Annotated in this window: 388 protein-coding genes, 2 tRNA genes and 6 pseudogenes; 215 read left to right on the forward strand and 181 right to left on the reverse strand. The window is 63.9% G+C overall.

Annotated features, from left to right (window positions below; genetic code table 11):
• Positions 1 to 349, reverse strand: a pseudogene (locus tag FJW10_RS06725) (helix-turn-helix domain-containing protein); the annotation flags it as partial.
• Positions 350 to 625: 276 nt separating this feature from the next.
• Between FJW10_RS06725 and FJW10_RS06730 the strand changes: the two are divergent.
• Together FJW10_RS06730 and FJW10_RS06735 are read left to right on the forward strand one after the other, a co-directional pair.
• Complete coding sequence (locus tag FJW10_RS06730) at positions 626 to 835, forward strand: DUF2061 domain-containing protein (protein ID WP_140640682.1); 210 nt, start codon at positions 626 to 628, stop codon at positions 833 to 835.
• 127 nt (positions 836 to 962) lie between these two features.
• The gene (locus FJW10_RS06735) at positions 963 to 2,144 is read left to right on the forward strand and encodes an MFS transporter (protein WP_140899348.1); all 1,182 of its coding nucleotides are present in this window, start codon (positions 963 to 965) and stop codon (positions 2,142 to 2,144) included.
• Positions 2,145 to 2,160: 16 nt separating this feature from the next.
• Here FJW10_RS06735 and FJW10_RS06740 read toward each other — a convergent pair whose 3' ends face one another.
• Positions 2,161 to 3,552, reverse strand: coding sequence for a PLP-dependent aminotransferase family protein (locus FJW10_RS06740; RefSeq protein WP_140899350.1), 1,392 nt, complete (start codon positions 3,550 to 3,552; stop codon positions 2,161 to 2,163).
• A 98-nt stretch (positions 3,553 to 3,650) separates the two neighbouring features.
• Between FJW10_RS06740 and FJW10_RS06745 the strand changes: the two genes are divergently transcribed.
• Positions 3,651 to 4,037 carry a DUF983 domain-containing protein gene (locus FJW10_RS06745; protein ID WP_140828112.1) on the forward strand — a complete coding sequence of 129 codons (387 nt, stop codon included), beginning with the start codon at positions 3,651 to 3,653 and terminating at the stop codon, positions 4,035 to 4,037.
• Between the two features lie 3 nt (positions 4,038 to 4,040).
• On the opposite strand, the gene FJW10_RS06750 is transcribed toward FJW10_RS06745, so the two are convergent.
• Together FJW10_RS06750 and FJW10_RS06755 are read right to left on the reverse strand one after the other, a co-directional pair.
• On the reverse strand, positions 4,041 to 4,598 hold the full coding sequence (locus tag FJW10_RS06750; protein WP_140899352.1) for a GNAT family N-acetyltransferase: 558 nt from the start codon (positions 4,596 to 4,598) through the stop codon (positions 4,041 to 4,043).
• 47 nt (positions 4,599 to 4,645) lie between these two features.
• Positions 4,646 to 5,356: a DNA helicase gene (locus FJW10_RS06755; protein ID WP_140899354.1), complete on the reverse strand. Its 711-nt coding sequence runs from the start codon at positions 5,354 to 5,356 to the stop codon at positions 4,646 to 4,648.
• Positions 5,357 to 5,641: 285 nt separating this feature from the next.
• Here FJW10_RS06755 and FJW10_RS06760 point away from each other — a divergent pair, with 285 nt between their 5' ends.
• Positions 5,642 to 6,640, forward strand: coding sequence for a hypothetical protein (locus FJW10_RS06760; protein WP_140899355.1), 999 nt, complete (start codon positions 5,642 to 5,644; stop codon positions 6,638 to 6,640).
• 11 nt (positions 6,641 to 6,651) lie between these two features.
• On the opposite strand, the gene FJW10_RS06765 is transcribed toward FJW10_RS06760, so the two are convergent.
• Entirely contained in the window at positions 6,652 to 7,101 is a 450-nt protein-coding gene (locus FJW10_RS06765; protein ID WP_140828104.1) for a GatB/YqeY domain-containing protein, read from the reverse strand.
• A 260-nt stretch (positions 7,102 to 7,361) separates the two neighbouring features.
• Here FJW10_RS06765 and carA point away from each other — a divergent pair, with 260 nt between their 5' ends.
• Positions 7,362 to 8,567 carry a glutamine-hydrolyzing carbamoyl-phosphate synthase small subunit gene (carA, locus tag FJW10_RS06770; RefSeq protein ID WP_140899357.1) on the forward strand — a complete coding sequence of 402 codons (1,206 nt, stop codon included), beginning with the start codon at positions 7,362 to 7,364 and terminating at the stop codon, positions 8,565 to 8,567.
• A gap of 57 nt (positions 8,568 to 8,624) precedes the next feature.
• Here the strand turns inward: carA and FJW10_RS06775 are convergent, their stop codons facing one another.
• The 4 genes from FJW10_RS06775 to mntR all read right to left on the reverse strand — a co-directional run bounded on the left by FJW10_RS06775 (position 8,625) and on the right by mntR (position 11,891).
• Positions 8,625 to 9,893 (reverse strand): TCR/Tet family MFS transporter, encoded by a 1,269-nt coding sequence (locus FJW10_RS06775; protein WP_140899359.1) that lies wholly within the window; start codon positions 9,891 to 9,893, stop codon positions 8,625 to 8,627.
• A gap of 159 nt (positions 9,894 to 10,052) precedes the next feature.
• Positions 10,053 to 10,970: a neutral zinc metallopeptidase gene (locus tag FJW10_RS06780; protein ID WP_140899361.1), complete on the reverse strand. Its 918-nt coding sequence runs from the start codon at positions 10,968 to 10,970 to the stop codon at positions 10,053 to 10,055.
• 177 nt (positions 10,971 to 11,147) lie between these two features.
• Positions 11,148 to 11,336 carry a hypothetical protein gene (locus FJW10_RS06785; protein WP_140640705.1) on the reverse strand — a complete coding sequence of 63 codons (189 nt, stop codon included), beginning with the start codon at positions 11,334 to 11,336 and terminating at the stop codon, positions 11,148 to 11,150.
• Between the two features lie 96 nt (positions 11,337 to 11,432).
• Positions 11,433 to 11,891 carry a manganese-binding transcriptional regulator MntR gene (gene mntR / locus FJW10_RS06790; RefSeq protein ID WP_140828095.1) on the reverse strand — a complete coding sequence of 153 codons (459 nt, stop codon included), beginning with the start codon at positions 11,889 to 11,891 and terminating at the stop codon, positions 11,433 to 11,435.
• A 225-nt stretch (positions 11,892 to 12,116) separates the two neighbouring features.
• Here mntR and FJW10_RS06795 point away from each other — a divergent pair, with 225 nt between their 5' ends.
• The 4 genes from FJW10_RS06795 (at position 12,117) to FJW10_RS06810 (ending at position 15,873) form a co-directional block, all read left to right on the forward strand.
• Positions 12,117 to 13,475 (forward strand): Nramp family divalent metal transporter, encoded by a 1,359-nt coding sequence (locus FJW10_RS06795; RefSeq protein WP_140828093.1) that lies wholly within the window; start codon positions 12,117 to 12,119, stop codon positions 13,473 to 13,475.
• 36 nt (positions 13,476 to 13,511) lie between these two features.
• Positions 13,512 to 14,354 (forward strand): methyltransferase domain-containing protein, encoded by an 843-nt coding sequence (locus tag FJW10_RS06800; RefSeq protein ID WP_140899363.1) that lies wholly within the window; start codon positions 13,512 to 13,514, stop codon positions 14,352 to 14,354.
• Between the two features lie 154 nt (positions 14,355 to 14,508).
• A complete protein-coding gene (locus FJW10_RS06805; RefSeq protein WP_140899365.1) occupies positions 14,509 to 15,159 on the forward strand; it encodes a dihydrofolate reductase family protein in 651 nt (216 codons plus the stop codon).
• 63 nt (positions 15,160 to 15,222) lie between these two features.
• Positions 15,223 to 15,873: a glutathione S-transferase family protein gene (locus FJW10_RS06810; RefSeq protein ID WP_140899367.1), complete on the forward strand. Its 651-nt coding sequence runs from the start codon at positions 15,223 to 15,225 to the stop codon at positions 15,871 to 15,873.
• Positions 15,874 to 15,990: 117 nt separating this feature from the next.
• Here the strand turns inward: FJW10_RS06810 and FJW10_RS06815 are convergent, their stop codons facing one another.
• Complete coding sequence (locus FJW10_RS06815) at positions 15,991 to 16,857, reverse strand: LysR substrate-binding domain-containing protein (RefSeq protein ID WP_140899741.1); 867 nt, start codon at positions 16,855 to 16,857, stop codon at positions 15,991 to 15,993.
• Between the two features lie 100 nt (positions 16,858 to 16,957).
• Between FJW10_RS06815 and FJW10_RS06820 the strand changes: the two genes are divergently transcribed.
• Positions 16,958 to 17,557 (forward strand): LysE family translocator, encoded by a 600-nt coding sequence (locus FJW10_RS06820; protein WP_140782296.1) that lies wholly within the window; start codon positions 16,958 to 16,960, stop codon positions 17,555 to 17,557.
• Between the two features lie 194 nt (positions 17,558 to 17,751).
• Here the strand turns inward: FJW10_RS06820 and FJW10_RS06825 are convergent, their stop codons facing one another.
• Positions 17,752 to 18,930, reverse strand: coding sequence for an MFS transporter (locus FJW10_RS06825; protein WP_140899368.1), 1,179 nt, complete (start codon positions 18,928 to 18,930; stop codon positions 17,752 to 17,754).
• Between the two features lie 228 nt (positions 18,931 to 19,158).
• Here FJW10_RS06825 and FJW10_RS06830 point away from each other — a divergent pair, with 228 nt between their 5' ends.
• The 3 genes from FJW10_RS06830 to carB all read left to right on the forward strand — a co-directional run bounded on the left by FJW10_RS06830 (position 19,159) and on the right by carB (position 24,158).
• A complete protein-coding gene (locus tag FJW10_RS06830) occupies positions 19,159 to 19,515 on the forward strand; it encodes a helix-turn-helix transcriptional regulator (RefSeq protein ID WP_140640725.1) in 357 nt (118 codons plus the stop codon).
• A gap of 110 nt (positions 19,516 to 19,625) precedes the next feature.
• Entirely contained in the window at positions 19,626 to 20,420 is a 795-nt protein-coding gene (locus FJW10_RS06835) for an SH3 domain-containing protein (protein WP_140899370.1), read from the forward strand.
• A 234-nt stretch (positions 20,421 to 20,654) separates the two neighbouring features.
• Positions 20,655 to 24,158: a carbamoyl-phosphate synthase large subunit gene (carB, locus tag FJW10_RS06840; protein ID WP_140899372.1), complete on the forward strand. Its 3,504-nt coding sequence runs from the start codon at positions 20,655 to 20,657 to the stop codon at positions 24,156 to 24,158.
• Between the two features lie 3 nt (positions 24,159 to 24,161).
• Here the strand turns inward: carB and FJW10_RS06845 are convergent, their stop codons facing one another.
• The 9 genes and pseudogenes from FJW10_RS06845 to FJW10_RS06885 form a co-directional block, all read right to left on the reverse strand.
• Positions 24,162 to 24,752 carry a Swt1 family HEPN domain-containing protein gene (locus tag FJW10_RS06845; protein ID WP_140899374.1) on the reverse strand — a complete coding sequence of 197 codons (591 nt, stop codon included), beginning with the start codon at positions 24,750 to 24,752 and terminating at the stop codon, positions 24,162 to 24,164.
• Positions 24,749 to 25,447, reverse strand: a complete 699-nt coding sequence (locus tag FJW10_RS06850) for a DUF5343 domain-containing protein (RefSeq protein WP_140899376.1) — start codon at positions 25,445 to 25,447, stop codon at positions 24,749 to 24,751. The genes FJW10_RS06845 and FJW10_RS06850 overlap by 4 nt, the downstream gene beginning before the upstream one ends.
• 78 nt (positions 25,448 to 25,525) lie before the next feature.
• Positions 25,526 to 25,809, reverse strand: a pseudogene (locus FJW10_RS31040) (Rid family hydrolase); the annotation flags it as partial.
• A gap of 240 nt (positions 25,810 to 26,049) precedes the next feature.
• A complete protein-coding gene (locus FJW10_RS06860; protein ID WP_140899377.1) occupies positions 26,050 to 26,604 on the reverse strand; it encodes a DUF4142 domain-containing protein in 555 nt (184 codons plus the stop codon).
• A 105-nt stretch (positions 26,605 to 26,709) separates the two neighbouring features.
• Entirely contained in the window at positions 26,710 to 27,534 is an 825-nt protein-coding gene (locus FJW10_RS06865) for a carbohydrate ABC transporter permease (protein WP_140899379.1), read from the reverse strand.
• 1 nt (position 27,535) lies between these two features.
• A complete protein-coding gene (locus tag FJW10_RS06870) occupies positions 27,536 to 28,450 on the reverse strand; it encodes a sugar ABC transporter permease (RefSeq protein ID WP_140899742.1) in 915 nt (304 codons plus the stop codon).
• A 23-nt stretch (positions 28,451 to 28,473) separates the two neighbouring features.
• A complete protein-coding gene (locus FJW10_RS06875) occupies positions 28,474 to 29,730 on the reverse strand; it encodes an ABC transporter substrate-binding protein (RefSeq protein ID WP_246674143.1) in 1,257 nt (418 codons plus the stop codon).
• Positions 29,731 to 30,071: 341 nt separating this feature from the next.
• Positions 30,072 to 30,614 (reverse strand): N-acetyltransferase, encoded by a 543-nt coding sequence (locus tag FJW10_RS06880; RefSeq protein WP_140899381.1) that lies wholly within the window; start codon positions 30,612 to 30,614, stop codon positions 30,072 to 30,074.
• 38 nt (positions 30,615 to 30,652) lie between these two features.
• Positions 30,653 to 31,666: a lytic transglycosylase domain-containing protein gene (locus FJW10_RS06885; RefSeq protein ID WP_140899383.1), complete on the reverse strand. Its 1,014-nt coding sequence runs from the start codon at positions 31,664 to 31,666 to the stop codon at positions 30,653 to 30,655.
• 165 nt (positions 31,667 to 31,831) lie between these two features.
• Between FJW10_RS06885 and FJW10_RS06890 the strand changes: the two genes are divergently transcribed.
• Positions 31,832 to 32,401, forward strand: a complete 570-nt coding sequence (locus tag FJW10_RS06890) for a methylated-DNA--[protein]-cysteine S-methyltransferase (RefSeq protein ID WP_140899384.1) — start codon at positions 31,832 to 31,834, stop codon at positions 32,399 to 32,401.
• 110 nt (positions 32,402 to 32,511) lie between these two features.
• Here the strand turns inward: FJW10_RS06890 and FJW10_RS06895 are convergent, their stop codons facing one another.
• A complete protein-coding gene (locus tag FJW10_RS06895) occupies positions 32,512 to 32,838 on the reverse strand; it encodes a hypothetical protein (RefSeq protein ID WP_140899386.1) in 327 nt (108 codons plus the stop codon).
• A gap of 259 nt (positions 32,839 to 33,097) precedes the next feature.
• On the opposite strand from FJW10_RS06895, the gene FJW10_RS06900 reads away from it, so the two are divergent.
• Positions 33,098 to 33,310 (forward strand): cold-shock protein, encoded by a 213-nt coding sequence (locus tag FJW10_RS06900; RefSeq protein ID WP_027168154.1) that lies wholly within the window; start codon positions 33,098 to 33,100, stop codon positions 33,308 to 33,310.
• A gap of 412 nt (positions 33,311 to 33,722) precedes the next feature.
• Here the strand turns inward: FJW10_RS06900 and FJW10_RS06905 are convergent.
• From FJW10_RS06905 to FJW10_RS06915, 3 genes and pseudogenes are all read right to left on the reverse strand, one after another.
• Positions 33,723 to 34,331 (reverse strand): annotated as a pseudogene (locus tag FJW10_RS06905) (glutathione S-transferase family protein).
• Positions 34,332 to 34,481: 150 nt separating this feature from the next.
• A complete protein-coding gene (locus FJW10_RS06910) occupies positions 34,482 to 35,342 on the reverse strand; it encodes an EAL domain-containing protein (RefSeq protein WP_140899388.1) in 861 nt (286 codons plus the stop codon).
• Positions 35,339 to 36,238, reverse strand: coding sequence for an EAL domain-containing protein (locus tag FJW10_RS06915; RefSeq protein ID WP_140899390.1), 900 nt, complete (start codon positions 36,236 to 36,238; stop codon positions 35,339 to 35,341). Before FJW10_RS06915 ends, FJW10_RS06910 begins: the two co-directional genes overlap by 4 nt.
• Before the next feature lie 199 nt (positions 36,239 to 36,437).
• Between FJW10_RS06915 and FJW10_RS06920 the strand changes: the two genes are divergently transcribed.
• Positions 36,438 to 37,640 (forward strand): pyridoxal phosphate-dependent aminotransferase, encoded by a 1,203-nt coding sequence (locus FJW10_RS06920; RefSeq protein WP_140899392.1) that lies wholly within the window; start codon positions 36,438 to 36,440, stop codon positions 37,638 to 37,640.
• 56 nt (positions 37,641 to 37,696) lie between these two features.
• Here the strand turns inward: FJW10_RS06920 and FJW10_RS06925 are convergent, their stop codons facing one another.
• Positions 37,697 to 38,092, reverse strand: coding sequence for a cupin domain-containing protein (locus FJW10_RS06925; protein WP_140899394.1), 396 nt, complete (start codon positions 38,090 to 38,092; stop codon positions 37,697 to 37,699).
• A gap of 407 nt (positions 38,093 to 38,499) precedes the next feature.
• Here FJW10_RS06925 and FJW10_RS06930 point away from each other — a divergent pair, with 407 nt between their 5' ends.
• The 3 genes from FJW10_RS06930 (at position 38,500) to FJW10_RS06940 (ending at position 43,477) form a co-directional block, all read left to right on the forward strand.
• The gene (locus FJW10_RS06930) at positions 38,500 to 40,029 is read left to right on the forward strand and encodes an EAL domain-containing protein (RefSeq protein WP_140899395.1); all 1,530 of its coding nucleotides are present in this window, start codon (positions 38,500 to 38,502) and stop codon (positions 40,027 to 40,029) included.
• A 222-nt stretch (positions 40,030 to 40,251) separates the two neighbouring features.
• Positions 40,252 to 42,300, forward strand: coding sequence for an elongation factor G (locus tag FJW10_RS06935; protein ID WP_140782316.1), 2,049 nt, complete (start codon positions 40,252 to 40,254; stop codon positions 42,298 to 42,300).
• A 676-nt stretch (positions 42,301 to 42,976) separates the two neighbouring features.
• Entirely contained in the window at positions 42,977 to 43,477 is a 501-nt protein-coding gene (locus FJW10_RS06940) for an isoprenylcysteine carboxylmethyltransferase family protein (protein WP_140899397.1), read from the forward strand.
• Positions 43,478 to 43,495: 18 nt separating this feature from the next.
• Here FJW10_RS06940 and FJW10_RS06945 read toward each other — a convergent pair whose 3' ends face one another.
• Together FJW10_RS06945 and trxB are read right to left on the reverse strand one after the other, a co-directional pair.
• Complete coding sequence (locus tag FJW10_RS06945) at positions 43,496 to 44,392, reverse strand: LysR family transcriptional regulator (protein WP_140640770.1); 897 nt, start codon at positions 44,390 to 44,392, stop codon at positions 43,496 to 43,498.
• Positions 44,393 to 44,464: 72 nt separating this feature from the next.
• Positions 44,465 to 45,439: a thioredoxin-disulfide reductase gene (gene trxB, locus FJW10_RS06950; protein WP_140899399.1), complete on the reverse strand. Its 975-nt coding sequence runs from the start codon at positions 45,437 to 45,439 to the stop codon at positions 44,465 to 44,467.
• 276 nt (positions 45,440 to 45,715) lie between these two features.
• Here trxB and FJW10_RS06955 point away from each other — a divergent pair, with 276 nt between their 5' ends.
• The gene (locus FJW10_RS06955) at positions 45,716 to 46,192 is read left to right on the forward strand and encodes an Lrp/AsnC family transcriptional regulator (protein ID WP_140782319.1); all 477 of its coding nucleotides are present in this window, start codon (positions 45,716 to 45,718) and stop codon (positions 46,190 to 46,192) included.
• 69 nt (positions 46,193 to 46,261) lie between these two features.
• Here the strand turns inward: FJW10_RS06955 and FJW10_RS06960 are convergent, their stop codons facing one another.
• From FJW10_RS06960 to FJW10_RS06975, 4 genes are all read right to left on the reverse strand, one after another.
• Entirely contained in the window at positions 46,262 to 46,894 is a 633-nt protein-coding gene (locus tag FJW10_RS06960; RefSeq protein WP_140899401.1) for an HAD family hydrolase, read from the reverse strand.
• Positions 46,887 to 47,459: an SIS domain-containing protein gene (locus FJW10_RS06965; protein ID WP_140899403.1), complete on the reverse strand. Its 573-nt coding sequence runs from the start codon at positions 47,457 to 47,459 to the stop codon at positions 46,887 to 46,889. The genes FJW10_RS06960 and FJW10_RS06965 overlap by 8 nt, the downstream gene beginning before the upstream one ends.
• Positions 47,460 to 47,466: 7 nt before the next feature.
• On the reverse strand, positions 47,467 to 48,951 hold the full coding sequence (gene rfaE1 / locus FJW10_RS06970) for a D-glycero-beta-D-manno-heptose-7-phosphate kinase (RefSeq protein ID WP_140899405.1): 1,485 nt from the start codon (positions 48,949 to 48,951) through the stop codon (positions 47,467 to 47,469).
• A 153-nt stretch (positions 48,952 to 49,104) separates the two neighbouring features.
• Positions 49,105 to 49,737 carry a LysE family translocator gene (locus tag FJW10_RS06975; protein WP_140899406.1) on the reverse strand — a complete coding sequence of 211 codons (633 nt, stop codon included), beginning with the start codon at positions 49,735 to 49,737 and terminating at the stop codon, positions 49,105 to 49,107.
• Between the two features lie 151 nt (positions 49,738 to 49,888).
• Between FJW10_RS06975 and rfaD the strand changes: the two genes are divergently transcribed.
• Genes rfaD through waaC form a run of 3 tightly spaced genes read left to right on the forward strand, consistent with a single transcriptional unit; the run spans position 49,889 to position 52,790 of the window.
• A complete protein-coding gene (gene rfaD, locus FJW10_RS06980; protein ID WP_140899408.1) occupies positions 49,889 to 50,839 on the forward strand; it encodes an ADP-glyceromanno-heptose 6-epimerase in 951 nt (316 codons plus the stop codon).
• The gene (gene waaF / locus FJW10_RS06985; RefSeq protein WP_140899410.1) at positions 50,812 to 51,819 is read left to right on the forward strand and encodes a lipopolysaccharide heptosyltransferase II; all 1,008 of its coding nucleotides are present in this window, start codon (positions 50,812 to 50,814) and stop codon (positions 51,817 to 51,819) included. Before rfaD ends, waaF begins: the two co-directional genes overlap by 28 nt.
• On the forward strand, positions 51,816 to 52,790 hold the full coding sequence (gene waaC / locus FJW10_RS06990; RefSeq protein WP_140899412.1) for a lipopolysaccharide heptosyltransferase I: 975 nt from the start codon (positions 51,816 to 51,818) through the stop codon (positions 52,788 to 52,790). Before waaF ends, waaC begins: the two co-directional genes overlap by 4 nt.
• Positions 52,791 to 52,794: 4 nt before the next feature.
• On the opposite strand, the gene greA is transcribed toward waaC, so the two are convergent.
• Positions 52,795 to 53,268: a transcription elongation factor GreA gene (gene greA, locus FJW10_RS06995; RefSeq protein ID WP_027168132.1), complete on the reverse strand. Its 474-nt coding sequence runs from the start codon at positions 53,266 to 53,268 to the stop codon at positions 52,795 to 52,797.
• 264 nt (positions 53,269 to 53,532) lie between these two features.
• On the reverse strand, positions 53,533 to 54,069 hold the full coding sequence (locus FJW10_RS07000; RefSeq protein WP_140640788.1) for a tetratricopeptide repeat protein: 537 nt from the start codon (positions 54,067 to 54,069) through the stop codon (positions 53,533 to 53,535).
• Positions 54,070 to 54,248: 179 nt separating this feature from the next.
• Here FJW10_RS07000 and FJW10_RS07005 point away from each other — a divergent pair, with 179 nt between their 5' ends.
• The 3 genes from FJW10_RS07005 (at position 54,249) to FJW10_RS07015 (ending at position 56,764) form a co-directional block, all read left to right on the forward strand.
• Positions 54,249 to 54,674: a DUF3775 domain-containing protein gene (locus tag FJW10_RS07005; protein ID WP_140899414.1), complete on the forward strand. Its 426-nt coding sequence runs from the start codon at positions 54,249 to 54,251 to the stop codon at positions 54,672 to 54,674.
• A gap of 75 nt (positions 54,675 to 54,749) precedes the next feature.
• A complete protein-coding gene (locus FJW10_RS07010; protein WP_140899416.1) occupies positions 54,750 to 55,796 on the forward strand; it encodes an extensin family protein in 1,047 nt (348 codons plus the stop codon).
• Between the two features lie 158 nt (positions 55,797 to 55,954).
• On the forward strand, positions 55,955 to 56,764 hold the full coding sequence (locus FJW10_RS07015; RefSeq protein ID WP_140899744.1) for an extensin family protein: 810 nt from the start codon (positions 55,955 to 55,957) through the stop codon (positions 56,762 to 56,764).
• Between the two features lies 1 nt (position 56,765).
• Here the strand turns inward: FJW10_RS07015 and FJW10_RS07020 are convergent, their stop codons facing one another.
• On the reverse strand, positions 56,766 to 57,479 hold the full coding sequence (locus FJW10_RS07020) for a gamma-glutamylcyclotransferase (protein WP_140899745.1): 714 nt from the start codon (positions 57,477 to 57,479) through the stop codon (positions 56,766 to 56,768).
• A 106-nt stretch (positions 57,480 to 57,585) separates the two neighbouring features.
• On the opposite strand from FJW10_RS07020, the gene FJW10_RS07025 reads away from it, so the two are divergent.
• From FJW10_RS07025 to FJW10_RS07035, 3 genes are all read left to right on the forward strand, one after another.
• On the forward strand, positions 57,586 to 58,293 hold the full coding sequence (locus tag FJW10_RS07025; RefSeq protein ID WP_140899418.1) for an LssY C-terminal domain-containing protein: 708 nt from the start codon (positions 57,586 to 57,588) through the stop codon (positions 58,291 to 58,293).
• Between the two features lie 164 nt (positions 58,294 to 58,457).
• The gene (locus FJW10_RS07030) at positions 58,458 to 59,771 is read left to right on the forward strand and encodes a hemolysin family protein (RefSeq protein WP_140899420.1); all 1,314 of its coding nucleotides are present in this window, start codon (positions 58,458 to 58,460) and stop codon (positions 59,769 to 59,771) included.
• 51 nt (positions 59,772 to 59,822) lie between these two features.
• On the forward strand, positions 59,823 to 60,233 hold the full coding sequence (locus FJW10_RS07035; protein WP_140828008.1) for a gamma-glutamylcyclotransferase family protein: 411 nt from the start codon (positions 59,823 to 59,825) through the stop codon (positions 60,231 to 60,233).
• Positions 60,234 to 60,353: 120 nt separating this feature from the next.
• On the opposite strand, the gene FJW10_RS07040 is transcribed toward FJW10_RS07035, so the two are convergent.
• Entirely contained in the window at positions 60,354 to 60,719 is a 366-nt protein-coding gene (locus FJW10_RS07040; protein WP_140828006.1) for an avidin/streptavidin family protein, read from the reverse strand.
• A gap of 230 nt (positions 60,720 to 60,949) precedes the next feature.
• Positions 60,950 to 61,555: an NADPH-dependent FMN reductase gene (locus tag FJW10_RS07045; RefSeq protein WP_140899422.1), complete on the reverse strand. Its 606-nt coding sequence runs from the start codon at positions 61,553 to 61,555 to the stop codon at positions 60,950 to 60,952.
• Between the two features lie 91 nt (positions 61,556 to 61,646).
• On the opposite strand from FJW10_RS07045, the gene FJW10_RS07050 reads away from it, so the two are divergent.
• Positions 61,647 to 62,015: a helix-turn-helix domain-containing protein gene (locus FJW10_RS07050; RefSeq protein ID WP_140828002.1), complete on the forward strand. Its 369-nt coding sequence runs from the start codon at positions 61,647 to 61,649 to the stop codon at positions 62,013 to 62,015.
• 171 nt (positions 62,016 to 62,186) lie between these two features.
• On the opposite strand, the gene FJW10_RS07055 is transcribed toward FJW10_RS07050, so the two are convergent.
• Together FJW10_RS07055 and FJW10_RS07060 are read right to left on the reverse strand one after the other, a co-directional pair.
• A complete protein-coding gene (locus tag FJW10_RS07055; protein ID WP_140899424.1) occupies positions 62,187 to 62,390 on the reverse strand; it encodes a hypothetical protein in 204 nt (67 codons plus the stop codon).
• Between the two features lie 118 nt (positions 62,391 to 62,508).
• A complete protein-coding gene (locus FJW10_RS07060) occupies positions 62,509 to 62,904 on the reverse strand; it encodes an acyl-CoA thioesterase (RefSeq protein ID WP_140647529.1) in 396 nt (131 codons plus the stop codon).
• A 188-nt stretch (positions 62,905 to 63,092) separates the two neighbouring features.
• Here FJW10_RS07060 and FJW10_RS07065 point away from each other — a divergent pair, with 188 nt between their 5' ends.
• From FJW10_RS07065 to FJW10_RS07075, 3 genes are read left to right on the forward strand one after another with little or no spacing between them, the layout of a single operon-like run.
• Positions 63,093 to 64,709: a GMC family oxidoreductase N-terminal domain-containing protein gene (locus FJW10_RS07065; RefSeq protein WP_140899426.1), complete on the forward strand. Its 1,617-nt coding sequence runs from the start codon at positions 63,093 to 63,095 to the stop codon at positions 64,707 to 64,709.
• Positions 64,706 to 65,917: a mandelate racemase/muconate lactonizing enzyme family protein gene (locus FJW10_RS07070; RefSeq protein ID WP_140899428.1), complete on the forward strand. Its 1,212-nt coding sequence runs from the start codon at positions 64,706 to 64,708 to the stop codon at positions 65,915 to 65,917. Before FJW10_RS07065 ends, FJW10_RS07070 begins: the two co-directional genes overlap by 4 nt.
• Positions 65,914 to 66,831 carry an NAD(P)-dependent oxidoreductase gene (locus FJW10_RS07075; RefSeq protein WP_140899430.1) on the forward strand — a complete coding sequence of 306 codons (918 nt, stop codon included), beginning with the start codon at positions 65,914 to 65,916 and terminating at the stop codon, positions 66,829 to 66,831. Before FJW10_RS07070 ends, FJW10_RS07075 begins: the two co-directional genes overlap by 4 nt.
• Before the next feature lie 72 nt (positions 66,832 to 66,903).
• Here FJW10_RS07075 and FJW10_RS07080 read toward each other — a convergent pair whose 3' ends face one another.
• Both FJW10_RS07080 and FJW10_RS07085 read right to left on the reverse strand, forming a co-directional pair.
• Positions 66,904 to 67,842: a diacylglycerol kinase family protein gene (locus FJW10_RS07080; RefSeq protein ID WP_140899432.1), complete on the reverse strand. Its 939-nt coding sequence runs from the start codon at positions 67,840 to 67,842 to the stop codon at positions 66,904 to 66,906.
• Positions 67,843 to 68,441: 599 nt separating this feature from the next.
• Complete coding sequence (locus tag FJW10_RS07085) at positions 68,442 to 68,816, reverse strand: hypothetical protein (protein ID WP_140899434.1); 375 nt, start codon at positions 68,814 to 68,816, stop codon at positions 68,442 to 68,444.
• A 160-nt stretch (positions 68,817 to 68,976) separates the two neighbouring features.
• Between FJW10_RS07085 and FJW10_RS07090 the strand changes: the two genes are divergently transcribed.
• The gene (locus FJW10_RS07090) at positions 68,977 to 69,492 is read left to right on the forward strand and encodes a hypothetical protein (RefSeq protein ID WP_140899436.1); all 516 of its coding nucleotides are present in this window, start codon (positions 68,977 to 68,979) and stop codon (positions 69,490 to 69,492) included.
• Positions 69,493 to 69,552: 60 nt separating this feature from the next.
• On the opposite strand, the gene FJW10_RS07095 is transcribed toward FJW10_RS07090, so the two are convergent.
• Complete coding sequence (locus FJW10_RS07095; protein WP_140899439.1) at positions 69,553 to 70,179, reverse strand: hypothetical protein; 627 nt, start codon at positions 70,177 to 70,179, stop codon at positions 69,553 to 69,555.
• A 237-nt stretch (positions 70,180 to 70,416) separates the two neighbouring features.
• Here FJW10_RS07095 and FJW10_RS07100 point away from each other — a divergent pair, with 237 nt between their 5' ends.
• Positions 70,417 to 70,899: a DUF2314 domain-containing protein gene (locus FJW10_RS07100; RefSeq protein ID WP_140899441.1), complete on the forward strand. Its 483-nt coding sequence runs from the start codon at positions 70,417 to 70,419 to the stop codon at positions 70,897 to 70,899.
• Positions 70,900 to 70,902: 3 nt separating this feature from the next.
• Here the strand turns inward: FJW10_RS07100 and FJW10_RS07105 are convergent, their stop codons facing one another.
• Positions 70,903 to 71,874 carry a DUF3137 domain-containing protein gene (locus FJW10_RS07105; RefSeq protein WP_140899443.1) on the reverse strand — a complete coding sequence of 324 codons (972 nt, stop codon included), beginning with the start codon at positions 71,872 to 71,874 and terminating at the stop codon, positions 70,903 to 70,905.
• Between the two features lie 181 nt (positions 71,875 to 72,055).
• A complete protein-coding gene (locus FJW10_RS07110) occupies positions 72,056 to 73,102 on the reverse strand; it encodes a CapA family protein (protein WP_140827984.1) in 1,047 nt (348 codons plus the stop codon).
• A gap of 144 nt (positions 73,103 to 73,246) precedes the next feature.
• Between FJW10_RS07110 and FJW10_RS07115 the strand changes: the two genes are divergently transcribed.
• Positions 73,247 to 74,503, forward strand: coding sequence for a hypothetical protein (locus tag FJW10_RS07115; RefSeq protein WP_140899445.1), 1,257 nt, complete (start codon positions 73,247 to 73,249; stop codon positions 74,501 to 74,503).
• Positions 74,504 to 74,522: 19 nt separating this feature from the next.
• Here the strand turns inward: FJW10_RS07115 and FJW10_RS07120 are convergent, their stop codons facing one another.
• Entirely contained in the window at positions 74,523 to 75,746 is a 1,224-nt protein-coding gene (locus tag FJW10_RS07120) for a TauD/TfdA family dioxygenase (protein ID WP_140899447.1), read from the reverse strand.
• A 104-nt stretch (positions 75,747 to 75,850) separates the two neighbouring features.
• On the opposite strand from FJW10_RS07120, the gene FJW10_RS07125 reads away from it, so the two are divergent.
• Together FJW10_RS07125 and uvrB are read left to right on the forward strand one after the other, a co-directional pair.
• A complete protein-coding gene (locus tag FJW10_RS07125) occupies positions 75,851 to 76,786 on the forward strand; it encodes a LysR substrate-binding domain-containing protein (RefSeq protein WP_140899449.1) in 936 nt (311 codons plus the stop codon).
• Between the two features lie 99 nt (positions 76,787 to 76,885).
• Positions 76,886 to 80,020, forward strand: coding sequence for an excinuclease ABC subunit UvrB (uvrB, locus tag FJW10_RS07130; protein ID WP_140899451.1), 3,135 nt, complete (start codon positions 76,886 to 76,888; stop codon positions 80,018 to 80,020).
• Between the two features lie 2 nt (positions 80,021 to 80,022).
• Here uvrB and FJW10_RS07135 read toward each other — a convergent pair whose 3' ends face one another.
• Positions 80,023 to 80,484 (reverse strand): hypothetical protein, encoded by a 462-nt coding sequence (locus FJW10_RS07135; protein WP_140899453.1) that lies wholly within the window; start codon positions 80,482 to 80,484, stop codon positions 80,023 to 80,025.
• 387 nt (positions 80,485 to 80,871) lie between these two features.
• Between FJW10_RS07135 and FJW10_RS07140 the strand changes: the two genes are divergently transcribed.
• The 5 genes from FJW10_RS07140 (at position 80,872) to FJW10_RS07160 (ending at position 84,301) form a co-directional block, all read left to right on the forward strand.
• Positions 80,872 to 82,398, forward strand: coding sequence for an ABC-F family ATP-binding cassette domain-containing protein (locus FJW10_RS07140; RefSeq protein WP_140899455.1), 1,527 nt, complete (start codon positions 80,872 to 80,874; stop codon positions 82,396 to 82,398).
• A 129-nt stretch (positions 82,399 to 82,527) separates the two neighbouring features.
• Positions 82,528 to 82,917, forward strand: coding sequence for a nuclear transport factor 2 family protein (locus FJW10_RS07145; RefSeq protein WP_140827974.1), 390 nt, complete (start codon positions 82,528 to 82,530; stop codon positions 82,915 to 82,917).
• 92 nt (positions 82,918 to 83,009) lie between these two features.
• Positions 83,010 to 83,192 carry a hypothetical protein gene (locus FJW10_RS07150; protein ID WP_140899459.1) on the forward strand — a complete coding sequence of 61 codons (183 nt, stop codon included), beginning with the start codon at positions 83,010 to 83,012 and terminating at the stop codon, positions 83,190 to 83,192.
• Positions 83,193 to 83,337: 145 nt separating this feature from the next.
• Positions 83,338 to 83,754 carry a glyoxalase/bleomycin resistance/extradiol dioxygenase family protein gene (locus FJW10_RS07155; protein ID WP_140647546.1) on the forward strand — a complete coding sequence of 139 codons (417 nt, stop codon included), beginning with the start codon at positions 83,338 to 83,340 and terminating at the stop codon, positions 83,752 to 83,754.
• Between the two features lie 193 nt (positions 83,755 to 83,947).
• Complete coding sequence (locus FJW10_RS07160; protein ID WP_140899461.1) at positions 83,948 to 84,301, forward strand: DUF1428 family protein; 354 nt, start codon at positions 83,948 to 83,950, stop codon at positions 84,299 to 84,301.
• Between the two features lie 55 nt (positions 84,302 to 84,356).
• On the opposite strand, the gene FJW10_RS07165 is transcribed toward FJW10_RS07160, so the two are convergent.
• Together FJW10_RS07165 and FJW10_RS07170 are read right to left on the reverse strand one after the other, a co-directional pair.
• A complete protein-coding gene (locus tag FJW10_RS07165) occupies positions 84,357 to 85,991 on the reverse strand; it encodes a tetratricopeptide repeat-containing sulfotransferase family protein (protein WP_140899463.1) in 1,635 nt (544 codons plus the stop codon).
• A 192-nt stretch (positions 85,992 to 86,183) separates the two neighbouring features.
• Positions 86,184 to 86,573, reverse strand: coding sequence for a Kazal-type serine protease inhibitor domain-containing protein (locus tag FJW10_RS07170; RefSeq protein WP_140899465.1), 390 nt, complete (start codon positions 86,571 to 86,573; stop codon positions 86,184 to 86,186).
• A gap of 454 nt (positions 86,574 to 87,027) precedes the next feature.
• Here FJW10_RS07170 and FJW10_RS07175 point away from each other — a divergent pair, with 454 nt between their 5' ends.
• The 3 genes from FJW10_RS07175 (at position 87,028) to FJW10_RS07185 (ending at position 88,379) form a co-directional block, all read left to right on the forward strand.
• On the forward strand, positions 87,028 to 87,240 hold the full coding sequence (locus FJW10_RS07175; RefSeq protein WP_006202520.1) for a cold-shock protein: 213 nt from the start codon (positions 87,028 to 87,030) through the stop codon (positions 87,238 to 87,240).
• A gap of 238 nt (positions 87,241 to 87,478) precedes the next feature.
• The gene (locus FJW10_RS07180; protein ID WP_006202521.1) at positions 87,479 to 87,691 is read left to right on the forward strand and encodes a cold-shock protein; all 213 of its coding nucleotides are present in this window, start codon (positions 87,479 to 87,481) and stop codon (positions 87,689 to 87,691) included.
• Positions 87,692 to 87,962: 271 nt separating this feature from the next.
• Positions 87,963 to 88,379 (forward strand): BA14K family protein, encoded by a 417-nt coding sequence (locus FJW10_RS07185; RefSeq protein ID WP_140899467.1) that lies wholly within the window; start codon positions 87,963 to 87,965, stop codon positions 88,377 to 88,379.
• Positions 88,380 to 88,448: 69 nt separating this feature from the next.
• Here FJW10_RS07185 and FJW10_RS07190 read toward each other — a convergent pair whose 3' ends face one another.
• From FJW10_RS07190 to FJW10_RS07200, 3 genes are all read right to left on the reverse strand, one after another.
• Positions 88,449 to 89,090, reverse strand: coding sequence for an MBL fold metallo-hydrolase (locus tag FJW10_RS07190; protein WP_140899469.1), 642 nt, complete (start codon positions 89,088 to 89,090; stop codon positions 88,449 to 88,451).
• A 325-nt stretch (positions 89,091 to 89,415) separates the two neighbouring features.
• Entirely contained in the window at positions 89,416 to 89,724 is a 309-nt protein-coding gene (locus FJW10_RS07195; protein ID WP_140647552.1) for a hypothetical protein, read from the reverse strand.
• A gap of 146 nt (positions 89,725 to 89,870) precedes the next feature.
• Complete coding sequence (locus FJW10_RS07200) at positions 89,871 to 90,764, reverse strand: branched-chain amino acid aminotransferase (protein WP_140899471.1); 894 nt, start codon at positions 90,762 to 90,764, stop codon at positions 89,871 to 89,873.
• 260 nt (positions 90,765 to 91,024) lie between these two features.
• On the opposite strand from FJW10_RS07200, the gene FJW10_RS07205 reads away from it, so the two are divergent.
• From FJW10_RS07205 to FJW10_RS07220, 4 genes are all read left to right on the forward strand, one after another.
• A complete protein-coding gene (locus FJW10_RS07205; RefSeq protein WP_042647466.1) occupies positions 91,025 to 91,552 on the forward strand; it encodes a MarR family transcriptional regulator in 528 nt (175 codons plus the stop codon).
• A complete protein-coding gene (locus FJW10_RS07210) occupies positions 91,539 to 92,258 on the forward strand; it encodes a response regulator transcription factor (RefSeq protein WP_140827952.1) in 720 nt (239 codons plus the stop codon). Before FJW10_RS07205 ends, FJW10_RS07210 begins: the two co-directional genes overlap by 14 nt.
• Before the next feature lie 52 nt (positions 92,259 to 92,310).
• Positions 92,311 to 93,726: an ATP-binding protein gene (locus FJW10_RS07215; protein WP_140827947.1), complete on the forward strand. Its 1,416-nt coding sequence runs from the start codon at positions 92,311 to 92,313 to the stop codon at positions 93,724 to 93,726.
• A 224-nt stretch (positions 93,727 to 93,950) separates the two neighbouring features.
• Positions 93,951 to 95,015, forward strand: coding sequence for a glycosyltransferase family 1 protein (locus FJW10_RS07220; protein WP_246674144.1), 1,065 nt, complete (start codon positions 93,951 to 93,953; stop codon positions 95,013 to 95,015).
• Here the strand turns inward: FJW10_RS07220 and FJW10_RS07225 are convergent.
• The 3 genes from FJW10_RS07225 to FJW10_RS07235 all read right to left on the reverse strand — a co-directional run bounded on the left by FJW10_RS07225 (position 95,007) and on the right by FJW10_RS07235 (position 96,501).
• The gene (locus FJW10_RS07225; protein ID WP_140703890.1) at positions 95,007 to 95,366 is read right to left on the reverse strand and encodes a tRNA-binding protein; all 360 of its coding nucleotides are present in this window, start codon (positions 95,364 to 95,366) and stop codon (positions 95,007 to 95,009) included. The two genes, FJW10_RS07220 and FJW10_RS07225, sit on opposite strands and share 9 nt — an antisense overlap.
• 18 nt (positions 95,367 to 95,384) lie before the next feature.
• Positions 95,385 to 95,885: a YbjN domain-containing protein gene (locus tag FJW10_RS07230; RefSeq protein WP_040989643.1), complete on the reverse strand. Its 501-nt coding sequence runs from the start codon at positions 95,883 to 95,885 to the stop codon at positions 95,385 to 95,387.
• A 313-nt stretch (positions 95,886 to 96,198) separates the two neighbouring features.
• Positions 96,199 to 96,501, reverse strand: coding sequence for an accessory factor UbiK family protein (locus FJW10_RS07235; protein WP_140647557.1), 303 nt, complete (start codon positions 96,499 to 96,501; stop codon positions 96,199 to 96,201).
• A gap of 209 nt (positions 96,502 to 96,710) precedes the next feature.
• Between FJW10_RS07235 and FJW10_RS07240 the strand changes: the two genes are divergently transcribed.
• From FJW10_RS07240 to FJW10_RS07270, 7 genes are all read left to right on the forward strand, one after another.
• A complete protein-coding gene (locus FJW10_RS07240) occupies positions 96,711 to 96,950 on the forward strand; it encodes a BrnA antitoxin family protein (RefSeq protein WP_140899473.1) in 240 nt (79 codons plus the stop codon).
• Positions 96,951 to 97,055: 105 nt separating this feature from the next.
• Complete coding sequence (lgt, locus tag FJW10_RS07245; protein ID WP_140899475.1) at positions 97,056 to 97,910, forward strand: prolipoprotein diacylglyceryl transferase; 855 nt, start codon at positions 97,056 to 97,058, stop codon at positions 97,908 to 97,910.
• Complete coding sequence (locus tag FJW10_RS07250; RefSeq protein WP_140899477.1) at positions 97,907 to 98,974, forward strand: class I SAM-dependent methyltransferase; 1,068 nt, start codon at positions 97,907 to 97,909, stop codon at positions 98,972 to 98,974. The genes lgt and FJW10_RS07250 overlap by 4 nt, the downstream gene beginning before the upstream one ends.
• 88 nt (positions 98,975 to 99,062) lie before the next feature.
• Positions 99,063 to 99,851 (forward strand): peptidoglycan editing factor PgeF, encoded by a 789-nt coding sequence (gene pgeF / locus FJW10_RS07255; protein ID WP_140782358.1) that lies wholly within the window; start codon positions 99,063 to 99,065, stop codon positions 99,849 to 99,851.
• Positions 99,851 to 101,002 (forward strand): Xaa-Pro peptidase family protein, encoded by a 1,152-nt coding sequence (locus FJW10_RS07260; RefSeq protein ID WP_140653371.1) that lies wholly within the window; start codon positions 99,851 to 99,853, stop codon positions 101,000 to 101,002. Before pgeF ends, FJW10_RS07260 begins: the two co-directional genes overlap by 1 nt.
• 54 nt (positions 101,003 to 101,056) lie before the next feature.
• Entirely contained in the window at positions 101,057 to 101,683 is a 627-nt protein-coding gene (locus tag FJW10_RS07265; protein WP_140782359.1) for a hypothetical protein, read from the forward strand.
• A gap of 174 nt (positions 101,684 to 101,857) precedes the next feature.
• A complete protein-coding gene (locus FJW10_RS07270; RefSeq protein WP_126059768.1) occupies positions 101,858 to 102,793 on the forward strand; it encodes a ribose-phosphate pyrophosphokinase in 936 nt (311 codons plus the stop codon).
• On the opposite strand, the gene FJW10_RS07275 is transcribed toward FJW10_RS07270, so the two are convergent.
• Together FJW10_RS07275 and FJW10_RS07280 are read right to left on the reverse strand one after the other, a co-directional pair.
• On the reverse strand, positions 102,790 to 103,359 hold the full coding sequence (locus tag FJW10_RS07275; RefSeq protein ID WP_140827939.1) for a dihydrofolate reductase family protein: 570 nt from the start codon (positions 103,357 to 103,359) through the stop codon (positions 102,790 to 102,792). The two genes, FJW10_RS07270 and FJW10_RS07275, sit on opposite strands and share 4 nt — an antisense overlap.
• A gap of 122 nt (positions 103,360 to 103,481) precedes the next feature.
• Positions 103,482 to 104,351, reverse strand: a complete 870-nt coding sequence (locus FJW10_RS07280; protein ID WP_140827937.1) for a helix-turn-helix transcriptional regulator — start codon at positions 104,349 to 104,351, stop codon at positions 103,482 to 103,484.
• Positions 104,352 to 104,463: 112 nt separating this feature from the next.
• Between FJW10_RS07280 and FJW10_RS07285 the strand changes: the two genes are divergently transcribed.
• A complete protein-coding gene (locus tag FJW10_RS07285; RefSeq protein WP_181177443.1) occupies positions 104,464 to 105,693 on the forward strand; it encodes an MFS transporter in 1,230 nt (409 codons plus the stop codon).
• A gap of 151 nt (positions 105,694 to 105,844) precedes the next feature.
• Here FJW10_RS07285 and FJW10_RS07290 read toward each other — a convergent pair whose 3' ends face one another.
• Positions 105,845 to 107,224, reverse strand: coding sequence for a glycosyltransferase (locus tag FJW10_RS07290; protein ID WP_140899479.1), 1,380 nt, complete (start codon positions 107,222 to 107,224; stop codon positions 105,845 to 105,847).
• Positions 107,225 to 107,337: 113 nt separating this feature from the next.
• Here FJW10_RS07290 and FJW10_RS07295 point away from each other — a divergent pair, with 113 nt between their 5' ends.
• Positions 107,338 to 108,255, forward strand: a complete 918-nt coding sequence (locus tag FJW10_RS07295; RefSeq protein WP_246674147.1) for a hypothetical protein — start codon at positions 107,338 to 107,340, stop codon at positions 108,253 to 108,255.
• 67 nt (positions 108,256 to 108,322) lie between these two features.
• On the opposite strand, the gene FJW10_RS07300 is transcribed toward FJW10_RS07295, so the two are convergent.
• A complete protein-coding gene (locus tag FJW10_RS07300) occupies positions 108,323 to 109,180 on the reverse strand; it encodes an alpha/beta hydrolase (protein ID WP_140899481.1) in 858 nt (285 codons plus the stop codon).
• A gap of 148 nt (positions 109,181 to 109,328) precedes the next feature.
• Between FJW10_RS07300 and FJW10_RS07305 the strand changes: the two genes are divergently transcribed.
• A complete protein-coding gene (locus tag FJW10_RS07305) occupies positions 109,329 to 109,772 on the forward strand; it encodes a MarR family transcriptional regulator (protein WP_140899483.1) in 444 nt (147 codons plus the stop codon).
• A 77-nt stretch (positions 109,773 to 109,849) separates the two neighbouring features.
• On the opposite strand, the gene FJW10_RS07310 is transcribed toward FJW10_RS07305, so the two are convergent.
• Positions 109,850 to 110,494, reverse strand: a complete 645-nt coding sequence (locus FJW10_RS07310) for a glutathione S-transferase family protein (protein WP_140899485.1) — start codon at positions 110,492 to 110,494, stop codon at positions 109,850 to 109,852.
• A gap of 349 nt (positions 110,495 to 110,843) precedes the next feature.
• On the opposite strand from FJW10_RS07310, the gene FJW10_RS07315 reads away from it, so the two are divergent.
• From FJW10_RS07315 to FJW10_RS07330, 4 genes are all read left to right on the forward strand, one after another.
• Positions 110,844 to 111,488, forward strand: a complete 645-nt coding sequence (locus tag FJW10_RS07315; protein WP_140827917.1) for a 50S ribosomal protein L25/general stress protein Ctc — start codon at positions 110,844 to 110,846, stop codon at positions 111,486 to 111,488.
• Between the two features lie 111 nt (positions 111,489 to 111,599).
• Positions 111,600 to 112,322 carry an aminoacyl-tRNA hydrolase gene (pth, locus tag FJW10_RS07320; RefSeq protein ID WP_140899487.1) on the forward strand — a complete coding sequence of 241 codons (723 nt, stop codon included), beginning with the start codon at positions 111,600 to 111,602 and terminating at the stop codon, positions 112,320 to 112,322.
• 92 nt (positions 112,323 to 112,414) lie between these two features.
• A complete protein-coding gene (gene ychF / locus FJW10_RS07325; RefSeq protein WP_140827910.1) occupies positions 112,415 to 113,518 on the forward strand; it encodes a redox-regulated ATPase YchF in 1,104 nt (367 codons plus the stop codon).
• 126 nt (positions 113,519 to 113,644) lie between these two features.
• Entirely contained in the window at positions 113,645 to 114,397 is a 753-nt protein-coding gene (locus FJW10_RS07330; RefSeq protein WP_140899489.1) for a DUF5131 family protein, read from the forward strand.
• Here the strand turns inward: FJW10_RS07330 and FJW10_RS07335 are convergent.
• On the reverse strand, positions 114,352 to 115,269 hold the full coding sequence (locus FJW10_RS07335; protein ID WP_140899491.1) for a three-Cys-motif partner protein TcmP: 918 nt from the start codon (positions 115,267 to 115,269) through the stop codon (positions 114,352 to 114,354). The two genes, FJW10_RS07330 and FJW10_RS07335, sit on opposite strands and share 46 nt — an antisense overlap.
• Positions 115,270 to 115,584: 315 nt before the next feature.
• On the opposite strand from FJW10_RS07335, the gene corA reads away from it, so the two are divergent.
• From corA to FJW10_RS07350, 3 genes are all read left to right on the forward strand, one after another.
• Positions 115,585 to 116,559 (forward strand): magnesium/cobalt transporter CorA, encoded by a 975-nt coding sequence (corA, locus tag FJW10_RS07340; RefSeq protein ID WP_140899493.1) that lies wholly within the window; start codon positions 115,585 to 115,587, stop codon positions 116,557 to 116,559.
• A 113-nt stretch (positions 116,560 to 116,672) separates the two neighbouring features.
• A complete protein-coding gene (locus tag FJW10_RS07345) occupies positions 116,673 to 117,143 on the forward strand; it encodes a MaoC family dehydratase (protein ID WP_140899495.1) in 471 nt (156 codons plus the stop codon).
• Positions 117,140 to 117,610, forward strand: coding sequence for a MaoC family dehydratase (locus FJW10_RS07350; protein ID WP_040996866.1), 471 nt, complete (start codon positions 117,140 to 117,142; stop codon positions 117,608 to 117,610). The genes FJW10_RS07345 and FJW10_RS07350 overlap by 4 nt, the downstream gene beginning before the upstream one ends.
• A 52-nt stretch (positions 117,611 to 117,662) precedes the next feature.
• Here FJW10_RS07350 and FJW10_RS07355 read toward each other — a convergent pair whose 3' ends face one another.
• The 4 genes from FJW10_RS07355 to petA form a co-directional block, all read right to left on the reverse strand.
• On the reverse strand, positions 117,663 to 118,208 hold the full coding sequence (locus FJW10_RS07355; RefSeq protein WP_140827899.1) for an adenine phosphoribosyltransferase: 546 nt from the start codon (positions 118,206 to 118,208) through the stop codon (positions 117,663 to 117,665).
• Between the two features lie 97 nt (positions 118,209 to 118,305).
• On the reverse strand, positions 118,306 to 119,160 hold the full coding sequence (locus FJW10_RS07360; protein ID WP_140899497.1) for a cytochrome c1: 855 nt from the start codon (positions 119,158 to 119,160) through the stop codon (positions 118,306 to 118,308).
• A gap of 21 nt (positions 119,161 to 119,181) precedes the next feature.
• Positions 119,182 to 120,483 carry a cytochrome b N-terminal domain-containing protein gene (locus FJW10_RS07365; RefSeq protein WP_140899499.1) on the reverse strand — a complete coding sequence of 434 codons (1,302 nt, stop codon included), beginning with the start codon at positions 120,481 to 120,483 and terminating at the stop codon, positions 119,182 to 119,184.
• Between the two features lie 16 nt (positions 120,484 to 120,499).
• A complete protein-coding gene (gene petA / locus FJW10_RS07370; RefSeq protein WP_112099424.1) occupies positions 120,500 to 121,060 on the reverse strand; it encodes a ubiquinol-cytochrome c reductase iron-sulfur subunit in 561 nt (186 codons plus the stop codon).
• A 312-nt stretch (positions 121,061 to 121,372) separates the two neighbouring features.
• Between petA and FJW10_RS07375 the strand changes: the two genes are divergently transcribed.
• On the forward strand, positions 121,373 to 121,717 hold the full coding sequence (locus FJW10_RS07375) for a cupin domain-containing protein (protein WP_140829472.1): 345 nt from the start codon (positions 121,373 to 121,375) through the stop codon (positions 121,715 to 121,717).
• An 81-nt stretch (positions 121,718 to 121,798) separates the two neighbouring features.
• Entirely contained in the window at positions 121,799 to 122,653 is an 855-nt protein-coding gene (locus FJW10_RS07380) for an alpha/beta hydrolase (RefSeq protein WP_140899501.1), read from the forward strand.
• On the opposite strand, the gene FJW10_RS07385 is transcribed toward FJW10_RS07380, so the two are convergent.
• From FJW10_RS07385 to FJW10_RS07405, 5 genes are read right to left on the reverse strand one after another with little or no spacing between them, the layout of a single operon-like run.
• Positions 122,650 to 122,961, reverse strand: a complete 312-nt coding sequence (locus tag FJW10_RS07385) for a DUF6665 family protein (RefSeq protein ID WP_140899503.1) — start codon at positions 122,959 to 122,961, stop codon at positions 122,650 to 122,652. The two genes, FJW10_RS07380 and FJW10_RS07385, sit on opposite strands and share 4 nt — an antisense overlap.
• Before the next feature lie 9 nt (positions 122,962 to 122,970).
• Positions 122,971 to 124,854 (reverse strand): ABC transporter ATP-binding protein, encoded by a 1,884-nt coding sequence (locus tag FJW10_RS07390; protein WP_140899505.1) that lies wholly within the window; start codon positions 124,852 to 124,854, stop codon positions 122,971 to 122,973.
• The gene (locus FJW10_RS07395) at positions 124,851 to 125,048 is read right to left on the reverse strand and encodes a hypothetical protein (RefSeq protein WP_140899508.1); all 198 of its coding nucleotides are present in this window, start codon (positions 125,046 to 125,048) and stop codon (positions 124,851 to 124,853) included. Before FJW10_RS07395 ends, FJW10_RS07390 begins: the two co-directional genes overlap by 4 nt.
• Positions 125,049 to 125,088: 40 nt before the next feature.
• Positions 125,089 to 126,969 (reverse strand): ABC transporter ATP-binding protein, encoded by a 1,881-nt coding sequence (locus FJW10_RS07400; protein WP_140899510.1) that lies wholly within the window; start codon positions 126,967 to 126,969, stop codon positions 125,089 to 125,091.
• A 26-nt stretch (positions 126,970 to 126,995) separates the two neighbouring features.
• Positions 126,996 to 127,412, reverse strand: a complete 417-nt coding sequence (locus FJW10_RS07405; protein WP_246674149.1) for a hypothetical protein — start codon at positions 127,410 to 127,412, stop codon at positions 126,996 to 126,998.
• Between the two features lie 494 nt (positions 127,413 to 127,906).
• On the opposite strand from FJW10_RS07405, the gene FJW10_RS07410 reads away from it, so the two are divergent.
• Together FJW10_RS07410 and soxR are read left to right on the forward strand one after the other, a co-directional pair.
• On the forward strand, positions 127,907 to 128,365 hold the full coding sequence (locus FJW10_RS07410) for a tRNA (cytidine(34)-2'-O)-methyltransferase (protein ID WP_140827879.1): 459 nt from the start codon (positions 127,907 to 127,909) through the stop codon (positions 128,363 to 128,365).
• Positions 128,366 to 128,513: 148 nt separating this feature from the next.
• A complete protein-coding gene (gene soxR, locus FJW10_RS07415) occupies positions 128,514 to 128,957 on the forward strand; it encodes a redox-sensitive transcriptional activator SoxR (protein ID WP_140899512.1) in 444 nt (147 codons plus the stop codon).
• 181 nt (positions 128,958 to 129,138) lie between these two features.
• Here soxR and FJW10_RS07420 read toward each other — a convergent pair whose 3' ends face one another.
• Positions 129,139 to 129,396 (reverse strand): hypothetical protein, encoded by a 258-nt coding sequence (locus FJW10_RS07420; protein ID WP_140645749.1) that lies wholly within the window; start codon positions 129,394 to 129,396, stop codon positions 129,139 to 129,141.
• A 120-nt stretch (positions 129,397 to 129,516) separates the two neighbouring features.
• Here FJW10_RS07420 and hemF point away from each other — a divergent pair, with 120 nt between their 5' ends.
• The 5 genes from hemF (at position 129,517) to FJW10_RS07450 (ending at position 133,300) form a co-directional block, all read left to right on the forward strand.
• Positions 129,517 to 130,431 (forward strand): oxygen-dependent coproporphyrinogen oxidase, encoded by a 915-nt coding sequence (gene hemF, locus FJW10_RS07425; protein WP_140827875.1) that lies wholly within the window; start codon positions 129,517 to 129,519, stop codon positions 130,429 to 130,431.
• 259 nt (positions 130,432 to 130,690) lie between these two features.
• Positions 130,691 to 130,951: a DUF1344 domain-containing protein gene (locus tag FJW10_RS07435; protein WP_140899514.1), complete on the forward strand. Its 261-nt coding sequence runs from the start codon at positions 130,691 to 130,693 to the stop codon at positions 130,949 to 130,951.
• Between the two features lie 242 nt (positions 130,952 to 131,193).
• Positions 131,194 to 131,379 carry a DUF1059 domain-containing protein gene (locus FJW10_RS07440; RefSeq protein ID WP_008877709.1) on the forward strand — a complete coding sequence of 62 codons (186 nt, stop codon included), beginning with the start codon at positions 131,194 to 131,196 and terminating at the stop codon, positions 131,377 to 131,379.
• Positions 131,380 to 131,662: 283 nt separating this feature from the next.
• Complete coding sequence (locus tag FJW10_RS07445; protein WP_140899516.1) at positions 131,663 to 132,241, forward strand: hypothetical protein; 579 nt, start codon at positions 131,663 to 131,665, stop codon at positions 132,239 to 132,241.
• Positions 132,242 to 132,319: 78 nt separating this feature from the next.
• Positions 132,320 to 133,300 carry a S8 family serine peptidase gene (locus FJW10_RS07450; RefSeq protein ID WP_140899517.1) on the forward strand — a complete coding sequence of 327 codons (981 nt, stop codon included), beginning with the start codon at positions 132,320 to 132,322 and terminating at the stop codon, positions 133,298 to 133,300.
• A gap of 22 nt (positions 133,301 to 133,322) precedes the next feature.
• On the opposite strand, the gene FJW10_RS07455 is transcribed toward FJW10_RS07450, so the two are convergent.
• The 3 genes from FJW10_RS07455 to FJW10_RS07465 are packed head-to-tail and all read right to left on the reverse strand — an operon-like array spanning position 133,323 to position 135,879.
• Positions 133,323 to 134,591: a CCA tRNA nucleotidyltransferase gene (locus FJW10_RS07455; protein ID WP_140899519.1), complete on the reverse strand. Its 1,269-nt coding sequence runs from the start codon at positions 134,589 to 134,591 to the stop codon at positions 133,323 to 133,325.
• A complete protein-coding gene (locus tag FJW10_RS07460) occupies positions 134,588 to 135,220 on the reverse strand; it encodes a CoA pyrophosphatase (RefSeq protein WP_140899521.1) in 633 nt (210 codons plus the stop codon). The genes FJW10_RS07455 and FJW10_RS07460 overlap by 4 nt, the downstream gene beginning before the upstream one ends.
• Positions 135,220 to 135,879, reverse strand: coding sequence for a DUF1285 domain-containing protein (locus FJW10_RS07465; RefSeq protein WP_140899749.1), 660 nt, complete (start codon positions 135,877 to 135,879; stop codon positions 135,220 to 135,222). Before FJW10_RS07465 ends, FJW10_RS07460 begins: the two co-directional genes overlap by 1 nt.
• Before the next feature lie 154 nt (positions 135,880 to 136,033).
• Between FJW10_RS07465 and FJW10_RS07470 the strand changes: the two genes are divergently transcribed.
• The 4 genes from FJW10_RS07470 to FJW10_RS07485 are packed head-to-tail and all read left to right on the forward strand — an operon-like array spanning position 136,034 to position 142,859.
• Entirely contained in the window at positions 136,034 to 137,038 is a 1,005-nt protein-coding gene (locus tag FJW10_RS07470; protein ID WP_140645742.1) for a MoxR family ATPase, read from the forward strand.
• Positions 137,038 to 137,955, forward strand: coding sequence for a DUF58 domain-containing protein (locus FJW10_RS07475; protein WP_140899522.1), 918 nt, complete (start codon positions 137,038 to 137,040; stop codon positions 137,953 to 137,955). The genes FJW10_RS07470 and FJW10_RS07475 overlap by 1 nt, the downstream gene beginning before the upstream one ends.
• Positions 137,952 to 140,768, forward strand: coding sequence for a DUF4159 domain-containing protein (locus tag FJW10_RS07480; RefSeq protein ID WP_140899524.1), 2,817 nt, complete (start codon positions 137,952 to 137,954; stop codon positions 140,766 to 140,768). Before FJW10_RS07475 ends, FJW10_RS07480 begins: the two co-directional genes overlap by 4 nt.
• Positions 140,769 to 140,771: 3 nt before the next feature.
• Positions 140,772 to 142,859 (forward strand): hypothetical protein, encoded by a 2,088-nt coding sequence (locus tag FJW10_RS07485; RefSeq protein ID WP_140899526.1) that lies wholly within the window; start codon positions 140,772 to 140,774, stop codon positions 142,857 to 142,859.
• A 179-nt stretch (positions 142,860 to 143,038) separates the two neighbouring features.
• Here the strand turns inward: FJW10_RS07485 and clpS are convergent, their stop codons facing one another.
• From clpS to FJW10_RS07505, 4 genes are all read right to left on the reverse strand, one after another.
• Positions 143,039 to 143,344: an ATP-dependent Clp protease adapter ClpS gene (gene clpS / locus FJW10_RS07490; RefSeq protein ID WP_140827854.1), complete on the reverse strand. Its 306-nt coding sequence runs from the start codon at positions 143,342 to 143,344 to the stop codon at positions 143,039 to 143,041.
• A 129-nt stretch (positions 143,345 to 143,473) separates the two neighbouring features.
• A complete protein-coding gene (locus tag FJW10_RS07495) occupies positions 143,474 to 143,818 on the reverse strand; it encodes a hypothetical protein (protein WP_140899528.1) in 345 nt (114 codons plus the stop codon).
• A gap of 148 nt (positions 143,819 to 143,966) precedes the next feature.
• The gene (locus FJW10_RS07500; protein WP_140827847.1) at positions 143,967 to 144,203 is read right to left on the reverse strand and encodes a hypothetical protein; all 237 of its coding nucleotides are present in this window, start codon (positions 144,201 to 144,203) and stop codon (positions 143,967 to 143,969) included.
• 37 nt (positions 144,204 to 144,240) lie between these two features.
• Positions 144,241 to 144,543 carry a hypothetical protein gene (locus FJW10_RS07505; RefSeq protein ID WP_140827845.1) on the reverse strand — a complete coding sequence of 101 codons (303 nt, stop codon included), beginning with the start codon at positions 144,541 to 144,543 and terminating at the stop codon, positions 144,241 to 144,243.
• A gap of 238 nt (positions 144,544 to 144,781) precedes the next feature.
• On the opposite strand from FJW10_RS07505, the gene FJW10_RS07510 reads away from it, so the two are divergent.
• The 3 genes from FJW10_RS07510 to FJW10_RS07520 all read left to right on the forward strand — a co-directional run bounded on the left by FJW10_RS07510 (position 144,782) and on the right by FJW10_RS07520 (position 147,374).
• Positions 144,782 to 145,498, forward strand: a complete 717-nt coding sequence (locus tag FJW10_RS07510) for a response regulator transcription factor (RefSeq protein ID WP_140645734.1) — start codon at positions 144,782 to 144,784, stop codon at positions 145,496 to 145,498.
• Positions 145,495 to 146,904 carry an ATP-binding protein gene (locus tag FJW10_RS07515; protein WP_140899530.1) on the forward strand — a complete coding sequence of 470 codons (1,410 nt, stop codon included), beginning with the start codon at positions 145,495 to 145,497 and terminating at the stop codon, positions 146,902 to 146,904. The genes FJW10_RS07510 and FJW10_RS07515 overlap by 4 nt, the downstream gene beginning before the upstream one ends.
• Positions 146,905 to 146,999: 95 nt before the next feature.
• Entirely contained in the window at positions 147,000 to 147,374 is a 375-nt protein-coding gene (locus tag FJW10_RS07520) for a YciI family protein (RefSeq protein WP_140827841.1), read from the forward strand.
• A 20-nt stretch (positions 147,375 to 147,394) separates the two neighbouring features.
• On the opposite strand, the gene FJW10_RS07525 is transcribed toward FJW10_RS07520, so the two are convergent.
• Both FJW10_RS07525 and FJW10_RS07530 read right to left on the reverse strand, forming a co-directional pair.
• The gene (locus tag FJW10_RS07525; RefSeq protein WP_140899532.1) at positions 147,395 to 148,873 is read right to left on the reverse strand and encodes an aspartate aminotransferase family protein; all 1,479 of its coding nucleotides are present in this window, start codon (positions 148,871 to 148,873) and stop codon (positions 147,395 to 147,397) included.
• Positions 148,874 to 148,957: 84 nt separating this feature from the next.
• On the reverse strand, positions 148,958 to 150,043 hold the full coding sequence (locus FJW10_RS07530) for a pyridoxal-phosphate dependent enzyme (protein WP_140899534.1): 1,086 nt from the start codon (positions 150,041 to 150,043) through the stop codon (positions 148,958 to 148,960).
• A gap of 169 nt (positions 150,044 to 150,212) precedes the next feature.
• Between FJW10_RS07530 and FJW10_RS07535 the strand changes: the two genes are divergently transcribed.
• Positions 150,213 to 152,282 (forward strand): transcriptional regulator, encoded by a 2,070-nt coding sequence (locus FJW10_RS07535; protein WP_246674150.1) that lies wholly within the window; start codon positions 150,213 to 150,215, stop codon positions 152,280 to 152,282.
• A 117-nt stretch (positions 152,283 to 152,399) separates the two neighbouring features.
• Here FJW10_RS07535 and FJW10_RS07540 read toward each other — a convergent pair whose 3' ends face one another.
• The 4 genes from FJW10_RS07540 to FJW10_RS07555 form a co-directional block, all read right to left on the reverse strand.
• Positions 152,400 to 153,437 carry an MBL fold metallo-hydrolase gene (locus FJW10_RS07540; protein ID WP_140899536.1) on the reverse strand — a complete coding sequence of 346 codons (1,038 nt, stop codon included), beginning with the start codon at positions 153,435 to 153,437 and terminating at the stop codon, positions 152,400 to 152,402.
• Between the two features lie 108 nt (positions 153,438 to 153,545).
• Entirely contained in the window at positions 153,546 to 154,727 is a 1,182-nt protein-coding gene (gene choV / locus FJW10_RS07545; RefSeq protein ID WP_140899538.1) for a choline ABC transporter ATP-binding protein, read from the reverse strand.
• Positions 154,724 to 155,578, reverse strand: coding sequence for a choline ABC transporter permease subunit (choW, locus tag FJW10_RS07550; protein WP_140546562.1), 855 nt, complete (start codon positions 155,576 to 155,578; stop codon positions 154,724 to 154,726). The genes choV and choW overlap by 4 nt, the downstream gene beginning before the upstream one ends.
• A 201-nt stretch (positions 155,579 to 155,779) precedes the next feature.
• A complete protein-coding gene (locus FJW10_RS07555) occupies positions 155,780 to 156,715 on the reverse strand; it encodes a choline ABC transporter substrate-binding protein (RefSeq protein ID WP_140899540.1) in 936 nt (311 codons plus the stop codon).
• Positions 156,716 to 156,963: 248 nt separating this feature from the next.
• Here FJW10_RS07555 and FJW10_RS07560 point away from each other — a divergent pair, with 248 nt between their 5' ends.
• Positions 156,964 to 157,575 carry a thymidine kinase gene (locus tag FJW10_RS07560; protein WP_140899542.1) on the forward strand — a complete coding sequence of 204 codons (612 nt, stop codon included), beginning with the start codon at positions 156,964 to 156,966 and terminating at the stop codon, positions 157,573 to 157,575.
• 6 nt (positions 157,576 to 157,581) lie between these two features.
• Here the strand turns inward: FJW10_RS07560 and FJW10_RS07565 are convergent, their stop codons facing one another.
• Positions 157,582 to 158,046 carry a DMT family transporter gene (locus FJW10_RS07565; RefSeq protein WP_246674151.1) on the reverse strand — a complete coding sequence of 155 codons (465 nt, stop codon included), beginning with the start codon at positions 158,044 to 158,046 and terminating at the stop codon, positions 157,582 to 157,584.
• 204 nt (positions 158,047 to 158,250) lie between these two features.
• Between FJW10_RS07565 and FJW10_RS07570 the strand changes: the two genes are divergently transcribed.
• The 8 genes from FJW10_RS07570 (at position 158,251) to FJW10_RS07605 (ending at position 168,196) form a co-directional block, all read left to right on the forward strand.
• Positions 158,251 to 158,640 carry a cytochrome c family protein gene (locus FJW10_RS07570; protein WP_140827823.1) on the forward strand — a complete coding sequence of 130 codons (390 nt, stop codon included), beginning with the start codon at positions 158,251 to 158,253 and terminating at the stop codon, positions 158,638 to 158,640.
• Between the two features lie 288 nt (positions 158,641 to 158,928).
• Positions 158,929 to 160,017, forward strand: coding sequence for a hypothetical protein (locus FJW10_RS07575; protein WP_140899546.1), 1,089 nt, complete (start codon positions 158,929 to 158,931; stop codon positions 160,015 to 160,017).
• 34 nt (positions 160,018 to 160,051) lie between these two features.
• Positions 160,052 to 161,197: a hypothetical protein gene (locus FJW10_RS07580; RefSeq protein WP_140899547.1), complete on the forward strand. Its 1,146-nt coding sequence runs from the start codon at positions 160,052 to 160,054 to the stop codon at positions 161,195 to 161,197.
• Positions 161,198 to 161,221: 24 nt separating this feature from the next.
• A complete protein-coding gene (locus FJW10_RS07585) occupies positions 161,222 to 163,126 on the forward strand; it encodes an ATP-binding protein (protein WP_140899549.1) in 1,905 nt (634 codons plus the stop codon).
• A 61-nt stretch (positions 163,127 to 163,187) separates the two neighbouring features.
• The gene (locus tag FJW10_RS07590) at positions 163,188 to 163,598 is read left to right on the forward strand and encodes a DUF559 domain-containing protein (protein WP_140899551.1); all 411 of its coding nucleotides are present in this window, start codon (positions 163,188 to 163,190) and stop codon (positions 163,596 to 163,598) included.
• A 67-nt stretch (positions 163,599 to 163,665) separates the two neighbouring features.
• Positions 163,666 to 164,970: a DUF6638 family protein gene (locus tag FJW10_RS07595; RefSeq protein ID WP_140899553.1), complete on the forward strand. Its 1,305-nt coding sequence runs from the start codon at positions 163,666 to 163,668 to the stop codon at positions 164,968 to 164,970.
• Between the two features lie 102 nt (positions 164,971 to 165,072).
• The gene (locus tag FJW10_RS07600; RefSeq protein ID WP_140827810.1) at positions 165,073 to 166,197 is read left to right on the forward strand and encodes a DUF2333 family protein; all 1,125 of its coding nucleotides are present in this window, start codon (positions 165,073 to 165,075) and stop codon (positions 166,195 to 166,197) included.
• 319 nt (positions 166,198 to 166,516) lie between these two features.
• A complete protein-coding gene (locus FJW10_RS07605; protein ID WP_140827808.1) occupies positions 166,517 to 168,196 on the forward strand; it encodes a formate--tetrahydrofolate ligase in 1,680 nt (559 codons plus the stop codon).
• Between the two features lie 66 nt (positions 168,197 to 168,262).
• On the opposite strand, the gene FJW10_RS30355 is transcribed toward FJW10_RS07605, so the two are convergent.
• Together FJW10_RS30355 and FJW10_RS07610 are read right to left on the reverse strand one after the other, a co-directional pair.
• Complete coding sequence (locus FJW10_RS30355) at positions 168,263 to 168,433, reverse strand: hypothetical protein (RefSeq protein ID WP_181177446.1); 171 nt, start codon at positions 168,431 to 168,433, stop codon at positions 168,263 to 168,265.
• Between the two features lie 51 nt (positions 168,434 to 168,484).
• Positions 168,485 to 169,126, reverse strand: coding sequence for a cysteine hydrolase family protein (locus FJW10_RS07610; RefSeq protein ID WP_140899554.1), 642 nt, complete (start codon positions 169,124 to 169,126; stop codon positions 168,485 to 168,487).
• Between the two features lie 124 nt (positions 169,127 to 169,250).
• Between FJW10_RS07610 and FJW10_RS07615 the strand changes: the two genes are divergently transcribed.
• Positions 169,251 to 170,240, forward strand: coding sequence for a helix-turn-helix domain-containing protein (locus FJW10_RS07615; RefSeq protein ID WP_140899556.1), 990 nt, complete (start codon positions 169,251 to 169,253; stop codon positions 170,238 to 170,240).
• A 56-nt stretch (positions 170,241 to 170,296) separates the two neighbouring features.
• Here FJW10_RS07615 and FJW10_RS07620 read toward each other — a convergent pair whose 3' ends face one another.
• Both FJW10_RS07620 and FJW10_RS07625 read right to left on the reverse strand, forming a co-directional pair.
• Positions 170,297 to 170,857 carry a cytochrome b/b6 domain-containing protein gene (locus FJW10_RS07620; RefSeq protein ID WP_140899558.1) on the reverse strand — a complete coding sequence of 187 codons (561 nt, stop codon included), beginning with the start codon at positions 170,855 to 170,857 and terminating at the stop codon, positions 170,297 to 170,299.
• Between the two features lie 5 nt (positions 170,858 to 170,862).
• Positions 170,863 to 171,129 carry a PepSY domain-containing protein gene (locus FJW10_RS07625; protein ID WP_140827798.1) on the reverse strand — a complete coding sequence of 89 codons (267 nt, stop codon included), beginning with the start codon at positions 171,127 to 171,129 and terminating at the stop codon, positions 170,863 to 170,865.
• 188 nt (positions 171,130 to 171,317) lie between these two features.
• Between FJW10_RS07625 and FJW10_RS07630 the strand changes: the two genes are divergently transcribed.
• The gene (locus FJW10_RS07630) at positions 171,318 to 171,977 is read left to right on the forward strand and encodes a response regulator transcription factor (RefSeq protein ID WP_140899560.1); all 660 of its coding nucleotides are present in this window, start codon (positions 171,318 to 171,320) and stop codon (positions 171,975 to 171,977) included.
• Complete coding sequence (locus FJW10_RS07635) at positions 171,974 to 173,353, forward strand: ATP-binding protein (RefSeq protein ID WP_140899561.1); 1,380 nt, start codon at positions 171,974 to 171,976, stop codon at positions 173,351 to 173,353. The genes FJW10_RS07630 and FJW10_RS07635 overlap by 4 nt, the downstream gene beginning before the upstream one ends.
• Before the next feature lie 34 nt (positions 173,354 to 173,387).
• Here FJW10_RS07635 and FJW10_RS07640 read toward each other — a convergent pair whose 3' ends face one another.
• Complete coding sequence (locus FJW10_RS07640) at positions 173,388 to 173,945, reverse strand: sugar O-acetyltransferase (protein ID WP_140899563.1); 558 nt, start codon at positions 173,943 to 173,945, stop codon at positions 173,388 to 173,390.
• A 154-nt stretch (positions 173,946 to 174,099) separates the two neighbouring features.
• Here FJW10_RS07640 and FJW10_RS07645 point away from each other — a divergent pair, with 154 nt between their 5' ends.
• The 6 genes from FJW10_RS07645 (at position 174,100) to FJW10_RS07670 (ending at position 181,879) form a co-directional block, all read left to right on the forward strand.
• The gene (locus tag FJW10_RS07645) at positions 174,100 to 174,561 is read left to right on the forward strand and encodes a DUF4126 domain-containing protein (RefSeq protein WP_140899565.1); all 462 of its coding nucleotides are present in this window, start codon (positions 174,100 to 174,102) and stop codon (positions 174,559 to 174,561) included.
• Positions 174,558 to 175,934 carry an FAD-containing oxidoreductase gene (locus FJW10_RS07650; RefSeq protein WP_140899566.1) on the forward strand — a complete coding sequence of 459 codons (1,377 nt, stop codon included), beginning with the start codon at positions 174,558 to 174,560 and terminating at the stop codon, positions 175,932 to 175,934. Before FJW10_RS07645 ends, FJW10_RS07650 begins: the two co-directional genes overlap by 4 nt.
• A 201-nt stretch (positions 175,935 to 176,135) precedes the next feature.
• Positions 176,136 to 177,308 (forward strand): MFS transporter, encoded by a 1,173-nt coding sequence (locus FJW10_RS07655; RefSeq protein ID WP_140827786.1) that lies wholly within the window; start codon positions 176,136 to 176,138, stop codon positions 177,306 to 177,308.
• Positions 177,309 to 177,443: 135 nt separating this feature from the next.
• The gene (locus tag FJW10_RS07660; protein ID WP_140899568.1) at positions 177,444 to 178,499 is read left to right on the forward strand and encodes a succinylglutamate desuccinylase/aspartoacylase family protein; all 1,056 of its coding nucleotides are present in this window, start codon (positions 177,444 to 177,446) and stop codon (positions 178,497 to 178,499) included.
• 237 nt (positions 178,500 to 178,736) lie between these two features.
• Complete coding sequence (locus FJW10_RS07665) at positions 178,737 to 180,926, forward strand: anthranilate synthase (protein ID WP_140899570.1); 2,190 nt, start codon at positions 178,737 to 178,739, stop codon at positions 180,924 to 180,926.
• Between the two features lie 5 nt (positions 180,927 to 180,931).
• Positions 180,932 to 181,879, forward strand: coding sequence for a cation diffusion facilitator family transporter (locus FJW10_RS07670; RefSeq protein ID WP_140827780.1), 948 nt, complete (start codon positions 180,932 to 180,934; stop codon positions 181,877 to 181,879).
• Between the two features lie 151 nt (positions 181,880 to 182,030).
• Here FJW10_RS07670 and FJW10_RS07675 read toward each other — a convergent pair whose 3' ends face one another.
• Entirely contained in the window at positions 182,031 to 183,131 is a 1,101-nt protein-coding gene (locus FJW10_RS07675; RefSeq protein WP_140899572.1) for a hypothetical protein, read from the reverse strand.
• 99 nt (positions 183,132 to 183,230) lie between these two features.
• On the opposite strand from FJW10_RS07675, the gene FJW10_RS07680 reads away from it, so the two are divergent.
• From FJW10_RS07680 to FJW10_RS07705, 5 genes are all read left to right on the forward strand, one after another.
• The gene (locus FJW10_RS07680; protein ID WP_140827776.1) at positions 183,231 to 183,665 is read left to right on the forward strand and encodes a DsrE family protein; all 435 of its coding nucleotides are present in this window, start codon (positions 183,231 to 183,233) and stop codon (positions 183,663 to 183,665) included.
• A gap of 68 nt (positions 183,666 to 183,733) precedes the next feature.
• A complete protein-coding gene (locus FJW10_RS07685) occupies positions 183,734 to 184,507 on the forward strand; it encodes an SDR family oxidoreductase (RefSeq protein ID WP_181177447.1) in 774 nt (257 codons plus the stop codon).
• A gap of 52 nt (positions 184,508 to 184,559) precedes the next feature.
• Entirely contained in the window at positions 184,560 to 184,871 is a 312-nt protein-coding gene (locus tag FJW10_RS07690) for a putative quinol monooxygenase (RefSeq protein WP_140645698.1), read from the forward strand.
• 35 nt (positions 184,872 to 184,906) lie between these two features.
• Entirely contained in the window at positions 184,907 to 185,152 is a 246-nt protein-coding gene (locus tag FJW10_RS07695; RefSeq protein WP_140899576.1) for a type II toxin-antitoxin system Phd/YefM family antitoxin, read from the forward strand.
• Between the two features lie 379 nt (positions 185,153 to 185,531).
• Entirely contained in the window at positions 185,532 to 186,284 is a 753-nt protein-coding gene (locus tag FJW10_RS07705; RefSeq protein WP_140653388.1) for an SDR family NAD(P)-dependent oxidoreductase, read from the forward strand.
• Positions 186,285 to 186,299: 15 nt separating this feature from the next.
• Here FJW10_RS07705 and FJW10_RS07710 read toward each other — a convergent pair whose 3' ends face one another.
• The 3 genes from FJW10_RS07710 to FJW10_RS07720 are packed head-to-tail and all read right to left on the reverse strand — an operon-like array spanning position 186,300 to position 188,561.
• Positions 186,300 to 186,614, reverse strand: coding sequence for a nuclear transport factor 2 family protein (locus FJW10_RS07710; RefSeq protein WP_140899578.1), 315 nt, complete (start codon positions 186,612 to 186,614; stop codon positions 186,300 to 186,302).
• Complete coding sequence (locus tag FJW10_RS07715) at positions 186,614 to 187,390, reverse strand: alpha/beta hydrolase-fold protein (RefSeq protein ID WP_140827768.1); 777 nt, start codon at positions 187,388 to 187,390, stop codon at positions 186,614 to 186,616. The genes FJW10_RS07710 and FJW10_RS07715 overlap by 1 nt, the downstream gene beginning before the upstream one ends.
• Positions 187,391 to 187,394: 4 nt before the next feature.
• Positions 187,395 to 188,561, reverse strand: a complete 1,167-nt coding sequence (locus FJW10_RS07720) for an ATP-grasp domain-containing protein (RefSeq protein ID WP_140827766.1) — start codon at positions 188,559 to 188,561, stop codon at positions 187,395 to 187,397.
• A gap of 430 nt (positions 188,562 to 188,991) precedes the next feature.
• Here FJW10_RS07720 and leuA point away from each other — a divergent pair, with 430 nt between their 5' ends.
• From leuA to FJW10_RS07740, 4 genes are all read left to right on the forward strand, one after another.
• The gene (gene leuA, locus FJW10_RS07725) at positions 188,992 to 190,731 is read left to right on the forward strand and encodes a 2-isopropylmalate synthase (protein ID WP_140899580.1); all 1,740 of its coding nucleotides are present in this window, start codon (positions 188,992 to 188,994) and stop codon (positions 190,729 to 190,731) included.
• A gap of 228 nt (positions 190,732 to 190,959) precedes the next feature.
• Positions 190,960 to 192,750, forward strand: coding sequence for a tetratricopeptide repeat protein (locus tag FJW10_RS07730; protein ID WP_140899582.1), 1,791 nt, complete (start codon positions 190,960 to 190,962; stop codon positions 192,748 to 192,750).
• Positions 192,751 to 192,956: 206 nt separating this feature from the next.
• Entirely contained in the window at positions 192,957 to 193,760 is an 804-nt protein-coding gene (locus tag FJW10_RS07735) for an alpha/beta fold hydrolase (RefSeq protein WP_140899751.1), read from the forward strand.
• A gap of 135 nt (positions 193,761 to 193,895) precedes the next feature.
• Positions 193,896 to 194,516: a hypothetical protein gene (locus FJW10_RS07740; RefSeq protein WP_140899584.1), complete on the forward strand. Its 621-nt coding sequence runs from the start codon at positions 193,896 to 193,898 to the stop codon at positions 194,514 to 194,516.
• Here the strand turns inward: FJW10_RS07740 and FJW10_RS07745 are convergent.
• Positions 194,506 to 195,441, reverse strand: coding sequence for a metallophosphoesterase (locus tag FJW10_RS07745; protein WP_140899586.1), 936 nt, complete (start codon positions 195,439 to 195,441; stop codon positions 194,506 to 194,508). The two genes, FJW10_RS07740 and FJW10_RS07745, sit on opposite strands and share 11 nt — an antisense overlap.
• 170 nt (positions 195,442 to 195,611) lie before the next feature.
• On the opposite strand from FJW10_RS07745, the gene FJW10_RS07750 reads away from it, so the two are divergent.
• Both FJW10_RS07750 and FJW10_RS07755 read left to right on the forward strand, forming a co-directional pair.
• The gene (locus FJW10_RS07750; RefSeq protein WP_140899588.1) at positions 195,612 to 196,115 is read left to right on the forward strand and encodes an NUDIX domain-containing protein; all 504 of its coding nucleotides are present in this window, start codon (positions 195,612 to 195,614) and stop codon (positions 196,113 to 196,115) included.
• A complete protein-coding gene (locus FJW10_RS07755; RefSeq protein WP_140899590.1) occupies positions 196,084 to 196,668 on the forward strand; it encodes an ABZJ_00895 family protein in 585 nt (194 codons plus the stop codon). Before FJW10_RS07750 ends, FJW10_RS07755 begins: the two co-directional genes overlap by 32 nt.
• A gap of 21 nt (positions 196,669 to 196,689) precedes the next feature.
• Here the strand turns inward: FJW10_RS07755 and FJW10_RS07760 are convergent, their stop codons facing one another.
• On the reverse strand, positions 196,690 to 197,676 hold the full coding sequence (locus FJW10_RS07760; RefSeq protein WP_140899592.1) for a glutathione S-transferase family protein: 987 nt from the start codon (positions 197,674 to 197,676) through the stop codon (positions 196,690 to 196,692).
• A gap of 307 nt (positions 197,677 to 197,983) precedes the next feature.
• On the opposite strand from FJW10_RS07760, the gene FJW10_RS07765 reads away from it, so the two are divergent.
• The 6 genes from FJW10_RS07765 (at position 197,984) to FJW10_RS07790 (ending at position 202,746) form a co-directional block, all read left to right on the forward strand.
• On the forward strand, positions 197,984 to 198,589 hold the full coding sequence (locus FJW10_RS07765; RefSeq protein WP_140899594.1) for an N-acetyltransferase: 606 nt from the start codon (positions 197,984 to 197,986) through the stop codon (positions 198,587 to 198,589).
• A gap of 26 nt (positions 198,590 to 198,615) precedes the next feature.
• The gene (locus FJW10_RS07770; RefSeq protein ID WP_140899596.1) at positions 198,616 to 199,377 is read left to right on the forward strand and encodes a 3-hydroxyacyl-CoA dehydrogenase; all 762 of its coding nucleotides are present in this window, start codon (positions 198,616 to 198,618) and stop codon (positions 199,375 to 199,377) included.
• 6 nt (positions 199,378 to 199,383) lie between these two features.
• The gene (locus tag FJW10_RS07775) at positions 199,384 to 200,571 is read left to right on the forward strand and encodes a CaiB/BaiF CoA-transferase family protein (protein WP_140899598.1); all 1,188 of its coding nucleotides are present in this window, start codon (positions 199,384 to 199,386) and stop codon (positions 200,569 to 200,571) included.
• Positions 200,572 to 200,607: 36 nt separating this feature from the next.
• Entirely contained in the window at positions 200,608 to 201,378 is a 771-nt protein-coding gene (locus tag FJW10_RS07780; RefSeq protein WP_140899600.1) for a HugZ family protein, read from the forward strand.
• Between the two features lie 158 nt (positions 201,379 to 201,536).
• On the forward strand, positions 201,537 to 201,875 hold the full coding sequence (locus FJW10_RS07785; RefSeq protein ID WP_140645679.1) for a metalloregulator ArsR/SmtB family transcription factor: 339 nt from the start codon (positions 201,537 to 201,539) through the stop codon (positions 201,873 to 201,875).
• 55 nt (positions 201,876 to 201,930) lie between these two features.
• Positions 201,931 to 202,746, forward strand: coding sequence for an RNA methyltransferase (locus FJW10_RS07790; RefSeq protein ID WP_140899602.1), 816 nt, complete (start codon positions 201,931 to 201,933; stop codon positions 202,744 to 202,746).
• Positions 202,747 to 202,761: 15 nt separating this feature from the next.
• On the opposite strand, the gene FJW10_RS07795 is transcribed toward FJW10_RS07790, so the two are convergent.
• Together FJW10_RS07795 and FJW10_RS07800 are read right to left on the reverse strand one after the other, a co-directional pair.
• The gene (locus tag FJW10_RS07795) at positions 202,762 to 203,901 is read right to left on the reverse strand and encodes a hypothetical protein (RefSeq protein WP_140899604.1); all 1,140 of its coding nucleotides are present in this window, start codon (positions 203,899 to 203,901) and stop codon (positions 202,762 to 202,764) included.
• A 134-nt stretch (positions 203,902 to 204,035) separates the two neighbouring features.
• Positions 204,036 to 204,572 carry an EipA family protein gene (locus tag FJW10_RS07800; protein ID WP_246674163.1) on the reverse strand — a complete coding sequence of 179 codons (537 nt, stop codon included), beginning with the start codon at positions 204,570 to 204,572 and terminating at the stop codon, positions 204,036 to 204,038.
• 383 nt (positions 204,573 to 204,955) lie between these two features.
• Here FJW10_RS07800 and FJW10_RS07805 point away from each other — a divergent pair, with 383 nt between their 5' ends.
• The gene (locus tag FJW10_RS07805; protein ID WP_140827718.1) at positions 204,956 to 205,585 is read left to right on the forward strand and encodes a histidine phosphotransferase family protein; all 630 of its coding nucleotides are present in this window, start codon (positions 204,956 to 204,958) and stop codon (positions 205,583 to 205,585) included.
• A gap of 220 nt (positions 205,586 to 205,805) precedes the next feature.
• Entirely contained in the window at positions 205,806 to 206,174 is a 369-nt protein-coding gene (locus tag FJW10_RS07810) for a response regulator (RefSeq protein ID WP_140827716.1), read from the forward strand.
• Positions 206,175 to 206,244: 70 nt separating this feature from the next.
• Here the strand turns inward: FJW10_RS07810 and ctrA are convergent, their stop codons facing one another.
• Positions 206,245 to 206,940, reverse strand: a complete 696-nt coding sequence (ctrA, locus tag FJW10_RS07815; protein ID WP_006203583.1) for a cell cycle two-component system response regulator CtrA — start codon at positions 206,938 to 206,940, stop codon at positions 206,245 to 206,247.
• 448 nt (positions 206,941 to 207,388) lie between these two features.
• Here ctrA and FJW10_RS07820 point away from each other — a divergent pair, with 448 nt between their 5' ends.
• The gene (locus tag FJW10_RS07820) at positions 207,389 to 207,766 is read left to right on the forward strand and encodes a flagellar export protein FliJ (RefSeq protein WP_140645772.1); all 378 of its coding nucleotides are present in this window, start codon (positions 207,389 to 207,391) and stop codon (positions 207,764 to 207,766) included.
• Positions 207,767 to 207,849: 83 nt separating this feature from the next.
• On the opposite strand, the gene FJW10_RS07825 is transcribed toward FJW10_RS07820, so the two are convergent.
• The gene (locus FJW10_RS07825; RefSeq protein ID WP_140827714.1) at positions 207,850 to 208,251 is read right to left on the reverse strand and encodes a helix-turn-helix domain-containing protein; all 402 of its coding nucleotides are present in this window, start codon (positions 208,249 to 208,251) and stop codon (positions 207,850 to 207,852) included.
• A 91-nt stretch (positions 208,252 to 208,342) separates the two neighbouring features.
• On the opposite strand from FJW10_RS07825, the gene FJW10_RS07830 reads away from it, so the two are divergent.
• Positions 208,343 to 209,269 carry an NADP-dependent oxidoreductase gene (locus FJW10_RS07830; protein ID WP_140899605.1) on the forward strand — a complete coding sequence of 309 codons (927 nt, stop codon included), beginning with the start codon at positions 208,343 to 208,345 and terminating at the stop codon, positions 209,267 to 209,269.
• Positions 209,270 to 209,336: 67 nt separating this feature from the next.
• Here FJW10_RS07830 and FJW10_RS07835 read toward each other — a convergent pair whose 3' ends face one another.
• Complete coding sequence (locus FJW10_RS07835) at positions 209,337 to 209,612, reverse strand: DUF1153 domain-containing protein (RefSeq protein ID WP_006203587.1); 276 nt, start codon at positions 209,610 to 209,612, stop codon at positions 209,337 to 209,339.
• 253 nt (positions 209,613 to 209,865) lie between these two features.
• Here FJW10_RS07835 and mnmA point away from each other — a divergent pair, with 253 nt between their 5' ends.
• On the forward strand, positions 209,866 to 211,056 hold the full coding sequence (gene mnmA / locus FJW10_RS07840) for a tRNA 2-thiouridine(34) synthase MnmA (protein WP_140827710.1): 1,191 nt from the start codon (positions 209,866 to 209,868) through the stop codon (positions 211,054 to 211,056).
• 35 nt (positions 211,057 to 211,091) lie between these two features.
• Here the strand turns inward: mnmA and FJW10_RS07845 are convergent, their stop codons facing one another.
• The gene (locus FJW10_RS07845) at positions 211,092 to 212,057 is read right to left on the reverse strand and encodes a Gfo/Idh/MocA family oxidoreductase (protein WP_140899607.1); all 966 of its coding nucleotides are present in this window, start codon (positions 212,055 to 212,057) and stop codon (positions 211,092 to 211,094) included.
• Between the two features lie 252 nt (positions 212,058 to 212,309).
• Here FJW10_RS07845 and FJW10_RS07850 point away from each other — a divergent pair.
• Positions 212,310 to 212,386, forward strand: a tRNA-Met gene (locus FJW10_RS07850).
• A gap of 111 nt (positions 212,387 to 212,497) precedes the next feature.
• Here the strand turns inward: FJW10_RS07850 and FJW10_RS07855 are convergent.
• From FJW10_RS07855 to FJW10_RS07870, 4 genes are all read right to left on the reverse strand, one after another.
• A complete protein-coding gene (locus FJW10_RS07855; RefSeq protein ID WP_140899609.1) occupies positions 212,498 to 212,797 on the reverse strand; it encodes a hypothetical protein in 300 nt (99 codons plus the stop codon).
• 390 nt (positions 212,798 to 213,187) lie between these two features.
• A complete protein-coding gene (locus tag FJW10_RS07860; RefSeq protein ID WP_140899610.1) occupies positions 213,188 to 213,709 on the reverse strand; it encodes a 4-vinyl reductase in 522 nt (173 codons plus the stop codon).
• Positions 213,710 to 213,726: 17 nt separating this feature from the next.
• Positions 213,727 to 215,001 (reverse strand): amidohydrolase family protein, encoded by a 1,275-nt coding sequence (locus FJW10_RS07865; RefSeq protein ID WP_140899612.1) that lies wholly within the window; start codon positions 214,999 to 215,001, stop codon positions 213,727 to 213,729.
• Between the two features lie 28 nt (positions 215,002 to 215,029).
• Positions 215,030 to 215,914: a fumarylacetoacetate hydrolase family protein gene (locus tag FJW10_RS07870; RefSeq protein ID WP_246674153.1), complete on the reverse strand. Its 885-nt coding sequence runs from the start codon at positions 215,912 to 215,914 to the stop codon at positions 215,030 to 215,032.
• A gap of 144 nt (positions 215,915 to 216,058) precedes the next feature.
• Between FJW10_RS07870 and FJW10_RS07875 the strand changes: the two genes are divergently transcribed.
• Positions 216,059 to 216,760 (forward strand): FCD domain-containing protein, encoded by a 702-nt coding sequence (locus FJW10_RS07875; protein ID WP_140899615.1) that lies wholly within the window; start codon positions 216,059 to 216,061, stop codon positions 216,758 to 216,760.
• 73 nt (positions 216,761 to 216,833) lie between these two features.
• Here the strand turns inward: FJW10_RS07875 and FJW10_RS07880 are convergent, their stop codons facing one another.
• The 10 genes from FJW10_RS07880 to FJW10_RS07925 form a co-directional block, all read right to left on the reverse strand.
• Positions 216,834 to 217,880 carry an extracellular solute-binding protein gene (locus FJW10_RS07880; protein WP_181177448.1) on the reverse strand — a complete coding sequence of 349 codons (1,047 nt, stop codon included), beginning with the start codon at positions 217,878 to 217,880 and terminating at the stop codon, positions 216,834 to 216,836.
• Between the two features lie 62 nt (positions 217,881 to 217,942).
• Positions 217,943 to 218,746 carry an ABC transporter permease gene (locus FJW10_RS07885; RefSeq protein ID WP_140899618.1) on the reverse strand — a complete coding sequence of 268 codons (804 nt, stop codon included), beginning with the start codon at positions 218,744 to 218,746 and terminating at the stop codon, positions 217,943 to 217,945.
• Positions 218,743 to 219,624: an ABC transporter permease gene (locus FJW10_RS07890; protein ID WP_246674154.1), complete on the reverse strand. Its 882-nt coding sequence runs from the start codon at positions 219,622 to 219,624 to the stop codon at positions 218,743 to 218,745. The genes FJW10_RS07885 and FJW10_RS07890 overlap by 4 nt, the downstream gene beginning before the upstream one ends.
• Positions 219,614 to 220,612, reverse strand: coding sequence for an ABC transporter ATP-binding protein (locus FJW10_RS07895; protein WP_140899620.1), 999 nt, complete (start codon positions 220,610 to 220,612; stop codon positions 219,614 to 219,616). The genes FJW10_RS07890 and FJW10_RS07895 overlap by 11 nt, the downstream gene beginning before the upstream one ends.
• A 177-nt stretch (positions 220,613 to 220,789) precedes the next feature.
• Positions 220,790 to 221,881, reverse strand: a complete 1,092-nt coding sequence (ugpC, locus tag FJW10_RS07900; protein WP_140899622.1) for a sn-glycerol-3-phosphate ABC transporter ATP-binding protein UgpC — start codon at positions 221,879 to 221,881, stop codon at positions 220,790 to 220,792.
• 4 nt (positions 221,882 to 221,885) lie between these two features.
• Complete coding sequence (locus FJW10_RS07905; RefSeq protein WP_181177449.1) at positions 221,886 to 222,815, reverse strand: ROK family protein; 930 nt, start codon at positions 222,813 to 222,815, stop codon at positions 221,886 to 221,888.
• Complete coding sequence (locus tag FJW10_RS07910) at positions 222,815 to 223,858, reverse strand: SIS domain-containing protein (RefSeq protein ID WP_140899626.1); 1,044 nt, start codon at positions 223,856 to 223,858, stop codon at positions 222,815 to 222,817. The genes FJW10_RS07905 and FJW10_RS07910 overlap by 1 nt, the downstream gene beginning before the upstream one ends.
• Positions 223,859 to 223,916: 58 nt before the next feature.
• A complete protein-coding gene (locus tag FJW10_RS07915; protein ID WP_140899628.1) occupies positions 223,917 to 224,789 on the reverse strand; it encodes a carbohydrate ABC transporter permease in 873 nt (290 codons plus the stop codon).
• A gap of 8 nt (positions 224,790 to 224,797) precedes the next feature.
• Entirely contained in the window at positions 224,798 to 225,685 is an 888-nt protein-coding gene (locus FJW10_RS07920; protein ID WP_140899630.1) for a sugar ABC transporter permease, read from the reverse strand.
• A 99-nt stretch (positions 225,686 to 225,784) separates the two neighbouring features.
• Positions 225,785 to 227,053, reverse strand: a complete 1,269-nt coding sequence (locus FJW10_RS07925) for an ABC transporter substrate-binding protein (protein WP_140899632.1) — start codon at positions 227,051 to 227,053, stop codon at positions 225,785 to 225,787.
• A 179-nt stretch (positions 227,054 to 227,232) separates the two neighbouring features.
• Between FJW10_RS07925 and FJW10_RS07930 the strand changes: the two genes are divergently transcribed.
• Together FJW10_RS07930 and FJW10_RS07935 are read left to right on the forward strand one after the other, a co-directional pair.
• On the forward strand, positions 227,233 to 228,273 hold the full coding sequence (locus tag FJW10_RS07930) for a Gfo/Idh/MocA family oxidoreductase (protein WP_140899635.1): 1,041 nt from the start codon (positions 227,233 to 227,235) through the stop codon (positions 228,271 to 228,273).
• A 5-nt stretch (positions 228,274 to 228,278) separates the two neighbouring features.
• Complete coding sequence (locus tag FJW10_RS07935) at positions 228,279 to 229,043, forward strand: GntR family transcriptional regulator (protein ID WP_140827675.1); 765 nt, start codon at positions 228,279 to 228,281, stop codon at positions 229,041 to 229,043.
• An 11-nt stretch (positions 229,044 to 229,054) separates the two neighbouring features.
• On the opposite strand, the gene FJW10_RS07940 is transcribed toward FJW10_RS07935, so the two are convergent.
• The 12 genes and pseudogenes from FJW10_RS07940 to FJW10_RS08000 all read right to left on the reverse strand — a co-directional run bounded on the left by FJW10_RS07940 (position 229,055) and on the right by FJW10_RS08000 (position 242,460).
• Entirely contained in the window at positions 229,055 to 231,118 is a 2,064-nt protein-coding gene (locus FJW10_RS07940; protein ID WP_140899637.1) for a hydantoinase/oxoprolinase family protein, read from the reverse strand.
• A 4-nt stretch (positions 231,119 to 231,122) separates the two neighbouring features.
• Positions 231,123 to 232,163 (reverse strand): branched-chain amino acid ABC transporter permease, encoded by a 1,041-nt coding sequence (locus FJW10_RS07945; protein ID WP_140899639.1) that lies wholly within the window; start codon positions 232,161 to 232,163, stop codon positions 231,123 to 231,125.
• A 2-nt stretch (positions 232,164 to 232,165) separates the two neighbouring features.
• Positions 232,166 to 233,047 (reverse strand): branched-chain amino acid ABC transporter permease, encoded by an 882-nt coding sequence (locus FJW10_RS07950; RefSeq protein WP_140899641.1) that lies wholly within the window; start codon positions 233,045 to 233,047, stop codon positions 232,166 to 232,168.
• Positions 233,044 to 233,769 carry an ABC transporter ATP-binding protein gene (locus FJW10_RS07955; protein ID WP_140899643.1) on the reverse strand — a complete coding sequence of 242 codons (726 nt, stop codon included), beginning with the start codon at positions 233,767 to 233,769 and terminating at the stop codon, positions 233,044 to 233,046. The genes FJW10_RS07950 and FJW10_RS07955 overlap by 4 nt, the downstream gene beginning before the upstream one ends.
• Positions 233,763 to 234,494: an ABC transporter ATP-binding protein gene (locus tag FJW10_RS07960; protein ID WP_246674155.1), complete on the reverse strand. Its 732-nt coding sequence runs from the start codon at positions 234,492 to 234,494 to the stop codon at positions 233,763 to 233,765. The genes FJW10_RS07955 and FJW10_RS07960 overlap by 7 nt, the downstream gene beginning before the upstream one ends.
• A gap of 58 nt (positions 234,495 to 234,552) precedes the next feature.
• A complete protein-coding gene (locus FJW10_RS07965; RefSeq protein ID WP_140899647.1) occupies positions 234,553 to 235,749 on the reverse strand; it encodes an ABC transporter substrate-binding protein in 1,197 nt (398 codons plus the stop codon).
• A gap of 65 nt (positions 235,750 to 235,814) precedes the next feature.
• Positions 235,815 to 237,608: a hydantoinase B/oxoprolinase family protein gene (locus FJW10_RS07970; protein WP_140899648.1), complete on the reverse strand. Its 1,794-nt coding sequence runs from the start codon at positions 237,606 to 237,608 to the stop codon at positions 235,815 to 235,817.
• 89 nt (positions 237,609 to 237,697) lie between these two features.
• Positions 237,698 to 238,468: pseudogene (locus FJW10_RS07975) on the reverse strand (RraA family protein).
• Positions 238,437 to 239,714 (reverse strand): FAD-dependent oxidoreductase, encoded by a 1,278-nt coding sequence (locus FJW10_RS07985; protein WP_181177450.1) that lies wholly within the window; start codon positions 239,712 to 239,714, stop codon positions 238,437 to 238,439. Before FJW10_RS07985 ends, FJW10_RS07975 begins: the two are co-directional and overlap by 32 nt.
• A complete protein-coding gene (argE, locus tag FJW10_RS07990; RefSeq protein ID WP_210239785.1) occupies positions 239,705 to 240,898 on the reverse strand; it encodes an acetylornithine deacetylase in 1,194 nt (397 codons plus the stop codon). Before argE ends, FJW10_RS07985 begins: the two co-directional genes overlap by 10 nt.
• 4 nt (positions 240,899 to 240,902) lie before the next feature.
• Positions 240,903 to 241,307 (reverse strand): OB-fold domain-containing protein, encoded by a 405-nt coding sequence (locus FJW10_RS07995; protein WP_181177451.1) that lies wholly within the window; start codon positions 241,305 to 241,307, stop codon positions 240,903 to 240,905.
• Positions 241,300 to 242,460: an acetyl-CoA acetyltransferase gene (locus tag FJW10_RS08000; protein ID WP_140899657.1), complete on the reverse strand. Its 1,161-nt coding sequence runs from the start codon at positions 242,458 to 242,460 to the stop codon at positions 241,300 to 241,302. Before FJW10_RS08000 ends, FJW10_RS07995 begins: the two co-directional genes overlap by 8 nt.
• A gap of 44 nt (positions 242,461 to 242,504) precedes the next feature.
• On the opposite strand from FJW10_RS08000, the gene FJW10_RS08005 reads away from it, so the two are divergent.
• On the forward strand, positions 242,505 to 242,750 hold the full coding sequence (locus tag FJW10_RS08005) for a hypothetical protein (RefSeq protein WP_140899658.1): 246 nt from the start codon (positions 242,505 to 242,507) through the stop codon (positions 242,748 to 242,750).
• Positions 242,751 to 242,846: 96 nt separating this feature from the next.
• Positions 242,847 to 243,560 (forward strand): TetR/AcrR family transcriptional regulator, encoded by a 714-nt coding sequence (locus FJW10_RS08010; RefSeq protein WP_140899659.1) that lies wholly within the window; start codon positions 242,847 to 242,849, stop codon positions 243,558 to 243,560.
• 37 nt (positions 243,561 to 243,597) lie between these two features.
• Here the strand turns inward: FJW10_RS08010 and FJW10_RS08015 are convergent, their stop codons facing one another.
• Positions 243,598 to 244,710: a PLP-dependent aminotransferase family protein gene (locus FJW10_RS08015; RefSeq protein ID WP_210239786.1), complete on the reverse strand. Its 1,113-nt coding sequence runs from the start codon at positions 244,708 to 244,710 to the stop codon at positions 243,598 to 243,600.
• Here FJW10_RS08015 and FJW10_RS30360 point away from each other — a divergent pair.
• The 12 genes from FJW10_RS30360 (at position 244,709) to FJW10_RS08070 (ending at position 255,224) form a co-directional block, all read left to right on the forward strand.
• Positions 244,709 to 245,101, forward strand: coding sequence for a hypothetical protein (locus FJW10_RS30360; protein ID WP_181177464.1), 393 nt, complete (start codon positions 244,709 to 244,711; stop codon positions 245,099 to 245,101). The two genes, FJW10_RS08015 and FJW10_RS30360, sit on opposite strands and share 2 nt — an antisense overlap.
• Positions 245,101 to 246,003 (forward strand): SDR family NAD(P)-dependent oxidoreductase, encoded by a 903-nt coding sequence (locus FJW10_RS08020; protein ID WP_140899661.1) that lies wholly within the window; start codon positions 245,101 to 245,103, stop codon positions 246,001 to 246,003. The genes FJW10_RS30360 and FJW10_RS08020 overlap by 1 nt, the downstream gene beginning before the upstream one ends.
• 47 nt (positions 246,004 to 246,050) lie before the next feature.
• Positions 246,051 to 246,845 carry a MaoC/PaaZ C-terminal domain-containing protein gene (locus FJW10_RS08025; protein WP_181177452.1) on the forward strand — a complete coding sequence of 265 codons (795 nt, stop codon included), beginning with the start codon at positions 246,051 to 246,053 and terminating at the stop codon, positions 246,843 to 246,845.
• Positions 246,842 to 248,518: an AMP-binding protein gene (locus FJW10_RS08030; protein WP_140899663.1), complete on the forward strand. Its 1,677-nt coding sequence runs from the start codon at positions 246,842 to 246,844 to the stop codon at positions 248,516 to 248,518. The genes FJW10_RS08025 and FJW10_RS08030 overlap by 4 nt, the downstream gene beginning before the upstream one ends.
• A complete protein-coding gene (locus FJW10_RS08035) occupies positions 248,515 to 249,939 on the forward strand; it encodes an amidohydrolase family protein (RefSeq protein WP_140899664.1) in 1,425 nt (474 codons plus the stop codon). Before FJW10_RS08030 ends, FJW10_RS08035 begins: the two co-directional genes overlap by 4 nt.
• Before the next feature lie 48 nt (positions 249,940 to 249,987).
• Positions 249,988 to 251,052 carry an ABC transporter ATP-binding protein gene (locus FJW10_RS08040; RefSeq protein WP_181177453.1) on the forward strand — a complete coding sequence of 355 codons (1,065 nt, stop codon included), beginning with the start codon at positions 249,988 to 249,990 and terminating at the stop codon, positions 251,050 to 251,052.
• A gap of 70 nt (positions 251,053 to 251,122) precedes the next feature.
• On the forward strand, positions 251,123 to 252,142 hold the full coding sequence (locus FJW10_RS08045) for an extracellular solute-binding protein (protein WP_181177454.1): 1,020 nt from the start codon (positions 251,123 to 251,125) through the stop codon (positions 252,140 to 252,142).
• A gap of 23 nt (positions 252,143 to 252,165) precedes the next feature.
• The gene (locus FJW10_RS08050; RefSeq protein ID WP_140899666.1) at positions 252,166 to 253,062 is read left to right on the forward strand and encodes an ABC transporter permease; all 897 of its coding nucleotides are present in this window, start codon (positions 252,166 to 252,168) and stop codon (positions 253,060 to 253,062) included.
• Complete coding sequence (locus FJW10_RS08055; protein WP_181177455.1) at positions 253,059 to 253,862, forward strand: ABC transporter permease; 804 nt, start codon at positions 253,059 to 253,061, stop codon at positions 253,860 to 253,862. Before FJW10_RS08050 ends, FJW10_RS08055 begins: the two co-directional genes overlap by 4 nt.
• Positions 253,859 to 254,290 carry a MaoC family dehydratase N-terminal domain-containing protein gene (locus tag FJW10_RS08060; protein WP_140899668.1) on the forward strand — a complete coding sequence of 144 codons (432 nt, stop codon included), beginning with the start codon at positions 253,859 to 253,861 and terminating at the stop codon, positions 254,288 to 254,290. The genes FJW10_RS08055 and FJW10_RS08060 overlap by 4 nt, the downstream gene beginning before the upstream one ends.
• Positions 254,287 to 254,757: a MaoC/PaaZ C-terminal domain-containing protein gene (locus tag FJW10_RS08065; RefSeq protein ID WP_140899669.1), complete on the forward strand. Its 471-nt coding sequence runs from the start codon at positions 254,287 to 254,289 to the stop codon at positions 254,755 to 254,757. Before FJW10_RS08060 ends, FJW10_RS08065 begins: the two co-directional genes overlap by 4 nt.
• Complete coding sequence (locus tag FJW10_RS08070; RefSeq protein WP_140899670.1) at positions 254,754 to 255,224, forward strand: GNAT family N-acetyltransferase; 471 nt, start codon at positions 254,754 to 254,756, stop codon at positions 255,222 to 255,224. The genes FJW10_RS08065 and FJW10_RS08070 overlap by 4 nt, the downstream gene beginning before the upstream one ends.
• 553 nt (positions 255,225 to 255,777) lie before the next feature.
• On the opposite strand, the gene FJW10_RS08075 is transcribed toward FJW10_RS08070, so the two are convergent.
• Entirely contained in the window at positions 255,778 to 256,677 is a 900-nt protein-coding gene (locus FJW10_RS08075; RefSeq protein WP_246674156.1) for an AraC family transcriptional regulator, read from the reverse strand.
• On the opposite strand from FJW10_RS08075, the gene FJW10_RS08080 reads away from it, so the two are divergent.
• Positions 256,676 to 257,227 carry a carboxymuconolactone decarboxylase family protein gene (locus tag FJW10_RS08080; protein WP_140827614.1) on the forward strand — a complete coding sequence of 184 codons (552 nt, stop codon included), beginning with the start codon at positions 256,676 to 256,678 and terminating at the stop codon, positions 257,225 to 257,227. The two genes, FJW10_RS08075 and FJW10_RS08080, sit on opposite strands and share 2 nt — an antisense overlap.
• Positions 257,228 to 257,336: 109 nt before the next feature.
• Here FJW10_RS08080 and FJW10_RS08085 read toward each other — a convergent pair whose 3' ends face one another.
• The 3 genes from FJW10_RS08085 to FJW10_RS08095 form a co-directional block, all read right to left on the reverse strand.
• A complete protein-coding gene (locus tag FJW10_RS08085; RefSeq protein ID WP_140899671.1) occupies positions 257,337 to 258,098 on the reverse strand; it encodes an SDR family NAD(P)-dependent oxidoreductase in 762 nt (253 codons plus the stop codon).
• A gap of 174 nt (positions 258,099 to 258,272) precedes the next feature.
• A complete protein-coding gene (locus tag FJW10_RS08090) occupies positions 258,273 to 258,935 on the reverse strand; it encodes an SDR family NAD(P)-dependent oxidoreductase (protein WP_210239787.1) in 663 nt (220 codons plus the stop codon).
• Between the two features lie 175 nt (positions 258,936 to 259,110).
• On the reverse strand, positions 259,111 to 259,389 hold the full coding sequence (locus tag FJW10_RS08095; protein ID WP_140899672.1) for a hypothetical protein: 279 nt from the start codon (positions 259,387 to 259,389) through the stop codon (positions 259,111 to 259,113).
• Between the two features lie 308 nt (positions 259,390 to 259,697).
• On the opposite strand from FJW10_RS08095, the gene FJW10_RS08100 reads away from it, so the two are divergent.
• Positions 259,698 to 260,564 carry a hypothetical protein gene (locus FJW10_RS08100; RefSeq protein WP_140827602.1) on the forward strand — a complete coding sequence of 289 codons (867 nt, stop codon included), beginning with the start codon at positions 259,698 to 259,700 and terminating at the stop codon, positions 260,562 to 260,564.
• An 88-nt stretch (positions 260,565 to 260,652) separates the two neighbouring features.
• The gene (locus FJW10_RS08105) at positions 260,653 to 261,546 is read left to right on the forward strand and encodes a hypothetical protein (RefSeq protein ID WP_140899673.1); all 894 of its coding nucleotides are present in this window, start codon (positions 260,653 to 260,655) and stop codon (positions 261,544 to 261,546) included.
• Positions 261,547 to 261,552: 6 nt separating this feature from the next.
• Here the strand turns inward: FJW10_RS08105 and FJW10_RS08110 are convergent, their stop codons facing one another.
• Positions 261,553 to 262,755: an ROK family transcriptional regulator gene (locus FJW10_RS08110; protein WP_140899674.1), complete on the reverse strand. Its 1,203-nt coding sequence runs from the start codon at positions 262,753 to 262,755 to the stop codon at positions 261,553 to 261,555.
• 223 nt (positions 262,756 to 262,978) lie between these two features.
• Between FJW10_RS08110 and FJW10_RS08115 the strand changes: the two genes are divergently transcribed.
• From FJW10_RS08115 to FJW10_RS08140, 6 genes are all read left to right on the forward strand, one after another.
• Positions 262,979 to 264,217 (forward strand): extracellular solute-binding protein, encoded by a 1,239-nt coding sequence (locus tag FJW10_RS08115; protein WP_140827592.1) that lies wholly within the window; start codon positions 262,979 to 262,981, stop codon positions 264,215 to 264,217.
• A gap of 87 nt (positions 264,218 to 264,304) precedes the next feature.
• On the forward strand, positions 264,305 to 265,189 hold the full coding sequence (locus tag FJW10_RS08120) for a sugar ABC transporter permease (RefSeq protein WP_140827589.1): 885 nt from the start codon (positions 264,305 to 264,307) through the stop codon (positions 265,187 to 265,189).
• Positions 265,189 to 266,034 (forward strand): carbohydrate ABC transporter permease, encoded by an 846-nt coding sequence (locus FJW10_RS08125; protein ID WP_140827585.1) that lies wholly within the window; start codon positions 265,189 to 265,191, stop codon positions 266,032 to 266,034. The genes FJW10_RS08120 and FJW10_RS08125 overlap by 1 nt, the downstream gene beginning before the upstream one ends.
• A gap of 2 nt (positions 266,035 to 266,036) precedes the next feature.
• A complete protein-coding gene (locus FJW10_RS08130) occupies positions 266,037 to 267,053 on the forward strand; it encodes an SIS domain-containing protein (RefSeq protein ID WP_140827581.1) in 1,017 nt (338 codons plus the stop codon).
• A complete protein-coding gene (locus tag FJW10_RS08135; protein ID WP_140827577.1) occupies positions 267,053 to 267,991 on the forward strand; it encodes a PfkB family carbohydrate kinase in 939 nt (312 codons plus the stop codon). The genes FJW10_RS08130 and FJW10_RS08135 overlap by 1 nt, the downstream gene beginning before the upstream one ends.
• Positions 267,978 to 269,054, forward strand: coding sequence for an ABC transporter ATP-binding protein (locus tag FJW10_RS08140; RefSeq protein WP_140827573.1), 1,077 nt, complete (start codon positions 267,978 to 267,980; stop codon positions 269,052 to 269,054). The genes FJW10_RS08135 and FJW10_RS08140 overlap by 14 nt, the downstream gene beginning before the upstream one ends.
• An 85-nt stretch (positions 269,055 to 269,139) precedes the next feature.
• Here the strand turns inward: FJW10_RS08140 and FJW10_RS08145 are convergent, their stop codons facing one another.
• The 8 genes from FJW10_RS08145 to FJW10_RS08180 all read right to left on the reverse strand — a co-directional run bounded on the left by FJW10_RS08145 (position 269,140) and on the right by FJW10_RS08180 (position 281,831).
• Complete coding sequence (locus FJW10_RS08145; protein ID WP_140827570.1) at positions 269,140 to 270,654, reverse strand: aldehyde dehydrogenase family protein; 1,515 nt, start codon at positions 270,652 to 270,654, stop codon at positions 269,140 to 269,142.
• Positions 270,655 to 270,836: 182 nt separating this feature from the next.
• Positions 270,837 to 272,111: an RNA polymerase sigma factor gene (locus tag FJW10_RS08150; RefSeq protein ID WP_140899675.1), complete on the reverse strand. Its 1,275-nt coding sequence runs from the start codon at positions 272,109 to 272,111 to the stop codon at positions 270,837 to 270,839.
• Positions 272,108 to 272,482 carry a YciI family protein gene (locus FJW10_RS08155; protein ID WP_140827563.1) on the reverse strand — a complete coding sequence of 125 codons (375 nt, stop codon included), beginning with the start codon at positions 272,480 to 272,482 and terminating at the stop codon, positions 272,108 to 272,110. Before FJW10_RS08155 ends, FJW10_RS08150 begins: the two co-directional genes overlap by 4 nt.
• A gap of 110 nt (positions 272,483 to 272,592) precedes the next feature.
• Complete coding sequence (locus tag FJW10_RS08160; RefSeq protein WP_140899676.1) at positions 272,593 to 273,684, reverse strand: DNA topoisomerase IB; 1,092 nt, start codon at positions 273,682 to 273,684, stop codon at positions 272,593 to 272,595.
• Between the two features lie 91 nt (positions 273,685 to 273,775).
• Positions 273,776 to 274,651: a transglutaminase family protein gene (locus FJW10_RS08165; protein ID WP_140899677.1), complete on the reverse strand. Its 876-nt coding sequence runs from the start codon at positions 274,649 to 274,651 to the stop codon at positions 273,776 to 273,778.
• 100 nt (positions 274,652 to 274,751) lie between these two features.
• Complete coding sequence (locus FJW10_RS08170) at positions 274,752 to 277,163, reverse strand: circularly permuted type 2 ATP-grasp protein (protein ID WP_140899678.1); 2,412 nt, start codon at positions 277,161 to 277,163, stop codon at positions 274,752 to 274,754.
• A 6-nt stretch (positions 277,164 to 277,169) separates the two neighbouring features.
• Positions 277,170 to 280,529 (reverse strand): transglutaminase family protein, encoded by a 3,360-nt coding sequence (locus tag FJW10_RS08175; RefSeq protein ID WP_140899679.1) that lies wholly within the window; start codon positions 280,527 to 280,529, stop codon positions 277,170 to 277,172.
• A gap of 105 nt (positions 280,530 to 280,634) precedes the next feature.
• The gene (locus tag FJW10_RS08180; RefSeq protein ID WP_140899680.1) at positions 280,635 to 281,831 is read right to left on the reverse strand and encodes an acyl-CoA dehydrogenase; all 1,197 of its coding nucleotides are present in this window, start codon (positions 281,829 to 281,831) and stop codon (positions 280,635 to 280,637) included.
• 102 nt (positions 281,832 to 281,933) lie between these two features.
• Here FJW10_RS08180 and FJW10_RS08185 point away from each other — a divergent pair, with 102 nt between their 5' ends.
• Entirely contained in the window at positions 281,934 to 282,845 is a 912-nt protein-coding gene (locus tag FJW10_RS08185; protein ID WP_140899681.1) for a LysR family transcriptional regulator, read from the forward strand.
• Here the strand turns inward: FJW10_RS08185 and FJW10_RS08190 are convergent, their stop codons facing one another.
• From FJW10_RS08190 to FJW10_RS08225, 8 genes are all read right to left on the reverse strand, one after another.
• Positions 282,846 to 285,164 carry a Tex family protein gene (locus tag FJW10_RS08190; RefSeq protein ID WP_140899682.1) on the reverse strand — a complete coding sequence of 773 codons (2,319 nt, stop codon included), beginning with the start codon at positions 285,162 to 285,164 and terminating at the stop codon, positions 282,846 to 282,848.
• Between the two features lie 121 nt (positions 285,165 to 285,285).
• Complete coding sequence (locus FJW10_RS08195; RefSeq protein WP_140899683.1) at positions 285,286 to 286,464, reverse strand: serine hydrolase; 1,179 nt, start codon at positions 286,462 to 286,464, stop codon at positions 285,286 to 285,288.
• A gap of 23 nt (positions 286,465 to 286,487) precedes the next feature.
• Positions 286,488 to 287,684 carry a serine hydrolase gene (locus FJW10_RS08200; RefSeq protein ID WP_140827539.1) on the reverse strand — a complete coding sequence of 399 codons (1,197 nt, stop codon included), beginning with the start codon at positions 287,682 to 287,684 and terminating at the stop codon, positions 286,488 to 286,490.
• A 67-nt stretch (positions 287,685 to 287,751) separates the two neighbouring features.
• A complete protein-coding gene (locus tag FJW10_RS08205) occupies positions 287,752 to 288,780 on the reverse strand; it encodes an extracellular solute-binding protein (protein WP_181177456.1) in 1,029 nt (342 codons plus the stop codon).
• A 44-nt stretch (positions 288,781 to 288,824) separates the two neighbouring features.
• Positions 288,825 to 289,637 carry an ABC transporter permease gene (locus tag FJW10_RS08210; protein WP_140899684.1) on the reverse strand — a complete coding sequence of 271 codons (813 nt, stop codon included), beginning with the start codon at positions 289,635 to 289,637 and terminating at the stop codon, positions 288,825 to 288,827.
• Entirely contained in the window at positions 289,630 to 290,577 is a 948-nt protein-coding gene (locus FJW10_RS08215) for an ABC transporter permease (RefSeq protein ID WP_140827537.1), read from the reverse strand. The genes FJW10_RS08210 and FJW10_RS08215 overlap by 8 nt, the downstream gene beginning before the upstream one ends.
• A complete protein-coding gene (locus FJW10_RS08220) occupies positions 290,577 to 291,677 on the reverse strand; it encodes an ABC transporter ATP-binding protein (RefSeq protein ID WP_140827535.1) in 1,101 nt (366 codons plus the stop codon). The genes FJW10_RS08215 and FJW10_RS08220 overlap by 1 nt, the downstream gene beginning before the upstream one ends.
• Positions 291,678 to 291,816: 139 nt before the next feature.
• A complete protein-coding gene (locus FJW10_RS08225; RefSeq protein ID WP_140899685.1) occupies positions 291,817 to 293,484 on the reverse strand; it encodes an amidohydrolase in 1,668 nt (555 codons plus the stop codon).
• Between the two features lie 249 nt (positions 293,485 to 293,733).
• On the opposite strand from FJW10_RS08225, the gene FJW10_RS08230 reads away from it, so the two are divergent.
• The 4 genes from FJW10_RS08230 to FJW10_RS08245 all read left to right on the forward strand — a co-directional run bounded on the left by FJW10_RS08230 (position 293,734) and on the right by FJW10_RS08245 (position 297,479).
• On the forward strand, positions 293,734 to 294,387 hold the full coding sequence (locus FJW10_RS08230; protein ID WP_140827531.1) for a TetR/AcrR family transcriptional regulator: 654 nt from the start codon (positions 293,734 to 293,736) through the stop codon (positions 294,385 to 294,387).
• 43 nt (positions 294,388 to 294,430) lie between these two features.
• Positions 294,431 to 295,462: a histone deacetylase family protein gene (locus tag FJW10_RS08235; RefSeq protein WP_140899686.1), complete on the forward strand. Its 1,032-nt coding sequence runs from the start codon at positions 294,431 to 294,433 to the stop codon at positions 295,460 to 295,462.
• Positions 295,463 to 296,001: 539 nt separating this feature from the next.
• The gene (locus tag FJW10_RS08240) at positions 296,002 to 296,712 is read left to right on the forward strand and encodes a helix-turn-helix transcriptional regulator (protein WP_140899687.1); all 711 of its coding nucleotides are present in this window, start codon (positions 296,002 to 296,004) and stop codon (positions 296,710 to 296,712) included.
• The gene (locus FJW10_RS08245) at positions 296,709 to 297,479 is read left to right on the forward strand and encodes a helix-turn-helix transcriptional regulator (RefSeq protein ID WP_140899688.1); all 771 of its coding nucleotides are present in this window, start codon (positions 296,709 to 296,711) and stop codon (positions 297,477 to 297,479) included. The genes FJW10_RS08240 and FJW10_RS08245 overlap by 4 nt, the downstream gene beginning before the upstream one ends.
• A 61-nt stretch (positions 297,480 to 297,540) precedes the next feature.
• Here the strand turns inward: FJW10_RS08245 and FJW10_RS08250 are convergent, their stop codons facing one another.
• The 6 genes from FJW10_RS08250 to motA are packed head-to-tail and all read right to left on the reverse strand — an operon-like array spanning position 297,541 to position 302,440.
• Entirely contained in the window at positions 297,541 to 297,978 is a 438-nt protein-coding gene (locus tag FJW10_RS08250; RefSeq protein ID WP_140899689.1) for a hypothetical protein, read from the reverse strand.
• 17 nt (positions 297,979 to 297,995) lie between these two features.
• Complete coding sequence (gene flhB / locus FJW10_RS08255; protein WP_140827522.1) at positions 297,996 to 299,078, reverse strand: flagellar biosynthesis protein FlhB; 1,083 nt, start codon at positions 299,076 to 299,078, stop codon at positions 297,996 to 297,998.
• 24 nt (positions 299,079 to 299,102) lie between these two features.
• On the reverse strand, positions 299,103 to 300,125 hold the full coding sequence (locus tag FJW10_RS08260) for a flagellar motor switch protein FliG (protein ID WP_140899690.1): 1,023 nt from the start codon (positions 300,123 to 300,125) through the stop codon (positions 299,103 to 299,105).
• A gap of 43 nt (positions 300,126 to 300,168) precedes the next feature.
• Positions 300,169 to 300,561, reverse strand: a complete 393-nt coding sequence (gene fliN / locus FJW10_RS08265) for a flagellar motor switch protein FliN (RefSeq protein ID WP_140827519.1) — start codon at positions 300,559 to 300,561, stop codon at positions 300,169 to 300,171.
• 30 nt (positions 300,562 to 300,591) lie between these two features.
• Positions 300,592 to 301,530: a FliM/FliN family flagellar motor switch protein gene (locus FJW10_RS08270; RefSeq protein WP_140899691.1), complete on the reverse strand. Its 939-nt coding sequence runs from the start codon at positions 301,528 to 301,530 to the stop codon at positions 300,592 to 300,594.
• Between the two features lie 34 nt (positions 301,531 to 301,564).
• Positions 301,565 to 302,440: a flagellar motor stator protein MotA gene (gene motA / locus FJW10_RS08275; protein ID WP_140642105.1), complete on the reverse strand. Its 876-nt coding sequence runs from the start codon at positions 302,438 to 302,440 to the stop codon at positions 301,565 to 301,567.
• A 146-nt stretch (positions 302,441 to 302,586) separates the two neighbouring features.
• Here motA and FJW10_RS08280 point away from each other — a divergent pair, with 146 nt between their 5' ends.
• The 32 genes from FJW10_RS08280 to FJW10_RS08435 all read left to right on the forward strand — a co-directional run bounded on the left by FJW10_RS08280 (position 302,587) and on the right by FJW10_RS08435 (position 332,835).
• Positions 302,587 to 303,708 (forward strand): DUF1217 domain-containing protein, encoded by a 1,122-nt coding sequence (locus FJW10_RS08280; RefSeq protein WP_140827515.1) that lies wholly within the window; start codon positions 302,587 to 302,589, stop codon positions 303,706 to 303,708.
• A 7-nt stretch (positions 303,709 to 303,715) separates the two neighbouring features.
• On the forward strand, positions 303,716 to 304,438 hold the full coding sequence (flgF, locus tag FJW10_RS08285; RefSeq protein ID WP_140827514.1) for a flagellar basal-body rod protein FlgF: 723 nt from the start codon (positions 303,716 to 303,718) through the stop codon (positions 304,436 to 304,438).
• Positions 304,439 to 304,442: 4 nt separating this feature from the next.
• Complete coding sequence (gene fliI, locus FJW10_RS08290; protein WP_140899692.1) at positions 304,443 to 305,864, forward strand: flagellar protein export ATPase FliI; 1,422 nt, start codon at positions 304,443 to 304,445, stop codon at positions 305,862 to 305,864.
• Entirely contained in the window at positions 305,845 to 306,633 is a 789-nt protein-coding gene (locus FJW10_RS08295) for a hypothetical protein (protein WP_140899693.1), read from the forward strand. Before fliI ends, FJW10_RS08295 begins: the two co-directional genes overlap by 20 nt.
• An 85-nt stretch (positions 306,634 to 306,718) precedes the next feature.
• Entirely contained in the window at positions 306,719 to 307,099 is a 381-nt protein-coding gene (gene flgB, locus FJW10_RS08300; protein ID WP_140783817.1) for a flagellar basal body rod protein FlgB, read from the forward strand.
• Between the two features lie 2 nt (positions 307,100 to 307,101).
• Positions 307,102 to 307,518 (forward strand): flagellar basal body rod protein FlgC, encoded by a 417-nt coding sequence (gene flgC, locus FJW10_RS08305; protein ID WP_140827507.1) that lies wholly within the window; start codon positions 307,102 to 307,104, stop codon positions 307,516 to 307,518.
• Complete coding sequence (locus FJW10_RS08310) at positions 307,518 to 307,847, forward strand: flagellar hook-basal body complex protein FliE (RefSeq protein WP_140827505.1); 330 nt, start codon at positions 307,518 to 307,520, stop codon at positions 307,845 to 307,847. The genes flgC and FJW10_RS08310 overlap by 1 nt, the downstream gene beginning before the upstream one ends.
• Before the next feature lie 9 nt (positions 307,848 to 307,856).
• Positions 307,857 to 308,645, forward strand: a complete 789-nt coding sequence (gene flgG / locus FJW10_RS08315) for a flagellar basal-body rod protein FlgG (protein ID WP_140827503.1) — start codon at positions 307,857 to 307,859, stop codon at positions 308,643 to 308,645.
• A 6-nt stretch (positions 308,646 to 308,651) separates the two neighbouring features.
• On the forward strand, positions 308,652 to 309,173 hold the full coding sequence (gene flgA / locus FJW10_RS08320) for a flagellar basal body P-ring formation chaperone FlgA (RefSeq protein WP_181177457.1): 522 nt from the start codon (positions 308,652 to 308,654) through the stop codon (positions 309,171 to 309,173).
• Positions 309,174 to 309,322: 149 nt separating this feature from the next.
• Positions 309,323 to 310,411 carry a flagellar basal body P-ring protein FlgI gene (locus tag FJW10_RS08325; protein WP_246674165.1) on the forward strand — a complete coding sequence of 363 codons (1,089 nt, stop codon included), beginning with the start codon at positions 309,323 to 309,325 and terminating at the stop codon, positions 310,409 to 310,411.
• 68 nt (positions 310,412 to 310,479) lie between these two features.
• Positions 310,480 to 311,025: a MotE family protein gene (locus tag FJW10_RS08330; RefSeq protein ID WP_246674157.1), complete on the forward strand. Its 546-nt coding sequence runs from the start codon at positions 310,480 to 310,482 to the stop codon at positions 311,023 to 311,025.
• Positions 311,022 to 311,726 (forward strand): flagellar basal body L-ring protein FlgH, encoded by a 705-nt coding sequence (gene flgH / locus FJW10_RS08335; protein WP_140651607.1) that lies wholly within the window; start codon positions 311,022 to 311,024, stop codon positions 311,724 to 311,726. The genes FJW10_RS08330 and flgH overlap by 4 nt, the downstream gene beginning before the upstream one ends.
• Before the next feature lie 19 nt (positions 311,727 to 311,745).
• A complete protein-coding gene (locus tag FJW10_RS08340) occupies positions 311,746 to 312,240 on the forward strand; it encodes a flagellar basal body-associated FliL family protein (protein WP_140827498.1) in 495 nt (164 codons plus the stop codon).
• The gene (gene fliP, locus FJW10_RS08345; RefSeq protein WP_140899696.1) at positions 312,237 to 312,968 is read left to right on the forward strand and encodes a flagellar type III secretion system pore protein FliP; all 732 of its coding nucleotides are present in this window, start codon (positions 312,237 to 312,239) and stop codon (positions 312,966 to 312,968) included. Before FJW10_RS08340 ends, fliP begins: the two co-directional genes overlap by 4 nt.
• 222 nt (positions 312,969 to 313,190) lie before the next feature.
• Complete coding sequence (locus FJW10_RS08350) at positions 313,191 to 314,186, forward strand: flagellin (RefSeq protein ID WP_140827494.1); 996 nt, start codon at positions 313,191 to 313,193, stop codon at positions 314,184 to 314,186.
• Between the two features lie 263 nt (positions 314,187 to 314,449).
• Positions 314,450 to 315,520, forward strand: coding sequence for a flagellin (locus FJW10_RS08355; protein ID WP_140899697.1), 1,071 nt, complete (start codon positions 314,450 to 314,452; stop codon positions 315,518 to 315,520).
• Between the two features lie 174 nt (positions 315,521 to 315,694).
• Positions 315,695 to 317,341 carry a flagellar basal-body MS-ring/collar protein FliF gene (gene fliF / locus FJW10_RS08360; protein ID WP_140899698.1) on the forward strand — a complete coding sequence of 549 codons (1,647 nt, stop codon included), beginning with the start codon at positions 315,695 to 315,697 and terminating at the stop codon, positions 317,339 to 317,341.
• A 3-nt stretch (positions 317,342 to 317,344) separates the two neighbouring features.
• On the forward strand, positions 317,345 to 317,971 hold the full coding sequence (locus FJW10_RS08365) for a hypothetical protein (RefSeq protein ID WP_140899699.1): 627 nt from the start codon (positions 317,345 to 317,347) through the stop codon (positions 317,969 to 317,971).
• Complete coding sequence (locus FJW10_RS08370) at positions 317,968 to 319,371, forward strand: MotB family protein (RefSeq protein ID WP_140899700.1); 1,404 nt, start codon at positions 317,968 to 317,970, stop codon at positions 319,369 to 319,371. The genes FJW10_RS08365 and FJW10_RS08370 overlap by 4 nt, the downstream gene beginning before the upstream one ends.
• The gene (locus FJW10_RS08375) at positions 319,368 to 320,801 is read left to right on the forward strand and encodes a chemotaxis protein MotC (RefSeq protein ID WP_140899701.1); all 1,434 of its coding nucleotides are present in this window, start codon (positions 319,368 to 319,370) and stop codon (positions 320,799 to 320,801) included. Before FJW10_RS08370 ends, FJW10_RS08375 begins: the two co-directional genes overlap by 4 nt.
• Positions 320,798 to 322,162: a flagellar hook-length control protein FliK gene (locus FJW10_RS08380; protein WP_140899702.1), complete on the forward strand. Its 1,365-nt coding sequence runs from the start codon at positions 320,798 to 320,800 to the stop codon at positions 322,160 to 322,162. Before FJW10_RS08375 ends, FJW10_RS08380 begins: the two co-directional genes overlap by 4 nt.
• Complete coding sequence (locus FJW10_RS08385) at positions 322,092 to 322,682, forward strand: lytic transglycosylase domain-containing protein (RefSeq protein ID WP_246674158.1); 591 nt, start codon at positions 322,092 to 322,094, stop codon at positions 322,680 to 322,682. Before FJW10_RS08380 ends, FJW10_RS08385 begins: the two co-directional genes overlap by 71 nt.
• Before the next feature lie 220 nt (positions 322,683 to 322,902).
• Positions 322,903 to 323,571 (forward strand): response regulator transcription factor, encoded by a 669-nt coding sequence (locus FJW10_RS08390; protein WP_140673814.1) that lies wholly within the window; start codon positions 322,903 to 322,905, stop codon positions 323,569 to 323,571.
• 91 nt (positions 323,572 to 323,662) lie between these two features.
• Positions 323,663 to 324,916 (forward strand): flagellar hook protein FlgE, encoded by a 1,254-nt coding sequence (locus FJW10_RS08395; protein WP_140673812.1) that lies wholly within the window; start codon positions 323,663 to 323,665, stop codon positions 324,914 to 324,916.
• 29 nt (positions 324,917 to 324,945) lie between these two features.
• Entirely contained in the window at positions 324,946 to 326,394 is a 1,449-nt protein-coding gene (gene flgK, locus FJW10_RS08400; protein WP_140899703.1) for a flagellar hook-associated protein FlgK, read from the forward strand.
• Positions 326,395 to 326,397: 3 nt separating this feature from the next.
• Complete coding sequence (locus FJW10_RS08405; RefSeq protein ID WP_140899704.1) at positions 326,398 to 327,447, forward strand: flagellar hook-associated family protein; 1,050 nt, start codon at positions 326,398 to 326,400, stop codon at positions 327,445 to 327,447.
• A gap of 29 nt (positions 327,448 to 327,476) precedes the next feature.
• A complete protein-coding gene (gene flaF, locus FJW10_RS08410) occupies positions 327,477 to 327,824 on the forward strand; it encodes a flagellar biosynthesis regulator FlaF (RefSeq protein WP_140827479.1) in 348 nt (115 codons plus the stop codon).
• Positions 327,821 to 328,258 carry a flagellar biosynthesis repressor FlbT gene (gene flbT / locus FJW10_RS08415; RefSeq protein ID WP_140899705.1) on the forward strand — a complete coding sequence of 146 codons (438 nt, stop codon included), beginning with the start codon at positions 327,821 to 327,823 and terminating at the stop codon, positions 328,256 to 328,258. Before flaF ends, flbT begins: the two co-directional genes overlap by 4 nt.
• Position 328,259: 1 nt before the next feature.
• Positions 328,260 to 328,667 (forward strand): flagellar hook assembly protein FlgD, encoded by a 408-nt coding sequence (gene flgD / locus FJW10_RS08420; RefSeq protein WP_027165132.1) that lies wholly within the window; start codon positions 328,260 to 328,262, stop codon positions 328,665 to 328,667.
• Between the two features lie 87 nt (positions 328,668 to 328,754).
• Positions 328,755 to 329,021, forward strand: a complete 267-nt coding sequence (gene fliQ, locus FJW10_RS08425) for a flagellar biosynthesis protein FliQ (RefSeq protein WP_140899706.1) — start codon at positions 328,755 to 328,757, stop codon at positions 329,019 to 329,021.
• 154 nt (positions 329,022 to 329,175) lie between these two features.
• Positions 329,176 to 331,041, forward strand: a complete 1,866-nt coding sequence (gene asnB / locus FJW10_RS08430; protein WP_140899707.1) for an asparagine synthase (glutamine-hydrolyzing) — start codon at positions 329,176 to 329,178, stop codon at positions 331,039 to 331,041.
• A 150-nt stretch (positions 331,042 to 331,191) separates the two neighbouring features.
• Complete coding sequence (locus FJW10_RS08435) at positions 331,192 to 332,835, forward strand: MFS transporter (RefSeq protein ID WP_140899708.1); 1,644 nt, start codon at positions 331,192 to 331,194, stop codon at positions 332,833 to 332,835.
• Between the two features lie 56 nt (positions 332,836 to 332,891).
• On the opposite strand, the gene FJW10_RS08440 is transcribed toward FJW10_RS08435, so the two are convergent.
• From FJW10_RS08440 to FJW10_RS08485, 10 genes are all read right to left on the reverse strand, one after another.
• Positions 332,892 to 333,260, reverse strand: coding sequence for a cupin domain-containing protein (locus tag FJW10_RS08440; protein ID WP_140706994.1), 369 nt, complete (start codon positions 333,258 to 333,260; stop codon positions 332,892 to 332,894).
• 67 nt (positions 333,261 to 333,327) lie between these two features.
• On the reverse strand, positions 333,328 to 334,713 hold the full coding sequence (locus FJW10_RS08445) for an FAD-binding oxidoreductase (RefSeq protein ID WP_140899709.1): 1,386 nt from the start codon (positions 334,711 to 334,713) through the stop codon (positions 333,328 to 333,330).
• Between the two features lie 78 nt (positions 334,714 to 334,791).
• Positions 334,792 to 335,904 (reverse strand): ABC transporter ATP-binding protein, encoded by a 1,113-nt coding sequence (locus tag FJW10_RS08450; RefSeq protein ID WP_140899710.1) that lies wholly within the window; start codon positions 335,902 to 335,904, stop codon positions 334,792 to 334,794.
• Positions 335,901 to 336,698 (reverse strand): ABC transporter permease, encoded by a 798-nt coding sequence (locus tag FJW10_RS08455; RefSeq protein WP_140899711.1) that lies wholly within the window; start codon positions 336,696 to 336,698, stop codon positions 335,901 to 335,903. Before FJW10_RS08455 ends, FJW10_RS08450 begins: the two co-directional genes overlap by 4 nt.
• Positions 336,698 to 337,567, reverse strand: coding sequence for an ABC transporter permease (locus FJW10_RS08460; RefSeq protein WP_140899712.1), 870 nt, complete (start codon positions 337,565 to 337,567; stop codon positions 336,698 to 336,700). Before FJW10_RS08460 ends, FJW10_RS08455 begins: the two co-directional genes overlap by 1 nt.
• Before the next feature lie 19 nt (positions 337,568 to 337,586).
• On the reverse strand, positions 337,587 to 338,660 hold the full coding sequence (locus FJW10_RS08465) for a PotD/PotF family extracellular solute-binding protein (RefSeq protein WP_140899713.1): 1,074 nt from the start codon (positions 338,658 to 338,660) through the stop codon (positions 337,587 to 337,589).
• Positions 338,661 to 338,697: 37 nt separating this feature from the next.
• Positions 338,698 to 339,366 carry an XRE family transcriptional regulator gene (locus FJW10_RS08470; RefSeq protein WP_140899714.1) on the reverse strand — a complete coding sequence of 223 codons (669 nt, stop codon included), beginning with the start codon at positions 339,364 to 339,366 and terminating at the stop codon, positions 338,698 to 338,700.
• A 417-nt stretch (positions 339,367 to 339,783) separates the two neighbouring features.
• A complete protein-coding gene (locus FJW10_RS08475) occupies positions 339,784 to 341,565 on the reverse strand; it encodes a chloride channel protein (protein ID WP_140899715.1) in 1,782 nt (593 codons plus the stop codon).
• A gap of 158 nt (positions 341,566 to 341,723) precedes the next feature.
• Positions 341,724 to 342,230, reverse strand: coding sequence for a cupin domain-containing protein (locus FJW10_RS08480; protein WP_140899716.1), 507 nt, complete (start codon positions 342,228 to 342,230; stop codon positions 341,724 to 341,726).
• 17 nt (positions 342,231 to 342,247) lie between these two features.
• Positions 342,248 to 342,976: an NAD(P)-dependent oxidoreductase gene (locus FJW10_RS08485; protein WP_140899717.1), complete on the reverse strand. Its 729-nt coding sequence runs from the start codon at positions 342,974 to 342,976 to the stop codon at positions 342,248 to 342,250.
• Between the two features lie 62 nt (positions 342,977 to 343,038).
• Between FJW10_RS08485 and FJW10_RS08490 the strand changes: the two genes are divergently transcribed.
• Complete coding sequence (locus tag FJW10_RS08490; protein WP_140899718.1) at positions 343,039 to 343,512, forward strand: MarR family transcriptional regulator; 474 nt, start codon at positions 343,039 to 343,041, stop codon at positions 343,510 to 343,512.
• Between the two features lie 13 nt (positions 343,513 to 343,525).
• Here the strand turns inward: FJW10_RS08490 and FJW10_RS08495 are convergent, their stop codons facing one another.
• Positions 343,526 to 343,825, reverse strand: coding sequence for a putative quinol monooxygenase (locus FJW10_RS08495; protein WP_140899719.1), 300 nt, complete (start codon positions 343,823 to 343,825; stop codon positions 343,526 to 343,528).
• A 122-nt stretch (positions 343,826 to 343,947) separates the two neighbouring features.
• Here FJW10_RS08495 and flhA point away from each other — a divergent pair, with 122 nt between their 5' ends.
• From flhA to FJW10_RS08530, 7 genes are all read left to right on the forward strand, one after another.
• Positions 343,948 to 346,035, forward strand: a complete 2,088-nt coding sequence (gene flhA / locus FJW10_RS08500) for a flagellar biosynthesis protein FlhA (protein WP_140899720.1) — start codon at positions 343,948 to 343,950, stop codon at positions 346,033 to 346,035.
• Positions 346,032 to 346,784: a flagellar biosynthetic protein FliR gene (gene fliR, locus FJW10_RS08505; RefSeq protein WP_140899721.1), complete on the forward strand. Its 753-nt coding sequence runs from the start codon at positions 346,032 to 346,034 to the stop codon at positions 346,782 to 346,784. Before flhA ends, fliR begins: the two co-directional genes overlap by 4 nt.
• Before the next feature lie 5 nt (positions 346,785 to 346,789).
• Positions 346,790 to 347,176 carry a hypothetical protein gene (locus FJW10_RS08510; RefSeq protein WP_140899722.1) on the forward strand — a complete coding sequence of 129 codons (387 nt, stop codon included), beginning with the start codon at positions 346,790 to 346,792 and terminating at the stop codon, positions 347,174 to 347,176.
• Positions 347,177 to 347,247: 71 nt separating this feature from the next.
• Positions 347,248 to 347,817 carry a rod-binding protein gene (locus tag FJW10_RS08515; protein WP_246674159.1) on the forward strand — a complete coding sequence of 190 codons (570 nt, stop codon included), beginning with the start codon at positions 347,248 to 347,250 and terminating at the stop codon, positions 347,815 to 347,817.
• A gap of 8 nt (positions 347,818 to 347,825) precedes the next feature.
• Positions 347,826 to 348,245, forward strand: coding sequence for a hypothetical protein (locus FJW10_RS08520; protein WP_140899723.1), 420 nt, complete (start codon positions 347,826 to 347,828; stop codon positions 348,243 to 348,245).
• Positions 348,246 to 348,276: 31 nt separating this feature from the next.
• Positions 348,277 to 348,807: a hypothetical protein gene (locus tag FJW10_RS08525; RefSeq protein WP_140899724.1), complete on the forward strand. Its 531-nt coding sequence runs from the start codon at positions 348,277 to 348,279 to the stop codon at positions 348,805 to 348,807.
• A 192-nt stretch (positions 348,808 to 348,999) separates the two neighbouring features.
• Positions 349,000 to 349,284, forward strand: coding sequence for an SCP2 sterol-binding domain-containing protein (locus FJW10_RS08530; RefSeq protein WP_112096391.1), 285 nt, complete (start codon positions 349,000 to 349,002; stop codon positions 349,282 to 349,284).
• A 221-nt stretch (positions 349,285 to 349,505) separates the two neighbouring features.
• Here the strand turns inward: FJW10_RS08530 and FJW10_RS08535 are convergent, their stop codons facing one another.
• Both FJW10_RS08535 and odc2 read right to left on the reverse strand, forming a co-directional pair.
• Positions 349,506 to 350,030: an N-acetyltransferase gene (locus FJW10_RS08535; RefSeq protein ID WP_246674167.1), complete on the reverse strand. Its 525-nt coding sequence runs from the start codon at positions 350,028 to 350,030 to the stop codon at positions 349,506 to 349,508.
• 344 nt (positions 350,031 to 350,374) lie between these two features.
• On the reverse strand, positions 350,375 to 351,508 hold the full coding sequence (odc2, locus tag FJW10_RS08540; RefSeq protein WP_140827438.1) for an ornithine/lysine decarboxylase: 1,134 nt from the start codon (positions 351,506 to 351,508) through the stop codon (positions 350,375 to 350,377).
• Positions 351,509 to 352,047: 539 nt separating this feature from the next.
• Between odc2 and FJW10_RS08545 the strand changes: the two genes are divergently transcribed.
• From FJW10_RS08545 to FJW10_RS08560, 4 genes are all read left to right on the forward strand, one after another.
• Positions 352,048 to 353,244 carry an amidase gene (locus FJW10_RS08545; RefSeq protein ID WP_140899725.1) on the forward strand — a complete coding sequence of 399 codons (1,197 nt, stop codon included), beginning with the start codon at positions 352,048 to 352,050 and terminating at the stop codon, positions 353,242 to 353,244.
• A 2-nt stretch (positions 353,245 to 353,246) separates the two neighbouring features.
• Positions 353,247 to 354,146: a LysR family transcriptional regulator gene (locus FJW10_RS08550; protein WP_140827434.1), complete on the forward strand. Its 900-nt coding sequence runs from the start codon at positions 353,247 to 353,249 to the stop codon at positions 354,144 to 354,146.
• A gap of 172 nt (positions 354,147 to 354,318) precedes the next feature.
• Positions 354,319 to 354,987, forward strand: coding sequence for a DUF1007 family protein (locus tag FJW10_RS08555; protein ID WP_140899726.1), 669 nt, complete (start codon positions 354,319 to 354,321; stop codon positions 354,985 to 354,987).
• 102 nt (positions 354,988 to 355,089) lie between these two features.
• Entirely contained in the window at positions 355,090 to 356,301 is a 1,212-nt protein-coding gene (locus FJW10_RS08560) for a nickel/cobalt transporter (protein ID WP_246674160.1), read from the forward strand.
• Positions 356,302 to 356,367: 66 nt separating this feature from the next.
• On the opposite strand, the gene denD is transcribed toward FJW10_RS08560, so the two are convergent.
• The 4 genes from denD to FJW10_RS08580 all read right to left on the reverse strand — a co-directional run bounded on the left by denD (position 356,368) and on the right by FJW10_RS08580 (position 359,355).
• The gene (gene denD / locus FJW10_RS08565) at positions 356,368 to 357,342 is read right to left on the reverse strand and encodes a D-erythronate dehydrogenase (RefSeq protein ID WP_140899728.1); all 975 of its coding nucleotides are present in this window, start codon (positions 357,340 to 357,342) and stop codon (positions 356,368 to 356,370) included.
• A 2-nt stretch (positions 357,343 to 357,344) separates the two neighbouring features.
• The gene (locus FJW10_RS08570; protein ID WP_140827422.1) at positions 357,345 to 357,551 is read right to left on the reverse strand and encodes a hypothetical protein; all 207 of its coding nucleotides are present in this window, start codon (positions 357,549 to 357,551) and stop codon (positions 357,345 to 357,347) included.
• A 51-nt stretch (positions 357,552 to 357,602) separates the two neighbouring features.
• On the reverse strand, positions 357,603 to 358,604 hold the full coding sequence (locus tag FJW10_RS08575) for a cation diffusion facilitator family transporter (RefSeq protein WP_140827421.1): 1,002 nt from the start codon (positions 358,602 to 358,604) through the stop codon (positions 357,603 to 357,605).
• Between the two features lie 64 nt (positions 358,605 to 358,668).
• Complete coding sequence (locus FJW10_RS08580) at positions 358,669 to 359,355, reverse strand: GNAT family protein (protein ID WP_140899729.1); 687 nt, start codon at positions 359,353 to 359,355, stop codon at positions 358,669 to 358,671.
• An 82-nt stretch (positions 359,356 to 359,437) separates the two neighbouring features.
• Between FJW10_RS08580 and FJW10_RS08585 the strand changes: the two genes are divergently transcribed.
• Positions 359,438 to 360,622 (forward strand): pyridoxal phosphate-dependent aminotransferase, encoded by a 1,185-nt coding sequence (locus FJW10_RS08585; RefSeq protein ID WP_140827416.1) that lies wholly within the window; start codon positions 359,438 to 359,440, stop codon positions 360,620 to 360,622.
• A 14-nt stretch (positions 360,623 to 360,636) separates the two neighbouring features.
• Here FJW10_RS08585 and FJW10_RS08590 read toward each other — a convergent pair whose 3' ends face one another.
• The 3 genes from FJW10_RS08590 to FJW10_RS08600 all read right to left on the reverse strand — a co-directional run bounded on the left by FJW10_RS08590 (position 360,637) and on the right by FJW10_RS08600 (position 363,511).
• A complete protein-coding gene (locus tag FJW10_RS08590; RefSeq protein WP_140899730.1) occupies positions 360,637 to 361,398 on the reverse strand; it encodes an SDR family oxidoreductase in 762 nt (253 codons plus the stop codon).
• Between the two features lie 328 nt (positions 361,399 to 361,726).
• On the reverse strand, positions 361,727 to 362,458 hold the full coding sequence (locus tag FJW10_RS08595) for a tellurite resistance TerB family protein (protein ID WP_140827411.1): 732 nt from the start codon (positions 362,456 to 362,458) through the stop codon (positions 361,727 to 361,729).
• 123 nt (positions 362,459 to 362,581) lie between these two features.
• Positions 362,582 to 363,511, reverse strand: a complete 930-nt coding sequence (locus tag FJW10_RS08600; RefSeq protein WP_181177463.1) for a rhodanese-related sulfurtransferase — start codon at positions 363,509 to 363,511, stop codon at positions 362,582 to 362,584.
• A 150-nt stretch (positions 363,512 to 363,661) separates the two neighbouring features.
• On the opposite strand from FJW10_RS08600, the gene FJW10_RS08605 reads away from it, so the two are divergent.
• Positions 363,662 to 364,300 (forward strand): 2-dehydro-3-deoxy-phosphogluconate aldolase, encoded by a 639-nt coding sequence (locus tag FJW10_RS08605; RefSeq protein ID WP_140899731.1) that lies wholly within the window; start codon positions 363,662 to 363,664, stop codon positions 364,298 to 364,300.
• A gap of 9 nt (positions 364,301 to 364,309) precedes the next feature.
• Here the strand turns inward: FJW10_RS08605 and FJW10_RS08610 are convergent, their stop codons facing one another.
• Positions 364,310 to 364,585, reverse strand: a complete 276-nt coding sequence (locus FJW10_RS08610; protein WP_246674161.1) for an SDR family NAD(P)-dependent oxidoreductase — start codon at positions 364,583 to 364,585, stop codon at positions 364,310 to 364,312.
• Between the two features lie 15 nt (positions 364,586 to 364,600).
• Here FJW10_RS08610 and FJW10_RS08615 point away from each other — a divergent pair.
• Positions 364,601 to 364,840: pseudogene (locus FJW10_RS08615) on the forward strand (AraC family transcriptional regulator); the annotation flags it as partial.
• Positions 364,841 to 364,893: 53 nt separating this feature from the next.
• Here FJW10_RS08615 and FJW10_RS30365 read toward each other — a convergent pair.
• The 4 genes from FJW10_RS30365 to FJW10_RS08630 all read right to left on the reverse strand — a co-directional run bounded on the left by FJW10_RS30365 (position 364,894) and on the right by FJW10_RS08630 (position 369,145).
• Positions 364,894 to 365,070 carry a hypothetical protein gene (locus FJW10_RS30365; RefSeq protein WP_181177458.1) on the reverse strand — a complete coding sequence of 59 codons (177 nt, stop codon included), beginning with the start codon at positions 365,068 to 365,070 and terminating at the stop codon, positions 364,894 to 364,896.
• Positions 365,071 to 365,195: 125 nt separating this feature from the next.
• Positions 365,196 to 365,269 (reverse strand) — tRNA-Gln (locus tag FJW10_RS08620).
• A 96-nt stretch (positions 365,270 to 365,365) separates the two neighbouring features.
• A complete protein-coding gene (locus FJW10_RS08625) occupies positions 365,366 to 367,219 on the reverse strand; it encodes a DUF882 domain-containing protein (RefSeq protein WP_140899732.1) in 1,854 nt (617 codons plus the stop codon).
• A gap of 378 nt (positions 367,220 to 367,597) precedes the next feature.
• A complete protein-coding gene (locus FJW10_RS08630) occupies positions 367,598 to 369,145 on the reverse strand; it encodes a sigma-54 dependent transcriptional regulator (protein WP_140899733.1) in 1,548 nt (515 codons plus the stop codon).
• 159 nt (positions 369,146 to 369,304) lie between these two features.
• Between FJW10_RS08630 and FJW10_RS08635 the strand changes: the two genes are divergently transcribed.
• The 11 genes from FJW10_RS08635 (at position 369,305) to FJW10_RS08685 (ending at position 382,316) form a co-directional block, all read left to right on the forward strand.
• A complete protein-coding gene (locus FJW10_RS08635; protein ID WP_181177459.1) occupies positions 369,305 to 371,143 on the forward strand; it encodes a M3 family oligoendopeptidase in 1,839 nt (612 codons plus the stop codon).
• Positions 371,144 to 371,498: 355 nt separating this feature from the next.
• Positions 371,499 to 372,203 (forward strand): proton-conducting membrane transporter, encoded by a 705-nt coding sequence (locus tag FJW10_RS08640; RefSeq protein WP_140899734.1) that lies wholly within the window; start codon positions 371,499 to 371,501, stop codon positions 372,201 to 372,203.
• 159 nt (positions 372,204 to 372,362) lie between these two features.
• Positions 372,363 to 373,508 carry an aminodeoxychorismate synthase component I gene (locus FJW10_RS08645; protein WP_140899735.1) on the forward strand — a complete coding sequence of 382 codons (1,146 nt, stop codon included), beginning with the start codon at positions 372,363 to 372,365 and terminating at the stop codon, positions 373,506 to 373,508.
• Positions 373,457 to 374,119, forward strand: coding sequence for an aminotransferase class IV family protein (locus FJW10_RS08650; RefSeq protein ID WP_140899736.1), 663 nt, complete (start codon positions 373,457 to 373,459; stop codon positions 374,117 to 374,119). The genes FJW10_RS08645 and FJW10_RS08650 overlap by 52 nt, the downstream gene beginning before the upstream one ends.
• A gap of 25 nt (positions 374,120 to 374,144) precedes the next feature.
• Complete coding sequence (locus tag FJW10_RS08655; protein WP_140827393.1) at positions 374,145 to 375,080, forward strand: DUF3445 domain-containing protein; 936 nt, start codon at positions 374,145 to 374,147, stop codon at positions 375,078 to 375,080.
• 131 nt (positions 375,081 to 375,211) lie between these two features.
• Entirely contained in the window at positions 375,212 to 376,657 is a 1,446-nt protein-coding gene (locus FJW10_RS08660; RefSeq protein WP_140899737.1) for a homospermidine synthase, read from the forward strand.
• A gap of 86 nt (positions 376,658 to 376,743) precedes the next feature.
• Positions 376,744 to 377,121 carry a hypothetical protein gene (locus tag FJW10_RS08665; protein ID WP_140827387.1) on the forward strand — a complete coding sequence of 126 codons (378 nt, stop codon included), beginning with the start codon at positions 376,744 to 376,746 and terminating at the stop codon, positions 377,119 to 377,121.
• Between the two features lie 190 nt (positions 377,122 to 377,311).
• Entirely contained in the window at positions 377,312 to 379,432 is a 2,121-nt protein-coding gene (locus tag FJW10_RS08670) for a 5'-nucleotidase C-terminal domain-containing protein (protein WP_140899738.1), read from the forward strand.
• Positions 379,433 to 379,573: 141 nt separating this feature from the next.
• Positions 379,574 to 380,638, forward strand: a complete 1,065-nt coding sequence (gene hemH, locus FJW10_RS08675; protein WP_140899739.1) for a ferrochelatase — start codon at positions 379,574 to 379,576, stop codon at positions 380,636 to 380,638.
• 239 nt (positions 380,639 to 380,877) lie between these two features.
• Positions 380,878 to 381,828, forward strand: coding sequence for an SPFH domain-containing protein (locus tag FJW10_RS08680; protein ID WP_140899740.1), 951 nt, complete (start codon positions 380,878 to 380,880; stop codon positions 381,826 to 381,828).
• A gap of 23 nt (positions 381,829 to 381,851) precedes the next feature.
• Entirely contained in the window at positions 381,852 to 382,316 is a 465-nt protein-coding gene (locus FJW10_RS08685) for an NfeD family protein (protein WP_140706926.1), read from the forward strand.
• Between the two features lie 8 nt (positions 382,317 to 382,324).
• Here the strand turns inward: FJW10_RS08685 and FJW10_RS08690 are convergent, their stop codons facing one another.
• Positions 382,325 to 383,326, reverse strand: coding sequence for a KpsF/GutQ family sugar-phosphate isomerase (locus FJW10_RS08690; RefSeq protein WP_140827380.1), 1,002 nt, complete (start codon positions 383,324 to 383,326; stop codon positions 382,325 to 382,327).
• A 160-nt stretch (positions 383,327 to 383,486) separates the two neighbouring features.
• Between FJW10_RS08690 and FJW10_RS08695 the strand changes: the two genes are divergently transcribed.
• Complete coding sequence (locus FJW10_RS08695) at positions 383,487 to 385,283, forward strand: outer membrane beta-barrel protein (RefSeq protein WP_140707050.1); 1,797 nt, start codon at positions 383,487 to 383,489, stop codon at positions 385,281 to 385,283.
• Positions 385,284 to 385,441: 158 nt separating this feature from the next.
• Here FJW10_RS08695 and FJW10_RS08700 read toward each other — a convergent pair.
• Positions 385,442 to 385,650, reverse strand: a pseudogene (locus FJW10_RS08700) (UTP--glucose-1-phosphate uridylyltransferase); the annotation flags it as partial.

Genomic DNA, 385,650 nt, shown 5'->3' on the forward strand with positions numbered 1-385,650 from the left:
CAGCGTTTTTTTTGAAGCTCAGGCCCTCGTGGCGCAGGAACTGCCATACCGCGTTGTGTGAGACCTTGACCCCGCGGCCGGCCAACTCATCCTTCAGGCCGTGCAGCGTCAAATGCGGTGTCTCACGCATACGTGCCTCGATGAAGGCACGGTGCGGCTCCAGCACCCTCTTGCGATGTCCGCCCATTTTGCCAGGCGCAACCGAGCCAGTCGCCCGGTGGCGCTGCAACAACTTCACCGCCGCCGAAGCCGAAATGCCAAACCGTTTCGCCGCCGATCGGCGGCTCTCGCCGCTCAAAACCGCCGCAACAACCCGCGCGCGAAGATCATCGGAAAGAGGTCGAGTCATCAGATGCTGGCCTCCTTTCCAGCCAGCATTTTGAATCACAAAAACCGTGGATACGGAATCCCCCTCGATTCCGTCAAAGCAGGAACCGCTCTAGAGCAATTCCAGGAAAAGTGTTAAGCGGTTTTCCGTCCGGAATTGCGCAAACAAAAGGCGGTTGGCCGATTTTGTGAAACGGGTCAACCGCAAACGGGACCCGCCGAAAAAATTAGTCTTTGCCCACTCTCGCTTCCGTCGGCTAAGGATCGTCCGAGGACCTGTTGGGAGGACGATTGGTCGATGGACACGCATTCGCGCAGTTTCGCCAAGGCGCTTTCATGGCGAGTCACCGGCACGATCGACACGATGATCATATCGCTGGTAGTCACCGGCAGCATCAAGCTCGCAGCCACGATCGGTCTCACCGAAGTCGTCACGAAGTCGCTGCTCTACTATCTGCACGAACGGGCCTGGCTGAAGATCCCGTATGGACGCAAAACGGCGGCGTAGTCGCGGCGACAGGCCGGTTTCTGATCGGTCCAGTCAAGAAAAGCTAAAGCGCCATCGTCAATTTTTGCATTGCCGCGCCCGCCCGAGCGTGGTTTGAGGCGTGCATTCCTCGCCTGTGTTTTGAACCATGCTGCCGCTGATTGCCCTTTTCCTTGCCGCCTTCGCCTTCGGCACCACCGAATTCGTCATCGCCGGCGTGCTGCCCGAGGTGGCGCAGGGCCTCGGCGTTTCGGTGCCGACCGCAGGCTATCTCGTCTCCGGCTATGCCTGCGGCATTGCCATCGGCGGCCCGCTGCTGGCTTTGGCCACCGGCAAGGTCTCGCGCAAGACGCTGCTGATCGGGCTGACGATCGCTTTCACCCTTGGTCAGGCGGCCTGCGCGCTGGCGCCCGATTTCACCTCGATGCTTCTGCTGCGTATCGCGACCGCCGTGGCGCATGGCTGCTATTTCGGCGTCGCCATGGTGGTCGCCGTCAGCCTGGTGCGCGAGGACCAGCGCGGCCGGGCGGTCGCAGTCATCCTCTCCGGGCTGACGGTCTCCAATGTCATCGGCGTGCCGGCGGGAACGGCGATCGGCAGCCTGTGGGGTTGGCGCGCGACCTTTTGGGTGATGGGTGTGCTGGGCATCATCGCGATCGTCGCCATGCTGGCGCTGCTGCCGCGAACGGCGGGCGCCGCCAATCGGCCAGTCGGCCTGGCGCGCGAAGTTCGTGTGCTCGGCCGCCAGCAGGTCTGGACCTCGCTGATCCTGATGCTGATGCTGATGATCGGCCAGTTTGCGCTGTTCACCTACATCACGCCGATGCTGCTCGAAGTGACAGGCCTCGACGAAAGCCTGATCCCCTTTGTGCTTTTGCTCAACGGCGTCGGCGCCACGATCGGCGTTCTGGTCGGCGGCAAGCTCGCCGACTGGAAGCTGATGCCGTCGCTCATCGTCATGCTTGCCCTGCAGGCGGTGGCGCTGGGCGTCATCCACCTTGTCAGCCCCTACCCGGTGCCGATGATCGCGGCCATCGTCATCTGGGGCGGTCTCAACTTCGCCATCGGCGCGCCGATCCAGACGCGCATCCTCGCCTGGACGGCCGATGCCTCCAACCTCGCCTCCTCGCTGATCCCGTCCGGCTTCAATGTCGGCATCGCGCTGGCCGCCTCGCTGGGCGCGGCGATGCTCAATGCCGGCTACGGCTATCGCAGCCTGCCGCTGGCAGGGGCCCTGGCCATGTTGGTGGCGGTAGTGGTGGCTGTCGCCTCGCAGGCCTGGGAGTGGCGCAGCCGCGCGACCCCGCCGCTGCCGGCGGCGGCCGAATAGCAGGCTTTCGCTTGCCTTAGACTTTTGGCCGCGAAGGGCCCGCAGTTCCCGAAAGAATGGAAGCCAGGCCTTGAAGGCCTTCCGTCAACCGTTCCCGATTGGGGGTGGCGCCCAGCGCCAGGCGAAAGCCGTTGGGAAACTCCTGCCCGACGGCGAACTCTTCCGCGGGGCTGATGGCTAGCCCTCGGCGGCGAGCGGTGCCGGCGAGCTCTTCCGAGCGCAGCTGGCTCTCCAGCGGATACCATAGATGCAAGCCGGACTCCGATGCCACAAAACCCTTGGGCAGGATGTCGCGCGCGATCTCTTGCCTGGCCTGCGCTTCGGTGCGCACGGCGGCGGTGATTTCCCCGGCAAGACCGCTGCGCAGCCACTCGCAGGCGAGGCCCGTCATCAGCGGCGGCGCCATCATCGTCGTGCCGCGTATCGCTGTGGCGATCCGCTCGGCGGCTTGCTGATCGGGCGCCGCCAGGAAGGCCGTGCGCAGGAAAGGTGAGAAGCACTTCGCCAATGTCGCGACATGGAAGGTCCGCTCCGGCGCCAGGTTCAGAAAGGCCGGTGGCGGTGCGGCGAGCAACCTTCTGTAGGGATCGTCCTCGATGATGGTCAGCTCGAGTTTTTCGGCCATGCGGGCGAGTTCGCGCCGCCGGCCTTCGGGCATGACGGATGCGGTCGGATTTTGAAGCGTCGGATTGAGGTAGAGAATGCGCGCGCCATGCCGGCGCGTCGCCTCTTCGAGATCGTCCGGTCGCATGCCGTCACCATCGTTTGCGACAGCGACGAGCTTGCGGCGCGCGGCCTCGGCCAGCGCGATCAGCCCGGGGTAGGTCAGCGCGTCGGCGAGGATCGTGTCGCCCTCGCGAGTCTGAGACAGCACGATGGCCGTGAGCAGCGCCTGCGCGCCCGAGCCGACAACGACCCTGTCGGCCGGCAGCCTGTTCCCCGTTTCGGCAAGCCATGACGAGCCGACGGCGCGCTCCACGGGCGAGCCCGGACCGGGATGGTAGGCAAGCAGCGCTTCCGCGCTGGAGCGCTTGAGCAGCCCCTCGATGCCCGTCCTGATCAAGGCTGGCAGGTTGAGGCCGGCCGGCGCCGGCGGCATGTTCATGCTGAGATCGAGGACAGGCTCTTCCGGCTCGCCCGGCGTGACGAAGGTGCCCCGTCCCGCGTTTGCGTCGATAAGGTTCCTGCGCCTGGCTTCGGAAAACGCCCGCGTGACCGTCGTGAGATCGACCCCCAGCAGTCGTGCGAGTTCCCGCTGCGGCGGCAACCTGTCGCCGGGTTGCAACCGGCCGTTCGAGCGGGCACCCGCAAGGGCGTCGACGATCTTCAGATAGACCGGTCGCGGCCCTGCCTCCAGAACCGGGAGCCAGCTGATGTCGCTTTCGCCCGTCACGTATCGCCAGTCCATACATTTTGTCGCATTGTATGCATACAAGTATGATATATGTATGCATCCGAGACCTCAAGGCCCGCACAGGCCCTCACGCGAGGTCTATTGGAGCGATCATGGAAGATCTTGCGCATTATCCACGTCTGGTACCTTGGCAGGTAGGAATCCGGGGTCGTTGCCCGCGTTGCGGCGAGGGCCACCTGTTCGAGGGATTCTTGAAACTGGCTCCGAAATGCGATGTCTGCGGGCTCGACTATTCCTTTGCCGATCCCGCCGACGGCCCGGCCTTCTTCGTCATCTGCTTTGCCTGTGTGCCTTCGGTGCTGTTCGCCGTCTGGGCGCAGGTGGCTTTCGAGCCCTCCATGTGGTTCCACGCCTTCGTTTCGATCCCGATCGTTCTTGCGACCTGCATCCCGCCGCTCAGGCCGCTCAAAGGCTGGCTCGTCGCAAGCCAGTTCTACCACAAGGCGGAAGAAGGAAGGCTGGCCAGGCCCGGCGAGTAACCTTCAAAGGTCGATGCGGAACTTGAGGCTCTCCGCGCCGCCATAGGCGGCGTCCTCGAAGAAGCGGCCGACGAGCTTGCCGCCATTCGCTGTGATAACCTTGTGCGAAGCCGGATTGCCCGGCTTCGCGGTGATCTCGACATGGTCGAGCCCGACCGCCCTCGCCTCGTCGAGCATCAGCCGCAACGCTTCGGTGGCATAGCCTCGGCTCCGCTTCCACGGCACAACCGCATAGCCGATATGGCCAAGCACATGCGAGGGCAGCGCCGAGGTGCCCTTCTGCCAGCGAAAACCGATCGAGCCGGCGGCCTCGCCATCCCAGATCCAGCGCCGGAAGCCCGGCAGGCGCGCGACCTTGGTGCCGTTGGGTAGGATGATGGGCGGCCCCTTCGCTTCGGGGTCGTCGAGGCCGGCGAGAAAGGCGACAGGATCTTTCTCGATCGCCTCGAGCTGCTCGCGCGTCGCTTCGAGGAACCGCACATTGTCGGGCGACCACCCGCGCTCCAGCGCCGCCTTGTAGGAAGGCAAATGTTCGAGCGCGGGTTTGACGATCTCGATCATGGTTCGCTTCCCTGTTGAGACCGGCATAGCCGCGACGCGGATCGTCCTCAAGTCGCCTGAAACCGGATTTCGCCCTTGTTCAGGAAACAGGCCTTGTCGAACAGCGACATGTCGAGCGGGTTCGGCAGCCGGATATCGCCGATACCCGGGAACGGTCTCCCGGAGGAATCATAGGACCTGTCGACCTGCGAGATGAAGACCAGCACCAGTCCCCGTTCCCGGGCAAACGACCTCAAGGCGCGGATCTGGACCATGAGCTCGGGATTCTCCCGCTTCTGGTCGAGCAGTTGCAGATAGTCGATGACCGCCAGCGTGCCGCGCGGCGCCGACCGCAACCTCTCGATGATGTAACTGGCGCTTATGGCGTCGGAATTGTCGAAATCGAACAGGTCACTGAAATCGGCCGGGTCGATCCCGATGTCGCGGAAACGGTCGAGGATGTCGGGATGCATGTACTCCAGGGTAAAGAACACGGCGCGACTGCCTTGCTTCATGGCCGCCACGGCGAGCTCGAGGCTCATCAGCGTCTTGCCCTGGCCCGGCCGCGCCGCCACGAGAACCATGTCGCCGGGGATCAGCCGCGCCAACAGGGCGCCGGCTGGCGCAGCCTCGGTGGCCTTGGCAGCAAGGAGGCTCCAGCTGCCAAAACCTTCTTTGCCGGCAATGCGGTCGAGCGCTGTGTGGAGTGGAACATTTTCCCGGCGGGACAGCAGCCTCGCCTGGCGCTTCAGATGATAGACGGGTGCGAAAAGCTGCATCGAAAAACCTCCTGCCGCGAGCAGTCTCGACAACCCCTCCTTATGTCTGGCGCTCGAACAGTTGGTTGGATGTGAATTGCCCTGCATGAACGATGCTTCCCGATGGAGGGAGGAGGCGTGGGCGCGCCGGAATCAGATCATAGCTCAATCGAAGCGGTCCGGAAATCCGACTTCCAAAAGGCGTCGCTAAACTAGAAGTGTTTCGCCGATGGATGCGAGATCTTCTATGATCGACCTGGGTGATTCACGGGTACGAGACAACGCTTCGACAGGAGGGGCAAAACGGTGGGGTTGAAATCTGTTCCGCTGGGCGCGGCCATCTTTTGTCTTGTCGCGACCCTCGCCGCCTTGACAGCGTCCGTCAGTTCGTTCGCGGCGTTGCGGCCGTCGACCGTTCCCGACTGGCTGCAGCGCCATGTCGGCGACGGCGAGGGCCAGATTTCGCAGGTCGTTCTGGAGCGGGCGCGCGCGCTCTACCAGAAGAAGGTCAGCGATGGTTCGGTCGGCAACCCCTGCTACTTCGCCATGGATGCCACGCGTCCCGGGGATTTGGGCAACAGCGTGCTGGGCCAGCGCTATTACATCATATGCGAAAGCAAGCAGCTCTTCCGCGCGGTTTCCTCGGGCCATGGCGGCGGCCGCAACCTGAAAGGCGTTGCCGATTTCTCCAACGGCAGGCGTTGCGCGAAGAACTTCGGCAACGCGATGGACTCGGCGCTGACGGCCGGCGGCGCCTATATGACCGCCGAGACCAAGACGTCCTTCAAGGGGTATTACCGTGTCGGCGCGCAGAACGCGGTGTTCATGCGCAGCTTCATCCAGTTCGACGGCGAAGGCGAAGCGGCGAACGCCAGGCAGCGCGTGATTGGCGGCCATCCGGCTGCCTTGCTCAGGGGCATGTGCATGCGCAAAGACCCGAACAGCTCATACGCCGACCATGACGGCCTTGTTCCGTTCGGCAAGCTGGTGAACTATGCCGGCGGCCGCAGCAATGGCTGCACCAGTTGGTCGCCCGCTGACGCCGAGCAGATCATCCCGCTGGTGAAGAACAAACCGACGACGCTCTACATCTATCCGGAATCGCGCGACATCGCCGCTGTCGCCCGGGCAAAGGCCGCAGGCCAATCGCTGTCAGGCGCGGGCCTCTATTGGAACGCCTCCTGCCTGAGCGAGATCGGCTCGCCGAAATTCTGGCCCAGGAAGACGCTGGAGCCGATCATCGCGCAGTACAAGAAGGATCATCCGGCACCGCCGCCGCAGCCGATACCGATGTGCAAGGATTAGCGAAGCCGCACCTACTGCAGCAGCCCCTTGATGATGGCGCTGGCCTTGGCGAAGTCCATCTGGCCGGCATACTTCTGCTTCAGCGCGCCGATCACCTTGCCCATGTCCTTTTGGCTGGCGGCACCCGTCGCCGCGATCGCTTCGCGCGCCGCAGCCTGGATTGCCGCGTCGTCGAGCTGCGTCGGCAGGAACGCGCGGATGATTTCCATCTCGCCGCGCTCCTGCGTCGCCAGTTCCGGCCGCTTGCCGTCTTCGAAGGCCTTGGCCGATTCCTCGCGCTGCTTCACCATCTTGGCGAGGATTTGCAGGATCTCTTCCTCGCTCGCCGGCGGCTTGCCGGCGCCGCGATTGGCGATGTCGCGATCGTGGATAGCGGCCTGGATCAGCCGCAGCGTCGGCAAGCGGTGCTTGTCCTGCGCCTTCATCGCGCTCTTCATGGATTCGGCGATTTTCTCGCGCATCGTGCTTCTCCTTCGAATGCGGCGGACAATAGCTTTGCCGAACGGCCAACGCAAATCGCGGCAAGATGCTGATATTGCTGGACGAAAGCAAATCGGCCGTGGTCCGGGGGCGCCGCATTGACCGCTCCGGCGCGTTCGCCTATGTACTCGGTCCTGCATGAGACAATGAGTTGACGCGTGAGAGCCGGGAAATCCAGCTTCGCGCCTTGCCGCGCAAATGGTCCCGCCGGCCGATTGCCGCGCCTGACAGGAGTGCCGCCATGGCCACCACCACCGCCCCCTGGGCAACCGAAAAGCCGACCGCCCTTCTGGTCCTCGCCGACGGCACGGTGATCGAAGGCCGCGGCCTTGGCGCCACGGGATCGGCCGTTGCGGAAGTGTGCTTCAACACCGCGCTGACCGGCTATGAAGAAATCCTCACCGATCCGTCTTACGCCGGCCAGATCGTGACCTTCACCTTCCCGCATATCGGCAATGTCGGCACCAATGACGAGGATATCGAGGATTTGCATCCAGCCGCCCGCGCGGGCGCTGTCGGCGCCATCTTCAAGGCCAACGTTACCGACCCCTCGAACTATCGCGCCGCCGGCCATCTCGACCAGTGGCTGAAGCGGCGCGGCATCGTCGCGCTGTCCGGCATCGACACCCGCGCGCTGACCGTGCTGATCCGCGAGAAGGGCATGCCCAATGCCGTCATCGCGCATGCGCCCGACGGCGTCTTCGACATCGAGGACCTGAAGCGGCAGGCCGCGGCCTGGTCGGGCCTGATCGGCCTCGACCTCGCCAAGGAGGTCACGTCGGGCCAGTCTTCGGTCTGGCGCGAGACGCCCTGGATCTGGAATGAAGGCTATGGTGAGCGGGGCGAGCCTTCCCTGCACGTCGTGGCCGTCGACTACGGCGTCAAGCGCAACATCCTGCGCCTGCTTGCAGGTCTCGGCGCCAAGGTCACCGTCGTGCCGGCCAAGACCGGTGCCGAGGAGATCCTGGCCATGCGGCCGGACGGCATCTTCCTGTCGAATGGCCCCGGCGATCCGGAAGCGACCGGCGAATATGCCGTGCCGGTGATCCAGAGCCTCTTGAAGACCGACATACCGGTATTCGGCATCTGCCTCGGCCATCAGATGCTGGCGCTGGCGCTCGGCGGCAGGACCGAGAAGATGCACCAGGGCCACCACGGCGCCAACCATCCGGTCAAGGACCACACCACCGGCAAGGTCGAGATCGTCTCGATGAACCACGGTTTCGCCGTCGACGCGGACTCGCTGCCCGAAGGCGTCGAGGAAACCCATGTCTCGCTCTTCGACGGCTCGAACTGCGGTATCGCGCTGACCGGCCGGCCTGTGTTCTCGGTTCAGCATCATCCCGAGGCCTCGCCCGGCCCGCAGGATTCACATTACCTCTTCCGCCGCTTCGTAAACCTCATCCGCGAGCGGCGCGGCGAGGAAGCGCTGGCCGAACGCGCGTAACGACCTGCGCAGGAAGTCGCCATTTGCAGACCGGCCTCACCTGAATACCGACACGCCTCAGGCTGGATCGGTCACCGCTTCCTGTGTGTGCATGCGCTCGACTTCCTTCGGCGTCGGCTTGGCCACTTTCGTCACGAAGACGACGACCGCCGACGTCAGGAAGATCGCGCCCAGCACATAGGGCGCGCCGCCGAACACGACCGGCGCCGTCGGGCTCGTGAACCAGGAAAAGATCGCCGTGTAGAGCAGCGGCGTGATGATCGAGGTGATCGAGAAGATCGAGGTCATCGCGCCCTGCAATTCGCCCTGCGCCGAGGGCGGCACCTTGGCGGCGGCGAGGCTTCTGAGCGGCGGATCGGCCAGCGCTTCCAGGCAGCCGGCCACGATCACCGCATAGATCATCCAGCCTTGCGTCGAAAACGCATAGCCGAAGGCGCTGAGCGCGGTGAAGGTCAGCCCGATAGCCGCCGTCCTCCACTCGCCGAGCCTGGGAATGATCCGCGGCAGCACCGTCGCCATGATGATTGCGCCGCAAAGGCCGAAGGCGCCGAGCGAAAAGCCGATCTGCTGCTGGCTCCAGCCATAGCGATAAGTGGAGACGAACGACCAGACCGCCGGATACATCATGTGGCCGAGCGTCATCAGGAAGAACACCAGCCCGATCCAGCCGATGCCTGGATAATTGCGCATCTGCATGAGCGTGCCGACCGGATTGGCACGCTTCCACTCGAAACGGCGACGATGCTTTTCATCCAGCGTCTCCGGCAGGAGGAACATCGCGATCAGGAAATTCACGAAGGCGAGTGCTGCGGCGAAATAGAACGGCATGCGCGGCCCGAACGTGCCGAGCAACCCGCCCAGCACCGGGCCGATGACGAAGCCGACGCCGAAGGCGATGCCGAGCAGGCCGAAATTCTTCGCCCGGTTCTCGTCGTTCGAGATATCGGCGATGAAGGCCGATGTCGTCGAATAGCTGGCGCCGGAAATGCCCGCGAGCACGCGGCCGATGAACAGCATCGGAAAGGACCAGGCGATGGCGCAGATCAGGTTGTCGATGGAAAAGGTCAGCACCGACGCAAGCAGGATCGGCCGTCGTCCGAAGCGGTCGCTCAAGCCGCCGATGATCGGCGCGAAGACGAACTGCATCGCCGCATAGACGAAGAACAGCCAGCCGCCCTCGATCGCGGCCTCGCTGACGCTGACGCCGCTCAGTTCCTCCAGATAGGCCGGCAGCACCGGCATGATGATGCCGAAGCCGATGATGTCGAGCAGCAGCGTCGTGAAAACGAGCGCAAGGCCCCGCTTGGCGGTCTTCGGGTCGATCATGGTGACAAGCTCCTCATCCGCCTTGGGGCAAGGGGGGACCTTATAGGCGAGGTTAGCGGCGGGAACAATCCGCGAACGAAGGCAAACGTCTTATGCTGACATCCCTTGCCAGCCGCCTTCGGTCGTTGGTCGTCACCCGAAAGAAGCGGCAGCGCCGCCTCAGATCGGCCCGCTCATGGTGTTGCAGTCGGACAGCTTGCCGCTCTTGTAGCCGCGCGCCAGCCATGTCTGCCGCTGCTGCGAGGTGCCATGGTTGAAGCTTTCCGGCACGACATAGCCCTGCATCTTCTTCTGCAGCGTGTCGTCGCCGATCTGCTTGGCGGCATTCAGCGCGCTTTCGATGTCGCCCTGCTCCAATATACCTTTTTGTGCGGTGTAATGGGCCCATACGCCGGCGAAGCAGTCGGCCTGAAGCTCGATGCGCACCGAGAGCTGGTTGGCGTCGGCCTCGCTCATGCCTTGGCGCATCTGGTTGAACTTGCTCATGATGCCGGTGAGGTTCTGCACATGGTGACCGATCTCATGCGCCACCACATAGGCACGCGCGAACTCGCCGGCAGCGCCGAACTGCTGGTCGAGCTGCTGGAAGAAGGTCATGTCGAGATAGACCTTGTGATCGCCAGGGCAATAGAACGGCCCGGCCGCCGCCGAGGCGAAACCGCAGGCCGAACGGACCTGGCCGCTGAACAGCACCAGCTTGGGATCCTCATAGGTCAGGCCCTGGGACTTGAAAATGCCGGTCCAGGTGTCTTCGGTTTCCGCCAGCACCGTCGCGACGAACTGCTTCATCTCGTCATTGGCGGGCGCGCCGCCATTGTCCTGCGAGTCGCTGTTGTCGGTGATCTGGCCGCCGCCACCCGGGAGCAACCCGCCGTCGCCGCCACCCAGGATCTGCGATGGATCAAAACCGAAATACCATCCCGCGACCACGACCAGGATGACCAGGAGAATGCTGCCGCCGCCACCGGTACGGCCGCCGATGGGAAGTCGGAACTGACCGCCGCCGCCCAATCCGCCGCCGCTGTCGCTACGGTCATCCTCGATGTTGTCGCTCTGACGACGGCCTCTCCAAAGCATGGCAACTCCTCGCAACGCGAATGTCCTGGAGGGACTGGCCCACGACCACCCCCTGCAGACAATTATCGCAACGGCTGGCCTAAGTCACAGAATTTTTCGCTCCCGCCAAATGCCGGACGCGCCGGAAAATCTCAATCGGGCAAGCAAGGCCCACCGACCATAAACCGGCTAAAAGCCTCAGCTTTTCTGCTTGGCGCCGGCGCTCTTGCCGTCCGAACTTTTCGAACGTTCCTCGAAACGCGCCGCGCCCTTCTTCAGCGGATGGCCAGTCTCGGCCTCGGTCTTGCGCTCGTCCTTGGCGGCCGCCTGCCGCAATCCCCTGGCTGCCTGCTTCCCTTTAGCGGTCGGTGCCTGTTCGACGCCCATTGCTTCCTCCCTAAGCGCGACAATCGCGCAATGTGGGAAAGTAATGCGGCGGAGATGCGTCGGTTCCGCTTCAACACGCCCGGACGCACCGCAGTCCTAGGCTTGGCGATGCGTCATCGCCCGGCGGAAAGCTTCCAGCGTCTCGGCGCTGACATGGTGCTCGATGCCCTCGGCGTCGATGCGCGCCGTCTCGGCGCTGACGCCGAGAGAGCGCAGGAAGGCCTCCACCGTCTGGTGGCGGATACGGCTTTCCTCGGCGACCTTGCGGCCGGCTTCGGTCAAGAACACCCCGCGATAGGGCTTTCGCGAGACCAATCCGTCGGCGCACAGCCTGGTCAGCATTTTTGCCACCGTCGGCTGCGCGACGCCGAGCCTTGCCGCGATATCCACCTGCCGCGCTTCGTTGCCGTCCTCGATCAGGTCGGCGATCAGCTCGACATAGTCCTCGACCAGCGCGCCGCGGCGCGCTTCGCGCATCTGCCGGAAACCCTCCGAATGGATTTCGGCATCGGGAAGCGGCTCCTCGCGTCGAACTGGTTTGTTCCTAAGCGCCAATACGCGCTCCTCCTTGAATCGGGGTCGTATTCATAACACGAACCCCTGATGGTCCGGCCGTTTATTTGCATTCCCGCGCGGGCGCAACCAGCGTTTGCGGTCGCCCGCGTCCAGGCCTGCTCTGGCGCATCACGAAAGCATGATCAATGAAATATAGCCTATTGCATAATGTTGAGCCATGGCATAGATAAGAGGCACCTTCGACACATTCCAGCGGAAATCCCCATGTCCGACGCCGATGCAGCAACCGTAGCCCGACCCGCATGGCGATTCGACAAGTCCGACGAAGAGCAGCCAAGCCTGCGCGAGGTGAACGCCTCGATCGCGGTGCCACAGACTGGAGCCTGGTTCCGCCGCCTGTTCGCCTTCATGGGACCGGGCTACATGATCTCCGTCGGCTATATGGATCCGGGCAACTGGGCGACCGACCTCGCCGGCGGCGCCCAGTTCGGCTACACGCTGCTCTTCATCATCATGCTGTCGAACCTGATGGCGATCCTGTTGCAGGCGCTGTCCGCCCGCCTTGGCATCGCCACCGGGCGCGACCTCGCCCAGGCCTGCCGCGCCTACTATCCGCGCCCCGTCAATTTCGTGCTCTGGATCGCCTGCGAGCTGGCGATCATCGCCTGCGACCTCGCCGAGGTGATCGGCACGGCGATCGCGCTGCAGCTTCTGTTCGGCATTCCGCTGATCGGCGGCGCCATGCTGACCGCGCTCGACGCCTTCCTGGTGCTTCTTTTGATGAACAAGGGCTTCCGCTATCTTGAAGCCTTCGTCATCGCGCTCCTGATCATCATCTTCGGCTGCTTTGCCATCCAGATCTTCGTCGCCGCGCCGCCGGCCGGCACGATCCTGCATTCGATGTTCGTGCCGTCACCCGAGATCGTCACCAATCCGACGATGCTCTATATCGCCATCGGCATCATCGGCGCGACGGTCATGCCGCATAATCTCTACCTGCATTCCTCGATCGTGCAGACCCGCGCCTATGAGCGTACCGATGCAGGCAAGCGCGACGCCATCAAATGGGCGACGACGGATTCGACCATCGCGCTGATCCTGGCGCTGTTCGTCAACGCCTCGATCCTGATCGTCGCGGCGGTCGCCTTCCACGACACCGGGCATCAGGACGTCGCCGAGATCGGCCAGGCCTTCGAGTTGCTGTCGCCGCTGCTGGGCCTGAGCATCGCCTCGATCCTGTTTGCCATCGCGCTGCTGGCTTCTGGCCTCAATTCGACCGTCACCGCGACGCTTGCCGGCCAGATCGTGATGGAAGGTTTTCTGCGGCTGCGCATCCCGCAATGGGCACGGCGCCTCCTGACGCGCGGCATCGCCATCGTCCCGGTGGTGGTCGTCACCGCGCTCTACGGCGAAAAGGGCACAGCTCAATTGCTGGTCTTCAGTCAGGTGGTGCTGTCGATGCAACTGCCCTTCGCCGTCATCCCGCTGGTGCAGTTCGTGTCGGACAAGAAGAAGATGGGCAGTTTCGCCATACCGCGCGCCGTCGCGGCGCTGGCATGGGTCGTTGCCGCCGTCATCCTCGTTCTTAACTTCAAGCTGCTCTACGACACCATCGCCGGCTGAGCGAGACATTCGCGCCGGCCGCGCTATCTTCGCGCTATGGCGGAACCGGACGAAGCCCGCAGATTCTATGCCAGGCTGATGGCCGCGCAGGCTCGGTCGTCCGATCCGCGCATCGAGGAGGTATTCGCGTCGGTGCCGCGCGAGGCTTTCCTGGGTCCGGGACCATGGACTGTTTTTGCCGGCGAAGGCCGGTTCGAGACGCCGAGCGCCGATCCGACCTATATCTACCAGAACGTGCTTGTCGTGCTCGATGCCGACAAAGGCATCAACAACGGCGAGCCGCTTCTGCACGCCATGTGGCTCGGCAAGGTCGAGCCGAAGCCGGGCGAGCACGTCACCCATATCGGCGCCGGCACCGGCTATTATACAGCGCTGCTGGCGAGGCTGGTCGAGCCGGGCGGCGGCGTCACCGCCTTCGAGCTGGAGGCTGGTCTCGCCGCGCGCGCCAAAGCGAACCTTGCGGCTTACGACAACGTCGAAATCGTCCAGGCCGACGCCGTCGCCAATCCATTGCCGCCGTCCGACGTCATCTACGTCAATGCCGGCGTCGTCGCTCCGCCGGCCGCATGGCTGAAAGCGTTGAAGCCCGGCGGCCGCATGATCTTTCCGTGGCGCCCGTCCGAAACCGTCGGCCTCGCGGTCCTCATAACACGCCTGGCAAACGGCTTCGCCTGCCGACCGTTCATGGGCTCCTGGTTCATCCCTTGCGTCGGCGCCTCCATTGCCGGGCCGGCCGCGAAAATACCGACCCGCGAGCGCGCCGCGCGCACCCGCTCGATCTGGCTGAGGGAGGACAAGGCGCCGGACCGGACGGCAACCGCCGTGTTCGGCGACGTCTGGTTCTCTTCTCGCACGGACCGCGCCGAGAGCACGCGATAGAAATTCTAGAACCCTTGTCGAAAACGCGCCTTGCCGTTCGTCCTAGGAGCAATTCCAGGAAAAGGGCGAAGCGGTTTTCCGTCAGGAATTGCATCAAACCACTCTAGGCAGAAATCCGGCCCTGACGGCGCGGATCGTGAAACGGAGAAGACAGATGCGCAAGATCATCGCCGCCACATTCGTAAGTCTCGACGGCGTCATGCAGGCGCCCGGCGGGCCGGAAGAGGATCCGGTCGGCGGCTTCAAGTTCGGCGGCTGGACCTTCCATTACTTCGACGAAGTGGGGGGCGCGGCAATGGAAGAGCTGTTCTCCAAACCCTTCGCCTTGCTGCTCGGCCGCAGAACCTACGACATCTTCGCCGCGCATTGGCCGTATCAGAACGATCCGATCGCGGATGTTTTCAATCCCGCGGTCAAATATGTGGCCACACACCAGCCGGATTCGCTGACCTGGCAGAACACCCAGTCGCTCGGGCCCGATATCGTTGCCAGGCTTAAGGAACTCAAGCAGGAAGACGGACCTGACCTGCTCATCCAGGGATCGGGCAATCTGATCCAGACCTTGCTCGCCAACGGGCTGATCGACGAGATCCGGCTGATGATCTTCCCCGTGGTGCTGGGCAAGGGCAAGCGGCTGTTCGGCGACAGCGCGATGCCGGCGGCGTTCAAGCTCGTCAAATCGCAGACTTCCACCACCGGCGTCATCATAGCGACCTATGAGCGCGCGGGCGAAATCCGCACGGGCTCGTTTGCTCAGCAGGAGCCTTCCAAAGCCGAACTCGAACGGCGCAGGAACTGGAAATAGCACAAGGCCGTCGCGCGTCGGCCGGGAACGCCGCGTATTCGACTGAACGGTCAGGAGCCGCCGATGATCCCCACCATTACCGCCTTTGAATGCTCGCCCGATGGCGGCAGGGGGTTGGCGCGCGACATGCACGTGCGCTGGGCACTCGAGGAAGTCGGCCAGCCTTATGACGTTCGTCTTGTTTCATTCGATGCGATGAAGCGACCCGCGCATCTTGCGATCAGTCCATTCGGCAATATCCCGACCTATGAAGAAGGAGATCTCGCTTTGTTCGAGTCGGGGGCGATCGTCCTTCACATCGCGGTGCGTCACCCGGGCCTGATGCCCGAGGATGCGAACGCGCGGGCGCGTGCGATCGCCTGGATGTTCGCAGCCTTCAGCACCGTGGAGCAACCGATCCTCGATCGCACGACAGCTGTGATCCTGGAGCGCGACGCGGCGTGGCACGAGCAGCGCCTGCCTTTGGTCGATGACCGGATCCGCAAGCGGCTGGCCGAGCTCTCCCGCCATCTCGGCGATAGCGACTGGCTCGACGGCGCGTTCAGCGCCGGCGACCTCGTCATGGTGGGCGTGCTGCGCCGGCTGCAGAGGTCGGGTTTGCTGAACGAATTCCCGAACGTTGCCGCCTATGTCGCCCGCGGCGAGGCTCGGCCCGCCTTCAAGCGCGCTTTCGATGCGCAATTGGCGGTCGCCATGGCTGCGTCGAACGGCTGACCGGATGCCTACAGCAATTCCAGGAAAAGTGTGAGCGGTTTTCCGTCCGGAATTGCGTAGAAACAAAGAGATAGAGCGGTTCGCCGTTTCCGTGAAACGGTGAAACGCGCTAGCCGTTCACGCTGCCTGGCGATAGCGTGAAAGGCCCTCGCGGATATGGCTGGCAAAAGCCTGCGCGGCCGGTTGGGTGGCATGTTTGGGCATATGCAGGTTGACGGAGAAATTCGGCAGCGCCGGAAGCCCGGCATCGGACAGGATGTCGAGATCGGCCGGAACCGTCGAGGCAAGCCAGGTGGTCACCGCCAGGTCCGACCGCACAGTGGCGGTCGTCGCATCGATGTTGCCGTTCTCGAACACGGTGCGCCAGTCGAGCCCGTGCTCGCCAAGCGCTGCCAGCACCGCCGGCCGGAAGGCGCAGGTGTCGGCGACGATGGAAACCGGCAGCGGCCGTTTCAGGCGTGCCGCCCCGCCTCTGGCGCCGACCCATACCAGCCGGTCGACGAGCAGGCATTCGCCGGTGGTGGGACCGACGCGCTCCTCGATGACGGCAAGGTCGATCGTGCCCGCCGCCAGGGCCGCCGTGAGTTCCGGCGAGGACGCGCAGACCAGCGAAATCTCCACCTGCGGATAGGCTTCGGCATAGGCCTTCAGCGCAGGCGCGAGCAGCGTGCCGACGAGATCATAAGGCACGCCGATCCGCACCTGCCCGGCAACCGCCCTGCCCCTGATCTCGGCAAGGATCTCGTCGTTGAGCTGCAGCAGGCGGCTGGCCCTGTCGAGCAGCCGCTCGCCGGATCGCGTCAGCTTGAGGCCCCGGCGATCACGCTCGAACAAGCTCTGACCGAGCACCTCTTCAAGCCGCTTGACCTGCTGGCTGACGGCGCCTTGCGTCAGGTGAAGCGCATTGGCCGCCGCCGTCATGCTGGCCTTGTCGGCCGTCGTGACGAAGGTACGGATGAGAGTCGTGTCGAGGTCGCGGATCATGGCTGACATTATACTTCCTAATGCAAACCATATCAAACATTGCATTTACTGATGCAACGAAGCGCCTAAGCATGCCGGCTCCTTCGACTGGAAAGCCCGCATGTCCGACACCATCATCCCGCTGGTCCTGTTCGCGCTGATCTCGACCTCGACGCCAGGCATCGCCACGACACTGTCGACGGCGTCCGGCGCGCAATTCGGCTTCCGCCGTTCCGTGCCTTTGATGGCCGGCAGCGCCGCCGGTTTGGCTACCGTGGCGGCTGCGGGCGCTGCCGGGCTGGCCGGTCTGCTCGCCGCGGTGCCGTCTTTGCAGCTTGCCATGAAGATCGCCGGCTCGCTCTATCTGATCTGGCTGGCCATCAAGATCGGCCGCAGCGGTCCCCCCAACCTCGACATCAGCATGGCCAGGCCGAACAGCTTCTTCGGCGGCGCCGGCATCCAGTGGATGAACCCGAAAGGTTGGGCGATGGGACTGGGCGCGGCCGCATCCTTCGCGGCGCTGGCCGATGGTCCCTTGCAACTGGCGCTCCTGCTCGGCGCCGTGTTCGGCTTGGCAGCGGCCTTTTCGCTGTCGCTGTGGTGCGTGGCGGGAACCCTGCTTGCCCGACTGCTGACGACCGAACGCCAGTGGCGCGCGCTCAACATCGTGCTCGGCCTGCTGCTGGCCGCCTCGATCTTGCAGATGTGGCGGCCAGCTTAAGAGGAGATCAGACGACGTAGCGTGCCGCCGGCTTGCCGGAGAACAGGCTGCGCTGGATGCTGTGGCTGACCTCGATCTGGAACTGCCGACGGCCGCTCCTTCATCCTGAAGAAGCGACCGTCGCTCGGTTCTTTGGCTTTTGAGGACGTGCCGAAATCCAGGTCAGGTCGGGCTCACCTGAATATCGGCATCTCCTATTCGGCCGGCATCGCCACCGGCCGGGCCAACATCCGGCCGGCGAGCACGATGCCCAGGCCAACAATCGGGAACATGGCGGCGATCAGGCCGAGGTCGGCCGGGACGCCGAAGCGCAGCACGGCGGCGCCGACCACGGCGCCCAGCGCGACGCCGAAGTAAAGCGCCGAGGCGTTGAGCGACAAAACAATGGGCGCGGCGTCGGGCGCTAGCTTGATGATGCGGCTCGCCTGCGCCGGGGGGAAAGCCCAGCCGACGATGCCCCACGGCACCATCATGGCCATCAGCGCCGGTCCGGCGAGATGATGCGGCAGGAAGGTCGGGATCAGCGAGAAGGTGGTGAGCATCGCGGCGGAGAGCGCCAGCGACCAGGCGACGGTGCGGGTGGCGCCGAAGCGGTCGGCCGCCTGCCCGCCGGCGATGTTGCCGATGACGGCGCCCACGCCGAAGGCGAGCAGCATGCCCGGCAGCGCGATCGGCGAGAGCCCGCCGCCTTGGATCGCCAAGGGCGCGATGAAGCTGAAGACGGTAAAGGCGCCGACAAGCGCAAGCGCCGTCGTCAGAAGGATCGGCATCACGCCGGGGCGCACGGCCGCCGCAAGCCTGCGCTTCAGCGGCAGCCTGGTGCCGACGATGCCGCGCGGCAGCCGCCACCACAGGATAGCGCCGGACAGCGCGCCGAGCCCGGCGATGGCGAAGAAGGTGCCGCGCCAGCCGGCGATCGCCGCGACCAGCGCGCCGAGCGGCGCGCCGACCGCCACCGCCACGGTGGTGCCGCCGACGACGACGGCGATGGCGCGCGCCCGGTGATGGTCGTCGACCAGCGCCACGGCGGTCCCTTGCGCGGTCGCCGCGAACAGCCCGGACGACAGCGCCATGATGATGCGCGCGATCAAAAGCAGCTCGAAGGACGAACTGAGCGCGGCAACGATGTTGCCGATGACGAAGAACACCAGCGTCCACAGGATGACGCGGCGCCGGTCCCATTCGCCGGTCAGCGTCGCCAGCACCGGCGCACCGATCGCATAGGCGAGCGCGAAGGCGGTGATCAGCGAGCCGGCGAGCGGCACGGATATGTCGGCGTCAGTGGCGATATCGGGAAGAAGGCTTGAGATGACGAAGCCTTCGGTCGAGATCGCAAACGATCCGAGCGCAAGCCAGAAGATCCGCTTGTCCATGGGGGAGTTGTCCTTAGTTCAAAAGTTATTGAACAATTGGACATAACAGGGCATGATGTCAACCGAGCCGGGACAAAATAGCTGAACCCTGCTGACAGCCCTGTGTCAGGACCGGGGCCGAGAATGGAGCAGCGGCGTCTATCGTAGAAACGAAAATGCAGAAGTAGCGCCTGCAGTAGGAAAGGAAGCCGCGTTGAAGTTCGTGCTGTTTGTGCTTAATTCTGAGCCATGACCCTGCCCCATCCAACCGCCGACCAGATCAGCCTGCCGATCGTACTGGCCGTGCTCGGCGACCCGACCCGGCTTGCCATCGTGCGCTATCTGGCGAGCAAGGAAGGCGTGCCGCTGAACTGCAGCAAGTTCCTCGACCTCGCCTCCAAGACCAATCTCAGCTACCACCTCGCCAAGCTGCGCGAGGCCGGCGTCACCCGCAGCGAAGCGGTCGGCACCAGCCGGCTGATCACATTGCGCCGTGACGATCTCGACAGGCGTTTCCCCGGCCTTCTTGACAGCGTGATTGCCGCGGCTGAGGGCGATCCTGCTTTGCCGGCAGTCGGCACCGCTGAAGTCGAGGTTTCGGCCTGAGCGACACATTTGCGCGTGGCTCGGGCCTCACAATCGCCGCTAAATTCAGGATGACATTCGGCAGCCTCGCCGCCTATATCTGGTCGCGCCTTGGAACTTGCAGTTAAAAGATGAAGCGCAAAGTCACGCTCCGATCGACACTGCTGATCGCCGCTCCTTTGCTGCTGGCCGCGTTGCCGGCCATGGCTCAGGATGCGCCGGGACCGATCATTTCGATTATCGGCGGCCTCGCACCGGACGATCTCCTCAATATCCGCACCACCGCCTCGCCGGGTGGAAAGGTGGCGGCGCGGCTGCCCAACGGCACGGCTGTCAGGAATTTCGGCTGCAACGTCGTTGATGGCTATCCCTGGTGCAAGGTTGAGGATACGCAGGGCGCGCATATCGTCGGATGGGCGCCCGCCCGCTATCTTAGCCCCAACAACCCTGCGCCGGTGCCCGAAGACGCCGCCGCGTCAGCGGTCGCGGCCGTTGCGCCTCAACCTTCCGAGGAGCGGCAGCCTGATATAGCGGCGCGCCTGGGTGGCAGCGAGCCGGCCGAGCCGCCGTCCGCAGCCGAGATCGGCAGGACCGCTATGCAGGACGCGTATGGTCTCGCCTTCGCGGCCTCGGCAAGCGCCGAGTCCGACACCCCTGCCCCGGACACCAGCATCCCCTGCGCTCGCCATGTCGGCCAGCCAATGATCCGTTGCGAGATCAGCGTCGCGCACACAGGCGCCGACAGCACCGTGACGGTGACCTGGCCGGATGGCGACAGCCGTGTCATCACCTTTCATAACGGCAAGCCGAGCGGCTCGGACTCGCCGGACGAATTCCGTTTCACGCGCGAAGGCAGCCTCAACATGGTCCGCGTCGGCGTTTCCGAACGCTTCGAGATCACGGACCAACTGGCGTTGGGGAATTAGGGGTTAGGCAGTAGGGAATAGGCAGTAGGGCAATCAAGAGCGTCTCCCTACTGCCTACTGCCTACTGCCTACTGCCTGCTGCCTACTGCCTATTCCCTCATTTTCAGGGTTACATCCGCCAAAACTCTTCCCTATAAGGCCCTCCTAGCCTGATACCAGAATCGCAAGCACAACCGGCCGGGTCCTCCCCGCCCGGTTTTTCGTGCAAGCCGCTCGCCGAACGGATTTTCGAATATGCCAAGACGCACCGACATCAAGTCGATCCTGATCATCGGGGCCGGCCCCATCGTTATCGGCCAGGCTTGCGAATTCGACTATTCCGGCACCCAGGCCTGCAAGGCGCTGAAGGAAGAGGGTTTCCGCGTCATCCTGGTCAACTCCAACCCGGCCACCATCATGACCGATCCGGAGCTGGCCGACGCCACCTATATCGAGCCGATCACGCCCGAAGTGGTGGCCAAGATCATCGCCAAGGAGCGGCCCGACGCGCTGCTGCCGACCATGGGCGGCCAGACGGCGCTCAACACCGCGCTGTCGCTGCGCCGCATGGGCGTGCTCGAGCGCTATCAGGTAGAGATGATCGGCGCCGACGCGCACGCCATCGACAAGGCCGAGGACCGCGCGCTGTTCCGCGAGGCGATGAGCAAGATCGGCCTCGAAACGCCGAAGTCGATGCTGGCCAACGCCACCGATGTCAAGAACGCCGACCGCAAGATGCATGAGGCCGAGCGCGCCGCGCTGAAGGCGGAGAACCCGGAAAACCTGGACGCCGCGCTCGATGCGTTGGAAACCCGCTGGAACCTCGGCGAAGGCGACCGCAAGCAGCGCTATATCAGCCACGGCATGGCGATCGCCGCCCAGGCGCTCGACCATGTCGGCCTGCCGGCCATCATCCGTCCCTCCTTCACCATGGGCGGCACCGGCGGCGGCATCGCCTACAACCGCGCCGAATTCTACGACATCGTCCAATCCGGCCTCGATGCCTCGCCGACCACCGAGGTGCTGATCGAGGAGAGCGTGCTCGGCTGGAAGGAGTATGAGATGGAGGTCGTCCGCGACAAGGCGGACAATTGCATCATCATCTGCTCGATCGAGAACCTCGATCCGATGGGCGTGCACACCGGCGATTCCATCACCGTCGCGCCGGCGCTGACGCTGACCGACAAGGAATACCAGATGATGCGCAACGCCTCGATCGCGGTGCTGCGCGAGATCGGCGTCGAGACCGGCGGCTCCAACGTGCAGTTCGCCGTCAATCCGGCCGATGGCCGGCTGGTGGTCATCGAGATGAACCCGCGCGTCTCGCGCTCATCGGCGCTCGCCTCCAAGGCCACCGGCTTCCCGATCGCCAAGGTCGCGGCCAAGCTTGCCGTCGGCTATACGCTGGACGAGCTGGAAAACGACATCACCGGCGGCGCGACGCCCGCCTCCTTCGAGCCGACCATCGACTACGTGGTGACGAAAATCCCGCGCTTTGCCTTCGAGAAATTCCCCGGCGCCGAGCCGGTGCTGACCACCGCCATGAAATCGGTGGGCGAAGTGATGGCCATCGGCCGCACCTTCCAGGAATCGCTGCAGAAGGCGCTGCGTGGTCTGGAAACCGGCCTGACGGGATTGGACGAGATCGAAATCCCCGGCCTCGGTCACGGCAGCGCGCCAGCCAGCCACGCCGACGACCGCAACGCCATCCGCGCCGCGCTCGGCACGCCGACACCGGACCGGTTGCGCATGGTGGCGCAGGCGATCCGCATGGGCACCTCGCTCGAGGACGTGCACGCCATGTGCAAGATCGACCCGTGGTTCCTCGAGCAGATCGCCGGCATCATCGCCATGGAGGAACGCATCCGCGAGCATGGCCTGCCGCGGGACGCCGTTAATCTGCGCATGCTGAAGGCCATGGGTTTTTCCGACGCCCGCCTCGGATCGCTGACGAAGACCGACGCCGAAGTGATTCAGAAGGCTAGGCAAAAGCTCGACGTTCATCCGGTTTACAAGCGCATCGACACCTGCGCCGCCGAGTTCGCCTCGCCGACCGCCTATATGTACTCGACCTATGAAGTGCCCTTCGTCGGCGAACCCGCCAACGAGGCGCGCGTGTCGTCGCGCAAGAAGGTCGTCATCCTCGGCGGCGGCCCGAACCGTATCGGCCAGGGCATCGAGTTCGACTATTGCTGCTGCCATGCCGCCTTCGCTCTGCGCGACGCCGGCTATGAAGCGATCATGATCAACTGCAACCCGGAGACGGTCTCGACCGACTACGACACCTCGGACCGCCTCTATTTCGATCCGCTGACGGCGGAGGACGTGCTGGAGATCCTGCGCGCCGAGCAGGCGTCGGGCGAACTGGTCGGCGTCATCGTCCAGTTCGGTGGCCAGACGCCGCTGAAGCTGGCCGACGCGCTGGAGAAGGCCGGCATCCCGATCCTCGGCACCTCGCCCGACATGATCGACCTGGCGGAGGACCGCGACCGCTTCCAGAAGCTCTTGCACAAGCTGAACCTCAGCCAGCCCAAGAACGGCATCGCCTATTCGGTCGAGCAGGCCCGCCTCGTCGCCGGCGAGCTCGGCTTCCCGCTGGTGGTGCGCCCGTCCTATGTGCTCGGCGGCCGCGCCATGCAGATCATCCATGACGAGGGCATGCTGCAGACCTATCTGCTCGACACCGTGCCCGGCCTGGTGCCGGAGGACATCAAGCAGAAATACCCCAACGACAAGACCGGCCAGATCAACACGCTGCTGGGCAAGAACCCGCTGCTGTTCGACACCTATCTCTCCGGCGCCATCGAGGTCGATGTCGACTGCCTCTGCGATGGCAAGGCGACCTTCGTCTCCGGCATCTTGGAGCATATCGAGGAGGCAGGCATCCACTCCGGCGATAGCGCCTGCTCGCTGCCGGTGCACTCGCTGCCGGGAGCGCTCGTCGACGAGCTGGAGCGCCAGACGGCCGCGTTGGCGCGCGCGCTCAACGTCGGCGGCCTCATGAACGTGCAATACGCTATTCAAGACGGCACGGTCTATGTGCTGGAGGTCAACCCCCGCGCCTCGCGCACCGTGCCCTTCGTCGCCAAGACCATTGGCCGCCCGATTGCGAAGATTGCCGCGCGCATCATGGCCGGCGAGACGCTGGAAAACGCCTTCGCCCATTACGGTGCCATGCCCGACCCACGCAATCCCGGCCACATCGCGGTCAAGGAAGCCGTCTTCCCCTTCGCCCGCTTCCCCGGCGTCGACATATTACTCGGACCGGAAATGCGCTCGACCGGCGAGGTCATGGGCCTCGACCGCGATTTTGCGCTCGCCTTCGCCAAGAGCCAGCTCGGCGCCGGCGTCGACCTGCCGCGCTCCGGCACGCTGTTTGTCTCCGTCCGCGACGAGGACAAGAAAGGCATATTGCCGGCCGTGAAACGCCTCGCCGGCCAGGGTTTCAAGGTCCTCGCCACCTCCGGCACCGCCCGCTTCCTAGCCGAGAACGGCGTGACGGCCGAGAAGATCAACAAGGTGCTGGAAGGCCGCCCCCACATCGAGGATGCCATCCGCAACCGCCAGGTCCAGATCGTCTTCAACACCACGGATGGGCAGAAGGCGGTGTCGGACTCGAAGTCGCTGCGCAGGGCAACGCTGATGCAGAAGGTGCCATATTACACGACGCTATCGGGGGCTGCGGCTGTGGCCGAGGCGATTGCGGCGTTGAGGGCGGGGAACTTGGAGGTTCGGCCGCTGCAGGAGTATTTCGCTTAGGTGCTACCGCGGACCCGCCATTACCCGGAACCAATCTTTTATAGTCAGATGGAGGCGATCAACTTCGTCCTCAGCCAAAAATCCGCAATGAGCGATCGTCCCACGCAAAACATTAAGCTGATGCAATACCCTGGATAGAGCCGGCTGGTTACTCATAATTCCGGCAAAGTTAGCCCAATTTTTTCTTATTATATCTCCAAGCTGTCCAAAAGTCGTGTAGTCTATTTCCCGCTCAGAGCGAACAGATAAAGCAAGCTCTAGCTCTCGTTTGCGATTTTTGTCAACTTCATCTTTGATAGATTGGTCAACACAGACGTCCCACCACGACAGCCCGTGGCTGTCCTCCAAAGTCTCCTGTATTATTCTCCTAATTTCATTCTCAACAAGATAGAACAGCTCATAATGTGACGCCATCTTCGACGCACGAGAACGGCTATCCCTCGAGAACTGCGCAAGATACTCATCATAAACACTAGCAGAATCTGAACGCCACGCACCTAAGGGCGGGATGTCATCCTGGTCAAATTTTTCTACCTCCGCCTGGATAACAGCGCACTTTAATATATATAACTCCAATTTCTGAAGGTCTATCATTGTATCAGGTTTTCCCTGATACTCCTGAATATGGTATTATATATCTCGATATTCGTAGTCGCCGGGAGAACCAGATTTATTTGATAAGAAATTCCGTTGAGGCCAATTGGCGGAGCGCTGGCGCGCTCTGCAGTAGGAGTCGCTAAATCTGAAACCGAAGGAGAGCTCGCCAGAGCGCTTTTATTATCATCGGCCCCTTGTGCATACTCCTGGAATACATTGAAGGTGCCATATATGTAGCCAACAATTTTATCAGAACGAGTTAATCCAGTAATGCTAACGATTGCATCAATGATTTTATCTCGGTCCGCTTTGTGCGCATACTGGTTCCGTTTGAAGATTTCGGCAAAGCCTGTCCTGAGCGCGTAAAGCGCGGCCGAAGCCCTGCCGCCGTCAGTTTGGAATTCTGAGTAGTAACTGGTAGGAGTACCATCGCTTGTTAAAAATCCCACCTTTTTCAAGATCGGAATTACCGGTATTGAGCTCCCCCCGGTTATTTCAAAGACCGTGTTTAAGAAATCCTTATTGAACTTCGGTGGACGTTCACTAACAGGAATCTTCTGAACAGCTCTCTTAAAAACTCCTACACTCGTTGTGTAGGGCATATTTCCTGGTATCTCTCGATTGGGCGTCGGCTTCTTGTCGTCCTTCGGCGTCGCACCGGCTGCGCTGTTACTATTTTCCTTTTCTGCCACGTTACCCTCCCGCTCCATTGGCGAATATAGCCTCACAGATAGAACATGCAATCCATGGTACAGCAGAAAGAAAGCAACTCACGCCACCGCCACGCACTCGATCTCGATATCGATATCGATATCGAACTCTATCGGCCATGACGCCACCGGCACGAAGCTCCGCGCCGGCGGGTTGCTCGCAAAATACGTCGCATAGACCCGGTTGATGGCGTTGTAGAAGCCGGAATCGACGGCGTAGATGCGCATTATCACAGCGAGGTGCCGGCCGCTTCCAGGCAATGTTTCAGCGCCTTCAGCGACGCCTCAGTCCGGGTTTCGATGTCGCCGCGCAGCATCTCGCTGGTCATCATGTCGACCGGCGGCGCCACGGACACTTCAATGATTTCCTGGCGGTGCTTCCTTTGTTTGGCGGGAAGCTTATCGCGGCGGCGAGGGAACGCCATGCCTTCCCTTCCCCCTTGTGGGGGAAGGTGGATCGGCGCGTAGCGCCGAGACGGATGGTTCCAGCGGAGTGAGACGTCGGCATTCCCTGGAGCACCCCTCATCAGACCGAGCTTCGCTCGGCCATCTTCTCCCACAGGGGGAGAAGGCAAGGGCGCCCCTCACTGATGCGCGACCGCCAGTTCCTTCGCATGCTTCTCGTGCATCTTCAGCACCGGCAGCGTCTTCTTGGCGAATTCCTTCATCGCCGGGTCGTCGCCGGAATTGGCATAGGTCGAGAATAGCGCGACCGCGTCCTTATGCGCGTCGGTCTGCATCGTGATGTATTTGGTGTCGAAGTCCTTGCCGCTCGCAGCCTTCAATTCGTCGAGCATCTGCTGCTCCTTGGGCTGCAATCCCGGCGCGGCAGGCTTGATCGAAGCCGTCGTCTGACCCTGGCTGAGTGCGGCTTTAAACTCCTCGCCGGCCTTGGTGTGGTCCTTGATCATCTGCGCGGCGAAAGCCTTGACGTCGGACGAGGCCGACTTTTCCTCGGCCAGCTTGCTCGACTGGATCTCGAACGTGTTGGCGTTGGGCACGGTCGCGACGAAGGTCGGGGTGTCGACCTTGTTGTCGGTCACCATCGGCCCGACCGCATCTGAATTGTCCGATTGGGCGAACGCGGCGGGCGCGCCGGCAAGAAGCGCGACGGCGACCAGGGGCAGAAGCGTTTTCATCTGAGATCTCCGATCCGGAAAAGTCCCCTCGGATAACCAACGCGGCATCGGCGGCAGGGTTGCGTTCAGGCCCGCAAGCCGGCCGCCGGTCGAGCCGGCTCGCCCTCACCCCTTCACCCCACCGGCGGTCAGGCCGGACACGATGCGGCGCTGGAAGACCAGCACCAGCGCCACCAGCGGCACGGTGACGATCACCGAAGCGGCCATGATGTTGCCCCACGGAATCTCGAACTGCGAGTTGCCGGAGAGCAGCGCAATCGCCACCGGCACGGTGCGCTGCGTGTTGGTGGAGGTGAAGGTGAGCGCGAACAGGAACTCGTTCCAGGCGCTGATGAAGGCGAGCAGCCCGGTGGTCGCGAGCGCCGGCCACATCAGCGGCAGGAAGATGCGCGTCAGGATGGTCCATGGCCCGGCGCCGTCGAGGATCGCCGCTTCCTCGATCTCGACCGGCAGGTCGCGCACGAAAGTGGTCAGCACCCAGACAGTGAACGGCAAGGTGAAGATCATGTAGGACAGGATGAGCGCCAAGAGCGAATTGTAGAGGTGCAGCGCCCGGATGATCTCGAACAGCCCGGCCAGTGCGGCGACCTGCGGAAACATCGAGACCGACAGGATGGCGAGCATCAGCGCCGAGCGCCCGCGGAAGCGGATGCGCGCCAGCGCGTAGGCCGCGGTGACGCCGAGAAGCAGCGAGATCGCGACGACCGCGCCGGAGACGATCAGCGAATTGACGAGATTGCGCAGGAAGGGTCCCTCGGTCAGCACGTTGCGGTAATTGGCAAGGCTGAACGATTGCGGCCACAGGCCTGCCTGGAACAGCTCTGTTCCCGATTTCAGGCTGGTGACGATTGCGTAGTAGAACGGAAACACCGCGACAAAGACGATCGCCAGGAGCAGCAGGTAGAAGCCGGCGCGCTTCAGCAACCTCATGTCAGCGGCCTCCGTCCAGGCTCAGCCGGCCGATCCGGATATAGGCGATGGTGAGCAGGCCGATGATCAGGAAAAGCAGCGTCGAGGCGGCGGAGCCATAGGCGAACTTGTCGAACTCGAACAGGTTCTCGCGCGCGAAGATCGACATCGACTTGGTCTGCGCATTGTTCGGCGTCAGCACATAGATCAGGTCGAAGATGCGCAATGCGTCGAGCGCGCGAAAAATCACCGCCACCATCACCGCCGGGCGGATGAGCGGCAAGGTCACCCGCCAGAAGATCTGCCACGGGCTGGCGCCGTCGAGCCTGGCCACTTCGAGGATCTCGCGCGGCAGCATCTGCAGTGCCGCCAGGATGAGCAGCGCCATGAACGGCGTCGTCTTCCAGATGTCGACGATGAGCACCGCGATCATCGCGGTATCGGCATTGGCGGTCCAGGCGATCTTGGTGTCGATCAGGCCGAGATCGAGAAGCGCGGCATTGATGATGCCGAACTGGTCGTTGAGCATCCACTGCCACATCTTGGCCGAGACGATGGTCGGGATTGCCCAGGGAATGAGGATCGCCGCCCGCACGATCCCACGTCCCGGGAATTCGGCGTTGAGCGCAAGCGCCACGACCATGCCGAGCACCGTCTCGCAGGCCACCGACACCACGGCGAAGCGTACCGTGTTCCACACCGCGCGCCACCAGACCGGATCGACGAGCAGCCCGTCATAGAGCAGGCGGCCGCTCGGCAGGCGCAGCACCGAAAAGTAATTGTCGAAGCCGATCCATTGCCGCGCGTCCAGGTCGGCCAGTGAAGCATCGGTGAAGCTGTAGTAGACCGTGCGCAGGAACGGCCAGCCGGCCACGGCGGCGAGCACGAACAGCATCGGCGCGAGAAACATCCATGCCGTGCGCACGCGCTGGCGCATCAGCGGCGATTGCCTTGCCGCGCTCACCAGCCCTTGCCTTTCAGCCTGGTCAGCCTCGCAGCGAGATCGGCCAGATTGTCGGCGGCGGGGCCTTGGCCGGAGATCGTGTCGTGCACGGCAGTCCAGAACTGGCTGGATGCCTCGTTGTACTTGATCCTGGCGGTTGCCGAGGGACGCGGCTGAGCGTCGAGGAAGATCGGTTTCCAGCGCGGCACGATCGGCTGCTGCCTGGCGATATCGGGGTCGTCATAGAGTGCTGCGATGGTCGGCAGGTTGGACGTTTTGAGCGTCCGGTATTTCTGCATCTCGCGCGACGCGATGAACTTGACCAGCCCGATCGCAGCGTCCGGATGTTTCGAATATCTGGAGACGGCAAGGTTCCAGCCGCCGAGCGTGGCGACCGGCCGTCCGCCTTCGCCGGCCGGCAGCGGCGCCACGTCGAACTTGCCCTTGATCGGCGAATTCTCGCTGTTGCCGAGCGCATAGGCATAGGGCCAGTTTCGCATGAAGACGGCATTGCCGGTCTGCCAGACGCCGCGCGCTTCCTCCTCCTGATAGGCGAGCACGCCCGGCGGCGCGATGGTGCCGATCCAGCCCTTGACCGTGTCGAGCGCGGCCGCAGCCTTGGGGTTGTCGATGGAGATCGTGCCGTCCGGCTCGATGATCCCGCCGCCGCCATTCGACATCACCCATTCGAGCGCGTTGCAGGTCAGCCCCTCATAGGCGTTGCCCTGGAAGACGAAGCCCCAGATGTCCCTGTTGCCGGCCGCCCGTTCCTTGTTCATCACAAGCTTCGCGGTATCGGCGAGCTCCTTCCAGGTGGTCGGCACCTTGGCGCCATATTTGTCGAGCAGATCCTTGCGGTAGTAGAGCGCCGGCGCATCGGTGAAGATCGGCAGGGCGACCAGCCTGCCGTTGACCGTCTGCGACCTGATGATCGACGGGAAATGCTCACCCACCACATCCCTGGTCGCCTCGGTCAGGTCGACCAGCTGGCTGGCAAGCTGCGGTGCCCAGATCACGTCGGTCTGGTAGACGTCGATATCGCTGCTGCCGGCGGCGAGCCAGAGCCGGTATTGGCCGAACTGGTCGGTGGTCGAAGGCGGAATGACGACGATGTCGACCTTGTTGCCGCTCTTTGTCTCGTAACGATCGAGTATCTCGCGCAGCACCTTGATGCCGTTGCCGGTGTCGCCCGACACGATCGACAGTTCCACGGCTCGCGCTTGAACAGCGCCAAGCATGATGCCGGCGGCCAGGAATGCTAAAGCAAGTTTCACGGGGTTGCGGACCTCCCTGCGACGCACAGGTCGCGGCTCATCAAGGCCCCTGCGTTGAATGCGCCACGCCGCTTAGGGTTCCCGCGCTTGTACGTGCCGATCGGGCCGGCGGGTCGATGAAGCCGATCTCGGTTGGCTCGACCGCGTCGGTGGCCCGTTCCGTCCACCTTGCTTCACGCAAAGCGGACGGGCTCCGAAACCCCCGCCCCGGAGCCCGCCTGGGAGTGGCTGACGCATGCCGGCACAGCCTCCTCCGACGCCTTGCCCGCGTCGATCCGCCGATCGGCCGCCCGGCACGACGACGAATTAGCATGCCCTAACGTCAGCCTATGTGAAGCTGTTCACAATGCCTGCGCGCAGGTGATTGTAACGCCGCGCTTTAAGGATCGGCCTTCCCAGTCGACCGGGATCATGCCGAGCCGCTCGTAGAGCCTGAAGGCCGCGGTGTTCTTCACCGTGTTGGTCTTGAGATCGACATGCGTCGCCCCGCGCTCGCGAAACGCCAGGAACACCTGGCGCATCAGCGCTTCGCCGATGCCCTGCCGTCTCGACTCCGGATGGACGGCGAGGTCCTTGACGAAACCGGACGTCCAGCAAAGCGCCGCGCCCGCCAGCAGGCCCTTGCCGTCGATCGCCAGGAAACAGAGAGCGGGATCGAACTCCGCATCGCCGGCAATGCGCGGCCACCATTGGTCGAACGGCCCGTCGGCGCCGTCGTCGAACACCTCCTCCAGCAACGCGTGCAAGACCGGCGCATCCCGTTGCTCGAACGTGCGTACAACGAAGCCCTCCGGCCAGTGCGGCGCGGCGAGCATATCGTTGAACAGCTTGCGCAGGCGGATGTCGTTGACAGCCGGCGGGCGCGGCGTCGTGTTTTCATGCATGGCGGTGTCTCGAACGCCGAGCGACCTGCCCCGTCGGCTCAGGCGTCGGGTTGCAGGCGGCGGCGCTTGCGGTCGACGCCGAGGCCCGTCTCCTCGAGCAAGCCCTTGCGCTTGGCGTCGTAATAATAGCCGGTCTGGTAGAGCGTGTCGGCCCGCTTGGCGTTGCCGCCCGAAACTAGCCAAGCGCCCCGCAGATATTTCACCGCGTATTTGAGATTGGTCTCGGCGTCGAACAGGCCGGTCGCCGGCCCGTCATAGCCCATGCCGCGCGCCGTCGCGTGCTTGATCTGCATCAGTCCCCAATGGCCGTGATTATAGGCCTTCGGGTTGAAGGTGCTTTCACGATTGACGACATGGCGCACCAGCTCGATCGGCACCTCATAGATCGCAGAATATTTCTCGATCAGCCGTTCGATCTCGCCGCGCGGGCCGCTGGCGTGCTGCTCGGGTTGGCCGGGTGCCGCAAGCAGCGCGGGATTTTCCGGCAACACATAGGCGACCTGCTGGACGCCGGGCATCGGGGCGACTTTCGCCGACTGGCCGGTGACCGGCATGGCAACGGCCGCGGTCGTATAGACCGCCGCTCGGCTGATGGATCCCGGGCCGGTCGGCGAGCCGCCTGCGGTCAGCGCCGGGGGCGGCGGAAACTGGCCGACCGCCGGCGTCGCCCCCGCGAAGGCCGCGGGTTGCGCCTGCGTAACACCGGACTGAGGTGCGCCAGGCTGGACAGGCGGCGGCAAAAGCGCGCCTTGCGTCGCCAGCGCGCTTTGCGTCGCGGGCGCGCCAGGCGTCGCGGGCGCGCCAGGCGTCGTGGCCACGGCGACGGCATCGCCTGTGAGCGCCGCGGTCTGCACCTGCGCAAGGCCGGAAGGCTCCGGCAATACGGCGACCTTCTCGGGCAGCGCAAGGGTCGGCGTGTCGTCCGCGACGGCAGGCGTCGAGGCTTCCGCAAGGGCGGGCGCGGCCTTCATCTGCGAGGTCGAGGTGCAACCGCTCAGACCAGCAGCGGCAACGAGCACGCCGAGCGCGGTGATTATGATTTTAGCGGGCAAGCCGTACGGGTCCGGTTTGTCGGTTGTTAAGAAGTCCTTACACCAGTGATTCACACCCGGCAATCGGGGCCACCACGCGGTTTTCGGGTGGCGACAACAGGGCGGAAGTGCCATATTGTTCTGGATATGTACTCGTTTTTCGCTGTTTTGCGGAAGGAATACGTCATGAAACCCACATCCCAGATCACGGCCGGCCACGCAGTGTTAGAAACAGTGATCGGCTTCATGGGCATCGCATGGAGCGAGAAGGGCCTGATCCGGCTTTGCCTGCCAGAGCGCAGCCGCGAAGCGGTCGAGCGCCGGCTGCTTCGCCACCCCGGCGTCTCAGCCTCGACAGACCAGCCGTCCTGGGTGGTCGATCTGATCGCCTCGATCAAGGCCTATGCGGCTGGCGAGGACGTCGACTTCTCCGGCGTGCCGGTCGACCTCGACGGCGTCGACGATTTCCGCCTCGCCATTTATGACGCGGGGCGCAAGCTCCGCTTCGGCGAGACCACCACCTATGGCGAACTGGCCAAGCGCGCCGGCCATGCCGGCCTTCCGCGCGAAACGGGCGCGGCGCTTGGCGCCAACCCGGTCCCGCTGGTCATTCCGTGCCATCGCATCCTGGCTGCCGGCGGTAAGATCGGCGGCTTCTCCGCGCCGGGCGGCTCGGCTACCAAGGAAAGGATGCTGGCCATGGAAGGCGTGCGCGTCGGCCCGCCGCCGGTCGTGCAGGCCTCGTTCGGGTTCTGAGAACACAAGAGCAATTCCAGGAAAAGTGCATAGCGGTTGGGCTCGGCGGCTTCGCCGTAGCCTTCCCTCCGGAATTGCGTTTCGGCGTTTCCGTGAAACGCCGAACCGCTCTAATCTTGCAGGAACCGGCGGCGGAAGCGCCGGTCGAAATCCGGACGCTTGCAGACATAGACCATGCAGGACCTGGTGTCGGCGCTCGGCACATAGGCGCGCGCCCTCGCTTCGCCCGCGTTGCAGAAGCGCTCGTCGCGCACGTAGCGGTCGTAAAGCGGCAGCCCCGGCACGCGCGTCGACTGGTAGCGCAGGATGACTGCGCCCTGTCTGGCGATCGTCGCCTGCACCCGGTCGCAGCTCATGCGCGTCGGATCGTAGCGCGACACCGCCTCCGCCTCGGCGGCCAGCAGCAGGAAGCAGGCGGCAAGCAAAACGGTCTTCATGGTTCCTCTCCATGGAACGGCAAGCATCTCATCCCTCCACAACGCGCGGCCGCTGTCAAAACTTCCATGCAGCCGCGAGCAGCGCCCCGGCAACCCGTCTTGTATTCCTTCGCAAACTGTCCTATATGCGGCCCATTGAATTTGGCCGATCGATCGGGCCTCGCGATCCCTCGCGTTTGCTGACGTCTCCAAAATTTCGATACCACCGGCCGGACTTCGGGTCTGGTCAAACGAAAGCAAATGTGGAAGGGCATTTTAGATGGCAACTGGTACGGTCAAGTGGTTCAACGCCACCAAGGGCTACGGCTTCATCCAGCCTGACAATGGCGGCGCGGACGTTTTCGTCCACATCTCCGCTGTCGAGCGGGCTGGCATGACCAGCCTCGCTGAAGGCCAGAAAATCAACTTCGAGATCGAGCAGGACCGCCGCACCGGCAAGTCCGCTGCTGGGTCTCTTAGCAAGGCAGCCTGATTTGGCGATAGCGCGCGCCGGACGAAGGTTCGGGGCGCGCGGCAAGTCACGGATGTACTGACGGTCGCGCGAGAAGCGCGCCGGAGCGAAAAGACCCGACAAGCTGGAACAGCAGATAGCTGCCAGCCCGGACCAGACGCTCCCGATCAGGCTACCGGCAGAGGAAGGCGGGCATTGCCCGCCTTTTTTGTTGTCTGGATTTTGGCGATTGGCCTCCTTTTCCCCGTTCACGGGGAGAAGTGCCCGGCAGGGCGATGAGGGAATAGCGTTGTTCGCTCCGCCCCAAAGTCCAGATCGCAAATTAACGTCAAAAGCTGGCGCCGCCCCTCATCTGGCTGCCGCCATCTTCTCCCCGTATAGTGACGGGAGAAGGACGCTCCCGCCAAAGTTTTCGCCAATCGCCGGCGCTGCCTTAAGGCACCCACTCGATCGGCACATGCCCCTTGTCCGCCTCGACGCGCTTCAGCCAGGCGGCGACAGCCGGATAGGCGTCGAGTTGGAAGCCGCCCATCTCGGCGGTGTGGGTATAGGCGTATAAAGCGATGTCGGCGACGCTTTAGGCGCTACCGGCAAAGAACGCGTTTTGCTGCAGGTGGCTGTTCATCACGCCGAGCGCCTTGTTGCCGCGTTCCAGCGTCTGCGCCAATCGTTCCGCTGTCGCGTCCTTCGCCCGCTCCGGGAAAGTCAAAAGCGCCTTGCGCACCGCGATATAGGGCTCATGGCTGTATTGCTCGAAGAACAGCCATTGATAGGCCAACGCCCGCTCATATTTGTCGGCCGGCAGGAGGCGCGTGCCTTCGGCGAGGTAGAGCAGGATGGCATTGCTCTCGGCGATGCGCCTGCCGTCGTCGAGCTCGAGCATCGGCACCATCGCATTCGGATTCTTGGCGACATAGTCGGGCTTGCGCGTCTCGCCGGTATGCGAGCTCACCTCGACCCGGGTGAAGGGGATGCCGAGCTTGGCCATCAACAGCCGCGGTTTGTAGCAATTGCCGCTGTCGGCCATATCGTAAAGGATCATGCCTCTTGCCCTCTCGCGTCTTGCCGGAAGGCTCTAGCGCGCGGGTTGGGTCTCATCCAGTGATTTGTTTTTGAGAAGAACCATCAGCGATGCTGATGCGTCTTTTGTGGTTGAGCATCAGCGATGCTGATGCATTTTCCTTGATCGGCATCAGCGATGCTGATGCAGGGGCACGACCTTGTTGCCGGCGCCGAGCAGGGCATCGACGGAAAGCGGTTCTTCCTTGAAGATCGTGCCGGCGAGCGCCGGACGGGCGAGATGGAAACCCTGCAAAAGGTCGACGCCGCCCTCGAGCGCGACGCGCAAATGCTGTGCGTTCTCGATGCCCTCGACCAGTACTTTGGCGCCGCGCTCGTGCAGCGTCGCCACCAACGGCCGGAAGAAGCGTTCGGCGGCGGCATGGCGGCAGAGCTCGCCAAACCAGGCGCCATCGATCTTGACGATGTCGGGCGCAAGCAGATCGATGCGCGCCTCGGTCGAATGCCCCGTGCCGAAATCGTCGATGGCGATGCGGATGCCATCGCGCCGCATTTCGCGCACCAGGCTGGCAAGAACCTGGTCGTCGGCTGCCTGTTCGGTGATCTCGCAGACCAGCAGGCTGGGCTCAAGCTCCAGGTCGCCGAGATGCCTGGTCATCAGCCGGATTTCGGCGAGCGCCCGTCCGAGGTGGTCGTTGATGGTCGGATTATAGTTGAAGAACAGCGTCAATCCCTCGACGCCGATGTTGCGATAATTGCCGAGATGCAGCATCCGGCACATCGTTTCGACAAACAGAAGGTCGGGCGCGGGAATGCCGCCGAAGAAGACCGAAGAGGCTACCGGCTGCGCGACGCGGCGCGGCTCGATCAGCCCCTCGACGGCGACGGCTCTGAGCACCCTGCCCTCCGGCGCGAAAATCGGCTGATAGGCGCTCCACAGCCGGAATTCGCCATAGACGCCGAACTGGAGGCCGATCTCGTCGGCGAAGATCGCCTTGGCGACGTTGCGCCGCCTGTCTGGTCGTTCGCTCATGGCGTGACTTTGCGGCCGAAAACCCTTGCCGGCCGTCCGTGCAGCGTTGGAGCCGCCGGGCTTGCGGCGGCCGATGCCTTGCCGTCTTCGGTCGAAGGCTGCGTGCCCTTGCTGAAAACGCGAAAGCTGGTGGGAGCAAGCTCCGGTCGGGCAAGCACATAACCCTGCACCATGGAGGCGCCGGACCTCTCGGCAAGCTCCAGCTGCCAGCCTTCCTCGATGCCTTCGAAGACCGTGCGGATCCCCTGGTTCTCGAAGCTCTGCACCATCGCCGTCAGCAAGGCGAAGCCGGCGCCGGACTCCATCAGATGGGTGATCCAATGCGCATCGAACTTGACGATGTCTGGTTTGAGTTCCTTGATCCGGTTGATGTCGGATTCATCGGCGCCATAGTCGTCCACCGCGATGCGGAAGCCGTTGGCCCTCAGCGCCTCGACAAAATCGTAGAGTGTTTCCTGCGAAGCCGATTTCTGCTCGGTGACCTCGCAGACGATACGGCGCGGATCGATGCCGGCTTCGTGCAGCACCAGCCGCATGTCGCGCAAGGCCTTGTCGGCGATGCTGCGATCGGTGAAGACCGACGGGTCGAAATTGACGAAGATGGACGCCTCTTGTGGCAGGCAAACACCGGCGTTCAAAAGATGCAGAGTGCGCGTCAGCGCCTCGATATGCAGCCGGTCGGCCGCCGGGCAGGTACCGAAAAATGTCCCCGGCGACTGCGGCTCGCCGTCGCGGAACGGCCGGATCAGCCCCTCGAAAGCGACGACCGAAAGCTTGCCCTCCTTGAAGGCGAAGATCGGCTGGAACGCGCTCTGCAGCGTATAGATGCCCCAGACACCGGTCGAGGTGCCGTCATCATGACGGATGATGTGGGCAAGCCCGATGCTGCGCGACAAGGTTTCTCGCTCCGCGAACAGGCACAATCCGATCTGCGATCCTGCCAGCCAAGGGTTTACCGGCCGTTGATGAATTTAGCGTTGCCGCTCACGCCTCCTTGACCTCTGGCTCATCGCACAATGCTTGCGCTCCGCGCCACGATGCGACATGAGAGGCGCCGCGGCCGCTCCTGGCCGCTTTCCTAGGAGACATTTTGTCATGGCCTTTCTCGCCGACGCCCTTTCCCGCGTTAAGCCTTCCGCGACCATCGCGGTGACGCAGAAAGCGCGCGAGCTGAAAAATGCCGGCCGTGACGTGATCGGCCTCGGCGCCGGCGAGCCCGATTTCGATACGCCCGACAACATCAAGAACGCGGCGATCGAGGCGATCCACCGCGGCGAGACCAAATATCCGCCGGTCTCCGGCATCGTGCCGCTGCGCGAGGCGATCGCCAGGAAGTTCAAGCGCGAGAACAACCTCGACTACCGGCCGGAGCAGACCATCGTCGGCACCGGCGGCAAGCAGATCCTGTTCAACGCCTTCATGGCGACGCTGAACCCCGGCGACGAAGTCGTCATCCCACGCCCCTACTGGGTGAGCTATCCTGAAATGGTGGCGATCTGCGGCGGCACGTCGGTGTTCGCCGACACCTCGATCGACAACGGCTTCAAACTCACACCGCAAGTGCTGGAAAAGGCGATCACGCCGAAGACCAAATGGCTGTTGATGAATTCGCCGTCGAACCCCTCGGGCGCCGCCTACACGGAGGCCGAACTGCGGGCGCTGGCCGACGTGCTGCTCAAGCATCCGCATGTCTGGACGCTGACCGACGACATGTATGAGCACCTGACCTATGGCGACTTCGTCTTCAAGACCATCGCCGAGGTCGAGCCGAACCTCTATGAGCGCACGCTCACCATGAACGGCGTGTCGAAAGCCTATGCCATGACCGGCTGGCGCATCGGCTATGCCGCCGGCCCGGTGGCGCTCGTCAAGGCGATGGACATGATCCAGGGCCAGCAGACGTCGGGCGCCTGCACCATCGCGCAATGGGCTTCCGTCGAGGCGCTCAACGGGCCGCAGGATTTCATTGCCAAGAACAAGGCGATCTTCCAGGGCCGCCGCGACCTCGTCGTCTCTATGCTCAACCAGGCGCGCGGCATCTCCTGCCCGTCGCCGGAAGGCGCCTTCTATGTCTACCCGTCCTGCGCCCAGCTGATCGGCAAGAAGACCAAAGCCGGCAAGGTCATCGACACCGACGAGGCCTTCTGCGCGGAGCTGCTTGAGGCCGAAGGTGTGGCGGTGGTGTTCGGCTCGGCCTTTGGGCTGGGGCCGAACTTCCGCATCTCCTACGCCACCTCGGATGCCTTGCTGGAAGAAGCCTGCAGGCGCATCCAGCGCTTTACCGCGTCGCTGACCTGATCGCGCGCACGCTGTCATATCGGAAAACCCGGCTTCGGCCGGGTTTTTTGTCGGCCTTAGCCGCCATATTGCTCCGGCGTGACCGCTTCCAGCCAGTCGGCGTGGACGCCGTCCAGCGCCTCCTGCATGGCGATATGGGTCATGGCGGTTTTCGCCCCGGCGCCATGCCAGTGCTTTTCGCCCGGCGCGAAGGAAACGACATCCCCTGCCCTGATCTCTTCGATCGGCCCGCCCCAGGTCTGGGCAAGCCCGGCGCCGGAGGTGACATAGAGCGTCTGTCCAAGCGGGTGCGTGTGCCAATGCGTGCGCGCGCCGGGCTCGAAGCTGACCAGCGTCGCCCTGAGCCTTGCCGGCGCTTCCTTCTCGACGATCGCCGTCTGCAGCACCCGCCCGGTAAAGTATTTGTCCGGCGCGATGACTGTCGGCACTGAGCCGCACGCAATGATCTTCATCGTCCAATCCTTCTCGAATAATGCTTCGCTGGAGCAATTCCAGGAAAAGTGTGAGCGGTTAAGTTCGGCGCCTTCGCCGTAACCTTCCGTCCGGAATTGCGTAAAAACAAAGAGATGGAGCGTTTCGCCGTTTCCGCGAGACAGTGAACCGCTCCTGCCTCGTCTTGCGAAGCAGTTTGACCCCGATGCGCTGTTGACGCAACCGGCCTTTTCAGCCGCCTGACCGCGTCGAGGCCCCGCGATAGAGGCTCGTTAGCCGGTCAACAAACTGTCATAAATCGTTGCTTTTTAACCATAAAACGCCACCGCTCAATCCGGCGCTGATTAATGCCGCGGAACGGTCGCCGAACTCAGTGTTTGTTAACGGCTGAAGCCCTAGCCATGTCGCGTGCTGTGGGGGCGCGGACATGAGTATCTTGGCGACAATCAAGGATCACAGCGGCCGTATCTATCGCGGCATCCAGGCTTTGCTCGTGATGAGCATCGGCGCCACCGGGCTTGCGGCTTTCGCGCTGACGGAGAACGCCTCCCGCGCAGGCGCGCTGGTGGTATCGGTGGCATCGACCTTAATGGCGCTTCTGGTGTTGATGTATATGCGCTCGAGCGTCGTCCAGCGCCTGCAGTCGGCGGCGGATGCCGAGGCCGAGAAGCATCGCTTTCTCACCGTCGATGCCATGACCGGGGCCATGACCCGGCGCTATTTCATCGAAGCGCTGGGCGACTGGCTGGGCGGCTTGCGCAACCGTCGCCAGGCAAGCCTGCTTTTGATCGACCTCGATCATTTCAAGCAGCTCAACGACACGTTCGGCCATCAGTTCGGCGATCTGGCGCTGGCGCACCTGGTCGCGGAAGCCCAGCGCATCTTCGAGGACGGCGTCATCGGCCGGCTCGGCGGCGACGAGTTCGGCATCATGGTTCCGCATGGCGACGTCGCCATTATCAACAAGGACGCGCGCCGGCTGCTGGACGCGATGCGTGCCGGCAAGAGGCATGAAGGCAAGATCATTCCCCTGTCGATCTCGGTGGGCGTCGCGCTCGCGCCGTTGCATGCTTCGAACGGCGCTGAATTGATGCTGCTGGCCGATCTCGCGCTCTACGAAAGCAAGGCCGCCGGTCGCGGCCGCATCACCGTTTTCGACGAGGAGATGCTGTCGGACAAGCGTTATCGCCGGCTGGTGGAACGCGAACTGCGCGCCGCGGTCTATCTCGGCGAGCTGGAGCTGCACTATCAGCCGATCGTCAATCCCGACGGCTCGGTCGACGCGCTGGAAGGCTTGATCCGCTGGCGTCACCCGGTGCGCGGTTTGACCGCGCCGGCGGAATTCATCCCGATCGCCGAGCGCTCGACGCTGATCGACATGATCGGCGAGTGGGTCTTCAAGCGCGCCTGTGCCGATGTCGGGCATTTTCCCGGACGGCGCATCTCGATCAACGTCTCGGGCGAGCAGTTGAAGCGCGACGAGATCGTGACGATGTGCAACCGGATCCTGCGCGAAACCGGCCGGTCCGCATCGCAGTTCATCATCGAGATCACCGAGACGGTGGCGACGGCCGCGACGCCCGAGGTTCTGAGGCGCCTGGAGGCGCTGCGCGGCCTCGGCTTCCACATTGCGCTGGACGACTTCGGCACCGGCCATTGCGGCTTCAACTATCTGAAGTCGCTGCCCATCGACAGCGTCAAGATCGACCGCTCCTACATCCGCAGCCTCGCCCATGACCAGGTGGCGCAGATCTTCGTTTCCGCGCTTGCCCAGATCGCCCGCATCCAGGACATCGCCATCGTCGCGGAAGGCGTCGAAACCGCGGAGGAATTCGCCCTCGCCAGGACCGCCGGCTGCAGCCGTTTCCAGGGCTATTTCTTCGGCAAGCCCGCGCCGCGCGACAAGGCAAGCGCGTTGTGTGCAGCCGCCCGCGAACCGCTCGCCCTCACAGCCTGACATAGGAAATGGTGGCCTGACGACTCCAAGCCGGCGAACATCCTATTTTTCTTGCCCTCCCGGCGAACCCGTGTGACGATGGCTTTGGGAAGGGGTGGATAAACCCCGCCCGCGACGGCCGAACAGGCCGGCCGCCGCTCTGCATAGGGTGCGATCGGACGCAAAACCGGTTTCCACTTTTGCTGATCGCTCTCTTGGGAAACGCCTGAGTGGAGGTCAGCCATGGGTACTCGCGCCGGAGGACGACGCACGGGACCGAAATGCATCGCCATAATCGGTCCCTTCGCAAGCGGTAAGACGACACTTCTCGAAGCAATACTCGCCCGCACGGGCGCCATTCCCCGCCAGTCACCAGTTTCGTCGGGCAACACTGTTTCCGATCATTCGCCCGAGGCCCGCGCTCACGCCATGAGCGTCGAGGCGACCTTCGCCACCACCGATTTCATGGGCGAGCAGATCACCTTCGTCGACTGCCCCGGCTCCATCGAATTCGCCTTCGAGGCCGAACCCGTGCTTGCCGCTTGCGACCTCGCTGTCGTCGTCGCCGAGGCCGACGAGAAGAAGATCCCGGCGCTCCAGCTCATCATGCGCAAGCTCGACGATCTCGCCATTCCGCGCATCCTGTTCCTCAACAAGGTCGACAAGGCGATCACGGGCGTGCGCGACACGCTGAAGATGCTGCAGCCGGCAAGTTCTGTGCCGCTGCTGCTGCGCCAGATTCCGGTGCGCAAGGACGGCGTCGTCATCGGCTCGATCGATCTGGCGCTGGAACGCGCCTACATCTACCGCGAATATGCCGAGAGCCAGGTCGCCGACATCGCGAACGACGACAAGGCGCGCGAGCTGGAGGCGCGGTTTTCCATGCTGGAGACGCTCGCCGACCATGACGATCACCTGATGGAGCAGTTGCTGGAGGAGATCGAGCCGCCGAAGGATGCGATCTTCGATGATCTCTCGGCCGACCTGCGCGCCGGCGCGGTGACGCCGGTGCTGATCGGCACGGCCGAGAAGGGCAATGGCGTGCTGCGCCTGTTGAAGGCCATTCGCCACGATGCGCCCGATGTCGAGGCAACCAGGAAGCGCCTTGGCGCGCCGGACGGCCAGACGGTGGTGCAGGTGATGAAGACCATCCACACCGCGCATGGCGGCAAGCTTTCGGTGTCGCGCGTGCTTTCCGGCCAATTGGCCGACGCGGCCGAGCTCTTCCTTTCCAACGGCGACACGGCGAAGGTTTCCGGCATCTACAAGATGCTCGGCAAGGACCAGACGAAGCTGACATCCGCCAAGGCGGGCGACACGGTCGCGCTCGGCAAGCTCGACGACGTCAAGACCGGCCAGACGCTGAGTTCGGCCAAGGGCGGCATCCGGCCATTGGTCACGCTGGAACCGCCGCAGCCTGTCTTCGCCTTCGCGCTTCGCCCCAAGGAGCGCAAGGACGAGGTCAAAATGTCCGCGGCGATCCAGCGGCTTGCCGAGGAGGATCCATCGCTCAGCCTGCGCCACAACCAGGATTCCGCCGAAACCGTCCTGTCGGGCCACGGCGAAATGCATCTGCGCGTGGTGCGCGAGCGCCTCGAGGGCAAGAACCAGATCCCGATCGAGGGTCATGCCCCGGCGGTGCCTTACCGGGAGACGATCCGCAAAGGAGCGCAGCAGCGCGGCCGCCACAAGAAGCAGTCCGGCGGCCACGGCCAGTTCGGCGACGTGGTGATCGAGATCAAGCCGCTGCCGCGCGGATCCGGCTTCCAGTTCTCCGACACCATCACCGGTGGCGTGGTGCCGAAAACCTACATTCAGTCGGTGGAGACCGGCATCCGCGACTACCTGAAGACAGGCCCGCTCGGCTTCCCGGTTGTCGACGTCGCCGTCAACCTGTCGGACGGCTCCTACCATGCCGTGGACTCCTCCGACATGGCCTTCCAGATGGCGGCGAAGCTCGCGATGAAGGAAGGCATGACCGCCTGTTCGCCGGTCCTGCTGGAGCCGGTGATGAAGGTCGAGATCGTCACGCCTTCGGACGCGACCTCGAAGATCATCGCGCTGATCCCGCAGCGGCGCGGCCAGATCCTCGGCTATGATGCAAGGCCCGACTGGCCCGGCTGGGACGTCGTCGAGGCGACCATGCCGCAGGCCGAAATCGGTGACCTGATCATCGAGCTGCGCTCGGCGACCGCCGGCGTCGCCAGCTACAAGGCCGCTTTCGACCACATGGCCGAGCTCACCGGCCGGCTCGCCGACGAGGCGATGAACGCCAACGGCAAAGCCGCCTGAGCAGGTCGCAGACTTCTGTTGAAGATATGAAAACGGCGTCCGGATGATCCGGACGCCGTTCCTATTGCGGACCGTTTTCCTGGGAGGCAACGGCTGGTCCGCCGCATCCGGAAAAATGGTTCGGACGCGGTGCTTGCCTGAGCCCGGTCTTCCGAGTGATGCCCCCATCTCCCGAACCGACCAACCGCGTCCTATCCTCTACTTAAACCATAGAGTTCGTCCGCGACATGTTACCCGATGTTACATGTCACTGTTACGTGGTGGATCCAGTCGTTTTTTTCCCGGCTCGAAGGCACGCGGGCAACAAAAAAGCCGGATCAATAAAGATCCGGCTGAGTTGATTGGAAGTGCCGATTAGGGCTAACCTCCAGAGGGGAACACTCGAGGGCGCTAATGGGAGGAGAACGCGCCCTGGAGATGACACTATATATGTGCTCATCATGCCCAAGAAACAAGCATCTATTTTGCAACACACGCATGCAAAAAGACGCAGGCTGTGGTCCAACCTATTCCTGGAACCCATAGGACCAGAAAAATCGCCGATTCCGGCGCGTTTCCGGCCCTAAGGCGACTGCTTAAATGCAAAATCGAGCTGATTTTGCTCGGAAATATGCGAATCCGCGAAATGATGTCGATTTCGGCAAGCCGAGTTTATTTTTACGGCAGGAGACCGACGATGCGAACTTTTTCGGCAATCGCCGGCAGCGCGCTGCTCCTTGTCGTCGCGCCCGGCGTCGTCGCCGGCCTGGCGCCATGGCTCTTGACCGACCACTCTCGCAAACCTCTGTCGGCCCTGCCGGGCTTCGTGTCTGCGGGCTCGCTTCTCGTGGTCGGAGCCGCCGCCATCCTGCTTCATGCCTTTGCCCGTTTTGCCCTCGAGGGCTTGGGCACGCCCGCTCCCGTGGCGCCGACCGAGAAACTGGTCGTCGGCGGCATCTACCGCCATGTGCGCAACCCAATGTACGTGGCGGTGCTGGCGATCATCCTTGGCCAGGCGCTGATCTTTTCGAGCTGGGCGATGCTGGTCTACGGCCTGATCGCCGCCGCGGCGATGGTCTCCTTCGTCAAGGTCTATGAAGAGCCGACGCTCGCCAACCGCTATGGCGCGGAATACGAAACCTACCGCCGCGCCGTCCCCGGCTGGCTGCCACGGCTGACGCCGTGGCGCGGGCAGTAGTTTCTCGGCCGGGCGTTTTTAGTAAGACCAGCTGCGGGCCTTGGCGATGATGAAATCGCGAAAAACGTGCAGCTTCGCCTGGTTCTTCATCGCGTCGGGATAGGCGAAATAGGTATCGAAGGACGGCACCTCGGTCTCCGGCAGCAACTGCACCAGGTTTGAGTCCTTGTTGATCACATAGTCCGGCAGCATGGCGATGCCGGCGCCGCCCTGCACGGCCCGCTTGATCGACAGGATGTCGTTGATCTGCAGCGTCGGCACCCGCTGCGCGCCCTCGAAATCGCCGACGGTCTCCAGCCAGTTCAGCTCCGACAGATGCGAAGGCACCGGGACGCCGAAGGTGACGATGCGGTGGTTTCTGAGCTCGGCGATCGAGGCCGGCCTGCTGAACTTGGCGATATAGGACGGCGCCGCGTAAAGGTGGAAATGCACCGTGAACAGCCGGCGCTGGATGAGGTCGGGCTGCTGCGGCTGGCGCAGCCGGATCGCGCAATCGGCCTGGCGCATGGTGAGGTCGAGCTCCTCATTGGCGAGGATCAGCTGCAGGCTGATCTCGGGATAGAGCTCGATGAATTCCTGCACCCGTTCGGTCAGCCAGCCGGCGCCCAGGCCCACCGTGGTCGTTACCCTGAGCACGCCCGACGGCCGGTCCTTGGTCTCGGTCAGCCGCGTCTTGATCGTCTCCAGCTTCATCAGCACGTCATGCGCCGTGCGGAACAGCATCTCGCCCTGCTCGGTCAGCACCAGGCCACGCGCATGGCGGTGGAACAGCGCGACGCCGACATCATGCTCCAGCGCGCTGACCTGCCGCGAAATAGCCGATTGCGACAGATGCAGCGTCTCGGCGGCATGGGTGAACGACCCAGCCTCCGCCGCTGCGTGAAATACGCGTAATTTGTCCCAGTCCAGCGCCATGATTCCCCTCGCGTTGCCTTCGGCGTCTGAATGAAAAATCAGGCTTTTAAACGGCTTCTTTCAGCCGATCTGTCATTCCGCCGCTTCGCGGTGAACCTCGATGCCCGCCAGATATTTTTCCGCCTCGAGCGCCGCCATGCAGCCAAGCCCAGCCGCCGTCACCGCCTGGCGGTACACGTCGTCGGTGACGTCGCCGGCGGCGAAGACGCCGGGCACATCGGTGCGGGTGGAATCGGGCGCCGTCCACAGATAGCCGTTCGGCTTCTGCTTCAGCTTGCCGGCGAAGAGTTCCACCGCCGGCGCATGGCCGATGGCGACGAACACGCCGTCGACCGGCAGCTTCGATTCCTGGCCGGTCGCCACGTTGCGCAGCGTCAGGCCCTCGACCGAGGGCGGCAGCGGCGCCTTGCCCGGCCGTCCGGTGATCTCGTCGACGACCGTGTCCCAGATGACGCGGACATTGTCCTTCTTGAGCAGCCGCTCGCGCAGGATGCGCTCGGCGCGGAAATCGCTGCGCCGGTGGATGACGGTGACGCTCTTGGCGAGGTTCGACAGATAGAGCGCCTCCTCCACCGCGGAATTGCCGCCGCCCACCACCGCGACGTCCTTGCCGCGATAGAAGAAGCCGTCGCAGGTGGCGCAGGCCGAAACGCCGAAGCCCATGAACGTCTGCTCCGACGGGATGCCCAGCCACTTGGCCTGCGCGCCGGTGGCGATGATCAAGGCGTCCGCCGTGTAGACCGTGCCGGAGTCGCCTGTGGCGCGAAACGGCCGCACATTGAGGTCGACCTCGGTGATGATGTCGTTGATGATGTCGGTGCCGACATGCTCGGCCTGCTTGAGCATCTGCTCCATCAGCCAGGGGCCCTGGATCGGATCGGCGAAGCCGGGATAGTTCTCGACGTCGGTAGTGATCATCAATTGGCCGCCCTGCTGCAGGCCGGCGACCAGCATCGGCTTCAGCATGGCGCGCGCGGCGTAGACCGCCGCCGTGTAGCCGGCCGGGCCGGAACCGATGATAAGAACGGGCGCATGTTTGGTGTTCATGAAAGTCCCCTGCGGCGCGCAGCCGTGGTTTGTCGCGCGTAATGTAAGTGTTGCCCGTGAGACCAGCAAGGCAGGTTGGCTTTCGTCCCCGGAAAGCTTCGTTCCCCGCATATCGGGCCATATCGCCGCCCGTCACCGATGCATGTCGTCCAGAGATATGCGCGGCTCTGGGATCACGGCATGCCTCAAAACAGGGAGAAAATCATCGCAAAGCTATGGCCTCTGACGCGAAACCAAATTACAAAATTGCGAAAGATTCTTGCGCGAAAGTCCTTCATGCCGCTGAAAGCCGATCTCGACGCCATCGACTGGAAGATCCTGCGCGAACTGCAGGGCGACGGCCGCATGACCAATGTCGAATTGTCGAGCCGGGTCGGCATCTCGGCGCCGCCTTGCCTGCGCCGGGTTAGGCGACTGGAGGAGGCCGGCATCATCCGAGGCTACCGCGCGCTTCTCAATGCCCCGGCACTGGGCATGGATGTCGTCGCCTTCTGCCTGATCGGCCTGCATCATCAGGCCGATGCCGAACTGAAAGCCTTCGCCGAGCGCACGCGCGGCTGGCCGATCGTGCGCGACGCCTGGATGGTGTCGGGCGAATCCGACTTCCTGCTGCATTGCGTGGCAAGCGACCTCGGCACCTTCCAGACCTTCGTCATCGAGGAGCTGGCTTCGGCCCCTAATGTGGACACCGTGCGCACCGCCTTGACCATCCGCCGCGTCAAGGATGAGGGCCTGGTGGCTTTTCCGACTTAATGTGCCGGCTTCCGGAAATTCACCTGCAAAAACAAGCGGTTTAGCTCGGGGCTTTGAAACAACCCGCGATCAGAGCGACCGTATCGCGGTAAGCAGCGCCTCAAGGTCATGAGCGCCGCGCAACGGCAAAACCGAGAGCCCGCCTATCGTCGAGCCTTCGCCGTCGACCAGCCAGCCACGCGCAAGGCCGGCGCGCTGGCCGGCTTCCATATCGGCCGGCTTGTCGCCGACGATCAGCGATCGCTTGAGATCGAGGCCGAGCCGCCGGCCCGCCTCCAGCAGCATGCCCGGATTGGGCTTGCGCATCGGATGGTCGGCAACCGCTAGCGGATCCTTGCCGGCGTCGTGGTAGGCGCAGGCAAGCACCATGTCGACAAACGCGTTTTGTTCAGCCATGAGGCCGAGCACGCGCTCGTTGACCCTGGCGAACGCATCCCAGCCGAAATAGCCGCGTGCGATGCCGGACTGGTTGGTGACGACAACGACCGGAATCCCCCGCCGGTTCGCGGCCTCGATGGCAAGTATGATATCGTCGCGCAGCTCTACATCGGCCGGATTGTCGGGATAGCCAGTATCAACATTGATGGTGCCGTCACGGTCGAGAAACAGCGCCGGTCGGCCGGCCGCAAAGACCTTGCTACCAATCCGCTCCACCCATAGGCCGGGCTCGACGAGCGGAAAGGCGGACTCGCCGTCAGCCATTGCTGAGACGCGCTTCGACCGCCTCGCACAGATGATGATAGAGGCACAAATGCCCCTGCTGGATGATCGGCGTCGAGGTCGACGGCACGTTGAGCAGGATGTCGGTCAGCGGCCTGAGCTTGCCGCCGGTCTCGCCGGTCAGGCTGATTACCGTCATCTCCATCACACGCGCCTGCTCGGCGGCGGCAAGAATGCTTGGCGAGTTGCCGCTGGTGGAAATGGCGAGCAGCACCGCGCCTTTCGATCCATGCGCCTCGACCTGGCGCGAGAAGACGGTGTCGAAGCCGTAGTCGTTGCCCCACGCAGTCAGCACCGCGGCATTGGCCGGCAGCGCGATGACATTATAGGCCTTGCGCTCCTTCAGGAAGCGGCCAACCAGTTCGCCGGCGATGTGGAGGGCGTCGCTCGCCGAGCCGCCATTGCCGCAGATCAGCAGCGCCTTGCCTTGCGACAGCGCCTTGACGACGGTCGCGACGGCGCGCTCCATTTCCGCGGTGAGGTCGCGTTCAACCATCGCTGAGATCGCCGCCGCGGAGCGGACAAGATAATCGTTCAAGTCAGACATGAGATCCTCAGTTTGCGGCACGCAGCTTGCCGATGGTGTTCGTCGTGCTCTTGCCGGCGACGAGATCGACCAGCACCACGCGCCCGCCCGCCTTCTGCACCACATCGGCGCCGACCACGGTCTCGACCGTGTAATCCGCGCCTTTGACCAGGATGTCCGGCAGAAGCGCCTCGATCAGCTTCAGCGGCGTGTCTTCCTCGAAGACGACGACGGCATCGACCGACGCGAGCGCGGCCAGCACGCAGGCGCGATCATGCTGGTTGTTGACCGGGCGCCCCGGCCCTTTCAGCCGGTGCACCGAGGCGTCGCTGTTGAGGCCGAGCACCAGCCGGTCGCACTGGCTGCGCGCGGCATGCAGCAGGCTGACATGGCCGGCATGCAGGATGTCGAAACAGCCATTGGTGAAGCCGACGGTCAGCCCATCTTCCTTCCAGGCGGCGACCATCCTGGCCGCGGCGTTGGCGTCAAGAATGGCATCGGTATGAGACGTCGGCCCATGTGAGCGGAACAGCGCGCCGGACAATTCCTCGACGTTCAGCCGCGCGGTGCCGCGTTTGCCTACCACGACGCCGCCGGCCGCATTTGCAATGACGGCGGCATGCACCCGGTCGGCGCCGGCGGCGAGCGAAAGCGCGAAACTGGCGATGACCGTATCGCCGGCGCCCGAAACATCAAAGACTTCGCGCGCCTGGGTGGAGATATGCCGGGCATCCTCGGCCGAGACCACGCTCATGCCCTTCTCGCTGCGCGTGGCGACGATGAACTCGAAGTCATGCGCGGCGATCAGGTCGCGCGCAGCGGCTACGATCTCGTCGTCGCCGAACACCTTGCGCCCGACCGCCTCGCCAAGCTCCTTGCGGTTCGGCGTCACAGCCGTGGCGCCGGCATAGCGCGCATAGTCGCGCCCCTTCGGATCGACCAGCACCGGCTTGCCGGCATCGCCGCAGATCGCGATCAGCTCGCCGGCGACGCCGTCGAGCAGGATGCCCTTTCCGTAATCGGAGAGGATGACGATGTCGGCACGGCCAAGCGCGGCCTGGAAATGATCGATGAGCTTCGCCCGCTCGGCGGAAGTGAGCGGTTTGATCTCTTCCTCGTCGAAACGCAGCACCTGCTGGTTGAGCGCGCTGAAACGGCTTTTCGACGAGGTCATGCGATCCTGGCGCTGCAGGAGCCCGTCCGCGTCGACGCCGATCTCGCTGAGCATCCGCATCAGATTGTTACCCGCCTGGTCGGCGCCGATCACCGACACGGGTATGGCGGCAGCACCCAGCGAAACGATGTTGGAGACGACATTGCCGGCGCCGCCCATGTTCAACGTCTCGCCCTTTCCATGCAGCACGGGGATGGGGGCTTCCGGCGAGATACGCTCGATCACGCCGCTGACGAAGCGGTCGAGGATGAAATCGCCCACCACCAGCACGGTGACGTCGCCGAACCGGGCGATGGTGCGATGCAAAGGTTCCGGAGAAGGCGGATTGTGCTTGATCATCTCACTCGAGGTCTGCCTGAAGACGGCCGGACTTGATTAGGTTTCAGCGCCGGAATTGTGGCGTGGGCTACTCAAGGCGATGCCGATATACCGCAATTCGGGCGAGCGCAACGGCAGGCCCGACGCGGACCCAAGCCGGAGACGGCTGCGCAATCAGCTCTTCTGCAGGGCGACATGAACGCCGAGCCCGACAAGCACGGCGCCGCCCGCCCGCTGCATCAGGCGCTGCGCTCGGCCCGAGCGCCGCAGCCGGGCGATCATCGCGCCGGCCAGGAACACGCAGGCGATGTCGGCCGAGGAAAACATCAGATTGACGATGGTTCCCAACACCACGAACTGCAGCCAGACCGGCAACGCCGCGGAAGCGTCGATGAACTGCGGCAGGAACGCCATGAAGAAGATCGCCGTCTTGGGATTGAGCACCTCGACGGTGATGCTCTCGAAAAAGGCTCGGCGGGCCGATTTCCGCTCGATCGTGGGCAGCGCCGTCTCGCCATCCGCGCGCTTGCGGAAGAGACAAACGCCGAGCCAGATCAGATAGAGCGCGCCGATGAGCTTGACCGCCATGTAGAGCGGCGGCACGGCGTGGAACAGCACGGACAGGCCAGCGGCGGCAGCGAAGACATGGAAATAGCCGCCGAGATGGATGCCCAGCGCCGCCGTCAGCCCGGACCAGCGCCCGCGCGCCATGGTCTGCGCCGCCGCATAAAGCATGGCGGGGCCGGGTATATAGGCGAAGATCGCCGTGGTGGCGAAGAACGCGATGAGCAGTTCGATCGACGGCATTCTTGGTCCCTCATGGTACTGCGGGTAGCGAATGCCTACTGAAGCGGGAGCTTTGCGGCTTCACTGTGATGCACCGGAGCCTGCTTTATCGACACTCCCGTCCACCTCCCCTATAAGGGCCGGAATCGGCAACGGAGCAAGGCTGAAAAGCATGATCATCGTCACGGGCGGCGCCGGCATGATCGGCTCCAACATCGTCGCCGCTCTCAACGCCGAGGGGCATGACGACATCGTCGTCGTCGACGACCTCACCGACGGCCACAAGATCGCCAACCTCGCCGACCTGCGCATCGCCGACTATCTCGACAAGGACGATTTTCTCGCCCGGCTCGAGGACGGCGCGCTGGGCCGCATCGAGGCCGTCTTCCATCAAGGCGCCTGCTCGACCACCACCGAATGGAACGGCAAGTTCATGATGGAGGTGAACTACGCCTATTCCAAGCGCCTGCTGCATGCCTGCCTGGCCCTGCGCGTGCCCTTCCTCTATGCCTCCTCGGCGTCGGTCTATGGCGGCGGCAACGAATTTCGCGAGGAGCCCGAACTAGAGCGGCCCCTCAACGTCTACGCCTATTCCAAGAAACTGTTCGATGACTATGTCCGCCGCAATGTCTTCGACACCGATCATTCGCAGGTCGCGGGCCTGCGCTATTTCAACGTCTATGGACCGCGCGAGGCGCATAAGGGCGCCATGGCCTCGGTCGCCTTCCACCTGTTCAATCAGGTCGAGCGCGGCGAAAACCCGAAGCTGTTCGGCGCTTATGGCGATTTCGGCCCCGGCGAGCAGAGCCGCGACTTCATCCATGTCGGCGACGTCGCGGAGGTCAATCTGTGGCTGTGGAAACGCGGCGCGAGCGGCATCTTCAATTGCGGCACCGGCCGCGCCCAGCCGTTCCGCGCCATCGCCGAGACGGTGATCGACACGCTGGGCAAGGGAGAGATTGAATTCATCCCCTTCCCCGACCATCTCAAGGGCAGCTACCAAAGTTTCACGCAGGCTGATATGTCCCGCTTGCGCGCGGCCGGCTACAATGGCCAATTCCGTACAGTCGAAACCGGCGTCAGGGACTATGTCGAATGGCTGAAGGCCCAACGATCCTCGTGATCGGCCCACGCTGGGTGGGCGACATGGTCATGGCGCAGTGCCTGTTTGCGGCGCTGAGGGAAAAGCATCCGCACGCCGCCATCGACGTGCTGGCGCCGGCCTGGGCGGCACCACTGGTCAAGCGCATGCCCGAGATACGCAGCCAGATCGACTTTCCGCTGATGCCGGGAGCGCTCGAATTCCGCAGCCGCAGGCGCTTCGGCCGCCTGCTGCGTGGCCGCTACGACATGGCCTATGTGCTGCCGGGAAGCTGGAAATCGGCGCTGATCCCGTTCTTTGCCCGCATCCCGCATCGTGTCGGCAATCTGCGCGAGATGCGCTATGGCCTGCTGACCGATGTCGTGCCGCTGCCCGAAGCGCTGAAACGGCGCACGGCGCGCGCCTATTTCGGCCTCGCGCGCGGCGGCACGTTTCGCGCGCCGAGGCTTACCGTCAACGAGGCCAACCAGGCGGATTTGCTGGCGCGCTTCGGGCTGGCGGGCCGGAAATTCGTGGCGCTCATGCCCGGCGCCGAGTTCGGCCCGGCAAAACGCTGGCCGAGCGATCATTATGCCGGGCTTGCCCGGGACATGATGGCAAAGGGTCTGGGCGTCGTCCTGCTCGGCTCGAAGAACGATGCCGATGTGACCGGTGAGATCGCAGCACTTGCCCCGGGCGCCGTCGACCTTGCCGGCAAGACGCGGCTGGAGGACGCCATCGACTTGATCGCCGCGGCGAAGCTTGCTGTGTCGAACGACAGCGGGCTGATGCATGTCGCGGCCGCCGTCGGCACCCCGATCGTGGCCGTCTACGGTTCGACCTCGCCGCAAAACACGCCGCCGCTCAGCGACCGCTCCGAGCTGATCTGGCTGCATCTGTCCTGCTCGCCCTGCCACAAGAAGGTCTGCCCGCTCAGCCATCTCAACTGCCTGAAGACGCTCGATGTCGCCCGCGTTACAGCCGCGGCCGACCGCTTGCTCGAGGTTCCGGCAGCCGCATGAAAGTGCTGATCGTCAAGACATCGTCGATGGGCGATGTCATTCACACCTTTCCCGCCGTCGAGGACGCGGTGCGCAACCGCCCCGACATAAATTTCGACTGGTGCGTGGAAGAGGCGTTTGCCGGGATCGTGGCGCTGCATCCGGCCGTTGGAGTGATCCACAAGGTTGCGGTCCGGCGCTGGCGCAAGCGGCTTCTCGACGGCGCCACATGGCGCGAGATGGCCGGACTGCGCAAAGCGCTGCGCGCCTCCCGCTACGATCTCGTCATCGACGCCCAAGGCTTGTTGAAGTCGGCCCTGGTCGCCATACAGGCCGGCGCGCCGATCGCCGGCTTCGACCGCGCCAGCGCCCGCGAGCCATTGGCGACGCTGTTTTATCAGCGCAAATATGCCGTGCCGCGTGACCTGCATGCCATTGAGCGCACCAGGCGGCTGTTCGGGCTGGCGCTTGGCTACCAGCCTGACCTGTCGACGCTCGACTCCGGCATCGTGCCGCCGGCGGGCAATCCGGCCGGCATTGAAGGCAGAACCGCCCTCCTGCTGCACGGCACCAGCCGCGAGGACAAGAAATGGCCGGTCGAGGATTGGATCGAAACCGCGCGCCGGCTGGCCGACCGGCAGTTCACGCCGGTGGTCACTTGGTCGAACGAGGCGGAAAAGAAAGTGGCGGAAGCCGTTTCAGGTGCCGTGCCAGGGACGGTGCTGGTTGCCAAATCGCCACTCGCGGACGTCGCCGCGCTCCTCGGCCGTTCGACGCTGGTCATCGGCGCCGACACCGGCCTCACCCACCTCGCCAGCGCCTTCGGCCTGCCGACGGTCGCCATCTTCCTGGCGACGGAACCGGGTCTCACCGGCCCGCGCGGGAAGTTTGCGTCGACCTTGATGGCGCCGGCCAGCGGCAAGATCACGGCGGCTGAGGTGATAGCGGAAGCGGAACGGCTGCTGGCGCTTCGATCGAAGGCGCCAGCCTGAGCTGCTAGATAAACTGCACCTGGACGATCTCGTAGCCTCTGGCGCCACCCGGAGCATTGACCTCGATGGCGTCGCCGACTTCCTTGCCGATGAGCGCCCGCGCGATCGGCGAGGAGATCGAGATGCGGCCGGACTTCACGTCCGCTTCCTGGTCGCCGACGATCTGGTAGGTCTTCTTTTCCTCGGTGTCCTCGTCGACGAGCACGACGGTCGCGCCGAACTTCACCTTGTCGCCGGAAAGCTTGGAGACGTCGATAACCTCGGCCCGCGCGATCAGATCCTCGAGCTCGTTGATGCGGCCTTCGTTGTGGCTCTGCGACTCCTTCGCCGCGTGATATTCGGCATTTTCCGACAGGTCGCCATGCGAGCGCGCTTCGGAGATCGCCTCGATGATACGGGGACGTTCCTCCTGCTGACGCCAGCGAAGTTCTTCCTTCAATGACGCGAACCCCTCGCCTGTCATCGGGACCTTGATCATATGCCTGACCTTTCCTGCCGCCACCCCCGCTTTTCGGGAGCAGCCTTGTCAAATGGGTACAAAAAGAAAACGGTCCGGCAGCCTCGGGCTAACGGAACCGTTTCACCACAATTTCCCTGAATATAGCGATCTTCGCGCGATTTTCACGCCCAAAAATTGAAGTTCGGCAAAATGATCACCGCTTTCGCGGGCCCGCGGCTGACGGCGGGCAACAAAAACCGGCTGTGAGCAATCACAGCCGGTTCGAGAGACGTCGAGCCCTGTTCAGCTCCTCAGGAAATGATCGATCTGCTCGGACAGCATGCCGTATTCGCGCGAGCCCTTGCCGGTCCGCTTTTCGATTTCCTGGAGCTGCTGCTGCGCGCCGGCGAGATCGCCGATCTGCAGATGCGCTTCACCGAGATATTCGCGCACCAGCGTGTAGTTCGGGTCGATGCGAAGCGCTTCCTCGTAATAGCCAAGGCCGACCGTGACGCGGCCGGAATGGCGATGCGAATAACCGAGGTAGTTGAGGATGCGCGGATCCTGCTTGTTGGCGGCCAGCGTCAGCACCGAGATCGCCTCGTCATAGCGCCCGGCCATCGCCAGATCGTGGCCGGCCTCATAGATGCTGTCGTCATCCAGCATGCCATATTGCGGCACGACGCATTTCTTCTTTTTCTTGTCCCAAACCTCGCCCTTCTTGCAGGTGGTGGTCGTCTGGCCACCGCTGCTGCCGCCTTCACCAGCTGCAAAAGCCGGCGCAACGAACAGCGGCAGCGCCGCGATAGCCATGACCTGAACAAGCAAACGTCTGCGCATCGAAGCCTCCATGAGCGTGACAATGCCAGATTAACGCCGCCTTGGCGCGGTTTCATCCTGAAATGCGGGTAGCTGCCGAACTATTTTGGACGGCCGGGACAGAAGCCGTTACCTCCGGACGTGACGCGCGCTTTAATTCCGCTATCATCGGGCCAAGCGCATCACGTGGAGAAGGAACCGTGCAGCAGCGCCTCGATAAGGAGTGGGACCTTTCGATCGATCCGGACACGGTGCGCCTGTTCATCCTCAAGGCCAAGGCGCTGAGCGCCGCCGTAAACGAGGACTATGACGACGGTGCCGAGCACGAGGTCGAGTTCGACGGCGACACCCATGCCAGCCATCACCATGACGGCCTTGTCGAGGAAGCTTCGGAAGACCTCACCGAGGAGGAATTCCGCGAGCTGATCAACGATCTCAATATCGACGAAGCGGCCGAGCTGATCGCGCTCGCCTGGGTCGGACGCGGCGACTATGACGCATCCGAATGGGTGGACGCGGTGGCCGCGGCCAAGGAGCGTCCCAGGAAGCGCACGGCCAAGTATCTGCTTGGCCTGCCGATGCTTGCCGATTGGCTGGAGGAAGGCCTTGAAGCCATCGGCGCGTAACGCGCCGGTAACCGATTGTGATCGGCAAGGCGGGTCGCGCAGGCAACTTCGCAACGCGACCGCCGTTTCCGGGCGATGGCAACGCTGAGCCTTTCACGATTTTGCAGACTGGCGCTGCCTGTGGCGGCTGCGATCCTGCTGGTTACGCCGGCCACCGCCAAGCATCATCATCGGCATAAGAGGCACCTGCCGCCGGCCGGTCAGAGCGCCGCTCCGGCGCCGCAAACGCCTGCGGCGACAGCGGTTCCGGGGTCGCGTCCGCAGGATATGGAGAACAGCGCCGATAGGTCCGGGCGAGACAAAAGCCGCATCGACAGCAATGACGACTTTCTCAACCAGGACAAGTCGCACCCGAAATGGGATGCCCGCCCGCCACGTTCGAAGAGCGCTCGATCCGGGCCGCGGACGCAATCCGAACCGCAGACGCCGGATGTCGTGCCCACGCCCCCGCAGAGGCCCACCGAACTTGAACCCGAGCCGCCGGAAACCGGGCCGCAGCCATCGGAAAAACCCGAACCGCCGGGCGAGGAAAAGATGCTTCCCGATCCGCGCTCGGCCGATATGCCGGCCGACAAGATGCCGGCGGAAGAAACCGCATGCCGGGAGAGGCTGAAGGCGCTGGGCGTCGGGTTCGAGGAGCATAAGGCCGAGCACGACGCGGAAATCGGCTGCTCGATTCCCTATCCGATAATTTTGAAAACACTTGGCAAATCCATCGGTATCAGTCCCGGCGCCGAACTCAACTGCCAGATGGCCGAGGCGGCGGCGCGCTTCATGGCAGAAATCGTCCAACCCACGGCAAAGGCCGAGCTCGGCGCCGACTTGAAGTCGATCGACCAGGGCTCGGCCTTTGTCTGCCGCCCGCGCCATGGCACCCGCAAACTGTCGGAACACGCCTTCGGCAACGCGCTCGACATCGCCGGTTTCACCCTGTCGGACGGCAGGAAGATCGAGGTCGGGCCGACGCCGCCGGAGAAGGACGCAAAATTCCTCGACGCGGTGCGCAAGGCTGCCTGCGGGCCGTTCAAGACGGTGCTCGGACCAGGCGCCGATCCCGACCACGCGCTGCATTTCCACCTCGACCTGGAACCACGCCGCCACGGCGGCACTTTTTGCCAATAAGAATGATCTCGAAAGTTTCGAGTCGCTCCCAGCAAGAACAGCGCCGCAATTCCGCCGCATGCGTGAATGGCGCCGCTGATCTTTCCTTTACTCTTGGCGATTAATCTTGTGCCATTCGGGGACAAGGATGCCTTTCAATGGCTCGAAGACTTGGCGCCATGCTTGGCTTGGCGCTACGGAACAAGCGTGTGCGCGTCACGATCGCAGGGCTGGCCGCGGGCGTTGCCATCGCGACGATATCGGCCTGTACGACGGGCGACGTCTTTGCGCTGCAGCCGGCCGTCGATGTCGGCAGCCAGACGGCAGCCGTGCCGCAGCCCGACGCGCCGCAATATTCCGGAATGCAGCGCCTCGTTCCGTCCAATCCCTACATGACCGAGGCCGCCTATCCGCGCATGGACGAGCCGATGTCGCCCGGCGAGCAGTTGCCGGCCAGCGAGATCGACTGCCGCAGCGAGTTGAAGCGGATGGGCGTCGTCTATCAGGACATCCAGCCGATCCATGAAGGCCAGTGCGGTATCGATTTCCCGGTAAAGGTCTCTGCCATCGGCAGCGTCGCCATGAAGCCGGCCGCAACGCTGACCTGCAACATGGCCGCCACCTTTGCCGCCTGGACGAAGAACGAGCTGCAGCCGGCCGCCCGCTGGCGCTATTTCTCCGGCGTCAAGGCGATCCACCAGGGCTCCAGCTATTCCTGCCGCAACATCGCCGGCGAAGGCGTCCTGTCCGAGCACGGCAAGGGCAACGCGCTCGACGTCATGAGCATCGAGCTCAACAATGGCGACGACATCGATGTCCGCAAGCCCGGCCTGTTCGCCTTCCGCACGCGCGGCTTCCTCAACAATGTGCGCGCCGACGGTTGCGAGTATTTCACGACGGTGCTCGGCCCCGGCTACAATTACGACCACCGCAACCATTTCCATTTCGACATCAAGAACCGCAAAAGCGGCTACCGCGCCTGCCGCTAGATCAGCCTCGGGCTTCGGTGGCGGCGATGATCTGCCGGGCGACCAGATCCTGGACACGCCAAAGGTTTCTGTCGCGAATCCCGCTTTCCTCCAGCTTGGCGACCGTTCGGAAAAGATATTGCGCCGAGGAGCCCCAATGCCCGGCGGCGCGCGCCAGCGTGTGCGCAACCTGCTCCAGCGCCAGCTTGCCGGCATAGGCCCTTCCTTGGGGTGCGGCGACAAAGGCCAGTGCACGCAACGGTCCGTCCTTGGTCCGGAGCTTGATCCAGCAGGGCACATTGGTCGGCGGGTTCGCGTCTATTTCGCGACGAAGCAGTTGGACGATTTGCCCAAAATGGTCCTCCGACGGCAGCCGGTAGGCGATGCCGTTGCAACTGCCTCCCCGGTCGAGCGCCAGCATCAGCGCCGGCAACTCACGCGTTCCGCGCCAACGTGTCAGCGTCAGGCAGAATGAGCGATGCCACCCTGGCGCGGTGGCTGGACGCTGCTCTTCATAGATGAACTCCGGATTCCAGATCAGCGAGCCATAGGCAAAGATCCAGAGCGTCTCAGGCCGATATTGCGCAAGCAGTTGTTCGGCCAGATCGTCAAATTCGGCGTCGCTGTGCTCGCTTGTTCCGGGTTCGGGACCGGGATCGGGCTCCATGCGCTCGACCCTCGCGACAAGCTCCGCGGTCAGCGCCATTTTCCCGTGGCTTGTCCTTATCCGCTCCATTGGCGCCCCTTTAGCGGTAGCTAATGATAAATGATCTCCAGATCGCTGGCCATTGATTTCCCATGATAGTAGCGCAACAGATGCCGGACGGGGTCGGGTGGCATCCATGAGCCAAAGAAACCTGAGGCGGCGCGCGGCGATCTGGCTGGCGGCGTTTTGCGCCTTCTATCTGGCGCTCGCCTATCTCGCCGCGCCGGAATTCTGGACCTGGCGGGAGCGCGGCTTCCGCACCCGGCCCTTCGAGATGGTGACGCATACGCCGCAAGGCATTCCCGGCGACCCGATCAATGTCGACCTGGTCGGCACCGAAAAGCAGGTCGTCCACGCCTTCGCCGTCGCCGGCTGGGATACGGCCGATGCCGTGACGCTGCGCACCGCGATCGATATCGGCGAAAGCGTCTTGTTTTCCCGCCCCTACCCCGATGCACCGATGAGCCGCCTTTTGTTCGAGGGCCGCGCCCAGGATCTTGCTTTCGAGAAACCGGCCGGCGACAGCGCCGACCGGCGCCATCATGTCCGCTTCTGGCAGACGGACACGGTCGGCGACGACGGCCGCCCGCTCTGGCTGGGCGCCGCCAGCTTCGATCGCGGCGTCGGCCTCAGCCACGATACGGGCGCCGTCACCCATCATATCGGCCCCGACATCGACGCCGAGCGCGACTTCCTGGTCGGCGACCTGAAGGCCGCTGGTTTGCTGGCATCCACCAGCGAGATACCGGGGATCGGCACCACCAAGACTGGACGCAACGGCGGCGGCGATCCCTATTTCACCGACGGCATGGCTGTGATCGGCGTGCTGAAGACGCCGCAATGACGTCACGCGCGCGCTGACGCCGAAGGGTGCGCGCCGCCATCGACGCGCTTGTCGGGCATTTCTCGGCGCCGATCTGGGATGCGGCTTGAACAGCGCGTCTGTCATGTTCCAAAAATACCGACAAGCTATTTTCGAATGCACTGCAGCAATGCTATTGACCGCCCATGCTTTATGTTGAAATCGCCGTCGTTGCCGTCCTCATCTGCGTGAACGGCCTTCTGGCAATGTCGGAGCTCGCCATCGTCTCGTCGCGGCCCGCCCGCCTCAAGGCGATGATCGACCGCAACGTCAAGGGCGCCGGCCGGGCGCTGGCGCTGGGCTCGAACCCCGGCAAATTCCTGTCCTCGGTGCAGATCGGCATCACGCTCGTCGGCGTTCTTTCGGGCGCGTTCTCGGGCGCGACCCTCGGCGAAAGGCTGGCGCAGTATCTGGCCACGACCGGCATCCGCGAAAACATCGCCGACCCTGTCGGCGTCGGCATCGTCGTCGCAATCATCACCTATGCCTCGCTGATCGTCGGCGAGCTTGTGCCGAAGCAGATCGCGCTGCGCGATCCCGAGCGCGTCGCCGTCCGCGCGGCGCCCGCAATGACCATCATTGCCACCATCTCGGCGCCGCTCGTCTTCCTGCTCGACATTTCCGGCCGCGCCGTTCTGTGGCTGCTCGGCCAGGCTGGCGAGGCGGAAGAGAAGGTCACCGACGAGGAGATCAAGATGCTGGTCGCCGAGGCCGAGCATCACGGCACCATCGAATCCGACGAGCGCCGCATGATCGCCGGCGTCATGCGCCTCGGCGACCGCGCCGTGCGCGCCGTCATGACGCCGCGCACCGAGGTCGACTGGCTGAACCTGCAGTCCGACGAGAACGCCGTCAAAAAGCTTCTGATGGATACCCAGCACTCGCGCCTGCCCGTCGGCGACGGCAATGTCGACGCCATGGTCGGCGTCATCCAGACGCGCGACGTCCTGGCCGCCCTTCTCGCCGGCAGGGTGCTGGATCCGCGCCAGCATGTGCGCGTCGCCCCCATCGTGCATGACCAGGCCGACGCGCTCGACGTGCTGCAGAAGCTTAGGGAATCGGACGTGCCGATGGCGCTCGTTCATGATGAATACGGCCATTTCGAAGGCATCGTCACGCCGGCCGACATCCTCGAAGCCATTACAGGCGTGTTCCGCTCCGACCTCGAGGCGGGCGAGGAAGAGAACGCCGTCAAGCGCGATGACGGCTCGTGGCTGCTGGCCGGCTATATGCAGGCCGACGAGATGGCTGAGGTGCTGGGCATCGACCTGCCCGAAAACCGCGACTACGAAACCGTCGCCGGCTATGTGCTGTCGCATCTCCACCATCTGCCGACGACCGGCGAGTGCGTCGACGCGCAAGGGTGGCGCTTTGAAGTGGTCGACCTCGACGGCCGCCGCATCGACAAGCTGATCGCCACCCGCCTGCCCGACGGCCACCGCCCGGTGGCGCGGCGGTAGCCGGAACAGCTTGCTAGGATGAACTTCCGGCTTTGGCCGACGTTCACCTGAATGGTCACGAACATCTTCGCCTTTGGCACCTTGAAAAGAGGGTTCCCCCTCCACGAGCAGGGTTTGAGCGGGGCTGCGTTTCTTGGCAACTGTCGGACGCATGAGCGTTTTCCAATGCTGATTGCCGGGCCTCGCTTCGCTCCGATGATGTTCAACGAACCGGGTGCCGGCTTTCAGGTCGCCGGCGAACTTTACGAGGTCGATGATCGCATTCTCTCACGCCTCGACAGGCTTGAATCCGTCGGCGCGCCCGGCAATTTGCGCTTGCCGGTCGAGGTTGAGCCTCTCGAGGGCGGGCTGTCGACCCTGGCGCAGGTCTATATGAAATCCCGGCATCTCGCCGACCCCGTACATTCCGGATATCTCGCTCGTTACAACGACCGGCGCTTCGTGGTTCCCCCGAGCTCTTAGCGAGAAGTTTGTATTTTCGGCTCGGATATTAAACGGCGGCAGCGATCGCGATCAGAGCGGCGCCAAGCAGCAATGGCTTGCGCCGCGTCCTGGCAAGGCACTCGGTGCCCGCCAGCTTGGCTATTCTCGGACGAAGGTGTCGAGGCTAATGCCGAAGGCACGCCAGGTCCCTACCCGCTTGCGGGAAGCGGTTTCGCCCTGCTTGCCGGTGATGGTGCTGCCCGCCACCGTCAGCCACATCGTCTCCAGTTTGCCGTCCCGCAATATGCCGGTGTAACTCACCGCGGCGGGGCCGGCGGTACCCTCGCCGGCGGCCGTTACTCCAATCACATCGCCATGCGCGATGCCGGATATCGGCACGGTCTGTCCATAGAAGCTGCTGTCTTCGAGCGCCGTGCGAAACGTGCCTTCAATCCGGCCGCCGTCCTCGCCGGTTATGTCGAGGACGGACCCGTACTGATTACGCCATCTGCCAAGCCAAGGCATTCAGGTCCTCCAGCACTGTACTGGCTTTGTCTTGAGCGGATTCGGGCCTGCATCTAACGCGTCGTCCCGAGCGGTCAAGTGACCGGCAAACCCGAACGCAGCTATTGCGACGGCTTAAAGAGATCAAACTGGAATCTAGGCAAGACGGTAGCTCGGGTTCGCGCAAATTGAAAAAGGGGCGACGCTCGCGCCGCCCCTTTCCCAATGGGAGGACAATATCGATCAACCGCTCAGGCAGCCCGGGCTTCCTCGTCGAGCACATCTGCCTTGCGCGCCGCCTTCAACACCTTCGCCCACCAGGCGACGTCGTTGACCAACGCCGCGGCAGCCTGGTTCAGGTGCTCGATGTCCTCGAGCTTCTTCTCGCCCTGGCGGACGGCGAGGAAATCGCCCCAGGCGATGTGGACAGCCGACTTCACCGGCGCCATCTGCAGCTCGACGGCATGCAGGCGAAGCTGTTCGACCGCGCGCGCGCCGCCGACGCTGCCGTAACCGACAAAGCCGGCCGGCTTCTTGTTCCATTCATTGGCGGCGTAGTCGATCGCGTTCTTCAGCACGGCCGTCGGGCCGTGATTGTATTCGGCGGCGGTGAAGATGAAGCCGTCGAACTCGGCGACCTTCTTCTGCCAGCGCTGCGCCACTTCGTTCTGCGACGGCGCCCAGGCGGAGGACGCGACTTCGTCGAAGAACGGCAGCGGGAAATCGCGCAGATCGACGACCTCGACCTCGATGTCGGCGTTCGCCTTGGCGATCTTGGCGATCCACTGCGTCGGGACGTCGGCGAAGCGGGCGGCGCGCGTCGAACCGACGACGATGGCGATTTTTGGTTTGGACATAGGGGCTCTCTCCTTGCGGGAATTGCTGGTATCGCTTGGATACCGGCGCTATATCTGATACTGACAAACCGGCGCGCAAGGAGGCACGTTTTTGTTACTGAGGCACCCGCACATCACCGAAGACTGCCGTGCCGTGTCGGAGATCCTGCAACGAGTCGGCGACAAATGGACCGTGCTCGTGGTCGGCAAGCTGGGCGACGGGGCGATGCGCTTCAACGAATTGCGCGCCGCCGTCGGCGGCATTTCGCAGAAGATGCTCACCACCACCTTGCGCGGTCTGGAACGCGACGGATTCGTGACGCGAAAAGTGTTTCCGACCATTCCGCCACGTGTCGATTACGAGCTGACCCAGCTCGGCCACGAGTTGCTCGTGCCGGTCGGGGCGCTCGGCGAATGGGCGCGCAAGAACACCAATCGGGTCCGCGAAGCGCGCGCGAAATTCGATAGCCAGCAGGCTTGAAACCCCTGTAGTCCAATGGTTTCTGAACCATTGGATGAACCGTGCGGCTCGGCGCCGGCCCCTGTCTTGCGTTTCGCTTCGATCAAATCCGCTGCGGCCTCGCCGCTAGCCTCGCCGGCGTCTCCGCGCAACCGCCTCGACAAGCAGGACTGTCTTTAGCCGGCCACCCATTCAGGCGTTTGGATTGGTGCTGCCGCAACACGCCGTCGAGCAGCTTTCCGATTGCGCGGCCCTCTTGCCGGCCACGGCGCGATCCCGCACGCAGGCGACGCGCGGAAGGTCTTTCCTGACCTCCATGTAGGCCGTTATGCCGAGCAGGCAGACCAGGGCAATAAGGGCTGCCACGAGCCAGCCGTTCAGCAAATGTTGACGCATTGTTTTCCCCCTCGCGACCTCAAAGTGGGGCGCGAAGGCAACCATCGGATGTCGCGAAGCGCATCTCCCACGCGGGCGTTGTTACAAAAGGGCAAGCCTGGGGAGAATCGGTCTCCCGTCAGATCTCGGCCGGAACGGGCTTCGGCTTGCCTTCGCCGTCGAGCGCGACCATGACGAAATCGGCATGGGTGACCTTTTCCATCAGGTCGGAAAGGTAGCGTTGCGCCCAGGCCTCGACCTTGAGCACCATCGAGGTGCGGCCGACGCGCTCGACATGGGTGTAGATGCAAAGCGTGTCGCCGATCTTCATCGGCTTGGCGAAGGACATCTCCTTGACCGCGGCAGTGACCACGCGCCCCTTGGCGCGCTCGGCGGCGCGGATGCCGCAGGCAAGGTCCATCTGCGCCATAACCCAGCCGCCGAAGATGTCGCCGGCGGCATTGGCGTCAGAGGGCATGGCGAGCGTCCTCAAAGTGAGATCGCCGAGAGGTTTTCCGTCCGCGTAATGCACCATGGCGAAATCCTTGGAGGTCGGTTGCTGTTGCGTAGCAATGCGACCGCCATGTCGCAAGCTTTGGTGAAAGCGAAATGCACGCCGCTTCGCCGGTCGCTTTTTTCACAAGCCATGCCGGAAGCCACGGCGACGCCGCGAGCCGGCAATGTCTAGGGTAAGCCCGACATTGCGGAGCCGCCCACGCCATCATGCAGACTTATGATTTCATCGTCGTCGGCTCCGGTTCGGCCGGTTCGGTCGTTGCCGACAGGCTGTCGGCGTCGGGCCGCTTCTCGGTGCTGGTGCTGGAGGCCGGCGGAACCGATCGGCGGTTCTACGTCCAGATGCCGCTCGGCTACGGCAAGACCTTCTTCGATCCGGCCGTCAACTGGAACTACAAGGCCGAGCCGGATCCCGGTCTCGCCGGCAATGCCGACCACTGGCCGCGCGGCAAGTTGCTCGGCGGCTCGAGCTCCATCAACGCCATGGTCTTTATCCGCGGCGCGCGCGAGGATTTCGACGCCTGGGCCGCCGCCGGCAATCCCGGCTGGGGTTATGACGATCTTCTGCCCTCCTTCAAGGCGATGGAGGACAATGCGGCCGGCGCCGACCGGTGGCGCGGCGTCGGCGGCCCCTTGCGCGTCACCGATTGTTCCCGCGCCGTACACCCGCTGACCAAGCGCTATCTGGCCGCCGCCGAGCAGGCCGGCCTGCCGTTCAATCCGGACTTCAACGGCGCTTCCCAGGAAGGCGTCGGCATCTACCAGATCACGACCAGGAACGGGCGCCGCATGTCCGCCGCCCGCGCCTTCCTGCGGCCGGCCATGAAGCGCGTCAACGTCCGCGTCGAGACCAACGCGCTGGCGACGAAGATCCTGTTCCAGGGCAAGCGCGCCGTCGGCGTCGAATATGAGCAGAATGGTCAGAAGAAGACGGCACGCGCGGGCCGCGAAGTGATCCTGTCGGGTGGCTCGGTCAACTCGCCGCAACTGCTGCAGCTTTCCGGCGTCGGCCCGTCGGCGCTGCTGGCCGGCCTCGGCATCCCGGCGGTCCATGCCAACGACAATATCGGCGCCAACCTGCAGGACCATGTCGGCATCAACTATACCTTCAAGGGCAAGGTCCCGACGCTCAACCAGATCCTGCGCCCATGGTGGGGCAAGCTGTTGGTCGGTATGCAGTACATACTGACACGCTCCGGTCCGCTGTCGCTGTCGATGAACAATGCCGGCGGCTTCTTCCGCACCGACCCGACGATGGCGCGGCCGAACATGCAGCTCTATTTCCAGGCCTTCTCGACCGTCATCCCGAAGAGCGGCGAGCGTCCGATCCTGACGCCCGACCCATGGCCGGGCTTCTCCATCGGCCTGTCCAACTGTCGCCCGTCGAGCCGCGGCGAGATCATGATCCGATCGAACAACCCGCGCGACTATCCCAGGATCACAGCCAACGCCTATTCGACCAACGCCGACGTCGACGAGATGCTGGCGGCGGTGAAGTTCGTGCGCAAGATCGCCTCGATGCCGGCCATGGCCGAGATCATCGAGGAAGAGGTTCTGCCCGGCCCCTCGATAAGGTCGGATGCCGACTTGATCCAGGATTTCAGGAAACGCTCGGGCACCGTCTATCACCCGGTCTCGACCTGCCGGATGGGGCCGGACGCGTCGCGCGCCGTGGTCGATCCGCGGCTGAAGGTGCACGGGCTGGACGCCTTGCGGATCGTCGACGCTTCGATTTTCCCCGACAACATCACGGGCAACACCAACGCCGCCTCGATCCTGACCGGATGGAAAGGCGCCGACCTGATTCTGGAGGACCACAAATGAAAATCACCGACGTCAAGACCTGGGTTGTCGGCAACCCGCCGCCCGGCATCGGCGGCAAGTATTTCATCTTCGTCAAGCTCACCACCGATGGCGGCGTGGCCGGCTATGGCGAAGCCTACAACGCCACCTTCTCCGCGCATGTCACCGCGAAGATGATCGAGGACATGGCCGAACGCTATCTCGTCGGCCGCGATCCGCATGACATCGAGAATTTCTTCCGCCGCGCCTATTCCTCCGGCTTCACCCAGCGCCCCGACGTCTCCGGCATGGGCTGCTTCTCGGCGCTCGAAATGGCCTGCTGGGACATCGTCGGCAAGGAAGCCGGCAAGCCGGTCTACAAGCTGCTCGGCGGCCAGGTGCATGAGACGCTGCGCTCTTACACCTATCTCTATCCGCACACCGGCAGCGTCCATTCGGAAGATGCGCGCGGCAAGAACGTCTACAACGACCCCGACATGGCCGCCGCCTGCGCGCTCGAATATGTCGAGCAGGGCTTCAACGCCGTGAAGCTCGACCCGGCTGGTCCCTACACCGCCTATGACGGCCACCAGCCGCGCCTGATCGACATCGACCTTTCGGCGCGCATGATCAAGGCGATCCGCGCGGCGGTCGGCACCAGGGCCGACATCCTGTTCGGCACGCATGGCCAGTTCACCGCATCCGGCGCGCTGCGCATGGCGCGCGCCATCGAGCCCTACGACCCGCTCTGGTTCGAGGAGCCGGTGCCGCCGGATATGCCCGAAGTGATGGCGCAGGTCGCCCGCGGCACCTCGATCCCCATCGCCACCGGGGAACGCCTGACCACCAAGTTCGAATTCGCCCGCGTCATCGAGAACCGCGCCGCCACTATCCTGCAGCCCGATCTCGGCCGCTCTGGCGGCATCCTTGAAACCAAGAAGATCGCCGCCATGGCGGAGGCCTATCACATCCAGATCGCGCCGCACTGCTATTGCGGGCCGATCGTCGGCGCGGCCAACATCCAGCTTGCGGCGACGCTGCCGAATTTCCTCATCCTCGAATCCCTGAAGCAGTGGGACGGTTTTCACGCCACGCTGCTCAAGAAGAAGATCGAATGGCAGGACGGCAACGTCGTCCCCTCGAAGGAGCCCGGCCTCGGCGTCGAGCTCAATGAGGAGGTCTGCGACGCGCATCCCTACTCCGGCAAGGAGCTGCATTTGCAGATGATGCAGACGCCGCTGATGCCGTGAGTGAAAGCTACGCCTTCATCGGCCTCGGCCATCTCGGTGGCAAGCTTGCCGCCAGCCTGCTGCGCAACGGCTTTGCCGTCACCGTCTTCGACCGCGACCCGGAAGCGGTCGATCGTCTCGTCGCGCTCGGCGCGGCGGCGGCGGAAAGCCCGTCCGAGGCGGCGGCCCGCTCCGGCAACGCGATCACCTGCCTGCCATCGCCCAAGGTGAGCGAAGCGGTGCTCGGCGGTCCCGACGGATTGCTCCAAGGCCTGCCAGCCGGCGGCACCTGGATCGAGATGTCGACCAACGGCCGCGATGAAATTTTACGACTTGCCGGAATTGCTTCGGCGAAGGGCATCGAGACGCTCGAATGCCCGGTAACCGGCGGCGTGCACCTGGCGGCAGCGGGAAAGATCACCGCGCTGGTCGGCGGCGACGCCGCGCTCTACGAACGCCATCGCCCGGCCATCGAGGCGATGTGCGCGAAGTCGTTCCTGATGGGACCGGTCGGCTCGGCGGCGGTGATCAAGGTCATCACCAACATGCTGGCCTTCATCCATCTCGTCGCCGCCGGCGAGGCGTTGATGCTCGCCAAACAGGGCGGGCTCGACCTCGACCAGGCCTATCACGCCATCGTCGCCTCTTCCGGCAACAGCTTCGTCCACGAGACCGAGAGCCAGCTGGTGCTCAACGGCTCCTACGACATCGGCTTCACCATGGACCTGGCGCTGAAGGACCTCGGCTTCGCGCTTGCAATGGGCCGGGATTTCCGCGCCCCGCTCGACCTGGCGTCGCGCGTCAACGCGATTTTCGAAGAGGGCAAGCGCGCCTATGGCGGCGACGCCTGGTCGACCCAGATCGTCAAGCTTCTGGAGGATGCGGTCGGGACGGAGCTGCGCGCGCCGGGCTTCCCGGCTAAGCTGGAACTATAACCCCGCAAAAAATCAGCCAGCCATTTCAACCATCTGCCCGTGCCAGCTGAATCAAACTCTCAGCCAGTTGATTCAACCTCGCAGCGTCAGCGCGCCGGGCAGGATCTCGAAGGTCGCCGGAATCCGGCCCGGGGACTCGCCGTCTATGTCGACCAGCGCGCCGTTCTTCTCGACATCGCCGAGCGGCTCGACCATCACCTTGCGCCCGCGCAGGACGGTGATTGCCGGATGGTTGCGATGGCGACCGCGATAGAGCAGGCGGAGGTCGCGGATCAAGCCGAGCTTGCCGGCAGCCCGCAGGATGACGACGTCGAACTGGCCGTCGGCGAGCTCGGCGTCCGGCGCGATCATCATGCCGCCACCGAAGAATTTGCCGTTGGCCACCGCCACCAGCGCCATGCGCGCCTCGACCGGCTCGCCGTCGTCGATGGTGATCCGGACGTCCTGGAAGCGATAGCGGACGAACTCGAGCACCGTGCGCCAGAGGAACAGCGCCTTGGCCGACACCCTGCCCTTGCGCTTGTCGGCGTTGACGGCGCGATCCGTCGCACCGGACAGGCCGAGGCTGGCGATATTGATGAAGTGGCGGCTGGCCAGCGCGCCATGGTCGTCGATGTAGCAGATGCGGCCGGCGTCGATCTTGCGGCCCTCGGCATCGGCGATTTGCTTGACCGAGGCGCCTATGCCGCGCGGTAGGCCAAGCCCGCGCGCGAAGTCGATGCCGGTGCCGCAAGGCAGAAGTCCAAGCGCGCTTTCGCGGCCGCTCTCTTGCCGTGCCTGCAGCAGCCCGTCGGCCACCTCGCTGGCGGTGCCGTCGCCGCCGGCCGCGATCACCAGATCGCATCCGCCGGCGGCGAGGTCGATCGCCAGCCGCTCGGCGTCGCCGCAGGCTTGCGTCTCGCGCAGGTCGAAATCGCCGAAATTCGTCTTGAGCGACGCCGCCGCCTCCGCCCAATGCCGCTTGAGCCTGCCGCCTCCGGCAATCGGATTGAGAACCACCCCGACCTTCAAGCCGACCTCCCCGAGGCACGTCGCGCAAAATGCGCGGCGGAGTCCGCGCCGGCGCCCAAAGTCTTTTGCCGGCCCAAACTCTTTTGCCGACATTGAAACGCGGACCGGGCGGCGGAGCAAGGCTCGAACACCCAAGGCCGCTAAAAAAGCGGGGCAGGCTGTCTAAGGGGTTCGGCCGGCAGATTGCGAAGCTTTTGCCATTGGTCCCCGATAATCCCGCTATCCACAGGCACGCCGGCATTCCCCAGACCCCTTATCCGGCGTACGTTCAACCCATCTCAGGCGGCCACTGAACGCCCCAGCCGAAAGGCAAAGCGCAAGGCGGATTTCCTGAGGCCCGTACGGCCCAGAACGAGAGCAGGCTTGCCTGTTGGAGGGACGGATGCCGAGACCTACGGGTGCCGCGGAAAGCGTGCCAACGCCGACGGCGGACCGATGCTGCCATGAAGGCCGGTAAAAACCTTCGATGGCACGCTGGGCGAAGCCCGCAAGGGTGGAGATCGGCGTGGTCTGGAACGGGAGCTGCCCTCGGGTGGCAACTGGCAGGACCGTCAAAATCAAGGCTGGCTTGGCGCGACGACTTTACGGAAGTTGCTGCCTTAACCGGCTCCTGATCTGACAGGGAGGCGCTGGGAGAAATCCCAGCGCCAACTGTCTTTTTGGGAACGGCTTTCCAGGCAGTTTGGCGCGATGCCTCGGCAGCGGGCGAGTGCTGCGGGCGGAGAGGCCTTTACCGAGATGGTCCCGCGCCTGACCGATAAGGGAATCTCCTTCGTCGAGATCGGCGGCAACGACGAGATCACTGTCACGGTCACCTCGGGCGCGGAGATCGCCGCCCCGAAGGCGCGCGCATCCTGTTCAGCCAGCCGATCCCGGTATCGCCCGACACGCGCCGCACCGCGCTGGCCGTCGCCGTGCGCAAGCTGCACTTGGTCCTGCCGGCTCTGGCCAAGGCCGGTGCCAAATTCGAACATGTCTACGCCGACGACTGAGGCATTTCGGTCACAGTCGCCCGCTGAGCAACCTTCGGAAACCTGCCGTCATCCACATTTCACAATCGCGGCCAAATCCCGCCTTGTTCGGCATGGATTGATGCGAGTGGGGTGGAAAGGGCAATTTCGAAGGGACAAGACCGTGATCAAGACCGCCCTTGTCGCCATGACCATCGTCGGCTGCGACTGCGATGCCAAGCTGTGCGAATATATCGGCGAGACGCCGGCCAAATGGACGACGATCGCCGACTGCGAGGCGGCGATGAAGAGCCAGATGCTGCACCAGCGCAATTTCAACTATCCGCTGGTTTCAGGCATCTGCCGCGTCAAGGGCTCGGCCTCTTCCTCCGAGCTTGCCGCGAAAGCCTCCAGGCCGGATCTGAAGCCCAGGAACCGCGTCGTCGAAACCATCGCCCCCCTGCCGCCCGAGCTCGACCATCGCCCGAGCGTCCCGGTCGGCGCAACGGTGACCGCCAGCGAAACGGAATCGGCAAAGCCCGTCGCCTTCGATGGGTCGGTCGATGGCGGCCGCGCCGTGCTTTACCGCACCAAGGCCGGCTATGCCGTGGTCAAGACCGATCTCAGCCGCGCCGCTGGCGCAACGGTGGAGGCCGCGAAGCGCTCGGCGAACTGGCTGGCCGGCCTGACGGGTCTGTAAGCCCGTCCAAGACGTGTTCAGATTCAGAGCAGGCCGGCCTCGCCTGAATATCGGCACACCTTACAGCTTGATCTTCAGGGTCTCCCAGAACTCGTCGATCAGCGGTTGTTCGGTCGCATTGTCCTGATCGCCGATGCGCGTGATGAAGAGCAACCCTTGATCGGCGGTGCCGAAGCCGACGATCTCGAAATCCGCACTGTCTGTGCGCGTCTTGACGGTGGCCCTGAGGCCCGTCAACTCCTTGCCGTCGGCCAGCTTGCGACTCGTCGGCTGCTGCGTCAGCTGACCACCCGCCTGGACTGTTTCCTTGGTCATCTCCTGCAGCATCAGCTGGTTGAGGGAAACCGGGTTCATCCTGTCGTATTTCTGCACCACGACCAGGGTGCCGAGCGCCGATGCCATCAGATACTGGGCGATGCCGTCGCCGAGATCGGTCTTGGTGACCGAATTGGTGCTCGGATGGACGAAGGAGAATATTCCGTCGGAGAAGGTGGCGAAATCATTGTGCTCGAGCCTCACCTTGCTGGTCTTGCCGCCGAGCAAGGTCACGTCGACATCCTCGCCCGGATCGATATCGACGCTCACGCCGTCGATGGTCAGCTTGAACGCCTTCGGGTCGTCGGCACGGGCAGGCCCGGCGCAAAGCACGATCGCCGCGAACGCCGCTGCCACAAATCTCGGTCGCATATCCTGCCCTCTCCGCGCAATTCCATTCAACGTATTCGATTTCTTCGGCAGCCGGGTCTTCCCGCTTGTCATACCCGGCTGACCATCAGCGTAGGTCACTTCGCAAACCACGGATGATTGTCGCAAATGGCAGGCGTCCGCCCATGGCCTCAATAGCTTGGCGGCGAACCGCAGTTCGATTGATAATGCCGACATATTACAGGAAGATAGCGGCCTTGACCGGGGTTGGGGGGTGTCATGACGGTTGCCGTTCGTATCGCGCTATGCCTGCTGCTGGCGCTCGCTCCTTTGCATGCCTGGGCGGAGGGCGACGACAAGGCCATGATGATCGCCTCCGACGACGCCGAGATGGCGGCGGCGATCGCAAAGGCGCGATCCAGCCTGGATGAATTCCTGGCCTTGGCCGACGCTCCGCCGCCGGGAACCGACAGGTTCAAGCTGAAGGTGATGATCGTCGACGGAAATGCGACGGAGCATTTCTGGGTCATCCCCTTCAAGCGGACCGACACCGGCTTCGTCGGCATATTGGCGAACGAGCCGGAAATCGTCGGCAACGTCGTCCTTGGCCAGAACATCGAATTCACCAGGGACGACATCTCCGACTGGGGCTACACCAGGAACGGCCGCCAGATCGGCAGCTTCACCGTCTGTGTAATGTTCAAGAAGATGTCGAAGGAAGAGGCGGATTACATGCGTTCTGCATACGGCTTCGATTGCTGAACCCTATCCGGCCGCTTCGTCCTTCGCGCCGATCTTGCGCACCAGCGCCGCCGTCGCCAGCATGGCGCCGAGATCGGTGATCATCGGCGCGACATGAATGTTGTAGTCGATCGGTTGCGAGATATCCGGCAGCTCGAAGAAGTTCTTCGACCGCGGCATCAACAGAAAGCCGTCGCTGCCGCCGAGCGCCACCCGCGCCGGGTCGTAGGGCCATGTCTCGCGCAGCCAAGTCAGCGCCCGCGCCATCCGGCCGGTCACCAGCGGCCGCGCCGCCTCGACATTGTCGGTGCGGAATTCATAGGCGTCGTCGAGGTCTTCGACGCCGGAGGACAGCTCCTGCATCTTGCTGGTGAACATACCGCGAAAGAAATGCGCCACCTTGCCGGCCTTGCGCGCCGCGACCAGCGTGCCCGGGAACGGCTCGATGGTCTCGAAGGCGACGATGACGCCCTTGAATGCGGTCGTCTCGCTTTTGCCGGAGCCTTCCCAGAGCTTGGCCTCGTAGAGTTCGAAGGGAAAATCCTCGTAGCGCCCGGAAATAACGTCGTCGAAGCTCTGGCGGTTGAAAGCGCCGACGGTTTCGCGCGGCATCCTGTCGAAGGAGTTCGGTCGCGTTCCGTGCTGGTAGCGCACGTCGCGCACGAAACCGAAGATCATCGGCAGCAGCGTGTCGCGGAAGGATTGCTGCAGCCGGGTCGCCGGCCTCAGCGCCTGGAAATAGAGCACCACCGCCGCGGCCATGCCGCCAAGATAGAGAAAGACATGCGGCGTGGAGAGCCACTGTTCGTGCGGATCGGCGGCGGCGTTGAACAGCCAGGCAATGAGCGCGACGAAGACGACGGCCAGGCCGACGAACACGGGCACCCGCCAGCGGACCTGTTTCTGGGCTGACGCCCGTTTCGCCTCGTAGTCCTCGATGCCGCGCCTGATGCCTGCGATCACCGCTTCGCTCGGCATGAAATCCACTGCTTCCATGGCCACCCCCGGCCGCCGCTGAGATGCGGCTATGATAGCGGCTTTTGCGCGAAAGTCGCCTGCGCTCACGGCGATGGGCGGCCAGAGCATTCCAGGAAAGTGTGAAACGGTTTTCCGTCCGGAATTGCGTCAAAACAAATAGCTAGGGCAGTTCGTCGTTTCCGTGGAACGAAGAACCGCTCTAGTTCCGCGAGGCTGGGAAAATCGTCGCCAGCCGCGCCGTTACCCGCGGCTTGAGCGCCCCGTCGAGCGTCTCCACCGGCACCAGCCGCTCATGGCTGCCTGCCCGCAGCCGCATGAAGAAATGCATCTTGTAGGCGGCGATGGCGCCGCGCGTGGCCGGATCGGCGCTGACATCGACAACGAATATCGAGCCGACGCGTGCCGGCCATGGCGGTCTGGTAAAGGCAGTGCCGAGAAAATCGCCGAGCCCATAGGCGACGAGGCTGTCGCCGATGCGCTCGATGGGCTGCACGACATGCGCGTGATGCCCTGCGATCAGCCGGGCGCCGCGATCCGCCAGCCGCCCCGCCAGCGACCGCGTCGCCAGCCGTGGAAAATGCCGGAACTCCCAGTCCCAGTGCGGCACCGCGCAAAGCAAGTCGATGCCGGAAGCGTCGCGTGGCCATTCGGCGGGATCGCTGCGCATCGAGATGCGTTCCTCGAACGGCGCGGCGTCCGTGTTGCGCCACAGGGTGAAAGCCGCAAAGCCGATCGTCAGCGATCCGGCCGCATGACGCTGGACCGGTCCGCCCGCAACCGTGCCGATGGTCCGGATCCCGAGCCGGCTCAACGCCGCGCGTGTTTCCTCGAAGCCGGCAATCCCCTGGTCGAGCACATGATTGTTGGCCAAGGACAGAACGAGCCTGTCGCGCGCGATGCCGGCGGTTGCAAGCGCATCGGCCAGGAAGCGTTCGCCCATCGCGTGATGCGTGCCGAGCCGCGTGCCGATCGCCGCGCGTGGGCGTTCGACGATCGGGCTTTCGCAATTGCCGACCACTAGGTCGGCGCATGAAAGCAGCGCGGCGATCAGCGGATCGCATTCCGGCGCATCGCGATTGGCGACTGCCGAAATGTCACCGACGAACGCCAGCCGCACCTTCCGCATGGGCTGCGGATCGATCAACGTTGCCGCGGGCGCCGCGAAACCGTCCCGGTCGCCGGCAAGCGACGGTCGCAGCAGGCGCGGCAGCCACGACAGTTTGTAGGAAAGCGGATAATTCGACACGGGCAGGTCCAGTTTCGCCCTGTGTAGACTGTCTGACGGGTCGGTTGAAGCCGGGCGCCATTGCGAAAACGAACTCGCTGATCTGCAAGACCGGAGAACGCCTCGAGTCAAATACGTGTATGCTCGCGGCATGAGTGGAGGGCAATGACGATGCGTAGAGCGATCCTTGCAGCAGCCTTGTTTGCATTCCTGCCGGCATCCTTCGCGTGGGCGGAGATGCCGGACGCGGCCAAGTCCATGTTTGAGGCGAAGAGCGTTGCCGACCGCAACGCGGCGCTGTCGACGCTGGAGGCGACAGCGGCCAGGGATCCGGCAGCGGCCTATGCCGCGGGCGCCGGCGAATTCTTCACCGCCTTGGAACTCCTCGCCACCGGCCTGCATCGGCATGGGTTCGAGAGCCCGAAATCCTTCATGCTGCCGCTGATGCAATTGCCCGTGCCGGACAATCCCAACCCGCAACCGCTGACCTATGAAGAATTCCGCGCCATTCTTGTCGCCTTCCGTGACCGGCTGGAAAAATCCGCTGCAACGCTGGGCTCGGTGCCGGCCGATGCCGATATCGGCATGGTCGTCGACCTCACCCGCGTCGGCATCGACCTCAACGAGGATGGCAAGCTCGCGCCCGACGAAAGCATCGCCGCCATCATGGCCTCGCTTGCCCGTGGCAGCATCGACACCAGCGATGCAGCACCCTCGCTCACCTTCCGCTTCGACCGCGCCGACGGCTTCTGGCTGCAAGGCTATGCCGAGTTCCTGATGGCGCAGGCCGATTTCTGGCTGGCGCATGATTTCAAGGGCATGTTTGACGGCTCCTTCCACATGCTGTTCCCCCGCGCGAAACTGCCGCTGCAGGATACGCTTGTGCCACTGGACGGCGGCATGAGCGGCAACATGTTCGCTTCGGAATGGCGCTTCGCCGACTTCGTCTCGCTGGTGCACCTCGTCAACTGGCCGGTGGTCGAGCCGGAGCGCCGGCAGGCCGCGCGCCGCCATTTGCTGGAAATGATCCGGCTGTCGCGCGAGGACTGGAAAGCGATACTGGCCGAGACCGACAATGACCGCGAATGGCTGCCTGGACCGCAGCAGAAAGGCGTCAATCCGCTGACCGGCCTCGAGGTCGGCGAGCAGCAGGTGACCGCCTGGCTCGCCGCGCTGACCATGGCCGAGGACCTTCTCGAAGGCCGCGTGCTGCTGCCGCATTTCCGCGTCACCGGCAGGGGCATCAACATGAAGCGCTTCTTCGACGAGCCGAAACCTTTCGACCTCGTGCTCTCGATCACCGGCCCCGGCATCGCGCCTTATCTCGAAAGCGGCAGGATCCTCACCGGTGACGATTTCGACCAGATCCAGCGCGAGTTCGGCGGCGCCGGTTTCCTGACTTTCGCGCTGTGGTTCAACTGAGGACCTATCATCCAACAGGCTAAAGAATAGCCCCCTGGTAAAGCACCGCCTGTGCCTCTTGCGGCGCGAAGCGACGGGCCAGTGTGCGGAACGCACTGTGGACGCCGTCACGGTCCAGGTTGCAGCTTCTGAGGTGGCGGACCGCCAATGTCGGATCGAATTCGGTGCGCCCGTGCAGGACCCGCTGATTATCGAAGACCAGCACCTCGCCGGGCTGCAGTTGGTGCCGGAACTGGTTCGCCGGACCGCAGATCAGCCGCGTCAGCTCGGCAAGCGCCTCGATCAGCCCGTCGATCTCGTCGACGGCGCCGGCCTGCGGCGCCAGGCAGCGGTCGTTGAAGCGTAGACCGGTGACGGCGCCGGTCGCGTCTAGGCTGATGACATGCGCCTCGGCGCTGAAGAACACGTCGCCGGCGTGCTCGCGATGGAATGTCACGCCATGCCGGGTCAGCAGGTCGAACAAATGAGGCGTGTTCGTGCGCATCTGTTCGGCGACCTGAAAGCCGTCGACCATCAACGAGGCGCCGCCAATGCCGGCGCCAGTCCTGATGGCATGGAAGAAGATGAAGCCGGGCGGCGAATAGCGGAACGGCTCATCCGTGTGCGGGATCTGCGCGCGCGCCGTCTCTCCGGCCACCCGCGCGTCAGGTCGTGAGATGAGATCGAAGACCTTGCCGTAGCTGGTCTCGCGCACCGGACCGTAGCGGCCGGCGACACGCAGCGTCGCCTCGGGCTCGGCCGGAACGCCGGTCAGCATGGCGATGCCGTGGTCGCGCAAGGCGCACAGCGAGCGGAAAAGCGCCTCGTCGTTCTCGACCACCGCGTCGAAGGCGAAACGGCGGAGCCGGCTCGCCAAGTCGCTGTTCCACAGGTCCGGCTGAAAGCGCGGCGCGCCATGGTCGCCGGCCTGCCCGGCATAGACAGCCAGAAAGCCCGCCGCGAAACGGGAGGCATGGCCGTCCTGCCAGACCACGTCCATCGTCCCGTCGGACGAGATTTCGACCGACGTCGCCCGGATATCGGCGGGAACGTCGGCGGGCGTCAGCCAGCGCTTTCCGGAAGCGGTGTCGCCGCATATCTCGCATTCGCAGGCAAGCCGCAGCCAGCGCATCGACAGCCGGCCGGCGCTGCCGTCGTCGAATTCGATCGTGATGCGTGCTCCCTCGTTGCGCGTCGATCGCAAGCAGCGCGGTGTCGCAAGAGCCTGGCCGGCGGGGACGGACTGCGTTTGCATATCGAGCATGGCGATGGCTTCCCTGGATTGAGTTGTCTTCAACAACGGTAGGGTGGCGGCCGCTTTTCCTGCAAACGAGTTTGTTTTCACAAGTTTTGAGGTAAGCTCAATCCATGACGTTTCTTCACGACCTCCCTTTGTCGGCTTTGCGGGCGCTGGCCGCCGCCGCGCGCACCGGCAGTCTCACGCGCGCCGCCGACGAGCTCGGTGTCACGCCGGGCGCCGTCGGCCATCAGTTGCGGCAGCTGGAGGATCGGCTTGGCGTCAAGCTGGTCAGGCGCGAGGGCAACGGCATCGCGCTCACGCGCATCGCCGAAGCGGCGCTGCCCGACATCGACCGTGGGTTCGACGCGCTGGCGTCCGGGCTGCGGCGGCTGCGTTTCGAGCGCCGCGCCGATACGTTCACCGTCGCGGCCGATCCGTCCTTCGCCTCGCTTTGGCTGGCGCCGCGCCTTGGCAATGTTCGCGCGGCTCTCGGCAGGCTGGATGTGCGCGTCGTCGTGTCGATCGCGTTGGATTCGATGCTGGACGAAGGCATCGACCTCGCCATCAGCTACCGCAACAGCTCGGCGAAATATCTCGCTTCGGCCGAGCTCTTCACCGAAAGGGTAGTCCCGGCATGCGCCCCGGCGTTGATCGGGAACCGCTCCGACCGGGACGGCGCCGGGATGCTCGACCGCCTGCCTCTGCTGCATATCGATCAGACCATGGGCGACGACGTCTATCCCACATGGGAGAACTGGTTCACCGCCGCCGGCCGACAGCGCAAGAACATCGACCACGGACCCCGGTTCCCCTTGACCGTGCTGGCCGCGCATGCCGCGATCTCCGGCATGGGCGCGCTGCTTGCCAGCGAACTGGTGCTGAGGGAGCATTTCCGCTCCGGTCAGATCGTCGAGATTGCCGGCGAGGTTCCGGCATTGACCATCAGGCGCCGTCTGGTCTGGCCGGTGGACGGACCGAAGGCCCGCCGCGCCGCCGCCGTCGCCGCGGCGCTTGCCTCGACCGCGACAGCGGACGCCAGCGATCTCCGGCTCACTACGCCATGATGCCTCTCCTGACAGCCTTCTGTCAGCAGCGTCCGCGCGCGGCCGGCGCCGTTTCACTCGGCTCTTTCCATTTCGGCCGAGTCCACCCATATTCCGGTCATGGCCAGACATCCTGACAAGAAGACGCCTTCGCCGGCGCAAGATGACGCGCCGAAGCGGCGCAGTCCGCTGACGGAATTCCTCGATGCCGCCGAGCCGCTGAAGCCCGGTGGTTTTGACGAGGCGCCGCAGGCCGACTTTTCCGGCGCGCCGCTGACCGGCTCGATCTCCGATTGGGCCGGGCAGATTGAGCGCGAGGCGGAAAAGCAGCCGAAGGCGAAAGTCCCGAAGAAGATCCCCGAGCGCTCGTCGGCGCCCGGCCGCACGGCGCGCGGCACCTCGATGGGGGGTGCTGCGTCGGCGCGCGAGCGCACCGCGGCCGGCCTCAATCCGATCGCCGGCCTCGACGTCTCGCTGGAAGAAGCCGAGACGATGACGTCCAGCGGCGTAACCGCCACGGTGGCAGCACTGTCGGCACTGATCGAATCCGGCAATCCCCTGCACAAGGACGGCGTGCTTTGGACGCCGCACCGCCCCGAGCGCCCGGAAAAATCCGAAGGCGGCATCGCCATCAAGATGGTGTCGGATTTCGAGCCGGCCGGCGACCAGCCGACCGCGATCAAGGATCTCGTCGAAGGCGTCGGCAGCAACGACCGCACCCAGGTGCTGCTCGGGGTCACCGGCTCGGGCAAGACCTTCACCATGGCCAAGGTGATCGAGGAAACGCAGCGTCCTGCCCTGATCCTGGCGCCCAACAAGACGCTGGCCGCGCAGCTCTATGCCGAGTTCAAGAAATTCTTCCCCGAAAACGCGGTCGAGTATTTCGTCTCCTACTACGACTATTACCAGCCGGAGGCCTATGTGCCCCGGACCGACACCTTCATCGAAAAGGAATCCTCGATCAACGAGCAGATCGACCGCATGCGCCATTCGGCGACGCGTTCGCTGCTCGAGCGCGACGACGTCATCATCGTCGCCTCGGTGTCCTGCATTTACGGTATCGGCTCGGTCGAGACCTATACGGCGATGACCTTCCAGATGCAGATCGGCGACCGGCTCGACCAGCGCGCCCTGCTCGCCGATCTCGTCGCCCAGCAGTACAAGCGCCAGGACATCAATTTCGTCCGCGGCTCCTTCCGCGTGCGCGGCGACACCATCGAGATCTTCCCGGCCCACCTAGAAGACCGCGCCTGGCGCATCTCGATGTTCGGCGACGAGATCGAGTCCATCACCGAGTTCGACCCGCTGACCGGCCAGAAGACCGGCGAGCTGAAAAGCGTCAAGATCTACGCCAATTCGCACTATGTGACGCCGCGCCCGACCTTGAATCAAGCCATCAAGTCTATCAAGGAAGAGCTCAAGCTTCGCTTGCAAGAGCTTGAAAAGGCTGGCCGCCTGCTGGAGGCGCAGCGGCTGGAGCAGCGCACCCGCTTCGACCTGGAGATGCTTGAGGCGACCGGTTCCTGCGCCGGCATCGAAAACTATTCGCGCTATCTAACCGGACGCCAGCCGGGCGATCCGCCGCCAACCTTGTTCGAATACATTCCCGACAACGCGCTGGTCTTCATCGACGAAAGCCACGTTACCGTGCCGCAGATCGGCGGCATGTATCGCGGCGACTTCCGCCGCAAGGCGACGCTGGCCGAGTACGGTTTCCGCCTGCCTTCCTGCATGGACAACCGGCCGCTTCGCTTCGAGGAATGGGACGCCATGCGCCCGCTGTCGGTGGCGGTTTCGGCGACGCCGGGCAGTTGGGAACTCGACCAGTCCGGCGGCGTCTTCGCCGAGCAGGTCATCCGCCCGACCGGCCTGATCGACCCGCCGGTCGAGGTGCGTCCGGCCAAGAGCCAGGTCGACGACGTCGTCGGCGAGATCCGCGACACGACAAGGGCCGGCTACCGCACGCTGGTCACAGTGCTGACCAAGCGCATGGCCGAGGACCTCACCGAATACCTGCACGAGAACGGCATCCGCGTCCGCTACATGCATTCCGATATCGACACGCTGGAGCGCATCGAGATCCTGCGCGATCTGCGTCTGGGCGCCTTTGACGTGCTGGTCGGCATCAACCTCTTGCGTGAAGGCCTCGACATTCCCGAATGCGGCTTCGTAGCGATTCTCGATGCCGACAAGGAAGGTTTCCTGCGTTCTGAAACCTCGCTGATCCAGACCATCGGCCGCGCCGCCCGTAACGTCGATGGCAAGGTCATCCTCTACGCCGACCAGATCACCGGCTCGATGGAGCGGGCGATGGCCGAGACCAACCGCCGCCGCGAGAAGCAGATGGAGTGGAATCTCGCCAACGGCATCACGCCGGAATCGGTCAAGTCGCGCATCGCCGACATCCTCGACTCGGTCTACGAGAAGGACCATGTCCGCGCCGACATCTCGCAGTTCACCGACGATGCCGGGGCGATGATCGGCAACAACCTCAAGACCCATCTCGAGGCGTTGGACAAGCAGATGCGCGATGCCGCCGCCAATCTCGACTTCGAGAAGGCGGCGCGCGTCCGCGACGAGATCAAGCGGCTGCGCGAGATGGAGCTCGCCATCTCCGACGATCCGCTGGCGCGCGAGGTGGAAGGGCAAAGTCCTGCATCGGGCCGCGAAAAGGGCAAGCACAACAAGGGCGTCGCCAAGCATCGTACGGTCGAGGAGCAGGAGCGTTTCCGCAAGCTCGATGAAGCGCGTGCCGCCGAGGAAGCGGCCAAAGCTGCCCGGCCCAACCTGTTCCGCAAGCCGCATCTCGACGAGATGGGCGCCGACGGTGCCGTGCCGGTGAAGAAGCCGCTTTTCGCCAAGCCGTCGATCGACGACATGGGCCCCGGCACCGACATGGCGACCCCGGCCGGCGCCGTCTCGCGTTCGCTGTTCAAGAAGCAGAGCGCGCAGGAAGCGCATGGTTCCGATTTCGGCATTCCCGGCGACCGCAGCAAACCGCTGTTCCGCAAGAACTCGCTTGACGAGATGACGGTGCGCCGCACCGAGAAGCCCGTCGAAGGCAAGAAGCCGGCTAAGCCGCAGCCGATCTCCACCCCTGTGGGGGAGATGTCCGGCAGGACAGAGGGGGGCGCGAAGGAACGCGGCGACAAACCCATCGTCCGCCAGCGCGCCGGCATCGGCTCCTACGAGGATCCTGCGGACGAGCGCCGTCAGAAGCGCCTGCCAAGCAAGACAGGACGGCCGGGGAGGTAGCCTTAGATTGGTTCGTATTCTCGAACAAATGGCTTGCCATTGAACGTGTGCGTACAGCAGGAGCAGCTGGGCCTCATGTCTTCCAGCCTGAGGCCCGGATCGACGAGCGCCAATCGATTGTCCTCATCGACATACAGGCCGCTGTAATATGAATTTTCTCCAATGCGGACGAACGGTTTCCTTTCGGCCTCGATGACAGCGACCATCCAATAGATTGGGTCTTGCCGATCCAGCCTCGCCACCGCTTGGTTGTGGACTTCGGCCCAGTCTTGGCCAACTTTTGAAAGTAGGAATCTAAATAGCGGCGTGTAGTCGAGGCCGTGCTGCTTTTCGCCGTGCATCGAGCCACGGCTTGTCTTGTCCTGTTTCTTTATATGCCGGGAAAACTTGTAGTCGCTGCCTCCGTGGCGAACGCCATGGGTTCTAGTGTTCACCCGGCGATAGAGTGGTTCTTTGCCGTGCATCAGAGAAATCCGTTCGTTTCACCAAATATCCGTTTGAGCGATTTCTGGTGGATGTCGACAGCAGGCGCAAGATAATTTGGCGACAGCTTGCTGGCCCGCCGCTTGTCGAAGCGGGCGGAGATCTTGCCATCTCCCCTCCCCTGGTGTAGCCAAGCCCTCAACTCAAACGTTCTGAAAGGAGGGCTGCGTGTTTTTCGATCACCATCGTCAGCGTGGCCCGATTTCTGCCCTGCGAGCTTGCTTGCAGGGCTGACCAGGGACGGTCCGGGTTTTCCCGCCTCGATTTTTTGGTCTGCCCTTCATGGTGCGCAACGCCGAGCCTGATGGCCGGCGCGCGCACCGTCAAAGTGCACTGAGCCGTATTCCGGCAAGACCAGAGAAATCGAAATGGCCCTGATCAGCCTCAAATCCCTCGGCGTCACCATGAGTGCGCCGCTCTTCTCCAATCTCGACCTCACCATCGGCGCCGGCGACCGGCTCGGCATCGTCGCCGCCAACGGCCGCGGCAAGTCCACCTTGCTCAAATGCCTGGCCGGCGAATTCGAAGCCACCACCGGCGACATCACCCGCTCGCGCGGCTTGCGCGTCGGCCATGTCGAGCAATCCGTCCCCGACGCGCTGCTCGACCGCAGCTTTCATGACGTCGTCGCCGATGCTTTGCCGCCCGAACAGCGCGACAGCGAGCTCTGGCGGATCGACGTGGTGCTGGATTCGCTCGACGTGCCGGAGGACATGCGCGAGCGGAGAATGCGCGCCCTGAGCGGCGGCTGGCAGCGGCTGGCGCTGATCGCGCGCGTCTGGGTCACCGATCCGGACGTGCTCCTGCTCGACGAGCCAACCAATCATCTCGACCTTGCCAGGATCAGCCGACTCGAGACATGGCTCAACGCGTTGCCCCGCGAGGTGCCGGTTATCATCGCCAGCCACGACCGCGCCTTCCTCGACGCCACCACCAACCGCACACTGTTCCTGCGTCCGGAGGACTCACCGGTGTTCGCCTTGCCGTATTCGCGCGCCAGGCAGGCCCTCGACGGGGTCGATGCGGCGACGGCGCGGAAGTTCGAGCGCGACATGAAAATCGCCCAGCAGCTGCGCAAGCAGGCCGCCAAGCTGAACAATATCGGCATCAATTCCGGCAGCGACCTTTTGACGGTGAAGACCAGGCAGCTCAAGGAGCGGGCGGTGAAGCTGGAAGATGCAGTCGTGGCCGCGCATCGCGAACGCTCGGCCGGCGCGATCCGGCTCGCCAACCGCGGCACCCACGCCAAGGTGCTGATCACGCTGGAGGACGCGGCGGTCGAAATGCCCGACGGCACGCTGCTGTTCAGGATCGGCAAGCGCCATATCTGCCAAGACGATCGCATCGTGCTGCTCGGCCGCAACGGCGTCGGCAAGACACGCTTCATCGCGATGATCCGCGACGCTATCGCCGAGCCGGGTTCGGTCGCGACCGTCAAGGTGACGCCCTCGATCGCGCTCGGCTACAGCGATCAGGCGTTGTCGGGCATCGATGGCGACGACACGCCGCTGGCGATGCTCTCGCGCCGCTTCGATATCGGCGAGCAGCGTGCCCGTTCGCTGCTCGCCGGGGCCGGCGTCGCCATCGAGATGCAGGAGCGGAAGATCGGCCTTCTGTCCGGCGGACAGAAGTCGAGACTGATGATGCTGGTACTGCGGCTCATCCACCCCAATTTCTATCTGCTCGACGAGCCGACCAACCACCTCGACATCGACGGTCAGGAAGCGTTGGAGGACGAATTGCTGAAGCATCAGGCGAGCTGCCTGCTTGCCTCGCATGACCGCTCCTTCATCCGCGCCGTGGGCAATCGCTTCTGGCTGATCGACAGGCGGCGGCTGACCGAAGTCGACGACCCGGAAGCGTTCTTCCGCTCCGTCGCCGAAACGCCGAACTGAGACGATACATCTGCCGGACCGGCATTCGAAGCAATGCCGTCCGGCAGGCTTTGCTCGCGGCCCGACAATACTTTCCCATCTGCTAAAAAAGGAGCATCTTGAATTGCTCAGCCATGGAGGGGACGGGCCATGCGTGCAGTGGAAATCGTCAGCAATCTCTACAAAGCCTATGCGGACCGCGACATCGAGGGCGCCTTGTCGCAGTGCGCCGAGAATGTCGTGTTCCGCTGGATTGCCGATCCCCGGCAATCGCGTCATGCCGGCACCGCGCATGGCAAGCAGGAATTCCTCGCCAGGCTCCTGGCGCTCGACGATGACTTCGAATACCGGCACTTCGTCCCGGTCGAGATCATCGACGGCGGCGACAAGGTCGCCGCGCAGGTCGAGATCTACATGACACGCCGCGCCACCGGCGAGGAGTTCATCATGCGCACCGCCAATTTCTGGACGGTGCGCGACGGCGAGATCATCGAGATGGTGGAATATTACGACACCGCGCTGGCGGCGTCGGTGTTCTGAAAAAGATTGAGGCGATCTGTCGGATCGCCTGTTGCCACCTCGTCCTTGGGATGCCGACACGGTGATGCCGGCATCAACCAGGGAGAACCAACATGTCGGTACTGTCATCCATCGGCCGCCTCGCCAACCGGTATGCCGCGGCGCGTGCCCGTCATCGCAGCGAGCGCATCCTGCTTTCGCTGCCCGCCGAGTTGCGCAAGGACATCGGCTTTCCGGAGATTTTCGGGACGCGGGAAAGCCGCCGTGCCGCCACTTTCTCGGCGAAGGTCATATAAAGTGGCATATCCAATGCGATTGTTCTCCGGTCGCCCGGGCCGCCGGGAACCGGTCCTTTAAGAAATTTTCGGGAGGCATGTAGGATCGCCGCCGGTTCGTCCGTCCTTGGGTGGCCAGATCAACCCCGTGAAGAGGAACACGAGAATGAACGACCAGACACCGCCCCGCGCCAAGGTCCTTGGCGGATTGACCCCCTACCTGCAGGTCGACGGCGCCATCAAGGCCGCCGAATTCTACAAGAAGGCTTTCGGCGCGGAGGAAGTGTTCGCCTATCCGCCGGACGACAAGGGCCGCACCATGCACATCCATCTCTACGTCAACGGCTCGACGCTGATGCTGGGCGATGCCTATCCCGAGCACGGCCATCCGCATCAGGCGGCGCAGGGCTACACGCTGCAGCTCCATCTCGGCGGCGACGATATCGATGCCTGGTGGAAGCGCGCGGTCGATGCCGGCTGCGAAGTCGTCACCCCGCTGCAGGTGATGTTCTGGGGCGACCGCTGGGGCCAGGTGAAAGACCCCTTCGGCGTCGCCTGGGCGATGAACGCGCCGGTGAAGTGAGACCGTCTGCCTCTTCCCCTGTGGGAGAGGTCGGATTGCCCCGAATTGCCCTTCGCAATTCAGCTGGCAATCCGGGTGAGGGGTAAGCTTGGCGCCAAGCTGGAGCACCCCTCATCCGTCTCGGCGCTGCGCGCCGATCCACCTTCTCCCACAGGGGGAGAAGGGAAAGCCACGCCCAACCAAGGAGTCCACCATGTCCTATGTCGATGGCTTCGTGCTCGCCGTGCCGAAGGCAAATCTCGATGCGTACAAGAAAATGGCCAAGAACGCCGGCGCCGTCTGGAAGGAGCACGGCGCGCTCGCCTATGTCGAATGCGTCGGCGACGACGTGCCCTATGGCGAACTGACGTCGTTTCCGCGCGCCGTGCAGGCGAAGGACGACGAGATCGTCATCTTCGCCTGGGTCGTCTACGAGTCCAGACAGAGCCGCGACGCGGTCATGGCCAAGGTGATGGCCGATGAGCGCCTCAAGATGGACTGGTCTGCCATGCCGTTCGACGGCAAGCGCATGATCTTCGGCGGCTTCCAGCCGTTCGTGGAGCTTTGAGGAACTCGGCCCTTCGTTTCGTCATCCTATGACAAAGCTGAGAGGCTTCGCCCTGCTACGCTAGCTTATCCAGCAGCGGCTTCAGCCGATCCCCGTACCGCTTCCACAGATCGACGGAGCCGTGATACATCGGCTGGCGCACCTGCGCCGCCGATGCGGTACGCACCGGTCGGTCCGTCTCGTGGAACGACAGCACCTTGTCGTCCCAGGGCAGGCCGAGATGCGCCATCAGCGCCCGTGTCTGCCCTTCCTGGTCGGCGACGAAATCCTCATAGCGCACATCGTGCACGACGCCCGGCAGCACCTTGCGCCAATGCGCCATGATGTCGGTGTAGAGGTTATGGAAATCGGCGAGCTCGCCGAGATCATAGCCGTAGCGATGGCCGTCGCCGCGGAAATGCACCTTGAAGATCGACAGGCAAGTGGCCGCCGCGTCGCGCGCGCAATGGACGATCTTGGCCTTCGGCAGCATCATGTGCAGGAAGCCGACCAGAAGGAAGTTGCCGGGCATCTTGTCGGTGACATGGCGGTACCCCGGATAGCGGCTTTGCAGCATATCGAGATAGGCCTGGCCGGCTTCGGCGAACGCCTTGTCGGGCATGTCGGCGATACCGGCCGGGAAGCCGCCCGGCATGTTCATCGGAAACTGCTTGCCGACGGCCGTCTTCAGGATGTTCAACTCGCCGGCGCCAAGGACCTGGCTGTGGCTGGCAATGATCTGCTCGACCAGCGTGGTGCCGGAACGCGGCATGCCGACGACGAAGATCGGCGTGTCGTCGGAAATGCCACTTGGCTTGTGCTTTTCGAAGAAGGCTGTGTCGAAGGCCGCCTTCATCGCCTCGAATTCGCCGCGTGTGCGCGCGGGATCATAGTCGATCGCCTTGCGGCGGATGGCATTGCCCTCGGCGAAATAGTCGAAAGCGCGACCATAGTCCTTGAGGTCGTCATTGACCTTGCCCAGGCCGAAGGAAAGCTGCATGCGCGCGAGGCTGCCCTGCGGCGCCTTGGCGTGCTCGGCCTCCATGCCGGAAAGCTCCTTGTCGCGCTCGGTTTGGCGTTTGACCTGCGTGAGCAGCAGCCAGGCCTTCGCCATGTTCGGGGCGATCGCCAGCGCCTGGCGGGCGAGATCGGTTGCCTCGTCAAGCTTGCCCTTCTCCATCATCGCGACGCCCAGCCCGTAGAGCAGCTCGGCGTCCTTCGGCCGGATCGACAGCGCCTCGCGGAACAGCTTGATCGCCTCGTCCAGCCGCCCGGCTTCCTGCAGCGTTTCGGCGAGACCGACACGCGCGCGGACATGGAACGGGTTGCGGCCGATCGTGCCGCGATAGATCTCCTCGGCGGCGTCGAACTGCCCGAGCTGCGTCAGCGACGAACCGAGATTGTCGCGCGCGGCCAGTTGGTCGGGCCGGATATCGACCGCGCCGCGGAAGAAATCGATCGCGGCGGCAACGCGCCCGAGGTCGCGCATGACCGTGCCCATATTGTTGAGGAAGTCGGCATTCTCGGGTTGCAGCGTCACCGACCGCTCGATGAGATCGAGCCCTTCCTCGCTCCTGCCGGTCTGGTGCAGCAGCAATCCGAGGAAATGCAGCGCGGCGGCATGGTTCGGCTGCTGCCCCAGGACCTGCCGGTAGAGCGCCTCGGCCTCCTGGCGGCGCCCCGCCTGATGCAGTTGCAGCGCCTTTTGCACATACGGGTCGAGCGGGCTGGCCGAGCCACCTGGCCTGCCGCCGGCGTTTGCCGCTCTTCTGTGATCTTTGCTAATGGGAAACCTGCCGTATTTGTTGGTCCGCCGGACCTAAGCCATGCGGGCAAGAGATTCAAGACAAAGCGTCAGCGCGCGTCGCGGTGTCCATTTGCGCGGATGGACACCGCGGCTTTCTCAGCACGGCCCGTCGCCGACGATGCGATAGTCCGCCGCGCGGGCCTCGCATGCGTTCGGGAAGGTGCGCACCTGCCCATGTCCCCTGGCGCAGACCGGGGCGTATTCGCGCGTGCAGAACGTCTGCTCCCCGCCGCCACCGCCATCGCGGCAAGGACCGTCGCGCACGATGCGGTAGCCTTCCCTTTCGGCCATGCAGGCATTGGCGAAGGTCTGGCGGTCGCCGCCGCGCCGCGCGCAGACCGGTTCGTATTGCATGGTGCAGAGCTGCGGATGCGGCCGAGGCGGCCGCAGGCGCGGCCCATCGTCGACGACGACGGTACAGGCGGCCAGCAGCGCGGACAGCATGAAAATGACGACGCCCTGTCGCGAGACTGCAAGAAACCGCATATGTCCCTCCTCCATCCCGACGCGTGATGCGGGCTCACGATATCCTCGCATCCTGCGCGCTAAACGCAACCATCGTTTGTGGAGCGCACGACCCATGGTCGCCGCCCTCATGCTGGCCCATGCTTGGCTCGTCTCTGGCCGATGACCGGTGACGAGGCCGGGTCTATCGAGGCCCCAGCGTTGGACGCGCCGCGGGCCGCCCGCGAGCGTCGTCTTGCAAGCATCACGTTTCCGTGTAATAAAAATCATGTTCGGGCATTTGCGACCCGGAGAGCGGAACGTTTTGGACGACCTTTCCCCGACAAGTGTGAATCTCTGACAACCCCGTTTTTCGGCGGGGGGTTTGACCATGCGCGAATGCATGACCGCCGAAGCAACCACCGGGATTTGCCCGAGGCGCGAGGCAGCGGGCGAACCACAAGACTGACACGACACGGGTGAAGGAGTTTCCCCAATGGCCCAGACCGGTACCGTAAAGTTCTTCAATGCCACCAAAGGCTTCGGCTTCATCACGCCGGATGGTGGCGCCAAGGACGTGTTCGTCCACATTTCCGCGATCGAGGCCTCAGGCCTGCGCACGCTGGTCGACGGCCAGAAGGTCACCTTCGACGTCGAGCCGGACCGCATGGGCAAAGGCCCGAAGGCGGTCAACCTGCGCGCCGCCTGATCGCCGGAACAGCCTTATCCTTGCGGATGCAATGGTGCGGCAGGATCATGAAGCGGGTTCTGGACAGGCCTGAAATTGCGAAGGCGCGACCGAGACGGTCGCGCCTTTTTTGCGCGCAAATGCTTGGATCGGCAGGCGAAAACTTTCTCTTGCCGATAGCGCTAAAATAAAGGACAAATTTCCTCTCGGGCAGTTTGCCGGCCCGAAACTTGACTTGATGGGATCAAAGGAGTTTCCCATGCCGCAGACCGGCACCGTCAAATTCTTCAACCATGCCAAGGGTTTCGGCTTCATCACGCCCGATGATGGCGCGAAGGATGTCTTCGTCCATATTTCGGCTGTGCAGGCGTCGGGCCTTCCCGGTCTTGAGGATGGGCAGAAAGTGACATTCGACACCGAGCCGGACAAGCGCGGCAAGGGTCCGAAGGCCGTCAATCTGTCGATCGGCTAAGCCGGTTTACGACGGATCCGACGGAGGCCTTTCAGGCGGGACCGCTCCCGCCCGGAGTGGATTGTGCCCAGGTCCGGAAAAGTCGTTCCGGCTTCAAAAAAGTCGCCCAGGCTCCAAAAGTCGTCCGGGCTTGAAAATCGGCAAGCCACGAAAAATCGTTTGCGCCGACTTCCGTTCAGCCTCCGTTCAGCCACGGTCTTCTATTAACCTTTGCTAAAGCCGGTCCGTATCCCCCGAAAAAATGCGCGGGCCGGCGCGAAGGAGACCGAAAATGAACCGCTTTCTCAAGACCGCCATCCTGGGTGTTGGCATTGCCGCGACCACCTTGGCCACCTTCTCGGCGGCCAATGCCGACGACTGGCGCTGGCACCATCATCATCGTAGCCACGGTGGCGACGCCCTCGCCGCCGGCGTTGTCGGCCTCGCGGCCGGCGCTCTGATCGGTAGCGCGCTGAGCAACCCCGGGCCGCGCTATTACGAACCCACGTATGGTGACGACTATTATGTCGACCGGCCGGTGCGGCGCTACTACGTGCAGCAGCCGCGTGTCGTCTATGCCGACCGCTACGCCGAACCGTGGACCCGCGGCTGGTACGAGTATTGCTCGGATCGCTACCGCAGCTTCAATTCGCGCACCGGCACCTTCACCGGCAATGATGGCGCCCAGCATTTCTGCGTTGCCAATTAAGAAAACCCAGGGTTCCCTGCCCCGGGAAAAAGCGCCGCCTCCAGCGGCGCTTTTTCTTTGCCTGCGAGGTCAGGTCAGAAACGGATTGGTCCGCCGCTCGTCGCCAAAGCGGCTGCCCGGGCCATGGCCGCAGATGAAGCCGATGTCGTCGCCAAGCGGCAGAAGCTTGTCCTTGATCGAGGCGATCAGCGCGGCATGGTCGCCGCCGGGCAGATCAGTGCGCCCGATCGAACCCCGGAACAGCACGTCGCCGACATGCGCGAACTTGGCCGCCCGGTTGTAGTAGACGACATGGCCCGGCGCATGCCCCGGGCAATGCAGCACCTCGAACTGATGGCCGCCGAAGGACACGACCTCGCCTTCGGTCAGAAAACGGTCCGGCACGCAATTGCGCACCGGCTCGGTGAGGCCGAAGCGCTTGGCCTGCTTCTCGAGATTGGCAAGCAGTGGTTTGTCGGCCTCGTGCGGGCCGATGATGTCGATGCCGAGCGCATCCTTCAGTTCCATCGCGCCGCCGGCGTGGTCGATATGGCCGTGCGTGATCCAGATCGCGCTGGCGGTGATGGCATTGTCCTTCAGCGCCGACAGTATTTTGTCGACATCGCCGCCGGGATCGACGACGACGCCGTCTCTGTCGTCCATGTCGAACAGGATGGTGCAGTTCTGCTGGAAGGGCGTGACCGGCACGATGCCGGCATTGAGCTGACCCATGGCTTTCCTTTCCCCACCGCGTTTCCTTCGAAGTGTCGCCTGATGTAGACAGCCCGGCGAGCCTCGTCCACCATTGTCCGAACTTCGGGAGGAAATGCGCGGCCGAGGCCACCGGCCCTGCTCCAAAAGGAATGCGCGGCCAAGGCCGCCGGCCGTGTTCCAAAAGGAATGGGCGGCCGAGGCCGCCAGCCCCGTTCCAAAAGGAATGGGCTGCCGAGGCCGCCAGCCTCGTTCCAAAAGGAATGGGCGGCCGAGGCCGCCAGCCTCGTTCCAAAAGGAATGGGCGGCCGAGGCCGCCCATGGCAAAGGTCCGAAAGAACCGGACCTATTTCTTCATCGCATTCATGACCGCGCCGATGATGCCGGTCAGGATCGCGCCACCACCAACACCGCCGAGGAGGTTCTTCAAGTCGAGCGCGCTGCCGATGCCGCCCGCCGCCGCTGCCGCGTCAACACCGCCGCCGCCGAGCAAACTGCCGAGAATGGCCGCGCCGCCGACGCCGCCGATCGCACCGCCGAGGATTTTGGTGACTTGGCCCATCGCCGCCTGCTTCAACGCCGCGCCAACCGCCTGGCCACCGATAACGCCGGCAATTACCTGTACAACGATCTGAATAATCGTGTTGCTGTCCATGTAACTAGTCCCTCCATAGCCGCCAGCCTCCTCGGGCCGACGCCATCATGAGACGCCGAATTGTTTGAAAGTCAAATGCGCGGGCGCTTAAATAAAAGGGGCGGCACGAAAACCGCCCCTGTTGCACAAAAAAGCTGTGACTATCGCTATTCTGCGGCGATCGCGTGCTTCGGCTGCACGGCGGCGGAATAGTCGTTCATCAACGTCTTGGCGATCTCGCCGACCTCGAATCGGTATGGACCGATCTCGGAAACCGGCGTGACCTCGGCGGCGGTGCCGGTGAGGAAGCACTGCTCGAAACCTTCGAGTTCCTCCGGCATGATGGCGCGCTCGATCAATTCGAAACCGCGATCCTTCGCCAGGCCGATCACCGTGCGGCGGGTTATGCCGTCGAGGAAACAGTCGGGCGTGGGCGTATGGATCTTGCCGTCCTTGACGAAGAAGATGTTGGCGCCGGTGGCCTCCGCCACCTGGCCGCGCCAATCGAGCATCATGGCGTCGGCGTAGCCCTTGGCCTCGGCGGCGTGCTTGGACAGCGTGCAGATCATGTAGAGGCCTGCGGCCTTCGACTTGGAGGGCGCGGTGCGCGGATCGGGCCGGCGCCATTCGGCGACATCGAGGCGGATGCCCTTGAGCTTCTGCGCGGGGTCGAAATAGCTCGGCCACTGCCAGATGGCGATGGCGCAGTTGATACGGTTGTTCTGTGACGAAACGCCCATCTGCTCGCTGCCGCGCCAGGCGATCGGGCGCACATAGGCGTCCTGGAAACCCTGTTTCTTCAACAGCGTGCGGCAGGCCTCGTCGACCTCGGCGACCGGATAGGGAATCTTGAAACCGAGCAGGCGCGCCGATTCATGCAGGCGCTCATTATGTTCGGTCAGCTTGAAGATCTGGCCGCCATAGGCGCGCTCGCCCTCGAAGACGGCGCTGGCATAGTGCAGGCCATGGGTCAGCACATGGATCTTGGCGTCGGCCCATTTGACGAACTCGCCGTTCATCCAGATGAAGCCGTCCAATTGATCGAAGGGAATAGATGCCATGGAAACCTCCCGCGGGCGAGAGCCCGCAAATCGTTTGTTTTAAAGCCTTTTGTACCGGCACCGCCACAGGATCCGAAACACTGGCCAATGCCTGAAAGCGTAGGCGGATATTCAATCCGTGGCAAACTCAGGAAGTTCCGGAAAAACGGCTTCCCCTTGCCTTTTCGTTCGCAATCCGCCGAAAAGCTTGTCAAAAATTATCATTGCCCGGAAATTACGTCAATAGTACTGACATAATTCCCGCCTCGCACGGAGAAATGATGACGAGCCCCGCAGCCGGTAAACCGATCAGGACGGCGATCGCCGATGAGGACGGCATCGACTTCGCCATCATCGAACTGTTTTTCTTCGCCTATCGCGATTTCACCTCCGATCCGGACCAGATCCTGGCCGATTACGGCTTCGGCCGTGCCCATCATCGCGTGCTGCACTTCGTCAACCGCAGGCCGGGCCTCACCGTCGCCGAACTGCTCGATGTGCTGAAGATCACCAAGCAGAGCCTCGCGCGGGTTTTGAAGCAGTTGATCGACACCGACCATATCGTCCAGGTGCAGGGTCCGCGCGACCGCCGGCAGCGCGAACTCTACCCGACCGCCAAGGGTCGCGCGCTGGCCTTGGCGTTGGCGCGGCCACAGTCGCGCCGCATCCGTGCGGCATTGGAGGATTCCGGAGCCACCGAACGCGCCACGATCGAGCGCTTCCTGGAAGCGATGGTCAATCCGGAACTAAGAGCGCAGATCGACATTGTGCCTGCGCAAACATCGGGGAAGAACCATGGAGACCATTGAGAAGGTTGATCATCCGGCAGCGCCCGACGATGACGCGCCGCATCTTCTGGTTGTCGATGACGACACGCGTATCCGCAACCTGCTCAAGCAGTATCTGTCCGAGAACGGCTTTCGCGTCACCGTGGCCGGCAATTCCGGCGAGGCCAGGCGCAAGCTCGCCGGCCTCGACTTCGACCTTTTGGTGCTCGATGTCATGATGCCGGGTGAGACCGGCGTCGACCTCACCAAGGCGCTGCGCGCCGACAAGAACGTGCCGATCCTGATGCTGACGGCGCTGTCCGAGACCGACAGCCGCATCACCGGGCTGGAAGCCGGCGCCGATGACTACCTGCCGAAACCGTTCGATCCGCGCGAGCTGATCCTGCGCATCAACAACATCCTGCGCCGTGGCGGCCCGGCGGCGACGCCGAAGGTGGAGCAGCTGGTGTTCGGGCCCTACACGTTCCAGATCGCCAAGCGCGAATTGAAGCGCGGCGGCGAGGCGCTTAAGCTGACCGATCGCGAGCAGGAGATCCTCGCGATCTTCGCCGCGCGGGCGGGCGAGACCATACCGCGCCATGAGCTGGTGGGCGATGAATCGGATGTCGGCGAGCGCACCATCGACGTGCAGATCAACCGGCTGCGCCGCAAGATCGAGCGCGATCCGTCCAATCCGGTGTGGCTGCAGACGGTGCGCGGTATTGGGTATCGGCTCAGCGTCGAATAAGTTACCGTCGAAGGCCCTTTGCTGAACAGGCCATCGACAAGCGGAAGGGCGAATGGCGACCACGCAACTGGACAAGCCGAAAGGAGACGGCCTCGGCGATCTCGCGCTGCGAACGCTGAAGGCGATGCCGCGCGCCTGGAACCGGTTCTGGCGCCTTGTCGCGCTCTACATGCCGAAGCGGCTCTATGCCCGCTCGCTGATCATCGTGATCGCGCCGATGATCCTGCTGCAGTCGGTGGTCGCCTTCGTTTTCATGGAACGCCATTGGCAGACGGTCACCCAGCGCCTGTCGCAGGCGACTATTTCGGACATAGCGGCCGTCATCGACATGATGGAGACCTATCCGCACGACGCTGACTACGCCAACATCATCCGCATCGCCCAGGACCGCATGCAGTTGAAGGTGGATCTGCTACCGCCAGATCCGCTGCCGCCGCCAGGCCCCAAACCGTTCTTCTCGATCCTCGACGAGGCGCTGTCGTCGGAGATCACCAGGCAGATCAACCGTCCCTTCTGGATCGACACTGTCGGCAACTCGAATGTCGTCGAGGTTCGCGTCCAGCTCGAAGGCAAGGTGCTGCGCGTCTTCGTGCGGCGCAGCCAGGCTTATGCCTCGAACACCCACATCTTCCTGATCTGGATGGTCGGCACCTCGTTGGTTCTGCTGATGATCGCCATTCCCTTCCTGCGCAATCAGATCAGGCCGATCCTGACGCTCGCCGAGGCCGCCGAGAGTTTCGGCAAGGGCCGGCCAATGCCGCGCGATTTCCGTCCGCGCGGCGCCGAGGAGGTTCGCCGAGCGGGTTTCGCCTTCATCCAGATGCGTGAGCGTATCGAACGCCAGATAGAGCAGCGCACAGCCATGTTGACGGGCGTCAGCCACGATCTTCGAACCATCCTCACTCGGTTCAAGCTGCAGCTGGCGCTGGCCGGCGGCAAGTCCGAGACCAAGGCCGCGCTGAACCAGGACATCGACGACATGCAGTCGATGCTCGAAGGCTATCTTTCCTTTGCCCGTGGCGAGGCTGCGGAAGACACCGGCCGTTTCGACCTCAAGGCCTATTTCCAGAAGCTTGGCGAGGAAGCGCAATTGCGCAAGTGCAAGCTTACGACGACGCTGACCGGCGATCCGGCCGTGCATGTGCGGCCGAACGCCTTTGCCCGCTTGCTTTCGAACGTCATCGGCAATGCCTTCCGCTATGCCAAGACCGTCGAGGTCCACGCCAATCACGGCCGCGGCTCGCTCATCGTCACCATCGACGACGACGGCCCCGGCATCGCGCCCGACAAGCGCGAAGAGGTTTTCAAGCCTTTCCTGCGGCTCGACGAGGCGCGCAACCTCGACGCCAGCGGCACCGGACTTGGCCTATCGATCGCCCGCGACATCGCCCGCAGCCACGGCGGCGACATCGGTCTCGAGGACAGCCCGCTCGGCGGCCTGCGCGCTGTCATCAAGGTGCCCGCGTAAACCCGGTCAGACAGGCTTCATCCGCCCGTCATGAAATCATGGTCAAGAGCGCGCATGAAGCGCGCGACCTTCGTTGATTCGGCCCTGCCGCCCCGCTTCGATCCCGTGCCCGCCCGGGTGCGCTGGAGCGAAGCGCGAGCTGCTGCCTGGCTGCCGTTCCGGCACCATGCCGGCGCGACCAGGAACTACCGCGGCAAAGGGCCGTCATACGCATCGGGATCGCCATGCGTATCCTGATGGTCACCGACGCATGGCGGCCCCAGGTCAATGGCGTGGTGCACACGCTGGAACGCCTCACCGAGGCGCTGAAGCCCTTCGACGTCGAGCTCGATTTCCTGACGCCGAACCTCTTTCGCACCTTGCCGATGCCGACCTATCCCGACATCCGGCTCGCGTTAACGACGCCGGGCCATGTCGCGCGTATGATCGACGCCGCCAAGGCCGACCACATCCACATCGTCACCGAAGGTCCGCTCGGCATCATGGCGCGCCGCCATTGCCGAAGGATCGGCCGCCCCTTCACCACCAGCTACCACACACGCTTTCCCGAATATCTCAGCGCCCGCCTGCCGGTGCCGGAGAGCTGGGCCTACAACTGGCTGCGCGACTTCCACAATTCCGGACAGGGCACGCTTGTCGCCACGCAATCGCTGGCGGACGATCTCGCGGCGCGTGGCTTCAACAAGCTGAGGCCCTGGACGCGCGGCGTCGACACCGACCATTTCCGGCCCGACAAGCGCAAGGAAACCGGCTTCCCCCGCCCGGTTTTCCTGTGCGTCGGCCGTGTCGCGATCGAAAAGAACCTGACCGCCTTCCTCGATCTCGATTTGCCAGGCAGCAAGGTTATCGTCGGCGAAGGACCGGAGCTGGCAAAACTCAAGGCGCGCTATCCCAAGGCGAATTTCCTCGGCCACCGCCCGAACGACGAACTGGCCGAGAGCTATGCGTCGGCCGACGTCTTCGTCTTCCCGAGCCGCACCGACACCTTCGGCAACGTCATCATCGAGGCGCTGGCCAGCGGAACGCCCGTCGCCGCCTATCCAGTGACCGGACCGATCGACATTGTCGGCGACGGCGTCGGGGGGGCCGTATCGAACGATCTGGGCGAGGCGGCGATGAAGGCGCTTCACGTCGACCGCGCCGAGGCACGCCAGCGCGCGATGCGCTACAGCTGGCAGGCCTGCGCCGAAATGTTTCTCGACGTGGTCGACGAAGCGCTGGGAATGCCAAGCAAGCGCGCCGGTCAGGATCAGCTGGCGCCAGGTCGTCCCAGACTCGTCCTAGAATAAACGCCCACCGTCCGGCACCTTGCGTTCGATGGCGCCGAGCACGACCGCGCCTTCTTCATCGGGAAAGCCGAGCGTCAGCACCTCCGACATGAACGGGCCGATCTGGCGCGGCGGGAAATTGACCACCGCGAAGACCTGGCGGCCGATCAGCGTTTCCGGCGCGTAGTATTTCGTGATTTGCGCTGACGACTTCTTCACCCCGATCGCCGGACCGAAATCGATCTTCAGCTTGATCGCCGGCTTGCGCGCCTCCGGAAACGGCTCGGCCTCGACGATCGTGCCGGCACGGATGTCGATACGGTCGAAATCGGCAAAGCTGATCTCGGGCTTGCGCTCGCTACTGGAACTCATCGGCGATATCGGCCTGGCTCAGGCGTTTCCATGGGTCTCGAAGAGCACGCTGGATAGCGCGTCCTTGGCCGATGTACCCGACCAGACGACGAACTGGAAGGCCTGGAAATAGCATTCGCATGCCTCTAGCGCCGACGACAGAAGCACCTCGACCTGCTGGCTCGAAGGCTCGACCCCGCCGGCAAGCAGCAGCGACTGTCGGAACATGATCGCGCCTTCCTGTTCCCACAGATCGAAATGACCGAACAGCATCTGTTCGTTGATCAGCGACAACAGCCGCATCACTTCCAGCGCGCGCGTTTCCGGCACCTTGATGTCGAAGGCGCAGGCCAGATGCAGCGCCTCGAAATCCTCCATCCAGGAAAAGGAGACGTGGTAGTCGGTCCAGCTGCCGGCCACCGAAATCGAAATCTCGTCGTCGCCGGCACGCTCGAAGGACCAGTCGTTGTTGTGGGCCACCTGCTCGATGACATCCACCGGGTGGATTTCGCGGGAGAATTCGAGTTCGAGGAGTTCCATGAATGCTTCCTGTGTTCAGGGGAGCGCCGCACGCTCCGCGGGGCACACACGACGAACAATCTTGTCTAGAACTCGGACGGCCAGGACTTTCCAACGCAAAGACCCAACCGGACCCCACCGCCCGGCGCATGACCCTGCTTCGAATCATGCAACAAATTCAGTCTATTGATCGGGAGTCGCGTGAACAGCCCAATTTTTCGCACTGCGTCATCCGCATGTGGAAAGGTGGCTGTCACGGAGATTCATGCAATGCCGGTAAGCGATTCACGGCAAAGCGATTTTTCGGATCGCGCTATGTGGAAAAGTTTAACGATTATTTTTTTGCGCGGGGCTTTGCGGCACCCGTAGGTGCGGCTTGTCCGGTCAGTTCGGCAAGCTTGGCCTCGAGCGCCTCGACGCGCGTCGCCAACTGGATGTTGTCTTCCCTCGCCTTGACCGCCATCTCGCGAACGGCCTCGAACTCTTCGCGCTGCACGATATCCATGGAGTTCAGCATGCGCTCGGCCTGAGCCCGGAACGCAGTCTCCACTTCGCGACGCACGCCCTGCGCGGCACCCGCGGCATCGGTCATGATCTTTGCGAATTCATCGAGAATGCGGTTCGGTCCGGTCGACATGGCAGATCCTCGCTTTGTCGCTTTGACGTAGTGGCGAGCGCCGCGGAATGCAAGAACGTTAAGGGTTGATGCGTCCTGTGCGTTGCTATGGCGCATGGCGGTGGATTGCCTTATGCAAAGCTCCGCAAGCGCCCCAGACTATACTTGAGGGCGCCCGATCGCCTAGTGTGTTGCGTATTGCTTCAGCGCTCTTCAGTCCAGGGTAACCAATGGCAACGCCCCCACGCCGACCGACAAATCCGATGGCCGCCGCGGAAGCCGCCTTCAAGCCAGTCAAAAAACCGGCGACCCCTATTCGCGAGCCCGCCACCGCGCCAAACGTCAGAGAGCTTGTTTCGATCAGGATCGATCGAGCTGTGCTGGATCACTTCCAGGAAGATGGTCCCGGCTGGCAGGACAGGATCAACGACGCTCTAAGGCAAATTGTCGTCGGCAAGCCACCGGTTTAAGACCGCCTCTGTGACAATCAAGGCAATACCACCTTGCCTTGACCCTGCCAAAACCCTGCCGCATGGTCCGCGCCCGACAGACGACCGCAACCGGGAGACCCCAGTTTGAGCGAATATTTCCTGCTGCCGCTGGCCTCCCTGCCCTTCCCCAACATCGATCCGGTCATCGTCAAAATCGGGCCGCTCGCGGTGCACTGGTACGGCGTCGGCTATATCGTCGGCATCCTGTTCGCCTGGTGGTACGCCAAGCGCCTCGTCACCAATTCTCGCCTCTGGCCGGACGGCCGCCTGCCTATGAAGCCCGAGGACCTCGACGACTTCATCGTCTGGGCGGCGATCGGCGTCGTGCTCGGCGGACGCACCGGGTACGTGCTCTTCTACGATCTGCCGCGCTACATCGCGCATCCGCTCGACATCTTTGCGGTCTGGCAGGGCGGCATGTCGTTTCATGGCGGCCTGCTTGGCGTTATCCTCGCCATGACGCTGTTCTCGCTCAGGCGCCGCATTCCCACCTGGACATTGTTCGATGTGGTGTCGGCCGGCGTGCCGGTTGGGCTGGGCCTGGTCCGTGTCGCGAACTTCATCAATTCGGAGCTTTGGGGCCGGCCGTCAGACGTGCCCTGGGCGATTGAATTCCCCAATGGCGGCCCGTTCACCCGCCACCCCAGCCAGCTCTACGAGGCGCTGCTCGAAGGGCTCGTGCTTTTCCTGGTGCTGCGCTTCCTCACCCATTCGCGCCTCAAGCTGAAAACGCCGCGCTTCGTCGGCGGCGCCTTCATCTGCGGCTACGGCCTGTCGCGCATCTTCGTCGAGTTCTTCCGCGAGCCCGACCAACAGCTCGGCTACCTGCTCGGCACCAACTGGCTGACCATGGGCATGATCCTGTCCACGCCGATGGTGCTCGCCGGCATCTGGGCCATGGTCACCGCAAAGCCGACGACACAACCGCGGACGGCATGACCCGGCTGAATGAGCGCATCAAAGGCCTGATCGGCGCGACGGGGCCGATCCCGGTCAGCGAATATATGGCGCTCTGCCTGTTCGATCCCGACGCCGGTTACTACACGACGCGCGAACCCTTCGGCGCCGCCGGCGACTTCATCACCGCGCCCGAGATCAGCCAGATGTTCGGCGAGCTCGTCGCGGTCTGGCTCTACCGGGCCTGGCAAGAGGCCGGCCGGCCGTTGCCCGCGACCTTCGCCGAGATCGGTCCCGGCCGCGGCACCTTGATGAAGGACATGCTGCGCACCTGGTCGCGGCTCGACCGGGCACTTATAGGCAAGGCCTCGTTTGCCCTCATCGAGACCAGCCCGCGCCTTGTCGAAATCCAAAGAGAGACGCTTGCCGGCCAAGACGCAAAGCTGGACTGGCATCAGACCATCGACACGCTGCCGCGGCAGCCGCTGTTCATCGTCGGCAACGAACTCTTCGACGCCGTGCCGATCCGGCAGTTCGTGCATGTCGGCGAAAGCTGGCGCGAGCGCGTGGTCGGCCTCGACGACAATGACGAGCTGCGCTTCTTTGCCGGCGCGGGCTCGCTCGACCCCACGCTGTTGCCCGAAGATGCCTCCAACGCGCCTGAAGGCGCGATCGCCGAAGTGGCGCCGGCCCGTGTAGCACTGATGTCGGCGATCGCGGCGCGCATCGCTGCCCAGGGCGGCGCGGGCCTCTTTATCGACTACGGCCATTTGCAGCCTGGCATCGGCGACACCTTGCAGGCCTTGCGCCGGCATTGGCGTGAAGACGTGCTGGCCGGCCCCGGCGAGGCCGATCTCACATCGCATGTTGATTTCGCCGCCCTTGCGACAGCGGTCCATCCTCATGGGCTTCGTGTCGAGATGACGACACAGGGAGAATTCCTGCTTGGCATGGGTTTGATCGAGCGCGCCGGCGCGCTCGGTGCGAACGCTGATGAGCAAGCCCGTCAAGCCATCTCCGACGCGGTCGAACGCTTGGCCGGCCCCGAGGCGATGGGCGAGCTTTTCAAGGTTATGAAGATCCTGCCGGCGACGAGAGCGGCTTGAGCCGGCGGGCGCGTCCTGCCGCCTGGTCCTGCTTGTCGTCCGAACTTCGCCTTGACGAAACCGCCTTGCACGGACGACAAACCCAACCATGCTGAATCAGACCAGACCAGATCCAGTACGCTCGCCGCTGCTTGAAAAGGCGCAAGGCATGCGCCACGGCTATTTCACCCGCATCGGCGGCGTCTCCGACGGCATCTATCGGGGGCTTAACATCGGCACGGGCTCCAGCGACGATCAGACACTGGTCGCCGAGAACCGGCGACGCGTTGCCGACTGGATGGGCGTGCCGGCCGATCACCTGTTGACAGCGCACCAGGTCCACTCGCCGGATGTCATTGTGGCCAGGGAACCCTTCGCGGGCCCTCGCCCGAAGGCCGATGCCATCGTCACCGACCGTCCGGGCATCGCCATCGGCGCCTCGACCGCCGATTGCGGGCCGGTTCTCTTCGCCGATACCGACGCACGCATCATCGGTGCCGCCCATGCGGGTTGGAAGGGCGCCTTCACCGGCGTGCTCGAGAACACCATCCTTGCCATGGAATATCTCGGCGCCCGCCGCGAGCGCATCGTCGCCGTGCTCGGTCCTTCCATCGGCCCCGACAATTACGAAGTCGGTCCGGAATTCGTCGCCCGCTTCGTCGAGGCTGATGCCGACAACCACCGCTATTTCGGGCCATCGAAGACCGCCGGCCACTCGATGTTCGACCTCAACCAATATACGGTCGACCGGCTGCGCAAGGCCGGCGTGACCGCCGAGGGCCTTGGCCGCTGCACTTACGCGGAAGAAGACCTTTTCTATTCCTACCGACGCACCACCCACCGCAAGGAAGCGGATTACGGGCGGCAGGTCTCGGCAATCGTTTTGGAGAAAGAGTAATGGCGCTGCATTTCGAACGATCGGAATTCGACGCGCGGCGCGACCGGCTGCTGATCGAGATGGCCGAAAAGAAGCTCGACGCGGTGCTGTTGTTCGCACAGGAGAGCATGTACTGGCTGACCGGCTACGACACGTTCGGCTTCTGCTTCTTCCAGTGCCTGGTGGTGAAGGCCGACGGTTCGATGGTGCTGCTCACCCGTTCGGCCGATCTCAGGCAGGCGCGCCATACCTCGACCATCGAGAACATCGTGCTGTGGACCGATCGTCAGGGCGCCAATCCGGCGATCGACCTGCGCAACCTGCTCAACGACCTCGACCTGCTCGGCGCCCGCATCGGCGTCGAATACGACACCCACGGCCTGACCGCCTACAACGGCCGCCGCCTCGACGAGCAATTGCAAACCTTCGGCCAGATCGCCGATGCTTCCGGCATCGTCGGCCGCCTGCGCCTGTTCAAGAGCCCGGCCGAAATCGCCAAGGCGGAAAAGGCCGCCAATCTTTCCGACGACGCGCTGGACGCCGCCCTGCCCCTGATCAAGCAAGGCGGCGACGAAGGGCTCATCCTTGCCGCCATGCAGGGCGCGGTCTTTGCCGGCGGCGGCGACTATCCCGCCAACGAGTACATCATCGGCTCCGGCGCCGATGCCTTGCTCTGCCGCTACAAGGCCGGTCGCCGCAAGCTTACCAAGAACGACCAGCTGACGCTCGAATGGGCCGGCGTCTTCCACCACTATCATGCCCCCATGATGCGCACCGTGCTGACCGGCAAGGTATCGAAACGTCACCAGGAATTGTTCGACGCTTCCCGTGCCGCCCTGCTCGCGGTCGAAAAAGCGATGACGCCGGGCAACACGTTCGGCGATGTCTTCGACGCCCATGCCCGCACGCTCGAAGCGCACAATCTGACCAAGCATCGGCTGAATGCCTGCGGCTATTCGGTCGGCGCCCGCTTCACGCCGTCCTGGATGGACATGCCGATGTTCTACCAGGGCAACACGGAACCGATCGCGCCCAATATGACGCTGTTCGCGCATATGATCATCATGGACTCCGAGACCGAGAGCGCAATGACGCTTGGCCGCACTTACCTCACCACGGAATCGGCGCCGAAGCCGCTGTCGCGCCATGATCTCGACTTGATCGTGCAGTGAATCCATAATGGTCGGTTCACGCGGGGGCGTTCGCCAGTAGGGAGCTTCAGGCAAATGAGACGATCGCGGGTGACGACCGTGTCATTGCTTGCGGCGCTGGCGCTTGGCGCCTGCACCAACGCCAAGGACGTATTGGAGCCTTCGGCCATCACCCCGCAGGCGAGTTCGGCCCAGTCTTTGCCTGCCCCGCAGGGCTCATCGACAACGGCCACGTCTCCGACCACGACCGCACCCGCCCCTTCGCCCGCGCCTTCCACCGCAGTGTCACCCGCGACACGCGCAACGCCGGCACAAACCGCCGCTCTTGCGAGGACGCGGCTGCAGGTGGCGCCGATCGTCGGCGCATCGGTAGAGGCCGCGGCGCCCTTGACGGCGGAACTGCAGGCCCGTGCCCGGCAGCGCGGCCTGACGCTTGTCGGCAGCACGGACCAGACGGCCACGCATGTGCTGAAAGGCTATTTTTCGACGATGTCCGAGGGCAAGGACACGACCGTCATCTATGTCTGGGACATTTACGACCCCTCGGGCAATCGCCTGCACCGCATCAATGGCCAGCAGAAGGCCCCTGCGGCCGGCAGCGGCGAAGGCTGGCCCACGGTGGCGCCCGCGACCATGCAGGCCATCGCCGACCAGACAATCGACCAGTTCGCCGCCTGGCTCGGCGGCGGCGGCGCCGGTTGACCGAACTGTTGCCGGCCAAACTGTTGCCGGCTTGCGATGTTTTCCGTGTTTGTTGCAGTCGCCGGAAGGATTCCCGACAACGAGGCTTGCAATACCGGCCCGGCCCGCTAAAAGCCCGCATAAAAGGCTCATGAGAGTCTCTCCGGCCTCTCCATCCTTCACCAGGAACGGTGCATGAAGCTTTTCGCGGGCAATTCCAACCGGGTGCTGGCCGAAGCGGTCGCTCGCTATCTCAACATCCCGCTGGGGAAGGCCAGCGTCAGGCGCTTCGCCGATCAGGAAATCTTCGTCGAGATCCAGGAAAACGTGCGCGGCGAGGATGTCTTCATCCTGCAGTCGACCTCTTATCCGACCAACGACCATCTGATGGAACTGCTCATCATGATGGACGCCTTCATGCGCTCCTCGGCACGACGCATCACGGCGGTCATCCCCTATTTCGGCTACGCGCGGCAGGACCGCCGCGCCTCCGGCCGTACGCCGATCTCGGCCAAGCTGGTCGCCAACATGATCACGCGCGCCGGCGCCGACCGCGTGCTGACGCTCGATCTCCATGCCGGCCAGATCCAGGGTTTCTTCGACATCCCGACCGACAATCTGTTCTCGGTGCCGGTGATGGCCCGCGACGTGAAAGCCAAGTACAAGCAGCTCGGCAACGTCGTCGTCGTGTCGCCCGACATCGGCGGCGTGGTGCGGGCGCGCGCGCTGGCCAAGCGTTTCGACGCGCAGCTCGCCATCGTCGACAAGCGCCGCGAGCGCCCTGGCGAATCGGAAGTCATGAACATCATCGGCGCCGTCGCCGGCAAGGACTGCCTGCTGATCGACGACATCGTCGATTCCGGCGGCACGCTTTGCAACGCGGCCGACGCGCTGCTCGCCAATGGCGCGACCTCCGTCACCGCCTACATCACCCATGGCGTGCTCTCCGGCGGCGCCGTTGCCCGCATCGCCGGATCGAAGCTGCAGGAACTGGTGATCACCGATTCCATCCAGCCGACGCAGGGCGTGCTCGACGCGCCGAACATCCGTGTCATTTCGATCGCCGACCTGATGGGCGAAGCGATCTCGCGCACGGCCACGGAAGAATCGGTGTCGAGCCTGTTCGATTAATCAGAACTGGTCGCCGCGGGCGCATAGCGCAGCAGCGTCACCCCTTGCGCAAGGCGCTCCGTGCCGAGCGGCTTCAACGCCAGCGACAGGCCGGACCGGAAATACGGCTTGCCGCCGCCCAGCACGACCGGATGCACGTAAAGCCGGTACTCATCGATCAGGCCGGCACGCGCAAAATACCCGGCAAGCTCGGCGCCGGCGACGGAAATCTCGCCATCCGTGTCCGCCTTGAGCGCCCTCACCACCACCTCCGCGTCACCTTTCGCCAGACGGGCATTCGGCCCAACCTCCTGAAGCGTGGTCGAAAACACGACCTTCGGCGTCTCCCGCCAGGCGCGGGCAAAATCCCGCTCGACGTCTTCAGCGGCGATCTCGCGCTCCGGGCTGTCCCAGAAGCGCATGGTTTCATACATCCTGCGCCCGCAAAGCGCGATCGATGTCCGTCGCATCTCGTCGTTGAAATGCCGATGCAATTCTTCCTCGGGAACCGGCAGGTCGATGTCTCCGCTCGGCCCAGCGATGTAGCCATCCAGCGATGTCAGCATGGCATAGACGATCGTCGCCACTAGGCTCCCTCCGATTTTGCCTCCAGCAAAAGAGCACAACTGATTGCAATTCGCAATCAGTATTTGGAAAATAGAACCTGTGCTGAGAACGGGCGAACCGGCTCAATAGCGCGGGCGCTGCTTCACGCGGCGATCGGACCGCCTGTTCGGCGCGGGTTTTCACCGGCGTCGCGCGCGCCACGCATATAGCCGCGCGGCGACGTGCCGAGCATGCGCTTGAACATGGTGATGAAGGCCGGCACGCTGTCATAGCCGAGATCGAGCGCCACCCTTGTGATCGGCTCGCCGTCGGCAAGCCTCGGCAGCGCCGCGAAAAGGCAGGCCTGCTGGCGCCAGGTCGACAGCGACAGCCCGGTCTGGCGATGGAAGGCGCGGGTGAACGACCGGCGGCTCATGCCCGCCGCATCCGCCCATTCGTCGATCGTCGCATGCGGCGAAGGGGCTGCCACGAAGCGCCGGCAAAGCGCCTCGAGCTTCGGATCGGACGGGAAAGGCAGGCCGAGCGGCCGCTCCGGCAGGCTCGGGATCTCGTGCAGCAGAAGTCCCATGACGAGCGCGGCGCGCCCTTCGAGCTCGCCGCCTTGCGGCAGCTTCTCCGATTCGACGATCAGGCTGTGCATCAGCTCGGTGATACCGACGACGCGCAAGCCTTCCGGCAGGCCGGCAATAGCGCCCGGCATCACATAGACCGAGCGCATCGAGACGTCGCCCAGCATCTCGACGGAATGCTCGGTGCCGGCCGGTATCCACATCGCATGGTCGGGCGGCACCATCCAGCGTCCATGCCTGGTCGTCACCAGGACCACGCCGACCAGCGCGTGCAACAGCTGGCTGCGGCTGTGGCGGTGCTGCGGCACGCGATAGCCGTCCGGATATTCCGTCGGCAGCGCGACCGCCGGCCCGACGGCCTGTTCCAGCCATTGCCAGCGGCTTTCATGCAGCCGGCCGAGCTCGGCGGCGTCGCCTCTGAATATCTCCCGGCTATTCGGCATCGGATGCGGCCCACTTGCGAAACTATTGGACCAAACCACGAAAGAAGTCGCTTGGCAACAGGCCTATAAGGCCGCCGGCGGCACGCCGCCAAAAAGACTACGGAGCATTGCCTTGACTGATACGACCGCCACCTCCGTCGCCGCACCGGCGCCGGCAAGCAACATCTCGGCGCAAGCGACTGCCTTCACCGTCATTCTTGCGGTGAGCTTCTGCCACTGCATCAACGACATCATGCAGTCGCTGCTTTCGGCGATCTATCCGCTGCTCAAAGACAATTACGGTCTCGATTTCTGGCAGATCGGCCTGCTGACCTTCACCTTCCAGGTGACGGCCTCGCTGCTGCAGCCGGTGATCGGCATGATCACCGACAAGAAGCCGATGCCCTACTCCTTGCCCTGGGGCATGGCCTCGTCGCTGGTCGGCCTTGTCGTGCTCGCCCATGCCGGCCATTACTGGCTGCTCCTGATCGGCGCCTCGCTGATCGGCATCGGCTCGGCGATCTTCCATCCGGAATCCTCGCGCATCGCCCGCTTTGCATCTGGCGGCCGCTTCGGCCTTGCGCAATCGCTGTTCCAGGTGGGCGGCAATTTTGGCCAGGCCATGGGCCCGTTGCTCGCCGCCTTCATCGTCGTGCCGTTCGGGCAAACCAGCATTTCCTGGTTCGCCGTCGGCTCGCTGATCGGCATCGTCGTCTTGTGGCAGGTCGGCGGCTGGTACAGCCGCCTGCGCGCCTCGATGGCCACCCGCAAGCAGACCGCCCATGTCTCGCCCTTCGCGCGCAAGAAGGTCATGTGGGCGCTGGCCGTTCTGACGCTGCTGGTGCTGACCAAGAACGCCTATATCGCCTCGCTCTCCAGCTACTACACCTTCTACGCCATGCATAAGTTCGGCGTTTCGGTGCAGATGAGCCAGGTGATGCTGTTCCTGTTCCTCGGCGCCTCGGCGCTGGGCATCCTGCTCGGCGGTCCGTTCGGCGACCGCTATGGACAGAAGGCGATGATCTGGTTCTCGATCGTCGGCGTGCTGCCCTTCACGCTGGCGCTGCCCTACGCAAATCTGGAATGGACGATGGTGCTCACCGTGCTGATCGGCCTGATCCTGTCGTCGGCCTTCTCCAACATCGTCGTTTTCGCGCAGGAACTGGTCCCGGGTCGCGTCGGCATGATCGCCGGCATCTTCTTCGGCTTCGCCTTCGGCATGGGCGGCATTGCCGCCGCGGTGCTCGGCGTCGTCGCCGACATGAAGGGCATCGACTTCGTCTACCAGATCTGCTCGTACCTGCCCTTCCTCGGCCTGCTGACCGTGTTCCTGCCCGACATGAAGGAAGCGCGGAAGGCCTGAGCCGGCGAGATTGACGGCCAAGCCGCCGTTCAGCCGATAATCGCCGTCGGGTTTGAGACCTTGAGGGTCCCGGATCCGGTGGGCATCTCATGGCGCAGCGCTTGCATTGCCCAAAACGCAGGTTCTTTTCTCGGCGCCCTTGCGCACAAGATCAGCTCTTTCCGATCAAACCCAGGCGTTGCAGAAGGTCGCGAAGAAAGCGGCCTCGGCCATCGGCCGGGTTCGCCGTCGCCTGGCGCTGCCGCCTCGGCAGCGCTGCGAACTGCTCGGGAAGCCGCCGAAGCGTCGAAGTCCAAAGCAGCGTATCGAGCTGCGCGATATCCGCCGAGTTCAACTCTTCCGGTTCGCTTCTGAGGGCCTGCGCCAGCAGATCCCGGAAGTCATCCGGCCTGTCGGCCAGCCGGACATTCCGCCAATGCTTGAATTGCTCGTAGCCGCGCAACGCGAAAGTCGTCGCCACGACGGGCTTGCGATTGTACAGCGCTTCCGCGGTCTTGATGTTCGTGCCGCCGCCCTCAAGGATCGGAAGCATCACGACATCGGCAAGCTCGATCAGCGCGCTGAGGGCCGCGCCGTCCTGCACGCCGAGCAGCTCGATCCGTGCTTTGTCGGCGCCACCGTGCCGCGGGAATCCAGGATCGTTGCGTATCTGGTCGGCAACGTCGCCGACCACCACGATCCGCTCCGAGGCCGAGAGGAAACCGAGGTCCGGACCCGTCATCTGGAGAAAACCGCGGGCGTTGGGCGGATGGCCCGAGCCGACGAACAGCGCCGTGCGCAGGCCGGCGAACCGCGACGCCCAACGATCGAGGCCGATAGGCATTTCCCGCGGCCAAATGCCGTTGGCGGCGACCACCACGCTTGGATTGAGCTTGCGGAAATAGGTTGCATCCTGCTCGCTGACGGCGACGATCAGATCTGCCTTGGCGGCAAGATCGGGCTCGATGTCCGCCGCGCGTTGAGCACTCCAGAGGTCCATCTCCGCGCCGGCGATCATGGCCTCTTGCGCCAGCATTTCCTGTTCGACGTTGTGCGAACTATACACGATTGAAAAGCGTGCCTCGGGCGAGCACGTTTCACCATACTCGCGCAAAGCCGGCCAAAGCCAGCACTGCTCCAGGGCGATGACATCCGGCCTGAAGCCATCGAGAAATCTTGCGATTTCGCGGCGATGGGACTTGTTGCCTGCGATGAATTCAGCGGCGGCGACATCGGAACGCCATTTGCGCCGGGCCATCTTCTTGCGAAAGCTGCGCGGCATCTCGATGAAAAGATCGCCGGCCTCCATTTCCCGCCTGGCGCCGCGGTTGGGAGTGACCACGACATGGCGTGTTTCCCATCCGCAATCCCGCAAGACCCTGTGGATGGCATTCACCCTCAACTGACCGCCATGGACCGGCCGCCGGATCGGAAACGTTCCAAGCGAAACATACCTCATCGGATCGACGTGATGGCCAAGCCGCCGGCATGAAGTGGCCGTCTCAACGTCGCAATCATTCTCTGGCCCCCAATTTAAGCGGGACACTACCATTGGACGCCCAGTCTGGACATTATGTTGGTGGATGGATGCCAGGTGCGCCCAAGATAGATCTTGGCGATTGCAAGGGTGAGAGCATCAGCTCGGTCTGAAGGGGAAGGAAGCTTTTGACGTCGAGCAACGATCGAGATCCTTCCAAGTTGCGAATCCTGACGCTTATGGCGCGCCATGGCACCGCCAGATATCCCACTGCGCTGCAGGATTTGAAGGCGATGTTTGCCGCGCAAATGCCCGACGTGGCGCACCACACGCTTGTGATCGACAATTGCCTGCCGGAAGGTCGGAACGTCCAACTTGATCGCGAAGTCGAATTGATCGGAGGCTCCAATTCCAGCTGGGAATTCTCCGCCTGGGACAGCGGCATTGCCCACATCGGCGAACGTCTGAATGACTATGACCTGGTCCATCTCGCTACGTCTGCATTCGCCGAATACACGCCGGACCATCTCAAGCTGATCGACCAGGACATCGTGCGGCATCTGTCGGGCTTGAATGCCGTGCTCGGCCATATCGATTTCTTCAATGAGCCGGTGTCGATGTTTGGAATCCCCTCGCAGGCTTGGCTCCGCAGCTCGTTCATCCTGATGAGGCCCAGGCATTTGCAGGCGCTTGGATCGATGGTCGGCGTGACCGATGGGGCGCCGATTTTCAGTGGGAATCCGCTTTCGCCCTTCCGGGAAGATGCACCGGTCTCGCGCCCATATAGACAGCTGTTGATTGGATGGCTTACCGGAGCCGGGACCGGGCAAGGACCTGGATGGCATTCCCGGTTCGATCTCACGGACGAAACGCTGTCCCTTTTCGAGAGCAAGGCAAGGGCGATCCTCAACGAGCAGATGCTGACGAACCGATTGCTCGCGATCGGCAGCGCAATCGTCGATGTCACCTGGCTCGCACGAAAGGCCAAGGCCGCAGACAGCATATCCTTGGGTGACATCCCCGATTGGCGAGTCCAACTCCGACCGAGAGTGGGGCGCAAATTCGCGCGCCTCCTCGGTAAACCCGGTCGGGGACGACAGCCCTAGCAGAGAACAACAGGCCTTGCAGCACCCGCCGGAGGGGCGGGTGCCTTCGCGTTTCCGGCAAGCAGGCTCAGGCCTTGAAGAACGCCAGCAGGTCGGCGTTGATGACATCCGCATGGGTCGTTGCCATGCCGTGCGGGAAACCCTTGTAGACCTTGAGCTCGCCCTTCTTGAGCAGCTTGACCGAAAGCAGCGCGGAGTCCGCGATCGGGACGATCTGGTCGTCGTCTCCATGCATGACCAGCACCGGCACGTCGATCTTCTTCAGGTCCTCGGTGAAGTCGGTCTCCGAGAACGCCTCGATGCAGTCGTAATGCGCCTTGGCGCCACCCATCATGCCCTGGCGCCACCAATTGTCGACGACGCCTTCGGAAACCTGGGCGCCGGGACGGTTGAAGCCGTAGAACGGGCCGGCCGGCACGTCGTGAAAGAACTGGGCGCGGTTGGCCGCCAGCGCAGCGCGGAAACCGTCGAACACCTCGATCGGCAGGCCGCCGGGATTGGCCGGCGTCTTCAGCATGATCGGCGGCACCGCACCGATCAGCACGGCCTTGGCGACGCGGCCGCCCGAACCATACTGTGCGACGTAGCGCGCCACCTCGCCACCGCCGGTCGAATGGCCGACATGGATGGCGTTGTTCAGGTTCAAATGGGCTGTGAGCGCGGCGACGTCGGCGGCATAGGTGTCCATCTCGTTGCCGATGTCGGTCTGCGTCGAGCGGCCGTGGCCGCGCCGGTCATGGGCGATGACACGGTAGCCTTGCGCCAGGAAGAACAGCATCTGGGCATCCCAGTCGTCGCTGCTCAGCGGCCAGCCGTGATGGAAGACGACAGGCTGGCCAGTCCCCCAATCCTTGTAGAAGATCTGCGTTCCGTCCTTGGTGGTGATCGTGCCGCTGCCCGAACCCGACTTGGTCTGCGAGGTCATCTCAATCTCCTTTTATAGATGTCGCGATAAACAATATCGCGATAACTATCTCGTAATGGAGGTCGAGAGCCTTGTCCATGAAATTATTTATCGCGATATCATTTTTCGTGGTATGAAATTGATGCTCAGTCGGCAAAAGGAATGCGCCGTGCCTCTCCCGTTGGACAATCAGCTCTGCTTCACGCTCTACGCCACCAGCTTGGCGATCAACCGCACCTACAAGCCGATGATGGACGAGATGGGGATCACCTATCCGCAATATCTCGTGCTCAATGCGCTGGGAGAGACGGACGGCATGTCGGTGAGCAGCATCGCGCATCGGCTGGCCCTCGAATCGAGCACCATCACGCCGCTGGTGAAGCGAATGGAGCAGGCTGGGCTTGTCACCCGCCAGCGCAGCCAGACGGACGAGCGCCAGGTGCAGGTCGACCTGACCCCCGGCGGACGAGCCTTGCTCGTCCAATGCAATTGCCTGAACGAGACGCTGATCGAGCGGTCAGGCATGAAACTGGCTGAACTCGATGCCTTGAACCGGCAAATCCAGGCGTTGCGCGACGCGCTGAACGGCGACCTGGCGGTCGACGCCGTCTGAGATGTGCTGAAAAAAGAGCGGGCGCGACCGGACAAGCTTGCGTCCCGGGCGCCTTGGACGGGCTCGGCGGATGCCGGTCACGCCTCTGTCTTGACCGGCGGCAGTTGCGGCGCCTCCAGCCCCTGGAATGGATCGCGCCAGGCGTCGATCGACTCCAGCCGGCCATACCAGCGCCGGATCGCCGGGTAGTCGGCGAGCGGCAATCCGGCGACGTCGTTGAAAGGCAGGAACGTCGCCATGCGGAAGTCGGCATAGGAGATTGAATTGCCGACGAGCCACTCGCGTCCCGAAAGCTCGGGCTCGAGGATCGCCGCGGCTTTATGGAACTGCCTCAGCCCCTCCTCGACCAGCGCCTGGTCGATAGGACCGAGCCCATAGCGCTGCTTGGTCCCACGCTCGAAATGCACCATGTCGCAGGCGAAAGCGAACCGTTCCTTGCCCCAGCTGATCCAGCGGATCATGTCCGGCTCGTCGTCGCCACTGCGCCAAAAATCCGAACGAACCTCCCGCGAAAGCCGGCAGGCGATGGCGTCGGCCTCCCACAGGCTCCATCCCGGCCCGACCAGGATCGGCAGGGTCAGATTGGGGTTGAGCGCGCGATGGCGTTCGGCCTGCCCCGGCGCCATGGGCGATGCGAACTCGAACGCGATCTTAGCCTTGAGATGGCGCGCCGTCGCGACCGCGAGGCGAGGATTGGGATTGCGGCTGAACAGCAGTTTCATAGTCGGTCCCCTTGGGATGGTTACATGCCGCAGGACGACTGATATCCATCCGATCCTACATTCGCGCAAATCGGATTGCCGGTTTATGCTTTCGATGCTGGAAACCGCCCCGCAAGCCTTCCAGCCCAACCGCTTGCGCCTCTCGCCGCCTTCCGCTATAGAGCCGCCACCCGCGTAGACACCCTTGGAGGCAACGCGGAGGAAGGCCGGCCAGGCCTCGCATGATCCCCAGACGCATTTGGATCGCCAAACGCATCGGACAGATCGTGCAAGGCCGCGACGGCTTTCGACGTTTACGGTTGGCATCTTGCTTGCCGCAAGCGCTCCATAACACGCGAAAGGAAGTGCCATGAGCCACGATGCTTATGAGCTGAAAGCCGAAGCGCGCGAACAGGTCGGTAAGGGGTCCGCCCGTGCAGTTCGTCGCAACGGTAAAGTGCCTGCAGTGATTTACGGCGACAAGCAGCCTCCCCTGGCGATTGCGCTCAACTACAAGGACCTCTTCTACAAGATCCACGGCGGCGGGTTCCTGACCACGATCGCCACGATCGATGTCGACGGCAAGAAGATCCAGGTCCTGCCGAAGGATTTCCAGCTCGACCCGGTCAAGGATTTTCCTGTCCATGTCGACTTCCTGCGCATCGGCAAGGACACCGAGGTCAATGTCGACGTGCCTGTCCACTTCATCAATGAGGACAAGTCGCCCGGCATCAAGCGCGGCGGCGTGCTCAACATCGTTCGTCACGAAGTCGAGTTCCACTGCCCGGCCAATGCGATCCCGGAATTCATCACCATCGATCTCACCGGCACCGACATCGGCGATTCGATCCACATCTCGGCGGTCAAGCTGCCGGCCGGCGTCAAGCCGGTCATCTCCGATCGCGACTTCACCATCGCGACCGTTGCCGGCTCGTCGGCGATGAAGCCGGAGACGGAAGCGACCACCGAGGTGGCTGCAGAAGAGACGGCGGCTCCGGCGGCCGAAGAGAAGTAATTCTCCAGGCCGGATGATTTCATCCGGCTCTAGATCAAAGAAATAGAGCATGATGTTTTCCGAAAACCGCTTCACACTTTTCGGCATCATGCTCTAAGTCCGGAGGCGGCGATGCTTGTCTTTGCAGGCCTCGGCAATCCGGGCGCGAAATACGAAAACAACCGGCACAATGTCGGCTTCATGGCGGCGGACGCGATTGCCCGCCGCCATTCCTTTTCTCCCTGGTCGCGAAAATTCCAGGGCCTGATCTGCGAAGGCACGCTCGGCGGCGAGAAGGTGCTGCTGATCAAGCCGCAGACCTTCATGAACCTCTCCGGACAGTCGGTCGGCGAAGCGATGCGCTTCTACAAGCTCGAACCGGCCGCCCTCACCGTCTTCTACGACGAGATCGACCTTGCCGCCGGCAAGCTCCGGGTCAAGATCGGCGGCGGCTCCGGCGGCCACAACGGCATTCGTTCGCTCGACCAGCATGTCGGCAACGCCTATCGCCGGGTGCGCATCGGCGTCGGCCATCCCGGCGTCAAGGAGATGGTGCACGGCCATGTGCTCGGCGATTTCGCCAAGGCCGATCGCGAATGGCTCGACGTCCTGCTCGACGCCATCGCCGACGACGCCGGTCTGCTGGCCAAGGGCGACGACAGCTCGTTCATGAACCGCGTCACGCTGGCGCTCCGCGACAAGCTTGTACCGACCGGCGATGACGACCGCCCGCCGCCCAAGCCGCCGAAGCAGCAAAGCCATGTCCGCCAGGCGCGCCCGCAGCAGCCGGCGGCAAAATTTCCAGAAAGCGGCCCGATGGCCGCCATGCTGAAGAAGCTGTTCGGCAAGGAGTGAGCCTCGAACAAGGCTCGCATAGGGCTTGACGTTCGTCACCCCTATCGCCCATAGCCCTCACCAAAATCGAATTCCGACAGGACTGGACGAACATGGGTTTCAAATGTGGCATCGTTGGCTTGCCCAACGTCGGCAAGTCGACGCTGTTCAATGCGCTGACCAGGACGGCCGCCGCGCAGGCCGCCAACTATCCTTTCTGCACCATTGAGCCGAACACCGGCGAGGTGGCGGTGCCTGACCCGCGCTTGCAGAAGATCGCGGCGATCGGCAAGTCGAAGGAGATCATCCCGACCCGCATCTCCTTCGTCGACATCGCCGGCCTGGTGCGCGGCGCCTCGAAGGGCGAAGGGCTGGGCAACCAGTTCCTCGCCAACATCCGCGAGGTAGACGCGATCGTGCATGTGCTGCGCTGCTTCGAGGATGACGACATCACCCATGTCGAAGGCCGCATCGATCCTGTTGCCGACGCAGAGACGGTCGAGACCGAGCTGATGCTCGCGGACCTCGAAAGCCTCGAGCGGCGCATCGCCCAGATCCGCAAGCGCGCCGCCGGCAAGGACAAGGAAGCCATGGCCGTCCTGCCGATGATGGAGGCGGCGCTCGAATTGCTGCAGGCCGGCAAGCCGACACGCTTCCTGCTCAACGGCATCGCGCAGGAGGACCTGCGCATCCTGCAAGGGCTGAACCTGCTCACCTCGCATCCCGTTCTCTATGTCTGCAACGTCTCCGAGGCGGACGCCGCCACCGGCAACGAGCACACCAGGGCGGTGGAGAAGATGGCCGCCGCACAAGGCGCCGGCACGGTGGTGATCTCGGCGGCGATCGAGGCGGAAGTCGCCCAGCTTTCCGACGAGGAGGAAATGGAATTCCTTGCCTCGATCGGCCTCGACGAGCCCGGCCTCAACAAGGTGATCCGCGCCGGCTACGAGCTCCTGCATCTGATCACCTATTTCACCGTCGGACCGAAGGAGACGCGCGCCTGGACGATCCACAAGGGCGATAAGGCGCCGCAGGCGGCCGGCGTCATCCACACCGACTTCGAGCGCGGCTTCATCCGCGCCCAGACGATCGCCTACAACGACTTCGTCACGCTGGGCGGCGAAGCGGCGGCCAAGGAAGCCGGCAAGGCGCGCGACGAAGGCAAGGAATATGTCGTCCAGGACGGCGACATTATGCTGTTCAAGTTCAACACCTGATCTCAGCGATAGCCAGATAGGGACGGCTGCAGACCAAGTCTTGCTATGAAAAAATTCCTAAAGTAAACTTGTTAGGGTGTTTGCGATCTTAATACGGTCTTGAAGCCGTCGAAGAGAAACGCGAAAATGGCCGAAACATCAATTGAATGGACTGACGCAACGTGGAATCCGGTCGCGGGATGCACAATCCTTACGGCGGGCTGCACCAACTGCTACGCAATGCGTATGGCCGCCCGGCTCGAAGCGATGGGCGTCGAGAAGTACGCAGGGCTAACTCGAAAAAGCGGCGGCCGGGCAAAGTGGACCGGCAATATAAGGCTTGATGTAGCGGCGCTCGAAATTCCTAGTTTGTGGAAGAAGCCTCGCCGCGTTTTCGTGAATTCGATGTCCGACCTGTTCCATGCCGGTGTCCCAGTGGACTTCATACGCAGGGTTTGGGAGGTCATGAGCGCGACCCCACACCACACCTACCAAATTCTCACCAAGCGGCCCGATCGAATGGCGGAAATTTTGTCAACGGACGGCTTCAGGGTGCTTCCGAATGTTTGGTTGGGAACGAGCGTCGAGGACAGTCGAGTGCTCCACAGATTGGATGAACTCCGTGCCGCCCCAGCAGCTCTAAGATTTGTCTCATATGAGCCGTTGATAGGATCGGTGGCCGGAGCGAACCTAACCGGGATTCATTGGGCAATAGTCGGCGGAGAAAGCGGACCCAACGCGCGCCCAATGGATAAGAAGTGGATCGACGAGATATTTGATCAGTGCACAGATGCCGATGCTGTGTTCTTTTTTAAGCAGTGGGGAGGGAAGAATAAAAAAGCCACAGGCCGTACCTATCGTGAACGCCTTTGGGACGATCTCCCTGAATTAAGAATATGAGATGCCATATCTGTCGCCAACTTAACTGCGGCTGAGCTAGTATTCGACACAGCGAAGAAAAGAGAAGCGAGTGGCGCCCCATTCTTATGGTGGAGTCGAACTGGCTTTAGGACAGCGCCTTTGAAAGCGGTTTCCAACCGCTCTTTCACATAAGCCTCGATTCTATTTACGTCAGCCCGCCGCACGGCCGTCCCCTGTGTTTCAAAAATGTCTGTTGGAGCGGCTTCGAGACTGTACCAGCGGGTCCGCCAGTCTGTTGCACCCAATACGCGGTCCAAACTCGACTGTTTGCTAGGATCAAGCTTCGCTGGATCGTGTGGAGCGTTCCTATAGAGCCCAGACAGTGGAAAGAAGTACCAACAATCCAATGCCTTAGTCGCAGCGATTGCCTCTACGGTTTTCCATGATACCTCCATGCCATATGGGTCAAGAAAGATGACCCCACGTATCCCCCGGCCAATGGTCCCGGGCGGGCGCCAGTGAATGTTCTTGCATAGTCGTTGTACAAGCTCATTAGCATCACCGTTTCGCAGGATGATCTTGCGATCGGGATATGCACTGGCCAAAGTTTCAAGATCAGAGAATCTCGATGCATCCTGCTCAATCAGAACGATGGAATGCATAGGCGGGTCAATCTCAATCGCGATCCGGGCAGACCCTGCGGTTGTAATCTCTTCTGGCTCAGCAAGATCGGACCCGAACAGAGGCAACCCAGGCCGGACCTCTGTGCGTGTGCCGGAACCGGCGAATGCATCGATATAGATGCATGCGAAATCCTGATTGCGGAGCGCGATAGCAAATGCTCTCAAGTACTCCTGCAGGCATCGAAGTTTTCTCGGCGTATCAGGCCCGCCGAAGACATGTGTTGGCATTCTTTTCCCCCAAAACCACAACGCGTATTAAAACCGACAATTATAATCTCGTCTAGCTTACAATTTTCCATGGGCGAGATGAGTTACACTGAAGAGGTTGAGACGATTGGAATATCCGGAGGGGAGCATCCATTGAAATCACCGCGTATTCTGCAGGTTGTTTCCTTGTCATAGCCTACGCCATCCATCTCGCCGTGCCACAATTTTCGTCGGCTGAAGACACTTCTCGCCCTGCTTGACTGCCTTTGGTGTGGGGGCTAAGGGCGTCTGGAAGAGCCCTCAGCGACGAAGAAATCCAGCAAGGGAGACCCGGCGATGATAAAAACCTTCGTCGTCGACAATGATCGCCTGCGCCTGACCGAGGATCTTGCGGCCGATGGCGACAGGGTCGTCTGGGCCGACCTCTTCAAGCCGACCAAGGAGGAAGAGGCGCGCATCGAGAGCTGGCTGGGCATTGCCATCCCGACCCGCGAGGAAATGGAGGAGATCGAGATTTCGAGCCGCCTCTATATCGAGGATGGCGGCTACTTCATGACCGCCGTGCTGCCGGCGCAGACCGAGGCGGACGATCCCTTGATGTCGCCGGTGACCTTCGCGCTGGCAGGCAAAAGGCTGATCACCATCCGCTATCACGAGCCGAAGGCCTTCAAGACCTTCCCACTGCGCGCCGAGAAGGTGGCGACCGGCTGCACCAGCGGCGACACCATCCTGATTGGCCTGCTGGAAGCGATCGTCGACCGCCTGGCCGACATCCTCGAGCGCGCCGGCCGCGAGGTGGAAGCGATCTCGCGCGACATTTTCGAGGCGCGCTCGACCAAGGCCTCGAAGCGCAACCGCGATTTCCAGGAGCTCCTGAAAGGCATCGGCCGCAAGGAGGACATCGCTTCTTCCGTTCGCGACAGCCTGATCTCGTTGCAGCGCCTTGCCGGCTTTCTCGCCCATGTCGCTGCCCAGACCAAGATGAGCAAGGATGTGCGCGCCCGCATCAAGACGCTGTCGCGCGACGTGCTCTCGCTCGCCGACCACGCCACCTTCCTGTCGCAGAAGATCTCCTTCCTGCTCGATGCGACGCTCGGCATGATCTCGATCGAGCAGAACGCCATCATCAAGATCTTCTCGGTCGCCGCCGTCATCTTCCTGCCGCCGACGCTTGTCGCCTCGATCTACGGTATGAACTTCGACATCATCCCCGAGCTCAAATGGGAGTTCGGCTACCCCTTCGCCATCGCCCTGATGGTGGTCTCGGCCATCCTGCCCTTCTGGTATTTCCGCCGCCGCGGCTGGCTCTGACGGCGTCGGCCGGCGACGGCTGGCTACCAGAAATCACTTGACCAAATCGCCATTGGCCTTCATCCGAGGTGCCCGACCCGCGGGATCGCGCATTCGTCAACCGGATTGTCAGCATGACCGGAAAGACCTGGGCCTATGAGGATTTCGTCGAGGGCGCCTCGCTCGACCTCGGCAGCAAGGACGTGAGTGCCGCCGAAATCGTCGAATTCGCCAGCGAGTTCGACCCGCAGCCGATGCATCTCGATGAGGAAGCCGGCAAGGCGAGCATCCTCGGCGGGCTTTCGGCTTCGGGCTGGCATACCTGCGCGATGTTCATGCGCATGCTGTGCGACGCTTTCCTGCTCGATTCGACCTCTCAAGGCTCGCCCGGCATCGAGCATGTGAAATGGAAGAAGCCGGTGCTGGCCGGCGACAGGCTTACCGGCACGCTCACCATACTTTCCAAGCGCCAGTCGAAATCGAGGCCGCAGCTCGGCTTGATCACCATGCGCAGCGAACTCGTCAACCAGCGCGGCGAAAGCGTCTTCGAGCTGGAGAACACCGGTATGTTCCTCGCGCGTGATGCCGCACGAGGCCTATCATGACTTTGGACGAATTCTTCCTGATCGGCCAGACCGTCACGCTCGGCTCGCACAAATTCGAGGCCGACGAGATCAAGGCGTTCGCCAGGAAATACGATCCGCAAATCTTCCATGTCGACGAGGAGGCGGCGAAGAAAAGCGTGCTTGGCGGGCTCTGCGCTTCGGGCTGGCACACCGCCGCCACCTGGATGAAATACAACCTGGAAAAACGCATGGAGACCGAGGGCGTGCGCTGGACCGGCCCCGGCCCGCAGCCCGAATTCGGCCCCTCGCCCGGCTTCCGCAATTTGAAATGGCTGAAGCCGGTCTATGCCGGCGAGACGGTGACCTTCACGCGCACCGCCTTGGCGCACCGTCCGCTTGCCGGGCGTCCGGGCTGGAACCTTCTCACGCTGCGTTCGGAAGGTTTCGATTCGACCGGCGACAAGGTGATTGAGTTCGATAGCGCCGTTCTGGTGAAGGTGGAATAGCGAGTAGTGAGTAGTGAGTAGTGACTACTCACTACTCGCTATTCACTACTTCCTAATGCCCCTCGAACCCGATCAACGTTCTCACCGGCACGCCGAGCGCTTCCAGCTTCTTGCGCCCGCCGAGGTCCGGCAGGTCGATGACGAAGCAGGCCGCGACGATGTCGGCGCCGATTTGCCGCAGCAGCTTCACCGCGGCTTCCGCCGTGCCGCCGGTGGCGATCAGGTCGTCGACGACGATCACCTTCTCGCCCGGCGAGACGCCGTCCTTGTGCATCTCCATCTCGTCCAGCCCGTATTCGAGGCTGTAGGCCACGCGCACCGTCTCATAAGGCAGCTTGCCTTTCTTGCGGATCGGCACGAAGCCCGCCGAAAGCTGGTGCGCCACCGCGCCGCCCAGGATGAAGCCGCGCGCCTCGATGCCGGCGATCTTGTCGATCTTCAGCCCGGCATAGGGATGGACCAGCTCGTCGATGGCGCGGCGAAAGGCGCGCGCGTCACCCAGTAGCGTGGTGATGTCGCGAAACAAGATGCCGGGCCTGGGATAATCCGGAATGGTGCGGATGGCCGCAAGCAGCGTATCTTCGAGCGAGGATTTCATGGGCGGTTGATCCGTTGCCGCACAGTTTTGCCGACAAGCGGCCGAAAAGAAAAGGGCGCCATTCGGCGCCCTTGCATTTTTCTGGAAGCAAGGCGCCTCAGTGCGCCACGTCGGCCCACACCCTGCGCTTGGTCATGTAGACCAATGCGCCGAAGAGCAGCAGGAAGATCATGACGCGGAAACCGGTCTTCTTGCGGTCCTCCAGATGCGGCTCCGCGGCAAACATCAGGAAGGCCGAGACGTCGCGGGCATACTGGTCAACCGTCTGCGGCGAGCCGTCGTCATAGGTCACCTGACCATCCGACAGCGGCTTCGGCATCTTCAGCGACACGCCGGACAGGAAGTACGGATTGTAGTGCGTGCCTTCCGGGATCACCATGCCGGCCGGCGGCGTCTGATCGTAGCCGGTGAGCAGCGAGTGGATGTAGTCCGGGCCGCCCTGCGCGTACTGGGTGAAGATATCGAAGATGAAGCGCGGGAAGCCGCGCTCGACGCCGCGCGCCTTGGCGAGCAGCGACATGTCCGGCGGGGCGGCGCCGCCATTGGCTGAGGCCGCGGCCTGCTCGTTCGGGAACGGCGCCGGGAAGTGGTCCGAGGGCTTTCCGGGACGGTCGAACATGTCGCCGGCGTCGTTCGGGCCGTCATGGATGGTGTATTCGGCGGCCAGCGTCTTGATCTGCGCTTCCGAATAGCCGAGCCCCTCCAGCGTGCGGAAGGCCACCAGGTTCATCGAATGGCAGGCCGAGCAGACTTCCTTGTAGACCTTGAGGCCGCGCTGCAGCTGCGCCTTGTCATAGGTGCCGAACGGACCGGCGAAGCTCCAGCTCATTTCCTTCGGTTCGTTGATCGGGAAATGCGTCGGCGCGGCCGGGTTCTGCTCTTCCTCGGCGATGGCCGCGGTACCCGCAACCACCAGGCCGAGCAGCGCCAGCGAGGTGAGAATCTTCTTCATACCCAAAATCCCCTCAGATCCTCAGCCTTTGGTTTCCGGCGCGGCGGTCGCGCCTGCCGGATGTCCGCTGCCGCCCTTGTTCTTTTCCAGCACCGCCTCGGTGATCGAGTTCGGCAGCCTGCGCGGTGTCTCGATCAGGCCGAGCACCGGCATGATGATCAGGAAGAAGGCGAAGTAGAACAGCGTCGCCATCTGCGCCATGAACACGTAGCTGCCTTCCGCCGGCTGCGAGCCCAGCCATCCGAGCAGGATGGCGTCGGCAACGAACAGCCAGAAGAACAGCTTGTACCACGGACGGTAGACCGCCGAGCGCACCTTGGAGGTGTCGAGCCACGGCACCAGGAACAGCATGGCGATCGCACCGAACATGCACAGCACGCCGCCGAGCTTGGAGTTGATCGGGCCGACGTTGAAGGTGATGGCGCGCAGGATCGCGTAGAACGGCAGGAAGTACCATTCCGGAACGATGTGGGCCGGCGTCTTCAGCGGGTTGGCGACCGTGTAGTTGTCCGGGTGGCCGAGAAAGTTCGGCAGGTAGAAGACGAAATAGGCGAAGACGAACAGGAACACGATCATGCCGAACGCGTCCTTGATGGTGGCGTAGGGCGTGAAGGCGACAGTGTCGGTCTTCGACTTGACCTCGATGCCGGTCGGGTTCGACTGGCCCACGACATGCAGCGCCCAGATGTGCAGCACGACGACGCCGGCAATCATGAACGGCAACAGGTAATGCAGCGCAAAGAAGCGGTTCAGCGTCGGATTGTCGACGGCGAAGCCGCCGAGCAACAGTTCCTGGATCCAGTTCCCGACCAGCGGAATGGCGCTGAAGAAGCCGGTGATGACGGTGGCGCCCCAGAAGCTCATCTGCCCCCAGGGCAGCACGTAGCCCATGAAGCCGGTCGCCATCATCAGGAGGTAGATGATGCAGCCGAGGATCCACAGGAGCTCGCGCGGCGCCTTGTAGGAGCCGTAGAACAGGCCGCGGAAGATGTGGATGTAGACGGCCACGAAGAAGAACGAGGCGCCGTTGGAGTGGAGATAGCGCAAGAGCCATCCCGAATTCACGTCGCGCATGATCTTCTCGACCGAATCGAAGGCGAGATTGGTGTCGGAGGTGTAGTGCATCGCCAGCACGATGCCGGTCAGGATCTGCGCGACCAGCATGATCGACAGGATGCCGCCGAAGGTCCACATGTAGTTGAGGTTGCGCGGCACCGGATAGGCGACGAAGCTGTCATAGATCAGCCGCGGCAGCGGCATGCGGGCGTCGAACCAGCGCTCGATACCGGTCTTGGGCGTATAGGTCGAGTGTCCCTCGCTCATCGAAATATCCCCTGCCTCAACCGATAAGGATCTTGGTATCGGAAATGAACTTGAATACCGGGATCGCCATGTTCTCCGGCGCCGGGCCTTTGCGGATGCGGCCGGCGGTGTCGTACTGCGAACCGTGGCACGGGCAGAACCAGCCGCCGAAATCGCCTTCCTGGCCGAGCGGGATGCAGCCGAGATGGGTGCAGACCTGCACCATCACCATCCAGGCTTCCTTGCCGGGTGTGGTGCGGTTGGCGTCGGTCGCCGGCGCGTCGGAGGGCAGGTTGGCGTTGCGCGCGATCGGGTCCTTCAGATCGGCGAGGTTGACGGCCTCGCCGTCCTTCATTTCCTTTTCGGTGCGGTTTCGCACCACCACCGGCTTGCCGCGCCACTTGACGATCAGCGAAGAGCCGGGCTGAAGCGAGGCGACGTCGACCTCCACCGAGGCCAGCGCCAGCGTCGAGGCGTCGGGGCGCATCTGGTCGATGAACGGCCACGCGACGGCTCCCGCGCCGACAACGGCGGCCATGCCGGTGGCTACATAGAGAAAATCGCGACGGTTGGGATCGTGGATGTCGGTTGCGCTCACGGGTGCCTGATCCTTTCGCCTCTTCCTAACCGGAGGCCGAGCCTTGTCCCCGCTCAATCGCACCTGCCCGACAGCGCATGGCGAACAGGCTAGCGAATTCCTCCGGCATTTGGATTTTCGGTTTATGCGTGCGGCCCGTTTTTGTCCAGTCGGGTGAAGGCACAAGGGCAGATTGTCGCGGGGATGCGCGGCGGCCGTGGCCGGTGCATCCCCGCGCGGCGCCCGGACAGGGTGAAACAGCGGGAAATCCGGGGTGAAACCGGGCCGGTGTTCGCCTCGACATCGGCTCCTGGTCCGGTCTATTGTCCGGCCATGGCGCATGTCATTGAACGCGACAGCTGGGCCGACGCCCCCGACCGCTGGAAAGGCGAGCTGCAATGCGGCCAATTCGGCGCCAATTCCTGCCTGATCTTCAACTACCAGCCGGCGGTGGGCGGCGGCCCGCGCCTGCACAAGCACCCCTATGCGGAAATCTTCGTCATCCGCTCCGGCACCGGCCTGTTCACGATCGGCGACCGCGAAATCGAGGCCACGGCCGGCCAGATCCTGATCGTGCCGCCCGACACGCCGCACAAATTCACCAATCTCGGCCCCGGCCCGCTCGAAAGCACCGACATCCACGAGAACGGCCACTTCATCACCGAGTGGCTGGAATGATTCTTTCGATCGCCGGACTGGGCCTGTCCAAAGCCTGATTGCAGCCTAGTTCCATCGATCTGGCATCGATGGAGACCAAGCATGCGACTGCGCACCGTTGAGGTCGAGGGGCTGGCTATCGCGATCCGGGACGCAGGGCCACCCGATGCGCCCGGCCTTCTGCTGCTGCATGGTTGGCCGCAAAGCTCCCATGCTTTTGAGGCAATCGCCGGCCGGCTGGCCGGCGACCAGCGCGTGGTCGCGCCCGACCTGCCGGGCATCGGCGGTTCACGCGGAGCGCCCGAGACTGGAGAAAAGGCATATCTGGCCAGACTGATGAAGGGCCTGATCGCCGTTTGCGGCTTGCGGCAGGTCATCGTCGCCGGTCATGACGTCGGTGGCCAGATCGTATTCGCGCTGTTGCGCGACATGCCCGAGGAATTATCCGGCGCGGTGATCATGAACGTCGTCGTCCCCGGCGTGGCGCCGTGGGAAAATGTCATCCGCAATCCGCATATCTGGCATTTTGCCTTTCATGCGATCCCGGCTTTGCCGGAGATGCTGGTAAGCGGCCAAGAGCGCGCCTATTTCGATTTCTTCTTCGATATCCTTTCCAAGGAAAAGACCGCGATCCCCGCGGAAGCCAGGGACATCTATGCAAAGGCCTATTCGCGGCCGGAAAGCCTCAAGGCCGGCTTCGACTGGTACCGCGCCTTTGCCGAGGACGCCAAGGCCAATTCCCGCCCATCCGCGATGCCGATCACCACGCCGGTTCTTTATCTCAGGGGTTCGGCCGAATCCGGCGACATCGCCGACTATCTCGACGGCTTGAAGGCAGCAGGCCTGTCCAATGTCGAAGGCGATATCATCCCGGCTAGCGGCCACTTCGTCGCCGACGAGAATCCCGGAGCCCTTGCTGCGCGATTGGAGCGCTTTCGCCAGGAAATCGGCGCCTAGCTGGCGCCGAGCCTGACCAGAACCGCCCGCGGGATGTCGTATTCGCGGATCACCGCATCATGCTTGCGCAGGCCGCAAAGCTCGCGCTGGATGAAGTAGGCGTGGACGGCCGCCGCCGCTTCCCTCAGCAGCCGGTTGCGGTGCTCGCCCTCGCCGCTCTCGCGCAACTTGGCAAGGCTTTCCTCGACACGCCGGCCGGCGCGGCCGAGCGCCGCGGCTTTTTCGGCGAGGATTTCGTGGCCGAGCAGGTCGAGCGCACTTTCCTGCGCGCCTGATCGTCCGAAATTGGTGGGCATGCGTACCGACATGATGCCGTTCTACTCCGCCGGCCGCGCCTCTTCCAGCGCGCTTTGCTCGTTGAACAGGAAGCCGCCGGACTGCCGTTTCCAGAGCCGCGCATAGAGCCCGTCGAGCGCCACCAGTTCGTCATGCGTGCCCTGTTCGACGATGCGGCCGTCGTCGAGCACCACCAGCCGGTCGAGCGCCGCGATCGTCGACAGCCGGTGCGCGATGGCGATCACGGTCTTGCTTTCCATCAGCCTGGTCAGATTCTCCTGGATCGCCGCCTCGATGTCCGAATCGAGCGCCGAGGTCGCCTCGTCGAGGATGAGGATCGGCGCATCCTTGAGGAAGACGCGCGCGATGGCGACGCGCTGCCGCTGACCGCCGGACAGCTTCACGCCGCGCTCGCCGACATAGGCCTCGTAGCCGGCGCGCTCGCGGTTGTCGCGCAGTCCCAGGATGAAGTCATGCGCCTCGGCTTTCATGGCCGCGGCGATAACCTGCGCGTCGGTGGCATTCGGCATGCCGAGCTTGATGTTGTCGCGCAGCGAGCGGTGGAAAAGTGCGGTATCCTGGCTGACGACGCCGATATTGCCGCGCAGCGAGTTCTGCGTGACCCCGGCGATGTCCTGGCCGTCGATCAGGATCTGGCCGCCCTCCAGGTCGTAGAGGCGCAGGATCAGGTTGGCCAAGGTCGTCTTGCCGGCGCCCGACGGGCCGACCAGCCCCACCTTCTCGCCCGGACGCACGACGAGATCGATGCCGTCGAGCACGCCTTGCCCCTTGCCGTAATGAAAGGTGACGTTCCTGACCTCGATGCGGCCGCCGGCGACGACCAGTTCCTTGGCGTCCGGCGCGTCGGTCAGGCCCAACGGCTGCGAAATCAGCGCCTTGGAGTTCTCCAGCACGCCGAGATTTCGCAGGATGCCGTTGAGCTGCATCATCAGCCTTCCAAGCAGCATGTTGAGCCTGAGCACCAGCGACAGCGTGAAGGCAACGGCGCCGACCGTGATCGAGCCTTCGACCCAGAGATAGATGGCAAAGGCTGCGATCGCCGTGATCATGATGCCGGAGAGCATGGTCAGCGCCATGCGCACGCCGGTCAGCCGGCGCGTGAACGGCCGCAGCGCGTCGAGATAGATGCCGAAGCCGTTGCGGATATAGCGGTCGTCGCCGTCGGCCGAAAACAGCTTCAGCGTCTGCACATTGGAATAGGAATCGACGATGCGGCCGGTGATCATCGAGCCGGCCTCGGCCGTCGCCTCTGCATGCTTGCGGATCGCCGGCAGATAGAGTTTCGCCAGCCAGCCGAACGCGGCGATCCAGATCACCACCAGCACCGCCAGCCGCAAATCGAGACCGGCGACCAGCGCCAGCGTGGTGACCGTATAGACGATCATGAACCAGACCACCTCGATGAAGCTTTCCATGAGGTCGCCGGTCGCTTGCCCCGCCTGCCAGACTTTTGTCGCAATGCGGCCGGCGAAATCATTCTGGAAGAAGGCGTAGGACTGGCGCGAGACATGCCGGTGCGCCTGCCAGCGCACCAGATTGTAGAATCCGGGCGTGATCGTCTGTTCGTCGACCAGCGCCGAAAGGCCGACGACGGCGGTGCGGATGATGAGCACGACCGCGCCCATGAACAGCAGCTCCGGCCCAGCGGCAGCCCAAAGCGCGTGCCAGCTGCGTTCGCCGGGCAGCTGGTCGAGGATATCGACCAGCCTTCCGACGAAATAGAACAAGCCGGCTTCGACCAGCGGCGCGATGCCGCCGATGATAAGCATGGCGAAGAAGGCGAGTTTCGCCTGCCCGACATAATGCCACAGGAAGCCGCCGACGCTGGCGGGGGGCCGAAGATTCGCCGGCTCGCGGAACGGATAGACCCAGCGCTCGAACCAGTGATAGACGGCCTTCATCATTCCGCGGCTTCACCTTTCGTCACCAGATCGTCGGCGGCCTGCTTTTCCTCGAGCAGGAACCCGCCCGAGGCGGTGCGAAACTGCCTTATGAAATACCAGTAGAACCGCCAAAGCCCCATTGGCGGCTGCCTGTCTTCGGCCAGCGCCACCGGCGAATAACGGCTTTCGAACCAGGTGAAGATGCGGTCGAGCATTTTTCTCTCATAGACGCCGGAAACTGCAATCCCGATCGCGTTACTCCGCTGCCATCTCGGATTCCGGCGCCTTGGCATCAACCTCGGTTGGCGCGTCATCGAGCAGGAAGCCGCCGGACTGGCGCTGCCAGAGCTGTGCATAGAGCCCGCCCTTGGCGACGAGTTCCTCATGCGAGCCTTCCTCGATGATGCGACCCTTGTCCATGACGACGAGCCGGTCCATCGCCGCGATGGTCGACAGACGGTGCGCGATGGCAATGACGGTCTTGCCCTGCATCAGCTTGTAGAGGTTCTCCTGGATCGCGGCCTCGGCTTCCGAATCGAGCGCCGAGGTCGCCTCGTCGAGGATCAGGATCGGCGCGTCCTTCAGCATGACGCGGGCGATCGCGACGCGCTGGCGCTGGCCGCCGGACAGTTTGACGCCGCGGTCGCCGACATGGGCGTCGAATCCCTTGCGGCCGTTGTGGTCCGAAAGCCCGCCGATGAAATCGAGCGCCTCCGCCCGGCGCGCCGCCTCGGTGAGCATCTCGTCGGTCGCGTCGGGCCGGCCGTAGAGGATGTTCTCCTTCACCGAGCGGTGCAGCAGCGAGGTGTCCTGCGTTACCATGCCGATCTGCGCGCGCAACGAATCCTGCGTCACCGCCGCGATCTCCTGACCGTCGACGAGGATCCTGCCGCTTTCCAGGTCGTAGAAACGCAGCAGCAGATTGACCAGCGTCGACTTGCCGGCGCCCGAGCGGCCGACGATGCCGACCTTCTCGCCGGGCTTCACGGTAAGCGACAGGTTCTCGATGACCCCCTTCTGCTTGCCGTAGTGGAAGCGGATGTCGTCAAAGCGGATCTCGCCCTGGCTGACACTGATGTCCTTGGCGCCCGGCCTGTCCTCGACCAGGCGCGGCAGCGAGATCGACTGGATGCCGTCCTGCACCGTGCCGATATTCTCGAACAGCCCGGACATCTCCCACATGATCCATTGCGACATGCCCCACATTCGCAGGACAAGGCCTATGACCACGGCGACGGCGCCAATCGTCACCGCCTGCCCCAGCCAAAGCCACAGCGAGATTGCCGTGACGGAGAACAGAAGCAGCGAATTCAAAATGTAGAGCAGGCCGTAGAGCACCGTCACCAGCCGCATCGAGCGGTAGACGGTGTCGAGGAAGCTCGCCATGCCTTCCCTGGCGAAGGTTGCCTCGCGCCGCGCATGCGAAAACAGCTTCACCGTCTGGATGTTGGTGTAGCTGTCGACGACGCGGCCGGTCATGGTCGAGCGCGCATTGGCCTGCTCCTCGCCGACCTTGCCGAGCCGTGGAATGAAAAAACGCAAGAGCCCGATATAGCCGACCAGCCAGAGGGCGAGCGGTGCGGCGAGCCGCCAGTCGGCCGAGCCGACGATGAACAACATGCCGAGGAAGTAGACGATGACGTAGTTCAGCACGTCGATCAGCTTGATCACGCATTCGCGCACGGCGAGCGCCGTCTGCATCAGCTTGGTGGCGATGCGGCCGGCGAACTCGTCCTGGTAGAAGGCCATCGACTGCTTGAGCAGATAGCGATGCACCTGCCAGCGGATGCGCATGGGATAATTGCCCATCAGCGTCTGCTGGTTGAGCAGCGAATGCAGCCATACCGTGCCCGGCAGCGCGAACAACACGACGAAAGCCATGCCGGCGAGCTTCCAGATCTCCGTCTGCAGGAAGGTTTCGCGGTTCTGCGCCGACAGCCAGTCGACGATGCGGCCGAGGAAGCCGAACATCCAGACTTCGGTGAAGGCGATCGCCGTCACCAGCATCGCATCGACGATGATGTAGGGCCAGGCGCCGCGCGTGTAATGCACGCAAAACGCGACCAGCGTCTTCGGCGGCTCGACCGGCTCCGCGGCGGGAAACGGATCGAGCCTGTTTTCAAACCAGCGGAACATTCCAGGCACTCGACTTATCTGTGCGCTCACGCGGCGCGGGATTGATGGGCAAGGCTTTGCGGCCGCGCGGCATTGCGGGCCGGCGACACGGAATCATCCGTATCGCCGGTCCTATCCCGTGCAATATAGGGTGTCGCCGGCATTTCACCGACAGGTTCGTTTGACGATCCTGACGGCCCCGAGGTTCCCGACGAAAGGCCGGAGCCTGCCCGGTTCCTGTCGCCCGGCCGGATCAAACGGATGATCCGGCGCACCAGCGTGGGCCGGCTGTGGTCGGGCACCGCGCGCGAGAAATCGACGTCCGGCAGCATGCCGCGATGCGGCCTGCGCCGTTCCTCGGCATGCACCGCCGACGAATAGGTCTCGCCGATCAGCAGCGCCCAAGTAGCCACCTTGCGCTCATGCAGGCTTCTTGACCCCGGTATCTTGTAGGGATCGAACATCGGTCCGTCCTCCATATGCAAATGCGTTAAAAAGGGTGATGCGGCCTCGACCACCGGCATTCGGCCGAAGGCGCGGATCGAATCGGCCGGAACCGGACGACGAGCGTCAGCCTCGACACGACGGCAACCGTCGGTCTTGACACGATGGCAAGCATCGGTCTTGACACGTTCAGCGGGGGCGCGGCGCCCCTTTGGCAATTTGAAAAACATCGCAAGATTCCTTCGAAGGCCGAAAAGTGGGTTCGGCGGGAATCGGTGCGATGAGGACTTAAAGTGTCAGAAGAATCGTCGTACCGAAACCGCCTGCGGGCATATGTGAGCCCCGGAGAGGAGCTGGATGTGCATGGTCATCATGTGTTCCCCTCCATTCGGTTCGGGTTGACGATGGTGGGCATATACTCGACTTCGCAGAAAATGGCCACCCGCCAGTCCAGAAATCGCCAAAAGCCGGAGGTTCCTGTGGCCGATCTGCCACTTATTAGCAGGATGCGGAAATGAACGATCGTCTCCGCATCGCGCTCTACCAGCCGGATATCGCCGGCAATACCGGGACAATCCTGCGCTTCGCCGCCTGCCTGGACATCGGTGTCGATATCATCGAGCCGGCCGGCTTCCCGCTCTCCGACCGGGCGCTGAAACGGGCCGGCATGGATTATCTCGAAATGGCGGCGCTTTCCCGCCATGCCGACTGGCACGCCTTCGAGGAATGGCGGAAGGCGCATGCGCGTCGCCTGGTGCTGCTCACCACCAAGGCCACCAGCGCCTATACGGACTTCGCCTTTGCCGCCGGCGACATTCTGCTGTTCGGCCGCGAATCCGCGGGCGTGACGGAAGAAGTCCACCGGGCGGCCGACGCGCGACTGACCATTCCGATGCGGTCCGGCGCGCGCAGCATCAATGTCGCGCTCTCGGTCGCCATGGTCGCGGGCGAAGCGCTGCGCCAGCTCGGCTAGGACGCGCCGGGTTTCCTCGCTGTCCCGAACCGCCACCCCTTCCGCCGTCATTTTCGTCCAGGCGCACATCGCCTTCTCCTGCATTTGCCCTATCGATTTTTCTTGGCTACAAGCTCAACTTAACTTGAGGTCAAGCGGGAATTTGAAAATGGCTCCGATGCGGGAATTGACGGTCGGCCAGGTGGCCGTGCGCAGCGGCGTGGCGGTATCGGCGCTGCATTTCTACGAGGCGCGCGGGCTGATCCGCAGCCATCGCACTTCGGGCAACCAACGGCGCTACGGCCGCGACGTGCTGCGCCGCGTGGCGATCATCCGCGTCGCCCAGGAAGTCGGCATCTCGCTCGCCGGGATCGCCCAGGCGTTCCAGTCCCTGCCCGAAGAACGCACGCCGACGCTCGAGGACTGGAACGTGCTTTCAACGGCCTGGCGCGACGAACTCGACCAGAAGATCGCCCAGCTCAAGAAATTGCGCGACGGCCTGACCGACTGCATCGGCTGCGGCTGCATGTCGATCGACAAATGTCCGCTAAGGAACAAGGAAGACCGGCTCGCCCGGGAGGGAACAGGTGCGAGGCGGCTGGCGGTGCGCTGACGGTCTGGCGCCACGGTGCATTGAGATTCAGGTCAGGCCGAGCCGGAGTCGAAGACGGGCGCGAAGCGACCAAACTAGGTGACTTCCGAGAACCGGAGCGGAGCGTACTTAAAGTACGTGAGCACCGGAAGCGCAGGAAGCCGCCGTTTGCAGGCCGGCCTCATCTGAATATCAATGCACCTTAATCGGCCGCCGGCAGCCGCCGCATGGTGAACTCGATCACGTCGCCTGGACGTTCGAACCAGCTTTCGATCTCGGTCCAGTAGGCCTGTTTCGGAAAACGCTCGAACCACTCCTTGGCCTTGAGGCGCGCATCCGGGCGCGGCAGCACGAAGGTTTCGCGCAAGAAACCGTCGCGCGGCTGGTTTTCGCGCTCAGCCCGTGAGCGCTCCAGCCTCTTCTTCAAGCCATCCAGCGGCGGTCTTGCCGGGGTGCGCACGAAGGAACTCCTTGCACCTGGATCAGACAGGACTTGACCCTTGTCCTTAAGAGATTAGGGATCGCGCGCAGAAAAAACGAGTCATTTGTCAGGCAAGTGAGCCTGTGACTGGAGACCGAATTGGAAAGACCTGATCTTCCGGTGGGCCTGCCGGCCGATATCGAGCAGAAGAAGATGAAGGCCCGCCTCTGGTTCGAGGCCTTGCGCGAGCGCATCTGCGTCACCTTCGAGCAGATTGAGCAGGAGCTCACCGGCCCGCAAGCATCATGGTCGCCCGGCCATTTCGAGAAGACCCCCTGGGAGCGCGACGAAGGCCGTGGCGGCGGCGGCACCATGTCGATGATGCGCGGTCGCGTCTTCGAGAAGGTCGGCGTTCACACCTCGACCGTCTATGGCGAATTCTCGCCCGAGTTCAGGAGACAGATTCCCGGCGCCGAAGAAGACCCGCGTTTCTGGGCGAGCGGCATCTCGTTGATCGCCCACCCCTGGAACCCCAACGTGCCGGCCGTGCACATGAACACGCGCATGGTCGTCACCACGCGCCAGTGGTTCGGTGGCGGCGCGGATCTGACGCCGGTGCTCGACCGTCGCCGAACCCAGGACGATCCCGACACGATTGCCTTCCATCGCGCCATGCAGTTCGCCTGCGAGAAGAACGCCGCCGTCGCCGACTATCCCAAATTCAAAGCCTGGTGCGACGAGTATTTCTTCCTGCCGCATCGCAACGAGGCGCGCGGCATCGGCGGCATCTTCTTCGACTGGCTGCATTCGGACGAGGACAGGGGCGGCTGGAATGCCGATCTCAATTTCGTCCAGGATGTCGGACGCTCCTTTCTCGTCGTCTATGCCCATCTGGTGCGGGGCAACTTCGACCAGGACTGGACCGACGGCGAGCGTGACGAACAGCTGATCCGGCGCGGCCGCTACGTCGAATTCAACTTGCTTCACGATCGCGGCACCATCTTCGGGCTGAAGACCGGCGGCAATGTCGCCTCGATCCTGTCCAGCCTGCCGCCCGAGGTAAAATGGCCGTAACGATCCGGTGAGCCCCGGCCATGGCCGCATTGCTGTCCCATTCGCCGAATCTTGGCAGGCAATGTGGCAGGGACGATATCTTTTTCGTCTAATATCCTTTTGAAAAAATTGAGCTAATTAAGGCCGACGGGTCGGGAAGCGCCGGCGGTCGAAGGGGAGATCACCTGTCTCCGCCGGCCGTGACCCGACGCGACTTGACGGCCCTGACCAGGAGGGGTGCCCTCCCAAACGGGCGCCCTTGTTTCCAGGAGAGCATGCCATGCGCAAGCTTATCGTGACGGCGGCAACCGCCGCCTTTCTCGCCTCCGGTGGCGCCGCGTTCGCGGCGGTGAAGCACACCACCGGCACCGTCAAGAGCTTTGATGGAACGGCCATGAGCCTTGTTCTGGACGATGGGTCGACATTCAAGCTGTCCAAGGCCTTCAAGGATCCCGGCGTTCAGGCCGGCGAGAAAGTCCGCGTGTCCTGGGACATGAGCGGCAAGAACAAAATCGCCGAGGCCGTCAAGATCATGAAGTAACGACCTTGCTCTGAAGGCCCAGTTCTCAGGCAGCAGGGAAAGGCGGGGCATGGCGCTCCGCCTTTCCTTCCATTCCGGGATTGGGGACTTTCGATGCAACCGAACCGTCCGACACGTGTTATGGTAGTCCGGCAGAGCATCGGAAGAGGCGCGCCGCCGTTTCCCTCCCGGACTGCCAAGAAAAAAATCAAGGGCGGCCGGCCGGCCAAGGTCGAACCACCCGCGCTAGGAAAGGAAGAGTCATGAAGGAATTCCAATGCGGATCGCTGGTTCCCGGCTGTGACTGGCATACGCGCGCCGACGAGGAAGCGGAGGTCATGCGCCGCGCCGTCGAGCATATGCGCGAGACGCATGGCGAGACCGTTATTCGCGAGACCATGATCGAGGCGATCCGCTCGCGCATCCAGAAAGTTCGCGACGCCGCCTGATCGGGCCAGATCGCGGCCTTCCAAACGTCACCGGCCGACAGGCACGATGATGGATCGTTGCTTCCGGCGCATCCCGCCCTTTCGCCGGCGATCCTCCGATCGCCGGCGAAAGCACTGTTTATGCGTAATTCCGGCGAATTCTTATATTCGTAACAGCTTAGATAACCTGGCGGTAACGGTCTGCGTGCGATTCTCCCGCGCATGATCCGGCCAGAGGCGGCTGCCCGAGAAGCCCTTCGCCATCAAGGCGCTGTCCGGAATGGTGGGGCGAGGTTCTTCGCGCATGCGCGAGCGGTCCAACATCCGAGGCGGTCTCTGCACGGCGGTGCTCCTGTCGTGCGCCTTCCTCTTGGCGTCCGCTGCGACCGCGCAGGAATGGACCACCTCGCTCGTCGATATCCATCAGGGTTCTCCGCTCAGCGACCGCGCCAGGGGCCTCGGCAATGGCGGCTATGAGCTGCAGAGCGGAAGCTGGGTCTCCTTCGGCCGTTGGTATCACGCGAGCTGGGTCGACATGCATGTCGACTTCCTCACTCAGATCACGCCCGATACCGGCTTTCTCTGGGGATTTGGCACTGGGGAGCAAGGCGAGAAATACAGCATCGAGCCCAGCCTCAAGCTTGGTTTTCTCACTCAGATCCATCCCAACCCGAACAGCACCCTGTCGCTTTCGGTCACCTCGGTCATCGGCGGCAACCTGACCGAAAAGCCTTGCGAGGCCGACTACGGCGAGTTCGGAACCTACAGCGTCAACTGCCGGCTGGCGGCGGGCGAGACGGCCCCCGAGGAAACGCTGAAGTATCTGGTCAGCGCGAAGCCGGAGAGCATGCATCTCTGGCTGAACTATCGTCTCACTTTCTGATCGGAGGCCGCGAATGAATTCATCTTGTCCCGAAACTCACGATCGTCCGTCCTGGTTCTGTCTGACTGGAGAATGAACATGTCGGTTAAGTCCTTGAAGTTCGGCCTCGCCGCTGCCCTCGCCGTCCTTTCGGCGCCGATGGCATCGGCTCAGGAAGCTCTGAGCCCAGACGAAATGGCTGCGCTCTGCCATGGCGGCGGGTCGATCTGCGTGAGCGCAACGATCCCGGTCGCGCGGACGACGCAAGCCGTGCAGAGCTGGATGAGCCCCGACGTCGGCGCCGCGTGGGCAGCCGGCTACAAGGGTAAGGGCGTCACCATCACGATGGTCGACGACTTCAGCAGTTCGTCGCGCTTTTCCGGCAATTTCGGCATCGGCGTGCAGACCCAGCGGCACGGTGAATGGACGCGCGAGGAGGCTGGCATGATCGCTCCCGCGGCGACCATCCGCTCCAAGGATTTCTCGACGGGCACGGCCGTCCCGCTGGCCGCCGGCCGCAACGTGCTCAACCTCAGCTACGGCATGTACACCACTGCGGGTTACGGCGTGAACCAGATCGGCTGGGCCCCGGAGGAGGCGTCGATCATCTCCTATGCAACCAGAGGCTCTGCGATCGTCTCGAAGGCAGCCGGCAACGACGCGGTCGCTGTCGGTGGGGTCACGGGCGGGCAGCAGGACTACCTCGACCTTGCCCTGATCGGCAAATCGACGGCGATCTTCGTCGGCGCGCTTTCGACCAACGGCAAGACGGCCAACAAGGCTCAGCTAGCCTGGTACTCCGACTATGCCGGCTCCAACCCGCTCGTGCAGAGCCACTTCCTGGTGGTCGGCGTCGAGGGCAACAAAACCGGTCTTTACGGAACTTCGTTCGCCGCGCCGATCATCTCGGGCTACGCCGCGATCATCGGCAGCAAATTCGCCAAGGCGACGCCGGTTCAGATCACCAACGACCTGCTCAACACGGCCCGCACCGACACGCTGGTCAATTACGATCCGTCCATCTACGGCAAAGGCGAGGCAAGCCTCTCGCGCGCCCTGGCTCCCGTGGCGATACGTTGACGGGCGCCGGCGTTCCGGCCGTCTAAAGCTCCAGCGCCTGCGCGGCGCGTTCCATCAGCGCGCCGCGTTCCAGGGTGAAGCCAGACTCCATCCATTCCTTCTCGAGGTTCTTCAGCGTGGCGCCCAGCTTGGGTCCCGGCGACGCGCCAAGCTCGGTCAGGTCGGCGCCTTTGATCGGGAACACCGGCTTTTCCCATTTCAGCGTGAAATTGAGCAGGCGTGAAAAGCCGCCGGTTTCCATCATCGCCTGATTGTCCTCGACGGCACGCGTCCGCGCGGCGGCAAGCGCCAGACGAATACGGTCGAGATAGCCGTCGCGATCGCCGTAATAGAGTTTCTTGGCCAGTTCGGTCTCGGTCGCCTTGGCATCCGGCGCAACGGTCAGCGCCCAATGCCGCAGGCGATCGGCATCCTCATTCGAAAGTCGCAGCCGCTCGCCAAGCGTCTTCATACGCACGACATCGGGCGGGACGATCGCCTCCAGCCTCAGAACCGGATCGGCGATCCAGCCGAGATCCTCTCCAGCCTTGACCAGGCCATGGATGGCGTCGATGCCCCATTTCTCGCTTTCCGGCAGCACGGCGGTGAGCACGCCAGCCTGTCGCATCCACAAGAGCGCGCGCGAGGGATCCGGAGCCGACAAGAGCTTCTTCAGTTCGGACCAGACGCGTTCGGCCGAAAGTCGCGCAAGCCCATCCTTCAGCCTGGCGCAGGCCTTCAGCCCTTCCGCGTCCGGCCGTCCTTCGCCATACCAGGCAAAGAAGCGGAAAAAGCGCAGAATGCGCAGATAATCCTCGCGGATGCGCGCCTCCGCGTCGCCGATGAAACGCAGCCGCCGCGCTTCGATGTCGGCGATGCCGCCGACCAGGTCGACGACCGTGCCGTCCGCTTCGGCATAGAGGGCGTTGATGGTGAAGTCGCGCCGCTCGGCGTCGGCTTTCCAGTCACGTCCGAAAATCACTTTTGCCCGCCGCCCGTCGGTATCGATATCGGCGCGCAGCGTCGTCACCTCATAGGGCTTGCCGCCCGCGACCACCGTGACCGTGCCGTGATCGATGCCTGTCGGCACCGTCTTGAAGCCGACGGCCTTGGCGCGTCTGATCGTTTCCTCGGGCACCGTGGTCGCGGCAATGTCGACGTCGGCGACCGGTTGGCCGATCAGCGTGTTGCGCACCGCGCCGCCGGCGATACGCGCTTCGTCGCCGCCCTCCTTCAGCACGGCAAGAAGCTTCTGGAGATGCTTTTCGGCCAGCCAATCGGCCCTGCCCGAGAGAGACACCTCAGCGCTCACGCATAGAGCCTTTCATAGAGTGTGCGGACGATGCCGGCGGTGACGCCCCAGATACGCTGGCCGCCATAGGGCATATCGTAGAAGAACCATTCGAGGTCGTTCCAGAAACGGCTGTCGCGCGCGTGGTTGGCGGGGTCCATCAAGAAACTCAGGGGCACCTCGAAGGCCGCATCGACCTCGTCGGCATTGAGCGTCAGCGAAAAACCCGCCCGCACGATGGCAAGCACCGGCACGATGCGGTAGCCGCTGCCGGAGACGTAGTCGGGCATGCGGCCGATGATCTCGATGAAATCCCGCTCGAGGCCGATCTCCTCGAAGGTCTCGCGCAGCGCCGTGGCCTCGGGGCCGGGATCGGTCGGATCGATCGTGCCGCCTGGGAAAGCCACCTGGCCGGAATGGCTGCGCAGCTTCTCGGCGCGCTTGGTGAGCAGCACCATGGCGCCCTCGGCACGGTCGATCACCGGAATCAGCACCGCCGCGGCGCGCAGCGGCTTGACATGTTTGAGCCTGGGATGGCCGGGATTGAAGCGATGGTCGCCGAAATCGTCGCCGGGGACGATCGCCGCCTGCGCCGCGACGCGGGCACGAAAGTCAGCGATCGAAAACTCCGGCGGCGTCACCTGGTCCATCACGCGCTCAGCCGCTTCAGTTTCTCGGCCGGCATGATCGGATAGACCTCGCCGCCCGAGCGGACGGCGAACATCGTCTTTCCGTCGATGTCGATCTCCTCGCCATGCTCGACCAGTTCATACATCACCGGCCGCGCCACCAGCGCCTCCAGCCGTCCGCGCACCAACACATAGGGCTTCAGTCCGCCGGTTTCGTCTTCGTCGACGAAGCGCAGCGGATGGCCGGGGCCGGCGGCGACGACGTCGCCGACATTGGTGCGGAAGGTGATGACCTGGTCGTTCCCACTTCCGGACACGTTCATTTCGACGGCGATGAAGGGCGCGTCGACGACGCGGATCCCGACCCGCTCGACCGGCGTCACAAGATAGGTCTTTCCGTCGGCATCCTTGCGCAGCACGCTGGAAAAGAGCTGCACCAGCGGCATGCGGCCGATCGGCGTGCCGAGATAGAACCAGGTCCCGTCAGCCTTGATCTCCATGTCGAGATCGCCGCAGAAGTCCGGATTCCAGCGCTCGACCGGCGCCGGCCCCTTGCCGGCCCGGGCCGCGCGCGAGATCAGCGCCTCCAGGCCGCGTGCCTCGGTGGCGCCGGTCAGGCTCGGCTCGCCCGGGCTCCGTTCGCCCGGTGTTTGTTCACGATGTTCGCTGCGTTCGGCCATGGTCACGAAATAGTCACTGTTGTCCCGATTGTCAGCCTTGTCCGTCCAAGTCTGTGATTTAAGTTCGAATACAGGCGCCAGGCGAGGCCGAATCGCGGCATTCTGCGGCATTGAGAGTGCAGGCCGGTATTTCCAACCACAAGGATCGAACGGCATGAGCGTGATGATCAAGGAAAGCCCGATCAGCGAAAAAGCGATGATCGAGGAAGCCGAAAAGGCGCTGGCCGACATCTCCAGGGTCCGCGACGCGGTCGGCCGGGTAATCTTCGGCCAGGAGGCGGTCGTCGAGCGCACGCTGGTGGCGCTGCTGGCGGGCGGCCATGCGCTGCTGGTCGGCGTGCCGGGTCTTGCCAAGACCAAGCTGGTCGAAACGCTGGGCATCGTGCTCGGCCTCGATTCGCGCCGCGTCCAGTTCACGCCCGACCTGATGCCGTCGGACATCCTCGGTTCCGAGGTGATGGAGCAGGACGAGTTCGGCAAGCGCTCCTTCCGCTTCATTTCCGGGCCGATCTTCACGCAATTGCTGATGGCCGACGAGATCAACCGCGCCTCACCGCGCACGCAATCGGCGCTGCTGCAGGCGATGCAGGAATATCACGTCACCATCGCCGGCGCCCGCCACGACCTGCCCGCGCCCTTCCACGTGCTTGCGACGCAGAACCCGCTGGAACAGGAAGGCACCTACCCGCTGCCGGAAGCCCAGCTCGACCGCTTCCTGATGCAGGTCGACATCCTCTATCCGGAGATCGAGGCGGAGCGCCGCATCCTGCTCGAAACCACCGGCGTCGACGAAGCCAAGGCCGACAATGTGCTGCAGCCGGCCAGACTGAGGGAAATCCAGACGCTGATCCGCCGCATGCCGGTGCCGGAAAGCGTCGTCGAGGCGATCCTCAAGCTGGTGCGCTCGGCCCGGCCGGGCCAGGGCAATGCCGAAACGGACAAGCACGTCGCCTGGGGGCCGGGTCCTCGCGCCAGCCAGGCGCTCACCCTGTGCGCCCGCGCGCGCGCGCTATATGATGGCAGGTTGGCACCTTCGGTCGACGACGTCCGCGCCTTGGCCGAACCGGTGCTGCAGCATCGCATGGCGCTGACTTTCGCCGCCCGCGCCGAAGGCACTTCCGTGCGTGACGTGGTGGCGAAGCTGGCAAAAGGCATCTGATGGGTCGAATAGGCGAGGTCCAGGCACCGGTTGCGACGCGCGATGCGCTCGCCCGTGGCCGGTTGCGGGCTTCATTGGTGCCGGACCTGTTGGTCGAGGCGCGCCGTATCGTCAACACGGTGATCGCCGGCTGGCACGGCCGCCGCAAGCGCGGCATCGGCGAGAATTTCTGGCAGTTCCGGCCCTATGTCGAAGGCGATTCCTCGCGCATTGACTGGCGGCGCTCCGCCAGGGACGACCACACCTATGTCCGCGATCGCGAATGGGAAGCCGCGCATACCGTCTGGCTCTGGGCCGACCCATCGCCTTCCATGCTCTACAAATCGGCCGGCGCCGGCGTTTCCAAGGAATCGCGCGCGCTGGTGCTGGGGCTCGCCTTGGCCGAGCTTTTGTCGCGCAGCGGCGAGCGCATCGCCTGGCCGGGCCTGACCGACCCGTTCACCGCCCGCAACGGCGCCGAGCGCATCGCCGCCCAGTTGAGCCATGCCGCCGCGCTTCCCGCCAAGCCCGATCTGTCGGCCATCCGCCGTTTCTGCGACATCGTGCTTGTTAGCGATTTCCTCGATCCGGTCGAGGAAACCATGGCCTGGCTCGACGTGCTGGCGCGCCACGGCGTGCGCGCGCATCTGATCGAGGTCGCCGATCCTGCCGAGGAAACCTTCCCCTATGCCGGCCGCACCGAGTTCACCGATCCCGAGACCGGCGACAAGCTGACCGCCGGCCGCGCCGAGATGCTGGCCGAGGAATACCGCCTGCTTTACCGGGCCCGCCGCGAGGAATTGGCCGCCTGGTGCAAGCGTCTTGGCTGGAGCTACACCGTCAACCACACCGACCGTCTCGCCTCCGAGGCGCTGGTGCGCATCCACATGGCGCTGACCGCCGACGGTAGCAATAATGTCGGAAAGGCGGTCGCATGAGTTGGCTGCCGCTTTCCTTCGGGGCGCCCATGGTGCTGTGGGGACTTCTGGCGCTGCCAGTGATCTGGTGGTTGCTGCGACTCACCCCGCCCAAGCCGCAAACGGAAGTGTTCCCGCCGTTGAAAATCCTTGCCCGGGTCCTGAGGCGCGAGGAAACCCCGCAGCAAAGCCCGTGGTGGTTGACGCTGCTTCGGCTGCTGATGGCGGCGCTCGTCGTTATGGCGTTGGCCGAGCCGGTCTTCAATCCGCGCGAAAAACTGCCGGCGGAAGGCGCGGCCCTGGCGCTTGTCATCGACAATGGCTGGGCAAGCGCCGCCGACTGGAACAAGCGCGTGGCCACCGCCGAACGGCTGATCGCCGATGCCGGCTCGAACGGCGTGCCGGTCGTCATCGCCTTCACCGCCGAGAAGCCCAATGCCGAGATCGGCCCCTTCGATGCCTCGGCCGCGCTCGACCATCTGCGCGCTGCAAAGCCCCGGCCGATCCCCACCGACAGGCCCGCCGTCTACGCCCGCGTCGCCGCCGTGTTGGAGCGCCTGCCCGGCGCCAGCGTTGCCGTGCTCGCGGATGGCCTTGCCGCCAAAGGCGACGAGGCCGCTTTCAAGACGCTGCTCGAAAAGAACGCGACACGGCTGGTTTGGGCCATTTCCGACCGGCCTTCGCTGACCGGCCTGATTGGCGCCGACAACCAGGTCGACGGCTTCGCGCTGACCGCCATCCGCGCGCCGGGCGATCCGGCCCCGGCGCAGGTCACCGCGGGCGCCTTCGACGACAAGGGCCGCCGCATCGCCGATGCGACGCTGACCTTCGCGCCGGGCGAGGCCGCGACCACGGCCACGATGGCGGTTCCGTTCGAACTGCGCAACGATTTCGCCTCGATCGCGCTCGACGGCGAGCGCCAGGCCGGCGCCGTGCGGGTGCTGGACGAGAGTTCGAAACGGCGGCGCGTCGGCCTGCTGTCACAGAACGAGGCCGACCAGGCGCAGCCGCTTCTGTCGCCGCTCTACTACATCCGCCGCGCCCTGCAGCCCTTTGCCGACCTGGTCGAGCCGTCGAGCGCCGATCTTGCCGACGCCATTCCGCAGCTTCTCGACCAGAAGCCGGCGATGATCATCATGGCCGATGTCGGCACCATCCCGCAGCAAGTCAAGCAGCGGCTGGTCGACTGGGTCGACAAGGGCGGCACGCTGGTGCGCTTTGCCGGCCCGCGCCTTGCCGCGGCCGGCAATGACGACGACCTTTTGCCGGTCAGGCTGCGCAGCGGCGAGCGCGCGTTGGGCGGCGCGCTGTCGTGGACGACGCCGCAGGCCGTCACCGAATTCCCGAAGAACGGCCCCTTTGCCGACCTTTCACCGCCCTCCGAGGTGACGGTGAGCCGGCAGGTTCTGGCCGAGCCGACGCCCGACATCGTCGAGCGCACCTGGGCCACGCTTGCCGACGGCACGCCGCTGGTGACGGGCATGAAGAAGGACAAGGGCACGCTGGTGCTCTTCCATGTCACGCCCGAGGCGACCTGGTCGAACCTGCCGATCTCCGGCAGCTTCGTCGAGATGCTGCGGCGCGTCGTGCAATTGTCGCGCAACCAGGGCGCTGCGATCGCCAATGCCGAGGCCGCCGCGGCGTCGCTCGCGCCCTACCGCATGATCGGTGCCGACGGCATGCTGACGCCGCCCTCGCCGGATGCGCGGCCGCTGGTGCCCGGCGCCGGTCCGCTGCCGGTAACGCTGGAAAACCCGCCAGGCCTTTACGGTTCGGAGACCGGTGTGTTCGCGCATAATCTTCTCAACGCTTCGAGCACATTAGCGCCGCTGGCGCGTCCGCAGGTTTCGCTGCCGGTGACAACCGTCCCCTATGCCTTCGACGAATCGGAGAACCTCAAAGGGCCTTTGGTCGCCATCGCGCTCCTTTTGATGGTGCTCGACACTTTGGCCGTGTTCTGGATGGGCGGCCTGCTGACGCGCCGGCCGCGCCGCGCGGCCGTGACGGCCGCAGCCGCCGCTCTCGTGCTGGGTGGGCTCTTCGGCCACGCCGACCTTGCCCGCGCCGACGATTCGAAGCCGGGCGACACCCAGGCGATCGAGGACATCTCGAAAACCCGCATGGCCTATGTGATCACCGGCGAGCCCGGCGTCGATTCGATCAGCCGCGCCGGCCTCGAAGGCCTCACGCGCTTCCTCATCGAGAAGACCGCGCTTGAGCCCGGTCCGCCGGCCGGCGTCGACATCGCCAAGGACGAGCTGTCCTTCTTTCCGCTGATCTATTGGCCGATCGACGCGTCGGCGCCCATGCCCAGCCAGGCGGCGATCGCTCGCATCGACGCCTATATGCAGCAGGGCGGTACGGTTCTGTTCGATACGCGCGACCAGTTTTCAAACGGCATCGGCGCCGGCTCGGCGAGCCCGGCGACCGAGCGGCTGCGCGACATCCTCGGCAATCTCAACGTGCCGCCGCTGGAGCCGGTGCCTTCGGATCACGTGCTGACCAAATCCTTCTTCATCCTTCCGGAGTTCCCCGGCCGCTTCAACGGCAGCCCACTCTGGGTCGAGGCCTCGCTCGACGCCAGCAACACCGAGAACCGCCCGGTGCGCACCGGCGACGGCGTCTCGCCGATCATGATCACCGCCAATGATTTCGCCGGCGCCTGGGCCATCGACGAGAACGGCGATCCGATGCTGCCGACCGTGCCGCCGGATCCGATGCAGCGCGTCTATGCGCTGCGCGCCGGCGTCAACATCATGATGTACATGCTGACCGGCAATTACAAATCCGACCAGGTGCATGTGCCCGTGCTGCTCGAACGGCTGGGGCAGTAGGTCATGAACTGGTCGATCTCCTTCGAACCGCTGGTTTCCTGGCCGCTTTTTGGCCTGCTCTTCGTGCCGTTGCTGCTGCTGGCGCTGGTCGGCCTGTGGTTCCGCCAACGCGGCTCAGCGCTGCGCTTCATCGCGCTGCTCGCGCTTGCCGCGGCATTGCTCAACCCGGTGTTCCTCGCCGAGGAACGCGAGGCGCTGAAGAGCGTCGTCGCTCTCATCGTCGATCGCAGCCAGAGCCAGGACATCGGCGACCGCGCCAAGCAGACCGACGAGGCGCTAGCCGGGTTGCAGCAGCGTCTTGCCCGCTTTAAGCAGTTCGATGTCCGTGTTGTCGAGGCCGGCAAGTCCGAAGCCGCCGACGAGCGCACCGAAACCAGGCTGTTCAGCGCGCTGGAGGGCACTTTCCGCGACGTGCCGCCGTCGCGCATCGGCGGCGCGGTCATGATCACCGATGGTGAGGTGCATGATGCGCCGGCCGGCGCACCGGAGTTCAACGCGCCGCTGCATGCGCTGATCACCGGCAACGAGCACGAGAAGGACCGCCGCATCCGCTTCGAGAACGCGCCGCGCTTCGGCCTCGTCGGCAAGCCGCTCGACATGACCTACCGCGTCATTTCGACGGAAGGCGATGGCGCTCCGGTGGACGTGCGTGTCTCGGTGAATGGCGAGCAGGTCTCGGTCGAGCACGCGACCGTCGGCCAGCCGATGAAGCTCTCGGTCACCATACCCAATGCCGGCCGCAACATCGTCCAGCTCGGCATCGACCGGGAGCCCGGCGAACTGACCGACGCCAACAACCGGGCGATCGCTTTGGTCGACGGCATCCGCGAGAACCTGCGCGTGCTCTTGGTTTCCGGCGAGCCGCATGCCGGCGAGCGCACCTGGCGCAACCTTTTGAAGTCGGACGCATCGGTCGATCTCGTCCACTTCACCATTCTGCGCCCGCCGGAAAAGCAGGACGGCACGCCGATCAACGAGCTGTCGCTGATCGCTTTCCCGACGCGCGAGTTGTTCGTCGAGAAGATCAAGGATTTCGACCTGATCATCTTCGACCGCTACCAGCACCGCGACGTGCTGCCGATCCTCTATTACGACTACATCTCCGAATATGTCGAAAAGGGCGGCGCGCTGCTGATTGCCGCCGGTCCCGAATATGCCGGCGAAAACTCCATTGCCCGCACGCCGCTGAACGCCGCGCTGCCGGCCATGCCGACCGGCGAGGTGGTGGACAAGGCCTTCTATCCGCGCCTGACCGATCTCGGCCAGCGCCATCCGGTCACGCGCGGTCTCGACGGCTCGGCGAGCGAGCCGCCGCATTGGAGCCGCTGGTTCCGCACCATCGGCGTCAAGAACCCGCAAGGCGAAGTGGTGATGAAAGGCGCCGACAACCGGCCCCTGCTCCTGCTCGACCGCAAGGGCGAAGGCCGTGTCGGCATGCTCCTCTCCGACCAGGGCTGGCTGTGGGCGCGCGGCTTCGAGGGCGGTGGACCGCATGTCCAGCTTTACCGCCGCATCGCCCACTGGCTGATGAAGGAGCCGGAACTGGAAGAGGAGCGGCTGACCGCCGACGGCCGCGGCATGATGCTTGAAATCCGCCGCCAGACGATGAGCGACGATCCCGGTCCCGCCCAGGTCATCACGCCATCCGGCAAGGCGGTGACGGTCAAGCTCGAGAAAGCCGAGCCCGGCATCTTCACCGGTAGCCTGCAAACCGGCGAGATAGGCCTTTACCAGATCGGCAATGGCGACCTTACCGCGCTTGCCCATGTCGGCCCGATCAACGCGCCGGAATTTTCCGACGTGATCTCGACCGAGGATAGGCTGAAGGCGCCTGCCGAGGCGACCGGCGGCAGCGTGCGGCGGCTGGCCCCGTCGTCGACGCTCGGCAATCTCGCCGGCGGCGTGACGCTGCCGTCGATCATCCCTGTCCGCTCTTCCGCGGCCGCTTCGGGCGACGATTGGATCGGCCTGCGCACCACCGACGACAGCACGCTCAAGGCCGTGTCGCGCGTGCCTCTGTTCGGCGGCTTCCTCGGCCTCGGCCTGCTGCTGCTCGCCATCGGCTCGATGTGGTATCGCGAAGGGCGGTAGGCTCTTCACCTCTCCCCTTGCGGGAGAGGTCGGATTGCCTCGATTTGTCCTTCACAAATCGGTTGGCAATCCGGGTAAGGGGATAGTTGGCGCCAAGCTGGAACACCCCTCATTCGTCTCTGCGCTGCGCGCCGATCCACCTTCTCCCGCAAGGGGAGAAGGAAAAGAGCGCCCTGCCCCTACTCTTCCGGTTCTGTCGTGAACAGCAGCGGATAGCCCTTGGCCTTGCCGGCGTCGGTCGCCCGCGTCGCCTTGGTCTCGGCGACATCGCGCGTAAACACCGCAACGACGCACACGCCGCGCATATGCGCGGTGATCATGACGCGGTGCGCCTGATCCTCGCTGAGCTTGAATTCGCCCTTGAGCACGGTCACGACGAACTCGCGCGGCGTGAAATCGTCATTGACGAGGATGACCTTGTAGAGCTTCGGCCGCTCGGTCTTCGGCTGCGGCTTGGTACGGGGTTTGTTGACGGTTTCGGGCATCGGATCCGGCAGCGAGAATTGGGCTCTCTCGCTCTCACTTTGTCACGTAGGAAATCATACGTCCAACTGCGCGCGCGGATATCGCCGGCCTGGACGATCAACCCTATGTGGGTAAGCGCTGCCGATGGGTCAACGGCCCTGGCGCCCGAATGGGCGGCGCATCGCGGTGCCGGATCTGCCGGAGCCGGCGTCGCCATCCATGCCGGAGCCGCGTTCCATGAAGGCAAATAATATCCAGCCGGCCAATCCGATCAGCGTCATGCCGGTCAGCACGATGAGGATCCAGGACTGCGCCGGGGTGATGTAGTCGAAGCTCGAGGAGATGGCGGGCGCGAAGAGCTCGGGTTCGGTCCTGCCGCTGGCGGGATCCAGCACGGGGCTTGCGGTAAAGATGATCAACGATCGTGCGGCCGCGGTGGCGATCAGGCCGCCAAGCATCAGCGAACGCATCCGGGACGAAAACCGCTTCTTCATGCGGATTGTCCTAAAGCACCGGCATTGCGATCGGGTTAAGCATTGGACTGGGTGCGGCTAGAGCCTGCCGGTTTCCGGCTTTTGCCGCCAGTAAGCCGCTCCTGCCGAAGCCGGAGCGGCTTTGTAGAATAGGATGCCGAGGCCTGGATCAGGTCTTCGGGGCGTCCTTCTTGACGACCTTCTTCGCAGCCTTCTTGTGCTTCTTGACGGTCTTCTTGGCAACTTTCTTCATCGGCTTCGCGGTGCTGTCGGCCGGAGCAGCCGTGGTGGTCGCGGTCGAGGCAGCCGGGGCGGCGGTGGTCGTGGCGGCGGCGTTGCCGAGCGCCGGCATCGCGAAAGCGAGAGCAACACCGAGGCCGAGGGCGGAGAGGATGGACTTCTTCATGGCTTCATTTCCTTTTTCTTGCAGGCCTGGATGAGCGTCACTGAACGGGATCGATCGGTGTCACTCCAAGCAGCTTCAAAGCGTTTGCGAGCATCCGGATTCCCTGTGCCTGTTTCTTGTTGGCGCAGAACCGGTTTCCCTTTCTTTGCAGTGCTTTCGCCGCGGTGACCTGCGTTGCCGCGGCATGGGTTTCGAGGGCTTCGTCAACCTGACGGCTCAGATTGGTGCAACGCTCGGTCCGGGTGAGCGGCGCGACCTTAGCGGAGGAGGCGCCGGTCGCTGCTGTGATGAGCGATATGCTGAGCAAAGCACCCGTCACGCTGATCCAGAACCTGTGCATTGGTCTTGTCCGTTACTCCGGAAACTTGCGTCGCAGCCGATGACCTGACCGCCACGGCACCGGTTATGCCCTTGAAATTTTTCACCAGTTTTTCCCGACTGTAGAATTTTGTTTCTGGATTGTTTCTGGGGAATCCGGCCGGCGCGACGATCGTGGCCACTGGCCAAGATGTGGCCCGAATTCTATCGTGTGGGTGTTTAGCGAAGGGATATCCGGCAAACAGAATGATAGGTCTCGAGTGAAATCCGATGCACACATACTGATCGTCGACGACGACAAGGGCATACGCGACCTGCTGCAGGAGTTCTTCCAGAAGCGCGGCCTGCACACGACGGTGGCTGCCGACGGCATCGAAATGGAAGCGGTCCTGCGCCGCACGCCGGTGGACCTGATCGTTCTCGACGTGATGCTGCCCGGCAAAAGCGGGCTTGAGCTTTGCCGCGAGATCCGCGCCAACTACACCACGCCGATCATCATGCTGACCGCGGTCACTGAAACGACCGACCGCGTTGTGGGCCTTGAAATGGGCGCCGACGACTACGTGCCCAAGCCGTTCGACCCGCGCGAGCTTTTGGCCCGCATCCGCGCGGTGCTGCGGCGCAACGGCAGCGCCGAGCCGCGTCGCCCCACGGCCAAGCAGATTTACCGCTTTGCCGGCTGGACCATGGATTGCGCGAGGCGCCGCCTGACGGCGCCCGACGACGTCCGGGTGGAACTGACGATGGCGGAGTTCAACCTGCTGCAGACCTTCGTCAAGAGCGCGCAGCGCGTGCTTACCCGCGAGCAACTGATTGAGCTCTCCGGCGGCGACACCGGCTACAGCTTCGACCGCAGCGTCGACATTCTGGTGAGCCGCCTGCGCCGCAAGATGGAAGACGATCCCAAGACGCCGAAACTGATCCTGACCGTGCGCAGCGGCGGCTATCAGTTCCTGCCCGAGACGACGTCCGAATGAGACGCTTCCTGCCGCAGACACTGCCGGTCTGGGTGCTGCTCATCGTCATTGCCGGCCTCATGCTCAGCCAGGTGACGACGCTCTACATCGTGGCGCGCGACCGGGCGGCCGCCAACAGCGTCGTCGATCTCTACCGGTTGAACGACCGCGCCTATTCGCTGGTGCAGCTGATGCATGACGCCACGCCCGAAGAGCGCAAGGCGACCGCGTCCGGCCTGTTCAACTCGACCTATGCGCTGACGGTTTCGGACACGCCCGCCGTCACCTCTTCGATCGCCGGCGACGACCAGCTTGCCGAGTTGGAGGACATCCTGGTCGGCCGCCTGTCGAAGTTCGGCATCACCGATGCGCGCGTGCGGCGCGATCCGGCCACCCAGGAGGCCGATGTCCCCGATGGCCGGGCGGTGAACAAGGATGTCGGCCAGGTCGAGCGCGACCTGCTGGTCCTGGCCGCGGATTTCGCGCAGAGCGACAAACTGACCGCCTCCCTGCGCTTTTCCGACGGCCAGTGGCTGAATTTCACCGAGCCGATCACGCCGGCGGGACCTATTCTCAGCCTCGACAGCCTGCCGCTCTATTCGCTGATCGCCGGTTTGATCGTGGTCATGTCGATATGGTCGCTGCGCCGGCTGACCGCGCCCTACCGGATGATGGAAACGGCGGTGACCCGCATCGGCAATGACCTGAAAAGCCCGCCGATCGCCGAAAGCGGCAGCCGCGAGATCCGCGCCGCGGCAAAGGCGATCAACGCCATGCAGATGCGGCTGCGCGATTATGTCGAAGACCGCGAGCACCTCGCGGCGGCGCTGGCGCATGATCTGCGCACGCCGCTGACCCGGATGCGCCTGCGCCTCGAACTGCTGCGCAGGTCGCCGGCGCGCGAGGCGCTGGCGCACGACCTTGCCGACATCGAAAGCATCGCGAGCTCGGTCATAGACTTCGCCAAATTCGAGGTGACCGAAGAAAAGGCCGAGCGGATCGATTTCTGGTCGCTGGTGGAATCGGTCGCGGACTCCTTCGACGGCGCATCCTTCGACGAAGACGTTGTCCCGTCGCGCGGGCTGATCTGCATCGCGCGGCCGGTGGCGCTGCGGCGCTGCATCACCAATCTCATCCAGAACGCGGTGACCTACGGCAAGAAGGCGCATCTCGGCGTGCGGCGATCGGGCGACACGATCACGCTCTCGATCCGCGACGAAGGCCCGGGCATCCCGCAGGCGAAGCTGGACGCGGTGTTCGGCTCCTTCGTGCGGCTGGAGGAATCGCGCAACCGCACCACCGGCGGCCTCGGCCTCGGCCTCACCATCGCCCGCAACATCGCCCGCGGCGCGGGCGGCGAGGTCGATCTTTCCAACTACCCTGGAGGCGGCCTGCTGACGGAGCTGCGGCTACCGGTGGCAGCTTGAGTCAGGAGCGGCCTCAGTCCGCCGTCCGCGCCTCTGGATCAGCCGAACCATCCTTGTGATAGTGCGGTCCGCCTGACCACGAGGGAGACACGCCCATGTTCTACGCCGTCCTCGCCTATCACGTCGAAGACACTGTGCAGTCCTGGACGCCCGACGAGGATGCGGCGCTGATGAAGGACCTGCTCGAGGTCAACGACAGGCTGACTCGCGACGGCAAGCTCGGGCCGGCGGCGCGGCTGGCCGCGACCGCACAGGCTGTGACGTTGCGCGGTCCGGGCGACGGCATGGTGATCGACGGTCCCTTCGCCGAGACCAAGGAGCAGTTGCTCGGCCTCTATGTCCTCGACTGTGCGAACCAGGACGAGGCGATCGCCGCCGTGCGCGATCTCAAGCGCGTCAACCCAAGCGCCGTCTACGAGATCCGACCGATCGCGCTTTATCTGCCCGGCGCGCCGCTGACGGTAAGCTGAGACAGGTTCCCGAGCATGCTTCAGGCCGGTGTCGCGGCCTCGATTTCCCGTCCCAGCCGGAGCATCTCGCCGACCACCAGGTCGAGATCGTCGCGGCGCGTGCGGTGATTGGCAATCGCCACCCTCAGGCAGTGCCGGCCGTGCACGGTCGTGTCGGACAGGGCCGCGATGCCCTCCTCCTGGAGTCTCAGCATGATCTCGGTGTTGAAAGCCTTGAGCCGCTCTTCGGACGCGCCCGCCAGCCGGTGGCGGAAGCTGACGATGTTGATGGTGGTCGGCGCCAACAGCTCCAGCGTCGGCTCAGCCTCGATCAACCCGGTCAGGTAGCGAGCCTGGGCGATGTTCTGGTCGATCAGCCGGCCGAACTTTTCGACGCCGTGCTCCTTTAGCGCCATCCAGATTTTGAGCGCCCGGAAGCCCCGCGATGTCTGCAAGCCGTAATCGTGAAGCCACTCTCCGGACGCGAGGCCGCGCGGCGTCGATTCCAGATATTCCGGCGTGACGGCGAATGTGTTGCGGTGCGCGGATGCGTCCCGCACCAGCGCGCAGCCGGCTTCGAACGGCGCGTGCAGCCATTTGTGCGGATCGAGCGCGATGGAATCCGCCCGCTCGATGCCTGCGACGAGCGATCGGCTCTCGGGCGCGATCGCGATCAGCGCCCCGATACAGCCGTCGACATGGAACCAGAGGTCCTCTTCGTCCGCCACGCTCGCCAGCGCCTGAAGATCGTCGACGGCGCCGGTGTTGACGGTCCCGGCGGTGCCGATCACGCAGGCCGGCTTGAACCCCGCCGCGCGGTCCTCCGCGATTGCCGACTTGAGCGCGGCGATATCGATGCGCAGGCCTGCATCGGTCGGGATCCGCCGCAGCGCCCGATTGCCGAGGCCCAGCGCCTCCATGGCCTTGCGATGACAGGAATGCACCTGGTCCGAGGCGTAATAGCGCAGCGGCCTGGGGATGGCGCCGACGCCACGTTCACGCACATCGACGCCTGCCTTTACGTTGCGCGCCACGGTCAGGCCGATGATGTTGGCCATCGAGCCGCCGCTGACCAGCGTGCCGCTGGCAGAGGCCGGGAAGCCGACCATCTCCTTCATCCAGTTGACGACCTGGCTGTCGATCAGTCCGGCGGCGTGGTTGCCGCCGCCGAGATTGGAACCCTGGATCGCCGCCAGGAAGTCGCCGAGCGCGCCGGTGAAGTTGCTGGACCCCATGTACCAGGACCAGAAACGCGGATGGACGTTACCCATCGGGTAAGGCATCAAATTGCGGGCGACGTCGTCATAGACGTCGGCCACCGGCGCCGGCGAGCGCGGCAACGGTGCGCCGAAGAATGCCCGCACCTCGGTCGGCATCCCGCGCCAGACCGGCCGGTCGCGGACATCCTTGAGATAGGCGATGGCATCGTCGAGGATCCGGTGCGAGAGCGCTCCCACATCGGTCCAATCCGGCGGATCAAGCGTTTCTTCCGCGTTCGTCGCTTCCTGAAATGTATCCATCTCGCCTCTCCCGCCGGCGCGGGTCGACCCGCGCGTAAAAGAATGACGCCGCCATGCGGGGGGGCGGCGTCGCGGTCGGTGTTGTCAGGCTTCGAACTGGCAGCTTGGCGTCGAACGCGACAGCGCCGTTTCCTCGGCGTCCATGTCGGCCTCGATGCCATCGAAGAGCGGCGTCGACATGTAGCGCTCACCTGTGTCGGGCAGCATGCACAGGATCACCGACCCGGCCGGTGCCTTGCCCGCGATTTGCCGCGCCACGGCGAACGTCGCGCCGCCCGAAATGCCTGTGAAGATGCCTTCCTGCTGCGCCAGCGCCTTCGCCCATTTGATGCCTTCGGGACCGGAGATCGGCACCACCTCGTCATAGTAGCGCTGGTCGATCGCCTCCTGCAGCACGTTGGGGATGAAGTCCGGCGTCCAGCCCTGGATTGGATGCGGCTCGAAGGCCGGGTGGCTGGCGGCCGGCGCGCCGCCGGTGCCGCGCTCTTGGCGCTTGCCGCTGCCGATCAGCTGCGCGTTCGCCGGTTCGGTCAGCACGATCTTGACCTCCGGCCGCTCTCGGCGCAGCACACGGCCGACGCCGGCAACCGTGCCGCCGGTGCCGTAGCCGGTGACCAGATAGTCGAGGCGCGACCCGGCAAAATCATTGATGATCTCGCGCGCCGTCGTCGCCTCATGGATGGCGGCATTGGCCTCTGTCTCGAACTGGCGCGCCAGGAACCAGCCATTGGCTTCGGCGAGCTCGACCGCTTTCTTGTACATGCCGAAACCCTTCTGGGCGCGCGGTGTCAACACCACCTTGGCGCCAAGCATGCGCATCAGCTTGCGCCGCTCGATGGAGAAGCTGTCGGCCATCGTCACCACCAGCGGATAGCCTTTCTGCGCACAGACCATGGCAAGGCCGATGCCGGTGTTGCCGCTCGTCGCCTCCACCACCGTCTGGCCGGGCTTGAGCTTACCGCTGCGCTCGCCTTCCTCGATGATGTTGAGCGCCAGCCGGTCCTTGACCGAGGCCGCCGGATTGAAGAACTCGGCCTTCACATAGATCGTCGCGTGACCCGGCCCGAGATTGTTGACGCGGATGACCGGCGTGTCGCCGACGGTATCGAGAATGCTGTCGAACAGCCGGCCGCGCCCGGACGTGGTTCTGATCTTCAATTGATGCAACATGGCTTTCTCCTCGATGTCCTCACGTGCCGGTTACAGACCGGCAGCTTTGGCGGCGCGGTTTCGACACCTGGCCGCGATAGGTCGCTTGATCTGCCGCAAAAGCGGCAACGGCGGCGTCCGGCGCGGAATGGGGCTGCCGGCTGCCTCCTGTCGTCTTTGGTGATAGAATATGGACCAACTGGCCAGCGTTGGAGAAAGCGTGGAAACATACGTGGAATCCACCCGATCGAGCCTGCCCGTCCCCGTAGGCCTGTCCGTGAGGCTGCTCGGGCAACTGACGGTTGCCCGCGATGGGGTGCCCGTTACCTTGCCCTCGTCGCGCAAGCTGCGCGCGCTGCTTGCCTATCTGGCGCTGGCGCCCCACCCTGTCAGCCGCAGCCGCCTTTGCGAACTTTTCTGGGACGTGCCCAACGATCCGCGCGGCGAGTTGCGCTGGTGCCTGAGCAAGCTGCGCGTCGCGCTTGACGACCCGGATCGGCGCCGGGTCGAAACCCATGGCGATACGGTGTCGCTTCGCCTCGACGATGTCCATGTGGACGCGCTGGATGCCGCCGCGGCGGTGGCCGAAGGTGTCGAGACGCTCGATCTCATGCGGTTACAGGCGCTTTCGCAACATTTCGCCGGCGACTTTCTCGACGGTCTTGAGCTCGATCGCAGCCCGCATTTCGGCAGTTGGCTGACGGCGCAGCGCCGCCGTTTCAGCGCGTGCCATGTCGCCGTCCTGGAGCACATCATCGGTCTTGTCCCGCCCGGAGCCGACGAGGCCGGCGCCTATATCGACAAATGGCTGGAGCTCGCGCCCTTCGATGGCCGTGCGCATGTGGCGCTGCTGGAAAATCTGGCCAGGCGCGGACAGATCGGCGCCGGCGAGGAGCATCTTGCCACGGCGGCGGAGCTGTTCCACTCGGAAGAGCTGGATTTCACGCCATTGCGCGAGGCGTGGCAGGAGATAAGAGCCCGGAACGCCGGCGCCACGCCATGTGCCAGATCCGGGCCGGCTTTCCCGGTCTCGGAGCCGCCCGTCGCCGTTATCGAATCCGAGCCTGTTGCGACACGCCGGGCGTCGCTCGCGGTGATGCCGTTTGCGGAGAGCGCCGGCGCTGGCGGCTTCCGCGGCGGCCTCGCCGACGGCCTCACGCATGACATCATCACGCGGCTTGCCAAGCTTCGCGATTTCTTCGTCATCGCCCGCGGCTCGGTCTTCGCGCTCGCCGAGAAGAACATTGCGCCGGAAGATGCCGGACGCAGGCTGAATGTAGACTATGTCACGACGGGCTCGGTGCGCAGCCTGCCGGGCCGTATCGTCGTTTCCATTGAGCTTGTAGAGGTGCGCACGGCGAGAATCGTCTGGGCCGAGACCTTCGAGCACAATCCCGACGACGTCTTCATCGTCATCGAGGATATCGGCAACAGCATCGTCTCCTCGATCGCCGCCGAGATCGCGACGGTGGAGCGCAACCGCGCATTGCTGAAAGCGCCAAACTCGCTCAATGCCTGGGAAGCCTATCATCGTGGTCTCTGGCACATGTATCGCTTCACCCGCCAGGAAAACGAGCTGGCGCAGCATTTCTTCGGCGAGGCGTTGAAGCTCGATCCCACTTTCGCGCGCGCCTATGCCGGCATGTCCTTCACCCATTGGCAGAATGCCTTCCAGCGCTGGGGTGAGCGCGATCGCGAGGCCGCGCTTGCCTTCGAAAGCGCCGGCCGGAGCCTTTTGGTCGACGACCGCAACCCGGCCGCCCATTGGGCCATGGGGCGGGCGCTGTGGCTGCGCGGCGAGCAGGACGGTTCATTGCTCGAGCTGGCGAGCGCCGTCGACCTCAGCCCCAATTTCGCGCTCGGCCACTATGCGCTGTCCTTCGTCCATTCGCAGTCGGGCGACCCGCAATCGGCGATCGGTTCGTCCGATCATTCGCGTCATCTCAGCCCCTTCGATCCGCTGCTGTTCGGCATGATGGGCGCCCGCGCCATGGCGCATGCGCGGCTCGGCGAATACAACGAGGCAGCGGAATGGGCGCTGAAGGCGGCCGCGAGGCCAAACGCTCATGTCATCATCCTGGCGATCGCCGCCCATTGCCTGGCGCTGGCCGGCCGGCGGGACGAGGCCCGGAATTACGCCGCCATGATCCGCAACACCTTTCCGAATTATCGCGCCGACGACTTCATCGCGACGTTCCGTTTCGACCGGGATGGTGAGGCTCTCTTCCGGAATGGCGCGAAGCTGATCGGGCTGAATTGAATCCAATCGGGCCTAATGCATGTCGCGCAAAAGTGTGCAGCGGTTTTGCGATAACGACACGCATGAAAACAAAGGCTTAAAAGCGCGTCGCCTGAATCCGCTTCAGCGCGACGCGCTTTAATGCATCAGCGGCCCGCTGGCCTTGCGCCAGGCGTCCATGCCGCCCTGGATGTGGCGGGCGCTGGCAATACCGACATCCTGCGCTGCCTGCACCGCCATCGCCGAGCGCTCGCCGAAGGCGCAATAGAACAGGATCTGCCTGCTGGTAGACTTCGCCAGTTCATGCAGCATGCCGCCAGCGGCGATGTTCTCCTGCAACCGCGCATAGGGCAGATGGATCGCGCCGGGAATAACGCCGTGCCGCTCGCGTTCGGTCTGCTCGCGCAGGTCGACCAGCGCCACGTCGGGCCGCCCGACCAGCGCCAGCGCCTGCTCCGCGCTCACCGCCCAGCCGCGGCTGGCGATATCGTCCTGGTGCAGCCCGACCCGCATGTTGGCCGGCACGGCCACATCCATCATTTTCGGGTTGGACAGGTTGAGATTGTTCATGATGTTCACATACTCGTCGACCGACTTGACCTGCAGGCGCGGGTTGAAGGCCTTTTCCTCGCCGATCGTCGACACGGTCTCGCCCTTGTAGTCATGCGCCGGGAAGATCATCGTCTCGTCGGGCAGTTTGAGCAGGCGGCCGAAGATCGATTCATATTGCTGGCGCGGATCGCCGTTCTGGAAGTCGGTGCGGCCGGTGCCGCGGATAAGCAGCGTGTCGCCGGTGAAGACCCGGTCCGGCAGAATGAAGCTGTAGGAATCGTCGGTGTGGCCGGGCGTGTAGATGACGTCGAGCGCCAGTCCCTCGATGCCGAGCTTGTCGCCATCGGCAAGCCGCATCGACACCACGTCGGCCTTGGTCTGCTCGCCCATCACGGTCACGCAATGCGTCTTGTCGCGCAGCGCGCCGAGGCCGGTGATGTGGTCGGCATGAAGATGCGTGTCGACCGCCTTGACCAGCCTCAGGTCCAGCTCATTGACCAATTGCAGATAGCGTTCGATCTTCTCCAGCACAGGATCGATGATCAGCGCCTCGCCGCCGCGCCGACTGGCAAGCAGATAGGAATAGGTGCCGGAAACGGAATCGAACAGCTGACGGAAGATCATTCGCGCCTCTCTCGCCTGAGGCCGGTGGCCCGGCTGTCGGCCAGTCTAGAACAAGCGCGAGGTGCCCGCCAGCGGGAGACCGCTTGCCCATCCAAAAGGCTGGAAACCCTACCGCCGCAGCACCGCGCTCAGCACGTCGCGGATGCCGATCGCGCCGACGAAGCGCGAGCCTTCGTCGAACAGCGCCACCGGCGCCGTCTGCGAGCGGTGCATGGCGAGCATCACCGTTTTCAGCGGCGTGCCGGGATTGGCCCAGAACACCTGGGCCCCTTCCTCCGGCTGACGCTCGACATCGGCGCAGGAGACCCACACCGCAGGTTTGCCGTCGCGTTCGGCCGCGGCCACCAAGCCGTGGTCGTCGATCTTGAAGCGCGTCGTCTTACGCCGGTCGAGCCACACCCAGCCATTGTCGCCCTGCTCCAGGTCGCGGCGATCCCGCATCACGTTCCACGCCGTCAGCACCGACAAGGGGTTCACGTTGGCGATGAAGTCGCGGACATAGTCGTTCGCAGGCCGCAGAACGATGTCTTCCGGCGCGCCGGTCTGGACGATGCGGCCGCCTTCCATGATCGTGATATGGCTGCCGATCTTCAGCGCCTCCTCGAGGTCGTGGCTGACGAAGATGATGGTCTTCTTCAGCTCGGCCTGCAGTTGCAGCAACTCATCCTGCAGCTTGGTGCGGATCAGCGGGTCGAGCGCCGAGAACGGCTCGTCCATCAACAGGATCGGCGCCTCGGTGGCGAAGGCGCGTGCAAGACCGACGCGCTGCTGCATGCCGCCCGAAAGCTCATGGGCGTATTTCTTCGACCATTGGTCGAGATGGACCAGTTGCAGTTGCTTCTGCACGCGCGCCTTGCGTTCCGCCTCCGGCACGCCTGCAAGCTCGAGGCCGAAGCCGACATTTTCCTCGACCGTGCGCCATGGCAGCAGGCCGAACTGCTGGAACACCATGGCCACCTGCCTCTGGCGCAACCGCCGCAAGGTCGCCTCGTCGCAGGTGACGACATCGACGGTGCGGTCGCCGTCCTTGACCAGCACCTGGCCTCGCGACACCACATTGAGCCGGTTGACGGCCCGCAGCAGCGTCGACTTGCCGGAGCCGGACAGGCCCATCAGCACCGAGATCTCGCCTTCATGCACGGTGAGGCTGGCGCCTGCACAACCCAGCACGTTACCGGTCTTTTCCAGGATCTCGGCGCGCGTAGCGCCCTTGTCGATCATCGCCAGCGAACCTGCCTGATCGGCGCCGAAGACGATGTCCACATTTTTGAAATCAACCGCGACGGTCATTTCTTGCCTCCAACGCCGATGCGGGTCATGCGGTCGAGCACGATGGCGAGCACGACGATGGCGAGTCCCGCCTCAAGCCCGAGATCGATGCGGCGCGAGCCCAGCGCGCGGTTGATTTCAGTGCCGAGGCCGCCGGCGCCGATCAGGGCGGCGAACACCACCATCGACAGCGACAGCATGATCGATTGCGTCAGGCCCGCCATGATGGTCGGCAGCGCCGACGGCAGCTCCACCTTCCACAGAAGCTGGCGCTTGGTGGCGCCGAACGCCTCGCCCGCTTCGACGATCGCCTTGGGCACTGAAACCACGCCGAGATGCGTGAGGCGCACGGCTGTCGGGATGACGAAGATGATGGTGACGATGAGGCCGGGCGCGTTGCCGAGGCCGAACAGCGTCAGCACCGGGATCAGGTAGACGAAGGTCGGCAGCGTCTGCATCAGGTCGAGCACCGGCAGCATGACCCGGTAGACCTTCGGCTTGTGCGCGGCCCAGATACCGAGCGGCACGCCGATCGCCATGGCCATGGCGGCGGCCGCAACCACCAGCACCAGCGTCTGCACCGTCTGCTTCCACAGATTCTGGTTGATGATGAAGATCAAACCCAGGAAGACGCCGATGGCGAGCGGCCGCGAACGCTGCAGCAGCCAGGCGATGATCGCGATGACCAGCGCCAGAAGCACGGGCGGGACCATCAGCAGCAGATCCACTGCCCCGTCGAGAATGAAGTTCAGTCCGTTTGAAAACGCCCGGAAGATGGTGTCGAAATTGTCGGTCAGGAAGCCGAAGAAGGCCTTGCCCCACGGCCCGATGGGGATTTTGTAGTCGGTCAGGAATTTCGAAATCGGATCCATCTTCCCCTCTCGGCGTCGCCGTACTTGCCGTACGGTCAGCTTCTTGCAGCTTAACGCATGTCACCCAAAAGTGTGCAGCGGTTTTGGGAAAATGACATGCGTAAAAACAGAGACTTAAAGTGCGGAGCGCTTTAAGAAAAAGGGCAGCCTTTTCTATCTGGCTGCCCTCTTCCCGATGATCATTCCGGACTCAAAGCCGGCTCAGCTCCCGAGCGCGGTCTTGACGGCAGCGGCCGCGTCGCCGCCGTCGAAAGTGGTGACCCCGGCAATCCAGGGCGCGACCGCGTCAGGATGCTTCTTCAGCCAGTCCGTCGCCACCGTCTGGGCGTCGCCGCCCTTCAGGATCGCGTCCATCATCTCGCCTTCCATGTCGAGATTGAACTTCAGGTTGGCGATGAACTTGCCGGCGTTCGGGCATTCGGTGGTGTAGCCCTTGCGCACATTGGTATAGACGGTGGCGGCGCCGAAGCCGCTATCGCCCATGCCGTCGAGATAGGTGATCTTCATGGCGCCCATCACCGGATGCGGCGTCCAGCCGAGGAAGGCGATCCACTCGTTGTTCTTCATAGACTGCTCGGCCTGCGTCAGCATGCCGGCTTCGGACGACTCGACCAGTTCGAAGCCTTCGAGGTTGTCCTTCGGGTTCTTGATCATGTCGAGGATGATGCGGTTGCCGTCATTGCCGGCCTCGATGCCGTAGATCTTGCCGTTGAACTTGTCCTTGAACTTGCCGAGATCGGTCAGCGTCTTGACGCCGGCATCCGCGACATAGGTCGGCACGACGATGCCGTAGCCGGCACCGGTCAGGTTGGTGCTGATCGTCTCGACCGACCCGTCGGCGGCGTAGTCCTTGATGTCGTTGGTCATCGACGGCATCCAGTTGCCGAGGAAGACGTCGAGGTCCTTGTTCTTCAGCGAAGCCATGGTCACCGGCACCGAGAGCTGGATCACTTGCGGCTCATAGCCGAGCGCGGTGAGCAGCACCGAGGCCAGCCCCGTGGTGGCCTGGATGTCGGTCCAGCCGACATCGGAGAGCCGAACCGCCTTGCAGCTCGCAGGATCGCCGGCATAGGCGGCGGTCGTGGACAGAAGCGCCGCGAGGCCGAGGCCCGCGACGAAAGATTTCATACGCGACATGAACTTTCTCCCATTAGATTCTCGAGGCAAAGCGAAGTCACGGTTCTTGCGCCCGCCTTGTTTCGTCAGCCAAACACCATTTTGATGTCGTTTCAAGCGGTTCAACATCACGATGAACGGCGCGCGCTGGTCATTAAGCGACATGACACCCTTTTGAGCGACCTGGAGTTTTTGAACGGCAGGGAGTTTTTGGTGGACGGAGCCGGTGCCCTCTCCCCGCACGGCGGCAAGTCGGCTTAAAAGCACCTATGGCCAAGCTTTATTTCCATTACGCGACGATGAACGCCGGCAAGACGACCATGCTTTTGCAGGCATCCTACAACTATCGCGAACGCGGCATGTCGACGATGCTGTTCGTCGCCGGCCTTTACCGCAAGGGCGACACCGGATTGATCTCGTCGCGCATCGGCCTCGAATCCGAGGCCGAGATGTTCCGCGGCGGCGACGACCTGTTTGCCCGGGTCGCCGAGCACCACCGGCATGCCCCGGTGCATTGCATCTTCGTCGATGAGGCGCAGTTTCTCGAGGAGAAGCAGGTCTGGCAGCTCGCCCGCATCGCCGACCGCCTGGGTATTCCGGTCATGTGCTACGGCCTGCGCACCGATTTCCGGGGCAATCTGTTCCCGGGCTCGCGAGCGCTGCTCGCCATCGCCGACGACCTACGCGAGGTGCGCACCATCTGCCGTTGCGGACGCAAGGCGACGATGGTGGTGCGCCTTGGGCCCGACGGCAAGGTGGCGAAGCAGGGCGAACAGGTGGCGATCGGCAAGGATGTCTATGTCTCCCTCTGCCGCCGGCATTGGGAAGAGGAGATGGGCAGGGCTGCGCCCGATGACTTCATCGGCTTTGTGAGCGGCTGAGCTGCTTCAGGCGACGGAGACAGGCCGTACAGGAAACCGCCAGCCAAGCCGAACGCCGAGTGTCGCCAGCGCAATCAGCACAATGCCGGCGGCCTGCGCCGGCCGGAGCGGATGCGCATACAAAGCCCAGTCGATGATGATGGCGACGACCGGATAGATGAAGGTGACGATGCCGATCACCGGCGTCGTCAAGCGTGGGAAGGCCGAATTCATCAGCACATAGGCGATGCCCGTAGGCAGGATGCCGATCCCTGCCAGCCAGCCCCACGATGCCGGCGGCATGGGATGACCGATGTCGGCGAACGGGGCGAGCATCACGACACCCACAAGTGTCTGGCAAAGCACCGTGACCGCGGCGCGTTGTTGTCCGAGACCCTTGGCGAGGATCGTCGCCACCGCGTAAAGCAGGGCAGCGCCGAGCGTGAGCACCAATGAGGGGCTGCCAGGACTGCCGGACCTCGAGATTGGCATCTTGCGCAACCCGTTGTCGACGACGACAGCCGTTGAGCGGCTGAGCGACTTCCTGCGCCGCGATCTGGCCCAACAGGCTTGATTGCGGCTATCTGGACGAGGCGGCCGCATCAGGCGCAATCTCGTCGTCGCGCGAACTATGCTGCCTTGTTAATGCAGGCGCCCTAATTTCCAGCCCAGCCAGAACCAGCCGGAGACCCCGCCATGTTTCGAGCCATCTCGCCCACAGCTCTTTTCCTGCTTGCCGGCGGCCTTGCAGCGCATGCCGATGGCGATCCGGCTCTGGGCAAGAAAGTCTTCAATCGCTGCATCGCCTGTCATGAGGCGGCAAGCGACCGCGACAAGGTCGGCCCGCATCTGATGGGCGTCGTCGGCCGCAAGGCCGGCTCCGCTGAAAGCTTCGCAAGCCATTATTCGCAAGCCATGAAGGATGCCGGCGCCGCGGGTCTCATCTGGGACGAAGCCAATCTTGCCGAATATCTCAAGGCGCCCAAGCAGAAGGTTCCAGGCAACAGAATGGCCTTCACCGGACTGACCAGCGATGAAGACATCGCCAACGTGATTGCCTATCTCAAGGCCGACCCCAAACCCTGATCGATGTTGGAAGGAAGAAGCCGGTATTGCCGCCGGCGCCAGAGATTTGCCTGTGCTGGTTCATCGCCTTGGCCATCCGTGAAAACAATAGCTTAAGGCATATAAGCTGAAGCTGTTCGGCGGCGATGCCCTTTAATGGTCGCCATGCGTATGCTTGCCTTGCCTTTCAAGGATCCAACCAATTCTTTTGTTTCGACGCTTCTCCTGTCTTCCTTCTTTCAATCCCCTGAAGCCCCACATATATTCGCCGCCACGACACGGAACCGGATGCCGAAGCGGGAGGCCCCAATGGCGACATTGCAGAATTTCGATGCCGAAATTGCCAAGACCAAGCAGGTCGTGCAGGACATGCGCACCAAGATCGAGCAGTCCGGCACCGTGCTCGACACGCTCGCCCAGGCCGACAAGAAGATCGGCGACGCCAATTTCGACATCGAGAACGCCCGCATCGAGGACGTGCTCAAGCAGCAGAAGGTCATGGAAGGCAACATCGCCGACCTGATCATCGGGCTGGAGGACGCCACCAACGTCTTCGGCGCCGAATTCGAAAGCATGAAGAACTACACCGGCTGGGAAAACTTCGTCGGCGTCTTTTCGGCGCAGCGCAAGCAGCGCATGCGCACCGAGCGCGTCCGCAACATGTCGCTGGCCGGCAATCTGCAGGAGCTTTTGGCGAAGTCGGACACCATTGTCGGCATCCTGAAAGCGCAAAAGCAGGTCCTCGACCAGCGCTACAAGACCTCGGAGACCAGCCTGTCCCAGGTTATCGAGCGCCGCAAGGTGACGATGACCAACCTCGAGGCGGTGCAGAAGCGCATCGAGGAATTGAACCCTCAGCTGCTCGATATCGAAAACAAGATCGCCGCCTCGACGACCCAGAAGGAGCGCACCGAGCTAGAGGGTGAACGCTCGAAGATGGCGACCGAATACAACGAAAAGCAGGCCAAGGAACAGGAGCTGCTGGCCGAAAGCCAGACCCTGGAGCGCTACACCTCGATGTTCCAGACCTTCGTCGATTCGCTCAACAACCAGATCGCCGCGCAGTCGACGCTGATCAACAAGCTGACGATCGACACCGAGCAGCGCATCGTGCTGTACAAGGCGCTGGAAGATTCGCTGAAGACCGCCGCCCAGCAGGACGTCGCCCACAAGATCAACACTCTGGGCAGACAGGTCGACAACACCGCCGAGGAGACGATGGCCGGCATCGGTGCCGCCTCGCAGAAGCACATCGGCGACCTGCTCGAGATGCACGAGAAGAACATGGTCGCCAGCGCCGACATCCAGCGCCGCAAGAAGCTCGCCGACGATGCCTTCGCCCGCCGCTTCGACGATGTGATGAAGAAGCACAATTCGGCAAACTACGTGCAGTCGTAGGCGGCGGCGCTGACTTCATTTCCACGGCAGCCACATGACACCTGAAAACGACGCGGCAGCACGCTATTTCTCCGCCATCACGGCGGCGCTGAGCGGGCTGGAAGTGTTCATGCGCGACGACCGCTCGCCGCTCTACCGGCACGGCATCGTCGCTAGGATCGTCGCGGAGTATATCGCGCGGCTGGACAAGTCCTTTGCCTGCTGGCGCAACCGGCTGGGCTTTATGGACACGTTTCGCATTTCGCGCGCCGACAGCGGCTATCCCGTTTTCCAGAACCTGCTCGAGCTGGAAAACGACCGCCAGCAGGCCGATGCCCGCTTGGCCAACATCCCACAGGCTGGTGAGCTACGCGAGGAGATGGCCGACTTCATCCTGCGCCACAAGGAGTTTCCCGAGGCGCTGCAGAAATCGATGGCCGAGCGGCTCTATCTGGAGGACGTCAAGAGCGAGGCGACCTTCGGTCCGTTTACCCTGGCGCAGACAGCCAAGGTCTCGGTCAACCCGAAGACCATGCGGCCTTATTATCTCGTTCACTGGGCGACGTTCGACGGCAGCGCCAACCTGCCGCTGGTCTATATGGTGACGGTGGAGGACTCCTCCGAAAACATGGTGCGCCAGCTGGTCGACGTGAACGGCAAGCTGAACGAGAAGGTCGATATTCCGCTTCCCGTCGACGGCCTGCTCAACCCCGAGCTTGCGCACCGCTTCGACGACTTCACCGAGAAGAACTCGGCCTATACGCTCTCGCCGGCGACGATCGCGGTCAATCTCGACAAGGATTTCGAGCCGCTGCATCCCAAGCAGCTGCGGCGCGTGGTGCTAGGACCCTTCTACTCGACCGGCATCACCGACAACAATTCGACAGTGACCGAGGTGCTGGCCAAGGTGCGCAAGCCGCAAAACGCCTGGCTGCTCACCTGGACCATCCAGGAGGTCTTCTCCAAGGCCGAGAAACCCGGCCGCAAGGGCCTGTTCTCCAGCGAGAAAACGACGCAGGAATTCTTCATCAACACCGACGACCTCGAAGCGGCGCGCCAGGGCGTGTCGAGCTACGAGAACCACGCGCTGATCCCGCACGAGGCCTACCAGGCGCTCTATGCCGCGGGTGAGGCGCAAAAGATCTTTTCCGGCTACAAGGTCCACATCCTGTCCAACGGACAGGTCATCAGCGACGTCTGACCGTCAAACCGCGGAGCATCCTTCATGGACACCGGCCTGACAACGATCTCGGAAGCCGCAATCGAAAAGCACCGCGCGACCGCGCAGAGCTTCATCACCCGCATCGTCGTGCTGGAGGACCCCTCGCGCGAATCCGGCACCGCGCTTGCCGGCACCAACCGACGCTTCGTCTCGACAGTGTCGGTCGGTTCGGTGCGCCGCACGCGCGAGGTCGAGCTGTCGAAGACGGTCGCGGCCATCCACCCCGACGACCAGTTGATGAGCATCCCGCAGCACACGCTGCTCTATCGCGTCCGGCGCGGCCTGGCGATCGCGCTCGCCATATCGGATGTCTTCGCCGAAGGCTCCGACCTCGAAAGCCTGCAGGCAAGGAATGTCCGCGCGCCGCTCGAAGGCGACGAAGCCGCGAGGTTCAAGAAGCTTCTGTCGGCTTCGGCTTACGTATCGGCCTTCAGCTTCGCTTCCTACCTGTTCCAGCTGATCGACAGCGACGGCGAGGCGCCGAACGACAGCCCCGAACCAGACTTCCTGTTCGACACCCCGCAGGACGCGGTGAAGTCGATCGTCGCCGGCCTCGACAAGGCGATCGCCGGCTCGAAGGACGATGCGGACCTGATGACGCGGGCGCGGGCCTTTGCCCGAGTCGCCATCGACGGGCTCTTGGCGCGCAAGGGCCGCTTCGACGGCATCGGCCCGTTCGAGAACGCGCATATCCGCATCGATATCGACGATTTCACCCTCGACGGCTTCGACGTCGCGCCCGGCAAACGATCCAAGCCGCTGGTGATGACCTTCAAGAAGCCGGAGGAAGTCGTCGGCAACCACATCGCCAAATACCAGTCGGTCAAACTGGCCAAGATGCTGATGGCCTATGATTTCGAGCGTGAGCTCAATCCCTTCGTCGAGCTCGGCGGTTTCCTCTTCACCTTCATCGGCGACGGCGCGCCGGGCACCGGCAAGACGACGCTGATCCAGATGATCGCCGGCCTCGTCAATGGCTACTGTCAGGTCGCCGGCTATCCGTTCGCCTATGAGAATTTCGGCGTTGACCAGATCTCGTCCTATCAGGGCAAGTCGGGCCAGAACTGCCGCCAGTTCATCAACAACGTGCTCAATCCGCGCGTCATCGGCTTCGGCACCATCGACGACATCGACCAGGTGGCGGCGCGCCGTTCCGACGACCGCGCCTCGGCCGGCCAGCAGGAGATCACCGGCGTCTTGATGGACGCCTTTGCCGGCGCATCCACAGTGGTGCGCGGTAACTGCTCCTTCGGCATGTTTTCCAACTATCCGGAAAATGTCGACGATGCGCTGCGCCAGCGCGCCGGCGCGCGATGGGTGGTCGACGGCCCGCAGACCCGCGACGACTATATCGACATCTTCGTGCTGCTCGCCGGCAGGAACCACAAGATCCCGCTGGGTGAGCACGAACTCTATGCGGCGCAGGAGATCCAGCGCGCGGTAAGCGAGGCCTATGAAGAGCACGAAAAGCCGCAGGAAGACGGGCTGATGGAGGTCTATGAGCGCTACATGAAGGAGAACGGCGCGCCCAAGACCATGGCCGATGTCGGCACCTACCTGCATATGATCAAGGACGCCGAGCCGCGCTTCACCGGCCGCGCGATCAAGAACGTCACCGATGCCATCAAGATGCGCGCCATGGATATCGAGTTGCCGGACGACTGGTTCGAGAAGCCGGAAGCCTTCATGCACAAGAGCTACGACGACAAGAAGGCGATGATCGAGGAACTGCGCGGACCATTCTCGATGGACATGGTCATGCAGGAGATCAACCGCTACGCCGATTCCGAGTTCCGTTATTCCGACAAGTCCGACGATGCCGCGGTGGAGAAGCTCCTGCGCGACGCAAGGCTGCGCGAGCGCGCCGCGCGGGAAATGGAAGAATTGAAGAAGAAGGGGCTTTGGTGATCTTTTCCTTCTCCCCGTTTACGGGGAGAAGGTGCCCAAAGGGCGGATGAGGGGCAGCGCCATGCGTGGCAAAAATGGGCCAAAGGTTGCGAGAGCCCGTCAGCTTCGGAAAGTCGAAAACGATGCGGAGGAACGGCTGTGGCATGAACTGCGAGGACGGCGATTGAACGGCTACAAATTTGTTCGCCAACTGCCGGTTGGCCCCTATTTCGCGGATTTTGCTTGCCGTGAAGCCAATCTGGTCGTCGAGGTCGACGGCAGCCAACATGCCGGTCGATCTAGGGATCGATACAGAGACGAGACGATGAACGAAAACGGTTGGTCGGTGTTGAGAGTATGGCATGCGGATGTTTTGACCGGCCTTTCGAGCGTGCTGGACACAATTGTTGCAGCCCTGGATGGTCGGCTGGATCGCAAAATGATCGGTGTCGATGCGAAATTTCTGCCGGCCGCACCCTCGGAGCAGGGATGATGAACGTCGGCGCCGCCCCTCATCCGCCCTTCGGGCACCTTCTCCCCGTGAACGGGGAGAAGGAAGAATGACCCACGCCAAAAAGCCCGATCTTCTGCGCGACAACGAGCTGATCTACGGCCGCTTGCTCGCCATCGACGAGCCGCACCTCATCCAGCGCTACAACAAGGCGCTTGCCGCCTTCGGCCTCGAGCCTACCAAGCTCGCAAGCTTCCAGATCGACCGCACCGGCTTCTCACCCGAGATCGCCGAGGAATGCGGCGACTATGACTATCTCGACCCCAACGAGGTCAACCGCCGCTTCATCATCCTGACGCCGTCGCAGATCGACCTGCCGGTGGTGCATACCGCCTTCTCCAACACCTCGCAGTTGATGTTCGAGTTCATGTCGAAGAACCAGCGCGCCATCGACGCGCTGACCATCAAGGACGTGATCTACGGCGAGATCGAGGACTCGGTTCCCAAGGTCAACGACATCGAGGACCTGCTGTCGATCAACCAGGTCGAGTTCAAGGTGCTGTCGGCCGAGGACGTGCTCGGCAAGGCGGCCGAGCTCGGCAAGCTGGTCGACCGGCTGAAGCAGGAGCCCGACGCCTGGCGCGACAACGCCATGCTTCAGCGCATGGTCGATCTCGCCAAGGTCTGCGGCGACATCCGCGAGAACGCGCTGGTGCCGGACCAGGTTATCTTCCGTCACAACGCTTACTGGACCAGCCATTTCGGCGGGCTCTACGTCTTCGTCGACCCCGATATGACGACGGTGATCAGCGATCCGGCCGCCCCCGGCTTCCGCCGCTCGCGTCCCTGGCAGGTAAGCTATCTGTCGATCAACGACGCCGACAAGGTGTTCCGCTTCCTGGCTGCCACCGGCCGGCTCGACCTGCCGCGCGCTTCCTGGATCGAGGCTTCCGGCTATCTCGAGCATCGCGCAGAGATGGTCGTGCGCGCGCTGATCCGCGACGCCGAGCCCAACCGCAATCTGACCGATGTCGACAAGGTGTGGCTGCAGACCTGGATCCACGGCCATGCCGACCTGATCGCCCAGGACGGGAACTTTCCCTTCCTCAATGCCGCCAAGCGCGAAATCGCCCAGTTCGGCCATCTCAAGATCGAGGATGTGCCGCCGCGCCAGCGATTCCTGGTCGTGCGCGCCAAGCCCGACCACCCCGATGCCTGGCTGACCAACCAGTTGATCTCGGATTTCGTGCCGCAGGACTTCGTTTCGCGTTACGTCTTCAACAAGCCGGGTTTCTACAAGGACTATGACGGCTTCAGCGACGCCTGGAGAAGCGATGTTGTGGACGTTCTGAAAACCACATATTTGAAGGACAAGGCGGCGTTCCGCGCGCGCCTTTACGGCCTGACTGACTAGAACGAAATGAACCGTCATTTCGTTCTAACTTATTGTTTTGGCGCATGATGTTATCCAAAAAGTCTGCAACTTTTTGACATCGTGCTAAGGGGTGCCACAGCCATGCTCGACCCGATCGTGAACTTCTTTACCCAGATATTCCAGTGGATCGGCCGCGGCATCGGCTTCGTCATCGGCGTCATCCTGTGGCCGTTCATGTGGGTCGGCCGCTGGTACGGGCAACGCGGCTGGATTCTGAAGGCCGTGGTCGGTCTTGCCCTCTTGGTGCTGATCGGCCTCTACGCCAATTTCTTCTACGCTACCCAGTGGTGGAACAATTTCAACCCGAACTATCCCGACACCTACACGTTCGAGAAGCGGAACGTGTCGGCGGGCGAGCAGGTTTCGGCCGGCAGCGGCACCGATACGGCCAAGACCTGCGGCAACTCCGCCATCGCCCAGGTTGCCGCCGATCTGACGGACTTCAACGTCAACCAGAATGCCTGGATCTCGTCGATGATCCTCTACAAGCTCGGCCTGTTCGGCATCGATTGGGACGACACGCCCTGGATGGACAACAAGGCGTCCTTCCAGCGCGGCATCAACCAGGCGGTGCGGCGCACCGCGACGGAGCTTGCCGACAATCTCGGCCGCGTGCGCACGACCTCGCAGATCGACGCCGATTTGCAGGACGCGCGCGGCAATCTGCAGTTTGACGAATACACCTGGTATTTCGGTCTCAATCCGTTCGGGCCCAAGACGCCGACGCCGAGCTACTATCGCGATGCGGTGCGCAAGCTGCGCTCCTTCAACGCCCGTCTCGCCACCTGCCAGGCGACCTTCGACGCCCGCGCCGACAATCTGAAGCAATATATCGACCGCATCGCTTCGGACATCGGCTCGACCTCGGCCATCCTCAAGGAACGCGCCGAAAACCACAACAATGGCTGGTTCGATACCCGCGCCGACGACCGCTTCTGGTTCGCTTATGGCCAGCTCTACGCCTATTACGGCCTGATGAAGGGCGCCCAGGCCGACTTCGAGGATGTGATCAAGGAAAAGCACCTCCAGAGTCTGTGGGACACGATGGACCAGCAATTCGTCTCGGCGCTGCGCATCCAGCCCTTCATCATCGCCAATGGCCGCGAGGATGGCTGGCTCCTGCCGACGCATCTGACGACGATGGGCTTCTACATCCTGCGGGTGCGCTCCAACATGGTCGAGATCAGCAACGTGCTGACGCAGTAGCAGCCTCTTCGGCCAAGACAGGGATGGTGGATTTGCGCCGCCGCTTCTGTCGCTTTTCGCGTATTCAGCGGCTGTTTTGAGACGGCGGAACGGCCTTCGCTCTGGCTTCTATACGCCGCAAACGACCGGGGTCGAAGGACCCGGACAGGGTCGCACCGGGAACAGCAATATTCTTTCTTTGCAGGAAACTTAGTTGCATGAAAGTTGACGCCGCGGCAGCGACAGGGTTAGAAAACACCCCTGCGCCCGTGCGGCGTCTCGAACATGCAAAGATGATCAAAACCGTCCCTTCCACCGCCCAATCCAGAGGAAAGCCGTCATGGCCGAAGTGAAGTCCGACATCGAGATCGCGCGCGCCGCCAAGAAGAAACCGATCCAGGAGATCGGCGCTAAGATCGGCATTCCGAACGAGCATCTGCTGCCCTATGGCCACGACAAGGCCAAGGTCTCGGCCGAGTTCATCAAGTCGGTGAGGGGCAACAAGGACGGCAAGCTGATCCTGGTCACCGCCATCAACCCGACGCCGGCCGGCGAAGGCAAGACCACCACCACCGTCGGTCTCGGCGATGGCCTGAACCGCATCGGCAAGAAGGCGATCATCTGCATCCGCGAAGCCTCGCTCGGCCCGAATTTCGGCGTCAAGGGCGGCGCTGCCGGCGGCGGCATGGCGCAGGTCGTGCCGATGGAGGACATGAACCTCCATTTCACCGGCGACTTCCACGCCATCACCACCGCGCACAATCTGCTCTCGGCGCTGATCGACAACCACATCTACTGGGGCAACGAGCTCGGCATCGACACCCGTCGCGTCGTCTGGCGCCGCGTCATGGACATGAACGACCGGGCGCTGCGCGAGATCATCTGCTCGCTCGGCGGCGTCGCCAACGGTTTTCCACGCGAGGCCGGCTTCGACATCACCGTCGCCTCTGAGGTGATGGCGATCCTGTGCCTGGCCACCGACCTCAAGGACCTGGAAAAGCGCCTCGGCGACATCATCGTCGCCTACCGTCGCGACAAGACGCCGGTCTATGCCCGCGACCTCAAGGCCGACGGCGCCATGGCGGTGCTGTTGAAGGACGCCATGCAGCCCAACCTCGTGCAGACGCTGGAGAACAACCCCGCCTTCGTGCATGGCGGCCCGTTCGCCAACATCGCGCATGGCTGCAACTCCGTCGTCGCCACCACGACGGCGCTGAAGCTCGCCGACTACGTCGTGACCGAAGCCGGCTTCGGCGCGGACCTCGGCGCGGAAAAGTTCTTCGACATCAAGTGCCGCAAGGCGGGGCTGAAGCCGTCCGCGGCGGTCATCGTCGCGACGGTGCGCGCCATGAAGATGAATGGTGGCGTCAAGAAGGAAGACCTCGGCAAGGAAAACATCGAGGCGGTCAAGAAGGGTTGCGCCAATCTCGGCCGCCACATCGAGAACATCCGCCAGTTCGGCGTGCCCGCGGTTGTCGCCATCAACCACTTCTATTCCGACACCGACGCCGAGATCCAGGCGATGAAGGACTATGTCGCCTCGATGGGCGAAGAGGCGATCCTGTGCAAGCATTGGGCCAACGGTTCGGCCGGCATCGAGGACCTTGCCAACAAGGTGGTGGCGCTCGCCGAATCCGGCGCCTCCCAGTTCGCGCCGCTCTATCCCGACGCCATGCCGCTGTTCGAGAAGATCAACACCATCGTCCAGCGCATCTATCGCGGCTCGGAGGCGATCGCCGACAAGTCGGTGCGCGATCAGCTCAAGGCGTGGGAAGAAGCCGGCTACGGCAATCTGCCGGTCTGCATGGCCAAGACCCAGTATTCGTTCTCGACCGACCCGAACCTGCGCGGCGCGCCGACCGGCCACACCGTGCCGGTGCGCGAGGTCAGGCTCTCGGCCGGCGCCGGCTTCGTCGTCATCATCTGCGGCGAGGTCATGACCATGCCCGGCCTGCCCAAGGCGCCGTCCTCGGAAAAGATCTTCTTGAACGAGGCCGGCCAGATCGAGGGTCTTTTCTAAACATCGTTCGAGTTGAACGACCAAGGGCGCCGCCTCACCGCGGCGCCCTTTTTTGCTTCGCATCTTTCACGCCACCGTGGGCGAGCCGAACTTCTTGATGCTGGCGACCGACATCGAGACGAACTGGTCGAGCATGGCGAAGAAGATATCGAGGCTGAAGCCGAACAGGAAAGCGAAGGTGAACAGGCTGAAGCCTATGCCGGTCACCTCGCCGCCGAGCTTGGTTCCGGGCGCCAAGAAAAAGGCGCCGCATCCTGGCGGCGCCTTGCCGTTCGAGAGCGGTTCAAGCTACGCGGCATTACGCTGCAAGGCACGCTGGTTCGATGCATAGATCGTGTCGCGCTCAGGCAGGGCGCCGGTCTTCAGGCAGTCGATCCACTCGGCGGTCTTCAGCACCGCGGCGAAGCGCGACTGCAAGACGACGCTCACCACCCGGTGGATGTCCTCGGCCGATGCATAGCCGGCGCTGTTGGCATAGGGCACCGAGCCGCTGGCATCGGAAAGGAACTCGACGGCAAAGCCCATGTGAACAGCGTGGATGATGGTCGACAGATCGCAATTGTGGGTCATGTAACCGACGACCGCGATCGTATCGATGGCGTCGGCGCGCAGCCAGGCTTCGAGATCCGTGCCGGTGAAGGCCGAAGGCAGCATCTTTTCGACATAGTGATCGCGACCGCGCCTGGCGATCTCGGGATGCAGCTCGCCGCCATGGCTGCCCTTGGCGAAGATCGGCGAGGTCTCGGGCGCCATCTGCCTGACGACGACGATCTTGATGCCGGCCGCCGCGGCGGCATCCATGGCGCGCGCAACATTGGCGACCGTCTCGGTGAATGGGGGATGCTGGATGGCGAGATTGCCGCCATTGTAGTCGTTCTGGACATCGACGACGACAAGCGCGCGGCGTGGCTGGGTGGCTTGTGCTGACATGGCGGTTCCTTTCGATCGTGTTGATGGGCCAAAACTAGTCGGCTGGTTCGGCTTCAGAAAGTGACCCGATTGACATCATTCGAAAGAATTGGGACATTCGACTTTCAACGGAACGAGATTTGTCATGAGGAACCCGATCATCGCCGCCGTCGCCTTCGACGGCATCAGCCCGTTTCATCTCTCCGTGCCGTGCCTGGTGTTCGGCGCGGACCGCACCGAGCTTGGGCTGCCGCGCTTCGACTTCCGCGTCTGCGCGATGGAGGAGGGGCCCATTCATACCGATGCCGGGCTGAGCATCCTGGTGCCGCATGGACTTTCCGCGCTCGACGAGGCTGACATCGTCATCATACCGAGTTGGAGGGATCTCGAGGCTCCGCTGGCCGCGCCGTTCAAGGATGCGCTGCGACGCGCGCATCGGCGCGGCGCGCTGATCGTGGGCTTGTGCCTCGGCACCTTCGCCATTGCCGGCGCCGGATTGCTTGCCGGGCGCAAGGCAACCACCCACTGGGCCTATACGGACCAGTTGCAGGCGCTTCATCCTGAGATCGCGATCGACGCCGACGTGCTCTATGTCGACGACGGCGACATCATAACCTCGGCTGGCGTCGCCGCCGGGCTCGACTGCTGTCTGCACATCGTGCGCGCCCGCTATGGCGCGGAGGCCGCCCTTCGGCTTGCCCGCCATGTCGTGCTCTCACCGCACCGGCAAGGCGGGCAGGCACAGTTCATCGAGCGCCCGCTTGCGCCGACGCCGAACGCGGACCGGTTCACGCGTGCTCTCGACCAGGTGCGGGCAACGCTCAGCGAAACGCACAGTCTCGACAGCGTCGCCGATAGGGCCGGCCTCACGCGCCGTACCTTCACGCGCCGCTTCCAGAAGTCGGTCGGTACCAGTTTCGGCGACTGGCTCGCCGACCAGCGCGTGGCACTGGCGCAAAGGGTGCTGGAGCAGACGGACAAGTCCATGGACATGGTGGCCTTCGAAGCCGGCTTCGGCAGCGCCACGTCGCTGCGCCAGCATTTCGCCGCGCGGCTCGGAACCTCGCCGATGCGGTACAGGCGCGAGTTTTCGGGGCGGGTCGATCAGGACGAGCACATGAAGCACGCGTCTTGAGGACGCAAAGGGCGCCACATCCACGCGGCGCCCTTTGCATTCTCCAGCCTCATTCGTCAGGCAACGTCTTCCGGCGACGGCGCGCGCTTCCGGCCGGTGACCATCGCCCGAACCAGGTTCTCGCCATGGCGCAGGCTTGCCAGAACCACGCCGCCGACATGAAGGCCGATCAGCACCAGGATACCATTGCCCAAAGCCTTGTGCATGTCCTCAACCCAGGCCACGCCCCACCAGGCGTCGGTGGTCTGCATCCATCCGGTCAGCGCAATTCCCGCGATGCAAATCACAAGCGCCAGCACCATGGCGCCGCCAGCAGGATTGTGGCCGAGATACCGCCTCTCACGGCCATGCGCCACGTCGGCGAGATACGATCGCACCATGCGCGGCCCGCGCACGAATTGATCGAAGCGCGTATATCCCGACCCGGCCAATCCTGCGACCAGCCGCGAGGCGATCAGAACCCCGGCGCAATAGCCGGCCAGTTCGTGCACCTTCATGATTTCCCCGGAAGAAAGCCACGCCACGGCAACGCACAGAACCAGCGACCCGTGGAAGAGGCGAACATAGGAGCTCCAGACCCTGACCGAGGTTTCCTGTGTCGAAAGAGTGGCGTTCATGGCGATCAACCGTCGTCGGAATCGGCGCCGACCGACTCCAGCGTCTTGGGATTGAACACGCCTTCCAGCCTCTTGCCGCTGGCGTCGACCGCCTTGGCTTCGTAGCAGCCGTTTTCGGTCTTGATGCTGCGGACCTTCCAGCCTTCTCCTTCCAGCTTCTTCTGCAATGCCTCGCGCGGCTGCCACTGGTCGGTCGGCACGTTGCATCGGTCTGCTGCGAAGGCTGGCCCAGCCAGGCCCAGCGCCAGCGCGGTCAGGACGATTGTCCTCATATCGGTTTTCTCCATCGGTTGATTCCGATGCCGAAAACCTGCGACCGAAAGCTGACAGCAGCCTGAATGCCGGCCTGTTCGTGCAAATGCCGCACTTGGAGAGCAGACGCGCCGATTGATGGGACTGGCGTTCAGGTTACTGTCAGTATCGTTCTGCATAGGACGGATGGTTAGGCTGCGGAGGCGGCGTGCGTGTTCTGTTGATCGAGGATGATCGCGTGCTGGGTGAAGCCGTGCGCGACCACGTGGCCGCCGATGGCCATGCCGTCGATTGGAGCGGCACACTTGAGGAAGCCCGTGAGCATTTGCGTGTCGTGACGTATCAGCTGATGCTGCTCGATCTGCATTTGCCGGACGGCAAGGGCCTGGAATTCCTCAAGGTTCTCCGCCGCGACGGCCACCGCACTCCGGTCATAATCCTCACCGCTCGCGATCAGCTCTCGGACAGGATAGACGGGTTGAATTCCGGTGCGGACGATTATCTGGTCAAGCCATTCGATCTGGGCGAACTGTCCGCCCGCCTGGCGGCGGTGGCGCGCCGCTATGTCGGGAACCCCAACCCGCTCATCCGGATCGGGCCGGTCGAGGTCGACACTGCCCATCGCCGCGTTCTGGTCGGCGGCAAGGAGATCCAGTTGACCGCCCGCGAATGGACCGTGCTGGAACAATTTCTCGGCCGGCCAGGCGTCACGGTCAGCAAGGGTCAGGTAGAGGACGCGCTTTACGCTTTTGGCGCCGAGGTGGAGAGCAATACCGTCGAGGTCTATGTGAGCCGCCTGCGCAGAAAACTCGGCCGCGACGTGATCGCGACCGTGAGGGGACTGGGCTATCGCCTTGTGGCCCGATGAGCTGGCGCTTCAGCCTTGTCGGACGACTGGTCGCCTCGTTGATCATCGTAACTGTCATGTTTGGAGTTGTGGCTGCCGCCACCGGAACCTTCACGCTTCATCGCGAAATCAACGAGGCCATGGATAATTCGATGCAGGAGGCGGCCCGCAGGTTGCTGCCGCTCGTCATTGACGACCTCTTTGGGCGCGAAACGCTTCAGCCTCCGCGCGAACTGTCCGAGGCTGTCTCGCAAGAAGATGGCCAACGGCTGATCTACCAGGTGCGGGACAGCCAGGGTCGTCTAATGCTCCATTCCCACGGCGCGCCAGCCACTCCGCTGACGACCGGGCTCACGCGAGGCTTCTCGCAAGAGGCGGGATGGCGCGTCTACACCGAGCCGGCGGTAAGTGGCACCTTGTTCGTCCAGGTCGCCGAGAGCGACGAACGCCGCAACGAAGAGACGTTGGAAGCCGCCGCCGGCTTCCTCGTGCCGATGATTGCCCTGACACCGCTCAGCGCGATACTTGCCTGGCTGACCCTGACACGGTTCATGCGCCCGATCGGCACGCTGCGTGCCGACATCAGCGCCCGCGATGGCGACAATCTCGCCGCGATCGACACCGAGCATCTCCCCGTCGAGCTTGCGGCAATCGCCAAGTCGGTCAACAGGCTGATGCGGCGGCTCCACATGGCAATGGAAGCCGAAAAGGAATTCACCGCCAACGCCGCCCACGAACTGCGCACTCCGATCGCCGGAGCACTGGCCCAGGCCGAACGCATGATCGCCGAGGCCACCGACGATGCGGGTATGAAGCGCCCGCGACAGATCAAGGCGGCGCTTGTCAGCCTGTCCAACCTTTCGGAGAAACTCATGCAACTGGCGCGCGCCGACGCCGGAATTGCCGCCGGAAAATCGGCTGATCTGGGCGCAGTGGTTGCGCTTGTGGTCGCGGATTTCGAGCAGCATGCCGAGAACAAATCCCGGTTGAGCCTCGAAAGGCCGTCAAAAGGCACGGTGGAGGTGGCCATCGATCCCGACGCGCTGGCGATCGTGACGCGCAACCTGATCGAAAACGCCCTTCGACACGGCGCCCAGGGTCGAACGGTGGTGATACGGGTCGACGACAGCGCGGGGTTGAGCGTGATCAACGAAGGTCCCGTCGTGCCGGCGCCCGACAGGTTGCTGAGACGCTTCGAACGCGGAACGACGCCTTCTGGCGGCTCGGGTCTCGGCCTGGCGATCGTCAGCAAGATCCTACAGCAGACTGGCGCGACACTGAGCCTGAATTCGCCGGCATCGGGCCGCGAAGACGGTTTCGAGGCGACGATCCGGTTTGCTTGCGCCACAGCAATTCCAGCAACCCTGCGCGACGGTCTTCCGTCAGGAAGCGCATAGAACGGCATACCGGAACGCTCGAACCACAGTGCGCTCAGCGAGGCGCAACGCCTCGCGCCGGGTTGCCGACGACGGTGGTGTTCGCCGCCACGTCGCGCGTCACCACCGCGCCCGCGCCGACGATCGCGCCCTCGCCTATGCTGACCCCGGCAAGGATCACCGCGCTGCCGCCGATCCAGGCATTGTCGCCGATCGTCACGGGCTTGGCGATCTCCAGCCCGGCCAGCCGGCCGGAGGCCTCGCGATGATGCTCGGCGCAGTAGATCTGCACATTGGGTCCAAGCAGCGTTCCCCTGCCGATGCGCACCGGCGCGGTGTCGAGGATGATGCAGCCGGCATTCAGGAAGACGCCATCGCCAAGGAACAGGTTGAAGCCATAGGCGCAATGGAACGGCGCCTCGATGCGGGCGCCCTCTCCCGCGCCGCCGAGCAGCGCCAGCAAGGCCGGAGCGATATTGCCGCGCCGCCGGGGCGGCAGGCCGTTGTGCTCGAACACCGCATCGCGCGCGGCAACGCGTAATGCCTCCAGCTCATCGTCGATGCAGGTATACCATTCGCCCGCCGCCATCTTCATGCGTTCGCTTCTCGTCATGGTGGCACCTCCAGGTTTTCGTCTGCTGCCAAAGCATAATCGCCAAAGCATAATCGATTGTCTGACAAAAGCCCCGTAGCCAAACGCTTGGCTTATGCTAGCCTGCCGTTGCAAGACCATGCGACGGTCTCAATTTTTTTGGGGGGGGGCGATCATGCTTTACATTCTTGCACTGCTGATAGGCGTCATTGCCGGCCTGCGCGCCATGACCGCGCCCGCCGCCGTCGCCTGGGGTTCCTATCTCGGTTGGCTACCGATTGCAGGCACCTGGGCGAGCTTCATGGGTCACTGGATTGCCGTCGGCATCTTCACCATCCTGGCCATCGTTGAGCTGGTCACCGATCAGCTGCCGTCGACGCCGAGCCGGAAAGTGCCGCAGCAATTCGGCGCCCGCATCGTGACCGGCGCCTTCTGCGGCGCGGTGATCGGCGCGACCGCAGGCGCCACCATCGGCGGCCTGGTCGCAGGCGCGATCGGCGCGGTGATCGGCACGCTGGGCGGCGCCGAAGCACGCGGCCGGCTGGCGGCCGCATTCGGCAAGGATCCGCCCGCCGCCTTCATCGAGGACGCGGTGGCGATCATCGGCGGGCTGCTCATCGTGGCGGCGGTCGCATGAGCGCAAAGAGCTTCGACGCCATCGTCATCGGCGCCGGCCAGGCCGGCCCGCCGCTTGTCGGCCGGCTCGAGGCCGCCGGCATGAAGGTCGCGCTGGTCGAGCGCAAGTTCATCGGCGGCACCTGCGTCAACACCGGCTGCATGCCGACCAAGACGATGGTGGCGAGCGCCTATGCCGCGCATCTCGCCCGTCGCGCCGCCGACTACGGCGTCGCGCTCTCGGGCCCCGTCGGCGTGGACTACAAACGGATCAAGGCGCGCAAGGACAAGGTCACCAACGACGCCCGCGGCAATCTCGAAAAATGGATCGCCGGCATGAAGGGCTGCACGCTCTATCGCGGCCATGCGCGTTTCGAATCCGCCGACACTGTGCGCGTCGGCGACCAACTTCTCACCGCGCCAAAGATCTTCCTCAACACCGGCGGCCGCGCCTCGGTGCCCAACCTGCCTGGCGTCAACGACGTACCCTATCTCACCAATTCCTCGATGATGAATCTCGATGTGCTGCCCAGCCATCTGATCGTCGTCGGCGGCAGCTACATTTCGCTCGAATTCGCGCAGATGTTCCGTCGCTTCGGCTCCGAGGTCACGGTGATCGAGAAGGCGCCGCGGCTGACCGGCCGCGAGGACGAGGACACCTCCGCGGCCATCCTGTCCATCCTCGAAAACGAAGGCATTGCCGTTCATGTCGGCGCCGGCGATATCAGTTTCGCCAAACAAGGCAGCGAGATCGCCGTCACCTTCTCCGCCGACAAGCCGGCGGCGGTCGGCTCACACGTTCTGCTGGCGCTCGGGCGTGTTCCGAACACCAACGATCTCGGCCTCGACAAGGCCGGCGTCACGGTCGATCAGCGCGGCTTCGTCGTCGTTGACGACCAGTTGCGCACCAATGTCCCGGGCATCTGGGCAATGGGCGACTGCAACGGCAAGGGCGCCTTCACCCATACGTCCTACAACGACTTCGAGATCGTCGCAGCCAACCTGCTCGACAACGATCCGCGCAGGGTCAGCGACCGCATCGAAGCCTATGCGCTCTATATCGATCCGCCGCTTGGACGCTGCGGCATGACGGAAGCCGCCGTGAAGAAATCCGGCCGCCGCGCGCTGGTCGGACAGCGGCCGATGACCCGCGTCGGCCGCGCGGTCGAAAAGGGCGAGACGCAGGGCTTCATGAAGATCCTGGCCGATGCCGACACTGGCGAAATCCTCGGCTGCTCCGTGCTCGGACCGGGCGGCGACGAGGCGATCCACTGCGTGCTCGACCTCATGTATGCCAAGGCCCCGATCGCGACGCTGGCGCGCGCCATGCACATCCACCCCACCGTCTCGGAGCTGTTGCCCACCATTGCCCAGGAGCTGAAGCCGCTGGCTTAGAGCAGTCCAGGCAAAGCGCGAAGCGGTCGGGCTCGGCGACTTCATCGTAGCCTTCCGTCTGGAATTGCGGAGAAACAAAGGTCTCTGAGCCCAGCCGGGCGCTCTTCCGTTTCTGCATTGCTGCGTTGCAACAATGGCGCTTGTGCGCCGGGCATATCCAGCGCCAGTCTCGATTTTGAACCGATTCAGTCCGGACATCCCATGCCGCTGCCGATCCTAGCGCTCGCCATTGCATCCTTCTGCATCGGCACCACCGAATTCGTCATCATGGGCCTGCTGCCGGAAGTCGCGGCCGACCTCGGCGTCTCGATCCCGTCGGCTGGCCTTCTGGTAACCGGCTATGCGCTGGGCGTCGTCTTCGGCGCGCCGATCGTCGCCATGGCAACCGCCCGCCTGCCACGCAAACCGGTGCTTGTCGGCCTCGCCACCCTCTTCGTCATCGGTAATCTCTTCTGCGCCATCGCGCCGAACTACTGGCTGCTGATGGCGGCGCGCGTCTTCACCGCTTTCGGCCACGGCGCCTTCTTCGGCATCGGCTCCGTCGTTGCAGCGAGCCTCGTGCCGCGCAACAAGCGGGCGAGCGCCATCGCGCTTATGTTTGCCGGCCTGACGCTCTCCAACATCCTCGGCGTCCCCGCCGGCACGGCGCTCGGCGAGGCCTTCGGCTGGCGTGCCACTTTCCTCGCCGTCGTCGGCATCGGCCTCATCTCGGTCGCGGCCATTGCCTGGCTGGTGCCGTCGGATGTCGCCGAGCCGAGCGGCGGCGGCCTGGTCGGCGAGTTGCGCGTGCTCGGCAAGCTGCAGGTCTGGCTGGCGATGCTGATCGCCTCGCTCGCTTCCGCCAGCCTGTTCGCCGTCTTCACCTACATCAAGCCTTACCTCACCGATGTCTCCGGCCTGTCGACGGCGACCGTCACCTGGGTGCTGCTCTTGTTCGGCGCCGGCATGACCATCGGCAACATCATCGGCGGCAGGCTGGCGGACTGGAAGCTGATGCCGACGGTGATAGCCACGCTGCTCGCCATGGCCCTGCTCTTCGTCGTCTTCACCGAGCTCGGCGCCATCGCAAGCGTGGCTGTCGCCATCGTCTTCCTGTGGGGCATGCTGATCTTCATCGTCGTGCCGCCGCTGCAGATCCGCGTCGTCGAAGCGGCTGCCGAAGGACCGAACCTAGCCGCCACGCTCAACCAGGGCGCCTTCAATGTCGGCAATGCCGGCGGCGCCTGGATCGGCGGCCTCGCCATCTCCTGGGGCGTCTCCTACGCCAACCTGCCGCTGGTGGGCGCGGCGCTCGCGCTTCTGGCCGTCGCCGTGGCCGTGCTGTCGCAGGCGCTCGACCGCCGCGCGGTCCTGCAGCCACAACCAGCTGAATAAAGCTCGGCGTCTTCGCCGTAGCAGCTCGGCGTCTTCGCCGTAGCCAGCCTGCCCCGACAGCACGGCACGGCTGGACCACTCGACAGCCCGATCGCAAAAATGCATGGGTGAAACCTCTTCACGCGGAGGTATCCCATGCAGAAGACGATCGAGCGCATCGCCGGCGACAGCGATGGTGTCGTTTACGAATTTCCGGTCCTGCGCTTCGAGGGCAAGGACAAGGCGGCTCCTTCCGCTTATCTGCAGGCGGCGCTGCATGCCGGCGAGCTGCCGGGCGTCGTCGCCATCGACGCGCTGATGCCGATGCTGGCCAAGGCGGAGACCGAGGGCCGCATCAAGGGTCCGATCACCATCGTGCCCTGGGCCAATCCGATCGGCCGCGCGCAATATCATTTCGGCGAGCATCAGGGCCGCTTCAATCTCGGCACCCGGACCAACTTCAACCGCTCCTTTCCGTTGCTTGCCGCGCCCGACGCCAGGCTGTTGCCCGATGTCAGTCTCGGCGGCGCCGATCGCCGGCTGAAGAACCGGCTCGTCCAGCTCTCGCTGGGCAACGACATCGTCCTTGACCTCCACTGCGACGACGAAGGCCTTGCCTATCTCTACATCCACACCAGCCTGTGGCCGCATATGGCCGACTGCGCGGCCGCCATGGGCGCCGAAGCCGTCCTGCTGTGGAGCGAAGACAATACCGGCACCTTCGAAGGCGCCTCGATCATGCCCTATCAGAACGTGCCAGCGAGCGTCGCGCGCTTCGACCGCCGCGCCGTCACCACGGTCGAATATCGCGGCATACTCGACGTCGATGGCGCCCTGGCCGCGACCGATGCCGCAGGACTCTACCGACTGCTGGTGACGCGGGGCGTCGTTCGGGACCCGTCCGTACCAAAATTCGAGAAATTTTCCGGCCCTGTCGTGCCGCTGGAAAACATCGACATGATGCCGTCGCCCAGGGCCGGCGCGATCCTCTACGACGTCACGCCCGGCGATCGCGTCAAGAGAGGCGACAGGCTGGCGACGATCGTGCATGCGCCCGGCGAGGCCGGCGGCCGCGCGGAAGTGTTTGCGCCGCAATCAGGCTTCATCCTGACCCGCCGCGCGCGCCGCATTATCCGCGCCGGAGAGGATCTTCTGAAGCTCGCCGGCGACGCCAGGAGCAGCGACGCGCGCTCCGGCACGCTGGAAGACTGAAGCGTGCGGCCTTCAGCATGGGCGTGAAATCCAGTTGCACCGACCGTCATTCGCCGCTATGGGAGTCGCCATGAACATGCGTTCGAACAAGACCGTTTGGTGGTGGGCTCGCTGACAGCGGCCTGTTCGTGCGTGTGCGCGTGAAAGTAGAGGGTGGCCGCAACGGAATGTCCGGGCGGCCATTTGTTTTTTAAGCCATTCCCGGGTCCGTTGCCCAAAACGCTGATGGAGACGGCAATGACGACTAAAGTTCTGGACAACGGGGCGGAGCGTTTCGTCACCGCGGGCGGCGTGACGATCACCCGCGAACGCCACGACAGGCCCTATGAGGGCGCGATCGATGCCTATGTCGACGGCCTGAATTCGCGCCGGGGCGCAGTGTTTTCCTCCAACTACGAATATCCGGGCCGCTACACGCGCTGGGATACGGCCATCATCGATCCGCCGCTGGTCATCTCCGCGCGGGGCCGCACGATGCGCATCGAAGCGCTGAACAAGCGCGGCGAAGCGCTGTTGCCCGCGATCGGCAAGGCGCTTGCTGGCTTGGGCGAAGTGACGATCTCCGAGACTTCGAAGACGCTCATTCGCCTCGATGTGGCGAAACCCGGCCGCGTCTTCACCGAGGAGGAGCGCAGCCGCGTTCCGTCGGTGTTTACGGTGCTTCGCGCCATCACCGCGCTGTTCAAGACCGCCGAAGACGCCAATCTCGGCCTCTACGGCGCCTTCGGCTACGACCTGGCCTTCCAGTTCGACCCGGTCGACTACAAGCTCGAGCGCAAGGAAAGCCAGCGCGATCTCGTGCTGTTCCTGCCCGACGAGATACTCGTCGTCGATCATTATTCGACCAAGGCCTGGACCGACCGCTACGACTATTCGGGCGAGGGTTTTTCGACCGTGGGGTTGCCCCGCGACGCCACCGCCGAGCCGTTCAAGACCGCCGACCGCATCCCGCCGCGCGGCGACCACGAGCCGGGCGAATACGCCAACCTTGTGCGGCGCGCCATGGAGAGCTTCAAGCGCGGCGACCTGTTCGAGGTCGTGCCTGGACAGATGTTCTACGAACGCTGCGAGACTCAGCCTTCAGACATCTCGCGCAAGCTGAAGTCGATCAACCCCTCGCCCTATTCCTTCTTCATCAATCTCGGCGAAAACGAATATCTGATCGGCGCCTCGCCGGAGATGTTCGTGCGCGTCAACGGCCGCCGCGTCGAGACCTGCCCGATCTCGGGCACGATCAAGCGCGGCGACGACGCCATTTCCGACAGCGAGCAGATCCTGAAACTGCTCAACTCGAAGAAGGATGAGTCCGAGCTCACCATGTGCTCGGACGTCGACCGCAACGACAAGTCGCGTGTCTGCGAGCCGGGCTCGGTGCGCGTCATCGGCCGCCGCCAGATCGAGATGTATTCGCGCCTGATCCACACCGTCGACCACATCGAGGGGCGGCTGCGCGAAGGCATGGACGCCTTCGACGCGTTTCTCTCTCACGCCTGGGCCGTCACCGTCACCGGCGCGCCGAAGCTGTGGGCCATGCGCTTCATCGAGCAGAACGAGAAGAGCCCGCGCGCCTGGTATGGCGGCGCCATCGGCATGGTCAATTTCAACGGCGACATGAACACCGGACTGACCTTGCGCACCATCCGCATCAAGGACGGCATCGCCGAGGTGCGCGCCGGCGCCACGCTGCTTTTCGACAGCGTGCCCGAGGAAGAAGAAGCCGAAACCGAACTGAAGGCATCCGCCATGCTCTCCGCCATCCGCGACGCCAAGACCGGCAACGCCACCGGAACCGAGCGCACCACCGCGCGCGTCGGCGACGGTGTCAACATCCTGCTGGTCGACCATGAGGACAGTTTCGTCCACACCTTGGCCAACTACTTTCGGCAGACCGGCGCCAATGTTTCCACGGTGCGCTCGCCGGTGCCGGAAGAGGTCTTCGAGCGGCTCAAGCCGGATCTCGTCGTGCTGTCGCCCGGACCGGGCACGCCGAAGGATTTCGACTGCGCCGCCACCATCAAGAAGGCGCGCGCCCGGGACCTGCCGATCTTTGGCGTCTGTCTCGGCCTGCAGGCACTGGCCGAGGCCTATGGCGGCGAGTTGAGGCAGTTGCACATCCCCATGCATGGCAAGCCGTCGCGCATCCGCGTCTCGAAGCCCGGTATCATCTTCTCCGGACTGCCCAAGGAAGTGACCGTCGGCCGCTACCACTCGATCTTCGCCGACCCCGTGCGCCTGCCCGACGGTTTCGTGGTCACCGCCGAGACCGAGGACGGCGTCATCATGGCCTTCGAGCACCGCAAGGAGCCGATCGCGGCGGTGCAGTTCCATCCGGAATCGATCATGACGCTCGGTCACAATGCCGGCATGCGCATCATCGAGAACATCGTCGCGCATCTGCCGCGCAAGGCCAAGGAAAAGGCCGCTTAGAAAAGATGGCGCAAACGCTGGACACGACAGCGGCCGCAGCGAAAGCCGCGACCCGGGAGAAGGTCGCCAGGCTTGCCTTCTGGTCGATCGTCGTCGCCTGTGTCGTGCTCGTCTTGAAGCTTGCCGCCTGGTACATCACCGGCTCCGTCGCGCTCTATTCCGACGCGTTGGAATCGATCGTCAACGTGATTGCCTCGGCCGCCGCCTTCTGGGCGATCCAGGTCAGCTACAAGCCCGCCGATCAGGACCATCCCTTCGGCCACCACAAGGCCGAGTATCTTTCAGCGGTGCTGGAAGGCGTGCTGATCGTCGTCGCGGCGCTGCTGATCCTCAACGAGGTCTGGCAGTCCTGGCAGCATCCGGCTCCGCTCGAACAACCCTGGGAAGGCCTTGCGGTCAACGGCGTCGCGACCGTCGTCAATGCGATCTGGGCCTGGGCGCTGATCCGCACCGGCCGGAACGCGAAGTCGCCCGCGCTTGTCGCCGACGGCCAGCACATCATGACCGATGTGGTGACATCCGTCGGCGTGTTCGGCGGTCTTGTCGGCGCCGTGCTCACCGGCTGGCAGATTCTCGATCCGGCGCTGGCCGTCATCGTCGCGCTCAACATCCTGTGGCAGGGCTGGCATGTCATCGGCTCGTCGATGAACGGGCTGATGGACCGCGCCGTCGACAACCACGAGCACATGCAGATCCGCGACATCATCTCGGCCAATTCGAAGGGCGCGCTCGAAGTGCACGACCTGAAGACGCGCATAGCCGGGCGCGCCACCTTCATCGAGTTCCACCTCGTCGTCGACGCCGACATGACGGTCGGCGCCAGCCATGTCATCTGCGACCGCATCGAGGATGCACTGAAAGCCGAAAACCCCTCGGTGCGCGTCACCATCCATGTCGAGCCGGACGACGAGGCCAAGCTGCCGAAAGGCACCACGGCGGTGCCTTTCGCTTAGCGCTAACCAAAGCCTGTCGAGATTCAGGTCAGGCCGAGTCGAGAACGATGGCTTCCGAGAACCGGCGCGGAGCGTACTTAAAAGTACGTGAGCACCGGAAGCGCAGGAAGCCACCGTTCGCAGGCCGGCCTCACCTGAATATCGGCAGGCCTTACGGCGCGCAGGCCGACTGTGGCAGTGGCTGCAGCCGATAGACCTTGTCGTCGGACCTGGTCTTGCCATTCGCCGCCTTCGAGCAGAGATCGAGGACCGCCACCGCATTGTTGGGGTTCGCGACCATCATCGTGCCGTTGGCGCCGCGCTTGAGGAAAATTTCCTTCTGCGAGATGTCGCAGGAAAAGTCGCTCATCTTCGAGCTGGCCGAACAGCGCCACTGGTCGGCCTCGCCCTGGCAGGAATAGGTCTGCGTAACCTTTTTCCCTTTCTGCCTCGTCGTCACCGAAACGGCGATGTCCGCCCCGTCTGGCCAGTTCGCCGCATCGCCGCCGGCGGCGAAGGAGGCAAGCTCGACGGGTCCGCGGAAGATGCGGATCGATTGCGTCAGCTGGTTGGGATGCGACTTCAGATGCGCATCGTCGTAGTCACGCCCGAAGCAGAAGGGCTGATCGGGCTTGAGCCGCACGCGCAGCGGATCGCCAAGCGCCGGGTCGATCGGATCGATGCGCGCGAACTCCGCCTTGCAGCTGTCGGCCGGCATCGGATCCAGCTTGAAATTATCGTCCTCGCTGCCCAGCGCCTGCTTGTTGTATTCCGCTTTGCCGAGCTGTTCTTCCGAATCCGGGTCGAGATAGACGTCTTGCGACAGGCCGGATAGAAGCAGCTTTCCGTTGTCGTCGACTTTCAGCGAAGCCAGCGTGCGGTCGCAATCCATGCCGCAGCGGATGCCGCTCGCCTTGTCGCTTGGATCCTCCTTGTTGCACCAGCTGCTTGCCCATTCCGGCTTCTTGGCGCCGCGCACCGTGGTGGTGAGGAAGCCGTTATAGGAAGTATCCTGGTTGACGGCGGGTTCTTCGTTCGGCCGGCTCACCGGGTCATGGCCGTAGAGGAAGAAGATGCGCGCCACCTTCTGGTGCGGATGCGCCTTGAGATGGGCGGCGTCGTAGACGCGGCCGAAGCAGGCGTCGGCGCCGGTCGGGCTGAGCTCGGGAAGTTTGGGCGGCTGTTCGGCGCGCGCCGCGCCGGCTAAAGCGGCAAGGGCGGCGCAAAGCGCCACGCCCGCCATGGTCCTCGCCACCATGGTCCTCGATGACATGTGATCCTCCTCCCACCGACAGGGCCGGGATATGCTAGTCTAGGAGTGCCGCCTGGACCATGCAAAATCGCGCGAGCGGGCGGGCGAACGGAGGACACGATGCTGCGCCGTGACATTTTTCGTGCCGGTCTCGCAGGCGCCGCGGGCCTTTTCGGGCTGAGCCGTGCAAATGCGGCAACAGAAGAGGAAAGGCTGAAGGTGGCTTATCACCTCAGCGACGCCGACAAGGTCAACTTCGTCCTCGGCAACATCAAGAACCATTATGAAGGCACCGGCGGCAATGTCGATATCGTGCTTGTGGTGCACGGTCCGGCTCTGGCCGCCTTCAAGTCCAAGGGCGCTTCCGGCGCTGTTTCCAGCCGCTTCGCCGGCCTGGTCCAGCAGGGACTTGTCCCGCAAGCCTGCGGCAACACCTTGCACGGCATGGATATCACACTGACCGACCTGCTGGCGGGCTTCGAGCTTGCCGAGAAGGGCGGCGTCGTGAGGCTCGCCGAGTTGCAGCACCAGGGCTATGTCTATCTCAGGCCCTGAATGCGCGCGGACTTGAAGGCCAGGCCGACAATGGCCTACGAAGGATGGCAGCCCGGAGGCCAGCCGACATGACGACACTTGCCATCCCCGATCTTGCCGGAAAGGTGGTGCTGGTCACCGGCGCTTCGACCGGCATCGGCGCGGCCCTTGCCCGTGCTTACGCGGCGCAGAAATGCCGCGTGGCGCTGCATTACAACGCGAGCCGCGCACCCGCCGAAATCGTGGCCGGATCCATCCGCGACGATGGCGGCGAGGTGTTTCTGGTCCAGGGCGATTTTTCGATACCTGCCGACGTCGAGCGTGTCGTCGAGGAGAGCGCAAACCATTTCGGCCGGCTCGACGGCCTGGTCAACAATGCCGGCGGCATGCTCGGCCGCGTCGCTTATGCCGATCAGGACGAGGCGCAGTACGACGCGGTCATGGACCTCAATGCGCGCTCTGTCCTGACCGCCTCGCGCAAGGCGATACCGTGGCTGAAGCGCCAGGGCGGCTTCATCATCAACACCACTTCGATCGCCGCCCGCAACGGCGCCGGCGGCGGGGCCGGCCTCTATGGTTCGTCCAAAGCCTTCGTCTCCAACGTGACGCGCGGCATGGCCAAGGAGTTGATCGGCTTCGGCATCCGCGTCAACGCCGTGGCGCCGGGCACGATCCTGACGCCCTTCCACGAACGCTATTCGAACGCCGATCAGATCAAGGCGATGGTCGCCACCATACCGCAGGGCCGCGCCGGAACGCCTGAGGATTGCGTCGGCGCCTATCTGTTCCTGTCGTCCGACCTGTTGAGCGGCTACATCATCGGCCAGGTGATCGAGGTCAATGGTGGCCAGTTGATGCCGTGAGCGGTCGACTGCATACTCGATGCAACGCGCAACCTGGAGGGAGAGCAAAGGCATGTACGGACTGATCGGCAAGATGCGGGCGGCGCGCGGCCAGCGCGATGCGGTCATGGACGTGCTGCGCGAAAGCACCGGCGCTCTCCCCGGTTGCCTGAGCTACATCATCGCCATCGATCCGGTCGACGCCGACGCGATCTGGGTCACCGAAGTGTGGACCGACCAGGCGAGCCACAAGGCCTCGCTGCAATTGCCGGAAGTCCAGGCCGCGATCGCCAAGGCGCGTCCCTTCATCGCCGGCTTCGAATTCCAGGTCGAGACCAACCCGGTCGGCGGCTTTGGCCTTCCCGCACCGGAAAAGGCCGGCTGACTGGGGAACAGCTCTATCGTTTGTTGGAGCACCTAATGCGGACCGTGAGCATCCACCATGCAAAGACTAATTTATCACGTCTGGTAGACCAGGCCGCCGGAGGTGAGCCGTTTATCATCACCAAGGCAGGCAAGCCGTTGGTCAAGGTCGTGCCTATCGGTCAAACTACCGCTGCACAGATACGGCGTGTGGGCTTTATGGCTGGCCAGTTTTCCAGCCCCGAAAGCTTCGATCGCATGGGTGGCGAAGAGATCGAAGCGTTGTTTGGCATGGACAAGTGAGGGTGTTGCGGCCCTGCCAACAAGGTGCCACGGGGGGTTCGCATTCCCGGCTCCGGGTCTAAGACCAAAAGGTGGACTCCTCACCAGAGCGCCCTCGGACGCGGCGCTGCTGGAGCGCATGGCGCGGAATCTCCTTCGTCATGGCGCTGCAGTCGGCGCGCTTCCTGGTCGTGCTGCTCATTGGGCCAAGCGTAGCCAAGCTGGTGGCGCGAAACGTCAGGGGCTGATCCGGGCTATCCAATGCCAAGCAATTCCAGGAAAAGTACTCGGCGGGTTCCGTCCGGAATTGCGTAAAAACAGAAAATCGGAGCAGGTCGGCGATCCTGTCGGGATGCTGAATTGCTCTAAAGAAGCAGGGGAATTGCCGATGAACCGCCGTTTGAACGCCGTCGATCTTTCCGGCCGCATCGCCGTGGTGACGGGCGGCGCGCAAGGCATCGGCCTTGCGGTCGCGCGACGCCTGCTGTCGTCGGGCGCCGGTGTCGCCATCTGGGACGTCGACCAGGCCGCGATGGCCAAGGCCGCCGCCGAACTCGCTTCGCTCGGCCGCGTCGAGGCCATCCTTTGCGACCAGTCGCAGATCGAGGCCGTCGACCGCGCTGCCACCGAGACCGAGCGGACGCTCGGCCCTGTCGATCTCCTGGTCAACAATGCCGGCATTGCCGGGCCGGCGGCGACGGTGGTGGACTACGATCCCGCCGCATGGCGCCAGATCGTCGATATCGATCTCAACGGCGTCTTCTATTGCTGCAAGCGCCTGGTGCCCGGCATGATCGCGCGCAATTACGGCCGCATCGTCAACATCTCCTCGGTGGCCGGCAAGGAGGGCAATCCCAATGCCGCCGCTTATTCCGCTGCAAAAGCCGGCGTGCTGGCGCTGACCAAGTCGCTCGGCAAGGAGCTCGCCGGCCACGACATCGCCGTCAACGCGCTGACCCCCTCGCCCGCTCGCACCCGCATTCTGGAGCAACTCACCGAGGCCCAGGTCGCTTATATGCTCGGCAAAGTGCCGCGCGGCCGTTTCGTCGAGGTCGAAGAGGCGGCCGCCATGATCGTCTTCATGCTGTCGGACGAGAACTCCTTCACCACGGGCGCGACTTTCGACCTTTCCGGCGGACGCACGACCTACTGACCGCAAACTCCGGCCTCAGCTGATAACCAGGCTTGCGATCCGGTCGCCGTCGAGCGTGAAGGCCATGTCGCCTTCGCCGTTGAAGCCGTTGCCCGTCACAGCGACGCGGGCATGGTAGACGCCGTCGCGTTGCGCGACGCGCACGATGCGAAGGTTGGACTGGACGCCGATATTGTCCGACTGGTTCCACCGCGCGACCCCGTCGCGGCCGTGGAAATCGCGACCCCAGTCGCTGAGGAAAGCATCGTCGGTAAATACGGCCAGAAAGGCTTCGGTATCGCCGGCATTGGTGGCTTCGACAAAGCGGCGGATCGCGTCGGGCGTGGTCATCAGTCCAACCTGTGCATGAGGTCGTCATCCAGCCAGCGGCCGAAGAAATAGACAAGCTGCTTGTGCCACCACGGCCAGTCGTGGCTGACGTCCCCGCCCCAATAGTCGACCCAGGCCGGGATGGATTTGTCGCGCAGCACCTGTTCCAGCTCGCGCGTCTCGACCAGCATGCGCTCTTCCCAGGCGCCCTGCCCGCAGCAGAAGATGAGCCGCAGCGCCCTGAGCCGCCCGAGCAGCTTCTGGTCGACGATGCCGGGCAGATAGTCGAGCGGCGAGTTGAAATAGATGTTGCCTTCAAGCGTCCGGCCGAAGAAATCACGAGCCGAATAGACGCCGGACAGCGAGATCACGCCGCTCGCCAGCTCGGGGAAGCGGAACACGAAATTGGACGAGTGGTAGCCGCCCATCGAGCAGCCGCAAAACAGCGGCTTCAAGGCGCGGCCGCCATTGGACTTGGCGGCGACCGCTTGCAGCTCCGGCAGCGCCTCCTCACGCACATAGCGGAAATAGGCCTCGTGGCGGGCGATGCGATGCGCCGCGTCGGCATGCTTGTTGAAGAAGGATTCCGAATCGATGCCGTCGAGCGTGAAGAGCTGGATGCGGCCGGTGTCGATGAACTCGGCGAGCGCGCCGACGCCGCCGGAATCCTCGAACTGGTAAAAGCGCCCCTGCGAGGTCGGGAACACCACCACCGGGCGCCCGGCATGGCCATAGCGCTTGTATTCCATGTCGCGGCCGAGATTGCGGGCATGGCCCTTGTGATAGGAGACGTCCATCGGCTCAGGCCTTTTCCGCGTGGATATAGTCGACCGCCTGGCGTAGCGCCTTCGGATCCTTCGAACGCATCTGGTAGGCGTAATTGCCCATGGCGCGGCTGAAGACCTCTTCGATGGCCTGGTGGTGGACGATCTTGTCGCCGTGGGCGGCTAGCACGTCCGCATGGCTGTGCAAATAGTCGATATGGCGTTTGCGGCTGGCATAGGCGGTGAAATACTTTCCCTTGTAAGGGCCGCCCGCGGCATCCTTGACCACCATGTCGGCCCAGGCGGCATAGACGTCGATGTCGAACGTGTAGTTGATGGCGTCCGTCATCCAGGCGCCGGGCGGGCGCATGTTGACCTCGAGCGCGATGACGCGCTTGTCCCTGGTTTCGAACAGCTCGATGTGGAAGAAGCGCTCGCGCACGTCGAACGCCTTGAGGATCTTGCGGCCCGCCTCCTCGACCTCCGGGCTGATCTCGGGGAAGCAGGTGTAGCTCATGTGGCGGTCCTTGTTGACCGCATCCATGATGCTCTGGTCGTAGCGGTGACTGGCCGCCAGCACCACCTCGCCGTCGCGGTTGACCAGCCCGTCGAAGGTCACCACCAGCCCTTCGATGAACTGCTCCATGACGAAGGTGACGCCCTCCGGCTTGTCCCTGAAAAACTGGTCGAGCTCCTTGGCGTTGGAGATCTTGAAGGTGTTGGAAGCGCCGGAGCCCGAATCCGGCTTGACCACCACCGGGTAGCCGACACGGCGGATGAAGGTCATGGCACCGGCGCGGTCGGAGCATTTGCGCTGCGGAATGGTCTCGACGCCGCTCTTGCGGAAGAAGGCGCGCATGCGGCTCTTCCGCTTCAAATTCTTCACGAAATCGACCTTGGTGCCGAAGATGTTGAAGTCGGTTCGGATGTTGGCTTCGAGTTCGAGCCAATGTTCGTTGAGCGACTCGAAGCGATCGATGCGGCCCCATTTGTGGATGAAATGCCCCATCGCCCGCAACACGGCATCGTAATTTTCCATGTCGGCGATGCGGTAATATTCCGAAAGCGCCGTCTTCAGCTTGCCGTTCAAGGTCTCGTAAGGCGCATCGCCGATGCCGAGCACGGTGGCGCCGGCCTTTTTCAGCCGGTCGCAGAAATCCGTGCCGTTGGCCGGGAAATGCGGCGAGAAGAACACGAAATTCATGGGCGACCCGTCCCCGAAGCTTCGCTCGGTAGCGAAGCCTTCGAAGCCAAGTCTGGCGCATTTGCGAGGCGCGGGGAAGAGTACCCGCAACGGCGGCGATATCAGGCAAGGCGCATTCGTCCATGCGTCCCGCTTGCCTCCGCAGGGCCGCTCCTGTAAGAGAGCCGCCATGACCACGCGCGTCCGCTCCGTCGCTTTCTCTCGCATCGGCTTTGCCGACGAGACCGCGCGCGCGCTCGCTTCGACCCTGCTTCTTCTCGGCCTTATCGGCGATCGCCGGGTTCGCTGAAGGAGCGCCCGGCGGTCGGTACCCGCCGCCTCAGGCGCATGCTCCTTGGCAAAATCATAATCAAGCGAACGAAATTCTGGTAGAGGCGACGCTCGCCATCAATCCGCCCAAGGCGAACGCGAGCCGCCCGGAGAAGAGACGATGAACGCACGAGAAGAAGTCCGCGCCGGCGAGGCTGAAGCCGGGAAGCGCGCGGCCGGCCACATGCCGGATGCAGCACGTAAATACCAATCTTACCCGACGGTCGGCCTGACCGACCGTACCTGGCCGAACAAGGTAATCGACAAGGCGCCGATCTGGTGCTCGGTCGACCTGCGCGACGGCAACCAGGCGCTGATCGATCCGATGGGCCACGAACGCAAGGCGCGCATGTTCGCTTTGCTGCTCGACATGGGCTTCAAGGAAATCGAAATCGGCTTCCCCTCGGCCTCGCAGACCGACTTCGATTTCGCCCGCTGGTGCATCGAGGAAGGCGGCGTGCCGCGGGATGTGTCGCTCCAGGTGCTGGTGCAGTGCCGGCCCGAGCTGATCACACGGACCTTCGAGGCGCTTAAAGGGGCGCACCACCCGATCGTGCATTTCTACAATTCGACCAGCGAGTTGCAACGCCGCGTCGTCTTCGAAAAGGACGTCGCCGGCATCAAGCGCATCGCCACCGACGCCGCCAGGATGATCACCGACATGGCGGCCAAGGCCGGCGGCGGCTATCGCTTCGAATATTCGCCCGAAAGCTTCACCGGCACCGAGCTCGACGTCGCGCTGGAGATCTGCAACGCAGTCACCGAGATCGTGAAGCCGACGGCCGACAACAAGCTCATCATCAACCTGCCCTCGACGGTCGAGATGTCGACGCCCAACGTCTATGCCGACCGCATCGAGTGGATGTGCCGCAATCTCGACAACCGCGAGAACCTGATCATCTCGCTGCACCCGCATAACGACCGCGGCACCGGCGTCGCCACCACCGAACTCGGGCTGATGGCCGGCGCCGACCGCGTCGAGGGCACGCTGTTCGGCAATGGCGAACGCACCGGCAATGTCGACATCGTCACGCTGGCGCTCAACATGTTCACCCAGGGCGTCGACCCCGAGCTCGACTGCTCCGACATCAACCGGATGAAGGATGTCTACGAGTACTCGAACCAGCTGAAGATCGCGGAGCGCCACCCTTATGTCGGCGAACTGGTCTACACGGCTTTCTCCGGTTCGCACCAGGATGCCATCAACAAGGGCATGAAGGCGCTGAAGAAGGCCAACACGCCGATCTGGGAAGTGCCCTATCTGCCGATCGATCCGGCCGATGTCGGCCGTACTTACGAGGCGATCATCCGCATCAATTCGCAGTCGGGCAAAGGCGGCATCGCTTATGTGCTGCAGGCGGACTACGGCCTCAATTTGCCGCGCAATCTGCAGATCGAGTTCAGCCAGGCGATCCAGGCGATCACCGATGCGGAAGGCAAGGAGGTGCCGGCCAAGCGCATCCACGAACGCTTCCTCGAAACCTATGTCGATCAGCCCGGTGCGCGCCTGAAGTTCCTCGACCATCGCACCTATCCCGACACCGAGGTGAAGGGCCGGCGCATGGTCGAAGCGGATATCCTCGACAACGGCAAGGAAGTCACCATCACCGGCTCGGGCACCGGCCCGATCGACGGCTTTGTCGATGCGCTCTCGCGCCATGTCGGTGTCGACATGTCGGTGCTCGACTATTCCGAGCATTCCTTGCAGCGCGGCTCCAACGCCTCGGCCATCTCCTATGTCGAGATGGAATATCCGGGCGGCAAGCTGTTCGGCGCCGGCATCAACACCAATATCGTCGCCGCGTCGCTGGAGGCCGTTGTTTCGGCCGCCAACCGGATCATCGGCGGCTCGAGCAGATGATGCGAAACGATCAGGCTCGGCGGCAGGCTTGACCGGGTAGATCTGTCCCAAGCGTGGCGCATTCCAATTGCGCCACGCTTCAGACACAGACGCGAAAGCTGCCATTCGTTAACCTGCGGGGGAATTTCCGGTGGCTTACGCGAAAGCATAATAGAAGCATCCTTGTGTGCCGGCGCGAGCGCTATATTATCGCGCCCTAACCTGTGCCGACTTCGAAAGGTTCGACACTTGGAGCATGCCCCGCCTGCCGCCCCCGCAGTGCGCGAGACATTGGAGCGACTGCTAGCCAGCGAAACGTTCGGACGATCCGAGCGTGCCCGCAGGCTATTACGCTATCTGGTCGAACGCGAGCAGGCTGGCCAGGCGGACAGGCTGAAAGGCGTTTCCATCGCCATGGACGTCTTCGGCAAGGACGGCGATTTCGACGCTTCCACCGATGCCGTGGTCAGGGTGCAGGCCGGCCGCCTGCGCGAGCTCCTGGAGCAATACTTCTCCAATGAAGGTGTCGCCGAGCCGGTGCGCATCGCGATTCCGCGCGGCGGCTATGTCCCTTCCTATGAGCTGAACGCGATCCGGCTGCCTGGCAATGCCAGGTCCGCCTCCGGCAACATCGCGCAGCGGCCCGATGCTTTGGCCGAAGCCGCTCCGGCCGCCACCGAACACCTCGACACCTCTGTGCCGAGCGAACCTGCAGCGCTGATGGCGCCGGCAGCACCCGCCCAGTCGCTCACGCGGCAGCTGCGATTCTTCTGGGCTGCCATGGTCTTGGTCATTGTCATGCTCGGCGTGCTCATCGCGCGTCAAAGCAGTGCCTTCCTCAACGGCGGCGACACGACCGCGGCAGTCGAGGCGCCGCGCTTGGCCGGCACCGCCGCTCAGCCGACATTCGACTCCCTGCCGCTGATCTACATTGCGGTGAAGGCGGATGGAGCGGAGGCGGCTCGCGTCGCGTCATCGCTGCGCGCCGGGCTTGCCGGTTTCGACACCATCGATTTCATCGGGCGTGACCCGGATTCGACGCGCGATCAGTCCGCCGATCCAATCAGTTTCGTTTTCGAAATTGTCCCTGGGCCTGCTGCCGGCGACGTCACGGTGGAATTGCAGAGCGTCGCGACCGGCCGGGTTCTCCTGTCGCGCAACCTGACATCCGCCGAAAGCGCCCCTGGCGCGGTTGAAAGCAACATCGCCAGCCTTCTCACCTCGACCGTTCCCGCCTCGGGCGCGATCTACAGCTACATTGACCAGAGCGACGTTCGGACCAGCCAGATCGGATGCCTGGTGCTCGACGACCGCTATTATCTCGACATGAGCGCCGCGACCCACGAGGCTGCGTATCGCTGCCTGGAAAAGCTGGTCAGCGAAGGCACCAAATCGTCGCTTGTCTACGCGGAACTGGCCGCGCTCCATGTGGAAGCTGTCACCGCGCACTATGCCTATCCACCGGAAGCGACGCTCGAAAAGGCCATGTCGCTTGCGCATCGTGCCGTCCAGATGGGGCCGATGAGCCCGCACGCGCATCGCGCCTTTGGATACCTCAACTCGCGCCTCGGCAACACGGACGAAGCGATCCGCTTGATGCGCAAGGCTTACGAACTCAACCCGTATGATCTTGGGATGGCCGCCGCCTATGGCTACGGGCTGGTCTTCGCTGGCAAATATGATGAGGGAACGCCGATCTTGGGCCACGCGGTCGAAGCCTTCAGCAGCCATCCGACCTGGTGGGATTATGGCCTGTTCGTCGGCGCCTTCATGCAGGGCGATATGAAGAAGGCCGCGATCGCTAGCGAGTCACTGCGCACGACGGCATCCAAGTCGCACTATCTGGCCGCGCGCCTGATCGGTGCCAAGATTTCAGGGCGCGACAAGCTGGCGGGCGAGCTTGCCAACGAGCTGATCGCCGAATTCCCGAACTTCGTCGCCGACCCGCGCGCGACGTTCGTCGAACGCAAATACCCGGCCGATCTCACCGACCGGCTGGTGCAGTCCTTGAGAGCCGCCGGGATCGGCAACCCGAGCTAATCCAGCCCCGCGCCCGTGTTTGGGCCACACGATTACCGGAGCACGGAAATATGATGCTGTGATCCGGCAAGTATTAGGACATGCTTGCGCGTCCAGCACCTGACGGGCGCTGCGGTCGCGAAAATTTTACTGGCCACGGGCCTGGATCGGGAGCAATTCAGCCACAATTTGAAATTGCTGCCTGTCTTCTTCACCGTTCCATTTTCATGCTTCCATTCCCTAATGCCATCGAGGGCGGCGCTGGTCCGAAGACGATCGTCTTTCTGCACGGCTTCGGAGCTTGCCGTGAGATTTGGCGTGACGTCATGGCATCGCTGGCGGCGGAGGCGAGAGTGCTGGCCTATGATCTGCCGGGCCATGGGCAGTCCCTGGAATGCGAAGGCATGGGCGGCGCCAAGCCGGCCGCGCAGGCCGTCCTGGCCGATCTTGCCGCGCGCCGGTTGGGCAAGGTCCATCTCGTCGGCCACTCCATGGGCGGCGCGATCGCGACACTGATGGCGTTTGCCGACCCCGACAGGGTGGCCTCGCTCACTATGTTGGCGCCCGGCGGCTTCGGCCCGGAGATCAACGCAGCCTTGCTGCGCCGCTATGCCGCTGCGGCCAGCAGGAAGCAGGTCCGCGCCAGCCTTGCGGCCATGTCGGGTCCGCGCAGCGCGCCGCCCGACCACGTGGTGGATGCGTTGTACCGGATGCGCACCCGGCCAGGCCAGTTGCAGACCCTGATCGATATGGCGGCCGCGATGACAAGGGATGACCGGCAAGGAGTGATCCCCCGCGCGCAGCTGGATACGCTTGACATGCCGGTGATGGTTGTTTGGGGAGCGGAGGATCCGCTGCTGCCGGTCGAGCAGGCCGAGGCGCTGCCGTCGCATTTCTACCTGCACCATGTCCTTGACGCGGGTCATATGCTGGTCGAGGAGGCTCCAGACCTGATTGCCGAAATCGTGCGTCGCAACACGCGCCGGCACGGCAGACGGTTGCGTCCGCCTCTGGGCGCGGCGGCGAGCTGACCTCTCCCGGACCGACCTCGAAAATATCCGTAACCCGCCTCGGCCGGACCGCAGCAGTCGCACGACTCGTCGTCGCCAGTGCATTTTGCCTGCGATTGTGTTAACTCGCTGTTAACCAACAGCGAGGCAGCCGCCATGAAGGATACAGGCGACAAAGTCACCCCGATCGAGCCGTCGCGGAAGCTTGCCGACGCGGTACGCGACGTCAAGAACGCCTTCGCCGACCGCGACGATGTGATCGTGGAGATGCGCGATGCGCACCGCATGCGCCTCGATCTTCTGGCAACCGAGCTCGCCCCGGTCTTTGCCGATGTTCCGGCCGACATGGACAGCTTCGACTTCGCCGTCTCGTCCGGCCTGCAGCCGCGGCTATGGATCGACGCGGTGAGCCACGTCGCCATGGGACGCGACCGCCGCACCTATCGATTCCTCAAGGATACGCGCGTCGGCCGCGTGGTGCTGGCCGAATCGACCGAGCTGAAAGCCGTCGCCGATGCGGTGACGCGCTACGTGGCGGAACGTGTCGTCGAGCGGCAGCGCATGATGGAAGGGAGCATGGAGAGCGCCGTTCCGGGCCTGCATCGCCCCATGGTCAAGGAAGCGGAGCCGCCGATCCGGTCCGAAACCCGCCGCGGCAATGGCTGGACGACCTTCTTCGCCGGCCTCGGTCTGATCGCCGCCGGCGCCCTTGTCGGCCTGGCGTTTTCGCTGGCGTTGTTCTGGGATCGCATCGTGCAGATGAAGATCAGCTTCTGACGAGTTCACGGTCCTTCACCACCGGCACGTCGAGATCCATCGTTTGCAGATCCGAAGGCGGCAGCGCCGGCCCCGTCAGGCCGCGCCGGATCAGGCGAAGACGCCAGTCACCCTTTTCGCCGTCGATTTCGAACAGATTGTACTGAGCGGCCGGATGCTTGCCGCCCGGTGCCTGGCCCGCGGCGGCGACCCCGACCACGGGTACCTTGGCGCCACGTGCACCGATGGTGAACAGCGACGGCAGATGCGAATGGCCGTGCAGGACGAGTTCCGCGCCATGCCGGCGAATGACCTTGTGAAAGCGAGCGATGCCGAACAGCCGCTTATGCTGCGGTACGGCGCCGCGCACCGGCGGGTGGTGGATCATGATGGCGCGGAACAGCCCTTGTTGTGCCGCGTCGTCGAGAATCTTGCCGAGCCGCTCGGCCTGGCCCTCCATGAAGAAGCCGTTGGCCATGAAGGGCGCGGTGGCGCGCGCCGTGGTGACGCCCATCAGCGCGACATTGCCGCGCACGCGCAGGTACGGAAAGGAATTGCGGTCGACCGGACTGTTGACGCCGTCGCCCGTCATCCACGGAGCCCACGCCCGGCAGACCTTGTCGAAGGCGCCCGGCACATAGGCGTCGTGATTGCCAGGGACTACGGAGACGTCATGCGGCGATCCGAGCGTCTCCAGCCAGTGCTTGGCCATCTCGATCTCGCCGTCGAGCGCCAGGTTGACGAGATCGCCGGTGACGGCAAGATGGTCGGGCGCGTTCGCCTTGATGTCGGCGACGATGGTGTCGATCACCGCGTCATGCATATGGCGGCGGCGGTTGCGCTGCCAGTTGACATAGCCCAGCACGCGCTTGGACGCGAGGTCGCGATAGGTTACATCGGGCAGCGGTCCCAGATGAGCATCGGAAATATGCGCGAGCCTGAACATGGCCCCTTCTTAAGCGACGCTGACGAGGCTTTCCACTCACCGTTTGCTGTTCGCCCAAGCAGGTTCCGCAAAAGTGTCCCACGGTTTTGCGGTCAGAACCTGCGAAAAACAAGGAAGGTCAAGCAGATGTTCGTGGGGCAACCCACGAACATCTGCTTGGGGATCGTTGGATGAATCGCCGAACGGATTCGGAAGAGGCATTCCGCCAGACCGGCTGGCCGGGGTTGCGGGCACGGCTGTTCCATTTTTACTTCCTGTTGCGCCGCCCGATGACGCTTGGCGTGCGAGGGCTGGTTTATGACCGCGCCTCCAACTCCGTCTTCCTGATCCGCCACACCTATGTTCCCGGTTGGCAATTGCCGGGCGGCGGCGTCGAGATCGGCGAGACCCTCGAGGAAGCGCTGGCGCGCGAACTGGCCGAGGAAGGCAACATCGCTCTGACCGCGCCGCCGGTGCTGAAGTCGATGCATTTCAACCGCCGCTCCAGCAAGCGCGACCATGTCGGCCTTTATCTGATCGAAGCCTTCAGCCAGACGGCACCGAAACTGCGTGACCATGAGATCGCTGAGGCGGGTTTCTTTCCGCTCGATCGTTTGCCGGAAAATACGACGCCGGCGACACTTCGACGGATCGCTGAAACTCTTGGAGCCGAATTACCATCCCACTACTGGTGACTTGATCACGGCGATTTTTCTTGCGTTTGAAATTCAAGACTCTATCATTTCTGGAACGCGGGGAAATATGATGCTCATAGACAACATGGAAACGGTGAATATTTGGCGCTACGTCGGAATTTACATTACTATTACAATCGTATTGTATCTCGCATGGATCGCCTTTGTGTATATGGTTCCATCCATGGAGTCAGCCACGGCAACACCCGTTAATCTAGCCATAGTATTCGCATCCACCTCTTTCTCTTACTGGGCATTCATAAAACGACACGGAAGGCTTTTTAAGCGAAACGAGTACTGGAAAATAGTCATATTTTCGACAGCCGCATCGCTGCTGTTTTCAATGGTTTGCCTGCTGTTTTCAATGGCGGTAGGCATCGCGCCGATGAGCTTGGAACACGTCTCCGTCGGAGCCTGGGTAATGGTTCTGGCAATACTTGCGCCGTTTGGTTTTTGCATCAACGCCATCGGCTTCAACAAACGGTTCGGCAAAAGGTTTTTGAAGGCCAACCGCGGCAGACGGGCTCAACTCGATGCGGAGCCCTTTCAATAACCTGCTCGCGGTCGATGGATTTCAAGCCGCCTTCCTGAACCTGCCCCGGTCATGCGGCGCGGCATAATCAAGCTCAGGCCCTGCCGGAACGATTCCCGTCGGATTGATCGATCTGTGGCTGCCGTAATAATGCGCCTTGATGTGATGCAGGTTGACCGTGCCCGCAACGCCGGGCACCTGATAGAGATCGCGCAGATAGTTCGACAGGTTCGGATAGTCGGCGATGCGGCGCAGGTTGCATTTGAAGTGGCCGACATAGACCGGATCGAAACGAACCAGCGTCGTGAACAGCCGCCAATCGGCCTCGGTGATGCGTTCGCCGGCCAGATAGCGCTGGTTCGAAAGCCGCTCCTCGATCATATCGAGCGCCGAGAACAATTCGCCGAACGCTTCCTCATAGGCTTTCTGCGCGGTGGCGAAGCCGGCGCGATAGACGCCGTTGTTGATCGCCGGATAGACCAGCGCGTTGATCTTGTCGATCTCCGCCCGCAGCGACGCCGGATAGAAGTCGAGGCCGGCATCGCCCCATTCGTCGAAGGCGGAATTGAGCATGCGGATGATCTCGGAGGACTCGTTGTTGACGATGGTCTCCTGCCTTTTGTCCCACAGCACCGGCACCGTCACGCGGCCTGAATAGGCCGGATCGGCCTTGGCATAGATCTGGTGCAGGAAATCGAGGCCGTAGAGCGTGTCCCCGGTGGCGCCGTCCTCGGCTTTGAAGGTCCAGCCGCTTTCGCCCATGAAATGGTGCACCACCGAGACCGAGATGATGACCTCCAGCTTCTTCAAAGCACGGAAGATCAGTGTGCGGTGTGCCCATGGGCAGGCGAGCGAGACATAGAGGTGATAGCGGCCGGGTTCCGCCTTGAAGCCGCGTGCGCGCCCTTCGGCCGGCCTGCCATCGCGCGTGATCCAGTCGCGCCATTGCGACTCCGTCCGCACGAACCGCCCACCGCTGTCGGTGTTCGGCGCGCGGTCCCGCCATTTGCCTTCGATCAGCAATCCCATGCGAAAAATCTCCCTTGCGGTTGGACATTATCTAGGTTGATGACCGGGCCGGCGAAGCCCTCGGGCGCTGAACAGTTCGTCAAATGACGAAACGGTCGGAGACGGACAAGTTCGCCACGCGAGGCAAAGAAAGCCGGAAAGCACCGATTGCAGCGACACGAAATTGGTGCTAGCGGAAGCGCCCATGTTCGACTTTGCCTCGATCCGGTTCGACCGACGACGAAAGGGCGCCCGCGCTTAAGAAGCGCTGATTGGCGAACGCTGCCGCTTGCAGCAAACCTTCCTCGCATACCGGAACGCAAAGACCATGAGCCTTGCCGACGTGAAATACCTGCCGGAAACCCCGGCGCATGATCCTGAAATCGAAGCCATCAACGACGAGGCCTTCGGCCCGGGTCGTTTCGTGCTTGCCGCCTACAAGATCCGCGAGTCGGGAGGACATGACCGCTCGATGTCTTTCGTCGCTGTCAAGGGCGGTACGATCATCGCTTCGGTGCGCATGACGCGCGTGGCAGCTGGCGCCGGACGCGCCATGATGCTCGGCCCGCTTGCGGTGCGCCCCGCCTACAAGAATCTCGGCATCGGCCGCAAGCTGGTCGCGATCGCGCTGGAGGCGGCCAGGAAAGCCGGCGCACCGGCCGTGATCCTGGTCGGCGACGAGCCATATTATGGGCCGCTGGGCTTCAAGCGCTTTCCGCGCGGGCAGATCACCATGCCGCGCCCGGTCGATCTCGACCGCCTGCTGCATCACGAAATCAAGCCCGGAGCCGTCGCTCGCTTTGCCGGCGATGTCTGTCACGCCAATACGGCGAGGGTTGCCGAACTTGCGCCGGCCTTGGCGCGGTCGGCTGCCACGGCGCAGTCGTCGATCGATCCGGCTATGGCGGTTGCGCCTCCCTTGCGCGCCTCGTAGCATAATTCGAATCCTGGGAGGCTTGCATGAACCCGAACGGCCAGATCGCGATCGTCACCGGCGGCGGATCGGGCCTTGGCGAGGCGACGGCGCGCGCGTTGGCGGCCAAGGACGCCCGTGTCGCCATCCTCGACGTGGGCATCGAGCGCGCAGCGAAAGTCGCGGCCGACATCGGCGGCATTGCTGTCCAATGCGATGTCGGCAGCGGCGACAGCGCCGCCGCCGCGATCGCCGAAGTGGTTGAAAAGCTTGGGCCGCCGCGCATCCTGGTCAATTGCGCCGGCATCGCCATCGGCGTGAAGACGATCGGCAAGGACGGACCGCATCCGCTCGACCAGTACCGCAAGGTGATCGAGATCAACCTGATTGGCACCTTCAACATGATCCGTCTCGTCGCCGACCGGGCGGCGAAACTCGATCCGCTCGCCGGCGGCGAGCGCGGCGTCGTCGTCAACACCGCCTCCGTCGCCGCCTATGACGGCCAGATCGGCCAGGCCGCCTACGCGGCTTCCAAGGGCGGTGTCGTCGGCATGACGCTGCCTGTGGCGCGCGATCTCGCCCGCTTCGGCATTCGCGTCTGCACCATTGCGCCCGGTATCTTCAAGACGCCGATGATGGCAGGCATGCCGCAGGAAGTGCAGGATTCGCTCGGCGCTTCCGTGCCCTTCCCGCCGCGGCTGGGCGAGCCGTCGGAATATGCGTCGCTCGCCCTCCACATCGTCGAGAACCAGATGCTGAACGGCGAGACCATCCGCCTCGACGGCGCCATCCGCATGGCGCCGAAATAAGCGGGGATGAATGGCTCGCCGACAGGCGCCGGTGCCGCCGCCGGAAAGACCGGCCCGCTCGCTGGCCTGAAAGTGATCGAGATGGCCGGGCTCGGTCCGGTGCCGCTTGCCGCCCTGATGCTGTCCGAGATGGGCGCGGAGGTGCTGCGCATCGAACGCGCCGACGCTGGCCAGCCGCTCCTGAGCCTACCGCAAGAATACGATCTCGACCGCCACGGCCGTTCCATCCTCAAGCTCGACCTCAAGCGCCCGGCGGGCGCGGAGCTGCTGCTGTGCCTTGCGGCACAGGCCGACTTGCTCGTCGAAGGCTTCCGCCCCGGCGTGATGGAGCGGCTCGGGCTGGGGCCGGATGTCGTTCTCCAGCGCAATCCGGCGCTGATCTATGGTCGCCTGACCGGCTTCGGCCAGGACGGGCCGCTGTCCGGCAAAGCCGGGCACGACATCACCTATCTCGCCTATGCGGGCCTTCTGCATGCGGTCGGCAGGCAGGACGCGCCGCCGGTGCCGCCGCTCAACCTCGTTGCGGATCAAGGCGGCGGCGCCATGATGCTGATCGCGGGCGTGCTCGCCGCTCTTTTCCAGCGCTCGCGCAGCGGAAAGGGCCAGGTAGTCGATGCCTCGATGATCGAGGGAGCCTCGATGCTTGCCGCGCCCATCCACGCCTATATGGCGGCGGATCTGTGGAGCGACAGGCGCGGCGAGAACCTGCTCGATTCCGGGGCGCCTTTCTACGATACCTATGAGACGGCGGACGCAAGGCACGTTGCCGTCGGCTGTCTCGAACCGCGCTTCTTCGACGAATTCGCCAGGCTGCTGCCGCTCGACGGGCATTTTGTCGGCAGTCAGTACGACAAGTCGTCATGGCCCGCGATGCGCGCCGCCATTGCCGGCCGGATCAAGGCAAAGACGCGCGACGAATGGGCCGAGCTTTTCGCCGCGACGGATGCCTGCGTGGCGCCCGTGCTGTCCCTGGTCGAAGCCAGGAACCATCCGCACAATCGCGCCAGGCAAAGCTTCGTGAAGTCCGGCGAACTCGACCGCCCGGCGCCGGCGCCGCGTTTCTCGCAAGGCGCACAAGCGCCTGCCGCAACTCCGGCCGTCGCCGATCGCGAGCCCTCGGGCATATTGACCCGTTTCGGTTTGAGCGAAGAGGAGATCGGAGCGCTTGCAAAGGCGGGCGTGTTCGGTCGATAACCGGAGAACGAAAATCAGCTTATCTCGGGTGCGCTTGTGACCGAACCGAAGAAGGACGTCATCCGCGAGACCGACGCAGAGGCGATCAGGCTGGCGAAAACCCTGATCCGCGCGGCACGTTTCGGCGCGCTCGCGGCGATCGAGCCTGGCACCGGCGCGCCGCTGGCAAGCAGGGTTGGCGTCGCCACCGACATCGACGGCGCGCCGCTGATCCTGATCTCGATGCTGTCTGCGCATACCGGTGCGTTGCTCGCCGATCCGCGCTGTTCGCTGCTGCTTGGCGAACCCGGCAAGGGCGATCCGCTGGCGCATCCGCGCATCAGCTTGGCATGCCGGGCCCTGCGGCTGGAGCGGGGATCGGCCGATCAGATCCGCGCCGAGCGGCGCTACCTCAACCGCAATCCGAAGGCGAGGCTCTATGCCGGGCTCGGCGACTTCTCGTTCTTCCGGCTCGAGCCCGAGCGCGCCAGCCTGAACGGCGGCTTCGGCAGGGCCTTTCTCCTCGACCGTGATGATCTCATCACCGGCGGCACCCTTGTCGAGGAGTTCGCCGGCAGCGAACAGGCGGCGCTCGACCACATGAATGCCGACCATCGCGACGCACTTGCCCTTTATGCCCGTCATTTCGGCCGCGCCGAAGGCGACGGCTGGATCGCCACCGGTTTCGACCCCGATGGCATGGATCTCGCCGCCGCCGATGCGATCTGCAGGATTTTCTTTCCCCAGTCTCTGCAAAGCGCGCGCGAATTGCGTTCGGCGCTTGTCGAGATGGCAAAGGCGGCACGCGCCGCGGAGCAAGAGCGGTAGTTGATCGCGAGCCGGCGAAAGCAACGCTTGAGATTTAGACGAAATGATCTACCCTTGTAGTGACGCTGATTCAGCAGCGCCCATCGACATCTGAACATCCTGGAATCAGGCACCATTGCCCCCTGGCGCCTGGATGAGCCAAGACCCTTGGGGGATCCATGATCTCAAATAAGCTAATCGCCAATGCGGAATCGGCGGCCGCGTTTCTCACCCTCATGGGCAACGAAAAGCGCTTGCTCATCGTGGCCCATCTGATCGACGATGAAATGTCGGTCGGCGCCATCGCCGAGAAGGTGCAACTCAGCCAATCCGCGCTGTCGCAGCATCTCGCCAAGCTGAGGGCGCTCGATCTCGTCGAAACCCGGCGCGACCGCCAGATGATTTACTATTCCTGCAAATCCGAGGCGGTGCGCGAATTGCTGCGCATGCTGGAAGGCATTTTCGGCGACGGCGACCTCTCCCAGATGGCCTATCGGCTGCGCCGCGCCGGGGCTTGACCCGCACCATCCAAAGCTCCTTACCTCGCTGGCATTTTTTGCCGGCGAGATTTGCATGAACCTCATTCCCATCGACGATCCTCGGGATCCGCGCGTCGCCGCCTATCTCGACATCCGCGAGCGCGATCTCGTCGGCCGGCATGGCCGCTTCATCGCCGAAGGCAAGGTGGTGCTGGACCTCCTGCTGTCGACCGGGCGCTTCGCCGCCGAATCGGCCCTCATCCTCGAAAACAGACTGGCGGGCGTGCAGGAGATCTTGCGCAAGGCACCTCCCGAGTTTCCGGTCTATGTCGCCGCGGGTGCGGTCATGGACCGGATCGCCGGCTTCCACATGCATCGCGGCATCCTGGCGATCGGCATGCGTGGCGATCCGGCGCCCGCCGAGATTCTGGTGGAAACCTTGCCCCGGCGCGCATTGGCCGTCGTCCTGGTCGGCATATCCAATCACGACAATATGGGGGCGATCTTCCGCAATGCGGCCGCCTTCGGCGCGGGCGCGGTGCTGCTCGACCAGACGTGCTGCGATCCGCTCTACCGCAAGGCAATCCGTGTTTCAGTCGGCGCGGCGCTGAAGGTTCCCTTCGCCACCTTCGGCGATATCGGAACCTTCACCGCGACGCTCGATCGGCTCGGCTTCAGCCAGTTCGCGCTCTCGCCACGCGGAAACATCGACATCCGCGCCGCGGAACGCTCGGCGCGCCTGGCGCTCTATCTCGGCACCGAAGGCGAAGGCCTGCCCCGGGATCTGCTTGCCCGGCTGCAAACGGTGAGGATCGCAATGGCGGAAGGTTTCGACAGCCTGAACGTCGCCGCCGCGTCGGCAATAGCCCTGCATCGCTTTTCGAAAGCCGGCGACGCATTGGCTGAATAACGGCGGTCGTGTCGTTCAGTTGGCCGAGCCGGCCTTCTGCAAAGCCCTCACACGGTCGGCCAGGCTGACGCCGCGCCCATTTTGCTGCCCCTCGCCCGCCAGCGCCTTGGCGATAGGCGAGTCCGGCCCGTCCAGCTTCATCGTCAGATTGACCACCTCGGCGGCCAGCTCGTTCATTTGTTCGCGAAGGCCGGCGCCCGAGCGCGCATCGCCCGCCGCTTCGGGCATCGCCGTCCCGGAGGCTGCAAGATCGGTTTTCAGCCGCTTGTTCTCGCGCGCCAGCGCCGTCAGCCTCGCCTCCAGCCGTTCCCGGTCGCCCTCGAGCCTGGCGATCGCCTTGTCGACATTGTCGCCTTTCGTATCCGTGCCGGCAGCCAGCTGCGCGACGCCGTTCGCGGCGTTCTCCTTCGAACGTTCACGCATTTGAGCGATATCCTTCTCGCGCCGGTCGAGCTTTTCCTCGCGGTCGGCAAGCGTGGCAAGCAGCCGCTCGACCTTCTTGTCGAGCTCGGCCGTTTTCTTCTTCTCCGCCTTCAACGCTTCGCGCGCGGCCTTGCTTTCCGACGCGACCTCCTGATTGCGCCGGTCCGCCTCCTTGCGCTGGCCCTTGAGCAACGCAATGTCGCTGGCGAGCTTTTCCAGCTCCGATTCGCGGGCAACCAGTTCGATCTGGCGGTTCGAGGACGAGAAGCTGGCGTCGTCATACATCTGCTCGAGCTTCTGCACCTCCAGCGCGCGTTTTTCCAGCGCCCGCTCCGTCTGTACGTGCTTTTCCGACAACCGGTGCAGATCCTCCTCGCGCTGCCTGAGCTCCGCATTCTTTGCCTGCAGATCGGAGAGCGCCTGGTTCTTGTCCTTCTTTTCGACCGCCAGTTCCTTCAGGGCCTCGCGCCCGCGGCCGATCTCCACCAGTTGCTCGGCCGCCTTCTCCTGAAGGTTCTTGACGGTTATCTCCAGCCGGCGCGTCGTCATGGCATATTCCGCCCGGACCCGATCCTTGTCCGCCTGGATTTCGGCTGGCGTCAGCGGCAGCGAAGCCTCGAGGCGCCTGCGCGTCAGGACGACGGCCCGCCGCCAGACCGCCGGCGCGACCAGCGACACCAGAAAAACGGCGCAAAGGAAACCGAGTACGAAGAACAGAACCGACTGGACCAAGGCGTGCTATCCACTTTACGGAGCGGCAATCGCTGGATTGTGCTACCTTGGCATGGCGGAAATTCAACGCCGCGGCAAGAGTTTGCCGCGGCGCGATCACCACTGTCCGAGCGATTGTAGCGAGCGCAATCCGATCAGAACGGGTTCCAGGTCGGCCTTTCGGTGAGCTTCAGATAGCCGAGATTGACCCCGAGACGGGCACCTACGCCGGTGCGGATCGGCACAATCAGCACTCGGTTGCTCTGCAATACGTTGAAGCCGACGCCCGCAATGACATAGGCGGAGCCGGCAACGCCGCCGAAGCGGTTATAGAGGCTGCTGATGTCGTCGAGGTTGTAGACCAGCATCATCACCCGCGATCCCTCGCCGCCGAAATCCCAGCCGAGCGACGGACCTTGCCAGAACACCTTATGGTCGCCGGCGTTCTTGGTGTAGAGTGTCCCCTCGCCATAGGTCAGGCCGCCGATCAGGGCGCCGGATCCTTCCTCGCCCAGCAGGTAGCCGTTGGGCAGGCCGTAGGAGGCAAAGATCTTCTCGACGACGGTGGCCAGGCCGCCGGACGTCTCGCCGAAGAATTTATGACCGGAATCGACGATCTCCTGAGCGGTGTATTGTTGAGCCCGTGACGCAGCGGTCGAAAAGACAAGAGCCCCCAGGAGCGTGATGGTCATGGCGAGGACACGGACGAACGTCCGGTCGTAGTATCGGGAAAACATGCTTCCAATCTCCGTCAGGGAGCACTTTCGCCGACGCCTCGCACCCCTGCGGCTCTTGCCGGCCGTTCGGAGTGGCTATCACGGGCAAACTATGCCGTAATCCTTTTTCAACCATTAAGCTCCCACACGAAGATGGCGGTTCGAAGGCTGCGCTTGCGTCCCGGCGGCGGGTTTCCCCCCGCAAACACATCATTTTCGCCGTCGGCAATTTTGGATTTGTTGATGCGCGCTCAGGCCCTGTGTATTCAGAAAGCCTTGGAAAAGAGCGTGATTCGTGTGGGCAGGCGCGAAAACGGTCGCTCGGCCATGAACAAATGACTTAAGCAGGGATTTCGCCGATGGCCGAGCTTTTCACCCTTTCCGCGCCAGATCTCGCGGCGCTGCTTTGCAGCCGTGTCTGCCACGACATCATTTCGCCGGTGGGCGCGATCAACAACGGCCTTGAGCTGCTCGACGAAGGCGGCGCCGACGAAGACGCCATGAAGCTCATTCGCCAGAGCGCCAAGAACGCCTCGGCGCGATTGCAGTTTGCCCGCATCGCCTTCGGCGCCGCGGGTTCCGCCGGCATGATGATCGACACCGGCGATGCCGAGGCCGTGGCCATCGCCTTCCTGAAGAACGAAAAGCCGGAACTGGTGTGGAACGGGCCCCGAGCGCTCTTGCCCAAGAACAAGGTCAAGCTGCTGCTTAACCTCATTCTCGTCGCCAACGCGGCCATACCGCGCGGCGGCAAGCTGGTGGTCACGCTGGAAAGTCTCGAAACCGAGCCGCGTTTTTCGCTGTCGGCTGGTGGCCCGATGCTGCGCGTGCCGCCGAAATTCCTCGAACTGCATTCCGGCCACAAGCCGGAGGAGCCGATCGATGCCCATTCGGTCCAGCCTTACTATACGCTGCTTCTGGCGCGCGAGGCCAATATGACGATCTCGATCCACGCGACCGCCGAGGAGATCGTGCTGAAGGCTGCATAAGAAAAGCCGAAGTATCTCTACTGCTAATATTTGTGTTGGCAGTGCAGGCTGAGCAATGCCAGCCGCGATGCATGTAATCGCGCTGCGGGCCAAACGGCGCGAGACGCTCGTTTGGAAAAACTTTACCTAACGGCTTTTCGGCTTCTTTACCAGATTGGCCTATGGTGCTTTCCGGTCGCCGGAGGTTGCCGGTTCGGCAGATGGCAAAGAGGACCCGGACATGAAGCGCTGCCTGTTCGTCGATGATTCGAGCGTCATCAGGAAGGTCGCAAAACGCATTCTTGGCGGCACGGACATGATTGTCGTCGAGGCGTCGACCGGAGTCGAGGCTGCCGAGATTTGCGCTGGAGAGATGCCCGATGTCATCGTCATCGACGGTGGTCTTGCCGACATCCAGGCGGTCGACCTCATTCGCCGCATCCGCGCCATCGAAAGCCCTGTCCGGCCGCAGATCCTGGTCTCGCTGGTCGAAGTCGATGTGGCTGCGATCATGCGCGCCAAGCGCGCCGGCGCCCAGGGCTATCTCCTGAAACCCTTCAATCGCGCGCAATTGCTCGAAAGCTTCCGCGTCCTGAAGATAGCCGCCTGATTCGCCGAGACCGTTTTCAAACAAAAAACCCGGCCTGAGCCGGGTTTTTCGTTCGAATCACTTGGATCGCTTACGCGCTGACGCGGATATCTTCCGGCTCGCGCAGCACATAGCCGCGGCCCCACACCGTCTCGATGTAGTTCTGGCCGCCGGACGCAGCGTCGAGTTTCTTGCGCAGCTTGCAGATGAAGACGTCGATGATCTTCAACTCCGGCTCGTCCATGCCGCCATAGAGATGGTTGAGGAACATTTCCTTGGTGAGCGTGGTGCCCTTGCGCAGCGAGAGCAGCTCCAGCATCTGGTATTCCTTGCCGGTCAGGTGCACGCGCTGGCCGCCGACCTCGACCGTCTTGGCGTCGAGATTGACCACCAGGTCGCCGGTGGTGATGACCGACTGGGCATGGCCCTTGGAGCGGCGCACGATCGCATGGATGCGCGCCACCAACTCGTCCTTGTGGAAGGGCTTGGTCATATAGTCGTCGGCGCCGAAGCCCAGGCCGCGCACCTTGTCCTCGATACCGGCCATGCCGGAGAGGATCAGGATCGGCGTCTTGACCTTGGAGAGGCGCAGCGTGCGCAGGACTTCATAGCCCGACATGTCGGGGAGATTGAGATCCAGAAGGATGATGTCGTAATCGTAGAGCTTGCCGAGATCGACACCCTCTTCGCCGAGATCGGTCGTATAGACGTTGAAGCTTTCCGATTTCAGCATCAGTTCGATGCTCTGTGCGGTTGCACTGTCATCTTCAATCAGCAGAACACGCATTTCATTCCCCTTTTCTGCTGCCGGACCGTGTCACGACCCGTCCGGGACCGGAGCAGTGATTGCCTGAACAGAAGGTGCCACCGACTGGTTAACAAATCCTAATTTCGTGTCATCCACGATACCAGATTTTTTAACCCCTTTCTACACCCACTTGAATCTAATAACGAATCACACACCAAAATCGCTAATGCACCACATTAATAAGTCGGCCTAAGTGACTCCAGAGACTCGCTGGCCCGGGCTTCCCGCCGCAGCCGGAATTTTTACCCGGCCTTAAGTCCTCGCCCGTATGATTAACAATGCCCGTAAACGAATGGTTACCGCCGGCAAAAATCTTTAGGGCTTTGTTTCCCATAGCCCAGGGAAAGCCGGGGGAAACGGGCGGCGCTTGGGTCGTTCCGGGCGGACTGGGCGGTATTGCAGGTGTGCGTTTGCGGAGTATCGAATCATGAAGTCACGTGAAAACCTCGTTCGACTGAAGCAGTTTCAGGTGAACGAGAAGCGGCGCCAGCTCTTGCAGCTGGACATGATGATCGCCGAGTTCGAGCGCATGGCCGTCGAGCTGGAAGCGCAGATCATCGCCGAAGAGAAAAAAGCCGGTATCACCGACATCAACCATTTCGCCTACCCAACCTTCGCCAAGGCGGCTCGCCTGCGCCGCGACAACCTCAGGAATTCGCAAAGCGACCTCGCCCAGCAGCGAAGCACCGCCGAATCATTACTCGGCGAAGCTGAAGCGGAGCTGTCCAAGGCGGAGATGCTGGAATCGCGAGACACCAAGATCCGCGAAACCGAAATTGGCGGTCGCAGCGCCATGATCGGCTGATCGCCTGGCATATTTGCAATCATGCCGGAGATATCTCCGGCATCTTCAGAACCGGCAATCGGCTGAAATCGGCCTCGCCGTCTTCACGGCACAGCGCCCGTCTCGCCATGATCGGCCGATGCCCGGGCCCGGGCATCCTTGATTTCCGGCGCATGCTCTTCCGCCCAGGAGCGTATCTGGCTGAGCAGCCCCGCCAGATTCTGGCCAAGTTCCGTCAGCTCATACTCCACGCGCGGCGGAATGACCGCAAACACCTCGCGCCGCACGAGGCCGTCGCGCTCCAGCACCCGCAGCGTCTGCGTCAGCATCTTGGGCGTGATGCCTTCCAGCTTGCGCGCCAACTCGCCATTGCGCAGCCGGTCGCGCCGCAACGCGCAGACCGTGAGATAAACCCATTTGCTGGCCAGCATCTCCAGCACCGTATGTGACGGGCAGGTGCGCCGGAACGCGTCGTAGCCGAATGGCGATCTGTCTTCACTATCCATAAGGTGGGTATATATAGAAAAGGTACATACTCGACAATAGAATATTACTATCCAAATGATAGCGGAACATCCATTCGAACAGGAGGCGTTCATGCGTGCCGTTATCCAGACTTCCGTCGGCGGACCCGAGGTCCTTTTCGTAGCCGAGCAGCCCGACCCCGCGCCCAGGCCCGGTGAAGTGCTCGTCCGCGTCGAGGCGGCGGGCACCAACCCGGTCGACGGCGCCGTGCGCGGCGGTTTCTATCCGCTGCTTGGCGAACCGCCTTTCATCCTGGGCTGGGACATTTCGGGGACCGTCGCGGCGCTCGGTCCCGGCGTGACCGCCTTCAAGGTCGGCGACGAGGTGTTCGGCATGCCGCGTTTCCCCAAACAGGCTGGAGCCTATGCCGAGCTCGCCGCGGCGCCGGCGGACGAGATCGCCGCGAAGCCCGCCGCCATCGACCATGCGCATGCTGCGGCCTTGCCGCTGGCCGGGCTGACGGCCTGGCAAGGCCTCGTGCGCCATGGCGGCCTGCAGGCTGGGCAACGCGTGCTGGTTCACGCCGGGGCCGGCGGCGTCGGCCATCTGGCGGTTCAGATCGCCAAGGCGCGCGGGGCTTATGTCATCGCTACAGCCAGCCCGGACAAGCTCGACTTCGTCCGCTCGCTCGGCGCCGACGACGTCGTCGACTACACCAAGGGCAACTTCGTCGAACAGGTCAACAATGTCGATCTTGTGCTGGACCCCATCGGCGGCGACCATGTCGATGAGTCGCTGAAGGTGGTGCGCGATGGTGGCGTCCTGGTATCGCTGCTCAACGTTCACGACGCCACCAGGGCGAAGGCCAAGGCGCGCGGTGTCCGCGTCGAGCGCATGTCCGTGGTGCCCGATCGCGAGGGCCTTGTCGAACTCGCCACGCTGGTCGACGCCAAAAAGCTGATGCCGCACGTGGCCAAGGCTTTCCCGCTCGATCAGGCGGCGGCCGCCCATGCCTTCCTTGCGACCCGACCCATCGGCAAGGTCGTGCTGACTGTTTGAGTGGAAGGCCGCTTCAAAAGCGAAAGGGCGCGGTGTTTCGCGCCCTTTGCGTTTAATAGCGTCTGGCCTAGTGGCGGTATTGCTGGATCCGCGTTGTGCGCAGCCCGGCAAGGCCGTATTCGTCGATCGATGCCTGCCAGGAGAGAAATTCTTCGGTTGTGAGCTTATAGCGCTGGCAGGCTTCCTCAAGGCTGAGCAGGCCGCCGCGTACCGCGGCGACCACTTCCGCCTTGCGCCGGATAACCCAGCGCCGGGTGTTCGTCGGCGGCAGATCGGCGATCGTAAGAGGGCTGCCGTCAGGCCCGATAACATACTTGACTCTAGGTCTAACCAGATCGGTCATCGTACTCTCTACTAAAAACTCAAAGACCCAATCCCCGCCACAGTACCGCCACAGCTTTAAAAATTGCCTAAGCGAACCCTAACCACTAGGTAAGGATCGTGAACGCCCGGTTAGGATTTTGTTTAGAAATTGAAACACCGGCCTCCAGCCCTTGATTTGCCGGTAAACTCGTCTTGCGCCGCAAGCTGGCGCACACGTGGCGCTTGACCTATATTCCGGCCATTGGCATTGAGCGCCGCACAGTGAAAGCACCATGAACAGCCTCGATCTTCCCCGCCGCCCCGAAGAAACCCGCGTCGTCGTCGCGATGTCGGGCGGCGTCGATTCGTCTGTCGTCGCAGGCATCCTGAAGCGCGAAGGCTATGACGTCGTCGGCGTGACGCTGCAGCTTTACGACCACGGAGCGGCCACGCACCGCGCCGGTTCGTGCTGCGCCGGCCAGGACATCGACGATGCCCGCCGCGTTTCCGAGACGCTCAGCATCCCGCATTACGTGCTCGACTATGAGGAGCGCTTCCGCAAGGCGGTCATCGACCCGTTTGCCGAGAGCTATGTCGCCGGCGAGACGCCGATCCCTTGCGTGTCCTGCAACCAGACGGTGAAGTTCGCCGATCTTCTGGCCACCGCCCAGGATCTCGGCGCCGACGCCTTGGCCACCGGCCACTATATCCGTTCGCGCGCCAATGGCGCGCATCGCGCGCTCTACCGCCCGGTCGATGCCGACCGCGACCAGAGCTATTTCCTGTTCGCCACCACGCAGGCGCAGATCGATTATCTGCGCTTCCCGCTCGGCGGACTGTCGAAGCCGCAGGTCCGCGCCATTGCCGAGGAGATGGGCCTGACTGTCGCCGCCAAGCAGGACAGCCAGGACATCTGCTTCGTGCCGCAGGGCAAGTATTCCGACATCATCGCCAAGCTGAAGCCGGCCGCCGCCAATCCGGGCGACATCGTGCATATCGACGGCCGCGTGCTCGGCCGCCATGAAGGCATTTTGCGCTACACGATCGGACAACGCCGCGGCATCGGCATCGCGTCCGGCGAGCCGCTTTATGTCGTCCATCTCGACGCCGACCGGGCGCGCGTCATCGTCGGCCCGCGCGAGGCGCTGGAGACGCACAAGATCTATCTGCGCAACATGAACTGGCTGGGCGATGGACCGCTGTCGGACGTTCCGGCCGGCGGGATCGAGCTTTTCGCGAAAGTCCGCTCGACCAGGCCGCCGCGTCCGGCCGTGCTGCGTCACCGCGACGGCGTGACCTCTGTCGAACTGGCCGACGGCGAGTCGGGTATCGCGCCGGGGCAGGCCTGCGTGCTCTATTCCGACGACGGCAACGAGGCGCGGGTGCTCGGCGGCGGCTTCATCGAGCGCTCGGAACGCGGCGCGGAAGCCGAGGCTATGTTGTCCAGGCTTGCCGCAAGGCCGGCGCAGATCCCAGCCGAATAAGTTTCTTGGTCTTATCGCCGCCGTTTCCGGACGCCTCAGGCGGACGAGCCGGTGTGGATCACCGTGCCGGCGGTCAGGATGCGCAGCACTCTGATCGCTTCCTCGCCATCGGTGCGCGGCTCGGCGCGAGTCTCGATGCACTGCATGAAATGGGCAAGCTCACGCGTCAGCGGCATGCCTTCGCCAACCGGCACGTAGGCAGGCTCATTGGCGGTGAAGGCCCACTGGCCGCTGTCCTGCCAGACCGCGTGGCGGTAGACGGCAAGTTTGCGTTCCCAAGGCTCGACGTCGTCGAACACCGCCATCGCCTTGGTGCCGACGACCGTCAGCCGCCGCTCGCGATAGGGATTGAGGCGCGAGGCGAAGAGATGGCTGCGCAGGCCGTTCGGAAACCGCATGTGCAGATGCGCGAAGTCGCTGAGGTTGTCGAGCAGCGCCGCCCCCTCGCCCCTCACCTCGATCGGCTCGGTACCGGTGATGGCCAGGATCATCGACAAATCGTGCGGCGCAAGGTCCCATAACGCATCGTTTTCGGTATGGAACTTGCCGAGGCCGAGCCGATGCGAATGGATGTAGCGCACCTCGCCGAGCTCGCCATTGTCGATCAGCGCCTTCAACGTCTCGAAGGCGGGATGGAAGCGCAGCACATGGCCGACCATGAAGACACGGGCCTTGTCCTTTGCCGCCTTCACCGCGCGCTCGGCATCGGCGACCGTCAGCGCGATCGGCTTTTCCACCAGCACGTCCTTGCCGCTTTCGACGGCGCGCACCGCGGTGTCGGCATGGAATTGCGGCGGCAGCGCCATGACGATGGCGTCGATATCGGTTCGCTCGAACAGCTTGTCCGGCTCGATCGCCAGGCAGTCCTGCTCGCTGGCGAAACCTTCGGCGCGAGCGCGGTTGACGTCGGAAACGGCGTGGAGCGCGCCAAGCGCCTTGAGGGTGCGGATATGGTTGCTGCCCCAGTATCCGCAACCGAGGACGGCGATGCGCGGCTTCATTCGCTCAAACTCTAGAATTTCATGGCCGAGACATAGCGACGTGCCCCGCCGAACTCAACCCCGGGACATGCCTTGAGTGCCTGTCCGGCAAAGCTTTTCTGGGGTGAGATTATGCCGGCCGGATTATGCCGGCATGTCGGCCACTTCGAAGCTTGACACGCTCACCCTCCCAACCTTATATCCGCGCGACCTCGGCGAACGCCTTGAAACACCCATCCATCCAGGACGGATTTTCGGGCCGCTTGCCACCCTGGCGGGGTAGCTCAGTTGGTTAGAGCACGGGAATCATAATCCTGGGGTCGGGGGTTCAAGTCCCTCTCCCGCTACCAACGGTTCAATTCCCATGTCGATGTCGATATCGATATGGGGACTGTCCCGATCACAGTGATCCTCCGATACCAACGGTCCAGTCCCAGTTTAGGGACCCGCACCGTGTCCCCCTACAAGAACGGCACTAGGCTCGCCTCCACCTCAATCACGAGCCGATTGTCATTGTCGCGATAGAGCGTGACAGAGTGGATTAGCTCACGCACGATTGGGCCAAGCTCTCCCATGTCGTCCAGCAAGTGAAGCGTGGCCTCCAGCTTCGCCCGCCTGTTGTGAATGTGGCTGGCGCTTCGGGTTGTCAGCTTGTCGGCAAATGCCGTGATGGCTGTCGGGTGCAGGATGACGTTGCTTCCCTTCGGCAGGCGGGCAAGCTCCTGTTTGAGTTCGTCCCGTTCCTTGCCCTGTGCCTTCATCCGGGCGTCCGCCGCGTCCTGATCTCCCTTCCCCGCCATAAGCAGGTCCAGAAGCCGGTGTCTTCAATGATGGCTGCTATCCGGGCTTCAATCTCGACACGGCGGGGGTTCTCGTGCGCTCCCTGTACAATGCGGGCCTTGATGTATCGTTCGGCATAGACCCTGATCTGGTCGGGGCTGGCGAGTTCCTTGCACAAGCTGTTGATGACCAAGTTTTCGACTTCATCGGCATAGAACGTCTTCGGGTCGGGACACGCGCCGCTGTTCGTAGGTCAATGACATTTTATTGTTCTCGACCTTTTCCGGAGTTCGGTGCCGCGGCTAAGCATGACGACACTGCAGCGAAATCGAAACCACATAACCGCAGAAACGGTTATTCCTAAGGAGGCTTCACACGCATTTTGCAAAGGCAAAGTGGCAATGGTCGTGGCCTTCGCGGCTGCAGTGCGCCTCTTCGCACTCAATTATGCTGAGATCGGAGCCGCCCAGCAGGAATGAGAACGCTCCCAATATGAAACCCTCGAACATGTAGCAGACGCGCTGGCCCGGCTGTTGCCTTGCCTCCAGTGCGAAGATCGAGTTCTTCAGGCTAATGTTGCCATGCCGGCCGGCGATGTCCAGTTCGTCGATGGAGAATTGACCCCAGCCGCGCTGCGACAGGCGCTGGAAATAATGATGGAACGTCGCTTCGCGGTCGAGGCCCTTGTCGCGTAGCTGGGCCTCGCACCATTCGATGGCGGATTTCGCCGTCGCCGCGCGCAGTATGGCGCTGTAGGCCGCGCGGCCGAGGGCTGCCTCGACCGCGAGATGATTATTCACCAAGAAATGCCTGGGCAAATAGACCATCGGCAGCCCGTCGGTCCGCCAGATGCCGCTGGTATCATCGACATCGATCGGAATTTCGGGCTGCATGACGACGATGCAGCCGACTAGGCCGCTTGCCGCTGCGAAGCAACGAAGGCCGAGACGTCCTTGTAGAGCTCGCCGTCCTTCATGATGACGACGAGGTTCTTCTCATGCACCATCATGTCGAGGTCCTTCAGCGGGTCGCCATTGACCAGCAGCAAGTCGGCGATGAAGCCTTCCTTGACCATGCCGAGCTCGTCGCCAAGGCCCATCACCTGGCCGCCGAGCCGCGTGCCGCATTGCAGCGCCTCGTTCGGCGAATATCCGAGAAGGTCGACGAAATGTTTTAGATCCCGCGCGTTGGTGCCTTGCGGCGTCTGGGCGAAACCGTAGTCGCCACCGATCAGCGCACGCACGCCGCGCTTGCGCAGTTCCGTGTAAACCTTGCGGCTGTCGTCGAGGATGCGCTGCATGCCGAACTTCACCGCCATCTCATGGGTGAAGCCGAAGGGCTCGCCCTCGTAGAGCGTGCCGTAGATGATGCCGATGGCCGGGCCGACGAAGATGCGCTCCTTCGCCGATTCCAGCGCGTCGAGCGCTTCCTCATCGGCGGATTCGCAGTGATAGATGACGTCGACGCCGCACTTCACCGCGCGCTTGACCGAACCGGCGGCGCGGGCATGGCAGTTTATCTTCTTGCCAAAGTCACGCGCCACCTGCACCGCCGTCAGCACCTCGGCCTCGCTCATAACGGTCAGGCCGCCATGCGCCGCGGGGCTGAGATCATCGCCGGAGATATTGATCTTGATGTTGTCGGCGCCTTCGCGGCAGCACAGCCGCACTGCTTTGGTGATCTCCTCGACGCCGTCGGCTATCATGCCGAAGCTCTCGTGGTACATGTGCTGCTGGCGCTCGTCGCCGAGGCCGCCGGTGACCGTGATCTCGGGGCTGCCGGCGCGTATGCGCGGTCCCGGCAGACGGCCGGCGTTGATCTCGTTGCGGATCACAATGTCGAGCCTGAGCTTCGAGGTGGCAGCACTGTAGGCGCTGGTAAAGCCGTGGTCGAGCAAGGTCTTGGCGTTGCGCATGGTGAGCAGCAGATGCTCTTCCGGCGGGATCAGGCCAAGATCGGAATCCTTGATGGCACCGCCAAAGGAGATGTGGGCATGGCCTTCGACGAGGCCGGGCATCAGCGTCATGCCGTGGCAGTCGACCGTCGTGACGCCATCGCCCGACAATTGGTTGAGGGTACGCGCAATGGTCTTGATGCGACCGTTGTCGACCAGCACATCGGCCGGAAAGGCGTCGGCGCCGGTGCCATCCCAGATCATGGCATTTCGAAACATCACTCTTGTCATGGCGAACGTCCTTTCGAAGTTGGCGCGGTTATCGGTTAGCGGCTTGCCGGGCGGCGACATCGTCGGCCACGACATTGGAGAGGATGCCGACGCCTTCGAGTTCCACCTCGCAGATGTCGCCATGCTTCATGAACAGTTGCGGCTTGCGCGCCACGCCGACGCCGGATGGCGTGCCGGTGACGAGAATGTCGCCGGGCTCCAGGGTAATGGCTTCACTGATGATCGAGATCAGCGAGACGACATCGAAGATCATGTCGTCGGTCGAGGCGTTTTGAACGACCTGGCCGTTCAGCCGTGTCTGGATGCGCAGCCCCTTGCCGCCCGGCGGTAATTCGTCGGCCGTCACGAAGATCGGACCGAAGGAGCCGGTGCCGTCGAAATTCTTGCCTACGGTCCATTGCGGCGCCTTGGTCTGGAAGTCGCGGATCGAGGCATCGTTGAAGATGGAGTAGCCGGCGACGTGGCTGAGCGCCTGGCTCGGTGCGATGTGGCGGCCGGCCTTGCCGATGACCGCAACCATCTCGCCCTCATAGTCGAGCTGGATCGAGGCTTCCGGCCGGCGGATGGCCGCGCCATGACCGATCAGGCTGGTGGAGAAGCGGGCGAACAGCGTCGGGTAGGTGGGCGGCACGAAGCCACTCTCGACCGAATGGTCGACATAGTTCAGGCCGACACAGACGATCTTGCCGGGTTTCGAGATTGGCGGCAGCCATTCGACCGCTTTCGGATCGATGCGCCGCCCGCAGGCCAGCTTCTCGCCGGCGGCGTGCAACGCCTGCGACCCTTCGGCGATCAGCTCGTCCAGCCATCCAGGAAACATCGCGTCGCTGGCGTCGATGCCGCGGAACTCGCCTGCCGGCAACCCGATCGCCAGCCCAGGTCCCCGCGGCGATTTATAAGCTGCAAATCGCACTGGCCACATCCTCGCTTGCGAAGGCTGGACTTTGTTGAGAGATTATATATCTGTCAACAGAGAATATATTATTTTGCATTCTGACTTCTGCCCGGATAATGTATCAACGCTCCTCAATGGACGGATTCGGCCGCAGGCAAACGCATGGCTAGGGAAGGCTCGATCAATCTCACCCAAGGCGCGTATGAGGATTTGCGCGCCGATCTTTTGTCGTGCCGGATCGTGCCGGGCAGCCGGCTCAAGGTCCAGGAATTGTGCGACAGGCTGTCGGTCAGCCTCGGCGCCATCCGCGAGGCGCTGTCGCGGCTGACCTCGGAAGGTTTGGTCGTGGCCGAGCCGCAGCGCGGCTTTCGGGCGGCGCCCATCTCGGCCGAGGATCTGATCGATCTCACCAAAACGCGTATCCAAATCGAGACCTTGTGCATCCGCCGCGCCATCGAGGTCGGCGACGTCACCTGGGAATCGCAATTGGTGGCCGCACTTCACCGGCTGTCGCGCACGCCGGAGCACACGCCCGACGACCCTGTGCATTCGAGCGACGAATGGGCGACCGCGCACGCGGCCTTCCACAAGGCGCTGGTGGCCGGCTGCGACAGCCACTGGCTGCTGCGCCTGCGCGACCAGCTTTACGACCAGAGCGAGCGTTATCGCCGCCGTTCGGTGTCGCTCGCGCCAAGGGCCCGCAACATCAGCAAGGAGCATCAGGACCTCGCCAACGCGGTGCTCGACCGCAATGCCGAGAAGGCGGCCGAGCTCTTGGCCGCGCACCTCGCGGTGACCACGGATATCCTGCTCGCGGCGGAGGTTCCCGACCTTCCGGCGCGCAAGACGGCTGAAAAGGCATAGCGTCTCATTCGATTGCCCTCGGACAGAGGCAAACGCCGCCCGCACATGACGGGCGGCGTTTTCCCATCACCGCCTACTGGCGCAAATTCGTCCAGATCCGGTCATAGGCACGGATCGCCTTCTCGTCGCAGGACGGTGCGAAGGTAATCTTGAGATCGGCCGGTGGATTGAACTCCGGTGAGCCGCCGACATCGGCCGCAAGGAACTTGTTCGATCCGGTGATCGCGCTCTGGTAGCCGGTGTATTTCTGCTGCAGCGCGATATTTTCAGGATCCATCAGGAAGTTGAGAAATTTTTTCGCATTGTCGAGATTGGGCGCTGTCGTCGGCACGGCGACATTGTCCATCCAGCCGACGGCGCCTTCCTTGGGATAGACATATTTGACCGTCGACTTCTGCTGGCGCGTCGCCAGGGCCTTGCCCGACCACTGCTCATGCATGACCGTCTCGCCGGCGACCTGGCGCTCGACGATGCCGTCGGAATTATAGACCTTCACGAAGGGCTTCTGCGCCTCGAGCAGGGTGTCGAGTTCCTTGAGGTCGGCCGGATTGCTGTTGCACTGGTCCTTGCCGAGATAGACGAGCGCCAGCGAGATCACCTCGGTCGGCGAGCCGAACATGCCCACCTTGCCCTTCAGCTCGGCCGGCGGATCGAACAGCGGCTTCAGACTGTCGGTCGGGCCTTTGTAGACGGCCGTGTCGACGGAATAGGACGTGGTGCCCCACACCCATGGCACGGTGTATTTCGCATCCGGATCCCAGGGCCGGCGCTGCCATTTCGGATCAACATTCTTGAAGTTTGGCATCGCGCCCGCGTCGACTTCCTGGAACAGCTTCTGCTTGACGAAGATCGGCACGAAGTCGTTGCTGATAACCATGACGTCGTAGCCGGCCGCGCCCGAACTCAGCTTGGCCAAAGCCGTCTCGTTGGAATCGTAAGTATCGATGGTGACTTTGATCCCGGTCTCGGTCTCGAACTTCTTGATCATCTCGTCCGAAGTGTAGTCGGTCCAGTTGTAGATGTGCAGCTCGCCGGCGTCGGCCAGCGCGGTCGTGGTGATGGCGCCGAGCATGACTGCGGCCAAAGCCAATCCCGAAAGTCCTTCCTTCCATTTGGTCACGGTTATTCTCCTCTGGTTTTTGTTTTCTCGTTGGACCATGATCCCGAGAGGGGGCTCATGGTTTAGGCAAATCTGTTGCGCCCCCCGACAATCAAGGCCGTGGCGACGAAGACGATGGAAACGGCAAGCAGGATGGTGGAGATTGCGTTGACCTCGGGCGTCACTCCAAGCCGCATCATGCCGTAGATGTAGACCGGCAGAGTGGTCGAGCCCGCGCTCGACACCATCATCGAGATCAGGAAGTCGTCGAGCGAAATGACGAAGGCCATGATGGCGCCGGCCGAGATCGCAGGCAGCAGCAAGGGCAGCGTGACACGGGTGAACAGCCGCCATTCGTCGGCGTAAAGATCGCGGCCCGCCTCCTCCAATGTCTCGCCCATGTCGCGCAGCCGAGCCTGAATCGGCAGCAGCGCGAACGGAATGCAGAAGACCGTATGGGCGATCATCAGGTTGATCAGCCCGTGATGCATGCCGAGCCCGGAAAAGAAAACCAGCGTGGTGATCGCCACCACGATCTCCGGCACCACCAGCGGCATGGCGATTAACGCCGTGGCGGCACCCCGTCCAAAGCGCAGCCTGCCGCGTTCCAGCGCCAGCGCGCCGGCGGTGGCAATCGCTGTCGAGGCGATGGTGGCGACGATGGCGATGATGACGCTATTGAGGGCGGCGTCGCGGATCGCGTCGTTGTTGGCGACCGCCGCGAACCATTTGACGCTGAAGCCGGCCCACACGGTGACCAACCGGCTCGAGTTGAAGGCGTAGATCACCAGGACCAGCAACGGCGCGTAGAAGAACACGAAGATCAGCGCCGTGTAGGCCGACAGCCCCGGCGTGTGTCGCCAGTCGAAAGGCTTTGCGCCGTTCATCGCCGTTCCTCCTGTGCCTTGCGCGAACGGATGACGAAGACAGTCAGCACGACGACAGTGACGGCGGTCGAGAGCGCGGCGCCAAACGGCCAGTTACGCGAGGAGGTGAACTGCATCTGGATCAGGCTGCCGATCAAAAGCTTCTTGCCGCCGCCGAGCAGGTCGGGCGCCAGGAACGAACCCAATGCCGGCGCGAAGACCAGCGTGGCGCCAGCCAGCGCGCCGGGCCTCGCCAACGGCCAGACGATGCGGCGGAACACAGCAGTGCGGCTGGCATAGAGATCGTAGGCGGCCTCGATCAGCCTGGGGTCGAGGCGCTCCAGCGTCGAATAGATCGGCAGCACCATGAAGGGCAGGAAGGTGTAGACGAGGCCGAGCAGGATCGAGCCGTCATTGTAGAGCAGCGGCAACGGATCGGAGATGATGCCGGCGCCGCGCAGCGCGCCGTTGGCCAGCCCTTCGTCGCGCAGGATGAGTATCCAGCAATAGGTGCGGATCAGCGTGTTGATCCAGAACGGCAGGGTGACGGCGAACAGAAGCACACGCCTGCGCTCCGGCGTCTGGCAGACGATGTACCAGGCGACCGGCAGGCCGAGCACGAGGCAGATCACAGTGGTTGCAATCGCAAGGTAGATCGAGCGCAGGATAATCAGCGCGTAGCTCGGCGAGAACACCAGGCTGTCGTCGAAATCGCGCTGGTAGAGGAACTGCAGATAGGCGTCGAAGGTCGCCGGCTGGGTGACGCCGCCATAGGGGTTGGCGGTCATGAAGGAATAGCCGACGGCCAGGAACAGCGGCAGCACCATGAAGATGCCGATGACCAGCATGGCCGGCGCGATCAGGAGCCAGGTGCGGTTCGGACCCATCTCAGTTCGCAAGCCCGCGTTCGACATGGCGCGACCAGTCGACGACGACGCTGTCGCCCGCGGACAAAAATGCGCCGCCGCGCGTGCGTGAATTGAGCTTTGCCCCCTCCTCCAGGACGACTTCGTAGAGCGTATCGGAGCCGAGGAAGGTGATAGCCGAGACCGCGCCCCTGGCGTGACCTTTTGCGCCATTCGATGCCGGCGAGACAACGATGTGCTCAGGCCGCACGACGATCGTCTTGGCCGGGTCCCGGCCCAGGGCAGCACCTGGCAAGAGATTGGACTCGCCGATGAAGTCGGCGACGAAGCGGTCCTGCGGGTTGTCGTAGATGTCGCGCGGGGTGCCGACCTGCAGCACGTCGCCGCTGCGCATCACCGCGATGCGATCGGACATGGCAAGCGCCTCCTCCTGGTCGTGAGTGACGAGCACGAAGGTGATGCCGGTTTCGCGCTGCAGCCGCTTCAATTCGCTCTGCATGCCTTTGCGCAATTTGAGGTCGAGCGCCGAAAGCGGCTCATCGAGCAAAAGCACGCTTGGTTTCGGCGCCAGCGCGCGCGCTACCGCGACGCGCTGCTGCTGGCCGCCCGACAATTGCGCCGGGCGCCGCGTGGCAAAGCCTTCCAGTCGCACCATCGCAAGCGCTTCTCGGACGCGCTCGTCGATCAGCGATTTCGGCGCGTTCTGCATTTCAAGCCCGAAGCCGACATTCTCGGCGACGGTCATATGCGGGAACAACGCGTAGCTCTGGAACACGGTGTTGACCGGCCGCTTCTGTGGCGGCAGCGCGGCGACATCGCTGCCGGCAATGCAGATGGCGCCGGTGGTCGGCACCTCGAAGCCGGCGATCAGGCGCAACAGGGTTGTCTTGCCGCAGCCTGAAGGGCCGAGCAGCGTGAAGAACTCGTTGTCGTAGATTTCCAGGCTGACGTCATTCAGCGCGTGGACGGGATCGGCATCCCTGGTCACGAAGGACTTTGACACACTGTGGATGTCGATCATGACCGGCACATTCCTGGGACTGCATGGACACGGCCCATGGGCCATCACGGCCGTCTGGCGCCGCACCTAAAAATTCGCTCCAAAATTATATTTGTCAACGGATAATATATTGTTTTTGCGTTTCGACACACAAACGTACGGCCGCAAACTTGTGATCTGTGTCCAGCCCGTCGCGTATCAAAGGACTTTGCCGCTTTCGGGATCGAGCAGATGCATGTGGCCCATGTCCAGCGAGAGCATCACCGTTTCGCCGGGCTTCGGCGTCGCCGCTGGATCGATGCGCGCCGTGGCCTCGGCGCCGGCGATCAGTACATGCAGCAGCGTCTCCATGCCCATCGGCTCGACCACCTCGACAGGCACCTTTATGTCGACGGTGTCGGGCCGTTCGCGCTGTTCGGTGATGTGCTCGGGCCGCAGGCCGAATTCGAGCTCGCGCCCGGCATGGACGGCATAGCGCGCGGTGCGCGAAGCCGGCACGCCAAGCGCTGTGCCGTCGCCGAGCGCCACAACCAGACCATCGCCACGCGCCTCCAGCCGACACTTGAAGAAGTTCATGCCGGGGCTGCCAATGAAGCCGGCAACGAAGCGGCTGGCCGGCTCGTGATAGAGATCGTTGGGCGGACCGATCTGTACGATGCGGCCCTTGTTCATCACCACGACACGATCGGCCAAGGTCATAGCTTCGACTTGGTCATGCGTGACATAGACCGTGGTGGTGGCGACCATCTGGTGCAGCTTCTTGATCTCGGCGCGCATCTTGACCCGGAGCTTGGCATCAAGATTGGAGAGCGGCTCGTCGAACAGGAAAACTTTCGGCTGCCGCACCATCGCGCGGCCCATGGCGACACGCTGGCGCTGACCTCCGGACAATTGGTGCGGTTTGCGCTGCAGGAGTTCGCTGAGATCGAGGATGTCGGCGACGCGGGCGATGCGCTGTGTCACCTCCGCTTCCGGCACCTTGCGGATGCGCAGGCCGAAAGCCATGTTCTGCGCCACCGTCATCTGCGGATAGAGCGCATAGCTCTGGAACACCATCGCGATATCACGATCCCTGGCCTGGACGTTGTTGACCAGCTTGCCGCCAATATGGATCTCGCCGCCGCTTGGCCTCTCCAGTCCAGCCACCATGCGTAATGTCGTCGACTTGCCGCATCCGGACGGTCCGACGAGAACGACGAATTCGCCCTTGTCGATGTCGAGATCGAGATCGTGCACGACCTTCAGATTCTGGAAGCTCTTGGAGACCTGGCGCAGTTCGACATCGGTCATAATGCTATTCCTTTGCCGTGGGCGCGAACATGTCGAGCGCAAGTGCGGCGGTGCCGATCACGCCGGCGTCGTTGCCGTGCTCGGCCGCCACAATCACCGGCGGGCGGCCGGGCTTGACCAAGACAAAATCCGTGACGTTCAGCGCGATGCGGTCGGTGAAGAAGGCCCCCGCCAGCGACAGCCCGCCGCCGATGATCGCCGCCTCGATGTTCAGCATGTTCGACATGATGCCGATCATCTGGCCAAGCCAGCGCGCCACCTCATCGACCACCTGCAGGGCGACCGCATCACCGGCCTTGGCGAGATCAACGACAGTCTCGGCGTCCCTGGCGTCGGTGTCCGGCTGGAGCTGGCGGTAGCGGTTGACCAGAGCGCGAGCACTGGCGAGGTTTTCGACCATGCCCGGCACCGGATCGGCGATGTCGGTACGGGCCGGGTCGAGCGAAATGCAGCCGAATTGCGGCGGCAGCCCGTCCGGGCCGTCGATGACCTTGCGATCGATGACCATCGACCCCCCGATGCCAGTGCCGAGCGTCAGCAGCGCAAAGCGCGAGAATGGACGCCCGGCGCCGTGGCGCATTTCGCCATGGGTGGCGCTGACGGCGTCGTTGCGGACCACGGCCGGCACGCCGAAGCGGATGGAGAACAGTTTCGACAGCGACCCCTTGAGCAGTGCCGGGATCGCCGGGCAGCGGCCATTGAGCATGCCGGTCTCGGGATTGGGGGTGCCCGGAACGCCGATGCCGATGGCGGCGATGCCGGGATGCGCCTTCCTCAGCCCTTCAGTCGCCTCGGTGACCAGGTGGACGAATTCGGCGAATTCGATGTCGCGATGCACAGGCACCGCATCACGCGCGAGCACCTTGCCCGAACCGTCGACAACGCCAAGCTTGACCAGGCTGCCGCCAATGTCGATCCCAATCGCGGTTACCATCAAGCCTCCTTGCGGATGCGCACGTTGAGTCGCTTTCCAAGGTTGGGGTAGATCATCTTGTCCGGGTCGATGCCGCGCGCGATCGCCAGCTCGCAGCCATACCATTGCAGCGGGATCGGCGCCCAGCAGCCGGCAAGCCATTGCTGCCCGGGCGCCGTCGGCCAGCTGACATCCAGATCAAAACGCGTCGGGTGCCCGGAGAGGTTGAGCACGACCGAGCGCGGCCCGAGCTCGGCCAGCGCCTCGCCGAGATTGGCGGCCACTTTGGCTTCCGTCTCGGTCTGCGCCACGGCGACTACCAGGCTGTTGTTGGTGGTGCCGTAGACATGGCCATGCAAGGCCTCTTCGGTGTCGAAGCCGGCAGTCGGCACACCGCTGATCTCGGCGATCTTGAGCGAGGTTTCGAGCGCGGTGCCGAGATGCGTCGCCTGGCCGGCGACCAGGATGTAATCGGGCACCCCGAAGCGGGAGATCAGGGCCTTTGCGGCCGCAAGACCGGTCTCGGTCGTCCGCTCGAGCTCGGCAAACAGCCCCGACTCGTCGATCGTCTTGCCGGCAAGCCTGGCGGCGACCGCCAGCACCGACATGACAGTGGCGGTGTAGCCCATGGTCTTCGGCCCGACCGTCTCCGGGCCGATCGGCATGACGATGATGTCAGCGCCCGTCTGGGTGATGAGGCTGTCAGCCTCGCCGGTGATGACCAGCGTCGGGAAGCCACGCTCCACCGACAGGCGCACCGCTTCGATGGTGGTGATGCTCATGCCGGACTGCGAGGCCGCCAGCACCAGCGTGCTCTGGCCCGATGGCCTCGGCGGCAGGCGCAGGAAGGCCTCCGGCTCCTTGGCGATCACCGATGCCCCGGTGCCTTCCTCCAGCGCCTCGGCGCCGGCCAGCAGCGCATTCATCGACGATCCCGTACCAAGCAGCACGATCCGCTCCGGTGTCTCACGCAAGCTGGTAAAACTGTCGAGCTCCGCGCCGATCGCGGCGGGCAGGCTGGCGAGCGTCTTGGGCTGCCGGCGAATGTAAGTGCCTATCTGCATGTCAGTGTTCCATCAGCTCGAAATTGTCCGGTCTTGTTAAAATCTGCCGAAGGTCCGGCTATTTGCTGTAGCCCTTGCTCAGCCCGCTGATGAATTGCCGCGAGAACAGCGTGAACAGCAGGACCAGCGGCACCGCGCCGAGCGTGAGCGCGGCAAGCAGCGCGGGATAGTCGTTCATGAACTGGCCGACGAATTGCTGGACGCCGAGCGTCACCGTCTGGTTCTGCCGGCTTGGCGCCAGTATCAGCGGGAACCAGAGGTCGTTCCACACCGGCAGCATGGTGAGGGCCGCGACCGCCGCGAGGCCCGGCCTGACCAGCGGCAGGACGATCCAGAAAGTGCGCAATTCGCTCGCCCCATCCATGCGAGCCGCTTCCTTGAGATCGGTCGGCACGGTGCGGAAATAGGTGACCATCAGTGTCACCGCGATCGGGATGCTCATGGCGGTGTAGACGAGGATCAGCGCGGCAAGCGTGTCCATCAGTCTCCAGGCGAGCATCATCTGGATGAGCGGGATAGTGCCGAGCCGGATCGGCAACATGATGCCGAGCACGAACAGCCCGCCGAGCAGCGATGCCAGCCGCACGCGATATTCGACAAGCGCGAAGGCGGCAAGTGTCGAGAGCACCACGGTCAGCACGATAGTGGTCACCGTGACGACCAGGCTGTTGCGGTAGTTGACGATGAAATTGCCGCGCGTGAAGACCCGCTTGTAACCTTCGAGGCTGAAGGTCTTGGCCGTTGGCAGGTCGAACGGGCCGCCGAAGATCGCCGGTGTCGTCTTCAGCGAATTGATGATGACGATCAGCACCGGCCCGATGGCGAGCAGAACAAAGATGATCAGCAGCGCATGCACGATGATGCGTTCGACCGTCCAGGGTTCGCGATCCCGGCGGCGGCGGGCTGGTATGGTGAAGTCTTGAGCGCTCATCCCGGCTCCTAGACCGAATAGGATTTCAGGCGGCGCTGGATCAGCCAGAAATAAGCCGCGGTGACCAGCAACACCGTGAGGAAGATGACCGTCGCGACGGCCGCACCAAGATCGAGATCGGCAAGCTGCCCGCTCGAGCCGAAGAAGGTGCGGTAGAAATAGGTGCCGAGAATATCGGTGCTGTAGTTCGGTCCGGGCGCCGATCCGTTGAGCGCGAACACCAGGTCGAAGCCATTGAATGTCCAGATATAGGTGAGGATGGCGATCAGCCCGAATTGCGGCGCGATCAGCGGGAACTTGATCTTCCAGAAGGTCGTCCAGCCACCGGCGCCGTCGATGTTGGCGGCCTCGACGAGCTCATTGGGCACCGCCAACAAGGCGCTGTAGAGGAAGACCATCGGGATGCCGAAATACTGCCAGACCGACATCAGCGAGATGGTGGTGAGTGCCGTCGATTCCGTGCCCAGCAACGGGAAGCCGACCAGGCCCCAGAGCGGATTGATGATCAGCCGCCAGACGAAGCCGACGATGACCACCGACAGCGTTGCCGGGATGAACAACAAGGTGCGATAGATGCCTTCCGAGCGCGCCAGTTTTCCCGAGGTGAGCAACGCCGCCAAGAGCAGGCCCATCGGCACTTCGACGATCAGATGGATGGCGAAATACTGCATGTTGTTCAAAAGCGCGTTCCAGAATCGGGCACTGATTGTCGGGTGCGTGAACAGGCGCTCGTAATTGGCGAGGCCGACAAAGACATCGCCCGAGGCACCGCTGGTCTGGAAGAAGCTCATGACGATCGAGGTCGCCAGCGGCAGCACGGCAAAGACCAGATAGACGGCCAGCGCCGGCAGCACGAACAGCAGCAGGTTTCGATAAGCGGCAGCGGGAGATATCAACGGAAAACCTCATCTTCACGCCGGCACGAATGCGCCGGCATGCCGTCAGGCTTGCGCATGCCCCGCCTCGTGGCAAGGCATGCGCGAAGCGGTGCCGGATTACTTCTTCTGCGGTCCGTACCAGGAGGTGAGACCGGCCTGGAGTTCGGTCGCGACCTGCTGCGGCGTGACGTCGGTCTTGGTGAACATCACCTGCAGCAGGCGCCAGGTCTCGTCGTCGAGCGGCGGCGTGCCGGCGCTGAGGCGATCGAGCGCCAGGCGTGGCGTCAGCTCGGCGCCCTTCTTCAGGTCGGCGAAGTCCTGCGCCAGCTTGTTCTTGTAGGTGACCGGCTTCGAGCTCATGGCAAAGAAGCCGGGAGCGGCATTGACGTAGAGTTCCTGGAACTCGGGGCCGGCGACCCAATCGAGGAAGGTTTTTGCCGCTTCCTTATGCGTGCCCTTGGCGTTGATGCCGATGCCCATGTCAGGCATCTCCTGCAGATAACGCTTGTCGCCGGCCTTCGGCACCGGCGGGCCGAACACGCCGACATTGAGGTCGGTCGAGGTCGCCTGGTTGATGTCCCACGAGCCGTCGGGAAGGATGGCGGCTTTGCCGAGGGTGAACAGCTGCGTCATGTCGGCATAATTGAGGCTCTCTTGCCCTGCCGGTAGGAACGGCTTCCAGGCGGCGAAGGCGGCGATCGCGTCGACGAATTCCGGATCGGTCAACTTCTTCTTGCCGTCGATCAGGCCAAGCCGGCCCTCCTCGCCTTTCCAGTAGGCGGGGCCGATCGAATAGAGGCCGTTATAAGCGAGTTGCCAGGATTCGGCCGAGCCATAGGCGAGCGGCGTGTAGCGACCGTCCTTCTTGATCGCGGTCAGCACATCGATGAACTCGGCGGTCGTGGTCGGCACCTTCAGGTTCAATTCCTTGAAGATATCGGCGTTGTAGTAGAAGCCGGCGAGCACGGCCGCGACCGGCAGGCAGTAGGTCTTGTCGTCGGCGCCGGTCCAGGCCGCGCGCGAAGTCTTGTCGAAATTGGCCAGGCCCGGGAGGCCTTCCAGCGATTCGAAATAGCCGCGCTTGATCCATTCGCGGTTCACGTCGAACGGGCGGCAGGTGATCAAATCGCCGCCGGCGCCACCTTCGATCTGCGACTGAATGGCTGCGTTGTATTCATTGGTGTTGATCGGCGCGAACTCGACCTTGATGTCGGGGTGCTTGGCCTCGAAGGCGGGCAGGATGGTATCCTGCCAAACCGCGATATCCTCGGTGCGCCAGCTGTTCAAAGTAATGGTGACAGGGTCGGCATAGGCGATCCCCACGCCACTGAAAGACATCGCGCTCAACGTCGCTGTGAGCGCGATCGATGCACGGATCGAACGCATTTTGGGCTCCTCCCTCAAGACGGTGCCTCGTGTGGATTCACGATTTTGCACTGTTGCCTCAGACCATACCTACTGATACATCTTGTGACAAGTGGTATTGCGTTGTCTTTTCCTGTCGGGCGGTCGCAGACGGCAACTGGGACAGCGCCAAACTGACAGGAAAGCATGGGAGGACTTGAATGATCGGAGTTGGAATTCTGGGCTCTGGCTTCATCGCCGAGACTTATGCGGACTCGCTGCTCGACGTGCGCAACGCCGAACTGGTCGCCTGTTCGTCGCGCGGTTTCAAGCGCGCCACGGCCTTCGCGAAGAAATGGGGTCCCAAGGTCACCGCGCACCGGGATATCGACGCGCTGTGCGCCGACCCGGCGGTCGAGTTGGTGGTCATCGCGCTGCCCAATGAAATCCATCTCGAAGCGGTCAGGATCGCCGCCAAGCACGGTAAGGCCGTCATCTGCACCAAGCCTTTGGCGCGCACCGGCAAGGAGGCGCAGGAAATCCTCGACATCGTCCAGCGTGCTGGCATCTGGCACGGCTATGCCGAATGCGCGGTGTTTTCGCCCAACATCACCAAGGCCCACCAGATGATCCGGGCCGGCGGCATCGGCAATCTACTCACCATGCGAGCGCGTGAGGCGCATTCGGGGCCGCATGCGCCGCATTTCTGGAACGCCGAGCTTGCCGGCGGCGGCGCCTTGCTCGACATGGGCTGCCACACGGTCGAAAGCGCGCGCCACTTCTTCGGCAAGGACAACCTCATCACCGAAGTATTCGCGTGGGGCGCCACCATGGCGCATGGCGACAAGACGACTGGAGAGGACACCGCGATCGCGCTGTTGAAATTTGCCGGCGGTCAGCTCGCCACCATTGAATCCTCCTGGATCGAGAAAGGCGGCATGCAGCTTCGCCACGAACTGGTCGGCTCGGCGGGACGCATCGTCACCGACACGTCCGTCGGTCCGGTCTGGGGCTTCATCGAGAAGCCGGTCGGTTATCTCGTCGAAAAGGCCGATGCCGAGACCGGCTGGGTCTATCCGGTGCCCGAAGAAACCCGCGCCTATGGCTTTTCCCAGCAAATGCGCCACTTTGTCGACCACTTCGTGGCGGGAACGACGCCGCTCGAAACCTTCGAGGACGGCGTCATCGTCAACCACATAATTGACGCCTGCTACCGTTCGATGCGAACGGGCGTGTGGGAAAAGATCAAGACGGATGGGTGACTGGGATGGAGGGCTCGCCACTGCAGTCGGACGGACCCGAGCCGCTCTGGCGGCAAGCGGCCGATGCGATCCTTCAGGAAATCGCCAACGGCAAGCTCGCCTCGGGCGCGCGGCTGCCGGCCGAGCGCGACCTGTTCACGCGCCTGTCGATCTCGAGGGTGACCTTGCGCCGAGCCTTGCAGAGCCTTGTCGAGGAAGGCGTGCTGACGCCCTCGCATGGGCGCGGCTGGTATGTCTCGGCCAAAGTGCCGAAGGAATTCCCCAACACGCTGGAATCCTTCAGCGAGACCGCCCGGCGCCTCGGCCTGACGCCCTCCTCCGACGTGCTGCGCGCCGAGCAGGCGCCGGCATCGCTCGACGAGGCAGAGGAGCTTGCGATCGCGCCCGGCGCCGCGCTGTTTCACCTGGAGCGGATAAGGCGGCTCGACCAGGTTCCGGTCGCCGTCGACACCTCGTTCTTCGCTGCCGCCCTGGTACCCGACCTCGGCAACGTCGACTTCAAGACGGCGTCGCTGTTCGGTCTGCTGATCAATGCCGGCGTCGATCTCGCCCGCGCCGAGACCACGATCGAGGCACGCGGCGCCGATACGACGCTAGCAAGCCACCTCGATTTGGAAGTAGGCAAATCGACCCTTGTAATGCGCCAGCTCATCGTCGATGCGGCCAGCCGGCCGCTACTGTCCTCTACGATCCGCTATGCCGGCGATCGTTACCGATTGCGCACGTCGTTCTCTCGCACAGGCAAGTCCGGCGGTCGCAGTCCAAGTTGACCCGTCCTTCGCTATTGGCTGTATTCCCGTGCCAGATCGACCAGAATATTGCCCTGCCCATCGACCTGCACCTTCTGGTCATACAGGAGCAGGATCGTCGTTGTCGGCAGTTCGAGCACGGCTGGGCCTTCCAGTTTTGCGCCCGCACCGATCAGGCTGGCGTCGTACACCGGAACGTCGCGATAACCCTTGTCGAAGTAGATATTGCGGCTTGACTTGGGTCGGATTTTCCCTTGCTGAGGCGACAACGGCGAGCCGCGACGCGCCTTGCCGCCAGTATCGCCGATGGCACGCACCTTCCAGGTGGTGAACTCCACGGTGTCGGCCTCGTCCTTGATCGTGTAGATACGCTCGTGCTGCGCATGGAAAGCGGCCACCAGTTCGGCGAGCGCGCCCGTGGCGAACTTGCCTTCGGGCAGGTCGAACGGCACCTCAATGTCCCAGGACTGATAGAGATAGCGACCCTGAAAAGCAAATTCGAAGCGCTGCCATTTCGCATCGAGCCCGGACCGCTTGAGGAAAGCCCCGCCCCGCCGCTTGAGCGATGCCAGCAGCCGGTTGACGCCGGCGAGGTCGAAGTCCCGGTCGGTGGTGTTCAGCGTGCCGGTCTCTTCCCAGCGTATGTCGGAAATCAGGCCGCCATAGGCGCTCAGCCCTGCCGCAAAGCGCGGCACCATGAAACTCTTGATGCCGAGGATGCGGGCCATGTCGCCAATGTGGCAGGCGGTCGCCCCGCCGCCGCTGACGACATAGCTGTCGCGCGGGTCGATGCCCTCGTTGACGGTGATATCCTCGATCGCGCCGATCATGTTGTGGTTGGTCGTGGTGTAGATCGCGTAAGCCGCTTCCATCAGGCCGATCTTCAACTGCTTTGCGATCTTGCCGACCGCGGCCTCGGCCTTTGCGCGGTCCAGCTTGATGCGACCGCCGAGAAAATAGTCGGGGTCGATAATGCCGAGCACGACATTGGCATCGGTTACGGTCGGCTCCGTGCCACCGCGGCCGTAGCAGGCCGGCCCTGGCACGGCGCTGGCACTGTGCGGGCCGACACGCAGGAGCCCACCGACATCGACCCAGGCAATGCTGCCGCCACCAGCACCGACCGAGCGGACGTCGATCTTCGGTATGCCCAGCATCTCCATACCGAAGGTCGCCTCCGGGGTGACGACAAGGTGCCGATCGCGCAATGCCGAAACGTCGAAAGTGGTGCCTCCCATGTCGACGACGATGACGTTGCTGGCGTCCGTAAGGCTGGTTGCTGCGATCGGCGCCAGCGTCGGGCCCGACATCACACTGTAGATCGGCCGCGCGACGATCTCCTCCGGCGGCATCATACCTCCGACGCAGTTGGCGATCAGGAGCTCGCCATCGTAGCCGGCCTTCTTCAGAGCGCGCGTGAGGTTGCCGACGTATTCGCTGACGATCGGATAGAGCGAAGCGTTGATGGCTGTCGATATGGTGCGCCGATATTCGCGCGGGATCGGGTTGAGTTCGTGGCTGAGCGTCACAGGAATGCCCGGAAGCTCCTCTTCGATGATCTCGCGGACGCGGCATTCATGGGTCGAATTGACGATCGACCAGAGTAGGCACACGGCAATTGCCTCGACGCCGCACGCTTTGAGATGACGGGCGGCCGCGCGCACGTCGTCGTCATTGAGGCCTTCGACCTCATTGCCCATCGAATCGATGCGACCACGAACCTCGCAAGTGCGGCTACGATGGATATAGGGCGGGGGGAAATCGATCTTGATGTTGAAAGCGCGCTTGCGCGGGGACTCGCGCAGCGTAAGGATGTCGGGATGACCGGCGTTGCATATCAAGCCGGTTGGCGCGACCTTGCCTTCGACAAGCGCGTTCGTCGAAACAGTCGTGCCGTGCACGATCATATTCATCTTCGATAGAAAATCGGCCAGTGCCATGTCGTGGCTCCTGGCCGCTACCTCCAGGACGTCGATGAAACCGCGCTCGAACATTCCCGGTGTTGTCGGCGATTTGTGGATCTCGAGATCCGCGCCCTCGCGATACAGCACAAGGTCGGTGAACGTTCCCCCAATGTCGATGCAGGCGACGAACATAATTCTATTCCTGTTGCGTTGTCGTGTTCGAGTGCCGTGACCGTTGCGGCCAACTTATTTCGCGATCGCCAAGCAAGCCGGCCGGCCGGGTGATCAGGATGGCGAGCAGGATCACTGCGAGCGCAATTTCCTGTAGTCCGGGGGGCGCCGACAGGACATGCCCGCCGATGGACACGCCGCGTTCGATGGATCGGAACAGTTCCGAGATGGTCGAGATGAAGGCCACGCCTACAAAAGCGCCGGTCAGGCTGCGCATGCCCCCGACCACCAGCATCGTCAGCGTGACGAAGGTCAGGTCGAGATAGAAGGTGTTGGCGGTGATGGTGCCGATGAAGTGGCTGAACAGCACGCCGCCCAGGGCCACCACCATGGCACTGAGGACGAAGGCGATAAGCCTCTCGCGCTCGATATCGATTCCGGTGGCAGCCGCGGCGACCTCGCTTTCACGCGAGCAGCGCAGCATCAGGCTATGGCGAGTCGTACCATAGACCGCTGCGACGATGATCGCGAGCGAGGCGCCGCCGAAAGCCACCCACAGGCCGGTGTAGCGGGGAAGCCCGACGAGTGCCTGGCGTCCGCCGGTCACCTGCTGCCAGTTCGATGCGACGACGAAGGTGATGACCAGCATGGCGAAGGTGGCCATGGGCAGCGCGATGCCGCGCAGCCGGCAGAGTGGCGAAGCGACCAGCAGGGCGATCAGGCCGACGGCGAGCACTACGATCACCAGCGCGACCGGCCAGGACACTTGTAGCGCCTCGATGCTGCCCGGCAGGTCGAGCAGGACGGATTTGCGCGCCGGCGACAGGGTGAGAATGGCGGACATGTAGCCGCCAATCGCCATGAAGGCGACGTGGCCGAAGGAGAAGACGCCGGAATTGCCGACGAAGATGAACAGGCCGACCACAACGACAAGCTTGATCATCGCCTCGACGACGGTGCGCTGCATGGCCGACGGCGCGGCCGTCGCGATCAGTGCCACCGTCAGCAGGATCAGGATCAGGATGGCCGCTGTCTGCAGCGGACGAAGCGCGGTATCATTGTTCATGCTTACACCCGCTCCCGGTCGGCGCGACTCATCAGCAGTCCATCCGGGCGCCAGAACAGGAACAAGATGAACATCAGGAAGACGAAAGCGTCGCGGTATGGCCGCAGATCGACGGGCAGATAGGCCTGAAGCGAGACCGAGACGACGCCGACGAGGAAGCCGCCAAGGGCCGCGCCGGCGACCGATCCCATCCCGCCGATGACCGACGAGACGAAGGCGATCAGCACCATCGACACACCCATCTTGTAGGATACGCTGCCGGTCTGGGCGACGAGATAAAGCGACACCATGCTTGCCAGCACGCCGGAGATGGCGAATGCAAAGGCGATGACCCGGTTGGCACGAACCCCGACGAGACGGGCCATGGTGAAATCCTCGGCGGCGGCGCGCATCTGCAGTCCGATCCGCGAAAAGCGGAAGAACACGACAAGACCGGCCATCAGGCAGAGTGTGGTTGCGATTGTAACGATCTGCAGGCGTGGCACGCGCAAGCCGCCGAATTCAACGCTGGTGCCGAGTTCGGAGAGAAAGGCGACGCCGATCGCGCGCGACCCGAACATCATCAGCACGGTGTGCTGCACAAGATAGGAAACCGCGAAGGAAGCGATCAGCAGCGTTGCGGGATTGGCCTTGCGCAGCGGCCGGAATGCGACGCGCTCCATGCCGAGCGCCAGGATCGTGGTGATCATGATGGCCGCCAGGATCATCACCAGAAGCGGCTGGCCGACCAAGGAAAAAAGCGTGAAGCCGCCGACCATGATCAGCTCGCCATGGGCGAAATTGATCAGCCGCATGATGCTGAAGATCAGGCCGATCCCCAATGCCGCCAGCGCATAGACGGCGCCGAGGCTGATGGCGTCGATGGCGTTTTGCAGGAAGATCATGGTTTTCCCCCTTCACCAGCGACACCGAAATAGGCCGCGTCGAACGCGGCCGTGCCCGAAAGGTCCGCCGACTTGCCTGACATCGCGATTGCTCCCGAACTCAGCACATAGGTGCGGTCGGCCGCCGCCAGAGCGCGTGTCACGTTCTGCTCGACGATCAGCACTGTGACACCCGAGCGCCTGAGCTCGAGTACCGCCTGGTAGACCTGGTTGACCACCAGTGGCGCCAGCCCAAGCGATGGTTCGTCGAGAAGGAGGAGCTTTGGTCGTGCCAGCATCGCACGGCCGATTGCCAGCATCTGCTGCTCGCCGCCCGAAAGCTTGTTGGCACGCTGCCGATACCGGTCCTTCAGCACCGGAAACATGGCCAGCACTTTGTCGATGTCGGCCGCGATCCGCTTTCTGTCCCGGCGAACCGTCGCACCGAGCGCCAGGTTTTCCGCCACGCTCAGCGAACCAAAGATGTGGCGGCCTTCCGGGACCAGCGACAGTCCGGCGGAAACCAGCGCTTCTGCCTGCATCTGGGCGGTATTGCGCCCGGCAAGCTCGATGCTGCCGGCACGCGCTTTCACCACGCCCGCGACCGCCAGCAACAGCGTCGACTTGCCGGCCCCGTTCGGGCCGATCACGGCGACGATCTCGCCCTCACCGACATCGAGTGAAACGCCGCGCAAGGCAATGATGTTACCGTAGTTGACGTGCAGGTCGCGGATATTCAGCAAGGCGCGGGATCCTCTTCGCCGAGATATGCTTGGCGGACCTTGGCATCAGCCCTGATTTCCGCAGTCGAACCAATGGCCAGCGTGCGGCCAAGCTGAAGCACCTGGATCCGATGGCAAAGCTGAAACACCAGCGACATGCGGTGCTCGATGAAAAGGATGCCGCAGTTGAGCCGCTCTCCGATGGTCCTGATGATCTGCTGAAGATCGTTGCATTCCGCATCGTTGAGCCCGGCCGCGGGCTCATCCATCAACAGGAAGCGCGGTCTCATGGCGACGGCCCTGGCAATGCCGACACGCCGCTCCTCGCCGAATGGCAATGTGCCGACAGGCCGGTCGGCCTTGGCCGAAAGCCCCACCTCGCCGAGGATGCGCCGCGCCTCGGCGCGTGCTTCGCGCCGACTCATGCCGATAGCCACGCCGCCGGCCTCGACATTCTCGAGCGCCGTCAGTCCGACAAAGGGCAGCACGCTCTGGAAGGTGCGCACGAGCCCTCTGCGGCTACGCTCATGCGGTTTCCAGGGCCCGATGTCTACTCCATTCATGTGGACGCTGCCCTGCGTCACCGTCTGGAACCCGGTCAGGACGTTGATTAGGGTCGTCTTGCCGGCGCCATTCGGACCGATGAGGCCCAGGATTTCCCCCGGCCTCAACGTCAGGCTCACATTCTCGATCGCGCGTAGACCCTGGAAGTCGACGACGACATTCCTGACATCCAACGTGGACACGGTCGGCTCTGAACCGGCTGTCTGCTGCACGGACATGATGCGGCTTGCGATGCGAGCGCTACTTCGGCATCTGCTCCGCCTTGACGACACTAATGACGTTGCCGGGCTTGCCGTCCTTTACCTCGAGCAGAATGAGATCGCGCCGCATGTTGATGTGCGTGTCCTTGGTGAAAGTGGTTGGTCCGGCAAGCAACGGCTCGCCGACAAAGGTCTCCAGCGCGTCGCGGACCTTGTCGGTATCGAATGTACCGGCCTTCTCGACAGCCTTCGTCCAACCCTGGATGACGCTGTAGCCAGTCATCGCATGGGAAGTAACCGGACGCGTGTCGAATTTCTTCTTGAACTTTTCCATGAACGCAGCGACTTCCGGACGGCTGTCGTTGCCGAAAACGGAACCATACGTCACGAGGTAGAAATTGCTGAGATTGGGAACGGCCTCAAGCCAATAGTCACCATCCCAGGACTCAGAGCCGAGCAGCGGCACATTGACGTCGGCCGCACGCAACTGACGCATCGCGCTCGATCCGCCTGGTGGAAACGAACTGAGTACCATTACATCCGGCTGCTTGGGCAGTGCCTTGATGCGAGTGATCTGGCTGGCGATCTGGGGATCCTCGCCGCCGAACGTGTCCTTGCCTATAAGGCCTTCGGCTCCGGCCAACTCGGTCCAGCGACGCGTGAAGAAGTCGGCGAAGCTGGCGTCGAAGGCGATAGTCGTGTCGAGCAGCACATAGGCTGTGCGCCATCCCTTCACGTTATACGCCCATTCGGCCAGCGCCACCGCCTGTCCGGGCGCGCCGGTTGCCATGGTGAACGCGTTCGGGCCAATGCCCGATGGGCCGAACTTCGGATCGCCGGCACAGGTGGAGAAGGCAATCAGCCCTGCACCATCGGCGACTGACGCCGCCGCGCTGCCATAGTCGTAGTCGCAGGTGACCACGACCATCTTCGCGCCCTTGTCGATGACGTCCTGCGCCGCCGTCGCACCATAGGCGATGTCCGACTTGGTGTCGGAATAGATGATCTTGAGCTGCCGGCCGAGTATGCCGCCCTTGGCATTTATTTCGTCCACGGCTATCTCCATCGCCTTGGCCGGACCGTCGTCATAGGGAGCGATCGCGCCGCTCTGGGCAATCGCCGCTCCGATGATGATCGGATCCTCGGCCCGCGCGCCCGAAAGGGCCGCGGCAAGTGCCAGGGCTGCCAGGCCCGTTTTCGATACAAGACCAGTTTTCAACAATTGACGTTGTTTCATTGCTTTTCCCTCTGGTTCCAGATTGGCGGTCGGCTTGCCGCCGCCTTCTTGTTCTTCTCATGCGTTCAGTTTGTCGCGCGCAGCCTTTCGGTCCCAGCAGTGTCGACCTGGTAGTCGATACCGTTGTCGCAAAGCGTCAGGGCGACGCCGTAGACTTCGCGCGCGGTCGCCACGCTCAGCCATTTACGATTGACGTCCTCCGCGACACGCTCGGGGTCGCGCCGGTCGGGCCGGCCATAGCCGCCGCCCGCGCAGGAGCGGTAGAGGATGGCCTCCCCGTCCGTAAACGCACCGTTGTAGAAATCTGGCAGCCGCTCGACCTCGGCATTTCGGCCGCGACGCCAGGTTCCGCCGTTGGCACCCGGCAATCCGCCGAGCACGCCCTTGGCCGGAAATGTGCCGCCATCGCCGCAGACATAAAGCGTCATGTCGCCGGTCAGCGAACGGTAGGCGCCCTGCACGGCCGGGGCGCCGTTCCATTGGCCGAAGCCCATGCTGTCCTGGCGGATGCGCCGTTCCTCGACAAGGATCGGATAGGTCGCTTCATCGACCTCGATCGAGTCCGTGACCATGATGCCGTTGCCGACCGAGCATTCATAGGTCAGCCAGCCATCATGGCCGTGATTGGCAGGGCCGCCAGACAGGGCCAGCATGAGCTGGGTGATGTATTCGACGCTGGCCTCCCGGCGCCTGTCGATGCCGGAGACGACGCCCAGGGCAGCCGAGAAATTGCCGCCGCCTTCCGCCATGCCATAGGGCTCGCCCATTTCGGAGAATGCGCATTGCACCGCATTGGCAAGGCGTTCATTGACGTTGCTGGTGGCGCAGGACGTTCCGATCGGATGGCTCGGCCGTCCGACGACGCAGCCGTCGCGCAGCACCGGGACGATCCGGTTCGAACTGCCCTCATTGTGCGGAACGCTTGCCTCCAGATTGTAGTAGACGCCGATCCGGCAAGAAGCCACCGCGCAAGCCTCCGTCAGATTGAGGCCGCCTGGGACGCAGTCCGGGTTGTCTCGCACATCTACGGTGATCAGGCCCTTCTTCGAGTCGACCGTCACCTTCGCCTTGATCGGTATGCCCTCGTCGGCGACGCCGGCGACCGGATCGTGACGGACTTCATAAATGTAAGTACCCGCCGGCAGTTTCTTGATGGCAGCAATCGCACGCCGCTCACCATAGTCCATCCACGCCTCGATGAAGTCGCGGACGGTGTCGATCCCATACTGAGCCACCAGTTCCTTGAGACGGCGCTCCCCCGTTCGGCAAGCCCCGACCTGGGCCCGGTAGTCGCCGTACCACATGTTGCTGACCCGGATCTTCTGCAGGCCGATGCGGATCAGATCCTGCTTGTCCTTGAAGTTCTCCTGGATACGAACGCATGGGAAATGCACGCCCTCCTGGTAGATCGTTGCCGCGAACGGCAGGTAGGTCGAGGGTTCCGGCGCACCGATGTCGGCATGGTGTGACCGCGACAAGGTCCAGAACAGTGGTGTGCCTTCGAAGAACACCGGCACGCAAAGCGTGAGGTCGGCATGATGGGTGACACCGTAGAAGGGACTGTTGTTGAGGAATGCGTCGCCTTCTTTCACGTCATCAAACAGTTCGGTGATGGGCCTGGTGGTCAGCTCGAGCGCATTGACGTGGATCGGCAGCGCTTCCTCCACCGAAACCAGCCGGTGATCATAGGTGAGGATGCCACAGGACATATCACGGGCGTTCTTGATGACGCTGGAACGACTCGCTTTCATAACCGTGTTCGTCATCTCGCGGATGATCGATTCGAACCGGCTCGACAGCACTGCGAGCAGAGTGGGATCGAACTTGGCCAGCTTCTTGGCTTTGCCCGATAGCGCCATCGGCAAACCCTCCGGATTGAGGAACGCAGTCACGTAGCAGGATGGCTATCTTCTGGGCGAGATGGGCTTCCCGCCGGCAGCCGATACCGTTATATCAACAGACCGTGAAATGAATATGAAGTCAATATCATTTTTGACCCGATCGGATTGTCGTAACGTTCGGCTCTCAAGCGTCTTTCGCGGTGGTCAGGACACGATACGATTCGGCTCATATCGCCTTTGGAACGCTGAAGACATCGATCAGCGGCCTGCCGGAGGCGAGTTCCCTCACCCTGTTTCTTCCATGCGGGCTCTTTGCTGCGCCAGCTCGAGAAGCGCCCCGGCGTCGCGCGGCGGATGATGGCAATGCCGTCATTGTCGCCAGGTATGATGTCTCCAGGCCTTACCGCGACGCCGCCGAAGACGATGTCGTTGACCGGGCCATGCTCTTTTGATGGCGGGCCCCTGGCCGCGCTGCCGAGCGCGTAGACAGGAAAATCGCCCCAGCCGGTGATCGTGTCGATATCCCGGACCGCCCCGTTGACGATCAAGCCCGCGACCCGCTTGCGCCGCGCCATGCCGCAGAGAATTTCACCGGCATAGGCTGTCTGCAGTCAGCCGCCGGCATCGACGGTGACGACCTCGCCCTGGCCGGCAATGTCGATGGCGTGCAGCATCGCCCCGAAATTGGAACGGTCGCACCTGGCGGTGACCGCTTGTCCGACCATTCTCGTGCCAATGGGGAGCGGCCTCATGCGCGGGTCGACCACCACATACCCAGCGCTGATATCGGAAACGATTGTGACGGATATTGCGGCCCAGTCCGCCAACGCGCCCGGCGCCAGCCGCTCAAACGCGGCCCTGAAAATCCTTGTCGGCATGCTTCCTCCCTGTCGGATCGTTTCGACCAACGTCCCTGCCCCACGCTACGTGGTCACCCCCAGTGAAACGCCGTCGCGAAAATCCTTCAACAGGATAGACAAGCTCCTGCCCGCTTGCCAGTTGAGCCACGATCCTACCCGAAAATGCGCCCGCGAGGTTGCCGAAGAAATGACCGGTGTTGAGGATCAATCCCTCGGGGCCACTCGCGGCATCGATGAAAGGCAGGCCATCCGGCGTCTGCGCGACAATACCTGCCCATTGCCGCAGGATCGGCAGGCTGGCCATTGCCTGAAAATTGCGGCTCATGATCGAGCATGCCATCGCCTGCCCGGCCACTGTCGCCCGGTCATCGTCGCTACCGATCTCGTAGGCGCAGCCGAACTGCAGCGATCCATCGGGGAAGCTTGCGATCTGGCCGGTAAAGCCGAGTTCGGGGCGCAAGAGTTCCACCGGCTCGCGCGGTAGGCTTGTCGCATCGATGCCCGGCGGCGTGAAGAAGCGGAACAGCGACTGGCCCGAGATCACGGGCTTTATCCTGAAAGGCGCCGGCGCGGTCTCCGCCGCTTCGAAACGCGTCGGCGTGGAGGAAATGCCGAGCCCCAACGGTTCGAGCAAAAGGTTGGACCATGGCCCGGCAGCCACCACCACGACGCCGCTTTCGATTTCCGCGCCATCCGCCAGCCTGACACCCCGGCAGGTCGAACCCGTCAGGACGAGACTTGCGATCCGCGCCGGCGCAACGATGCTGCCGCCTCCGTCTTGGAAAGCATCGGCAAGGTGGCGCACCAGAAGCCGCGTGTCCTGGTGCGCGTCGAGAGGATTCCAAACCGCTCCGGAGACCTCCGGCGAAATGTCAGGACAGAGATCGCGAAGAGCCGGCCGGTCGAGCAGGGACACCGGCAGCCCGGCGGCAACCCGGTCTGCGACGAAGGCGCGCGCCACCGGCTCGAAGACGTCGTCGCGCCAGGTGATAAGTCCGCCGCTGGCGCGGAAGCCGAAATCCGGCATCTCGCCGGCAAGCGTTTCGGCGAAGCGGCGTCCGGCAAGCGAAAAATCCATGGCCAGCCCTGCCGCCTTGGTCTGCAGCCAGAGAAAGCCAGGATTGCGGCCCGACGCGCCCCAGCCGGGATGATGCATGTCGACCAGCGCCACCGAGAACCCGGCTTGGCGCAGATAATAGGCACTGGCCGTGCCGGCTATTCCGGCGCCGACGACGATCGCATCGAAACCGCGTTTCACAGCCACGGCAGTCCACCGTCCTCGAGTTGGCCCGCCAGGCGATCGAGAAAGGCACGGCAGCGTTCGATTTCGGCAAGATCGAGATATTCGTCCGGCTTGTGGGCCTGCTCGATGGATCCCGGCCCGCATACGACCGAGACGACCCCGGCCGAATTGCTGAACAGGCCGGCCTCGGTGCCGTAGGCCACCTTGACGTGATCGTTGCGCCCGACCATGCGCTTGATGAACGTCACCGCCGGATGATCTGCCTGCGTCGACAGGCCAACGAATTCGACAATCGGCTCGACGATGATTTCGACCTCGGGCGCGGTCGCCCGCATCCGGGGCAGGATCATGGTATCGGCATGGCTGCGGATACGCTCGATCAGGGCACGCGCATCGACCTCGGGCAACGAGCGGATGTCAAAGCCGAATTCGCAGCTGTTAGGAATGATGTTGAGTGCGGTGCCGCCGGAGATGGTCGTCACCGACAGGGTGGAATGGCTGATATCATAGACATGATCGTGCGGCCCACCATGGGCGTGTTCGCAAGACAAGCTCTTGATGAAGGCGATCAGTTCCGCGGCGTATTCGATGGCGTTGACGGCAGTCGGCGCGAGGCTGGAATGGGCGCTTTTGCCGGCGATCGTGGCCCGGTACATGCCGCCGCCCTTGTGGCCGATGACCACCTGCATGCTGGTCGGTTCGCCGACGATGCAGAGCGCCGGCTTGACTTCCATGGCGGCAATGCGGTCGATGAGGCTGCGAACGCCGGTGCAGCCGACCTCCTCGTCGTAGGAGATCGCGATATGGACCGGAACCTTGAGGTTGCGCCGCACCAGACCGGGAACGGCGGCGAGCACAATACCGATGAAGCCCTTCATGTCGCAGGCACCCCGGCCGTAAATGCGTCCATGCGCCCGACGCAGCACGAACGGATCACTTGTCCAGGCCTGCCCGTCGATCGGCACCACGTCGCTGTGCCCCGAAAGGATGACGCCCGGAACATCGGCCGGACCGATCGTCGCCCACAGATTGCCCTTGGTGCGGTCGTCGTTCCAGATGATATCGCAGGCAATCCCGTGGCGCGCGAGATACGCCTCCACATAGAACAGAAGATCGCGATTGGGATCGCGCGACACCGTCGGAAAGCCGATGAGGTCGCCAATCATGGCGATGCTGTCGTCCACGGCGCCGGCGACAATCGTCATCGCATCACCCGGCCGAAAGCCTGAAGACGGGAAGCGGCGGCAATCCTTCGCGCCGCCGCCAGGCGATGGTCACGCGGTCGCCGATCCCTGCGCTTTCGGCCTCGATATTGGTCAGCAGCCTTGGCCCCTCGTCGAGATCGACCAGTGCGAGAAGGTAGGGAGGCGCCAGATCCTCGCTGACCGGTATGCGGATCGTGGTAAGCGAATAGATCGTGCCGCTTCCCTTGGCATCCACCCATTCGAGCCCCGTCGCCTCGCAAGAAAGGCACAACGGTCGCGGATAGAACTGATGCGACCCGCAAGCCGTGCAGCGCTGCACTGTCAGCCGCCTTTCCACGCAGGCCTGCCAGAACGGCTCGGTGGTTGGGTCGGCCGCGCCGAGATCGGAGAAGGAAAGATTGTCAGTCACGGGCGAGCACCACGGTCGAGGCTGTCGAGAAGGCAAGGCCGCCGGTGCCATGCGCGACCGCGATTTCGGCGCCGGGAACCTGGCGGTCGCCGGCCTCGCCGCGCAACTGGCGCACCGCTTCGATCAAAAGGAGAATCCCGAGCGCACCGGGATGGCAATAGGAAAGGCCGCCGCCGGAAGTCATGCTGGGCAGGCTGCCGCCGGGCCTGAGGCGGCCTTCCGAGACGAAGGCGCCCGCCTCGCCTTTCCCGCAAAAGCCGAGATCCTCCAGATAGAGCAGTACGGCGTGGGTGAAATTGTCGTAGGGCTCGAACACGTCGACATCGCCCGGTTTCACGCCGGCCATTGCGAAGGCATCACGCCCGGAGGCCACACCCGGCGTCACGGTCAGGTCGGGGCACTGCGCGACGTGCCACTGGACATGGCTCTCGCCGGCACCGAGGACGCGCACTGGCGGTTTGGCGGCATCACGCGCCCGGTCCTTGCGCGCCACCACGATGGCGCCGCCGCCGTCGGTGACCAGGCAGCAGTCGAGTTTGCGCAACGGATCGCACAGCATCGGCGACGCCATCACCTCCTCGATGGTGAGGGGATCGCGGATCCAAGCCTTCGGGTTGAGCCCGGCCCATTGCCGCGCTGCCACGGCGATCTCGGCCAGATGCTCTGGCGTGGCGCCGTATTGATGCATGTAGCGCGCCGCGCTCAGCGCATAGTGACCGATCGGAAAATGGATGCCGTAGGGCGTCTCGAACTGCGCGGAGAGCGAACCATCCAGCGCAGTAGCCGCCTTCTTGCGATTTCGGCGGCTGCGCTGACGCGAGGCATAGGCGATGAGCGCGACATCGCACCGGCCGGTCGCTATCGACGTCATGGCATGGTGTACGAAAAACTCGAAAGAGGCACCGCCCATATCGGACGATTCGGCGTAGCGCGGCCGCACCCCGAGATATTCGCCAAGCTGGACGGACCCCTCCTCGCCCATATAGTTGGTAAAGAGCGCATCGACGTCGCGCAGGCTCAGCCCGGCTTCTCCCAGCGCCTCTTTGGCGGCCAGTGCCACCATCGACAGCTCGCTCTGATCCAGCACCTTTCCAAGGGGCGTCTCGGCCGCACCGACGATATAGACGGGTGAGGCGGTCAAGATATGAGGCATGGATCATCCCAATCCTGGAGACAGAGGCTCGCCATGCGAAAGACGTGAAGCGCCATTTCAGATCCGAAGTCCAAGGAGATGTCCTCCAGCCTGTTCAGCTTTCAGCCGCCGATATACATCGCGGACGGCGCCCAAAAAATGAGGCCGCGCTGGCTCACTGCTTGCGCACGGCAGCGGAATCAGAAATCATACAATATGAATATGAAGTCAATATCAATTTCAGCATGGCCGCTCGATCGCGCTGGGTGGACTCTCGTGTGGTTTTGGATTTTGAAGCTCCTGAACGCTGATGCCGTCAAACAACGGGGCTTCAAATCCACCACACCAGCGCCGAATAATGATAAACGGACACGCTGGCGCAACACCACCGGGCAGAGGATGATCGCATGGCAGTGAAGGCGCAACAAAGGGCCGCGCCGGCCAGCAACGGCAGCAAGGCCGAGAAGTATGCCGAGCATCTGGCCGTGGGGATGACCTCGCGGTCTTTCGCATCGAAAGGCGACAGGACCAAGTATCGATTGAAGATTGCCGCGGCGCAGGCGCTCGAGGAGATCGGCTATCAGGACGTGAAGGTCTCGGACATCTGCACCTATGCCGACGTGGCATTGGGAACCTTTTATGTCTATTACCGCGACAAGAACGAGATCGCCATCGAGGTGGTGCTGGACTTCGTCGAGCATTTGTATGATCGCGCACGCCAGGTCGGACGCGGCACCGGCGAGTTCGACGCGATCTTGAACACCAACAGGTTCTTTGTGGCCGCCTATCGCGTGAATGCGGGGCTTATGCAGTGTCATCTGCAATTGCAGAGCCAGTTGCCGGAATTCCGCCAATTATGGCGGCCGCGGCACCAGACGTGGATAGAGAATCTCGCCCGGTCGATCTCGCGACGCGGCAACTACAAGGAAGACATGCCGGGATCGGCGGTCGCGGTGGCGCACGCGCTGGAGGGAATGGTCTTCCACTATCTCTATGCGGTGATTGTCAGCCGGGATTCGCTCTTCGACCAGGAAGGCCTCTCTGGCGACGAAGACCTCGCGCTTATGCTGTCGACGCTCTGGTACCGGGCGGTCTATTGCAAGGATCCGCCCGGGCGCTGATCGTTCGTTGGACGAACGCCTATTTGTCCAGTCACGGTCAGTGATTTGACGCCATGTAGCGTTTGACCGCTACCGCAAGCCGTGAAACACCTTCCTCGAGCACCGTCGGCGCACTTCTGGTGAAGTTCACGCGCATCGCCGATCGGAGTTTCGCCGCCGGGTCGAAGACGCTGCCCGGCACGAATGCCACCTTGGCGTCCAGTGCAAAGCCATAGAGGACGTCGGTGTCGATCGCCGAATGGCGGCCGCGCATCCACACGAACATGCCGCCGGGAGGCATTTCCCATTCGAACCACTCGCCAAGCTCGGCATTCGCCGCCGCGCAAAGTGCGTCGCGCCGCTGCCTGTAGTGGCGCACGATCGACGGCACGTGATGGGCCTCGAAACCGGATTCCAGAAGTTCCAGCGCGATCGCCTGCGTCAGCATCGAACTGCTGATGTCGGACGATTGCTTGGCGAGCGTCAGCGCCTGGATCATGTCGCGCGACGCGATCGTCCAGCCGACACGCAATCCCGGCACGATGCTTTTCGACAGCGTTCCGAGATACACGACAGGCCCCTCGTAAGGTCCGTCGCGCTCCATCCTCCCATGCAGCGCAAGGATGCTCGGTCCGGTTGCGCCGTCGAATTGCAGCGGCAGGTAAGGGTCATCCTCGACAAGCCAGGTCCCGGCCTGCATCGCCTTTTCCAGCAGGGCCTTTCGCGCGGCCGTCGATACCAGGGCGCCGGTGGGGTTGGAATAATTCGGCACTGTGTAGATGAACTTCGCCAGGCGCAGCGCATCGACACCGGTCCCTCCAGGCGCCGACCAATCGAGCGGCTCGTAGACGGGAAGCCGCGGGCGCCAGGCATCGAGCGCACCGACATAGGTCGGGAATTGCGCAACGACCCGGTCGCCCGGATCGATTAGGACCTTGCCGAGAAGATCGAGCCCCTGCATAGCGCCCGTCGTCAGAAGCACGTTCTCGATCGTGAAGGTGCGGCCCGCCTCGCGGCTGATGCGCTCGGCGATTTGCTGGCGCAGCGCCGGAAAACCTTCGATCGGACCATATTCCAGTGCCATGGAGCCCCAGCGTGCCATGGCCTTTTCGCTCGCCTCGGCAATCGCTGCGGCCGGATAGAACTCGGCGGCCGGCAAGCCACCGGCCATGCTGATGAAATCCGGCTGGATCCCCATCGCCATGAATTGCTGGGTGATGCTGTTGCTTTGGGAGATCCACCGAGCGAATGCGGGACGCGGCGAAGAAGCTACGGTGCGAGGTGCCATCTGTCGCCATCCCTGCCGCGACTTTCACTCTTTCCGCGATCAGACTTGGAACAGAGATTTGTCGACGAAAAATGATATTGACCTCATATTCATTTTAATATCTGCTGTCAAATATCGGACGAGACGAGGGCTGCGGGGGGTGCCGGACCATTCGGTTGGTCAGGCGCCGGAGCAACCCTTGCAGGCGACAAGCGAGGTGGACGTGCGCGATCAGATGGCACCTTTTTTCCGCAGACGCGCGGTGGTCGCGACATCATCGGACAGGCTGTCGTAATGACGAAGCGCCGGCTTGAAGGACGGATCGCGGTGGTAACTGGCGGGGGGCGGGGTCTTGGCCGCTCCTATGCGCTTGCGCTGGCCGGGCACGGAGCATCAGTCATCGTCAACGATCTCGGTGCCGACCTCCACGGGCAAGGGCGCGACGTATCCCCCGCCAACGCGGTGGTCGACGAAATCATCGCGGACGGCGGCAAGGCGATGGTGAGCGGCCACGACGTCGCGGACTGGCGCGAGGCCCAGGCGCTGATCGGGATGGCCGTCGAGACATTCGGCGGGCTCGACATCCTGGTGAACAATGCCGGCATCCTGCGCGACCGTCTGTTCGCGAACATGTCCGAAGACGAATGGGACGCCGTCATCCGTGTCCATCTCAAGGGCCATGCGGCGCCGGCGCGCCACGCCATGGAATATTGGCGCAACGAGACCAAGGCCGGCAGACAGGTCGCCGCGTCGATCGTGCACACGACCTCGCTCGCCGGGCTGGTCGGGAGTTTCGGCCAGGCAAACTATGCGTCGGCGAAGCTCGCGGTGATCGGCCTGTCGCGCACGCTTGCGCTTGAAGGCACCAAATACGGCGTGCGCTCCAACGCCGTTTCCCCTTCGGCCCGCACGCGCATCGAGACGTCGCTGCAAGCGCCGCCAGACGGCGTGTTCGACGTCTTTTCGCCCGACAACGTTTCGCCACTGATCTGCTGGCTTGCGCTGGAAGACTGTCCAGCGACGGGGCAGGTTTTCCAGGCCTATGGCAATCGTATCGAGGTGATTGCGCCAAGCGCCATCGAGATCGATCTGCGGACCGATGGGCGCTGGCAGATCGAGGATGTCGAGAAGGCGTTGAACCACAGACTACCCAAGCTTCCGCAACTGGGTGATTTCGTCGAAGGACTCCCGTTATGAATTCTGGCTCCCTGGGACACCTCAACACCAAGGCTCCGTCCATAGGCATGTCACGTGACTCCGAGGAGTTCCGCACCAGCAGCCACAGGCTGGCGCAGTTCGCACGCTCGGTCGATGACGAAAACCCGCGGCATCTGGCAGGTGAATTCGCGCCGCCCGTTTTCTCCCATGTGCCCGTCATGCAAAGCATGGTCGAGGTGCTGGACAAGCTGACCGCCGACTTCGTCCTGCATGGCGAGCACGATTTCTTCTTTCATGCGCCGATCGTGCCCGGGCAGCGGCTGTTCACCGCCTCGACACTGACGAGCGTGCGCGGCACCCGTGCCGGCACCACCTTCGTCATTCGTTCCGAAACCGTGACGCATGACGGCAAGGCTGTCTGCACGCAGTACAGCACCTGCCTTGTCCGCGGAGAACCTTCCGATGCGGCGCATGGCGAGACGCCACCTGCGCGACCGGTGATCGCAAAGACGCAAGGGGCCTCGGCGCAATACGGCCTGACGCCCGACCAGACCCGCCGCTATGCCGATGCGGCGCGTGATTATTCCGCCTACACGATCGATCCGGCCATCGCGGCCAGGGCTGGATTTCCGGCACCAATCGTGCACGGAATGTGCACCTTGTCCTTCGCCGGCCGCGCGATCGTGGACGACCATTGTGGCGGGCAGACGCCGAGGCTGAAGCGGCTCGGCTGCCGCTTCGCCCATCCGCTTTTCCTGACGCCGGGCCAATCGATCACCGTCGACCACTGGGCCGGACAGGACGGGCTTGTCGGCTTTGAAGCCTCGGACTCCGCCGGCAACATCGTGATCAAGAACGGCTACGCAAAGGTGTCTTCATGAGCGGCCCGATCGCCACACAAGCAGCGCGCATGGAACTCGGCGTCTCCAAGATTCCGCCGCGACCATCGACCTGGATCAGGCATGAGAACGTCGCACCGGAGTGGAGCGGCGTTCCCCATCAGACGGTCATCGAGATCGTCTCCAAGGGCTGCCTTGAAGATCCCGAGCGCCCCGCCATCATCATCGATGGCGGACCGATCATGACGCGGCGAGAATTCCTCGACCGCTGCCAACGATTTGCCGGGTATCTGAAACCGCATGTCAAGGCTGGCGACCGCGTCGTCATCATGCTCGACAACCGGCTCGAATTCATGATCGCGCTGTTCGGCATCATAGCCAACCGCTGTACCATGGTGTCGATCGCACCGACCGCGATGCAATACGACGCGGGCCACATCGTGACGGACGCCGCGCCGACGGTAGCAATCGTCGGCAAGCCGCAACTGCCGATCATGGAGGCCGTGCGCGGCAATTCGCCGGCACTGCGCCACATCGTGCTGGTCGAAGGCGGCGAACCGGACGGCCTTGCAGCGTATGAAAACGCGGCCGAGCCCCTGGATTTCGCCACGGTCGAATGCAAGCGCGAAGACATCATCACGGTCTACTATACATCCGGTACGACCGGCGCGCCGAAAGGCTGCATGCTGCATCACGGCTGGTGGCTACGCGTCATCGACGTCGACCTTCGACTTTTCCGACGCGGCTGGCAGGACCGGCAACTCTGCTGCCTGCCGTTCTATTATGCGGATCCCGCGATCCAGCTTCTCACCTCACTCGCCTCGCGCGGCACGATGGTCGCGATGCGCCGCTTTTCCGTATCGCGCTTCTGGGATGTGGTGACGACTTATGACGCCACCGAAATCCTGTCCATCGCATCCATTCCCGCGTTGCTGATGAAAGGTGAGCCCGGACCGGCCGAACTGGACCACCGCATTCGGCTCGCCATCCATGCCGGCCTGCCCAAGGAGCTCCACGCCGAAATGGTGAAGCGCTATGGCTTCCACTGGCACAACCAGTATGGCAGCACCGAGGGTGGCGTGATGAGCCGCGTGCCCAACCACATGGCAGACGAACTCGTCGGCACCGGCACGATGGGCGTCGAGCCGCCGGGCGTGACGATCCGCCTCGTCGACGACGAGGACAATGACGTTGCCGAAGGCGACGCCGGCGAATGCCTGATCGGTGGACCGGATCTCTATGCCGGCTATCTCAACCGACCGGAGACCACGACCGAGGCCAATCGTGGCGGCTGGTATCATTCGGGGGATGTGGCGCGCCGCGACGAGCGCGGGCTGCTCTACTTCGTCGGCCGCAAGAAGGAGATCATCCGCCGCTCTGGCGAGAACATTTCCGCGGCCGAACTGGAAGGCGTCCTGCGCTCCCACCCCAACATCATAGACGCAGCGGTCGTACCCGTGCCCGACGAGCTTCGCGGCGAGGAGGTAAAGGCATACGTTCAGGTGAGACCGGGCGATGACCTGTCTCCCGAGACGATCGTCGAGTTTTGCCGGGCCAACCTGGCGGCCTTCAAGATCCCGCGCTTCATCGAGATTCGCGACACCGACTTCGAGCGGACCCCCTCGATGCGCGTTCACAAGCAGTCGCTGCTCAAGGAAAAGCCGGACCTGCGTGTCTTATCGTGGGACCGGGAGACCGGGAAGGTGCAGATATGACAACACCTCCCGAACCCGGCGTCCCGCAGCCCTGCGACCTGCTGATCACCCACGGTTATGTCCTGACCATGGACAAGCAGCGAACGGTCTATCCGGACGGCGCGGTCGCGATCGTGGGAAACAGGATTGCCGCGGTCGGCACGACCAACAGGATCGAAGCCGAATGGACCTCCAGCCGCAAGATAGACGCGGCCGGCGGCGTGCTGCATCCGGGCTTCATCGACGGACATTACCACGCGGGACTGCATCTCAGCCGCGGTTCGATCACCGACAACCCCAATCCACCGAGGGAGGAAGGCGGCGCCGGGACCGGCGTGTTCACACGCTGGATGAACGCCGTCGAGGACGAAGACGAATACGCCAGCGCCCTGATGGCCGCCGCCGAAATGGCGCGCAACGGCTTCACCGGCTTCGTCGATGCCGCGACAAGCTATTCACCCGACGCGATCGTCGAGGGTGCGCAGGCCGTCGGTATCCGCTGCTCGGTTTCCGACTGCATGCTGTGGGACATCGTGGGCGGCGAGCCGATGGCGGCCGATATTCCCCGCGCACCATGCGATGCGAAAAGGGCGCGCGAGGGACTGGGTGGCCAATTGAAGCGCAACACTGACGAGGACGGTTTGGCGCGCGGCCACGTCGCCTTGTATGGCTGCGGCAGCGCCTCCGAGGAATTGATGCAGGAGGCGAAAGCGCTCGCCGACCGCAGCGGCACGGTCTTTCACCAGCACCAGAATCTGATGGTGGCGGATACCGACTACGACAAGACACGCTTCGGCAAACCGGCTCTGGTCCATTTCGCCGAAAAGGGCCTGATCGGCCCCAACAGCTTCTTCACACATATGAACATTCTCGAGCCGAGCGAAGTCGACGCAATATCGGCGACCGGCATGGGGCTGGTCTGGCATCCCGGCAATTTCATGTACTACGGCATCTCGCAGACCGGTCGAAGCCGCTTCCCGGGCCTGCACAAGTCGGGTACCTCGATCGCCTTCGGAACCGACATCGCAAAGGCATGGGCGTTCGGCGATCTCGGTTTCATCGCCTATCTCGTCAGCCGCGAATGGGGCGAGTATCTGCCGTCGCAGTCGATCCTGGAAATGTTCACGCTTGGCGGCGCGCGCGCGCTCGGACTGTCTTCACAACTCGGCAGCATCGAGGTCGGAAAAAAGGCCGATCTCGTCGTGCGCAGCAACGATCTGCCGGACGCCCAGCCCAATGTCGACGTCGTGCGCCAACTCGTGCTCGTTTCTCGAACCAAGGCGGTCGACACAGTCGTCTGCAACGGCGAGATGATCGTGCGTCATGGGCGGCTGGTGAAGCTCGACGAAGGCGAGATCTACAGGCTGGCAAGACACTCCGCCGAGCGTGTGGCCAAGCGCGCCGGCATCGCGCACCGAACCGTCTGGCCGCTTGTCGCATGAGGCACTGAACAGTGATCCGCCGCAACCGAACCTGAAACCCAAGGCAAGATGACCCTCGTCCGATTCTCCAACGTCACGAAATCATATGGCCTGGTCAGGGCCATCGAGGATGTTTCGGTCACGGTGAATTCCGGCGAATTCACGACCATCCTCGGGCCAAGCGGTTCCGGCAAGACGACGATGCTGTCCCTGATGGCGGGGATTTCGATCCCGACGTCAGGCCGTATCGAGATCGGCGACCGCGAGATCACCTTCGTAGCCCCGGCGCAGCGCAATATCGGCCTCGTGTTCCAAAGCTACGCGCTTTTCCCGCACATGACGATCTTCGACAATATCGCCTTTCCCTTGCGCGTGCGCGGTGTGGGGGCCTCCGAGCTCCGCGACCGTGTCGTTGACGCGCTGCGGCTTGTCCGGCTGACGGATTTCGGATGGCGAAAGCCGCACCAATTGTCGGGCGGCCAGCAGCAACGGGCGGCGCTCGCCCGCGCGGTCGTGTTCAGGCCCGACATCCTGCTGCTCGACGAACCGCTGGCCGCCCTCGACCGCAAGCTGCGCGAAGAGGTGCGGTCCGAAATCCGCGACCTGCAGCGCAACCTCGGCATCACCACCATCATGGTGACGCATGACCAGGAAGAGGCGCTGTCGATGTCGGATCGCGTCGTCCTGCTTGCCAACGGCCGGGTCGAGCAGACCGGAACGCCGAGTGAAATCTATCATCGGCCGACAACGCGCTTCACCGCCGGCTTTTTAGGCATGGCGAACTTCCTCGAAGGCAGGTTGCGGGCGCACAACGAGATTGTCGGCGACGACGGAAGCCTCTTCCCCTGCGATGCGCCGGTCGGACGGGTGCGGGATCGCGTCTGCGGCATGATCCGTCCGGAAGACATCCGCGCCGATAATGACAACGGCTTCGTCAACGGTACGGTCAGGGACGTCGTCTTCCTCGGCGAGACCGTCCGTTACGATGTCGAACTCGATAATGGGCGCCGCATGAAGGCAAGCCTGGCGGGTTCGCGCGGACCGAAGCCCGAAGGGTCCAAGGTGTGGCTCTCATGGGATCCGGCGAACGTCTGGATATTGCCTGAAGGCACGGGAGGTGTCCCAGCGCAATAGAAGTCGCCGTGACAGAGCGGCTCGATCTCATTCCATCTCTGTCGATCCAAACGGAACAAAGGTGATGAAAATGAAAAAACTGCTGGGGAACATCTCACTCGTTTGTGCCATCGCGTTGATCACCTCGACGCAGTCCATGGCGCAGACCAGGGAACTTCACATCATGAATTCGGGCGGCGAGTATGGCGATGCGCTCGACAAATGCGTCAACGGCCCGCTTCTCAAGGACGCCAACATCAAGGTGATCACCGAGACTCCCGGCGGTTACGCAAAGATCGCCGCGCAGGCGAAATCCGGCGTCATCACCAACACGGTGACCGACGGCTCGACCGGCGACATGTACCGGCTGGCCGCCGAGGGCCTGCTCGAGCCGATCGACTGGGCGAAGCTCAATCCCGAGCCCATGTTCGACGAAGCGAAGAATGCCAACGGCTTCGGGGCCAGCTACTACTCCACGATCATGGCCTGGCGCAAGGACACCAAGGCACCGCAGAACTTCGTCGACTTCTTCGACACGGAAAAATTCCCCGGCAAGCGGGCGCTGCCGGACTATCCCGAATTCGTTCTTGCCTTTGCGGCCATGGGCGATGGCATGACGCCCGAGGACGTGAAAAAGGGCGTCGACCTCGATCGCGCCTTCAAGACCCTGGAGCGGATCAAGACGGATACGATCTGGTGGCAGTCGGGCGCACAGCCAGCCCAGTTGCTGAAGGACAACGAGGTCCAGTACGCAATCGCATGGTCGGGCCGCGTGCTCGGTCAGGAAGGCGTTGAGTCGACCTACAATCAGGGCATGCTAGACATCTCGTGGTGGATGGTGGCCAAGGGCATTTCGGACGAACAGCGCGACATGCTCTACGCCTGGATGAAGTTGCAGAGCAACGCCGAGGTGCAGAAGTGCATACTCGGCTTCCTGCCCTATCCCGGTGCGAGCCCGGAGCTTGAGAAGATCGTGACGCCTGAAGTGCTCAAGACCTTCCCGACATCCGCCGACAACAAGAAGGTCCAGTGGCTGATCAATGGCCAGTGGTGGTACGACCACGCCGCCGAGGTCGAGAAGCGCTGGAACGAGTTCAAGTTGGCGCAGTGACGAAGACCGCAGCGAAGCCATCCATGTCCGATGCTTCCATCGCCCTCGAGGACGCGACGACCCGAAAGGTCGCCGCGCCCTTGCGCTCGTCTTTCCGCTCGAAACTCGATCTCGTTGTGCTCCTGGCGCCGATGGCGCTGCTCATGCTGGCGGTCTTCGATCTTCCGTTGCTGAACACCGCCTACTGGAGCATCGACGATTCGAAGACCGGCACGCTGACCACCCGGTTCTATAGTGATTTCGTGCAGTCGAACGTCTATTCCCACGTCATCTGGCGCACGCTCGTCGTGGCGCTCGAGGTAACGATCGTCACGGTATTGCTAGGCTATCCCCTCGCCTATTGGACAACCAGGCTCCGGCCTCGCCTGCGCATGCTTGTGCTCGGCATCGTCGTCATGACCTTCTGGGTCTCGATCCTCGTGCGCACCTATGCCTGGATCGTGATCCTCGGCAATGGAGGGCTCGTCAACAAGACGTTGCTCAGCCTCGGGCTGACCACCCGCCCCGTCGAATTCCTCTACAATGAGATCGGCATCCTGATCGGCATGGCGAACGTGCTGCTGCCTTTCCTCGTCCTGCCGCTCTATGCGGCGATGATCAGGGTCGACGGGCGGCTCATGCAGGTGGCCGAAACGCTCGGCGCCAGCCGCACGCGGATCTTCTGGCAAATTTTTTTCCCGCAGACGCTTCAGGCGCTTGCCGCTTCCGCCATTCTCATCTTCATTCTTAGCCTCGGCTTCTACATCACACCAGCGGTTCTGGGCGGCGGTCGTTTTCCATTGATCTCCAACATGATGGACCTGCTCATCAATCGCTTCGCGCAATGGGAAATCGCGGCAGTGATCTCGGTGGTGCTGATGACGATCACGCTTTCACTCTATGCCGTCTACCAATGGCTTCGCGAGCGAGGTCAGGCATGAAGCGAACTTCCTTCTCCGATCTCTGGCTTGGCGTTGTCGGATCGGCCGTCCTGATGTTCCTTTGCCTGCCTGTGCTGATCGTTGCGCCGATGTCTTTTTCGGACGCGAGATCGCTGGAGTTTCCGCCGGCGGCGCTGTCGCTGCGCTGGTATGAGAGCCTGTTCGGCAATCCGGTCTGGATCGAGGCGGGTACGAATTCGCTTATTCTCGCAACGCTTTCCAGCAGCATAGCGCTCGTCTGCGGAACGCTCGCTGCCTATGTCCTGGTGCGTGGCGATTTCCGAGGCAAACGCTTTCTCGAAGCGAACTTCATGGCCCCTATGATCCTGCCCTCCATCATCACCGCGGTCTCGCTTTACATCTTCTTCGCGCGGATCGGCCTGCTCGGCACGTTCTTCGGCCTCGTGCTGGGCCATACGATCCTGGCGGTGCCTTACGTCGTCCTGATCATGCAGGCGGCGTTCAGGAGCTTCGATGTCCGCATCGAGCAGGTGGCGGCAACGCTCGGCGCCTCGCAGCTTCAGATCCTGACGCGGGTCGTGCTGCCGAACATGGCGCCTTCGGCGGCGGCGGCGTGGATATTCTCGTTCGTCATGAGCTTCGACGAGGTGGTGGTGACGCTGTTCATCGCGGGGACCCACATGACCATCCCGAAGCGAATGTTCAACGAGTTGGTCATACAGATCAACCCGACGATTACGGCCGTTGCGACCCTGCTGATTGCTTTCAATATTCTGGCGCTGGCGGTGCTCTTGCTGCTCACCCGCCGCAACAGCGCCTTGCGGGAAGGCATGACATGATCGTGGCCGGCGATATTCTGGAAGAATGGGATTTCGTTGTCGAGGCCGGCAAGGTCCGAGAGTTCGCGCGCGCGGTACAGGATGTCCATTCGGAGAATGCCGACATTGCTCCCCCGACCTTTCCCGCGGTCGCCTCGGCGGATTTCGTGGAAAGACTGATCACCGGCATGCTCGGCCTCGATCGCTCGCGAACGGTCCATGGCGAACAGGATTACGAGTATTTCGAGCCGATGAGATCCGGCGACCGGCTTCGCTGTCGTGCTCGCATGCTGAGCGACGAGACCAAGACGGGACGCCGTGGCGGGTCGATGCGGGTGATAACAACCGAGGTCGAGTTCTTGTCCGCGGCAACCGGCAATCTGGTTTGTCGCGAGACCATGACAACGATCGAAAAAGCGACGATCGAAAAGCCAGGAGAGCAGGCGTGACGCTCCGGCCGCGCGACCCCGTCGTCTACGGCCCGCTGACACGCAGCGATCTTGTTCGCTATGCGGGCGCGTCGGGTGATTTCAATCCACTGCACCACGACCATGAGTTCGCGGCAAAAGCCGGACTGCCAGACGTCATGGCGCACGGCATGCTGTCCGCCGGAATGTTGGCCTCCGCGCTGACGAACTGGTTCGGGCCTGGCAGCGTCCGCCGCTATACGGTTCGCTTCCACATCCCCGTGTGGCCGGGCGATGTGCTAACCGCTCATTGCAGGTCCATCCATGTCCTGACGAGAGGGAGCGGGGGGCAGACAGCGGACCTGGTTGTCGAGTTGCAACGAGGCAACGGCGATGTCGTTCTTTCGGGAACGGCACGCGTGCTGACCGGCAATATTGTTGGCGATGCGCCTCGGGCACGTTCAGAGCAAGCGCGCACGGCGCGCGAGGAAAATCAGGAAGGTACATGATGACCGTCAGCGCCATATCCGTGCGCCCAGCGGAGGCCGAAGATCGCGCGGCATTTCTGGACATGTGGCGTGACTTCGTCTCGCTCGCGCCGGGCGAGCCCGGCAACCATGCCATGGGCGAGCGCAACTGGGGCCGGATCATGGACCCCGCCTCAGGCCTTCGCTGCATTGTCGCGGTGGACGCGCAAGACGTACCCAAAGGCTTCACGCTCTTCCTCGCCTTCCCCTTCACCTGGAGCAATGGCGACGCCTGCTACCTGCAGGACATCTATGTGGTTGCCGAGAGCCGCGGCCAGGGCATAGCCCAAGCGATGATCGCCCACCTCAGTCAGCTTGGCCTGGATGCCGGCTGGTTCAAGATCTTCTGGATGACGCAGTCCGACAACTATACGGCCCAGCGGCTCTACGACAAGCTAGCCAAACGCATGGACTACCTGCGCTACGATCTGAACCTGGTCGATCCCTAAACCGTCGGAGTTGCGTCGGGTTTGGAGCGTCCGATAGACGGCGATCGGTGCCGAGGTGGGGGCAGCGCACCTCATCGACCGCGCCAGAGAGGTCTGCTTTTGGTATAGGTAGTTGGCCGCTTGAATGGCCGATTTTGAGGCGCAAAGCTGCCGTTCGCGTCGTGGATAGCTTTGGGGTCAGACTCTCCCGTTCCCTACCGGTCCTTGCAACACCGAGACAGGTCCCATCACGCCCGACACTGTAGAAAATATCTCATGCTCTCCGAGTGGGGGAGGAAGGCGGTAGCGCTCTCCCGCTACCAGATTTTCACTAAGGTACTGAAATAAAGAGACAATAGTGGCTGGATGGTAACGCCTCCAGTCGAGATTGATCAGCAATTTCAATGCTGGGCCATCAACTTCCCTGTCAAGAGGATCGCCCGTGCGATACCGAGGGCTTCGATAGACGGCAACAGCCGGTGACTGATCAATCCACCGAAAATCCTACTAAGACCATTCCGACCGCCAGGAGGCAATGGACCCGCCAGCCTCGCCGAAGGCTTCGGCGGGCATCCTACTGTGGTTGGCCAATGTCGCGCGGCGGGTGCCCGGTGACCCGGCTGAACACGCGCGAGAAGGCGGCCGCGCTGTCGTAACCGACCTGTGCTGCGACGCTCTTGACCGGCTTCCCCTTGCCAAGAAGCTGGCGCGCGATCGTCATGCGCCAGACCGTCAAGTATTCAATCGGTGTGCGGCCGACCAGCTTCCGAAAATACTCGGCGAAACGCGTGCGTGACATGCCTGCGACCTCGGCGAGTTCCTCGAGCTTCCAGGGCTTCCTCGGCGCTTCGTGTATCGCCGTCAGCGCTTTGGCGAGGCGTGGGTCGGCGAGCCCGGCGAGCACACCGGTCGAAACAACGCCGCACTCAATGACGTGTCGCACGATCAGGATCAGAAGATACTCGAAGAGCCGGTCCAGCGCCGTCTGGCGGCCACCACCCTCCGCGAACGCTTCGCCGACCAGCAGGTCACAAACCGGCCGCAGCGCTGGATGCTCTGCGAGCGGCAGGACCACGCACTCTGGCAGGCCCAATCCAATGGGATTGCCCTCCGCGCCCCCGAGTTCCACGGTTGCGCAGACGAGGTCGGCCCCGCGCTTGGGGTCAACTGCGAAGTCATGGGTCAGCCCGCGCGGAAAAAACAGCAGGGTTGGCTCAAAGAATTCGAGATCGGCCTCTCCGCTCCGGCTGACCGTGAGCTCGCCTGCCTTGAGCAGGTGCAGATGACCCGCGCCAGAGAATCGCAGCGCCTGACACAGATTCCCGGTGAAGAACGTCCGAGCGCTCGGAGTGACATGGGTAAAGAGGGCGGCCAACGGGTCCATTGGGACGATCAGCAAAATTATTGGCACCAAAGAGCGCCTGAAGTCCTCCATGTAGGAATGGTGGACAATCAACACAAGGAACTCTGACATGCCCCGTATCGCTCCCATCGACACTGCCCATGCCGACGCCGCCGTCCGCACCACGCTGGTGGGCGTCAAAGCCAAGCTCGGCATGGTGCCGAATCTTTTTTCCACCTTCGCCCAATCGCCGGCCGTGCTGAACGGCTACCTCGCTCTATCCGAGGCCCTTGGCAAGGGCGTGCTCACGGCGAAGCAACGCGAGATCATTTCGCTCGCTGTCGGGCAGGCGAACGAATGCTCCTATTGTCTCTCAGCACATACGCTGATGGGCAAGGGCGCTGGCTTGTCCCCGGAAGGTATTCGCCAAGCCCGTGAGGGCAAGGCAGAAAGCGCGCTCGACGCTGCCGTCGCCTCCTTCGCGCGCCGTCTCATCGACGTGCGCGGGCAGGTCCTGGATGCGGATCTTGTCGCAGCGCGTTCGGCCGGTCTCGGCGATGCGCACATTGTCGAGATTATCGCAAACGTCGCGATCAATGTGTTGACCAACTACACCAACAACGTCGCGTTGACCGAGATCGACTTCCCCAAGGTCGACGTCGAACTGCGTTCTGCCGCCTGACCCCGATGGGCGCGGCGCACAATCCTTCCGGCGCCGTGCCCGTTTGCCCCAAACGTTCAAACGCAGGCTGCGACCTACGCGGCCCCGACCAATCCCTTCGCCCTCGCGGTCAGCCCTTGCGTTCCTGCAGGATGTTGCCGCCGTCCACGACGAGAACGGCGCCGTTGACATAACTGGCTGCGTCGGATGCCAGGAACAGCACGGCGGCCGCGACTTCCGCGGGGCTGCCGGCGCGGCCTAGCGGCGTGTTCCGGGCAGCGACAAGTTCCTCCGGCGTCGAGGCGCCCGTCGCGATCCACCCCGGCGCCACGGCATTGACGGTGACGCCGCTGCGGCCGACCTCCAGGGCAAGCGCATGCGTCAGGCCGACCATGCCGGCCTTGGCAGCGGAATAGGCGGCCTCGCCTTCATTGGATACGTAAGGCCCCGTCACCGAGGCCATGTTGACGACCCGCCCATGGCCGCGCTGCACCATGCCGGCCAGAAATCCGCGCGTGCTCAAAAAGGCGGTTTTCAGGCTGACATCGATGCCGCGGTCCCATTCGCTTTCGCTGAGATCGAGAAACCGCCGCTGCAACGCCGGCTGGGCGACGGTGCCCATCCCGGCATTGTTGACGAGGATGTCGATTTCGCTGGTTTCGGCACGTAACCGCTCGACATCGCCGGAGAGCGTCAGGTCGGCCATGAAAGCGCGGACATCGAGCCCCTCCCCCCGCAATTCCGCCGCTCGTTGCTCGACGCGTGCGGACGAAGCGGTGATGGTGACCGAAAGACCGGCCTCGCCCAGCGCACGCGCGATCGCGATACCGATGCCGTCGGCGGCGCCCGCGCCGGTCACCAGCGCCTTGCGAGATTTGCAAAACACGACCATTTGCCCTCCAGGATAAAGGTGCCGACATGCCGGCGCGACCAATCACACCCGCGATGAACCGCAACGGTTCAATAACCGGCGGTGACGCCGAAATCGATCGAAAGCGCGGCCCCGGTGATCGGCGCCGCGCCCGGCTGGCAAAGATAGTGGATAAAGGAAGCAATCTCCTCCACCTCAATGAACCTTGCTCTGTCCCCTTGCGGATAGTGCCCCAGGAGCCGGCGCTTGTAGCCGTCGGGGTCGTCTGCGCCATAGGTTGGCCTGATATTCGATCATCGGCGTTGCCGTGTCGCCGGGGCAGACGGCATTGACCCTGATGCCTTGCGGGGCGAGCTCTAGCGCGAGAGCCTTGGTCAAAAGCACCAGCCCGCCCTTCGAGGCGCAATAGACGGCCGCCCCATTGTTGCCGACGATGCCGGCGTCGGAGGCGATGTTGACGATCACGCCTTGCGCGGCCGACAGGAGCGGGATCGCGACCGAGATCAAGAAGAACGCGCCCTTGAGATTGACGTCCAGCACCAGGTCCCACTGCTCCTCCTCGACCTCGCTTGCTGGCCCCTCGAGCCAGACTCCTGCGGCGTTGACGAGAATGTCGATGGCGCCGCCCCATTCCCTGGCCTTGCCCACCACGTCGCGGCAGGCGGCGACGGAGCGGATGTCGAGCGGCAAACCGATCGCGTCCGCCCCGGTCGCGGCAATCTTCGCCACGGCGGCGTCGAGCTTGGGGCCGGCAAGATCGGCGGGCGCGATCCGCTCGCCGTCAGCGGCGAAGCGCAGTCCGGTCGCCAGACCCATTCCTCCAGCGCCGCCGGCGATCAGGACCGTCCTTCCAGCCATTCGATAACCTCCACGAAACGCAGCCGGCAAAGGCAACCACGTCATTGGGCCATTCGCATGGACCAGCCAGGCAAAACAATGATCTCAACGCGATCATCCCGGTTCGAGCGTCGTGACGCCGAAACCGTCGAGGGGGCGTTGCCGGGCTTGCCGTCCTTGTACATGCATGTCGTCCTCAGCCCGGAACTAAGCCGGCGGCTTGAAGCATGGCGGTGAATTGAACCTGGCCGGCCGGCACGTCGACATGCAATTCCTTGCCGGCCGTTGCGTCCGGGAGATCCGCCACCCTTGCCAAGGCCACGTCCGTCGCGTCGGCGAACAGCGACCCGACCTTGAAGCCTTCCCGGCACCGGCGCGCCACGCCGTAGCCGGCAATGCCGCTCGATCCGGCTGAGAGCAGCGCAATCCGCGGCTGCCGCAGCCACTCGCCAAGGAAGGCCTCGCGCGGCGCCATGGCCGGCCATCAACCGTCACGATAGGCCGCCGGCCGCGGGCTGCAAAGGCCGCGCGGATTATGACCAACGCCAGCCGCCCCCCGCAGCCCCGATGGCGCGGAACCTATGCCTGCTTGCGGGATTCGTCGATTCAAGGGAGGGCGGCGGCCCGACTATTATCGGGACGGCTTTCCCAAACCGGTGCAAAGAGTTAGCAAGGAATGCACCACTTATTCGACCGTTGTTCCAATGGGCAACTGGACACAATCGGCGAAGACTGGAAATCTTCATTTGTCGTTGCTTGGAATCGCATGGAGTGCCGCAGGAAATGCCGCTGAGTGCCGCAGAGATCGCCCGTCATCCGGCAGCGCTTCGCGGTGTCCAGGAACAGGCCAAGGCGCTCATCCATATTTACGAAACGAGCCCGCGGCTGGCCGCCGTGTTTGCCACCCAGCAGCGCTGGCTGCTCGGCCATGTCGGCCTGGCGCTGCATTTCCGGCGCGATCCCAACGACCGCCGCACCGAAATGACGATGGCACGTTTCATCGAGGTCGTACGCCGCAACTCGGTGGCCAGCCGCAACACCGCCGAGGCGTTCGTCAAGGAGATGCTGCACTACGACATCGCCGAATATATTTCGGCCAGCGGCGATGGCCGCGCCCACCCCATGCGGGTCACGGCGGGCACCATCGAGACCTTCACCGGCTGGATTTACGCGCATCTGACGACTCTCGACCGCATAGACGGCGGAATCCGGCTGGCAGCCTTCCTCGAGCGACCCGAAATGCTGCCTGTCTTGCAGCCGCTGATCGCCGACGGATTGCTCGCCAGCGACGGCGTGCGGGAGCCCGGACAGACTTTTTCGTTATTTATCTGGCTAAATAACGGCGGTATCGTCATGGACTGGCTGATGTGCGGCATCGATCCGGAGGACGTCCATCTCGACAAGATACCGACCGGCGTCATCTCGGTCAGCGAATTCGCGCACTGGCTGAAGCTCTCACGCACGCATCTGGCGCGCAAACTCTATGATGCCGAGGCGCTCGGCAGCATCGGCTGGGTCGGCCAGCGCGGTCATTCCGTGATGTGGGTTTCGAGAGCTTTCTTCGACGAGTACATGGCCGTCCAGGCAGCCAAGCTCGCCGTGGTCGACGAAGCCTTCGAAGCCTGTCTCTCGGCTCTGAAGGACCGCTGATCGTCAAACTCGGCGCGACGTAGCGCAAAATCGGCGCCCGCCCGCGCTGGCGGGTGACGGCCGAAACTGCTATCCGCAACGTGCGAGCATGACAGCATCTTTGGGTGGAAGCTGGGAGGGTGCGTTGACCTATGAAGACATTGCCGGTCACCCGGCATTGCCCGCTTGCGTGCGCGCGCAAGCCGTGGCGATGCAGCAGGCCTATCAAGGAAACCCGCGAGCCTCCTCGGTCTTTGCCACCCAGCAACGCTGGCTGATGGCGCATATCGGTCTTGCCCTGCATTTCCGCAGGGATCCCAGCGACTATCGAAAGGAACTGACCGCGGCGCGTTTTGCCGACGTCACCGTTCAGCATGCGGTGGCAAGCCGAAACACGGCTCATGCCTTCATCAAGGAAATGCAGCACTATAATTTCCTCGAGACCGGGCCGACGGCCGATGACGGCCGCATTCGCCCCCTGCAACTGCCCGCCATGACCCTGGAGCCGTTGATCGGCTGGATCCAGATCCATCTGAGCACGCTCGATGCCCTTGACGGCGGGAACCGGCTGGAAACGTTCCAGGCAAGGCCGCAGATGCTTGCCAAGCTGCAGCCGCTGATCGCGGACGGCCTGATTTCCTCCGTGCCGGTGCGCGAGCCGCAACAGACTTTCTCGCTGTTCACCTGGCTCAACAATGGCGGCGTCGTCATGGACTGGCTGATCTCCGGCGTCGACCCCGACAATGCCGGCCAGGAGCGGATCCCGACCGGCGTGCTGTCGATCGGCGACTTCGCCAAATGGCTGAAGCTGTCGCGCACCCACCTTGCGCGCAAGTTGCGCGACGCCGAGGCACTCGGCAGCGTCGGCTGGCTCGGGCAGCGCGGCCATTCCGTCATGTGGATCTCGAACGAATTCTACGGCGAATACCTCACCGCGCAGGCGGTCAAGCTCGCCATCATCGACGCGGCTTTCGCCGCCACCGCGACGCAAAGGATGGGCTGACCGCTTCTATCCGGCCTTCAGGATGGCGGAAAAACGCGGATCGAAGGCCCGGCTGATCGGCTCTGCAGCGGCGCCCACGGCGATCGCCCAGGGATCGGTGGTGCCGAGTTGCAGCCGAGGCAGGCGTCGGACGGGACGATCCGAGATCGACGGCAGCAGCGGATGCATGGCCTCAAGCAGAAGCCGGGCCAGCGCCTCGGGCGCGCTGCTGGTGAGGATGACGGTTTGCGGATCGAAGATCGTTTCGATCAGATGCACGCTCCAGCGCAGGTCGGACGCGGCTTTCTCGACCCAGCCCATGACCCGCGAATCCCGCGCAAGCGCCAGCGCGCCGAGCGTCTCGTAGAGCCCCCTCTCGGTGGGGTCGAGGCCGAGATGCTGGTAGAGCGAGGCCAGCGATGCACGGTGTTCGAGCGGCGTGGAACCGGGGCCGGCCGGCGCAAGCAACGCCATGCCGATCTCGCCCGCATTGCCGTTGCCGCCGCTATAGAGTTCGCCGTTGAGGATCAGCCCGGCGGCTATGCCGTAACCGACATAAAGGCAGACGGCGTGATCGACGCCATGCGCCGCGCCGACGATCCGCTCCGCAGTCGCGCAGGCCGCCGCGTCGTTCTGCAGGCCGACATCGAGCCCAGCGCCGGCCGCAAGCGCCTGCACCAGCGGAAATTGCTGCCAGGCCGGCATCATCCATTTGTTGTCCGGGTTCTTCAGCCCGAACGGTCCCGGCATGGCGACGCCCAACCCGACCAGACGCCGCTCGGACTGGGCAAACAAGGAAGCCAACTCGCGCCTGACGCGATCGACAAGGCCGAGGATGATCTTGACACCCGCCGAAGGCTCGTCGAGCGGCAGCCCCGCCTCGGCGCGCGCGATCACCTTGCCGACGAGGTCGACCACCACGACGCGCGTCAAATGCCGGTCGATCTGCAGTCCGATGGCGAAGGCTCCCTCGGGAACCAGCCGGTAGGGCGTGAAGGGCTGCCCCCTGCCCTTGCGCACCGCATCCAGCGCGACAACCAGCCCGTCGCGCTCGAGATCCTCGATGATGTTGGAAACCGCCTGCTTGGTAAGCTGCGTCGCCCGCGCCAGGTCGGCGCGCGAAAGCGCGCCGTTGAGCCGCAGCGCCTCGATCATGACGCGGCGGTTATGCGCGCTGGTACCCTCCTGGTTGGTGCCGCTTTTGGCACGGATCGGGCTGATGTCGTGCACCGTCGTTTCCCCTCTTGACTCCATTAAAGGATTGATCGACTAATTAAGTCAAGCGAGTTGACTTAATAGGTGAGACCCGCGCGGCGCTACAAAAAGACGGCAAAAGCTTTCGGGCTCCGCCGCACGCCGTTGGGGACGGATCCAGTCAGACGCGATGCGAATTTGGGGAAGCGGCGCAGTCCTGGCCGCCCACTCGCAGTTGTCGAAAATGGGAGAAAGACAAATGCTGAAATCGATCGGTAAGACACTTCTGGGCGCGGTGTTCGTCGGCGGGCTGTTCGTCCCCCACGCCTTCGCCGAAACCACGTTGAACGCGCTCTTCATGGCGCAGGCCGCCTACAGCGAGGCCGACGTGCGCTCGATGACGGAGGCCTTCACCAAGGCTAATCCGGACATCAAGGTCAATCTCGAATTCGTTCCCTATGAAGGCCTGCACGACAAGACCGTGCTCGCTCAAGGATCCGGCGGCGGCTACGACGTGGTGCTGTTCGACGTCATCTGGCCGGCCGAATATGCGACCAACAAGGTGCTGGTCGACGTCTCGTCGAAGATCACCGACGACATGAAGAAGGGCGTGCTGCCTGGCGCCTGGACCACCGTCCAGTATGACGGCAAGTACTATGGCATGCCGTGGATCCTCGACACCAAGTATTTGTTCTATAACAAGGAAATCCTTGAAAAGGCCGGCATCAAGGCGCCGCCGAAGACCTGGGAAGAGCTCGGCCAGCAGGCCAAGATCATCCAGGACAAGGGCCTGCTGAAGACGCCGATCGCCTGGAGCTGGTCGCAGGCCGAAGCCGCTGTCTGCGACTACACCACGCTGGTCAGCGCCTATGGCGGCGACTTCCTCAAGGACGGCAAGCCCGACTTCCAGAACGGCGGCGGCCTATCGGCCCTGAAATACATGGTGGACAGCTACAAGTCGGGCCTCACCAATCCGAATTCCAAGGAATTCCTGGAAGAAGACGTCCGCAAGGTGTTCGAGAACGGCGATGCCGCCTTCGCGCTGAACTGGACCTACATGTACAACATGGCCAACGATCCGAAGGACTCCAAGGTCGCGGGCAAGGTCGGCGTGGTGCCGGCGCCGGGCGTTGCCGGCACCAGCGAGGTCTCGGCCGTCAACGGCTCGATGGGCCTTGGCGTCACCGCGGTGTCGAAGCACCAGGACGAGGCCTGGAAATACATCGAGTTCATGACCTCGCAGGCGACGCAGAACCAGTATGCCAAGCTCTCGCTGCCGATCTGGGCCTCGTCCTATGACGATCCGGCCGTCACCAAGGGCCAGGAAGAACTGATCGCCGCCGCCAAGCTCGGTCTCGCCGCGATGTATCCGCGCCCGACCACGCCGAAATATCAGCAGCTGTCGACGGCACTGCAGCAGGCGATCCAGGAATCGCTGCTCGGCCAGGCGGCGCCGGAAGACGCGCTCAAGACCGCTGCTGAAAACAGCGGCCTCTGATCCGGCGTTCCCCGACGGGCGGGCGGCCTCATACATGAGCGCCGCCCGTGCTATTTCCGACCGGATGAAGGAAGAGAGGCGCCTCCGATGTCAGGCACCTGGATGACGACTCGCGCGTGGCTGTTGATGCTGCCCCTTCTGGTGATCATGGTCGCCGTCATCGGCTGGCCGTTGGTCGATACGATCAGGCTCTCCTTCACCGACGCCCAGCTGGTCGGCACGGCTGGCAATTACGTCGGCTTCGACAACTACACCAAGATGCTGACGAGCTCGAACTTCAGCCGCACGCTGGTCACAACCACCTGGTTTGCGGTCATCTCGGTCGCCGCCGAGATGGTGATCGGCGTGCTTGCGGCTCTTCTGCTCAATCAGGAATTCCGTGGCCGCGCCGTCTTGCGCGGGCTGATGATCCTGCCATGGGCGCTGCCCACCGTCGTCAACGCGACGCTCTGGCGGCTGATCTACAATCCCGAATATGGCGCGCTGAACGCGGCGCTGACCCAACTCCATCTCATCGATGACTATCGCTCCTGGCTGGGTGAGCCCGGCACGGCGCTCGCGGCGCTGATCGTCGCCGACTGCTGGAAGAATTTTCCTCTTGTCGCGCTGATCGCGCTCGCCGCCCTGCAGGCGGTGCCGCGCGACATCACCGCCGCGGCGCTTGTCGACGGCGCCGGCCCGTTCAACCGCTTTCGCTTCGTCATCCTGCCCTATCTTGCCGGCCCGCTGATGGTGGCGCTCGTGCTGCGCACCATCGAGGCCTTCAAGGTCTTCGACATCATCTGGGTCATGACCCGCGGCGGCCCGGCCAACAGCACACGCTCGCTGTCGATCCTCGTCTATCAGGAAGCCTTCTCCTTCCAGCGCGCAGGCTCCGGCGCATCGCTGGCGCTGATCGTCACCTTGCTCGTCACCGTGCTCGCCGTCGCCTATGCGACGCTGGTCAAGAAAACCGCGGGGGGTGCCGTCTGATGGAACGCAAGAGCCCGGTCTTCACCGCTTTTGTCTATGCCTGCGCGATCCTGCTTGCCGCCGTCATCCTGGCCCCGCTCGCCTGGCTCTTCGTCATGAGCATATCGCCGGCCGCCGATCTTGCCGCCAAGCCGCTGCGCTGGTGGCCGCAGGCGGCCGACTTCTCCCGTTACGCGCAGCTTCTGTCGACGGCCGAAAACAGCGCCGGCGCCGCCTTCACCGCTTCGCTGCGCAACAGCCTGGAAGTCGCCGGCATGGCGACGCTTGCCGCTGTTGTCCTTGCCGTGCCGGCCGGCTGGGCCGTTTCGCGCACCCCTTCGGTGGGCTGGTCGCTGTCGATGGTGATCGCAACCTATATGCTGCCGCCGGTAGCGCTCTCCGTGCCGCTTTACATGGGCCTGTCTTATCTCGGCCTGCTCAACAACATCTTCGGCCTTGCGCTGATCTATCTGACGATCCTCGCGCCCTTCACCACCTGGCTGATGAAATCGGGCTTCGATGCCATCCCGCGCGAGATCGAGGCCGCGGCGATGATCGACGGGGCCGGGCTGCTCCAGACCTGGCGCATCATCACCTTGCCGCTGGCGGCGCCTGTCGTGGCGACATCGGCGCTGTTTGCCGTGCTGCTTGCCTGGGACGAGTTCTTCTACGCCCTGCTTTTCACCTCGGACCAGCGGGCAAAGACCCTGACGGTCGCCATCGCCGATCTCGCCGGCGGCCGCGTTTCCGACTACGGACTGATCGCCACCGCCGGCGTGCTCGCGGCCTTGCCGCCGGTGCTGATCGGCCTCGTCATGCAACGCGCGCTGATCTCGGGCCTTACCAGCGGCGGAGTGAAAGGATAATCATGACTGCAGAGAAGAAACGTCCGGCAGGGCTTGTCGCAATCGACCGCGAGATGGCGCGTCAGCATGAGGATGCGCTTGCCTCGTTCGAGAGCAATCGAGAGGCCGCCGCCAAGGTAGCCGCCTCGATCAGGAAGAACGGCAGGCTCGTCCTGCTCGGCATGGGCGCCTCGCATGCCGTCGCGCGCGCCGTCGAGCCGCTCTATCGCGCGCAAGGCATCGACGCCATCGCGCTGCCGCTCTCGGAGCAGCTTGGCCAGCCGCTGCCGCTTGACGGCAAGACGGTGATCGTCACCTCGCAGTCCGGCGAGAGCGCCGAGGTGCTGCGCTGGTTTGACGAGACCGGCGACCGCGCTGAAACCTTCGGCCTGACGCTGGAGGCCGGTTCCTTCCTCGGCCGTACGGTGCCTTGCCTCGTCGGCGCCGGCGGCACCGAGCTTGCCTTTGCCGCGACCCGCAGCCTGACCGTGACCTTCGCCCTGCACCTCGCCATTCTCGCCGCGCTCGGCGAGGACCCCGCCGCCGCGCTCGCGGTGCTCAAGGCGACGGAGACGGTCGGGATCGATGCCGCGCTCGCGGCGCTGAGCACGGTCGCGACCGTCGTGACCTCCGGCCGCAGGCTGCAGGGCCTCGCCGAGGCGCTGGGGCTCGGCCTGACCGAATTGTCGCGCCTGCCGTGCTTTTCGCTCGAAGGCGGTCAGCTTCGCCACGGGCCGATGGAGATGCTCGGGCCCAAGATCGGCGTCGTCCTCTTCCGCGGCGACGACCCGACCGCGGAGCTGGTGACCGCCATGGCCGTTTCGGCGGTCGAGACCGGCGCGCCGCTGGTCATGTTCGACGCTTCTGGCAAGCCGCCGGTCGCGGGCGCGGTCACGCTCGCCTTCAAGCCCGTCACGGGCTTGGCGGCGATCTTTGCCATGCTGCCGGTTGCGCAACGCCTGATGATCGCCTTCGCCGATTCCCGCGTCGAGAATGCCGGAACGCCGGTGCGCACCACCAAGATCACCAGGAGCGAGTGATGCGGCCGCTCGCGGTGATCGGCAACGTCAATGTGGACCTGATCGTCGGCCCGGTCGCGCCGTGGCCGAAAGCGGGCACGGAAACCGTCGTCGATCACGACGACCTGCGCGTCGGCGGCCAGGCCGGCAACACCGCGCTTGCCTGGCAGGCGCTGGGCATCGACTTCGACATCGCCGCCAACATCGGCGACGACCAGTTCGGGCGCTGGCTGCGCGAAGCCTTCGGACGCCGCGCGCAGAAATGGCCGGTTCGTCCCGAAGGCACGACATTGTCGGTCGGCATGACCCATCCAGATGGCGAGCGCACCTTCTTCACCACGCGCGGCCACCTGCCCCGCTTCAGCCTGGCTGACGTGCTCTCCGTGCTGGACGGCAATCGGCTTGCTGGCGGCCACGCGCTGCTCTGCGGCTCTTTCCTCACCGACGACCTGACGCGCGATTACGACGCTTTCTTCGACTGGGCCGAAGCGCATGGCATCGCCGTTGCGCTCGACACAGGCTGGCCGATCGACGGCTGGACGCAAGCGAATTGCACCGCCGCGCGCGGCTGGCTGTCGCGCTGCGCCCTGGCCCTCTTCAACGAAGTCGAGACGACCACGCTGGCCGGCCTGGCAAGTCCATCGGAAGCCGCGCGCAAGATCCGCGACGGCATGAAGGACGGAGCGACGGTCGTCGTCAAGCGCGGGCCGGACGGCGCGATCGCCATCGGCGCCGACGGCGAGCTCATTCAAGTGCCGGCACCTCGAGTCGCCGTCATCGACACGATCGGCGCCGGCGATGTCTTCAACGCCGCCTTCCTGGCGGCACTGGCACAGGGGCAATCGTTGGTGAAATGCCTGTCCGCCGCCATCCTTGTGGCCTCGCGCGCCATTTCAACCTTGCCCCGCGATTATGGCGGGCCGATCCAGTTCGAGGATGCTGTTCATGAGCGCGCTTGAAATTCGCGATGTCCGCAAGAATTACGGCAGCGTCGAGACGCTGAAAGGCATCGACATCGCGCTCGAAAACGGCGAGTTCCTGGTGCTGCTCGGTTCGTCGGGCTGCGGCAAGTCCACTTTGCTCAACATCATCGCCGGTCTCGCCGAGGCAACCAGCGGCGATGTGCTGATCGGCGGCCGGTCGGTGCTTGGCGTGCATCCGAAGAACCGCGACATCGCCATGGTCTTCCAGTCCTACGCGCTCTATCCGAACCTCACCGTCAGCCGCAACATCGGCTTCGGCCTTGAAATGCGCAAAGTCCCCGCCGCCGAGCGCGACAAGGCGGTGCGCGAGGCGGCAAGATTGCTGCAGATCGAGAACCTGCTCGACCGCAAGCCCGGCCAGCTCTCCGGCGGCCAGCGCCAGCGCGTCGCCATCGGCCGCGCTTTGGTGCGCAAGCCGCAGGTCTTCCTGTTCGACGAGCCGCTTTCCAATCTTGACGCCAAGCTGCGGCTGGAAATGCGCACCGAACTGAAGCGCTTGCATGAAATGCTGCGCACCACGGTCGTCTACGTCACCCATGACCAGATCGAGGCGATGACGCTGGCGACCCGCATCGCCGTCATGCGCGACGGCCGCATCGAACAGCTGGGCACGCCGGAAGATATCTACAACCATCCGGCGACGCTCTATGTCGCGGGCTTCGTCGGCGCCCCGTCGATGAACAGGCTGGAAGCGACCGTCGAGGACGGCAAGCTGGCGATTGCAGGCACGGATGCGCGGCTGGCGATTCCGGCTCGCTACACCGACGCGGCCCGCAACAATGCTTCAGTTGTGGTCGGCATCAGGCCGGAAGCGCTCCGCCTTGGACCGGGCAGCGGCGCGGAACTGTCGCTGCCCGTCGAGATCGACGTCGTCGAACTGACAGGCCCCGAACAGGTCACCACCGCCCGGGTCGGCGCGCAAAGGCTGACGGCGACCCTGCCGCCCCAAGCCCGTGTCGCCAAGGGCCAGCCGTGCGCGTTCGTCTTCGATGCGGGCGCGCTCCGCCTGTTCGATCCGGCAACCGGCAAGGCTTTCTGAGCGGTCGCCCGCCTTCCGCCTGCATGACCCGATCGATAGTCGGCCGGGTCAGCTCGCGAGTGCGGGCTGACCCGTCGCTTCGTCCTCAGTCAATGTCGAACGACACGCCCTGCGCCAAAGGCAGCGCCTTGGAGAAGTTCACCGTGTTGGTGGCGCGGCGCATGTAGGCCTTCCAGGCGTCCGAGCCGCTCTCGCGACCGCCGCCCGTCTCCTTCTCGCCACCGAACGCCCCGCCGATCTCGGCGCCCGAGGTGCCGATATTGACGTTGGCGATGCCGCAGTCAGAGCCATCGACGCCCAGGAAGCGCTCCGATTCCTGCAGGTCACGAGTGAAGATCGACGACGACAGGCCCGCCGCCACCGCATTGTGCAGGTCGAGCGCCTCGTCGAAATCGGAATATTTCATCACATAGAGGATCGGCGCGAAGGTCTCTTCCGTCACCGGCGAAACCTGCTTCGGCATCTCGACCAGCGCCGGATGCGCGTAATAGGCGTCCGGATGGCCGTTCTCGACGCGCGCGCCGCCGGTCACCTTGCCGCCATGCGCCTCAGCTTCCTTCAGCGCCTTCTGCATGTTGTCGAAGGCGGCCTTGTCGATCAGCGGGCCGACCAGCGCCTTGCCTTCCAGCGGATTGCCGACCGAGACGGACTGATAGGCCTTCTTCAGCCGCGGCAAGAGCGCGTCATAGACGCTGTCATGCACGAACAGGCGCCTGAGCGTGGTGCAGCGCTGGCCGGCCGTGCCCATGGCGCCGAAGGCGATGGCACGCAGCGCCATGTCGAGATCGGCGGTGGGCGTCACGATGCCGGCATTGTTGCCGCCGAGCTCCAGCACGGCACGGGCAAAACGCTTGGCGAGCCTGGGACCGACCTCCCGGCCCATGCGCGTCGAGCCGGTGGCCGAGACCAGCGGCACTTTGGGATGGTCGACCAGCACCTCGCCGGCGACGCGGTCGCCGATCAGCACCTGCAGCAGCCCTGCCGGCGCATCCTTGCCGAAACGCTTGGCGGCGCGCTTGAAGATCGCCTCGCAGGCAAGTGCGGTCAGCGGCGTCTTTTCCGACGGCTTCCAGACCACCGCATCGCCGCAGACGAAGGCAAGGGCTGCATTCCACGACCACACCGCGACCGGGAAGTTGAAGGCAGAGATCACACCGACGACGCCGAGCGGATGCCACGTCTCCATCATGCGATGACCGGGGCGTTCGGTGGCGATGGTGAGGCCATACAATTGCCGGGAGAGACCGACGGCGAAGTCGCAGATGTCGATCATTTCCTGCACTTCGCCGAGACCCTCGGACGGGATCTTGCCGACCTCGATCGACACCAGGCGGCCGAGCTCGTCCTTATGCGCGCGCAACTCCTCGCCGAGCAGACGCACCAGTTCGCCCCGCTTCGGCCCCGGCACCAGCCGCCAGGCCTGGAAGGCCCTGTGCGCGGCATCGATGGCCTGGCCGGCATCGGCGGCCGAAATCGATCTCAGCGCCGCGATCTGTTCGCCCGTCACCGGGCTGCGCACGACAAGGTCGCCGTCCGAAAGCGCATCCTTGGCAACGCCGAGTTTCTCAAGAAGTGCAGCCGTTTCCTTCGCCAGTGTCATTTTATCCCTTTCAGATCCCGCGATTCGTGAGCGGGAATGGAAGCCATGCGCCGTGTCGTGTCCGTACCGCAGGGCACAGCCGGGCGCTTCATGGCGTGGCATTTACTCGTTTCGGGGAAAAACCGCCACCCCGGCATGGTCCAAGCCCGGGTCGCGAAATTGGGCCAAGCAGCGAAGCCGTATCAGTGCGCCTTCCGGATCGAGGATTTCTCGGCGCTTTCCTTGATCAGCCGGTCGATATGCATGCGGATATGCGCCGCCTCGGCGGCGGTATTGGCCAAAGCGATGGCGCGGTCGAAGGCAACGCGCGCCTCCTCGTTGCGGCCAAGCTGCATCAGCAGCCCACCCCTGAGGCCGAAGAAATGGAAATAGCCCGAGAGCCTGTCTTCCAGCGGCTCGATCATGGCGAGCGCGGCTTCCGGGCCGCGCACCTTGCTGACCGCCACGGCGCGGTTCAGCGTCACAACGGGCGAAGGCTGCATCTGCTCCAACAGACCGTAGAGCAGGTCGATCTCGGTCCAGTCTGTATCTTCCGCCGTCGCCGCCCGCGCATGCAGCGCCGCGATCGCCGCCTGAACCTGGTAGGGGCCGGGCTTGCGGTGGCGCAGCGCCTTGTCGACCAGCGCCAGGCCCTCGTCGATCATCTTGCGGCTCCATAACGAGCGGTCCTGGTCCTCGAGCAGGACGATCTCGCCATTCTCGTCGAAACGCGCCGGCGCCCGCGCGTGCTGCAGCAGGAGCAGCGCGGTCAGCCCCATGATCTCCGGCTCGGCTTGGAAGAGCCTGAGCAGCAGACGGGCAAGCCGGATCGCCTCCTCGCAGAGCGGCGCGCGGGCCGGTGCCTCGCCGCCATTGGTCGAATAGCCTTCGTTGAAGATCAGATAGACCATCGCGGCGACAGCGGCGAGCCGCTCCGAGCGCTCGACCGCGCCTGGCGTTTCGAACGGCACGCCGGCATCGGCAATGCGCGCCTTGGCGCGGGTGATGCGCTGTTCCATGGCGCTCTCGCCGACCAGGAAGGCGCGCGCGATCTGCTTGACGGTAAGGCCGGAGACGATGCGCAGCGCCACCGCGATCTGCTGCGTCGCCGGCAGATCCGGATGGCAGCAGATGAACAGAAGCCGCAGGATATCGTCGCGGTAATGCGCGCCGTCGAGCCGCTCGGCGATGTCGCTCTCGGCGTCCTCCAGATCGGAGACCTGGTCTTCTTCCGGCATCGGCGCCTGCTTGGCGCGCTTGCGCACGGCGTCGATGCCGCTGTTGCGGCCGACAAAGATCAGCCAGGCGACGGGATCGCGCGGCGGCCCGTTCTTCGGCCAGTTCTTGAGTGCCCTCAGGCAAGCATCCTGGAAAGCCTCTTCCGCGGCGTCGAGGTCGCGGAAGTAGCGCAGCAGCGCGCCCATCGCCTGCGGACGGGCGTTGCCGATCGCCGTGCTTATCCAGGCAAGCTCGGTCATACCGCTACCTTTGTGGGATTGAAGATCGAAACCGGCCGGATCTCGTAAGAGCCGCCGCTCGGATTGACCTCGGAGAGCTCGCGCGCGAATGCGACCGCTTCGTCGAGATCGTCGCATTCGAGCGTGTAGAAGCCGAGGAACTGTTCCTTGGTTTCGGCGAACGGGCCGTCCAGCACGACCGCCTCGCCCTTGACCTTTCTCAGCGTGGTCGCCGCGGTCGTCGGCAGAAGGCGCGCCACGGGGCCGAGCCGGCCCGCCTTGGCGTATTTGTCCTGCACGTTGAGGATCTTTGCCATGACCTCGTCGTCCTGTTCCTTGCTCCAGGAGCAGACGACGTCTTCGGAAGCGTAGCAGAGGATGGCGTAGAGCATGGTGCGTCCTTTCCGTATCAAAGGACGCGACACTAGGACCCTTCCCGACACAAGGTCGATAAAAAAATTTATCGGGGGAGCCCGGACTTGGCTGCCTTCGCGCCTGCCTGTCAGGCGCCGCGCGCCTGCAGCCATCTGAGCACCAGCGTTTCTTCCTCATCGAGGCCGGATATCCGGCGTTTGCGCTTGTTGGCCCCGGCCATTTCGTCGAGCAGGCGCCCTTTGCTCCATGCCTCGAACACCAGCGGATGGATGTAGCATTTGCGGCAGACGGCACGGGTATTGCCCAACCGCTCGGCGACCTTGTCGACGACACTGTTGATCATCCGCTTTTGCCGCGTCTTGCTTTCCGGCAGCTCGGTCCCGGCAAACAGCGACGCCGCATGGATCGTGCCGCCCCAGGTGCGGAAATGCTTTGAGCTGAAATCGGCGCCGGATGCCTCGCGAATATAGCGGTTGACGTCCTCCGAGCGCACCGGGCACCGGTCGCCATTCTCATCGAGATATTGGAACAGCTTCTGTCCGGGCAGGTCCTGGGCGCCGCGCACGATCTTGGCGATGCGGCGATCGACCAGCTTCAGCTTCCATTCCTTGCCCGACTTGCCCTTGAAGGCGAAGCGCAGGCTGGAGCCCGTGATCTCGACATGGCGGTCGCGCAGCGTGGTCAGCCCGAAACTCTTGTTGTCCCGCGCATAGGCTGCGTTGCCGATGCGGATAAGGGTGTTGTCCAGCAACCAGACCACCGAGGCGACGACGCGCTCCATGGGCAGACCGTGGCGGCGCAGGTCCGCATCGATCTGCAGCCGCAGCGCGGGCAGGCTTTCGGCGAAGGCGACGAGGCTGGAATATTTGACGCCGTCGCGCTCCTCGGTCCATTGCGGGTGATAGCGGTACTGTTTACGGCCGCGCTGATCCCGGCCTGTCGCCTGGATATGGCCGTCCGGATCGGGCGAGATCCACACATCCGTCCAGGCCGGCGGAATGACGATCGCCTTGATGCGGGCAAGGGTCTGCGCGCTGACCGCGCGTCCGTTCGGACCGACATAGGAAAATCCCTTGCCTTTTCTCAGTCGTCGGACGCCGGGATCGGTATCACTCACATAGCTGAGCGACGCTCGCTCGGCCGAATCTTGCGCACCGTTCCTTCGAGTTTCCTCGTTCCGCGTTGAACGGCCCGAGGACAATTGTGAATGCTGCAACATGCGGGCTCCGCGAAATTATCCGTAGATAAAGCCGCTCGCCGATGACTGGTTCCGGATGCAAACGGCGATGCGCACCATCGACGCCGTCGCGTCACGCTGCCACCGGAATGACGTCGACCGCCTGCTCGCCGACCTGACCGCCTGTCGTCTTCAGCACGCCGACGATCGGCGCCACGTCGGAATAGTCGCGGCCGTAGCCGACCGTGATATGGTCGTTGCTCGCCCGCATGCCGTTGGTCGGGTCGAACTCCTGCCAGCCGGCGTCGCGTCCGCACCAGGCCTTGACCCAGGCATGCATGGCATCCGCGCCTTCAAGCCGCGGCTTGCCCTTCGGCGGGATCGTGCGCAGGAAGCCGCTGACATAACCGGCCGGGATGCCAAGCCCGCGCAGGCCGGCGATCATGATATGCGAGAAATCCTGACAGACGCCGCGCTTCAGGGCAAACGCATCGCTGGCCCGGGTCTGCACGGTCGTCGCCTTGCCGTCATAGGTGAAGTCACGATGAATGCGGTTGCAGAGATCGACCGCCGTGGCGACGGTTGACCCCTGCAAACTGTCCCGCGCATAGGCCGTGATCGCCGCGTCGATGCCTACATGATCGCTGGCGGCGAGGAAATGGTGCGGCGCGGACGGCGAGAGTGACCGCACCACATCGAGCTCCGACCTTAGCCCGTTTATATCCGGCGAGACATCGAGACCCGGCTCAGGCCGCGAGACCGAAACGCGCGCGCTCATTCGGATGTCGAGCGTCTCATGCGCGTCGCGAAAGGCGATCGATGTGACGTTGTTGCCGAAGAAATCGGAAAAATCGGCGCGTTCGGCCGGCGACGGCTGGAAGGACAGCGAGGCCGCGATCACGCGCTGCACGCCGGCGATCGTCTGCGGCATGACGCGCACCTGGTGCCGTCCGCCGCCGGCGGCGGCGGCATAGTCGTAATGCAGATGGAGTTTGATATCGTAGAGCATTAAAGCAATTCCAGCAAAAGCGCGCAGAGGTTTTGCGTCCGGAATTGCGCAAAAACAAAGAGATAGAGCATTGGAGGCGATCCTTTTCGCTGGAAATACTCTAACCGAAATAGCCTCTGGCGAGGCTGTTGTAGAGAGCGCCGATCTGGCCGGCCAAGTCGTCGAGCACCTTGGCGCTCATATCCGACGGCTCCATGACGGCGATTGCCGTGTTGAGCTGCAGGATTTCCTTGGCGGCGGGCGACATATGCCCCTCGCCGCCGACCGAAGGCAGCATGGCGATCTCGGCCTTCAGCCGCTCGAGCTGGAACAGGATCGAGCGTGGGTTGAGCGGGTCGAGCGCGAGCAGGTCGATCACCGTGCGCCGCCCGGCCTGCACCGGATACTGCCGGCGATGGGTCATGACGCTGTCGCCGATCTCCAGCATCATGTCGAGCGCCCCTTCCGGCGCCCCGTTCCTGGTCAGCCGGCTGAGCGTGCCGGCGATCTGGATGCCGCGTTCCAGCCTGCGGCCGATCTCCAGAAAGCGCCAGCCCGTGAAGCGGTACATGTTCTCATGCAGCAGACCGGAAAAGCCGGCGAGCTTGCGCAGCATCACCGTCATTGCCCGCGTCGCGTCGTCTCCGGGCGCGACCGTCTCCGCGAATTTGTGGATGGTCTTCGACAGATCCTTCAGCGCCAGCCAGCCGTCGGGGGAGAAGCGGTCGCGAATCTGGCCGGCGCTGTAGACCGCGCTGTCCAAAGTGCCGATCAACCCTGGCGGTATCGCCGTTTCGGCCTCGATGCCGAACGGCTCGAGATAGTCCCTGATATCGGCGAGCAGCGGCATGTCCGGATCGGACGTCTCGGCAAGCCGCACGTGATAGGCGCGCAGCACGCGCACCGTATCTTCGGAGCGCTCGATATAGCGCCCGAGCCAGGTCAGGTTCTCGGCCGCGCGGCTGGGCAGGCTGCCTGGCATGGTGCGGATGAAGCCGTCATGCTCCTGCGGCAACAATGTCTCGCGCTCGACCGGCCTGTCGCTGACCACCCAGACATCCGCCGCCTGGCCGCCGCGCTGCATGGCGATCGCCGTCGGGTCGAGCGAGAAGCCGACGCGGGCGAAGCCGCCGGGCATCACCGTCCAGCCTTCCGGCGTGCGCGCCAGATAGACGCGCAGACTGGCGGGGCGCGGCTCAAGCACACCGCCGGCGAACACCGGCGTGGTCGAGAGTGTCACCGCTTCCTGGCCGACAAAGCCGGCGCCGTCGGCTTCGATCCGCGCGACAAGCTCCGCCCGTTCCCCCGCCGAAAGCGCCGAACCGAGCCTGGTCGCGCCATCGTCCTCGAAGGCGAGCCGCGTCGACAGCGCCGGGCCGACCACCATATGGTCGATATTGGCAAGCACGTGGTCGCGTTCGTTCTGCTGCCCGCACCACCAGGTGGCAACGTTCGGCAACGACAGATCTTCACCTAGCAGTTCCCGCGCGATCCTGGGCAGGAAGGAAAGCAAGGCCCGCGTTTCCACCAGGCCGGAACCCAGCGCATTGACGGCCGAAACGGAGCCGCGCCGGATCGCCTCGACCAGCCCCGGCGCGCCGATCTGCGAGTCCGGCCTGAGCTCCAGCGGATCGGCGAAGGCCGCGTCGAGCCGCCGCCACAGGACGCCGATCGGCAGCAGGCCTGAAACCGTTCGCACCATCAACCTGCCGCCGGATACGGTCAGGTCCTCGCCCTCGAGCAGCATGATGCCGAGATAGCGGGCGATATAGGCGTGCTCGTAATAGGTTTCGTTGAGCGGTCCCGGCGTCAGGATGGCGACACGGCCGCCCGATTCCCTCGCCATGCCGTTCAGCGCATCGCGGAAACGACGGAAGAAGCCGGCCAGCCGATGCACATGCATCTCGCCATAGATATCCGACAGCGCGCGCGTGGTGGCGACGCGGTTCTCCAGCGCGAAGCCGGCGCCGGACGGCGCCTGGGCGCGATCGCCCAGCACCCACCAGCGCCCGTCCGGGCCACGGCCGAGCTCGAAGGCGACCATATGCAGGAAATGCCCGCTGGCCGGCCGGACGCCTGCGACGGGGCGCAGATATTCGGAGCTCGCCGCGATCAGCCCGGCAGGCAGGATCCCCTTCTCGATCAGCCGGTTCGGCCCATAGATGTCGGCCAGGATGGCCTCGAACAGGTCGGCGCGCTGGACGAGGCCGGCACTGATCTCGGCCCATTCCTTCTCGTCGATCAGCAGCGGGACATGCGCGAGCGGCCATTCGCGCTCATTGGCCCCTGCCTGCTCATAGACGCGATAATAGACGCCGGCGTCGCGCAGATACTGGTCGGCGCGGGCAAACCGCTGCCCAAGCCGTTCCGCGCCCAGATCGTCGAGCGCGTCGATGAAGAAGCGCCAGGCCGGACGCGGGCTGCCCGACGCGTCGACCATCTCGTCGACGACGCCTTCGATCGGCCGGTAGCGCTCCAGCAGGCCCTGCGCCCGCGGCCTGCCGCCTGCCCGTCTCTGATTCCCCTTGGCCATTGTCGATCAGAATCTCGCCGGCCGCCTGAGGTCAAGGGTCATGGGAAACTCTTCAGAAGCTTCTTCGTTACGCAGCATATAGCCGCCCGGCGTATGACCGCGCGGTTCGAACCGGGCAAGCCGCCGCGCTTCGGCTTCGTTGCCGTTGACCGGAAAAGTGTCGTAGCTGCGCCCGCCCGGATGCGCGACATGGTAGATGCAGCCGCCGATCGAGCGCCCAGACCAGCGGTCATAAATGTCGAAGACCAGCGGCGTGTTGACCGGCAGGGCCGGATGCAGGCCGGAGGCCGGCTGCCAGGCCTTGAAGCGCACGCCAGCCACCGCGACCTCGCGGTTGTCGGTGACTTTCATCGGCACGATGCGGCCGTTGCAGACGATGGCGTGGCGCTCCGGATTGAGGCCTTCGGTCCGCACCTGCAGTCGCTCGACCGAGGAGTCGACAAACCGGACGGTGCCGCCGATCGCGCCCTGCTCGCCCATCACGTGCCAGGGCTCCAGCGCCTGCCGCAATTCCAGCTTGACGCCGGCTTGGCTTACCTCGCCGCAGAACGGGAAGCGGAATTCGAGCTGGGCCGCGAACCATTCGGGACGGAAGTCGAAGCCGTTGAGCTTCAAATCCTCCAGCACGTCGAGGAAATCCGCCCAGACATAATGCGGCAGCATGAAACGGTCGTGCAGCGAGGTGCCCCAGCGCGCGAAACGGCCGTCGAGCGGATTCTGCCAGGCGCGCGCGATGATGGCGCGGACCAGCAATTGCTGGGCGAGCGACATGCGCGCATTGGGCGGCATCTCGAAACCGCGGAACTCGACCAGCCCCAGCCGCCCGGTAGGCCCATCCGGCGAGAACAATTTGTCGATGCAGATTTCCGAGCGATGCGTGTTGCCAGTGACATCGGTCAAAAGGTTGCGGAACAGCCGGTCGACCAGCCACGGCAAAGGCGCCGCGCCCTTGTCAGGGTACGGCACCTGCGCCAACGCGATTTCCAGCTCATAAAGCGAATCGTGCCGCGCCTCGTCGATGCGCGGCGCCTGGCTGGTCGGGCCGATGAACAGGCCGGAAAACAGGTAGGACAGGGACGGGTGCCGCTGCCATTGCAGCACCAGGCTCTTCAACAGGTCCGGCCGGCGCAGGAACGGGCTGTCGTTCGGCGTCGCGCCGCCAACCACGACATGATTGCCGCCGCCGGTGCCGGTGTGGCGCCCGTCGATCATGAACTTGTCGGTGCCGAGCCGCGACCGCCTGGCTTCCTCATAGATTGCCGTGGTCGTCGCCACGCAATCCCGCCAGTTGGCGGCCGGGTGGATGTTGACCTCGATGACGCCCGGGTCGGGCGCGACGCGGATGACGTTGAGGCGCGGATCCTGCGGCGGGGCGTAACCCTCGATATGCACCGGCAGGCCGATGGCCTTGGCCGCGTTCTCGGCCGCCGCCACCAGTTCGAGATAGTCTTCCAGCGCCTCGACCGGCGGCATGAACACGCACAGCCGCCCGTCGCGCGGCTCGACCGAAAGCGCGGTGCGCACCGCGCCACCGATCTCAGTGATCTCCTGCTCGACGCGATCCTGCTGGCCGGTCGCCGCGGTGAAGGACACGGCCTGCTGGCGGCGCGCCATTTCGTCGGCGCCTTCAGGCTCCGCCGTGGCGGCCCCCGGCAAGATAGCCTCGCGCGCCGGCAGCGGCCCACGCGGCAGCGACGGATCGACCGGCACGATATAGGGGAACTGCTCCGGCGGCACGTAAGGCAGCGTGCCGAGCGGCAGGCGGTAGCCGACCGGGGAATCGCCCGGCACCAGGAACAGGCGGCCGCGCCGCGTCGTCCATTTCTCCGAGCGCCAGCGCTGTCCGGCGGCCTGGCTGTTCCAGCGCTGCACTGGCAGCACATAGCCCGACGGCTTGGTCAGCCCGCGCTCGAAGACGCGCGCCATGCGGCTGCGCTCTTCGGGGTCTTCCAGCTTCGAATTGGACGGATCGACATTGTCCGGCAGCTTGCCTTCCTTGAGCAGCCACTCGCCCGGATCCTCATAGGCCTCGCCGACCATCGCCTTGTCGATGCCGAGCTCGCCGGCGATCGCCTTGAGCAGGCTCTCGGCCTGTTCAGGCCCGACCGCGGCATCGCCGTTCTCTCGTGCGATCAGCGACGGGTCGCGCCAGACCGGTTCGCCGTCGGCGCGCCAGTAGAGCGAGAAGGTCCAGCGCGGCAGGCTCTCGCCCGGATACCACTTGCCCTGGCCGTAGTGCAGGAAGCCGCCCGGCGCGAAATGCTCGCGCAGCCGGCGGATGAGCTGGTCCGCCTTGTCGCGTTTGGTTGGACCGACGGCCGCCGTGTTCCATTCCGCCGCTTCGAAATCGTCGATCGACACGAAGGTCGGCTCGCCGCCCATGGTGAGCCGCATGTCGCCGTCTTTCAGCACCGCGTCAACCTTTTCGCCCAATTGATCGAGCGCCTGCCAGCTTTCGTCCGAGAATGGCTTGGTGATGCGCGGATGCTCGGCGATGCGATCGACCCGCATGTCGAAGCCGAATTCGACATTGGCGAAGCTCGCCATGCCGGAGATCGGCGCGGCATTGCAGAAATGCGGCGTTGCGGCGAGCGGCACATGGCTTTCGCCGGTGAGCAGGCCGGAAGTCGGGTCGAAACCGATCCAGCCGGCGCCCGGAATATAAACCTCGCACCAGGCATGCAGGTCGGTGAAGTCGACAGCGGTTCCCGGCGGTCCGTCGAGCGAGACGAGATCGGGCTTCAACTGGATCAGATAGCCGGAGACGAAGCGCGCGGCGACGCCCAGATTGCGCAGTATCTGCACCAGGAGCCAGCTCGAATCCCGGCAGGAGCCCTTGCCGGCGGCCAAAGTCTCCTCGGGCGAATAAACACCCGTCTCCATGCGCACGATATAGGCGATCTCGCGCTGCAGCCTTGCATTGAGGTCGACGAGGAAATTGACAGTGTTTCTCGGGCTGCGGTCGATTGTCCGAAGGAACGCCGACAAAAGCGGCCCGACCGGCTCCGCCGCGCGGTAGATAGCGAGGTCTTCCCTGATCTCTTCGGGATAGTCGAACGGAAAGCTCTCGGCGCTCTCCTCGACGAAGAAGTCGAACGGGTTATAGACCGTCATGTCGGCGACGAGGTCGACCTCGATCTTCAGTTCCGTCACCGGCTCCGGGAAGACGAAGCGGGCGAGGAAGTTGCCGTAGGGATCCTGCTGCAGGTTGACGAAGTGGTTTGCCGGCTCGACCTTCAGCGAGTGGCTGAGCACCTTGGTGCGCGAATGCGGCGCCGGCTGCAGCCTGATCACCTGGGGACCGAGCACCACCGGCCGGTCATATTTGTAATGGGTCAGGTGATGGACGGCTGCCAGAATTGCCATGGTGCCCCGGAGTTCGGCGTTTCAGTCGCCGAACCCTGACATAAATGCTGGCCATTCTCCAAGCAGAGATGTTGCGCTGCACCTAATTTAAGCAGCGTTGCCAGCTTAGAAAAACGCCTGGATACCCGTCTGCGCCCTTCCGAGAATCAGCGCATGCACGTCATGCGTGCCCTCATAGGTATTGACCGTCTCCAGGTTCTGCGCGTGGCGCATCACATGGTAGCCGATCTGGATGCCGTTGCCGCCATGCATGTCGCGCGCCTGGCGGGCGATATCGAGCGCCTTGCCGCAATTGTTGCGCTTGACGATCGAGATCATCTCCGGCGCCATCTTGCCTTCGTCCATCAGCCGGCCGACGCGCAACGAGCCCTGCAGGCCGAGCGCGATCTCGGTCTGCATGTCGGCGAGTTTCTTCTGGAACAGCTGCGTGCCGGCAAGCGGCTTGCCGAATTGTTTTCTGTCGAGGCCATACTGCCGCGCCCGGTGCCAGCAATCCTCGGCGGCGCCCATCGCGCCCCAGGAGATGCCGTAGCGTGCCCGGTTGAGGCAGCCGAACGGACCGCCGAGGCCCTTGGCGTTGGGCAGCAGCGCGTCTTCGCCGACCTCGACGCCTTCCATCACGACTTCGCCGGTGATCGAGGCGCGGAGGCTGAGCTTGCCGCCGATCTTCGGCGCCGACAGCCCCTTCATGCCCTTCTCCAGCACGAAGCCGCGGATCTCGTCCTTGCCGTTCTCGCCTTTCAGCTTCGCCCAAATGACAAAAACGTCGGCGATTGGGGCGTTGGATATCCACATTTTGGAGCCGGAGAGCTTGTAGCCATTCGCGGTCCTCTCGGCGCGTGTCTTCATGCCGCCCGGATCGGAGCCGGCATCCGGCTCGGTGAGGCCGAAGCAGCCGATCCATTCGCCCGACGCCAACTTCGGCAGGTATTTCTTGCGCTGCGCTTCCGCGCCATAGGCATGGATCGGATACATGACCAGCGAGGACTGGACGCTCATCATCGAGCGGTAGCCGGAATCGACGCGCTCGACTTCCCGCGCGACCAAGCCATAGGTCACGTATCCGGCGCCAAGTCCGCCATACTCTTCCGGAATGGTGATGCCGAGCAGGCCCGCCTCGCCCATCTTGCGGAAGATCGACGGATCGGTCTTCTCGTCGGCATAGGCTTCCTCGATGCGCGGCGCGAGCTTGTCGGCGGCGAAGGCGGCTGCGCCGTCGCGCACCATGCGCTCGTCCTCGGAAAGCTGGTCCTCGATCAGGAAGGGATCGTTCCACACGAAGGCATTCTTCTCGGCGGCCATGGCTCGCTCCCGGTATTTTTTGATGTGCCCGGCTTATCCGCCCGCGCCAGCGAAAAATCAAACAAAATTGCATCACGGATCAATGAGCGTTAGTAATAGATCATGAGTGTCCAGCGCCGTCTTTTGCCGAATACCGCGGCGCTTGCCGCCTTTGAGGCGGTGGCGCGCCTCGGCTCCTTCACGGCAGCCGCCCGCGAACTGGATTTGACGCAAGGCGCCATCAGCCGTCAGATCGGTCTTCTCGAGGAGCAGTTCGGCCGTCGGCTTTTCGAACGCGACAGCCGCAATGTCCGGCTATCGACTGCGGGCGAGATCTATGCCGAAGCGGTGCGCTCGGCGCTTGGCCAGCTTCGCGACGCAGCACTTGGATTGATGAGCAATCGGCATAGCGGTGTCCTCAATGTTGCGATCCTGCCAACCTTCGGCACACGCTGGCTGATGCCGCTGATCCCGGATTTCGTCGCGCGCCACCCCGACATCACCATCAACTTCGCCACCCGTATCGGCCGCTTCGACTTCGCCCGCGAGCGGCTGGACGCCGCCATCCATCACGGCATGCCCGACTGGCCGGAAGCGGACTGTACGCTGTTGATGCGCGAAACCGTGATGCCGGTGGCTTCGCCCGAATTCCTCGCTACCCGCGCCATCGCCACGCCCGCCGACATCAGCCATCTGCCGCTGCTGCACATGGCGACGCGCCCCGGCGCCTGGAGCGAATGGTTCGAGCATCAGAGGCTGGAGGCGCCGACCGGTCCCGGCATGCAGTTCGAGCAGTTCGGCACCGTCGCCCAAGCCTGCATGGCCGGGCTCGGCGTGGCGCTGCTGCCGGAAATCCTGATTGCCGGCGAATTGCAGCGCGGCCAATTGGTGCCCGCTCCCGGCCAGCCGATGCAGAGCCGCAGCGCCTATTATCTCGTCGTGCCGCATGACAAGCGCGGCCACCCGCCGGTCGCCAGTTTTCGCGACTGGCTTCTGGGTCAGATCGGCAAGGAGCCGGCTGTCCTGGCGTGGTAGCTACTTGCGCTTCATCGCCTCGGCTAAAGCCGCGCCGAACGCGCCCTGCGATGGCCGCTCCGGCTGGCGCTGCGGCACCGGCAAACGCGGTGGCGATTTGCCGCCGCCATTGTCGCGTGGGCCTCTCGGCGCTCCGCCCTCGCCGCCATCCTTGCGCATCGATAGCGCGATGCGCTTGCGCTTGATGTCGACATCGACGACGCGCACTTTCACCACGTCGCCAGCCTTTACCACCTCATGCGCATCCTTGATGAAGCGGTCGGCCAGTTGCGAGACATGCACCAACCCGTCCTGGTGCACGCCGATATCGACGAAGGCGCCGAAGGCCGCGACATTGGTGACGGTGCCTTCGAGCAGCATGCCGGGCTTCAAATCCTTGATGTCGTCGACGCCCTCGGCAAAGGTCGCCGTCTTGAAGCCGGGGCGCGGATCGCGTCCGGGTTTTTCCAGCTCGGCGATGATGTCGCGCACGGTCGGCAGGCCGAAACGCTCGTCGACGAAGACGCGCGGGTCGAGCGCCTTGAGCGCTGCGCTGTCGCCCATCAGCGCGCGCACGTCGCGGCCGCAGGCGGCAACGATCTTCTTGGCCACCCCATAGGCTTCCGGGTGAACCGACGAGGCGTCGAGCGGCTCGCTGCCATTGGCAATACGCAGGAAGCCGGCGGATTGTTCGAACGCGCGAGGTCCGAGCCGCGCCACCTTGAGCAGGTCCTTGCGGTTGGCAAACGGCCCGGTCGTGTCGCGATGCGCGACGATCGCTTCGGCAAGCGATGGGCCAAGGCCTGAAACGCGTGCCAGCAGCGGTGCCGACGCCGTGTTGAGGTCGACGCCGACGGCGTTCACCGCATCCTCGACCACCGCTTCCAGGGAACGGCCGAGCCGGTATTGGTCGACATCATGCTGATATTGGCCGACGCCGATCGACTTCGGCTCGATCTTGACCAACTCGGCCAACGGATCCTGCAGGCGCCTGGCGATGGACACCGCGCCGCGCAGCGAGACATCCAGGCCCGGGAATTCCGCCGCTGCCGTGGCCGAAGCGGAATAGACCGAGGCGCCGGCCTCGCTGACGATGACCTTGAGCGGCTTCGGCCCCGCACTTGTCGGCAGGTCCGCCAGCATGTCGGCAACCAGCTTTTCGGTCTCGCGGCTGCCGGTGCCGTTGCCGATCGAGATCAGCTCCACCTTATGCTGGCGGATGAGAGCGGCAAGTTCGGCCTGCGTGCCGCGCACGTCGTTCTTCGGCGGGAACGGATAGACAGTCGTCGTCGCCACCAGCTTGCCGGTGCCGTCGACAATCGCCACCTTGACCCCGGTGCGGATGCCTGGGTCGAGCCCCATCGTCGGCCGCGAGCCGGCGGGCGCGGCCAGCAGCAGGTCCTTCAGATTGCGCGCAAAGACGTGGATCGCTTCTTCCTCGGCCCGCTCGCGCAAATCACGCATCAGGTCGAGCGTCAGATGCAGCGACAGCTTTATCCGCCAGGTCCAGCCGGCCACGTCCATCAGCCATCTATCGCCGGGAAGGCTGCCGCCGATCGCATAGGCATTGGCGATCATGCGCTCGACCGGCTTCACCGGCGAGGCGTCGTCCGCGTCGACCTCGACGTCGAGGGACAGCACCTCTTCATTGCGGCCGCGCAACATGGCCAAGGCGCGGTGGCTGGGCACGCCCGCCCAGCGCTCGACATGGTCGAAATAGTCGGAGAATTTAGCGCCCGCTTCCTGCTTGCCGTCGACAACTTTTGCGCGCAGGAAGGCGCGTTCCTTCATATAGGCGCGCAGCTTGCCGACCAGATCGGCATTTTCGGCGAACTGCTCCGACAGGATGTCGCGCGCGCCTTCGAGCGCCGCCTTGGCGTCCGCCACCTCTTCCGTGACATAGGCGAGCGCAAGCTCGGCCGGCACCGCCGAGCGATCGGCAAGGATCGCCTCGGCGAGAGGTCCGAGCCCGCGCTCCCTGGCGATCTCGGCCTTGGTGCGCCGCTTCGGCTTGTAGGGAAGATAGATATCCTCGAGCTCGGCCTTGGTGCCTGCGGCGGCGATCTTCGCCGCGAGTTCCTCGGTCAGCTTGCCTTGTTCGCTTATCGAGCCGAGGATCGTCTCGCGCCGCGCATCGAGCTCGCGCAGATAGACGAGACGCTCGGAAAGGTCGCGCAATTGCGTATCGTCGAGCCCGCCGGTGACTTCCTTGCGGTAACGCGCCACGAACGGGACCGTCGCGCCCTCGTCGAGCAGCCCGATCGCCGCCGCGGCCTGCTCCGGCCGCGCGCCGATCTCGGCCGCGATGACTGCTGCGATGCGCTTGATGTCCGATGCCATGCTGGTCCCTGCAGAAAAGAGCGGCGACCATAGGCCGGGATGCCGTCCGCGCCAACCGCGCCGGCTTCATCCAGCGAGGAAGGTCCACAGGAAAGACGCTGAGCCCGGCCGCCAGGCCGGATCAGACTATCCGGCTCAACCCCTCGAAGAACGCCACGAGGTCCCCATCCAGCTTATCGTCCACCGGCTCCGGTTGCGACGACATCTTGGCGATGACCACTTCCGTCTTCGGATTGACGTAAAGCCACTGGCCGTGGATGCCGATGCCGCAGAAGGCGCCGCTTTCGTGGCCGGTCTGGTACCACTTGTTACGGTAGCGTCCCTTCGGGAACAGGAACGCCATCGTGCCGCGCTGCCAGGCTTCATGGCTGCCGCCGGTGGCGACCGTGTCGCGCACCCAGGCTTCCGGGACGATGCGGCGGCCGTTCGCCGTGCCGCCCTGCCGCATCATCTCGCCGACACGGGCAAGATCGCGCGGCGTCATCGACATGCCGCCGGCGGTGCGCGCGGTGCCTTCCATATCGACCGTCACCGACATTTCGCTTGCGGCACCGAGCGGTTGCCACAGTTTCTCGCTGAGCAATTGGCTGACGCGCATGCCGGAAGCGCGCTCGACCAGGATGCCGAGCACATCGGAATTGGGCGAGCGGTAGCGATAGGTCTGCCCGTGCGGCTCGGCAAGGCGCTGGATCGTCATAAGGAACGCCGCGAGGCTCTCCGACCCGCCGCCGGGGTTCCACAACGTCGAGCGGCGATAGCGGGCGAAAGCGCTCTCCGGATCGAGATAGGCTTCCTCGAAATCGAGGCTGACCGTCATGTCGAGCACGTTGCGCACGCTCGCATCGCCATAGGCCGAGCCCTTGGCTTCGGGAATGTATTTTGTAACCGGCGCGCTGGGGTCGAACAATCCTTCGCCTTCCAATATGCCCGCGAGGATCGCCGTCACCGACTTGCTGATCGAAAAGATGATGTGGCGGGCTCCGAACGGCATATGCGGCGCCGACCAGTCGCCGACCACTTTCCCCGCCTTGAGGATCGTCAGCCCGTCCGTGTCGGAACGCATCAGGAAGCTCTCGACGGTTTCGCTGCCGCCGGCGATCGGTATCTTTTCCTCAAGCAATGCGCCGAGCGATTTCGCCTGCTCCTCGCCGCCGGGCGCCGCCGCGACATGCGCGCTCGGCACCAGTTCGCCGACATTCTGGAAGGACCATCGGTTGAACGGCGCCAGCCGCCAGGTTTCGAGCCGCACATCCTTGCGGGCAAAGCCGTACAGGGCCTCGAACGCGGTCTTGCCGGTCATGACACTCTCCCGGATTTGCCGTTTCAGGCCAGCGCGGCGGCGATGGCATGCACCGCCTTCTGCGTCGCCACCGAATAGGCGGAGTTGAGGAAATCCGGATAGGTCGAAAGCTTCACCACGACCATCCGGTGTTCCCAGCTCATATGGATCAATTGGCCGAACACGCCGCGGCACATCAGCGAGCGCGAGCGCGAATCCTCGATCCAGAACTGGTTGCGGTAGCTGCCGTCCGGCAGGCTCGGGCTGAAATTCGGCCCGTGCTTGCCGCTGCGCGTCGCCTCGATCCAGTCGGCCGGGATCACGCCGCCGCCATTGTCGAGGATCAGCTGTCCGAAGCGGCCATAGTCGCGCAGCGTCGCGTTGAAGCCGCCATCGGCCAGCGCGTAGCCGGCGCTGTCGACGGTGAAGCAGGCGCTCTCATCGGCGCCGAGCTTCTGCCAGAGTTCTTCCGAGACGAGCTGCGCCAGTCGCTTGCCGCTCACCCGTTCCATGACGAAGGCGAGCACGTCGGTCTCGATCGAGCGGTACTCGAACGCCTCGCCATGCGGGCGCACTCTGTCCTTCAGCCGCAGGATCAGCTCGAACAGGTGCGACGGCCAGGCGAAGTCCGGATCGCTGCCCGGCGGTATCGGCTTCCAGCCGGTCGCGACATCGACCTGGCCGATCTCGGAATAGCGGTCGGTGTATTCCTCGGAAAAGCGCACGCCCGTCGTCATGTCGAGCACGTGCTGCACGGTGGCGCCGGCCCAGCCGGTCTCGCCGAGTTCCGGCAGATAGTCGGTGACCAGCTTGCCGGGATCGATCAGGCCGCGCCCGACCAGTATGCCGCACACCGATCCGGTGACCGACTTCGCCATCGATTGCGACAGATGCAGCGTGCGCTCGTCCATGCCGTTGAAATAGCGCTCATAGGCGACCTTGCCGTCCTTCAGCACCAGGAAGCCGTCGGCATAGGTTTCGTCGAGCAAGCCGGCGAGCGTCGTCGGCGCTCCGTTGCTGTCCACGACAGCCAAGCCATCGAGGTCGACTTCATTGCGCTCCAGGCGATGGCGATGGCCGCTGCCGCGCCAGACCTCGACCGTCGGCAGGAATTCGCGGATGTGCTGGAAGGCCCAGCGGTTCCAGGGCGGCCGGTCCCAATCGAGCTTCGGCGGCACCAGCTTCGGGGGCGAGCCCTGCATGATCGGCGGCCGCGGCTCGGAGTTGCGATAAGACGTCATAGTGTCCTCCCGGCAGACACAAGAAAGGGAGGCCGGAGCCTCCCCTCCTTCATGCGTTCCGGCAAAATTATTTGCGCAGGTTGGTCCAGATCTTGTTGTAGATCTCCACCACGTCCGGCGGGCATGGCGGCACGAATTCCGGCGTCGGCGAGCCGGCCGGAGGGCTGATTTCCGGCGAGTTGGCGAATTCCGTGGGCAGGAATTTGTGGCTGCCGGCGATGCCATTGTCGTAGCCGGCGAACTCCGAGATCAACGCCGCGTTCTCGGGCGCCATGACGAAGTCCTGGAACAGCTTGGCGTTGTCGAGGTTCTTGGCGCCCTTCAGCACCGCGACATTGTCCATCCAGCCTTCGATGCCTTCCTTCGGATAGGCATATTTGATCGCCGGGATTTTCTGCCGCGCCCGGTAGGTCGCGCCATTCCACTGCTCGGTCACGATGACGTCGCCGGCGGTGATCTTGGTGATGGTGTCGTAGCTGAACGTCTTCCACGACGGCTTGGCGGCCATCAGTATGTCGTTGACCTTCTTCAGGTTGGCCTTGTCGGCGCCGCAGCGCGGCACGCCGGCGTAGCGCTCGGCCGCATGCATGACGGAGGTGACGTCGTCGAGCATGTTGATCTGGCCCTTCAACTCATCCGGCGGGTTGAACAGGATCGCCAGCGTATCGATGTCGCCCTTGAATTTATCGGTGTTGACGGCGAACGCCGTCGTGCCGAACTGCCACGGCACCGTGTAGTGGCGGCCCGAATCCCAATAGATGTCGAGGAACCGCGGATCGATGTTCTTGCCGTTCGGCATCGCGTTGGGCTCGGTCTTTTCGAGCAGGCCCTCTTCGACCATGATCTTCACGGTGTAGTCCGACGGCACGACGATGTCGTAACCGGAATTGCCGGCGCGCACCTTGGACAGCATGGTTTCGTTGGAATCATAGTCGTCCAGCGTCACCTTGACATTGTACTGCTTCTCGAACTTTTCGATCAGCTTCGGGTTGGTGTAGTCGCCCCAGTTGTAGATATGCAGTTCGCCATCGGCGAGCGCCGGCGCTGCCGATAGCAGAACGGCCGCGGAAACGGCCGCCATCAGTTTTGCAGACATTTTATGTTCTCCTTGCCTTCCCATTGTTGTGTTGGAGTCCGTGGTCATTTTGCGCGCCGTCGCGCGATCAGGAAGGAGACCGAGACGAACAGGATCGACACCATGAGCAGGATGGTGGAGATGGCGTTGATCTCGGGCGTCATCGGTCGGCGGATCTGGTTCCAGATATACAGCGGCAGCGTCGTCTGGCCGGGACCGGCGACAAGCTGCGTGATGGTGAAATCGTCGAAGGAAACGATGAAGGCGAGCGCCCCGCCCGACATGATGCCAGGCACCAGCAGCGGCAGCGTGATGCGCCTGAAGGCATTCCACGGCGTCGCGTAAAGGTCGGCCGCCGCATATTCCAGCGTCAGGTCCATGTCCTCCAACCGCGCCCGGATCGGCATATAGGCGAAGGGGATGCAGAACACGGTGTGGGCGAGGATCAGATTGCCGATGCCGAAGTTCAGTCCGAACGTGCCGGCGATCAGCGCGAAGAAGGAGAGTGTCGCCACCGCCGTGATGATCTCGGGCACCATCAGCGGCAGGTTGATGATCATGAACGCCGCCGCAAGCCCGCGCCATGGCTTCACCCTTGTCATGCCGATCGCGGCGAGCGTCGCACAAATGGTCGAGACGATCGTCGCGGTCACCGAGATGATCAGCGTGTTGCGCGCCGCGGCATGGAATTCCCCGTTGAGGAATGCCGTGCCGTACCAGCCGAGCGTGATGCCTTCCCAATGTGTCACCAGCGAGCCGCTGTTCAGCGAGAAGACCATCAGGATCAGCACCGGCACATAGAGTACCAAGAGACAGATGATGGCGATGGTGCGGAAGCCCGGCTGGTCCTTGATGTCCATGATGCGGGGCTTAGCCATGCTGCACCTTCCCCGACGTGTTGCGGACATAGAAGTAGAGCGCGACCAGCACCGCGGCCATCAGGATCAGCGCCTGCGCGCAGCCGAGCGGCCAGTTGCGGCCGGAGCCGAACTGTTGCGCAATCAGGTCGCCGATCATCAAATGGATGCCGCCGCCCAGGATCAGCGGCGTCACATAGGCGCCGAGCGCCGGGATGAAGACGAGCAGGCAGCCGGCGATGATGCCGGGCTTCGACATCGGGATGATCACCCGCCAAAGCACCTGCCGGCGCGTCGCGTAAAGATCATACGCGGCTTCGATCAGCCGGAAGTCGAGCTTCTCCAGGCTCGAATAAAGCGGCAGCACCATGAACGGCAGGAAGGCGTAGAGCAGCCCGAGCTGGATGGCGAAATTGGTGTAGAGCATGGTGATCGGCTTATCGATCACGCCGAGCCCGATCAGCGCGTTGTTGATCAGGCCCTCGTCGCGGATGATGAACATGATCGCCAGCGTGCGGACCAGAAGGTTCGACCAGAACGGGATGGTGATCAGAAGCACCCACCAGTTGCGCTGCGCCGGCGGCCGGGTGGCCATGAAATAGGCGGTCGGGAAACCGAGCAGCAGGCAGATGACCGTCGTCACCACCGCGAACAGGAAGGAGCGCAGGTAGATGATCAGGAAATCCGACGTGAACTGCAGCGTGTCGTCGAAAATGTCGCGTTGGAACAGGAAGTTCAGATAGGCATCGGTCGAGAACTGCCACTGCACGCCGCCATAGGGCGCGGCGACCAGGAACGAATAGACGCAGATGATGAGGAGCGGCAGCACGCCGAATATGCCGATGATGATCAGCGCCGGCAGCGACAGCAGCCGGTTGCGCCGCGCGCTGGTTTTCACCGCCTGGGCTTCGAACAACGCGGCCTTGGAGAGCGTGGTCGGGGAGAGCGTGGCTGTCGTCATTAGTCCTTCAGGACGCGGGCGGCGTCCTCCTCGAACTGGATGCCGACCTTCGCGCCGGTCTCGTAGGTGACCGGCGCCGAGCGACTGTTCTGGTGGCGCACGATGAAGTTCTCGCCGCCGTCGAGCTTGACGTGATAATGCGTGTCGGTGCCGAAATAGACGATGTTGGAGAGCGTCCCGGCGACCGTTCCCTTGGCCGGATCGGGTACCAGGTCGGCGTGCTCGGGCCGCACCACCAGCGTCACCTCGCCGGTCGGATCGAAGCCTTCCGGATAACCCGCGGCGATCGTCGCGTTGCTGGCGAACTTGACCGTCGCCACGCCAGGCTTTTTCGACACCACCGTGCCAGGCAGGAAATTGGTTTCGCCGATGAAGTCGGCAACGAAGCGTTCGGCCGGCCGGTCGTAGATGTCGCGCGGCGTGCCGACCTGCAGGATCTTGCCGGCCGACATGACCGCGATGCGGTCGGACATCGTCAGCGCTTCTTCCTGGTCGTGGGTGACGAAGATGAAGGTGATGCCGGTTTCGTTCTGCAGCCGCTTCAATTCGATCTGCATTTCCTTGCGCAGCTTGTAGTCCAGAGCCGAAAGCGGCTCGTCGAGCAAAAGCACCTTCGGCTGCGGCGCCAGCGCCCGGGCCAGCGCCACGCGCTGCTGCTGGCCGCCCGAAATCTGGCTGGTGCGGCGCGCCTTCAGCGCCTCCATCTTGACCAGCTTCAGCATCTGGGCGACGCGCGCTTCGGTCTCCCCTTTCGACTTGCCGAGCATTTCCAGCCCGAAGCCGATGTTCTGCGCCACCGTCATGTGTGGGAAGAGCGCGTAGCTCTGGAAGACCGTGTTGACCGGGCGTTTGTACGGCGGCAGCGGCGCTATGTCCTGGCCATGCAGCAGGATTTCGCCGGCGGTCGGAAAATCGAAGCCGGCAATCAATCTCAGCAGCGTCGTCTTTCCGCATCCGGACGGGCCGAGCAAAGTGAAAAACTCGTTTTCGCGGATCGACACCGACACCGTGTCGAGAGCGGCTACCTGGTTTTCGCCGGTACCGAAGACCTTGCGAACACCGCGAACTTCAATCGCGTTCTTACCCGGTTGTTCCGGCACGATTACCCCATTGAGAGAGCCTGCTCTTATCGGCAGGTGTGTTCCTGTTTGATTGTCACCACAAGCCGGTCGGCTTGGCAACTGTGGAGCAGTGACTCGATCCGAGTCCCTATTCAATTAAGCAATTCCTACGCCATCGTTAGGCTTGGTAGGTGATCTTCCCCCCGCAGATGGTGGTGACCGGATGCACGGTGTGCAGCGCTTCCGGCGCGGTCGCCTCGATATCAGCCGACAAAACGACGATATCGGCGAGATATCCGGTTTTGAGGCGACCCTTGCGGTGCTCCTTGAATTCGGCGTAAGCGCCCTCGACAGTGTAGCCCGCTATTGCTTCCTGCAACGAGAAGCTCTGGTCCGGCATGCCTTCTGCCCAAGGCTTGCGCATCACTGCCGCCTGGATGGACAGGATCGGATCGACCGGCGAAACCGGCCAGTCGGACGCGAACACGACGCGCGCGCCGGCATTTTTCAGCGTGCGCCAGGCATAGCTCAGCGCCCACTTGTCGCGGCCGATGCGCGAGATCGTCGGCTCCATCGGGAAGTTCAGCGCGCCCGGCGGATGCGCCGGCTGCATCGACGCCAGAACGCCGAGTTCGGCGAAGCGCGGCACGTCGGAGGCCGTGGTTACCTCGATATGCTCGATGCGATGCCGGCTGTCGCGCCTGCCGTTCTTCTTGAGCGCCGCCTGGTAGCCGTCGAGCACCGCCCTCACCGCGCCGTCGCCGATCGAATGCACGGCGATCTGCAGGCCGCGCCTGTCGGCCTCGACCGCCACTTCGGCGAAATGCTCCGGCGAAAACAGCGGTTCGCCGCGCCATCCGGGGCGGTCGGCATAGTCGTCGACCATCACCGCCGTCCAGGAATCCAGCACACCGTCATAGAAGACCTTGACCATGCCGGACGACAGCCATTCCGAATTGTAGCTCGCGGCCATCCGCGAGGCTTTTTCCAGCATGTCCAGCTTCATGAAATTCTTGAAGTGGAACGGGATCTTGGTGCGGCAAAGCAGCCGCCCCTCTTTTTCCAGCCCGGCCAGCAGCTCGAGCTGGTAGAGATTGCCGTCCATGTTCTGGATCGAGGTGATGCCATGCTTGGCGCACCATTGAAGGCCGCGATGCATCAGGTCGCGATCGGCCGCCAGTTCCTTCGCCGAAGGATAAGGATCCGGCTCGGCCCCCTCGAGGCCGAGCCGCGTCCGGTTTGCCCCGTAATGGTCGAGGAGCGGCCCGAAGGCCTCCCCTTCGCGCAGCTCGCCCGCGGCAAGTCCGTCGGCGCCCATGACGATCTCATTGCCTTGTCCGACCTGCCTGCCATGCAGCAGCCCGGCCTCTTCCAGCGCCTTGGTGTTCGCCCACATCGTGTGGTGGTCCGAAGCCGACATGGCGAAGGGCCGGTCGGGAATGATGCGGTCGAGATCGTGGCGCATCACCGGCTCCGGCAGGATCGCGTAGTCGACGCCGGCGCCGATCAGGAGCCTGACGTCCGGACGCCTGGCGGCGAAATCCTGGATCGCGTCGCGCAGCGCGTCGAAGCCGTGCACGCCCGCCAGATGCAGGTTGTCGAGCTCGGCCGCGCCGCCGAAGAGATGCATATGCGCCTCGATGAAGCCCGGCAGGACGGAGCCGCCCTGGGCGTCGACAACCTTTGTCGCCGGTCCCTTGAGCGCTTCGATGGAAGCGCGGTCGCCGATGGCAATGATGACGCCGTCCTTGACGGCAACAGCCTCGGCGGCGGAATTGTCATCGTCCATGGTCAGCACTCGGCCGTTGACGACCACCAGATCCGCACCACCATCCGCAACCGACATCGCGACTCCACATTTGCTGAGGGACCGACAACGCCATGTCCGACGAGCCGCCGCTCCACCGGGCGACGCCATGAACAAAAGTCGATGCCGATGCGCCGTCTTCGAAATTCCCCTTGTTATCGTCGAAGACAGCGTGGATAAAGAATGCGACTGTTTATTCGCGTTTGTCAACAGCCGGAATTTGGAATGTATAGTGGACTGCACCGCGCGCCGATGGTGAGGCCGGGCGGGGAACGGGGGCAACGAGCAGTGAAGCGCAGTCTCGACCGCAAGACCAGGATAGCGCTCGAACCGCGCAAGCAGCCGCGGCAGCAACGGTCAAGCAAGCTGGTCGACAGGATTCTAGACGCGGCGCTGATCCTGACGCGCGAGCAAGGAACCAGAACGCCGACGACGCTCGCCATCGCGCAGCGCGCGGGCTTGTCGGTCGGTTCGGTTTATCAGTACTTTCCCAACAAGGAAGCCATTCTTCTGGACCTGGCCCGGCGCTGGTTGTCGTCTTTTCCTGAGGTCATCCAGAAGCGCATCGACGTCCCCCGGCCAACCAACCGCGACGAATTTCGGCGCGAAGTGCGCAAGCTCTTCATCGACACGTCCAGACTCTATCTCGACAACGCCACCCTGATGCCGGTGATCGAGGCCATATCCGGCAATGCCGACCTGAGACCGATCCAGGACGAATACGACAAGGAGATCATCGCCCTCTACGCCGCCTGGCTGCAGCATGTGAATCCGGCTCTCGAAGACAAGATCGCCAGCCGGCTCGGCGTGCTGATGATGGAAGTCGGCCATGTCTGCCGGCTTGTCGGGCTGAAGAGGGACCGCAGGACATTCGACCTCATCGAGGACGATGTGGAAGCCATGTGGCTTGCTCTGGTGACTCCCCATCTCAACCTCGAGTGATTTTCGCGCCTCCAACTGATTTCGCACTTCCAGGGGAATTTCTATGAAAACTGTCTATTCGCCGCTTCATGCCGGCCATTCAGGCCAGGTGGAACTGGTCACATCGGCGATCGTGCCGGGTTTCGAGAAGCCGTCGCGGGCCGAATTCATCAGAGCGCGGGTGGAGAGCGAGAAGCTCGGGCCGATCGTCGGACCGACCGAGCACGACCTCGCCGCCGCCAAACGCGTGCATGAAGCCCATTACATCGATTTCCTGCCGACGGTGTGGCCGGAATGGGTTGCCGCCGGCTTCAAGGGCTCGGCCATGGGCTTCACTTGGCCGACGCGCGGCTTGCGCGGCGACGTGCCGCCGAAGCGCGTCGATGCCTTGCTCGGCTATTATTCCTTCGACGCCGGCGCCACCTTCGTCGAAGGCACCTGGGCTGCGATCAAGTCCTCCTATGACGTCGCGCTGACCGCCGCCGCTTTGGTCAAGGGCGGCGAGCGCACCGCTTTCGCGCTTTGCCGCCCGCCCGGCCATCACGCCGGCGCCGCCTTCATGGGCGGCTACTGCTTCATCAACAACGCCGCCGTCGTCGCGCAGTGGTATCGCGACCAGGGCGCCAAACGCGTCTCGATCCTCGATGTCGACTACCATCACGGCAACGGCACGCAGGAGATCTTCTACCGCCGCGGCGACATCCAGGTCCTCAACCTGCATGGCGACCCGATGGTCGAGTATCCCTTCTTCCTCGGTCATGCCGACGAGCGCGGCGAAGGCGAAGGCGAAGGTTTCAACGTCAATTACCCGATGCCCTTCGGCACCAACTGGGACGGCTGGAGCGCGTCGCTGGAGGACGCCTGCGCCAGGCTCGCGGCCTACGCCCCCGATGTCGTCATCGTCTCGCTCGGCGTCGACACTTTCGAGAAGGATCCGATCAGCCAGTTCAAGCTGAAGAGCGAGGACTATCCCAAGATCGGCCGCCGCATCGCCAGGCTCGGCCTGCCCACGCTGTTCGTCATGGAGGGCGGCTACGCCGTCGAGGAGATCGGCATCAACGCCGTCGGCGTGCTGACCGGTTTCGAGGATCGCTAATGCCTGTCGCGCAAAAGTGTGCAGCGGTTTTGCGATAACGACATGCATGAAAACAAAGCCTTAAAGCGCGTCGCCTGAATCCGTTTCAGCGCGACGCGCTTTAAGCCAATCCCCTTCAAGGAGATACGCCCTCGGATGCAGCCGGGGGCGTATTTTTGCGACCCCGCCGCGAAATCATCGGCTCAATTCGGCTTTGAAATCACCGCCAAGTAACGCGAAGACCGGCTGCTGAGTCGCAAAGCGAGTCCATCAGATTCGATTTTGTCAAATCGCGTTTGATGTCGGATTCATCTGCGGGTAGATTAGACCCGAATCAGCCGGTCCATGGGGGGCGCGGCGACCACCCAAAGTCTCGAGTTCCGGCGCCAGGCCGGTACCAGACGCGGACGGTTTCGCGTTCCCTAGAGGGATTCGGCGCGGTTGGGCGCCGTTCGCGCCCGTGGGTGTGTCTTCGTAAACGTGACGCGTTTCGGGTCCGGCCGCTGGTTTTGCCAGCATCGGGCACAAGGATCGATTCCGGCAAGAATCCAAGAATTAAAATGAGCAGTCCCGCCGCGCTTCTCCAACCCGACGCTCCAGCCTCGCGCCTGACATCGCGCGGCGATCTCACCAGTTTCTTCATGCAGCTTGCCGCCGATATCGGCGCCGACAGCTACATGCTGGTCGCCATCGTGCACGACCAGGACCGCAACGATGCCCGCATCGTCTCCTCGAACTGGATCTTCGACGGCATAGAGCTGATCGGCAAAAGGCTGATTGCCAACCTGGCACTGGGCCCCTTGACCGTGGCGCCGGGCGTACGCCCGAAGCCGCTGGTGGCGGCGCACGCGCCCGACGCCGGCGCATTGCTGACCGGCGAGGAAGCCCGCCTGCTCGACGTGCTCGGCCACGCCGAGATCTATTCGTTGCGGCTCAATGTCGGCCGGCAGCGCGTGTTCGTGCTGTTCTCGGCCGCCGAGGCGGGCAAGATCGACCTAGCCGCCCTGATGAAGGCGCAGATCAAATGCTGCTACGCGCTTTCCAGCATTCCGCAGCTGATCGCCGCGGCGTCCATGCAGGATCCGCTGTCGGACCGCGAGCGCGAATGCCTGTTCTGGGTTTCGGAAGGCAAGACCACCGATGAGGTGGCCGTCATCCTCGGTGTCTCGTCGAACACCGTCAACAGCTACATCACGCACGCCATCCAGAAGTTCGCGGCCAGCAACCGCGCGATGGCCATCGCGACCGCGATCAGGAGCGGCATCATTTGAAGCACGCACAGGTCAAAGAGGCCGCCGCGGCCCTTTTCAACGATCAATGCAACCCGTTCGGCGCCTTCTCGCTCGGCTCGGAGACCCATCACGCGGTCACCATTCCGGATGCCGTGCGTCGCTGCCGCTGGATCGCCGTCGATATCAACGCCTCGGCCTTCGGCCTCTATTTCGTCAGCCCGTCGCCCGAGCGCGCGCGTCTCGTGGCGTGTTTCGATTCCGACTATCCCGGCACCGCTGTCGCGACCAAATTCATCTCCGGCGCCAATGGCGAGGATGTGGTGCGCCACAGCCGCATCTCGACGGCGCCGCGCTGGTGGGCCGACGACGGCACCGCCGGATCGCGGCAAGCCTTTCAGGCGCTCGCCTGGGCCGAGCCGACAGCGCCGCTGGCGCCCGGCACCAACGGCATCGCCTTTCCGGTGCATGCCGATCGCGGCCAATGCGGGCTGGTCGTCTTCCTGGGCTCGGAGATCGCGCTGTCCAACGAAACGCTGTGCGAGATCCATGCCCGCTCCTTCGCGCTTTTCGCGGCGGTCGCCCGCATCCGCCCTGGCGACACCGGCAGGACGCGCTCGATCTCCAAGCGCGAGCTCGAATGCCTGAAGCTGACCGCCAACGGCAACACCAGCGAGGACATCGCCAAGCTCCTCAAGCTCTCGGTGCATACCGCCAACCAGTACCTCACCCAGTCGACGCAGAAGCTCAACGCGGTCAACCGCAACCAGGCGGTCGCCAAGGCGTTGCGACTCGGCCTGATCGAATAGCTACACAGCCGCGGCGCCGTAAACGCGCTGCAGCAAGATTGGCTCGGCTGCAATCAAATCGTCAGGGGAATGCGAGCGGCTCGGTCCTGCGGATGCGAGCCTCTTCGATCGCGTCCTCGAGCAAGACGGTATTGTGCTCGGGCGTCTCGCCGGGCTTCTCGAACGACACGTAGTTGACCACCACGGACGCCTCGTGCTCGGTCAGTGTCAGCTGGAAATAGACCGTCACGCCGCGCGGCCGCAGTTCGAGATCGAGCACGATGCGCGGGCTGCCGCTCCAGTCGACATGCGCCTCCGCGCCATGGCCGAGCCGCAGCGTGCCCGGCCGGAAGTAAAGCTCGGCCGCCGAATCCACCAGGTCCGACAGGCAGGCGAGATGCTCGAGCCGGATGAAGGCGATATAGTCCGCAACGTCGATGAGCCTCAATTCGCCCACCACGGGCTCGATGGCGCTGGCGACGATCAGCTCGCGGGAATTGGCGTGTGGTTGCCGGTCCATGGATTAGCGGCGTCCGTTCATTGGGTTGCTTTGCGCGTGGCCTTCTTCGAGTAGACGATCCGCACCAACTCGGCGACCGCCTGGTAGAATTGCGACGGGATCACGCTATCAACCGAAACTTGCTTGTACATGGAGCGCGCAAGCGCCACATCCTCGAAGATCGGGATGTTGTTCTCCCTGGCGATCTCGCGGATCTTGAGCGCCACAAGGTCCTGCCCCTTGGCCAGCACGATCGGCGCGGAATCTTCCTCCCGCACATATTTCAGCGCGATCGAATAGTGCGTCGGGTTGGCGATCACCAGCGTCGCGCGCGGCACGGCCGTCATCATGCGCTTGCGCGCCCGGTCGCGCGCCAGCGAGCGCAGCCGCGACTTGACGATCGGATCGCCTTCCGACTGCTTCATCTCGTCCTTGACTTCCTGCTTGGTCATGCGCAGGTCGCTCCGCCAGTGGAAACGCGACCAGACGATGTCGACCACCGCGATCAGCCCCATGACGAAGACGATCGCCACGAGAATGTCGACAAAGATGCCGCGTATGACCAGCCCGAACGAGACCGGGTTGGTGATCATGCCGGCGAGCAGCTTGCGATGATCTTGCGAGAGCGTGAAGCTCAACACCGCGATAGCGAAGCCGAGCTTGGCCAGCGACTTCAGGAATTCGACCCAGCCCTGCACGCCGAACATCCGGCTCCAGCCCTTGGCGATCGAGATGCGCGACAGCTGCGGCCTGATCCGTTCGCCGACGATTTGCGGCATGTTCTGGAACACCGAGGCACCAATGCCGGCAACCGTCAGCAGCACCAGCAGGCTGACGACAGCGCCGCCGATCTCGACCATGACCTGCTTGTAGAGCGAGATGACGTCGGTCTCGGTGTCCATCGGCCAGGCTTCCGGCTTTTCCAGGAACGTCGACAGGAACATGCCGAGATCGACGATCGCGTCCTTGGCATAGAAGACGGCGAAAACCAGTATGGCGAGGAAGGACGCAAAGATCGCGGTCTCACGCGAATGGGGCAGCTTGCCCTGTTCGATCGTGTCGCGGATCTTCTTTTCTGTGGCTTCCTCTGTTTTGGAATCCTTGTCGACCGCTTCAGCCATGGCGCTCTGACCGGGTGATTATCGTCAAGCGGCTTCGGCGGCGGCGGTCTGCGTCGAGGGCAGCTCGAAGGCTCCTTCGCGTGACAGCCGGATGGCGGCGACCGATATGCTCTTGCGCGCCGCCATGATGTCGGCAAGCGCAATGCCTTCCGATCCCTGTCCGAGTTCGGATTCGATCATGCGGCGAGAGCGCGCTCCGATCGCCGAGAGCGCCGATTCGGCGAGTTCCGGCGACGCGCCGCGCAGCGCCAGCGTGACGAGCTCGGTCGATAGCCCGTCGAACAGCAAAACCCGGGCTTTCTGCGGAAGCTGCGGCAGATCGTCGAAGGCGAACAGCCGCGACCTGACGCCGGCGAGATCGGGCGTGCCGACGTCCTCCAGGTCCTGCATGAGGTCGTCCAGTTCCGGCTTCGCCATTTCGTTGAGCATGCTGGCGACGCGTTCCTGGCCGGCGGACGTGTCCCTGCTGGCCTTCTGCGACAGCACGCTCACGCGCAGCTGGTTCTCGACGATCCGCGACGCCGCTTCCGGGACGTTGGCCATTGTCACCATGCGCTTGATGATCTGGCTGCGCATCGGTTTTTCCATGGTGAGCAGCACGTTGGCGGCCGTCTGCGACGCGAGCTTCGAAAGCACCATGGCCGACGTCTGCGGATGCTCTCCGGCAAGGAAGCCGCCAAGGCGCGCCGGATCGAGCTTCTCAAGGTCCGGCCATATCGGCGGCGGTCCTTCCGGAACCGGCTCGAACTTCTTTTCGCCCATGATGGCGCTCATCTCCTCGGGCGACAGCGATTCGTTCAGGATCGTATCCATCCGGTCGGCTGAATCGAGCAGGCCGGCGCCCTCGGTGAACTCGGCTTCGAACTCGGCGACGATGCGCTCCAGGTCGGCCTGTGGAATGGTGCGTAAGAGACGCGCGCCTTCGATCAGCGCCTTCAACTCGTCCTGTTTGAAGAATTTGAGCAGGCGGCTCGCCGCGGGCTTGCCCATAGCCACCAATATGGCCGCCGCCTTTTGCGGACGTGTGAGCGCCAATGCCGTCGTCATGCGTGCTGTCCTCGCTACCGATTGGTCCGCTCGCCGGCCATTCTCAGGCGCTCTTCGTCGCGGCGATGATTTCGGTGAGCCGGATGCCGAAACGCGTCGGATCGCTTTCCAGCACCGTGATCTCGCCGCGCGCTATTCTGCGGCCGTTGACCACGACGTCGACCGGCTCGCCGATGCGGCGATTGAGCGCGACGGTGGAACCTTTCTGCAGCGCCATCAACTCCGACACGGGCATCTCCGTGCTGCCGAGGATGATCTGCACGTCTACCGGAATGGTCATGATGATCGAGGAATTGGCGCCAGACCGAAGCGCAGCGTCCGGACGGCCCTCCTCTTCACGGAGCACGCCGCGCAGTTCTTCGATAGCGCGATCAAGCTGCTCGCTAGGTTGGCCGGTTTCCGTTTCGGCCTCGGCTTCCACATTTGTCGCTGCCATGCTTCGTCTCCATGAATCCCGGGCCTGGCGTCAGCCCGGCATAAGTCCGTCGATGAAATCCTGCCCGGCATCATGCGGATGACTGATGCGGACGGTGTAATTCTGCCCCAGCTTGCCGAACTCGCAGACAAACAGTGTCTTGTCGCGGGCGCTGAGCCTGGCGTTGAGCTGCGCGCTCTCCTCGAATTCGATCACCTGGCCGGGTTCGAACGCGGCGAGGTCGCCGAGCGTCAGCCGGGCGAGCGGCATCGTCGCTTCGAGCCGGACGGTCGAGCGCATTACCTCTTCGGAGAAGCGGGCTCGCCAGTCGAATTCCGTGGTCTCGCCGTCCTCGCCCGTGGCGACGTCGCCGCTGCGCGAGGACAGCAGCAGACGCTGCGGGATCATCACCGTGAGCGTGCCGCTGTCGGACGGCGTCGACAAGCCATAGACGATGCGCACGGCGGCGCCGTCGCGCAGCACCCGCCGCCTCGCATCGTTGCCGGACATTGCTTTCGGCACCGGCAGGCGCAGGTCGAGCGAACGTTTGCCGGATCCGTTGAGTGCCGTCGCGACCTCCTGGAACACGCTGGTCGCGACGTCGGCCTCGATCTGCGACAGGTCGCGCTCGATCGGCGCCACCGGCTGGTCGGGATCGCCGCCGAACAGCGCGCTCACCATGACGGCGACCGCTTGCGCATCCATCACCAGCGTCATGGCGTCGGCCGAGGCCGGCGAGGCAACAACGGTCAGCGCAAAGGCATCGCCGGCGCGCGAACGCGCCTCGGGAACGCGGCCGACCTCCACCACTTGCAGATCGACGATCACTGGCGCGCCGAGCTCGCCCGCAAGCGCCTTCTGCAACACCGGCAGCGCCCGCTCGGCCATGCCGCGGCCGACGCCGATCACCTGCGCCGCCTCGCCGCTGTCGCCGACGAGCCGCTCGATGATCAACTCCCGGGTTTGCGAAGGACTGCCCGGACTTGTCATGACGGCAGGCGGCCCTGTCTCGGATGCAGCATGCTCAGGCCGCCTTCTTCTCGGCGGAGCCGGCGTTCATGGTGCTCTGCTCCACCGCGTCGATCGTCGGACGCTCGTAGGAGGATATGGTCTTGCGGCCGAATTCGATAGCCACCTGCGGCAAGGCGCCGTTCATATACGCAAGCAGCGTCTGCTTGACGATGATGTAGAGGCGATTCTTCTTTTCGCGCACCGTCTTGATCTTGGTGGCGACCGGACCGACCACCGCATAAGACAGGAAGATGCCGAGGAAGGTCCCGACGAGTGCCGCGCCGATCAGGCCGCCGAGGATTTCGGGCGACTGGTCCAACGCACCCATCGCCTTCACCACACCGAGCACGGCCGCCACGATGCCCAGCGCCGGCAGGCCGTCGCCGACCGCGACCATCGCGTGATATGCTTTCAGCTTGTCGGTGCGGATCGTCTGGATCTCTTCGTCCATCAGCGCTTCGATCTCATGCGAGCGGGCATTGCCGATGATGATGATGCGGCAGTAGTCGCAGATGAAGTTCGTCAGGTCGTGGTTCTTCAGCACGGTCGGAAAAGCTTGGAAGATGGCCGACTCCTCCGGATTGTCGATATGCGCCTCGACTTCGCTGCGCGACTTCGAGCGCAGTTCGCGCATCAGGCTGTGCAGGACGCCCAGCGTCTCGAGGTAGTCGCGCTCCTTCGGCACCGCCTGTTTGAAGGCTTCGAGAATACCCTTGCCGGTATCCTTGACGGTCTTCATCGGATTGGCGACGAGGAAGGTGCCGAGCGCGGCGCCGCAGATGACCACCGCTTCCCATGGCTGCATCAGCACATGCAGATGCCCGCCCATGGCCATGAAGCCGCCGAGGACGCAGCCGAGCGTCACCACAAGTCCGATCAGAATGCCCACGACAGGTCCTTCCGCATGTCACGTCGTGATCAGGGATAGTCCTCGTGCCTTGTGTGAGGCTTGAATCGAAGGCCGCGAACGCGATTCAGCTTCGCGCAAGGAAGTGACGTTATTGTGCAGGGATAGCTTCGGCCGGAGGCGTGTCCTTGCTCAGTACCTACACCAGCTACCAGTTGATCGCGAAAGACATCAACAAATCGATCGTCCAGGTTGAGAAACAGCCGATGGTCGATCGCGATACGCAGTATTATCTGGCCAATATCGGCAAGGTTACATCGATCGACGATTTCGTAAACAATGATCGGCTGTTCAAATATGCCATGAAGGCTTACGGGCTGGAGGACATGGACTATGCCAAGGCCTTCATGGTCAAGGCGCTGAAGGAAGGCATCTCCGACGCCGACAGCTTCGCCAACAAGCTGACCGACAAGCGCTACGCCCAGTTCGTCGCTGCCTTCAACTTCGCCACCGATGGCACCAGTGCGACGATCTACAACCCGACACAGCAGCAGGTTACGGCGAACTACGCTACACAGGCCGAGATCGCCGGCCTTGATCCGGATTCGGACTATGTAAAAGGCGAGACGACCTACTATCTCGCCAACATCACCAAGGTGAAGTCGATCGACGATCTGATGTCGAACGACCGGCTCTACACTTACGCGCTGGCCGCATTCGGCCTGGATTCGGCCACCGAGGACAAGGACCTCATCAAGTCCGTCCTGCAAGGCGGCGTGAAGGATCCCGACAGCGTCGCCAACCAGCAAACCAACAAGGCCTATGCCGGGCTCGCCGCCGCTTTCAACTTCGCACAGTACGGCGACACGACCACCACTCGCGTTGCGGCGCAGCAGCCGACCGTCGACATGTATCTGCGCCAGACATTGGAAGAGAATGCCGGCCAGACCAACGAAGGCGTGCGGCTGGCGCTTTATTTCCAGCGCAAGGCGCCCGACATCACCAGCTGGTACGACGTGCTCGCCGACACCGCTTTAGCCAGCGTGGTCCGCGCAGCGCTCGGCCTGCCCGATTCCTTTGCCACCGCCGACATCGACAAGCAGGCGCAGCTCTTCGAGCAGAAGCTCGACATCTCGGACTTCTCCGACCCCGAGAAGCTCAGCAAGTTCCTGACCCGCTTCACCAGCATGTACGAGATCAACCACCCGACCTCGACGGCGGTGACGTCTGTCAGCGTGCTCTTCGCGCAGCCGACCAGTGTCGGCATCTCCACCGATCTGATGATGGCCATGCAGCAGTTGAAGTTCTGAGAAGATCATGCAGGACAGTCTTTACGTCGCCCTTTCCTCGCAGATCGCGCTCGAGCGCCGTCTCGACACCATCGCCGATAACGTCGCCAACGCCTCGACCATCGGCTTTCGCGCCACCGGCGTGAAGTTCGAGGACGTGGTCTCGGGCACCGGGCCGAAGTCGGTCTCCTTCGCCTCCTCCGGCAAGACCTACCTTTCCGGCGCGCATGGCGCGCTGACCGAAACCGGCAATCCGTTCGACTTCGCCATCCAGGGCGACGCCTGGTTCGCCATCGAGACACCCGCCGGCACGGTGATGACGCGCGACGGCCGCTTCTCCATGAACGAGAACGGCGAACTGATGTCGACCGAAGGCTATCCGGTGCTGGACGGCGGCGGCGCTCCGATCCAGCTCGATCCGCGCAACGGCCCGCCCAAGGCGGGCGCCGACGGCTCGCTCAGGCAGAACGACCAGTTGGTCGGCGCCATCGGTCTCTACAATTTCGACCCCGGCGAGAATTTCGTCCGCTACGGCAATTCGGGCATCGTTCCGGCGCGCACGCCCGAACCCGTCACCGATCGCTCGGACGTCGGCGTCGCTCAAGGATTTCTGGAAGAGTCGAACGTCAACCCGGTGCTGGAAATGACCCGGCTGATCCAGGTGCAGCGCGCTTTCGAGAACACGGCGGCGCTGATGCGGCAGACCGATTCCTCCACCGACGACGCGATCAAGACGCTTGGCTCGAAGTGACGGCATGACGAACGGCTCGTCCTTGTTGCGCGCTTCCGATAGCCCGGCGGATACCGGGCGTGCCGACAGGCTGGCCGCGCTCGAACGCGTCTGGCAGCGGTTCGACGATCCGCAGGCACTGCTTGCGCGCGGCGGCCGCGTCGTCGAGATATCGCCGACACATTACAAGGTCCGTGGCCTGTCCGGGATTGCCAGGCTCGGCGACATCGTCGAGCAGCGGGGCAAGGCCGGCGCACGCCGCGGCGAGATCGTCAAGATCGGCAGCGACGAGGTGGTGGTCGCGCCTTTCGAACGCAGCACCGATGCCGGCATCGGCGATGCCGTCTTTCGCCGCGGCCCACTCGCGGTCACGCCGCATGTCTCCTGGCGCGGGCGCGCGATCGACGCCTTGACCCGCGTCATTGACGGCGGTCCGCCGCTGGTCAGGCCGAATGCAGCCGATGCCGCGCATAGCGCGACGCCCGGCGCCATGGCGCGCCAGCGCGTCGGCACCGGCTTCCTCACCGGCGTCAGGGTGATCGACATCTTCACGCCGCTCTGCTTCGGCCAGCGGCTTGGCATCTTCGCCGGTTCCGGCGTCGGCAAATCGACGCTGCTTGCGATGCTGGCCGGCGCCGAGGCCTTCGATACGGTGGTCGTGGCGCTGATCGGCGAGCGCGGCCGCGAGGTGCGCGAATTCCTCGAGGATACGATCGGCGCCCAGAGCATGGCCAAGACCGTCGCCGTCGTCGCCACCAGCGATGAAAGCGCCATGATGCGCCGGCGCGCGCCCGACACGGCCATGTGCGTGGCTGAGCATTTCCGCGACCAGGGCCATCGCGTGCTGTTGGTGCTGGACTCCATCACGCGCTTCGCGCATGCGCTGCGTGAGGTGGCGACCGGAACGGGCGAGCCGCCGGTCGCGCGCGGCTATCCAGCCTCGGTCTTCACCGACCTGCCGAAATTGCTCGAACGCGCCGGGCCGGGGGCCGAAGGTCCCGGGGTTAAAGGTAGGGGTTCGATCACCGCCATCATTTCCGTGCTGGTCGACGGCGACGACCACAATGATCCGGTCGCCGACTCGGTGCGCGGCATCCTCGACGGCCATGTCGTGCTCGACCGCGCGCTCGCCGAGCAGGGTCGTTATCCGCCGGTCAATCCGCTGTCGTCGATCTCGCGCCTTGCCGACAAGGCCTGGAGCGCCGAGCAGCGCATGCTGGTGACAAGGCTGAAATCGATGATCGCGCGCTTCGAGGATACACGCGACATCCGTCTGCTGGGCGCTTACCAGAGCGGCGCCGATGCCGAGCTCGACAACGCGGTGCGCCAGGTGCCGCTGATTTACGAGGCGCTCACGCAGTCGCCGAGGGACCGCGCATCGGCCGATCCGTTCGCCGACCTCGCCCGCCATCTCAAGGGGAAGCTGAATGGCGATCAAGGAGACTGATCTCCAATACACCGAGCGCATGCTGCGCGACATGCTTGCAGAGGCCGAGGCGGCGGAAAGAGCCGAGGCAGACGCGGCAAGACCTGCCAAGGACAAGGCCGCGCGCGCCAAGGCTGAGAAAGCAACGGCGCTTCTGACCAAAGCCGACAGGCCGCGTCCGCCGCGGACATCCGCCACAAGTACCGCCGACGTTGCACAAGCCAGCCGCGATTCGTTGCTCGACGGCCTTTTTCCCCGCGCCGAATGGCCCGAGCCGCCGAAAGCCCAGTTCCCGCGCCTCACCGACAAGAGCGCCGACCGCCGCAGCGATTTCGTCATTGCCGCGCTCGGCATCACGCTCGGCCTGATCTGCGCGCTGTTCCCCTGGTATATCTTCTTCAACCAGGAGCAGTTCGGCGTTCAGGCGATCAAGTTCGGCGGCAGCGGCGGCAATTCCGGACGCGCCGGCGGTGGCGTCGTGGCCGAACGCAGCGGGCCGCTGACGGCCAAGGACGTTCCCAATGCCGATATCGACCTGTTCGCCACCGGAACGGTGCAGGACGACCTCGCGCCGCCGCCCGGCGATCAGCCCTTCCCGGCCGCCGCCTCGGAATTCAAGATGGTGCATGTCGCCAACGACCGCGCCATGATCGAGGACGATGCCGGTCTGTGGATCGTCCAGCGCGGCTCTGTCCTGCCCGATTCCAGCCGCGTCGCCTCGATCGAGCAGCGCGGCGGCAAGTGGGTGATCGTCACCAGCACCGACAAGGTGATCCAGCTCTCCAAGTAAGAACCCGGGCCTTACAGCTCGTCCCGCGCAAGGTCCGCGCAAGACTGGCCGCCTAGTCTTGTGCGTACTTGCCCGGGAGATTCCCATGGAACCCGTAAATCTTTTCGATCTTGCCACGCGGCAATCGCAATGGCTGGCCGTGCGCCAGTCGGCGATTGCCTCGAATATCGCCAATGCCAACACGCCGGGCTACACGGCCAATGACGTCGAGCCCTTCGAAAAGGTCCTCGACCGCACCGCGGTGACGCTTGCCGCCACGCAGGCTGGCCACCTTGGCGCCGAAACGGCCCATGCCGGCTTCAACGTCAGGCCGGAAGACGCTGACGGCGCGATCATGCCGTCGAAGAACACCGTGGTCCTCGAGCAGGAGCTGATGAAGGCCGGCGAGGTCCGCCGCTCCTTCGAGCTCAACACGGCGATCGTCAAGGCCTTCCATTCGATGATGACGATGGTGGTGAAGAGCTGATCATGGATGCGCTGACTGCAGCCCTCAAAGTCGCGGCTTCCGGTCTTGGCGCCCAGTCGGAGCGCCTGCGCGTGGTCTCGGAAAACCTAGCCAACGCCCAATCGACCGGCAGCACGCCGGGCGCCGAGCCCTATCGTCGCAAGACGATCACCTTTCAGTCCGAGGTCGACCGCGCAACCGGCGGCTCGCTGGTGGAAGTCAGCGCGATCTCCCGCGATCCTTCGGACTTCCCGATCGAATTCCAGCCCGGCAACGAAGCCGCCGACAACAAAGGGTACGTCAAGATGCCCAACGTCAACACGTTGGTCGAAATGGCCGACATGAGCGAGGCGAACCGCTCCTACGAAGCCAACCTGCAGGTCATCAAGCAGGCTCGCGATCTGATTTCCATGACCATCGACCTGATGAGGAACCAGTAATGATCGGCGGTATCGGGGCAATACAATTCAAAACGGCGGTCGATGGAGCGGAACAGGCTTCACCGGGTCTGCTGCGGGGCGGTGTCGGAACGCAGGCCGGCGAAAGCGTCGGCAGCACCTTCGCCGAAGTCCTCGGCCAGGCGGCGACGAAGACCGTCAACACGCTGCAGGGCGCAGAGCAGATGTCGATACAGGCGCTCAAGGGCGATGCCGACACGCGCCAGGTCGTCGATGCTGTGCTGAGCGCCCAGCAGGCGCTGCAGACCACCATCGCGATCCGCGACAAGGTCGTCTCGGCCTATCTCGAAATCAGTCGCATGAGTATCTAGGAGCGCGTCATGAAAGCCCTTGCCATCGCCGCCACAGGCATGAACGCCCAGCAGACCAACCTGGAAGTCATCGCCAACAACATCGCCAACATCAACACCACCGGCTACAAGCGGGCGCGGGCCGAATTCTCCGACCTGCTCTACCAGGTCGACCGCACGCAGGGCGTGCCCAACCGCTCCAATACCTCGCTGGTGCCGGAAGGCGTCTCGATCGGTCTTGGCGTCAAGACGACGGCGGTGCGCAACGTCCACACGCAAGGTGAATTGGCCAGCACCGGCAACAGCTTCGACCTGGCATTGACCGGCAGAGGCTGGTTCCAGATCGAGGGTGCCGACGGCGGCACGCTCTATACCCGCGCCGGCGCCTTCAACACCAATGCCACCGGGCAGCTCGTGACCGCCGACGGCGCCAACGTCATCCCCGCCATCACCGTGCCGACCGACGCCATCGAGGTGATCGTCAACAAGACCGGCCAGGTCTTTGCCCGCATCGACGGCCAGACCAATTTGCAGCTGCTTGGCCAGCTTCAGATCGTCAACTTCGCCAATGAGGCGGGCCTGGCGCCGCTCGGCGACAACCTTTTCCAGGAAACGGCTGCCTCCGGCCCGGCCAATGTCGGCGTTCCCGGCGATCCGGGCTTCGCCACGATCCAGCAGGGTTATCTCGAGTCTTCCAACGTCGATCCAGTCAAGGAAATCACCGAGCTGATCTCTGCCCAGCGCGCCTACGAAATGAATTCCAAGGTCATCCAGGCCGCCGACGACATGGCCTCGGTGGTCTCCAAGAACATTAGGTAACGGATGATGGCCGGGCCGATCTCCTCCGCACTCCGTCGCGCCGCGCTGGCCACCGCCCTGGTGGCCACCGGCATGCCGGCTTTCGCGCAGGATGCGACCGGCCGGTCGGCGAACCAGATCGCCGCCGGCCAGGCCGTCGGCGAGGCCGTGCTGATCCCCAACCGGGTCATCTATCCCGGCGAGACCATCGAGCCCGCCTCGCTCAAGCAGGTGACGCTCATCCCCGGCAAGCACAAGCCGGACGGCATGGCGACGCGCTCCGAGGAACTCCAGGGCAAGGTCGCCAAGCGCACGCTTCTGCCCGGCCGGTATATTCCGGTCAGCGCCATCCGCGACGCCTGGCTGGTCGAGCAGGGCGCTTCCGTGCAGGTCTATTTCACCGCCGGCGCCCTCACCATTTCGGCCGCCGGCGTCACGCTGCAGCCAGGTGCTGCCGGCGACCAGATCAAGATCCGCAACGTCGACAGCGGCAAGATCATCTCGGGCACGGTGATGGCCGACGGCACCATCCAGGTCGGCGCTTCGTGATGCGGGTGCTTGTCCTCCTGCTGAGCGCGGCCATCGGCCTTCAGCCGGCATTGGCGGACGGTCTTACGCCCAAGGCCAAGCGCGAGCTGGCGCAGAAAAACGGCGGCGTCTACGACGATCCGGAATACGATCCGGCCACCACCCAGCGCATGTTCCGAGTCTCCACCGGGCCGAGCACGCTGCCGCCCGGCCAGGTCGCGGCGCGCATCAAGGACATCGCCCAGCTGCAAAGCGCGCGCGATAACCAGCTCGTCGGCTATGGCCTGGTCATCGGCCTCGCCGGAACCGGCGACAGCCTGCGCAACTCGCCCTTCACCGAACAGTCGATCCGCGCCATGCTGGAAAATCTCGGCATCGCCACCGAAGGCGGCAGCGCGCGCGCCAAGAACGTGGCCGCCGTCATCGTCACCGCCAACATGCCGCCCTTCGTCCAGTCGGGCAGCCGCATCGACATCGACGTCTCTTCGATGGGCGACGCCACCTCGCTCGCCGGCGGCACGCTGGTGATGACGCCGCTGAAGGCAGCCGATGGCGAGATCTATGCCGTCGGACAGGGCTCGGTGATCGTAGGCGGCTTCACCGCCCAGGGCCAGGCCGAGCAGTTGACTCAAGGCGTGCCGACCGCCGGCCGCGTGCCGAACGGCGCCATCGTCGAGCGTTCGGTGCCGGCCGAATTCGACGACCAGGGCGTGTTGACGCTGCAATTGCGCAATCCCGATTTCTCCACCGCCATCCGCATCGCCGACGCCATCAACGATTACACCTCGCAGCGCTTCGGCATGCGGGTCGCCGCCGAACGCGACGCCCGCACGGTGCAGATCAGGCGGCCGAAGAATGTCTCCGCCGCGCGTTTTTATGCCGAGATCGAAAATCTGGTCGTCGAATCCGACGCCCCTGCCCGCGTCGTCATCGACGAACGCACCGGCACCATCGTCATCGGCAGCAATGTCAGGATCTCGCGCGTGGCGATCAGCCATGGCACGCTTACGGTGCGCATCACCGAAGCGCCGAAGGTGGTCCAGCCGGAACCCTTCTCCAGAGGCGAGACCGCGGTCGAGCCTTTTACCGCCATCGAGGCAAGCCGGCCCGACGCGCGCGTCGCCGTGCTCGACGGTCCCAACCTCGAAACGCTCGTTTCCGGTCTCAATCGCCTCGGCGTGAAGCCCGACGGCATCATCGCCATCCTGCAAGGCATCAAATCGGCCGGCGCCCTGCAGGCCGACCTGGTTCTCCAATAGGCACGCCGATGACCGCACTTTCCTCCCAAACACCCCGCCGTCACCTGAGCTTCTGCGCCATCGGAGCAATGGTTGCTCTGCTTGGCGGGACCGCCGCCCATGCGGACGAGGTACGACAGGTGTTGCCGGGCGGTCAGGCGCCGGTTCAGCCGGCCCAGCTCACACACGAAAGCGCGCCGCTTCGGCCGGCTGCGCTCGCGGCCGGCAAGGCGCCTGACGAAAGCGAGGTCCAGCGCTTCTGCTCCAACATCGCGGACGCCGCGCGCGACCGCCGCTACGCGCTTCAGGCCGAGGAATTGAAGCAGCTGCAGGCCGGCATCGACGAGCGCATGAAAGCGCTCGAGGCAAAGCGGGCCGAGTACGAAGAATGGTTGAAGCGCCGCGAAGTGTTCCTGGCGCGCGCCGAGGACGGCGTCGTCAAGATCTATGCCGGCATGAAGCCCGACGCTGCCGCCGAACGGCTGGCGATGGTCAATGCCGAGCTCGCGGCAGCCATCCTGATGAAGCTCGATTCGCGCAAGGCCGGCGTCATCTTGAACGAAATGGACCAGAAGGCGGCGGCGACGCTCACCGGCATCATGGCCAGCGCGGCGCGAAGGGTTGATCCGTCATGAAGTTGAAATTCTTTGTTTTCGTCGCGGTTGCGGCATTGTCCGGCTGCGGCACCAATTTCAAGGAGATTGGCCGGGAGCCCGCTCTGTCGCCGGTCGGTTCCGGCATCGGTGAGGGCGGTTCCGGCCCCTACAGCTATCCCGAGCCGCCTGCCTCGCGGCCGAAGAAATTCTCGCTGTGGGACGATCGCCAGAGCCGGCTCTTCACCGATCCGCGCGCGCTGCGCGCCGGCGACATCCTTACCGTCAACATCAAGCTCAACGACAGGGCCAATTTCAAGAACCAGAACGACCGCAGCCGCACCGCCGCGCGCAAGCTCGGCTACGACGTCAATCTCGGCTGGGAAAGTGCAAGCACCAGCGGCAAGGGCGACGCCGGCCTGAGCTCCAGCACCGAGACCAATGCCGACGGCGAGATCAAGCGCTCGGAGGACATCGCCCTCAACGTCGCCGCCGTCGTTACCGAGGTGCTGCCCAACGGCAATCTGATGATCAGGGGCTCGCAGGAGGTCCGCGTCAACTACGAACTTCGGGTGCTGACCATCGCCGGCATGGTTCGTCCGTCCGACATCGGCGCGGAGAACACCATCCCCTACGAGCGCATCGCCGAAGCGCGCATTTCCTATGGCGGCCGAGGCCGTGTGAGCGAGGTCCAGCAGCCGGCCTATGGCCAGCAGGTCCTCGACCAGGTTCTTCCTTTCTAGGGCCGGGGGAAGCGCTGCCGTGGCGAACATCGAACAGGTCCAGCCCAAGAAGGGACCTTCCCTGGCGATCCAGCTCGCCATGCTGTTGGTCATAACGGGCGCGGCGGTCGGCATGGGCTGGCTTTCCGGCGGCTATCTCAAGCAAGGCGAAACGCCGGCACCGGTGCCCGCGGCGCCGGAAAACGCCGGCACCGCGGAGAAACCCGCCGAAGGCGGCAAGGCGGCCGCCGGGCCGGCGCTGGTTCAACTGGCGCCGATCACCACCAATCTCGCCTCGCCGTCGGACGTCTGGATCCGGCTGGAGGCGTCGCTGCTCTACGATGCTCCCCAGCCGACGGAAATGGCCGAGCAGATCCACCAGGACCTGCTCGCCTATGTGCGCACGCTCAAGCTGCACCAGATCGAAGGCGCCAGCGGCTACCAGCATCTCAAGGCCGATCTCGAGGAGCGCGCGGCGCTGCGCAGCGGCGGCCACGTCAAACAGGTTCTCGTCAGGACGATGCTGCTCGAATGAGAAAGTTCCTCATAGCCACCGCGCTCATCGTCGTCACCACTTCCGTCGCCGCGGCCCAGCAGCTCGATCTTAGCGGCATCGGCAAGGCCGACGGTACGACCGTCGGCTATCTGATTCAGATGTTCGGCCTGCTCACCGTGCTTTCGGTGGCGCCGGGCCTCTTGATCATGGTGACGAGCTTCACCCGCTTCGTCATCGCCTTCTCGATCCTGCGCGCCGGCATCGGCCTGCAATCGACGCCGGCCAACCTGATCCTGATCTCGCTCTCGTTGTTCATGACTTTCTATGTCATGGCGCCGACCTTCGACCAGGCCTGGAACACCGGCGTCAAGCCGCTGATGGACAACCAGATCACGCAGGCCGAGGCGTTCGAGAAGATTTCCGGCCCGTTCCGCGACTTCATGCTGCACAATGTGCGCGACAAGGACTTCGATCTCTTCGCCGACCTCGCCCGCGAACGCGGCCAAACCGTCTCGCGCGAGAGCGTCGACCTGCGCATCCTGGTGCCGGCCTTCATGATCTCGGAGATCCGGCGCGGCTTCGAGATCGGCTTCCTCATCGTCCTGCCCTTCCTCGTCATCGACCTCATCGTCGCCACCGTCACCATGGCCATGGGCATGATGATGCTGCCGCCAACGGTGGTATCGCTGCCGTTCAAGATCCTGTTCTTCGTGCTGATCGATGGCTGGAACCTTCTGGTCGGCAGCCTGGTGCGATCCTTCACTTGACGCACCCGGCGCGGGTGCCGAAACGGCGCCCGTTCCACTCGAATTTTACGCAATATATTTTCGATTAACCGTCCGATTTAGCTCTTTGGTAGCAACTTGCCGCCATAGTCGCCTGCAGATGGCGGGTGATCGGGTTCACAGATCATTGGCATGATGCCGCACCGTCATACCGGACATGCCGGTATGTCAAAAAAATCCGTGTAAAAACAAGGTACGTGTACCATGGCCAGTATCATGACCAACGCCTCGGCGTTGACCGCTCTGCAGAGCTTGAACGCCACCCAGAAGAACCTCGACACCACCCAGTCCCGCATCTCGACGGGTTATCGCGTCTCGCAGGCTTCCGACAACGCCGCTTACTGGTCGATCGCCACCACGATGCGCTCCGACAACCAGGCCATGTCCACCGTCTCGGACGCTCTCGGCCTCGGCGCCTCGAAGGTCGACACCGCCTACACCGGCATGGACAGCGCGATCTCGACCATCAACCAGATCCAGCAGAAGCTGACCGCTTCCTACGGCCAGACCGATGCTTCGAAGGAAAAGACGCAGGTCGAAATCGCCGCTCTTCAGAACCAGTTGAAGGCCTATGCCGACGGCGCCACCTTCTCCGGCACCAACATGCTGTCGGTCAACAGCGGCGCCACCGCCACCAGCGCAGCCGACGTCAAGATCGTTTCGGCCTTCAACCGCGACGCCAGCGGCTCGGTTTCGATCTCGACGATCGATGTCAACGTGGAAAGCATCAAGCTCTACGAGGCTGGCACCGCGGCGGGTGTGTCGAAGGGTATTCTCGACGCCGACCGCGTCGGCGCGTCCGGCGCTGTCACCACCACCGTGCAAAACCCGACCCTGGGTGCAGCATCGGCGGCGGGCGACACCTATTCGGTCGCCACCATGAAGATCTTCTCCGGCACCACCGCTGCCAGCGATACCCAGATCGCGGATATGATGAAGGTTGTCGACGCTGCGCTCAAAGACATGACGAACGCCGCCACCAAGCTCGGCGCCGCCAAGAGCTCGATCGACCTGCAGAAGACCTTCACCTCGAGCCTGATGGACTCCATCGACCGCGGCGTCGGCCAGCTTGTCGATGCCGACATGAACAAGGAATCGACCCGCCTCCAGGCGCTGCAGGTCCAGCAGCAGCTCGGCGTCCAGGCGCTGTCGATCGCCAACGGTTCGTCGCAGTCGATCCTGTCGCTCTTCCGCGGCTGATCGCTCTATACTGACCAGGCTAAAGCATCGGGCCGCGCCAAAAGCGCGGCCCGATTTTCGTTTGCTCAAGGCCCGCGCAACCCTCGTTTCTTAACTTCTCGAAAGCCTACTTTTAACAGGCCATTAACCATATCGCGCTAGATATGGTTAACCAACGACTTACGACAGGTTGTCGAGTCGGCCCGACCGGCACGACCGCAACCGATGGGCAGGTCGAGACCCGGCCTGTGTGGCATGCCGGCTTTTGAGAAGGAGCGAGTTTCTTGGCGAGCATCATGACGAACGCTGCGGCGTTGACTGCACTTCAAAGCCTCAACGCCACCAACAAATCGCTCGAGCAGACGCAGGCCCGGATCTCGACCGGCTACCGGGTCTCCGAGGCCTCCGATAACGCCGCCTACTGGTCGATCGCCACCACCATGCGCTCCGACAACTCGGCGCTGTCGACCGTGCAGGACGCGCTCGGGCTTGGCGCCTCGAAGGTCGACACCGCCTATACCGGCATGAACAACGTCCTTTCGACGATCGGCCAGATCAAGACCAAGCTTTTGTCGGCCGTCGGCCAGTCGGGTGCCAACAAGGCCAAGACGCAGACCGAAATCACCACGCTGCAGGCGCAGATGAAATCCTTCGCCGACGCCGCCACCTTCTCGGGCTCTAATTATCTTTCGGTGACGTCGACGCAGGTCGCGGCCGCCAATGACGGCGTCCAGCCTGACGCCAAGATCGTCTCTTCGTTCAATCGCTCCTCGTCCGGCGCCATCTCTCTCGGCACCATCGACATCGATATCGAGAGCACCAAGCTGTTCGATTCCGGCCTCTCCACCGCCGTCAAGAATCAGGGCATCCTCGATCGCCAGACTTCGATCTATTCCACCGCCGCGGACCAGTCGGCATATGACGCCGCCTATGCGGCCTCGATCGCCGGCGGCGCCACCGACATCGCCGCCAACACCGCGGGCCAGGGCGCTGTGACCGGCACGCCCGTCAAGATCGACAACGTCTCCGCCTTCAATCTCGACATCACGGCAACGGGCGTGACCGACGACATCATCACGCAGATGGTCACCAAGATCGACAACGTCATGAGTCAGCTTACTGACGCCGCCACCGTGCTCGGCGCCGCCAAGAGCTCGATCGACCTGCAGAAGACCTTCACGCAGAGCCTGATGGACTCCATCGATCGCGGCGTCGGCCAGCTCGTCGATGCCGACATGAACAAGGAATCGACTCGCCTCCAGGCCCTGCAGGTTCAGCAGCAGCTCGGCATCCAGTCCCTGTCGATCGCCAACAGCTCCTCGCAGTCGATCCTGCAGCTGTTCAAGAACGGCTAAGCCGCGGGATTACTCCCACCAGAAAAAGGCCGCGCCTGAGGCGCGGCCTTTTTCGTTGCTCGATAAGACGCCGGTTCGACGCTTTGCGGGCTCTTCGGCGGCACGCCTATCATCCTCGCACAAGCTTCGCGGTCTAGTCTTCCGGCGGACAGTCATGCTGGGAGCGGTTGAAACGTGCCGGAACAGATCCAGAGCATCATCGCGAATTTGAAGAGCTTCGGCGTCAGGCGTCTGGCGCTCATGGGCGGCATCGCGGCCCTGGTCATGGCCGTCATCGGCATCGCGTCCGTCTATCTTAACCGACCGGCCTATGAAACGCTCTATGTCGGCCTCGAGCGTTCCGACGTCAACCAGATCGGCCTGGTGCTGGCCGATGCCGGCATCGGTTTCGATGTCGGCTCCGACGGGACCTCCGTGCTGGTGCCGGCCGGCACCACCGCGCAGGCGCGCATGCTGCTTGCCGAGAAGGGACTGCCGACCAGCGCCAACGCCGGCTACGAGCTGTTCGACAATGTCGGCTCGCTCGGCCTTACCTCCTTCATGCAGCAGATCACCCGCGTGCGCGCGCTGGAAGGCGAGATCGCGCGCACCATCCAGTCGATTTCCGGCGTCAAGGCGGCGCGCGTCCACATCGTCATGTCCGAGCGCGCCAATTTCCGTCGCGACGAGCAGCAGCCCTCCGCCTCGGTGGTCATCCGCTATGCCGGCAACGATGCCGAGAAGAGCGCCATGTCGATCCGCCACCTCGTCGCCGCGGCTGTTCCCGGCCTCTCGGCCGACAAGGTCACGGTGCTCGATTCCAACGGCAACCTTTTGGCCGCCGGCGACGATCCGTCCAACACGAGTGCGGCGCGCACGCTCGGCGTCGAGCAGACGGTCGAGGCGCAGATCGGCGACAACATCCGCCGCGCGCTCACCCCTTATCTCGGTCCGGACAATTTCCGCGCCAGCGTCAAGGCCGACGTCAACACCGACACGCGCCAGACCGAGGAAACGATCTTCGATCCGAACTCGCGCGTCGAGCGTTCGGTGCAGTCGGTGAAGACCAACGAGGCCAGCAACCAGAAACAGGCCTCGACCCCGACCAGCGTCGAGCAGAACCTGCCCGAGACGCAGACCACCAGCACGGAGGGACCGCAATCCACCTCGCAGAACGACCGCAAGGAAGAGATCACCAACTACGAGATCAACTCGAAGAAGATCGCCACTGTCTCCAACGGCTACACGGTCAACAAGATGTCGATCGCGGTCGTCGTCAACCAGGATCGCCTGAAGACCATCCTCGGCAAGGACGCTACCCCGGAGCAGATCGCCAAGCGCGTCGCCGATATCCAGAAGATGGTGGCCTCGGCGACCGGCTTCGACGACAAGCGCGGCGACGTCATCGACGTTTCGGCGGTCGAGTTCATCAACGGCCTCGACGGTGAGCCGATCGATCAGCCCGGCATCCTCGCCTCGATCGGTACCTATACAGGCACCCTGATCAATGCCGGCGCCTTCATCGTCGTCGTTTTCCTGGTGGCGTTCTTCGGCCTGAAGCCGATGGCCGCCGCGCTGACGGCGTCGGCGAACCCTGCGGCCATTGCCGGCCCGAGCTTCGACGACGTGCAGCGTTCCTTGCCGACGCCCGACGCGCCGGTCGCCGCGATCACCGCCGAGACCCCGGCCGGTACGCGCGCCGGCGCGACGCCGCTCGATGACCTGCGCCAGAAAATCCGGCCGGCGCCGCAGGAGCGGCTTGCCCGCATGGTCGACCTCAACGAGGAGCGCACCGCGCAGATCCTGCGCAAATGGGCAGCCGCCCCAGAGGCCGTGGGTTAGGCCATGGCCTCGGCGCTCTTCGACCTCCTGCCCGATTTTGGTTCGCGGACCCCGCGTGCCAGCCAGCCGCCGTCCGCACGCGCCGCCGAGCATATGCCTGCCGCCGTGCCGGCGCCGCAGGCCGACATCGGCGCGCTGATCGCCGAGGCGGTTGCCGATGCGGAGGCGGCGCTCGAGGCACGCCTTGCACTCTCCCATCAGGCTGCGCTCGACGCCGAGCGTCAGGCCAGCGACGATGCGGCGAAAACATTCCTTGAAAGCTTCGGCGGCGATCTCGGCGCCGCCGTCGCCACGCGCATCGAAGCCATGGAGCAGCGCGTTGCCGAGCTTGCCGGCGCGACCGTCGCGCGCATCGTCGGCGGCCTTCTCAGCGACGACCTGCAGCAGCGCTCGCTCGCCGCCCTTTCCCGCGCCATCGGTGCAGCGGTCGCCGACAGCGAGGCCGTGCGCATCGGCGTCCGGGGGCCGCTCTCGCTGTTCGAGCCGCTGCGGGCGGCGCTCGGATCGCGCGCCGCCAATCTCGACTTCACCGAGGCTCCGGGCTTCGACCTGACCGTCACCATCGACGAAACGGTGTTCGAAACGCGTATCGCCGAATGGTCGGCGTCCTTGTCGGAGGTCCTGTCATGAGCGCCGTGGACCATGCCGACCACCGGCACGAGATCATCATCGTCAAGCGCAATCACGACGGCCACGACGACGCTCACCATGGTGGCGTGTGGAAGATCGCCTTCGCCGACTTCATGACGGCGATGATGTGCTTCTTCCTCGTCATGTGGCTGATCAACGCCGCCAACGAGCAGACCAAGGCAGCCGTCGCCAGCTATTTCAATCCGGTCGAGCTGATCGACCGCAATTCCAGCCGCAAGGGCCTGGAGGACCTCGGCGACGGCCCCAGCAAGGTCGGGCTGACCGCGGACAACCCGCAGCAGGGCGCGACCAAGGCGGGCGATAATGGCAAGGGCGGCGCCGGTTCCTCTGAGCGCCGGCAGACGAAGGACGGGGCGCAGGATGCCCAGCTCTCCGATGAGAAGCTGTTCGCCGATCCCTATGCCGTGCTGGCGGAGATCGCCGCCGATACGGGCGTGATGCAGAACGTCAGCGCCAAGGGTGAAGGCGGCGCCCAGACGGCCGGTCCGGCAACCGGCGCCTCCGGCGGCGAATCCTATCGCGATCCATTCGCGCCGGATTTCTGGTCGCAGCAGGTGGCGGCGCCCGACGCCGAGGCAACAGCCGAGCGCGCCAAGTTCGATGGCGATCCGGTCAAGCCCGGCGACAAGGTCGCCGCCGCCGCGGTGCCGAAGGTGAAGGCCGTTCCGGCCGCCCCTCCGCTGACGGCCGCGCGGCTGGAACCGCTGGCCGCCCCGGAAGGCACCGACGCCAAGGGCATACAGAAAGCCGCGCAAGGCAAGGCCGGAAAGCCGTCGAGCGAAGGGAAGAAGAGCGAGAAAGCCGACGCCGACAAGCGCGAGATTGCGGACACCGACACCAAGGCTGAAGCGGCCAAGGCGGAAAAGACCGAATCCGAGCAGGCCGCCGATAAAGGTGACAAGGCGCCGAGCAAAGCCGCTCTTCAGGAAGCGGCGGATATCAAGAAGGAACTCGCCAAGGCATTCCTGCCGGGCGAAAAGCTCGCCGACGGCGTCTCGGTCGAGGCCACCGACAAGGGTGTCGTCATTTCGATCACCGACCAACTCGACTTCGGCATGTTCGAGATCGGCTCGGCCATGCCACGCCGCGAGCTGGTGCGGGCGATGGAAAAGATCGGCCACATCATCAACGAGAAGAAGGGCACCATCACAATCAGCGGCCACACCGATGCGCGGCCGTTCCGCAGCGACACTTACGACAACTGGCGGCTGTCCACCGCGCGCGCCCATTCGGCCTACTATATGCTGGTGCGCGGCGGCGTCGACGAAAGCCGCATCACCGAGGTCGCGGGCTTCGCCGACCGACAGCCCAGGATCGCCTCCGATCCGATGGCTGCCGCGAACCGGCGCATCGAAATCCTGATGGCGGCCGGCGGATGAGGGCCAGGACCGTCATCGGCGGCGCGATAGCGCTGCTGCTGTTCGCCGCGGGGTCGTCACCGGCGGCTTTCGCGCAGGATGCGCTGCAGCCCTATCAACTGGTGCGTTCGCTGCAACTGGTCCAGGATCGCATTGCCGGCGGCGATCACGCCGCGCTGCCGATGCAGGCAAAACTCCTCGAAATGATCGACGCCCGGATGCGCGGCGCGAACGCCGAGGATTTCAAGGAGCCGAAGAACTTCCGCGCCTTGCTCGTCTATGGGATGAGCGGCGGCAATCCGGTGACGGTCGCGGCGGCAGCTTCGCGCGCGGGAACCGACCCGCAAAGCCTGGCCATCGCCAAAGGCGTCGTCGCCTATCTGAGCGGCCAGCCGGCCCAGGCGATCGAAATGCTGAAGCCGATCGATCCGATGAGCGTGCCCGCCGATCTCGGCGCCTTCCTGGCGCTGGTCGAGGGCTCGCTGCTTGCGACCGACGACCCGTCGGCAGCGCTTGCGCTGCTCGACGAAGCGCGCCTGCTCAGCCCCGGCACGCTGGTCGAGGAGGCTGCGCTTCGCCGCTCCGTGGGCATCGCGGCCGCGCAGGGCGACGCCGCCCGTTTCGCGCTGGCTTCGACCCAGTATGTCGCGTCCTTTCTTTATTCGCCCTACGCCAGCCAGTTCGCCGATGCGTTTGTTTCCGGCGTCATCACGCTGCACATGGCGATCAGCCAGGACAAGATAGCCGACATCACCTCGATGATGGATCCCGAGCGCGAGAAAGTGATCTACCTGCGCATCGCGCGCCGTGCCGCGATCGACGGGATGACGGAGCTCTCGGCTTTCGCCTCGGCCAAGGCCGAACTGGGCCGCAACGGCAACGGCAACCGGGACGACCCGCGCACCCAGCTCTATTCGAGCCTCTCCACCATGACATCGGCCAATGTCGATGAAGCACGCGCCAAGTTGGGCAAGATCGACCGCGGCAAGCTTTCGCAAAGCGACCGCGACCTGCTCGACGCCGCGCAAGCTGTCGCGGGCGAAGTGATGGCGCCGGTGAAAGCGGCCGCCAATGCCGGACCTAAGCCGGCAACCGTTGTGAAAAGTGACGAGGCGAAATCAGCGACGGAGGCCTCGGCCGATCCGGCCAATGCGGACTTGCCGCCGGTGGAAGGAGCGATGCCCGACCAGCCAGCGGTCGCGGCGAGCGATCCGCCGGTCGCTGCAAGCGATCAGGCGAAAGACACGCCCTCGCCGCCCGCTGTCCCGCAACCGGCGCAAGCATCGGCCGAAACGCCGGCGTCCACTCCGGCACCGATTGACGCCGCGCCGGTGGTGCAGGCATCGGCGCCGGCGACGCCCGATGCGCAAGACCCAATCGATGCGGCGGTGACCAGCACGCGCCGTCAGCTAGACCAGATCGACCAGTTACTCGGAGCAGCCCCCAAATGACCAGCGTCAACCAGACCCTGCCGGGCTTTGCTTCGACCCAGCCCCGGCAGCACTCGACCGGCGGCGAGGACAAGGATCAGAATTTTGGTGACCTTGTGCATGGGCCCGAGAAGACCGATCGGCCACAGGACAAGCACGCGACCGGACCGGTGATACCAGACGCGCATCCGGCAAGGCGCTCGCCGGCCAATACCGGCAAGCAGGAGCCGGACCAGCATCCGCAGGGGAAAACCGGGGCGCAGAAAGCAGCCACGGGAAAGTCCGGGAAGACCACCGCCCAGGACGATCAGGCGAAGCTGACGGCGGACAAAGATTCCGCGGTGCAAACCGACGAGTCCGCGCCGCTGCAGGATCGCCTGCCGTTGCTGATGGCGCTGAGCGACATGAAACATTTCGCGCAATCGTCGGGCACGGGCGGCAAGGGTTCCGCCGACGGTGAAGAGGCCGCGGGCGAGGGAGCATCGTTGGAAACGCGGCTGCGCCCAGGCAAGCGCGCGGCGGTCGACGATTCCGCCGAGCCGCAGTCGCGATCCGCTCGTTCGACGGCGGCTGTAGCGTCCGGGCCCGACTTCGGGCAAAAGCCGGTGAAGGCGGACATGGCTCTCGACATGCCGGGCCGCGGCGATACCAGGATCTTGCCGAAGCAAGGGAATGAACCGCAGGCCGACAACCCGGTACCGCCGCAAGGCTGGCGGCCGGCTTCCGCCTCCAAGGCCTCGCAGCTATCGCAATCGACCACGCAGCAGACACCGGCCAAGCCGTCTTCTTCCGCCACACGCATGGAAGTCGTCAGCGAGCAGAGCTTCCCGGCGCCGGCGCAAAACCCGATCGGCCAGACGGCATCGGCGCTGGTTGAAACGCTTGCCTCCGACAATGGCGTCCAGCAGGCCTTCGCAAGCGCCTCGGCAGGCTTGCAGACGACCAATTCTGTTGCCGTTCCGACACATGTTCTGAAGATCGAGCTCCACCCTTCGGAGCTCGGATCGGTCATCGCCAGCCTGCGGCTCTCGGGGGAGCAACTTTCGATTGAGATGAAGCCCGAGACACACGAGGCATATCGCCGTCTCACCGCCGACAGCGACGCCATCGTCAAGTCCATGCGCAGCCTCGGCTTCGACGTCGACAAGGTTACCATCCTGCAACCTTCGATAGCAGCGCATGCGGCCAGCCGCGCCGACGCAACCAGCGCCATGCCGATGTCGACAGGCCGCGACCAGCCTTCGTTCCAGCCCGGGAACTCGGGCGGCAACAGCGCGGGCGGCGGCCGGCAACCGGGAAGGAACGATGGCAATGGCGCACAGGAATTCGGCCGCGCGGCTCCGCCTCCTCGCGAAGGTGGTGGCGACGATATCTATATCTAGCTTCGGCGCCGGCACCGCTGTCGCCGCCGCCAATCCCTGCGAGCCGGAGATCCTGCGCGCCGCCGATCGCTACGGTGTGCCTGCCGGGATCCTCTACGCCGTCGGCCTGACCGAGACCGGAAAGAGGGGCAGCCTTCAACCTAATGCCCTGAATATAGAAGGAAAAGCTGTTTTCCCTCGCAGTCGCGGCGAAGCGCTCGCCGCATTCGAGGACGCGCGTCGCGAGGGCAAGACGCTGATCGATCTGGGCTGCATGCAGATCAACCATCGCTATCACGGCGATCGTTTCCGCAGCGTCGAGGACATGCTCGACCCGCATCAGAATGTCGACTACGCGGCGCGCTTCCTGGCGAGCCTGCATGCCCGGCATATGACCTGGTCGATGGCCGTCGCTCGCTACCATGCCGGTCCCGACAACGACCCGGCACAGAAGGTCTATGTCTGCCGCGTCATCGCCAACATGGTCGCCACCGGCTTCGGCAAATGGACGCCGAATGCCAGCACTTTCTGCAATCAATAGTTGTCAAATTCCGGATCCAGCCGACCTTCGCCAGCCTATCCGCCGGCGCCAATATTCGTGCGCCAACAGTTGGCGCGAATACACCCGCGCAGCCGCTTTATTACGGCTCCCAAAAAAACTCCCAAGAAAATAGCTACAAGAAATGATGGTTTTTCAGGATTCGTCGAGCCGGGTACCCCTTTCCGCACGGGGCAAGTGAAATGATTCGGAGGGCGGGCCGATGATCGTGATCGTTGACGAGCGAGAGCTCGTGACAGAGGGCTACTCTTCACTTTTCGATCGCGAGGGGGTGGCCACTGCCGGCTTCGCACCAGGCGAATTCGGCGAGTGGGTGAGTTCCGCCGCCGACACCGATCTCAGATCGGTCAGGGCCTTTCTCATCGGCGACTGCCGCGAAGGTGCGATATCGCCACGCCAGATCCGCGACCGCACCGGCGCGCCGGTGATCGCGCTCAGCGAACATCACTCGCTCGAACACACGCTGCGGCTGTTCGAAAGCGGCGTCGACGACGTCGTCCGCAAGCCGGTGCACATCCGTGAGATTCTCGCCCGCATCACCGCCATTCGCCGCCGCGGCTCCGAAGAGGCCGCCTATACCGAAGTCGGGTCGATGCGCATCTTCATGGACGGCCGCGATCCGGAGATCAACGGCGAGCCGCTGCCGCTGCCGCGGCGCGAGCGGCGCATCCTGGAATATCTGGCCAGCAACCGCGGCCGGCGGGTGACCAAGACCCAGGTCTTCAACGCCATCTACGGCATCTTCGACGAAGAGGTCGAGGAGAACGTGGTGGAGAGTCACATCTCGAAGCTGCGCAAGAAGCTGCGTGAGAAGCTCGGCCACGACCCGATCGATTCCAAGAGGTTCCTCGGCTACCGGCTGGTGTTTTGATGGCCGCCCAAGGCACATCCCGCACCAGCCTCGCGCAAGACACGAGGCATAATTTTATGGCCTCCTACCCAGGCACTGCGGAGATGTATCGATGAGCCTCTACGGAATGATGCGGACCGGCGTTTCCGGTATGAACGCGCAGGCCAATCGCCTCTCCGCGGTGGCCGACAACATCGCCAACTCGGACACCACGGGCTACAAGCGCTCTTCGGCCGAGTTCTCGACACTGATCATGCCCGGCACCGGGGGCGCCTATAATTCCGGTGGCGTGACCACCACGATCCGCTCGGCCGTCGGCACACAAGGCGTCATGACCTACACCACCTCGGTGTCCGACCTTGCCGTCAACGGCGACGGCTTCTTCGTCGTCCAGGATGCCGGCGGCACGCCCTATCTCACCCGCGCCGGCTCCTTCGTTCCGGACGCGCAAGGCCGGTTGGTCAATGCCGCGGGTTACCAGCTCATGGCCTACAGCTACGCCAATGGGGACCCGGCCGCGACCGCCAACGGCTTCGAAGGCCTCGTGCCGGTGCAGATCTCCGACCAGCAGATGACAGCGACGCCGAGCACCGAGGGCCTGTTCTCCGGCAATCTGCCGGCGGGCGCGACGCCGCCCTCTGGCCCGTTGCCGTCCAGCAATAGCGCGACCGCCGAATACACGTCGAAAACCTCGCTGGTTGCCTATGACAATCTCGGCAACAAGAAGCTGCTCGACGTCTACTTCACCAACACCGGCGCCGGCACCTGGCAGGTCTCGGTCTTCGACCAGTCGAAGGCGACCGCGGGCACCTCTTTCCCCTATACGGGCGGCGCGCTGGGATCGGCCAACCTCACCTTCGACACCACGACAGGCAAGCTTACCGGCGCGACGGACAGCGTCTCGTTCACGGTACCGGGCGGCTCGACGCTGGACCTCGATCTCTCCCAGCTGACGCAGCTCGGCACGGGCTTCACCGTTGCCGACGCCAAGGTCAACGGCAACGCGCCGAGCTCCATCCAGAAGGTCCAGATCGGCCAGGACGGCATCATCTACGCGCAGTTCGAGGACGGCTCGACCAAAGCGCTTTACAAGATCCCGCTGGCCGACGTTCAGAGCCCCGACAACCTCACCGCAATGCCCGGCAACGTCTATGTGCAGAGCACCGACTCCGGCGCCGTCCACATCGGCTTTGCCAATGAAGGCAAGCTCGGCTCCATCGTCTCCGGGGCGCTTGAAAACTCCAACGTCGATATCGCCGAGGAACTGACCAACATGATTGCGGCGCAGCGCAGCTACACCGCCAATTCCAAGGTCTTCCAGACCGGCTCGGACCTGATGGACGTCCTCGTCAACCTGAAGAGATAAACGACGGGCGCCGCCCGTGAAAGATCAGCATGTCGCTTTCCTCCGCACTAAGCATTGCCCAATCGGCGCTCCTGGCCACGTCCAAGCAGACCAGCGTCGTATCGCGCAATGTGGCCGACGCGTCGAACCCGGACTACACACGCCGCATCGCCGTGGTGACCAGCACGGCGCCCGGCGCCCGGGCGGTGGAAATCCAACGCGCCGCGAATGATCTCCTGTTCCGCCAGAACCTTTCGGCGCTGTCGGCATGGAGCGGCCAGAGCGCGCTTTACAACGGCATGGATCAGCTCGATCTGTCGGTCAACGGGGTCGACAACGCATCGTCCCCCTCGACGGCAATCGCCAACCTGCAGCAGTCCCTGCAGCTTTACGCCACGACGCCATCGAACCAGAACCTCGGCACCAGCGTCATCGACGCCGCCAAGCAGGTGGTGAACTCTCTCAACAGCGGCACCAAGGCGATCCAGGACTTCCGCACCCAGGCCGACAGCCAGATCTCCACCGCCGTCAACGATCTCAACTCGCTGCTCAGCCAGTTCCAGGACGCCAACAAGGCGGTCATCTCGGGCACTCGCTCCGGCACCGACGTGTCCGACGCGCTCGATCAGCGCGACGCGATCCTGAAGAAGATATCGGAATACGTTCCGGTCTCGACCTTCACCCGCGGCGACAACGACATGGTCATCACCACCAAGGACGGCACGACGCTGTTCGAGACCGTGCCGCGCTCGGTGACCTTCACGCCGTCGGCCGGTTATACGGCCGGCACGCCCGGCAACACCATCTATATCGACAACGTGCCGGTCTCGGCGGGCACCGGGGACACCACCGCCGACGGCAAGATTGCGGGCCTCTTGAAGCTGCGCGACGGCGTCGCTTCGACCATGCAGAGCCAGCTCGACGAGATCGCGCGTGGTCTTGTCACTGCATTTGCCGAAACCTCGTCGTCGCAGCCCAATGCCGCGGGCCTGTTCACATGGTCGGGCGCCCCGGCAATTCCGGCCGCCGGCACCTTGATCGACGGCCTTGCCGGCACGATCAGCGTCAACGCCGCCTTTGATCCGAGCGCCGGCGGCAATCCCGCGCTGTTGCGCGACGGTGGCGCCAATGGCGCGGCCTATGTCGTCAACACCGGCGGCGCATCCTATTCGGACCTGCTGATCAGCTACGGCAACAAGCTCGATCAGCCGATGGCCTTCGACAGCTCGGCCGGCATCACCGTCAGCTCGAGCGTCTCCGACTACGCGGCCAATGCCATCGGCTGGTTCGAAGGCGTGCGCCAGCAGGCCTCGACCAATGCCGACAGCAAGCAGGCGCTGGCCGCGCGCACGGCCGAGGCGCTGTCCAACGACACCGGGGTCAATGTCGACCAGGAGATGTCCCTGCTCCTCGACCTCGAGCACACCTATCAGGCCTCGGCGCATATGATGAAGACGGTCAGCGACATGCTGGACTCCCTGATGGCCGCGGTAGGATAATCCATGAAAGCGACAGGCGTTTCCTCAGCTGCCATCTCCAACGCCCTGCGTTACCAGCAGGCGAAGATGCAGGCCGACCTCGTCAAGGCGACCAAGGAATCGCAGACCGGCACCGTCGCCGATGTCGGCCTGGCGCTTGGCAGCCGGACGACCCAGGCCGTCACCTTCCAGCGCGATCTCGACCGGCTGAACGGCATCGTCGATTCCAACGCGCTCGTCTCGGCCCGCCTGACATCGACCCAGGATTCGCTCGGCCAGATTTCCGATGCCGCGCAGAGCTTCCTGTCGGCCCTGACCAGCGGCGTGTCGGGCGACTCCTCGACCAGCATCCTGCAGACTGCCAGCGCCTCGGCGCTGCAGCAGATGACGGGTATCCTGAACACCAGCGTCAACGGCGAATATCTGTTTGCCGGCACCAACACCGACGTCAAGCCGATCGACGATTTCAACGCCGCCGGCTCACCGGCCAAGGCCGCCTTCGATGCCGCCTTTTCGAGCTATTTCGGCTTCACCCAGACAGACCCGGCGGCGGCCAACATCACAGCCGCGCAGATGGACGACTTCATCACCACGCAGGTCGAGCCGCAATTCCTGGGCGCCGGCTGGCAGGCCAACTGGTCGAGCGCCACCGACGATCAGATCACCAGCCGCATCTCGCTCAACGAAACCACCCAGACCTCGGTCAGCGCCAACGAACAGGGCATCCGCAAGCTCGCCATGGCATCTGCCATGGTCAGCAGCCTGCTTACCGGCAGCATCAGCGAGGCCGCCCAGAACGCCGTCGTCAGCCGTGCCCAGACGCTGGTCGGCGAAGCGATCGGCGGCATTACTCAGATACGGGCCGAGACAGGCGTTGCCCAGCAGCGCGTGTCCGACGCCAGCGACCGCATGAAGACCCAGGTCGACCTCTTCGAGAAGCATATCGTCGATCTCGAAGGCGTCGATCCGGCCGAAGCCGCCACCCGCGTCGCCGATCTGACGCAGCATATCGAGACCTCCTTCGCCTTGACCGCGCGTCTGCAGCAGCTCAGCCTGCTGAACTATCTGACTTGAACATAAACCGGAACGCCAGAGCGCCGACGATGTATCAATTCTCCTACGCCGACATCCAGACCGACTCCGTCGCCGACGCCAAGGACCGGGAGCGGCAATTGCTCACCCGTTCGATCGACATGCTGGCCGCCGCGGCAGCCGTCGGCACCGAGTCGATGGAAGCGGTCGAGGCGCTCCACTTCACCAACCGCGTCTGGACCGCCTTCGTCGAGGATCTCGGCTCCAGCGACAACGCCCTGCCCAAGGAGTTGCGCGCCAACCTGATCTCCATCGGCCTGTGGCTGCTGCGCGAGACGGAAGACATCCGCCAAGGCCGCACCAACAATTTCGAAGGATTGATCGAGGTCTCCCAGATCATCCGAGACGGCATCCAATGACCAACACGCTGAAGATCTCGCTGAAGCCCAACGAGAAGATCTACATCAACGGCGCGGTCATCCGCGTCGATCGCAAGGTCACCATCGAGCTGATGAACGACGTGCAGTTCCTGCTCGAAAGCCATGTCATCCAGGCCGACCAGGCCGCGACGCCGCTCAGGCAGCTTTACTTCATCGTGCAGATCATGCTGATCAACCCGGCGGGCGCCGCGGAGGCGCGCGACATGTTCCGCCGCTCGCTGCCGATGCTGATCGCAAGCTTCGAGAACCAGGACATCTGCAAGGGCCTGAAGCAGATCGACCGCATGGTCGGCGAGGACGAGATCTATGAGGCGCTGAAAGCGATCCGCGCCCTCTATCCGCTCGAGCGTAGGGTGCTCGAGGACAATGACGACATTCCCGAAACGCCGCGCGCACTGGCTGTAGGAGCATAAGATGGCCGTCGACATGACGACAACGATCCCGGTTGGCGCCAACCAAGCCAGCCAGCAGACCTCGAAGACGGCGGTGGATTACCAGTCGTTCCTGAAGCTCCTGATCGCCGAGATGAAGAACCAGGATCCGACCAAGCCGATGGATTCCACGCAATATGTCGCGCAGCTCGCTACCTTCTCCCAGGTCGAGCAGTCGGTGCAGACCAACACCAAGCTCGACCAGATCATGCAGTCCTCGGCCTTGTCGCAGGCCGACGCGCTGATCGGCCGCTCGATCACCTCGGCCGACGGCAAGACCACCGGCACGGTGGCTTCGGTGACGCTCTCCAGCAGCGGCCTGATCGCCGTGTTGCAGGACGGCACCCAGGTCCCGGTCGGCGCGGGCGTGTCGATCAAGCCGGCCGCCTAAGCAGGTCTCCCGAAAGTGGGGCCGGTTTCGGACAACGACATGCTTAAAATCAAAAAAACTTTAGCCGGATTCGCATAGGGGCACCCCATGAACGAGGCCGACGCCCTCGATATCGTCCAGTACGCGGTGTGGACGGTTCTCGTCGCTTCCGCCCCCGTGGTGCTGGTGGCGATGGTGGTCGGCATCGGCATCGCGCTCATCCAGGCGCTGACCCAGATCCAGGAAATCACGCTGACCTTCGTGCCGAAGATCGTTGCCATCATGCTCGTGGTGGCGCTGACCGGCCCGTTCATCGGCAGCCATATCTCGGCCTTCACCAACGTCATCTTCGAGCGCATCGAGCACGGCTTCTGACGCGAAACCTCAGCAAGTGTCTGGCGGCCTGTTCGCAAGCCGCGAGATCGCTTGCGGCGGCGCTTCTTGCAGCTAGATTGTAGGCGCGACGGCGTCGGCCGACGTCTCAGGCGATTCAGGAAGTGATGCATCAGGCAAGAACGGCCGGCGGGCCATGTGCGGAATAGCCGGCGTCTGGCGAAAGCGCGATCCGATCGGCAGCGGCGATCATCGCGACGTCGCGCGCATGATGCAGGCATTGGCGCATCGCGGTCCCGACGATCACGGCAACTGGAACAACGCCCGCCTGGCGCTTGGCCACCGCCGGCTGACCATCATCGATCCATCGCCCGCCGCGCGCGAGCCGATGCTGACCGCGTCCGGCGACGGCGTGCTGTGCTACAATGGCGAGGTCTATAATTTTCGCGCGCTGCGCAAGACCCTGGAGGCCGAAGGCCTAGCGTTCCAATCAGTATCCGACACCGAGGTGGTGCTTCAGGCCCTGCATCACTGGGGTCCGCAAAAAGCGGTGCCGCTGTTCGACGGCATGTTCTCCTTCGCCTATTTCGATGCCCGCGACGGCGCCCTGTGGCTTGCCAGGGACAGGCTGGGCATCAAGCCGATGTCGGTCGCCGAAACCGGCGACCGCGTGCTGTTCGCCTCCGAGGACAAGGCGATCCTCGCCTGCCACGACTTTGCGCGCCGGATGGACACACGCGAGCTGACGTTGCGGCTTGCCTGGCAGAGCCGAGATTCGAGCTACAGCGTTTTCGACGGTATCGAGCGTCTCCCACCGGCAGGCCTTTGGAGGATCACCGGAGACGGCATCGACAAGCGCCGCTTCTGGCACGTCCTCGATGTTCTCGATACCACGCGCATCGCCGGCGACAGGACGTCCGACGCCGAGCATATGGCGACGCTCGAGAGGCTGCTCGCGGAAAGCGTCGAGCTGCATTGCATCGCCGATGCCAGCCTTGCAACCGCTTGTAGCGGTGGCGTCGATTCTGGGCTGATCACCGCGCTTGCCAAGCGCTTCAGGCCGGAGATGCACGGCTACGTCATCGACCAGAAGCTCGGGCACAGCGAAGCGGCGGACGCCGAGCGCACCGGTCGCCATGTCGGCGTCAGCCTGCGCCGGGTGCCTTTTGACAAGGACCGGTTCCTCGAGCTCTGGCCGCGCGCGGTCTGGCACCTTGAAACCGACGGCTGGCATGCCAGCCACGCCGCGCTGCTGGCGCTTGCCGAGCGGTGTCGCGCCGACGGCGTCAAGGTGCTGCTCACCGGCGAGGGCTCCGACGAGCTCTTCGGCGGCTACAAATGGCAAGCATCGACGATCAGGGTCTGGCGCCAATCCTGGCTGCAGCGCCTGTTCCGCTCGAAGGCCAGGCGGGACCGCAAATTCGCCGAATTGCGCCGCGCCCCATTCCGCAACTCGATCGGTCGCGGCTCGCCGACTGACCGCACCATGGCGCTCAGAGCCCTGTCGCCCGAGCTGAACTTCCTGCAGACAAAGCTGTTCGACAGGCTGGAAGGCGTCGCGCCGGCCAGCGACCGCGCTTTTCTGGCAAGCTGCTTCTACGACCTCTACTCGCATCTGCAGGACCTGCTGCACAGGCACGACCGGTTGAGCATGGCGGCGTCCGTCGAGCTCAGGGTGCCGTTCCTCGAGAACCGCCTGATCGACTTCGCCCTTCACCTGCCGCGCAGGCAGAAATACCGCGACGGAACCGGCAAGTGGCTGCTGAAAAAGGCCGCCGAGCACCATCTGCCGCGCGAAAACATTCGCGCCGCGAAGAACGGCTTCGAGATGGATGCCGCTTTTTCAGCCGGAACGCAGGGCCTGCTGCGCGGCGGTGTGCTGCGCGACGCGATGAAATGGTCTGCTTCCGAATTGGACGACCTCATCGACATGGCCAGAAGCCAGGAAACGTCGCGCCTGCGTCTCGTCGGCATGGAAATGCTGCTCAGGCTTTACATGAATGGCGAGACGACAGGCGGCCTGACCGAGGCCCTGCATGCCGAGGCGAGAAACGCGAAATAGCCAAAAGTTGGTCCAGACCGGCCTGATGCTTGGTTTAAAGCTTCGCCGACGCATTTTCGCCTTTGCCTTCCTATTGTTGGGCCGCACTCTTTGGCGAGTCGCTGGCCCTTCCGGGTGCGGCGAGCTTCTACAGAAGACGAAGGCGCAACCATGATCGACGACGAGCCGGAAAGCGAACGCGTCTCCGCGCTGGCGCCGTTCCGGCACGGCATCTTCCGCGCCGTCTGGTCGGCCAGCCTGGTGTCGAATTTCGGCGGCCTGATCCAGGGCGTGGGCGCCGCCTGGATGATGACCACGATCGCCACCTCGCCCTACCAGGTGGCGCTGGTCCAGGCCTCGACCACCTTGCCGATCATGCTGTTCGCGCTCGTTGCCGGCGCCATCGCCGACAGCTTCAACCGCCGCAAGGTGATGCTGGTGGCGCAAACCTTCATGCTGGTCGTGTCGGCGCTGCTGACCTTGTTCACCTGGCAAGGCTGGATGACACCCTGGACGCTGCTTGCCTTCACCTTCCTGATCGACAGCGGAACGGCGCTGAACAGCCCGTCATGGCAGGCCTCGGTCGGCGACATGGTGCCGCGCGCCAAGGTGCCGGCGGCCGTCGCACTCAACTCGCTGGGCTTCAACATCACCCGTAGCGTCGGCCCGGCCATCGGCGGCGTGATCGTCGCCGCCGCGGGCGCCGCGGCCGCCTTCGCCGCCAACGCCGTCAGCTATATCGGCCTGATCGTCGTGCTCGCCCGCTGGAAGCCGGCGCTGCCCGAGCAAACCCTGCCGCGCGAATCGCTGGGCGCGGCGATGGGCGCCGGCCTGCGCTATGTCGCCATGTCGCCCAACATCGCCAAGGTGCTGGTCCGCGGTCTGGCCTTCGGCTTCAGCGCCGGCGCGGTGCTGGCGCTTCTTCCCCTGGTGGCGCGCGACGTCGTCAAGGGCGACGCGCTGACCTACGGCATCATGCTCGGCGCCTTCGGCATCGGCGCGGTCGGCGGCGCGCTGATCAGCGTGCGGCTCAGGCAGCTGCTGTCCAGCGAGGCGATGGTGCGCATGGCCTTTTGCGGTTTCGCCCTATGCGCCCTCAACGCCGCCGTCAGCCACAATGGCTGGCAGACGTCGGCGGGCCTGCTCATCGGCGGCGCCTGCTGGGTGATCGCGCTCTCGCATTTCAACGTCACGGTGCAGATGTCGACGCCGCGCTGGGTGGTCGGCCGCGTGCTGTCGATCTACCAGACGGCGACCTTCGGCGGCATCGCGCTGGGCAGCTGGATCTGGGGCGTCGTCGCCGACGCGCATGGCGCCGAGACCGCGCTGATCGCGGCGGCGGTCGCGATGCTCGCTGGCGGCGCCATTGGCTTCGCCCTGCCGCTACCGCGGCAGACGGTGCTCAACCTCGATCCGCTCAACCGTTTCAAGGAACCGATGCTGGCGCTCGACCTCAAGCCACGCAGCGGCCCCATCGCCATCATGATCGAGTACATCATTCGCGAAGACGACGTGCCGGAATTCCTCGCGACCATGGCCGAGCGCGGCCGTATCCGCCGCCGTGACGGCGCCCGCAACTGGACCTTGGCCCGCGACCTCGAGAATCCCGGCATCTGGATCGAGCACTACCACACGCCGACCTGGGTCGAGTATATCCGCCACAACCGGCGCGCCACCCATGCCGACGCCGTGGTCGGCGAACGCATCCGCGCGCTGCACAGCGGCGAGAACCCGCCGCGCGTGCGCCGCATGATCGAGCGCCCGACCACCGCGGGCACGACGCTCGTCTCGCCGAAGGGCCCGATCGATCACTGACGGCACGTCGTTCGAAGCACGCTTCCGGCAAACGACGTGCGCCGAAGGGTCAGGGATCAATCGGCGCTCTGGATCATGTAGAGCTTGCGGGTGGTCTCGTGGATGCGCCACTCGCCCTTCCATCCCTGCGGCAGGACGAGAAGGTCGCCCGGCCCCAGCTCGCGCATCTCGCCATCGGCGCGGCTCACCTCGGCGCGGCCGCAGATGATGTGGCATATCTCCGACGAGTTCGTGCGATCGGCGGTGAACCGCCCGGGCGTGCATTCCCAGATGCCGATATCGATGGTTCCGTCCGGCGATTGGAAGAACGACCGCGCGGCCTCCAGCTGATCCCCTTCGAAAGAGGTCGGCTTCGGAGAAAAAGCGCCGATGTCGGCCTTGGCGAGGTCGTGGAAAGTCGAAAGATCGATCAAGCTGGTCTCCATGGATCAGGGCAATTCCAGCGGTCCGGAACTGCACGAAAACGAACGATTGGGCGGACGCCGAACCGCCCTAGTGGCCAGTCAGGCTGTCGGCCAGGGCGGCCAGCTTCGAGGTATGCGAAAGCCCGGCGGCCTCGCGGTTATCGGCGATGCGGTAGAGTTGGTACGTCGAATGGACGCCCAGCCAACGGAACGGCTCCGGCTCCCATGGCCGCACCTTGCGGTTGACCCAGGGCAGCCGCGTGAGTTCGGTGCTCTCGCCGAGCACGAGATCGCTCAGCGTGCGCCCCGACAGGTTGGAACTCGACACGCCGAGCCCGACATAGCCGCCGGCCCAGCCGATGCGCGTCGCGGGATCGAGGCCCACCGTCGTGCACCAATCGCGCGGCACGCCGAGCACGCCGCACCAGGCATGATCGATGCGGCATCCGGCGGTCTGCGGCAGCAGCGTGGTCAGGATCGCGTGCAGCTGGTCGATCGTCGCCTGCTGCGTCTGCCCGTTGACATCGGTGCGCGAGCCGTAGCGGTAGGGCACGCCGCGCCCGCCCATGGTGATGCGCCCCTCGCGCGTGCGCTGGGCATAGCAATAGGCATGCGCGGCATTGCCGAGCAGCTCGTGCCCCTCCCATCCGATCTTGCGCCAGAGCTCGTCCGACAGCGGCTCGGTGACGATCTGCGCGCTGTTGAGCGCCAGCCAGGTCCGCTCCTCTCCCGGGATGCCGGCCGTGAACCCTTCCGTGGCGCGGATGACGGTTTCGGCCCGCACCGCACCCCGGTCCGTTGTCACAACGCCCTTGGCAATCGTCGTCACCGTCGTCTTTTCGTAGATCGAAACACCGAGACGCTCGACCGCCGCCGCCAGCCCGCGCACCAGCTTGGCCGGCTGCACGCGCGCCTGGCCGTGGATGACGAAGCCGCCCATCACATTCTTGATGTTGATGCGCGCCCGCGCGGCCTCGGCGTCGAGCGTCTCGATCCGTTCGGGATCGGCATCCCAGGAGCGGATCGTTTCGCACTCCTCGCGCACGCGCCCCAGCTGCGCCGGATTGGTGGCGACCGTCAGATTGTCGACGCGACGGATGTCGGCGTCGATGCCCTCTTCCGTCGCCACCCGGATCACCTCGTCGACGCAGCCGGCCATCGCCTTCTGCATGGCGGTGACGCCTTGCCGTGTCGAGGTCTTCAGATACTTCTCGCGCGACCAGCCGAAGCCGCCCGACAGCCAGCCGCCATTGCGCCCCGAGGCGCCGAAGCCGGCAAACTCCCGCTCGACGAGCACGATGCGCAGCGAAGGCTTCGCCTTCTTCAGATAGTAGGCCGTCCAAAGCCCAGTATAGCCGGCGCCGACGATCGCGACATCGGCCTCGATGTCGCCGGGCAAGGGCGGACGCGGCGCGGGGATATGACCCAGATCCGCATACCAGAACGAGATGTCGCCATTGCGCTTGACTTGCATGAGATGGTTTCCGCCAAAGCAATCCAGGAAAAGTGCGGAACGGTTTCCCGTCCGGAATTGCGTTAAAACAAAAGATGATCAGGTGAGCGTGGTGTCGGCCGTGCTGTCGTCGGGCAGGAGTTTCGCATCGGCGCCGTCGAAGCACAGCTCGACCTTCTCGCCGAGGCCAAAACTCTCGCCGGCGAGCGGCGAACGCACGATCGCGGTCGAGCCGTCTGCGAGCTTCACTTCGTATTTCGACCCCGAGCCGAGATAGATCGCCTCGGCGATCGTTCCCGACAGCCGGTTCTTGCCGGCGGCGTCCTGTCCCGGCCGGCGGATGGCCAGTTTCTCCGGCCGCAGCAACATGACCGGGTTGGCTTCGCCGGCCAGCCGCCGCGGCGCGGTGACCGTTTCGCCGGCGACGGTCAGAGCCGTCCCGCTGCCGTCGCTTTTCGCCTCGCCGCGCAACACGGTGGAATCGCCGATGAAGCGGCCAACGAACAGCGTCGTCGGCTCGTCATAGAGCTGGCGGCCGGTGCCGACCTGCTCGATGCGCCCGCGATTGAAGACGGCGATGCGGTCCGACAGCACCAGGGCCTCTTCCTGGTCGTGCGTGACATAGACGAAGGTGGTGCCGAGCTCGCGATGGATGCGCTTGATCTCGAGCTGCAGCCATTCGCGCAGCTTCTTGTCGAGCGCGCCGAGCGGCTCGTCCATCAGGAGCAGCGGCGGATCGAAGACGATGGCGCGCGCAAGCGCGACGCGCTGCTGCTGGCCGCCGGACAATTCGCTCGGATAGCGATGCGCGAAGTCGCCCATCTTGACCATGTCGAGCGCCCTCGCGACCCGCTTCTTGCGCTCGTCCTGCTTAATGCCGCGCAATGTCAGCGGGTAGGCGACGTTGCGGCCGACCGTCATATGTGGGAACAGCGCGTAGTGCTGGAAGACGACGCCGATATTGCGCTTGTGCGCCGGCACGCCGACGACGCTCTTTCCCCCGACCAGAAGCTTGCCGCTGGTCACGTCGGTGAAGCCGGCGACGACGTTGAGCGTCGTCGTCTTGCCCGAGCCGCTCGGCCCCAGCAGCGTCATGAACTCGCCTGGCTCGATCCCGAGCGAGACACCGTCCAGCGCCTTGAAGCACCCGTAGGCCTTGCTGACCGTGTCGAGATCGATCGCGGCGCCGCGATTTTCCGCTCTCGGGTTCATAGGCGTCCCTTCCGCTCGCGGCCAAGGAGGAGCATGCCGCCGCCGATCAGGATCGTGGTGGCGAACAACAGGATGGTGCCGACGGCCGCGACCGTCGGGTCGGCATCGCGCGTGATCGAGGAAAATATCTGCACCGGCAACGTCTTGAGATAGGGGTTGGTGATGAACAGCGACACCACGATCTCGTCGAAGGACGTGGCGAAGGCGAACAGCAGGCCCGACAGGATGCCGGGCAGGATCAGCGGCAGCGTCACCGTGCGGAACGTGGTCAGCGCGCCGGCGCCGAGGCTTGCCGCCGCGGTCTCAAGCCGCTTGTCGAACACTTCGAGATTGGCCGAAACCGCGATCAGCACGAAGGGCAGCGCCAGGATCGTATGCGCAAGCACGAAGCCCGTCAGCGTGCCCACGAGTTGCACATCGAGATAGACGGCATAGATGCCGATGGCCAGAACCACGCCCGGCACGACCATCGGCGTCAGCATCACCATGCGCAAGAGATTGGCCGGTCGCGCTTTCATACGGTCGAGGCCGAAGGCGGCGAGGGTGCCGAGCACCGTCGCCAACACAGCCACCAGCGAGGCGACCTTGAGCGAGTTGAGGAAACTGGAAGACCAATCGGGGTTGGTGGCGAAATTCTGGTACCACTGCCAGGAAAAGCCCTGCGGCGGAAAGGCGAGCGACTTGTTCTCGTTGAACGACATCGGCACCACGACCAGTGTCGGCGCCACCAGCCATATCGCCACCAGCAGGCAGACAAGCCCGAGGATGACGCGCGTGAGCGGCTTCATCTCCATCAGCGTCGTCCCGCTTCCCGGTGCCTCGACCGCATCACCGGCGCCGCAAGCGCGAGCAGCACGAAGGTCGCGACCAGCAGCACCACGCCCATGGCGCCACCGCGTCCCCATTGCAGCAGGCTGAGCACCTGCGTCTGCACCAGCGTCGACAGCATTGTCGAGCGCGGTCCGCCGAGCAGCGCCGGCGTGATGTAGAAGCCCAGCGCCAGGATGAAGACGATGATCGCGCCGGCATAGACGCCTGGCAGCGACAGCGGCAGGTAGACGGTGAAGAACGCGCGCGACGGCCGCGCTCCGAGACTCCGTGCCGCCTGCACCAGCCTGAGATCGATCCCCTTCATCACCGAATAGAGCGGCAGGATCATGAACGGCAGGAGCACCTGCGCCATGCCGATCACCACGCCCGTCTGGGTGCGGATCAGGCGGATGCCGTCAAAACCGGCCGATCGCAGCAGCGAGTTGATGACGCCGGAATCCTGCAGCAGGATCACCCAGGAAAGCGTGCGCACCACGCCGCTCACCCAGAACGGGATCAAGACGCAGAGCACAAGGACGAGCCGCGCGCGTGGCCCGACGGCGGTCATCAGATAGGCGTAAGGGTAAGCGCAGAGCACGCAGACCACAGTCACCCAGGCCGAGATCGTAAAGGTGCGCTGGAGCACCGTCAGATTGACGGGTGCGCCGAAGAACCAGGCATAGTTCTGCAGGCCCCATTGCGGCTCCGACAGGCTGCGCAGCACGATGGTGATCAGCGGATAGCCGATCACCGCGGCCAGCAGCACCAGCGCCGGCAGCGTGAGCGCGAACGGCTGCCATGCCCAGCCCGCCCGTTGCGCGGCGGAAGGCGTCGTCGGTTCGAGCGCGCTCACGGACCTCTCCTTCAGCCCGTCAGTTGCCGGCCATCAACGCCGACCACTTCTCCTGCGCCACCGCGAAGTTCGGGACCCAGAACTTGAAGTTCTGCTTGTAGCCCTGCTTCTGGCGCTCAGGCGTGTTGGTCAGGAAGGCTGCGACGGAAGCGTCGACCTTGGGCTGCGCATCGCTGTTGATCGGGGTGTAGGACGTCTTCTCCGCCAGGATCTCCTGCGACTGCTTGCCGAGATAGGCGTTGAGCAGCGCGTAAGCGGCATCCGTGTCCTTGACGCCGACCGGGATCGTCATCTGGTCCATCACCACCAGCCAGTCCTGCCATGCGGGCGCATATTTGGCGCCGTTCTTGACCGCGGTCATGGCGCGGCCGGTCCACATCATCAGCATGTCGGCTTCGCCGGACTCCGCCAATTGCTGCGATTCAGCGCCCGTCTTCCAGAAGATAGTGTCGGGGCCGAGCTTGCGGACCACGTCGATGGCCTTGTCGATATCGGCCACCGTCATCGCCTTCGGGTCGCCGCCGGCAACCTTGAAGGCCTGTTCGAGCAGGCCGCCGGTCGGGCTGCCGGAGCCGTCGATCCCGCGTACGCCGGGAAATTTTTCGGTGTCGAAGAAGTCGGCCCAGCTCTTGGGCGGATTATCCTTGTACTTCTCCTTGTTGTACATCAGCACGACGCCGTAGTTCATCGCCGGCACCGAGCATTCGCCGACCTGGCCTTCCGGGATTTTCGAGACGTCGAGCTTGGTCAGGTCGAGCTTCTGGAACAGCTTGCCGCAATAGACGTAAGGCGGCAGGTCGTCGGTATCGACGACGTCCCAGGTGACATTGCCGGATTCGACCTGCGCCTGCAGCTTGGCGATCTCGGTTGGACCGTCATTGAGCAGCTTGACGCCGGACTTGTCGACGAACTCCTTCAGCGCAGCCGCCTGTCCGTCCTGGTAGATGCCGCCATAGGAGACGAGCGTCAGGGTCTTGCCTTTCAGCGAACCCTCCTTGACCTCGCCCGCCACAGGCTTGTCCTGCGCTAAGGCGGCGCCGGTCAGAACGCCGAGCGCCAGAACGGCGCCGATGCCGTATCTCGATTTCAACATAACGATAACTCTCCCATTCATGCCCGCGTTTGATCAGCTACCTGGCGGCGGGCGGTTTCCAGGTCGTGTATTGGTCGAGCTCGGCGCGTGCCGAGGTCGGCGGCGCGATGATCCACATCACTTCGGCCCGGCCGCTGCCGATGTTCTCCGTGCGATGCGGGGTGGAGGTGGTGTATTCGACGCTGTCGCCCTCCTCGAGGACATGGCTCGCCTCGCCGAGCGACACCTCGACGACGCCGCGCAGGACGATCAACATCTCATGCGCATCGCCATGCGTGTATTGGTCGGAGCCGGTCGAGCCGCCGATCTCGAACTCCCCGACATAGACTTCCATGTCGCTCAACGGGGGCCGCGACAAGAGCACCTTGCGGCACCCGTCGCTAGGCGGCAGGCTGGGCCGCTCGCTGCGCCGCAGCACGCCGTGGTGATTTTGAGCCGCGCTTTCGGCAAACAGCAGCGCGACGCTGACGCCGAGCGCCGAAGCCATCTGGTTGAGCGATGCCGTGCTGGCGCCCGTCAGGCCGCGCTCCAATTGGCTGATGAAGCTGGCGCTGGTTCCGGTCGCCTCGGCGAGGTCGCGCAAGGAAAGCCTGCGGGCAAGGCGCAGGCTCTTGAGCCGCATGCCGAGCACCTCCTGGGCGGCTGTTGCGACCGAACCGTTCCTGTTCCCGGTTGAAGCCTGGCCCTTATCGGAAGCCTTGGGCATCTCGTTTGTTCTCCACTGAACAGTTTGTACAGTGACACTGTACAAAAGGCAAGCGGCGAGAGTCCGTCGCTGCAGGCACCTTCATAACGGGAGCGAACCGATACTCACTCTTCCGGAATTGAGATCAATTTACCAGCCTGGATTGACAGGCTGCAGACCTACCGGCGGCCAAGACCTCGCGGTTCCCCCCGTGACCAGTCTGGTTGAGCCGTTGCCTGTGAACTTTGCAGCGGCACAAAATGACCTCTGTCTTGCACCGCTTTTACTCCTCGTCCGAGGATCCGGCATGGATCCTCGGGTCTGCGCGTCCGCTTTGCCCCGCTCCGCCCGTGGGTGACGAAGTTTAGACGTCTCGGCTAATCTCCGGGGCTGCAACGTGCCGGGTAGTCTGCACCGGCAGGCTTCCTGTGTTGAAAACTAGCCCTCGCCGGCCAGGTCCCGGCGCGCCTTATCGAGTTCTTCGGCATAGCGGCGCATCAGATGGCTCTCGGTGAGCAGGCCAAGCACGATGCGTTCGTCGAAGTCCTCGACCACCGCCAGTTCTTCGGCTCCGGTGCGCTGGAAGGTCTCGGCGGCGGTCTGGACATTCATCGAGGGCACCAGCACCGCATCCTTGAACTGGGCGAGCGCGCTCACCGGCGTCTCGCCATCGGAGGGATCGCTGTGCAGTTCCGGCACAAGCAGCATGCCGACATATTGGTCGGCCTGTTCGACGGCGATGACGCGCTGGCCGGAGCCGAGCGGTATCTCCTGGCGGAATTCGGCAAGCGTGGTCGAGGCAGGAATGGTGCGGACGTCCTTGCGCATCATCGAGCCGACGGTGAGGCTGCGCATCCAGCCGACGTCATGGGCGCTGCGGATCGTCTCGCCGCGCAGATGGAAACGCCAGGTCGAGAAGGAGTAGCCGAAGGTCTCGCGCACCAGGATCGCCGACATGATCGAGGCCGCCAGCACCACGCCGGTGAGCGTCAGGTCGCGGGTGGATTCCAGCGCCAGGAAGGTCATGGTCAGCGGGCCGCCGACAACGCCAACCGCAAGCGAGGTCATGCCGACGACGGCGGCGACCGCCGGGTCGATACCGACGGACGGCGCGGTCAGCGCCATGACGCCGGCGAAGACCTTGCCGAGCAGCGCTCCCAGGAACAGCGAAGCGAAGAACAGGCCGCCGCGGAAGCCCGAGCCGAGCGAGATGGCGGAGGCCGCCAGCTTCATCACGAAGACGCTCGCCACCACCGGCAGCGCATAATTCATGGCAAACTCGCGATGCAGCGCGCCATGGCCGCTGGAGAGCACCTGCGGCGTGACCAGCCCGAGCAGGCCGACGAAGATGCCGCCGATGAACGGCCGGACCGAGGCGTCGATCGAGAGCCGCACGAAGAGACGCTCGACGATGCTCACCAGATGCATGATGGCGATCGAGGCTGCCCCGCCGAGCAGTCCGAGCAGCAGGAACGGCACATACTCGCTGGCGGTCAGATTCGGCAGACCTGACAGTTCCAGCGGGAACGGCACGCCACCGAACATTTCCGCCGTCAGCGAGGCGGCGATCGCCGCCGTCATCACCGGCGCCACATTGACGACGGAGTAGATGCCGATGACCAGTTCGAAACCGTAGAAGGCCCCGGTCAGCGGCGCGTCGAAAGCGGCGGCAATCGCACCGGCGGCACCGCAGCCGACCAGGATGCGGACGTCATTGCGGCGCAGCCGGAACGCGCGCGCAAGCCGGGAAGCTACGCCGGAGCCGATCTGCGTATAGCCGGCTTCCAATCCCACCGAGGCACCGAAGCCGCTGGAAATCATCGTCTGCGCCACGATGATGAAAGTGTCGGTGAGCGACATGCGCCCGCCATAGAGCGCGTTGGCCTCGATCGGGTCGACCGGGGTGCGAAACTTGCGCTTTCTGAGCCAGATGACGGAAAGGCCGAGCAGCAGGCCGCCGATCGCCGGGAACATCGCCTGCACCGGATCGGCGAGCGAGAACATCGCCGAAAGGCGGCCGCCCGGCTGCACGTCGAACAGCAGCCAATGCATGCCTTGCACCAGCGCGCTCATGCCGGTGACCAGGGCGCCCGCGATGGCGCCGACCATGCCGGCCATCAGCACGATCGCAATGCCGCGCGCCTCGAGCACGGGGATCGAACTGATCAGCACCGCGCGAAGCCGGCGGGCATAGACTTGTGGGTCGTTTCTGGCAGGCAACGGAACGGCTCGCCGGTATGCGAAAGATAAACAACTGCCGTGCCTGATACGCGCGGCGGCCTTGCGTGGCAACCGCAATGCCGACCGCTTGTGGCGCCATTTTGGCGTTGCGCGAATTAGCGTTAAGAAGGCTTTCCGCCGCGATAAAGGCGATAGATTTAGTCAGTTAACGGAATGGTCAGCGGGCCGCAGCCGTCCTCAGCGACGAAGATCGCCAGCAACTCCGCCTGTTCGGTGGCGCTGGCGTTCTCGGCGAAAGAATGGATCGCGCCTGGCGCTTCGAACCAGGTCTGGCCTTGAGTGTAAGTAACAGCCGGTCCGCCTTCCATCTGCGAACGCAGCGCTCCCTTGATGACGAAGGCCGTGACGGAACCGGGATGGCGATGTCGCGGCGTGTAGGCATTGGGCGGAAACTCGACCAGCGCCGTGGTGATCGAATGCCGCCCAGGCACATTCGGCAGCTTTTCGCAGGAGAGCGGCTTCACCGTGGTGGTCGGGCGCGCCGTCGCCCCCTCCCCGGCATCAGCCCCCATCATGTGGACATGCATTCCGTCAGCGGCGGTGGATGCCCTGTTGCTCCGGACTACGGCCATGCCAAGCAACCCCGCAGCGATGGCGGCGACGCCGACCAGTGCAAGGCCGCGTGAAGAAACGTCTTCGATCATGACGGCAACTTCCTCGGTTACTCGGCCAGGCGAAAGCCGGCGCGCCAGCCGAGCTCGGCGACAGCCTTGTCGGTCGTGATATGGCCGTTCGGCTCCGCGACATTGAAGGCGCCCCGCGTCCCCCGCTCGACGGCAAGCAGAGCCGCGTTGGCGGCGGCATCGACATGCACCGCCGGGTCCGCGGCGGCTGCCGCGCCGGTGCCTGGCCCGTAGAGATGACCGTAGCGCAGCACGATGCCGGCGATCGGCGAAGCGCCGAGCACGTGCTTCTCCAGCGCAATGACGCCGCCGACGCTGACGGCTCGGCCGCCTTCCGCGCCACTGTCCAAAGGATCGGTTTCGCAGTGTGGCTCGGGTCCCGGCGCGTAGGCCCAGGCGATGCTTTGCGCGATCAGCCGCTTCGCACCGGCCGCCTTCGCCGCTTCGACGAGGTTGCGGGTTCCTTCATCGCGGATGCGCGCGTTCCGAGCGATTGCCTCGGCCATCCTCGATGGATCGAGCCCGGCCGGGAGGTCCGTGAGCTGGTGGATGATGATCTCCGGCTTTGCCGCCAAGACAGCCGCGCGCAACCCGTTCGCATCGAACACATCAACCACCACCGGATCGGCGCCGAGCGCTCGAATATCTTCTGCTTTTGCCGCCTGACGCGTCGTCGCCGTCACCCCATGCCCGGCCGCCACCAGCTGCGGCACCAACCGGCGGCCGATCGCGCCCGAGGCGCCCGCAAGAAAAATGCGATGGCCCATCGTCTTTCGCTCCTTGACGCGATAATATCAGAATACGAACAACATATAAGAGCTATGATATTATGCGCAAGGGGAATCCATCCATTCCGTCCGCCGGTGAAGGCAAGCGCGGCGAGCAAGGCTATCTGGGCTATCTGCTGCGCCAGGCGGCTGGCGCCTACCGCCTGAAGGTGGAGCGGGCGCTGGATGAATTTCGCGTGACGCAGGCGCAGTTCGCGGCCCTCACCATGATCTCGGCCTATCCCGGCCTATCCAATGCCGATCTGGCCCGGCTCGCGGTGCTGACGCCGCAGACGGTGAGCGTGATTGTCGGCAATCTGGAAAAGGCCGGTTCCCTTCTCCGCCGGCCCCATGCCGTCCACGGCCGTATCCAGCATCTCGACCTTTCGGACAGCGGCCGCGCCTTGCTGAAGAAATGCCGTGAGCGGGTTTACAAATTGGAAGGCGCACTCACCGCCGGCCTCTCCGCCGAGGAGGAGCGTGCCGTGCGGCGCTGGCTGGTCGCCGTCGCGACCGCGGATGCGGCACAGCCGTAAATGCCTCTGACGATCAGGTCGGCGCGCCGCCGTCCGTTTCGTAAAGCATGAGCTTGCGGTCGCCGATGCCGAGTTCCGCCCAGCTCGCGCGCCATTCGGCGATATGCGCCGATTTGAAATGCGCTTCAAGCGCTGCACGGTCGCTCCAGGCCTCCGAGACATGCATGAGCCCGGCATCCAGCACATCCTGCGCGTAGGAATAGCCGAGGCAGCCCGGTTCGGCGCGGCTTGCCAGGATCATGCGTTGCATGGCCGGCTTTGCCTGGTCGAGCTTGTCGGCTGGCAGCCGGATCGTGCCGGTGATCAGGAGCATCTGCCATCCTTTCGCAAGATCGTGGCCAGGTCCCGTAGCCACTCTCCCACCTTCGCGCAAGCTTGGAGGGTTACGGTCAAGGGGCCTGCCCTGTGCGTGGCGGCTCTTGATTTGGGAACGACATGGCGATCAGCGAAACACTCCCGTCCGGCCTGGCGGTCAAGAACGGCCGCGACATCTTCTTCGCGCTGGGCATCGTCTTCATCCTGGCGGTGCTGTTCCTGCCGATCCCCGCCTTCCTTATCGATATCGGCCTCGCCTTCTCGATCGCGCTTTCGGTGCTGATCCTGATGGTGGCGCTGTGGATCCAGCGGCCGCTCGACTTCTCGTCCTTCCCGACCGTGCTGCTGATCGCCACCATGCTGCGCCTGTCGCTCAACATCGCCACCACCCGCATGATCCTGTCGCACGGCAACGAGGGCACGCATGCCGCCGGCTACGTCATTTCCGGCTTCTCCAAGCTGGTGATGTCGAGCGATTTCGTCATCGGCCTCATCGTCTTCATGATCCTGATCGTGGTGAACTTCATCGTCATCACCAAGGGCGCGACCCGTATCGCCGAAGTCGGCGCGCGTTTCACCCTCGACGCCATCCCCGGCAAGCAGATGTCAATCGACGCCGACCTTTCCGCCGGCATGATCGACGAGAAGACGGCGCAGCTGCGCCGCCGCGAACTGGAGGAGGAATCCTCCTTCTTCGGCTCGATGGACGGTGCCTCGAAATTCGTGCGCGGCGACGCCATCGCCGGCTTGATCATCACCGCCATCAATATCGTCGGCGGCATCGCCATCGGCTATCTGCGCCACGGCATGGGTCTTGGCCAGGCGGCCGACGTCTTCATCAAGCTGTCGGTCGGCGACGGCCTCGTCACCCAGATCCCGGCGCTCATCGTCTCGCTCGCCGCCGGCATGCTCGTCTCCAAGGGCGGCACGCGCGGCTCAACCAACCAGGCGGTGTTCGGTCAGCTCGGCGCGCATCCGCGCGCGCTCTACGTCGCGGCCTCGCTGCTGGTCATCCTCGGCCTCATGCCCGGCCTTCCGCTGTTCCCCTTCTTCGCGCTTGCCGGCGGCATGGCCGGCCTCGGCTACATCATCCCGCTGCGCCAGAGCCGCGAACGCGCCGCCGCCGAAGCCCTGAAGACGCAGGAGAAGGCGAACAAGGTCGAGGAGGAGAAGAACTCGGTCAAGGCCTCGCTTGTCACCGCCGAGATCGAGCTTCTGATCGGCAAGCAGCTTTCGACCAGGCTGATGCTGGCGCATCAGGAACTGGTGTTCCGCATGTCGAAGATGCGCAAGAAATTCGCCCAGCAATATGGCTTCGTTGTGCCGGAGGTGCGCGTCGCCGACGACTTCGCCATCCCGCCGAAGAGCTACCAGATCAAGGTGCATGGCACTGTGGTCGCTGAATACCAGATGCGCGTCGGCGAGATCATGGTGCTGCTCGGCACGCGCGGCGTGCCGGAGATCCCCGGCGAGGAAATCCGCGAGCCGGCCTTCGGCATGCGCGCCTATTCCGTACTCGAAACCTTCGCCGAGGACCTGAAGCGCGAGAACTTCACCTTCGCCGACAACATGTCGGTGCTGCTCACGCATCTCTCCGAGGTCATCCGCAACAACCTGCCGCAGCTTCTGTCCTACAAGGACATGAAAGCGCTCTTGGAACGGCTCGACCCCGAATACCGCAAGCTCGCCGACGAGATCTGCACCTCGCACATCTCCTATCCCGGCCTGCAGGCGGTGCTGAAGCTGCTGCTCGCCGAGCGCGTCTCGATCCGCAACCTGCATCTGATCATCGAGGCGCTCGCCGAGATCGCGCCGCATGTGCGCCGCACCGAGCAGATCGTCGAGCATGTTCGCATCCGCATGGCGCAGCAGATCTGTGGCGACCTCTCCGAAGGCGGCATGCTCAAGGTGCTGCGCCTCGGCAATCGCTGGGATCTCGCCTTCCACCAGAGCCTCAAGCGCGACGCCAAGGGCGAGGTGCGCGAGTTCGACATCGATCCGCGCCAGCTCGAGGAATTCGGCCAGGACGCCACCAAGGCGATCCGCAAGCATCTCGAGGCGGGCGAGCGCTTCGTGCTCGTCACCGCGCCCGACGCGCGTCCCTATGTGCGCATGATCATCGAGCGGCTGTTCACGACGCTTCCGGTTCTCAGCCATGTCGAGATCGCCAAGGGCGTCGAGATCAAGGTGCTCGGAACCATCTCGTGAACGCGCTCTCGCAAGGCGTCGTCATCGCCGCCTTCCTCGCCTTCTGCCGTATCGGCGCCTGCTTCATGCTGATGCCGGGCCTGTCCAGCGCCCGCGTGCCGCTGCAGATCAGGCTGTTTGTCTCGCTCGCCGCCACTGGCGGCCTGCTCGCTTTCCTGTGGGACCGTATCTATCCGTTCGTCGATCCGCGCCCGCAGGTCCTGGCGCCCATGATCGTCTCCGAGTTGCTGGTCGGCGGGCTGATCGGCGCCATGACCAGGCTCTACATGGAGGCACTGCGTTTCATGGGCTCGGCCATCGCCATGCTGATCGGCTATGGCGGCTCGGGTGGACCGGCGATCGAGGAGCCGGAACCGCAGGCGGCGCTCGCCGCCATCATCTCGTTCTCGGCGCTGCTGCTGCTCTTCGTCTTCGACTTCGACCACGAGATCGTCAAGGCGCTCGTCGCCTTCTATCAGGTCGCTCCGGTCAACGTGTTCTTCAACCCGCAGGCGGCGCTGGTCGACGTCACCGACACCGTGTCGGACGCCTTCTTCCTGGTCATCCGGCTCGGCAGCCCTTTCGTCGCCTATGCCATCCTGGTCAATCTGACGATCGGCTTCGTCAACAAGCTGACGCCGCAGATCCCGGTCTATTTCATCTCGCTGCCCTTCGTCATCGCCGGCGGCATGATCATCTTCTATTTCGCCGTCGGCACGCTGCTGTCGCTGTTCGTCGACGGCTTCGTCGACCTCACGCTGGCGAGATAGGCTCAATGACCGCGCGAAAGGACCGCCTGAAGAAACTGGTCAAGGTGCAGGAGCAGTTGAAGGCGCTGCACGAAACCCGCCATGCCGGCTTCCTCGCCGCCGCCGTCAAGGCCGAAGCTGAGGCCAGGGACCTGATCGAGCGTTTCGACACCGACGCTTCGCTGGGCGCTCTCTTTCCGGAAATCTATCATCGCCGCATCACCGGCTCGCTCGAGCGCCAGAAAAAGAACCTGGAAGACGCCCGCCAGGAAGCCGCGTTGATCGCCACCGCGACGGCGCGCACCAACATGGTCGAGCGCGCCTACAAGGACGTGCGCCGCCGCGACGAGCGCGAGCGCTCGGACCGCGAGCGCCTCGATCTCATCACGCAGAAGCGAGTGGACGAAGGCTGACCTCCCGCAAGCCTGCCACAAGCTTGTTCAGTCATTGTGCGGATGACAAAACCGGCAAAGGGCGGACTTTCTTGGCCATTTCCCCACCCAGCGACATCGTCATGGATGTTGCCCGCGCAGCGGAACCGGCCGATGTCGAAGCCGCGCGCGCGGCGCTCGCGAGAAGGGCGAATGGCGCCTCGGCACCGTTCGCTCTAGATCCTTCCGCGACGGTCGATGCCGGCTCCATCCTCTCGCGCGCCGCGGCCGACAAGGCGGAAGCCGCCAATCCGGCGAAGAAGTTCCAGCGCTTCGAGGCGATGGTGCTGACGACCTTCATCCAGAACATGATGCCCAAGGACACCGAGGGCGTTTACGGCAAGGGCCTGGCCGGCGACATGTGGAAGTCGCAGCTCGCCGAAAAGGTGGCCGATGTCATGGCCGCGCATGGCGGTATCGGCATCGCCAAATCGATGCTCGCCGACCACTATCTCGACGGCAAGCACAAGGTGCCGGTCGGCTCCGTTGCCGGCGGAGCGCAGAAAACCGAGATGGACCGACAGACCCGGCTTTCGACCTCGATGATCGAGGAGCTTGAGCGCAAAGCCGCACGGTCGATGACCGGCGACGACACAACCATAAAAACGGACATCAATATCTAGGGACCTACATGGCCGACCAAACGGACCTTTCCAACCTTCCCGCGCGCACCAACGCAATGGAGGCGCCCGCCGCCGCACGACCAGGCAACCTCGCCGCCATCATCGGCCGCATCGAGGAAGTCGTGGACGAGGAGACCGCCGGCATCCGCAGCGGAACGGCCTATGACCTCAAGGCCTCGAACGCGCGCAAGAGCCGATACCTGTACGAGCTGAACCGCGCCTTGAAGGGCGCCAACGAGATAGAGTTCCTCGAGCAGCATCGCGAAGGCCTGCTGCGGCTGCGCCAGAAGCTGGCGAAGAACGAGGCGGCGATCCTCGCCCATCTCAACGCGGTCAACGAGGTCGCCACGCTTCTGAGGAACGCCATCCAGCGCGCCGATACCGACGGCACCTATTCGGCCGGCGAGTTCGGCATGGCGCGGGCCTGATTGAGATGATCGGGGCGCAAGGACAGACCCGGTGATAAAGTTCATCGCCGCCGCGCTGTGGATCTGCGCCGTGACGCTCGGCGCGGTCTTCTATTCCTTCCAGGCGGCCAGCCAGCGCGGCGCGGCCGAATCGCCGAAGCCGATGCTGGGCGGCCTCGACTACGTCAAGACCGACATGATCTCGGTGCCGTTGCTGCGCGACGGCACGATCGACGGCTATTTCCTCACCAAGCTGGTCTACACGGTGGAGCCGGAACAGATAAAGAAGCTGTCGATCCCGGCGCAGGCGCTGATGACCGATCAAGTCTATTCCTATCTCTATTCCAACCCGCAGATCGATTTCACCAAGAAGGAATCGATCGATCTCGACGCCTTCCGCAAGTCGATCCGAGACACCATCAACAGCCGGGTCGGCGTCGAACTGGTGCACGAGGTGCTGATCGACCAGGTCAATTTCCTCTCCAAGGATGATATCCGCGACAACGCGCTTCGCCGCCGCAAGAATGCCGGCGAAACCGCGGCGGCGATGACCAAGCCCTTCCAGGCAGCGCCGGAGCATTGACCGCCTGGCCGCCGTCCGGCGGCGACAGGCATGGCCCAGCTCCCCTCCGCTATATGACGCAAGGTGACCGCGTTGACGTTAACGTCAACTCGAAGCTATATGCGCCTGTGGTCGCGCTGGAGCGCGGCGCGTCTACCTCGCCCAGCGGCCAAGCGCCGGTGCGCGTCAACGCAACCAACGAGGAGAACCGCCATGGGCGTTCAGGAGATTGCCGACAAGATCAAGTCGCGCGTGGCAAGCGCCGGCTTCGAGCATTCCGTCAAGTTCGACACTGGCAGCGACGGCGTTATCGTCATCGACGGCGCGACCGTCTCGACCACCGACGCGCCGGCCGACTGCACGATCAAGCTGTCGCTCGACGATCTGGATTCGCTGATTGCCGGCGACCTCAACCCGACCATGGCCTTCATGGCCGGCAAGCTGAAGGTCGAAGGTGACATGACCGTCGCCATGGCGCTCAGCCAGCTGCTCGGCTGATCCTTCGCAAAAAGCAGAACGCCGCCCCGATGGGCGGCGTTCTGCTTTTGTCGAACCTAATGCATGTCGCGCAAAAGTGCGCAGCGGTTTTGCGATAACGACATGCATGAAAACAAAGGCCTAAAGCGCGTCGCCTGAATCGCTTCAGCGCGACGCGCTTTAGAGCAATTCCAGGAAAAATGCTTAGCGGTTTCCGTCCGGAATTGCGTGAAAACAAAGACTCAAGCGACGAAACCCGGCGCCTGCCCCTTGATCTTGCGGCCGGCGGGTTTGATCGTGCCCGTGGCGCCGTCCAGCGCGCCTTCCTTCAGCTCCAGCGCCAGAAGCCGGTGCCGCTCATAGGGGCCAGGCATGGCAAGCGCTCCGGTGCGGTCGGCCGAGAAGCCGAACCGTCCGTAATAGGGCGCGTCGCCGACGAGCAGGATCGCGCCATGGCCGAGCCGCGCGGCTTCGGCGGTCGCATGCCGCATCAGCGCCGATCCGATGCCGCCGCTCTTCAATCCCGGTTCGACCGCGAGCGGGCCGAGCAGGAGTGCCGACGGACCGCCCTCGCCCAGCCTCACATCCCACAGCCGCACCGTGCCGACGACCGCGCCCGAGGGATCGCGGGCGACAAAGGCCAGGCCTTCGGAGGGCCGGCGGCCGCGCCGTAGCTTCTCGGATGACTTCTTCCTGCGCTTCGGCCCCATGGCGCGGTCGAGCAGCGTTTCACGCGCCGCGGCGTCGCCCGCGCCTTCGCCAAGGATGACGAAGGCAGGCGCCTGGGTGGCCCCCTCGTCCGGCGCGCCGCGCGAGCCAGCCTGTGCCCGGAGGGCCAGGGAGGGCGCCAACGCATTTTCAGGCGAAGTGGAAACCGGTTCGCCGTAAGAAAATGCGCCAAGAAGCACTGCCGTCGAGCCATTCTTCGCTGCGGAGAAAAGCTCAGCCGACGGTCCGGACGAGGGGGCAATTTCGGTGGCCGCAACGGCCGATTTGGTCAGGTATTCCATGTCCGCGATCCCTTCACGAGCGGAGATCTGTTCCACAAGCGAGCCCGGGCGGGCGACATGATCGCCCGCGCCGGATGATCTGAGCGGCCTTTGCGAGCCGCTCAGATCACGTAGGATCGGAGAGGCTCGAAGCCGTTGAAGGCGACCGCCGAGTAGGTGGTCGTGTAGGCTCCGGTGCCTTCGATCAGCACCTCGTCGCCGATGGTCAGCGACAAGGGCAGCGGATAAGGCGTCTTCTCGTACATCACATCGGCCGAATCGCAGGTCGGGCCGGCGAGCACGCAAGGCGCGGTCTCCGAGCCGTCATGGCGGGTGACCAGCGGATAGCGGATCGCCTCGTCCATCGTCTCGGCGAGACCGCCGAACTTGCCGATATCGAGGAACACCCAGCGCACATTGTCGTTGTCGGCCTTCTTCGAGATCAGCACGACTTCCGACTTGATGACGCCGGCATTGCCGACCATGCCCCGGCCCGGCTCGATGATCGTTTCGGGCAGCGCGTTGCCGAAATGCTTGCGCAGCGCCGAGAAGATCGCCTGGCCATAGGCCTGGGCCACCGGCACGTCCTTCAGGTAACGGGTCGGGAAACCGCCGCCCATGTTGACCATCTTGAGCACGATGCCTTCCTCGGCGAGCGTCGCGAACACCTTCTTGGCGTCGCCCAGCGCGCGATCCCAGGCCGTCAGGTCGGTCTGCTGCGAGCCGACATGGAACGACACGCCATAGGCGTCGAGGCCGAGGCTCTTGGCATGGCGCAGCACGTCGACGGCCATCGCCGGCACGCAGCCGAACTTGCGCGACAGCGGCCACTCGGCGCCTTCACCGTCGGTCAGCACGCGGCAGAACACGCGCGAGCCAGGGGCGACGCGGGCGATCTTCTCGACCTCCTCGACGCAGTCCACAGCGAACAGGCGGATGCCGAGTTGGTAGGCGCGAGCGATGTCACGCTCCTTCTTGATGGTGTTGCCGAAGGAAATGCGGTCGGCCGGCGCACCGGCATCCATCGCCATCTCGACCTCGGCAACCGATGCGGTGTCGAAGGACGAGCCCATCGCAGCAAGCAGGCGCAGGATTTCCGGCGCCGGATTTGCTTTCACCGCATAGTAGATCTTGGAATCGGGCAACGCCTTCTCGAAGGCGCGGAAATTGTCGCGCACGACATCGAGGTCGACGACGAGGCAGGGGCCGTTCGGACGTCGGGTGGCGAGGAAATCAAGGATGCGCTGGGTGGCCATCGGGGTCTCTCCATAACGCCTTTCGGCGCGCAATAAGGCTGCGGGACGCGGGCTGTCGGCCTCGCGAACACGCGGTGGACAAAGGCGGGACGGAAATCCATGGAACCAGCCGGTGGAGACCCCGGAACCATGAAACGCCGTCTCGCGGCGGTGAACCTTGGCCTTGCCCGGCCTCGGTTCGCTTTGTCTGCCTTGGCTTGGATGGGAGACCCGTCCGCACTGCCGGCAATGAAGGTGTGCCTCTTTAGTAACCCCGGTCTTTGGACAACCGGAAGAGAACCAGAAAGGCCCGCACCGTCGTTGCTTCAAGGTGTCCTCGGTCTTGTGGTTGGCCACTGACCGACTGGAGGGGTTGGCTCCAGTTACCTTACCGATTGCCCTCACCATTCGAGGATCGGCGGACACCCACAGGCACGTGCGACTTTGGGCAAGCGCGATATAGGAGCGAAGGGTTTCACAATCAATAAAAATCGTAAGCGCAGGTTGTAAAATTTCTGGCATCGAACAATGTTTGTCGCACTGTATCCGGAAATCGAACGATGCCAGGAACTCAAGGACCGCTGAACGCCTTCCTCGATCTGCGCCAAATGCCTGTGGCGAATGCGGAATTGGGTCCGCTCGCCGGCCTGCGCCTGGCCGTCAAGGACATCTATGACGTCGCCGGCTACCGCACCGGCTGCGGCAACCCGCAGAGATTCGAGGAGGCCCATGCCGCCTCGCGCACGGCGCAAGCGGTACAGATGATCCTCGATGCCGGCGCGCGATTCGTCGGCAAGACCCAGACCGACGAGCTGGCCTTCTCGCTGTTCGGCCAGAACGCGCATTTCCCTTACCCGGTCAATCCCGCCGCGCCCGAGCGGGTCACCGGCGGCTCCTCCTCCGGCTCGGCGGCCGCGGTTGCAGGCGGTCTGGCGAACATCGCCACCGGCTCCGACACCGGCGGCTCGATCCGCGCGCCGGCTAGCTTCTGTGGCCTGATCGGGCTGCGTACCACCCATGGCCGTATTCCGCTCGACGGTGCGATGAAGCTGGCATCGAGTTTCGACACTTTCGGCTGGTTCGCCGACGACATCGAGACCTATGAGACGGTCGGCAAGCTTTTGCTCGGCCGCGATCCGCACCAGCACCCGCTCAACCGCCCGCTGTCGATCCGCTGGCTGGATGCCTTCGTCATGGGTCCGGCGGAAGCCGCCGAATATGCGCGCATGAAGGCGCTGGCCGCCGGCGTCATCGGCCGGCCCGCGGAGACCGAATACGCCTTTGCCTCGTTCCCCGACGAGCTTTACTGGTGCTTTCGCCGCTTGCAGGCGTTCGAGGCCTGGCGCGAGCATGGTCCCTGGATCTCGGCCGGTGGCCGCCTGAGCCCCGGCGTCGAGGAGCGTTTCGGCTTCGGCCGCACCATCGACGCTAGGGCCGCCGCGGCCGAAGCCGCGCGCCGGCTGGCGTTCCGGACCGAGTTCGGCGCGCTGCTCGGCAACAACGGCTTCCTCGTCCTGCCGACCGTTCCCGGCGCGGCGCCGCTCGCCGCGGGCATACCGGAACAGTTCCAGGCCTATCGCGAAAGAGCGCTGCATCTTTTATGCCTTTCCGGTCTTTCGGGTTTTCCGCAGATCACCTTGCCGATCGGCTCCGTCGACGGCGCACCCTTCGGCCTGTCGCTGCTCGGACCTTCCGGCAGCGACGTTGCCCTGATACGGCTCGGCCGCAAGATTCTCGACGCGGCACGAAAGGTCTGACCATGGATACATTGACGCGCATGCGCGCCTTCATCGACGTGGTCGAGGCGGAAGGTTTTTCGGCCGCGGCGCGCAAGATCGGCCGCTCCAAGGCGCTCTTGTCTAAATATGTGCGCGAGCTGGAGGACGAGCTCGGCGCGCTGCTGCTCAACCGCACCACGCGCCAGTTCTCGCTGACCGAAGCCGGCCACACCTATTATCAGCGCGCCTCCGAGATCGTGCGTGAGGTCGACAGCCTGGCCGAGGCTGTGCGCCAGTCTTCCGGCGACGTCCGCGGCAGGATCAAGCTGTCGGCCGCCCGCACCTTCGCCGACGCGCCGATCGGCCAGTCGCTGGTCGACTTCGCCAGGCAGCACCCCGACATCGTGCTCGACATCCATCTCGACGACCGCTTCGTCGATCTTGTCGAGGAAGGGTTCGACCTTGCCGTGCGCATCTCGCGGCTGGAGAATTCCTCGCTCATCGCCAGGCGGCTGGCGCCGTTTTCGGTCAGGCTTTGCGCGTCGCCGGAACTGATCGCCAAGCACGGCAAGCCGACACGGCCGCAGGATCTCGCCAACATGCCCTGCATCGTCGACACCAACGGCCGCTCGCTGGCCAACTGGCGCTTCAAGGGCGAAGGCGAAGACTCCATCAGCGTCGCCGTTTCGGGTCCGATCGAGGTCAACAGCCCGATCGTGGCGAGAGCCGCCGCGCTCTCCGGCCTGGGCTTCGCCATGCTGCCGGATTTCATCGCCGCCCCCGACGTCGCGTCCGGCAAGCTGGTCACAGCGCTCGACGACCGTATTCCGACGGGCACCGGCATCTTCGCCGTCTACCCGCACCGCCGCTATCTGCCGGCCAAGGTGCGGGTATTCGTCGACTTCCTGGTGCAATGGTTCAGGACGCGCGACACCGCCTGATGCTGCCGCGCGAACGTTTGCAACGCCGCGCATCGAAATGAAGCCGAGGCATGGCGCCCAAAGTGCGGTTTTGGGAGAACGACATGCATTGAAATCAATGCGCGTCCCAATTTCGCCCGCTTTCTGTCAACTCTCGGGCTCGCTCTCGACGTCAATGGAATCGCGGCAAGGAATGCATCTGAAAAGGCAAGCCACCATGCTGGCTTCGGCCCTTGCGGCCACATTGGCCTCGGTCGAGCAGGCCGAAGTGCACCCGCATGTCTTCGCCGAAGCCCGGCTCGACGTCATCCTCGGCCAGGATCACCAAAGTGTGACGGCGCTGCGCCACCTTTGGCGCTTCGATGACCTGTTTTCGAGTACAGTGATGATGGAGTTCGACAAGAACTCCGATCTGAAGCTTGACGACAAAGAGCTCAAGGAAGTGGCCGACACCGTCCATTCCTCGCTGGCCGAGTTCAACTATTTCCAGCTCGTCACCCAGGACGGCAAGGACGTGCCGATGGTTCCGCCGCCGCATCTGATGGCGAACTTCGACAACGACCAGCTGATCATCCTGTTCGAGTCGCAGCCCAAGAAGCCGATCAAGCTCGCCGGCAAGATCGACATCGGCGTCTACGATCCGACCTTCTACACGGCGATCGATTTCACCGACGACACCAACCTCACCGTCGAAGGCCTGCCCTCGACCTGTACCAAGAAGGTCGTCCGGCCGGATCCGGACGAGGCGATCAAGGAAAACCAGAAGACCCTGACGGACGCGTTCTTCAACGATCCGACAGGCACCGACATGAGCAAGATCTTCGCTACCAAGCTCGAATTGGACTGCCCGCCGGAAGGATGATTGGTGATGAAACCGTCGCTGCGCGCAAGCAGGTTTCGCAAAAGTGCCCTGCGGTTTTGCGATCGGAACCTGCGACAAACAAAGGAATCTAGGCGGATATTCGTGGGGCATCCCACGAATATCCGCTTAGCGCTCTGCCTGCTGGCCGCCACCTTGGTGATCGCCCATTTGCCCGTCGTCGCGCACGCGCAAAGCTCGCTCGGCATCGGCACCAATGACGGCATGGCGCCAACCACCACGGGGCCGTTCGCCCATATCCTGATGTGGATCAATCTCCGGCAGCAGGAATTCTACCATTCGCTCGCCGCCGCCATGAAGGCGATGCGCCAGGACGGCAGCAAGCTCTGGCTGCTGATCGGCCTGTCCTTCGCCTACGGCATCTTCCATGCCGCAGGCCCGGGCCACGGCAAGGCGGTGATCTCCTCCTATATGATCGCCAACGAAGTCGCGCTTCGGCGCGGCATCCTGCTTTCCTTCGTCTCGGCGCTGCTGCAGGGCCTGACGGCGGTGGTCGTCATGATGCTTGCCTATTTCGTGCTGCGCGGCACCGCGATCTCGATGACCGACGCCGCCTGGTTCCTCGAAATCTCCAGCTTTGTGCTGGTCACCCTGTTCGGCGCCTGGCTGCTGTGGCGCAAGCTCGGTCCGTCGGTGCTGCGCCTGTTCGGCAGAGCGCCTGCCTACAGCCTGTCGGCGGCCCATGCCGGCCATTCGCATGGCGGGCATTCCCATGCGGGACACGCCCATGCCCATTCGCATGCGGGCCATTCCCACGCACATGCGCACGCCGCCCATTCCCATGCCCTGCACGTGCATGACGATCATGATCATCATGACCATTCGCATGCGCACGCCCATGATCTCGACGCGCATGAACACCACCATCAAGCAGCGCACGATCACGCCCACCACGACCACGGCCCGGGCGAAGTCTGCGAGACCTGCGGCCATTCGCATGCGCCGGATCCGGCAATGCTGTCGGGCGACCGTTTCGACTGGCGCACGGCCTGGTCGGCGGTCGCCGCCGTCGGCATCCGCCCCTGCTCCGGCGCGCTGATCGTGCTGAGCTTCGCGCTGCTCAACGGGCTTTGGCTCGGTGGCTTGCTGTCCGTGCTGGCGATGTCGATCGGCACCGCGATCACCGTCTCGGCGCTGGCGACGATCGCCGTGCTGGCCAAGAACTGGGCGGTCTATTTCGCCGGCGACGGACGCATCGGCAACCGCATCCACTCGATCGTCGAGATCGGCGGCGCCGCCTTCATCTTCCTGATCGGACTGCTGCTTCTGTCGGCCAGCCTGTCGGGCGGCGTCTGATCAAAAGCAGTGGCCGAGCTGGGTCGATCTGCGGGTCAGCCCAGCATCACCTGGTATCGACAGACATCAGGCGATCTTCCCACCGAGTTCGTCCTCGATATACGCGCGGATGATTTCGTCGAAATTGCTTTCGGCGGCGAAGCCTAGCTCCCTCGCTCGCCTTGCCTCGAACCGCGTCGGCCAGCCTTTGACGATCGCCCAGATGACCTCGTCGGGCTGCTCGCGGATCCGCTTCACGACCTCGGCGCCGGCGATGCGCTCAAGCGCCTCGATCTGCTCGCCGACGGTGACGGCGACGCCCGGCATTGTGAGGTTGCGGCGCGGTCCGACCTTGTCGCCGTCGATTTCGGCAGCATGGATGAGGAAATTGACCGCCGAGCGCGGGCTGGCATGGGTGTGCAGCACCGAGCGCGGCACCGGCAGGATTGCCTCCTGGCCAGCGAGCGGCTCGCGGATGATGCCGGAGAAGAAACTCGACGCCGCCTTGTTCGGCTTGCCGGGGCGGACGCAGATCGTCGGCAGCCGGATGCCGATGCCGTCGAAGAAGCCGCGCCGCGTATAGTCGGCAAGCAGCGCTTCGCTCATCTGCTTCTGGGTGCCGTATGAAGTGAGCGGCGTCGGATGGAATTCATCCGGGATGACGTCCGGGAACGGCGCGCCGAACACGGCGATCGACGATGTGAAGACAAGGCGCGGCGCGAACGCCGCCAGCCGCACGGCGTCGAACAGCGCGCGCGTGCCGTCGAGATTGACGCGATAGCCGAGGTCGAAATTGGCCTCCGCCTCGCCCGACACGATGCCGGCCAGATGGAAGATCACATCCGGGCGGGGAGCCACGAGAGCGGCCATGGCGCCGGGCGCGGAAAGATCGCCGGTGTGGATCGAGACATCCACGCCCACGAGCGCCGGCGCCTGCGGCGCCACGATGTCGTGCAGGTCGAGCGCCGTAATCTTGCCCCCACGCAGGGCGCCGTCCCTGGCTAGGCGCGCGATAAGCTTGCGGCCCACCATGCCGGCGGCGCCGGTGATCAGTATTCTCATCTTCAGAGACCTTTCTTGCGCTGGCTGCGTCCGCGCAGCCACAGGACGACGAACAGTCCGACCATGAAGACCACGGCGATGGCGGCCGCCAGGACCGTCGATACCTTGCCAGCGGCCAGCATGATGGCCGGCAGGAAATAGGCGGCGAGGCCGAATACAACCAGTATCACCGCCGCGGCGGCCGCAGCGTTGCGGGTGTCACGGTCCATCAGCGGGCGTTCTTCATGTCGAGGCTGCTCGGTTTTGTCATCAGGCCGCGGTCAGTGATAGTGCCGGCGGTCGCGCGGCGCATCATGCGCGTGGTCGTGATCGTGATGGTGGTCGTGCTCGTCATGGCTGTCCGCGCATTGGCCGAATTCGGGTTCGACGGTGGCATGCTCGATACCATGCTCGGCCGCAAGCCGTTTCTTGATGGCGCTCACCGCCACATGCGCATCGACGCCGTCGTTCAGGCAAGCATGCAGCGTCGCCATGTTGGAGGTGCCGTCGAGCGACCAGACATGCATGTGATGCACCTCGCGCACGCCCTTCACCGCGCCTTCGATATCCCTGGCGATCAGGTCGCGGTCGAGGCTGGCCGGCACCCCCTCGAGCAGGACATTGGCGGCCGCGCGCATCAGCGACCATGCCGTCGACAGGATGAGCAGCGACACCAGCACCGACAGGATCGGATCGATCGGCGTCCAGCCCGTCGCCAGGATGACGATGGCGGCGACGATGGCCGCGGCCGACCCCAGCAGATCGCCCAGCACATGCAGGATGGCGCCACGCATGTTGAGGCTCTCTCGATCGCCGCCATGCAGCACGAGGAAGGAGGCGATGTTGACCAGGAGGCCTGCCACCGCCACCACCAGCATCGGCCCACCCAGCACCGGGGCCGGCGTCATCAGCCGGCCCCAGGCCTCGTAGACGATCCAGAGCGCGATGACGAAGATGGCGATACCGTTGGTGTAGGCGACCAGCGTCTTCACCCGGGCGAAGCCATAGGTGAGACGGCCGGTGGCAGGACGCCCGGCGAGATGAAAGGCGTACCAGGCTAGGCCGAGCGCGATGGCGTCAGCCAGCATGTGCCCGGCATCGGCGACCAGCGCCAGCGACCCGGTAAGCCAGCCGCCCAGCGCCTCGGCGACCATGAAGCCGGCGGTCAAACAGGCAGCGATCAGCACCCGCTTCTTGTCGGTTGAGCCATGCACATGCCCGGCGCCATGGCTGTGGCTATGACCGGCCGGGCCGTGATCGTCCGAAGCATGGTCATGCGCCACCACCAAACTCCTGTCTGCCGACCATGGTCCTGAAAACCGGTATCCCGGTTCTCAGGATCATGATCTACGCGCCGAACTCGGCGCGGAAATCTTCAAGCCGCCGTTTCTGGCTTCCCTGGGCATCGAAATTTGCCGGATCGAGCCAGACCTCATAGGCTTTTCGGAGTGCCGGCCACTCCTTGTCGATGACCGAATACCACGCCGTATCGCGGTTTTCACCCTTGATCACGAAATGCTGGCGGAAGATGCCCTCGAACTTGAAGCCGAACCGCTCGGCCGCGCGCTTCGACGGCTCGTTGCGATTGTTGCACTTCCACTCGTAACGGCGATAGCCGAGCTCGTCGAAGACGTATTTCATGAACAGGAACTGCGCTTCGGTCGCCGCCGGCTTGCGCGAGATCAACGGTCCCCAATAGATGTTGCCGATCTCGATGACGCCGTTGTTGGCATCGATGCGCATCAGCGTCTGTCGTCCGGCGACCTTGCCGCTTGCCTTGTCGATGACTGTGAAGAACAGCGGATCCTCAAGCGCCTCGGCCTTGTCGAGCCATGGCTGGAAGGCGGCGCGGCTTTTCGGCGGATAGTCCGGCAACCATGCGAAGCGCCCATCGATATCGGCGACCGACGAGGTTTCATAGAGGCCATCGCCATGCCTTGCCGCGCTGAACGGCTCAAGGCGCACATAACGGCCTTCGAGCACCTTGCGTTCCGGCCGCGGACGCGGCTGCCAATTCTTCAGATCTTCCGACACCGGCCACTCCAATCCGTTGACTTTTACCTGCGGACCGTCACAAAAACGCTCGCTCACAGAAAGAACCACAGGGACGGGAAAAATGCTCCACACGATCGCGGCCTTCGACCGTCTCGGCGAGGAAAATGCCTTCGCGGTGCTGGCGAGGGCCACCGCGCTTGCCCATCAGGGGCGCGATATCGTCAACCTCGGCATCGGCCAGCCCGACTTCAAAACGCCGCAGCACATCGTCGAGGCGGCGATCAAGGCGCTGCGTGACGGCCACCATGGCTACACGCCGGCCAACGGCCTTTTAGCCACCCGCGAGGCGGTCGTGCGCCGCACGCTGACCACCACCGGCGTCGAGGTGTCGCCCGAGAATGTGATGATCCTGCCGGGCGGCAAGCCGACGATGTTTGCCGCGATTCTGATGTTCGGCGAGGCGGGCGCCGAGATCCTCTACCCCGATCCCGGCTTTCCGATCTACCGCTCGATGATCGAGTTCACCGGCGCCACGCCGGTGCCGGTGCCGATCCGCGAGGAAAACGGCTTTGCCTTCTCCGCGGAAGAGACGCTGGCGCTGATCACGCCGAAGACCAGGCTGCTCATCCTCAACTCGCCCGCCAATCCGACCGGTGGCGTCACTCCGCGGGTCGAGATCGAGAAGCTGGTCAAGGGCCTGGAGGAGCACCCTCAGGTCGCCATCATGTCGGACGAGATCTACGACGTCATGACCTATGACGGCGAGACTCATTGCTCGCTGCTGAACTTCCCCGAAATTCGTGATCGGCTGATCGTGCTCAACGGCTGGTCGAAGACCTGGGCGATGACCGGCTGGCGCATGGGCTGGTCGATCTGGCCGAACGGCGACAAGGGCGCGCATCTCTACGACAAGGTGCGCAAGCTGGCGGTCAACTGCTGGTCCTGCGTCAACGCGCCGAGCCAGTTCGCCGGCATCGCGGCGATCGACGGCCCGCAGGACGATGTCGAGAAGATGATGCGCGCCTTCGACAACCGCAGGAAGATCGTGGTCGAGGGGCTGAACGCGCTTCCCGGCATTTCCTGCATCACGCCGAAGGGCGCCTTCTATGCCTTCCCCAACGTCTCGAAAACCGGCTGGAAGGCCAAGAAGCTCGCTTCGGCGCTGTTGGAGGATGCCGGCGTGGCGTTGATCGGCGGCCCCGATTTCGGCGTTCTCGGCGAAGGTTATATCCGGCTTTCCTATGCCAATTCCGAGGAGAACATCCTGCGCGCGCTGGAACGGACCGAGGCGTTTCTGAAAAAGTGACCCGTCGGGCGCGTTCACCCGCGCCCGACAAACGGCATCTTCGTCGCCATCACCGTCATGAACAGCACGTTGGCGTCGAGCGGCAGGCTCGCCATGTGCAGCACCGCATCGGCCACGCGCTCGACATCCATCACCGCTTCGGCGGCGATCGAGCCATTGGCCTGCGGCACGCCGACCGTCATCGGCTGCGCCATCTCGGTCAGCGCATTGCCGATGTCGATCTGGCCGCAGGCGATGTCGAAAGGCCGGCCGTCGAGTGCCAGCGTCTTGGTCAGCCCGGTGATCGCATGCTTGGTCGCCGTATAAGGCGCGGAGCCGGGGCGAGGCGCATAGGCCGACACCGAGCCGTTGTTGATGATACGCCCCCCCATCGGCTTCTGCCGGCGCATGGCGCCGAAGGCTGCGCGGGCGCATAGGAACGAGCCTGTGAGGTTGACGCCGAGGACGTCGTTCCAGACCTCGACCGGGATTTCGTCGATCAGCGTCGACTTGTAACCCATGCCGGCATTGTTGAAGAGCAGGTCGACGCGGCCGAAGGCCTCGAGCACGGTCTCGAACATGTCGTCCACCTCGTCGGCCTTGCTGATGTCGCAGGCGACGGCCAATGCCTTGGCTTGCGTCTTCCCCGCCTCGGCGATCGCTTCTTCCAGCACTTTCTTGCGGCGGCCGCAGAACACCGTGTTCCAGCCTGCCTTGAGCAGCGCCGTCGCGACGCTCTTGCCGATGCCGGTGCCGGCGCCGGTAACGATGGCGGTCTTGTGTGCTATGGCTGTCATCGCCGTCCTCCCGGTCATGGATGGAAGAACGTGGCATCGCAAATGCCATGGGTCATGGCAAGCAGCTGTTGGTGGTAAAGAAGAGGCCAACAAAAAGGGCGGCCATTAGCGACCGCCCTGATCTGAACCGCGCTTGGGAGGAGGAAAAGCCGGTCCGACTGGTTAGAATGATGCGCTTGCTGGGTTAACGAGAAGTTAACGGCAACCACACCCGCTAACCTTGGGGCATGATCCCGAAAAGTGGGAACCGGTTTTCGGAGAAGATCATGTTCCAACAAAGAGTCAGATCGAGATGACGATTCAACGAAACGTCATCCTGATCCAGTGCTCACCGGGGCGAGCTGGGCGCGCTTCCCGCGGGCACCTTTGCCGCCGAAACCGTCGCCTCGACATGATCGACCAGGGCGTCCGGGAGGCCGAGGCGGCCGGCGAGCAGGTCGAGGTAGCCGCGCTCGGCGCGCGTGTCGGGATCGATGGCCAGCCGCGAGGCGGTGTAGAGCTCCAGCTTCTGCGCATCGGTCTTGGCGCCGGCGACCAGCGTGTCGAGATCGAGCGGGCTTTCGAGCTCGGCGAGCAGGAATTTTTCCGCTTCAGCGCCGATGCCGGCGAGCTTGAGCTTGTCGGCGATCTTCCTGCGCTCGTCGTCATCGACATGGCCGTCGGCCTTCGCCGCCGAGATCATCGCCCTGACCAGCGTCAGCGTGAACTCGGCTTCGCCTTGCGGCGCCTGCGAGGGATCGAAGGCGGTATCGGCGGGCGGCGGCAGCAATTCCGGCTCGCCGGACGCCGGCGCCTGGGCCGGCTCCGCGCCGTTCTTGTAGTTCTGATAGGCCTTGTAGGCGAGGCCGCCGATCGCCGCCAGGCCGCCGAGCTTGACGGCCGCGCCCGTCACCTGCCGGCCGGCGCCGGTGCCGAGCAGCACGGCGGCAAGCGCGCCGGCGGCGAGCGGGTTGTCCTTCGCCATCTGCACCGCCTGCCCCGCCTTGTCGCGGACGGTCGATCCGGTGCCGGGGATTTGCGAGCCGAGAAGGTCGTCGAGCAGCTTCTTGGGGTCGAGCATCAATGCCTCCAGAATTGGCCCGGCCGAAATGCGCGCGGGCATGGTTTCGGACCGGCAAGAGGTAGGCCCCGCGCATTGACATTACAATGACGAGGCGAGTTTTACGCGCAAGGGCGTGTGGCTCTAGCTTCCGATATGGCGCTTGCCGCCGCGCGCTTGCGCAAGTTCGACCTGACGGTGGCGTTCGGCGTAGCGCTCGCGATCCGTATCGGACCGCGTTTCGAAGCAATGCGGGCATGAAACGCCGAGCACGTATTTCGGCGACAACCTGTCCTCGACCGTCAGCGGGTGCCGACAGGCGCGGCAGAGTTCCGCTTCGCCCTCCGCGAGACCGTGCGAGACGGACACCCGTTCGTCGAACACGAAACATTCGCCTTGCCAGAGGCTCTCCTCGGCCGGGACCTCTTCCAGATATTTCAGGATGCCGCCCTTGAGATGAAAGACGTTTTTGAGGCCGAGCGACTTCACATAGGCCGTCGCCTTCTCGCAGCGAATGCCGCCGGTGCAGAACATCGCCACTTTGCGGCCTTCAAGGTCCTCGCGGTGTTGCTCGACCCAGGCCGGGAACTCGCGGAAGCTGGTGGTCCTGGGGTCGACCGCGCCCTTGAAGGTGCCAAGCGAAACTTCATAGGCGTTGCGCGTGTCGATCACCAAGGTATCGGCATCGGAAATCAGCGCGTTCCAGTCGGCCGGCGCGACATAGGTGCCTGCGCTCGCCGCCGGATCGATATCCTCGACGCCCATGGTGACGATCTCGCGCTTCAACCGCACCTTCATGCGGTGGAACGGCATTTCGGCGGCGCTGCTGTATTTGACTTCCAGCCCGGCAAGGCCTTCGATGGCCTCGAGGTGATCCATCAGCGCGGCGATCGCCTCCTCGCTGCCGGCGACGGTGCCGTTGATGCCTTCATGCGCCAGAAGCAACGTACCCTTGATGCCGCGTCCGCAACAGAAGGCCGCGAGCGGCGCGCGCAGGGTCTCGTATCCGTCGAGCCGCGCGAATTTATAGAGCGCCGCGACGTGGACCGGCTGAATTTCCATGGCTGTTGTCATGGTCATGCCACTAGACCGTGGTGAAAGCGGTTTCAAGGCTCAAAGGGCCCCCGGCGATCCGCTGCGCGGCATCGCGACACGCCGGGCTTCGTGGACTTGAGCGGACCCTTCTGCTAATCGGTTTAAAGTGATAGAAATGGAGACCAGCACATGACCAGCAAGGCCGAAAAGCTCCTGTCGCTTCTCAACGGTCAACCGGTCATCCCGGTGCTGAAGATTGCCAATGTCGCGGACGCGGTGCCGCTCGCTCGCGCCCTTTCGCGCGGTGGCCTGCCGGCGATCGAGATCACGTTACGCACCGCCGACGCGCTGGAGGCGATCCGCCGCGTGGCTGCCGAGGTCGAAGAGGCGATCGTCGGCGCCGGCACTATCCTCGATGCCAAGCAGTTCGATGAAGCAGCACGCGCCGGCTCGAAATTCATCGTCAGTCCCGGCATCACCAGAGAGCTTCTCGACGCGGCCAAGGACAGCCCCGTGCCGCTGTTGCCCGGCGCCATCACGCCCGGGGAGATCATGGCCGCGCGCGAAGCCGGCCTGCGCTTCCTGAAATTCTTCCCGGCCGAGCAATCCGGCGGCATCGCTTCGCTGAGGGCTTTCGCTTCGCCGCTCGCCGACGTGAAATTCTGTCCGACCGGCGGCATAACGGCCAGGAATGCCGCCGACTATCTGAGCCTGCCCAACGTCATCTGCGTCGGCGGCTCCTGGGTGGCGCCCGACGATCTCATCAAGGCCGGCAAGTGGGACGAGATCGAAGCGCTGGCGCGTGAGGCGAGCAAGCTCAGGAAGTAATCAGCGCCCTCACCGGGGCAGCGCGCCGTTCTCATCGAAGTAGCCGCCCGTCGGTCCGCCTGGCTCCAGCATCGCCAGCCGCACGATGATCTCGGCCGCCTGCTGCACCGTGCGCCCGCCTCTGTGCGCATTGAGGTCCGTCGCGGTGTAGCCGGGAGCGGCGGCGTTGACCATGATGCCGCGAGGCGCGAGTTCCCGGGCGAAGGACAGCGTGACGGCGTTGAGCGCGGTCTTCGAACTGCCATAGCCCATGACGTTCGGCGACTGGCTGTCGCATATGAGCAACGCCGCCTTTCATGCCACTTCAAGGCGGCGACGGCGATGAGCCCGATCCAGTATCAAAAGCAGCTCCGCCTTCTGGAGGCACGCCATCTGCTGATCGCGCGACCGGGAAGCGCGGCGCATATCGCCTTCACCGTCGGCTACGAAAGCGCCTCGCAGTTCAGCCGCGAATATACGCGCCAGTTCGGAGTGCCGCCCTCGCGCGACGCCGCGCGGCTCCTGGCCAGGGGTGAAGCGGCCACGCTGGAAATTGACTGAGCACTAAAAAACCGGCCGGTTTGCGCCGGCCGGGACTGGTCTTGCAACCGCAACTATCTGCAGACCCTGACCTTCTCGACCACCTTGTGCTGGTGGCGCCAATGCGTCACCAGCTTGGTCACGCAATGATGTCGTCCGGTCTTGACGATCACGGTTTCGGCTTGCGAGGGAGCGACGACAGCCGATGCCGCGGCCAGCGCCAGAACTGACGCCAATACAATCTTCTTCATGAATATCCCCAGTTTGGAACGAACCCCTTCTAACCCATCATTGGGCGCGGCGCTCCAACCTCACGGTAAGTTTAGCCTGGCGTGAAGATGCGCACACCGAACGCCGACCGGGGCATTGCCATGTCTGGTTCCCGCTCATGGATTCGAATCACGATTCACGCCTTCAAAGGGCGCTGTCCTACCATTAGACGAAGCGGGAAGACCTTCTGGCTAACAGGTAGCGGCGCTGCCATGAAAGACAAAAGCCGCGCTGACGGGCCAACGCGGCTTTGTGGGTGGCCACGCTGAGTCGTCGCTATTTCGTTTGAAAGCGCGCGACCGAGAGGAACTTCACCGCGTTGCCGGTGAACCGGCTTGCGTCCGGCACGCCGCCGTCCGCCTGGAAGCCGGCCGTATACACTTCGCTCGGCGGCGTATGCACGATGTTGTAGGCATATCGCGGCGCTGTCGTCGGGTCGGAAACCGAGGCGATGTTGACGCCAGCGCCCAGTGCCCAGCGCGCGGCTTGCGGCGGCGCCGCCACCACCATGGCCTTGGGCCCGGGCTTCAGATCGTGGGCGGATGCCCTGCCTTCCTTGGCCGTCGTCTTCACGCCGGCGCCGATCGCCTTCGCCGGATCGGTCCCGGCCGGAAGCGCGGCGATGGCCTGGCGCGGCGAGGCCGCATCGACGCCCGACGGATCGTTGAATGCGGAGCGCGGTTCCGGTTCGGTCAGCGACGCGAGCTGATACTCGGCGCCGCCGCCATCGGCCCCTACGGTTGCATTGGCCTGTTCGAGAACGGCTTTCACCTCATCCTGCTTGCCAGGCTGCGGCCGTGCGGTCGGCAGCACCGAGAACGCGTCGGTCGCGCTCTTGTCCTGCGAAGCGGTTTCGGCCAACGCCAGAAGCACGTTCTTGTCCTTCGGCGCGAGTTCCGCCGGCGTCGAGCGGTCAGGACGCCAGGTCGGTAGCGGGATGTTGTTGACCGCCACCTGCGCCGGATCGGTGCTCGCGGCCTCCGCGGCGCTGGCTGTGCCGAACGGAACCTTGTCCGGCACGGGCGCCTGGGCCGTCGCAACCGCCTGCTCCGTCGTCGCCGAGGCGTCCGCCGTGGCGAACGGCACGTTCTGCGGCGTCTGCTGGCCGACATCGGCCTTCGGACGCGGCGCGAAGTCGGGCAGCGGGATTTCCTTGGGCGGCAGGGCGGCGATGATCGTCTCCGGCGTATCCTGCTGCGGCTGCTGCTCGTCGGCGCTGTCATCCGCGATCTGCGGGATGTTGGCGCGCTTGGCATCCTTCGGTGCGACAATCGCGATGCCCGAAAGATTGCTGTCGCGTGTCGTGGCGGCGCTGGCGACCTGGACCTGCTTCACGGCTTTCCGCTGAGGCGCCGGGGCACTTTCGTCGGCGTCGTCATCGGCCTCGTCGGCGCCGCCGCCGAACCAGGCAAAAAGGCCGCCGGAACGCTTGGTCGAGCCGCCGGCGCTGGCCAGTTCGATGTTCGGGGTGCCGGCGCCCTTACGCGCCTGATACGCTGCCACTGCCTGCTCATAGCCGGGCAACGGGCGTCCGTCGCTCGGCACATGCAGCGTCTTGCCGTTGGGGAACAGGCTGACCAGTTCCTGGCGGCTGATGCCCGGCCAATGGCGCACGTTGCCGACATCCATATGCACGAATGGCGAGCCGGAAGTCGGGTAATAGCCGACGCCGCCGCCCTGCATCTTGAGGCCGATGTTGCGCAGTTTCTTCAGCGGCACGCCGGGAATGTAGAAATCCATCGCCTTACCCAGCATGTGCTGGCTCTTCTCGGCGACGCCGCGGCTGCGCGAACGCAACAGCGCGTTGGTTGACGGCGAACGATAGCCGCAGACCACTTGGATATAGTCGGTGGCGCCGCTTTCGCGATAGGCTTCCCAGACGAGATCGAGCAGCCGCGGATCCATCTTGGTCGGCTCGTTGCGGCGCCAGTCGCGCAGAATGATGTTGATCTTGCGCAGGCCTTCCGAATCGTAGCGGCCATTGCGCTTGTAGACGATCTCGGCCTTCTCGTGCGTGTGCAGGTGATAGAGCTTGAGCGTACGCACTTCGGCCCTGGCGCCCGACGTCACCACAGACAGGAACCCGACGGCCAAAATCACGAACGTCAGCCACCTCGGCCAGACGCTCATGTGAAAATGCCGCCCGTTTTTGCGTCGTTCGACTTTGTTCAAATCAAATGGCTTTCAGGCTGCCGTTTGTCCCCGGATTTGACAAAACGGATGCGTGGTTTTCACATCCGAATATCGATCCTAATGGTTAATCATCGTTTATTGAAGCCGAAATGCGGTAACACCGTGGCGATATCCCGTCAAAAATTATGCACAGCATTTCGTGGTAAACCGCTGGTTTAGATCGAGAATCCGGCCTCGGCCAGAACACGATCTGTTACCGTTGGCGTTAATGCGTGATCCTCGGCAACGCCAACCGCTGAAAATCCTGTGTTTTCACGTCAAAAGCGACAATTTGACTCGGATTTTAGGCAAGCAAGCTGGTTCGAGGCTTGCCTGTCATGAGGCAAGCCGGTCGACGCGGCCGGCCTCGGGGTCAATGCCATATTCCTTCAACTTGCGGTAGAGCGTTGAGCGGCCGATGCCCAACCGGCGGGCGACTTCGCTCATCTGGCCATTGTAGTGGTCGATCGCAAGCTTGATCATTTCGAGCTCGACATCGGCGAGCGCCCGCACATTGCCGCGCTCGTCAAGCGCGCGAAGCGTCCCGAAACGCGGCTGCGGCCTGGCTGGCGTCTCGCCGTCGGCCAAACCGGTCGCCGTTGCGTCGGCAACGGTCTCCTCCGCTTGCCGGGATGCGTCCGCAATCGTTTCGGCGACTGCGGATGCCGGTTCCGCTTCGAGATTGACCGTGCCTTCCACCTGCGCCCGGATCTGCGGGAACTCCTCCTCGGTCAGCACATCCCCCTCGGCAAGCACCGAGGCGCGGAAGACCGCATTTTCCAGCTGGCGGATATTGCCCGGCCAGTCATAGGCCTGCAGCATGGCAAGCGCCGCGGCCGATATGCCGGCAAGGCGGCGGCGCGGATCGGTCGGCGCGACCTTCTCCATGAAATGCCGGACAAGGTAGGGAATGTCGTCGCGGCGGTCGCGCAGTGGCGGCACGAAGATCGGATAGACGTTCAGCCGGTAGAACAGGTCCTCGCGGAACTTGCCGTCCTTGACCTGCTGCAGGAGGTTCCGGTGCGTGGCCGAGATCAGCCTTATATCGACCTTGACGGTCGAACGGCCGCCGACCGGGTCGACCTCGCCCTCCTGCACGGCGCGCAGCAGCTTGACCTGGACGTCGAGCGGCAGATCGCCGATCTCGTCGAGGAACAGCGTGCCGGAGTTCGCCTCGACGAATTTGCCGGTGTGCTTGTCGGTAGCGCCGGTGAAGGAACCCTTCTCGTGGCCGAACAGGATCGATTCGACGAGATTGTCAGGGATGGCGCCGCAATTGACGGTGACGAACGGTTTCGAGCGGCGGTCGCCGCTGCCCTGGATGGCGCGCGCCACCAGTTCCTTGCCGACGCCGGATTCGCCCTCGATCAGGATCGGGATGTTGGAGGCCGCCGCTTTCTGTCCAAGGCGTATCACCCGGTCCATTGCCGGGCTGCGCGTGATCATGTCCTTGAAGGTGAGATGGCCGCCGCCGCGGCGCCGCGACGCGCGCTTCATCTCGTCCTCGACGGCTTCCACCTTGAGCGCGTTGGAGATCGCGGTCTGCAGCCTGTCGGGCGACGCCGGCTTGACGACGAAATCAAAGGCGCCGTGCCGCATCGCCGAGACGACGGTCTCGATGCCGCCTTGGGCCGTCTGCACGATGACGGGAATGTTGATGGCGCGCTCGCGCATCGCCTTCAGCACGCCGATGCCGTCGAGGCCGGGCATGACGAGATCGAGAATGACGACGGAGATCTCGCGCGCGTTCGGGCCATCGAGCGCGTCGAGGCCGGCCTCGCCGCTATCCCTGACGATCGCGCTGTGGCCGAACTTGGTCAGCGCGGCCTCGACCAGCCGGCGCTGCACCGGATCGTCATCGACTATGAGTATGGAACCTGTCATGACTGTTTGAGTTGTCCGCCCGAGAAAATCCCCGTGGATCATCTTGGCACAGGGTTCTAAATAAGGTTTCAAAAAACCCGGTGAACGAATTCCTTAGGATTTGACCGGCTTCTCCTTTCCCTTTGATTCTGGCTCCTTGGTTCAAAAAAGGTATTGTTGATGCGCATGATGTTTGGTCAGCGGCTTGCGGCGGCGTCGTCCGGACAGGGCGCGGCGGAGCTTGGCGCCCTGCCGGAGTGGAATCTCGCCGATCTCTATTCCGGCATGGAAGCGCCGGAGTTGAAGCGCGACATCGCCAAGGCGGCCAGCGACGCCATCGCCTTCGAGAGCCGCTGGAAGGGTACGCTGGCCGCGGAAGCCGGGCGCGGCGCCGCCGGCCAGCTGGGCGAGGCGCTCAAGGCCTATGAGGCGCTCGAGGAACTGATCGGCCGCATCGTTTCGTATGCCGGCCTCGTCTATGCCGGCAACACGGCCGATCCGCAGCGCGCCAAGCTCTATGGCGACGTCCAGGAAAAGATGACGGACGCCAGCGCGCATCTCCTGTTCTTCGCGCTCGAGCTCAACCTGATCGACGATGCGGCGATCGAAAGCGCTTTGGCCGCCGACAAGGCCTTCGGCCACTACCGGCCTTGGGTGCTCGACCTCAGGAAGGACAAACCCTACCAGCTCGAGGACCGCGTCGAGCAGTTGTTCCACGAAAAGTCGGTCACCGGGCGCGGCGCCTGGAACCGCCTGTTCGACGAGACGATGACCGACCTGCGCTTCGACGTCGACGGCGAGGAACTGACGCTCGAGCCGGCGCTGAACCGGCTGCAGGATTCGAACGGCGAGGTGCGCCGCCGCGCCTCCGAGGCGCTGGCCGCCACGTTCCGCAAGAACCTGCGCACCTTCACGCTCATCACCAACACTTTGGCCAAGGACAAGGAAATCTCCGACCGCTGGCGCGGCTTCCAGGATATCGCCGACTCGCGCCACCTCGCCAACCGTGTCGAGCGCGATGTGGTCGATGCGCTGGCCGCGGCTGTGCGCGAGGCCTATCCGCGGCTGTCGCACCGCTATTACGCGATGAAGGCGCGCTGGCTCGGCATGGAGGTGATGAACCATTGGGACCGCAACGCGCCCCTGCCGGAAACGCCGCAGGCGGTGATCAGCTGGGACGACGCCAGGGACACGGTGCTCTCCGCGTACCAGCGCTTCTCGCCGGACATGGCCGAAATCGCCCGAGGCTTTTTCGATCGCAGATGGATCGACGCGCCGGTGCGGCCCGGCAAGTCCCCGGGCGCCTTCGCCCACCCGACGGTGCCGTCGGCGCATCCCTACGTGCTGCTCAACTACATGGGCAAGCCGCGCGATGTGATGACGCTGGCGCATGAGCTCGGCCATGGCGTGCACCAGGTGCTGGCCGCCGGCCAGGGCGCGCTGATGGCCTCGACGCCGCTGACGCTCGCCGAAACCGCCTCCGTCTTCGGCGAGATGCTGACCTTCCGCTCGCTGCTCGAGCAGACCGGCGACAAGCGCGAGCGCAAGGCCATGCTCGCCCAGAAGGTCGAGGACATGATCAACACCGTCGTGCGCCAGATCGCCTTCTACGAGTTCGAGCGCAAGGTGCATGCCGAACGCAAGAACGGCGAGCTGACCTCGGACAGGCTCGGCGAATTCTGGCTGGAAGTGCAGGCCGAGAGCCTGGGGCCGGCGATCAAGCTGCGCGAGGGATACGAGGTCTTCTGGACCTATATCCCGCATTTCATCCACTCGCCTTTCTACGTCTATGCCTATGCTTTCGGCGATTGCCTGGTGAATTCGCTCTATGCCGTCTACCAGAATGCCGAGCGCGGATTTCAGGAGAAGTATTTCGAGATGCTGCGCGCCGGCGGCACGAAGCATCACTCCGAGCTTCTTGCGCCCTTCGGCCTCGACGCCACCGATCCCGCATTCTGGCAGATCGGCCTCGGCGTCATCGGTTCGTTGATCGACGAATTGGAAGCGCTCGATAGTTGACGACAACTACGGCGCGGGCATCGGTCGTAATAGTTTAGCCGGGATTCATATTAGCAAGGGTCTATTCTTGCCCTAAATAGCTGTTCTTGAATAACTCTCCGGCGCATTTTTCAACTAGCTTTCGACAAGCCATATGATAGCGTCCGGCCTCAAGCTCAGCCGGACGCATCGCGCGGGCCAGAGATGGCCGGCCGCTACGCCACGGCGGATGCGATGATGGCCGTCGGCCCGGACAAGGCCGAACGCCGATGGCTCGATTGAAGCCGGCGGTTCCGCCGACTACGGAACCTTTGACGATCCTTGGCGTGAGCTCGCCTTTCCGGGCCTCGGCCGACAGATCGGACTGGAGAGGGAAATGAGCACTTTCTTCTACATGCTCCTGGCGTTCGTTGTGGGTATCCTGGTTGGCTGGTTCATCTGGGGCCGCCTGCGCGGCGAACTCGACAGTCTGCGTGGCGATCTCGACCGCACGCGAAGCGAGCGCGACAGGCTGCGCGCCGACAGCGATCGGTTGAAGGGCGAGCTCGACGCCTGCGGCCGTGCCCGCGCCGACCTCGAAGGCCGGTTGCGTGATGCGCCTTCCGCGAAGGCCGGCGCCGATAAGGCCGCCACGCCGGCGCCGGCAGCGCTGATGACCGCGACATCGGCGGCGGCAAAGGCCGGGCCCACAAAGCCCGCCGCTGCAAAGAAGCCGGCCGCAACGAAGACTGCAGCGGCACCGAAGCCGGCGGCCAAAGCCGCCGCGCCCAAGAAGGCGGCAGCACCCGCGGCAAAGAAGGCGGCAGCGCCGCAGGCCGCGACCGGCAAGGCCGACAATCTGCGCCGCCTCATCGGCATCGGCCCGGTCAACGAAAGGCTGCTCAAAGGCCTCGGCGTCACCACCTATGCCGAGATCGCCGCCTGGACCGCCGCCGACGTCAAACGCATCGAGGAAGTGCTCAATTTCGACGGCCGTATCGCGCGCGAAAAATGGATCGAGCAGGCGAAATTGCTGGCCGCCGGCAACGAGGCCGAATTCGCCCGTCAGTTCCCGACGGCCGGAACCGCAAGCAACACCTGAGCAACCTGCCTGGTTGGCAGCAAGGCGGCGTCCTTACGGGCGCCGTCTTTGTTTTTGGGCCAGCCACCTTTGCGCCGCCTGACGCCGCTCCCTCGATTGCGCCCCACCGGCCTCCCATATAGAGCGGTCGACGGTGCTTTTTGTCCGCATTCGAGGCTCATGTCCCTGCCAGCAGCCCTTTTCCGCAATGACGCGACCGCTCGCCAGCTGGTCTTCGACCGGCCGCGCGAGATCATCGTCGCGCAGGACGCGGAAGAGTTCATGCCCGCGCTTGAAAGGGCGCAGGCCGCATCGGACTCCGGCAAATGGCTGGCAGGCTATTTCTCCTACGAAGCCGGTTACCTGCTCGAGCCGAAACTGGTGCCGCTGCTGCCCGAGGGCCGCCGTGCGCCGCTGGTCTGCCTTGGCGTCTTCGATGCGCCTGTCGAGCAAGCGGTGCCGCAAAAAGCAGGACCCGCCAGCAACGGCCCGATCTTCGATGCAAGGGCAACCTGGTCCGCCGAGGCCTATGCCGGCCGCTTCGCGCGCCTTCACAACCACATCCGCAAGGGCGATTGCTACCAGGGCAACCTCACCTTCCCGGTTCGTGCGCAATGGTCCGGCGATCCGCTTGCGGCCTTCGACGCGCTGACGGAACGCCAGCCGGTCAAATATGGCGCGCTGGTCTCGCTCGGCAATCCGGTCGTCCTGTCGCGCTCTCCCGAATTGTTCTTCGAGATCGATGCCGACGGCATGATCGAGACACACCCGATGAAAGGCACCGCGCCACGCGGCGCGACCAAGGCCGAGGACGCGCGGCTGAAGGCCTTCCTGCGCAACGACGAGAAGAACCAGGCCGAGAACCGGATGATCGTCGACCTTTTGCGCAACGACATTTCGCTGATCAGCGAAGTCGGCACGCTGGACGTGCCGGAACTGTTCCGCATCGAGACCTATCCGACGGTGCACCAGATGGTGAGCCGCGTGCGGGCGCGGCTTTTGCCCGGCATCGGCATCCGCCAGCTCTTCGCCGCGCTCTTCCCCTGCGGCTCGATCACCGGCGCGCCGAAAATCCGTGCCATGGAAATCCTGCACGAGCTGGAAGACGCGCCGCGTGACGTCTATTGCGGCGCCATCGGCTGGATCGCGCCCGGCGGCAGGATGCGGTTTTCGGTGGCGATCCGCACCATCTCGCTCTTTGCCGACGGCGAGGCCGTCTACAATGTCGGCGGCGGCGTCGTCTTCGATTCGACCGCCGAGGAGGAGTATCGGGAGTGTCTGTTGAAAGCGCGCTTCGCGACGGGAACGGCGCCGGCTTCGAACTGATCGAGACCATGCGCTGGGAGCCCGGTTCCGGCTTCCTGCGCTTCGAGCGCCACCTGGCCAGGCTTTATACGTCCGCCGCCGAACTCGGCTTCGCCTGCGATCCCGGACGGATCGGCGAAGTGCTGTCGAACACCGTCAGCGGACACCGAACTGCCTCGCGCGTGCGCCTTGCCTTGCAGCGCAATGGCGAAGTGACAGCTGCTGCGCAACCCTATGAACCGCTGCCCGCCGACAAGGTCTGGCGGCTGCAACTGGCGCGTGTCCGTCTCGATTCCGGCGACACGCTGCTGCGCCACAAGACAAGCCGGCGCCAAGTCTACACGCAGGCACGCGCCGAATATCTCGCGACCCGCGCCGACGAGGTGCTGCTGGCCAACGAGCGCGGCGAGCTCTGCGAGGGCACGATCACCAATCTCTTCGCCGATTTCGGCAGCGGCCCGCTCGCCACGCCCCGCCTCGACTGCGGCCTTTTGCCTGGAATATTGCGCGGCCAGCTTCTGGACGAAGGCCGCGCGGTGGAAGCGATCTACAGCTTCGATGACCTGAAGGCGGCGAAGGCGATCTTCGTCGGCAATTCGCTGCGCGGGCTGGTCCCGGCGCAACTGGGCTGACACAGCGTACTGTTTGAAGCAAAGAATGATCCTTCGCCAGCCGACCCACACGCCCTATGACGGATCCTCGAAACTCTTCGCCATCGGGCTGAAGCCGCTCGACTTCGACCGCTGGATCGAGGTCGATGAATTCCTGTTGCCGCATCTGGCCGAAAAGCAGCGGCTCTACAGGGAGATCCCGCAAAAGGTCTTTGTCGAGGAAGGCGGCACCCGCGACGCTCAACGCGAGGTGCTCGACCTGCTCGTCGCCCATCTCGAGGCCGCGCATTCCGGCACGCACCGCCGTGACCGAGCCGATTTCAAGCCGATCGGTTTCGACCGGACGATCGACCGGTTGCCTCCTGCCCTGCGCGAGGCACCGCTCGCACAGGCTTCGCTGCTGGTCCAGGAGGACCTGATCCTGATGCGCCGCGACGAGCGCGGCTGGCGGCTCGCCGCCGGCTCGCTTTGCTTTCCCTCGTCCTGGTCGCTCCAGGAAAAATTCGGCAAGCCGCTGCAGGAAATCCACGAACCGGTGCCTGGATTCGGACCCGGCACGCGGCCGGCCGAACTCATCAACCGCATGTTCGACGGCCTGCAGGGCCAGGCGGTCGAGCGCTTCAACTGGTCGATCCAGGCGGATGACAGGCTCTATCATCCGCTTTCCAATGTCGAGCGCATCGACCGCGCCACGAGCCGCCCGAGCCGCTTCCCCGACGGCGATGTCGACGCCCACGCCTTCATCCGCGTCGAACGCCAGACGCTGCGCAAGCTTCCCGCGTCGCGCGACATCCTGTTCACCATCCGCATCCATCTCGATCCGCTCAAGGTGCTCGATGCCCATCCGGACCGGGCAACGCTGGCTGCATCCTTCGTGGAGCAGCTCCTGGCCCTCGACCAGCAACAACTCGACTACAAGGGCCTGACCGCCGACCGAGACCGGCTGGTTGCATTCCTAAACGGTATCGCCGGATCAGCTTAACCACGCCGCCAAACCGACTTACCCGCGATTGGCGCTTTTCGCTGGTTTATGACAATGATCTGTGGTGTACGGCTTGGCCGTCGGGCGAAAAACGCTCGGTTTTACGCGTGTTTGAAGGAGTGTGCGAAAAAATGGCGAATGAAAACTGGCCCGTTTACGGTGAAATCACCGGTCCCGTCGTGATGATCGGCTTCGGTTCGATCGGGCGGGGAACGCTGCCGCTGATCGAACGCCATTTCAAGTTCGACAAGTCGCGCATGACGGTCGTCGATCCGCGCGATACCGACCGCAAGCTGCTCGACGAGCGTGGCATCGCCTTCGTCCAGGACGCGGTGACCGAGAAGAATTACAAGAAGCTGCTGACGCCGCTTCTGACCAATGGCGGCGGCCAGGGCTTTTGCGTGAACCTGTCGGTCGACACCGGCTCGGTGGACCTGATGAAATTGTGCCGCAAGCTCGGCGTGCTCTACATCGACACCGTCGTCGAGCCGTGGCTCGGCTTCTATTTCGACGCCGAGGCCGACAATGCCAGCCGCACCAACTATGCGCTGCGCGAGGCGATGATTGAGGAAAAGCAGGACAAGCCCGGCGGCCCGACGGCGGTCTCCACCTGCGGCGCCAATCCCGGCATGGTCTCGTGGTTCGTCAAGAAGGCGCTGGTCAACCTCGCCACCGATCTCGGTCTCGTGTTTTCAGAGCCCGCGCAGGAAGACCGCGAGGCCTGGGCCAGGCTGATGAAGAAGGCTGGCGTCAAGGGCATCCATATCGCCGAGCGTGACACACAGCGCACCAAGAAGCCGAAGCCGATGAACGTGTTCTGGAACACCTGGTCGGTCGAAGGCTTCATCTCGGAGGGACTGCAGCCGGCCGAGCTCGGCTGGGGCACGCATGAGAAGTGGATGCCGAAGAACGGCAAGAAGCACAAGCACGGTTCCAAGGCGGCGATCTATCTGGAACAGCCAGGCGCCAACACCCGCGTGCGCTCCTGGTGCCCGACGCCGGGCGCGCAATATGGCCTCCTGGTAACGCATAACGAGGCGATCTCGATCGCCGATTTCTTCACCGTGCGCTCGAAGAAGGGCAAGCTTCAATACCGCCCGACCTGCCACTACGCCTACCATCCCTGCAACGACGCCTTGCTGTCGCTGGACGAGATGTTCGGCGCCGCCGGCAAGCCGCAGCCGGTTCACCACGTGCTCGACGAAAACGAGCTGGTCGACGGCGTCGACGAGCTCGGCGTGCTGCTCTACGGCCATGACAAGAACGCCTACTGGTACGGCTCGCAGCTGTCGCTGGCCGAGGCGCGCAAGCTCGCCCCCTACCAGAACGCCACCGGCCTGCAGGTCACCTCGGCGGTGCTCGCCGGCATGGTCTGGGCGCTGGAGAATCCGACCGCCGGTATCGTGGAGGCCGACGAGATGGACTACCGGCGTTGCCTCGAAGTGCAGTCGCCTTATCTCGGGCCGGTCAGGGGCTACTACACTGACTGGACGCCGCTGGATAATCGGCCGGGTCTCTTCCCGGAGGATCTGGACAAGGACGATCCGTGGCAGTTCCGCAACATTCTGGTCCGATAGCGCCCGGACTGACCAGAGCCTCCGCCTTGCAATCGCCCGGAAATCGGGCGATTGAAGGATGCGGACTGAGGAGAGGATTTTCAAAAATGACCATTGCGCGCAAACTGCTTTCGGCAGGCGCCGCGGCAAGCCTTTTGGCTGCGGCCGCCTGCACCACCACCGGTCCCTCGGACCAGCCGTCGATGGCGGCGGCGCCGAAGGGCGTCGAGGGCAACTGGATCGACGCCAAGGGCACCGGCCTGTCGACCTTCACGGCTGGCAGCTTCACCACCGTCGCAACCGACACCGGCCAGAAGCTGTCGGAAGGCAGCTACACCATGACCGGCGCGACCTCGGTCGAGATCCATGGCACCTCGTTGATCCGCCAGACCCCGGTCAGCTTCAACTGCCTGATGATCTCCACCAGCCAGCTCAACTGCACCAGCGCCAGCGGCCAGAATTTCGTGCTGACGCGCCGGGCTTGAGGGTTCGCAAATCGTCGGCTGACAGAACGGCGGCGCAGGCCGCCGTCCCTTTTTGTGCCGGCAAAACACTTCCGGATTTCCACTTGCATCGCCCGGAACCCGATGTGAACATGACCCGAGGCTGACTGTTATTGTCCGGTCAAGCGGGGTCATCAAGCACCTTCGAAGTCAGCTCATCCGGGAGACGAAGATGAAGAAGATTGCCGCGATCCTAGCCCTCTCCGCCTCGACGCTCGGCCTGTCTGCTGGCGTATCTTTTGCCGACTACACGCTGAACATCCTGCATTTCAACGATTGGCACAGCCGCATCGAAGGCAACAACAAATACGAGTCGACCTGTTCCGCCGACGAGGAGACCAAGGGCGAATGCATCGGCGGCGCCGGCCGGCTGATCACCGCGATTGCTGAGCAGCGCAAGAAGCTCGAAGGCCAGAACGTGCTGCTGCTCAACGCCGGCGACAACTTCCAGGGATCGCTGTTCTACACCACCTACAAGGGTGCGGTGGAAGAGGAGTTCCTCAATCAGATCAAGCCCGACGCGGTAACGCTCGGCAACCATGAGTTCGATGACGGCGAGCCCGCGCTGGTGCCGTTCCTCGACAAGGCGAAATTCCCGATCGTCAGCGCCAATGTCGTGCCCAACGACAAGTCGGGTGCGGCGGGCAAGATCAAGCCTTCGATCGTCGTCGAGGTCGGCGGCCAGAAGATCGGCATCATCGGCGCCGTCACCAACGACACGCCGGAACTCGCCTCGCCCGGCCCGAACATCGCCATCACCGACGATGTCAAGTCGATCACGGCCGAGGTCGAGAAGCTGAAGGCGCAAGGCATCAACAAGATCATCGCCGTGACGCATATCGGCTATAGGCGCGAGCGCGACGTCATAGCGAAAATTCCCGGCATCGACGTGGTGGTCGGCGGCCACAGCCATACGCTTCTGTCGAACACCGACCCGAAGGCCGAGGGTCCCTATCCTACGATGGTCGACAACCCCGACGGCTCGAAGGTGCCGGTGGTGCAGGCGGCGTCCTATTCGAAATATCTCGGCGAGTTCAAGGTCGTGTTCGACGACAACGGCGTCATCAAGGAGGCCAGCGGCGACCCGATCTACCTCGACAAGTCGATCACCCCCGATCCGGCCGTGCTGGCCCGCATCAAGGAACTCGGCGCGCCGATCGAGGCGCTGAAGAACAAGGAGGTGGCCGAGACCACCAAGGCGATCGACGGCAGCCGCGAGAATTGCCGCGCGCGCGAATGCGAGATGGGCAATCTCGTCTCGGATGCCGTTCTCGACCGCACCAAGGGCCAGGGCGTCGAAATCGTCATCTCGAACGGCGGTGGCCTGCGCGCTTCGATCGACCAGGGTACGGTGACCATGGGCGAGGTACTGACCGTGCTGCCGTTCCAGAACACGCTGGCCACCTTCAAGATCTCGGGCAAGGACCTGGTCGCGGGCCTCGAAAGCGGCCTCAGCCAGATCGAGGACGGCGCCGGCCGTTTCCCGCAGGTCGCCGGCATCAAATATTCCTTCGACAGATCGGTCGCGCCCAATGCCGGCCGCGTCAAATCGGTCGAGGTGATGGAGAACGGCGCATGGGCGCCGATCAATCCCGACAAGCAGTACCTCGTCGCCACCAACAACTACGTCCGCCAGGGCGGCGACGGCTACAAGGTCTTCGCCGACAAGGCCACGGACGCCTATGATTACGGCCCCGGCCTAGAGCAGGTGTTGGCCGACTATCTCGGCGCCCACCAGCCCTACACGCCGAAGCTTGACGGCCGCATCACCGAGATTGCGGCAACGACCGCGGCGGCTGAGCCGGCAAAACCAGCCGAGACGGCGCCTGCCGCAACAACTCCCGCACCGGCGGAGCCGGCAAAGCCGGCTGAGGCCGCTCCTGCAGCCACGACCCAGGCGCCGGCAGCCGAGGCGGCAAAACCGGCCGAGACCGCACCGGCCGCGAGCGAACCGGCAATGCCGGCTCTGCCTTCCGGTTCCAGCGACATCGCCGGCACGCCGCCGGCGGTTCCGGCTGAAACCGCCCCCGCGGCGCCGGCCGCAGAACCAGTAAAGCCTGCCGAGGCTGCCCCGGCAACTCCTGCACCAGCCGCCGAGCCTGCCAAGTCCGCTGAAGCACCGCCGGCCGAGACCAGCCACACCGTCGCCGCCGGCGATACCTATTGGGACCTGGCCAAGCAAGCCTATGGCGATGCCACCAAGTGGAAGCTCATCTCCGAAGCCAACCAAGGTTATAAGCCGCGCTGCCTGCCGCTCGGCGCGACGCTGACCATTCCGCCGGCCGCGAAGTAAGCGGCACCCGGAATTCATGGCGCCCGCCCGGAAACGGGCGGGTGTTCCTTTTCCGGTGCCAAACACGATAAGGTGCGGCCAGACGCAGCATTGAAAACCGGCAGGGCATCGCTAGTTTCGCGGCGCTACCGGAGACCGTTTATGACGCTTGCCAGCCCCACCGATGCCAAAGCCGCAAAGGCCGCTGGCCCGCCGCCGGCGAGCGCTGCACCAGCCAGGACGGGCAAGATCGGCATCATGCTGGTCAATCTCGGCACGCCGGACGGCACCGATTTCAAGCCGATGTGGCGCTACCTGCGCGAATTCCTCTCCGACCCGCGCGTCATCGAGCTCAACAAGGCGATCTGGTATCCGATCCTCTACGGCCTCGTGCTGACCACTCGGCCGAAAAAATCCGGCGCCAACTACGCCCGTATCTGGAACCGGGAGATGAACGAGTCGCCGCTGCGCACGTTCACCCGCGCCCAGGCCGAAAAACTCGCCGTGGCGCTCGGCGACTTGCCCAACGTGACGGTCGACTGGGCGATGCGCTACGGCAACCCCTCGACGGCGAGCGTCGCACAAAAGCTGGTCGCGCAAGGCTGCGAGCGCATCCTTTCCTTCCCCCTGTACCCGCAATATTCGGCGACGACGACGGCGACCGCGAACGACCAGCTGTTTCGCGCGCTGATGAAGATGCGCCGCGCGCCGGCGGTCCGCAGCGTGCCGCCCTATTACGACGAGCCGGTTTACATCGAAGCGCTGGCGCAGTCGATCGAACGGCATCTGGCGAGCCTCGATTTTCAGCCGGAAGTGGTCATCGCCTCCTATCACGGTATTCCGAAACCCTACTCCGACAAGGGCGATCCCTACGAGGCGCATTGCCTCGAGACGACGCGGCTGCTGCGGGCAAGGCTCGGCTGGGACGAGAACAAGCTCATCACCACCTTCCAGTCGCGCTTCGGCGCGCAGGAATGGCTGCAGCCCTATACCGACGTCACGGTCGAGAAACTGGCCAAGGACGGCGTGAAGTCGATCGCCGTCGTCAACCCGGGCTTCTCCGTCGACTGCATCGAGACGCTGGACGAGATCGGCCGCGAGGCGGCCGAAACCTTCCATCACGCCGGCGGCAAGAATTTTGCCCACATCCCCTGTCTCAACGACAGCGTCGAGGGCATGGCGGTGGTCGAGGCGCTGGTGCGGCGCGAGCTTGCCGGCTGGGTGTGACCGCCTTCACCGACTGATGCATGTCGCCCGGAAGTGTGCAGCGGTTCTGGGACAACGACATGCATCAAGACAATGACTTAAAGCGTGTCGACTGAATCCGTTTCAGCGCGACGCGCTTTAGCTTGAAACCGGTGCGCAAAAGCCTTCGCTAACCAATATTCCCGATCACCTGATTGTAACGTTGCGGAAACACACTTAAGTGATTCCGTGAAGTCGGTGCCTATTGAGGGAGATACGAAATGGGCTTCAGCGGTTTCGATATTGCCATCGTCGTTCTTGTCTTCCTGGTCATCATCCTTCTTTTCAAAGGCATCAAGACGGTGCCGCAAGGTTACAATTACACGGTGGAACGCTTCGGCCGGTACACCAAGACGCTGACTCCCGGCCTGAACATCATCAACCCCATCTTCGAGCGCGTCGGCGCCAAGATGAACATGATGGAGCAGGTGCTCGATGTGCCGACGCAGGAGATCATCACCCGCGACAACGCCATCGTCGGTGTCGACGGCATCGCCTTCTACCAGATACTCAATGCCGCGCAGGCCGCTTATCAGGTGGCCGGGCTGCAGAACGCCATCCTCAACCTGACCATGACCAACATCCGTACCGTCATGGGTTCGATGGACCTCGACGAATTGCTGTCCAACCGCGACGCCATCAACGAGCGCCTGTTGCGTGTCGTTGACGAGGCGGCGCATCCGTGGGGCATCAAGATCACCCGCGTCGAGATCAAGGACATCAATCCGCCGGCCAATCTCATCGAATCGATGGGCCGCCAGATGACGGCGGAGCGCAACAAGCGCGCCCAGATCCTGGCCGCCGAAGGCCTCAAGCAATCGCAGATCCTCGAGGCCGAGGGCCGCAAGGAAGCAGCCTTCCGCGACGCCGAGGCGCGCGAGCGCTCGGCTGAAGCGGAGGCCAAGGCGACGCAGGTCGTGTCGGAAGCTATCGCCAAGGGCGACGTCCAGGCGCTCAACTACTTCATCGCCCAGAAATACACCGAGGCGCTGACCAAGATCGGCTCGGCTACGAACAGCAAGATCGTGCTGATGCCGCTGGAGGCCTCGTCGCTCATCGGCACGCTGGGTGGCATCGGCGAGATCGCCAGGGAAATGTTCAAGAACGACGGTAGCACCGGCACGCAACGGCAGACGGCGCGCCCGCCGGTGGTTCGCCCGAACGACAACTGATGTCTGCGGTATAGGTGGGCATTGTGATAGACCGTATCGTTTCCGAACTCGGCCCGTGGAACTGGATGGTTCTGGGCTTCGTGCTCCTGGTGATGGAGATCGTTGCGCCAGGCGTCTTCATGCTGTGGATCGGCATTGCGGCGCTGATCATCGGCGCTGTGTCGCTGGCGATCTGGGACGCCGCCTTCTGGACCTGGCAGGTCCAGGTCCTCGCCTTCCTCGTGCTGGCCGTTGTGTCGGCCTATGTCGGCAGGCAGATCGCCTTCAGCCGGCAGGGCAGCGGCGACCAGCCGCTGCTCAACCGCCGCGGCGCGCAGATGGTCGGCCGCACGGCGACGCTGGCCGAGCCGATCAAGAACGGCCGCGGCCGCATCCGGCTCGGCGACACGCTGTGGCGCGTCTCCGGTCCCGACCTGCCGGTCGGCGCGCAGGTGCGCGTCACGGGAGCCGCGGATACCGATCTGGAGCTTACAGTCGAAGCGATCTGAAGGCGGACCTAAGCGGCGCCGATGCGCAACAGATCGTGGAGATGGACGAGCCCGACGGGCCGTCCGCCCTCGACAACCATCAGGCTGGTGATGGCGGATGTATTGATCGTCTGCAGCGCCGTCGCCACCAGCGTGTCCGGACTCGCCGTCTTCGGCTTCTTGGTCATCACCTGATCGACGCTCATCGTCAGAATGTCGTTGCCGATATGGCGGCGGATATCGCCGTCGGTGATGATGCCGACCAGCGCGCCGTCGGCGGCGGTGATCGCCACGCAGCCGAAGCCCTTACGCGACAGCTCCAGGATTGCCTCACGCATTGCGGTGCCCGACGGCACCAGCGGCAGCCTTTCACCGACATGCATGATTTCGCGCAGCTGGGTCAGATTGGCTCCAAGCTGCCCGCCCGGGTGGAAGGTGCGGAAATGGTCCGGCGTGAAGCCCCGCGCCTCGAGCAGCGCGATCGCCAGCGCATCGCCCATTACGAGTTGCAGCAAGGCCGACGTTGTCGGCGCCAGCCCGTGCGGACAGGCCTCCGGCACCGCCGGCAGGAGCAGCACGACATCGGCGGCCCGCGCCAGCGCCGAGCTCTCGCCAGAGGTGATGGCGATCAACGGAATGGAAAAACGCCTGGAGTAGGCGACGATGCCCATCAATTCCTTGCTCTCGCCCGACCAGGACATGGCGATGATGGCGTCATCCCGGGCGATCATGCCGAGATCGCCGTGATTGGCCTCGGCCGGATGGACGAAAAAGGCGGGCGTGCCGGTCGAGGCAAGCGTCGCGGCGATCTTGGCGCCGATATGGCCGCTCTTGCCGACACCGGTGACAATGACGCGGCCCTCGATCCGCGAGATCAGGTCGATCGCGGCGGCAAAAGGCTCGGCCAGCCCGTCTGCGAGCGCGGCGGCCAGGGCAGCCACACCCGCCTGCTCCGTCGCCACCGTTCTCAGCGCCGATTCGATCGCAGCCTGCCTGTCCGGCTGCTTTCTTTCTGGGGACCCCGCATGCATGGCGCAAGCGATTAGCGCTTTGCCGCGCCCCTGTCCAACAGAATTGCCGCGGCCTGCCGATCCGGGCGGCTCCAAGGCGGCTGTCTCAACCCTCCGTTAACCATCCGCATTTACGGTTCGGTAAGTATGGCGCAACCGCGCCGCGCAAGCAGTGGTGACGATGTCCGGGGGCCAGTCTGAAACGAAAATCGGTCGAAGGGGCATTGCTGTCGCGGCACTGCTGCTGACGGCAAGCGCGCTTGCCTTGCTGCGTCCCGCTCCGGCATTTTCCCAGGAAACAGAGCTGCGCGGCGAGGTCTCCGAATCGGCCATACTCGCCGACCAGCAGCGCAAGGCCAGGCAGTTGCGGGCGCAAGGGTCGCTGGATCAGACCCCGCCCGCGGCCGCTCAGGACACGGCACCGACGACCTACCAGCCGTCGAGCCCCGGCGCCGTTCCCGATGACGATCAGACGGCGGGCGCGACGGACAGCATCTTCGACCAGCCGCAGGCAACAGACGATCCATTGGTCGACACGAAGGCGCCGGCAAAACCCCGCCGGCCCTCGACGGCTGCTCAGCGTGCCCGGGACGCCAAGTCCGCCGCCAAGGCGGATACCAAGACCGCCAACAGGAACAAGGCCAAGAAGAAGGCGGGCGAGGCTACCGACGGCACGACCACCGCCGCGACCACCGCCACCGGCGACCAGGCTGATGCTGCGGCGACCGACGATGACGGCAGCAACCGGCGTGCCGTCACCATCGATAGCGTCGACAAGCAGAAGCTCGACCCAGGCCAGGAGCGCACGGCATCCATCGAAGGCCAGAAGGTCAAGCCGGAGGACGATCCTTTCGCCGCTCCCGGAGTCAAGGTCGGCACCTTTGTCTTCCGGCCGACACTCGAGCAGGGCTTCACCGCGACCTCCAACGCCGATTCCAGCAGCACCGGCAAATCGGCGGTTCTGTCCGAGACGGCGCTGCGTTTCACCGCGACCTCCGACTGGCGCGAGAATTCAGCCTTGGTCACCGGCTACGGTCAGTTCCGCAACAGCGTCTCGGGCGAAAAGATCAACGATGCGCAAGGCCGCATTGAAGGTCAGCTCAATGTCGATCTCGACAACGAGCTGCGCGCCATTGCCAAGCTGGGCTATGAAGCCGCGCCCGAATCGGCCTCCTCGCCGGATGCGATCGCCGGCGTCACCTCGCAGCCGCTGCGCCAGACCGTCGACGGCAGCCTTGGTCTCGAAAAAAGTATCGGCAAGATGCATTACGCGCTGACCGGCGCGGTCTCGCACGACTTCTACGGCGACGCCGAGCTCACCGACGGCACCAGCATCTCGCAGAAAGATCGCAACAACACGCTCTACACCGCCACCTTGCGCACCGGTTATGAGATCTCGCCAGCGCTGACGCCCTTCACGGAAGTCGAGCTCGGCCGTAGGGTCTATGATCAGCGTCTCGATGCCGACGATTTCGCTCGCTCCTCCAAGAGGTTCGGAGCCCGCGCCGGCCTCGAGCTCGATATGGGTGACAAGCTTTCGGGCGAATTCTCCGTTGGCTGGCTGCGCGAGGCGCTCGACGACAGCCGCCTCCCGGCGATCGCCGGTCCCAGCGTCAACGCCGACCTCAAATGGTCGCCCGAGCGCGGCACAACCATCGGGCTCACCGGAAAGACCGAAGTAGAGACCACCACGACGGCAGGCCAGAGCGGCGATATCCTCTACTCCGGCCGTTTGACCGGCGAGCGCCAGATCCGCGCCAATCTGACGGCGAACTCGGCGCTGGGCCTCGACTGGCGCGATTACACCGGCTCCGACGGCCACGACATGATCCTGAGCGCCGAGGCCGGGCTGACCTGGTGGCTGAACCGCTATGCCGGGGTCACCACCAGGGTGAGGACGGAGAAGCTGACCAGCAACCTGCCAGGACGCGACTACACGACCAACAGCGTCTATCTCGGATTGAAGGTCCAGCGCTGAACGCAGTGGACGACCAAGCCTATGTCGAGATTCAGGTCAGGCCGAGTCGAGAGCGGTGGGTTCCGAGAACCGGAGCGGAGCGTACTCAAAGTATGTGAGCACCGGAAGCGCAGGAACCGGCCGTTCGCAGACCGGCCTCACCTGAATATCGGCATAGGCTAGAACGCCGCCCCGCGGCGCTCTGCCGGCCGCACCTCGTCGAGCAGCGTGCGGATGACGCCGGCCATGCTTTCGTTCATGTCGCTGCGCCACAGAGCAAAGGCGACATTGGCCTCGACGAAACCTTCCGGCGAGCCGCAGTCGAAGGTGCGCCCCTTGTAGTGATAGCCGTAGAAGGGCTGCTTCTTCTCCAGCTTCAGCATCGCGT

Origin of the sequence: Mesorhizobium sp. B4-1-1 (assembly GCF_006439375.1) — a bacterium.
GTDB lineage: Bacteria > Pseudomonadota > Alphaproteobacteria > Rhizobiales > Rhizobiaceae > Mesorhizobium.

What these genes read in the sequence shown, in the direction of transcription:
- FJW10_RS08085 (WP_140899671.1), bottom strand. Translation starts at nt 258,098, where the DNA reads ATGGTCGTGTTTTGCAAATCTCGCAAGGCGCTGGTGACCGGCGCGGGC.
- FJW10_RS07805 (WP_140827718.1), top strand. Translation starts at nt 204,956, where the DNA reads ATGGCCGAGCTTTTCACCCTTTCCGCGCCAGATCTCGCGGCGCTGCTT.
- FJW10_RS07945 (WP_140899639.1), bottom strand. Translation starts at nt 232,163, where the DNA reads ATGAACAATGATACCGCGCTTCGTCCGCTGCAGACAGCGGCCATCCTG.
- FJW10_RS07785 (WP_140645679.1), top strand. Translation starts at nt 201,537, where the DNA reads ATGATCTCAAATAAGCTAATCGCCAATGCGGAATCGGCGGCCGCGTTT.
- FJW10_RS08095 (WP_140899672.1), bottom strand. Translation starts at nt 259,389, where the DNA reads ATGGCGCCGCGCGAGGCCTTCCTTGGCGAGTGGCTGCGGCAGCCGCGG.
- FJW10_RS08395 (WP_140673812.1), top strand. Translation starts at nt 323,663, where the DNA reads ATGAGCCTCTACGGAATGATGCGGACCGGCGTTTCCGGTATGAACGCG.
- FJW10_RS07580 (WP_140899547.1), top strand. Translation starts at nt 160,052, where the DNA reads ATGACACCTGAAAACGACGCGGCAGCACGCTATTTCTCCGCCATCACG.
- FJW10_RS06775 (WP_140899359.1), bottom strand. Translation starts at nt 9,893, where the DNA reads ATGATCGACCCGAAGACCGCCAAGCGGGGCCTTGCGCTCGTTTTCACG.
- FJW10_RS07875 (WP_140899615.1), top strand. Translation starts at nt 216,059, where the DNA reads ATGGCTAGGGAAGGCTCGATCAATCTCACCCAAGGCGCGTATGAGGAT.
- FJW10_RS07760 (WP_140899592.1), bottom strand. Translation starts at nt 197,676, where the DNA reads ATGGGATTGCTGATCGAAGGCAAATGGCGGGACCGCGCGCCGAACACC.
- FJW10_RS08450 (WP_140899710.1), bottom strand. Translation starts at nt 335,904, where the DNA reads ATGAACCCGAGAGCGGAAAATCGCGGCGCCGCGATCGATCTCGACACG.
- FJW10_RS07105 (WP_140899443.1), bottom strand. Translation starts at nt 71,874, where the DNA reads ATGGAAGCAGTGGATTTCATGCCGAGCGAAGCGGTGATCGCAGGCATC.
- FJW10_RS08570 (WP_140827422.1), bottom strand. Translation starts at nt 357,551, where the DNA reads ATGGACCGTGACACCCGCAACGCTGCGGCCGCCGCGGCGGTGATACTG.
- FJW10_RS07220 (WP_246674144.1), top strand. Translation starts at nt 93,951, where the DNA reads ATGCGTATCCTGATGGTCACCGACGCATGGCGGCCCCAGGTCAATGGC.
- FJW10_RS08600 (WP_181177463.1), bottom strand. Translation starts at nt 363,511, where the DNA reads ATGACAACAGCCATGGAAATTCAGCCGGTCCACGTCGCGGCGCTCTAT.
- FJW10_RS08215 (WP_140827537.1), bottom strand. Translation starts at nt 290,577, where the DNA reads ATGACGACAGCCACGCTCTCCCCGACCACGCTCTCCAAGGCCGCGTTG.
- FJW10_RS07665 (WP_140899570.1), top strand. Translation starts at nt 178,737, where the DNA reads ATGACGACTAAAGTTCTGGACAACGGGGCGGAGCGTTTCGTCACCGCG.
- FJW10_RS08250 (WP_140899689.1), bottom strand. Translation starts at nt 297,978, where the DNA reads ATGGACCGGCAACCACACGCCAATTCCCGCGAGCTGATCGTCGCCAGC.
- carA (WP_140899357.1), top strand. Translation starts at nt 7,362, where the DNA reads ATGGCCACCACCACCGCCCCCTGGGCAACCGAAAAGCCGACCGCCCTT.
- FJW10_RS07585 (WP_140899549.1), top strand. Translation starts at nt 161,222, where the DNA reads ATGGACACCGGCCTGACAACGATCTCGGAAGCCGCAATCGAAAAGCAC.
- FJW10_RS07150 (WP_140899459.1), top strand. Translation starts at nt 83,010, where the DNA reads ATGTCGGTACTGTCATCCATCGGCCGCCTCGCCAACCGGTATGCCGCG.
- fliQ (WP_140899706.1), top strand. Translation starts at nt 328,755, where the DNA reads ATGAACGAGGCCGACGCCCTCGATATCGTCCAGTACGCGGTGTGGACG.
- FJW10_RS08695 (WP_140707050.1), top strand. Translation starts at nt 383,487, where the DNA reads ATGTCCGGGGGCCAGTCTGAAACGAAAATCGGTCGAAGGGGCATTGCT.
- FJW10_RS08170 (WP_140899678.1), bottom strand. Translation starts at nt 277,163, where the DNA reads ATGGCCAAGGGGAATCAGAGACGGGCAGGCGGCAGGCCGCGGGCGCAG.
- FJW10_RS08380 (WP_140899702.1), top strand. Translation starts at nt 320,798, where the DNA reads ATGACCAGCGTCAACCAGACCCTGCCGGGCTTTGCTTCGACCCAGCCC.
- FJW10_RS06780 (WP_140899361.1), bottom strand. Translation starts at nt 10,970, where the DNA reads ATGCTTTGGAGAGGCCGTCGTCAGAGCGACAACATCGAGGATGACCGT.
- FJW10_RS07895 (WP_140899620.1), bottom strand. Translation starts at nt 220,612, where the DNA reads ATGATCGACATCCACAGTGTGTCAAAGTCCTTCGTGACCAGGGATGCC.
- FJW10_RS08105 (WP_140899673.1), top strand. Translation starts at nt 260,653, where the DNA reads ATGACAGCATCTTTGGGTGGAAGCTGGGAGGGTGCGTTGACCTATGAA.
- FJW10_RS07045 (WP_140899422.1), bottom strand. Translation starts at nt 61,555, where the DNA reads ATGTCCAAACCAAAAATCGCCATCGTCGTCGGTTCGACGCGCGCCGCC.
- rfaE1 (WP_140899405.1), bottom strand. Translation starts at nt 48,951, where the DNA reads ATGATCAAGCACAATCCGCCTTCTCCGGAACCTTTGCATCGCACCATC.
- FJW10_RS08630 (WP_140899733.1), bottom strand. Translation starts at nt 369,145, where the DNA reads ATGACAGGTTCCATACTCATAGTCGATGACGATCCGGTGCAGCGCCGG.
- FJW10_RS06960 (WP_140899401.1), bottom strand. Translation starts at nt 46,894, where the DNA reads ATGGCTGACGGCGAGTCCGCCTTTCCGCTCGTCGAGCCCGGCCTATGG.
- FJW10_RS08180 (WP_140899680.1), bottom strand. Translation starts at nt 281,831, where the DNA reads ATGGCCGCCGAGAAGAATGCCTTCGTGTGGAACGATCCCTTCCTGATC.
- FJW10_RS07740 (WP_140899584.1), top strand. Translation starts at nt 193,896, where the DNA reads ATGAAGGATACAGGCGACAAAGTCACCCCGATCGAGCCGTCGCGGAAG.
- FJW10_RS08125 (WP_140827585.1), top strand. Translation starts at nt 265,189, where the DNA reads ATGGAACGCAAGAGCCCGGTCTTCACCGCTTTTGTCTATGCCTGCGCG.
- FJW10_RS07240 (WP_140899473.1), top strand. Translation starts at nt 96,711, where the DNA reads ATGGCAACGCCCCCACGCCGACCGACAAATCCGATGGCCGCCGCGGAA.
- FJW10_RS08480 (WP_140899716.1), bottom strand. Translation starts at nt 342,230, where the DNA reads ATGATCGAAGACGTTTCTTCACGCGGCCTTGCACTGGTCGGCGTCGCC.
- FJW10_RS07735 (WP_140899751.1), top strand. Translation starts at nt 192,957, where the DNA reads ATGCTTCCATTCCCTAATGCCATCGAGGGCGGCGCTGGTCCGAAGACG.
- FJW10_RS07935 (WP_140827675.1), top strand. Translation starts at nt 228,279, where the DNA reads ATGGAGGGCTCGCCACTGCAGTCGGACGGACCCGAGCCGCTCTGGCGG.
- FJW10_RS08100 (WP_140827602.1), top strand. Translation starts at nt 259,698, where the DNA reads ATGCCGCTGAGTGCCGCAGAGATCGCCCGTCATCCGGCAGCGCTTCGC.
- FJW10_RS07185 (WP_140899467.1), top strand. Translation starts at nt 87,963, where the DNA reads ATGAACCGCTTTCTCAAGACCGCCATCCTGGGTGTTGGCATTGCCGCG.
- FJW10_RS07495 (WP_140899528.1), bottom strand. Translation starts at nt 143,818, where the DNA reads ATGAAGAAGCGGTTTTCGTCCCGGATGCGTTCGCTGATGCTTGGCGGC.
- flhA (WP_140899720.1), top strand. Translation starts at nt 343,948, where the DNA reads ATGGCGATCAGCGAAACACTCCCGTCCGGCCTGGCGGTCAAGAACGGC.
- FJW10_RS08160 (WP_140899676.1), bottom strand. Translation starts at nt 273,684, where the DNA reads ATGTTGCAGCATTCACAATTGTCCTCGGGCCGTTCAACGCGGAACGAG.
- FJW10_RS08060 (WP_140899668.1), top strand. Translation starts at nt 253,859, where the DNA reads ATGATCGTGGCCGGCGATATTCTGGAAGAATGGGATTTCGTTGTCGAG.
- flgA (WP_181177457.1), top strand. Translation starts at nt 308,652, where the DNA reads ATGGCCGGGCCGATCTCCTCCGCACTCCGTCGCGCCGCGCTGGCCACC.
- fliP (WP_140899696.1), top strand. Translation starts at nt 312,237, where the DNA reads ATGAGAAAGTTCCTCATAGCCACCGCGCTCATCGTCGTCACCACTTCC.
- flbT (WP_140899705.1), top strand. Translation starts at nt 327,821, where the DNA reads ATGACCAACACGCTGAAGATCTCGCTGAAGCCCAACGAGAAGATCTAC.
- flgB (WP_140783817.1), top strand. Translation starts at nt 306,719, where the DNA reads ATGGAACCCGTAAATCTTTTCGATCTTGCCACGCGGCAATCGCAATGG.
- FJW10_RS07710 (WP_140899578.1), bottom strand. Translation starts at nt 186,614, where the DNA reads ATGACCACGCCCGACGCGATCCGCCGCTTTGTCGAAGCCACCAATGCC.
- FJW10_RS07600 (WP_140827810.1), top strand. Translation starts at nt 165,073, where the DNA reads ATGCTCGACCCGATCGTGAACTTCTTTACCCAGATATTCCAGTGGATC.
- corA (WP_140899493.1), top strand. Translation starts at nt 115,585, where the DNA reads ATGATAAAAACCTTCGTCGTCGACAATGATCGCCTGCGCCTGACCGAG.
- FJW10_RS30365 (WP_181177458.1), bottom strand. Translation starts at nt 365,070, where the DNA reads ATGAAGAAGATTGTATTGGCGTCAGTTCTGGCGCTGGCCGCGGCATCG.
- FJW10_RS07825 (WP_140827714.1), bottom strand. Translation starts at nt 208,251, where the DNA reads ATGGATAGTGAAGACAGATCGCCATTCGGCTACGACGCGTTCCGGCGC.
- FJW10_RS07350 (WP_040996866.1), top strand. Translation starts at nt 117,140, where the DNA reads ATGACTTTGGACGAATTCTTCCTGATCGGCCAGACCGTCACGCTCGGC.
- pgeF (WP_140782358.1), top strand. Translation starts at nt 99,063, where the DNA reads ATGCTGAATCAGACCAGACCAGATCCAGTACGCTCGCCGCTGCTTGAA.
- FJW10_RS08055 (WP_181177455.1), top strand. Translation starts at nt 253,059, where the DNA reads ATGAAGCGAACTTCCTTCTCCGATCTCTGGCTTGGCGTTGTCGGATCG.
- FJW10_RS07865 (WP_140899612.1), bottom strand. Translation starts at nt 215,001, where the DNA reads ATGACAAGAGTGATGTTTCGAAATGCCATGATCTGGGATGGCACCGGC.
- waaF (WP_140899410.1), top strand. Translation starts at nt 50,812, where the DNA reads ATGGCTGAAGGCCCAACGATCCTCGTGATCGGCCCACGCTGGGTGGGC.
- FJW10_RS07650 (WP_140899566.1), top strand. Translation starts at nt 174,558, where the DNA reads ATGAGCGCAAAGAGCTTCGACGCCATCGTCATCGGCGCCGGCCAGGCC.
- FJW10_RS07390 (WP_140899505.1), bottom strand. Translation starts at nt 124,854, where the DNA reads ATGATGAAGGCCGTCTATCACTGGTTCGAGCGCTGGGTCTATCCGTTC.
- FJW10_RS08655 (WP_140827393.1), top strand. Translation starts at nt 374,145, where the DNA reads ATGATCCTTCGCCAGCCGACCCACACGCCCTATGACGGATCCTCGAAA.
- flgK (WP_140899703.1), top strand. Translation starts at nt 324,946, where the DNA reads ATGTCGCTTTCCTCCGCACTAAGCATTGCCCAATCGGCGCTCCTGGCC.
- FJW10_RS08035 (WP_140899664.1), top strand. Translation starts at nt 248,515, where the DNA reads ATGACAACACCTCCCGAACCCGGCGTCCCGCAGCCCTGCGACCTGCTG.
- FJW10_RS07520 (WP_140827841.1), top strand. Translation starts at nt 147,000, where the DNA reads ATGTTCTACGCCGTCCTCGCCTATCACGTCGAAGACACTGTGCAGTCC.
- FJW10_RS08030 (WP_140899663.1), top strand. Translation starts at nt 246,842, where the DNA reads ATGAGCGGCCCGATCGCCACACAAGCAGCGCGCATGGAACTCGGCGTC.
- FJW10_RS06825 (WP_140899368.1), bottom strand. Translation starts at nt 18,930, where the DNA reads ATGGACAAGCGGATCTTCTGGCTTGCGCTCGGATCGTTTGCGATCTCG.
- FJW10_RS07525 (WP_140899532.1), bottom strand. Translation starts at nt 148,873, where the DNA reads ATGGATACATTTCAGGAAGCGACGAACGCGGAAGAAACGCTTGATCCG.
- soxR (WP_140899512.1), top strand. Translation starts at nt 128,514, where the DNA reads ATGGCTCCGATGCGGGAATTGACGGTCGGCCAGGTGGCCGTGCGCAGC.
- FJW10_RS08235 (WP_140899686.1), top strand. Translation starts at nt 294,431, where the DNA reads ATGAAAACTGTCTATTCGCCGCTTCATGCCGGCCATTCAGGCCAGGTG.
- FJW10_RS08200 (WP_140827539.1), bottom strand. Translation starts at nt 287,684, where the DNA reads ATGACGTCTTATCGCAACTCCGAGCCGCGGCCGCCGATCATGCAGGGC.
- FJW10_RS06800 (WP_140899363.1), top strand. Translation starts at nt 13,512, where the DNA reads ATGGCGGAACCGGACGAAGCCCGCAGATTCTATGCCAGGCTGATGGCC.
- FJW10_RS08090 (WP_210239787.1), bottom strand. Translation starts at nt 258,935, where the DNA reads ATGGCTGGAAGGACGGTCCTGATCGCCGGCGGCGCTGGAGGAATGGGT.
- flgD (WP_027165132.1), top strand. Translation starts at nt 328,260, where the DNA reads ATGGCCGTCGACATGACGACAACGATCCCGGTTGGCGCCAACCAAGCC.
- FJW10_RS07035 (WP_140828008.1), top strand. Translation starts at nt 59,823, where the DNA reads ATGGTCACGAACATCTTCGCCTTTGGCACCTTGAAAAGAGGGTTCCCC.
- FJW10_RS07575 (WP_140899546.1), top strand. Translation starts at nt 158,929, where the DNA reads ATGGCGACATTGCAGAATTTCGATGCCGAAATTGCCAAGACCAAGCAG.
- FJW10_RS08390 (WP_140673814.1), top strand. Translation starts at nt 322,903, where the DNA reads ATGATCGTGATCGTTGACGAGCGAGAGCTCGTGACAGAGGGCTACTCT.
- FJW10_RS06910 (WP_140899388.1), bottom strand. Translation starts at nt 35,342, where the DNA reads ATGAGCGAACGACCAGACAGGCGGCGCAACGTCGCCAAGGCGATCTTC.
- FJW10_RS06730 (WP_140640682.1), top strand. Translation starts at nt 626, where the DNA reads ATGGACACGCATTCGCGCAGTTTCGCCAAGGCGCTTTCATGGCGAGTC.
- choV (WP_140899538.1), bottom strand. Translation starts at nt 154,727, where the DNA reads ATGACCGTCGCGGTTGATTTCAAAAATGTGGACATCGTCTTCGGCGCC.
- FJW10_RS07160 (WP_140899461.1), top strand. Translation starts at nt 83,948, where the DNA reads ATGTCCTATGTCGATGGCTTCGTGCTCGCCGTGCCGAAGGCAAATCTC.
- FJW10_RS08240 (WP_140899687.1), top strand. Translation starts at nt 296,002, where the DNA reads ATGAGCAGTCCCGCCGCGCTTCTCCAACCCGACGCTCCAGCCTCGCGC.
- FJW10_RS07605 (WP_140827808.1), top strand. Translation starts at nt 166,517, where the DNA reads ATGGCCGAAGTGAAGTCCGACATCGAGATCGCGCGCGCCGCCAAGAAG.
- FJW10_RS06930 (WP_140899395.1), top strand. Translation starts at nt 38,500, where the DNA reads ATGAGTATCTTGGCGACAATCAAGGATCACAGCGGCCGTATCTATCGC.
- FJW10_RS06830 (WP_140640725.1), top strand. Translation starts at nt 19,159, where the DNA reads ATGACCCTGCCCCATCCAACCGCCGACCAGATCAGCCTGCCGATCGTA.
- FJW10_RS08490 (WP_140899718.1), top strand. Translation starts at nt 343,039, where the DNA reads ATGCGCAAGGGGAATCCATCCATTCCGTCCGCCGGTGAAGGCAAGCGC.
- FJW10_RS07910 (WP_140899626.1), bottom strand. Translation starts at nt 223,858, where the DNA reads ATGCAGATAGGCACTTACATTCGCCGGCAGCCCAAGACGCTCGCCAGC.
- FJW10_RS08585 (WP_140827416.1), top strand. Translation starts at nt 359,438, where the DNA reads ATGCTCCACACGATCGCGGCCTTCGACCGTCTCGGCGAGGAAAATGCC.
- waaC (WP_140899412.1), top strand. Translation starts at nt 51,816, where the DNA reads ATGAAAGTGCTGATCGTCAAGACATCGTCGATGGGCGATGTCATTCAC.
- FJW10_RS07195 (WP_140647552.1), bottom strand. Translation starts at nt 89,724, where the DNA reads ATGGACAGCAACACGATTATTCAGATCGTTGTACAGGTAATTGCCGGC.
- FJW10_RS07625 (WP_140827798.1), bottom strand. Translation starts at nt 171,129, where the DNA reads ATGAGGACAATCGTCCTGACCGCGCTGGCGCTGGGCCTGGCTGGGCCA.
- FJW10_RS08225 (WP_140899685.1), bottom strand. Translation starts at nt 293,484, where the DNA reads ATGTCGGTTGCGGATGGTGGTGCGGATCTGGTGGTCGTCAACGGCCGA.
- FJW10_RS07810 (WP_140827716.1), top strand. Translation starts at nt 205,806, where the DNA reads ATGAAGCGCTGCCTGTTCGTCGATGATTCGAGCGTCATCAGGAAGGTC.
- FJW10_RS08470 (WP_140899714.1), bottom strand. Translation starts at nt 339,366, where the DNA reads ATGCCCAAGGCTTCCGATAAGGGCCAGGCTTCAACCGGGAACAGGAAC.
- FJW10_RS08605 (WP_140899731.1), top strand. Translation starts at nt 363,662, where the DNA reads ATGACCAGCAAGGCCGAAAAGCTCCTGTCGCTTCTCAACGGTCAACCG.
- FJW10_RS07660 (WP_140899568.1), top strand. Translation starts at nt 177,444, where the DNA reads ATGCAGAAGACGATCGAGCGCATCGCCGGCGACAGCGATGGTGTCGTT.
- FJW10_RS06820 (WP_140782296.1), top strand. Translation starts at nt 16,958, where the DNA reads ATGTCCGACACCATCATCCCGCTGGTCCTGTTCGCGCTGATCTCGACC.
- FJW10_RS07690 (WP_140645698.1), top strand. Translation starts at nt 184,560, where the DNA reads ATGTACGGACTGATCGGCAAGATGCGGGCGGCGCGCGGCCAGCGCGAT.
- FJW10_RS07360 (WP_140899497.1), bottom strand. Translation starts at nt 119,160, where the DNA reads ATGAAGAAGATTCTCACCTCGCTGGCGCTGCTCGGCCTGGTGGTTGCG.
- trxB (WP_140899399.1), bottom strand. Translation starts at nt 45,439, where the DNA reads ATGAACACCAAACATGCGCCCGTTCTTATCATCGGTTCCGGCCCGGCC.
- FJW10_RS06945 (WP_140640770.1), bottom strand. Translation starts at nt 44,392, where the DNA reads ATGGCGCTGGACTGGGACAAATTACGCGTATTTCACGCAGCGGCGGAG.
- FJW10_RS07000 (WP_140640788.1), bottom strand. Translation starts at nt 54,069, where the DNA reads ATGCGCAGACGTTTGCTTGTTCAGGTCATGGCTATCGCGGCGCTGCCG.
- FJW10_RS07655 (WP_140827786.1), top strand. Translation starts at nt 176,136, where the DNA reads ATGCCGCTGCCGATCCTAGCGCTCGCCATTGCATCCTTCTGCATCGGC.
- FJW10_RS07270 (WP_126059768.1), top strand. Translation starts at nt 101,858, where the DNA reads ATGAAGCTTTTCGCGGGCAATTCCAACCGGGTGCTGGCCGAAGCGGTC.
- FJW10_RS06810 (WP_140899367.1), top strand. Translation starts at nt 15,223, where the DNA reads ATGATCCCCACCATTACCGCCTTTGAATGCTCGCCCGATGGCGGCAGG.
- FJW10_RS08550 (WP_140827434.1), top strand. Translation starts at nt 353,247, where the DNA reads ATGGATACATTGACGCGCATGCGCGCCTTCATCGACGTGGTCGAGGCG.
- FJW10_RS08645 (WP_140899735.1), top strand. Translation starts at nt 372,363, where the DNA reads ATGTCCCTGCCAGCAGCCCTTTTCCGCAATGACGCGACCGCTCGCCAG.
- FJW10_RS08445 (WP_140899709.1), bottom strand. Translation starts at nt 334,713, where the DNA reads ATGCAAGTCAAGCGCAATGGCGACATCTCGTTCTGGTATGCGGATCTG.
- FJW10_RS07500 (WP_140827847.1), bottom strand. Translation starts at nt 144,203, where the DNA reads ATGAAGAAGTCCATCCTCTCCGCCCTCGGCCTCGGTGTTGCTCTCGCT.
- FJW10_RS08435 (WP_140899708.1), top strand. Translation starts at nt 331,192, where the DNA reads ATGATCGACGACGAGCCGGAAAGCGAACGCGTCTCCGCGCTGGCGCCG.
- FJW10_RS08310 (WP_140827505.1), top strand. Translation starts at nt 307,518, where the DNA reads ATGATCGGCGGTATCGGGGCAATACAATTCAAAACGGCGGTCGATGGA.
- FJW10_RS07085 (WP_140899434.1), bottom strand. Translation starts at nt 68,816, where the DNA reads ATGTTCGAATTTGGCACCGGCCTTGGCCAGAGCCGGCAGGACCAAGTG.
- FJW10_RS07965 (WP_140899647.1), bottom strand. Translation starts at nt 235,749, where the DNA reads ATGAAACAACGTCAATTGTTGAAAACTGGTCTTGTATCGAAAACGGGC.
- FJW10_RS06925 (WP_140899394.1), bottom strand. Translation starts at nt 38,092, where the DNA reads ATGAAGATCATTGCGTGCGGCTCAGTGCCGACAGTCATCGCGCCGGAC.
- FJW10_RS07860 (WP_140899610.1), bottom strand. Translation starts at nt 213,709, where the DNA reads ATGCAGCCCGAAATTCCGATCGATGTCGATGATACCAGCGGCATCTGG.
- FJW10_RS07485 (WP_140899526.1), top strand. Translation starts at nt 140,772, where the DNA reads ATGAACTGGTCGATCTCCTTCGAACCGCTGGTTTCCTGGCCGCTTTTT.
- FJW10_RS07210 (WP_140827952.1), top strand. Translation starts at nt 91,539, where the DNA reads ATGGAGACCATTGAGAAGGTTGATCATCCGGCAGCGCCCGACGATGAC.
- FJW10_RS07885 (WP_140899618.1), bottom strand. Translation starts at nt 218,746, where the DNA reads ATGAACGGCGCAAAGCCTTTCGACTGGCGACACACGCCGGGGCTGTCG.
- FJW10_RS07135 (WP_140899453.1), bottom strand. Translation starts at nt 80,484, where the DNA reads ATGCACGGCAAAGAACCACTCTATCGCCGGGTGAACACTAGAACCCAT.
- FJW10_RS06805 (WP_140899365.1), top strand. Translation starts at nt 14,509, where the DNA reads ATGCGCAAGATCATCGCCGCCACATTCGTAAGTCTCGACGGCGTCATG.
- FJW10_RS06815 (WP_140899741.1), bottom strand. Translation starts at nt 16,857, where the DNA reads ATGATCCGCGACCTCGACACGACTCTCATCCGTACCTTCGTCACGACG.
- FJW10_RS06955 (WP_140782319.1), top strand. Translation starts at nt 45,716, where the DNA reads ATGCCGCTGAAAGCCGATCTCGACGCCATCGACTGGAAGATCCTGCGC.
- FJW10_RS07020 (WP_140899745.1), bottom strand. Translation starts at nt 57,479, where the DNA reads ATGGAGCGGATAAGGACAAGCCACGGGAAAATGGCGCTGACCGCGGAG.
- FJW10_RS07800 (WP_246674163.1), bottom strand. Translation starts at nt 204,572, where the DNA reads ATGACCATCACGCTCCTGGGGGCTCTTGTCTTTTCGACCGCTGCGTCA.
- FJW10_RS07440 (WP_008877709.1), top strand. Translation starts at nt 131,194, where the DNA reads ATGAAGGAATTCCAATGCGGATCGCTGGTTCCCGGCTGTGACTGGCAT.
- denD (WP_140899728.1), bottom strand. Translation starts at nt 357,342, where the DNA reads ATGAGAATACTGATCACCGGCGCCGCCGGCATGGTGGGCCGCAAGCTT.
- FJW10_RS08485 (WP_140899717.1), bottom strand. Translation starts at nt 342,976, where the DNA reads ATGGGCCATCGCATTTTTCTTGCGGGCGCCTCGGGCGCGATCGGCCGC.
- flgC (WP_140827507.1), top strand. Translation starts at nt 307,102, where the DNA reads ATGGATGCGCTGACTGCAGCCCTCAAAGTCGCGGCTTCCGGTCTTGGC.
- FJW10_RS07695 (WP_140899576.1), top strand. Translation starts at nt 184,907, where the DNA reads ATGCGGACCGTGAGCATCCACCATGCAAAGACTAATTTATCACGTCTG.
- choW (WP_140546562.1), bottom strand. Translation starts at nt 155,578, where the DNA reads ATGGATCCGATTTCGAAATTCCTGACCGACTACAAAATCCCCATCGGG.
- FJW10_RS07610 (WP_140899554.1), bottom strand. Translation starts at nt 169,126, where the DNA reads ATGTCAGCACAAGCCACCCAGCCACGCCGCGCGCTTGTCGTCGTCGAT.
- FJW10_RS07570 (WP_140827823.1), top strand. Translation starts at nt 158,251, where the DNA reads ATGTTTCGAGCCATCTCGCCCACAGCTCTTTTCCTGCTTGCCGGCGGC.
- asnB (WP_140899707.1), top strand. Translation starts at nt 329,176, where the DNA reads ATGTGCGGAATAGCCGGCGTCTGGCGAAAGCGCGATCCGATCGGCAGC.
- FJW10_RS07065 (WP_140899426.1), top strand. Translation starts at nt 63,093, where the DNA reads ATGCAGACTTATGATTTCATCGTCGTCGGCTCCGGTTCGGCCGGTTCG.
- FJW10_RS07940 (WP_140899637.1), bottom strand. Translation starts at nt 231,118, where the DNA reads ATGTTCGTCGCCTGCATCGACATTGGGGGAACGTTCACCGACCTTGTG.
- FJW10_RS07410 (WP_140827879.1), top strand. Translation starts at nt 127,907, where the DNA reads ATGAACGATCGTCTCCGCATCGCGCTCTACCAGCCGGATATCGCCGGC.
- flgG (WP_140827503.1), top strand. Translation starts at nt 307,857, where the DNA reads ATGAAAGCCCTTGCCATCGCCGCCACAGGCATGAACGCCCAGCAGACC.
- FJW10_RS07385 (WP_140899503.1), bottom strand. Translation starts at nt 122,961, where the DNA reads ATGTCGGTACGCATGCCCACCAATTTCGGACGATCAGGCGCGCAGGAA.
- rfaD (WP_140899408.1), top strand. Translation starts at nt 49,889, where the DNA reads ATGATCATCGTCACGGGCGGCGCCGGCATGATCGGCTCCAACATCGTC.
- flaF (WP_140827479.1), top strand. Translation starts at nt 327,477, where the DNA reads ATGTATCAATTCTCCTACGCCGACATCCAGACCGACTCCGTCGCCGAC.
- FJW10_RS08690 (WP_140827380.1), bottom strand. Translation starts at nt 383,326, where the DNA reads ATGCATGCGGGGTCCCCAGAAAGAAAGCAGCCGGACAGGCAGGCTGCG.
- FJW10_RS07030 (WP_140899420.1), top strand. Translation starts at nt 58,458, where the DNA reads ATGCTTTATGTTGAAATCGCCGTCGTTGCCGTCCTCATCTGCGTGAAC.
- odc2 (WP_140827438.1), bottom strand. Translation starts at nt 351,508, where the DNA reads ATGGCCACCCAGCGCATCCTTGATTTCCTCGCCACCCGACGTCCGAAC.
- FJW10_RS08115 (WP_140827592.1), top strand. Translation starts at nt 262,979, where the DNA reads ATGCTGAAATCGATCGGTAAGACACTTCTGGGCGCGGTGTTCGTCGGC.
- FJW10_RS07380 (WP_140899501.1), top strand. Translation starts at nt 121,799, where the DNA reads ATGCGACTGCGCACCGTTGAGGTCGAGGGGCTGGCTATCGCGATCCGG.
- FJW10_RS07670 (WP_140827780.1), top strand. Translation starts at nt 180,932, where the DNA reads ATGGCGCAAACGCTGGACACGACAGCGGCCGCAGCGAAAGCCGCGACC.
- FJW10_RS07790 (WP_140899602.1), top strand. Translation starts at nt 201,931, where the DNA reads ATGAACCTCATTCCCATCGACGATCCTCGGGATCCGCGCGTCGCCGCC.
- FJW10_RS08000 (WP_140899657.1), bottom strand. Translation starts at nt 242,460, where the DNA reads ATGCCTCATATCTTGACCGCCTCACCCGTCTATATCGTCGGTGCGGCC.
- FJW10_RS07280 (WP_140827937.1), bottom strand. Translation starts at nt 104,351, where the DNA reads ATGCCGAATAGCCGGGAGATATTCAGAGGCGACGCCGCCGAGCTCGGC.
- FJW10_RS08190 (WP_140899682.1), bottom strand. Translation starts at nt 285,164, where the DNA reads ATGGCATCGGACATCAAGCGCATCGCAGCAGTCATCGCGGCCGAGATC.
- FJW10_RS07170 (WP_140899465.1), bottom strand. Translation starts at nt 86,573, where the DNA reads ATGCGGTTTCTTGCAGTCTCGCGACAGGGCGTCGTCATTTTCATGCTG.
- FJW10_RS08365 (WP_140899699.1), top strand. Translation starts at nt 317,345, where the DNA reads ATGGCCTCGGCGCTCTTCGACCTCCTGCCCGATTTTGGTTCGCGGACC.
- FJW10_RS07505 (WP_140827845.1), bottom strand. Translation starts at nt 144,543, where the DNA reads ATGCACAGGTTCTGGATCAGCGTGACGGGTGCTTTGCTCAGCATATCG.
- FJW10_RS08075 (WP_246674156.1), bottom strand. Translation starts at nt 256,677, where the DNA reads ATGTCAGAGTTCCTTGTGTTGATTGTCCACCATTCCTACATGGAGGAC.
- ugpC (WP_140899622.1), bottom strand. Translation starts at nt 221,881, where the DNA reads ATGACCGATGTCGAACTGCGCCAGGTCTCCAAGAGCTTCCAGAATCTG.
- FJW10_RS08405 (WP_140899704.1), top strand. Translation starts at nt 326,398, where the DNA reads ATGAAAGCGACAGGCGTTTCCTCAGCTGCCATCTCCAACGCCCTGCGT.
- FJW10_RS08040 (WP_181177453.1), top strand. Translation starts at nt 249,988, where the DNA reads ATGACCCTCGTCCGATTCTCCAACGTCACGAAATCATATGGCCTGGTC.
- FJW10_RS06965 (WP_140899403.1), bottom strand. Translation starts at nt 47,459, where the DNA reads ATGTCTGACTTGAACGATTATCTTGTCCGCTCCGCGGCGGCGATCTCA.
- flgH (WP_140651607.1), top strand. Translation starts at nt 311,022, where the DNA reads ATGAAGTTGAAATTCTTTGTTTTCGTCGCGGTTGCGGCATTGTCCGGC.
- FJW10_RS08350 (WP_140827494.1), top strand. Translation starts at nt 313,191, where the DNA reads ATGGCCAGTATCATGACCAACGCCTCGGCGTTGACCGCTCTGCAGAGC.
- FJW10_RS07405 (WP_246674149.1), bottom strand. Translation starts at nt 127,412, where the DNA reads ATGTTCGATCCCTACAAGATACCGGGGTCAAGAAGCCTGCATGAGCGC.
- FJW10_RS07060 (WP_140647529.1), bottom strand. Translation starts at nt 62,904, where the DNA reads ATGGTGCATTACGCGGACGGAAAACCTCTCGGCGATCTCACTTTGAGG.
- FJW10_RS07310 (WP_140899485.1), bottom strand. Translation starts at nt 110,494, where the DNA reads ATGAAACTGCTGTTCAGCCGCAATCCCAATCCTCGCCTCGCGGTCGCG.
- FJW10_RS08455 (WP_140899711.1), bottom strand. Translation starts at nt 336,698, where the DNA reads ATGGAGATGAAGCCGCTCACGCGCGTCATCCTCGGGCTTGTCTGCCTG.
- FJW10_RS07750 (WP_140899588.1), top strand. Translation starts at nt 195,612, where the DNA reads ATGAATCGCCGAACGGATTCGGAAGAGGCATTCCGCCAGACCGGCTGG.
- FJW10_RS08330 (WP_246674157.1), top strand. Translation starts at nt 310,480, where the DNA reads ATGGTTGCTCTGCTTGGCGGGACCGCCGCCCATGCGGACGAGGTACGA.
- FJW10_RS07970 (WP_140899648.1), bottom strand. Translation starts at nt 237,608, where the DNA reads ATGGCGCTATCGGGCAAAGCCAAGAAGCTGGCCAAGTTCGATCCCACT.
- FJW10_RS07040 (WP_140828006.1), bottom strand. Translation starts at nt 60,719, where the DNA reads ATGCCTTGGCTTGGCAGATGGCGTAATCAGTACGGGTCCGTCCTCGAC.
- FJW10_RS06890 (WP_140899384.1), top strand. Translation starts at nt 31,832, where the DNA reads ATGAAACCCACATCCCAGATCACGGCCGGCCACGCAGTGTTAGAAACA.
- FJW10_RS07190 (WP_140899469.1), bottom strand. Translation starts at nt 89,090, where the DNA reads ATGGGTCAGCTCAATGCCGGCATCGTGCCGGTCACGCCCTTCCAGCAG.
- FJW10_RS08635 (WP_181177459.1), top strand. Translation starts at nt 369,305, where the DNA reads ATGCGCATGATGTTTGGTCAGCGGCTTGCGGCGGCGTCGTCCGGACAG.
- FJW10_RS06750 (WP_140899352.1), bottom strand. Translation starts at nt 4,598, where the DNA reads ATGATCGAGATCGTCAAACCCGCGCTCGAACATTTGCCTTCCTACAAG.
- FJW10_RS07715 (WP_140827768.1), bottom strand. Translation starts at nt 187,390, where the DNA reads ATGGACGTCTCCTATCACAAGGGCCATGCCCGCAATCTCGGCCGCGAC.
- FJW10_RS07565 (WP_246674151.1), bottom strand. Translation starts at nt 158,046, where the DNA reads ATGCCAATCTCGAGGTCCGGCAGTCCTGGCAGCCCCTCATTGGTGCTC.
- FJW10_RS06735 (WP_140899348.1), top strand. Translation starts at nt 963, where the DNA reads ATGCTGCCGCTGATTGCCCTTTTCCTTGCCGCCTTCGCCTTCGGCACC.
- FJW10_RS08670 (WP_140899738.1), top strand. Translation starts at nt 377,312, where the DNA reads ATGAAGAAGATTGCCGCGATCCTAGCCCTCTCCGCCTCGACGCTCGGC.
- FJW10_RS08590 (WP_140899730.1), bottom strand. Translation starts at nt 361,398, where the DNA reads ATGACAGCCATAGCACACAAGACCGCCATCGTTACCGGCGCCGGCACC.
- FJW10_RS07590 (WP_140899551.1), top strand. Translation starts at nt 163,188, where the DNA reads ATGCGTGGCAAAAATGGGCCAAAGGTTGCGAGAGCCCGTCAGCTTCGG.
- FJW10_RS08385 (WP_246674158.1), top strand. Translation starts at nt 322,092, where the DNA reads ATGGCGCACAGGAATTCGGCCGCGCGGCTCCGCCTCCTCGCGAAGGTG.
- FJW10_RS06895 (WP_140899386.1), bottom strand. Translation starts at nt 32,838, where the DNA reads ATGAAGACCGTTTTGCTTGCCGCCTGCTTCCTGCTGCTGGCCGCCGAG.
- FJW10_RS07205 (WP_042647466.1), top strand. Translation starts at nt 91,025, where the DNA reads ATGACGAGCCCCGCAGCCGGTAAACCGATCAGGACGGCGATCGCCGAT.
- FJW10_RS07775 (WP_140899598.1), top strand. Translation starts at nt 199,384, where the DNA reads ATGAATGGCTCGCCGACAGGCGCCGGTGCCGCCGCCGGAAAGACCGGC.
- FJW10_RS07265 (WP_140782359.1), top strand. Translation starts at nt 101,057, where the DNA reads ATGAGACGATCGCGGGTGACGACCGTGTCATTGCTTGCGGCGCTGGCG.
- flgF (WP_140827514.1), top strand. Translation starts at nt 303,716, where the DNA reads ATGCAGGACAGTCTTTACGTCGCCCTTTCCTCGCAGATCGCGCTCGAG.
- FJW10_RS07330 (WP_140899489.1), top strand. Translation starts at nt 113,645, where the DNA reads ATGGCCGAAACATCAATTGAATGGACTGACGCAACGTGGAATCCGGTC.
- FJW10_RS06940 (WP_140899397.1), top strand. Translation starts at nt 42,977, where the DNA reads ATGCGAACTTTTTCGGCAATCGCCGGCAGCGCGCTGCTCCTTGTCGTC.
- FJW10_RS07260 (WP_140653371.1), top strand. Translation starts at nt 99,851, where the DNA reads ATGGCGCTGCATTTCGAACGATCGGAATTCGACGCGCGGCGCGACCGG.
- FJW10_RS07095 (WP_140899439.1), bottom strand. Translation starts at nt 70,179, where the DNA reads ATGCGACCGAGATTTGTGGCAGCGGCGTTCGCGGCGATCGTGCTTTGC.
- FJW10_RS08175 (WP_140899679.1), bottom strand. Translation starts at nt 280,529, where the DNA reads ATGGCAATTCTGGCAGCCGTCCATCACCTGACCCATTACAAATATGAC.
- fliN (WP_140827519.1), bottom strand. Translation starts at nt 300,561, where the DNA reads ATGGCAGCGACAAATGTGGAAGCCGAGGCCGAAACGGAAACCGGCCAA.
- FJW10_RS07435 (WP_140899514.1), top strand. Translation starts at nt 130,691, where the DNA reads ATGCGCAAGCTTATCGTGACGGCGGCAACCGCCGCCTTTCTCGCCTCC.
- FJW10_RS08370 (WP_140899700.1), top strand. Translation starts at nt 317,968, where the DNA reads ATGAGCGCCGTGGACCATGCCGACCACCGGCACGAGATCATCATCGTC.
- uvrB (WP_140899451.1), top strand. Translation starts at nt 76,886, where the DNA reads ATGGCCAGACATCCTGACAAGAAGACGCCTTCGCCGGCGCAAGATGAC.
- FJW10_RS07445 (WP_140899516.1), top strand. Translation starts at nt 131,663, where the DNA reads ATGCGCGAGCGGTCCAACATCCGAGGCGGTCTCTGCACGGCGGTGCTC.
- FJW10_RS07115 (WP_140899445.1), top strand. Translation starts at nt 73,247, where the DNA reads ATGACGATGCGTAGAGCGATCCTTGCAGCAGCCTTGTTTGCATTCCTG.
- FJW10_RS07925 (WP_140899632.1), bottom strand. Translation starts at nt 227,053, where the DNA reads ATGCGTTCGATCCGTGCATCGATCGCGCTCACAGCGACGTTGAGCGCG.
- FJW10_RS08465 (WP_140899713.1), bottom strand. Translation starts at nt 338,660, where the DNA reads ATGTTGAAATCGAGATACGGCATCGGCGCCGTTCTGGCGCTCGGCGTT.
- FJW10_RS07915 (WP_140899628.1), bottom strand. Translation starts at nt 224,789, where the DNA reads ATGAGCGCTCAAGACTTCACCATACCAGCCCGCCGCCGCCGGGATCGC.
- FJW10_RS07475 (WP_140899522.1), top strand. Translation starts at nt 137,038, where the DNA reads ATGGGTCGAATAGGCGAGGTCCAGGCACCGGTTGCGACGCGCGATGCG.
- FJW10_RS07025 (WP_140899418.1), top strand. Translation starts at nt 57,586, where the DNA reads ATGAGCCAAAGAAACCTGAGGCGGCGCGCGGCGATCTGGCTGGCGGCG.
- FJW10_RS07145 (WP_140827974.1), top strand. Translation starts at nt 82,528, where the DNA reads ATGCGTGCAGTGGAAATCGTCAGCAATCTCTACAAAGCCTATGCGGAC.
- FJW10_RS08625 (WP_140899732.1), bottom strand. Translation starts at nt 367,219, where the DNA reads ATGAGCGTCTGGCCGAGGTGGCTGACGTTCGTGATTTTGGCCGTCGGG.
- FJW10_RS07845 (WP_140899607.1), bottom strand. Translation starts at nt 212,057, where the DNA reads ATGAAGCCGCGCATCGCCGTCCTCGGTTGCGGATACTGGGGCAGCAAC.
- FJW10_RS08270 (WP_140899691.1), bottom strand. Translation starts at nt 301,530, where the DNA reads ATGACAAGTCCGGGCAGTCCTTCGCAAACCCGGGAGTTGATCATCGAG.
- FJW10_RS07720 (WP_140827766.1), bottom strand. Translation starts at nt 188,561, where the DNA reads ATGAATTTCGTGTTCTTCTCGCCGCATTTCCCGGCCAACGGCACGGAT.
- FJW10_RS06795 (WP_140828093.1), top strand. Translation starts at nt 12,117, where the DNA reads ATGTCCGACGCCGATGCAGCAACCGTAGCCCGACCCGCATGGCGATTC.
- FJW10_RS08295 (WP_140899693.1), top strand. Translation starts at nt 305,845, where the DNA reads ATGGCGATCAAGGAGACTGATCTCCAATACACCGAGCGCATGCTGCGC.
- ctrA (WP_006203583.1), bottom strand. Translation starts at nt 206,940, where the DNA reads ATGCGTGTTCTGCTGATTGAAGATGACAGTGCAACCGCACAGAGCATC.
- FJW10_RS07300 (WP_140899481.1), bottom strand. Translation starts at nt 109,180, where the DNA reads ATGACCTCGCAGACCAAGTCGGGTTCGGGCAGCGGCACGATCACCACC.
- FJW10_RS08665 (WP_140827387.1), top strand. Translation starts at nt 376,744, where the DNA reads ATGACCATTGCGCGCAAACTGCTTTCGGCAGGCGCCGCGGCAAGCCTT.
- FJW10_RS08015 (WP_210239786.1), bottom strand. Translation starts at nt 244,710, where the DNA reads ATGGCCGGTGGCTTGCCGGCCGCCGAGTTCTATCCGGCCGCAGCGATT.
- FJW10_RS07335 (WP_140899491.1), bottom strand. Translation starts at nt 115,269, where the DNA reads ATGCCAACACATGTCTTCGGCGGGCCTGATACGCCGAGAAAACTTCGA.
- FJW10_RS08045 (WP_181177454.1), top strand. Translation starts at nt 251,123, where the DNA reads ATGAAAAAACTGCTGGGGAACATCTCACTCGTTTGTGCCATCGCGTTG.
- FJW10_RS07820 (WP_140645772.1), top strand. Translation starts at nt 207,389, where the DNA reads ATGAAGTCACGTGAAAACCTCGTTCGACTGAAGCAGTTTCAGGTGAAC.
- FJW10_RS07225 (WP_140703890.1), bottom strand. Translation starts at nt 95,366, where the DNA reads ATGAGTTCCAGTAGCGAGCGCAAGCCCGAGATCAGCTTTGCCGATTTC.
- FJW10_RS08185 (WP_140899681.1), top strand. Translation starts at nt 281,934, where the DNA reads ATGAGTGTCCAGCGCCGTCTTTTGCCGAATACCGCGGCGCTTGCCGCC.
- FJW10_RS08440 (WP_140706994.1), bottom strand. Translation starts at nt 333,260, where the DNA reads ATGGAGACCAGCTTGATCGATCTTTCGACTTTCCACGACCTCGCCAAG.
- FJW10_RS07120 (WP_140899447.1), bottom strand. Translation starts at nt 75,746, where the DNA reads ATGCTCGATATGCAAACGCAGTCCGTCCCCGCCGGCCAGGCTCTTGCG.
- FJW10_RS07830 (WP_140899605.1), top strand. Translation starts at nt 208,343, where the DNA reads ATGCGTGCCGTTATCCAGACTTCCGTCGGCGGACCCGAGGTCCTTTTC.
- fliI (WP_140899692.1), top strand. Translation starts at nt 304,443, where the DNA reads ATGACGAACGGCTCGTCCTTGTTGCGCGCTTCCGATAGCCCGGCGGAT.
- FJW10_RS08120 (WP_140827589.1), top strand. Translation starts at nt 264,305, where the DNA reads ATGTCAGGCACCTGGATGACGACTCGCGCGTGGCTGTTGATGCTGCCC.
- FJW10_RS08195 (WP_140899683.1), bottom strand. Translation starts at nt 286,464, where the DNA reads ATGACCGGCAAGACCGCGTTCGAGGCCCTGTACGGCTTTGCCCGCAAG.
- FJW10_RS06870 (WP_140899742.1), bottom strand. Translation starts at nt 28,450, where the DNA reads ATGCGCCAGCGCGTGCGCACGGCATGGATGTTTCTCGCGCCGATGCTG.
- FJW10_RS08130 (WP_140827581.1), top strand. Translation starts at nt 266,037, where the DNA reads ATGACTGCAGAGAAGAAACGTCCGGCAGGGCTTGTCGCAATCGACCGC.
- FJW10_RS07400 (WP_140899510.1), bottom strand. Translation starts at nt 126,969, where the DNA reads ATGTTCCGCTGGTTTGAAAACAGGCTCGATCCGTTTCCCGCCGCGGAG.
- FJW10_RS07560 (WP_140899542.1), top strand. Translation starts at nt 156,964, where the DNA reads ATGGCCAAGCTTTATTTCCATTACGCGACGATGAACGCCGGCAAGACG.
- FJW10_RS08050 (WP_140899666.1), top strand. Translation starts at nt 252,166, where the DNA reads ATGTCCGATGCTTCCATCGCCCTCGAGGACGCGACGACCCGAAAGGTC.
- FJW10_RS07905 (WP_181177449.1), bottom strand. Translation starts at nt 222,815, where the DNA reads ATGGTAACCGCGATTGGGATCGACATTGGCGGCAGCCTGGTCAAGCTT.
- FJW10_RS07530 (WP_140899534.1), bottom strand. Translation starts at nt 150,043, where the DNA reads ATGTTGCATCAATTGAAGATCAGAACCACGTCCGGGCGCGGCCGGCTG.
- FJW10_RS08010 (WP_140899659.1), top strand. Translation starts at nt 242,847, where the DNA reads ATGGCAGTGAAGGCGCAACAAAGGGCCGCGCCGGCCAGCAACGGCAGC.
- FJW10_RS07345 (WP_140899495.1), top strand. Translation starts at nt 116,673, where the DNA reads ATGACCGGAAAGACCTGGGCCTATGAGGATTTCGTCGAGGGCGCCTCG.
- FJW10_RS08660 (WP_140899737.1), top strand. Translation starts at nt 375,212, where the DNA reads ATGGCGAATGAAAACTGGCCCGTTTACGGTGAAATCACCGGTCCCGTC.
- mnmA (WP_140827710.1), top strand. Translation starts at nt 209,866, where the DNA reads ATGAACAGCCTCGATCTTCCCCGCCGCCCCGAAGAAACCCGCGTCGTC.
- FJW10_RS07010 (WP_140899416.1), top strand. Translation starts at nt 54,750, where the DNA reads ATGGCAACGCTGAGCCTTTCACGATTTTGCAGACTGGCGCTGCCTGTG.
- FJW10_RS08640 (WP_140899734.1), top strand. Translation starts at nt 371,499, where the DNA reads ATGAGCACTTTCTTCTACATGCTCCTGGCGTTCGTTGTGGGTATCCTG.
- FJW10_RS06935 (WP_140782316.1), top strand. Translation starts at nt 40,252, where the DNA reads ATGGGTACTCGCGCCGGAGGACGACGCACGGGACCGAAATGCATCGCC.
- FJW10_RS07215 (WP_140827947.1), top strand. Translation starts at nt 92,311, where the DNA reads ATGGCGACCACGCAACTGGACAAGCCGAAAGGAGACGGCCTCGGCGAT.
- argE (WP_210239785.1), bottom strand. Translation starts at nt 240,898, where the DNA reads ATGACGATTGTCGCCGGCGCCGTGGACGACAGCATCGCCATGATTGGC.
- FJW10_RS07595 (WP_140899553.1), top strand. Translation starts at nt 163,666, where the DNA reads ATGACCCACGCCAAAAAGCCCGATCTTCTGCGCGACAACGAGCTGATC.
- FJW10_RS06920 (WP_140899392.1), top strand. Translation starts at nt 36,438, where the DNA reads ATGGCCTTTCTCGCCGACGCCCTTTCCCGCGTTAAGCCTTCCGCGACC.
- FJW10_RS08595 (WP_140827411.1), bottom strand. Translation starts at nt 362,458, where the DNA reads ATGCTCGACCCCAAGAAGCTGCTCGACGACCTTCTCGGCTCGCAAATC.
- FJW10_RS06765 (WP_140828104.1), bottom strand. Translation starts at nt 7,101, where the DNA reads ATGCGCGAGAAAATCGCCGAATCCATGAAGAGCGCGATGAAGGCGCAG.
- greA (WP_027168132.1), bottom strand. Translation starts at nt 53,268, where the DNA reads ATGATCAAGGTCCCGATGACAGGCGAGGGGTTCGCGTCATTGAAGGAA.
- FJW10_RS07540 (WP_140899536.1), bottom strand. Translation starts at nt 153,437, where the DNA reads ATGATCTTCCGTCAGCTGTTCGATTCCGTTTCCGGCACCTATTCCTAT.
- FJW10_RS07675 (WP_140899572.1), bottom strand. Translation starts at nt 183,131, where the DNA reads ATGTCATCGAGGACCATGGTGGCGAGGACCATGGCGGGCGTGGCGCTT.
- FJW10_RS07355 (WP_140827899.1), bottom strand. Translation starts at nt 118,208, where the DNA reads ATGAAATCCTCGCTCGAAGATACGCTGCTTGCGGCCATCCGCACCATT.
- FJW10_RS07685 (WP_181177447.1), top strand. Translation starts at nt 183,734, where the DNA reads ATGACGACACTTGCCATCCCCGATCTTGCCGGAAAGGTGGTGCTGGTC.
- FJW10_RS07200 (WP_140899471.1), bottom strand. Translation starts at nt 90,764, where the DNA reads ATGGCATCTATTCCCTTCGATCAATTGGACGGCTTCATCTGGATGAAC.
- FJW10_RS07100 (WP_140899441.1), top strand. Translation starts at nt 70,417, where the DNA reads ATGACGGTTGCCGTTCGTATCGCGCTATGCCTGCTGCTGGCGCTCGCT.
- FJW10_RS07635 (WP_140899561.1), top strand. Translation starts at nt 171,974, where the DNA reads ATGAGCTGGCGCTTCAGCCTTGTCGGACGACTGGTCGCCTCGTTGATC.
- FJW10_RS08020 (WP_140899661.1), top strand. Translation starts at nt 245,101, where the DNA reads ATGACGAAGCGCCGGCTTGAAGGACGGATCGCGGTGGTAACTGGCGGG.
- FJW10_RS08375 (WP_140899701.1), top strand. Translation starts at nt 319,368, where the DNA reads ATGAGGGCCAGGACCGTCATCGGCGGCGCGATAGCGCTGCTGCTGTTC.
- clpS (WP_140827854.1), bottom strand. Translation starts at nt 143,344, where the DNA reads ATGCCCGAAACCGTCAACAAACCCCGTACCAAGCCGCAGCCGAAGACC.
- FJW10_RS07645 (WP_140899565.1), top strand. Translation starts at nt 174,100, where the DNA reads ATGCTTTACATTCTTGCACTGCTGATAGGCGTCATTGCCGGCCTGCGC.
- FJW10_RS07930 (WP_140899635.1), top strand. Translation starts at nt 227,233, where the DNA reads ATGATCGGAGTTGGAATTCTGGGCTCTGGCTTCATCGCCGAGACTTAT.
- FJW10_RS08165 (WP_140899677.1), bottom strand. Translation starts at nt 274,651, where the DNA reads ATGCTCTACGATATCAAACTCCATCTGCATTACGACTATGCCGCCGCC.
- FJW10_RS07745 (WP_140899586.1), bottom strand. Translation starts at nt 195,441, where the DNA reads ATGTTCAGGCTCGCGCATATTTCCGATGCTCATCTGGGACCGCTGCCC.
- FJW10_RS07175 (WP_006202520.1), top strand. Translation starts at nt 87,028, where the DNA reads ATGGCCCAGACCGGTACCGTAAAGTTCTTCAATGCCACCAAAGGCTTC.
- FJW10_RS07125 (WP_140899449.1), top strand. Translation starts at nt 75,851, where the DNA reads ATGACGTTTCTTCACGACCTCCCTTTGTCGGCTTTGCGGGCGCTGGCC.
- FJW10_RS08080 (WP_140827614.1), top strand. Translation starts at nt 256,676, where the DNA reads ATGCCCCGTATCGCTCCCATCGACACTGCCCATGCCGACGCCGCCGTC.
- FJW10_RS07180 (WP_006202521.1), top strand. Translation starts at nt 87,479, where the DNA reads ATGCCGCAGACCGGCACCGTCAAATTCTTCAACCATGCCAAGGGTTTC.
- FJW10_RS07235 (WP_140647557.1), bottom strand. Translation starts at nt 96,501, where the DNA reads ATGTCGACCGGACCGAACCGCATTCTCGATGAATTCGCAAAGATCATG.
- FJW10_RS06835 (WP_140899370.1), top strand. Translation starts at nt 19,626, where the DNA reads ATGAAGCGCAAAGTCACGCTCCGATCGACACTGCTGATCGCCGCTCCT.
- FJW10_RS07835 (WP_006203587.1), bottom strand. Translation starts at nt 209,612, where the DNA reads ATGACCGATCTGGTTAGACCTAGAGTCAAGTATGTTATCGGGCCTGAC.
- FJW10_RS06975 (WP_140899406.1), bottom strand. Translation starts at nt 49,737, where the DNA reads ATGCCGTCGATCGAACTGCTCATCGCGTTCTTCGCCACCACGGCGATC.
- FJW10_RS07395 (WP_140899508.1), bottom strand. Translation starts at nt 125,048, where the DNA reads ATGCTCGACCGCATCTTCACCTGGTTCGAAAGCCGTTATTCGCCGGTG.
- FJW10_RS07770 (WP_140899596.1), top strand. Translation starts at nt 198,616, where the DNA reads ATGAACCCGAACGGCCAGATCGCGATCGTCACCGGCGGCGGATCGGGC.
- FJW10_RS08210 (WP_140899684.1), bottom strand. Translation starts at nt 289,637, where the DNA reads ATGGCTAAGCCCCGCATCATGGACATCAAGGACCAGCCGGGCTTCCGC.
- FJW10_RS06745 (WP_140828112.1), top strand. Translation starts at nt 3,651, where the DNA reads ATGGAAGATCTTGCGCATTATCCACGTCTGGTACCTTGGCAGGTAGGA.
- FJW10_RS07070 (WP_140899428.1), top strand. Translation starts at nt 64,706, where the DNA reads ATGAAAATCACCGACGTCAAGACCTGGGTTGTCGGCAACCCGCCGCCC.
- FJW10_RS08155 (WP_140827563.1), bottom strand. Translation starts at nt 272,482, where the DNA reads ATGCTCTACGCCATCCTCTGCTACGCTTCCGAAGACGTCGTCTGCTCC.
- FJW10_RS07535 (WP_246674150.1), top strand. Translation starts at nt 150,213, where the DNA reads ATGGACCAACTGGCCAGCGTTGGAGAAAGCGTGGAAACATACGTGGAA.
- FJW10_RS08140 (WP_140827573.1), top strand. Translation starts at nt 267,978, where the DNA reads ATGAGCGCGCTTGAAATTCGCGATGTCCGCAAGAATTACGGCAGCGTC.
- leuA (WP_140899580.1), top strand. Translation starts at nt 188,992, where the DNA reads ATGAACGCACGAGAAGAAGTCCGCGCCGGCGAGGCTGAAGCCGGGAAG.
- FJW10_RS07480 (WP_140899524.1), top strand. Translation starts at nt 137,952, where the DNA reads ATGAGTTGGCTGCCGCTTTCCTTCGGGGCGCCCATGGTGCTGTGGGGA.
- FJW10_RS07640 (WP_140899563.1), bottom strand. Translation starts at nt 173,945, where the DNA reads ATGACGAGAAGCGAACGCATGAAGATGGCGGCGGGCGAATGGTATACC.
- FJW10_RS06755 (WP_140899354.1), bottom strand. Translation starts at nt 5,356, where the DNA reads ATGCAGCTTTTCGCACCCGTCTATCATCTGAAGCGCCAGGCGAGGCTG.
- FJW10_RS07465 (WP_140899749.1), bottom strand. Translation starts at nt 135,879, where the DNA reads ATGGCCGAACGCAGCGAACATCGTGAACAAACACCGGGCGAACGGAGC.
- FJW10_RS07765 (WP_140899594.1), top strand. Translation starts at nt 197,984, where the DNA reads ATGAGCCTTGCCGACGTGAAATACCTGCCGGAAACCCCGGCGCATGAT.
- FJW10_RS07470 (WP_140645742.1), top strand. Translation starts at nt 136,034, where the DNA reads ATGAGCGTGATGATCAAGGAAAGCCCGATCAGCGAAAAAGCGATGATC.
- FJW10_RS08325 (WP_246674165.1), top strand. Translation starts at nt 309,323, where the DNA reads ATGTTCCGAGTCTCCACCGGGCCGAGCACGCTGCCGCCCGGCCAGGTC.
- flhB (WP_140827522.1), bottom strand. Translation starts at nt 299,078, where the DNA reads ATGGCTGAAGCGGTCGACAAGGATTCCAAAACAGAGGAAGCCACAGAA.
- FJW10_RS06880 (WP_140899381.1), bottom strand. Translation starts at nt 30,614, where the DNA reads ATGCATGAAAACACGACGCCGCGCCCGCCGGCTGTCAACGACATCCGC.
- FJW10_RS08680 (WP_140899740.1), top strand. Translation starts at nt 380,878, where the DNA reads ATGGGCTTCAGCGGTTTCGATATTGCCATCGTCGTTCTTGTCTTCCTG.
- FJW10_RS07450 (WP_140899517.1), top strand. Translation starts at nt 132,320, where the DNA reads ATGTCGGTTAAGTCCTTGAAGTTCGGCCTCGCCGCTGCCCTCGCCGTC.
- FJW10_RS07460 (WP_140899521.1), bottom strand. Translation starts at nt 135,220, where the DNA reads ATGGACCAGGTGACGCCGCCGGAGTTTTCGATCGCTGACTTTCGTGCC.
- FJW10_RS08025 (WP_181177452.1), top strand. Translation starts at nt 246,051, where the DNA reads ATGTCACGTGACTCCGAGGAGTTCCGCACCAGCAGCCACAGGCTGGCG.
- FJW10_RS07140 (WP_140899455.1), top strand. Translation starts at nt 80,872, where the DNA reads ATGGCCCTGATCAGCCTCAAATCCCTCGGCGTCACCATGAGTGCGCCG.
- FJW10_RS07620 (WP_140899558.1), bottom strand. Translation starts at nt 170,857, where the DNA reads ATGAACGCCACTCTTTCGACACAGGAAACCTCGGTCAGGGTCTGGAGC.
- FJW10_RS08145 (WP_140827570.1), bottom strand. Translation starts at nt 270,654, where the DNA reads ATGACACTGGCGAAGGAAACGGCTGCACTTCTTGAGAAACTCGGCGTT.
- FJW10_RS07230 (WP_040989643.1), bottom strand. Translation starts at nt 95,885, where the DNA reads ATGGAACTCCTCGAACTCGAATTCTCCCGCGAAATCCACCCGGTGGAT.
- FJW10_RS08070 (WP_140899670.1), top strand. Translation starts at nt 254,754, where the DNA reads ATGATGACCGTCAGCGCCATATCCGTGCGCCCAGCGGAGGCCGAAGAT.
- hemH (WP_140899739.1), top strand. Translation starts at nt 379,574, where the DNA reads ATGACGCTTGCCAGCCCCACCGATGCCAAAGCCGCAAAGGCCGCTGGC.
- FJW10_RS07855 (WP_140899609.1), bottom strand. Translation starts at nt 212,797, where the DNA reads ATGAAGGCACAGGGCAAGGAACGGGACGAACTCAAACAGGAGCTTGCC.
- FJW10_RS07555 (WP_140899540.1), bottom strand. Translation starts at nt 156,715, where the DNA reads ATGTCGCGTATGAAATCTTTCGTCGCGGGCCTCGGCCTCGCGGCGCTT.
- FJW10_RS07015 (WP_140899744.1), top strand. Translation starts at nt 55,955, where the DNA reads ATGCTTGGCTTGGCGCTACGGAACAAGCGTGTGCGCGTCACGATCGCA.
- FJW10_RS08495 (WP_140899719.1), bottom strand. Translation starts at nt 343,825, where the DNA reads ATGCTCCTGATCACCGGCACGATCCGGCTGCCAGCCGACAAGCTCGAC.
- FJW10_RS07155 (WP_140647546.1), top strand. Translation starts at nt 83,338, where the DNA reads ATGAACGACCAGACACCGCCCCGCGCCAAGGTCCTTGGCGGATTGACC.
- FJW10_RS08205 (WP_181177456.1), bottom strand. Translation starts at nt 288,780, where the DNA reads ATGTCTGCAAAACTGATGGCGGCCGTTTCCGCGGCCGTTCTGCTATCG.
- ychF (WP_140827910.1), top strand. Translation starts at nt 112,415, where the DNA reads ATGGGTTTCAAATGTGGCATCGTTGGCTTGCCCAACGTCGGCAAGTCG.
- FJW10_RS06845 (WP_140899374.1), bottom strand. Translation starts at nt 24,752, where the DNA reads ATGATAGACCTTCAGAAATTGGAGTTATATATATTAAAGTGCGCTGTT.
- FJW10_RS07680 (WP_140827776.1), top strand. Translation starts at nt 183,231, where the DNA reads ATGCTGCGCCGTGACATTTTTCGTGCCGGTCTCGCAGGCGCCGCGGGC.
- FJW10_RS07250 (WP_140899477.1), top strand. Translation starts at nt 97,907, where the DNA reads ATGACCCGGCTGAATGAGCGCATCAAAGGCCTGATCGGCGCGACGGGG.
- FJW10_RS07315 (WP_140827917.1), top strand. Translation starts at nt 110,844, where the DNA reads ATGAGCCACGATGCTTATGAGCTGAAAGCCGAAGCGCGCGAACAGGTC.
- FJW10_RS06900 (WP_027168154.1), top strand. Translation starts at nt 33,098, where the DNA reads ATGGCAACTGGTACGGTCAAGTGGTTCAACGCCACCAAGGGCTACGGC.
- FJW10_RS08260 (WP_140899690.1), bottom strand. Translation starts at nt 300,125, where the DNA reads ATGACGACGGCATTGGCGCTCACACGTCCGCAAAAGGCGGCGGCCATA.
- FJW10_RS07375 (WP_140829472.1), top strand. Translation starts at nt 121,373, where the DNA reads ATGGCGCATGTCATTGAACGCGACAGCTGGGCCGACGCCCCCGACCGC.
- FJW10_RS30360 (WP_181177464.1), top strand. Translation starts at nt 244,709, where the DNA reads ATGCTGATGAAATCCGGCTGGATCCCCATCGCCATGAATTGCTGGGTG.
- FJW10_RS07055 (WP_140899424.1), bottom strand. Translation starts at nt 62,390, where the DNA reads ATGCGTCAACATTTGCTGAACGGCTGGCTCGTGGCAGCCCTTATTGCC.
- FJW10_RS08530 (WP_112096391.1), top strand. Translation starts at nt 349,000, where the DNA reads ATGGGCGTTCAGGAGATTGCCGACAAGATCAAGTCGCGCGTGGCAAGC.
- pth (WP_140899487.1), top strand. Translation starts at nt 111,600, where the DNA reads ATGCTTGTCTTTGCAGGCCTCGGCAATCCGGGCGCGAAATACGAAAAC.
- FJW10_RS06860 (WP_140899377.1), bottom strand. Translation starts at nt 26,604, where the DNA reads ATGAAAACGCTTCTGCCCCTGGTCGCCGTCGCGCTTCTTGCCGGCGCG.
- FJW10_RS06865 (WP_140899379.1), bottom strand. Translation starts at nt 27,534, where the DNA reads ATGAGGTTGCTGAAGCGCGCCGGCTTCTACCTGCTGCTCCTGGCGATC.
- FJW10_RS06740 (WP_140899350.1), bottom strand. Translation starts at nt 3,552, where the DNA reads ATGGACTGGCGATACGTGACGGGCGAAAGCGACATCAGCTGGCTCCCG.
- FJW10_RS07950 (WP_140899641.1), bottom strand. Translation starts at nt 233,047, where the DNA reads ATGATCTTCCTGCAAAACGCCATCGACGCCATCAGCCTCGGCGCCGTC.
- FJW10_RS07515 (WP_140899530.1), top strand. Translation starts at nt 145,495, where the DNA reads ATGAGACGCTTCCTGCCGCAGACACTGCCGGTCTGGGTGCTGCTCATC.
- FJW10_RS06785 (WP_140640705.1), bottom strand. Translation starts at nt 11,336, where the DNA reads ATGGGCGTCGAACAGGCACCGACCGCTAAAGGGAAGCAGGCAGCCAGG.
- carB (WP_140899372.1), top strand. Translation starts at nt 20,655, where the DNA reads ATGCCAAGACGCACCGACATCAAGTCGATCCTGATCATCGGGGCCGGC.
- FJW10_RS07365 (WP_140899499.1), bottom strand. Translation starts at nt 120,483, where the DNA reads ATGAGCGAGGGACACTCGACCTATACGCCCAAGACCGGTATCGAGCGC.
- FJW10_RS07615 (WP_140899556.1), top strand. Translation starts at nt 169,251, where the DNA reads ATGAGGAACCCGATCATCGCCGCCGTCGCCTTCGACGGCATCAGCCCG.
- FJW10_RS08150 (WP_140899675.1), bottom strand. Translation starts at nt 272,111, where the DNA reads ATGACCGAGCTTGCCTGGATAAGCACGGCGATCGGCAACGCCCGTCCG.
- FJW10_RS08520 (WP_140899723.1), top strand. Translation starts at nt 347,826, where the DNA reads ATGGCCGACCAAACGGACCTTTCCAACCTTCCCGCGCGCACCAACGCA.
- FJW10_RS07290 (WP_140899479.1), bottom strand. Translation starts at nt 107,224, where the DNA reads ATGGTAGTGTCCCGCTTAAATTGGGGGCCAGAGAATGATTGCGACGTT.
- FJW10_RS08510 (WP_140899722.1), top strand. Translation starts at nt 346,790, where the DNA reads ATGACCGCGCGAAAGGACCGCCTGAAGAAACTGGTCAAGGTGCAGGAG.
- FJW10_RS08135 (WP_140827577.1), top strand. Translation starts at nt 267,053, where the DNA reads ATGCGGCCGCTCGCGGTGATCGGCAACGTCAATGTGGACCTGATCGTC.
- FJW10_RS08555 (WP_140899726.1), top strand. Translation starts at nt 354,319, where the DNA reads ATGCATCTGAAAAGGCAAGCCACCATGCTGGCTTCGGCCCTTGCGGCC.
- FJW10_RS08545 (WP_140899725.1), top strand. Translation starts at nt 352,048, where the DNA reads ATGCCAGGAACTCAAGGACCGCTGAACGCCTTCCTCGATCTGCGCCAA.